This is a genomic window from Mariniflexile sp. AS56 (assembly GCF_030552475.1).
Lineage (GTDB): Bacteria > Bacteroidota > Bacteroidia > Flavobacteriales > Flavobacteriaceae > Mariniflexile.
Genome location: NZ_JAUPED010000004.1, coordinates 1 through 337,072, shown reverse-complemented (window position 1 = coordinate 337,072; position 337,072 = coordinate 1). Strand labels below are relative to the sequence as shown.

Here is a 337,072-nt window from a genome sequence, read left to right as displayed (position 1 = left end):
CTATCTTATTGTATAAAGTTTAACTAGCTTTTATTAAAAAAACCTGTATTTTATAATGAAGGGCTTTGTTGTGGGGGGGAATGCAGACAAAGTATAACCAAATCAATTATATACTCCTGTAAGCTAAATAAGCGTTACGTGTTTGATGCTAGTTGTAAGCTGCAAGAGCGATAGAAGCGGCATCCTTTTTATGCTTAACGCTGGTTGATCTTTTGTTAGAATTTCTTAGCATAAAAAGATATAGCGGATAGCGCGGTTTTTATGTTTCTTAAAAACTTGCACGAATCATCTTCATATAAGTTAAAATAATTTTAATTAATGTGCCTTATAGTTTTTTGGTTCGTTCCAAAGCTCATTATAGTCGACACTTTTGTTGCGATGGGTATGCATTAGGAATAACTTGACACTAGCTCTTATTAAATGCTTATGAAGAATTACGCTGTAACCAGTTGGGCCATTTAGAGAGTCGATATGTGGTACATAGGGTAGACCGGAACCTGAAATGGCCATAGTTTCTATTAAATGGCCATTTTTAAATTTACAAATCAATAATGTTTTATGATGTAAATAGGGAAACACCTTATCATTCAACGCTTTAGAATGGGTTGGGTCTTTCATTAAAATATCTACGCTACTGTAATCTGGATAAATTATACCATTTTTATATTGGTATATTAGCAATTCTTCATCGGCCTTATATGCTTTATGTTCGTGAATAGTTATTGATTCTAAAAGAACTTTAAATAGGGATGAGAGGAGTAGGTGCAGACTTCTGCAGTGAATAAATCGACTATTATCTTGTTGTTTTCAATAAGGACTTGACAACTTTTTCAAACCAAGCGCCTCCTTCAGTAGATTCATCTTTTAATAAAATTGGGACAAAACCCAAGTTGTAATTGGCTATTACAGCACAATGGCTTGCATAATATAGTGTTCTATTATAACTAGTTTGGTGCAATTGAAAATCATTTTCGTTTAATAGTTTCTGTTAGATTATAATGTGGAGTATCTTGAGTTTGTGGTCGTTTATTGTTGCTATAGACTCCCCCATTGGGTAAGAAAGTAACGAAAAGGTTTAAAGAAAGGAATAAGACCTAAAGCATACATACACTTGCTTTAAGACTAATAAAAATTATTTACCGAATAAGGTTATTGATAAAAGTGTATAAATAGGAGATTGAGAATTTCCTAAAAACAAAAATCCCGTAAACAATTAAGTTTCGGGATTTTTTTGTGGTACCTCCAGGAATCGAACCAGGGACACAAGGATTTTCAGTCCTTTGCTCTACCAACTGAGCTAAGGTACCTCGCCTTAGCGGTTGCAAATATATATTGATTTTTAATATTCAGCAAGAGAAATTTGGAAAAAATTCATCTTATTTTTTTTTTTTTTAAATTGAATTACGCATGTGTTTTAAAATCAATATAATAAGAAAAAAAATAATACTTATTATTTTCATTTTGTAGATTTGAACTTTAATTAAAAATATGAATTTAATAATAGACGTAGGAAATTCTTTTGTAAAACTAGCCGTTTTTGATGGGGGTGCTCTTAAACATAAAGAAGCAGTAGCTCTAAATTTGATTTTAGAGCATATTGAGGCTATTAAAAACGAATACCCAAGCATTAGTCAGGCTATTGTTTCTTCTGTAGGTAAACTGAGTAAAACGGATGTTGATGTTATATCTAACTATTTTGATTTACTTTCTTTAAATTCTGATACGAAATTACCTTTTACAAATCTTTATGAAACGCCAAAAACATTGGGTGTGGATCGATTGGCCTTGGTATGTGCTTCCGTAAAGCTTTATGAAAATAGAAATGTTCTTGTTATTGATGCTGGTACGTGCATAACTTACGATTTTATAAATACCAAAAAAGAATACTTAGGCGGTGCCATTTCTCCTGGCTTGCGCATGCGTTATAAATCGTTGAATAATTTAACGGCCAATTTACCGTTATTAGATATGGGCTTGCCAAATAGTATTATTGGAAATTCAACCGAAACAGCTATACATTCCGGTGTTGTTTATGGTGTTTTAAAAGAAATGGATGGTGTTATAGACGAGTACAAAGTTAATTATCCCGATTTAACAGTTATTTTAACAGGAGGTGATAGTAATTTCTTGTCTAAACAATTAAAAAGTAGCATATTTGCGACTTCTAATTTTCTTTTAGAAGGACTGAACTTTATTTTACAATTTAATTCAAACGAATGATTAAAAAACTTGTATTAGTTTTTATTGCAGTTTTTGCAATTAATAGTTACGGACAAGAGGGCACAGCCTCACCTTATTCTTTTTACGGTATTGGAAGCTTAAAATTTAAAGGAACAGTCGAGAACCGAAGCATGGGAGGTTTAAGTATTTATACAGATAGTATACATATTAACTTAAGAAACCCTGCAGGATATGCTGGTAAGAATTTGGAGATGTTAGCTGGCGAAAGTAGACCTGTTAAATTTACGGTTGGTGGAACCTATTCTGATGTAAAACTAAAAGGTAGTTCTGAAAGTGCTAAGGCAAGTACAACAACCTTCGATTATTTAGCATTGTCGGTGCCTGTAGGTAAATTTGGTTTTGGTTTCGGTTTAATGCCATTTACGTCTGTAGGCTATAAACTCCAATCTTTAGATTCTAATTATGATGATGGTAGGTTCTCAAATAAATTTCAAGGTGAAGGTGGATTAAATAAAGCGTTTTTAGGCTTAGGATATTTAATTACAGACGGTTTGAGTGTTGGTATTGATGCGCATTATAACTTTGGAAATATTCAAAACAGTAATATTGCCTTTACTTATGATGATGATGGGAATGCGACGCAATATCAAACCAGAGAAAACAATAGGTCTGATTTAAGTGGACTGAATATTAATTTAGGATTATCATACAAAACCATGATTAGCCCTAAATTGGAATTAGTTTCAGGTGTTACATATACACCAGAAAGTAATTTAGGTTCAAAGAATGAACGTTCTATATCTACAGTGATAGTGTCTTCAACAGGATCTGAAACGGTATATAGCACTATTGATACCGATTTAGAATCTTTAGGTCTTTTGAAAACTGATTTGGTGTTACCATCAAAATTTTCAATAGGTGCGGGTATTGGTGAACCAAGAAAATGGTTTGTAGGTATCGAATCTGAATATCAGAAAACCAGCGATTTTTCTAACGATTTATACTCAAGTACAGAGGTTAAATACGAGAATTCTTCAAGCCTTTCTATTGGAGGTTTTTATATTCCTCAATATAATTCATTTACAAGTTACTTTAAACGTGCTGTATATAGAGCGGGAATACACTTTGAAAATACAGGTTTAAATATAGAAAATGAATCAATTAAAGAGTTTGGCATGTCTTTTGGAGTAGGATTACCAGTTGGTAGTTTTTTCTCTAATGCCAACTTAGGATTGGAGCTTGGAAAAAGAGGAACAACAAATAGTAATTTAATTCAAGAGAATTTTATTAATTTCCAAATAAGTTTATCTTTGAACGATAGATGGTTCCAAAAAAGAAAATTTGACTAACAGGTTAACATTATTATCATGAAAACAAAAATTACATTTTTATTAGTAGCATTATTCATTGGTTTAAATATTAGTTTTGCACAACAAGATGAAGAGTGCATGACGAAGCTTTCTATATTCCACGAATATGTAAAAGCTAAAAACTTTGATGCAGCTTTTCAACCTTGGATGGAAGTACGAGCAAAATGTCCACAGTTTAACAACGCTATATATGTTGATGGTGAGAAAATCTTAACAGATAGAATTGAAAAAGCTACGGGTGCAGATAAGGTAAATTACCTTAACGACTTAATTAAACTTTGGAAAGAAAGAGGCGAGCACTTTGCAAGTAAAACTCCAAAAGGAGAGTATGGCGCGCAAACAGGCCAATTAATGTACGATAATAAAGGTATATTAAACAAATCGAACGAAGAGTTATACGGTGTTTTTGATGCAGCTTACCAAGAGGATAAAGGAACATTTACAAACCCTCAAAGTTTGTATACGTATTTTTCTTTAATGGTTGATTTATATGATGCTGGTAAAAAACCTGCAGAAGACTTATTTAATAAGTATGATGATATTGTTGAAAAAGTAGAAGACGAAGTTAAAAACTACTCTGAAAGCCTTAACGTGCTTATTGAAAAAGAAACTGCTGGTACAGAGTTAACAAGCAAAGAAGGACAATATAAAGCGTATTACGAAAGCTACTTAGCCGCTTACGATCAAATTGCAGCTGGTATTGATGAGAAAATGGGAACAAGAGCAAATTGTGAGATCTTAATTCCTTTATACCAAAAGAACTTTGAAGAGAATAAAAACAATTCAGTTTGGTTACAAAGAGCAGCTGGTAAAATGTCTGAAAAAGAATGTACAGATGACCCATTATTCTTTAAGTTAGTAAATGCATTTCATGAGTTAAGCCCATCGGCTAATTCAGCTTATTACTTAGGGATCTTGAAAGATAAAGAAGGTAAATCTAACGAAGCTATTTCTTTTTACAAACAAGCGATCGATTTAGAAACTGATAACTTTAAAAAATCAAACCTTAATAATAGAATTGCCTTAAAACTTAAATCTAGAGGTAGTTATTCTCAAGCAAGAAACTTCTTTAGAGAAGCGTTAAAGTTAAACCCATCAAACGGGCGTCCTTACTTATCTATTGCAGCTATGTATGCAGCAAGTGCTAACGATTGTGGTGACACTAACTTTAATAAAAGAGCGGTGTATTGGTTAGCAGCAGATGAAGCTCAAAAAGCAGCACGTGTAGATTCTAAGTTGTCTGGAGCATCTGCAAATTCTGCAGCGAACTATTTATCTAAAGCACCATCTAAATCTGAGATATTTAGTGCTGGTAATACAGGTCAAACTATTAAAATAGGTTGTTGGATTGGATCTTCTGTTACAGTGCCGAAAATTTAATGAAAAAAACAATTATATATAAAATACTAAACATAGTCATCCTTTTTGTGATGGCTATGTTTTTTTCATGTAATGACAGTTTTAATCAAGTCCAGAAAATGGGGGTTTCAGAAAATGAACCTATTGGAATTGCTGAAAACATCAACTTAAAACATACCGATTCTGGTAGGGTTACTGCCAATATGCTAAGTCCGAAAATGTTAGATTTTAAAAACAGGGACTTTCCATATAGTGAATTTCCAGAAGGGATTATCTTAAATTTATTTGACGAGCAGAATAAAAAAAGCGTAGTAGTGGCAGATTATGCCATTGTTTATGATGAAACCGGTTTGTTGGACCTGCAAGGAAACGTAGTGATTACTACGGCCGATAATGGAGTTTTAAAAACTCAACAATTATATTACGACCGGAAAAAAGAATGGTTGTTTACTAATAAACCCGTTTCTTATAAAACCGAAACCGATATTATTAATGGTAATGGTTTCGATTCTGATTCAAAATTTACGACTGCCGAAGTACTTGAAGTTACAGGTATTATTACGGTAGAAGATTAATTTTATTCAAATTAATTTAAAATTGACATTCTTCAATTTTAATTATCTTTACAAATTATAAAATAAACACATGAAATATTCAAAGATTTTTCAATACGCTTATATCGTTTTTGCTGTACTATTTATTTATGATGGTGTTACAAAATGGAATGTAGGTGAAAGCAATAGTGCGTATGTCTCATTCGGACTCGCAGCATTGGCTGTTTTTATGTATTTCTTCAGAAGAAAATTTGCTAAGAAATACGATAATACTAATAATTCAAAATAAATGAGTGTTGATGTCATCATCATTATTGTATCATTAATACTTTCAGCCTTCTTTTCGGGTATGGAGATTGCGTATGTATCTTCAAATAAAATTCATATAGAAATTGAGAAAAAACAAGAAGGCATTTTACCAAAAGTTTTAACCAAACTTACCGCAAAACCATCCAAATTTATTGCCACCATGTTAATTGGTAATAATATTGCATTGGTAATTTACGGGTTTTTTATGGGAGATTTGCTGGTCGACTGGTTTCAATCGTTGGTACCAACACCCTATCTTTTTTTAGATTTGATGTTTACAGATTTTAGTCTGTTAACTCAAACCGTAATTTCTACACTTGTTATATTAATAACGGCGGAGTTTTTCCCAAAAGTGTTTTTCCAAATATATGCGAATTCTTTAATAAAAGCCCTTGCTATTCCTGCTTATGGGTTTTATATGTTATTTACTTTTATATCAGATTTTGTTATTTGGATTTCAGATTTTGTATTAAAATATGTATTCAAAACGGAAGGAGACCAAATACAATTGGCATTCACGAAGGTGGAATTAGGGAATTATATAAGTGAACAAATGGAATCGGTAGAAGCACATGATGATGTGGATTCTGAAATTCAAATTTTCCAAAACGCCTTAGAATTTTCTGAAGTTAAAGCCCGTGAAGTTATGGTACCGCGTACCGAAATTACTGCTATAGAGATTAACGACTCTATTAAGTCTCTCAACGCGCTTTTTACAGTCACCGGTTTTACAAAAATTTTAGTTTATAAAGATACCATCGACGATGTTTTAGGGTATGTACACTCTTTCGAGCTGTTTAGAAAGCCTAAAAACATTAAGGCTATGATGCTTCCTGTGGAATATGTTCCGGAAACCGTTCTTGTTAAAGATGTACTTAGTGTACTTATTAAGAAACGTAAAAGTATTGCTGTTGTTTTAGATGAATATGGAGGTACTTCTGGAGTTATGACGGTGGAAGATATTGTTGAAGAACTATTTGGTGAAATTGAAGATGAACATGATACGGTCGATTTAATTGAAGAGCGATTAGAAGATGGAACCTACACGTTTTCAGCACGATTGGAAGTTGATTACCTTAATGAAACTTATAAATTAAACCTTCCTGATAGTGAGAATTATGAAACCTTAGGTGGTTTAATTGTTAATCATACCGAGGAAATTCCAACAAAAAATGATGTAGTTAGAATCGATGCATTTAGTTTCACTATTTTGGAAGTTTCTAATACCAAAATAGACCTTGTAGAATTGAAGCTTTTAGATGTAGATTAGACGCTTAGTTTAGTCAAAATTCAAGTAATTTTCCATTCATAAAAAACAAAGTACATTCCTGCAAACAAATGCCTGATAACACTTTTATTATTAAATAGAAAATAGTATTTTCGCCCACAATATTTTGCCAAGTAACAATTGGCAACCAACTTAACAATAGATTTTTTTTAAAAAATAATTTCAAATGGCAGTTTTAAATAAGATAAGACAACGTTCACTATTTTTAATCATCGTAATAGCCTTAGCGTTATTTTCTTTTGTATTAGCAGATTTGTTTAAAAGCGGTAGTTCGTTTTCGGCAAGCTCTCAAAATGTGGTAGCAACCGTAAATGGTAAAGATATTACCCGCGAAGACTTTATGCAAAAAGTGGAAGCTGCACAACGTCAAGCAGGACCAAATGCTACAGGATCTCAAGTTATCAATCAAGTTTTTGAACAGGAAGTTAGACAAGCTATTATGGAAAACCAGTTTGAAAAACTTGGTATTTCAGTAGAAAAAGATCAAATGAGAGATTTGTTAAAAACAACATTGGCTACAAGTCCTGAGTTTTTAAACGAAGCTGGTATGTTTGATGAGAATAAATTAAACGAATATATTGCCAACTTAAAAGAAACATCTGCCGAAGGTTACCAAGGTTGGATTAACTACGAAAAATCTATCGCTGCAAATGCATTGCAACAAAACTACTTTAACATGGTTAGAGCTGGTTTAACAGCTACTTTGAAAGAAGGTGAGTTAGAGCATAAATTAGACGGAAATAAAGTAGATGTTCAGTTTGTTCAAATTGCTTACTCTTCAATTGAGGATGATAAAGTGAAAATTTCAACGTCTGATGTTTCAGATTATATCAAGAAACATAAAAAACAGTTTGAAGTAAAAGAATCAAGAGATATTAAATTTGTACAATTTAATGAAGTTGCTTCAACGGAAGATGAAAAAGCAATCAAAGCGAGTTTAACGGGGCTTTTAAAAGATAAAGTTGAGTATAACGAAGCTTCTAAAGCAAGTGAATCAGTTATTGGTTTTTTAAACACAACGAATAACGAAAGCTTTGTAAACAATAATTCAGATATTAAATTTGATAAGCGTTATGTATTTAAATCTGGCTTATCTGCTGTTGTTGCAGATAGTATTTTTAAATTGAATGAAGGTCAAGTGTATGGTCCGTATCAAGATAACGGTTACTACAAGATATCTAAAGTAATTGCGGTTAAACAAATACCAGATTCAGCAAAAGTAAGACACATATTAGTTCCATATATTGGTTCTCAAAGTGCAACTGCAGATGTTGTTCAAACGGAAACAGAAGCGAAAGCAACGGCTGATAGTTTGTTAGCAGTTATTAAAGGTGACCGTAGCAAATTCCCAGAATTGGTTACAGCGTTTTCTTCAGATCAAGGAAGTGTTCAAAACGAAGGACGTTACGATTGGCATCCTTATAACTCTATGGTTCCTGAATTCAATGATTTTGAATTTGAAGGTAAAGTAGGTGATGTAGGTGTTGTTAAAACTGTTTTCGGTTTCCATATTATAGAAATTGAAGGTCAAAAAGATAAGAAAAGAGCGATTCAAGTAGGAACGCTTGCTAGAGAAATAGAGGCTTCTGAAGCGTCTATAGATAAAATATTTAGAGATGCGTCTAACTTTGAAATCGCTTTAGAAAAGAAAGATTTTGAAGCGGCTGCTAAAGAAAAAGACTTTGTAGTACGTCCTGTAAATGGATTGAAAGTGCTAGACGAAAATATACCAGGTGTTGGAAGCCAAAGACCAATAGTACGTTGGGCTTTTGAAGATGGTTCTAATGTAGGTGATACAAAACGTTTCAACATCACAAACGGATACGTTATTGCTCAAATAGTAGCTAAGCATGAAGAAGGACTTATGTCTGTTGAAGATGCAAAAGCGACTGTTATGCCTATTGTACGTAAAGAAAAGAAAGCGGAGTTAATTAAAAACAGAGTATCTGCTACAGGTTTAGATGCTTTGGCTAAGGCTGAAAGTACCACAGTTAGAACTGCTTCAGATGTTAATATGAAAAACCCAATGCTTACAGGTGTAGGTAGAGAGCCTTTAGTAGTTGGTGCTGCTTTTGGATTGAAAGAAGGACAAACATCTAGATTAATTGAAGGTTCTAACGGTGTTTACATGATTAAAGTAACTAAAGTGAAGCCAGCTGTTAAGTTAGATAGCTATCAAGCTGCTGCTAACAGAGTAGAGCAACAAAAATTAAATGTTGTGTCTTCAAGACTTTATACGGCTTTAAAAGAAGCTTCAGAGATTGAAGATAACAGAGCTAAGAATCAAATTCAATAATTCTTTTTGAATAGAAGAATTTCTAGAATATAAAAAAAGGAGCACATTTATTTGCTCCTTTTTTTATGCGCTATTTTTAAATTAAAGTACCATATCCGTATATGGAATGATGGTGTCAAAACCTTTTTCTTTAAAATAAGACGAAGGGTCTGCTGTTGAAGTTACCAAAACAAAATCACCACCCCAAGCACCAAGACTTTTTATACTTCCTTTAAAATCATTAAAGAAAATAGATTTCACAGTTGCCTGTTTTGTGATGTTGGAGATAATCTGTTCATGTTGATCTAGCAATGTTTCAAAATCGTTTAAATTCTGACACTCGATAATATGTGTGGTTAGTATATTGATGTCGTTAATAATAGGCTCTAAATGCTGTTTATTGGCCTGGTAGGTCGCGATACCATCACGACTGTTTTGTTTCTTGTTTAAATAGACAAAGTAAATGGAATCTTTAAACTTTGGGTTGAAAATAATGGGATTTACAGCAATCTTATCTTTCTGTAATTGATAGGTAATGGGTGTGTTATTTTGTGCACATGCAATATCATAGCCACTTCCGCCAAAAGTTTGTTCTAATAATTCAAACGGATTAACATGTGCCCATTGAGACATATTATTAATTAATGTAGATGAAGTACCTAGACCCCAGTTTCTTGGAAAGGTTAAATGAGTCGAAATTCTAAAACCATTTTTTGTGTTTAAAAAATCAGGATTCAACGTTTTCGCAGCCTTTAATATTTGAATGATACGTTTTGAAATCTCGTCGTCATGCTGAACTTGTTTCAACATCTTACTAATTTCTAAAGGGAATGTGTTGTTAAACCAACAATTGCCATTAGTATCAAAACTTTCCCAAACAAGATTTTGTTCGTTTAGAGTTTCAATTTTTAAAGATTGTCCAAATTTAGTTGGGACTGCAAGTGATAATGCACCATCAAGTACCACATATTCACCAGTAAGTAAAAGTTTCCCGTTGCTATAATACGTTTCCATGATTAGTTTTTCAATCTTAATTGCTGAATGGCTTCAACAACGGCACTATGTGTGACGGTATTTACTTTAAAATGTGCGGTTAAGGTGTCCTTCTCTATATTCGTAGCGTCAAACTGATTTAGAATATTCATTAAGTGCATTTTCATATGTCCTTGTTGAATTCCGGTTGTTGTTAGTGATCGTAACGCTGCGAAATTTTGTGCAAGTCCAGCAACTGCTACAATTTGCATCAACTCTTTCGCTGTAGGGTGGTGCAACAATTCTAAGGATAATTTCACTAAAGGGTGTAATCCGGTAAGTCCGCCAACAGTTCCCAATGCTAAGGGCATTTCTATCCAAAAAGTGAAAATACCATTTTCAACTTTGGCATGAGATAAGCTGCTGTAACGGCCCTTTCTAGAGGCGTACGCATGTGCGCAGGCTTCGATAGCTCTAAAATCGTTACCAGTAGCTAAAACAACAGCGTCAACACCATTCATGATGCCTTTATTGTGTGTAACCGCTCTGTAAGGTTCTATTTCGGCAATCTTAACTGCTTGTATAAATTTAGCAGCAAATTCTTCAGATGAAATTGATTGGTCTTCACTTAAATCTTCCACCTTACAACTTACTTCGGCACGTACTAAACATTCTGGTACATAGTTAGAAAGTATACTCATTACTATTTGAATATCTTTTTCATCCGAAGTAAAAGCATCAAAAGTTAAAGCTTCTGCTTTAAATGTTTTTGCAAATTGTTCTAAACATGAGTTTATAAAATTGGCTCCCATGGCATCTAAAGTTTCAAAGGATGCATGTAGTTGGAAATAACCGGGAATGTCGCTCGTTTTATCTCGTAATTCAATATCCATAATGCCTCCACCACGTTTTTCCATGTTTTTGGTAATCGGGTGAGCGTCTTGGATTAATTTAGGTTTAATATGATTGAAGTAGTTTTTCAGGGAGTCAATTGCCCCGTGAAACATAAAATGTACTTGTCCTATTTTAGTAGTAGAAATAACTTTTGTTTTAAAGCCTCCTCTATCTAGCCAAAATTTAGCAGCTTTACTAGCAGCGGCAACCACAGAACTTTCTTCAATGGCCATAGGAATGGTATAAAACTTACCATTTATTAAAAAGTTAGGAGCAACACCTAAGGGTAAATAATAATTGGTGATGGTGTTTTCAATAAATTCATCATGTAGTTGTTGAAGTTTATCGTTGGTATTCCAGTACTGTTTTAAAACATTTTTGGTTTCTTCGGCATTAGAAAAGTAGGTTTCAACCATCCAATCGATTTTTTTGGATTTCGACAGTTTAGAAAAGCCAGAAATAGAAGCGCACATTCGTTTAGGTTTAATTAGAAATACAAAGATACTACATCCTTTTTTTATAAGAACTTAGTGGTATTTATTTGTTAATATTTAGGGTTTTTTGAAGAATTTTTAGTAAACTTGAAAACTTTTAGCAAAACCGCAACGATTAATGGAAATTAGCAAGATTATTTTAATGTTTCCAAAATATTAATCAGTCTATTTTAATAAAACAATTTTACAATAAATTCATGGCAGTTAATACATTAAAACCACATCAAAAAGAACTTTGGGGACAACCAATAGGTTTATACATTTTATTTTTAACAGAAATGTGGGAACGCTTCTCCTATTATGGAATGCGAGCCCTCTTAGTGTTGTACATGACAACGTCTTCCTTGGGGGATGATGCGAGAGGTTCAGGTTTAGGCTGGACCAGTCAAGAAGCATTGGCGCTTTATGGCTGGTATACCATGTTGGTTTACGTGATGTCTATTCCGGGAGGCATGATTGCCGATAAATTAATAGGTCAGAAAAAGGCCGTGTTATACGGAGCCATCATTTTATGTATCGGGCATGGTGTTTTAATTCTTACTGATATTTGGGCATTTTATACTGGATTGGGACTTGTAATTTTGGGAGTGGGCTTATTAAAACCAAACATTTCGACCATGGTTGGAGGTTTATATAAAGAAGGCGACATTCGAAGAGATAAAGGTTTTAGTATTTTTTATATAGGAATTAATACAGGTTCTTTATTAGCAACCTTGGTAATTGGTGGTGTTGTTGCCCAATGGGGCTGGCATGCCGGATTTGGACTTGCAGGAATTGTTATGGTATTGGGACTTATAAATTATATTTTCGGACAAAAATATTTAGCGAACGTGGGAGATTTTGTGCCTAGTTCTAAAGATGAAAACGAAGTGTCTTATGGTAAATTATATTCCAAACTATTATCATCTCCTAAACAATTACTTATTGTTGGAATTCTGTTACTAGCTTCTATTTATGGTTGGTATACTTTAGAATGGGGGTTTGGCTTATTGTTCATGTTCTTAACAGCGATTTCGGCCTTATTAATTATGATTTATAAAGAATTAGATTCACAAGTATTTAAAGATAGATTCTTAGTATTATTGCTGTCCTTTATTATGGTTATAATATTTTGGGGCGCTTTTGAACAAGCCGGTGGTTTAATGAATTTGTATACAGAATCTAAAACGGACAGAGTTCTTTTTGGATGGACCATACCAACAGTGATGTTCCAAAGTTTAAATGCTGGGTTTATCATCATTTTTGCAACAGTGGTAGCTGGTTTTTGGGCTAAACGAAAACTGAAAGGTAAAGAAGCTTCGTCCTTACTTAAAATGGCATTGGGTATCATCATTATGGGGTTTGGCTTTCTTTTTATGGTATTTGCAGCCATGGAGTTTGAGAAATCTGGCACATCAAGTATGATTTGGTTGGTTTTGGCATATCTATTTCATACCATAGGAGAACTTTGTATATCTCCTGTAGCGCTTTCATTTATAACTAAATTAGCACCCGTAAAATATGCATCCTTAATGATGGGGGTTTATTTTGCTGCAACAGGTTTAGGTAATAAAGTAGCAGGACTTATTGGAGAGTCGGCTTCTCATTATGGAGAACACGCTGTTTTTTCAGGAATTTTAATATTCACAGTTATTATTGGATCTTTATTTATTTTACTATTGAAACCATTAAAACGCTTAACACATGCTGCTGAAGATAACGAGCGTGTTATGGAATAAAAAATGCTAAAATTTTTAAATTTGCAGACGAGCAATTAGCTATTTTTAAATTTATATATCAAACGATGAGTGAGAATACAACCGACCAGTTTTTTAAAAGTACCGTTTTAGGGCATCCTTCGGGATTATTTGTTTTGTTTTTCACCGAAATGTGGGAACGATTTTCATATTACGGTATGCGTGCATTATTAGTGCTGTTTTTAACCGCATCTATATTAGATGAAGGTTGGGGTTGGCCTCGAGAACATGCCATGGCTCTATTTGGCTCGTATGTTGGCTTGGTGTACTTATCTACAATGATGGGTGGGTATTTTGCAGATAAAGTTATTGGGTTTCGTTGGGCAGTGGTTGTCGGAGCTTTACTCATGACTCTGGGGCACGCCTCCATGGCTATAGAAACACAATGGTCTATTTACTTAGGGTTAGGGTTATTGGTTATAGGTAACGGTTTTTTTAAACCTAACATGACGTCCATTGTTTCAGAAATGTATAAGGACAGACCCGAGAAAAAGGATGGGGCATATACCATTTTTTATATGGGAGTAAACGCTGGTGCTTTCTTAGGAATTTTACTTTGCGGATATTTAGGTGAGCGTGTAGGTTGGAGTTTAGGTTTCGGTTTAGCTGGTATATTCATGCTTTTCGGGTTGATTCAGTTTTGGTTGGCACAAAATATTTTTGGAAATATTGGTTTGAAACCTAAAAAGGAAGATAAAAATTCCATAGAAGCTTTAGATACAGACAAGAGGGTTCCTTTTTCCACTTGGCAATTAGTGATGATTGTACTTATGGTGGGTTTAGGCTTGATGTGGGTTTTAAATGCTCCCGCAACAACCATCTCCAATGGTGAAATTAACGTGTTTTCGTTTTTAGGGCCTAATGGTAATAATATCGCCATTTTAACAGCCTTAGGTTTATTTTTAATACTGCTTATTTATCGATTTACCCAATATTCGAAAATTACAAGAGAGAAGTTGATTGCGGTTACATTTTTCGCGATTTTATCTGTTTTTTTCTGGGCTATATTTGAACAATCACCAGGAACGCTAACCATTTTTGCAAATGACTATACAGATAGAACCTTAGATGGTACTTCTGCTACCATATTTAGAATAGTTAATGCGTGTATGACTATTATTCCACTTGCAATTATAACTTGGGTGCTGTTCTTGCTTTTTAAACAAACTTTCGGAACATATAAGTGGGCAAACTTAATTCTAAGTCTTAGTTTTTTAATTGTTTGGGGTATTGCTATCTGGATGTTGTTAGATCAGTTGAAGGATGAAGAACTTGAAATTCCAGCGTCTTGGTTTAGTGTATTAAACTCTTTGTTTATAATAACCTTAGCGCCATTATTTTCAAAATGGTGGGAAAGTAAGTATAATCCATCGGCTAACGCGAAATATGGTATTGGTATGTTTTTACTCGCTTTAGGTATGGCTTGTGTGGCTTTTGGAGCTATGGGGATTGAGCCTGGGGCTAAAACGGCATCGGTAAGTGTTATTTGGCTTATTTTGGTGTATTTATTTCATACTATGGGTGAATTATGTATATCGCCTGTTGGCCTGTCGTATGTAAGTAAATTGGTGCCGGCAAGAATGATTGCCTTCATGTTTGGAGTTTGGTATTTAGCCATCGCAATAGGAATGAAAGGTGCTGGTGTATTTGGTGAAAATGTAGATAAAATTGCTAATGAGAATGGAATAAGTTATTTTTTCTGGATACTTACCATTATATCTGCTATTGCGGGTGTTGTTTCAATTTTATTTCAACCCATCATCAAAAAACTCATGCACGGAGTACGTTAATCGATTTAAAAGTTAAAAAATATTCAAAATGCGCCGTTTTTGGCGCATTTTTTGTATGTTCGATATTAGTTTTTACAAAAAAGTGAATTATGAAAAGAATTGTATACGTATTAGTATTTGCTGTTTTAACTTCGGTTAGCGGCGTAGCACAAGAAATTAATTGGGTAAGCCTGGAAAAGGCTATGGAACTTCAAAAGAAGAGCCCTAAAAAAATAATGATGGATGTTTACACCAATTGGTGCGGCCCATGTAAGATGTTAGATAAAAACACCTTTCAAAATCCCGATGTTGTTAAATATGTAAACGCGAATTATTATGCAGTTAAGTTTAATGCAGAAGGGAATGACAATATTGCCTATAAAGGGAAAACTTATGCGAACCCTGGGTACAAACCAGAATTGGCTAGCAGACGTAATTCGGCACATGAATTATCTCGTTTTTTACAAATTCAAGCCTATCCTACCATCGTTTTTATGGATGAAAAGGCAGATGTTATCGCTCCGATTAGAGGTTACCAAACACCTCCACAATTGGAACTGTATTTAAAAATGTTTAAAGCAGACGAGCATAAAGGTTTAGATACCCAAGAAAAATTCAATACTTACCACACGGCTTTTAAACCCGTATTTAAAGGTTAATCGAGTTTTGAATTGTTGGTTGCGCACTGTCGAAACTAATTCGGTTTTATATCAATAGTGAATAATAAAAGCTCCTTTTTTACTGGTTTGGTGAAAAGGGAGTTTTCGTTTTTTACAAATAGCTTCCCAGTATTCTAAATCCGATTTGTAATTACTCCCATCGGCAATGATGTATTTGGGTTTTAAAGAATCAATTAACCTGTTCAAATTTATTTTAGGTGATTTTCGTAGCAAAACATAATCTGGCTGAAACGATTTTAGGTTGTAAATGCCAAGGCTATCAATTACAAGGAGTGATTTGTTATTCAGTAAGTAAACGTTTTTGAGTGAATCTATCTGAATCGTTTTAATGTGATTTCCAATACGATACTCTGTGGTTATTTTACTTTTAGCTGCAGTAATACTATCAAAATCTGATGCGCTATAAAACCTGTTGTTAAAGGAGTTTCCTAAAAGTGACTGTCTACTTTTATGGAATATTATGAATTCATTTTTAGGTTGTTTATATGTAGTGTAAATAAGAGCGCTTTGTCCAATTAAAACGGTAAGTATTAAAAATTTTAAAGTTGAATAATTTCGTTTTATGTAAAATTGAACCAATCCTATGATGAACAAATAAGCAACAAAAACATATAAAATGCCAAACGGAATATCTTTAAATAAAAAGGCTTCTTGTTTTGAAATCCATCCAACAAACCGAGTCATGAAATCAATAATATAGCCGTAAATAGTAGCTGCGAAAGTTGGTAATATATTTAAAACGGCTAACACTATAACAACGATTCCATAGCCGAGAATAACACCTAAAAGTGGAATGATGACTAAATTTGATAGAAAGAACAAACTAGGGAATTGGTGAAAATAAAATAGGCTTAACGGAATAATACCACATTGAGCTGCAATGGTAACCGTTAACGTGTGCCAAAGTTTATCTGGAATGTAATAGTTGGTTTTCCATAATTTATACAGCAAAGGGTCGATGGCTACTATAGAAAAAACAGCCAAATAACTTAATTGAAATCCAACATCAAATAAAAATAAGGGCTTAAAAAGTAATATAACAAGCATTGAGATTGCCAGTGTGTTGTAAATGTTCGTCGGGCGTTTTAAATTTTGCGCTATGGCAATCACACTAAACATAGTCACTGCTCTGGTAACGGAAGCAGAAAGACCTGCGATAATGGCAAAACTCCATAATAGGCTTACTAATAAAATGGTATTAATAAATCGGCCGTGTCTTAACCGTTCTATGGGTTTTAAAATGGATTTTAAAAACAATAAAATAAGACCAATATGTAGACCCGAAATGGCTAAAATGTGTATCGCGCCGGCATTGGTATAGCTGGTGTAAACTTCTTCGCTAATATCCTGTCTCTGCCCCAATAGTAAGGCGTTTATAATAGCTAATTCATCGGGTTTGAAATGATGAAGTTTTAGTTTTTCATTGATATGGCGTCGAATGGAATTAGCGATGCCAGAGCATGTTGTTTTGTTCGACTCTAACTTAAAAAGATGGGATCCAGAAGTGAAAATTTGATGATAAATATAGTGTTTCTCTAAATGATTTTTATAGTTGAATTGATGTGGGTTTAACGGGTTAATTACATCTTTAAATGTTGTTTTACTTATATAAATAGCATCAACAAGCAAAGGCTTTGATAGTGCGTCTTTTTGAATGTTTAGTAGCGTTTTACCAGTAACCTTGGTTTCGCCAACTTCTAATAGATCAACAATATATTTATCATAATAAGCACCCGGTTTAAGAACTTCTCTAATTCGAAAAGTAATATACTTTATCGAATCTTTTTCTTTTGAAAGTTGATGTGTATAATGTATTGAATTGCTTTTTTCGTTGTGAAGATTAGTTACTAGAATACCAACTAAAATCATCGCCAAGAAACTGAAGCTACCAAACCAAACTGTTTTGATAAATTGATTTTTAGAAACGTAGAAAAGTATTAATAGGAGTACTACAATTACGCCTGTTACAAGTAAATTTAAAGAGAGGGGAATGTTATAGAAATAGCCGATTGCAATGCCTATAATAAAGCAAAACGTTAGTTTTATTATGGTGAAATTGAGTAGCCGCATAGCAACTCGAATATATGAAATATCTTATAATATTCTACGTGCTTCAACAAAAGCATTATTCCAATAATTTTCAGACAATTTAGAGACAATAACGCCTCCTCTTGTAGTGGAATGAATGAACTCAATAGCACCATCTTCGTTTGTAACTACGAGTCCAACATGGCTAATATCATTTCGTCTATTCATGGTTTTAAAAAAAAGTAAATCTCCTTCTTGGGTGTCTTTTAAGGTGACTTTATCACCATGTTTGGCCATATCTCTAGAAATTCTTGGTAAAATGATGTCGAAGGCTCTGTACGATTCAAACACCAAACCAGAACAATCCATTCCGTCTCGGGTGGCGCCACCAAACTTGTATTTTACACCACTAAATTGTTTTGCGTAGTCTATTATGTTAAACGCTTTGGAGTTTGTGTCTAGGTTTTCGTCAATGCTAGTATCTAACGCCTTGGTGATTGTTACAACAGGTTCGTTAAGGTTTGGCGTTCGTTTTGAGGCCACGGTTTTTGTCGATGTTCGTTTTTTAACAACAATACTTTTGGATGTGTTGCAACTGGTAAAGCAAACACTAATTATAAGTAGGAAGGTTGTTATGTTTTTTAAAAACATGCTTAGGCTTTAATAGATTTGTAAATTAATTTGGCAGTTTTTTCGCTGGCACCTTTTCCGCCAAGGGCTTTTTCTAATTCGTAATAATTAATAAAGATTTTAGAACGCTCTTTTTCGTCTAAAATTATTTCAAGTTCTTTTTTTAATCGTTTTTTATTGAAATCATTTTGAATAAGCTCTGTAACAACCTCTTTATCCATAATCAAATTAACCAACGAAATAAATTTTAAGGTTACAATACGTTTGGCTATTTGGTATGAAATGGCACTTCCTTTATAGCAAACTACTTGCGGGATTTTAAATAAAGCGGTTTCTAAAGTAGCGGTTCCAGATGTAACTAAGGCAGCATAAGAAACACTTAGTAAATCGTAGGTCTTGTTCGAAATAAACTTAACATTATTGGTTTTTATAAAAGGTTCGTAGAAACTGTAATCTTGACTGGGAGCTCCTGCAATAACAAATTGGTATTTGGGGAAATCATCAACCAGACTAAGCATTACGGAAAGCATGTTTTTAATCTCTTGTTTTCTGCTTCCTGGTAATAATGCTATAATGGGTTTGTCGCTTAATACGTTGTTTTCTCTAAATTTATAAACACTTACTTGGGTTCTGTTGGCAATGGCGTCAATAAGCGGATGACCAACAAAAGTTACTTTGTAACCGTGTTTGTTGTAAAAAGGTTCAACAAATGGTAAAATCACATACATGGCATCAATATCACGTTTTATAGCTTGAATTCTGCTAGCACGTGATGCCCAAACTTGTGGTGAAATATAATAATTGGTTTTAAAACCGGCTTGTTTTGCCCATTTGGCAATGCGTAAATTAAAACCTGAATTATCTATGAAAATAATAACATCGGGTTGAAAGCCTTGAATGTCCTTTTTGCATAAAGCTATATCCTTGAAAATGGCAGATAGGTTCATGATCACTTCAATAAACCCCATAAAAGCGCGCTCTTTGTAGTGCTTAACTAAAGTGCCGCCAACGGCTTGCATAAGGTCGCCACCCCAAAACCTAAAATCAGCATGTACATCTTCATTCAGTAATGCCTTCATAAGGTTCGAGGCGTGTAAATCGCCCGATGCTTCTCCTGCTATAATGTAATATTTCATTGTATGCTGGTATTAGTTACTTGTATTTTATTTTTAGTCACTTGGTTCTAAATCATCTTAAATACAAAAGTAAAAATAGCAATAAAAACGGTAATTAATAACACGCCTCTTGCACGATAATCTTGACGTTTTCTAATAAAAATAAAAAATGCTCCTAAATTTAGAATGGCTCCTAAACTAACAAGTTTTCCTAAAAAACCTTCTGAAATGGCTGCTTTTATTACCGTGGTAAAGTCATCGCCTTGTCCTAAAATGGAGGCCGTTGCAAATAGGCCAATAACATTTGCAATTAAACCAATAAGCATGCCGATGATAATGTTTTTTTTAATCATTCTAAATTCCAAGTATTTAAAGATTGTATGTAATGATGTGCTGTTAAATCGAATTGAATAGGAACAACGGATACATAGCCGTTTTCTAAAGCCCATTCATCTGTATCTTCGCCTCCATCTAAATTGACGAATTTTCCTGTAAGCCAATAATAATCGCGTCCTTGCGGTGTTTTACGTTTGTCAAATTCTTCTACCCAATTCGCTTTGGCTTGTCGGCAAATTTTAATGCCTTTTATGTTTTCTTTTGAAAGGTTTGGGATGTTCACATTCAGTACAATACCATTCGGTAAACCTTCTTTAAGTACATTGTCTGTAATGGTTTTTACAAAGCTTTTAGTCGCTTCAAAATTGGCGCTCCAAGTGTAATCTAGTAGCGAAAAACCAACAGCAGGAATACCTTCAATACCCGCTTCGATAGCAGCACTCATAGTCCCAGAATAAATTACGTTTATAGAAGAATTTGAGCCATGGTTAATACCTGATACACAGATGTCTGGTTTTCTAGTTAGTTTTTCTCTTATGGCTAGTTTTACACAATCGGCAGGCGTGCCCGAGCAACTGTATTCCGTTTGCGGACCATCATCAATAAAAACTTGTTCAACATATAATGTAGAATCTAGCGTTATGGCGTGTCCCATACCACTTTGCGGACTGTCGGGAGCCACCACAACCACATCGCCAATGGTATTCATTATAGAAATTAGGGTTCTAATTCCAGGGGCATTGATGCCGTCGTCGTTAGTAACTAATATGAGTGGTTTTTTTGTCATTTCGTGCTTAAAAAAAGTATCGCTAAAATACATAAAATCCTTAGGAAATGGGTTATTTCTTTAGTTTAACAAAAAATTAGTAGCGAATGCCCGAATTGGCATGGTTTTTTCTTTATTTTAGTAAAAAAATGATGGGCATAGTAAGTGCCATTGAATATTAACCGAATGAAAAAAATTATGAGAAGGAATTATAAAGTGCTGTTATTGTCATTATTGCTAGCCTTCGCATCGTGTAGTTTTACTACTAAAAAATTTAGTAATCCCGATAAAGATAAATTACTAATTCAAGTAATAACGTTTGTTTTAGAACAAGGGCATTTCGACCCCATTCTAATAGATGATTCGTTTTCTGAACAATTATTTAAAGATTATCTAGAAATAATAGATCCAGTGAAACGTTATTTTTACCAATCTGATTTTGAGGATTTTGAAAAATATAAATTAACGATCGACGACCAAATTAAGGCGACTGATATCACCTTTTTTAATGTGGTGCACGAACGTATGTTGAAACGTATTGAAGAAGCTAAAGATATTTATAAGGAAGTGTTGTCGGAGCCTTTTGATTATTCAACCGATGAAAGTTTTAATACCGATTACGAAAATAGTGGCTTTGTAAAAAACAGAAAAGAGTTAAAAGAGCGTTGGAGACAACAACTTAAATTTTCAACACTTTCAAATTACGACGATTTATTAGCACAAGAAGAGGTTTCTAAAAAGAATAACGCTCTTTATGTGATGAAAAAGGACTCAGAAATTGAAAAGGATGCACGTGAATCTACTTTGAAATCCATTAATGTTTATTTCAATGATAATATTGATGATTTAGAACGTGAAGATTGGTTTGCTATTTATGTGAATACTATTGTGGAAGAATTCGATCCGCATACGTATTATTTAGCACCAAGAAGTAAAGAAGATTTTGACCAACGTATGTCTGGTAAATTAGAAGGTATTGGTGCTAGATTACAAAAACGAATGGACTATATAAAAATAGTAGAATTAATTTCTGGCGGTCCTGCTTGGAGAAGTAAAGAACTAGAGGTTGAAGATATTATTTTAAAAGTAAAGCAAGAAGAAGAAGCGTTTCCTGTAAATATTGTAGGGATGCGTATCAACGATGCGATTAAGTACATAAAAGGTCCTAAAGGTACTAAAGTAACTTTAACCATTAAAAAAGTTGATGGAACTATTAGAGACGTGGTTATTACAAGAGATGTGGTAGAGTTGGAAGAAACCTATGCCAAATCATCGGTAATAAGAAAGGATAATATGACTTTTGGTGTGATTGATTTGCCTTCATTCTATGTTGATTTTCAAGATTATAAAAATATAAATGCTGCCAAAGATGTGAAGGCAGAAATAGAACGTTTGAAAGCCGATGGTATTCAAGGTTTGGTTTTAGATTTACGTAATAACGGTGGTGGATCTTTACCAACCGTGGTAGAAATGGCTGGTTTGTTTATTAAAGACGGTCCTATTGTGCAAGTGCGTTCTACAGGTGAAGCGAAAGAAGTCTTGAAGGATAGAGATCCATCTATTTCTTGGGATGGACCGTTGGTTATTCTTGTAAACGAGATATCTGCGTCTGCTTCCGAGATTATGGCAGCAGCCATGCAAGATTATAAACGTGCAATTATTATAGGAGGTAAGCAGACTTACGGAAAAGGTACTGTTCAAAATGTAATAAACCTGAATAACATGCTTAGAAATAATACGAATGGAGACTTAGGAGCGTTGGCTTTAACCACCCAGAAGTATTATAGAATAAACGGAGGGTCTGTGCAATTAGAAGGCGTTAAAAGTGATGTGAATGTGCCTGGGCGTTTTAGCTTTATTGAAGTAGGTGAAAAGGATAAAGAAAATCCATTGCCTTGGGATGAAATTGATGCAGCGGATTATACACCATGGGAAAACTATTTTGATTATAATGTCACCATTGGAAAAAGTAAAGAGCGCATGAGCCAAAACCAACAGTTAAAGCTTATTGAGGAAAATGCGAAATGGGTGAAAAGTAAAATTGATGAAACCATCGTGTCTTTAAATTATAAAAAATACAAAGCAGGTTTGGAGTTGAATGAAGAGGAAGCAAAACGATTTGACGCTTTAACCAATTATAAAACCAACTTAACATTCGATTCTACAAAATATGAAAAGTCGCTTTTTAATGCAGATACGAGCGATCTAAAAGAAAAGCGTGATAGATGGCATGAAAGTTTAAGTCATGATATATATATTGAAGAAGCTGTAAATGTTTTAGAGGATTTGAAAATTTCATATCCAATTAAAAAAGTAGCTACTACAACAAAAAGTTAAGTGATGTATGAGTCATAAATCTAACTCACTAAAACAGTTAGCGCTCCAAAAATTTAAAAAGAATTTTTGGGGCGTTTTTAGTTTTTATTTTATAGTTCTTGTAGGGCTTGTTTCTGTGTTTGCGTATGCCTTTGCGCCCGATAGTTCACAATATGCGAACCAAATGCATTTGGCTATTCATTCCAAAAGGCCAGGGTTTAAAGTGGCGATGCTTACAATACCATCGCAGTTGGAAAACAATCAAAGTGCTTTTGATAAATTGTTTTTTGGGAAGAAAAATGCCGATACTGAAATTCCTGTTTCCCAATATACTATTCAAGACGATTTGTTGTCTTATAAAGAATACGCGTCTGATGGTTTAGAAGGTGTTGAAAAAACCATGCCTATCAGTGAGTTTCCAAACCATTCAGCAGCATCTTATATTAAAGAAAAAACCTTTTTGTTTGGTACAGATAAATATGGGCGCGATTTATTAAGTCGTGTTTTGGTTGGTGCTAGAATCTCCTTTTTTATAGGTTTTGTTGCCGTGTTTATATCCTTAATTATTGGCATATTTATGGGGAGCGTTGCAGGGTATTTTGGAGGTAAAGTAGATGCTGTAATTATGTGGCTTATTAACGTTACCTGGTCCATACCAACCTTATTATTAGTTATAGCGATTACTTTGGCTTTAGGAAAGGGGTTTTGGCAAGTGTTTATTGCGGTTGGCTTAACAATGTGGGTAGAAGTAGCTAGAGTGGTGCGTGGTCAAATAATAAGCGCTAAAGAAATGCAATATGTTACAGCGGCACGTGCCTTGGGTTATAACAATTTTAGAATTATTACCAAGCATATCTTACCGAATATTATGGCGCCAGTAATTGTCATTTCAGCAGCCAATTTTGCTGCAGCTATTTTAATAGAAAGCGGTTTAAGTTTTCTAGGTATTGGTGCGCAACCGCCCATGGCTAGTTGGGGTGCTATGATAAAAGACCATTATAATTATATCATTCTCGGAAAACCTTATTTAGCGATTATACCAGGACTCTGTATTATGAGTTTGGTTATGGCGTTTATGCTGATTGGTAATGCGCTGCGTGATGCTTTGGATGTGAAGGGGTAGTGCTTTTTACCACGAGACTTTGTTGTGGTGTTACATTAGTGGTCTAACTATGTTTAGTCTTTCTATCCAATTTTCAGAATCCTTTTCATTAGAGTACTTTTCAATTTTTTCGTTTAGAAAGGTATTTAATGATTGCTTCTGTTTCGTTTTTGATAATAGAATTAGAACTCTTTGTATATCGAATGCGAAATTATTAAAATTATACCTGTTGCTGCTTTCTCCAAATTTTATTGCTTCGGAATAGGATTCTATGGCTTTATCAATTTTATTGTTTTTTTCAAGTTTCTCAGCCGCTTTTCTTAAAGATAATATTTTATTAAACTCTGTTTTCCAAGTTTTATGTTCATCCCGTAATTCTTCTGTTTTTTGTTTGAGATCTTTCGTGTTTTTAGGGAAAGCCTATTTTGACGTGGATTTACTTTATTAGAATCTTATTTACTTATAAGTACATGTTGCAAAATCATTATAATGTTTTTACATCTAATGTTAAACGAAGTTAGTTGGTTTTTTCTACAAAACCAATAGGGAAGATAAATTTAGTTGTAAGAGGAATTTAGATGGTATCTAACTTCATGTTGTTGTTTAGGTCGTCAATATATCCTAATACATCATCTTTTCCAGCTTCGTTGCTAGAAGATGTAACGAAGTAATTAGGCATGGCTTCCCAAGATTCTAAAACTACTTTCTTATAGTCTTCAACATGTCTTAAAATGGCATTAGGTTTTAGTTTGTCTGCTTTCGTGAAAATAATAGAAAACGGGATGCCGTTTTCACCTAGCCACTGCATAAATTCTAAGTCTATGGGTTGTGGGGTGTGGCGTACATCTACCAAAACAAAGGCGGTTACCAGTTGTTCGCGTACGTTAAAGTATTGGGTGATAAATTTTTGAAATGTCTTTTTTGCGTTTTTAGAAACACGTGCATAACCATAACCGGGTAAATCTACCAGGTGCCAATCTTTATTAATTAAAAAATGGTTTATAAGTTGCGTTTTTCCTGGTCTACCAGATGTTTTTGCTAAGCTTTTACGGCTGGTTAGCATGTTTATAAGCGACGATTTACCTACGTTACTTCTACCAATAAATGCGTATTCGGGTAGTAAGCCTTTGGGACATTTTTCCACATCGGAATTACTCATTACAAATTCGGCCGATTTTATATGCATTATTAGTTTTTTTGTTATTCCCGTGAAGACGGAAATTTTATTAATTGAACTTTAAATTTCCAATATTGGAAATTGGTCTTTTTAATACTAGAAGTTTTATTAAATACCTCGTTTTTGTAACCAAGCGTCGAGAATTTGGTTAAATTCTACAGGGTGCTCCATCATGGCTGCGTGTCCACATTTATCAATCCAAAATAACTCAGAGTCAGGTAAAAGACTGTCGAATTCTTCTGCTACTTCTGGAGGTGTTACCGTGTCATTTTTCCCCCAAATAATACAAGTGGGAAGGTTCATTTTTGGTAAATCCTTAGCCATGTTGTGGCGAATGGCACTCTTAGCAATAGCCAATGTTTTTATAAGTTTGTTACGGTCGTTTACGGTATCATAAACCTCGTCTACAATTTCTTTAGTTGCCACAGCAGGATCGTAAAAAACATCTTGAGCTTTCTTTTTAATAAGCTCATAATCGCTGCGTTTTGGATAACTTCCACCCATGGCGCTTTCGTAAAGGCCTGAGCTTCCGGTTATTATTAAAGCTTTCACTTTTGCCGGGTATTGTTTCGTGTGGTATAAGCCAATGTGCCCGCCTAATGAGTTTCCAAGTAAAATAACTTCGTCATACCCCTTAAACTCTATAAAATCGTGTAAGTATTTTGCGAAACTTTTTACGTTGGTTTTCAGCAAAGACATGGTGTAAATAGGAAGCTCGGGAATAATAACTTTGTAGCCTTTTTGGCTAAAATAATTTATTACCGCATCGAAATTACTCAAACCACCCATAAGTCCGTGTAGAACTATAATTGGTGTACCCTCACCAGCCTCAATATAGCTGTAATTCTTCTCTTTTTTTAAACAGTGCGTCATTAATCGGTTGTCATTGCTTTAAAAACAAATATAGTTATTTCATTCATATTACAATCATTTTATTGATTTTCAAAAATAATATTTAATAATAGAGATGTTAACAAATGGGTTAGGGCTGTGTGCTTTTGTTTAACATGTTGATTCTTAGTGGTAGTGGGAGTTGTTGCCTGTTAAAAATTATAATAAAGAACGTTTGGTCGAAAAATTATCAACAAAGTGGTACAAAGTGGTAAAAAGTGGTAAAAAAATCAATATATTTGAATTTCAAACTCTAAAAAGTTTTTAAAACACAGTGGACTTATTAACAGGAACATACGATTGCAAAGTGGATGCAAAAGGCAGGCTTATGATGCCTGCTCCGCTTAAAAAGCAGCTGGCTTCAGTTTTGGAAGGCGGGTTTGTGTTGCGTCGTTCTGTATTTCAAAAGTGTTTGGAGTTGTACCCCATGAGTGAGTGGCAGGTGCTAATGCAAAAAATGAACAAGCTAAATAGATTCAATAAAAAGAACAATGATTTTATCCGTCGTTTTACGGCAGGAGTTAAAATGGTTGAGGTTGATGTGAATGGACGCTTGTTAATACCTAAAGATTTGACTGTGTTTGCAGATATCACAAAAGATATTGTGGTAGCCTCTGCAATAAATATTATTGAGATTTGGGATAAAGATTTATACGAACAAGCCATAGATGATGCTGCTGTAGATTTTGCAGATTTAGCTGAAGAAGTTATGGGACAAGATGATGAAGATTATGGAATATCATAACCCCGTATTGTTAAAAGAAACTGTTGATGGATTAAATATTAATCCAGACGGTGTGTATGTCGATGTCACCTTTGGTGGTGGTGGGCACAGTAAAGAAATACTGAAACGACTTAGTGATAAAGGAAAGTTGTTTGCTTTTGATCAGGATTTAGATGCGCTTGAGAATGCCATTGACGATTCGAGATTTACATTGATAAATGAAAACTTTCGCTATATAAAACGCTTTTTAAGATTTTATGGTGTGAAGAAAGTGGATGGTGTTTTGGCTGATTTTGGTGTGTCTTCGCATCAGTTTGATGTGGCTGAACGCGGATTTTCAACACGGTTTGAAGCGAATTTAGATATGCGCATGAATCAAGAAAGTGTGTTGTCTGCTTTTCAAGTGGTTAATAAATATGAGGAAGAGCAATTAAAACAAGTGTTTTTTCAATATGGTGAATTAAGAGCAGCGCCTGCTATGGCAAAATTAATTGTGGAGCATAGAGAGTTGCAGCCTATTGTTACTAGTGAAGAGTTGAAGGCGGTGTTAAAAAAGTTTTTACCACCACGTCATGAAAATAAAGTGTTGGCTCAAATTTATCAAGCCATACGTATTGAGGTGAATCAGGAAATTGAAGCTTTGAAAGAGTTTTTAGAACAAACACCTGAGATTTTAAAAGAATCTGGACGATTAAGTTTGATTTCTTACCACTCATTGGAAGATAGATTAGTGAAACGTTTTATAAGAAACGGTTTGTTTGAAGGGGAACCAGAGCGTGATATGTATGGGAATTTTGAAGTGCCCCTTAAAAAAGTAAATGGATTGATAGTGCCTTCAAAAGAAGAAGTAAAAATAAATAGTAGAGCAAGAAGTGCAAAACTTCGTATTGCAGAAAAAATATAATTAGAGGTGACTAATCGTAGTTGAAGCCGAAATTAATCATATGAAAACGAATATCTATAAAATATTAAAAGGCACTTTTTTAGTAAGTGATGACTCTTTTAAGAATTGGAGATTTATCATATTTATTTCGGCTTTAGCTATAGTAATGATTGCGAGCTCACATAGTGCCGATAAAAAGGTGTATGAAATAGCGCGGTTAAAAAATGAAGTAAGCGAAATGCGTTCTGCCTTTATAGATGGTCGTTCAAAGCTTATGAAGTTAAAAATGGAATCGAATGTCATGGAGGTGATGCTGGTAAAAGGCATAGAGCCTTCTGTTATTCCGCCAAAAAAGATAAAAGTAAAATCTCAAAAGTAACGCAGAAACTTAGTGATAAACGAGAAAAGCATATTAAACCGATTGTATTTTGTAGCAGGATGTATGTTCGTCTTTGGGCTTGCCGTGGCGTTCAAATTGGTTAGTATTCAGTTTTTTCAAGGCGATAAGTATAAAGCGATGGCTAGTGAGCGTGTTATTCGAAATGTAGTAATTCCTGCAAATAGAGGTAATGTGTATTCTGTGAAAGGGAATTTATTGGCGACATCCATTCCTAAATACGATCTTAGGTTTGATGCTTTGACGCCTACAGTAAAAACTTTCGAGAAATACGTAAAACCATTAAGTGATTCACTTTCAAAATATTCAGGAAAACCTTCTGGCTATCATCAAAACGAACTTAGAAAAGCACGTGCTAATAGAAATAGATACTACTTAATTGCGCGGAATGTTGGGTATTCAGATTATATCCGTTTACGCAGTTTTCCATTATTAGAACTGGGGGCATTTAAAGGTGGGTTGATTGTAGAGCAAACCACAAAGCGCGAACATCCAATGGGTGGTATTGCGCAGCGTTCCATTGGTTATGAGCGTTTTGATGAAAAAGGAAATGTAACTCGAGCAGGTATTGATGGTGCTTTTGGGGTTAAATATTTGCGCGGAACCGATGGCCAGAGAAAAAAACAGCAAATAGGTAAAGGGCAGTGGAAACCCTTGAACGATGCCAATGAAATTGACCCTAAAAACGGTTATGATGTGTATACAACCATCGATGTTAATATTCAAGATATTGCGCACCATGCGCTTTTAGAGCAATTAGAAAAATACAAAGCCGATCATGGTTGTGTGGTGGTAATGGAAACCAAAACAGGCGAAATTCGTGCTATTTCAAACTTAGGAAGAAACAGTGATGGTTATTATTACGAGCGTTTGAATTATGCTGTTGGTGAATCGCATGAGTCGGGATCTACTTTTAAATTAATGGCTTTAACAGCCGGCATTGAAGATAAAGTGATTGATACGAGTGATGTGGTTGATACTGAAAATGGTGTTATAAAATTCTACGGGAAATCGGTTCGAGATTCGCATCATGGTGGTTATGGTAAAATTAGCATATCTAAAGCATTCGAGGTGTCTTCAAACACCGGTATTGTAAAAGCGATTGATAAAGCGTATGGTAAAAATCCAAGCAAGTTTGTCGATAGATTGTATGCTATGAATCTGAATAATGATTTAGACCTTCCTATTATAGGGGAGCCTATGCCTGTTATTCCAGATCCGCGAATTAAAAACGGACGTTGGAGTGGTATTGCATTGCAGTGGATGGCTTATGGTTATGGTGTGTCTTTTACACCGCTTCAAACCTTAACGTTTTATAATGCGATTGCCAACGATGGCGAAATGGTGAAACCTCAGTTTTTAAGAGAGGTGAGAGAGTTTGATGATGTGGTAGTGCCTTTTAAAAAGGAAGTGATAAACAAAGAGATTTGTTCAAAAGAAACGGTTTCAAAAGTAAAACAACTGCTTAAGAATGTGGTTGAGAAAAAACATGGAACAGGACACAGGTTGTATTCTGAGAATTTCTCCATGGCTGGAAAAACAGGGACGTGTCAAAAAGATTATGCAAATAAGGACAAGTTAAGTTATATCTCATCATTCGCTGGGTATTTTCCTGCTGAAAACCCTAAATATTCGTGTATTGTGGTTATTCATGAGCCTGATAAAAGTGTGGGGTATTATGGTGCAGATGTATCAGGGCCTGTGTTTAAAAAAATTGCTCAAAAAATATTTACAGATACACCTATTATAGATGAGGTGAGTTCTCTAAATGTTCGAGTAGCTTCCGTAGAAACGGAATATGAGAATTTTTATAAAACCGCGCAAACCTATAAAACAATTATGCCAAATGTGGTTGGATTGCCAGCTATGGATGCTTTAGCTCTTTTGGAAAATATGCAGGTGAAAGTAAAAGTGAAATTATTAGGGAATGGTGTTGTTACAAAACAATCCATCGAACAGAATATAAAATTAAAGACTAATCAAGTAGTTATTTTAAAAGCTTCATGATCGCATTAAAAGACATATTATATAAGGTAACGCTAAATGCTGTAGTAGGTTCTACGGGTGTTAGTGTGTCGGCTTTAGATTTCGATTCTAGAAACATTAAGACTGGCGATGTGTTTGTAGCTATAAAAGGCAGTGTTTCAGATGGTCATAAGTTTATCGATGTGGCTATAAATCAAGGCGCAGTAGCTGTTGTGTGTAAAGTGATGCCTGAGAAGTTAGTGGAAGGTGTTACGTATTTGGAGGTTGATAATACAAGTAAAGCCTTAGCGATTATGGCTTCAAATTATTATGAAAACCCGTCTGGGAATTTAAAGTTAGTAGGTGTTACCGGTACAAACGGAAAAACGACGGTTGCTAGTTTGTTGTATCAATTATTCAAAAAAGCAGGTTATAAAGTTGGTTTGCTATCTACCGTGAAAATCATGGTTAACACTAAAGAATATAAAGCAACACATACCACGCCCGATTCTTTAACTATTAACAAGTATTTGCAATTAATGAATGCGGAAGGTGTTGAGTTTTGCTTTATGGAAGTGAGTTCGCACGGTATTCATCAGTCGAGAACAGAAGGCTTGCATTTTGAAGGAGGCATTTTCACCAATTTAACACATGATCATTTAGATTATCACAACACATTTGCAGAATACCGAGATGTGAAGAAAAAGTTTTTTGATGCACTTCCTGAAAAGGCATTTGCGCTTGTGAATTTAGATGATAAGAATGGTATGGTGATGCTGCAAAATTCTAAAGCACGTAAATATACCTATGCCTTAAAAAGCTATGCAGATTATAAGGCTCAAATTTTAGAAAATCAATTTAGCGGATTATTGCTAAAGATTAATGATGCAGAGGTTTGGACGCGACTTATTGGAAATTTTAATGCTTACAATATTTTGGCTATTTACGCTACAGCGGAATTATTAGGTCTTGAAAAGGTAGAGGTTCTACGTTTGATAAGTGAATTGGAAAGTGTAAGTGGACGTTTTCAATATGTTATTTCAACTGAAAAAGTAACGGCTATTGTAGATTATGCACATACGCCTGATGCTTTGAAAAATGTATTAGAAACTATTAATAGTATCCGTACAAAAAACGAAGAATTAATTACCGTTGTTGGTTGTGGTGGTGATAGAGATAAAACCAAGCGCCCAAAAATGGGACACATTGCAACGGCTTTAAGTACTAAGGTGATTTTTACAAGTGATAATCCACGAAGTGAAGAACCAGAAACGATTTTAAAAGAGATTGAAAAAGGGGTAGAGCCTCAAAATTATAAAAAGACACTCACTATTACAGATAGGCTTCAGGCTATTAGAACGGCATGCCAAATGGCGCAGCCCAATGATATTATCCTAATCGCAGGAAAAGGACATGAAACGTACCAAGAGATTAAAGGAGAGCGATTTGATTTTGATGACTTTAAAATAGTGCAAGACTTTTTAAATCAATTAAATAAATAATAATAAATAAACGATAACCAAATGCTGTATTACCTATTTGATTATTTAGAAAAGCAATTCCAGATTCCTGGAGCGTCTCTTTTTGGTTTTATAACCTTTAGGGCTGCTGCTGCTATGATTTTGTCGTTGTTAATTTCTACTATTTATGGAAAACGCATCATTCGTTTTTTACAGAAGCAACAAGTAGGTGAAACTATTAGAGATTTAGGTTTAGAAGGGCAACAAGAAAAAGCAGGTACGCCAACAATGGGTGGTGTTATTATCATATTGGCAACCTTGATTCCTGTATTTCTACTTTCAAAATTAGATAATGTTTATATCATTTTATTGATCATCACTACACTTTGGATGGGTGTTATCGGTTTTATAGATGACTATATTAAAAAATTCAAGAAAGATAAAGAAGGTTTAAAAGGGCGTTTTAAAGTGCTTGGGCAGGTTGGTTTAGGTATCATTGTTGGAGCAACTTTGTATTTCAACCCGAATGTAACTATAAAGGAAAAATTGCCAGTAGAAGTGCGTCAACAAATGCTGTCTGAAGATCCTAATGTGTCTCCCACTAAGTTTTTTGAAGAAGAAATGAAATCAACTAAAACGACCATTCCTTTTGTAAAAGGTAATGAGTTTGATTATGCTGATATCTTAACTTGGGTAAGTCCGAGTTTGAAAGATTATGGCTGGGTAATTTTTATAATTGTTTCCATATTTATTATCACCGCAGTTTCAAATGGTGCCAATCTTACCGATGGTATCGATGGTTTGGCGGCGGGAACCTCCGCGATTATCGTGCTTACTTTAGGGATTTTTGCATGGGTGTCTGGTAATATTATTTTTTCAGATTATCTCAATATCATGTATATCCCGAGGGTGGAGGAAATCACCATTTATATCGCTGCTTTTGTGGGAGCGCTTATTGGTTTTTTATGGTACAATACCTATCCGGCTTCTGTTTTTATGGGAGATACGGGGAGTTTAACAATTGGTGGAATTATAGCTGTTATAGCAATCGCCGTGCGTAAAGAATGGTTGATACCGGTGCTGTGTGGAATATTTTTGGCCGAAAACTTATCGGTAGTGATGCAGGTAAGTTGGTTTAAGTATACCAAGAAGAAGTTTGGTGAAGGTCGGCGTATTTTTAAAATGTCGCCGTTGCATCATCATTATCAAAAATCAGGATATCACGAAAGTAAAATTGTAACTCGATTTTGGATTGTTGGTATTTTACTAGCTATTCTATCCATCGTTACATTGAAAATTAGATAGATGAAGCGATTAGTCATTCTTGGTGGAGGTGAAAGTGGTGTAGGAACAGCACTTTTAGGAAAGGCGAAAGGATTCGATGTTTTTGTTTCCGATAAGGGGAAAATAAAAGAAAAGTACAAACAAGTTCTTATACATAATGAGATTGAATGGGAAGCTGAAACGCATACGGAAGTAAAAATTCTAAATGCCGACATCGTAATGAAAAGCCCTGGAATTCCTGATAAAGCGCCTTTGGTAAAACAAATTCGTGAGCAAGGGATTTTAGTGGTGTCAGAAATTGAATTTGCTTCTAAATATACCAACGCAACAATTGTAGGAATTACAGGAAGTAATGGTAAAACAACAACAGCAACCTTAACGCATCATCTTTTAAAAGGTGAGTTGGAAGTAGGGTTGGCGGGTAATATTGGCGACAGTTTTGCAAAACAAATTCTGGAAAAAGAGTATCCAAATTACGTGTTGGAGATTAGCAGTTTTCAGTTAGATGATATTGTTGATTTTAAACCGAAAATAGCGGTAATCACTAATATTTCACCCGATCACTTAGATCGATATGATTACAAGTTTGAAAACTATATAGCTTCCAAATTCAGAGTAGCAGAAAATCAAACAAAAGATGATTATTTGATTTATGATGCTGATGATGCAGTGTTAACAGATTGGTTAGAGAAACACCCGGTTCAATCCACATTATTGCCATTTTCATTGGTTAAAACCATAGAAAACGGTGCGTATTTAGATAAAGAGAATATAATAATAACAATAGATAACAATAAAATAATTATGCCAACAACTAGCCTTACTTTAGAAGGAAAACACAATGTTAAAAATGCCATGGCAGCTTCTACTGTAGCGCATTTATTAAAAATTAGAAAACAAACTATTCGCGAAAGCCTTGAGAATTTTCAAGGGGTGGAGCACCGTTTAGAGCAAGTGCTTAAAATTAACAAGGTTCAGTACATAAACGATTCCAAAGCAACTAACGTTAATGCGACGTATTATGCTTTAGAAAGCATGGATGCGCCAACTGTTTGGATTGTTGGAGGTGTAGACAAAGGGAATAATTACGCTGAATTATTTTCATTTGTAAATGAAAAAGTAAAAGCGATTATTTGTTTAGGCGTAGATAACGAAAAATTGATGACTGCCTTTGGGGGTATGGTTGATACGGTTGTAGAAACTCAATCAATGTCTGAAGCCATAAAAATAGCTTACAAATTAGCAGAAGCAGGAGATAATGTATTGTTGTCACCAGCTTGTGCAAGTTTCGATTTATTCGAAAGCTATGAAGATAGAGGACGTCAATTTAAAGAAGCAGTAAGAAATCTGTAACAAATCCCTGAGAAGGAATAAGAAATGCAAACACTATTTAATAACATAAAAGGCGATAGGTTAATTTGGGCAATAGTTGCATTGTTGGCAATTGTGTCGTTTTTGCCCGTGTATAGTGCTGCCAGTAATTTAGCGTATAGAAGCGTTGGTGGCAATACCTTTACCTTTTTTATTAAACATTTAGTGCATTTGGCTTTAGGGTTTGCTATTATGTATGGTGTTCATAAAATACCGTATAGATATTTTAAAGGTTTATCGTTAGTGATGATTCCTATCGTGTTAGTGTTATTGGGTATTACGATGTTGCAGGGAACCACTATTGAAGGGGCGAGTGCGAGTCGATGGATACAAATACCAATAGTAGGTGTGTCGTTTCAAACGTCCACTTTAGCATCTGTGGTGCTTATGATTTATGTGGCACGATACATGTCTAAAATTAAAGACAAGGAGATTACGTTTAAAAGTTCCATTTTACCTTTGTGGGCACCTGTGTTCATGATTTTGGCTTTAATACTTCCGTCGAATTTTTCAACCACTGCTATTATGTTTTTAATGGTGATGATTTTGGTTTTTTTAGGCGGATATCCCATGCGTTATATGGGTGTTATTTTAGGGATTGGTTTAGTTGGGTTGGTACTTTTTATAATGGTTGCCAAATTAACAACCGGTCCATTAAGTGTTAAAGTAGAAACTTGGGAAAATAGAATTAAGAATTATTCTAATGATGAAGATACAGAGGCCGATTATCAAATTGAAAAAGCTAAAATAGCGATTGCTTCGGGCGATATTTTTGGTGTTGGTCCAGGTAAAAGTATTCAAAAGAATTTTTTACCACAATCGTCATCCGATTTCATTTTTGCAATCATTATTGAAGAATATGGCATTGTAGGCGGTTTTTTTATCATGGTATTGTACATGTGGTTATTGTTTAGAATTGTTATTGTGGCACAAAAATCGGATACCGTTTTTGGTAAACTAATAGTGGTGGGTGTTGGACTGCCTATAGTTTTTCAGGCCCTTATAAATATGGCTGTGGCCGTGGAGTTGTTTCCTGTTACAGGGCAAACCTTGCCTTTAGTAAGTAGTGGAGGAACCTCTATTTGGATGACTTGCTTAGCCTTAGGAATTATACTAAGTGTAAGTGCGAAGCGAGAGGAAATGAAAGAACAAGAAAGTGTTGAAGATAATCCGTTAGAAATATTAAGCGAAGCTTTATAAATGAGTAACTATAAAATCATATTGTCTGGAGGCGGAACGGGTGGTCATATCTACCCAGCCATTGCTATTGCAAACGAATTAAAGGCGCGGTTTCCTGATGCTGAATTTTTATTTGTTGGGGCAAAGGATAGAATGGAGATGGAAAAAGTGCCGCAAGCGGGATACGAAATCAAAGGACTTTGGATTTCAGGAATTCAGCGGAAACTAACTTTAAAAAATTTAATGTTTCCGTTTAAGTTAATTAGTAGTCTTTGGAATGCTCGAAAAATAGTGAAGTCGTTTAAACCCGATGTGGCTATTGGTACAGGAGGTTTTGCAAGCGGACCGCTGTTACAGGTGGCTGCTTCCTATAAGGTGCCTTGTTTAATACAAGAACAGAATTCCTTTCCAGGTATTACAAATAAGATGCTTTCGAAAAAAGCTCAAAAAATTTGTGTGGCTTATGATGGTTTGGAACGTTTTTTTCCGAAGGATAAAATAATAAAAACAGGAAACCCGGTTCGTAAAGGTTTGTTGGATATTGAGTCGAAAACGGTAGAAGCTAAAAACTTTTTCGATTTGAAACATGGAAAACACACGCTTTTGGTTTTAGGCGGTAGTTTGGGGTCTAGACGAATTAACCAATTAATTGAGAAAAAATTAGACTTTTTAGATACACAAAACGTTCAAGTTATATGGCAATGCGGCAAATTGTATTACAGCCAGTATAAAATTTATAATAACACGAATAACGTGCAGGTTTATGAGTTTTTGAATAATATGGACTTTGCTTATGCAGCTGCTGATATTGTGATTTCAAGAGCAGGTGCTAGTTCGGTATCCGAGCTTTGTATTGTTGGTAAGCCTGTTATTTTTGTGCCTTCGCCAAATGTAGCGGAAGATCATCAAACAAAAAATGCCATGGCTGTTGTAGATAAAGGAGCTGCGATGGTTATTAAAGAGGAAGATTTAGATGCCGATTTTGAGAATAAATTTTCTCAGCTTGTAGCTTCTACAGAAAAGCAAAAGCAATTAGGAGATAATATAAAAAAGTTAGCATTAGTAGATGCTACGAATCAAATAGCCGATGAAGTTGAGAAACTTCTTAAAACAAAAAAATGAATTTAAATAAGATACATAACCTATATTTTATTGGCATTGGCGGTATTGGCATGAGTGCTTTGGCGCGCTATTTTGTTGCTAACGGAAAGGTGGTGGCTGGTTACGATAAAACGCCAACTGAAATCACAGATAGCTTAGTGGCTTTAGGTGTTGAAATTCATTTTGAAGATGCGGTTAAAAATATTCCTCAAAACTGTTTAGATGTAGAAAACACCTTGGTGGTTTATACGCCTGCAATTCCTAAAAATCATTTAGAGTTTGAATATTTCAAAACAAATGATTTTCAAATATTAAAAAGGTCTCAAATTTTAGGATTGATCACTGAAAACACATTTTGTTTAGCAGTAGCAGGTACACATGGAAAAACAACAACTTCAAGTATTTTGGGGCATTTGTTGCATGAGTGCGATGTGCCATTAACAGCCTTTTTAGGTGGTATTTGTGAAAATTATAATTCCAATTTAATTCTGAAAGGCACCGATGTTTCAGTAGTTGAAGCAGATGAGTTTGATCGTTCATTTTTAACCTTGTCACCAAATTTAGCGTGCATAACGTCTATGGATGCCGATCATTTAGATATTTATGGTGATGCTTCAGAATTAATAAAATCATTCGAAGATTTTTCAAAAAGAGTGAAGCCTAACGGAAAGCTGTTTGTTAGAAACGGTTTACCAATTCAAGGTATTACTTATGGTATAGAAGATGATTCCGATTATTCGGTTCAAAATATAAAAATAGAAAATGGGTGCTATATTTTTGATGTGAAGACCCCCAATGCGGTTCTAGGGAATTTGCAATTTAACCTACCTGGTAGACATAATTTGTCTAATGCACTAATAGCCTTGGCGATGGCTGTAGAATATGGTTGCTCTCACCAGCAGCTCGCCAAAGCTTTAGAGTCTTTTAAAGGGGTGAAGCGTCGATTTACATATCATATTAAAACAGATGATTTCGTTTATATAGATGATTATGCCCATCACCCAGAAGAAATTAATGCGGTGCATCAGGCAGTTCGAGAAATGTATCCAGGCAAAAAGGTGTTAGCTATCTTTCAGCCACATTTATTTAGTAGAACCCGCGATTTTATTGACGATTTCGCGAAAAGTTTGTCTCAGTTTGATGAGGTGTTGTTGTTGGATATTTATCCAGCTAGAGAGTTGCCTATGGAAGGGGTCGATTCTGCATGGTTATTAAGTAAAATGACCAATGAAAATAAGCAACTAATTAGTAAGGTTGATTTATTGCAAAAAATAGAAGCTAGTGATGCTCAAATAGTACTAACCATTGGTGCTGGCGATATTGGTGAAGAGGTAAAACATATTAAAAATAAATTTAGCCTTGAAAATTAACTGGAACTACATAAAGATGTTTGTGTTGCTAGGCTTAGTGGTCTTCTTGTTTGCTTTTGCTTCGGCAAGAAATTCAGTGAGAACCGTGTCTAAACCCAACGTTAAATTTGTTGGAGAGAACAACTTGTTTATAACAAACGAGAATGTTAGTAAATTGTTAATACAAAATTTTAAAGGTCTCATAAATATACCTAAAGAAACTTTAGTTTTGAATGAGTTAGAAAATGCCCTAAAATCTAACCCTATGATTAAAAAGGCAGAAGTGTATGTTGCTGTAGATGGCACACTTAATGCTGAAATTGAACAAAAATCACCTATTGCGAGAGTAAGTACAAATGAGTCTTATTATATAGACGATGACGGTTTTTACATGCCATTGTCTCATAATTTTTCTGCAAGAGTACCTTTAGTTACTGGTTTTGTTGAAAAAAATGATTTAAAAAACATTTATATAGTTGCAAATAAAGTTAATAATGATGAGTTTTTAAAAAAGCATGTTGTAGAAATTCGTCAAGGTATTGATAAGGATGTTTATCTAAAACTTAGACAATGTCAATTTTTAGTGCAATTAGGAGATGTTGCTTTTTTAGATAAGAAAATTAACAACCTAAAAGCATTTTATCAGAAAAACCTAAAAGAAAAAACACTTGATAGTTATAGTAAAGTGAATTTGCAGTTTGATAACCAAGTAGTATGTACCAAAATATAAGCCATGGAGCATAATTTAGCAGTAGGATTAGACATAGGAACCACAAAAATTGTGGCTATGATTGGTCGTAAAAACGAGTACGGAAAAGTAGAAATTTTAGGCATTGGTAAATCTAAAAGCTTGGGTGTACACCGTGGTGTGGTAAATAATATCACACAAACCATTCAATCTATACAGCAAGCAGTTCAAGAAGCAGAAGCGGCTTCTGATATTAAAATTGAAGGTGTAACAGTGGGTATTGCAGGACAGCACATTCGTAGTTTGCAACACAGTGATTATATAACCAGAGCAAATTCTGAAACGGTTATAGATGATGAAGATATTGATAGATTAATAAACCAAGTACATAAATTGGTGATGCTTCCTGGTGAAGAAATTATCCATGTTTTGCCGCAAGAATACAAAGTAGACGGGCAAGGGGAAATTAAAGAACCCATCGGGATGTATGGAGGTCGTTTAGAAGCGAACTTTCATGTCGTAGTTGGGCAAGTGTCTTCTATTAGAAATGTGGGGCGTTGTATTCAAAGTTCCGGTTTAAATTTAGAAGGCATCACTTTAGAACCTTTAGCATCTGCCAATGCGGTTTTAAGTCAAGAAGAAAAAGAAGCGGGTGTAGCGCTTATAGATATAGGAGGTGGTACCACCGATTTAGCCATTTTTAGAGATGGCATTATTCGTCATACAGCAGTCATTCCTTTTGGAGGAAATGTGATTACTGAAGACATTAAAGAAGGTTGTTCTATTATAGAAAAACAAGCTGAATTATTAAAGATAAAATTTGGTTCTGCATGGCCAGGAGAAAACAAGGATAATGAGATCGTTTCCATTCCTGGTTTACGAGGCCGAGAACCAAAAGAGATAACCCTTAAAAATCTCTCTAAAATAATTCATGCGCGTATTGTTGAAATTATTGAGCAAGTGTATGTGGAAATTAAAAACTACGGACACGAAGAGCAAAAGAAAAAATTGATTGCCGGAATTGTTTTAACAGGTGGTGGTAGTCAATTAAAACATTTAAAACAGTTGGTAGAATATATCACTGGTATGGATACTCGAATTGGTTATCCTAACGAACATTTAGCTGGCGATAGTGATGATGATATTACAAGCCCATTATACGCAACAGCTGTAGGTTTAGTTTTAGATGGTTTAAAACGCAACGAACGCAAAAGAATTGAACAACAAGAAATAAAACAAGAGGTTCAAGAAGAAGAAAAACCTGTTGAAGAGATTAAAGAGAAACCGGTAAAAGAACGCCGTTCGTTTCTAGACAAGTTAACAGAGCGTGTTAAAGATTTTTTAGACAACGCAGAGTAGTACAAAACATCCATAGAACAAAAAGTAATTATTAAAGTATAATACCAGTAAAACAGAATTTATGAGCAGCAAAAACGAATTCGCAAGTATCGCATTTGATTTACCTAAAAACCAATCAAATGTTATCAAAGTTATTGGTGTTGGAGGTGGTGGTAGTAATGCCATTAACCACATGTTCCAACAAGGCATTAAAGGAGTTGATTTTTACGTCTGTAATACAGATGCACAAGCACTTCAAAATAGTGGCGTACCAAACAAAATTCAGCTAGGACTTAACTTAACAGAAGGTTTAGGAGCAGGCGCCAACCCTCAAGTAGGTGAGCAATCGGCAGTAGAAAGTTTCGAAGATATTTCTACTATGCTAGATACAAATACCAAAATGGTTTTCATTACCGCCGGTATGGGTGGTGGAACGGGTACGGGTGCAGCACCTATTATTGCTAAAATGGCTAAAGATTTAGACATTTTAACAGTAGGTATTGTAACTATGCCATTTCAATTTGAAGGTAAAATGCGTATTCAACAAGCGCAAGATGGTATCGAGAATTTAAGAAACGTAGTCGATTCATTAATTGTAATAAATAATAATAAACTTCGTGAAGTATATGGTAACCTTGGTTTTAAAGCAGGGTTTTCTAAAGCAGATGAAGTGCTATCTACAGCTGCTCGCGGTATAGCAGAAGTTATTACACATCACTACACTCAAAATATTGATTTACGTGATGCTAAAACCGTATTAAGTAATAGTGGTACAGCAATTATGGGGTCGGCAATGGCATCAGGTAATAGTCGTGCGCAAGACGCCATTCGTAAAGCCTTAGATTCGCCATTATTAAACGACAATAAAATTACTGGAGCTAAAAATGTATTGCTGCTAATAGTTTCAGGAACAAACGAAATCACCATTGATGAAATAGGTGAAATAAATGATCATATTCAAAGTGAAGCAGGTCACGGTGCCAATATTATTATGGGTGTTGGTGAAGATGAAACTTTGGAAGAATCTATCGCAGTAACTATAATAGCTACGGGTTTTAATATAGAACAACAGGATGAAATTTCTAATACTGAAACTAAAAAGGTAGTACATTCTTTAGTTAGTGAGGATTTAGACGTGAAATCTAAAGAAAAAGAGCCTGTAATTATCGCACCTGTTATCGAGTTAAAAGAAAAACAGGAGCCGCCTATTGTAAAGCATACTCTAGAATTAGATGTTGAAGAGGAAGAGACTTTTAAATTTGAAAAGCCGGTTGTAAAAGAAGAACGCGTAAGTAAACCTTCTGCTAACAACAACATCGATTTAATACCAACTTCAGAGCTTTTAAAAAACATGAAAGTTGTTTATGAAGAAGTGAGTTCAAGTTTTGAAGATGAAGAAGATTTCATAATCAAACCGGTTACTAGAATGTCTAAAGCGGACAAAGATGTTGCCGATATTGAAGTAATTTCAGATTATAGTGAAGAAGAAAAGCAAATAACATTAACGTTTGATTTGCCTTTATCTACCAATGAAAAAGTAGAAAGAATTCAAGAGGTAGAAGAAGATATGCCGTCAATGAAAGTTGATGAGGATATTAAGAAAATCCCTGTAAATGATTATGTAGAATTAATCCCGGTTAATGAAACTAATGAAAAAGGAGATGTACGTTATGCGCTTGAGGATTATTTTGAAGTAGAATCTTCAATCAATAAAAAACAGGTAGAAACAAAAGAAATTGTAGAAGAACTTGATCAAGAAATAGTTTTCGAAAAGAAAGTGGTTAAAGCACCAGCTCCTAAAGAGAATTTAGATGAAGATTTTGACCCGATGAACAGTCCAATTTCTGATATTCTTAAAGAACGTGCTGAAGAACGCAGACGTAAAATGAAAGACTTTAATTATAAATTCAACAGTGCAAAAATTGAAGATATAGAAAGAGTACCAGCTTACAGACGTCAAGGTGTTAATTTAGACGAAGCAAAACACTCTTCAGAAACAGATTTATCACGCTCTAGTGTTGGGTTTGATGATAATGATGATATTCAAATAAGAAGTAATAATTCATTTTTACATGATAATGTAGATTAAATATATACTAACCTAACTTAGTTATGAACCCGAAAAGTTTCCCTCAGCTTTTCGGGTTTTTTAGTTTTAAAAAAAGAAGGATTCTTATTTCTTTTTCCAGACAAAAACCTATTCAAAAAATCTCTATTAAATAAGATTCTATTTTTTATCTTCGCATTCTAATAAAATAAGACCATGAGTTTACAACAGGATATTATGACGGCTTTAAAGGAAGCCATGAAAGCGAAAGATCAAGGAGCGTTAACGGCTTTACGCGCTGTTAAATCGGCTATTTTATTAGCGCAAACAGAAAGCGGAGCGAAAGAAGAGTTAACGGAAGAGCAGGAACTTAAAATACTTCAAAAACAAGTAAAGCAGCGTAAAGATAGTGCCGCTATTTATTTGGAACAAGGTCGTGAGGATTTGGCAGCACCAGAATTGGCAGAAGCTGAGGTTATCAACCAGTTTTTACCAGAAGCCATGAGTGAAGAAGCTGTTGCTAAAATTGTGGAAGACACTATTAAAAAACTAGGTGCAGAAGGCATGAAAGATATGGGGAAAGTTATGGGTGTTGTAAGTCAAGAACTTGCAGGGAAAGCCGATGGTAAAACCATTTCAAATATAGTTAAGGCTAAATTGTCTTAAAACATAATGGTTCCTGCTTTCGCAGGAATTAATGGCTGCGTAGTTCAACTGGATAGAATATCAGATTTCGGCTCTGATGGTTGGGGGTTCGAATCCCTTCGCGGTCACAAAGTGGTGAAAATATGAGAAGTATAGAGGCCACATGGGTGTCACTTGTTTTAGGGGGTTACTCATTGCTAGATGAATTTTTTAATACGTAGTTATGAATAAAAGTTTTGTTGTTTGGCTGTTACTTTTTTGTGGTTTTCTTGGTAATTCACAAAGCTTTACTTATAATAAAGTGTCTGCTAGTGGACAGAATATAAAATTGAAAGGTGTTATTACTGTTTGCGACACTCTTATTTCTATTCATACGAACGGAAATCCTGCCAATTTTAAGGTGAAAAAAACTTTGGAAGCAGGAGATACTAAACAATTTAAAGCTTTAGAAACGGGTGATAACGCTCAAATTAGAATAACATTAAACAACCCCGCAAATCCTACTAAATTAGCACCTAAAAGTTTGTTGCTGGAAACAAAGGATGAATTTTCAGGGACTTACACGGTATTAATGTATTACCTAGAAGATGTCCTTGAAAATTAATAATTTAAGTGCACGTTTCGTATTTTTAAAGTTTAGATGTAATTAAACTTTAAAACAGACGTTTCTACTTCATGTTAAACCTACTAATTACTGAAGCTCCTTCTTTAGGAAGTCAAATTTTTATTGGATTGATACTTGCCATATTGGTCTATGTTGTCTTGCGTTTAGCGTTTAAAATGATCGAAATGGGTTATGTCTTAAAGCGTAAGCGCCCCATGTATAATCATTTTTATTTCAGGTTAAGACGCCTCAATCAAAATCAAAAAAACATTTTACAAAATCAGTTTTCATTTTATAAAAAACTTAGTAGTACAGAGAAGAAACACTTCAACCATCGTGTCGCTTCCTTTATGGCTGATAAAGATTTTATAGCTAGAGATGGTTTTGTTATTAATGATGAAGTAAGAGTTTTGGTTTCTGCCACGGCCATTATGCTAACTTTTGGTTTTCGTGACTTTTATATAGGAGTAATTTCTAAAATTGTTATATACCCAAAAGCATTTTATTCGAATACCAATAAGGCTTACCACAAAGGGGAGTTTAACCCAAGATTAGAAACGTTGGTTCTGTCTTGGGAAGATTTTGTAGAGGGCTTTCGAGATGGGAAGGATAATATTAATTTAGGAATACACGAATTTACACATGCCATTCATATAAATAGTTTGAATGCGAGCGATGTGAGCGCAACCATTTTTAGTGATTCGTTTAAAGAGTTATCTGAAATGCTGGTTGAAAGCGAACCTTTCCGAAATAAATTAATGGACTCCGATTATTTTAGAAAGTATGCTTTTACCAACCAGTATGAATTCTTAGCCGTTATTATTGAAAACTTCATGGAAACACCTCAAGTTTTTAAGTCACAATTCCCGATTTTATATATTAAAATAAAGCAAATGCTGAATTTTAATATCGCGGGTTATTAATTATTTAAGAGTTTGCAATGGCTCTTAATTCTTTAATGGTCTCTATTTGATTCTCGCTTTTAAAAACGAAACTACCCGCAACTAAAACATCGGCACCAGCATCTGCAAGAGCTTTTGCGTTGGCACTGGTAACACCACCATCAATTTCAATAATGGTAGAAGCACCTTTACGTGTAATTAATTCTTTAAGCTGTTTTACTTTGTCGTAAGTATTCTCAATAAAACTTTGACCACCAAAACCAGGATTTACACTCATGATAAGCACTAAGTCAATATCCTTAATGGTGTCTTCTAAAAGGCTCACATTGGTATGTGGGTTTAGTGACACACCTGCTTTCATGCCTTCGGCTTTAATAGCTTGTAAGGTTCTGTGTAAATGTGGACAAGCTTCATAATGTACCGTTAAAATATTGCTTCCTAAATCGGCAAATGTTTTAATGTATCTGTCTGGATCAACAATCATTAAATGTACATCAACCGTTTTTTTTGTGTGCTTTGTCATAGCCTGAAGTACTGGCATACCAAAAGAAATGTTTGGTACAAAAACACCATCCATAATATCTATATGAAACCAATCTGCTTCACTTTGGTTTACCATTTCAATGTCACGTTGCAAGTTTGCAAAATCGGCAGCTAATAAAGAAGGGGCTATTAATTTAGTAGTCATTTATTGAAAAATTTAATTTCTTGCAAAAATAAATGATTTAATAGCCAATGTAACTAATATTGAAAATTATTTAAAAAAGTTTTGAATGGTTGTTAAAAATAAAGCGGCATTATTTAAGTTGTTTATGGAAGGAGAACTTAAATAAGTTTGGAGTCCTAATAGCGATTCGATGCTCTTTATGGTATTATAGCCGGTGCCAAAATCTTTAAAAGAGTTCGATGTTATTGGAGTATTTAGTATTTCATTAATTTCATGATGTCTCGTATCTTTTTTGATGGCAGTATATAAATCATCTAAAATAGCTTCGGGACCTTCTAAAATTTGAAAGAATTTGTTGTTTTTTGCAACCAGCACTCCCTTAATTTTATGGCTATTGTTATTTAGTCTCGTTTCATGAAATAGCATTTCTAGTTTAAACGCATGAATGTTTTGCGTATATATGCTGGTGTAACAAATTGTTTTAATCATTGATTGTTGAAATAAATAATGTTGCTAATTTATGGGGGAGAATTATTGTTTGAATATACAAATTAAAAAATAAACCCCCGGTAATCAGCCGAGGGTTCTTTCATCAATCAAAAAACGAACAGTTATGTGTAACTGTTTGTTACTGGTATTTGGTCGTAAAAAAAATACTAACCTAAATATGTTTTTAATATTTTACTTCTAGAAGTATGTTTCAGTCTTCTAATCGCTTTTTCTTTAATTTGGCGTACACGCTCACGTGTTAAATCGAAAGTTTCTCCAATTTCTTCAAGAGTCATTGGGTGTTGGTTTCCTAAACCAAAATATAAACGAATCACGTCAGCCTCACGAGGTGTAAGTGTTTCTAAAGCACGCTCTATTTCAGTACGTAAAGATTCGTGTAATAATTCTCTATCTGGGTTAGGCGATTCACCACTGTTTAATACATCATATAAGTTAGAATCTTCACCTTCAACTAAGGGCGCATCCATACTTACGTGACGCCCCGAGTTTTTCATAGACTCCTTAACATCGTTAATAGTCATGTCTAACTCTTTTGCAATTTCTTCAGCACTTGGTGGACGCTCATGACTTTGTTCTAAAAACGCAAATGTTTTATTAATTTTATTAATAGAACCAATTTTGTTTAAAGGCAAACGTACAATACGAGATTGTTCAGCCAATGCTTGAAGGATGGATTGACGAATCCACCAAACGGCATACGATATAAATTTAAAACCACGAGTTTCATCAAAACGTTGTGCGGCCTTAATTAAACCTAAATTACCTTCATTAATTAAATCGGGTAATGTTAAACCTTGATTTTGGTATTGCTTAGCTACCGATACAACGAAACGTAAATTCGCTTTTGTCAACTTTTCTAAAGCTAGTTGGTCACCGGCTTTAATACGTTGTGCTAATTCTACTTCTTCGTCTGCAGTAATTAAGTCAACTTTTCCAATTTCTTGAAGATATTTGTCTAGCGAGGCGGTTTCTCTGTTGGTAACCTGCTTCGTGATTTTAAGTTGTCTCATCTAAAGTTCTCCTGTAAGTTTTAAAATGAATATTGTTATTCAATAGTTATACGTTGTGGTATTAATAAATGTTACAAAAATTTTAAATTATTTTTGTATTTCTTTTTTTATGACCCTTATAAATTGAAAAAGTCACACATTTTAAGTGGATTTTTTAAGAATTATGCGCATGCTTCTTTAAAGGCTTTATATTTTTTATGAGTCAAATATAAAACGGCTCTTCTTCTATTTTAAGTAAGTTGGTTCTAAATTTTAATTAATGATTTGCTAGTAAGGTTGGTAGCTTCTAACATTTCTTGAGTAAAGGCATAATGTCCACGCGTAGTTATGAGTTTAAATTTGGACGATTTTAAACGGCTTAGTGCGTTTAGAAATAACCATTTCGATTTTAATAAATTTGGTTTTTCAGATTTTAAACTGATGTCGAAATAATGTTTTCTACCTTCTTTATCGGCGACAATATCTGGGGTAATACTAATAGTACTTCCTGATTTTTTATATGATTTCGGTGTTTCATACCCTTCCGTATCGGCTTTTATGTTTTCGAAGCCGCGGTTTTCTAAATAGGTAATAGAGTTCTCTAAAATGTCTGAATATTTTGCTTTGTCTTCCTGTATCATAACTTATAATATACTGAAAATAAGCTTAAAAGCAAGTTTTTAACAAGGTTTAACGTTTTGTGGTCACGCTAAGTTTTATGTTTTCCTTCAATATAATTCATAAAAAAGCCTGTTTCAAATTTTGAAACAGGCTTTAGTAAAATATAGATTCTAAAAAACTTAATCGTCTTTTCTATCTTCTCTAGGTTTTCTATCGTCACGACGGTTATCGCGTCCACGATTATCTCTACCTCTGTTATCACGTCCACCACGATCGTTATTATCTCTTGGTGGTCTTGCAACATAACCTTCTGGTTTTTCTAATAAAGCTTTACGAGATACTTTTTCTTTACGTGTTTTTGGATCGGTTCCAAAATACTTCACGTTAAAAACATCACCCATATTAACTACGTCACTTACATTTTCAGTACGTTCCCAAGCTAATTCGCTTACGTGTAATAAAACTTCATTTCCTGGCGCATCCATATATTCTACAACTGCTCCAAAATCTAACATTTTAATTACTTTCACTTCGTAAGTTCCACCAACAGATGGTTTAAACATTAACGAATCAATTTTAGTTAAAACAGCATCGATACCCTCTTGGTTAGTACCTAGAATCTCAACAATACCTTCTTCCGTAATTGGGTCTTCATTAATAACAATAGTGGTCTTAGTAGCTTTTTGTAATTCTTGAATTACTTTTCCACCAGGTCCAATTAATGCACCAATAAATTCGTTTGGTATAACACGAGTTACCATTTTAGGAGCGTGAGGTTTCACGTCTGCATTTGGTTCTGTTATTGTTTCGGCAATTTTACCTAAAATATGTAAACGACCTGCACGTGCTTGTTTTAATGCATTCACTAAAATTTCATAAGGCAAGCCTTTAATTTTAATGTCCATTTGGCATGCTGTAATACCTTCCGTTGTTCCTGTAACTTTAAAGTCCATATCTCCTAAGTGATCTTCATCACCTAAAATATCAGACAATACTGCGTAACGATCACCATCAGAAATTAATCCCATAGCAATACCAGAAACTGGTCTTATCATTTGAACTCCAGCATCCATTAAAGCCATAGTACCAGCACAAACAGTTGCCATAGAAGAAGAACCGTTAGATTCTAATACTTCAGATACAACTCTTACTGTATAAGGACAATCTGTAGGGATCATTCCTTTTAAACCACGTTGAGCTAAATTTCCATGACCAACTTCTCTACGAGACGTTCCTCTTAATGGTCTAGCTTCACCTGTACAAAAAGGAGGGAAGTTATAATGTAAATAGAATGTCTCTTCACCTTCGTAAGATGGCATGTCTATTTTGTTAGCTTCTCTTGAAGTTCCTAAAGTAACGGTTGCTAATGCTTGCGTTTCACCTCTAGTAAAAATAGCAGAACCGTGTACAGATGGTAAGTAATCTACCTCAGACCAAATTGGTCTAATCTCATCTGTTTTACGTCCGTCTAAACGTAAACCTTCAGCCAACGTTAATTCACGAACCGCTTCTTTTTCTGCTTTACTGTAGTAGCCTCCAACAAGGTGACCAAATTCAGCCATTTCTTCTTCTGTAAAGGAAGCTTTAACTTCTTCTTTTACTTCGGCGAATGCAGCGCTACGTTCTGCTTTAGAAGTTCCTTGCTTAGCAATAGCGTAACATTTATCATAAGTTAAATCATGAATTCTTTTTGCTAATTCTGCGTTTTCTTCTGCAGTAGCGTATTCACGAGTTTCTTTTTTACCAAAAGCTTCTGCTAAACGCAATTGAGCGGCAATTTGAAGTTTGATCGCTTCGTGAGCGAATTTAATAGCATCAGCCATTTCTTCTTCAGAAATCTCGTCCATTTCACCTTCAACCATCATCACAGAATCAGCTGAAGCACCAATCATCATGTCAATGTCAGACTCTTCTAATTGAGCACGTGTTGGGTTAATAATGAATTCACCATTAATACGACCAACTCTAGCTTCAGAGATAGCGCATTCAAATGGGAAATCTGATAATTGAATAGCAGCAGAAGCAGCTAAACCAGCCATAGCCTCAGGCATAACATCATCATCATGAGACATTAACTGAATCATCACCTGCGTTTCTGCATGGTAATCTTTAGGGAATAATGGGCGTAAAACACGGTCAACAAGACGCATTGTTAATACTTCACCATCACTAGGTCTTGCTTCTCTTTTGAAGAAACCACCTGGGTAACGTCCAGAAGCTGCAAACTTTTCTCTGTAATCTACCGTTAACGGTAAAAAGTCAACATCACTTTGTTTGTAGTTGGAAACAACTGTACACAAAAGCATACATTTTCCAGATTGTACAACAACAGACCCATGAGCCTGTTTTGCTAATTTTCCTGTTTCGATGGAAATTGTGCGGCCATCACCAAGGTCTATAACCTCTTTAAAAACTTTTGGAATCATAAATTTTTTTAATTCTAATTAAACAATGGTCGTTGCGTTGTTGTGTGTAGTTGTTGTGTGACCAATGAAAAACAATAATAAGCTTCTTCAATTCGAATTTTTATACTCGTTTCGCTAGAGTTATTTTATATGGGCGTTTCCCTTTCGGGTCGGGCTTTTCGTTACAAGTCCTCGCTCGTACCTCGCTGTGGGCTTTTCACTGCAATCCCTAACGCAAAAACAAAAAAGAGGCTGAAAAGCCTCTTTTTATTTATTTTCTTAATCCTAATTCTTTTACTATAGCACGATATCTTAAGACATCTTTCTTAGTTAAGTAATCTAGTAAGCTTCTTCTTTTACCAACTAATTTTACTAATGAACGCTCTGTGTTAAAGTCTTTACGATTCTTTTTTAAGTGTCCAGTTAAGTGGTTAATTCTGTAAGTGAATAATGCAATTTGTCCTTCTGCAGAACCTGTGTCTTTAGCACCTTTACCATGTTTGGTGAAGATAGCTTCAATTTCTTTTTGATCTAAATACATTCTAATATTATTGTAAATAATTGTTATGTAAACGAAAGTGTCTCTTTCGAGCTGCAAATATAATGAATAAATTTCTGTTAATATTAATAACAGGGAATTCTTTTTAGACGCAATAATTGTCATCTAAATACTCGTGTGTTTTGAAGAAAAATAGTATATTTATTGATGTGTAATTCATATCCTCTATATATGCCGGAAAGTTTGAGTCTTATTAAAGACAAGTTGTTTGAGAATATTTTTAATTTTGCCCATGGTGGAATCGCTATTTTGAGCACGAAAGGGAAATGGATAAAAGTGAATCAAAGTGTTGTTAAGTGTCTGGGGTATTCAGAGGAAGAACTTTACCAACTTTCATTTCAAGACATCACTCATAAAGATGATTTGGATAGTGACTTAGGGCACATGCGTTCGCTTATATCAGGGAAAACCGATAATTATCAGATAGAAAAACGTTATTTCCGTAAAAATGGCAGTATCGTTTGGACATTGCTATCGGTATCCTTGGTGAGAGATGTTGATGGGCGTCCTTTATATTTTATATCGCAAATTCATGACATTTCAAAACAGAATGAAGATAAGAGTCGATTAGGAGCTTTACTTAGAGTAGCCAAAGAACAAAATAATAGGTTGTCTAGTTTTGCCGACATTATTACACACAATTTACGTACACATGCTTCCAATTTATTAACTCTTTTTGATTTTATAGAGGAGGAATATCAATTGTTAGTTAAAGGGGAAAACTTCGGTTTGCTTAAAGAGTCTATAAATAATCTAGATGAAACAGTGTCTCATTTGGCTGAAGTTGCTAAAATAAAATCGATTGAGGAGTGTAAAATTGAATCCCTTAACTTAAGTGTCTTTGTAAGGCATGCTCTGTATAATGTAAGTGCCCTAGCTAAAAATATAAATTGTACCATAGAAAATCATATTTGTGAACATCATAAAGTGAAAGCAGTACCTGCGTTTTTGGACAGTATTATTTTAAATTTTTTAACAAACGCCATAAAATATCGTTCAGACTGTAGAGGTTGTATTATTAAATTAAGTAGTGAAATTATAAATGAGTTTGTTGTATTTCATATTGAAGATAATGGCTTAGGGATAGATTTAGAGAAATATGGAGATAACCTATTTCAAATGTATAAAACCTTCCATAGAAATAAAGATGCTTTAGGTGTTGGGTTGTTTATAACCAAAAACCATATTGAATCTTTAGGAGGTTGTGTGGATGTGAAAAGTGAAGTGGATAAAGGGACTACCTTTTCAGTTTATTTAAAATCAGCTTAGCCCTGTTTTAATTAAGCAAAAATGATATAAAATAAAAAAGCCTTACTAATTTAATTTAGTAAGGCTTTTTTTATTTTGAAATTATGCTCTTAATGGTTGATTCGTAATTAAATCAACATATTGATTCACTCTGTCTTTTAAATCCTTTCTTAATGTGATAAAATCTAAGAAACCGTGTTCTAGTAAAAACTCTGATGTTTGGAAACCGTCTGGTAAATCTTTACCTGTAGTATCTTTTACAACACGTGGACCTGCAAAACCAATTAAAGCACCAGGTTCAGCAATGTTAATATCGCCTAACATCGCAAATGATGCAGTAGTACCTCCCGTTGTTGGGTCTGTACATAATGAGATGTAAGGAATACCAGCATCTGCTAATTGTGCTAGTTTTACAGATGTTTTTGCTAACTGCATAAGCGATAACGCTGCTTCCATCATTCTGGCGCCACCAGATTTAGAAATAATCATTAATGGTATGTTGTTTTCTAATGAATGATTAGCTGCACGTGCAATTTTTTCACCCACAACACTTCCCATAGAACCTCCAATAAATGCAAAATCCATACAAGCTACTACCAAATCTTTACCCTTAGATTTGCCAACGCCAACGCGTATTGCGTCTTTTAGATTTGTTTTTTCTTGTGCAGATTTTAAACGGTCTGGATATTTTTTAGTGTCAACGAATTTTAATGGATCTTTAGATTCTAAATTAGCATCTAATTCTTTAAATTTATTATCATCAAAAAGAATTTCGAAGTATTCTTTACTTCCTATACGTACGTGGTAACCATCTTCAGGACTTACATAAAAGTTCTTTTCAAGTTCATCTGTATCGACAATTTTTCCAGTAGGAGATTTGTACCAAAGTCCTCTAGGGGTGTCTTTCTTTTCCTCTGTTGTAGTTGTTATTCCTTTTGTTTTTCTTTTAAACCAAGACATAGTGATTTACAATTTATAGTTTACGATTTTCAGATTTAAAAAATCTTATACATCGGTATTAGCGTTAAGCTGGTTACCATGTTCTTTTATATAACACTTTAGGTGAAAATAAAAAGCCAAAGCAAAAAGCCTGACTACAAAATTAAGGCTTTATTTTAATTTTGTGTAACCCGAATACCTTTTTTATTTCCGAAATACTTTTTCTGCTTTTTACTAGGCATATATAAATGAAAAAATCCTGCATAAAGCAGGATTTTTATATATTATAAATAATCAACGATTATTATAGTGTATTTACGTTGTTTAGATCTTCAAAAGCTTGTTTTAAACGATCGATAAAAGTCACCTCACCAGCACGTAACCAAACACGTGGGTCATAGTGTTTTTTATTTGGAGAATCATCACCATCAGGGCTACCAATTTGAGCTTTTAAGTATTCAGATTTAGATCCCATATAATCACGGATACCTTCCATGAATGCATATTGTAAATCTGTGTCAATGTTCATTTTAATAACACCGTAGCTAATACCTTCACGAATTTCTTCAACTGTAGATCCAGAACCACCGTGGAATACAAAATCGATATGGTTATGACCTACACCGTATTTTTCAGAGATAAAATCTTGAGAATTTTTTAAGATTTTCGGAGTTAATTTTACGTTTCCTGGTTTGTAAACACCATGAACGTTTCCAAAAGCAGCAGCAATAGTGAATTGGTCACTTACTTTACTTAATTCTTCATAAGCATAAGCGACTTCTTCTGGTTGTGTGTATAATTTAGAATCATCTACATCGCTATTATCAACACCATCTTCTTCACCACCTGTAATACCAAGTTCAATTTCTAAAGTCATTCCCATTTTGCTCATACGCTCTAAATAGGTTTTGCAAATAGCTATGTTTTCTTCAATTGGCTCTTCAGAAAGGTCAATCATATGTGAGCTGAAAAGAGATTTTCCAGTTTCAGCGAAATGTTTTTCACTAGCGTCTAATAAACCATCAATCCAAGGTAAAAGTTTTTTAGCACAGTGGTCTGTATGTAAAATAACTGGAACACCGTATGCTTCAGCTAAAGTATGTACATGTTTTGCTCCAGCAACAGCTCCAGCAATCGCTGCTTTTTGACCGTCGTTATTTAAGCCTTTTCCAGCATTAAATTGTGCGCCACCGTTTGAAAATTGAATAATTACAGGTGCATTTAATGATGCAGCAGTTTCTAATACACCATTAATGGTATCTGAACCTATTACGTTTACAGCAGGTAAAGCAAATCCTTTTTCTTTAGCAAGTTTAAAAATGGCTTGCACTTCTTGTCCTGTAGCAACGCCTGGTTTTATGTTATGTCCCATAATTATTAGTTATTTTAATTTTAGATTGTAAGTTTCAAAAGTAATCAATTTTTAAATCATTTTTAGTGTTTTTTCGGGTTGAAACCACTAAAAAAGTACTAAAACGTTATAGTATGTCTGGAATGATTTAAAGCTTAAAACGGATAGTTAATACCGATGTTATAAACAGCATTAGAAAAATTATAGTCGTTAAACCAACGGTTTTGGTCTTGGTAAGAAGGGTCGTAGGTTTTAAAACCAACATCAAAACGGAAGATGAAAAAACTGAAATCATAGCGCAAACCAAAACCAGAACCTACAGCAATGTCTTTTAAAGAACTCAGGCTTGTAAAGGTGGAGTTTTCATCTGTAACATCATCTAAGGCGTTCCAAATGTTTCCAGCATCCACAAAGAAAGCACCGTTTAAGCTGCCCAATAAATTAAACCGTTGCTCTACACTAAAGGCAAGTTTTAAGTTGGCCTCGTTAAATTCGTTGGTTGAAGCAGAGCTTCCTGGTCCTAAGCGGTAGGCGGTCCAAGCACGATTATCATTCGCGCCTCCAGCAAAGAAACTTTTAGAGAAAGGAATGTTACTTGAGTTGCCATAGGGTATCGCAAAGCCAAAATAACTTCTCGTGGCAAGCACGTTTTTTTTACCTAAACTCCAGTGTTTAACATAATCTAGCTCGGTTTTTACAAACTGAGAATAGGCTACATTGAAAAGCTCGTAGCGGTTGTCAGAATTTTTTTTCTGTCCAACAAGGTCAGATATACTAGAAAGTAAATTTCCTGCTAACTCTAATTTAAAACGGAAAATAGAAAAATCTTCGTCAAACAAATTGGTGCGCTCATCATTCGTTAAGCTGAAACTGGTGGATATAATTAAGTTGTTTTCTGTTAATCTATTTTTACGTTCGTTGATGCTGTTTACGGTGGATAGTTGCGTAGATGAAACTTCAGTCGGCGTTGGTGTATCCAAAACATAGGCTATAAAGGCGTCTGTATCGGTTGGTATGGCCAAATCGATTTCAGTATAATCTAGATCGTAGGCGATGTCATTTAATGAATTGAATGAGTTTTCATAAACTCGAAAATAATTTTCAATATTTAAATTTCTAACATATTGAATATTAAATACATCTAGCCTGTTGGTTACTTTGGTTGAAGGTTGCCAATTGTAATTAAAAATGCCTGTAAACGTTTGTTTATCTAAGCCAATGTTGGTTTGGCTGGTTGTAGCTAAACTAATTCGCGTACTGGGCGACATGTATTTAGGTATGATTTTTTCGGTATTAAAAGGAAAAAAGAATCGGGGTATAGTTAGTTTTAAATCGGCACCAATTTCATTAATATCAAAAAATGGGTCGTCAATATTATTTTTGTCTTTTGATGCGCCAATTGCTCCAATTGCAGACAGCTCTAAAGTTTCGGCACCTCTAAAAACGTTCCGAATCATTAAACTAGGGTTTAATGAGAAGCCAACGGTTTGTATATTACTTTGCGACACATCGGCACTAAAACTTAAACTAAATTTCTTTAAAGGTGTTAGTCTAATCGTGTCTGTTAATGTGTTGTCGGCGTTTTCGGTGTAATCAATATTGGGGTACTTAAAAGTGCGTAACTCGTTAAGGTGTCTATAGGTTAAAGTCCTATCTCTATCTCTAAAAATAGTGTTCGGTGCAATAAAAATAGCATCGGTTAAAGCTTTGGGACGGTACTTAATTTTATTATAGCTAAAAATTTTATAGCCTTTGTATGTAATAGAATCTTGAAACGGTTTGTCTTTGTCTTCAAACGAATAATCGGTTATAATATTAACGTCTTTTATTTTGTAAATTTTAAAAGGAACTCTGCTAACCGAATCTTGAGTTCTAATTGCTCTATTTTGAATTTGAATTTCAACATTTACTTTTTTGTTGGTGCCAATTGTGTCCGTCTCAAAAGTGACATAATCTTGGTTAAAATGGTAAACGCCCGAGTTACGTAACTCGCTGGAAATACGTTCCCGTTCTTGGGCGAAATTTGAAGATCTGTATTGGTCGTACTGTTTAAGTACGCTATTTTTTTTGATTTTTTGATAAAGTGAATCAACAACAGTCGGTTTAATTTTAGCCGAAATGGTGTCGAGAATAAATGCATTGCCGGTCTCTATTTGATACTCCACATCGGCACGTTTGTTCTCGTTTTTGTTAATGTTGTAATTGGCGTCGACATCAAACCAACCGTTATTTATGTAGAAAGCCTTCAATCGTTTTACCGATTTTATAGCCTTGTCTTCACTTACAATTACAGGTGCTTCTCCTGTTTTGCGTAACCAATTATTAAAGCCTATGGAAGATTCTTTTAATTTGTCTAATTGTTTTTTAGATAAGCGTTTTGTTAAACGCTCTCTACGATTTGGTTTTTTATCTAACCAGGCTTCGAATAAAGAATCTCTGTTTTTACGAGCTAAATTATAAACGTGTAAGCGCAAAGGTGTACCAATTACGGGTATTTGGCTGTTAGGCTCTTGGTATAATAAGTTGTTTATTAGTTCGGTTTGGTCTTTTTTACCATTTACATAAACTGTGTTATTAGTAAGTAAATGGTCGTTTTCTCCAACTCGTTTTACGGCATCACAAGATATTAAAAGTGCTGTAAATACTGCTAAAAGTGTTATTTTTGAGACTTGTTGTTTCAAACGAAAAAAAATTAATTCAGGTTATAGGTGTTCTTTGTCTATTTGGTTAAAAAAAATAATGACCTTTGCGGACTCAAAAATACATTATTTTCATTGAAATAAATATTTAAATAATTTGAGATTAATACATTGGTATTTTCATTTCTTTATAAAAAATCATATTAATTAATAAAACGTCATGCTCTCTAAAAGTCAGATAAAACTAATAACGAGTTTAAAGCAAAAAAAATACCGACAACAACATGGTCTTTTTGTTGTTGAAGGCGTTAAAACGATAAAAGAGTTATTACAATCTCATTTGGTTTTACATGCATTATATACGACTGAATCCTTCAATAGTGATGCCAGAAATGAAATTTTAATCAATGAAACCGATTTAAAACGAATTAGTTTTTTAACAACACCCAACACGGCTTTGGCTATTTTTAAAATACCTGCAGAAGAACCGATTGAAGTAAACGGACTTACAGTGGCGCTTGATGCTGTTAGAGATCCTGGGAACTTGGGAACCATCATCAGGCTTTGTGATTGGTTTGGGGTGAAAAATTTGGTGTGTAGTCATGAAACTGTAGACTGTTTTAACCCTAAAGTGGTGCAGGCGACTATGGGGTCTATAACCAGAGTGACTATTAATTATGTTGATTTGGTTGAGTTTTTAAAAGCAACAGAGGTTCCTGTTTATGGTGCCTTTATGGAAGGTGAAAACGTTTATAAGGAACAATTGCCTGAACATGGTATTTTGGTTATGGGTAACGAAGCCAACGGCGTTTCAAAAAAAGTGGAAGCTATTATTACTGATAAAATATCCATTCCAAGATTTGGCGATTTACAAGCAACTGAAAGTTTAAATGTGGCGACTGCGACTGCTATTTTATTGAGCGAATTTAAGAGAAGAGGGTGTTGATTTTCAATGAATAATTGAAAATTAACAATTAAAAATGGGTTGATTGGTTAAAGCTAAGTGCTTTTTGTCTTAAGTCTATTGAAACGTAAAATTAATAAAAACACCTCTGGTTTTCATGCTGTTTACGTTGCTTGTCCAAGGACTGTCTGGGTTTTCGTCACGCACAAGTTCGTCGTTAATTCCAAAAAGACCGCGTATAGAGGGTGTGAATTTAAAATTGTATAAATAGAAGTCTATACCAAAACCTAATTCGTAATATAGGTTGTTTTTGGTAGTTCTAAATTGCCCGTTAGAATTGTCGTTAGGGTTTTCTTCATTACTAGATAAGTTTAAAGCTGTTGAAAAACCGCCCACAATAAAGGGTTTGAAATTATTAACACGCTTGGTTGAAACTTTAAGTAATAAAGGTAGATGTATGTAGGTCGATTTGACCTCACGTATTAAATCGGCTTCAGTAACTGCAGCGCCTTGAAAATAGCTTTGGCTATAATACAATTCGCGGGTTGTAATTAATAAACCAGGTTCTAAACGTAAATCTAAAAACTCGTTAATGCGTAGGTTTCCTATTAAACCTACACTAAAACCAGGGCTTCGTTTTACGTAAATATCACGTAAGTCTTCGTTGTAATCGAAGTTGAAATCATAATTATTAATTCCTAAAAAGTATCCCCAGCGTAATAAGTTATTATCGGTAGTGCCTCTCCCTTGGTTTGCATCATAAGTTACTTTCTCTTTTCTGAATAATTGAGCATCAGAAGATTGTGTGATAAGTAAACATGTTAATAATGCAAAAAAGTATTTCATGTAAGTGTGTTTATTTTTTAACGGACACATGTTGTTCGCAATTAATCATTTCCTTGGGAGATGAAATTTTTAACATGCTCGTTTCATAGTTTTATTTTGACGCTTTGTAAATAGTCGCAACTCCAAAAGTTTGCGGAAAATCTTCAACATTAATAAACCCAATTTTACGTAAAATATTGTTCAAAGCTTCACCATAAGGAAAAACAGATGCCGATTCGCATAAATATTTATAAGCACTTCTATCTTTAGAAAACAGTTTACCTATAAGAGGCAATATGTTTGATGTGTAGAATTTGTAACCTTGTTTGTAAGGGGTTTTTGTTGGGATCGAAGTTTCTAAAATAACAAATGTACCGTTAGGTTTTAGTACTCGATAAATTTCTTTAAGGCCATTTTCAAGTGTTTCGAAGTTACGCACCCCAAAGGCAACGGTAATAGCGTCAAAACTATTATCTTCAAAAGGCATATTTTCACTGTCACCTAAAATCATGTCTATTTTAGATTCTAAAGCTTTCTTCTTGATTTTTACTTTACCAACTTCAAGCATGCCACTACTTATGTCTAAACCAACAATTTTAGTAGCGTTGGTTTCGGCTAGATTTATAGCTAAATCGCCCGTTCCAGTAGCGATATCTAGAATGGTGTCTGGGTTGCTTTCTTTAACAAGCTTAACTACGTTTTTACGCCATTTAATATCTATTCCAAAAGATATCACACGGTTTAACCCGTCGTAATCTCCAGAAATGGTATCAAACATTTTAGTTACCTGTTCTTTTTTTCCTAAATCGCTGTTTTTGTAAGGCTTAATTTTCGACAATGCTCTAATTTTTTGGCAAACCTACATAATTTATTTCTACTTTAAAATATCAATTAAAATCTAAATAGGGTAAAGTGATAAAAATTTCAGCATTTCTAAATCATTTAATTATTACAACTTACACGATTTATTGGTTACATAAAGCTATTTTAATGTGCTAACTCTAAAATATAGTATATTGCAGTCCCTTATTAGGGTGTTTAAAATGAATTTTAATAAATGAAAATAATTATTGCTGGAGCCGGTGAAGTAGGATTTCATTTGGCTAAGTTATTATCTTACGAATCTCAAGAAATTACTTTATTAGATCCCAACAAGGTAAGTTTAGCCTACGCTGATACGCATTTAGATATTAGAGTGATTCGAGGTGATGCCACTTCTATTGCAATTTTAAAAGAAGCGCGTGTAAATACCTGCGATTTATTTATAGCCGTAACATCGAGCGAAACCACGAATATTACTATTTGTGTGTTAGCTAAGCAATTAGGGGCTAAAAAAACCATTGCAAGAATTTCTAATACCGAGTTTATACACCATAAAGAAGAGGTTGGTTTTACAAAATTTGGAATTGATGAGTTGATTTCTCCTGAGGCTTTAGCAGCATCTGAAATTGAATTATCATTAAAACAATCATCCTTTAACGAGAATTACGAGTTTGAAAATGGGGCCTTAACGATGTCAGGTTTAACCCTGTCTAGATCGGCATCCTTTGTTGGTAAAACCGTTAAAGAAGCCGCTGAAATTTTTCCAGAATTACATTTTGTGCCTATTGCGATTCAGCGTTTTGGAACGCAATACACCATCATTCCTCGTGGTGATACCAAGTTTAAACGGGGTGATAATGTTGTTTTTATAACTTCTGAAGGCGGTGGTGATGAACTTTGTAGACTTACCGGAAGAACCAACAAAGCTTTAAAAAATGTGATGATTCTTGGCGGAAGCCAAATAGGTTTTAAAACCGCTAGAGATTTAAGTGAAAAAGGATTTAATGTTAAATTATTGGAAGGCAATAGAGATAGAGCTTTCGAAATTGCTGAAGTTCTCACAAAGGTATTGGTTATTAATAGTGATGGACGAAACGTTGACTTGCTAGAAGAAGAAAATATTCGCGACATGGATGCTTTTATAGCTGTGGGAGGAAATTCTGAAACCAACATTATGTCGTGTTTAGTGGCAAAATCAAAAGGCATAAAAAAAACCATTGCTTTGGTTGAAAATATGGATTATTTCGAGTTATCACATTCTATTGGGATTGATACCTTGGTAAATAAGAAATTATTAGCAGCCAATAATATTTTTAGATATATACGCCGTGGTGAAGTAGTTGCCATGACCAAGCTTAATAATTTAAATGCAGAGTTGCTGGAATTTGAAGTTAAAGGGACATCTGCTGTTTGTAATAAATCTATTAAATCTATCGATTTTCCAAGATCTGCCATTATAGGTGGAGTTATTAGAGATGGTATTGGAATGATTGCTTTGGGCGATTTTAAAATTCAAGAAGGTGATCGCGTAGTCGTGTGTTGCTTGCTTCAATCTATAAAACGAGTCGAAAAATTATTTCTTTAAAAAAAACAAACAGCTACGAAACCCGAAACTCCCGTATATGAAAGGGTGTCGAATTAAAAATAAGATTCGAGATGTCGTTTTAAGTAAAAATATAAATACTATCTAATTGAAACTCAACTATAAAATCATTTTCCACTTTTTAGGATTGCTGTTAGTCTTTAACGGTGGTTTTATGCTGTTAGCGTCTCTTGTAAGTTTTCTTTATAACGATGGTGTGACTTTACAAATATTTTTTGCTGGTCTGTTTACCATCATTATAGGAATTGTAACCATGTTGCTTACTGCCAAGCATAAAAAGGAAATGAATAAGCGTGAAGGTTATATTGTTGTAACCTTTGGTTGGATTATTATGTCCTTGTCGGGTACTTTGCCGTATGTGTTAACAGAAAGTATTCCCACGTTTACGAATGCTTTTTTCGAAACCATGTCTGGGTATACTACCACGGGCGCTTCAATTTTAAACGATATTGAAATATTACCCGAAGGTGTTTTGTTTTGGAGAAGTACCACACACTGGATTGGGGGTATGGGTATTATTGTACTTGCTATCGCTATTTTACCATTATTAGGCATAGGAGGGATGCAGCTTTTTGCAGCCGAGGCACCTGGGCCTAGTGGCGATAAACTACACCCTAGAATTACAGATACAGCCAAACGTTTATGGCTTATTTATTTTGGGTACACTGCAGCGGAAACACTTTTGTTAAAACTAGCAGGAATGTCGTTTTTCGATGCGATCAATCACTCTATGGCAACTTTATCGACAGGAGGGTTTTCAACAAAAAATGCCAGCGTCGCTTATTGGAATAACGAACCTGTTATTCAATACATCATCATATTATTTATGTTTTTGGCGGGGTCAAACTTTGTATTAAGTTATTTTGCTTTTAAAGGACGGGTTCAAAAAATAATTCAAGATGAAGAGTTTAGTCTCTACTTTAAATTTGTAGTTGTTTTTACTGTTATAGCGGCTCTTGTAATTTATTTTCAAGCGGACATCTCAAAATCGACTATAAATCATCCTATGGTTTGGGGAGAAGGTGAAAGTGTTTTTAGGCACGCCTTATTTCAAGTGCTAAGTGTTATTACAACAACCGGTTTTATAAGTGCTGATTATACCTTATGGACACCCTTTTTGGTGGTGTTCTTTTTCGGACTCATGTTTCTTGGTGGTTCTGCAGGGAGTACTTCGGGAGGTGTAAAAGTGGTGCGCCATTTAATACTTATAAAAAATGGTTTTTTAGAATTTAAACGCACGCTGCACCCCAACGCTATTATTCCAGTAAGGTATAATAATAAGGCCATTAATAGGTTTATTGTGTTTAATGTGTTAGCCTTTTTTATTCTGTATATGCTATCGTTTATTATAGGGGCTTTGGTGTTTTCGATGTTTAATATAGATTTTGAATCGGCTATAGGTTTGTCTGCTTCCAGTTTAGGGAATATTGGTCCTGCGCTAGGTAATTTCGGACCTGTAAATAATTATGCGGCTTTGCCACCGTTGGCACAGTGGTGGTCGTCGTTCTTAATGCTTATTGGGCGTTTAGAATTGTTTACGGTACTTATTTTATTCACACCTTTCTTTTGGCGTAATAGATAGTTTCTTGTCATTCCTGCGACGGCAGGAATTACATTGTTTTATGTTGTGTAATACTTGAAGGTTTTCCAAGCGGGGAGTTTTACCTGTTGATGGTTTTGGCTCACTGTGTTTTATAGCAAAAGAGCTAACCGTTTCGAAGTCAAGTTGTTTTTACTTTTATAGGCTAATACAAACGGGGCTGGATTTCTGAATTTAATTTTCCATGAGTAAATGTTTGAAAACAAAAATGTATATTTGAAAACATTTCGTACAGATATGAGCTTAAATCGAAAAATGGGAATCATTTTGTTAATAGTGGGAATAAGTATTGGATTATTAACTGTTGTTGCGGCTGTTATAAGTTATAAAACAGGAGTGTCTGATAAAAATGATAATGAAGATCGTGATCGCAAAATTGATTTGCTTTTAAAAGTTGCCTATATGGATGATTCTGATCCAATGAAAAAACAATTTTTAGCACAAATTAAGTCTTTAAGCGAAGCAGAAGATGATGAAATTGCTAATATTCTTAACGACTCTTATTTAGAAGGAAGGGGATTGCTCGAGAAAGCATTATCATATTATATTGCTGATGACTATTTTAAATCGTTAGGAGTGTTTGAATATATTCGGAGTAACACCAAAGATGATTATGAATTAGCAATTAGTGATTCATTTATAGGTAGAATTTATTTAAATAATATTCTTGAAAAGGGAGTAAAGCCAGAAACTTATTTCATCGAGGCGCTTAGTCTTTTCAACAAGTACAATTTGGATACTGAAATATTTCTTATTCAAAAAGCAGAAATTCATACTGATTTAGGTATTCTTTATAAGCAAAAAGGGGAAATAGAAAAAGCTAGAGAGCAATACGATTATTCTTTGAATTTGTATAAAAGATTAAATTTTTTGTATTCAGGAAAGTATAATATTAATATAGGAAAACAATATCAGAATATCTATAGCTTGTATAGTGGCTATAATAAATTTTATGATTCATTATTATTAGAAGCCTATGATTTTAAAAAAAAGGCATATGAAGCTGAAAACAACTATGTTTCAAGTTACTTAAATACCATAAGTAGTTTAGGTAAGTTGTATGTGAAGCAAGGAGAATTTAATCAAGCTCGAACTTATTTTGATGAGGGAGAAGAATTGATTAATGCAGTTAGTAATAAAGATTATTTAGGAGAAGATTTTTTATTTATTGTAATTGCTTTTTATATCAATTTTAATGACTACTATTCTTTGATATTCTATAATACTAATAATAGTGATGATTTAAAATTAGCTAAATTTTATTTAGAAAAAGCTGAGCAGGAATTTAAAAGTTTTAAAAACATAGAGGGGCCTAAAATATTAAGGGTTTATGCTGCTTGTTTATATGGTTTAGGGCTTGTTAATTATAATTTAAATATTTATGATAAATCTTTGGAATATTATGAGAAGTCTAAAAAAGTTAGAATTAGTTTAATTGATAGTGAAAATAGAAAAGGAGTTTTTGAAATAGAACTTGCGCATGTGTATTATGGTTTGGCTAAATTGTTTGACAATAAGAGTTTTGTGAATTATGATAAATATAAGGCTGAATTTTATGCAAAAAATGCGATCGACATATATGTGAATTTTGTAAATGTTGATGTCAGTCTAGGAGATTATATAGATAGTATGGAACTCATTATAAATAATTAATCTGTATCTAAGTGTTTATTAATTCGAGAGAAGCCAATTTTATATAAAGGAGAAAGATGCTTTTCGTTTTCAAACAAGTTCTATAAGTTCACACCACCATTTTGTAACATTTTTATAAAATTAGCTACTTATATATAAAGCAGCTTTTTTTAGTTTGATTGAGAATACCTGAGATTAATAGTATCTTTTGTTGTTTGATAAATCAATTATGTTTCATTTTAAAACTTAGAAATTATGGGTGGAGAAGGTGCTATGATGGCGGCAATGAATTCGTTAAAAAATAACCGAAGTCTTTTAACAAAACGAAAAGATAACAGTGCTTTAGAAGGGAGTTATTCAAATATCGAATTAAAAGAATTCCCTAAAGCGACTGCAGTTCAATTAGAAAATATAAAAAAGCGTATTCAAATTAAGAATCGACAAAATAGAATTCGGCAACTAGTTGCTGTTAGTGTTTTCTTGTCCGTAGTAATAGCGTTCTTAATCTACATCAAATAAATAAATTCAAGCCACTTTAAATAGGTGGCTTTTTTATTCCAAAATAATCAGTTTCTTAAAATTCTATAATAATCTATAAAAATTGTGTAACCATACATCTTTACTGCTAGCCTACCTTTGTGTCAAAGAGTAAAGCGCTCTTATAACTTATTAAATAACGAAGCCATGAACAAGAGTGTAAAATCAATTTTAATGATAGTAGGAGTCGTGTTATTGGGGTATGGTATTTATACCATGATTATGCCAGAAACACAGATAAGTATAGGGGATTTAGATCTTATTGAAGCGCAAGATAACACCAATGCCTATATAACAATAGGTTTAGGGCTTGTAGCGCTTCTTTTTAGCTTTGTAGGTGCTAAAAAAGCCTAGAACAATGACTTTGCAAATGAAAGAGAGAAATTATTAATATAAAAAATAATAATTATGAACGCTACGGAAATTAAAGTCAACTGGATCGAAATAAAAGATAAGTTAAAACAAAATTATGCTGAGTTAACAGAGGATGATTTGCTTTTAGCTGAAGGAAAACAAGGCGAGTTAGTAGTTAGGCTACAAGAAAAACTCGGAAAAACGAAAGAACAAGTACACAAAATCATTTCTAATTTATAGCAAGTAAATAGTCAATACTGTCTAGAATTGTTGCACGCTCAGGTTGTTTGGTTGGTTAGTAAAAATCGAGATTTGTAACACCTAGACAGTTTTTTTTTTATTTAAACTTAATTATATGAATTCTAAAAACCACATCAATCACAGCGCCCTAAGTTTAGTGTCGCTTATTGCTGTGGTTTTTATTTTGTATGTATTAAAACCTTTTATAGTACCTATAATTTTCGCCATCATACTAAGCGTTATGATATTCCCTATACAACGTTTGGTTGAGAAAAAATGGCATTGTAGTAGGTTGTTTGCAACACTTACATCTTTAATAACCTTATTTGTTTTAACGGCATTACTTTTTTTCTTAATAAGTAGTAGGTTAATGTACTTTATGGATAATAGTGAAGTGTATTCTCAAAAATTAGGTGAATTATTTCATAAATCGGTTAACGGTTTAGAGCAAACCTTCAATATAGGAAACAATCGGCTTTTTTCAAAAGGTGAATTCAAAGCTGAAAATATTATTAAAGATAATTTAGACAAGATTGGGATTGTTTTAACCGAATCAAGTAGTCTTCTAAGCGATTTGGTTTTAATACCGATTTATATTTTTTTCTTTCTCTATTACCGAGCATTTTTTAGAACATTTGTTTATAAAGTATTTAAATCAAAATCAAAATCGTTTATAAATAGTGTTTTGAAAAAAATATACGCTATCCAGCAAAATTATTTATTAGGTTTAATTAAGGTGATACTTATTGTGGGCTGTTTAAATAGTTTGGGCTTATTACTTTTAGGTATTGGTAACCCATTCTTCTTTGGGTTTTTAGCAGCACTTTTATTACTAATCCCTTATATTGGGGTTATAATAGGCTCGTTATTACCTGCTATTCTTGCTTTAGCAACCAAAGATTCTGCATGGTATGCCTTTGGTGTGATTGCCATTTTTGGATTTATACAGTTTTTAGAAGGGAATTTTATAACCCCTAAAATTACAGGATCCAAAGTAAGCGTAAATGCTTTTGTAGCCATATCATCATTGGTTTTGTTTTCAATGTTATGGGGTATAACAGGAATGGTTTTAGCCTTACCAATTACAGCAACTTTAAAAATACTATTTGATAACACACCAGGTTGTGAAGCTTATGGATTTCTAATAGGAGAACCTGTAGATAAACATTTACAAAGTAAAGCTCGGGTGCGCTTAAAAATATGGAAAGCCATTAGAAAGTCTAAATAAATAACTTTTAAACTATAAGTATAGCATAATAAATTAAGGTTAAAAAAAAATCTTTCTTAACTTTACAGTAATTTTAAAAGCTATATGAAATTATTTATAAAGTTTGATTTTAATGCTATCTGTAAAAAAGTTTTGGAAACAAGACTTAGTGAACTCAATATAAAATACAAAATTCTCGCTTTTGGAGAAGTTGAGTTACTAGAAAAAGTACCCACAGAAACGTATCAATTATTAACCAGTTCGTTAGACGAATATGGTATCGAAATAGTTGAAAATCAAAAAAGTATATTGATTCAAAAAATTAAAGATGCCATTATTGATATGGTTTTTAATGAAGATTCTACTATCAACGTTAAAAGTTCGGTATATTTATCAGAAAAATTAGGTCATAGCTACGGATATCTTTCCAACTTATTTTCTGAAGTAACTTATACGTCTATTGAAAATTTCATTATTATTCAAAAAATAGAATATACCAAACAATTATTGTTATCTACAGATTTAAGCTTAACCGAAATAGCTTTCAAACTTAACTATTCTAGTGTGGCTCATTTAAGCACACAATTTAAAAATAGCACAGGCATAACGCCTTCTGCTTTTCAACGTATTATTACGAAGCGAAGAAATATGGCGCAACAATAAACTAACCAGTATTTATAAAAGAATATATGCCAAACGATTATATACATATTATTTTAGCTGATGATGATGAAGATGATAGACTGTTTTTTACAGATGCTTTTGATGAGTTAAATATGAGTACTAAAGTAAATACCTTTAATGATGGGGTAGAACTTATGGACTATTTATTATGTGAAGAAGCAATCTTGCCACAAGTACTTTTTTTAGATTTAAATATGCCTAAAAAAAATGGTATAGAATGTTTAAATGAAATAAAGTCGAATAGTAAAATGGCAGATATTGCCATTGCAATTTATTCCACATCGGCATCAGAGGAAGATATAGAGGAAACCTTTGTGTTAGGAGCCAATATTTACATTAAAAAACCAAGTAGTTTCAAGCAATTAAAGAAAGTGCTATCGGAAGTGGTGTCTATGAACTGGCAGTATCATACCAATGGTTTAAATAAAGATAATTTTTTAATGAGGTTATAATGACGAAGCAAGTATTCTCAAAATCGGCCTTATTTTTAAGAATAGTTTTCTTGGTTAGTGTTTTTCTAATTCTTGTTATAGGAGGCTTTACCTATAAGCATATTTCTAATTTATCAAACTCTACTAAGTTGGTGGTTAGTACCTATAAAGTTAATGTAGAGTTAGAGCAGGTTATATCTTATTTAAAAGATGCGGAAAATGGTCATAGAAATTATATTTTAACAAGAGATACAACCCATTTAGAGCCTTATTTAAGTGCTAGAGAAAAAGTAAATGAATCTTTTGCAGAGTTAAAAGAAATAGCAAGCCATAGTGAAGATCAGAACGAAAATTTAAAAACATTAAGCAAATACATTGATAATCTTTTTAAAAACTTTACTCAAACTAATGCATTCGTTGAAAACAAAGAAACTTTAACAGAAGAATTTAAATCCAATTTTTTTGAAGAAAAAATAATAATGGATTCTATTAGGCAAAAAATCGATGAGATGATTTCGCTTGAAAATCAACAACTTGAAAAGCATCACAAACAGTATGAAAGTAATTTACAGTTTACACCATTATTCTTGTATTTGCTGTTGTTGTTTACATTGGTGCTTATTATAATATCATACAATAGAATAAGTAATGATTTTAAAAACATCAAGTTATTTAATAATCAATTGTCCATTTTTCATGAAGCAACTATTCAGTTAGAAAATATAGGTAAACATGGTAATTGGGTGTGGCATGTCGATACAAATTCATTTACGTTTTCAGATAATTTATATCGGGTTTTAGGTGAAAAACCAGGAGCCTTTCAAGCGACTCTAGAAACGTTTATGAGTTTTGTACATCCAGATGATAAAGATAAACTTGCAGCCGATGTCGAAAAAATGATGGAGGAGAAGCATTTACCTTTTACTTATTACAGGATTATCCAAAAAGATGGCACTATAAGGCATATTAAAGGCTATGGTAAGCTTTTAGTAAGTGATGAGGGAGAAAGACGGGTTATTGGGAATATTACGGATATCTCAGATGAAATTGAAAATTATTTGGAGCTTGAAGAACGTAATTTAGAACTTGAAAGAAATAACGAGGAACTTTCAGAATTTAATTATGTGGCCAGTCACGACTTACAAGAGCCTCTTCGTAAAATTCAAACGTTTATATCGAGATTAGAAGAAAAAGAGTCTGATAAATTTTCGAGTTCTGGAATTCAATATTTGGATCGTATAAATGCGGCGGCTACTAGAATGCGCTTGTTAATAGACGATTTACTTCAGTTTTCAAGAACAAACAAACCGGATAAAGAATTCGTTTTAACTGATTTGAATGAGTTGCTAGAAAACGCTAAACAAGATGTGGCAGAAACGATAACAGATAAAGAAGCTACCATTTTTAGTGACGTCTTGCCTTCCGTGTTCGTAATACCTTTTCAGATGCGTCAACTCTTTTTAAATTTGTTGAGTAATTCGTTGAAGTATAGTAAAAAAGATGTGCGTCCTATAATTAAAATAACGTATTCGATAATTAATTCAATAGAAGACGACGTTTTGGTAAAAGGTCAGCAATTAAATTATCATAAAATTACCATTTCAGATAACGGTATTGGTTTCGATCAGCAATATGCTTCGCAAATATTTGAATTATTTAATAGACTTCATAATAAACAAGACTACTCAGGAACTGGAGTTGGACTTTCAATTTGTAAAAAAATTGTAGAGAATCATCAAGGCTTTATTGTTGCCGAAGGCGAGCTACAAGTTGGTGCTACTGTTGTAATTTACCTTCCAGTATAAATAAAATACAAATCCTATTCAATTTTTAAAAACCTTAAAACTGTATGTTTTAAGGTTTTTTTTATGCATTAATTCAGCCAGAATTCAGTGAGTGTTGAAATTCTATAACAATCATTAAAAATGCTGTAACACAAAACCTGTAAAGGGGTTGCATCTTTGTATTATAGAAAATGATAGACAAGGTGATAATTAATAGAAGTATAAAAATATGCATAGCGAGCTTACTAATTATAGCTGTAAGCATAGGTGTTATTTCTTGTGATTTGGAAAGAGCTGATAATAACTCATATTTGAATGAGAAGAATATAAAATCTCAAGAAAGTATTAAAACTAATATTGAAGAAGCAGCCGTATTATCAGATATTGACATATTGAATGATAGTGTATTGCAGTTGAATGCGTTGTATGTAGAAACAACCAAGTTTGATAGTATGTATGTCATTGCTAACAGACTTGAAAAAGACGTATTGATAATAAGGGGCTATTTACACAGTTTAGCTGAGAAAAAATTAATACTTCTGCCAGGGCCTAGTCGTTTTGAAGAGCGTAATTCTGAAAAGGTAACAGTGGCAAACAAACAGGATTCTTCTAATATGTATTTAGCTAGAATGGAGAAATTATTAGAAAATGAAATAATGCATTTAAAATATTTGTCATCCATAACAAATGATATTGATTTTAAGGTGGTTACGGTAAAAATATTAAACAAGTTAAATTATAATTTAGATCAAATACAACAAGAATTAAAAGGAATTATTAACAATTAAAAATCAAAATCATGAGAAGTTTATTATATCTAATTGCGGTAGTGCTTGTAATAGGTTGGGCTTTAGGGTTCTTTGTTTACAGTGCAGGAGGTTTAATCCATATTTTATTGGTAATAGCTGTAATAGCCATATTACTTAGGCTAATAGGTGGTAGAGGCGTATAGTTTTTACACAACCTAAAAATAACAAAACACCACCATTTGGTAGGTGGCAAATTAAAAAATTAAAAAAAAATCAAAATTATGAAATCAAATATATTAGGCGTATTAGCAGGTGTTGCTACAGGAGCCATTTTAGGAGTGCTTTTTGCACCAGATAAAGGATCAAAAACAAGAAAAAAAATTAAAGATAAATCGGTTGAAGCTAAAGAAAGCTTAAAAGAAGAATTCGATAATTTTTTAGATACCGTATCAAAAAAATACGATTCGGCTATTAAGAATGGGGAAGAAATTCTAGAAAAAGGAAAAAAAGAAGTTAAAGAAACAGTGAACTCAAAACTTTAAAAAATGAACAGCGGCACAAACATGACAAAAAGTGTAGACTTGCTTTATGAAAAGGCTAAAAAATACACCGAAACAAGTGCAGAGTTATTGGCTCTCAATACGGTTGATAAAACAGCTGATGTATTGTCGTCTTTAACAACAATTGTGCTACTTGTTCTTGTCGTTGTGATGTTTACACTGTTTATTAACGTGGGGTTAAGTCTTTTAATTGGCAGCCTGTTAAACGCGTATTATTTAGGGTTTTTTATAGTGTCTGGGTTTTATATAGTATTGGCTTTAGTGCTATATGTGTTAAAAGATAAACTCATTAAAATGCCCGTATCTAATTTAATAATATCCAAATTATTGAAATCGAAAAATTCAGATTTTAATATAGCAGACATATTTAAAAAAGCACATCATGAAGAAGCCTAAAAATCAAATAGAATTATTAAATGATGCCATGGTACTTCTTGAAAAAAGAAGAAGAATGGAGTATGAAGATTTAAGACTTCAGTTTCATGAAACTACCGAAGCTTTTAGGCCGATAAATATATTTAACCAAACTGTAAAAGATTTTAGACAGTCACCAGACGTGAAAACCAATCTACTAGAAACCATATTAAGTATTTCTGGAGGTTATTTTTCAAAAAAGATAATTGTTGGTAAATCAAGTTCTTTAGTGAAACGGGTTTTGGGCTATGCGTTGCAGTATGCCGTAACCAATTTTATTTCAAAGAAGGTAGGTACAGAAAAAGATAGTGAAGCGTAAATATTAATTTAAAAAACAAAAAAATGAAAACTTTAAAAATAACATTAGTACTAGTTGCGGCATCAACCATGTTTGTTGCTTGTAATGATAGCCAAAAAGGTATGGCAGAAAAGAGTGTTGATAATTATGAATTTTATGTAGATTCTGTAAGTAGAGAGGCTAGAAATGAAGCAGCTGCAAACTGGGAAGCTATTGATAGAAATTATCACAAAATGAAACTGGAAACAGATAATGCGGTAGTAGCAGTTAAAGATCATTCTGAGTTGCAGAAGGATATAGATGAGGCTACAGTAAAGTATGAGAAATTTAAAGCGGAAGTGATTGCAGAGCATGAAAGAATGGAAGTAGAGTCTTCTAAAAAGATGATGCATCAATCATTATTAGGTAGCCATTATACTGGTGGAGACATGACCTTCACATGGATTAATAAAGATAATATTTTAGGTGTTTATCAGAATTTTGTAGATACAGTTCAAAACAATAAAGACACGTATTCTCGTGAAGATTGGGATGAGATTAAATTACTTTACGAAGCAATTGATACTAGAAAAAACACCGTGGAGAAAGAAGGGTTGTCAAGTTCTGATAATAGAAAGATTGCAGGTTTAAAATTGAAATTTGCACCTATGTATACTGTTAACAGAATGGGAGCCAAATCGGATGAAAACGCCGATGCTAAAAAATAATTATTAGTCTATAAAAAATAATAGTCAATAAGTAACTTATAAAATAAAAAAATGAAAACATATTTAATTACAGGAATCGTATTGTTAATGGCAAGTGTGTCATTAAATGCCCAAGAAATAGCAAAAAATGCTTTAGGATTAAGATTAGGTGATAGTAACGGTTTTGGGACTGAAATATCATACCAAGCACGTTTAGGAAATGACCATAGGTTAGAGTTAGATTTAGGTTGGAGAGATGGTAAAAACTATGATGGTTTTAAACTAGCAGCATTACACCAATGGATTTGGAATATTGATGGTGGTTTTAACTGGTACGCCGGTCTTGGTGGTGGAGTTGGATCATATAACTTCAATAATGGAGACGATTATAATGACACCTTTATTTTTGGAGCCGGTGATATTGGTATAGAATATAATTTTGATATTCCACTACTTATTTCATTAGACTTTAGACCAGAGTTGGCCTTTGGTGATGAACGTTACAATAATAATGATCTAGATTTTGATATTGCCTTGGGACTTCGATACCAGTTTTAAATGATATAAACTTAAAAATTTAATATTATGGAAATTTCAAAAGCAAATAAGGAAACAGTAGATGTTTTACAGGAATTACTTCAGAAAAATTATGATGCTGAAGCAGGTTATAAGCAAATTATGCAAAAATCTGATAATGTTCTTTTAAAGAATTGGTTGCAATCAAAAGCGCAACAAAGAAGTCAATTCGCAAATGAGTTAGATGCCTTAATACGCGGCCTAAATGCAACTCCAGTTAGTGATGGTACCATTCTAGGTACGGCACATAGAGCTTGGATTGATGTGAAAACAACCTTGAGTTCTAATACAGATGAAGCAATTTTAGAAGAATGTATTCGAGGCGAGCAAGCAAGTGTAGATGAATATGAAAAACAACTGGCAAAGGTTAGCAACTATTCAGATATTAACAATCTAGTATATAGTCAATTAGTTAGTGTTAAAACAGCTTTAAACACAGTAAAGAGACTTGAGGATATTGATTAAGTAACCTCAGATATATATATATATATATATATATAAAGTATTAATTAACCATTAAAAATTAGTAAGATGAAAAAATTAGTATATGCATTTTTATTATTAGCAACAGTTGGAATAATTTCGACTAGTTGTAGAGAAAAAAAATCACCAGGAGAGAAAGTAGAAGATGGTATTGAAGAGGTAGGTGATGGTATTGAGGACGCTGTAGATTAATTTAAATCTACTTATTATAACAAAAAAAGACTGCTTATAAAAGCAGTCTTTTTTATTTTATGTATATTAAATACGTGTATTTTAGCTAACAACAGCCTTAATACGTTTAATAGCTTCTCTAATTTGCTCTTGTGAAGCAGCGTAAGAAATACGAATACAATCAGGGTTTCCGAAAGATTCACCATCAACGGTTGCTACTAAAGCTTCTTCTAATAAATACAAAGAAAAATCAGAAGCATTGTTTATTGTTTTTCCGCGTAGCGTTTTTCCAAAGAAATGAGAAATGTTTGGGAATACATAAAAAGCACCTTCTGGTACGTTTGTTACGAAACCTTCAACATCGCTTAATAAGTCTAAAATTAAATCACGACGTACTTTAAATTCGTCAATCATGTATTGTACACGACTTGGCGATTCATTAAGAGCGGTAATAGTTGCACGTTGTGCAATACAGTTAGCACCACTAGTAACTTGGCCTTGCATTTTGTTACAAGCACGAGCAATTTTTTCAGGAGCACCTATGTACCCAATACGCCATCCCGTCATTGCGAATGCTTTTGATACACCGTTTACAGTGATTGTACGGTCGTACATATCTTCAAACTGTGCCATACTTGCATGCCCACCAACATAGTTAATGTGTTCGTAAATTTCATCTGAAACGACATAAACATCTGGGTATTTTACTAATACATCAGCTAAAGCTCTTAATTCTTCTTTACTGTAAATAGATCCGCTTGGGTTACAAGGTGAGCTAAACCAAATCATTTTTGTTTTTGGAGTAATAGCAGCTTCTAACTGTGCAGGAGTCATTTTAAAATCGGTAGCAATTGTTGTTTTAACTTCAACAGGAATACCATCGTTTAATTTTACTAAATCGGCATAACTAACCCAGTAAGGACATGGCATAATAACCTCGTCACCTTTGTTAGTCATAACGGCTGCAATGTTTGCTAACGATTGTTTAGCTCCCGTTGAAACCACAATTTGGCTTGGTGCATATGTTAAATCATTATCACGTTTAAATTTAGTGATAATGGCTTGTTTTAAATCTACATATCCATCTACTGGAGAATACGAATTGTAGTTTTCATTAATAGCTTGAATAGCGGCATCTTTAATAAAATCGGGCGTGTTAAAATCTGGTTCACCCAAACTTAGCCCAATAATGTCTTTGCCTTCAGTTCTCAATTCTCTTGCTTTTGCAGCCATAGCTAATGTCGCAGACGTAGCCATGTTTAAAATTCTATCGGATAGTAATTGCATTTAAATAAATAATAAGTGTTAGACGTGTAAAGCTGGTTTTATTCCCATTTCTTTTAAATGTTTGAAATGTGCAATAATGGCTTTACGTGTAGTTTTATATTCGTTATATGGTAAGTTAAATTCTTTAGCGGTTTCCTTCACTATTTTTGAAATTTTAGTGTAATGAACGTGACTAATATGAGGGAAAATATGGTGTTCTACTTGATGGTTTAAACCACCAGTAAACCAATTTACAATTCTGTTTTTAGTGCTGAAATTAATGGTTGTTCTAAGTTGGTGAACAGCCCAAGTGTTTTTCATAGTCCCATCTGCTTCTGGTAAAGGCATCTCTGCATCTTCCATAACGTGTGCTAATTGAAATACAACGCTTAAAATTAAACCAGCAGTATAGTGCATTAGAAAAAAGCCTATTAGAATTTTCCACCAAGAAATTTCTAAAATAAGCATAGGTAGCACAATCCAAACAGCCACATAAATAACTTTAGAAACGACCAATTTACTCCAGTTTAAAACAGGGTTTGGAAATTTACCGTAAGATAATTTACGTTTCATGTAGCGTCTCATTTGCTGAAAATCGGTAGTAATCGCCCAATTAATAGTTAATAATCCGTAAAGTAAAACAGAATAAAAATGTTGAAATTTATGGTACCATTTCCACTCAGAATGTTCTGTAAAACGTAAAATACGTCCTGCTTCTAAATCTTCATCATGGCCATGAATGTTTGTGTATGTATGGTGTAAAACGTTATGTTGTACTTTCCAGTTATACACGTTTCCTGCGAGGATGTAAATACTACTTCCCATTAAACGGTTAATCCATTCTTTATTAGAAAATGAGCCGTGGTTTCCATCATGCATGACATTCATACCAACACCAGCCATACCAATACCCATAACTATGGTTAGAAGTAATTGAGCCCATCCTGGAAAATCTAATGTTAATAGAAGAAAATAAGGGGTTAAAAACATAGAAAACATAACAATGGTTTTTACCCACAGTCTCCAGTTTCCTGTTCGCTTGATGTTGTTGTCTTTAAAGTAATCGTTAACACGTTTATTAAGTGTTCTAAAAAACTTTGCCGAATCTGTTCTCGAGAATGAAAGGGTCTGTTTTGTCATGTTATTATTTTTAAATATGTTACACAATTGAATACGTATACCATATGCGGCGCAAAGATAGGCATAAAGCAACTTAAGTTATAACGTTTTTTTGTAAAAATATGTACTTAAATAGTATATTTTTGTTGAAAATTTAACAAGAATGAACCTGATATTAAAATACTTTACGAATCTTACAGACGATCAAATCCTTAAATTCACTCAATTAGAGGCGCTTTACCAAGATTGGAATTTGAAAATAAACGTGGTATCTCGTAAGGATATTGACGAACTTTATTTAAGGCATGTTTTACATTCCTTGGCTATCGCCAAAGTGATTGAATTTAAAGATGGTAGCAAAATTTTAGATGTTGGTACAGGTGGTGGTTTCCCTGGGATTCCCTTGGCTATTTTGTTTCCTAACTGTTCTTTCCATTTAGTAGATAGTATTGCTAAAAAGCTAAAAGTGGTCGATGAGGTTGTTGCAGGCTTAGGCTTAACCAATGTTAAAACAACACACAGCCGCGTAGAGGAAATTAATGATACTTATGATTTTATTGTAAGTCGCGCCGTAGCCATTATGCCTACGTTTGTGCATTGGGTAAAAGGTAAAATAGCTAAAAACCAAAACCATGACCTTAAAAATGGGATACTTTATTTAAAAGGTGGTGACTTATCTGAAGAACTTCAAGAATATAAAACAGCAACAACTTATAATATAAGCGATTTTTATTCAGAAGATTTTTATGAAACCAAAAAGGTGGTACACTTGCCTTTAAAATACAAAGGCTAGTTGATTACTGTAAGTTAACAAGCTTTTTAAAGTTTTCACTAAAATAAAAATATTGGTTTTGATACCAGTAAGTGTTTTTAAATTGATCGATGCTATCTATCGTTGCTTCTGGCGCTATAATAGCTTTAGCCTTTTGGAAATGAAGTTTAGCGCTATTTAAATTATTCATGTTGTAATAGGTGAGTGCTAAGCCTGTAAGCGCATCAAAATCTAAAGGGTCAAAACCAAGTGCAGTATTAAAATCTAGAAGGGCATCTTCATATTTTCCTAATAAAAGAAACGAGGTGCCTCTGTAGAAATGGGCAAAACTATTATTTCTGTTGCGTTTTATGGCGATTGAAAAATCGGTATTGGCATCTTGATAATAATTAATGCTTAAATAGAAAACACCTCTATTATAAAACGAGTCTGAACTTTGGTCAGATAAAATAGCTAAGCTGTAATCGTTTAAGGCTAATTTGTGATTTTCTAAAGCGGCGTAAGCCGAAGCTCTTAAATAATAGGTTTTAGTCACCGAAGGGTCTACATTAATAACACCACTCAAGTTGCTTATGGCACCTTCAAAATCACCTAAATCATATTTTACACAGGCTAAACTGTAAAGGGCATCAATAAAGTTAGGGTCGAGTTTATAGGCGTTTTCATAATCATCTTTAGCGCCAACATAATTTTTTATACTGTATCTGGAGTTTCCTCTGTTGTAATACGTGTCGGCATCTGGTTGTATAACAATGATTTTAGAATAATCAACAATGGCACCCGAATAATCACCCAAATCATTTTTAGCAAGGCCTCTATAGAAATAAGCATCTAAATTTTTTGGTTCTAGTTCTATAACTTGAGTGTAAAGTTCTATTTTTTCATTTAAATCGTTAGTCTTCGTCGCTTGTCTTAAAAACTTTCTGGCTTGGGCATAAGTTGTGAATTGGCAAATAGTAACTATTAAAATAATTATAATTCTTTTCATTTTAGACAGATGTAATAGATTTGAGTTCTAAGGAATAAATTTAGTGATATTTTTAATTGATTCTAAGTAAGAATCTTAACTTTTTTATAGTTTATTCAAAACTCAGGATAAGTTTATTCTCTCAAAAAAAATGAATTATTAATAATATACTGACAAAAACCATTTAATTTTAACCGTTCATCTATAAAAACTTGCTTCTTGTCGAAATATTTCTAAATTTGCTCAGCTACTATATATAGAAGCTAGTAGTTTAAATTGCTATTTTAATTTACTCAAGTAAATATGAACAAACTTTCTCTCTCTCATTTGCTAACGGTTTCGTTAGTGCTTTTATCTTGCCTCATTTCTAACCAATTATTGGCACAAGATATTAAAGTTGAAATTTTAGGAGGCTCAACAGTTTCAGGAGGATCGACGGTTTCCATTTCTGCAGGTAACAGTATTGCTTTTAGAATTACAAATACAAGAACAGATTGTGATAAGGTTAAAATTGAAGATATAGCGATCACAAATACCGCGGATTTTTCACTTTCTACTGATAAAGTACCTACAAACGTAGATACAGATGCTTGTAATGGAAAGACAAAGAATGTCGATTTTACAATAACGAATATTAGTGGTAATTGTGGCGGGTCTACAGATATCGTAATTTTAGTTAAACAAGATCCTAACTTTACTTTTACTTTTTCTATAAGTGGTTCTCCGGAAATTAATGTGGTTGGAGGAAGTCCATCTTCCGATATATTAAACGGTGCTACCACAACAACTTCTAGTAACGGAACCTATTTTGGAGTGATTGATGAAGGGGCTTCAGCGACACGTTATTATACCATTGCAAATACAGGTAGTTGTCCGTTAGTAATTTCTGCAGTGGCAAGTTCACTTAGTGATTTTGCAGTTCCGGCATATGTGTTGTTACCAAATTATTCACCTTCTAGCTTTCCTACAAGTGTTGATCCTGGCGATTATGTTATTTTACCTGTCACATTTACGGGCCCAACAGGTGGTTCTGGAACCTTAACGTCTACTATTAGTGTTACAAATACGGCCAATACAACCTTTACTTATAACGTAAGTGCAGAAATGTTTAATTATAGTATTCCTGGTCCTGGAGGGGTAACGGCAGACTTTAGACTTTGGCTTAAATCGACTCGTGGTATTACGGCAACGGCTTCAAAAGTGTCTAAGTGGGCAGATATTGGTACTAATGGAAAGGATGCCATATCTGATACTGGTAAAGAACCAACTTATATAGATAATGCAACGTCTAACATAAATTTTAACCCCGTTTTAAAGTTTGAGAATGATGGGGCTAGTGTAGAACAATATTTATACAATAATAACAGTACGATAAGCGGTTTTTATAGCCACGATATTTTTATTGTAATGATTCCTGATGCTACGATGACTAGTAGTTCTTCAAGAAATACCATTTTTGGAGGTCTAGAGTCTGGAAGTGCAGGCGATATAACAGGTTTGGGTTTTGGTGATTACTCAACAGAATTTACTAATGAAGCCTTGTCGTACAATCAAAATATAGTTGGTGGTAGTAGTTTTAATGGTGAAGCTGAAATTGGTTCTTCTTATGCTAATGTGGGGATTATTAATGTTCGAAACAACTCCGATACATCGCCAACAAAACAAGATATTTTATATAATTCTTCAGTTTTAACGACTTCAAATAAATCGGATGTGTCTTTCGCTAATGTAACAGGGAGTAAGTACTGGATAGGTAGAAACTTTGATTTACAAGGAAGTTTAAACGGGCGTGTTGCAGAAATATTCACATTTGCATCGCGTGTTAATGATGCTGGGAGACAAAAAATAGAATCGTATTTAGCTATTAAATATGGTATTACTTTAGGAGCTTCAAACGAAGCGCAAAAAAATTACATTAATTCTTTTGATATTGCTGTTTGGGATGTTACTGCGAATACGGGGTACAATTACCATGTTGCAGGTATTGGGAAAGATGAGAGTTCCGATTTAAATCAAAAACAATCAAAAACAGTAAATACCGTAAACGAAGTTACTATAGGTTTAGATGGTGTTTTTACAACCAATAATTCGAATTTAAATGAATTTAATGATGACGGCGATTTTTTAGTTTGGGGTACAAACGATGCTGCTTACACAGCAAGCGGCAGTAATACGGTAACTATAGCAACTGGAATTACAACATCTTTAACAAGAATATCGAGACAATGGAAAATAGTAGAGTCTATCGCACCAAGTTCTGGTGGTGATGTGGAAACGGTGTATGTCTCCATTCCATCTGCTGCTTTTAGTAGTTTTTCTTTGGGTACAGATGAGGAATATGTTTTAATTGTAGCCGATAATGATGCTTTTGGAGATGCAGATATTATAGATGTTATTCCTTTAAAAGCGGATGGTGCAGGAAATCTTGAAACCTGGTATGATTTTGATGGAACTAAGTTTTTTACCTTCGGAAAGGCGTCTAAGTTTTCAGAAAACCACTCGGTAAGTATTGCTTCAGGCGATTATTTAGTAGGCGAATCTTTGCTCAATTTAAATGTAAACGATTTTACTATTTCAGCTTGGGTAAAAAATAATACAGCTAGTGCAAGTCCTCGAACCATCATGTCTAAAGGGAGTAAGTTACAACTTAGGTTGAATACAAGCGACCAAGTTGAGGTTATGGTAGATGATGTTGTGACACCTAGATTCACATCATCTATGCAATTGAATGATGGTAAATGGCATCAAGTAACCTTTGTGTACATAAGTGGTACCATGTTTTTGTATGTGGATGGTGTTTTAGATAAATCTCAACAAAACGTAGCGGCGCCTTCGCCTAATTTCAATCGTTTTGCAGTAGGGGCATTGTATATTGATAAAAACACGATTTCAAATCCCTTTTTAGGAGATATTGATGAAGTGTATGTGTGGGATCAAGGTTTAACGGATAACCAAATCCATTACCTAATGAATCAAGAAATTGAAACAGTAGGAGGTATAGTGAGTGGTAAAGTTATTCCAACAGCTAGTGCTAGTAATGAGGTTTCTAATATTGTTTGGAGTCAACTAAAAGCGTATTATGATTTCAATTCCTTTTATGGTTCTACAGTGGAAGGTTTAACAGAAGATAGAAATTTCTTAAGATTAAAATATTTAGATAAAGATAAAGAACTTATAGAATCGCAAACAACACCACTGCCATATATATCGGTAGCAGATGGCGCTTGGGATTCTGAAGGGGTTTGGAGTCATAGTGCCAGTCAAGTGATCCCGAATACATTAAGTTTAGATGGTGTTACCATGATAGATTGGAACATTGTTCAACTATCTCACGACATCACTTCTGGCGATAGAGACATCTCACTTTTAGGTTTAATTCAAACCGCTGGTATTCTAACGATGGCAGATCCTGTGGTAACGTCTCCCGAAGAAAATAACACCGGTCAAGAATTAACGATCACTCATTATTTAGAGCTAGATGGTGTTATAGATTTAGTTGGTGAATCGCAACTTGTTCAAACAGAAGGCAGTATTGTAGATGCGGATAGTGGCGGGTATATAGAACGCGATCAACAAGGTACAGCCAATGGGTATAATTATAATTATTGGTCATCTTCAGTAGGTCCTAGTTCAGGAGATGCGTCTACACGTGGTGTAGGAGCATCAAGCACCAATGAAAACTATAATTTAGTAAGTGTTTTGAAAGATGGTACCATGTCATCTTTATACCAAGACATGCAATTTAGCTCGTCTGTTAACGGAAGTGGTTCTGCGCCACCTCCAGGATTTCCTAGAACTATTAGTAATTATTGGTTATATAAATTTTATGGAAAGGCAGGTAGTTATGATGGTTGGTCGCGAATAAACGAAACATCGCCTATGCTAGCGGGTGAAGGATTTACCATGAAAGGTACTTCTGGTAATGTTCCAATTGATGAATTGCAAAATTATGTTTTTAAAGGTTTGCCTAATAACGGCGATATCACTTTGGAGTTAGATAAAACTTCGGGCGATGTTAACCGCTTAATAGGGAATCCATATCCATCTTCTATTGATGCTATCGAGTTTATTTTAGATAATATTAGTGCAGCAGAAGGTGGTAATAATGCGAATACTGTTATTAACGGTGCTTTGTATTTCTGGGACCATTTTGGTGAACAAAACACACACGATTTAAAATCGTATGTTGGTGGGTATGCTACTTATAATTTAACAGGTGGTGCTGCAGCCATTTCAAATGACGCCAGAATTAATGATGCTTCCGAAAAAGGTGTTGCTGCTACAGGAACAAAGGTGCCGGGGCAATACATTGCTATAAATCAAGGGTTTTTCGTGTCTACGAAGTTAGATGGAAACCCTAACGATAATTTGGGAACTATTGCAAGTGTTGATGGGGGAACGGTTATATTTAAAAATAGCCAACGTGTTTTTGCTACAGAGAATGCATCGACCTCCTTGTTTTTTAAATCGTCAAATAGCAAAACGGCTGCTAAAACAACTAATGAAGCCATAATTAACAAAACTCCAACCATCCGATTGGTTTATGATTCGCCATTAGGGTATCACAGACAATTAGTTATTGGTGCTAATAAAAAGGCTTCGAATGGTTTCGATTTGGGCTATGATGCTTTTATGGTTGATGTGAATGAGGAAGATATGTATTGGGATTTCAGTAATAATAAATTTGTAATTCAAGGTGTTGAAGTTTTTGATGAGTTTCAAGAATTTTCATTAGGACTGGTTGTAAAGAACGCAGGTGTTGCGAAAATAAGAGTGGATGGTTTAGAGAATTTAGCATCGGGTTTACCTCTTTTTATTAAAGATGAATTAACGGGTGAAACGAAACAAATTAATACGGAGTCCTTCGAAATTAAATTGGAGCCGGGTGTGTATGCCGACAGGTTTAAACTGGTATTTAAGCAAGAAGAAATGAAGGTGGCTATGGTTGAAAGCGTAAAAAGTGTAGAAGCAGTGAGCTCTGTGTTTATTGGTTACGATTCAAAATCGGGTGAATTAAATTTAGTTAATTCAGAAAACATTCATATCAAGGATGTGGCTATTTATGACGCTCTTGGTAACCGAATTAAAAAAACGAAATTAAACACGCGTTCCCATGCATCGGTTCAGGTATCTGCTATTACAGGTTTTTATATTGTGAAGTTAAATACAGGAAAAGGGATTGTAACTAAAAAAATCATTATAAATTAAAACCCCATAAGTTTAGGGGTTTTATAAATATGAGTAAATAAAAATGCCACCAAATTTTGGTGGCATTTTTTATATTAATAAGTAACAAGCATTATTATTCACCTAAAAAAGGGTAACGATAATCTGTTGGTGTTACAAAGGTTTCTTTAATTAATCTTGGAGATACCCAACGAAGTAAGTTTTGTGGGCTTCCTGCTTTATCATTTGTCCCAGAGGCACGTGCACCACCAAAAGGTTGCTGTCCTACAACGGCACCTGTACATTTATCATTAATGTAGAAGTTTCCAGCACAATTTTGCAAAGCAGTAGTTGCTTGTGTTACAGCGTATCTGTCTTTTGACAAAATAGCACCTGTTAAGGCATATTCACTCGTGCTATCTACTAACTCTAAAGTTTCAGCATACGCTTCATCTTCGTAAACGTAAATAGTGATTACAGGTCCAAATAATTCGGTATGCATGGTCGTGTAATTCGGGTTTGTTGTTACAATAACCGTAGGTTCTATAAAGTAACCTTTACTTTTATCGTAGTTACCACCGGCAATAATTTCAACATCGCTATCTGCTTTTGCAGCATCAATATATTTTGCCAATTTATCGAAAGAGCCTTCGTGAATTACAGCAGTAATAAAATTACCCATATCTTCTGGAGAACCCATTTTAAAAGATTTTACATCTTCTATAATAAACTTTTTAACCTCACTCCAAATACCTTTTGGTACATAAGCTCTAGAAGCAGCACTACATTTCTGACCTTGAAATTCAAAAGCACCTCTTACAATAGCGGTAGCTACTTGTTTCGAATCGGCACTTTTATGCGCCATTATAAAGTCTTTTCCTCCAGTTTCCCCAACAATTCTTGGGTAGGTTTTGTAGTTGTGAATGTTGTTTCCTATTTGTTTCCAAAGTTCTTTGAAAATAAAGGTAGACCCCGTAAAGTGTAAGCCAGAGAAATCTGGACTTGATAATACCGTTTCAGAAATCATAACAGGATCTCCAAAAACAACATTAATAACACCAGGAGGTACACCTGCTTCTTCAAAAATATCCATGATTACTTTTGCAGAATATACTTGGCTATCACTTGGTTTCCAAATCACCACATTCCCCATTAAGGCCATACACGCGGGTAAATTTCCAGCAATAGCCGTAAAGTTAAATGGTGTTACTGCATAGGTGAATCCTTCTAAAGGTCTATATTCAACTCGGTTCCAGGCATCACTGGTGCTTTTTGGTTGCTCACTGTAAATTTCCGTCATGTACTGTACATTGAAACGTAAAAAATCTACTAATTCACAAGCGGCATCAATTTCTGCTTGAAATATATTTTTTGATTGCGCTATCATGGTAGCGGCATTAATTTTATAGCGGTATGGACCAGCAACTAATTCTGCAGCTTTTAAAAAGATAGCAGCACGTTGTTCCCATGGCATTAACGACCAGGCTTTTCTCGCTTCTAAAGCCGTGGCAATGGCCTCGTCTATATGCTTTTTTTCGGCTAAATGATAGGTTCCTACCACATGTTTATGGTCGTGTGGAGGCGACATGGTTCTGGTATTTCCTGTGGTTACATCTTGTCCGTTTATGTATAAAGGCACATCCACAGTCGTTGCGTACATCTCTTTATAAGTCTTTAAAACAGCGTCGCGTTCAGGCGTTCCCGGAGCGTAACTTTTAACAGGTTCGTTAATAGCAGGTGGTACATTAAAAAAACCTTTTCCCATGATTTGTTTGTTTTTGTTATTGAATTATCAGTAAATAGGTAACAAACTTATGAATTTTAAAACGATTATTTGGCTTGATACCTTCTTAAATGCGCGTTAAAGTTTATTTATTTTTTGTAAGTTGCCAACCAGTTTTTAGACTACAGTTTTTATGTGTACAGTAACTATTATTCCAAAAGGCGATACCGATTTTGTGTTGACATCAAGCAGAGACGAGGCTCCTAATAGGAAATCGCTTCCGCCAGATTTTTATATAAATAAGGAAACCAGACTTTTATACCCTATGGATATTGAGTCTAGTGGCACATGGATTGGTTTAAGTGAAAAAAACAGAGTGGTTTGCGTATTAAATGGTGCATTTACCCGTCATGAACGTCAAGCGGAATACAAAAAAAGCAGAGGTATCGTGGCGCTCGATTTTTTAACGACTGATGATCTTTTGGCAACCGTTGAAGCTTATGATTTTAATCACATAGAACCTTTTACGATGGTACTTGTAGATTGGGATACCACGCTGAGGTTTTTTGAATTGGTTTGGGATGGCACCGAAAAATATTTAAATAGCTTGCCTTTAGAGCCTAAAATGTGGTCGTCCTCAACGTTATATACTGCGGAAATGCAAGCGGAGCGCCAACAATGGTTTGAAAGTTTTAAAGCTGAAAATGATTTGAATGCACAAACATTGCTGAAGTTTCACAAAATAACAAAAGCGGATAACAAAGAGTTTGGTATTGTTATGAACCGTGATTTTGTAAAAACAACCAGTATCACACAAATAGAAAGATTTAGTGAGTCGCTTGAAATGTATCATCAAAACCTTCAAAATAAAACCATTTCAAGTAAATCTTTTCAACTTTCAGAGACGGTAAATGACTAACACAGGTATCATTTTAACATTAGCCTACCCTGATACTATTGTGATGGTTTCTAAAGAATGGTTTTCGCCATTTTTAAGGTTTGTGGGTGTTGGTAAAAAGAATTATTTACGAGCAGGTCATGCGGCTTTGGTGCTTATAAATAAGGAAACAGGTATTTTAGAATACCATGACTTTGGACGCTACATTACCCCAGAACCTACAGGGCGCGTGCGTGGTAATGATACCGATAACGAATTGCGTTTCCCTTTAGTGGCGACCATGGAAGGTGATAAAATAACCAATTTAAACGCAATTTTAGAGTTTCTAGCAACACACCCGAAATTAACACATGGTGAAGGTAAAATGGTGGCTTCGGTTTGTAATGCGGTCAACTATAAAAAAGCCAGAACGCATATTACAAGCATGCAAGAAAAACATTTTATCCGTTATGCTGCTTTTATAAAAGAAGCCTGTAATTGTGCACGCTTTGTGACGGACGCATTGATTGCTTCCGTAACCGATACCCGTATTAAAAAGAATCTTGAAAACTCCAAATGGTTTACACCGAGTACGGTTGGTAATGTGCTGCTAGCAAATACAGAATCGAATACTTTTGTTGTAAGCGAAACCGGTGTGATTTCAAAATTTGAAGGTTCTCAAAAAAGTGAAAATGTACGTTGTTTTTTAGATAAACTTAAAAACCACGAACCACAATTTATGGGTAGTTTAAAGCCACAACCGGTTGATGGTTTACACGAAAAAGCACAATGGTTACCAGGAATTGCAGCAGGTGCGTGGTTTGAATTACAACCAACCGAAAACGCGATCGAATACCTTTTTAGAAGAATTTCACCTGCGGGCCATGTCGATGTGGAAGCTGTTTTTATAGTTGAAAATGATAGTTTCAATTACCAAGACAAATTTCAATTTGTACATTATTCTAACTGCAAATTTTTTCACGTCAAACAGCAGGAGACTGTATTTAGGTTTGAACTTAAATCTTAATTTCTACAGTTAAATCAATAAAAAAACGCCTGTATGGATTTCCAAAACAGGCGTTCCTATTATATTAATATATTTAATACTAATTATGGGTTTGTAGACCATAAAGAAGCGCTATTAAGCATAGCTCTTCTTGGTAATTTTAAACCTGCAACAATTAATTCTGCAAAATCTTCTGGTTGTAGCACGCTATCTGTAGAGTCTTTACTTGCAATACCTAATTCAATAGACATGTCTGATGCAATAGTGCTTGGTGTTAATGTGCACACACGAATGTTATTTTTACGTACTTCCTTCATTAAAGATTGTGACATACCGATTACCGCAAATTTAGAAGCAGAATACGCCGATGTATTTGCGTTTCCATTCAACCCAGCGGTAGATGCTACGTTTATAATATCTCCTTCATTCTTAGCGATTAAGTAGGGCAGCACTTCTTTGGTTACATAATACATGCCCATAACATTTGTTTGCATAATTTGGCTCCATTGGTTAACGTTCATGTCGTTAAAAGATCCAAAAGCGGCAATACCAGCGTTGTTTACTAAAATGTCTACGGGTCCAAGGGTGTCAATTATTTCCTTGATGCCTCTTTTTACATCCTCATAATTGCCTACATCAAATACCGAGTAGGTGGCTTTTACACCAAATGCTTCTAATTCATAAACCGTTTCTTTCAAGACGGCTTCATTTCTACCTGTAATAGCGATGTCAATACCTTCTTTTGCAAATGCGATGGCGGTTGCTTTTCCTAAGCCTCTACCACCTCCAGTAATGAGTGCTTTTTTATTTTTTAAATTTTCCATTTATTTTATTTTCTAGAATGTATGTTGCATTTAATTTTACTGGGAGTACCAGTGTAATTAAGATTCAAACTTACTGAAAATACAGTGAACCCGTAAAAAATTAGCAGGATTTTAAGAGTGTAAGAAGGGGAATCAGTAGTTAGAAAAAGTGCAAGACCAAGCGGTTTAATTATAATAAGCCAAATTTTTCACCTCAGTTCTTTGTTGTGTTTAGTTTTTTATACTGTCAGTTTTAAATTCATATTTCTCAATTAAATCTTTCATTTCATTTTTGAATTTTCCTCCTTTTAGTACAAAGATTGTGTCAGTAACTTTGTCCTTTTTGTTGGTTCCTATTTTTCGTTCATATTCCGATTCGAAAATCATTCGGCTATGCTCAGGGTTTTTGTCAGAGAACTCAACTTTGTAGAAATTTCCATTTCGGATATTTTTAGAACTATATGCTGTTGAAGTTCCAGTATATTTTTTTCCGTTATTATAGAATTCGTATTTGTAATTCCGTTTGCTGTATTTTTTATATATCGATGTTGAGCCATAAACCATTCCGTAAGTCAGAGTTTTATTTTGTTTAATATCTTCTTTGCTTTCCATAACGCCAATTATTGCAAAAATGAAAAAAGGAATTCCAGCAATCCAATAATATTCAGATATAAATTCTTTTACTTTCAGGTATTTATCGGTTAAATTCAATTCTGAAATTCTGATTTTATCGATTAGGTTTAAATTAAACACAACAATGGGATATGCCCAACGGTCCTTGTTCCTACGAATATAATAAACATTAACTTACGAAAAAAGGCCTCTAAGTTTTTGATTTCTTCAGTTATAAATACTTCGTTTAGTATTTTGGAAAATGTTTTTAGCGTAGAAGGTTTTTTGTGAACCATGTTTTATGCTGGTTATGTCCATTTTTGCATCCAAATAGTTCCAATGAAGGCTATAATTATTCCTAAAATTCCAGAAACAACCAGAAGTTTGCCTGTTAAGACTAATATCTGATTAATTTCATTTGTTTTGTCGTCATGATAAACATGGGAAGATTCACTTTTCCGAATAGATTTGATACCATACTTAAAGGCCTTGAAAGATTCATTAAAAAAGTTGCCGTAGGTCACTTCTATTTCAGACTGGTAGTCCTCTTTTATAAAAGTGAATGAGTTTTTAAAGTATGCAATGAGTTGCCTATGCCTAATGAGTAATGTGCCTACTAGAATTGTTGTTATTCCTCCTAATACGGCCAAAAAAAGATTAATTATTGCGATTATTATCATTTATTTTTGATATTTTAATACATAGTTGTTTGTTCCGTCACTGCCATCTAAGGCTATTCCGCTAGGGCAATATAGGTATTCGGGTTCGTTGTTGGCATCCATTAATAGCTGAGGTCTTTCAAATTTAACACCATTGCCATAACGCGCATTTGCATTTTCAGGTATAGCGCCGTTAAGGTAATAATTTTGAAAATTGTGAAAGCCAGATAAGGGCTCCGAATTAAACTCGAGTCCGTCTTCAGACACCCAAAGTAAGCCACCTCCTTTTTCGAGAATCCCATGATTATCTGTAGTTAATAAGCAAATTTTATTTTTCCACATGAAAGCATAACCATCTTCAATTCGAACGTTGTTGGTGGTAATTGGATTGGGTTGAATGGTGTATGGACCTTCTAGTTTTTCTGAGATAGCAAGACCCATACTTACTTTTCCGCCTTTACCTTTTGGACCAGCCATGGCTTTGAAATACAAATAATAGTTGCCGTTGGGGTGTTTAATAATACTTGGGTTATTTACACCAAGTCCACTATCATAACACCAAATAGCACTATCAGTTGGCGGACTTAGTACGGGCTCATTTTTATTTGGTATTTCTTCCCATGGCCCATTGAGATTATCACTTGTAAGAATGCCTATTCTTTGACTAGCTCCATGATTTTTATCGCCATCATTGGCAATAAATACTAAAACATAGGTATTATCAATTTTCTTAATACTTGGGTTATGGAAACCAGCAGAATTCCAATTTTTATTACCTTTTCCTTTCGCTACAACCTCTAAAAACTTAAAAGGGCCTTCAGGACTTTTTGCTATATAATGAGCGATTTCACTATCGAAACGCCAAGCTTTTTTAAATGCTGTGCTAGACGGCCATCGGGCAGCAAAAAGATGTACATTTCCTTGGTTATCTCTTATTGGTGAACTTCCCCAAACATCATAACCAGGCTCGTTTATGGACTCTCCAATTAGTTTCCAATGATCTGACATTGCTGTAGGAACTTCTATTTGTTTTTGAGAAACCTCATTTTTCTTAGTTTCTGGGTTCTTGCTTTTTTTGTTTTGACAAGAAGCAACAAATATTGAAAGTGTTAAAGTGGTTAATATTATTTTTTTCATTAGTGATTTAATTAAAAAAGTTTAGAGTATTTAGTTCAGAGTAAAATAGTGCTGTTCTATTCTTTTATCTTAAATGAAACATGAGTAAATGAACCTGTTGTTATATCTATAAGAAATTGATTTTCTTCTACAGGTTCTATAACAAAAGATGCTCCAAGAGGTTGATCATCATCATCCCATTGTGTTACACTTATAGTACCATCAATTTTAAAACCATCTAGAATCCCTACAGGGTATTCTTCGTAAAAAGGTGGTATAAAAGTTTTACATGGACTCACAGTGTTAATAAAAAACACATTTACTTCATTACCTCTTATATAGGCTCTACTATGAAGTTTCTCCCTACTAAGTACTTCTTCACCATCATGATCTAACATTCTTATAGGTTGTGAACCAATCAAAGCTTCAGTATATGCTCTGGTAATATAATGTCTTGGTGCATTCCCACCAGATAAAGGGTAATCCCACCAACTTACTAAGTCTAATCCAAGGTCAGTCCAATCAAACATACATCCAATAGCAAGTTCAGAAGTCCAAATTTCTCTATCATTTTCGTAAACATTACTACACCTAAGGGCATCCCAATGTGCTTCTGTAGCCCAAGCTTCACGATATTTATCACTTTGAGCTAGTTCATATTCGTATTTTAAATCTGGATGAATAGTTGCATTATGATGATTCATATAATAATGATTACCAAATACGTCAAATCTATCTTCTCCATTAATTTTGTATAAATCGTTAAAAGACCCAGATTCACCTAATGGTTTATAGAATTCTGGAGCCACAATTTTTGGCACCACATAACCAAGTCTTGCAGTTCTTGCTCTTAAAGTATCTACAGCTATCGTAAAACCTGTAACATCCATTCTAGCAGCTTCTTTATCAAAAGCGACATAGTTTACTACGTGTCCATGTTCATGCATAAACGCAACATAGTCAACAATCAATTGTGCATATTTTACAGGATTAGGCACCGTTGGTGCTTCTGTTGTTACCCAATCAGGAAAATACTCAGCTTTATTTGATGTTAAAACTTTTAAACCTAAAAAAATCATAAAAGGTTCAGTACCGTAATAAGATGCTTTCGCATTCTCTATAGATTTTAAAAGAGTTGCGTAAACACTTTCTACTACCTCACCTTCTGCAGGATGTCCTCCAAAGGCATCACCACAAAATAATGGGACTCTAAGACCATTCATTTTGGCTTGACCACTATCTTCTCCAAAAGCTTTCTCTGCATTACCGATGTTATTTAAAGCTCCAGCATTATGATTCAAGTCATACATATGATATTTTGTAACCCTTCCAAATTTTTCAAGTGGGGCTATGGTTGCTTTATTTGCATACGTTGGCTTCTCAAAATCAACAATTTCTACCGTGTACTCTTCGAAATCTCCATCAGAATGAAGTCTAAATTTCTCAGTAACTTCCCATTTACCAATTCTTGTTTCTGGATTTGGCGTTATTATGGAAACCCCTTCGGAATATTTATAAGTAACAGACTTAATTTCTAAAGGATCTTTGACACCATGTAGGGATATAATTTTGTTGTCTTCACCAATAACACCAATCGATTTTTCTCCAGATGATAATGTGACATCAAATTGAATGAATGTCATTTCTAGGTTGTTGACTTCTTCAGTGTCGCCGTCTTTATTACAGCTCACAAATAGAAAAATGGATAGAATTACTAAGTAAATTTTGTTCATAAATATTTAGTTAATATTTAAACTCGATATGTGTGCTTTCTGGAAGAAGAACACCTTCCATATGTAATATGTTTAGTGATTAAAGAAGTTGGTATTGAATCTTGTTTAAATAGTTCGTAATTGTTTAGTTCATTGCTAATTTATTTAATACCTAAAGAATAGGTTGGGGGTTATTGTAGCAACAAGGGGGTGATAATGTTACAATTGATGCTTTTATAAGTTTGTAAGGTATGAAGTAGGGTTGTTGACGGAAAAAAGGTGTAGGTCAGAGAGTGAATGCTAATTTAATAACACCTTGTAAATAGTTGTACTGTATTTATTTGTTGATAGATAATACTTTACTATTGTGATAATAAAGTGGTTTATTAAAGTACCTTTGTAGCGGAATTATTTATCTGTAGATATAAATTATCTTTTCGCGCAACTTTTGCGAATGGCTAAGGCTTTTCTTTCAAGCTTTTATTGTGATTCATGAAACTCTAGTGGCCAATTTGTAGCCTGATTACTAGTAATTTTTTTTCCTTTTATACGAAAACAAAATAAAGATGATTACCAATATTCATGTAAACAAACCGGAACCTATGGTCTCTGGAAAACAATTAGAATTGTTTAATAGCACCTCAGATATTAGGTCTACGATTAAGGCATTAGTAGCTGGTAAACCTGTGTTGATAACGGCGTTTTACAGTAATGGCTTGTTGCTTTTAAAGGAGTTGCAAATGTACCTTAAGAATAAGTTACCTAATAAAACGTTTCAGGAGCAACGGGTATTTCGGGCAGAATATCATAAATTATCAAACCTTGTTTTAATTGAAATTGCTGCTCATAAATTAACAGTTAAAAAATCGCCTAGTATTGGTTGGTTGGAAAAACTGTATCCAGAGACTAGCGATTTTTTATTAACCTTTCCTCAGGTACAAGGGCTTAATAGTGCATGGCAGTGGTACCAAAACGGAATTTCTATTCCTGTATTACGTAATAAACTGCATCCGTATTATGGAACGTATTTTCCAACCCGTTTTGATCATTTAATACTTTTTGATAATTGGTTGAAACGCTATGAAGGACCTAAAAAGTCGGCGATAGATGTTGGTATTGGTAGTGGAGTGCTTTCATTTCAAATGATAAAGTCTGGTTTTCAGAAGGTTTTTGGAACAGATGTAAACCCGAACGCTATCGTGGGGTTAACAGAGTTTATGGGCGATACTAAGTTGTCTCGTAAAATCGAATTGGATTTCGGTCATCTTTTTGGGAAGTTTGAAAAACAAACCGAATTGATTGTTTTTAACCCGCCTTGGTTGCCTGAATCTAAGGATATTGATAATCTGGACGGTGCTATTTATTACAATCAGAACCTGTTTCCAGATTTTTTTGAAGCCGCAAAAAAAAGATTGTTGCCTGAAGGGAAGCTTGTAATTGTATTCTCAAATTTGGCTCAAATTACCAATGTCACAAATAGGCATCCTATAGAAAAGGAGTTGGCTAAAGGCGGAAGGTTTCAGTTGGAAGCGTGTTTGAAAAGAACCGTAAAAAAAGCCTCTGAAAAAACTAAACGCGATCAAAACTGGCGTGCTTCAGAAGAAGTAGAACTTTGGGTGCTTATTAATAAATAAACAGGAGTCTTGCTATAGAAACAATGCTTCTCTAACAATTTTAAAAATAATGTTTTTTTAAGTGGGTTAATTTATCGCAAAGGGTGCGCTTAATTTAAAGGTAGGGATAGTAACTTTAAAATTTTTGGTAGTGGTAAAATTTACCATACTGTAATGTCCTTGCATGGCGCCAAACGGAGAAGTAAGTAAACAACCCGATGTGTAGGTATGTGAATCGCCAGGTTTTAACACCGGTTTTTTACCTATTACACCTTCGCCAGAAACAATTTCAACATTGTTTAATGCATCTAAAATTTCCCAATGGCGTGCATTAAGTTGCACAGAGTCTTTACTTTGGTTTTCAATAGTTACGGTATAGCCAAAGGCGTATTGTATTTTATAGTTTTTATAAAATGAGCCTTCGTAGGTAGTCTCTACGGAAATTTTTATGCCTCTTGTGACTTGTTGAACCATTTTAAATTTGGGGTGTTCAATTTGTTTAGATTGCTAAAATACTAAATTTTAAGCGGTAATTACTGAATTGGGGCTTGTTTGGTTTAAATATTAGTTAAACGGTGTGTTTAGTTCGTGATATTCACAGAACTGCCTTCGCCTATGCCTATAATCTTGTCGTAACGAGCACCTAAATCGCGGTAATACACAACCACTTTGTAGTTGTTTTCTGTTTGATAAAAGTTGCCACTTATAGCACCTTCATCTAGAATTCCGTTTTTATTTACCACAACAAATTTATAGTTGTAAAACCCTTGTTTTAAGAGAATGGCGTTTCTGAAAATAGTATGACGTTCATCAAAAAGTAATCTGGTGCTTTCGTCTATAACGTAATTGTTAAAGTTTCCATACACATGTATGTTTTTGTTTTTAAGTGCTTCCGTTGGTACTAGTGAGAAATGCATCCAAACATAATCGGCTTCGATACTTGGGTTTTCAGCATCTAAAACGGTTATTACGTAATTACCATTAATATCGGGGTTGTAAGTGTAGGGTTTGCTGGCACGTTCCACATTCGTGAATAAATAGTTGTGATACAGTTCTTGTAAATCGATGGTTCGAATGCCAGTATTGGCTGCTCGAACATCTTTATTTTCAAAAAACAAATATTCATTACCCCCTAAAAAACTAGTCTCGGTATCGTATTTGTAAATAAGTTGGTTGCCAAGGGTGTATTGTGGTTTTAAATTGTAAATGGCTGTGTTTAAATTATTGTTTTGAACAATAACCGTTTTTACTGTTTGCGTTGGGTTGTTTAATTGAGCACTGTTGGAGGTAATAATAATTTCAACACGTTGCTTTTCTTCAATAAACTGTACATCGCGTGCTCGTTTTATGCTTACACCAACAGCTGTTTTGTCTTCATAAATCATGAATTTTCTTGAAAACACCAATTCATCATTACTATTAAAAACACTTAACAAATAATTGCCAGATACTTTTAAACGTTTGGTTTGCTCGTTAGGAATGCTTAATTGGTAATGCGAATAAATTTGATAGGTGTTGAACGAGTTTTCATAATTACGGATACGCTGGTTATCGAAACCATCCATAAATTCCGATTTCATTAAAACTGAAGGCGTCCAATCATAATTATAATGGTCTATTTTATAATAATAATCGTCTTCATTGCCGTTTAGTGCATCAAATTCTAAGACCACATATTCACCCAATTTTATTATGGGCAATTGAGTTTCTGGTGTATTACCTTTAAAATTGATGGTTTTTATAAAGTTTGGTGGGTTTATTTCTTTAACTTGACAAAAACTTCCAAATGGAAGAATTAATAAAAGTAAAAAATAAGAAGACTTTAATGCAGGCATTTTTGAAGCTGTTTTTTTGTAAATATAAACAAATTTTATGCCTAAGTTCTATATTCTGATTGTTCCGCAAAATTTCTAAGTATTTATTATGAAAACTGCATTATTAATTTGTATTTTTGCATCGATTTTTAGACAAATAATTTCAATATAAAAAAATATGTCAAACGACATTCGCATTAAAAAAGGTCTAGACATTAAACTTAAAGGTGAAGCTGAAAAAACCTTGGAAAAGGCGATTTTAAGCAACTTTTATACTTTAAGGCCTGAAGATTTCCATGGCGTTATCCCTAAATTAATTTCTAAAGTTGGAGCTGTCGTGAAAGCAGGTGAGCCTGTTTTTTTCGATAAATCTAACGAAAACATTAAGTTTGTTTCTCCAGTTTCTGGTGAAATTTTAGAGATTGTACGTGGTGAAAAACGCAAAATTCTATCCATTAAATTGCAAGCAGACAAAACGCAAACATACCAAGATTACGGTGTGTTTAATGTAGATGCAGCTAAGCCAAACGAGGTGAAAGCACATTTATTAGCTTCTGGATGTTGGCCTTTTGTAAAGCAAAGACCGTATGATGTGATTGCAAACCCAGAGAAATCGCCTAAGGCTATTTTTATTTCTGGTTATGCAAGTGCACCTTTGGCGGCCGATTTGGACTTTACTCTAAAAGGAAAAGAAGCAGCATTGCAAGCAGCGGTTACGGCATTGGGCAAACTTACAGAAGGTAAGGTGCATGTGTCGGTTGGTGCAAGTTCTTCTTCACCATTGGCTGGTTTAACGGGTATAACGTTACATAAAGTATCGGGACCACATCCTTCAGGGAATGTTGGTACTTTAATTAATAAAGTAGACCCTGTAAATAAAGGCGAAGTTGTCTGGACGGTTGCTGCACAAGATTTAGTTATTATTGGCGAATTGCTTTTAACAGGTAAATTTAATGCAGAACGTATCGTAGCATTAGCGGGTTCTTCTATCGAAAAACCACGTTATTTTACTACTAAAATAGGTAGTGAAGTGGCAACGATGATTTATGATAAAGGCATTGCCCGGAAAGCACGTGTTCGTGTTATTTCTGGAAATGTGTTGAGTGGTAAACGTATTAAGCCAGATGGTAATTTAGATTATTATAGTAATGTGATTTCTGTAATTCCAGAAGGTGACGATTATGAGCTTTTTGGTTGGAATAAACCTGTTTTTAATAAGGTATCTACAACAAGAGCGTTTACATTTTCTTGGTTAACCCCTAATAAAAAGTACGATTTGAACACCAATACGAATGGTGAGCACCGTGCTTTTGTTGTTACTGGAGTTTACGAAGAAGTATTTCCTTTAGATATTTTTCCAATGCAAATTTTAAAAGCTTGCATGTATAAAGATTTAGACGAAATGGAAGCTTTAGGTATGTACGAAGTAGCGCCTGAAGATTTCGCGTTAACCGAATTTGTTTGTGTGTCTAAACAACCACATCAAGAGATTATTAGAAAAGGATTAGATGTAATGCTTAAAGAAATAGGGTAATGAATTTAAAAACAAGATTACATATTTTAAAAAGAAAGTATAGAGGGTCTAAAATGGCTCCAGCGTTTAATGCGCTGCATACTTTTTTATACTTACCAGATGAGATCACACATAATGGAACTCATATAAAAGCAGCCGACGATTTAAAGCGTACCATGAATACCGTGATTATGGCGATGGTACCATGTTTAATTTTCGGAATGTTTAACGCTGGTTACCAACATAATTTAGCAGTAGGAGAGATTCAATCTGTTGCTGGAAGTTTCTTTAGTTCAGAATTTTGGACTTTAGATAATTTCTTTATTGGCTTCTGGAAAATCATTCCGTTAGTACTTATTTCTTATGGTGTAGGTTTAGGAATTGAATTCTTATTCGCTATCATTAAGAAACATGAAGTAGAAGAAGGATACCTTGTAACTGGTATGTTAGTGCCACTTATTGTACCTGTAGATATTCCACTTTGGATGTTGGCTGTAGCCGTAGCTTTTGGTGTGGTTATAGGTAAAGAAGTTTTTGGTGGAACAGGAATGAATATCTTAAATCCAGCACTTACTATTAGAGCCTTTTTATTCTTTGCATATCCAACGTGGATGTCTGGAGATAAAGTATGGGTTGAAGGAGCTGTTGAAAGAACGAATGAAATTGCTGCAGGTGCAAACCTAGATGCTATTTCTGGTGAAACTATTTTAGGTAGTTTGGCACAAGGTAAAGAGGCTGCTTTTTCTGCTTGGGATATGTTTATGGGGTTCATACCGGGTTCTGTAGGAGAAACATCTACACTTTTAATCATTTTAGGAGGTTTGTTTTTAGTATTCGCTAAAATAGGAAGTTGGAGAATCATGTTATCTTCTGCTCTTGGAGCGGTTGTTATGGGGCTTATCTTCAATCAAATTGTAGATGCAGGAGTTATAACTGAGTCTAGTAAATTTTTCGGATTAATGAGCACACCTTTTTGGGAGCATTTATTGATTGGTGGATTTGCTTTTGGTACCGTATTTATGGCGACCGACCCTGTTACAGCATCTCAAACAAATAAAGGAAAATGGATTTACGGGTTTTTAATAGGTTTCATATCTATTTTAATTCGTGTGTTTAATCCAGCATATCCAGAAGGTGTGATGTTAGCCATCTTATTAATGAATGTTTTTGCACCAACAATCGATCATTATGTGGTTCAAGGGAATGTGAAGAAAAGAATGAAACGTTTAAAAGTAAAAACGGCTTAATAATGGAAAATAGAACAGATAAAAATTCATATACAATTCTATTTGCAATAGCAATGGTATTAATTGTAGGTGCCGTATTAGCATTTACAGCTTCTTCATTGAAACCGAAAATTACAGAAAATCAACGTATAGAAAAACAACAAAATATTCTATATGCGATGGGTGTAAATAATAATGATGAAAGCAGTGCGTCTTTTGTGTCTACACAAGAAGCTGCTGATTTGTTTTCAAAATACATCACAAAGCAAATTGTTGTAAAAAACGGAACTGCTGTAGAAGATGAAAAAGCATATTTAATAGATCTTAAAAAAGATAAAGCCGCAGCTGGTGGAGATGCTTCTAAAAGAAACTTGCCAGTTTTTGTTGGTGAGAAAGATGGTAAAACATTTTATGTGATTCCTATTTACGGTAAAGGTTTATGGGATGCTATTTGGGCTTATGTTTCTTTAGATGAAAACATGGTTATTCAAGGAGCATATTTCGATCACAAAGGTGAAACACCTGGTTTAGGAGCCAATATTAAAGAGCGTTTCTTTATGGACGATTTTATAGGTGAACATTTGTTGGATGACAATGGGAACTTTAAAGGAGTTACCGTTTCTAAAAGTAATGGAGATCCAAAAAATGAAGATAAAACAGATAATGAGGTGGATGCTATTGCAGGAGCAACTATTACAGGTGATGGTGTAACAGCTATGATTAGAAGTGATTTAAAGCTTTACAAACCTTATTTTGATAATTTAAAAAACAATTAATCTTATGGGACTTTTATCAAAAAAAGACACCAAGTTAATAACAGATCCGTTAGCAGATAACAATCCAATTACTATTCAAGTTTTAGGTATTTGTTCTGCCTTGGCAATTACAGCGCAATTAAAAGCGTCTATCGTAATGGCTGTATCGGTAATGGCGGTGTTAGGAATAGGAAACGTGGTTATTTCTTTAATGAGAAATATCATTCCTTCTAAAATTAGAATTATTGTTCAATTGGTTGTAGTTGCTGCTTTAGTAATTATAGTAGATCAAGTGCTTAAAGCATACTCTTACGAGTTAAGTAAAACATTATCTGTATTCGTAGGTTTGATTATTACAAACTGTATCATCATGGGGCGTTTCGAGGCTTTTGCATTGGCAAACGGACCTTGGCGTTCATTCTTGGATGGTATTGGTAATGCTGCTGGTTATGGGTTAATTCTTATTATCGTTGGTTTCTTTAGAGAATTATTAGGGTCTGGTACTTTATTAGGTTTTAAAGTTTTAGGAGATCCTATCGAGAAAACAGGTTTATACGCTATCGGGTATGAAAACAACGGTTTTATGTTATTGTCACCAATGGCATTAATAGTTGTTGGAATTATTATCTGGGTACAACGTAGTAGAAACAGCGCATTAATAGAAGACTAAAATTAGTTTGCAGTCACCGTAAACAGTCACAGAAACTGAATGCTGAAAACTGCAACTGAAAACTAAAAATATGGAACATTTAGAATTATTTTTAAAATCAATCTTTATAGATAACATGGTGTTTGCAACCTTCCTTGGGATGTGTTCTTACCTTGCGGTATCTAAAAAAGTAAATACAGCAGTTGGTCTTGGTGCTGCCGTTATTTTTGTATTGGCAATAACAGTGCCTTTAAACTGGTTATTGGATCAGTATTTATTACAACCTGGGGCATTAGCGTGGTTAGGTGCAGAGTATGCCGATTACGATTTAAGTTTCCTTTCATTCATCATGTTTATTGCTACCATTGCAACGATGGTACAATTAGTAGAGATTGTAGTAGAGAAATTTTCACCATCATTATATAACTCACTTGGTATCTTTTTACCGCTTATTGCTGTAAACTGTGCTATTTTAGGTGGGTCTTTATTTATGCAATCTCGTGAAATTCCTAGTTTAGGTTTAGCGACAACATACGGTGTTGGTTCTGGAATTGGATGGTTTTTAGCCATTCTTGCCATTGCTGCTATTCGTGAGAAAATTAGATATTCTAACGTGCCACCAGCATTAAGAGGTTTAGGTATTACATTCATCATTACAGGTTTAATGGCGATTGGTTTTATGAGCTTCGGAGGTATGTTAACAGGAGGTGATGAAGAAGCGCCTCAAGAAGAAAAAGCTGTAAAGGTAGATTCTAAAGACGAAAAAGAAGTGTTAGCTAACAACATAAAAGTAAATGAGTAATATGATATTAGCCGCAAGTACATTAGGAACAATAACAGTAACAGTAGTAGCTTTTTTAATTATTACTTTATTATTAGTAGCATTATTGTTATTTGTTAAACAAAAATTATCTCCATCGGGTCCAGTAAAGATCACGATTAATGGAGAAAAAGAAATTGAAGTTGCTTCAGGTGGTAGTTTACTATCTACTTTAGGAAGTAATAAAATATTCTTACCATCTGCATGTGGTGGAGGTGGAACATGTATTCAATGTGAGTGTCACGTATTAGAAGGTGGAGGTGAAGCTTTACCAACTGAAACACCTCACTTTACAAGAAAAGAATTAAAGCACGGTGCCCGTTTAGCATGTCAAGTTAAAGTAAAACAAGACATGAATATTACCATTCCTGAAGAGGTTTTTGGTATTAAGAAATGGGAAGCTACCGTAGTGCGTAATTATAACGTAGCATCTTTTATTAAGGAGTTTGTTGTTGAAATCCCAGAAGATATGGGTTACAAAGCGGGTGGATATATTCAAATTGAAATTCCTCCATGTGAAGTAAAGTATTCAGATATGGATATTACAGCGCACCCTGAAGAACATGATACTCCCGACAAATTTCAAGCTGAATGGGATAAGTTCCAATTATGGCCATTGGTAATGAAAAATACCGAAACCATAGAAAGAGCTTACTCAATGGCTTCGTATCCTGCGGAAGGACGTGAGGTTATGTTAAACGTTCGTGTGGCTTGTCCACCTTGGGATCGTTCTAAAAACGGATGGATGGATGTAAACCCAGGTATTGCATCATCATACATATTTAATCAAAAACCAGGAGATAAAGTTACTATTTCAGGACCTTACGGTGAATTCTTTATCAACGAATCAGAAGCTGAAATGCTTTACGTTGGTGGTGGAGCAGGTATGGCGCCAATGCGTTCACACTTATATCACCTATTCAGAACCTTGAAAACAGGTAGAAAAGTAACCTATTGGTACGGAGGTCGTTCTAAACGTGAATTATTCTATTTAGATCATTTCCTTAAATTAGAGAAAGATTTCCCTAACTTTAAGTTCTACTTAGCATTATCTGAGCCTATGCCAGAGGATAACTGGAAGGTTAAAGGGGATATTGATTCTCCAGGTGACGGTTTTGTTGGATTTATCCACAACTGTGTTATCGATAATTATTTAAGTAAACACGAGTCTCCAGAAGATATTGAATTGTATTTCTGTGGACCACCATTAATGAACAAAGCAGTTCAAAAAATGGGTGAAGATTATGGAATTCCAGATGAACACATTCGATTTGACGACTTTGGTGGATAGAATTTTTGCGAAGGCAGGAATCTCTTAACCGGAGGAACTAAACATAAGAAAAAAACCAGTACAAACATGTACTGGTTTTTTTATTCGCATATTTAGGCAATTTGTGAATAGTTCTTTTTCTTTTCAAATTCAAAAAGTTTCGTGTAATCCAGGATGTTGGGAATATTATCAAGGGTGCATAAATAGGTGATGACTGCAGAAAGACCTTTAAATAAAACATCTTTATCCGTTGGGTTCTTGGGTTTCTTGTTTTTGTGATGTAGTGGTAATTCGTAACCACAAGCTTCTAGGAAAGTAGCTTCTATATGTAACAATTCAGAAGGTGTGTAGCCATTAAACTTACGCCCGAATGCTTGGTGTACATTTCCTAAATAATTCAATTGTAAAGCACCATGATGGTCAGTGAGGTGTTTCCAACTATCCGTATTGTCTAAAATGTTTCCAACAGCACATTGTTTGCAACATTCTGGGTGTAATTCATTAGTATGAAAGGCCTTGTAAAGTTTTCTTATAGCGGCATCTAATCTTACGGAAGTCTTCATAACTGAGATATTTTATTCCTAAGTTAATAAAAACACAGCACTTTTCCTATGAAAATTAGAAAACCAATCCGATAACAAATTGAAACATAAGGATTAATAAGCCTGCCGAAATTAGATTGATAAAAATACCAACTCGAGCCATTTGTCCCACTTTAATATAACCACTTGCAAATACAATGGCATTTGGCGGTGTTGCCATAGGAAGCATAAAAGCACAACTACTAGCGATGGTAACGGGTATTAAAAGATGAAGTATCGGAATATCTAACCCTATGGCTATTCCTGCAACTACAGGTGCTAAAACAGCGGTTAAAGCCACATTACTCATCAGTTCGGTCATGAAAAGCATCAAAGTGATTAAAAGGGCTGCAGTTAATAGTACGCTAATGTTACTACTTGAAATTTCAGCAGCAATAATGTCTACAATACCACTTGTATTCATACCATTTGCCAACGCTAAACCACCACCAAACAGAATTAAAATGCCCCAAGCTAATTTTTGAGTATCACTCCATTGTAAAATGAAATCTCCTTCTTTTAAATTAAAAGGAATTACAAATAAGGCCAAAGCTCCAAAAATACTAATCATGGTATCTGATAAGTCTAAATTTGGAATTAAGGAGTTGATCAAGCTTCGAAAAATCCAAAGAAATACTACCACACTAAAAACGCTTAAAACTTGTTTTTCTTTAGGTGAAATACGACCTAATTTGGTAAGTTCTAAATCAATCACTTCTTTTGAAGCATTAAATTTTAATCCTTTATTAGGAAAAAAGCCTTTCACCAAAATAAAGTAAATAATGGTTATTAATACTATTGAAAACGGCAAACCTATAAGCATCCATTTGAAAAACGAAATTTCGATGTTGTATTCATTCTCTAGTAAGCCAATTAATATAGAGTTTGGTGGCGTGCCAATTACCGTTGCAATACCCCCAGCATTCGCAGAAAATGCAATACCTAACATCACACTAATAGCGAAATTTTGGTCGCTTTTTGTATAACCATCGGCATCATCAATAAGTAAATTTATAACAGACATCGCTATAGGAAGCATGAAAACAGTGCAAGCAGTATTACTAATCCACATGCTCATAAAGCCGGTGGCAATCATGAACCCGAGAACCACTTTGTTGGGTGTAGTACCTGTTTTTTTTATAATGTTTAGAGCGATTCGTTTATGAAGGTTCACTTTTTCGAGTGCTAAAGCCAAGACAAAGCCACCAAAGAATAGAAATACTATAGGACTGCCATAATTGGCGCCAACAGCTTCAATAGGCATTATTTTGAAAAGCGGAAATAGCAATAAAGGTAATAAGGCAGTAACCGAAATGGAAACCGTTTCCGTAATCCACCAACAAACCATCCATAAGGCTGTTGCAATAACGGTGTCTGCATTGGGTGATATAATATCGAAAGGTAAAAATTGAACAATGGTGAATAGAATAGGACCTAAGAACAGACCTATTTTTTTTGAATATGAATGATTTTTCATGAAAGTGCTCGGTTAATACTATGAATCACCGTGTAGTTGCTAGGGTTAGTTAGTGAATTTAAAGTTAAACATTTTTTAATTTTGGCATAGGTAAAATTTTAATATATTTTTGTACTATGAGTAAAGCACTTTCAGAGCAAGAATTACATAATTTAGCCATGAATCACGTTGGAAAAGACTTGGAGGAACGTGGTTTTGAATTTATAGCAATTAATAGCAAGCTAAAAAAGCATCCGCAATTTGTTTGTATGGATAAAAACAAGCAATATTATTTCGTAATTGTACGCGCTGTTATTTTGCCCGACAACCCGAATAATTATGATGTGGTTTGGATGGAAGCCTTTAAAAAACATGCCAGAGATAAAGATGCCAAGGTGCTGTATGCGGGGGTTGGTATAGGTAATATTGCAGGCGAAAAAGAGCCTATTTATTTAAATCAAGATTACTTGCTAGAGTATAATGGGATACAAGTTTTAGAAACTAATTTGAATTAGCGGCCTTCACATGAAAATAATATACAATGTAGTTCTGTTTTTACTAATGTTTTCGTGTAAACAGGATCCTATAAATACCAGACTTTCAGGGCCTGTTTTTGGGACTAGCTATTCCATCATTTATAATTCTGAAACTAATTATCAAGCTGAAATAGATAGTTTGTTTTATGTGATAAATAAATCGATGTCTACCTATCAGATGAATTCTGATATTTCTAAACTGAATCGAAGCGAAGAAGGTATAGTGGATGCCCATTTTATAAAAGTTTTTGAAGCTTCAAAAGCAGTATATGAACAAACAAACGGTATTTTCGACCCCACTATTGGTGCTGTTGTAAATGCATGGGATTTTGGTCCGGAAGGTAAAATTGTCAACCTAGATAGTTTGAAAATTGATAGTTTAATGGTGTCGGTTGGTTTAAATAAAATCAAGTTACAAGGTGATAAAATCACCAAACCAGAGCAAACTTTTATCGATTTTAATGCCATTGCCAAAGGCTATGGTGTTGATGTTATTGCTATGTTCTTAGATAGTAAAAACATAAAGAACTATTTAGTAGAAATAGGAGGGGAGATACGTGCTAAAGGACAGAATAGTGAAAAGCAGTCCTCTTGGAAAATTGGAATTGAAATGCCTCATTTTGATGGCGAACAATCTATTTTAAAAGCGATTGAAGTTAAAGATGAAGCCATGGCTACTTCAGGTACGTATAGAAAGTTTAAAGTAGATGCCAATGGTAACCGTTACGCACATATTATAGATACAAAAACGGGTTACCCAAGCAAAACTAATTTGTTAAGCATATCGGTTATTGCCAAAGATTGCATGATTGCCGATGCCTATGCGACCGCCTTTAAAGCCATGGGTATGGAGAAGGTGAAATATTTTTTAATAACGCACCCGGAACTTAAGGCGTTTCTTATTTTTGAAAATGATAAAAAGGAATTGGAAACCGTGTCTTTAAACGGGTTTCCAGAGTTGTAGATTATTTATAGACCATGGGAATAAGTTCCCCTTTGGCTAAACAGTATTTTGTGATATCGGCGTCTGAAAGATTTGTGGTATAATCAACTTCTTCCACTTTAAAACCAATGCTTCTTAGTTTGTCAAAATAATCACGACCATAAACACGTACATGATCGTACTGTCCAAATATTTTTGCGCGTTCTTTTTTGTCGGTTATCGAATTGTCTTCAAAGGTTTTCGCTCTAGTTAAATCTTGTGGAATTTGAAAAACACCCATGCCTCCAACGCTCATCACTCGGTATAATTCTTGCATCGCTTTAGTATCGTCTGGAATGTGTTCTAATACATGATTGCAAAGTATCACATCATAGCTATTATCTTTAAACGGCAGGTTGCAAATATCTGCTTTAACATCTGCAATAGGCGATAGTAAATCGGTGGTTGTGTAATCTAAGTTTTTTAGTGTTCTAAAACGTTTTAAAAAACATTGTTCTGGTGCAAAATGAAGCACTTTTTTTTCAGCTGAAAAAAAGTTTGTTTCATTTTTTAAGTAAAGCCAAAGCAAGCGGTGACGTTCTAAACTTAAAGTGGAAGGTGATAATACGTTGTTGCGTTGTTTGCCATAGCCGTAAGGTAAAAAACTTTTAAAACTTCGCCCATCAATAGGGTCTGTGAATTTGTTTCCTTTTAGAATGAAAGCTAAAACAGGGCGAATAACATAGCTAAACCTTATAAGTAAGGGTCTAGGAATGATGTTCAATATTATTTTAAAAAGTTTTTTCAAAAGTGATTAGGCTTCAGTTTCTATTGGTGTACTAATTAAGTTCGCAATACCATCCCAAAGCGCAATACGATGCAATAAAGATTCTTTCGCGACTTGTAATGTTTCTTCCCATTTTGTAGCGTCATCACCACATAACTCTTCCATCATTTTTAATGAAAGTGGGCCATGTTCATCGCCATCCAATTCAATATGCCTTTTTAAATAATAGGTTAGTTTGCTGTATGACTGGTCTTGTGTTTTTGACTGATTTATAATTTGAAAAAACATGTCAGGAATAACATCTTCGCGTCCAAAAGTAAATGCCGATGCAATAAGATGTGGTTTATTCGTTGCTATTACATTAAAGGTAAACTGAATAAATCGAGATGTTTCAGAATTTAAATGAACTTTTAAAGCAGCATCACGTATAGAGGTTCCTTTTTTGATTAAACTGATAAATGCTTCTATTTGATTCGTGTTCGCGTGTATTTGTTGCATAGCATCTAAATACATGTCGAAATGGCTATTGGGTTCACCCAATTCATTCACATCACTTTCTTCACCCAACACAATTTCATTAATAAAACGTGCTGTTGAAGGATTTGCAACCGGTACCCATGGTAGGGTGGTGGTGGTTAAATGATTTTGTAGTGCTTTTAAGAGCGACATAAAATCCCAAACAGCAAAAACATGCTGCTCCATAAAGATTTTAATATCGTTTATAGAATTTAAGGCACTGTATAATTTATGATTATTAAGTTGAGTTCTTAAAGTCTCAAGCTCCTTTTCAATAAAAGTGATTTGTTTCATGAGGCTATAAAACGAATGCTTTTTGTCTGAATTCGTCTTCTTCGTTTGAGGTTATTCCAAGTGCTTCGTAAATATAGGCGAAGGTTGAAAGTAGCTCTGGTTTTCCATCAACAATTGCAACATCATGCTCAAAATGGGCAGATGGTTTATTATCTAAAGTTGTAATAGTCCAGCCATCATTATGTTGTATAATGCGGTGTGTTCCCATATTGATCATGGGTTCAATGGCAACGACCATACCTTCTACAAATTTTTTCCCGCGTCCGCGTTTACCGTAATTTGGCATTTCAGGATCTTCGTGCATTTTTGCGCCTAATCCATGACCTACCAATTCTCTAACAACACCATAGCCCTGATCTTCACAGTGTTTTTGGATGGCATAACCAACATCACCCACACGATTATTCGCTTTAAACTCGCGAATACCAACGTATAACGATTCTTTGGTAATTTGAAGTAATTTTTCTGTTTCAGGAGCAATGGCTCCAACAGCAAAGGTATAGGCGTGATCACCATAAAAACCGTTTTTTAAAGCGCCACAATCTATTGAAATAATATCACCTTCTACCAAAGGCGTGTTATTTGGAATACCGTGCACCACTTGGGTGTTCGGACTCATACACAGGGTGTTTGGAAAATCATACAATCCTAAAAAACCAGGAATGGCTCCGTGGTCTCTAATACAGGTTTCTGCAATTTTATCGAGCTCTAAAGTGGTAACGCCAGGTTTAATGGCTTTAGCAACTTCTCCTAAAGTTTTGGATACGATTAAAGCACTTTCGCGCATTAATTCTATTTCTTCTCTTGTTTTTACTACAATCATACTTATAAAATAATGGCAAAGATACTTAAAATGTAAGTATTAGCTTTTTTTGTGTGAACTGGTTTTTTGAATTTATTTAAAGAAATCAAAAAAGCCTTTCTTTTTTTCTATTTGTGGTGGTTTGGTATTGGTAAGCATTTGATAAATTTCACCCCAACCTAAAAAGCCACCAATATTACGGTCGTCTATAAAAAAGTCGGCATGAATTTTTCGGCTCATGTCGTCGCTATAAACTTCTTCAGCAAAACTTTTATTTACTGCGTAAAAATGCACGCCGTTTGCTTCGCAAAAACGAACGGCTTCGTCTAATTTTACGCCACTTCTGTAAGTCCATAAAATAAGACGATGCCCTTCTTCTTGAAGTTTTTTCAATGTTTCAAAGGCAAATATCATTGGTTTTCCTATCTGAGGATAGGCGTCTTCAACAATAGTACCATCAAAATCGACTGCAATAATTAAGTTTTCTGTAAATTTCATTTAAAAATTTAAGACTTGGGTTTATGTGAAATATACATTTATTTATATGTTGAACATCTTAAACTAATGGATGTCTCGTCATGGCTTTAGGTTGTTCTACTCCAATTAGTTTTAAAATGGTAGGAGCCACGTCGCCTAAAACACCATCGTTAATAGATTTTAAGTCGTTATCAATTAAAATAACAGGCACAGGGTTGGTGGTATGTGCTGTGTTTGGTGAGCCGTCTGGGTTAATCATGGTTTCACAATTACCGTGGTCTGCAATAAGTATCGTAGTGTAGTTGTTTTCAAGTGCAGACGTAATTACGTTCTTAACACATTCATCTACAACTTCACAAGCTTTAATGGCTGCTTCCATCACACCAGTATGCCCAACCATATCACCATTAGCAAAGTTTAAACATACAAAGTCTACTTCGCCTTTTTGTAATTCCGGAATCAGGGCATCACGTAATTCGTAAGCACTCATTTCTGGTTGTAGATCGTAAGTTGCTACTTTTGGTGAGTTGCGTAGAATACGAGATTCACCATTAAAAGGCTCTTCACGACCACCAGAGAAAAAGAAAGTAACGTGTGGGTATTTTTCAGTTTCTGCTATTCTGATTTGTTTTTTGTTGTATTTTTCTAAAACTTCACCTAAGGTTTCAGTTAAATTATCTTTATTAAAAATAACGTTTACGTTTTTGTACGTATCGTCATAGTTTGTAAGCGTTACATAGTGCAAGTTTAATTTATGCATGTTTTGCTCATGAAAATCGGTTTGCGATAAAGCTTCGGTTAATTCACGACCACGGTCTGTTCTAAAGTTAAAAAAGACAATAACATCGCCATCTTTAATTTTAGCAACTGGATTTCCAGCGTTGTCAGCCATGATTATAGGCTTGATAAACTCATCGGTAATGTCGTTTTCGTAATTGTTCTGAACCGTTTTAGTAACGTTAGTCGATTTCTCTCCCACACTATTTACTAAACCATCATAAGCCAATTTAACGCGTTCCCAACGTTTATCTCTATCCATAGCATAGTAACGACCGGTTACTGTTGCTAATTTGGTGTTTGTGTTCTCTATATGATTTTCTAAAGCGGTTAAAAAACCGAAACCAGATTTTGGGTCTACATCACGACCATCCGTAAAGGCATGTACGTAAGTGTTTTTAAGTCCGAAATCGTTGGCAGCATCAATTAAACCGAATAAATGATTGATGTGTGAGTGTACGCCACCATCACTTAATAAACCTAAAAAGTGAACATCTTTATTGTTGGTTTTAGCATAACTGAAGGCATCAACTAAAACCTTCTCAGTATTTAAAGTTTTGTTTTCAACAGCTAAATTTACTTTCACTAAATCTTGATATACAATTCTACCAGCTCCCAAATTCATGTGGCCAACTTCACTGTTTCCCATTTGTCCTTCTGGTAAACCTACATGTAACCCATCGGTTCTTAAAGTGGCAAAAGGGTATTTTTTATATAAAGAATCTATAAAAGGAGTATTTGCATGATCGATAGCGGAAACCTTCGGGTCTGGAGAATTTCCCCACCCATCAAGTATCATTAAGATGACTTTTTTATTCATTTTTTTTAACATTTTTAACAGATTTCAAAGATACTGAAGTTTGACAAAATAAGGTTGGAAACTAGCCGAAAAACCGCTGTAAGTATCGATTTTTAAAAGAAATCTAATAAATAGTGAATCCGTTAAATATATATGAATTAAATGTTAAAAATCTGTTATTAACCATTTTATGTGTAACAAATTTGAGGTTTTGTCGTCTCTTTAGTATATCAAAAAACGAATCATTAATCAAAATCAAAATCTTTCATCATGAAAAAAACAATCATTTTTTCTGCAATCGCATTATGTGCCTCTTTAGGAACAATTCATGCAAAAACAGCTCGTTTTAACGTTGAAAATTCTAACGTAGTAAAAGTATTCAAAGTCAATTCATTTTGTGTTTCAATTGCCAAGGGCGATATTGAAACCGTAAAAAAACTATTATCATTAGGTGAAGATGTCAATCAAAGATCTAACGGTATGACGCCAGTAATGTACGCTGCAAAGTATAACAGAACTGAAATTTTAGAACTTTTAATAGCTAAAGGAGCTAATTTGAAAACGAAATCGGATAAAAAAATGACGGCAGCCGACTATGCAAAATTGCACGGGGCTATCGATGCTCATGCTATTATTGAGCAAGCATTATCGAAAAAATAATTTGTTCTGTATAATTATTTTGAGTTAGTCACTCTTAAAAACCCTGATATTCAGGGTTTTTTTTATGTCTATAAATGAAGCTTATGTAAATTTTTATGCATCATAAAATGAATGCCAACGTCTTTTATCATAAACGGTTTACCTGTAGTTTGATACCCTATTTTTTTGTAAAAATGCGTAGCGTGTTCGCGAGCATTACACCATATAGTTTTAATATGTTTTTCTTTAAGAAAGGTTTCTCCGTGGTTTAAAAGCAGTTTGCCTAAACCAAGGCCTTGGTAGTCGTTTAGAATTGCCATACCTCTAAGTTGGTATTGAGCCAATTCACTTATTAACTGGTTGTTGTTTTTAAAAAAAGAACAAATTCCGACTAGTTTGGTTTCGTGATAAATTCCTAAATGATAAGTAGTAGTTAGATCATCTCCATCGAAAACACAAGATTCTATTGGTTTTCCAGTACGTAAAACGGGGTGTCTTACTATATATGTATCGGTAGCAGCTATATGTTTTATGGTGTAATTCAAAATTATTTTTATTGAAGGATCTATTCAAACTTAAACAAAATTATTTTTCGGTGTATTGAACATTTCTAATTTATTTATCTTCACGGAAAAAAAAGTAATGTCTTTTAAATTCAAAATTATTGAAAAGGATGCGTTGTTGACTGTTGTCCCTTTGGTTGAAAAATTAAATGATTATAAAGTGCCTGCAGATGTTTTAGAAGCACGTTTTAAGGAAATGGCAACTCAAAATTATGAATGTGCGGTTATTTATGACGATAAAACCTTAATTGGCGTGTGTGGTTTGTGGTTTTGTACGCGACATTATTCAGGAAAAAGTGTAGAAGTAGACCATGTTTATATAGATGATGCTTATAGAGGAAAAGGTTTGGGAAAAGAATTTTTTAGATGGATTTATAATTATGTAAAGCTAAAAGATTGTGAATCAGTCGAATTGAATACCTATGTGAGCAACTTCGCATCGCATAAATTTTACTACAATGAAGACTTTAAAATTTTAGGCTATCATTTTTTAAAAAAGCTGTGATTTTTGTTGCAAACTTAGAATCTGTTTTTATATATTTGCGCCAGAAATGCGAGAGTAGCTCAGTTGGTAGAGCGTCAGCCTTCCAAGCTGAATGTCGCCGGTTCGAACCCGGTCTCTCGCTCTAAAAAGCTTCATAGAAATATGAAGCTTTTTTTTATTTTAAATGGTTTAGTTCGGTGTTCGTTTTTACTTCGTAAGGCGCTTTCTTATATTCAAAAATACGAGCATCCAAAGTTCCTTTAAGAATAATAGAATCGCCTTTTACTTGTAACCAGCTGCCTTCACGCAAACCAATAACCGGTGGCGTATTGTAGTAATGAAACTCTTTAATTCTAGTTTCCCTGGTTTCTCCCATATGTGTACTACCAGTATCAGGATCTAAATAATGTGGATTGATATTGAAAGGAACAAGCGCGAGAGCATTGAAACTTGATGGATATACGATGGGCATATCGTTCGTAGTTTTAATGGTGAGGCCGCAAATATTACTTCCAGCACTAGTGCCTAAATAAGGCGTGCCGTTTTTTATAGTAGTTTGTAGTGTTTCAATAAGGTTATTTCTATATAATTGATTGGTGAGCACAAAGGTGTTACCGCCGCCAACAAAAATAGCTTCCGCATTCTTAATGGCTTCTTTAGGGTTTTCGAATTCGTGAATACCTTTTACGGTTTTGTTAATTTTCGCAAAAGCATCAACGGCCTTTTTGGTGTAGTCTTCATGGGAAATTCCGCCGGGGCGAGCATAAGGAATAAACAAAATGCTAGAGGCATTTTTAAAAAAAACAGTTAATTCATCTAAAATATACTCTAAATAGCCACTTCCATGAATGGTTGATGTGCTGGCAATAATTAAATTTTTCATTCCTTTAGTTTATGGTGTGAAATTAATCAATTGGATGTTTTAACAAAAGTTTAAATCCGTTTTTCATTTTATTTAAGAGTTTGTAGACGTTCTTTATGGCGCCAAACCAAAAATATGTCAATTTTTAAAGGGAGTATAAGTGTCTTCTTAATTTTCTTTTGCCAATCGATGTTTTCACAAAGCATAGAGATTTCGGGAAAAGTAAATAGCAAAGTAGATGCGGAAAACATTCATGTTATTAACAAAACAGCACAGGTTTTTACGATTACCAATACTAAAGGTGAATTTAAAATTTGGGTAAGTTTAAATGATACGCTAAGTTTTTCGTCCATACAGCACCAACCAAAACTGGTGGTTGTAGATAAAAATATGATGCTGTTTAAAGCCATCCGGGTTACTTTGGATGAGCAAATTAATGAATTAGATGAAGTGTTAATAGGTAGGGTTCTTACCGGTAATTTGCTTTCAGATATCAGGAATATTAAAGGGGATGCGCCTATTAATTTTTACGATGTTGGCATTCCTGGGTTTACAGGAAAACCGGCAACACAAAGTGAACGTCGCTTGAGTGAAGCCTCAAGTTTTAGCCCAAAAGCTGGCGGTTCGTTGGGGGGTGTAGGTGGTTCAGTGTCGGCAACGGCTATTATAAATGCCATTTCGGGACGTACAAAAATGCTAAGAGCCCGCGTTGAACTGGAAGAATCTGAAACCTTAATGCAAAGTATAAAAGGCCGGTTAGCTAAAGATTTTTTTACTTCAAACCCAATGGACGATGATTTGCAAATGGATTTCTTCTATTTCTGTGCAGATGATGAAAATTTTATAAAGTATTGTAAAAATGAAACCGATTTTAAAATCCTAATTTTCTTAAGGCATAAATACAAACAGTACCTGGAAAATTTGAAACCCATTGAGCCTTAAATTTTTTTGGAATACTTTTTGAAACAACCATTCTAAAATAATTACTTTAGCAAACAAATACTTAAATACCTTATATGAAACGGCTACTAATACTCTGCGTATTACCTCTTTTGGCATTTACTGCCATCCATAAGTATTATATAAGTGTGACTCAAATAGATTATTTGCAAGAGAAACAATCGGTTCAAATAACCTCCAGAATTTTTATTGACGATTTTGAAAAATTATTACGCGAACGTTACGATGATAATATCACCTTAGCGGGCAAAAAGGAACTAAGCAGCGTCGATATGTATGTGGAGCGCTACTTAAAGGAAAAAATAAAAATAAAAATAAATAATAAAGAGGTTAACCTGAACTTTATAGGTAAGGAATATGATGTCGATCTTGTTAAATGCTATCTAGAAATTGAAGGTGTAAAAAAAATTGAATCATTCGAAATTAGCAACCAAGTACTTTTCGATTTGTTTGGTGAACAACAGAACATTATTAAAACAAAAATTAATTCTCAACAAAAAAGTGTAATCCTCATACCTGAAAATAATAGTACAGTGTTAAAGTTCTTTTAAAAAAACGTTAATTATTTTATTATTCTTTATGTTTTTATGTTTTTTGTAACAATAAAATAATTATAATTGCAAAAAGCTGTTATTTTTTTAACGCATAAATATTTATAATGATAAAATTCAAGTATTATTTTTTGTCAATATGTTTTATATCGACATCGCTGTTTTCTCAAGACCAAGAAAAACAAGATCGTAAACCAGGCCATACCAATACCAATAAATTTAGGCAGTTGTACAACGAGTTTTCAACACCTAATATGTATCGTGCTGCTTCTGGAGCTCCAGGTTCTGCTTATTACCAGCAGCAAGCAGATTATAAAATGGATATTGTTTTAGATGATAAAAACACTAAACTTTCTGGTTTTGAAACTATTACTTATTCTAATAATTCCCCAGACGATTTAAAATATTTATGGGTGCAATTAGATCAAAATAGACGCGCTAAAGATTCTCAAAGTCCTTTAATAGAAGAAAGTAGCATCCCGCAAGTACAGCGTCCAGATGCGTTTGTTAAAGAGTATTTAAGCGATCCGTTTGATGGAGGTTTCAATATTCAAGAAGTAAAGGATGCAAGTGGGAATGCACTTAAGCATACCATACATAGAACGATGATGCGTGTTGAATTACCAAAAATATTGAAAGCGGGCGAAAAAGTGTCCTTTTCAATTAAATGGTGGTACAATGTTAACGACCATATTAAAGATAGAGCACGTTCTGGTTACGAATTTTTCGAAAAAGATAATAACAGAGCCTATGTCATAGCGCAGTTTTTTCCTAGAATGGCTGTTTATAATGATGTGGAAGGCTGGCAAAATTCACAATTTTGGGGTCGTGACGAGTTTGCGCTTCCATTTGGTAATTATGAAGTAAGTATTACAGTACCTGCAGACCATATTTTAGATGGAACAGGGGAGTTGACCAATAGAAAAGATGTGTTTTCTAAAACGATGATGGATCGTTACGAACAAGCAAAAAAATCATATACAAACCCTGTTGTTATTGTAACACAGGCGGAAGCCGAAGCAGCAGAAAAAAGTTTTTCTGATAAAACAAAAACGTGGAAGCTAAAAGCTGAAAACGTGCGTGATTTTGCTTTTGCAACTTCAAGAAAATTTATTTGGGACATGATGGCTGTTAAAGTAGGTGGTAGAGATATCATGGCAGTTTCTATGTATCCAAAAGAAGGAAACCCGCTTTGGGAAGAATGGTCTACTAGAGCTGTTGCCAGTACTTTAGAGTCGTATTCTAAAATGACTTTCGATTATCCTTACCACAAAGCGATCTCGGTACACGCTAAAAATCAAGGTATGGAATACCCTATGATTTGTTGGAACTATGGGCGTCCTGCCGAAGATGGTACCTATAGCGACCGTGTTAAGTATGGTATGATGGGTGTTATTATTCATGAAGTAGGGCATAACTTTTTCCCTATGATTGTAAATAGTGACGAGCGTCAATGGACTTGGATGGACGAAGGTTTAAACACCTTTTTACAATATGTAGCAGAACAAGAATTTGGAGAAAAATATCCTTCAGCTTTATCACCAGATGATAAAACATTCCCTTCAGATCGTGGTCCTGCGCGTATGATTGTACCATATATGGGAGGCAATCAAGATTTTATTGCGCCTATTATGAGTAAAGGTCTTAATGTATATCAGTTTGGAAATAATGCTTACGGTAAACCAGCAACGGCACTAAATATTCTTAGAGAGACCGTTATGGGGCGTGAGTTGTTCGATTATGCCTTTAAAGAATATTCACACCGTTGGATGTTTAAGCACCCAACACCAGAAGACTTTTTTAGAACCATGGAAGATGCCTCGGCATTCGATCTAGATTGGTTTTGGAGAGGTTGGTTCTATACTACCGACTGGGTAGATATGGGTGTGAAAGAAGTTAAAAAATACTATGTATCTTCAGAACCGAACCAGTACATAAAAGATTATTTAGAGAAGAATAATAGAAAAGAGAGAGATTTAATGCCATTGGTTTATATGGTTGCAGAAGACAGCGGAGATTTTAAAGAAAAAATGAAAACGGGCTCGCTTTTAGATAACTCTAAATCACTTAAGGAGTATTTAATGGATAATTTCACAGAAGCTGAACGTCAAAACATTAAATCACCTAAGTATTTCTATAACATTACATTTAATAAGCCAGGAGGCCTTGTAATGCCCCTAATTGTTAAATACAGCTATGCAGATGGAACTTCTAAAATGGAAACCTATCCTGCCGAAATATGGCGCTTAAATGATAACGAAGTTTCTAAAGCCATTGCTTCAGAAAAAGAGATTGTAAGCATTGAAATTGACCCGAACTTAGAAACTGCCGATATAGACACTTCTAATAATTCTTGGCCACAAAAAGAGGTTAAATCAGAATTTGATAGCTTTAAGGAACAAGCTAAAGGATAAGTAATTTTAAAAAAGCCAACTAATTAAGTTGGCTTTTTTATTTTTTTTAACGTCGCAATTTTTAAAAGTAATCAAACAACTTACTATATTTGCATCGTGATACTACAACCTACATTTTTATTTATTAGTGGTGCAGAAATAGCCTTCGTGTTATTTATTGTCATCATGGTTTTTGGTGCAGATAAAGTACCGGAAATTGCGCGTAATTTAGGCAAAGGCATGCGTACCCTTAAAGATGCTACCAACGATATTAAGCACGAAATAACCAAAAGTGCCGATAAAAATGGCATCGACACCAGTATTGTGTCCGATGTTAAAAAGCAGTTGGATAGTGTAAAAGACGATTTAGGCGACTTCACAGGCTCCGTTAAGAGAAAGCTATAGGAAATCTATTTTTGTTAGGGCGTTACCACAAGGGTCGGGCTTTACGTTACAAGTCCTCGCTCGTGCCTCGCTGTGGGCTTTCCACTGCAATCCCTAACGCAGCGCATTAGCTAAGTATAAGCAATACCATAAAGCAAGTGTCTTTAGGCTACAATTTTCTACTAATAGTCAACCCATCTCTAATAGGTAATAAAACGGTCTCAATTCTGGGGTCTTCTTTTAAAAGGGTATTATAATCTAAAACCGCTTTTGTTGAAGCATCTTTGGGATCTAGAGGTTCTACCACTTTTCCATGCCAAAGTACATTGTCTGATAAGATAATGCCGCCTGGGTTTAATTTCTCTATAATTAAATGAAAGTAATTAACGTAGTTAGGCTTATCAGCATCAATAAAAATCAAATCGAAGGTTTTATCGAGCTTCGGGATCATATCAATGGCATTCCCTAAATGTTGATGAATTTGGTGTCCGTATTCCGATTTATCGAAATATTTACGTTGAAAGTCAAACAGTTCTTCATTTACATCAATGGTGTGTAATTCGCCATCTTTTTGCAAACCTTCTGCTAAACATAAAGAAGCATAACCCGTAAAAGTACCTAGTTCTAAAACCATTTTAGGGTTTTTAAGTTTAGAAATCATGCTTAAAACGCGCCCTTGGTATGGGCCACTAAGCATTATGGGTTGTAAAATTTTTTGGTACGTTTCACGTGTCAATTGCTGCAGCAAATCGGGTTCCATTTCAGAATGTGCAACGACATACTCATCAAGTAATTCGGGTAAAAAATGCATTAAGATAAAATTCTATTAATTAACTTTTGTTTGGCCAGTTCATCATCACCACAAAGCCATTGTATCACGTTGTCTTGCCAAATGGCATCGCGCTGCGCTTCTGTTACAATGTTTTGTTCCATGGCCAAATCTAGTATTTTTCCGGGATATGACGATTGTTTCTCGCTTTCCATTTCACCTAACGGGTAAGGGTCGTCTAAGCCCATTAAAACCTGTTTAAACCCTTGATTTTTAATTAGTAATTGTAAACCTCCAGTATCGTGAACCAGCGTGTCAAAGAAAATGTTTTTGTGCCCTACCGCTTTTCTAGGGTGGTGTTTGCCTTCAAATAAATCGGGTCTACCATCAAAACCTTGAATACGTCTTCCTAAATTTATTTGAGCCAATTGGCCGCCATGTGCGAAACAGGTACGCATATTCGGGTATTTTTCTTGGTACCCATTCAATGTTAAAAAATGATAGGCATCGGCGCATTGGGCAAGCATCCAAATAAGATGGAATCGCCACGATGTATTTTCAAGTTTTATAAACTTCTCACCATCGTAAGGGTGAATTTCAACCGCTAAATTATATTTGTTTGCCAATTCAAAAATAGGCTCGTTTTCTTCATCAAAAATACAACGCCACGTGCCAATGGTATCCATATAATGCGTTGGTAAGCAAAGTAGTTGCATACCGTGGCTTTCTACACAACGCTCTATTTCCCAACAGGCACCGCGAACAAAACCTGGATGCACTACAAAACCACAGGTAAATTTACTTGGGTTCTCCTTTTGGATGCGTGCATTAAAATCATTTTGAAAATGCAACGCTTGTTTCATTTCTTCCACTCGCAGTCCGTTACCATAAAGTTGCGAGAGGTTTAAAACCACGGCATGGTCTATCTTGTAGCGCTCCATCCATTCCAGTTTTTCATCTAGAAAGAAACTTGAATCGGTTACAGGGCGACTCCAATCTTTTTGAAGCATGAATTTACGATCTTTATCTACCCAAAAAATACCTTTTTCACGCATGAAATCTGGAATTTCTTCTGGATATGGGAGTAAATGCGAGTGACCATTAATACGAAGTTTGCGTGTCATAAATTGGGTTTAAGCTTTTTTTGGTGGCTCCATTACGAAGGTGCATTTGGTGCAAGTACGCTTTTCTTCATTACTATAAAACTTGTCAAATATTTTAGGCATATCAGTTTCAATATTGTCTAATTTGAATTTCTTTCTGTAAAGTAAATTGTTGCATTTTTCGCAGTACCATTCTAAAGCATCCTTCATTTTTTTAGAACGAGGGTATTCAATAACTAACCCAACGGTATTGGCAACGCGTTGTGGTGAGTGTGGTACTTTTGCTGGCAATAAGTAAATATCACCTTCTTTGATGTGGATATCTTTTGGAATGCCCTTGTCTATTATTTTTAACACCATGTCTCCTTCAACTTGATAGAAAAATTCGGGTGTTTCATTATAATGATAATCTTTTCTATTGTTAGGTCCACCAACAACCATCACAATAAATTCACCATCTTGCCAAACCACTTTGTTACCAACAGGGGGTTTTAATAAATGGCGGTTTTCCTCTATCCAAGCTTTAAAATTTAAAGGTGAAACTAGTTTACTCATAATGTATGCCCCTATTAATCTCCGGTGAAGGAGAAACTCAAAATGGGGTGTTTGAGTTTTTTTGATTATATAATTTGATATGTATAAATATAATACAATTCAGTTGATTTCTTTGTGTTTGTAACGTTAAGGATTGGGTTACAGACTTTTTGTACGCCCACCATCAACAGGAAGGTTAATGCCGTTAATATAACTAGCGCAATCGCTAGCCAAAAATGTAATAACGTTGGCTGTTTCTTCAGGTTGTGCAAATCGTTTTGCTGGACAGTAGTTTTTCATTATTTCTGTCATGGCTTCAATTGTAGTGCCTTCATGAGTTGCTTTAATTTTAACAATTTCAGCTAATCGTTCGGTGTCTGTAAAGCCCGGTAATACGTTATTCACGGTGATACCAAAAGCACCCACTTCAATGGATAAAGTTTTACTCCAGTTTCCAACGGCACCTCTAATGGTGTTGCTTACTCCAAGACCAGGAATAGGCTCTTTAACCGATGTTGAAATTACGTTAATAATGCGTCCAAAACCTTCTTTTTTCATAAACGGAATGGTAGCCTGGGCCAAAACGTGGTTGCACTTTAAATGCATGGTAAACGCATTATCGAATTCGTCTAAACTAGCCGATAGAATGTCGCCACTTCTAGGACCTCCCGTATTATTTACTAAAATATGAAACCCTTTATTTTTGTCAATGTGTTTAATAATTTGTTCTTGTAATTCTCTGGGGTTAGAAAAATCGGCAACAATGTAACTGTGGTTTTCGCTATTTGGTAGTTCAGCTAAAACTTGTTTTAATTTATCTCTATTTCTGGCAACGAGCGTAACGTTTACCCCTTCATGCGCCAAAGCGATTGCGGTTGCTTTTCCAATACCTTGTGTGCTTCCACAAACTAATGCGTTTTTGTTGTTTAGGTTTAAATTCATTTTTTTTATTTTTTATTAGTCTTTTAGCCAGTCTCGATTAAAGGTGTTTACTCTTATTCTTTCTTCCTTTAAAATATTAGAGTATACGATTACAGGAATTAGGAAAAAGCTAGCTATTGCTAAGGTTGAATATAGTCCACCATGTCTAAGGAGAAACATTGGTATGTAATATATTAAAATCGGAGTTCCTATAATTAGTATTAGGCTAGCGATAATTAAAGCCGTTTTAGATTCTTTTGCGTATAATTCATTTACTTTAAAATTACTGTTAAGGTTGCAGTTTTTACAGTTTAAAGTTTTTATTTCACCGTCATACATTGCTAATTCAACTCTTGTATTATAATTAGAACTGAAATTTATTTCATGTTTGCAATTAGAATAAGTAGCAAATAACTTCATAGGTGTCTTAATATAAATTGGGGTTTTGTTACTTAGGTATGTTTTTATTCTTTTTTTAATATTTTATACAAACGTTCTTAGCCTCGGTGAAAAAACGTAAGGCTTCAAAACCGCCTTCTCTACCTACACCAGATGCTTTAATGCCTCCAAAAGGTGTGCGCAAATCGCGGAGCATCCACGTGTTTACCCAAATAATACCAGCTTGTAGTTGGTTAGTTAAGCGCATGGTGCGTTTTAAGTTAGAAGTCCAAAGAGTAGCCGATAAACCATATCTAACAGCATTCGCCATGTGTAAAACCTCGTTTTCTGTGTTAAAAGGCATGATGGTTACCACGGGACCAAAGACTTCTTCTTGGTTTATTTTGCAATCGTTCGTACTTATTTCTATAACTGTTGGTTCTAAATAATAACCACCTTCGTAATCTTTAATAATTACTTGGTTGCCGCCACACAAAATGTTACCGTTTTCTTTTTTAGCGATATCAATATAGTTTAAAACTTTTTCTAAATGTTGTTTTGATACCAAAGCTCCTAGTTGTGTTGCTTCACTTGACGGGTGTCCTACTTTGAGTTGGTTTACTTTAGCTATAAAATCTGTTTTAAATTTTTTGTAAATAGATGCTTCTACAAAAATGCGACTTCCGCACAAACAAATTTGTCCTTGGTTTGAAAACGATGCGCGAACCGTTGTTTCTAACATGCCCTTATAATCGCAATCGGCAAAAATGATATTTGGGTTTTTTCCGCCAAGTTCTAAAGATAACTTTTTAAACATGGGAGCCGCAATTTTGGCAATATGCGCGCCCGTTTTTGTGCCTCCAGTAAAGGAAATAGCTTTGATGTAAGGGTGTTCTACAATGGCTTGACCTGTTATTTTTCCCAAACCATGCACTATGTTTAAAACTCCTTTAGGTAAGCCTGCTTCATTACATATGTTTCCTAAAAGAAAGGCGGTTATGGGGGTGATTTCGCTGGGTTTGGCAACAACGCAGTTACCTGCGGCAATAGCTGGCGCAATTTTCCAGGTGAATAAATAAAGTGGTAAATTCCATGGTGAAATACAGCCTACGATGCCTATAGGTTGGCGTAGTGTGTAATTAATGGCGTCTTGACCAACACTTTCATGGCTTTCGCTGGCAAATTGTGTGATGGCGTTACCAAAAAAGCGGAAGTTACTCGCCGCTCTAGGTATATCAATCGCTTTGGCTAAACTAACGGGTTTACCATTGTCTTTACTTTCGGCTTCTGCGAATTGTTGTATGTTGGCTTCTAGTAATTCGGATATTTTAATTAGAATTCTGCTACGTTCATCTAAAGTCGTTTTAGACCAACTAGGAAATGCCAATTCTGCTGCCTGATACGCCCTTTCTACATCGTCTTTTGATGAGTTGGGTATTTGCCCGTAAATCTCACCATTGGCAGGACAATAGTTGTCTAACCATTCGTTATTGGAAGGGTTTTCAAATTGACCGTTTATGTAGTTTTGGATGGTATGCATTATATTTTTTTATAAGCCATAACCTTAATTTCAACAACCAAATCGGGATGCGGCAATTGGTGAACCGCTACGGTGGTTCGCGTTGGGCCTGTTTCTTTATTGAAAAAATCGGCATAGACTTTATTATAGCCTGCAAAATCGTTCATGTTTACTAAAAAGGTGGTTACATCTACCACATCGTTTAGAGTGGCTCCTTCATTCGCTAGTTTTTTTTGAATGTTTAGCAACACTTCGCGGGTTTGGGTTTCTATGTTAAGGTGTTTGGTTCCCATGTCGTCAATAACATCTACGCCTGCAATGGTGTTGTCTGGTCGGCGTGAGCTGGTGCCAGAAACAAAAATAAAATCGCCTGCTCGTTTTGTGTGTGGGTATGCACCTCGTGGTGTTACATTTTTACTCATAGTGTTCCTTTTTTAGCCTGTTCTTCGTTTTTTCGGGGTAATGCCCAAATTATATTAGGATAAACCAGCAATTCTATCGTCTTCTAGAATGGCTTCGGTGGCTTTTTTTATTTTTTCTAAACAGATTTCTAAATCGCCATTTACGTCCAATTCATGATCGGTTAGCATATTTAAAATGGCTTTGTCTTGAGCACGACCACGTAACATGGCTTGTCGATATCCTATGTTTTCGTTGAAAGTTACTAATGAATATTTGGATGCGTACTCATTTGGAAACTGCTTTTCTAAAGCCATTTCCAAGTTACGCTTTTCTCTAAAAACGGCATGATTTACATGGCCTTTCATTTCGTGAAAGTTATCGATGGCTAAATCTGCAATGGCATCGGTGTCTTTTTTTCGTGCGGCTCCGTAGGTTTTGAAAATGGCTTCCCAGTCGTTATTATGGGTATCTAAAACCTTGTCGAATTCTACAACATCTTCAAAAGAAGCATTCATGCCTTGACCGTAAAACGGAACAATAGCATGCGCTGCATCTCCCATTAATAAGGTGTTGCCTTTATAATGCCAAGGGGAACATTTCACAGTACCAAGGGGTGATGTTGGGTTTTTTAGGAAGTCATCAACTAAATTTGGCATCAATTCTAAAGCGTCTTTAAAATAAGTACTGAAGAATTCTAAGATACGTTCTTTCGAGGTGAGGTTGCTGAAGTTGTATGCGCCATCGTTAAAACTTAAAAAGAGTGTTACCGTAAAACTGCCGTCTAAATTTGGGAGTGCAATAAGCATGAAAGCTTCACGACCCCATATGTGTAAGGCGTTTTTATAGGTTTTATAATCGCCGTTATCGTCAGGCAGAATACATAATTCTTTATAACCATGGGTTAAATAATCTTGTGAAAAACTAAACAAGAATTTTTTGCCTAAATAGTAACTTTTTCGCATCACCGAACCAGCACCATCGGTGGCGATAATAACATCGGCATCTTCTATAAACTCATTTTCACTTTCGTAGTCTTGAAATAAGGCAGTTGTTTTTTCGAAATCGACGGATTTGCATTTTTTATTGAAATAGATGTTGACGTTTTGGTGATTTTCAGCTTCATCTAATAATAGAGCGTTTAGTTGATCGCGCGAAATGGAGTTGATGTATTCCTCTTCGCGACCGCTATAAGGGGCGAAAATAGTATGGCCTTCTGTATCGTGAAGCATTCTGCCATTCATGGGAATACATAAAGCTTTTACTTTATCTTCAATACCAACTAATTTCATGGCCTTATTTCCTCGGTTTGAAAATGCCAGATTAATAGAGCGCCCAGAGTCTAAATTCACTTGGCGTAGGTCAGGACGTTTTTCGTAAACGGATACATTATAGCCGCGTTGTCCCAAGCGCAAGGCTAGGAGTGAACCACAAAGTCCGGCACCAATAATGAGTATGTTTTGTTGGTTATTCATTTAAAATAGTTTTCAATCGTTCTACTAAATAATAAATATCTTGAAAGGAATTATATAATGGAACAGGTGCACAACGAATCACATTGGGTTCGCGCCAATCGGAAATAATACCCGCTTCGGTTAGCTTATTGTGCAATGATTTGTTTGCGTTTTTCACGGCTATGGATAGTTGGCAACCACGTTCATTAGGGTTATTAGGTGTGATAATTCGAATAGAATCGTTTTCCAATTGTTTTAATAGAAACTCAAAATAGCCAGTAAGTTTTTTAGATTTATCAGTTAGTTTTTCAAAGCCAACTTCATTAAAAATAGCTAAGGATGCTTTAATGGCAGCCATAGCTAAAATAGGAGGGTTGCTAAGTTGCCAACCTTCGGCACCGGGTAATTGATCGAAGTCATCACGCATTTTAAAGCGCGTTTCTTTGTTATGGCTCCACCAGCCTGTAAACCGGTTGAGGTTTTTATTGTTGGCATGTCGTTCGTGCACAAAACAGCCAGCGATACTTCCTGGTCCGGAATTTAAATATTTATAAGTACACCACGCGGCAAAATCGGCTCCTGAATCGTGTAGATTTAATGCAACATTGCCAGTAGCATGTGCACAATCAAAACCGACCATGCACCCGTGTTTATGCCCGAGTTGTGTGATGTATTTTAAATCGAAATACTGGCCTGTGTAATAGTTAACGGCGCCAATTAGTACTAGAGCGATATCATTCCCTTGAGTTTCTAAAATGGCCTCTAAATCATCGTAATGAGCTAGTTCTTCGCCTTTACGGGCTTTCCAAAGAATTAATCCTTCTTTATCATCAAAGCCATGGTGGCGTAATTGTGATTCTACGGCATATTTATCCGATGGAAACGCATCCGCTTCAATTAAAATTTTATAGCGTTTTTTGGAAGGTTTGTAGAAAGACACCATCATAAAATGAAGGTTGGCAGTTAAGGTATTCATAACAACCACCTCCGAAGGTTGTGCTCCTACAACTTTTGCCATATCTTTGCCTAAAGGTTCATGGTAGTATAACCATGGGTTTTTTGCTTTAAAATGACCTTCAACACCCAAATTTGCCCAGTCTTCTAATTCTTGGTTTACATAGGCTTTTGTTTGTTTTGGTTGTAGCCCAAGTGAATTACCCGTCATGTAAATACAATCACTACCGTCGCTGTGCTTTGGTATATGAAATTGATTTCTGTATGTAGACAATACGTCTTTTTGATCTTGTTCTAAAGCGAAATCGAGACCTAGTTTATAGTTCGGCAAAGTGAGTTGATTTTCGGTTTACAACAAAAATAAGCTATTTATCTTATATGAATATTATGTAAAGAATAATGTACGAATCGCTTTTTTTGTAGTAAAATTTTGTAGTTTTAATGTAGGGTTAAAATATAACTAAAAAAGTATTTAATGTTAACGAGTTTTTGGAAACGTTACCAAGATTGGTATATGGATTACATTGGTTTTTCTAAACGAAATAAGCAAGAAGGTTTGACTTATTTTCGAGATAAACTCTTTGTGTCTATATTATTGCTAACGAGTGTTATAGGTGTGGTGTCCTATATTCCTAGTGCGGTATTGGCTATTTATACAGGTGAGTTGTTTGTTCTGTATATAGATACTTTTGCGGTTTTAATATTGTTGTTTCTTAGTTTTTATAAAGGGATGAGTTTGGGTATGAGGAAAGTAATATTTTCCACCAATCTATTTTTATTGTCTTTTTCTTTGTTTGTTTATCTGGGGTTTGGTGGTAATGGAGTCACTTTACTGTTTATGTTAAACATAATGATCACCTTATATAGCGGGAGAGATAAAGGGTTAAATGCGGTTTTTATAAATGCCCTATTTTATGCGCTTTTAGTTATTTGTGTTTATTTTGATTTTGTTGCCTTAACCTTGCCTTGTTTTAATGCGTATGCCATTGAAGTTCTCATTGTTATTTTAATGAATAACATTCTTTTTAATTTGCTTATTGTTTTTGCCGTATCTTTTTTAATTGAACTTTTGCATAGTGCTTTATTAAAGCAAAACAAACTACAATTAGAGCTTTTTGAAGAACATCGAAATATTTTAAAGGAAAAAGAAAAGGTAGAATCATCAGATAGATTGAAGACTGCTTTTTTGGCAAATATGAGCCACGAAATACGAACGCCTATGTATGGTATTTTAGGTTGTGCAGAATTTTTAAAAGCCTATAATAAAGACGATAAAGATTATTTAGAATATGTAAATGTTATAGAGTCTAATGGGGAAGTATTATTAGATGTGGTTTCAGATATTCTGGAAATATCAAAAATTGAAGCCGGATTAGTGACTTTGAATGCAACCACTTTTAATATATGTGAAACTGTAAACGAGGTTTATAAAGACTTGTTGCCTTTAGCTATTGAAAAAGGGTTGACTTTTAGAAATGATGATTTTATTAATCCGAATAGTTGTATTGTAAATTCAGATCAAGCTAAGTTAAGTTCGCTGTTAAAACATTTAATAAAGAATGCTATTAAGTATACAGATGAAGGTGGGCGTGTTTCACTTAAATCGATAAGTCCTACCCCGAACACTTTGGAGTTTTATGTAGAAGATACAGGAATTGGTATTTCTGAAGCATATTTCAAAACTATTTTTGATCCCTTTTATCAAGTTGATCTTGAAAACAAAAAAGCATTGCATGGTTCAGGAATAGGTTTAGCCATTGCAAAGGCGTATACTGAGATTTTAGGAGGTGAATTAAGATTGGAAAGTAAAGAAGGTGTTGGTTCTACATTCTGGTTTGTTATTGATACTAATATTAACCAGCATTAGAATTTGTCTAGATTTTAAAAGTTTAGAGATGCTATTAAATATTTCGTATATTTAATAAAACGGTTATTATGAGTAAAATAAAAGAATATTCAAACGTAGAAACTACTATTGTTTGGGAAGCTGAAAAATGCATTCATTCTGCTATTTGTGCTAAAGGATTGCCCGAAGTATTTCAGCCAAAAGAGCGTCCTTGGATAAAAATGGATGCAGCTAAAACCGAAGCTTTAGTAAAACAAGTGAGGGCATGCCCATCTGGTGCTTTAAGTTTTTATATGAATAATGAAAAGGATAAAAGCGCTGAGGTTTTAGAAACCAAGGTTGAAGTATTGGAAAACGGCCCTTTGTTGGTTTATGGAACCTTGCAGGTAACCCATAAAGATGGCAGCAAAGAAATTAAGAATAAAACAACGGCATTTTGCAGGTGCGGTACTTCAAATAATAAGCCTTTTTGCGACGGGTCGCATACCAAAGAACAATTTGTTGGATAAAAAAAAAGAGCTTCAACTTAATAAGTGAAGCTCTTTCGAATATATAGAGACGCATAACGCGGAATATTCAGTCTTTATTATATATACGTCTCAAACCGTCTTTTGGATCTTTTAGTCTGTAAAATTTAATTCATTTCAACTTGAACGTGGGTAAAGTTTAGATTCCAGTTCTCTTCAGGTTTTTTATGTTCTAAAGCTATTTTTAGGCCTTTAAAATCTTGATAATTTTCCCAAGAAGTCATCATCGATGGTTTTGCAGCGTTTCCTTTTCTAAAAACCCATTCTTTAACTATATAGTCATCTCCAAAATAAAAATCGTAAGCATCTCCAGGGGTGTAACCTCCTTCATTGGAATATGTTAGTGTTATTTTGTTTAATTGTGTCTTGCTTATCGGGGCTTCCGCAATAACAGGTTCAGAAATACTAGTACCAGAATCCCAAACTAATTGATAGGGTGCAAGTAGCCAGAATTTATCATTAATGAACCCTCTATCTGCTTTTTCAGATAAGCTATCAACAGATTTTCTATTATAAGAAACCGTGTCTTTACCTGTAATTAATGTAACATCGCCTGTTTTAGGTTTCCAAGACCAAGAACGCTCAAAATGAGTCGTGTCTTTATCTACATTAAAAGTGAAATTTAGTTTTGTTACGTTTTTCCACTTGTCAAAGCCATTGGCATTAGCGATTTTTTGGGCTATAGAAAGCTCTATGTCTGCGGCTTTAGTTTCTTTTTTTTGTTTACAAGAATAGCTGATGGCCAAAAGAATAAGTAAAATAAGTAATTTCTTCATGATTGATATTTTAAGTAAAGATAGAAAACAAGAGAGTTAAACGATATAGCCTTAATGTTTATCTTTAAGTAATTCAGGGAATTTAGCCTTGAAACGATTAAATCTTGGAATAGATACATTTTGAATATAGCTATTATTTGGGTGAAGCCGTTCGTAATTTTGATGGTAATCTTCAGCAATCCAAAATTTTTGAAATGGATATACTTCAGCAGCTACAGTGGCATTTAATTTTTTAGCGAGGGCTTCTTTCTTTTTAAGTATGATTTGTTTTTGTTCTTCATTTTGATAAAAAATAATAGAACGGTATTGCGACCCTCTGTCATTTCCTTGTCCGTTTACCTGTGTTGGGTTTTGCGAACCAAAATAAATATCTACTAAAGTTGAAAAACTCACCACTTTTGGGTCGTAAATAATCTCAACAGCTTCAGCATGTCCGGTACGTCCGGTGTTGCTCGCCTCATAAGTTGGGTTTTTTGAGTGGCCACCTGAATAACCACTAATAGATTCGTCGACACCTTTTACATGCTCGTAAATAGCTTCTACGCACCAAAAACAACCGCTTGCGAAATAAGCTTTAGCTTTTCCGTTTTTCACAGGTACTTCAACAGGGCTTGCATTAATTACGGTTTCTTGATTTTTATTGGTCTGTGCGTTGTTTTGGCAACTAAATAGCATGGCAATGCATACGGTAATTATTATATTTTTCATGTTTTAAAGGGTGTTTTTATGTTAGACGGATAAATAACGGAAACCTTAATCTGCTTTTTAAACTTAATATAATAAAAAAAGCCCTCACATAAGTGAAGGCTTTAAATTATAGTGTTGGTAATTACTTAACTTAATTTATTAAATAATTTCGCCATTTTTTCTTTTTGTTCTTCAGCTAATTGTGCATCAACTAAAATACGGCCACTATGCTCATCGGTAATAACCTTTTTACGAGCAGCAATTTCTACTTGAATTTGTGGTGGAATAGTAAAGAAAGATCCTCCAGCAGCACCTCTTTCAATTGGCACAACTGCTAAACCGTTTTTCACGTTTTTGCGAATTCTATTGTAAGCAGCAACCAAACGCTCTTCAATTTGCTCTTGGTATTCTTGAGATTTTCCAATTAAAGCTTGTTCTTCTTTCTCAGTTTCAGCTAAAATAGCGTCTAATTCACTTTTCTTATGCTTTAAGTGATTTTCACGTTCTTTTAAACGGTCTTTGTTTTCAGAAATAACAACTTTTTTCTGCTCTATTTGAACTTTAAATTCTTTAATGTGCTTATCAGCTAATTCCATTTCTAACTCTTGGAATTCAACTTCCTTCGTTAAAGAATTAAATTCTCTGTTATTTCTAACATTTTTTTGTTGCTCGCTGTATTTTTTAATTAAAGATTTAGACTCTTCAATTTGATTTTTTTTAGAAACGATGTCATTATCAATTACTTCTAAACTTGCAACTAATTTTTCTAATCTGATGTTCAGTCCAGCAACTTCATCTTCTAAATCGCGCACTTCTAATGGAAGTTCTCCACGAACATTTCTTATTTCGTCTATACGAGAATCGATAAGTTGTAAATCGTATAACGCTCTTAAACGTTCTTCAACAGTTAATTCTTTAGTTTTAGCCATATTTTAAAAATACTTAACAGGATTTGTATTTGTCTCCGATAAAATGATTGCAAAATTAGTAATTTTTTTTGTAAGATATGCTACTAAAAGATTTTTTGTGAACTGCTCACTTTCATAATGCCCAACATCTGCCAAAAGAATCTTGTTTTCTGCCGTAAAAAAGTCGTGATATTTCAAATCTGCAGTTATAAATACGTCAGCACCAGCGTGTTTAGTGGCTTCTATGGCAAAACTGCCAGAGCCTCCTAATACCGCTATTTTTTTTACTTTTTTATTTAAAAGTGATGAATGTCTGATGCTTTCAGTGTTCATTTTGTCTTTTAAAAATTTTAAGAAGTCTAATTCGCTCATCGAATCGTCTAGTTCGCCAACCATTCCTATGCCAATATGCTGATTTTTATTCTCTAAAGTCATTATTTCATAAGCTACTTCTTCATAAGAATGGGCCTTAAATAAGGTTTGTATAATTTTAGATTCTAAATGCTTTGGGAAGGTGATGGCAATTTTAGTCTCGGCTTCTGTATGCATCGCGCCTTTAGAGCCTTTTGTGGGGTTGCTGGTTTCGTTCCCGTTAAAAGTACCGTAGCCTTCTACATTAAAGCTACAATTAGAATAGTTGCCAATGGTGCCTGCTCCAACAGCAAAGAGTTCCGACCTTAGTTGTTGGGCCTCATCTTTAGGAACATAGGTAGTTAGTTTTTTTATGGTAGCGTTTTGCGGAATTAAAATCTGTTTGTTTTTTAATTCTAAAGTATTGCAAATCATATCGTTTACCCCTTGTAGAGCGTTGTCTAAAGCGGTATGCATGCTGTAAATAGCAATATCGTTTTTTATGGCTTTCATAACCACACGTTCCACATAGTTTTTTCCGGTTAATTTTTTTAAACCTTTAAAAATAATAGGGTGGAAGCTTACTATTAGGTTGCATTTTTTGTTGATGGCTTCGTCTACAATAGCTTCTAGGGTGTCTAAAGTGACGAGAACACCTGTTAATATTGCGTTTTTATCGCCCACTAAAAGGCCTACATTATCAAAATCTTCGGCGTAGGCTAGGGGTGCCAATTCTTCTAAATGGTTAATGACGTCTTGAACAATCATGAATAAATTTGTTTGTATCAAAGATAAAATATTATTTTCGCTAAGATGAAACATCTATTACTAAAAATTTAATCGGCCTAAAGAGCGGTTATTTAGATGTTATACAGAACCTTTGAAAGGGAATAAACAGTAACACATGAAATTAATTAGAAATATAGCGATTCCTTTTGTACCTGTGTATTACGCCATAACCAGTTTAAGAAATAGGTTGTTTGATTTGGGTATTAAAAAATCGACTTCCTTTGATTTTCCGGTGATATGTGTTGGTAATTTAAGTGTTGGAGGAACAGGGAAAACCCCCATGATTGAATATTTAATAGATTTGTTGAAGGCAGATTATAAAGTGGCTACGTTAAGTCGTGGCTACAAACGTAAAACTATAGGTTTTCAATTGGCTAACGAATCTTCTACGGCAGAATCCATTGGAGATGAACCGTTTCAGTTTTATAATAAATTCAAAAAAGAGGTTCTTGTGGCTGTTGATGCAGATAGAACGCATGGTATTCAACAATTAAGACAGCTTAATGAAGCGCCAAACGTTGTGCTGTTAGATGATGCGTTTCAACACAGAAGAGTAAAGGCAGGTTTGAATATCATGCTAACCACCTATGATAATCCGTATTTTTCAGATTATGTTTTGCCAACAGGCAATTTACGAGAACCTAGAAGTGGTGCTAAACGAGCCAATATTATTGTGGTAACCAAATGTCCTAATAATATAAGTGATGATCAAAAAAGTGTGTATTTAAAACGTATTTCACCTGAAGACTATCAGCATATATTTTTTAGTTCTATAAGTTATTCAAATACGATTATTTCAGCCGAAACTAAAATAAATTTAGGTACTGTTACCAATTTTAGTTTGGTAACGGGTATAGCAAATGCAAATCCATTGGTTGATTTTTTAAATGGAAAAGGACTTCAGTTTGAGCACCTAAACTTTAAAGATCATCATGAGTTTACAGAACAAGATATTCTTGCATTAGAGAAAAAAGAGTTTATAATAACCACTGAAAAAGACTTTATGCGTCTGAAACAGTATCCCTCTTTAAAAACAAAATTGTTTTATTTACCCATTACCGTGGTAATTAGTAATAATGCTGTTTTAGATAAATTAGTTAAAAGTTTTGTCGCACTTTAAGTTGTAGGCAGGGTGTTCTTTTTTGATGCTAATGCATTGTAAAGTTTTTTCTCAAACTCCTCTTGTTTAAATGGCTTCGGAATAATATCTGTAAAACCAGCCTCTTCAAATTCGTGCATTTTATCTTCAATAGTAACCGCAGTTAAGGCGAAAATGGTTAATTCTTTATCAAAAGCGCGTACTAATTTGGTGGCTTCCATACCGCTTATACCAGGCATGTGGATGTCCATTAATATAATATCGTACTTACTTGCTTTAATCATATCGACAGCGTCTTCACCGTTATCAATAATGTCGCATTTAAGTTCCATTTTAGTTAAAATCTTCTTGGTAATCATTTGGTTGATTTTGTTGTCTTCAACAACCAATATTTTAACATTCGTTAAGTCTAATTCATTGGCATTACCACTAAAGTATGTTGTTTTAACTTCTGCAGCTTCTTCAATTACTGTGTGCTCTAAAGGAATTTCAAAATAGAAAGTGGTTCCTTTTTCAAGTTCACTTTTAACGTATATGCTTCCGTTTAAGATATCGATCAAACCTTTTACAATAGAAAGTCCAAGACCGGTACCTCCATATTTTCTGTTAATTTGAATAGAGCCTTGTGAAAAACTTTCAAACATATTGTCTTGTTTTTCTTGGCTAATACCTATACCATTATCTTCAACTTCAAAACGTAAGGTGTACATTTTACCTTGTTCTTCAATTTTGTAAATACGAATCCAGATATCACCATCTTTAGTGAATTTGATGGAGTTACCAATTAAATTGATAAGTATTTGAGAAATTTTTAATTGATCGGCAATGAAGTTTTCTGGTAAATTCTTGTCGAATTCAAAATGCATTTTAACATTATTATCTTGAGCCGAATTAGTTAAGGCTAAAATAATATTGTTTATTTTTTTCTTTAAGTTGAATGGTTCTGGTTCAATATCAACTTTATTAGCTTCAATTTTATTAATTTGAAGGATGTCGTTGATAAAGGTTAGCAAATAATCGCCCGAAAATTTTAACGATTTCAAATGTTGTACTTGTTCTGGTTTGGGGTTTTCTTCTAATAACATATTACTTAAACCTGTTACGGCATATAAAGGTGTTCTTAACTCGTGTGTTACTGTAGATAGGAAGTTTGCTTTGGTTTTTGATGCTAACTCTGCTTTTTCTTTGGCAATGATAAGTTCTCCATTTTTTTTATGGAGCATGTTATTAGTTTTTAGCCTAATGTTATTGTTTTTATAAAGTGATAAGGTTAGTAGAGATAAGATGGTAATTAAGGCGACACTTAAAATGGAAATCAGGGTGCTTAAACTATTGTCGTCTTCAGCTTTCTCTAACTTTTGAAACATTTCATTGTTCTTCTCTAAAGCGTCATTCAACAAATATTGAGTTTCTTGATCTTTGGAATAATTAGCACGTTTTAAATTGGCTATAGAATCTGAAAGATTTACGTAGTTATTTAAAAATTCTCGAGACGATTTAAAATTTTGGTTATTATAATATATGTCGCTTAAAGCTAAATAACCTTCGTTAAGAATGCTTATAAATTTATTTTTTTTGGCAATTCTCACACCCTCTAGGGCGTAGTTTAAAGCTTTGTCGTTATTGTTTAGTTTGCTGTAAACCAATGCGTGAGAAACTAATGCATCACTTTGTGTTTTTAAAAAATCATCTTTCTTAGCTAATGCTAAAGATTGTTCTATAATATCTCGTGCTTTGTTATAGTTTTTTAACTTAATATAAGTTTTTCCTTCGCTTAAAAGCACTTCAGCTAATTCAGCATTTAATGCTTCTTCTTCAAATTTAGATTTTGCAGACCTATAATAGTCTAAAGCTTGGTTGTAATCTTTTTTGGCAAAATAAACATCTCCGAATATCTTGTAGGAAGTCCCAAGGTTTATGTTATCATTTATAAGGCGTTGTACTTCTATTGCTTTGGTGAGCGATTTGATGGCCTTGTCATTTTCATCATTAATAAGTTGAAGGCGACCTTTTATGGCATATATAATACCAATACTTTTACTGTTATTAGATTGTTCAGCTAAAGTTAAAGCTTCATCGAGATTTTTTTGCGCCTTGTAGTAGTTGAAATTTTCCAACTCGGTTTGCGATTGTAAAATGTGGTAGTTTACACTGTTTTGAAGCAATTCAGGGTCGTCCCCAATTGTTTTTTGAGCAGAAACCACCATGCTAAAAAGCATTAATCCAATAAGTATGTGATTTTTAATTTGAGACATTTTAGCAAATATTACACGCAAATATAATTATTTTATCGATAAAACACGCTTTTTTACCGACAAATTACATATTAAATCAATAATTCTTTTAGAATAGCCTGTTTCGTTATCGTACCAACCTATGATTTTCACCATATTTCCAATAACAGATGTCATATCAGAATCGAAAATACAAGAATGGGTGTTTCCAACAATATCAATGGAAACAATAGGGTCGTTTGTGTATTCTATGACACCTTTGTATTGATTTTCTGCAGCATTCTTAAAGGCGTTATTTATCGTTTCTATCGATACCGTTTTTTTTACATTAAATGTAATATCGGTTAGTGAACCATTAATAACAGGGACTCTAATTCCGCAACCTCCTATAACATTAGATAGTTCTGGGAATATTTTTGTTAAGGCTTTTGCTGCTCCAGTGGTTGTAGGAACGATGGATTGACTTGCGGCGCGCGACCTACGTAAATCTCTATGTGGTTGATCGTGTAAACTTTGGTCGGTGGTGTAGGAGTGCACCGTTGTAATGTATGCTTGGTTAATACCGCAAAGTTTATTGATAACATCAATCATGGGTGCCGCATTATTGGTTGTACACGAGGCGTTGGAAATGATGGTTTCTGTACCGTCAATGCTCGCGTCATTCACACCCATTACAATTGTTTTTATATCATCTTCAATTGGTGGAACACTTAAAATAACAGTGTGTGCGCCATTATCTATATGATGTTGTAATTCTGATTTGGCTTTAAACTTTCCGGTGGCCTCAATAACCATATCCACCTGAAAAGGTTTCCAGTTAATATCTTTCGGGTGCTTATTATTTAGTAGCGTAACCCTTTTATCATTAATAATAATGTGATGCTCGTCATGAGTAACAGTGCCATCAAAGCGTCCATGTACACTATCATATTTTAGCAAATGGCTAAGCGTTTTAGCATCGGCTAGATCATTTATAGCCACCACTTGAATGTCTTTATAGTCTTGAAGTAGCCTAAAAACACGTCGGCCTATTCTACCAAATCCATTGATAGCGATTGTAATCATAGTTAATTAATGTGTTTTTGAGCCTTGTAAGAAGAGCGTACTAGCGCACTACTTTCTACATGGCGAAAACCTAATTCTAAACCAATGGTTTCGTATTCTTTGAATTGATCTGGTGTGATAAAATGCTTAACAGGTAAATGTTTTTTACTTGGTTGCAGGTATTGCCCAATGGTTACCACATCTACATCGTTGTCTTTTAAATCGTGAAGCGTTTGAATAACTTCTTCGCGTGTTTCACCCAAACCAAGCATAATACCCGATTTTGTACGTCGTTGTCCTTGTTGTTTTAAGTATTTTAAAACCCCCATACTTCTATCGTACTGTGCTTGAATACGCACTTCTCGTGTTAATCGTCTAACCGTTTCAATGTTGTGAGATACCACTTCTGGGGCCACATCTACAATTCTATCTATATGTTGTTCTATACCTTGAAAATCAGGAATTAGAGTTTCTAAAGTGGTCTCTGGGTTCATTCTACGTACAGCTTTTACCGTTTCACCCCACATAATGCTTCCCATATCTTTTAAATCGTCTCTATCAACACTCGTTAAAACGGCGTGTTTAATATTCATGATTTTTATAGAGCGCGCCACTTTTTCTGGTTCATCCCAGTCTACAGTTTCTGGTCTGCCGGTTTTTACGCCGCAAAAGCCACAAGAACGGGTACAAACATTTCCAAGAATCATAAAGGTAGCAGTACCTTCTCCCCAACACTCACCCATATTTGGGCAACTACCAGAGGCGCAAATGGTGTTTAGTTTGTATTTATCAACTAAGCCTCTTAATTCGGTATATTTTTTTCCTGTCGGAAGTTTTACACGCAGCCATTTGGGTTTAGCTTGACGTTCTTCTGGTAAAATATTTGAAACGATTTCTGAATCCATGTCTTTAAAATAAAGAACAAAGATACAAAGTATTCTTTTAAAAGTGTCTTATAAAGAGATGAGATACCACACACTAAATCCTATTAAAAAGACAATGCCAAATAAACTTAAAAGATGTAGTTTTTTTGACGGATGCCATTCTTTTGGCGTGTGTTTGCTTGAAATCAAGATGTAATTTATAATGGCATAAAAAGGAGCTGTAATGAACGATAAAATGGTGGCAACCTTTATAAGTAAGCCCATTTCTGAAGCTAAGAACAGAAATATAAATACCGTTCCAATAGATAATAGTGCAATCCAGAAGGTGTAATTAAATTTCGAGGATTTTTTAAATAACAAACTAGTTGTTTTTGCCATGGCTCTTGGCGATGCGTCTAAAGTGGTTAGTGTCGTGCTAAACATGGTTGTAAAAGCGGCCACTCCAATTATAATATAAGCCCAATTACCAAGATTTTTGGTATACATGTTTACGAGTTGTCCAGAAAATACACTGGCCGAATTACTAAATGTTTCTCCGCTATGGAACATAACTAAAGTTCCCAAAAGTAGAAACCCAATACCTATAAGTATGGCGCTTATATACCCTATGTTAAAATCGAATAAGGCCGATTTAGGTGAGTATGTTTTGGTTTCTTTGTTTTTTTCGATAGCCCAAAGCGATTGCCATACCGCAACATCTAAAGGCGCAGGCATCCAACCCATAAAGGCTATTAAAAATCCGATTTCTAAGCTGTTACTTGGTAATATTTGTTTAAAAATTATAGGTTCGTTGTTGTTTGAAAAAGCAATGCACACAGCTAAAAAGGTGCTAATGGTTAGGGTGATAATGATGATTTTCATTAACCTATCCAGTATTTTATACTTCCCTAAAGTTAAAATGCTTAAACAGGTTATTAATATGATGATGGTCCAAGTTTCTGTGCTTGTTACTGTTTTGGTCCCAATGTTAAAAGTTGCAATATCACCAAACAAGCTCGCTGCCAAACCAGCGGTAACAATAGTTACTGCCGTTTGAATGGTAAACATAATGGCTAAATTCAAAATGTAATACGTGGCTAAAACGCCTTTTCCTAATTTGTTGTAGCCTTCTAATAAACTTTCGCCTGTTGCGGTTGCGTAGCGCGGACCAAACTGAAAAAACGGGTATTTACAGATGTTTACTAAAAGTAGTGCCCATAATAAACCCAAACCAAAATCGGCGCCAGCGCGTGTAGATTGTACTAAATGTGAAACGCCAATGGCAGCACCAGCAAATAATAAACCAGGACCTAAGTTTTTAAGTTTAGCAATCATTTATTTTTCCTGAATAATTTCAGATAGTAATTTCTTAGCGCGCAGCAATTTCACTTTTACATTATTGATGGGTTCGCCAAGTTCAGCTGAAATTTCTTTATAACTAAGTTCTTGAAAGTAACGTAAGTTTATTATTTCTTGATAATGAGGCTTCAATTTTTTTATATCACGAAGTAATTTTGCAAGATGTTGTTTGGTTATAAGTTCATCTTCAGGGGAAGGCGATTCATCTAAAATTTGATAAACCGATTTGTCATCGTTTGAAATTATTTGAGAAATAGAGTTTTTCTTCTTTCGTAATAAATCAATATGAATGTTTTTTGAAATAGTAATGAGCCAGGTTTTAAACTTGAAATTACTATCAAAAGTTTCAATACGGTCAAAAGCTCTTGAAAATGTTTGAATGGTGATATCTTCAGCATCATTTTCATTTTGAACACGCTTTAATTGAAAACCATATACATCGTCCCAAAAGGTGTCTAACAAGAAATTAAACGCTTTCTGGTCGTTTTCCTTGGCTCGTGTAATGGCTTCATTTACTTCCAATGATTGGGTTTTGAGATAAGATTATTTATAAAGATAGTTAATTGCGTCATAACTAAAAAGACTTCTAAAAAAGGAAGCATAATTATAAGATCTTGTTCTCCTAGTTTTTTTGATGACAACCCGAAAATGGTATATTGTAGTGTGAGTCTTATTAAAATTAAGCCTATTACTATTTGCCAATTAAACGTGGTGATAAGAAGCACAGGTGCTAAAATCCAAAACAGTAATTGTGTACAATAGAGTAGTGCTAGTAAGGTTTTGTGGGTTGCTTTATAGTGTTTTGCTGTTGAAATATGGCGCCTTTTTTGGGTGATCCAATCTTTAAAGTTTGTTTTTGGTAAGGATAGCGTAAAACTGTTTTCTGAAAAACAGATGGCTGTATTGCTTTTAGTTGCAACTTGGTTTATAAATAGATCGTCATCGCCCGAGCGTACTTTTATATGGTTTATAAACCCATTGGCATTAAAAAATTCCTTTTTTGCATAAGCTAAATTTCGGCCAACACCCATATAAGGAATCCCTACTTGAGCAAACGAAAAATATTGGGTAGCCGTCACTAAGGTTTCAAAACGAATAAGCTTGTTTATAAACGATTTTTTAATTTTCGAATAGGCACCGTAGCCTAAAACAATGGTTTGTTCTTCATTAAAATGGGCGCACATGTTGTGTATCCAGTCTTTTGAAACGGGTTCGCAATCGGCATCTGTAAATAAAAGGTAATCATTTGTAGACGCTTTAATACCTAGAGTTAAGGCGTATTTTTTATTACCCCAAAAGGCTTCAATATTTTTAACATTTACAATTTTAATATTGCTATGTTCTGCTGCAAAAGCTTCCATAACTTCAAGGGTATCATCCGTTGAGGCATCGTTAATTAAAACAATCTCAAAAGGGGGATATCTTTGAGATATAATGGAAGGTAAAAAGTTTTGAAGGTTTTTTTCTTCATTCTTAGCACAAATAATAACAGATACGGGAAGTGTTTTTGTGCGTTCTTTTTCTGGTTTTATAAAGGCAAACTTAGAGAAGAAAAAAACATAATAAACAACTTGAATAAAAACTACAGTAATAAAACTGTAGTAAACAAAATCAAGAAAACTCATATAATACTATGAATGTTGAGTGTCGTTGCAATCAGAAAATTGTTCTGGCGTTTTGCCACAAAAACCACAGTTTTCACCGGTTTTGTTCAGCATGGGGTTTTGGCTAGCGCAAGTGCCAGCAAATTTGCCGTCTTTTTTAGCCCAAAGTTTTATGGCAATTCCTGCAATTCCTAATCCTAATAAAACGATTGTTATTAAAAGAAGTTTCATTTTTTATATTATAATTTGATGCAAAGATAGCGTATTAAACTATAAATTTCTAAAAGTTTGTGAATAGATGGGGAATTAATTGTAGAGATGAAAAAAGCCTCATTTGATTTATCAAATGAGGCTCTTGTTGAGGGATTTTATTATTAAACTGGTTATTGTAAATCAATTTCGGCTACCATATTATCTAGAGACGCTGTTGTATTGCCGCCTTTAGGCTCTATCGTAATGTTTAATGCTAACGCATTTTCGGTATAAGGGATAACCCTTAATTGTCTGTCGGCTTCAGTTAAGATACCTAAGCTTACCATTTTACCTTGTAATTCTGCCCAAATTTGGTAGCATTGTTCTTTAGGTAATTGTGGTAGGGATACCACATCAATCATCGATGTTTTATCTTTAGGATTGATGTAGGCTACCGTTTTTAAGTTTTTTGCACGACTATTGCCTTGCATAATGTACTTATAAGTATCCGGGTCATTAAGCTCCATAAACTGGTTCATAATGTTGTCTAACTTTTTATTGTTAGCATCAATATCTCCACGTAAATCAAAAATTTCATCAACTACAACTTGGTTTTCTTCACTAAGTCTTTGGTTTTGCTGATAAAATAAATAAGAAGTTCCTGCAAACATTAAGGCTGCAATACTGGCTGCAACACTAATTTTATACCAAGATTTGTAATTTTTACGGGTGTTTAATGGCACCACTGGTGCATCATCAAGTTCATCTAAAATAGAATTTAAGATAAACTTAGGGGCTTCAACAGCATTACTTTTTGCAACTATTTCTAAGTTGTATTGTAATGTATTGTAGGCATTCTGTACTTCTGGATATTTTGAAATATAAGATTCAACCGTTTCCGTTTCAACAGAAGTAGTATCACCTAATAGATATTTTTCTAGTAGGCCAGAATTTAAAAAAGTAGTTATTTTCGCATTCATGACTGTTTTTTTAAGGATTATAAATTTTTTTCAATTCACGTAATCCAATCTTTAATCTCGATTTTATAGTTCCCAGCGGTATGTCGAGTTCATCGCTGGCTTCTTGTTGGGTCATGCCCTCAAAAAAGAGTGCATTTATTACTATTTGATATTTTTCATCCAAACTACTCAGGTGCTTTTGCATGTCCATGACATCCTGATTTAATTCGTCTGCTGATATTTTATATACGGGCGATTTGTCCATTTGGACTTCTTTACCGTCTTTATTTTTTTGAGACCTAACTTTGTCTATAGCAGTGTTATAAGCAATTCGATAAAGCCAAGTGAATAATTTAGCTTTGCTAGAATCGTATTTTTTCGAGTAGCGCCATATTTTTATAAAGCTTTCTTGAAGAACATCTTGCGCCGTATCATCGTCCTGTATAATTTTTTTTATAACACCGTATAAGGCATCTGAATAGTTTTCATACAGTATGGTTATGGCTTTTTTATCACCACGTTCCAATAAGCTAACTATTTCTTTTTCTATAGATGATATCAAGATGGATCGATTTAAAAATTAAAAACCTATGGTTATAGTATCAAAGTTAGAAATTTCTTTGGGATTATAAGATATTTACTTCGGCTTCTATGTAAATATTAAACAGTCTTTTAATAGTGTCTTGTATTAAAATTGAAAGGTTTAAAATGTCAGAACCCTTGGCATCCCCATAATTTACAAGTACTAAGGCTTGATTTTTATGTACACCATAATCGCCAAAACGCTTGCCTTTAAATCCTGCTTTTTCTATAAGCCAACCTGCAGGAATTTTAACTTCAGTGTCTGAAACAGGGTAACTAGGCATGTCTTCGAAATTTTGAAGCAAGTTCGTGTAAAGTGTTTTTGGTACAACGGGGTTCTTAAAAAAGCTACCGCTGTTACCTATAACTTTAGGGTTTGGCAATTTGCTTTCGCGAATGGCAATAACGGCTTTTGAAATGTCTTGAATACTTGGAGCCGTAATTTTCATGGCCTCTAATTGAGAAGCGATGGTGCCATAATTAATATGAAGTTGATGGTTTTGTTTCGTTAATTTGAAGGTGACGCTGGTAACAATGTATTTGCCTTTTGCTTCGTTTTTAAAAATAGAATTTCTATAATCGAATTGGCAATCTTCCTTTTTGAAGGTTTCTATATGTATATTTTCTAATGAAATAGCATTACAAGACTCAAAAGTATCTTTAATTTCTACACCATAAGCACCTATATTTTGAATGGGTGTGGTGCCTACGTTTCCTGGGATTAATGATAAATTTTCAATGCCGCCAAAATCATTGTTAATACACCAAAGCACAAATTCGTGCCAATTTTCACCAGCATATGCCTTTACAAAAACACAATCAGTATGTTCTGAAACTATTTCAATACCTTTTAGGTTAACGTGAATAACAAGCCCTTCAAAATTTTTAGTAAGCAGCATATTGCTACCACCACCTAAAATAAGTTTGTTTGGGTATTCTTTTAGAGATAGAATTTGTTTTAATTCTTCAATAGTCGAAACCGATACAAAATGGTTGGCCGAAACATCAATACCAAAGGTATTAAATGGTTTTAGAGATATGTTTTGTTGAATTTGCACTAGTCTTTATAAACTTTAAGGGCTTCTTTTAAAATATGTACCGCTTTAATTAAGCTTTCTTTATTAAGTACGTATGCAATACGCACTTGGTTTAAACCCAAACCTGGTGTGGAGTAAAATCCGCCTGCTGGTGCTACCATTACAGTTTCACCGTTTACGTCAAAATGTTCCAAAAGCCATTGTGCAAAATGGTCTGAATTTTTTATAGGTAACTCGACAATGCAGTAAAAAGCACCTTTTGGTTTGGCTACTTTTACACCGTCAATTTTTTGTAATTCATGTATTAAAGTGTTGCGTCTTTCGGCATATTCTGCAATCACATCGTCAAAATAACTTTGTGGCGTATCTAAAGCAGCTTCACTGGCAATTTGTGCGTAGGTAGGTGGACTTAAACGTGCTTGAGCAAATTTTAATACCGTTTTCATAACGGTTTTGTTTTTTGATACCAAACACCCAACTCTTGCACCACACATGCTGTATCGTTTGGATACAGAGTCTATTATTACGGCATGTTCATCGATACCTTCAACTTGCATAATTGAATAATGCACATCTCCGTCGTAAACAAATTCACGGTACACTTCATCTGCAACTAAAAACAAATCATGTTTTATAGCTATGGCTGCTAGTTTTTCTATTTCAGCTTTAGAATATAGATAACCAGTTGGGTTTCCAGGGTTGCAAATTAATATAGCCTTGGTTCTTGGGGTGATCAATTGCTCAAAAGTTTCAACAGATGGTAGACCAAAATTGTTTTCTATTGTACATACTGCAGGTACTACAGTAACTCCGTTGGCGGTTGAAAAAGCGATGTAATTTGCGTAAAATGGCTCAGAAATAATCACTTCATCACAGGGGTCCATTATACTGCTAAATAGAAAAAGCAAAGCTTCACTGGCACCTGTTGTTACAACGATGTCTTTATACGAAACCTTAATGTCGTGCTTATTATAATAAGTCGCTAATTTTTCTCTATAGGTATCAGAGCCTTCCGATCTAGAATAAGAAAGTATGTCTATAGTATTGTTTTTTACTGCATTTAAGGCTACTTCTGGGGTTTTTATATCCGGTTGCCCAATGTTTAAATAGTATATAGTTTTCCCATTCTCAACAGCTTGTTCAGCATAGGGAACTAATTTTCGTATAGGAGATTCAGGCATTGAAAGCCCTTTTCTAGATATAGTTGGCATTTTTCATCAATTATAGGGCACAAAGTTGAGGAAATTATCTTAAAGTTTTTTTAAAAAAGCAGCTAAAATAAACGGGACGTCTTAAAGATTTGTAAATTGAATGTATCTAAGCTCCTGTTATTTACTATGAAAAGGTTTGTTGTTTTAGTATGGACTGTTTTTTTGTTGAGTCATAACGTGTACTCTCAAAGGAGTTTTACAGTTCAAAACAAACAGAAATCAGATAGAATTAAGTTTAAACTTATCAATAATTTAATTATAATACCCGTAGAAATTAATGGTGTTACCCTGTCGTTTTTATTGGATACCGGCGTAAGTAAACCCATTATTTTTAATTTTTTAAATATTTCAGATACTTTAAAAATTAAAAACACAGAGACTATTTTTTTAAGAGGTTTGGGTGAAGGCGAACTGGTTGAGGCCTTGAAGTCTACAAATAATATGGTTAGAATAGGCGATGCTATAAATTTAGAGCAAGATTTATACGCGGTGTTTGAGGCTAATTTAGATTTGGCTCCTAAATTGGGTTTTCCTGTTCATGGTATTATTGGTAATGATATTTTTAGTGATTTGGTTGTTGAAATTAATTATAACACCAAGTATTTAAAATTAACAGAGCCCGATGCATACCGCTATAAAAAGTGTAACAGGTGCGAAACATTTAATTTAGAATTTTACAATGGCAAACCTTATATAAATGCTGAAGTTACTATTGATGAGGGACCTGTTCCTGTTAAATTGTTGATAGATTCTGGTGGAAGTGATGTGCTCTGGTTGTTTGAAAATGATTCTTTAGGTATTTCGTCGAATAAAGCTTTCTTTAATGATTTTTTAGGACATGGTTTAAGCGGAAGTGTTTATGGTAAGCGTTCTAAAGTGGATGCCATAGCTTTAAAAAGTTTTGTTTTAGAAAATGCGAATGTGGCATACCCTGATAGTGCTTCTATTTCTTATGCGCGAAAATTTAAAGACCGAAATGGTAGTTTGGCTGGTAATATTTTAAAACGATTCAATGTTATTTTCGATTATCAAAAAGCTATAATCACGCTTAAAAAGAATGCTCTTTTTAAGGAAAAGTTCAGTTATAATAAAAGCGGAATAGAATTGGCTCATGATGGGGTGAGACTCGTTAAAGAGCTTGATGATGGCAAGTCGGGAGCAAGAGGTTTTGATAAAGATAATGGAGCCTCAAACAACACCAAAATTGTTATAGATACCCAATATAAAATATCCTTAAAGCCAGCATATACTATTGTTGAACTTCGTGAGGGGTCACCCGCAGAAAAAGCAGGTTTGCTTATTGGTGATGTTGTTTTAAGAATAAACACGAAAGGAGCCCACCAGTTATCTTTACAACAATTGATGCATTATTTCTATGAAGATGCAGGTAAGCACATCCGCTTGAAAGTAGATCGAGAAGGGAGCATCTTGAATTTTAGCTTTTCTTTAGAAAATCCGTATTGAACAAAAAAAAAATCCTTAAGCATTGGCCTAAGGATTTTTTTTAAATGATATGTTCTTGTTTTTATTGCTGAACAATACTTTTTTTAGTTTTATCAAGTACGTTAGCGTTTTTAGTATCGATAACTTCACCTTTAATTTTTAAAGCAACCGTTGGTGTTTCAGCATTCGAGATAACCGTAATTGTTTTTCTAATTGGGTTTACTCTGTTAGTATCATACTTCACCTCAATTTCTCCGGTTTTTCCAGGTAAAATGGGGCCTTCAGGTTTTTTAGGGATAGTACACCCACAGCTTGAAGTTACATTTGTTATTATTAATGGAGCATTACCTGTATTTGTAAATTCAAAAACACGTACGCCATTAGATCCTTTTTCTACGGTTCCGTAATCTACTGTGTCCGATTTAAATTCGATTTTAGCCACCTTGTCTTGTGCATTAATGGCTAAACTTGCTAATCCGATAAATAAAATTGTAAATAATTTTTTCATTGTTGTTGTATTTTTTTTGTTGTTTTGGTTCTTTATGTGTTAATCGCTCAGTTAATTAAGCTTTTAAAATAGTTGTTTTTGCGGTAAAATTCACTCCAAACTTACTTATTATTTCTATAAACTGCAAAAATAATAGATTAAATGCTTATTTTTTTTAAAACTGATTAGTTAAAAGTACATATAAGTTTTCTATTATAATTCTTAAAAATTGTTAAAATAACACCTTCTTAATTTTATCAATGTGTATTATATCTTTTATAGAAAAAGAAATATAAGTACTTTTGCAGATTATTATTCAAAAACTATTCCAAAGTATGCAAATGCCTTCAAAATACGATGCAAGTCAGGTAGAAACTAAGTGGTATGACTACTGGATGAAACATAATTATTTTCATTCAGAACCAGACGAAAGAGAACCATATACCATTGTAATTCCACCACCAAACGTTACTGGTGTGTTGCACATGGGGCATATGCTTAACAACACCATCCAAGATGTGCTTATTCGTCGTGCGCGTTTGCAAGGTAAAAATGCGTGTTGGGTACCTGGTACCGACCATGCATCTATTGCGACCGAAGCGAAAGTTGTTGCAAAACTGAAGGAACAAGGTGTTGATAAAAATAATTTATCTCGCGAGGAGTTTTTAGAACATGCTTGGGAATGGACGCACGAATACGGTGGTGTTATTCTAGAACAACTTAAAAAACTAGGTTGTTCTTGCGATTGGGATAGAACTAAATTCACCATGGATGATGACATGAGTGAAGCCGTGATAAAGGTGTTTGTAGATTTACATAATAAAGGCTTGGTTTATAGAGGTTACCGTATGGTTAACTGGGATCCTGAAGCGAAAACCACACTTTCTGATGAAGAAGTTATTCATGAAGAACGCCAAGGGAATTTATACTATTTAAATTATAAAATTGAAGGTAGTGATGATACGCTAACTATAGCAACAACACGTCCAGAAACTATTTTTGGAGATACCGCTATTTGTATCAATCCTAACGACGAGCGTTTTACACATTTAAAAGGTAAAAAGGCGATTGTGCCTATTTGCAACCGTGTGATTCCTATTATTGAAGACGAGTATGTAGATGTTGAATTTGGTACAGGTTGTTTAAAAGTGACGCCTGCACACGATGAGAACGATAAGAATTTAGGTGATAAACACAACTTAGAAGTTATCGATATTTTTAATGACGATGCGAGCTTAAACAGTTTTGGTTTGCAGTATCAAGGTAAAGATCGATTTGTTGTAAGAAAGGAAATTGTTCAAGAACTAGAAGCCAGCGGTGTATTGGTTAAAACCGAAACACATATTAATAAAGTAGGAACATCAGAAAGAACCAAAGCTGTTATCGAACCACGATTAAGCGATCAATGGTTTTTAAAAATGCAAGATTTAGTAAAACCAGCTATTGAAGCGGTTTTAGGTGAAGATTCTGAAATTAAATTGTTTCCAAAGAAATTTGAAAACACCTATCGCCATTGGATGGAAAATATTCGCGATTGGAATATTTCTCGTCAGTTATTATGGGGTCAACAAATTCCAGCCTATTATTATGGCGATGATAAAGAAGATTTTGTAGTTGCAGAAACGAAAGAGGAAGCTCTAGAATTAGCAAAACAAAAAGCGAATAACCAAGAATTAACAGCTAGTGATTTGCGTCAAGATACCGATGCGTTAGATACCTGGTTTAGTTCATGGTTATGGCCAATGAGTGTGTTTGATGGTATTCGTAACCCAGAAAACGCCGATATAAAATACTATTACCCAACCAACGATTTAGTTACAGGTCCAGATATTTTATTTTTCTGGGTAGCCCGTATGATTATTGCTGGTTATGAGTATAAAGACGAAAAACCATTCAATAACGTGTATTTAACAGGTTTGGTTCGCGATAAGCAACGTCGAAAAATGAGTAAGTCTTTAGGGAATTCGCCTGATGCTTTAAAGTTAATTGAAGAGTACAGTGCAGATGGGGTTCGTGTTGGTTTGCTTTTAAGTAGTGCGGCAGGAAACGATTTAATGTTTGAAGAAACACTTTGCCAACAAGGAAAAGGTTTTGGAAATAAAATTTGGAACGCCTACCGTTTGGTTGATGGTTGGGAGGTTAGTGATACCATCGAGCAGCCAGACTCTAGTAAAATTGCTATCGAGTGGTACGAATCAAAGTTTCAAAAGGCATTAATAGAAATTGAAGATCATTTTAGTAAATACCGTTTAAGTGATGCTTTAATGGCTATTTATAAATTAATTTATGATGATTTTTGTGGTTGGTTACTAGAAATGGTAAAACCAGCATACCAACAGCCTATTGATGCGGTTTCTTATAAAGCGATTATCGCGATTTTTGAAGAAAACTTAAAAATTGTACACCCATTTATGCCTTTCTTAACGGAAGATATTTGGCATTATATAGCTGAGCGTACACCGGAAGAAGCGTTAATTGTTTCTAAATGGCCTGTTGCAAAAAATTTAAACGAAACCTTGATTACCGAGTTTGAATTCGCTTCAGAAGTTATTTCAGGTATTAGAAATATTAGAAAAGAAAAAAACATAGCGTTTAAAGATGCTATTGGTTTTTCTGTGATAAATAATGACAAAACAAGCACTTCTTTTGATGCTATTATTAGCAAATTGGGTAACCTTGAAAGTATCAATTATGTAAATGAAGCGGTTGAAGGTGCTTTAAGTTTTAGAGTAAAATCGAATGAGTATTTTATTCCTATGGCCGGAAGTATTGATGTAGAAGCTGAAATTAAGAAACTTACAGAAGAGTTAAGTTATACGGAAGGTTTTTTGAAATCGGTACAAAAGAAACTTTCTAACGAGCGTTTTGTTGCCGGTGCACCGGAACAGGTTATAACCAACGAGCGTAATAAAGAAGCCGATGCTTTGGCTAAAATTGAAACCATAAAAGCGAGCTTAACTAGTTTAAAATAAGTTTTTTGAAAATTACTAAGTAAAAGTAAAAAGGGTTTTTACTATAAATTTAAATAGGCCTCGATTTTTAATTCATTTTAAAAATCGAGGCTTATTTTGTTTTTAGAAGTGTATTATATTTTAATCACCTTATGTGTTTCCTTTTTAGTGCCTACCATAATTTCAATAATATAAACACCGCTACTTAAATGCGATAAATCAAGGCTTAGTTTTCCGAAAACAAGATAGTCTGTTCGATCGATTAAAAACACCCCAGAACTATTAAAAACGCGATAGTTTACCGTCGTAACATCATCTATGCAAGAGAAATTAAGAGTGTCTCTAAATGGATTGGGGTAGAGTAGCCATTGTTTGTCAAGTGTAGTAGGCGGTTCTGTTTTCAAGCCTCCTAGACATGAAGCCGATACTGCAAATTGTTCTTTTATTAGATTCTGAACTTTTAGGTCTGTAAAACTTTCGTTAGTGGAATGGTTGAAAAAAGTATCATCAATTATAGCGTTAGGTGCTCCTAAAAAATCTTGAAGCAAGGTGGTAAATGTTTGACGGTAATCGTATTGTACCGTTTTTATTTGATAATTATTAGTACTGGTAGCTTCGGTTAAATCTGGGTTTGTGCCCGTAACACCGCCTGCAACAGGCTCCCCAAAAACAAACATGGGTGCTATTTCACCATGATCGGTACCAAAACTACCATTTTCACCTGCTTTTCTGCCAAATTCAGAGAAGGTTAACCCAACAACATCTTCACCTATATTTTGACTTTTTAAATCGTTCATAAAGGCTTCTATGGCCTGTGAAAGCTGTGTGAGCAAGTCGTAATGCTTACCTAAAACCTGTCCAGAGTCTTGTACTTGCAAATTATGGGTGTCAAAACCACCTATGCGCACCATGTAGACTTTGGTTTTTAAATCGCCACTTATTAATCGCGCCACCGTTTTTAGTTGGTTGGCAATATCTGTGTCTGGGTAACTCGTGTCGTTTTGCCCTGTATCAAAGGCTCCAGAAATAGACTGTGCGTATTGGTTGGAAAGAATATCTGTGTTCTTAATGAATTCTAATTCTTTTCCATAATCTGAGTATGGAATATGAGTTGGTGGTACACCGCCTAATCCATTTAAAACGGAATAAAACCCCGAAGGGTCTTGCCCCGTAATATTTAAAGCCAAACCATGCGCTTCTTCCCCGTGAAATCCAAGTGAGGTTTTACTCGAACCAATTTCTACTGCCAGGGGGTAGGTTTCCACAATTAAATCGGAATAATATAATTCCATAAACCGACCCATCCATCCAGAATCGACACCGTTTGAAAGACTGTTACCATCGTTTCCTGTTAAATATAAATCGGTCGATTTAAAATGACTTTTATTTTGTGATGGATATCCAACCGATTGCATGATGCGCAACCAACTCTTATCATAAATAGATTTAAAACTAGTAAGTGCAGGGTTTAAGCCTATTTGTTGATTTGCGGGTAAAGTGGCATCTAAGGTTATGTATTTATTTAACCCAGAATCTGGGACTTTTATAGTGGGACGTAAGTTACTATAGGTGTCATATTGGTTTATTGGGATAATGGTGTTTAAGCCATCATTCGCGCCAGCTAAGTTTATCAAAACGAGTTTTCGGTTTGATATGTTTGGGCAATCAGCTATAGGTATATATGATTTTAAAGCTGCTTGCAATTGAAAAGGCATTAAGCCAATGGCTGAAGCTGCTGCAGAGAGTTTTATAAATTTTCTTCTTTCCATAGTCTGTAACTTTACATTAATTGAAATTCTGCAGCGTTTATCATCGCAGTTATTAAAGCGTCTAATCTTATTTTTATACTGGAACCGTCGTTTGTGTTTTTGTATTCCGACCAGGCATTAGTCCAATAATAATCAGGGAAACCAGCGTCAACTAAAAAAACTTTAAAGTAATTAGTTCTATCCGTATCTATGCTTTCTGGGTATAATAAATTCGCGATTTCTGTTACTAAATCGTTAGGGTTTGAAGGGGTTGAAATGTTGTTTTCAACAAAAAGTAAGGTGTCTAATTTTGTGTAAATATTACCTGAAGTGATTGTGTTTTTTCCAACAATTAAACTTTCTATTAATTTATATCTTGAAATAAGGGTGTTTGAAGAAAACCACAAGCGGTCAAAATCGGGTTCCTGGTAGTGTGCAGGATAACCAGCCACTGAATCGGGATCGAAGAAGCTCATTCCAGCGCCTTTTAAATACGTGTTGTGAATAAAATAATGAAAGAAATTGGCGTAATAGCGTTGGGGATCTGTTTTTGGATCTGGTATGTTAAGATTGAAAAGGCTGCAAATTTCGCTTAATACTTGTAACGGACTTTTGATGATGGATCCAATAATGTTATTTGTCGCATCCTCATCATCAGCGTCATAAAAATGTTCGCTTGCTAATAAGGTTTTTACAACGGGCAATGTGTTGAAATTATTGGCAATGAGCATTTGTGATAATGGTGTAATAATATCGGCCTCTACAGTTTCATTCCATTCGCTTTTTACGTAAAACCTGTAAAGTTTACGGCAGTAAGATTTAGCGGTTTCGGGTTGCGCAAAAACCATGTCTACAAAATCATTTAGCTCTTCAAACATGCCTGCCGCTGTGTTTTTTCCAACAATAACTTGGTTGTTAAAGGCAGTACTGAAGGTTTTATTGTCGCCACTATGTCTATTGCTGTTCCCGTAACCTCTTGGTAAATTGGTGTCTGCATCAATAACAGAGCGGTTTAGTTGCTGTCTAAACCCTGTAAAAACTTTAGCGGCTTGCTGTACATCTATTTCTGTGTAATTGGTGTAATTGCCATTTCCTATCTGGGGGCCTTTTAATATGGTGAATAATTCTAAAAATTCACGTGCATAATTTTCATTTGGATTGGTGGCAATATTGTTGGTGTTATCTAAATAATCGAGCATTGAATTATCTAGTGTTATTTTTTTAGCCAGTGTTTTTAAACTGCCATAGGTGTAAAAATCAAGTAATTGGAGGTGGTCGAAAAAATTAGTTGATTGTCCTGCACCAGAATCTTTTCCCACCGTAAAACTAGTATGCAGAAAGAAGGTGAGTTTATGTTTTAATGTAGTTTGACTTATAGCATTGTACCACCACCACCCAGTGATAAGTGATCGTTTTCTGCCTTGTCCAGAAAATGTATTGGGATGCTCTGAACTTGAAGTCCAAAAGCCATCTGGATTTGCAGCTGGAAGTGGGTCGTAGGGTTCCGAAAGGCTGTTTTCTGGTGCGGTTGCTAAGCTGTTAACGGCCTCTAAAGCCGTCATGTTCGATATGCTGTCTAGTTGTACTTTGGAATAGTTAAATGTTGCTCTTCTAAGCAAATGTTTAGCGCTTCGTAAGCCTAAAGGTGTGCTTAACGGGTTAAGAGATGCCATATTTAGTTGGTTGTATTAGCATAGGTTGGTATGACTAAAATAAATAAATTTAACATATCTGTTTTTAAAAACACATATAAATTGTTAAAAAACTGTGTTTTAATGTTTTTTGTCGATTGTTTTAAATAAAATGTAGGGTGGGTGAAAGATCATTACAATGCTTTTTTTAGTAATGATCATGTTGGTTTTTCTGTGAAAAGGAAATGTTTACCTGTTAAATGGTTATTAATTGATAAGGTTGATTTAGCGTCAATGAGCAATTTGTTTTTATCAATCCTAACCTTTATTTTCTGCGAAATACATTCGCAATTGTTTTTCCAATTTCGTCCAATTTTTCTAAAGGTTCTAGTAGGGATGGGTTGTTAAAATCGATGGTGTCATTAATGGTGTTAGTTTTCATAATGGGGCACACTAAAATGAAATTATTCGATTTTAAATAACGGTTTAAGTAAATGGAAATATTTTTGATATTCTTGTGGTAAGCGGGTTCGTCTTTTCTGGTTAAAATGAAAATTAAATTATCATCGAGTTTAATATTGTTCGATAGTGTTTTGGCGCTATTCCAGCTATTAAAAACCACGAAATCGGCATCAATAGGGTGTTCTGAATGGATGTTTTGAATTACTTTAATAGTTTGTTCGGTGCCGTAAAAAACAAGTTTTGCACCTGTGTTGTATGAGATATTCCAAATTTTAAGCAACCAAAAAGGGAAGCCAATCTCATTTTCAACGTGGTTTGGCATAATTACAATATGCCTTTTTATGGTGGCGATGGGTTGCGATGGGTTGTAAATAAAACTGGTGGCATGGCATTTCGATAAAACACCTTCGGTTAAGTTGCCTAAGAATGATTCTGAAATATTTGTTTTAATGTGTAAGCCCAAAACCAAATCGGTGGCTTTTTTTTCTTTAGCAACGTTTAAAATACCATTCATGATATTTAAATCGTAACGCAATAATTTATTGATTTTAATATCAGAAGACGCCCCTGTTTTTAAGGCTTTGTCCAATATTTTTATAGCGCTTGGTTCCGCATGCACCTCGGTGGTGTCGTTGTTTATAACATGCAAAGCAAACAACGCATTTTTATTTTCTTTTGATTTTATAATGGTGCTTAAACTAATTAATTCTTCAACCGTATCGGCATTGTTAATGGCAATAAGTATTTTTTCTTCATTAGCTACATTCTTTTTATCTTTTGCAGTCGATTGAAATAAAGATAGATTTCTGGCTCCTTTTTGTACTACGAAGGTCGAGATGGTACAGGTAACTAAAATCATGATTATAGTACCGTTTAAAATGCTTTCTCCTAATAATCTTATCGGTTCTCCTGTTTCGGTTTCTCCAATAATAATGTTGTATCCTACTGAAACGGTTGCTAAAGTAACCGCCGCATGGGCAATGCTTAAACCAAAGATAAGTCGGCGTTCATCTATGGTAAATTTAAATGATTTCTGTGTTGCCCACGCCGCAATAAACTTGGCTAGGGTGACGGCAATCGTCATGACTACAGCGACTAGAATGGTTTCAAAATCAGTAAAAAAGGCACGGTAATCTATTAGCATACCAACACCAATTAAGAAAAAGGGAATAAAAATGGCATTTCCAACAAACTCAATACGATTCATTAGGGGAGAAGTAGATGGTATTAATCTATTCAATGCAAACCCAGAAAGCAGTGCGCCAATAATGGCTTCTACACCTGCAACTTCAGCTAAAAAAGCGCCTAGAAAAAGAATGACTAAAACAAAAATGTATTGAGAAATAGGGTCTTGGTAACGTTTTAAAAACCATCTGCCTATAATGGGGAAAATGTGTAAAACAATAAACCCGAATATAATAACCGATATAAAAAGCCGAATCCAAAATTCACTGGTCACAGAGCCTTTGGTAAGGCCTACAATAATGGCAAGTACTAAAAGTGCTAGGGTATCAGTTATCATGGTACCGCCAACCACAATGTTTACGGCTCGGTTTTTAGTAATACCGAATTTCCCTAAAATGGGGTAGGCTATCAAGGTATGGGAAGCAAACATGCTGGCAAGTAAAACCGATGTGAGTACAGAAAATTTTAATATAAAAATGCCCACTAAAACTCCAAAAGTCATGGGTATAGAAAAGGTAAATAGCCCAAATAGTAGACTCTTAAACTTATTCTTTTTAAATTCATTCATATCTATTTCTAAACCAGCTAGAAACATAATGTACAGTAAGCCAGCGGTGCCTGATAGAATGATGCTGCTATCGCGAAGCAATAAATTAAACCCGTTAGGGCCAATTACAGCGCCCGCAACAATAAGTCCTAAAATATGTGGAATTTTTAATTTATTAAGTAAGATGGGGGCCAGTAAAATAATGACCAAAATGATAAGAAATTTTAATACCGGATTGGTAAACGGAAGTGAGGTGTCTAAAATGTTTATTAGTAACATAACCCTTATAATTTTCAACCAAATATATGAAATGGTTTGTTCTGTTTTTCAAAATAAAACGAAGTGCATTTTATTTTTAATAGGGTTTAAAAATGAAGTCTAAAACTAATGTTTGGAGTAATGCCTAAGGAGTGATTTTCTACTTTGGCCACCTTCTTTTCATCATCTAAATTGTAATACCTGTTTAGAATGTTTTTTTTATTGGTAATATTCCAAACAGAAGCGCCAACAGTGGCCTTGTACGTATTGGAAATATTAAAGTGGTAGGTGGCAGAGCAATCACCGCGTAAATAATCTTTCAAGTTGGAACTGTTTGGGTCTTGGTACGTTATTTCGTCGTCGTTAGGGGTGTCGTTCGTACTTGGTGCTGTGTTTGGTTTTCCAGAATGCCAATTTAAACCCAAAGCAAATTTAAAGTGGTTGTAAGTATAAGTGCCTCCAAAAGTAACGGCGTGTCTTATATCGGCATTATTAGGGAATGCTTTGCCATTATTTAAGGTGTTGAATTTATAGTTGTTGGTATTGTATGAATAGGAAACCCAGGTGCTTACAATGTCGTCAAATTGTTTGTTTAATAAAACATCAATCCCTTTAATTTCATAACTACCTACGGCTTTTTTAAATTGATGCTGGTTTTGGAAGCCTTGACTTCTGGAGGTAATGCCATTTACTTTTTTTATGTAGGTTTCGGCACTTATAAGTAGTTTGTTTTTGTTATAATGAATACCTACTGAAGCTTGTTTACTTTTTAAAACTGGAATGTTTTTATTGTTTGAAAGCACCCAACGACGTTTTTCAATGCCTAAAAAATCGTTTTGTAAATCGATGATTTGTGAGGAGGTTTGGCTTTTATATTCGCCCAATAATTCAACTCTAAAATTATTAAAGAAACGCTGACTAAAACTTAAACGCGGTTCTGCAAATAGCATGTCGAATTTCTGAATGTAGTTTAAGCGCGCACCGAATTTTAAATTGGTTTTCGCGTTGTTTGATAGCAAACCTGTTTCAGCATATGCGGCATGACTACGAATCACTTCTTTTATATAACTCCTGAAAACGGGGTTGTTAACGTCTTCTAAATTACTAATGCCTACTTCGGTAAATTGATAGCCTCCGTTTATTTTAAGTTGGTGATTGGGGTTGTATTTAAGATCCACTTTGGCAGAACCATCATACACTTCATTTTCTTGAATTAAACGTAAGTTGTTTGTAATGTCGTAGTTAGTGGCGTCTAAATCGTAATTTGAAACAGCAATTTGTGAACTTGTAGAAAGTGATTTAGTCCAGTTTCGGGTGTAGGTAATTCCTGTGGCTAGGTTTTGTTGGGTGAGTTTGCTATTTAGTACTTCGTTTCTATCGTTAATGGTCGACTGTTCATCATAGTTTAAGCGGTTGTTTACATTCAAAAAATGAAGTCTAATTTTATCTTTTTCAGTTATATCATATAGAAATTTCAGGGTGACGTCATAAAAATAAAACTGTTCGTTTTGCGAAATGGAGTTTCTGTTGGCATTGGTTAAATCAGAATCTTGAAAAATACGTTTAAAATATTGGTCGTAGGTGGGTGTTAAAACCAAATCGGTTACCGAGCGACGCGATGCTAATTGTAACTCCGTTTTTTTTGAAAGCGGTATTTTGGCAAAGGCATCGGCATTAATTAAATTGAAACCCAAACCAGCTTTAAACTCGTTGTCAATGTTATCAGGTAATTGCATATCGATAATGCTTGAAATACCATCGCCATATTTCGCGCTCGTCCCATTTTTATACACATGTACGCGTTTGGTTGTGTAGGGGTTAAAAGCGGAAATTAATCCGAAAAAGTGTCCCGATTGGTACATTTTAATACCATCCCAAAGCAGGAGGTTTTGGTCGTGCGTGCCGCCACGTACGTTAATATTCGATACGGTTTCGTCGGTACTTAAAACACCCGGAAGTGCTTGTATAGTTTGTAAAACATCGGGCTCTATTAAACCTGGGAGAATGCCAAACGTTTCAGGTTTTATGGTGATAGAACCATCATTAAGTTTGGTAATACCTGTAGTTAAGTAATTGTTAATGGTGATTTCTTCTAGATGTTGCATTCTGAAATGACTCGGTTTTGCTTGGGGTTTCTTTTTAATTACAACAAAGCGATTGTCTAGAAGTTCAAATTCTAATAAGGTTTCGGTTTTAAGAAACTCTAGAACGGCTTCTAGTCCTAGATTAGAGTCGGGTAAGAGCGTTTTTTTATCTGAAATGGTGTCATCAATATATGAAAAACGAATGTGGTATTGTGCTTCAAGAACTTTTAAAATGGATATAAGCGGTTGCTTTTCTTCTTGAATGGTTTGAGCGCTTAGGGAGGCAACATTCAAAAAAAATAGTGATAAAAAAATAGAAAGGAGTCCTTTTCTACTCACGTTTTAGTGTAATAGTTCTGTTTGTTTTACTATAGGTTACGTGTAATGGTAAAGTGATTGCTTTTAAAGCGACTTCTAAATTGTTGTGTGCAAAACTACCCGTGAATAATTGGTTCGAATTGATGTCTAAAAGCGTAATGTCAACCTCGTATTGTCTTTCAAATTCTGCGATCACCTCTTTATAAGGTACGCTTTTAAAGGCGCTTTCGTTATTTAGCCACGAAGGTGTCGAGCGGTTTTCTTTTTCTTTAGCAATTTGTTTCCCATCGATAATTAAAAAACTGTCTCCAGGTTTTAATTTTGTTTCTTGAGAATTGTAACGAACCCCTACTAAACCTTCGTAGCAAATAACCTCAAAATATTGTTCGCGTTGCTTTACATTAAATTGAGTACCATAAACCGTAACGGTTCCTGATTTTGTTATAACATTAAATGTAGACCCTTTGGCAACTTTAAAAAAAGCTTCACCTTCAAGAGTCACATCACGTTCCTGTTTCCATGAATTTTTATTGAACGCTAAAAGTGATTTTGCATTTAAATTTACGCTTGAGTTATCTGGTAATTCAATGATTGTTTTTTGAGCAAACTCGGTAGTCATTGTAGTGTCTAGCGTTGTTGTGTAATAGAATACACTGAAACAAATAGCAAGTACAGCAGCAACACGCATTAATGGTTTTAGCCAATAGGTTGGTTGTTTTTTTGTGGTTTTAATGGTTTTTAAAACATGTTCTAATTCTGTAGATGTGTTGTATTCTGTAGCTTTAAAAGCTAGTATGCCATCGTTTAACTTAACTAAGTCGTCATAATCTTCAAGCATTTTAAACGCTTCAAGTTCTTGATCGTTTAGATCGTTATTTAACCATTTTGATATTAACTCTTCTCTGTTCATCATGTCGCTATTCAATTATATAACAGTTAACTATTATTTTTTCCTACCCTACTTTTTAAAAAAAGTTTCAAAGGTTTAAGGTTTCAAAGATTCAAAGTAAAAAAAGTTTATTTTTCTAATTCTCGAACCTCACAACTCCTTAATATCCTTCCGTAACTTTTCCAAAGCACCATAAATTCGTTTTTCAACTGCTTTTGTAGAAATTTCTAAAATCTCAGCGATTTCTTTAAAACGTTTGCCTTCCACTCGGTTCATCATAAAGGCTTCACGTTGGGCTTCAGTTAATTTAGCTAAGGCTTTTTGCAGTTTGGCCATGTATTCGGTTTCCTGCATTAAAAACTCCGGGTTTTCGTTGGTGTAGGTTTTTGGTTTGGTTTGTTGGTGTTTTAGTACCACCTTTTGGTGTGCGGTTTCATTCAGCATTAAATTATTGGCAGTTGTAAAAACAAAACTCTTTGCTTTTTCGGGCGGTATCTTGGCGCAATTTTCCCAAAGTTTAATAAAAGCTTCTTGTACTTTATCTTTTGGGTTTAGTAAATCGCCATACTTATAGTATAAAAAGTTATGTAAGTCTTTAGCGTATTTATTAAAAATGGTAGAAAACAGGTGCTCTTCGCAAATATTTTCATGTAGTGGTTTAGTCATTATAGTTGGTGATTGTGCCACTAAAATAGGGTTTTTTGCAGTTTGGCTCTGAAGTCTCGTGATTAATTTATTAAACTTTTTTTAAAAGTAGGGTAGGAGTTTTTAAAGTTAAACTGTTTTATAAACAAAAAGCTATGTTTAACCCAAAAATCAAGAATCATGAAAACTAAACTGAGAACCTTATTACTAATTCCTTTTTTTGCCCTTTTAATGTTTACATCTTGTCAAGACGAAGTGATAGACATTACACAGCCTACAGAAGCAGAGGCGCTAGTTGCAACCTCTGAGTTAACAAGTATGATAAGCGCCACCTCTAAAATGGATGGGTCTGCTGATAATATTATTGATAAAGCCAGCTGCTTATCCGTCCAATTACCTGTAACCGTTAAAGTACATGGTAAAGAAATTATTATAGGCACTAAAGATGACTATAAAACCATCGAAGCCATTTATGATAGATTTGAAGATGATGAGGACGATCTAGAAATTGTATTCCCCATCACCGTTATACTGGCAAACCACGAAGAAGTTGTGGTGCAAAACCACGATGCTTTAGAAGATTTAATCGAAGATTGTCAAGGTGAAGATGAAGAAGATGACGATATTGAATGCATCGACTTTCATTACCCAATTTCATTTTCTGTTTACAATGCCCAGTTTCAAGTAGTGAATGTGGTGACTGTTGGAAGTGATAGAGAACTATACAGGTTTATTAAACGTGTTATCAATGCAGAGGTTTTTGCAAGTCTTAATTTTCCGGTTACTTTAGATTTGGCCGATGGAACTTCCGTTTCAGTAACAAACAATGCGCAATTAGCCGCTACTATAAAAGAGGCTAAAAATGCCTGTAATGAAGATGATAATAACGATTACCATGACGACGATTTTTCTAAAGAGCGTTTAGATGCTTTGCTAAAAACATGCCCGTGGGTAGTGCACGAATTTCAACGTAATGCGTCTAGTTTAAGTGATTCTTACCGCGAATATCTTATTGTTTTTAAAGAAGACAACGTCGTGAAAGTACGTAATAGAAATGGCGATATGCTAACCGGTACTTGGGCAACACGTGTAACAGATCGTGGCGCTTTAATAAAGTTAGAGTTCGATACCCTTGTAGATTTTACTTTGGAATGGTTTGTATACGATTTAGAAGCTGGTAGAATTAAATTATACCAAGCTGGAGGTAATAGAGTCATTTTAGTTAAAAACTGCGATGTAGTGGTAGATCATACCAAAGAAGGCATTGAAAACTATTTACAAGAATGTTTTTGGAGAATAGCACGCTTAAGTGTAAATGGTTCAGATAATGAAAAAGCGTATATAGGCACACCATTAAAATTCTTAGCAAACAACGAAGTTAAATTAAGAATTAATGGCGAGTTTGTTACAGGAACTTATGAAGTTGGTGTAAGAAATATAGGCTTTATTTTACAAATCACACTTGATGGTAGACCCGATTTAAAGCTAGAATGGTTAATTACATTCTTAGAGCCTGGCGTTATTAAACTTGAAAATGCCAATAATAAAATGCTGTTAGAAAGACACTGCTTGGGAACAGATGATGATTTAAATTACATCGAAACTGTGCTTGCAACCGGTGTTTGGGAAGTCGCTAAATACGATGATGGTTTAGACCACGTGGTAGATCCAATAACTAACTTTCATGGGTATTCTATAAACTTTCTTGAAAGTGGACGCATAAAAGTAACAGATCCAAACAATGGTTTCTCTGTAGGTTCTTGGTTGGCATATAGAGATGATGGCTTGTATTTAGGCTTGCTTTTTGCAAACAACCCGCCGTTTAATGACCTAACTTTTAGATGGAGAATTAAAGAGATTTCACCAAATAGAATAGAGTTGAAAGATCTAAACCATAATGGTGAAGTAGAACGAATATTAGTACTTGAAAAGAAAAACTAAGTGTAATCTTTGTAAAAAGGAACTTAACGTGTTTGATTGGTTAGGTTAATTAATAATTCGAGTTCCTTTTTAAGGGCTGTCAAATAAAATAAATTTTGACAGCCTTTTTTATGTTTTATGGGCGCTACCCAAGGGTCGGACTATCCGCTACAAGTCCTCGCTACCCCGAAGTGTCGGGTCAGCTGTGGGCTTTTCGCTTCTATCCCTAGCGCAGAAAGTAGGTTTCTTATAAAGTGTAATAACTTTAAAACCAACTGTCTTTTTTCTAAAAATCAAGGTTAATAATACGCTTCAAATCATTAACTTTGCAATTCTTAAAATTTCAATAAAAATTATGTTTAATAATTTAAGCGATAAATTAGATAAAGCCTTTCACGTACTTAAAGGGCACGGAAGTATAACTGAAGTAAACGTAGCCGAAACTTTAAAAGAAGTACGTCGCGCCTTACTAGATGCCGATGTTAACTTTAAAATAGCGAAAGACTTTACCGTAAGAGTTAAAGAAAAAGCACTTGGTCAAAACGTTTTAACAACGTTACAACCAGGCCAGTTAATGGTTAAAATCGTAAAAGATGAGTTAACTGAACTTATGGGTGGCGAGGCCGAAGGTATTAACCTTTCTGGTAACCCGAGTGTTATTTTAATGTCTGGTTTACAAGGTTCTGGTAAAACAACCTTTTCTGGTAAATTGGCCAATTATTTAAAAACTAAAAAATCAAAAAATCCATTATTAGTTGCCTGTGATGTTTACAGACCAGCGGCGATAGACCAACTACATGTGGTTGGAGATCAAATTGGGGTTGAGGTTTTTAGCGATAGAGGAAATACCGATCCTGTAGCGATATCAAAAGCAGGTATTGCTCACGCAAAAGCGAATGGGTTTAATGTGGTTATTATAGATACCGCTGGACGTTTAGCGGTAGATGAAGCGATGATGTCCGAGATTTCGAACATTCATAAAGCCATTCAACCACAAGAAACACTTTTTGTTGTAGATTCTATGACGGGGCAAGATGCTGTAAACACAGCAAAAGCCTTTAATGATGTCTTGAATTTTGATGGGGTTATCCTTACTAAATTAGATGGTGACACGCGAGGTGGAGCTGCAATTACTATTAAATCGGTCGTAAATAAACCTATTAAGTTTATTGGTACTGGCGAGAAAATGGAAGCCATCGATGTGTTCTATCCAACACGTATGGCAGACCGTATCCTAGGAATGGGAGATGTGGTATCTTTAGTAGAACGTGCACAAGAACAGTTTGATGAAGAGGAAGCGCGTAAACTTCAAAAGAAAATTGCCAAAAATCAATTTGGTTTCGACGATTTCTTAACGCAAATTCAGCAAATTAAGAAAATGGGAAACATGAAAGACCTTATGGGTATGATTCCTGGTGCTGGAAAAATGTTAAAAGATGTGGATATTGATGACGATGCTTTTAAAGGTATTGAAGCCATCATCCATTCTATGACACCAAGTGAACGAAGCAACCCATCGCTTATAAACGCAAGTAGAAAGCAACGTATAGGTAAAGGTTCTGGAACATCGGTACAACAAGTGAATCAACTTTTAAAGCAATTCAACCAAATGAGCAAAATGATGAAGATGATGCAAGGTGGTGGCGGTAAAAAGATGATGCAAATGATGAAAGGGATGCGCTAGTTTAGTTCGTAACCTCAGTTTTCAAAAACAGCTAATAGAAAAACTTTGCGCCTTAGAGAGAATAATTTCAAGAATTCGTGGCGAGCAAATAAAGTAACAAATGACAATTTTAGACGGAAAAAAAGTAAGTAACGATATTAAAGAAGAAATTGCAGAACATGTATCGGCAATGGTTTCTAAAGGAGAAAAAGTGCCACATTTGGCAGCTATTTTAGTAGGAACTGATGGTGCTAGTATGACTTATGTAAACGCCAAAGTGAAAGCCTGTGAAAAAATAGGGTTTCTTTCTACTTTAATCGATTTGCCCGAATATACTTCAGAAGAAGAATTATTAGCTAAAATAAATGAACTAAATATCAACGATGGTATTGATGGTTTTATAGTGCAATTGCCATTGCCTAAGCATATTGACGAGCAAAAGGTTTTAATGGCAGTGCATCCAGATAAAGATGTAGATGGGTTTCATCCAACGAACGTTGGTAAGATGGCTTTAGATTTACCAACTTTTTTACCAGCAACTCCATACGGAATTCTTGAATTATTAGAACGCTACCAAGTAGAAACCTCTGGGAAAAATGTAGTGGTTATGGGAAGAAGCCACATTGTGGGTCGTCCAATGAGTATCTTAATGAGTCAGAAACGTAAAGCTGGTGATGCTACCGTAACGGTAGTGCACAGTCGATCTAAAAATTTAGCTGACATAACGAGGGCAGCAGATATTATTGTGGCTGCTATTGGTATTTCAGAGTTTTTAACGGGCGATATGGTTAAGGAAGATGTTGTTATTGTAGATGTAGGTATTACACGTGTTCCAGATGCAACCAAAGCCAGCGGTTATAGACTTGCCGGCGATGTGCATTTTGAAAGTGTAAGTAAAAAGGCGAGTTACATTACACCAGTTCCTGGTGGTGTTGGTCCAATGACTATTGCTATGCTACTTAAAAATACGTTATTGGCACGCGAGAGACGTAACTCAGAAAAGAGTTAGGGAAATCAACTTTTTCATTAATAAAAAAAGCACTTAAACCTTTTATTCATTGGTTACAGGTTCGTCTTTTCTGTATTTCAGCATGGAAACTCCTGAGATAAAGAAAATACCACCTAGAATAGCTAATGCCCAAGGGCTAAGTGCTACTAAGTTGTTTCCAAAAACTCCTAGAACGCCTAATATTAGGGCAATCATACCTCCAATAGTTAATGTTATTGCTAAGATTCGTATCATAATATCAAAATTTATTTTGATGCTAAGGTACAACCAACGAGAAGTAGTAGTGTTACAAAATTAGGTGAGAGCCTTTTAGAATTCCCATATTAAGGAGTCTATTTATTTAAGGCCATTTGTTTTTAAATAGAGGTCTGAAAATGAAGAGGATACGGTTTTATTTCGCAAATAATTGATTCATATCTTTAAAGGCTTTGAACTCCAAGGCATTTCCAGAAGGATCATGAAAAAACATAGTGGCCTGTTCTCCAACCAATCCTTTAAAACGAATATAAGGTTCAATAATGAATTGTATGTTTTTTGCTTTTAAATCTTCCGCGAAGGTTTGAAAAACATCCCAATTTAGAACCACTCCAAAATGAGGAACAGGAACAGCTTTCCCATCTACAGCATTGGAGTGTATCTTGTTATTTTCTTCGTTTGGCTTATAATGAATAACTAATTGATGCCCAAAAAAGTTAAAATCTACCCAGTGGTCACTACTACGTCCTTCCTCACAACCTAAAATGTCTCTGTAAAAAGTTTGACATTCTTTTAAATTGTAAACAGGTATTGCTAGGTGAAAGGGAGAAAGGGTGCTCATAACCTACCGTCTATTATTTCTTCGAGGGCGTTCAATTTTAACTTTAGGGTTAAAAGCTTTGGTGGACTCGCTAAGTAATTTATTTAAATCACTAAACTCCTCTTTGGTTAATTCTCGATATTCACCCACAGGCATGTCCAGTTTCACGTTCATGATGCGTGTGCGTTTAAGTGTTAATACGTCATAATTTAGGTATTCACACATGCGTCTAATTTGTCGGTTTAAACCTTGAGTTAAGATAATCTTAAACTCATAAGTCCCTACTTTCTCAACCACACATTTTTTTGTAGTTTTATTCAGTTCCTCCAACGGAATACCGCCAGACATTCGTTCAATAAAAGTTTGAGAAATAGGCTTGTCAACAGTAACTACGTATTCTTTTTCATGGTTGTTACTAGCACGAAGAATTTTATTTACAATATCGCCATCATCCGTTAAAAGAATTAAACCTTCACTGGGTTTGTCTAGACGCCCAATAGGGAAAATACGTTTCGGGTAATTTATAAAATCGATGATATTGTCTTTCTCAACACTGGTATCTGTTGTGCACACAATGCCCACAGGTTTATTAAACGCTAAATAAACAAAGGCTTCGTTTGATGCATTTATTAGTTCGCCATCTACATGAACCACATCACTAGGGGTGAGTTTGGTGCCCATTTCTGGGACTGCTCCGTTAATAGTTACACGTCCGGCCTCAATAAGTTTATCGGCTTCTCTGCGTGAGCAATAGCCAACTTCACTTAAAAATTTATTAATACGTTTTAATTCTATTTCCATTTGAATAAAAAATCAAAAACCATTTATAATCAATCTAGAAACAGAGTGCTAGGAATGGTTTTGTTACTAAATACCCATTATGGGTTTCATGCACCAAAAGTACAACAAATCTAGTCGTTTAAAAACTCTAAAATATGGTTGTAAACGAGTTCGTTTTTTAAACCATGGCCCAGACCCATGGTTTTTATAAGTTTAGAATCTTTGTAGTGTTTTGAAATATCTAAAGCATCTCTGTACGATATAATACGGTCCTTTCTATCATGAATAATAAGCCCTTTTGCTTGAATATCTTTTAGGAAATTTTTAGCAGAAAAATAATCAGGTTCATGTTCAAAATGCTTTAAATAGTATTTATTCATAGCATCTGTGACTCTTTTGTTATAGCCCATCATAAGCACGTAATTAGTGATGATGCCAGCGAAATTTGAAGGAGCCCCTAGAGATACTAGTTTTTTAATAGGTGAATGGTACTTGTGTAGTGAAATAGCAGAAGCTGTCGCGCCAACCGAATGCCCTATAATACTATCAATTTTAAAGTGGGAGGTAACGGCGTTTATACATTCAGAATATAAAAACACGTTAAATATTTTGTTACCAGAATTTCCATGACCAGGCGCATCTATGGCAATAATGTTGTAATCTTGAGCTTGTAAAATTTCGATGAGGTCTTTCCATCTAAAAGCGTTGCTTTCCCAACCGTGTACTAATAAAACGGTTTCTTTCGAACCCTTCCAATGGTAGGTGGAAATTGGGATGTTTTTATAAAAAACGTTTTCTTGAGTGGCTGTTTTTAGAAAAGGCGCTTCCTCTTCAGTGATTTTTCCTTTATTAGGTTTTGAAAATAAGTAGATGGCTAACTGCGCTGCGGCATTGGGCGAAAAGTAGCTAACGAAGTTTATAGAACCTCCAATAGCTTTAATAAAATGTTTGTTCATTTAATCTTCTCTGTTTACTAAATCCATAGAAAAGGCGGGCATGCAAATAGCAAGGTATTCACAAACTTCGGTAAACGGATTGGAATATTGAACACGCGTATTCTTTAAAATTTTAATAGATTGCCCCGCTTCTAGAACGATCGTTTCATTTTCTATTATGAATTGTTTTTTACCTTGAATAATGAAGGTGTACTCATCAAATTCTGGTGTTTGAAAAGGTTCACTCCAACCTCCAGGCGCTTTCATATGGGCAATGCTTATTCCAGAATTACCATCTGTAGCAGCTCCAAAATGTTCCTTAATAATTTTTCCGTCGGTTGTTGGGACAACAAAAGGACTGCCTTGTATAATGTATTTTTTTTCTATCACAAATTTCAATTTTTCTTCTAAACTTCTAAACTTCTAAAGCTTATTTCATTGGTTTTTTCTTAATCATCCCGCCTTTTAAATCTTTAACAATACCCATTATTATAAAAGCATTTCTATCGATTTTATCAATTTCGGTTTGTAATTTGGCAAGTTCTAATCGGGTTACAACGGTGTAAAGAATGTCTTTATCATAACTATCGCCACTTTTTCCAAAACCACCTTTACCTGCATAAATGGTACAAGCTCTGCGTAATTTTTCGGTAATCATGACGCGTAAATCTTCATGTTTATTTGAAATGATGGTGACACCTACATATTCTTCAACACCATCTACTACGAAATCGACGGTTTTTGCAGCTGCCAAATAGGTTAAAATCGCATACAGTGCTGTTTCAATAGATAGGATATATGCACCCACCGAAAATATGAGAATGTTAATTAATAAAAGAACATCGCCAATGGTAAGCGAAAGTTTTCTACTTAAAAATATGGCCAATACTTCAGTGCCATCAATAACGCTACCACCTCGCATAGACATACCAATACCTAAGCCCAAGAAGAAACCACCAAATACGGAGATTAATAACTTGTCTTCTGTAACGGTTGGGTATTCAACAAAATGAACCACAAATGCTAAAAGTGCAATGGCGGCCATACTTCTTAAAGCGAATTTAACACTAAAGGTTTTGGACGCTAAAATTAAGAACGGAAGGTTTACTAGAATTAAAAAGTAACTTAAGTCTAAAGAGGTCACGTTTTGAAGTAATAAGGAAATACCTGTTGCGCCACCATCAATAAAATGGTTGGGTAACAAGAAGCCTTTTAAACCAAAACCCGCTGAAAAGACACCAATTATTATGAAAATATATTCTTTTATGGCATGTGAAACTTCTACTTGAAATTTCCTAACCAAAGGAACAATTTGTTTTTTACTTACAGGTTTGTGTTGCTGTTTAGATTGCAGTTGTTTTCGTGCAACATCCATTAACAGTTTTGAAAAGAATGGGTTCATGAGCTAATCCAATTTTTAAAAGGGTTTTTGTTAACCTATTTCTTCAATACTTTAGTTAAAATACCAAAAACACTACGAATAAAAGTGGCGCTGGTTAGTACTTTTATTATCGGGTTCATCGCCGTGCTTTTTCTTCTAGATGAGGTTGTAGTGCGTTGTTTCGATTCTGCTTTTTTAAGAGCAGCTTGTTCTTCTCGTGCTTTTTCTTTGGCTTCATCAGCTTCCGCTTGCTCTATTTTTTTGTTAAGCAATTCATATGCACTTTCTCTATCAATGGTCTCATTGTATTTTTTTACAAGCTTCGATTTTGAATTTAAGGCTTTCAATTCATCATCCGTTAAAATATCCATTCTACTCATAGGCGCGCGCATCATAGTGGCAGCTAGTGGAGTAGGGCGTCCTTTTTCATCAAGTGCAGATACTAAAGCTTCACCTGTACCAAGCGATGTTAATATGTCGGTGGTATTATAATATTCAGAATCTGGATAATTTTGTGCCGTTAATTTAATAGCCTTTCTGTCTTTTGCTGTAAAAGCACGTAAGGCATGTTGAATTTTTAAACCTAACTGACCTAATACCGCTTCTGGCACATCGGTTGGGTTTTGAGTTACAAAATACAAACCAACGCCTTTACTTCGTATTAATTTAACGATGCTTTCAATTTGATTTAATAAAGCTTTGGAGGCTTCATTAAAAATTAAATGTGCTTCGTCAATAAAAATAACTAGTTCTGGGCGGTCGCTATCACCCTGTTCAGGGAAGGTGGAATATATTTCAGCAAGTAAACTCAACATAAAGGTCGAGAATAACTTGGGTCTATCTTGAATATCGGTAAGTCGAAGGATATTAATGTAGCCTCTACCGCTGTTATCAACACGCAGTAAATCGTCTACATCAAAGGAGGTTTCACCAAAAAAGGTATCGGCACCCTGTTGTTCTAATTCAACGACTTTACGTAAAATGGCACCTGTTGATGCGGTTGAAATACGCCCATAAGCTTCATCAAATTCAGCTTTACCTTCTTGGGTGGCGTATTGTAATATTTTTTTAAAATCTTTTAAATCGAGTATAGGTAGTTTGTTGTTATCACAATATTGAAAAATAACGGCCACAACACCAGATTGTGTTTCCGATAAATCTAAAATTCTAGATAATAAAACAGGTCCGAATTCACTAACTGTGGCGCGAAGGCGCACCCCATCTTGTTCCGAAAGGGTTAAAATTTCTACAGGAAAGCTCTTAGCTTCAAACGGAATACCAATTTGAGCATGGCGCTCATCAATTTTTGGATGACCCGGGCTAGCTTGTGCAATACCACTTAAATCCCCTTTAATATCCATTAATAAAACGGGAATACCTTTGTCGCTTAAATTTTCAGCTAAAACCTGTAACGATTTGGTTTTTCCTGTACCCGTAGCGCCGGCAATTAAACCATGACGATTTAAAGTTTTTAAAGGGATTTTAACTAAAGCATTGGTTACAGTTTCTCCGTTTAACATGGCTGCACCAACCGATATAAAGTCGCCTTTACAAACATTTCCTTCCGTGATATAATTAAAAAAAGTTTCCTTCGTATCCATTTACTTTAATTTTGCATAAAAATAGGTATTTATATATAGAATTAAATAAACAAGAGTTATAAAACTTCCAACAATTAGCATGCAAACCGCTATCTTTGCAAACGATTATGAATAAAGACATACAAAAATTAGTAGATAAAGGGGTTATGCTGCCTTTAATGGAAGAGTTTTATACCATTCAGGGTGAAGGCTTTCATAAAGGAACAGCGGCCTATTTTGTTAGAATTGGTGGTTGCGATGTGGGTTGCCATTGGTGCGACGTGAAAGAAAGCTGGAATGCCAATTTACACCCGCCAACCGATATTTCAAAAATTGTTGAAAACGCCAAAACGCATAGTAATACCATTGTAATTACTGGTGGCGAACCATTAACTTGGGATATGACGCCTTTAACCACCAAGTTAAAAGCGGAAGGTTTACAAATACATATTGAAACCTCTGGTGCTTATAAATTAACTGGTATTTGGGATTGGATTTGTTTATCGCCTAAAAAAATGAAACTGCCTACAGAAGAGGTTTATGCAAAAGCCCACGAACTTAAAATGATTATTTATAATAATGATGATTTTCGCTTCGCGGAAGAACAAGCAGCTAAAGTAAATAAAGATTGTATTTTATATTTACAACCCGAGTGGAGTAAGCGCGATAAAGTGATTCCGGAAATTGTAGACTATGTAATGAAAAACCCGCAATGGAAAGTGTCTCTACAAACACATAAATACTTAAATATTCCGTAGTTATTTGATTTATAGGTTTTTAAGATGTTGTTTTTGTTTTAATTATAAGAATTCGTTTTTTTAAATTAAAAACAATTTATATTTAACATCTATAACTTACCTATGAAATATGTTTTTTTAGTCCTATTTGTATCACTTGGATTACAAATGCCTGCTCAAGATTCAGGTTTAGAAAGGAAAATGGCGTTTGTTAATTCTAAAATTAAACAAACGCGAAAAGGAGAGCGCCTTAAGTGGATGGATAGTTTAACTACCATTACACATTATAGCACCGAATTAAAATACGATTCCATTACACGTCAAACCATTGACTTTGCAATCTCGCTAGATTCTTTAAATTTCGCCGCTCAAAAAGTGCTTGATTTAATGAATTTTCAGAATATTTTTCTGGGAAAACCCAAAGAAGGGTTAAAGCTTTTTAACACGTATATTAAAACTTTAAAAAAGGGAACAAATTTAACTTCTCTGGGTTTCTTATATCTTAATGCTGGAGATAGCTATGGTTATATAGGTAACATGGATAAATCTTTTGAATATTATACCATTGCTAAGGGCTATGCTAAGAAAGTAAACAACGAACGACTCTATGGATTTGCAGTTATGTATTCAGGTTATAATGAAGCGGAAATAGGTGAATTTGCCAAAGCATCTCAAAGTTTTAAGGAAGCTGTACCAATATTCGCAAAACTAAAGGATACAACCCATATTCTTGGTTTAAAAAGCCAATTATCAATACTTTATAGTAAAAATGCTTTTTATAAAGAAGCAGAAAAAGAGCGGAATGAAGCTATGGTTCTAGCAGAACACAAAAAGGATTATATTAATTTAAGAAGCCTATACCATAATGCGGCAATGGATTATGATAGAAATGGGGATTTTGCTAATCAATTGGTTCATTCAAAAAAAGCACTAGAGAGTAATAGTAAATTAGAAAACAATTTTTTATTTCGCCCTTTTTTAATTACTGCCCTGTTAAGAGCTTATGTATTAAATGATAGTTTAGAACGTGCTGAAGGATATTTCAAGGAAGTTAAAGCAAATTATGATAAAGATAAAACGAAGGATAATGAAGGGTTTTATTACGATGCTAAAAGGTGGTTGGCTTACGGGAATAAAGATTATAATGGAGCCATTACCTATGGTTTAAAAACTTTAGAATTAAGAAAGGCTAAAAATGACTATTTGGCCATTATGCTTACCGAAAAGTTTTTAGCAGATATGTATACGTATAAAAAGGATTCGGTTAATTCCAATAAGCATTTCGTGAATTATTACTCCACAAAAGATTCTATTTCAAGTGTTCAAAACGTGAAATCCTTGGCTTATTATCAAACCTTGTACGAAACAGAAAAACGTGATATAGAAATTAAAAACCAAAAAACAAATATTAGCTTATTAAACGCTCAAAATAGAAACAAAACCCAATTGTTGATTTTTGGGTCCTTAAGTCTTGTTATTTTATTTGGTGGTATTCTGTTTTACCGTTCTTTTTTACATGCAAAGAAACAAGAGCGCTCGCAACATGAGTTTTCTCAACAGCTTCTTAAAACCCAAGAACAAGAACGAATACGTGTTGCCAAGGAACTTCATGATAGTGTTGGCCAACAATTAACATTCTTGAAAATGAAGACTCAAAATAATGATCAAACAGAATTATCAGGGTTATTAGGTGATACTTTAGACGAAGTACGGAGTATTTCTAGGGCCTTATACCCTGTAACATTAACAAAGCTAGGGCTTACCGATAGTATTGAACAATTGTTATTGGATTTGGATGAAGAAACAGATTTATTTGTGTCCGTTGAAATTGATGATATTAATGACAGTTTTGATGAAAGCAAATCTCTTAATATTTACAGGTTTATACAAGAATCTGTAAACAACGTGGTAAAACATGCGAACGCTAAAACATTAATTGTAAATGTATTGAAACAAAACGATGGCATTAAAATTTTAATAAAAGATAATGGTCAAGGTTTTGAAGTGAGCCAAATGATTGATAAAAACAGTTTAGGTTTAAAAACCATGGCCGAGCGTGTACGTATCCTTCAAGGGAGTTTGTCCATAAAAAGTAAAAAAGCAGAAGGCACTTCCTTATTAGTGCAAATCCCCGTGTAAAAATGAACAAGAATATCTCATTATTTATAGCAGACGATCATCCATTATTATTAAATGGATTGGCAGATAAATTACAGGAATATAATTATAATCTTCTTGGTACTGCTGAAAATGGTGCTATAGCCCTTGATAAAATCATGGACTTAAAACCAAGCATAGCCATTCTAGACGAAGAAATGCCAAGACTTACGGGCTTTGAGGTGATACAAAAATGTATAGAACAAGATATAGAAACCAAATTCATTATCCTGACCTCTCATAGAGAAAAGGCCTTTATTTATAAAGCAAAGAAATTAAACATATCGGGTTACATTATAAAAGATGAGCCTTTTATAGAATTACATAATTGTATACAAAGTGTGAATAAAGGGGTGCCCTATTTTAGTGCCACCTTTAATAGTGTTTTTGAAGATGAGGTTGAACCACAATTAAAAAAAATGAAGCTATTATCGCCTTCTGAACGTACCATTGTTAGGTTAATAGCTCAAGAACAATCTACAAAAGAAATTGGTGATTTTTTGTCCTTATCTTATAGAACCATTGAAAAGCACCGTTCGAATATAATTAACAAATTAGACCTGCCTAAAGAAAAAGATGTACTTGCCGTTTGGGCAAAACAAAATATAGAATTCGTTTTATAACGATTAAAAGTTTTAAGTGTCTTCTTTTTTACACAAACTACGTGGCAACACGTAGTTTTTGCGTTTTATAAGTAGTGTTATGGCTTATTGGTAAGCCTATCTTCGTTGTTAATAGCTGCATAAGTAGCTTAATTTAATATTATTATTTACAACTAAACATAACTACCCATGAAAACAAAACAACTACTTCTATCTTTATTAATGCTATGTGTAGCAACTATTAATTATGCACAATCTAGTGCAGAACAATCAGGTATTGCTGTCCAAGGTATAGCTAGAGATGCCAACAATACAGCCATCGCCAGTTCAAGTATCAGTATGACCTTTGATTTGTATTATTTTAATGACTCCAATAGTCCGACTACTATATTTTCTGAAACATTAAATGTGCAAACAGATGCTTTTGGTGTGTTTTCGCATGTTATTGCTAATGCCGTTGTTAATGATGTGAAATTTGCTAACTATAAGGCCTTTTTAAGAATTAAAAAGGGAACTGAAATTATATCTGATGAAAAACTACAACATGTACCTTATGCCATCGCTGCAAACAATGGCGTGCCAACGGGGTCTATTATGCCTTTTGTTGGCTCAGTTATTCCTAAAGGTTGGTTGTTGTGTAACGGGGCCGCTACAGTACCTGTAAACTCACCTTTATATGTGTTGCTAGGTAATAGTACTGAAACCCCTAATTTGAATGGAATGTTCCTTAGAGGTACGGGAACGAGTGCGGTTAATAATCAAAATGGACCTAGCTTAAGGGGAACGCAAGGTGATACCTTTAAACAGCATAAGCATTCAGGAAGGACTAATACAGATGGAAAGCACGGACATGGAGGGAATAATGTTATTTATAGTGCAAGTTCTAATGTAGGAAATGAGGTTATAATGAACACTAAGGGTACTAAATCAAAGTTATGGGATAGCAATGAAAGTAATCATGATCATGTCTTTACAACTGATAATGCAGGGGCTGGTGAAACCCGTCCAGTAAATTACGGTGTCAACTATATTATTAAATTATAAACCTTATAATTATGAGAAAAATAATTATAACGTTAGGTTTATGGTTTCTGGTTACAGGGCTATGGGCACAAGATAACAAAGGTGCTAAAATAGGCCCTGTTTCACAGGCCATTCAAAAAAGTACTGTAGATGGTAACAAGTATACTATTCAAGTAGGCCTTCCTTATTTAGGTCAAAATAACACAGCGCGAGCAACAAACCCTTTAGATATTCGCTTTCCTTGGGATGTATTGTATCTCTATAAAACATTTGCAGATGAGTCTTTTGAAGTTTCAAAAGGTTATTTTGGTGATAAAATATTAATCAATTGGACGCTTAGAGCTAATATTGATGCTGTAACAAATATTAAAATACTACGCCGTCCATATACCGATGATAATTCAGGTCAATTTGTACAAAAAGGGAATGTCTCTAAATTTGAAACAGAATTTGAAGATAGGTATGTAGAAGGAGGTGTTTTATACGAGTACAAGGTTGTTGCAGAAGGAGTAAGTGTTATTGAAAGTGAATATGACACGTATATTACAGGTATTGGGTATAGAAACCCAACGGCCATAGTAACAGGTAATGTAAGTTATAAAGGAGGAAACCCTGTAAAAGATGTCACCATAAGAGCCAGCTCAGAAGGAAGTTCTGTTAATGCGGGGAGTGCTTTAAATATCCCAAATACAGGTGCTTTAGTAATTAATGGTTTAAATAAACCTATAACAAAAGTCACAACCTTGCAGGCTTGGTTAAAACCAGTAGCGCCCTATACTAATAACACAGGACAAGCCATTCGCTTGTTTGGTGGCAATAATCTGGATGTTCATGTAAAACTATTGGCTGCCTCTAAAATTTTATCGGTAAAAATAGGTAATAGTGAGTATCAGTTAAAAAACGTATTTCCTTCAGGAAATCTCGATTCTAGAGGTGATGATATTCTGGTGCCTGTTTCCGATTTCAATTCTAATTTTGTGCATTTTTCTGTGGTGATAAACCATGGGAACGTGCCTCTACTTTATATTAATGGTCGGGAAATAAATGAGGACTATTCAAAATGGGTTAACGATAAATTAAATGCGAATAATGAAGCCTATTCAGGGCCTTATTTAGAATTTGTAATTCCTACACAAACAATTAATATAAATGCAGACTGGAATACTGTTTATGTGGGTGGTAATAGAAATGCTTATGTAGACGAAATACGAGTTTGGAACGCTGTAAAAGAACCGCTTAAAATTAGAACAGACTATAGAAGGTATATTGGAGGAAATGATGCCACTTTAATTTCCTATTTACGAGCAAATGAAGGGGCTGGGGCGTATGCCTACGATTTATCTAGAACAGGGTTCGATTATAATAAGAATCACGGAAAATTATGGGATTCCAGTACAGCAGTTGGGGCTAGAGTCTCTTGGGAACAAGGGGCAGGTAACATTCCAAGTTCAGACCAATTGGGTATTCTTGGGGTTACCGATGTGAATGGGAATTACGAAATTACTGCCATCCCATATTCAGGTACTGGAGAGTCTTTCAATATTACCCCTTTATACGGTGTGCACCAGTTTGAACCGGGGCAACAATTAGTGTTTCTGGGGCAAGGGTCTGAAGTGGTTAATAAAATAAATTTTACTGATGTTTCTTCATTCAGCTTTAAAGGCAAAGTTTTATATGATACAAGAGGCGTGTTTAAATCTTTTAAAGAAACCGCATCCGCACCAATAAATGGGGATGATTATTATGAAGCCAATCAAATAATTGGCGAAGGTTATAATTATTATGAGACCTTGAGTGCTGGTAAATTATCGAAAGGGGAATATTGGTATAACGATAATGAGACGCCCGCTGATGAATCGGATGATTTTATAGAACGCTATGCCCGCATCGCATCTGAAGGTGTTAATGTTTACATAGATGGCAATATTGTTTTAGATGAAAATAACATTCCAGTAGTGTCAGATGCTGAAGGTATTTTTGACATCAGTGTACCTATAGGGAAACATTATATCACACTAAAAAAAAACGGGCATGTATTTGCTCATAACAGTAGATTTCCAGCTGAGTCTGGTACTTTTAAAGAGTTTTTTGAAGATTCTAATGAGGCTGTTGTATTTGTAGATAGTACACGAGTTACTCTAGTTGGTAGAGTGGTTGGTGGAACGGTTGAGGCTGAAAAGGTTATTGGTTTTGGAGAAAACGGCTTGTTTGAGAAATCAATAACAGATGCTGATGAGGTTAGCAAAACCATTACCATTAGTTCTAAAAATAATATAGGTGTTGCAGATATTACTTTAGGTTATAAACCTGGAGGCGCTCCTGTTACCGAAAACTCCACATTCAATTTTAAAACGAATAGTGCATCCGGTGAATATCGGGTGAGTTTGTTGCCTTTAAATTATGAGTTACAAGCGAGTAATATAAACATTACAAGTGCCAAGGATTATCCTATTACAATAATAGAAGCAGGCGTAACTGAAGAAGTTAAAGTGTCAAATGCGGTAGGTTTTACTACGCCCTTATTTGAGTATGAAGATGGAAACTCTGAAACAGGTATGCCTTATCATTTCGAAAAAAGTTTCACCTATAGATCTACTCCAATATTAAAAGTAGTTGAGCAAACGTCTGATTTAGAAATCGATTTAGACGGTATAAAAATTAGTACAGAAGGTTTTGAATATCTAGTATATTCTCAATTCAAAGAATATAAAGTTATTTTAAATAGATTTGAGCGTTATATTAATTACGATGATGGTGAACTTGAAGATTTAGTACCTGTAGTAGAAGGACAATTGCTTATAAATAATAATTTAGCCTTGAAAAATGTCGCCGATAAATCAGAAACCAGTATGGTTGACGACATGGATGGGAGTATTTTAACTTATACTTTTTTTGCAGGATTGCCTGCTATTTCGGCTCCCTTTACATTATCCAGCAGTTTGCAATACAGAATAAATGGTATCGATTATGATGTTGAGAATTATAAGGATATTGGTATTGTTTTAGGGGGGAATTCAGATGGGAGTCAAACATTTGTAACAGAGGCGCCAGATGTACCCAGTATTATTTTAAGAGACCCTCCTGGGTCTAATAGTTTTGCTTCTATACAAGAAGGTGAAAGTATTACATTCACAACAGAAAGTTCAGAGGTTGATATGGAGGGGTTCGAATCGGAATTTAAACTGATGATAGGGCTTTTTTTTGAGATAGGTGGCGGATTGGCGGGGCCAGTATTTGAATTTAAAAAAACAAACAGTTTATTTGCAGGAATAGGTCTTACTAATACTTCAAAAGACGGCGAAAGTTTAACGCAAACGTATGAATTCAGTCAAACCATTTCTACAAGTGCAGATCCCAGTTATGTAGGGTCAGATGGTGATTTATATATAGGTAACTCGAAGAATCAATTATATGGTTCATTTAATGATATACAGCTTTCAGGTGAAGAAAAGAACTCCTTTGATGATTCTGCGTCATTTGAATTAAAAAATTATTTAGGGGAGAGTGTGTTTGTAAGTAAGCAAAAAGCAATTTATTTTGTAGAAGAGCCTTCGGAAACATTTTACGTTTTTTCCCAAAAGCATATTTTAGAAACCTTAATTCCTGAATATGAATTTTTTATCACTAATATCGAAAATGGGATTCCTGCTGATACTAATGATGGTAAATATCCCAAAGATCTCGACCAATATAAAGAGCAAGTTCGGCTGTGGAAAAAAGTGATTTTGGATAATGAAAAAAGCAAGTTTTTAGCAATGAATGAACGTCCAAAATATCAGGCGTCATTAATCAATGTTGTTTCAAATTTTAATGATAAGCTTATAACCGCCATAAATAATAGCGAGGATAGCAGTGCTGAACTTTCATTGATTGATAAATTGGCGGAATCTAATAAAGTAAAGGGTTTATTAAATACTTATTTTGAGGATAATATCTCCTTTGATGCTGGAGTAGGTGAGTTTACAAGAAGTGTAGAGACGACTGTTATAAACAAAACTTCGACAGATTACAATTTTACTCTTAAAGAAGAGTTTGGTTTGGAACTTGGTGCCACTGTATCAAAAATAGGTTTTGCAACCAAGACGAAAGGTGTTTTTCAACAGGATGTAAATACATCATTATCTAATGAAGATAAAAACACATTAAATATAAGTTACACACTTAAAGACAATGACCCAGCTAATTTATTAAGTATAGATGTCGTAAATTCTTTTGATGGTAATGGTCCAGTGTTTATAACGCAAGGTGGTAGAACTTCCTGCCCATATGAGGGGGCTGAGGAGTCCAAGTTTTTTACCAATGACAAGTTTATAGCGTATTTTAAAGAATATTTTAGAATTCAAAATGAAATAGATGTAAATGAAAAAGCAATTAACAAAAATGAAGAAGAATTTGTAATCTTGGAAAGGGCTTATCGTTCTTACATAAGCGTAGAAAATAAAAATGCATATGACGAAAACCGAAGCGAAAGAGGATTATTAGAAGTAAAGAGAAAATCCTTAAATGAGGAGGCGAGTGATCATGAAGATGAATTTTCCAAAGATGTCGATTGTTGTCCAGAGGATCCAAATGACCCCGATATAAACAAGAAAGCTCCATTAAGTTTCGCTACTCAAAAAGTAGAAGTTCCTCTATTGAGTGTTGAGGTTGCAGATATCAGTAATGTATCAGAATATAACAATGCAGAGTTTAAATTATTACTAGAAAACAATAGTGTTACGGAAACAGACGCTACTTTCTTATTGAAAATAGACAATACAACGAATCCAAATAACGCATTAATTAATATTGAACAAAATGGAATACTTGTAAGTGTTCCTTATGGTAAAAAAACATATTATACCTTAACATTAGGGAAATCAATTTCTGATGTGTATGATTATGAAAATATTCGCGTCGTATTACAATCTACCTGTGATGGGGAAGCTGTAAGTGATGATGTGTTTGTGTCTGCTCACTTTATTCCCTCTTGTTCTGAAGTTGTTGTGAATGCACCCTTAGAAAATTGGACCTATAACATAAGTGAGGCTTATAATACAGATGGTTCCACAAAACCATTAACCGTAAGCATGATAGGCTTTAATACGAATTTTTCTAGTTTCAAAAAAATTGAATTAGAGTATCGATCGGCAACAGCACCAAATTGGACGCGTTTGCATAGCTATTATGGTGAAGAACATTATGAGACAGCTGTGGCAGATAAGGAATCTGAAATTTCATTAATTAGTACGCCATCATTATCCTATTCATTTAATATTTCGGAATTGAATTTACGAGATGGAGATTATGAAATTAGAGCTAGAAGTATTTGTACAAACAATACCGAATATATTTCAGAAGTCATAACAGGTCGTGTCGATTTAACAAGTCCGCAACGCTTTGGTACACCATTACCTATAGATGGTATTTTAGGAGTTGGTGAAGATTTAAGGGTGAGTTTCAACGAAAACATTTTTTACAATCAGGCCATAAGTACTATAGAAATAAAGGGGCAAACAAACCAGTTGCCTATTAACCATAGTGTGTCTTTACATTTTGAAGGCGCGACGCGTACGGCTGTTATTAACGACCCAAAAATTACTTCAGGCGATTTTGCCTTAGAGTTTTGGATGAACAATGCTACAGTGGCTAACACTGCAGATATCATGAAGCAAGAAGGTGGTTTAAATATTGGGCTTAGTAATGGTGGTATTTTCTTTACGCTGGGAGGTGTCGTAGCACAAGGTAGTATCGCTAATGATGGTGTATTTCATCATTATACATGTACCTATGAAAGTAGTACAGGCGACCTAAGAATTTTTCAAGATGATGCTGAAATTGGTGGGAATACAGGTGTTTCTAATATGAATTTCACCAATAATAATCCATTAGTAATAGGCGGGAATACCTTTATTGGTAATATTCATAATCTACGATTGTGGAATAAAACAATAAGTTTAGATGTTGCTTATGCTAAAATGTATGACAAGCTTATTGGAAATGAGGCGAATTTAATTGGCTACTGGCCCATGGATGAAGGTAGAGGTGAAATTACCAAAGATTTGGCACGCTTTAAACATGCCATTGTAAATTCAGATTGGGATATCAAGCCTAAAGGAACTTCTTATGAATTTGTAAATGGTCAATATTTAGAATTGAACGATGTCGATTTTGTTCAGCTTACCAATGAAATGGATGCAACAATCTCCTTTTGGATGAAAACAGATACCGCACAAGAAGCTACTTTGTTTTCTAATGGAAAAGGCGATGGGTCGGATATAGTGCAGTCCAACGGACAGGCAAATAAATGGGCGATCAACTTGACTAGTTCGGGTATGTTAACACTTGCTAGCGAGGGGAAATCTTATACGCTAACAAATCAGTCGGTTGTAGATGGAAATTGGCATCATGTTACCTTATTGTTTAATCGCATAGGGTCTTTAAGAACTTATATAGATGCTGCTCCCGTGTCTTCAAATTTGATAGCAGCTATTGGCGGCTTTTCAGGAAACAAAATTTGGATAGGAGCCAGAGGGTCTAAAGATTTAGCTGGCGACGAAACGGTAGACAATACCTTCTCCGGAAAAATAGACGAAATTAGGTTGTGGAATACCTTACGTAATGTCGAGCAGATAAGTCGAGATCGCTTTAATGAAATGGATGTTGAAAGTATTGGCTTGGTGTTCTATGCTAGAATGAATGCAGATGCAGGAAACACACCTAGATATTTTCATGCAGCTGCCAATGAAAAGGTGTCGGCAAGTTTGGCGTCCATTAGTAATGGTACGGTAAATTATTCAAATGATGTACCTGCTATTAAACCGGCAAGAGAGTTAATTAAATTTGGGGTCAATCATGTTATCAATGAAGATGAAATGATTTTAGAACCCGTTGTTACAGACTGGGCTTCCTTAGAAGGGCAAGTTCTTGATATTACAGTGCATAGAATGTTTGATAGTGCTAATAACAGGCAGCAATCACCCATTACTTGGACAGCTTATGTGAAGCGTAACGAGGTTAGTTGGTTTGCAGAAGGGTATAATGAGATTGTTGATATTGTGAAAAATACAGGAGCCGTTACATCTTTCGAAATTACTTTATTGAATAAAGGCGGGAATGGGCAACCATACCAGATTACTAACATACCAAGTTGGTTAAAGTTAAGCGCAACGTCTGGAATCTTGCAACCAGATAGTAAAGTAGTACTAACGGCTACTATCGATAAGGACTTAACGGCAGGTAACTATTTAGAGAATTTGTATTTACAAACCGATTTTGGTTACGACGAAAAAATGCAGGTTAAAGTGCGGGTACTGGCACCAGAACCAGAGTGGACAATTAATCCAACAGGTTTTGATTTTAGTATGAATATGGTTGGACGTGTAAAAATTAATGGCACATTCTCTGAGGATTCTTATGATAAGATTGCTGCTTTTAGCAATGGGGAACTTCGTGGTTCTGCCGCTTTATACTATAACGAAGCATTTAAAGAGTACTATGCATATCTCACGGTTTATAGTAATAGTGTGTATGGTGAAACGATGTCGTTTAGAATTTGGGACGCCTCTCAAGGAAAAATTATAGAAGCTGTTATTGATGGCAATGCCACCACTATTTTTAAAGATAATGAAGTCTCAGGAAGTTTGAGTAACCCTGTTATTTTTGAAAATTCAGATGTCTTAGTACAAGATATAACCTTGAATAAAGGTTGGACTTGGGTGTCTTTAAATGTGAATGATTCTGAGTTTTCAAACTTAAACGCTTTAACAGAAGGGATGCACTTAAATACGAACGATCGCATTTTAAGTCATTCACCTGCACAATTAGATACCTATTATAAAGATGCATCTCATGTTGGAAACAGTACCTGGTCTGGTACAGTGACTTCCAATGGAGGGATTTCAACATCTAAAATGTATAAGGTGAATTTTAATTTAGCACAGTCACTAAATATTAAAGGGGTTCCTGTCGATATGTCAACATGGAGTTTCCCAATCAAGACCAACTGGAATTGGGTACCGTATCCTTTACTTCAAAATCAAGCTATTAATGAAGCATTGGCCTATTTTGATGCTGAAGATGGAGATGTTATTAAATCTCAAAATTTATTTGCCATTTACGACCGCATTAATGGATGGAATGGTACTTTAAATTATTTAGTATCTGGGACAGGTTATATGATTAAATCGAGTAAAGATCAGCCGTTTACCTATCCAAGTTATTTGGCAAATCAAATTAGCAAACAATCAACTAAGGTTACTAGTAAGCAATCTGCAGGCAAAATGGCTGATGAATTCAAGCAATATGCAGGAAATATGAATGCTATTGTGCAGTTGCCAGAAGGCTACAATGAGTTGTTTGTTTATGATGAAGCTGGTGTTTTAAAAGGTAAACAAGCAAACCAACTAGTTAATGATAAAGCATTAAGTTTTATAACTATTTATGGTGATGCGCCAGAGAACTTGGTGTTTCATATTGGTGATGGTACAACTAAAAAAGTAACATCTAAGCAGGTTACCTTTAAAGGAAACAGTGTTTTAGGAACCGTCGCGGAACCTTTAGTTTTGGAAGATGATTCGCTGCAAGGTCTTAAAATGTATCCAAATCCATTTAATAGCAATTTGGTTTTAGAACTCTATTCGGATGCGGAACAAGTAATGGATGTTAAACTCTATAACGTGGTGGGGCAAATAGTGTATACCACTAATAAAATGCTAGTAAAAGGTAATAATAAGCTTGAATTAACGCCAAAAGTTCAAAATGGTGTTTATTTCTTGAATGTGTACCTAAACGATGTTGTTTCAGTTTATAGAGTAGTTAAAAATTAATCATGATGAAAAGAAGAACAATAGAGTTACTTATATGCTTTTTAGTAGGAATGATTTCTTACGGACAAGCTCCCAATTGGTCGGTAAACGAAAATAATTTTGAATATACCATGTCCTTTGTGGCCTTCGTTACCATTGATGGAACTAATTTATCAAGTACTAACGATCAGGTTGCGGCCTTTTCAAATGGAGAAATAAGAGGTGTTACCAATTTAATTTACGTGGAAAGTAAAAATAGGTATTATGCTTATTTAACCGTTTTTTCAAATGCTAATAATGAAGCTATAAACTTTAAAGTGTATAATTCAGCAACTGATACGGTAGTAGATATTGAAAAAACTATAAATTTTGAAATAGGTGCCCATTATGGCGATTTACTTCAGGCTTTTAGTGTAGCAAAACCTGTTTTGAATAATGAAACAGCGTTGATTAGGTTTGATTTTGATAAGGTTGATGTTGTTAATAAGGCTACAAGTGGCAACACTATAACATTGATTGTTGAAGAGAGGCAAAGCGTAACGGCGCTCAATGCTGTTTTCGTATTGAGTGCCGGAGCTCAGTTATTAAAGCAGGGTGTTAAAGTGGAATCGGGTAATAATGCACTAGATTTCTCAAGTCCTATAACCTTTAACCTTCTGTCTGAAGACGAATCAAAACGAGTTGAATGGACAATAAGCGTAAGTTCTAATGCCGCTATAGGGAATTTGGTTTTCTATAAAAAGGATGCTGTTTGTTATAAAGGAGGAGCCATCAAAGTACAGTCATCAGAAAGTGGGAGCACAGTCTCCTTAATTAAAGGGCAAACTAGCTATGCCACACAAAGTCTTGTAAATGGCGAGGCTATTTTTAATAACCTAAGTACAGGGAGTTATACGGTGAAGGTTAATGGGTTTTCCAAAAACATCATTATAAATTTAAAAGAATAGTTATGAAAATGAAACCATATTTTATTGTAATTCTTATAACATTCTTTACTTGTTCAAAGAATGATGATACCGCTATTGTAGTAGATGTTGAAAGCTTCAACCCCACATCCATTAGTTTTGTGTATGCAGATGGAACAGCAATCGCTCCAGGCGATTGTATTAATCCTGATGCATCGTATGCCATTCAAGTTGAAACGTCTAGTAATAGTAACGGAAATACAAAAGTGTCCCGTGTTGAATATACCATCAACGGGGCCTTATATAGCATGTCTTTTTCGCAGGCGGGATCCAAGAGAAACCCTATTGTGTTACAGGATGGAAGAAATGTCGCCGAACTAGTTTCTACAGCTTTTAGTGCAGAAATTAGTTATATCTCTCAAGGGGACTTTGTAGTAGTCGATTAAACAGTTATGTAAATGCTATTCTCAATCAAATTATTGTTTGATGAAAAAAAACGCCTTGAAATTTCAAGGCGTTTTTAATTTTATAAAATAGGGTTGTTTTTATTTCGTAAAAGGAACAGCAACACGTACGGTGTCCCAACCTAAATACATCGTGCCATCATCAGAAAAAGCAATAGAGAATGCTTCAAGCGAATCTCCAGAACTTACAGGAGCCGAAACGCGAATAACATCTTGCGCTTCTTTGTATGAGTAAGCACCCCAAACATTAATGTCTTTATTTAAAATAATAGTCCATTCTTTATCACCAGGAATCGTAAATAAAGAATATTCACCAGCTTTAACCGCTTTTCCAGCAACTTTCATGTCTTTGTATAGCGTGATGTTAGCCGCTTCGTTAGCGCCTGTTCTCCATACTTTTCCGTTTGGAGCTAGTTTACCTAAATCTCTTTCTTTAAGCTGAGGTCGGCTATAAACGACTTTTACTAGTTTGTTAGGTTCTTTGTTGCTGCTTGGGTATACAGTCACATCCAACGGACTTTTGTCTAAAGAACTAAATTTTTGTGCTTCTATGTTAGAAGATAATAACATGATAAAAAGGCATGCAAGGCTTGTAATAATGTTTGATTTTTTCAAATTCAAGGTTTTAAAGTGTTAATAAAAGTAAATATAAGGTTTTTGTTCGTTTATTTTCTTACAAATTTATGAGATTCCCTACCTGTATTATTATGAAAATTAATCAAGTAAGTACCCGAAGCTAAATCTTCCACCGAAAATTTATAACTTTTAATCGATGTGGCCAAAATGCGATCTCTGGTTAATTGTCGAATAAATTTCCCGTTCATTTCATAAAGTTCAATTAAAATGTGGTCGCTAGAATCAAAATCGATATCAAATTCAAGATACGAGTCAACGGGGTTATTCTTTATATGCAGTTTTAAGGGCGTTCTACTATGCGCATTGGTAGCTTCAATACCCAAAGATGCCTCTGTAAATTTATAAATAGTGGCACCACTTGCGTAGGCCAAGGTTGAACTCATAATAAATATTCTGTTCAAGTTTTTCCCCACGTTTAGGTTCGTCCAAGATTGCCCGCCATTTAAGGTTTCGTAAAAACCAGTGGTGTGGCCACCCATCCAGCCTTTGTTTTCGTCAATAAAACCAACTGCTTGAATGTTGGCTTCGGGTGCATTGTAGGTTATCCATGTGGCGCCGCCGTCTAAAGACTTGGCTAGTTTTCCTAAATAATGAGATGTCGCAGCTTCAACAGCTCCAAAAATAACATTGGGGTTGCTTTCTAGTACTTGCATTTTCCAAAAGTACTCACCTTGTAAGGTCGAGTTGTATAGCTCCGTCCAAGTAGCGCCACCATCTATGGTTTTTAGTAGCGTTGCTCCATTGGCATTTTTTCCACCAACAAAACCAATTTGCTCTGTTAAAAAGTGAATTTCTACGAGCGCAGTGGCGTAGGCAGACATGTCTATATATTGCCAAGTGTCACCGCTGTCTGTCGATTTTATAATATGTGCTGGTTCAAAATAGGCGCCACAACCATAAATGGTCGATGTGCCCACACTATCTAAACCGCAAATTCCTTTTGGAATGGTTGGTAGGTTTGTCACTTCAGTCCAATTCGTACCACCGTTACTGGTTTTAAAAAATTTACTGTCTAATGTGCCTAAAAAGCCGATATTTTCATCTAAAAAATGGATGCTTCTAAAATAGTAATCGCCACCAAGCATAGCTTCACTTAGTTGCAAAGTCCAGTTTTTACCACCATCTGTGGTTTTGTAAACCGCAGCGTAACCACCGTTGGCAGCCCAACCTGTTGTTTCGTTTATAAAATGAATATCATCAAAACGTTGGTTATCGCCATTAGTAACAATGTTGGTAGCTGGTTGCCAAGTAGCCTGGGCAAAGGCGTTGATGCAAAAAAAGGAACACAGATATATAAGTATTCTCATGCTTAATTTTTTAATATTTAAAGAAGGTTTAAAGGTAAGTTTAATAATCTTAAGGACATTAAAAAAGTCATTGTTGAATGTTAAAGTTAGGGGTTTTGAAATGAAAGTGTAAAAGGTGTTTGGGCGTTACCCTTAAACTGTGTATTAGTGTTTTGTGATCGCGTGGTTTTTGAATAAAAATGAAGCGTTGAAAGCTGCCCGAAGTTATTTTATAGCATATACTGTATAGGCAACACCACCTTCAATACGTCTTCCTATGCCAACCGCAATGGTGTGATTTAGCCAAAAGTATTTTTCTGAACTCGTTTCAAAAATGGGAATCACTCTAAAATAGAGACTTCCATCTGCTTCACGATAAATAAACCCTGTGTATTTCACATAAATAATAGCGTCATCATCCGTTTTAAGAACCATATCAACATCTAATTTCTTTATTCCAGAATCGAAAGAAAGCGCCCAATCGGCTCCAATAGGTAAAACCTTGCCTTTAATTTTTGGTCCTTCAAAAAAGCCTCCGGTAACGGGGTGAATTAATTTATTGCCTAAAGATGTTTTCCTAGAACCATGGTCGAATCTAAAGTAGCTTCAATTTCATATAAAAATTCATATTTGAGTTCACTCTTTTGGGCTGCTGAGGTTTGAATAAAAAAGTAAACCCAAGTAAAATTACTTGGGTTTTAATATATTGAAATTATGAAGTTTTAGAAAAAGAAATACCCAACGGATAATTGTAACACACCATTTTTATTTTTATCTGTGAAACCATCTATATTATTAATATCAGATAGTCCCAGGTTATATCTGGCGCCAAAATTAAGGCCGTTGTCAAGTTTATAAGCTAATCCAAAATTAACACCAAAATCAAGGGTGTTAAATGAATCTTTTAAATCTGTATTATCTTTTTCGGCAGAAAGTAAAAAGCCTATTTGTGGTCCCGCTTCAACACTCAAGCCTTTTGTTACATAATATTTTCCCATTAAAGGCATGTTTAAATAATTGAGTGCCACTAAGGCGTCACTATCAAAACTATATCCTTGACCAGAATACATTAATTCGGGTTGAAAAGAAAATTTTTCGTTAATGGGTATCTCAGCAACCAGACCAAAATTAAAAGCTGTTACAGGTTCTGTAGCTTCTGTATTGTCTCCGCTAATAGTAGCGAAATTTAAACCCCCTTTTGCACCGAATTTAATTTCTTGTGCATTAACATTTGCTAATCCCAAAACAGCGATAGCAACTACCAATAATACTTTTTTCATAATTTTAAATTAAAGTTATTTGAAAACAAATCAACGTATAATTTAATAATATTGAATTAGTGTTTAATACAGTTTAACTTTAATTAACCAACTTTAACACAGGGGTCTATAATAGATTTATTAAGGTTTATTTAGGTTGTTTCAATTCCGATAACTTTAAATAGCTTTTTAATCTCTAAAATATCAGATTCATTTTTAACATCTATTAGGTCTCTTAATTTTCCGTTTTTTAATTTCAGACTGAACCTTTTTCGTCCAAAAACTTGTTTTTCGCTTAGCGATCTGATTTCTGATAATTTTAGTTTTTCAGATGCTGTTTTTTTAAGTGTTTGATACGTAAACAGCAGAATCGAGAAAATTCCAATAATAATCCAAATAAACCCCATCCATTCCATTTGTTTTTTAGTTAATACAAATATTGGGAATAAAACAGAATTAACGAGAGTAAAAACTAGTGATATATTCATTAATAAATACTGTTTCTTCAGTCCATCTTTTATTTCAATCGTCTTTTCGGTTTCGTTAAATTTAATTTTCATCATCTTGTTTTCTTAAAGTTTTTTTTTCATTCAACTCCTTTTTTAAATTCTGGATGTCATTATAATCTGTAATCTCTAACAAATCAATTAAATGTAAAAAGTGAATTTTACCTTCTAAGTAATATTTTTTTAAATACTCACTGCTTTTTTGAAATTCATTTTTATAAGCTTGAAGAAAATTTACAGATAAAATGTCGCCAGAAATTAATTCAATTTTCATAGCGTTTTTCACTCCTTGTTGCAATTTGGGTTTCAAAGTTTTTTGGTGCCATATGTGCATGCCTTTATAATCCTGAATAAAGACTTCTAGTTTTTTAATAGTCGAAATTGCTAAGGTTTTCTCGCCTAAATTAATACTGTCATCATTAAGAATAATTTCTCCATCAAATGCGCCACTTAACGATTGATACAGAAAATGGCTGATGATTTGAATTACTATTACGAGTATTAAATTAAAAATTAAAAACCCGACGGAAATTTTTGAGATGGTTTCTGGCACTATTTCTTCATAATAATCGACTAAAAAAACAAACAAGAGAGATAGGGTGATCGTTATTGTGAAAATCCAATCAATGTTAATAGAACTGTTTTTTATCGGTATGAAAATTTTGAAGGTATTCATTTTACTCATGCTTGGTAATGTTGTTGTTTATGGTTTGTTGCGTGTGTTAAGTGCCTAATTTAGCAAATAAAAAATGAATTAAAAATTGACTACTTGAATTTCTAAGCCCAACATAATAGTGTCTAATATTTTTGAAGAAATGACTTGTTTTTTACCTCAGTTCTTTGTTGTATGCAGTCTTTTCTATTTATTAATATTTTTTAAACTAGGATTTTCCTTTGTATAATATTCTCCAACAACGAGTTCACTGTGATTAAGTTCTTCTGTAATATATGAAGTTGTATAAATCATTTGATATTTATTCCCATCAAAATCATTAACTCTCTTAATTAATAAGTCTTGGAGATTTTGAGCTCTTTTCATTTCAATACCTTTATCCTCCATATTATCAGCAAAAATAAATCTAGGATACCTCATTTCATCTATATGCAATGACGCTAAAAAGATTGAAAACCTAGCAGCAACTTTTAAATAGAAATTTGAACTTGCTGAATATTTTGAAAACTTATTTGATAAAAAGGCAATGTTGTTTGAATAATCAATAAAGAAATCATTAGCGTTTTTAAATTCATCTTGCCTGTCTAAATCATTGTTTAGTAAGTAAATACCTTCTTCTTTGATTTTTTCGTTTATTGCTTGTTTTAATAATGTTTGTGCTTTTTCTGTTTTGAAAATATACGCTTTCAAATAGCTAACCTCTTTTCCTAATTCATTTTTCTTTTGGAGCAATCTGTCATATAATTCTGCATTTTCTAACATTGTCCTAAACTGAAGAATTTCCCCTTCTATAAAACCTTTTTTATTGTTTAAGTTGTCAATTGCTTCTTCACTATACGACTTAACATCTTCTAGTGCTGAATTAACTTGTTTTTGAATATCGTGAAGTTTACCAATCTCGCTTGAATATTTAGATTCTAATTCTAATAAGTTTCTCTTATTGATTTCAAGTAATTTTTTTGATTCATTAATTTGGAAACCAATTTCAAGTTCCATTCTTCTTGCTTGAACTACTCCAAAAGATTCATCTATAGGCTCTTTACATAGTTTACAATTTGAGCTATCTGTATTTGTTTTTATTCTCGATAAGCACTCAGGACAATATTCTAGAGGAAGATTTCCTAGGAATTCTCTTGTATGAATAGAATTCTTTAACGCTATTATTTTTTTATCAAGTGTTTCTATAAAAAAGGTAGAATCTTCAATTTCATTGTACAGATAAGTAATTTGATTTTCTATATCAGCAACAATTTTACGTTGTACAATTGAATCCTGATTTAGTTTTTGAAAGGAAAGTTCGGAATCTTCTTCATAATTAACTTTTTTATCCTTATTTCTTATAGAGACAATTTCTTCTTGAATTTGAGATATTTCAATTTCTCTATTTTGTATTGCTTCGTTAATATGTGTTGGGTTAAGTGCTAAAGGGTCAGAAAAAAATTGTGAGGTTGCTTTTATTTCACTTTTAATATTCTCAAATTCCTTTTCCGCAGATATAAGCCGTTTTTTATTCTCATATAGTTCCTCATTATATACACCTAACAATAAATCAGATACAGTCTCTCTTGTTAATTGACTGTCAAAATGCTCATATAAAAATAATGAGCTAGTAGGTGACTCTTGGTCAATATATAAAAGCCTTAATATTTGGTGAAATGTAATATTGCTATCTCCTTTTACAATTGGTAAGTCTAGATTGTCAAACATTACATTTGAAAAACTCTTTCTATTTTCAGTTGTCTTGTAACCAAATTTTTGCCAACTTTTATCTACTGGTGGATTAAAACTTTCATCCATATTTCCCCAAAAAAAGTATAGAGGTGATTGGGTGCTTATATTGCTTTTTTCATCTTTTACAATATCTCTTTTAATTGTAAACGTTGCTCCATTCATCTCAACTTCTGCAATGGCTTGTGAGCATAACCTTGCTTCTGGCACAAAATCATTAAAAGCTCCTCCCAATACGTAAAAAATAAAATGAGTAATAGTTGATTTCCCACTACTATTATCACCACGTATTATATTTACGCCTTTATGAAATTTTTCATCATAAGCGATTTCTCCATTTTCAGTATAAATACGGAGTCTGTTTAAAAATAAATTGTTACGCATCATACTTACTTTCTAATAGATTAGTTCTGCTCTTTAACCCATCAGTTCCGAATAATGATATTTGGTTAAAAAGTGAAGTCATTAAAGCAATTACGTTTTTTTCTTTTGCTGGTAAATCTTCAAAATTATTAACAAATTCAGTCAATATTTCTTTGTTGATTATTGAAATTCTTTGTTGATTTAAAAAAGATTTATCTATAATTCCATATGAAGCTATACAGTTAAAGGCAGCTAGTTGGTATGGTTTTATTTTTTCAAATATTTTACGGTTTTCAGAAATTTTCTCATAAGGATTTTTTGAATCTTTTATGAATTGCTTTCTTAATTTACGTATATCTGATTCACCTTGTTTTAGCCTTATTTCGTGAATTTTACTTGGAAATAATAAGTAAAAATCCCAAATTCTTATCCTTTCAATTTCAATTACACTTTTATTTTCAAACTTATTTAGAAAGTGAAGTAATCTAAAAATAGTATGATATAAATCTAAAGCTTGGTTATATACTATCATAATTTTTCCAATTTATGTGACATTGACCTGTTAAGTAATAAACCATTCCAAAGATATCTTCTGCATTGTAATTTAAAACTTCATCATCTTCGCCTTCTAAATTTATTAAATCAAGTACGGGTTGTACTACTTTTACGATAACTTCTTTTAATATTTCACTTTTAGAAGCTCCATTGTCAATTAGCGGTGTAATAAATCCTTCAAAGTCCATTTTTATTTTTGCGAATAATTGACTATCTATCCATTGTGCTGATTCAAAAAACCTATTTAGTTGCAGACGTTTGGCGTACTTTTCTTTTCTCCTAATTGCGTTAATAACTTCATTTTCAGTAAAACCACCATCAGATAATTTAGTTTCAGCACTAATTCCATCAAGCTTGGTTAGATAAAATTTAAAAGCCTCCATTGTTCCTTCATACCTTTCATCATTTTTGACTTCTTGGTTTAATTTTTCAAATCTTCGTGCAAATCTTGTTTTCTTTGCGAAATATATGTTCCCTTCAACATTAGCAGCATTTAACTGTGATTGGACTTCTCCATTATTATTTACATCTTGTCCCATCAAAATTTAATATCTCCTGTATTGGTTTGAATATTTATCTGTTTTTCTACTTTACCTTGATTATTTATATTTTGTTGGTTAAGATTTGTTTTGGCTTCTGTAATTGTTTGTAAAAGTTCATTTTTAAAAGAGTCGTTGTTTTGGACTTTTAAAAGTAATTCTTCTTTTATTTTTTCTAATTGAGTCTCATTTGGAGATTCAGGAAATAATTCTTTTTTCTTATCTTTTTTAAAAGGTTTCTTTAGCATATTCCAAACATCTTCTCCTATTTTTTCTGCTACCTTTTCCCCTGTTTTTGCTAAATATGGAGAAGCTAAAGCTAGAGCAGTTGTTATTATTGTAATTGGTTCCATTTTTTATTGTTTGTTCGGTTGTTTTTTAGATTGCATACAACGTTTATGTATAAGAATAGTGCGGTTTTGTGTGAGAGGATTTTCCGCAGGAAAATCAGACGTAACAAAAGTGCACGGACTCTTGATTAAGCACTAAACTAAGCATTATTTTTATACGGTGTTACCTGCTGGTTTTAATTCCGTTTGTTTTTTAAAAATCAGATACATAGCATAAATTAATGATAATCCAAATCCGATAAATATTGTTATTTTTTGATAAGAACTAAAATCAGCAATATTTTTATCTAAAAATGGAGAAACAAAAAGTGATATCAGATTATTGGTCAGATGAGCAAAAATACTTATCCAAATATTCTTTGTTTTGAGATATATGTACCCTAATACTAATCCGCCAAAAAAAGTTCCTAGAATACCTGAATCTGTAACTATATGAGCAAATCCGAAAATTAATGCTGAAATCCAGAGAGCTTTTGAAAACCCTTTTGAATTAAATATTTTTTGAGCAATAATTCTACGGAAATATAACTCTTCCAAAACACCCAAAATAGTTATTAATCCTAGATATCTTATCAATTCATATTTTGTAAGATGAATTTTACTTGGCCATTCCCAATCCATTAATTTATAGGTTAATAGAGGGATAAAATAGTTAATTAAAAAAAGACCAATAATTCCGATAACAATTGGGAATAGATATTGAATTCGGAAAGTTGAGTTATTTTTTTTCGGAAGTAAGCTTGGATTAAATTTAATTAGGAAAAATCCAGCTAAAACAATAGATAATATATTAACTATTCTTATTGTCCAATATCCTGTTAGTCCAGAAGCAAAATTGTAGCCAAAAAGTAAAATGAGTAAACTCAAAAATAAATTCAGATAAAGTCTTTTGCTCATATTTTATTCAGTAATCAATCTATTGTCGGTTCGGTTTTTTTAACTTGCAGGTAACTGTTTATATGTGATTCCTTACTATCCATATCCAATCAAAATAGTATGATATGGATAATGTAATGCTTCTATTAACCCCGTAAATATAACTAATAATTCCTACAGTTAAAGCAAAAAAATCCCGATAGAAAACTATCGGGATTTTTTAATATATTTTTAAAAGTAAATACCTTATTCTGGTTTGTTTACGGAGGCGTCACGCGCTAAAGGAGCGTCGTCTGGAGCTTGCCCCAAATAGGTGTCTAGGTTGAATAAAGATTCATCGCTTGCTTTGGGTCCGCCAGCAATTTTTAGTTTATCCAATAAATCCATAACCAATTTTTCTTCCTCAATTTGCTCTTTAACAAACCACTGGGCAAAGTTATACGTAGCCCAATCCTTTTCATCATGTGCCAAATTTACAATGTCATAAATGGCGGTTGTATTATCTACTTCATGTTGAAACGTTTTTTCAAAACATTCTTGCAAGTTTTTAGGGCTTTTTGGTGGTGCTTTTATAGCGGTTATTTTAACCTCGCCACCTCGTTCCATAATATATTGCATCACTTTCATCATGTGATCGCGCTCTTCACCAGAATGTCTAAAGAAATAATTGGCAATACCTCCATAGCCTTTGCTATCTGCCCAACAGCCATAAGATAAATATACTTGAGCAGCATCTGCTTCTTTAGTGACTTGAGAATTTAAAATATCCTCTATTTTTTTTGATAATCTGTTCGTATCCATAATCCATATTTTTCTTAAAAATATTAGTTTTTAAGAAGGTCTATGGATTTTAAAAAATTAAAAATTAACTCAAATGCATAATTAATACATATTCATTTCTTTAACTATTAACTAGTAATGCGGGTAAGTTATGTGAAATGAAAGGGTTGATTGAAATAAATGAAGTTGATTAATTGGGCAATATAAATAGTTCTACTTGAATTGTAAATTAAAAATCATGAGGCTGTACGGGCATTAGAATGGTATAATGAACACCTTTTCCGTTTACCGATTTGGCAGCAATACTTCCTTGGTGTTTTTCAACAATTTGCTTGGAATAGGCTAAACCTATGTTGATTTTGTTAAATTCTACAGATTTATGAATTATCTCATAGAATTTTTTTGCAAAACCTAAGCCATTATCTGTATATGTGATTCTTAAAAATTTATCATATTGGTATCTATTAGATACCTCAGTAAAACTGTTTTTTATGGTTTCAATGGAGGAAATATCTATGATTAAGGTTTTGTTATCGGGATTCTTATCATTTATGGAATTCTTAAATAACTCCATGAAAAGGCGTGTAAGTATCCGTTTGTCACCATAAAGTTCTTGATTTTTATAGGTACAGGATACTTCTATTTCTTTGTTGTTTTGAATATTTAATTCTTTCAATGCGTCTTCTATCACCTCAGATAATATAACCTTGCTATAAACTAAGTCTATCTCATCCAGTTCTTTGAAATGTAATAAGGTGAGTAGCATATCACTCATTTGCGTGCTGAAAGTTACTAATTTGGATAAACCTTTTTCAATACTCTCCGGAAGTGAGTTCACTTTAGTTCCTATATAATCGCTATATAATATGGTTTTGCGCAATGGTTCTTGAAGGTCATGCGAAATCAATTTGAAGACTTGTTGTTGCTGTTCCTTTAGTAATTTTAGTTTTCTGAGTTGCGATTCTAAGGTACGTTGATTTAAGAGTAATGCATTTTCTGTTTTTTTGAGTTCTATGTTTTCAACTAAGGCCTGTTCCGCAACTTTTTTAGCTTCAATAAGTTCTTTTTCATAGCGGTTTCTGCCAGATATTTCCATGCCTCCACAAACCATTTCTAATCCCAATTCCGAATTATTGATTTCGATATTTAAAAGAACTGGTATTGGACCATTTGGACTTTTAAATTCCATGAAAATTTCGCGTGCTGATTTTTGCATTTTTAAAAGTGGGTAAAAATGCGTTTGATAGAAAATTTGACTTCCCGAAGTCAATATATCTGCTAATTGACTTCCTATGAAGGTTTCTATATCTAAACCCAATTTTATTCGCATTTCGGCATTCATTTTGTTTATGGTGCCATTTTCTGAAAATGAAAATAAAAAACAAGGAATAGTGTCATAGACATTTTTCCAAGAGCTTTGGTCTGTAGAAGTCTTTTTAATGATATTGGTGTTTTAAAAATTCTTTTGTGAACTTAATTGTTTCTTCAGGATGGCTCATATGTGGACAGTGACCAGTCGCTTTCATTTTTTTATAAGTACTGTTTTTTATATGTTTATGGATGTATTGTCCAACTTCATCAGGAGCAATGACATCTTCCGAACATTGTAAAATTAAACATGGAACGTCAATCTTAGGTAGGTCATCACGATTATCAGAGAAGAAAGTTACTTCTGCGAATTTTCGGGTTATAGTGCGGTCTGAGGAGCAAAAACTTTCTTTAAGTTCTTCTGTTAATTCAGGTTTGTCATCATTCTTCATTACAGTAGGAGCTAAAAAATTAGCCCATCCAAGGTAATTATTATCCATCACATTCAGTAACCCTTCAAGGTCTTCTTGTGAAAATCCTCCCTTATAATTCTCGTCATTGATATAACGGGCGGAAGGCCCTATTAGTACCAAACTATTAAACAAGTTTGGCTGTTCTAAAGCGGCCAATAAACCAATCATGGAACTTACACTATGACCAATAAATATAACATTGGAGAGTTGGAGTTCCATACAAATATCTAATACGTCTTGTGCATATCCCCTTAAATTTGAGTACTTCTCAAAATTGTAAGCCGATGTGTCGGAATTTCCGCAACCTATGTAGTCGAAAAGAACTATTTTATGATCCTTTTCAAAAGCAGGGGTAATAAATCGCCACATATTTTGATCACAGCCAAATCCGTGAGCAAAAAGGATGATTTTTTCGCCTTCGCCCTTAATAGTGACGTTGTTTCTTTTTACAATACCCTGTGTCATGATTTTTTAAGTTAGGTAAAAAAAATACATAATTTAAAAGTTGAACTAGAAAATATGTGTCGATACTTTATGAGTAAAACATAAGTTTAATCGACCTCTGATATTGATTATTGTTTAGGGCATAACAATATATAAAAAAATCATCTATTAATTTATGCCCTTAAACCATAATATTGCTCTATAAAAACGTGTTGAGTATGGATTTACTTCCTCATCACACGTACATTCATTTCCTCAATTTTCTTATCAGAAAGTAGGGAAGGAGCGCCAAATAATAAATCTTCACTGGTTCCTGTTTTCGGGAATGCCATCACTTCACGTATCGATGCTTTTTTCTCTAAAATCATCATTAAACGGTCTACACCCCAAGCAATACCACCGTGTGGCGGTGCGCCGTAATGGAAGGCTTTATACATCGTGCCCACGCTTCTTAGCATTTCTTCTTTGTTGTAACCCATATTTTTATAGGTTGCTTCTAAAATTTCGGGTTTGTGTGCACGCACAGAGCCTCCTCCAATTTCGTAACCGTTCAAAATTAAATCGTATTGTTGGGCGATGATGCTTCCTATTTCTTCTTCTTTACCATGCATGTGCTTGTCTAAATCGACAACTGCAGGCATCGAGAATGGGTTGTGTGTAAACGTCCAGCGGCCTTCATCTGTTTTTTCAAACATCGGGAAATCGACTACCCAAGCAGGGCGTAATTCTTTAGGGTTGATTAATTTTAACATCGCACCTAATTCTTGACGTACTGCATCTAAAGCTTTATTTGCTGTGGCATAATCGGCTGCTGAGAAAAATACGATATCACCCACTTGCGCATGGGTTGCTTCAATAATACCAGCCGCGATATCTTCACCTAAAAACTTAATAATAGGCGATTGTAAATCGTTTTCATTTACAATAATATAAGCCAAGCCACCCAAACCGTGTTGTTGTGCAATCGCTGTTAATTTTTCAATTTGCCCTTTAGACATACGTTTGCTGCCTTGTTCTTCCGCCGATACTTTAATACATTTTACAATTCCGCCTTCTTCAATTGGTTTACTAAATACTTGGAAGGTGGTGTCTTTTACAATGTTGGTAATGTCTTGTAGTTTCAAGCCGAAACGTAAATCGGGTCTATCACAACCATAAAACTCCATGGCATCTTGATAGGTAATGACTTCAAACGGACGCAATATCCATTTGTTACCATATATTTTGTTTACCACTTCATTAAACATGTTGGTGTTTAAATCGATGATTTGTTGCATACTCGCATACGCCACTTCAATATCTAATTGGGTGAATTCTGGTTGACGGTCGCCACGAGAATCTTCATCTCTAAAACAACGTGCAATCTGGAAATACTTTTCGTAACCACTTACCATCAACATTTGTTTAAACTGCTGTGGTGCTTGTGGTAGCGTGTAAAACGCACCAGCTTGTTTACGTGTTGGTACAATGAATTCGCGTGCGCCTTCATCAGTCCCCGCACTTAAAATAGGGGTTTCAATTTCTAAAAACTCTTCATTATCTAAAATGTCACGTAGTAATTTAATCACCTTGTGGCGGTTTACTATCACGCGACGTACATCGTCGTTTCTGTGGTCTAAATACTTGTATTGAAAACGGGTGTTTTCGTTGGTTTTTGTCGCACGTTTTATTTCGAAAGGCAGCGTTCTCGATAGGTTTAGAATATCTAAATGGGTCGCCTCTAATTCAATTTTACCAGATCGTAAAGACGAATTATAATCATCTTCTTTACGTTGTAGCACGGTTCCGGTAACGGTAATAACCGACTCTGGTTTTAGTTTTACCAGTTCGTCTAAATTAGGAAAGGATTCTCTACTTAAACGTACTTGGAAAATTTCGGTACTCGAATCGCGCAAATCGATAAATATCAATTCACCATGATCGCGCACACTAGAAACCCAACCTGCAAACGTCACTGTTTCTGAAATATTAGCTTCAGAAATAGCCGTAATCACGTGGGTTCTGTACTCTTCTTTTATAACGATAGGAATTTGTGGTAATACTTCTTCCTGTTCTTTTTTGGCAGCTTGCTGTTTGGTGTTTGGTGTTTGTGCGTCTAGAGTTTTAGAATCTGAAGCTTCGGTTTTTGAAGCACCTTGCAACTGACTTAAAATCCCTTCGCGAATCACTTTTCCGGAAGCACCTTTACCAATAATGGCTATAATTTTTCCGACTAAAATACCTGCTTTTCCTTGGTTTCCAGCTTTAATCTCGTTGGCTGTTGCTTCATTCTCTGAAATGACTTTAGCAATAGCATCGTAGATTTTTTCTTCGGAAATAGTGTTGGCTTCAAAATAGGTTTTATAATCAAATGAAGCATCGGCTAACAATGATTTAATCGCATTTTGAACCAATACAACGGTTACTTTTTCTTCTTTGAAACCTTTGAAAATTTCAATAAAGTCTTGAATATTTTGAATGTGAGCGTATTCCTCAGGTTTTATATTGTTTGATAATGTTTTCGCTACGAACGACGCATCGTTCAGTTCATTATTAATGGCAACAAACGTTTCCGAGCGTAATGAATCGGCTGTAAAGAATTTAGCATCTTGTGGTAATACACCACCGTTTATCAAAATAGATTCTACCGCAAACGGAAGCGTTCTGGTGTCTACAGTAATAGCAGCAACGGCGTCTTTTATGTTTACAAACGGTAAATCGGGTTCTGAAATGAAACGGTAATCCGCCTCAAATTCCTTTTTACGCATGGTTTTGGTTTGCTTTAAATCTGCATCCCATAAAACCGTAGTTTGGTCGGGTCTAAACTCTTTATGCTCTATAAAATAGTTGAGTTGTTTTTCAATTTCTTCCTTCAACGCATCGACCATAAACTTAAACGAGTTCAAGTTTTTAATCTCGGTACGCGGGTTTAATTCGTAACTATGTTTTTTACGAAGCGATACCGAAACATCCGATTTGAATTCTCCTTTTTCAAGATTTGCTTCAGATATTTTTAAATTTTGAACAATACGTTGAATGTATTGTGCATAAATAGAAGCGTCTTCAATATGGCGAATACAAGGTTCGGTTACAATTTCAATTAAAGGCACACCGGCTTTGTTAAAATCGACTAACGAAACTGTTTTTTCGTGCATCAATTTAGCGGCGTCTTCTTCAATATGAACTTGGGTTAAATTAACAGTAAACTGGCTTCCATCATTACGGAAACAAGACACTTGTCCGTCTGGAATTACCGGGTTGTGAAACTGTGTAATTTGTATGTTTTTCGGGTTATCTGGGTATTCGTAATGCTTTCTGTCCCAAGAAATCACTTCATTTTCAAATGATGATTTTACAGCTTTACCAAAATAAATAGCCTTGGTGATGGCTTCTTTATTAATAGCAGGTAAAACACCCATTTGCCCTGTACAAACCGAACAAATGTTTTGGTTTGGCGTTTCAATTTCTTGGTTTGGGCAAGAACAAAATAATTTGGTTTTTGTATTTAATCGAACGTGTGTTTCCAGTCCAATTACTAACTCTAAATCGTGTGCTTTTAACGCAGCATCTAATTGCTCTAGTTCCATTATATCGTGTCTTTTAAGAAGTTAGCAAACTTCAAAACAAGTTCGTCGTTATTTCTAGCGGCTGTAATTTGTACGCCTGTTTCTGTGCCTTGTGGAGCGGTAAGTGTTGGCAATTGCCCCAAGCTAAACCCAACCGTATAAGCATCGCTTAAATACATGGCGTGCGGGTCTTTTAAGCTGTCTCCAATTTTGGGAGGCGTGCCTGGTGTTACTGGCGATAAAATGATATCCACTTCTTTAAAATCGTTTTCGAAATTTTCTGAAATCGAATCTCTTAAGGCCAACCCTTTTAAATAAATTTCATCTGAAAATCCTTGAGATAATACTTGGTTGCCACCAACAATACGGCGTTTGGTTTCTTCTGAAAAATTCTCAGAACGTGTTACCGCGTAGGATTCTTTTAGGTTTTTATCATCAATTCTGTTTCCGTAATTACTACCATCTAAACGTGATAAGTTGGAAGCAGTTTCGGCCATAGCCAGTGTATAGTAAGTAGAAACCAAGATATCCGATTTAAAGAAATCCAGTTCTTTTACTTCGATACCTTTGGCTTTTATTTTTTCAATAGTTGCTAAAAAATCCGCTTTTATTTTTGGGTCGATCGCCTCACTTTCAATAAAGTTTTTGAAGTATCCAACCGTTTTAATATCTTTTGAATTTGAAAGACTTTCTTCGCTAATTTCTGTAGAAGCGTAAGTGGTTTGGTCTTTGCCATCTTTACCACTCATCACATTCAGTACGATACGAATATCTTCAACCGATTTTGCAATAGGTCCCACACAGTCTGTAGACGATGCATAGGCCATCAAACCAAAACGAGAAATACGTCCATAAGTTGGTTTTAAACCATATACGTTATTGTAACCAGCAGGTTGGCGTACCGAACCTCCTGTATCACCTCCAATAGAAAATACGGTATAATCTTTTGCCACATTCACAGCAGAACCACCACTAGAACCACCACCTACTAAATTGGGGTTGTTCGCGTTTTTAACAGCGCCAAAAATGGTGTTTTCACTCGATGAGCCATGACCAAAACTATCACAGTTTTCTTTTACCAAAGGAATCGCACCTGCATCCAATAATTTCTGAATAGCCGTTGCTGTATATGCCGATTTGTATTTTTTTAATAAATCGGAGCTTGCCGTTGTGTAGGTACCTTGTACCATGTACACATCTTTAATACCAAACGGAATACCTTCCAATAAACCAATAGTGTCTCCGTTGGCTATTTTAGCATCTACTTTCGCAGCTAAATCAAGCGCTAACGTATCCAATAAGGAGTTTACGGTGTTGTTGGTATTTGCTTTTAAGGCGTTTAATCTTTCTTGAATTAAGGCTGTACAAGAAATGTCTTTGTTCACCAGTTGTTGGTGAAGTTGTTTTATTTGAGATTTCATAATTACTCTTCTATAACTTTAGAAACTACCAAATAACCATTTTTTGCTTTCGGGAAATTTTCGATAATGATTTGCTTCTCTATAGCAGAGCTTTCAATCACCACATCGTCTCTTAAATCGTTTAACGACACACCATTATTATGATTATTATTAAAAGAGTTATTATTTGTAGGTTGTGCATTTTTAATCACATCAAATAATTTGTTCACCGCCTCACTGGGTTGTGCTCCTTTAATACTCGACAAAACGTCGACTGTCATAATTTTACTCATGTCTTTTTGTTTATTTACTAGTTAAACTTTTAAGCTGGCAAAATTACGAAAGTTTTTATGGAGTTGGCTGCTTAAAACACTGAAACTTTAAAGGCTTGCAGTCTTTTAAAGAACCCCTAATTTTAATTGCATTATTAACACTTTTATACTTAGATGATTGAAAATGTCATCAAAATATTTTTCTGAAATAGCTTTTAAACTTCTTTTTTGATAGCTGAAATCAAGAAACTGGTTTTAATAGAGCTGTGTTTTTATAAAATTAGACGTTTTTTTAGTGAAATACCCAAAAATGAAGGCTGTTGAAAACATCAAAATATGACTTTATAGCGGTTTTTGAAATTTCGCCTTATTCAGAAAGATTAAAAAGCACGAAAAGGCTGTTTAAGGTGTTTTTTAAGCGATTTAAGACGTTTTTAAGTAATTAACAAATGTTGATAATTATATGAATGAGTCGATGAAATGCTTTTTAAAAGGATGTTAATTTTGTATATTTGTTTGTATTCAAAAGGATGCTTAAAGGCGTCTTTTTTTATGTGTAAATAATAGCAATAAACAATATTAATAAATAATATGAGCGAACCTAAAGAAGAATTTAATAAGCATAATTATTCCGCAGATAGTATTCAGGCCTTAGAAGGTATGGAGCATGTACGTATGCGTCCATCCATGTATATTGGAGATGTTGGTACAAGAGGATTACACCATTTAGTATATGAGGTTGTAGATAACTCTATTGACGAAGCGCTTGCAGGACACTGTAATAATATTACCGTAATTATTAATGAAGATAACTCGATTACTACTGAAGATGATGGACGTGGTATTCCTGTAGATTTACATAAAAAAGAAGGTATCTCTGCACTTGAGGTTGTAATGACTAAAATTGGAGCAGGTGGTAAGTTTGATAAAGATTCTTATAAAGTATCGGGTGGTTTACACGGTGTTGGTGTAAGTTGTGTGAATGCTTTGTCACAACATTTACGAGCTACGGTTTACAGAGATGGTAAAGTTTGGGAGCAAGAGTACGAACGCGGAAAATCTTTATATCCTGTTAAGCATATTGGTGAAACAGATAAAAGAGGTACGACTGTAACTTTTAGACCAGACGCGACTATTTTTACTCAAACTTTAGAGTATAATTATGATACGTTGGCGAGTAGAATGCGTGAATTGGCTTATTTAAATAAAGGTATCACCATTCATTTAATTGATAGAAGATCTACGAAAGAAGATGGTTCTTTTGAAGGTGAAACATTTCATTCTGAAGAAGGACTTAAAGAATTTATCAAGTTTTTAGATGGAAACAGAGAACCTTTAATGAAAGACGTTATTGCGTTTGAAGGTGAAAAAAATGGCGTGCCTGTTGAAGTAGCGATGGTTTATAATACCTCGTATGCTGAAAACTTACACTCCTATGTAAATAATATTAACACACATGAAGGTGGAACGCATTTATCTGGTTTCCGTCGTGGGTTAACACATACGCTTAAAAAGTATGCCGATGAATCTGGCTTACTTAAAAATTTAAAATTTGAAATTGCTGGTGATGATTTCCGTGAAGGCTTAACAGCTATTATTTCGGTAAAAGTTCAAGAACCACAATTTGAGGGACAAACTAAAACTAAATTAGGAAACCGTGAAGTATCGGCTTCAGTAAGTCAGGCAGTATCTGAAATGCTAACCGATTACCTAGAGGAACATCCAGACGATGCTAAAATAATCGTGCAAAAAGTTATTTTGGCAGCACAAGCGCGCCATGCAGCTCAAAAAGCACGTGAAATGGTACAGCGTAAAACGGTGATGAGTATTGGTGGTTTACCTGGTAAATTAAGTGACTGTTCAGAACAAGATCCTACAAAATGTGAAGTATTCCTAGTTGAGGGAGATTCGGCAGGTGGAACGGCGAAACAAGGTCGTGACAGAGCATTCCAAGCTATTTTACCTTTAAGAGGTAAAATTTTGAACGTGGAGAAAGCAATGGTTCACAAGGTTTTTGAAAATGAAGAGATTAAAAATATTTTTACAGCTTTAGGAGTTACCATTGGAACGGAAGAAGATAGTAAAGCTTTAAACCTTTCAAAATTACGTTACCATAAAGTAGTGATTATGTGTGATGCGGATATTGATGGTAGCCACATTGCTACGTTAATTTTAACATTCTTCTTTAGATATATGAAGGAGCTTATTGAAAACGGACATATTTACATTGCAACACCGCCTTTATACCTTGTTAAAAAAGGACAGAAGAAAGAATATGCATGGAGTGATGCTGAACGTGATAAAATCGCTGAAGATTTTGGAGGTAGTGTAAGTATCCAACGTTATAAAGGTCTTGGAGAGATGAACGCTGAACAACTTTGGGATACCACTATGAATCCTGAATTTAGAACCATGCGTTTAGTTCAAATAGACAATGGAACAGAAGCGGATAGAATCTTCTCAATGCTTATGGGTGATGAAGTACCGCCTCGTAGAGAGTTTATTGAAAAGAATGCTGTTTATGCTAAGATTGATGCTTAAATAACATTTAGAGTGTATATAAAAAATGCCGCTTCTTTCGAAGCGGCATTTTTTTGTGCTATTTTTTTAGATTAGAAATCGAACCCAAGCGAGAATTGCCAAACGCGATTTTGTGGGTTGTTTTCTTCATAAATACTACCTAATCCTAAATGGTATCTAACACCTAAAGAAACTCCCGATGCTGTTTTAAAACCAGCGCCAAAGTTTACACCCCAGTCAAAACTTTGTGGTTCAAATTCTTGAGAGGTGTCAAATAAGCCAAAATTACTGTCAAACTCTTCCTTGTGAGAGACTGCTAAACCAACTTGTGGGCCTGCTTCTAAAAAGAAGGCTTCATCTGGATATATTTTTAGCAATAAAGGAAGGTTGACGTAATCTAGCTTTTGGGTAAATGTGCCTCCGTTATCTTTTAACTCATAACCTTGTTGGGAATAAAGTACTTCTACTTGCAATGCAACACTTTCAGATAAAAAAGATTCACCATAAAACCCAACATGAAATGCATGTCTTTGTCCCGTTTCGGTATCACCGTCAAAACTAACAGCAGCTAAATTGTAGCCACCTTTTAAACCGGCATTAGATTTTGTTGTTTGAGCATTAGCTGTTAATGCTATTGTAAAAAGGAATACGATTTTAAAAATTGATTTCATTTTAATTATTTGATTTTGGTTATACATTAATTATTTTCCGCCGTTTGCTTGTAAATCGGCAATACATTGTGCGTCTAGTTCTGGAGCTGAATTGGCGCCCACTAAATTGTCTAAACCAGAACCACTTTCGGCAGACCAGTACATTAAACAAGTTTCAACGTTACAGTGTTTGGCGTGATCGGTGTCTTCGTGATTTTGTACCATGGTGGCACCTAAATTAGTAAGTCCTAGAATATGACCAAACTCATGAGAGATTACGGTGGTTTCTAAAACAGTTCGGTTAGGTTCAAATGGGCTATTGCTTAAATCATGAATGGTTTCTTCATAAATAACAAAAGATGTGTTTCTGTAAGCAGTTCCTAAAACCACACCTGAATTGGTGTTGCTTGCAGAAGAACCATCAGCAAAAAAAGCCCAAACAGCTATTTGGTTGCTGCTGTTGTATTTGGTACGGTTCGCATCTTCAATAGCAACAATTTCTTGATTGGTATATGGTGCGTTTCCTGGTGAAGGTATCGCTCTAGATTCTACCGTAATACCACTAGGTTTAAAGGTGCGTGCTTGTAAAAAACTAACAAAATTATTAATACTGCTTTGTGTTGGTTTAAAACCTTCAACATAAACTAATTCAATAACCATACTTTTAAAAGTAGCGTCGGACAGTAAGTCGTTTGAAGAACTTCCTGTGTTTTTTTGATTTGCTATTTTACTATCTGTAGGTGTTTCGTTATCAGTTATTGTTTCTGTAGCTTCTTCTGTTGTACATGAAGCTATAAGAACAAAAAGTAATAGTAAGGTTGTTATCTTTTTCATCGTGTTATTATTTAATGTTTTAGAGATTTATGAATCTCTTTCAATGTGTTTTGGTTGCAGTAAATTTAATAAGTTATTTGTTAATCTTTTTAAAATAAGCAGCTGTTAGTTGCCTAACAGCTGCTTCACCATTTAACCAAAATGGCAATCAACCAAAAATCAAGTAGGTACTAAATTTGAGACAAAACAAGTGTTACTGCGGCATTTGTTGTGCTTTTTAATGAGATTGAACTGCTGCTAAAGCTGGTTACTTCCCAGTTGTTGTTTAATAAGTTGAAAGTGGCGTTTCCTGAAAAAGTTAGATTTAAAAATACGTCAGTTTCAGAGGCTACTTTGTAAGTTCCTTGAACATTTTGAGCAGTAGCGTTTGCTGTGTTTACTGCAACACAAGATAAATCGTTAGCAAAATTAATTGAATACTCTGCATAAGCGTTCGCTGTGTTTACACCATCATTTACGAAAGATTGTACTTTGAATAAGCCATCAACTAAAATAGTTTCTAAATTGGCAGCTTCATTTTCAGCTTGATCTTCAGCATCTTCAATACCTAAACAATCGTTAATGCTAGCTTGTAAATCTAAATCGCTTGTAAGTGTTACCGTTGTGCTATCAGATAGTGTTGCGTTAATAGGGTAGTTTACTGCAAATAATTCGGTGTTGTCCATATTATTCATATACGCATATAGTTGTTGTTCGGTTTCAATAACCACGCTTCCTGTTTGTTCTAAGCTTAAACTATAAGTTAAAATGGTAATAGGGAAATCGATATCTAAACATGAAATAGCGCCTTTTCCTTCAGATTCTAGAGTGTTGCATGCATCAATGATAGCATCGTATTCGCCTTGGTTGGCAACAACTACTTCTGTATAGTTACTTAATCGAACACTTAATGGGAATTGAAGTGTTACGGTGTCGTTATCATTAGTAAACTTTCCTAGTATATCTAAAGCAACTTGGTAATCAGATTGGCTAAAAATAGTTATTTTCGATCCGTTTACTGTAGCAACAACTGGTAATAATATTGAAGAACAAGAAGTACCATCTAAAAAGTCGTCAAAACTTCCGTCGTACATAGACGTACGTTCTAGGTTACTTGCTGTTGGAGAAGTCGCATTGTTTGTGTTTGGGTTTTGTCCGTTTTCAGTATCAATTTCATCTTGACAAGATGTGAATGATAATAGGGCTGTTAAAGCTAGACTTGTAATTAATTTTAAATTTTTCATAATTGTAATTTTTAGGGGTTTAATATTTTTCTTTTCATAGCGATTCTTTTTCGCCGTTCTATATGTAAGACAACCATGTTTATTTTTACCCTACCTTTATTTTAAAATAATTTCAATTAATTTTATTTTTACTGAAATTTGATAGTTAATAATTAAAAGATCGAGTGAAAACCTGTATGTTGCTTCCATATACTATTAAGACAACTTAAAATAAATTTACCCTACTTTTGCAAATGTATATAATTCACCGAGCCCTAAAAATAGATTTTTAAATGAATAATAGCGACCATAAACTATGCGAAGAAGTCTACTTCAATAGTTTTTATACAGAGCATGTACAATCTGCCAGCAATTTTGCTTATTATAAATGTGGTGATAAAGATGGTGCTTTAGATTTTGTGCAAGATGCCTTTTCTAAAATTTGGGAAAATTGTTCTAAAATAGATTTTACCAAAGCAAAAACGTATTTGTTTACGACTATTAATAATTTGTTCCTAAATACAATTAAACATAATAAGGTAGTTATTGAATACGCGAAAGCATCTCCTTATATAGATAGAACAAATGAAAGTCCGGAATATATATTAGAGGAAGAAGAATTTAAAAAGAAACTGCAAAATGCTATTTCCTTATTAACCGATGCGCAACGAGAAGTGTTTTTATTAAATAGAATAGAAGGTAAGAAATATAGAGAAATAGCTGAATTGTTAGACGTTTCTCAAAAAGCTATAGAAAAAAGAATGTCGGGTGCTTTAAAAATTTTAAGAGAACATATTGAAAATATTTAACACCTAGGTAGGGTAAATAGATTTTAAGTTGTCTTGTAATTGGAGGATATAAAAGATGAAAAACGAAAAAAACATATTAAATTGGTTTGATAACGAGCTTACAGAGCAAGAAGTAAAAGATTTAAAACAATCTGAAACGACTGATACTCTTGAGAAAATAGCTTTTTATAGCAAACAAATGCAAGCGCCTCAAATAGATGCGCAAAAAGCACTGGAATCCTTTAAGGAAAGAACGCTTACTAAAAAGGAGCCTAAAGTAATTCCGCTTAATTTTAGAGGGTTTATGAAAATTGCTGCCATCTTCTTGGTAATGCTAACATCGTCTTATTTTTTGTTTTTTAATAATGATATGGCTTTTGAAACGCAAGTAGCGCAAAACGAAACCTTAACATTACCTGATAATTCTGAAGTTATTTTAAATGCATCTTCAAAATTAAATTATAATAAAAAAACGTGGAAAGATAAACGAAATCTTCAATTAGAGGGTGAAGCCTTCTTTAAAGTAAGTAAAGGCGAGAAGTTTACCGTAAGCACAACCGCAGGAACGGTTCAAGTTTTAGGAACACAATTTAATGTAAAAGAACGCGATAATTATTTTGAAGTACAGTGTTATGAAGGCTTAGTGAGCGTTACTTTTAATAATGAAACGGTTAAATTACCAAAAGGAAAAACATTTAGAGTTGTAAATGGAGCCGTAGAAGCGGTGGCCGATTTTAATGCAGAAACCCCATCTTGGTTACAGGATGAAACAGGTTTTGATAAAATTCCTTTAAGTCAAGTTATAGCTGAATTTGAAAGACAATACGATTTGAAAGTGACGTTTAAAGCAGTCGATGCCTCACAACTGTTTACCGGAACCTTTACACATAAAGATAAAAATATAGCATTACAGTCAATCACTATTCCTTTAAAACTAAGTTATAGAATAGAAGGTAATCAAGTTACGTTATATAAATATGAGAAATAATAAATGCATTATTTACATCATTTTATTCGTTGCTAATGTCTGTTTTTCTCAAAACAACGCATCTAAAAAACCGCTTACTGAAATAATTGAAGCTGTAGAGCAGCAATTTGACGTTAAGTTTTCATATGCGTTTGATGATGTTGCTAATGTGTTTATGGAGCAGCCAAACCCAGCATTAAGTATGGAGGCAACCATTAACTATCTAAATTCTAAAAGTATTTTAAACTTTAAAACTTTAGATAATAGGTATATTACGGTATCTGTAATTGAGAAAACCATTTCAATTTGTGGCGTTGTATATGCTTCAGAAAATAAAGACCCTTTGTTTGGAGCTTCAGTAGTTGTTAAAAACAGTAGAAGAGGTGTGATTGTGAATGATGGTGGTAGGTTTCAGTTGGATAATGTGCCTATAAATGCAACAATTACTATTTCGTATTTAGGGTTTAAAAGTGAGCAAGTACCCGCCCAGCAATTCTTTTCCGAAACCAGTAATTGCAAAGAAATTCTTTTAGTTGAAAATAAAGAAGTCTTAAACCAAGTGCTTATTACAAAATTTTTAACCACAGGTTTTCAAAAGTTATTAGATGGAAGTACGGTGTTAAATTCTAAAGCATTCGGCATTTTACCGGGTTTAACAGATCCTGATATTTTACAATCTATTCAAGTACTTCCGGGAGTAGAAAGTACGAATGAGAGTATTGCGAATATTAATGTGAGAGGTGGTACGAACGACCAAAACCTGATGCTTTGGGATGGGATAAAAATGTATCACTCGGGGCATTTTTTCGGATTAATTTCAGCTTATAATCCCTACTTAACAGATAAAGTAGTCGTGACTAAAAATGGTACAAGTAGCGAGTTTAGCGATGGTGTGTCTAGTACTATTAATATGTCTACTAAAAATGAATTAACCGGAAGGTTTTCAGGTGGGGCAGGAGCGAACTTAATAAGTGGTGATGTGTTTTTGGAAATTCCTATTAGTAAAAAATTGGAGTTTCATGTGTCGGGTAGAAGGTCTATTACAGACGTGTTTGATACACCAACCTATGATAATTACTTTAATAAAAGTTTTCAGGATAGTGATATTAAAACCAATACGAGTGCTACAATTGAAAACCAAACGACGGCATCGAATTTTGTTTTTTACGATTACACAGCGAAGGTGTTATTCGATTTAAATGAAAATCACAAGTTTAGAGCAAACCTTATTGGTATCGATAATAATTTAGATTATTATGAAAGCCTAACTAATAACAATGAAACAAGCTCTAAATCTAGCAATTTGGCTCAAAAAAACAAAGGTTTTGGCGGAAATTGGATGGCGAATTGGAGCTCTAAATTTAGTACGCACTTAACAGGATATTATTCAAAATACAATGTAGATGCCGATGATTATAGAATAGAATCCGATCAATTACTTACCCAAAAGAATGAAGTATTAGAAACCGGTTTTAAGTTAAATACCTTTTATAAGTGGAATGCGTATTTAACCCTTTTAAATGGTTATCAATTTAATGAAACAGGTATTTTAAATGAAACAACGGTTACAAAACCGGTGTACGATAAAACGAAGAAGGATGTTTTATTAAACCATGCAGTTTATACACAAGCCGAATATAAAAAAGGAGGTACTTTTTTAAGGATTGGAGCACGTGCTAATTATTTTCAAAAATTTGAAAAGCTGTTAATTGAGCCACGTTTAAATATCAGACAGAAGCTGTCAAATCAGTTTGCTTTAAAGGTAGAAGGTGAATTTAAAAACCAATCGGCAACACAAATAGTCGATTTTCAAGAAGATTTTTTAGGTGTAGAAAACAGACGGTGGATTTTGGCAAATGAAGAATCTATACCAATTTCAGAAAGCAAACAAGGATCTTTCGGGTTGGAATTTAGTAAGAATAATTTAAACATAGATGTGACGGGGTTTTATAAAACCATAGAAGGGATTACAGCAAGTAATCAAGGCTTTTATAATAATTTTCAATACGTAAATGCTATTGGTGATTATACGGTTAAAGGCTTAGAGTTTTTGGCTAATAAAACAGGGAATACTTACAGTACTTGGGTGGGTTATACTTATGCTATTAACGATTATAAGTTTGACACCTTTACACCTTCTGTGTTTCCAAATAATGTAGATATAAGGCACTCGGTGTCTATAGGTTTTAATTATGACATTTTAGAAAATTTAAAAATAGCGGTAGGCGGTATGTGGCGTTCTGGACAACCGTACACATCACCGGTTGAAGGTAATGAAACCGTGGAGTCTGGAAATACAACCTATGTGAATTATGGGGAGCCAAATAGTAAAAACCTTGATGAATTTAAACGTTTAGATGCCTCTTTAAGTTATAAGTTTAATGTCTATCAATCTGTAAACGCGGCCTTAAAAGTAGGGGTTATCAATATAACCAATGCTAAAAATAGTATTAACCGTTATTACGAAGTAAGCCCAAATGATTCTGAAACAACCATTGAAATAAATAACAAGTCTTTAAGCTTAACACCCAATGTAAGCTTTAGACTGGATTTCTAGGTGTCTTTTTTATAAAACACCGTTAAAAGGCGAATTTTTACGATTAAATGTTTATTTATCTGAAATTTTGTATATATTTGTATAATCCTAATTTAATTAGGCGTGTTTAAAAGTTAATAGCGTAAAAGCACGCAATCATTAAAAAAAAAACAAGAGTAACCTATGAAAAAATTAAGCCTACTTATGTTGTTTTGTTTAGCAACAATTTCCTCAAAAGCACAAGATATCGATGCGCTTTTAGCCGCAGGAGTAGATAATGCCGAACGCTTTGCAAACGATTATTTAACGCCAGGAACCAATGGGTTAATGCATAGTATGAATGCCAACTGGTTTAATACAGCTGTCGCAAAACCTTTAGGTGGTTTTGAAATTTCAATTTTAGCAAATGCCGCAACGATTAAAGATGAGCATAAATCATTCTTAATGAATATTGCAGATTATAACAGTGACCCAGATCAAGATTTTACTGTAGAGTTTGAAGATCTTGCAAGTTCCAAGTTAGTGTCAACAGCCTTAGGTGAAAACGAAACAGATGTAGATCTTATTATTAGATATGAAGATCCTCTTTTAGGAGAACAAGAAGAGCGTATTACGTTGCCAAATGGTATTGGTTCGGGCAGTGCAAATTTATTACCTACAGCCTTTATTCAAGGAGCTTTAGGTCTTGGAAGTGGTGTAGAATTAAAAGCACGTTTTGTACCAAAAGTAGATACAGAAGATGTCGATTTAAGTTTATATGGTGCCGGTTTACAAATTGAGTTTACCAAGTGGTTACCTGCCGATAAAATATTACCAGTTGCTGTTTCTGGGTTGGTAGCTTATACCCACTTAGATGCCGCATACGATTTAACAGGTAATTCAGGGTTTAATGGTGAAAACCAACGTCTTGAAAATGATACCAACACCTGGTTGTTCCAATTGATTGCATCAACAAAATTACCCGTTATTAATTTTTATGGCGGTATAGGTTATATCAAAGGGACATCAAAGTCTGATTTATTAGGAACCTATGTTGTTTCTAGTGGGCCTTTTTTATCTCAAACCATTGAAGATCCATTTTCTTTGTCAAGTGAAGTGGGAGCAGTAAGAGGAACCATTGGAACCAAGTTGAAATTAGGGTTTTTCAGATTAAATGCTGAATACCACGTAGGTGAATTTGATGCCTTCGCAGTTGGTGTGAATTTTGGTTTTAGATAATCCTTAATTTTTAAAGAAAATTTTAAAGAATTCAAAATATATAATTGTTTAGTTTTAGTTAGTTTAGTTAATTAAAAAGTGCGAGATTTAATCTTGCACTTTTTTTATTTAGTGTATTTTAATTCGTAATTTAGCATGCTTATAAGCATATAAGTGAACCTTTTGTAATGTGTTAATGAGTCATTTTCATATTTAGAAGGGAGAATATCATTATATCACAGAACTAAAACATTAATAAAAACTAAAAAATGAAAGTAACAGTAGTAGGTGCAGGAGCAGTAGGCGCAAGTTGTGCAGAGTATATTGCCATTAAAGATTTCGCTTCAGAAGTTGTTTTATTAGACATTAAAGAAGGCTATGCTGAAGGTAAAGCTATGGATTTAATGCAAACCGCTTCATTAAATGGTTTTGATACTAAAATTACAGGTATCACAAACGATTATAGCAAAACAGCTAATAGTGATGTGTGTGTAATTACATCTGGAATTCCTCGTAAACCAGGAATGACGCGTGAAGAATTAATTGGTATCAATGCAGGAATTGTTAAATCTGTGTCTTCAAGCTTAATTGAATTTTCTCCAAAAACAATCATTATTGTAGTAAGTAATCCAATGGATACGATGACTTATTTAGTTCATAAATCTACTAAATTACCTAAAAACAGAATTATTGGTATGGGTGGAGCTTTAGATTCTGCACGTTTCAAATACAGATTAGCAGAAGCTTTAGGTGGACCAATTAGCGATGTAGATGGTATGGTAATTGGAGGTCATAGCGATACAGGTATGATTCCTTTAACGCGTTTAGCAACTAGAAATGGTGTGCCAGTTTCAGAATTTTTAAGTGAAGAAAGATTAAACCAAGTATTGGAAGATACTAAGGTTGGTGGTGCTACACTTACTAAATTATTAGGTACGTCTGCATGGTACGCACCAGGAGCAGCAGTGTCTGGAATGGTTCAAGCGATTGCTTGCGATACTAAAAAAGTATTCCCAGTTTCAGCTTTATTAGAAGGTGAATATGGTTTTAGCGATATTTGTCTTGGAGTACCAGTTATCTTAGGAAAAAACGGTATCGAAGAAATTGTTAATATCACTTTAAATGATGCTGAAAAAGCAACTATGGAAGAAAGTGCTAAAGGTGTTAAAGCCGTTAACGATTTATTGTAATATATAAAGTACTTTAGAGTACAACAATTAAAAAAGCCTAAAGTAGCGTTTAATCCCGCTTCTTTAGGCTTTTTTAGTTCATATACCTTTCAACGTCAGAAATTAAAAATGTAAAAACTGTTAAATAATAACCTAAAAAGCTATATTTGGCGCATGAAGGCAAAATGGTGCATTAGTACTTTAATAGTTATATTTACGTTGATGGGGGTTGCCAGCCACCAACAAGTTCCTGTACCTAATCAGGAAATTGTATTGCAATTTGCCCAAACAGAAGCCTTATCCAATCAAGCCAAAAACACCATTGCTAGTGTTAAAGAACAGTTACAAACCATTGGTGTTTATAATGTTCAAGTCGAAGAATTGGGCGATGGAAGTTATAAAATCGCATATTACAGTACCACGAATATAAGCCACGTTAAAAGATTACTTTCAGAAAACGAATTGGCATTAAGTGATAGTCCTTTTAATAAAAGCGAAAAACCAGCCAATTCACGTACTAAAAAACAAACATCAGCCTACAATTTAGATGTATTTGAAATACAGGAACAAGGTGCGAATAGTGGTTTTGGAGGCACGTGTGCACTTGAAATAAAATCAGATTACAACCGGTTCGTTATTCCTATCGTATCGGTACCAACACAGGAAATAGTCGTTAAAAATATAGAACGTCTTGAAAAAGAAGCCTATAAGTTTAGAAAAAACAGCGCTATTACCATAGATAATACGTCTTATAAAATACCCGAAGTTAGGGCAGGACCCCGCTGCTAAAAATATATACTTCTCAATAAGAAATCACTTATTGAACTATGGCTTTCAAAACTTATTTTAAGCTGTAATCATTCAAATTATAATCATAAAAAAACAATTGTCAAGTTACCGGTAAATTCTATATTTGCTCGGTTTAAAAAAATTGACTAAAATAAAATCATAATGCAAAACAAAGGACTCGTAAAGTTATTTGCTGTATTGTTTGGTTTGGTAAGTATCTACCAATTATCATTCACATTCAAAGCAAATCAAATTGAAGCTACTGCTCAAGAAGTGGCGATTAACAAAATTCCGGAATCAGATCCAGATTACCGCGCTAAGCGTAGTGCAGAAGAGGCTAACTACCTGCAAGCTGTAGCTACAGATACTGTATTCAATATTGGTATTGCTAAATTCACTTATAACGATGTGAAAGCAAAAGCCATGAATTTAGGTTTAGATTTAAAAGGTGGTATTAACGTAATTCTTCAGGTTTCTGTAAAAGACATCTTAAAAGGATTGGCTAATAATACTAAAAACCCAGTGTTCAATAAAGCATTGAATGATGCTGAGGTGCTTCAAAAGAACAGTCAAAACACGTATTTAGATGATTTTTTCATCGCTTTTGATAAAATTAAAGGAGATACAAAATTAGCATCTCCAGATATATTTTACACTAAAGCTTTAGATGGTGAGATTGAAGGAAGCATGTCTGATGACGATGTGAAAACGATCATCAGAACAAAAATTGACGAATCAATCGTTTCAGCTTTCGAAGTATTACGTAAGCGTATCGATGAGTTTGGTGTAACGTCTCCAAACATTCAACGTTTAGGGTCTTCTGGTCGTATTTTAGTTGAATTACCAGGTGTTAAAGATGTAGAGCGTGCTACAAGTTTATTACAAAGTACAGCTCAATTAGAGTTTTGGGATGCTTATAAAGGTGAGCAATTCTTTAACTTTTTAGGACAAGCTAATGAAGTTTTAAAAGCAACTGCAACAGCAAGTACAGAAACGGCGGCTACAGAGCCACAGGATGAAGAAAATGCAAAAGATGCTACGATTGATGATCTTTTAGGTGAAGCTGCTACAGATTCTACAGCAGTACAAACTGTAAACCCAATTTTCGATTTAATTCGCGGACAAGGTTACCCAGGTGGTCCAGTAATCGCGCAATTTGAAATTAAAGACAAAACAAAAGTTCTTGATTACTTAAATTCTCCAAAAGTAAGAGCTTTACTTCCTGCTGAAATGCGTTATGCAAAATTTGCTTTTGGTAAGCCAGAAAAGGATAGTGAAATTGTAGATTTATATGCCTTAGTTGGTAATAGAGATAACATTCCTCAATTAAGTGGTGCTGTTGTAACAGATGCTCGTAATGATTTCGGTCAAACAAACAAGCCAACAGTTTCTATGCAAATGAATGGAAAAGGTGCTAAGATTTGGGAAGAAATGACTGGAAAAGCATATACGCAAGGAAGTCAAATCGCGATTGTTTTAGATAACGTTGTGTATTCTGCTCCAGGTGTAACTACAGGTGCTATTTCTGGTGGAAATTCTGAAATTTCAGGAAACTTTACATTAAACGAAGCAGTCGATTTAGCAAACGTATTACGTGCTGGTAAATTACCTGCATCTGCAGATATTATTCAAAGTGAGGTTGTTGGGCCATCATTAGGACAAGAAGCGATTGATAGTGGTACAACCTCTTTCATGATTGCATTAGTATTGGTATTAGTTTGGATGGTACTTTATTACGGAAAATCGGGTGCTTTTGCAGACGTTGCAATGTCTTTAAATATCTTATTAATATTCGGTATTTTATCTGGCTTAGGTGCGGTGTTAACTTTACCTGGTATTGCTGGTATCGTATTAACAATCGGTATGTCGGTGGATGCGAATGTGATTATTTTTGAACGTATTCGTGAGGAAATTGCCAAAGGTAAATCTCAAAAAGAAGCGATTCAAGATGGTTTCAGTAACGCCTTATCATCTATTTTAGATGCCAACATTACTACAGGTTTAACGGCATTAATATTATTTATTTTCGGTACAGGTCCTATTAAAGGGTTTGCAACTACCTTATTAATTGGTATTGGTACGTCTTTATTTACAGCTATTTTTATTACTAGATTATTAATTGACTGGTATGTAAACAGAGGTGGTAAATTAGACTTCTCTACAGCGATTACTAAAAACTTATTCAGAAACTTAAGCATCGAATTCTTAAAGAAACGTAAAGTAGCTTATATCATTTCTGGTGCTTTTATATTAGTAAGTTTAGGATCTTTATTCACAAATAGTTTAGATCAAGGTGTGGATTTTGTTGGAGGTAGAACTTACCAAGTACGTTTCCCACAAGATGTGAGTGCTTCAGAAATCACAGCAACTTTAGTTGGTGCTTTTGGTAGTGCTGATGCTAAAACGTTTGGAGATGCGAATCAGTTAAAAATTACAACAAAATATAAAGTAGACGAAACAGGTTCTGAAGTTGATGAATCTATCAGAAAAACACTTTATACTACATTACAACCTTATTTAGGTGGTCTTTCTTACGATTCGTTTATTCATGAATCAGAAGGAAAATCAGTAGGTTTAATGAAATACTACAAAGTAAGTCCAACCATTGCAGATGATATTAAACAAGCATCGTTCTGGGCTATTTTAGGATCTTTAATTGTAGTTTTCCTTTATATCTTATTCCGTTTCAAAAAATGGCAATTCTCATTAGGTGCTGTTGCGGCAGTATTCCATGATGTATTAATTGTATTAGGTGTGTTCTCTTTAACATACAAATTCATGCCATTTAGTATGGAAATAGATCAAGCATTTATTGCAGCCATATTAACGGTAATTGGTTACTCATTGAATGATACGGTAATTGTATTTGATAGAATTAGAGAATATGTTGGTGAGCATACCAACTGGGAATTTGATAAAGTGGTAGATGTATCATTAAGTAGTACTTTAGGTAGAACCTTAAATACATCGACTACAACATTAGTAGTGTTATTATCTATCTTTATTTTTGGAGGTGAATCTATTAGAGGTTTCATGTTCGCATTAATAGTAGGTATTATAGTAGGTACATACTCATCGTTATTTATTGCAACACCTTTAATGTATGACAGCATTAAAAGAGGAGATGATAAAAAGAAACTAGAAGAGTAAGCGTTCTTTTAAATAAGTTTAAAAAATCCCAATAGGTTTCTATTGGGATTTTTTTTGTTTTTAATTTTAGTGTTAATATTTAGCATGTCAATTACTTTATCTTATTGCAGTATTAACAAATACTTGCTATCTAAGTTTCTATTATTAGTTTGTAGTTGTAACTTTGAGTTTATAATAAATGAGAGAATGAAACTTCCATAACGAGGGCTCAATACAAAAGGAGCGTAACCATATAGGAAGTAACAAGTGACCAATTAAAAGCAAATAATAAAACGGATGAAATTAGTATTGTCACCAGCAAAGTCGTTAGATTTTGAAACGAAGTTACCAACAACACAACATACAGAACCACAGTTTTTAGACCAATCTGAACGTTTAAATAAATTGCTTAAAAAGAAATCGGCCAAAAGTTTATCGAAGCTTATGAGTATTTCCGATGCCTTGGGGCAATTAAATTACGGGCGTAATCAAGAATGGGAATTACCTTTTACACCAGACAATGCCAGACCAGCTATGTATGCCTTTAGTGGCGAAGTATATAGAGGCTTAGATGCTTTTAGTTTAGCTGAAAACCATATAGAAGCAGCACAAAATACAATACGTATTATCTCTGGCCTTTATGGCTTGCTAAAACCTTTAGATTTAATACAGCCTTACCGTTTGGAAATGGGGACTAAATTTCCGGTTGGCAAAAACAAAAACCTATATGCGTTTTGGCAAAAAACGATTGCTAAAGCTTTAAATGAAGAGTTAGAAGCTGGCGAGATTTTATTAAACCTTGCGAGTAATGAATACTTTAAAGCCGTCGATCTTAAAGCCCTAAAAGCGCCTGTAATTACGGCTAATTTTAAAGATTTTAAAAATGGCGAATACAAAATGATTATGACTTTTGCCAAACAAGCCCGTGGGTTAATGGCGCGCTATGTAATAGAGACTAACGCAAAAACCATAGATGATATTAAAGGTTTTAATTACGAAGGCTATAATTTTAGCGAGCCTATGTCTACCGATACGGAATTAATTTTTATTAGATAGCATGCGGTGAACTTACATAGCAAGGGCTTTTTTGTCTATGCTAATTTTGTTTTCAATAGATGGTTTCTTTTTTATTCTAGGACGTCTAGCACCAAAAGTACCTCTGTTTATTTTACCTCGTTTTGTTTTTTTATCTCCTTTTCCCATAGTTTTTAATATTTTTTTTAATACTGATAAAATACAAAATTCATTCTAAAAACCAAAGTAAAAGTTGTTTAAACATACCCATCCATACCAACCTTTTATTCAACCAGATACTAGTAAATTAATTGTGGGTACACTGCCACCACCGCGGTTTTCAACAGGTGAACTTTTGGAGAAAGATGTTAATTTTTGTTACGGAAGTTATTACAATTCGCTGTGGTTGTATATAGATAAGATTCATAATCTTAATTTGAAATATGATAATTCTCAAGAAGCGATTGATGAACGTAAAGCCTTTTTAATCACTCATAAAATAGGGGTTTGTGATATTGTTGAAAGTTGCGAACGTGATAAAATGGATGCGTCCGATTTGGGAATGAAAAACATAAAGCTTAGAAACCTATTGGGGTATTTAAAAGCACACCCAAGTATAAAAACGCTTTTGTTTACTGGCGGAAATAGTAAAAATGGTCCTGAATATTTCTTTAGAAGACATTTGAAGGACTTCGGGTTGAAATTAGAAGTTGTTTCATCAGAAGTACCCAGAGTGCATCAATTCACGCTAAATGATGGTTTGAATGGTGTTGAAACTACTACGCGAATTATTAAAACCGTTTCCTTAACATCCGGTTCTGGTGCAGCGAATATTTCGATAAGTAAGCTGCCTTTATACAAACATTTAAAAGCTAAAAACCCTCAATTCAATACCACAGAATTTAGAGTGATGCAGTACCGAGAGTTTTTTTAATACGGGTGCTACTTATATTAAAATTCAATTTGTTATTCACTAAACTGAACACCATCTCCCACAGCAAGCAACCATGCATCTGCTAGACCAGCGTTAACTTCCAAAACGTATTTGGCAGGGAGGTTTGATGGTAGCGCCGTTTCATCGAAGGGTTTGGCGTTTTTTTGAAAACTGACGATCTGTTTAGCTTCATCAATATAAATAATATCTAAGGGTATTTTAGTGTTCTTCATATAAAAATACCGTTCGGTCACATCATCAAAAACAAACAGCATACCTTGGTTTTCTTTCATAGAATCTCTGTACATTAATCCCGTTTGAATATCAAAATCAGTATCTGCGATTTCAATATCTAAACTAATTTCAGTGGAATCGGCTCGTTTTAAAATAGTCAGGTTACCTTCCTTTTTAAATAAAATAGCTGTTTGCGTTATAACTTTTTTGTCTTCCTTGCAAGCAAAAAGACATAAAGCTAAAATAGAAAATAATGTAAGTTGTTTAAAAAACATCCTATTTGACAGTAACCTTAGGTTTGTAAACAAACATGAAGTACAAACCAATAAGTATAAAAGGTATGCTTAACCATTGCCCAGTATTTAAACCAGACCAGTTAATATACTCTTCACCTTGTGGCTCTTTTACAAATTCTACGAAGAAACGAATACTCCATAATAGTATTAAAAACAAGCCGAAAAGGAATCCTGGTTGGTCTCTTTTTGTTGTTTTAGAATAGAAAAACCATAGAATTATAAATACAAAAATATAGCAGAACGATTCGTATAATTGGGCAGGGTGGCGGTAAGGTACAGCATTAAGCAACTCTACAAATTGAGGGTTGTTTGTTACGGCATCATAAGCCTGTTGCACATCTTTAATACCCGTTAATTGTGTGATTTGGCTTTTGTAGTATTCATCTTGAATGAATCGAACTCCAAATTCTGAAGTCGTAATTTTTCCAATAATTTCAGAATTAATAAAGTTACCAATTCTAATAAAAATAGCACCAGAAGCTACCGAAATAACCACACGATCCAAAATCCATAGTAACGATTTGTAATTGTATTTTTTACGATACAAGTACATACCTATAATAATACCAATAGCAGCACCATGGCTTGCAAGGCCTTGAAACCCTGTAAATTCGAAACCACCTTTAAATTTAACGGGAAGGAAAATACTAAGAAAGTCTTCGGTGATTAATTCCGACTGGTAAAATAAAACATGCCCCAAACGTGCCCCAAGCATGGTAGCCAGAACCGTGTAAATAAATAAAGGGTCTAAATAATCTAAGGATACTTTTTCTTTTGTGAAAATACGCTTCATGATGTACCAGCCTAAAACAAAGGCAACAACCCACATAAGGCTATAGAAGTGTAATTTAAAAATTCCAAAAAGGTCGATGCCTGTTATAGGATTCCAATCAAATTTTAATAGGTACATAGATTTTTAATTTTCAGCGTTTTATTAGTATGCTTTTATTTTTCTTTGAATTTACTTTTGAAGTGTTATAACTTCGACTTCAAAAATTAAATTGGTTTTTGGTGGGATGGCTCTGTTTCCAGTTTCTCCATAAGCCAAGTGGTACGGAAGGAATAAGGTTGCCTTATCGCCTTCACGTAATTGTTGTAGCCCTTCTTTAAACCCGGCAATCATTTGTGCATTTGGGCTTAAACTGGCTTCGATAGGTTGGTATTGGTCGGCTGCTTTTCTACCTTCATTAACAATACCATATAGTTCTGCTACTTCTAGTTTGTTGGTGTCTAAAATTCTACCGTCTTCAAAATATAAACTGTAGTTGGTTAAAACTTTACTGGTTTCTTTTAAATTTTCACCTGTACCATTTTCAGTAATGGTGAATTTTAAACCCGAAGCCAATGTTGCAGCCTGTTCTTTTTGTTTTATGAATTTGTTTTTGGTATCATTTAAAAGGGCTTCCGCTTTAGCTGCTTTTTCTTTTTCTAGTTTTTCAGCTTTAGCAAAATGGTTGATGAATATTTTGGGTGCATCAAAGTTTTTAGCGCCTTTCCCTTTTTTAATAATGTTTAATTTTTTTAAAACAACATCTTCAATAGGTTTATTACCAGGACCTACTTTTACATTTGAAATACTGTCTAGCACATCAAACCCTAAAACAAGTTCACCAAAAACAGCATGTTTGTTATCTAAATGAGGTTTAGGAATTTCTGTAATAAAAAACTGGCTACCATTGGTGTTGGGACCCGAGTTTGCCATTGATAAAACACCCAATTTATCGTGTATTAAATCGGGGTGAAACTCGTCCATAAATCGATAACCAGAACTGCCTGTACCCGTTGCTGTAGGGTCTCCACTTTGAATCATGAAATTATTCATCACTCTGTGAAAAGTAAGACCGTTATAGAATTTTTTTCCTTTAAACGCGCTGTCTACTAAGGTGTTTGTGCCTTCTGCGAGCGATACAAAATTTGCAACGGTAATAGGCGTTTTTTCATAAGCCAATTTGGCGACCATAGTGCCGTGATTAGTAACAAACTCAGCATACATACCATCTTCTAGGTCGGGGTATTGTGCTTGACACGATGTAATGCCTATTAACAAACTCATTAATAGAATCCTGAAACAATTTTTAATTGGGGCCATTACTATTTAGTTTGATTTTGGGTAATAGAGTTGATAGTCACTTCACATATTAATGGTGTGTTGCTTCCTATTTTATCTTCATCGCCATAATAACCATAGGCTTTTTGTGAAGGAAACATAAAAGTGGCAGTTTCACCTGTCTTTAAAAGCTTTAAACCTTCACGAAGTCCGGTAAATAATTCTTCACGATCCATCGCATAATTTTGAGTTTTAAGAGCGTCTTTCGAATATATTAAAGCGCCATTAAGTGCTTTTACATTATAATTGAAGTTAACAAGGTCTCCAAATTCTGGAGTTATTAACGAATCAATTTCAACTTTCGTGTTGTAGTAATACCAAAACCCACTTTCTGAAGCGATATAATTATTGTCTTTATGCTGCTTCATTAGTTTCTCTATCTGAGATTTCTCACGAGCATATAATTTTTTATTTCGTTCTATGGAGGCATCAATGAAAGAACCAGAAGTTACCGAAACGGGGCGCCTGGCTTCAGGTTGTTTACAGCTCATGGCTGCTAATAAAATAAAAGTAAGTAGGATAAATTTATTCATTATTTAGGGCTTTATTATAACTAGGCAATATACTAATAAATTTTTCAACTGTATCGGTTAATGATAAGCTGCTTTTGCCACCAGCAGCATTTGTGTGGCCGCCACCTTCAAAATGCGCTCTAGACATCTCGTTAACAGAAAAGTTACCCGAAGAACGCAGAGAAATTTTTATAATGCCTTCCTGCCTATCTTCTATGAAAATAGCTGCTAAAACTACGTTTTCTAAAGAAAGACCATAGTTTACAATACCTTCCGTATCCCCTTTTTTGTAATCGTATCGATTTAATTCTTCTTGAGAAAGCGTTATATAGGCTGCTTTCGATTCTGGAATAACTCTTAAATTAGTAAGGGCACAACCTAATAATTGCAAGCTATTGAAGCTGTTAACATCGTAAATATTATTATGAATTTCAGTTTTGTTGGCGCCTTTATCTATTAAGTCGGCTATAATTCTGTGAGTTTTACTGGTTGTTGATGGGAACCTGAACGATCCTGTATCGGTCATAATACCAACATACAAACAGGTTGCAATGGGTGTGTCTATGGTATCTAAATCACCTAACATATCAATAAAATGATACACCATTTCACAGGTGGAACTCATGCTAACATCGCTAAAAACGTATTTGGCATAATCATCTGGTGCTTGGTGGTGGTCAATCATTATTTTAATAGCACTACTTGCGGCTAGAACGGTTTCCATGTTTCCAGAGCGGTGTAACGCATTAAAATCTAATGTAAAAATAAGGTCGGCATCATCAATTAATCGTTCACAAGCTTTCGTTTGCGAATCGTGTTTTAAGATGTTTTGTTCACCTGGAATCCATTTTAAAAAGCTAGGATAATCGTTTGGTGTTATAACTTGTACGTGGTGATTGCTTTTTATAAGGTAATGATACAGGCCTAAAGTAGAACCAATTGCATCGCCATCGGGATTTTTATGAGGGACAATTACTATCTTTTTTGGGGTTGATAATAGGTGCTTTATATTCGTAATATCTTGTGTATTCATAGTTCACGAAGATACAATTTTTTTAAAATTCGATTGGCTTGTTTTTAATGATAAATACCTTATTTTTGCAGCAAAATTAGAAACGGTTTGTTAGTTTGTTTTCTGAAAAATTATTTATGATAATTTGATGAAGGCTAATTTATCAAATTATTAAAACAGAATAAATTTAAAATTAGAAAATGGCAACAAATAGAACATTTACCATGCTAAAACCAGATGCTGTAGAAAAAGGGCATATTGGTGCAATATTAGAAAAAATTTCAGCTTCAGGATTTAGAATTGTTGCTATGAAATTAACGCAAATGACCACTAAAGATGCGCAAGCTTTTTACGCTGTACATAGTGAGCGTCCGTTTTTTGCAGATTTAGTGGAATACATGACACGTGGTCCAATAGTAGCTGCCGTTTTAGAAAAAGAAAACGCCGTTGAAGATTTTAGAACTTTAATTGGTGCTACCAATCCTGCTGATGCTGCAGAAGGTACTATTAGAAAAATGTTTGCAGATTCTATAAGTGAAAATGCAGTACATGGAAGTGATAGTGATGAAAATGCTGCTATTGAAGGTGCTTTTCATTTTTCTGGTAGAGAGATGTTTTAAGACTTTAGAAAAGTATATACATAAAAAATCCCGCAACATTGTTGCGGGATTTTTTTGTGTCTTAAAAAAATTAAATAGTATCTATTAAATTACTTTTACATTTACTGCGTTTAATCCTTTTTTACCTTCTTTTAAATCAAATTCAACAGCGTCGCCTTCACGAACTTCGTCAATTAAACCTGAAATGTGAACAAAGTGTTCTTTGTTTGAACCGTCTTCAACGATGAAACCAAATCCTTTGCCATCGTTGAAAAATTTTACTGTTCCTTTACTCATACTTTTAAATATTAAATTAGTTTTATAAATGTAATGCAAAAAAATATGAAAAAAAAAATGTTTTTTTACGAAAGTTTATTAAAGCAAAAAAGTCTATCAATATGATTGATAGACTTTTAATGTAATTGTTAAAGTATATGTATTAGATTACTTTTACGTTTACGGCGTTTAATCCTTTTCTACCTTCTTGTAGATCGAATTCAACTGCATCACCTTCACGAATTTCATCGATAAGTCCTGAAATGTGTACGAAATGTTCTTTGTTGTTGTCATCTTCAGTGATGAATCCAAAACCTTTAGAATCATTGAAGAATTTTACGGTACCTTTACTCATTGTGTTTATTTATAAAAAATTAAAGGACAAAGGTAGTATAATTATTCATACAATGTTGTTTTTTGTGATTTTTTTTATTTTTAAGATATTTTTCTAATTATCTTAAGATCAATTTCTTAATAATTTCTTTCCCTAATTCCTCATTAAGCATCTTAATTATTTTTTCTTTTCCGTAACTTAATTCTTCTCGTAATACGCTAGAATTTAGTTGAATGTAAAGGGTGTCGCGCTCTAAACTTACAGAGGTGGTGTAATTGTTAACGCCATTCCCCATAAGGTTTGCCCAAGCATCGGCGACATTTACTTTGTTCAAGCCTTTTTCTAATCTATTGGTTTCAACAAATTCCTTAAGTGCATCGGAGATACTAATCTGTTCGTTGTTACGTTTTGCCATGGTTATTAGTGGTGTTATGTTATTGTAGTGCGTGTACTGTCTAAATTTACAACTTAAAAATTTCATAAGATTGATGCACTTGTTTTACCGCATTTTCTGTACGTTCTGCATGTGTATCACTTATAAATAGTTGTCCGAAATCTTCATTATCAACCAGTTTTATTATTTGACCAACGCGATTTTCATCTAATTTATCAAAAATATCATCAAGTAATAGAATCGGGTTTACGTTACTTCGCGCCTTAATAAAATCGAATTGTGCCAATTTTAAGGCGATTAAAAACGATTTTTGCTGCCCTTGACTTCCGAATTTTTTAATAGGATGGTTTTCAATATTAAAATGCAAATCGTCTTTATGTATACCTACACTTGTGTATTGTAAGGTTTTGTCTTTATTAATGTTTTTTTGCAACAGGGTTGTTAAGTTGTCTTCAAACAAATCGCTGTGGTAATTTAATTCGACTTCTTCATTACCATTGCTTATCGCCTGGTAACGTGATTTAAAAATAGGAATGAATGTTTGCAGAAAAGCATCACGTTTTTCAAAAATAACCGATCCGAAATCATTTAATTGGGTGTTATAAACGTCTAACGTGTCTTTATTAAAGGTGTGGTTTAACGCGAAATACTTTAATAAGGCATTACGCTGTGCTAATATTTTATTGTAACTAATAAGGGTCGTTAAGTAGCTTTTGTCACTTTGTGATATAACACTGTCTATAAATTTTCTGCGGGTATCGCTACCTTCTATAATCAAATCCCTATCAGCAGGCGAAATAATAACTAAGGGCAAAAAACCAATATGCTCGCTAAACTTATCATAAGCTTTGGCGTTTCGTTTAATGACTTTGGTTTGGCCGCGTTTTAAACTAATGACTACTTTTTCCGTTTTATTTTCCTTTTCATAATCACCATTAATCACAAAAAAGTCTTCATCGTGCTTTATATTTTGAGATGCTACCGGGTTAAAATAACTTTTTCCGAAGGATAAATGGTAAATAGCATCCAACACATTCGTTTTTCCAATACCGTTATTACCAACAATACAGTTTATCTTATCGTTAAAAACGAAAGATTTACTATCGAAATTCTTGTAATTAAGTAATGAAAGTGATTTTAAAATCATAAAAAAGATAGCTTAAACGGTATAAAGAATGGTGACTCTTTAAAAGGATGTGCAAATTATTGAAAAATATCAAATAAATACCCTTTTAGTTATGAAGAAAAATTATATTTTTGCGGCGCATTAAAATTTAGACACTATACATGGCGACTTATAATAAAAGAGGTTACAAACCAAAAACAAAAGAAGAAAAGGTAGAAGAAGTAGAACAACATTCTACTACTGCTGAAGTTTTTAATACACTTGATGAATCTGCATCAAAAACAGAAGAGTTTGTTGAAAAGAACCAAAAATATATCTTTGTTATAATAGGTATTGTAGCTGTAGTTGTTTTAGGATATTTAGGTTACAACGAGTTTGTGTCTAAGCCAAAACAAGTTACTGCGATGAACGATATGTTCCAAGCGCAAAAATACTTTAACGATGCTGTAAACGGTACTGCTAAAGATTCACTTTATACTTTAGCCTTAAAAGGTGGTGAAGGTAAATTTGGAATGTTAGACGTTATTGAAGAACACGGTGGTACACCATCTGCTAACTTAGCGAACTACTATGCGGGTACTGCGTATTTACATTTAAAAGATTACAAAAATGCTATTAAGTATTTAAGTGATTTTAAAAGTGATGATGAAATATTAGCTCCGTTATCTAAAGGTAATATTGGTGATGCATTTGCACAATTAAATCAATCTGAAGATGCTTTAGATTATTATGAGCAAGCTGCTGAATTACGTAATAACGAATATACAACACCTATGTATTTATACAAAGCAGGGGTGATTGCTTTAGAATTAGGTAAAGCAGATAAAGCGCTTACTTATTTTAATAAGATAAAAGAAGAATTTCCAAACGCATCTGAAGCTGGAACCATAGACGTTTTTATTGGTAAAGCTCAGGTATTGGCAGGTAAATAATATGGCGACCGTAAACAAAAATTTATCTGATTACGATAAAACAACAATCCCAAATGCGAACAAGTTTCGATTTGGGATTGTTGTTTCAGAATGGAACGATACAATCACTGAAGGTTTGTACCAAGGGGCATATGATGCGCTTATAGAAAATGGTGCATTGCCAAGTAACATCATCCGTTGGGATGTTCCAGGTAGTTTTGAACTTATCTACGGAAGTAAAAAAATGCAGCAACAAATGGTAAATGCCGTTATTGCTATTGGTTGCGTTATTCAAGGCGAGACCAAACATTTCGATTTTGTGTGTGAAGGCGTTACTCAAGGTATTAAAGACCTGAATGTGATGAATGAAACTCCTGTGATTTTCTGTGTACTTACAGATAATACCATGCAGCAATCTATCGATCGTTCTGGCGGGAAACACGGTAATAAAGGAACAGAAGCGGCTATCGCTGCTATTAAAATGGCTGAACTGCGTAAAAACAGTTAATAAAACAAACAATTTTATAATTCCAAATTCCAATAGGGTATAGTTATACGTTTATGGAATTTGGAATTTATTTTTTGGAATTTTTTAGCATTTCAATCTTCGGTTTCTGCCTATTTTTAAGTATTTTTGAGGGATAAGAACGTATTCACTTTGTTGAAGCAAAACAAACATAAAACCTTTAATTTTCGACCTTCCCTTTCAAAAGAAAAGGTTTTAGATACTCACTTAGAAGACTCTAAGGATAAAGACTTTGCTGCTAAGTGGAAACGCAATAGCGAAAGAACCCGAAAAGTTAAGGGCGCTATGCCAATACGAACACTCATTATAGTTTTGGTATTATTATTGATTTGCATGTATTTACTCGATAAGAAATACATGTAACCAAAAACTTAGAAATTATGGGCATTTTAAAACCAAGAAAAAACAAGAAGTTTAGCTATACACCGCGTTATTTTGACGATAAAGGTGCCGGTAATCCGTTCGAAATTAAACATAAATTTGACGAATATAGAAAAACGGTTGGAGGCAATACAGGGCTTAAAACTAAGATTGTAAACGCTTTCGACGACCTTAAAAATAACCCAGACAAAAAAGCCGATAAACGTATTTTAATTATTGTTGCGGTGCTGGTTTTAATATTTTTAGCAATTATCGAATTCGATTTATCTATATTCTTTTCTAAATAATACATGGCAGACATTATACAGCTATTACCAGATCATGTAGCAAATCAAATAGCTGCTGGAGAAGTTGTACAACGTCCTGCTTCGGTAGTTAAAGAGCTATTGGAGAATGCTATAGATGCCGATGCATCCATTATCAAACTTATTATAAAAGACGCTGGTAAAACCCTCGTTCAAGTGATCGATAACGGTAAAGGCATGAGTACAACCGATGCGCGTTTGAGTTTCGAACGTCATGCCACTTCTAAAATTCGAACTGCAGACGATCTTTTTCATTTAAATACCAAAGGGTTTCGAGGGGAAGCCTTGGCGAGTATTGCTGCTATTGCGCATGTAGAGTTGAAAACCAAGCAAGAGCAAGATGAAGTTGGGAATAGTATTGTGATAGAAGGCAGTACCATTGTATCTCAAGAGGTTGTGGTAACACCAAAAGGAACTTCTATTTCTGTTAAAAACCTGTTTTATAATATTCCGGCGCGTCGTAATTTTTTAAAATCCAATACGGTAGAATTACGCCATGTTTTCGATGAGTTTCATCGTGTAGCTTTGGCGCATCCTTCTATTAGTTTCGCTTTATACAACAACGGAAGCGAATCGTTTAACCTGCCTATTAGCAATTATAGACAGCGTATTGTTAATATCTTCGGAAATAAAACAAACGAAAAACTGGTGCCTGTTGAAGAAGAAACCGAAGTTTTAAATATTTCGGGCTTTGTAGGTAAACCAGAATACGCCAAAAAAACAAGAGGCGAGCAATACTTTTTTGTGAACGATCGTTTTATTAAAAGTCCGTATTTAAATCACGCCATTTGTTCGGCATTCGAAGGTTTACTTAAAAGTGGTAACCATCCCAGTTATTTTTTAAATTTAACGGTCGATCCACAAACAATTGATATCAACATTCATCCCACAAAAACAGAAATAAAGTTTGATGATGAGCATACGCTTTACGCCTTGTTACGATCGGCAGTAAAACATAGTTTAGGGCAATTTAATATAGCTCCCGTTCTTGATTTTGAGCGTGATGCTAATTTAGATACGCCATACAATTTTGGTAATAAAGAATCAAATACACCTGTTATTGAGGTGGATAGAAGTTATAATCCGTTTAAGGAGAATAACTATACAGCAGTAAAACAAACACCCACTTTTAAAAAGCAATCGACATCCAACTGGGATAGTTTGTATGTGGGGTTAGAGTCGAAAGGAACAAAAACAGACCACGATTTTAGCGAAGTTCATTTTGAAAGTGAAGAAACAACCATTTCTGCTTTTGGAGATGATAATAAAATAGAACAAACAAAAACGACTTACCAACTACATAATAAGTACATTGTAAGCACGATTAAATCGGGTATGTTGGTTATCGATCAGCATCGGGCGCATCAACGTATTTTGTATGAAGACTTTCTAAAGAATTTAACAATTAAGGAAGGTGTGAGTCAGCAATTGTTGTTTCCGTTAGAATTGCATTTTTCTTCACAGGAAATTCAAATTATAAACCAATTAAAAGAAGATTTAGAACATACTGGTTTTGTGTTTTCAAACGTTACTAATGAAACTATTGAAATTACAGGCGTTCCCGTAACTGTTCCAGAGAGTGAAGTGTCTATTATTTTAGAACAATTAATTAGTGATGTTGAAAATGAAGTGCCCGATACGCATTTTAGCGCTACCGATTTATTAGCAAAATCGATGTCGAAAAGTTTAGCTATTAAAGCCGGACAATCATTACAAAAAGATGAGCAAGAGCATTTAGTAAATAAACTATTTGCATGTAAGGAACCCAATGTATCACCAACTAATCGAACCACATTTATAACGATGAGTGTGGATGAATTAGATAAAAAATTTATATAAACTATGATGCGAATTTCTGAAACCGTTAAGCATTTAATAATAATTAACGTCCTGATGTTTGTTGGAACGTTGTTTGTTGCAAACGGGGCTTTTTACGAATGGTTCGCCATGTACTTTCCAAAGAACGATTTGTTTCAACCTTGGCAAATTATAACGCATATGTTTATGCATGGTGGGGCTTATTTGGATGATTTTAGCATCATGCACTTGTTGTTTAACATGTTTGCTTTGTGGATGTTTGGATCGCCGGTAGAGCAGGCTTTAGGCTCTAAACGGTTTTTATTCATTTATTTTTCGGCAGGTTTAGGGGCTGTTGCTTTGCAAGTTGGATATTATTATTTCCAATACTTGCCAAGTTATAATTCTTTAATTGCTTCGGGGTTAAATCCTGGTCAAATAACAGAAATGCTTACTAGTAACAAGGTTTTTGGAGGTGTGTCTCAAGCACAACTCGCGGAATTACAAAATATATTCCCTGTGTTTAATGCATCAATGGTAGGTGCTTCAGGCTGTATTATGGGTGTTATGGTTGCTTTTGCGATGATGAACCCAAATGCTGAATTGATGCTTATATTTTTGCCTATCCCTATAAAAGCGAAGTATTTTATACCTGGTATTATTATTTTAGATTTAATTTCAGGGGTTACAGGACAGTCCTTTTTTAGTCCTAGTAACACGGCTTATATGGCGCACGTTGGTGGGGCACTTACTGGCTTTATTATTATGTGGTATTGGAAGAAGTATCAGTTTAACGGAAACCGTTGGGATTAATGACTATAACACAAGACATAAAATATAAATTAGCTAACCTTAATGTGTTAGAAAGAATTATAGCTGTGAATGCAGTTGTGTATATTCTTAGATTTCTTATAAGTTTAAATTGGTTTGAGTTGCCAAGTAATTTAGGCGATTTTGTTCTGAAGCCTTGGGCAATAGTTAGCTATGCTTTTGTGCATTATGATTTTTTTCATATCCTGTTCAATATGCTTTGGTTGTATTTTATAGGGCGTATGTTTTTAAATTTATTTAGTCCTAAAATGGCTTTGAATATATACTTTCTTGGAGCCATGTCTGGCGGACTATTGTTTATGGTTTGCTACACTTTATTTCCAAGTGTATTTGGTGCCAATTCTAGTTTAGTTGGTGCATCAGCTGCAGTGCGAGCCTTATTAATTTTTCTTTGTGCTTATATGCCCAATCAAGATGTGCGGTTTTTTATGTTCAACATAAAACTGTGGTATGTTGGCTTAGCCATTGTGCTTTTAGATCTTTTTGGTGTTGTTAGCGGAATTAGTAATCCTGCAGGCGGAAATGCCGGAGGAAATTTGGCTCATTTGGGTGGTGCTTTATTAGGCTATTTTTACGCAAAACAATTATTAAAAGGTGATGATATTGGTAAAGGTTTTGAGCGTTTGGTTGATATTATTATCAATACCTTCAAGGCTTCAAAAAAAGGACCATTAAAAACAGTTCATAAAAATAAAAGTAAAGTTGGCGGTTATACTAAAGGTGATTTTAGTGAGTTTAATAATCAAAAGCAAATTGACGTTATTTTAGATAAAATAAGTAAAAGCGGTTATGATAGTTTAACGGCTGCAGAAAAAGAATTTTTATTTAGGGCAGGGAAGTAGCATGAAAAATTTAAGCATCATTAATAAGATCATCTACGTCATCAATGTATTGGTTGCGGTTGTTCTATTGCTTGCTTATGCCTTACCTTTTTTACCTCCTAGAACCTTTTCGGTACTATCTGTACTTAGTTTAAGTGTGCCTTTTTTAATTCTCTTAAATGTATTGTTTTTTCTATACTGGTTACTTCGGGTTAGAAAACAACTTATGGTGTCACTGGTGATACTTTTAATTGGCCAGATGGTATTTGGGTCGTTGTATCGATTTGCTTCTTCAAAAAAGATTGAAAACGCCAATAACATAAAGGTGATGAATTACAACGTGCGTTTGTTTAATTTGTATGATTGGATTCCAGATAAACATATAGATACTAAGATAGTCGATTTTGTGAAAACAGAAGCCCCAGATATTTTGTGTATTCAAGATTATCGACCTAATGATCAAGTCGATTTGTCTTTCTTTAACCATAAATTTCAAAAAATTTCTGGTAAAAAAATACAGAATGGGCAAGCTATATTATCCAAATTTCCAATTATAAATTCGGGTTCTTTAGAATTTCCAAACACATTTAATAACGGTATTTTTGTTGATGTTGTTAAAGGGAAGGATACCATTCGCGTGTACAATATTCACCTTCAATCTTTGAAAATTGATACGGATGTTGAAAAACTAAAGCAAGAAAGTACGACTCGTATTTTTAAGCAAGTTGAAAACACTTTTAAGAGACAGCAGTTTCAATCGGAGATATTTTTAGAGCATAAAAAACAATGCCATTATAAGACGATTATTTGTGGTGACTTTAATAATACGGCCTATTCTTATGTATACCGAAAAATTAAAGGAGATTTAAATGATACGTTTAAGGAAGCAGGAAATGGGTTTGGGCGTACTTATGAATTCAAATTCTTTCCAGTACGTATTGATTATATCTTTTCAGATGAAGCCTTTGCTGTAAATGGGTTTAAAGCCTATAATCAGCTGTATTCCGATCATTATCCTATTATGGCGACTTTGAGTCTGGGAGAGTAGTTTACAGACGTAGTATTCAATAAAATTTCCTTTAGCTTAGAACATGCGCAGCTGCAAAAACTACATGAGTGAGCAATCTACTGTATCAGCAATAATGTGTATCACCAAACCTAAACCAATCAATCTGGTTTTCTTCGGAATTAAAAGTAAAACATAAAGACCCATAGCGTAATAGGTGTGTAGCGGGTGGAAGTTAATGCTGCATCTGTTAGGATCGAAAATGGGGTTAGACAAAAGGTGATCTAAATCTATTAGCATTCCTAAAACCATGATAAGGTAGGCGAATTTCCAATTCGATTTATAAAAAAGCAATGCCACCGCTAACGGAATTAAAAAATGGCAACCGTAATGTGCAACAGTTTGTAACATTATAAAGGCGCTAAAGTTTGAGCTTCTAAATAACTTAAGGCGTTTGGGCCTTCATTAAATAATAAATCTAAGATACTTAAGTTTGGTATAAAACCATGTTTATAGCTAAATACTTGAGTATAGGTGTCAAATGTTTGTGCTTCCTCTTTTTTGGCGTTTACCAAAGGTCTGTAATCAGAAGTGTTTTCAATTGTTTTCTGGTATACTTCAGACTTTGAAGTCTCTAAATCAAGCTGTAAACAGTCACAAATAACTTCAAAACATTTTAAATTATAATCTAAAATATAATCTTCTTTTTGGTTGAATAAAGGCTGTAATTCATCTTCATAAAACTCAAAGAAAGGTGAGGTTCTGTAAGCAGAAAGTAATGATTTCCAATGTAAATCTTGCCATTTGGTTTCATTAAAAATTTTAACATCGCGGTACTTTTGCCTGTTTTTTTGTGTGTGTATTACAGGAATGTTTAGCGCCAGTATGCCGTTTGCTCCATAAATATAAGCACGGTTTCTGTAGGTTTGTTTTAGAAAATTATCGTCCACTTCAAACATAACATGTTCTGCTTTTGCAATAGCTACAAAATGCGCGATGTTTGGAAGGTATGTGGGGTGTATTATAATGTTCATTTATTGTCTTCTTTCATTCTTGCTTTTCTTTTCAATATGTATTATAGCAAGAATCCTTCAAGAATAATTCAGATGAAATGAAAGAGATTCCCGCTTTCGCGGGAATTACGTCTTAACTGTTTTGTTTTCTGGCTCTCCATTTGTTAAACCCGAACCATGCTAATGCTAAAATAAGAAAAGGAATTAGGAAAGAGGTTGCCTTACCTGTACCGCTTACAGTTGTGAAGAAACGATCCCAACGTGGTTTTTTACCATCCCAACTCATCCAGATAAATACAGGTTTACCAACAACGTGATCGAATGGTACAAAGCCCCAAGCTCTAGCATCTATGGAATTATGGCGGTTATCACCCATCATCCAATAATAATTTTGTTTGAAGGTGTAGGTAGTTGCTACCGCACCATTTATTAAAATCTGATTCCCTTTTACTTGCAGCGTATTGTGCTCATATTCTGTAATTACACGTTTGTAAAGAGGTAATACGTTTAGGTTGATGTCTATTGTTTTTCCAGCTTCAGGAATGTATAATGGACCAAAAAAGTCAACATTCCAATTGTAATTAGGGTCGTGTGGAAAAATATTGGAGTCTCTAACACCTTTCTCTTGGATGTTAGGTGTGATGCTTACCACATTGGGGTTGTCTTTAAATTTATCTAAAGCTTCATCTGAAATGGCAGAGAAATAATAGGTGTTGTTAGAGTTAGGAATAATGCCAAAACCATCAGTAATGTCATAACGTTCCTTTAGGAAAAGTGGGTTGAATTGCGATGTTTTAGGTTGTACGTAGTAGCTAAATTGTAAGTGCGCTCTATCTGGTAATTCGTTTTTCTTCCCGTTGATGTAAACAAACCCGTCTCGAACTTCTAAAGAGTCACCTGCAACACCCACACAACGTTTTACAAGGTTGGTTTTTTTGTCGATTGGTTTGTAATAGTTTCTGTCTGGACGAAAATTGTTCATGTCCAACAAGGTATCCGCAGGTTGATTGAAAACTACGATATCGTTTCTTTCAATATCCTCGAACCCAGGAATTCTAAGATAGGGTAATTGTAATTTGTTTTTCCACGAGTTACTTCCTTTGTGGTCATCAAATACGTATGATTTCTTTTGTAAAAATGGAATAGTATCATGTACCATAGGTGCTCCAACAGTGGTCATTGGCACACGTGCACCATAATGAAACTTACTAACAAATAGAAAATCGCCTACTAATAATGATTTTTCTAATGAAGATGATGGAATGGTAAACGGTTGAATAAAATAAGTATGTACAATAGTAGCGGCTACAATGGCAAATAGAATAGAACTTACCCAATCGCCAGCGCCAGATTTAGGTTGTAAGCTTCTGTTCTCAATATATGTAACATCGGTAGCGTAATTCAAATAAAAGTTATAAAACCCTAAAGAAATAACGGCTAAAAAAGTGTCTAAGTTGCTGTTTTTGCCAAAACTACGAGCGGTTTCAACCCAAACTACGGCAAGCATTATCATGTTAACTACAGGTAAAAATAATAAGATAACCCACCACCACGGACGATTAATAATTCTCATTAATACAACCGCGTTATAGACTGGTACAAAAGCTTCCCATGCCTGTCTTCCTGCTTTAATGTATAATTTCCAAGTACCTAAACCGTGGATTACTTGAATAATTAGGATGAAGATAAACCATTGCATCAATGTCATAATCGTAGTTTTTTATTGTTTTAGTAGCTAAACTTAGTCAGGTTGTTACGCGTTTTGTGGCTGTTAACCAATATTTAACACATCGTTCATTGTGAAAACGCCTGTTTTACCCGCAATCCATTCTGCAGCAATAACGGCACCTAAAGCAAAACCTTGCCTGGTATGTGCCACGTGTTCTATGGAAATAGTATCGACTTCACTTTCGTAATTCACGGTGTGCGTTCCTGGAACATCTGCAATACGTTTTGCAGCGATAGGAATGGTTTTATCTGCAGTCTCTTCTAATTTCCAAGCTTCAAAATTTGCATTGTTAGCGATGATGTCGTTTGCTAAAGAAATGGCAGTTCCGCTAGGAGCATCTAATTTTTGTGTATGGTGAATTTCTTCCATAGTCACATTGTACTGTTTTAAAGTACTCATCATCTTTGCAAGCGTTTTATTAAGCTCGAAAAAGATGTTTACACCTAAACTATAGTTTGAAGCATAAATAAAAGCACCTTTCTTTTCTTCACATAAAGCAACGGCTTGGTCATAATTGTCTAACCAACCTGTTGTTCCTGAAATTACAGGAACCTTGTTATTTATACAATTTGAAATATTATTAAAAGCTACGGATGGAATACTGAAATCTATAGCAACATCGGCTTTTGTAATATCATACCCTTCATCATCTTTATCAACGGTTAAAACAATGGTATGCCCACGTTTAATAGCAATTTGCTCAATGGTTTGTCCCATTTTTCCGTATCCAAGTAAAGCAATGTTCATAATTAAAATTTAAAGTTTAAAGTTAGTCCGAGATTACTTGTTGCATCAATCTCATTGATTCTAAAATGTGGTGCCAAAGATAGGTTTTCATCTACATTATATTGCATTAAATGTGCATCTACATTGGCATCAATAATGTTTAAGGCATAAATACCGATAGTTACCAAAAGTGAAATTTCTTTGTTTTTGCGGTAAAAATCTTGACCTCGTTCTAAACCATCTGTGGTTACACGTGGTGTTGATAGTTGGTTTCCTTCGGTATCAAAATAAAACTCATCGGTAGTTAAACCTGCAAGTCTACTTTTATAGGCATCTCTATAGCGGTTGTATTCTTTGTTGTTTGTGGAGTAAAAATAGATTCCCGTTGCCAACCCACCATAAACGATGGGGATTTTCCAGTAGCTTTTGTTGTAGGCTTGCCCTAAACCAGGCAATACAGCCGAGTAAAAAGCAGCTTTTGCAGGCGAAAGCGGATTATAGGGTTTTTTAACCGTTATAATGGAATCGATAATAAGGCCTTCGGGTAGCTCTTTTTTTTTGTTTTTGTCTTGCGCTGTTACAAAGCAGCAAAATAATAGTGAAAATAGAGTGGCTGTAAAAAGTTTATTTGGCACCTTCAACTAATTTTTTAATACGATTAAAATCTTCTTCAGAATGAAACGGAATCGTAATTTTTCCTTTTCCATTCTTAGAGACTTTAACGTCTATTTTATGTCCAAAGTATTCCGAAAAGGTTTTAATCCCTTCTTTTATATGGCTTGGAGATGCTTCAGGTTCTTGATTTTTAGGTGCTACTTTTACTTCTTGGGTGGTATTGTAGTTACGAACCAGACTTTCAGTATCTCGAACAGATAATTCATTTGAAAGTACTTTTTCGTAAATGTCTAACTGAATACTAGTGTCTTCAATAGTAATTAAAGCACGACCATGTCCCATAGAAATAAACCCATCACGCATACCTGTTTGGATAATGGGGTCTAAGCGTAACAAACGCAAATAATTGGTGATGGTAGAACGTTTTTTACCAACACGTTCACTCATTTGCTCTTGCGTTAAATTAATTTCATCAATTAAGCGTTGGTAGGATAAGGCAATTTCAATAGGGTCTAAATCTTGACGTTGAATATTTTCAACCAAGGCCATTTCTAACGATTCTTGATCGTTGGCAATACGTATGTATGCCGGAATGGTTTCTAAACCTAATAATTTAGAAGCTCTAAAACGACGCTCCCCAGATACTAATTGGTATTGGTTAAAGCCTAATTTCCTAACGGTTATTGGCTGAATAATACCTAATTCCTTAATAGATGTCGCTAATTCTCGTAGTGATTCTTCACTAAAATTAGTACGCGGTTGAAACGGATTTACTTCAATAAAAGCAATATCCAATTCAATTATATTTCCAACAACTTTATCGGCATTTTTATCTTGTGCCGATTGAATATCGTTACTTGGATCTTTTAATAATGCTGATAAACCTCTTCCTAAAGCTTGTTTTTTAATTGCCTTAGCCATATTTATGCGTTTTTAATGATAATTTCTTTTGCTAAACTTAAGTAGTTGCTCGCTCCTTTACTGGAAGCATCGTAATTGATAATGCTTTCACCAAAACTTGGTGCTTCACTTAGTTTTACATTTCGTTGTATAATTGTTTGAAAAACCATGTCGTTAAAGTGTTTTTGAACCTCTTCAACTACTTGGTTAGACAATCTTAAACGCGAATCGTACATAGTTAGTAATAAACCTTCTATGTCTAATTCGGGGTTGTGTATTTTTTGAACACTTTTTATCGTGTTTAAAAGCTTACCTAAACCTTCAAGTGCAAAATATTCACACTGAATTGGGATGATAACGGCATTGGCAGCAGTTAAAGCGTTAAGTGTTAACAGACCTAAGGATGGTGCACAATCAATTAAAATATAATCGTAATCGTCTTTAATTTCTTCCAGTGCTTTCTTTAGCATATATTCTCTATTCTCTTTGTCAACTAGCTCTATTTCAATAGCTACTAAGTCGATATGTGCAGGAATAATATCTAAATTAGGCGTTTCTGTTTTTAAAATAGCATCTCTTGCAGAGCTAGAATGTTCTAAAAGTTGGTAGGTACCTATTTCTACAGTTTCTACATCAATTCCTATTCCAGAAGTTGCATTTGCTTGAGGGTCAGCGTCAATAAGTAATACCTTCTTTTCTAGAACGCCAAGTGAAGCGGCTAAATTTATGGATGTTGTTGTTTTTCCAACGCCTCCCTTTTGATTTGCAATTGCAATGATTTTACCCATTAAATGATTTGGTTTTATGAACGGTAAAAATACAATTATTTATTAGGAATAAAAACCAAAAATGTTAACAGTTAACTAAAAGAAAATTTGAACAATTTAAGACTATAGATGTGATATAGTTAACATTTGATATTAAAATGTAATGTATTTAACACTTTGTTTAAATAGAATTACTATTTTTAGCAAAACAATAATTTAAATATGAGAAAAATCAATCAAAAAATGAAATCATTTACGCTATTTATTGTGTTAGCCTCTATGTCTGTAGTGGCACAGGCTCAAATAAAGAAAATAGCGAGTGTTGAAGGTATCAGTGAGTATATGCTTGATAACGGTATGAAAGTGCTGTTGTTTCCAGATAATTCCTCTCAGACTATCACGGTGAATATCACCTATTTAGTAGGGTCGAGGCATGAAGGGTATGGCGAGAAAGGAATGGCGCATTTATTAGAGCATATGGTGTTTAAAGGCACCCCAAATCATCCAGATATACCAAAGGAATTAACGGCTAGAGGGGCAAGACCTAATGGAACTACTTATTACGACAGAACCAATTATTATGAAGCCTTTAATGCGAATGATGAAAATTTAGATTGGGCTTTAGATTTAGAAGCAGACCGAATGATTAATTCATATATAGCGAAAAAGGATTTGGAGTCTGAATTTTCGGTAGTTAGAAATGAATTTGAGAGCGGTGAAAATTCGCCATCAAGAGTGTTAATGCAAAAGGTGATTAGTGCTGCATATATGTGGCATAATTACGGTAATTCAACCATTGGTAACCGTTCTGATATTGAGCGTGTTCCAATTGATAATTTAAAAGCTTTTTATAAAAAATATTACCGTCCAGATAACGCTGTATTAATGGTTACTGGAAAGTTTGAAACCGATAAAACTTTGGCCCTAATTGAGAAGAAGTTTTCTGGTATTAAAAACCCTAATATTCCATTAAGAGATATTCCTACTATAGAGCCTGCTCAAGATGGTCAAAAACGTGTTAGCGTGAGTAGAGTGGGTGATTTACAAATTGTATCAACGCTTTATCATATCTCGGCAGGATCTCATGAAGATTATGCGGCTATGGCTGTTGCAGAACAAATTTTAACAGACCAACCTTCAGGGAGACTTTATAAAGCTTTGGTTGATGGTAAAAAAGCATCGACTGTTTGGTCTTATGCACCAGTAACAAAAGAGCCATCATTTTTATATATTAATGTAGATGTGCCTTCTGATAAATCTTTGGCTGAAGCTGAATCGACTTTGTTGTCTGTTTTAGATGGACTTAAAGATAAACCTGTAACCGAAGAAGAGGTTAACAGAGCTAAAGCTAATTTACTAAAGGGTTATGATCAAATAAGTAGAAATTCGGCATATTTAGGAACTTATATGAGTGAATTTATTGGTGCAGGCGATTGGAGATTGTCATTTATTCAACGTGATCGCGTTGAAACGATGACTGTAGAAAAAGTGAATGCAGCTATTCAACGTTATTTAATAAATACAAATAGAACTGTAGGTGAATTTGTTCCTAGTAAGCAGCCTATTCGTGTAGAAATTGAACACACCGAAGGTGTAGAAGCCTTAGTTGCTAGTTATAAAGGAAAAGAAGGTTATGGAGCAGGCGAGGCGTTCGATGTGTCTTATGATAATATTCAGAAAAGATTAGATTCAGGAACTTTATCAAAAACACCTATTGAGTATGGTTTTATAAATAAAGACAATCGTGGTAAAACGGTAACGCTATCTTTTACCTTTAGAACAGGTAATGTAAATGACTTTATGAACAAAGGTCGTGTAGCAAGTTATACAGCTAGAATGCTAAATAAAGGGTCTAAAAATAACTCTAGACAGGATATTGAAGATAAGTTGAGTGCTATAAAATCTTCTATTGGTTTTGGTGGCTCTAACGGTCGTGTTACAGCAAATATTAGCACTACGGAAGCGTATCTTATGGAGACCTTGGCATTAATGACAGATATGTTGAAAAATCCAAAATTTGATGCTGATGAACTTGAAAAACTTAAAACTCAGGAATTAGCAGGTATTGAACAAAATAAAACAGAACCTCAGTTTTTAGCAAGTAAAAAATTGTCCTTATTAAATGATTCTTATAAAAAAGGACATCCATTGCATGTAACCACTATCGAGGAAGATATTGAAGAGATAAAAGCAGTTTCAGTTAAAGCGATGCAAGATTATTATAACACGTTTTATGGTATTTCAAATAGTGCGACTTTAATTGCTATCGGAAATATTAATGAGGAAACTATTAAAAATTATTTCGAAAAGGAGTATGCTGATTTTAAATCGAAAAAAACATACACACCTATAGCAGATAAGTTTTCTTCCAATAAAGCTGTAAATGAAAATATTAAAACACCCGATAAGAAGAATGCTTTTAGTTTAGGTATTTTATCTTTTGAAGGAAGTCAAGTTGATGAAGATTATGCTGCTTTACAAATAGCAAGTCAAGTTTTTGGAGGTGGTGTTTTGAGTTCTAGAATAACAACACGTTTGCGTCAACAAGACGGTGTTAGTTATGGTGCAGGTGGACAAATGCGTGTTGATGCCGATAAGAATGATAAGAAATCGTCTTTACTGGTTTATGCTATTTATGCGCCAGAGAATGCTGCAAAAGTACAAACGGGTTTTAAAGAAGAAATAGAACGTTTTATTAAAGACGGTATTACAGAAGAAGAATTAGAGGTTGCTGTTACTAGTTGGGTACAAGGTGAAAACGTGTCGAGAGCTAAAGATAACGAGTTGTCGTCCATGATAAACAATAACTTGTATTATGGCAGAGACATGGGCTTTCATGAAGCTATTGAAACTAAAATCACCTCATTAACAGTTGCAGATATTAATAAAGTAATTAAAAAATATTACAAAACTTTTGATAAGTGGACGGTTGTAAATGCAGGCGATTTTGTTGAACAACCTATTACAAATGAAGAAAAGAAAGTAGATTAATTTTACTTTTATTTTTAAAAAGCCAACCCATACAAGTTATAGGGTTGGCTTTTTTATGTAGATTTATTAGGGATAGCAGATTTATAATTCGTCGTTTATCGAAGCAAACTATCTATCTTAAAAAAAAACCGCTGTTTGAGTATTTACTCAAACAGCGGTTTTTTATGTATAAAGTTTAGGACTTGTTTATTTTTCCAATCTTTTTAATAATAATTCAGCAACAAGTTCTGATGATGCTGGGTTTTGTCCTGTAATTAATAAGCCGTCTTCAACAGCATATGGTCCCCAATCGTCACCTTTTGAGAATTTTCCGCCGTTTTCCTTTAGCATATCTTCAACTAAAAAAGGAACTATTTTGGTTAATTGCACAGCTTCTTCTTCAGTATTTGAAAATCCTGTTACTTTTTTCCCGTTTACTAAAGGGCTACCGTCTGCATTCTTAGTGTGTCTAAAAATACCTGGTGCATGGCAAACAGCACTTACAGGTTTGTTATTTTTATAGAAAGCTTCAATAAGTGCTATTGAGTGCTTATCTTCAGCTAAATCCCATAAAGGGCCGTGGCCACCTGGGTAAAATACAGCGTCGTAATCTGCTTGATTAATAGACTCCAATTTTAATGTTTTCGATAAAATGGCCTGAGTTTCTTTATCTGCATTAAACCTAACGGTTGCTGGTGTTTGGAAATCTGGTAATTCACTTTTCGGGTCTATAGGTGGTTGTCCTCCTTTTGGTGAAGCTAAAGTGATTTCTACGCCTTTATCTTTTAAAAGGTAATAAGGAGCTGCAAATTCTTCAACCCAAAATCCTGTTTTTTCACCCGTGTTGCCAAGTTCGTCGTGACTTGTTAATACAAATAATATTTTTTTCATTTTTTCTGTTTTTGTTGTAGATAAATTTTCTGTTTGTTCTTTCTTTTTAGGAAGGTTATTACATGAGGTAAGCCCAATAATAACAGCCATTGATGCCAGTAAAAGTTTCATAGTTTTAATGTTTTAGTAAATCCGTTTTTAAATGATGTTACAAAACTATGTATCTAAAGTCGTAAAAAAATTGATGTATGATAAGAAACTAGTCTTTGGTCAATTCTTTTCTAATTCTACTTAAAGTTTCTGTGGTAACCCCTAGATATGAGGCGATGTGGTAGTTTTTTACGCTTTGTTCTATGTTTGGGTAGGTGTTTATAAATGAGGCGTATCTTTCTTTAGCAGATTGAGATAAGCCTCCAAGTATTCTTTTTTGAAAATTTGCGAAGGCGCCTTCCATTTTTTTTCTGAAGAAGGTTTCTAATTGCGGGATTTCAACGCACAAAGCGTCCATGTCTTCTCTAGAAATTTTATATATCACAGCGTCTTGAATACATTCAATACTCATAACGGCTTTGGTTGTTGAGAAAAAAGCGGTGTAATCACTTATCCACCAGTTTTTAATTGCAAATTGTATGGTGTGTTCTTTTCCTGAGTTGTCGGTATAGCAGGTCCTTAAACACCCGTCTGAAACAAAGTATTGATGGTTAACACTCTTGCCAGCGTTTAAAAGGATATCTCCTTTTTTTATGGTGAGTTTTTCAAGTTTACTTTCTATATGAATGCTTTCATCTTCAGAAAAGGGAATGTCTTTAAAAATCTCAAGTATAATGGTGTTTTTAGTGTGCATGTTCGTTATTGTATTCAATCCAAGATTTTAATCTACCAGTAAACATTTTTAAATAATTTTCAGATAGAAATATATTCGACCAATCGAACCTTTTCGCTTGGATACCAAGATAATAAATGAAAACAGCTAATCCCGCTTCTGGAATTAATTTTAATTCATGGTTTGGTATCGTTCTAACACTCGAATAGCCCTTTATGAAATGTAGCTTCTTCCGTTCGTATATTTCTTTATCCGTTTCTATATAAAAAAGTTGTTTGCAAAAATAGCCAACATCTAAAACCTGACTTCCATTTCCGCAAAAGTCAAAGTCGAAAAAGGTGATTTCTTTTTCATTTAAAACAGCCATGTTATCGTACCAAATATCTAAATGAACAAGGCCTTTTTGAGTACTTTCAAAATCGGCCAGTTTCAGCGTGTCATTAACTTCTTTGAGATACACCATTTCTGGTAACGTTTCAGAGAAGTATTGTTTTAAATGTTGAAATGGTAATTCAAGCATCGATTTTGTGTCATATACCTCTCGATCCATTGATTTGTTGTTAGTGAGATTATGAAATTGCGCCATCAAAGATCCTATAGTGAAACAGGTTTCATCATCCATGAATCTCACTTTACCTCCTTCTGCAAATGAAAAAAGTACGGCATATCTTTGACCTTCAGGGGCATTTATATCGTGAATAAACGTGCCGTTTGTATCTGGAATAGGGAAGGAGACCGATAGGTTGTTTTCTTTTAGAAAATTTAAAAGTTTAATCTCCTCGGTAATTTCAGATTTTGCTCTCCAATTGTAACTGTAAACTCGTAAAACATATTTAGTTTTAGTGTCTGAAATAAAATAGGTGTGATTTATGCCTGTTCTGAATAATTCACAATTGAAATTTTTATCTAAGTTGTAACGTTCTTTAATAAACTCACCCAGGTCTTTGGCGGAAATTGTTGAAGCGGTAACGGGGAAAACGGACATTTGTTTTTGTAATTGTGACTTATAGCCGATTGAATACACAGTGTGACGTTTATTTTGAATGTGATTTTTAACCAATCAATATTTTTAAAATGTCAATGGCTGCTTCGCTAATTTTAGTACCTGGACCAAAAACGGCAGTAGCACCCGCGTCTATTAAAAATGGGTAATCTTGTTTTGGTATCACGCCACCAACAATAACCATAATATCCTCGCGACCGTATTTTCTAAGTTCGGCGATAACTTGAGGTACTAAGGTTTTATGACCCGCAGCTTGTGATGAAATTCCTAAAATATGAACATCGTTTTCTATTGCCTGTTTAGCAACTTCTTTGGGGGTTTGAAATAGCGGACCAATATCCACATCAAAGCCAACATCGGCATAACCCGTAGCTACTATTTTGGCACCGCGATCATGACCATCTTGTCCCATTTTGGCGACCATAATACGGGGTCTTCGGCCTTCTTGTTTGGCGAATATATCGGCTAATTCTTGTGCCTTTTTAAACGAGACGTCATTTTTTATTTCTTTACTATACACACCAGAAAACGATTTTATTTCAGCTTTATAACGGCCAAAAACAACTTCAAGTGCATCACTTATTTCTCCTAGAGTGGCGCGTTCTCGAGCAGCTTCAACAGCTAAAGCTAATAAATTATAATCCTCACGATTGTGGGGAACTTTTGAATTTTCAGAATTTTTTTCATTCGAATTTAATGAAAATTTCGCTGCTTCTGTTAGTTTTAATAAGGCTGCCTTTACTTTTTCAGGATTCCGTTCCGCTTTAGTGGTGTTTATGCGTTCAATTTGTTGTTTTCGAACGGTTTCATTATCGACTTCTAAGGTCACTATAGCGTCTTCTTTTGTAAGCTTAAATTTATTAACGCCCACAATAATATCTTGATTCGAATCGATACGCGCTTGCTTTTTTGTGGCAGCTTGTTCAATACGCATTTTGGGGATGCCAGCTTCAATAGCTTTAGTCATGCCTCCAAGTGCTTCAACTTCTTCAATTAAAGCCCATGCTTTTTGTGCAATGTCATCGGTTAACTTTTCAACGTAATAACTACCAGCCCAAGGATCCACTGTTTTTGTTATTTTAGTTTCCTCTTGTAAAAAAAGTTGCGTATTTCGTGCAATACGCGCGGAAAAATCGGTTGGTAATGCAATTGCTTCATCAAGCGCGTTGGTATGTAAACTTTGTGTACCACCAAAAGCGGCTGCTGCGGCCTCAATAGTGGTTCTGGCAATATTATTAAACGGGTCTTGTTCTGTTAAACTCCAACCAGAGGTTTGGCAATGTGTTCTTAGAATAAGTGATTTTTCATTTTTCGGGTGGAATTGCTTTACCAATTTAGCCCAAAGCATACGTGCTGCACGCATTTTGGCGATTTCCATAAAATGATTCATACCAATCGCCCAGAAAAACGACAGTCGCGGGGCAAACGAGTCTATATCCATGCCGGCATCAAGTCCTTTTCTTATGTATTCTAAACCATCTGCTAAGGTGTATGCCAATTCAATATCGCAGGTGGCTCCTGCTTCTTGCATGTGGTAACCAGAAATACTGATGCTGTTGAATTTTGGCATGTTTTTACTAGAATACTCAAAAATATCTGATATGATTTTCATCGATGGCCTAGGCGGGTAGATGTACGTGTTACGCACCATAAACTCCTTTAAAATATCATTTTGAATGGTTCCGGATAGCTGTTCAGTTTTAACACCTTGTTCTTGCGCTGATACTATGTAAAAAGCCATAATGGGTAACACGGCACCATTCATAGTCATGGATACACTCATTTTATCGAGTGGAATTTGGTCGAAAAGTAGTTTCATGTCTTCCACCGAATCGATTGCGACACCTGCTTTTCCAACATCACCCATCACACGTTCATGGTCGCTATCATAGCCTCTGTGTGTTGCCAAATCAAAGGCTACCGAAAGTCCTTTTTGCCCTGCAGCTAAGTTGCGTCTGTAAAAAGCGTTGCTATCCTCAGCAGTCGAAAAACCTGCATATTGCCTAATAGTCCATGGTTTTCGAACATACATAGTGCTGTAAGGTCCACGTAGGTTTGGTGTTATACCTGCCGCAAAATGAAGGTGTTCTAAATGCTCAATATCTTTTTTTGAATACGTGGGTTTTATATCAATGCCTTCAGCGGTTGCAAATGTTTTTTGTTCAGTATGAGGTATTCCTGTTGCCTGTGGCTTTTGGTTTCCATCAACTGTTTTTAAACGAATATGCTGAAGGTTCTTTCTAGACATTATAGTATTGTTTTTTGTAAAAACGGGTCGAAATTCACATCAAAACCGGTTAATAATTGAATGTAAATGGTTTTATTATTTGCCGATACGATGTATGATGAATTAAAACTAGTGGATTGCTTTTTGGTGTTTTCAATTTTATGAATTGCCTTGAATACTTGAGTGGTACTATTGCTATTGAATTTTGCCGTTATTTTAGTAAAATTTAAATCGGTTGTTCTCGATGTTTTCTCATTATTCATCGAAATTACCCCTAAAAGATACTGTGCATCGCCTTTTTGCATTGGCATAAAGGGAATCGTGTTTATGGTGTAGGTCGAGCGGGTGCCTTCATCAAAAAATATATGAAAGTTGCCTTCCATAGCGCGTAACAACTCCAAACGTTGTAGTTCTAGTTTATAATCTTTTTTGCTAGCTAAGGAGTCTAAAAGTTTTTCGTACCCAGCTCTTGAGTATTTTTTAAAACTAAGGGGGAGATAAATTTTTATTTGGTCTTCGGTTAAAAAATGATACTTGCCTTGCACATCCTCCATATCGCTAACTTCTATCCAACTTTTAACATCTTTAGCGATGCTTAAACATGAGGTGTTGCTCAGCATGAAAAGGCTAAAAAGGAGATGTAATATAAAGCTGCTTTTATTCATTTTTCAAACGTTCTTGTTCTAGCTTTTCAGCGAGTCGTTTCTCGATTATAGGTTCTATTAAAGTTTTTCTTTGATGTATTTTCACAAATGGGTAAAGCTCTAGTTCTTCCTTCATGGCATCATGAAGGTTTGGGTGTTTGTTGGTTCCTAATAAAATAAGGTCACCAGCGTTAAACTGTTGCTGTTCCTTGGCTGCACTTTCTTTTATTTTTCGTTGAATGGTGCCTTCTTTTAATTGTTTTAAAAAACCACCGTTGGCTTCTATATCCTTAAAAAGCACTAATGCTTTTTCTGCAAGTTGTTGGGTTAAAGATTCGATATAGTAAGCACCGTCCGACGGATTGTTAACCTTATCAAAGTAGCTTTCATTTTTCAAAATTAAAAGCTGATTGCGAGCCATTCGTTCACTAAACGCATGGGCTTTTTTGTACATGGCATCGTAGGGTAAATTACAAATGGTATTGGCGCCACCAAGTACGGCACTCATACATTCGGTAGTGCTTCTTAATAAGTTAGTGTTGTAATCGTATATGGTTTTATTGCGTTTTGTTGGAGTTACGGTTATGTGACATTCGGTGTTTACTTGGTATTCTGAAGCTAATGTGCTCCAAAGGATACGTAAAGCACGTAATTTCGCAATTTCAAAAAAGTAGTTAGTTCCTACCGATGTTTCAAAGTTTATTTGAATAGTTTGTTTGGTTTCAGTATCAAAATCACCATCAATTGCATTTAGGTATTCGTTGGCATGTGCAAGGCTATAGGCTAATTGTTGAACCATGTTCGCGCCTGCATTTTGGTATAAAGTAGCATCAATAGTAAAACCCTTGGTTTGCTTAATTATGGTTTTGAATTTGGTGAAATCGTCATTTATAGAATGGAACCAATTACCAGATCTAGCTAAATTTCCAATAATGTCTGTTTGAACCGCTATTTGCGCTTTGGCGGAACTGGAATTTATTTTTTCAATGAATGTTTCAGAAAGAAATTGAAGCTCTAAAAAGACAGGGGTGTTATCAATATTTTCTAATAATTCATCAATTGAAACGTCTTCATTTGGAATGATGAATTTGATGCTTTCTGCACCGCGTTGAATCGCTTTAAGGGCTTTTTGGTTTGATTTTTCAATATTGGCAACAAAAATGGTTAGACAAATTTTCCATGCAGTCGCGGTGGTGTTTGAAACTTCTGGAAGGGTTTTAAAGTCTTCGGCATTATAAAATGGTTTAACCGAAATGTCTTCATTGCTTTCCCAAATAAGCGTGTCGTTATAATCGTCGCCTTTTAAATCGAACTGAATTTTTTGTTTCCACTGTTTCGCTGAAACTGAATTGAATTCATCAAACAAACCGTTAATCATCTATTTTAATTTTTAAACTGTCTTCGTATTCAATAATATAAATTTCCTCGTTATCCCGTTTCATATAATATTCCTCACGAGCAAATTTCTCTAAACCATCTTTGGTATTGAGTGTTTTTATAGCTTTATTATCTTTCTCTATTTCTTTTTTATAGTATTCTTTTTCACTTTCTAAGGCATCAATATCTGTATTTAATTCATGATGAATTAACCAAGAGTTGGCATCAAAAAAAAGCATCCAGACTAAAAATACAGCCAATATGAGTATGAATATATTTTTAAACGGTTTAAGTATTTTGTGCTTAAAAAAAGTCATGCTTACAGCTTGTTATTAATAATGGTACGAACAATATCTACCGCTACGGTATTGTGTTTGTTGTTTGGTATAATAATGTCTGCGTACTCTTTCATAGGTTCTATAAACTGGTTGTGCATGGGTTTTAATGTGTTTTGGTAACGTGTTAGTACTTCGTCTAAATCTCTACCACGTTCAGAAATATCACGTTTTAAACGGCGTATTAAGCGCTCGTCCGTATCTGCATGCACAAATATTTTAATATCAAACATGTCCCGTAATTCGGGGTTCGTTAAAATTAAAATCCCCTCTACAATCATTACTTTTCTGGGGTGTGTTAAAATGGTGTCGCCCGTTCTATTGTGTTTAACGAAGGAATAAACGGGTTGGTGTATAGGGTTTCCTTTTTTTAATTCTTTAAGATGATTTTCTAAAAGATCAAAATCAATAGATCTTGGGTGATCGAAATTTATTTTAATACGTTCATCGTAGCTTAAATGCGTGGTGTCTTTATAATAAGAATCTTGTGAAATGACGCCAACTTCACCTTCAGGAAGTTCGTTAAGTATTTGATTTACAACTGTTGTTTTTCCGCAACCTGTGCCGCCAGCAATTCCTATAATAAGCATGTATAATGTCGTTTAATTAACCTTCTACAAAGTTAGTTAAATGTATATCAATTAAGGTGTCTTATTTTATTTTTTGATTTTTGAAACCTCGGCTTCGGTTACTAGTTTGTTGTTTTTATTACCCCAACTATTGGAGATGTAGTTCATAACATCTGCCACTTCATCATCACTTAAACCCAAAGGAGCCATAACACTGTTGTACTTTTTTCCGTTAACGGTAATCTCACCTTGCATACCATATTTAAGGCCTTTAATGCTGGCTTCTCTGTTTTTAATAAGGTAATCGGAATTGGCAAGTGGTGGATAAACTTTTTCAACGCCTTTTCCATTTGGTAAATGGCAGGACATGCAAAAATCGGTATAGATTTCGTGACCTCTTTCCATACTTTCTTTGAGTGCGTCTGTTTGTGAGAAACTAGAAAACACAACGGAAAGTGTAACGAATAAACTTAATAGGGCAGACTTCATAACTGTTTTTTTATTTTTGAGGAACTATTTTAACGATACCTTTACCTTCTATGGCTACATAAATAAAGCCGTCTGGTGCTTGAATAACATCTCTAACACGACCCATTTTTTCAAACAGTTTTTCGCGTTTTACCACTTTTCCATTTTCAAGTGTTAAACGTTCTAAATATTCAAATTTAAGGGAGCCTACTAATAAGTTGCCTTGCCATTCGGGGTATTTGTTTGATGTAACAAAAGCCATTCCGCTAGGTGCAATAGAAGGAACCCAATAAAATTCAGGTTGCTCCATGCCTTCTTTCTCGGTAATATCTGTAAATGAGGTGCCGCTGTAATTAATACCATAGGAGATTACTGGCCAGCCAAAGTTCTTTCCTTTCTTTATGATATTAATTTCGTCTCCACCTTGAGGTCCATGTTCGTGTTCCCAAATATCTCCCGTTTCCGGGTTTTTTATTAAGCCTTGTGGGTTTCTGTGGCCATAACTATAAATAGCTGTTTTGGCATTTGGTGTGTTCACAAAAGGGTTATCCGTTGGTACAGTGCCATCATCATGTAAACGGTATATTTTACCACAATCGCGGGTAATGTCTTGCGGGTTTTCATCGCGTTCACCACGCTCACCTATGGAGAAATATAAATAACCATCGTTATCAAATTCAATTCTAGAACCAAAATGCTGTCCTTTCTTGGTGTTAGGACTAGCTTTGTAAAGTACTTGCTTTTCAACTAAAGTATTGTTGTTTAATTTGGCACGCATAATGGCTGTATTGCCACCGTCTCCTTCACCTTCCGCGGAAGCGTAAGAGAAGTAAATCCATCCGTTTGTTTCGTAATTTGGATGCAATTTGATAGCCATAAAGCCACCTTGACCTCGCACATATATTTCAGGAACGCCAGAAATAGACGTTTTTGTGCCATTTTTAAAATGAATGAGTTCTCCCGATTTTTCGGTAATTAGCATGCTGTTATCAGGTAAAAAAGCGATGCCCCAAGGAATGTTAATATCTGAAACGACAAGCTCTGCGGTGTAATTTTCGTTTACCGGGCTGGTTGCTTTTATTTCAGATTCAATTTGTTGCGCACAAGCGCTTAATGAGATTAATATAAGGGCGAATATAATATGGAGTTGTTTCATCTTTTTTTTTATAAATTTAGTTAAAACATATAACTTAAGTTTATTCCCGTGTAATAATTTATGGGATTGCCTGGGTAATAGTACCTTGGAGCAGCACCCCCAAAGCCTGTGGCGTTGATTAGTATTTGCGATGCGTAGTGTTTGTTGAATACGTTATCCAAGCCAAAATAGACATTAAGCTTCAGGTTTTGATTGATGTTTTGTCTGTATCCCAATTTTATATTGGTTAAGTTATAACGGTCTGAAAACAAAATATTGCTGTCTGTCATAGGGATACGTCCAACATACTGATAGTTTATGCTTGAATAGAGGCCTAATTTAGTATCCAAATCGATACCTGAATTGAACACATTCGATGGAACTCCCGTTAATATATTACCAGAAAAATTGGTGTCATCATCTATGAATTCTTTGAATTTAAAATTATTGAGGGTGTATGAAGTATAGTGATTTATTGATATTTTTTCTGATTGTAGCCAGTCATATTTTAGAACAACTTCCAAACCATCATGCCGTGTTTTTCCAGCATTAACGCCAATAAATTGGTCGTCACCTGTTCTTCTCGCGACCAAAAGGTTACGCACATCAAGTCGATATAATGCAATATTAAGTTGCAACCGGTTGTCGAAAAAAGTACTACGCGAACCAATTTCGAAATTCCATCCAGTTTCAGGTTTTATGTTCGTATTAATTAATCCATCTGGAAGTAAGGTTTCTTCAGTTGAAGGTGGAGAGAAACCATGACTTAGGTTGGAATAGATGCTTACGTTTTCTGTAAATACATGCGATATGCCAAATTTAGGAGAGAGCATACCTTTGAATTTATAATTACCCGATTGGTCTGGGTTTTCATCTGTAATAAATCGGTCTATAATTTTATAAGATGTCTGGTTTAAATTTAAGCCAATTGAAAGCGTTGTTTTTAATGACATATTATAATTGGTCTCGAAAAAGAGATTGTAATAGGTGCGATGCTCTTTAAAATCGGAAAACTTAGCACCTTCAACACTGCCTGTGCCTGCGGGATACTCTTTATATAAGTTTTCGAAATTTCTTGATTTATAAGTGTCTTTAAAAATTTCACCACCAAGTGTCCAATTAATTTTTTTAAATCGTCCTATAACCCGACTTCTTATACCATACGCCGCCGTGTTTTCAGTAAGAATATTGAAGGGTCTGGGTTCATAAGCTTCTTTAAATGATGTAAAAACACTTGTTACCTGTTTTGTGTTATTATTGAATTGATGCTTCCATGAAGCACCAATAATAGCGCGTTGCGAATCTTCGTAGCCTTTAGATTGTGCCCAAGTAAAAGCGGCCGATTTTGGATTGTTTATATAGGTGTTTTCGTTTATTGAACTTGGTATAAATGCATTCAAATTCACGTAACTAGCTAAAATAGCAATGTCGTCTTTCTTACTTAAAAAGTGATTGCTATTTACGGTAAACGTCTTTCGGTTATATTCATTATTATCTCTATAGCCGTCACTATGGGTGCTGCTATAAACGGCCCGAAAACTATGTTTGGTACTGCCATGATTTACATTTAAAATACTTTTTAGGAGTCCGAATGATCCAAGTGAAATGTTACTATTAATAGAAGTCTCATTTAAATAAGCACTTTGCGGAATGAGATGAATTGTGCCTCCCAATCCGGCACCATAAATACTTGAACCAGCACCTTTAATGATTTCAAGGCGGGAGATGGAACCCAATTCAAAATCTTCAATAGTGGTTGACCCGTTGCCAGAAGTAAGCGGAATGTCTTGAAAATAGGCTCTAATTTTTGAGGTTCCATATAAGTTTCTAGAACCAATACCTCTTATAGATATTTTGTTAGTGTTTAAAGCGCCAGATTGCATAAATACACTGGGAATGCGATTTAAAACATCGTTAAGATTGGTGGTGTTGCCTCTATTTATGTCTTTTAATGTGATAAGATCGATTGTTGTATGTGCTGTTTTTAATTTTTGAGGTAGGTGATGCGCGCTAACAATGACTTCGTTTAGGTACGACGGATTTAGATCTAATTGAACAATGGTAAAGTTTGATTTTAAATAGTAACTTTTTTGTTGATATCCTGTTTTTACAAATTGGTAGATTCCTTTTTTAGGTAGTTCAAATTGCCCGGAAACATTAGAAATTGTAACAATTCTATTTTCAAGGTCCTTAATAACTACATTTTCAATGGGAGTTCCGTTTTCAATGTCAATAATTCGGCCTTTTATAAACTGTTGTGAATAGGAGTGAAACGTTGCGAAAAGTAAAACAACTAAAAAAGATATTGTTTTTAATATGAGTTGTTTATGTTTTTTCATTTGAAAAAAAAGTGAATTATTGAGCTTGCTTAATAAATATTGAAATAGGTTGGTGCTACTTTTAAAAGCTTAAAAGTAGATTTTTTAAAATTAAATAAAATATTTGACGAGTATATTATTTAAAAAAGTATATTTGCATCCCGTTACAAGAAAATATTTCTGGATATAGCTTTTAATTAAGCCTATAAAAACGAAATAAACTTCACGGGGTGTAGCGTAGCCCGGTTATCGCGCCTGCTTTGGGAGCAGGAGGTCGCAGGTTCGAATCCTGCCACCCCGACTAACCTAGAAATAGGAAAAACTAAAACACTGTTAATTGTATGATTATCAGTGTTTTTTGTTTTATATGATGTTGTTTGATATCATATAATATCAAATAAAAGGTGTGCAATTAGGTGTACACTTTCTTCACGGAATTGTCGTAATTTTAAAGAGCTTTTAAAAGCAATTTGACTTTTGTCTTTACAATATCATTGTTTAACTAAAGACATTAAAAATGCAGACAAACAAAACCTTTTCAATTATTTTATTTACCAGAAAATCTAGAAGTAAGGTAAATGAACTATCCATTTATGCTCGGATTACAGTTAATAGCAAACGTTCTGAAATCAGCCTAAAAAGAACCGTTTTAGTAAAAGTATGGGATGCCTCAAAAAACCGTGGTCGTGGTAGTTCCTACTCAACACGGGTCTTGAACAACTACTTGGATCAAGAGTATAGTAGGCTATTGGATTGTCATAAGCAATTATTGGAAGAAGATAAAGTGATCTCATCTAAGACTATAAAATCACGTTATCTGGGAGATGATAATATCCGAAAAACACTTAATGACTTGTTGCACTATCACAATACAAATATGGTTTCTGTACTTAAACAGGGCACAATGAAAAATTATTACACTACGGAAAAGTATTTGCAAAAATTTCTAAATCAAAAATTAAAAACAAATGATATCTATTTAAAACAATTAAACTATCGTTTTATCTGTGATTTTGAACACTACTTACGCAATTATAAAAACACCAAAAAGAAATTCATGTTAAGCAACAATGGAGTGATGAAACATTTGGAACGTTTTAAGAAAATGATAAATTTAGCTGTAAAGCTAGAATGGATGCTAAAGAACCCATTTAAGCAATTTCAATTGCAGTATGATAAGTATGATAGAGCCTACCTAACGGAAAGGGAACTTGAACTATTGGAATGCACACATTATAAAAATGAGCGATTAGAAAGAGTAAAAGACTGTTTTATCTTTTCCTGCTATACAGGCTTGTCCTATATCGATGTAAAGGAACTTACAATTAATCAAATAGTTAGAGGTATAGATAATAACCATTGGATATTCACCAAGCGGGAGAAAACAAACGAAACAGTCAAGATACCTGTTCTTCCCCAAGCAATGACTATCATTAATAAGTACAAAGATGCCATTGAAAATAAAATAAGCAAAACCATGTTACCTTTATGCTCAAACCAAAAGGCAAACAGTTACTTAAAGGAAATTGCTAAGGACTGTGGCATCCATAAGAATATTACTTTCCATGTTGCAAGACATACTTTTGCAACCACAGTCATGTTATCAAATGGTGTTCCCATTGAAACAGTATCAAAGCTATTAGGGCATGCCAAATTAACAACAACCCAAATCTATGCTAGGGTATTGGAAACAAAAATAAGTGAGGACATACAAAATTTGCTTATAAGGTTTGAAACGAAAAAGCAAAAAAGAATGGAGCTTGCAGAGTGATGAAAAACGTTTTTAAAAGGATGGGTTTAGAGGCGGGCTATTTAAAAACGATTTTTCATGACCGTTCTATACTGGGCGTGGAGAATCCATCGTTTTAAAAATGAAGCAAGCTCGCCCAAGCGAGCGCGGTAGAAAAACTACTTAAGCAGTACTGTCTTTTAATACTGAGTATTCATGTTCAGATAATTTCAACACATAAAAATTAGAACTAAAAGTATTTTTGATTAGCTTGAATTCCCCAATAGTATCTTTTAATTTATGCTTCAGTCCATTTAATTCAGCTTGTTGTTTAAAGTAGGCATTTCGATAATAGGTTAATGCTTCATTCTCCGCTGTAAGAATGGGTTTATTAATAGTTGATTTTTCTAAAATTAAAGGTTTAGTGTCTTCCACTTCTTCAAATAGAGATTCCAACATTTTCTTGGTGGGCTTCAATTGGGTCTCTTCAACTTGTCTCAGGATTGTGATAACTGCATCGATACGTTTGTTCAAAACATTTTGAAGAGACGTTCTGTTCATTCCTAAAGTATCATAAGGAGACAGGTTGTTGTCCTCAAAAAATGCTATCATAAAATCTATGGTTTCAGAATAGCTTGGACTTGTTTTTTTTGAATATTTTTTAAATTTAACAATTGTTTTCTTCTTTAATCGAATGGTGTTAAAATCATCCATAATTTATGAAATTGTTACAATGAATTACTGGTTTTACTGGTATGAATTTGAAATTTACTCAAAAAATAGAAATTTACAATGGTTGTAGTGTTGTTAATTTATTGAAAATCAATAAATTGTGAATTAGTAACATCGCGCAGCGTGTTACCCTCTTGCTTTACCTTCTAAGTTTGCAAAAGCAAACATTAAAATGTAAACATGTCTACGTTTAAGGAAGTATTATAAATCGTTTAAAAATTCATCAAACAATTTATACTATAATGTTCCGTGTTATGCAACTTGACCTTTGGTAAAAGCGAAGTTTAAACTACTACTTTTTATTTATTTTTTTCTTCTAAAAATTTTCTTTACGATGTTAATAACATCTAGTTTGCGAGATTCAAGAACTCCTCTAAAACAATATTAACCTTGTGATTAAACACTCTTTTTTCGAAGCGACGATAGGGAGAGTAGTGGAATGTTTGTGGAATGAAGAAAGAGTATATAAATCAACTTTAAAATTTAGGCCCAAAATGGAAATAAAACACCCTGATTAAGGGTCATATGTTTTTGAAACTATAATAATATTTAGGTTATTTCTTTTTTTTTTTCTAAATTTAACATCTCCCCCCCCCTATGATATATTAGAATAGCATTAAATAATTAATATTAATTATTAGTTTTTTATTCATGCAAAATTTATGAATAATTATTTTCAAAACAATCTCTTATGTCAGAACTTTTTAAAAACGTCAAAGTCTTCACATTTAATAATACTAATATCAAATTAGCAGAAAATCTTAATGGTAATGTAACAACTTTTGAAGAACCAACTATAGCCCACTTTTTAGGAGATATTAATGACGTTAGGTTATCAACCTACATAGACCAAAATTTAAAACTAATTGGGTATCGTTTTGAAGAAAAAATAGCCACCACCATATATATGAAATTAGTGCAAGTCAAGTCTACTGGACTTAAGTTTGGTGCTGTTTCATAGTCATAATTTAATATCAATTTAACTAATTTATAACTATAAAATGATAGAATTTGGAGCAGTAAGTATCAAGCTAAATAATAATATACTAGCTAATAGACTAAAAGGAGAAATAGATAGTTTTGAAAACCCATGTTCAGCTACACTAACCGGAATTTATGATTTTAATGTTTTCCGTCCTCTGCTTGATGAAAACATTGAGTTGAGTGGTTATCAGGATAATAAACCCAATTTCAGGAGAACTGTATTTATGAAAATTATTAGAGTTACTCCTCGTGAAATAACCTTTGGCTCAGCAGTTATAAAAAATTGACTAATAAAAACATTCTAAACCTAACCAATAAATACATATAATATCATGTCAAATTCAAATGCAATCAAGATTAATAATACTTCGAGTACTTTCAATATTAATGATCAAAGTATCCAAGATGGAATCGACACCTATTCACTCACATCGATACCTGATGAAAGCTCAGCCTGGGTTCAAGAAGCTAGAGATGGAATTTTAGGGCATATCGATCTTAAGGATTTAGTTAGTGATATGGAATTGTCTGCAGACTTAATTTACCTCGCCGTTTCTGCAACTGCATATATAAGCGACATAGGAATAGATTTAAGTGATTTACAAGTAGAAGTTACCGAACTTTATGGTGAATGTTATGATACGATGAAAGAATTTAAAATGCAATCTACTAATTCCTCAACTGCCATACGGGACGCTTTTGTAGCATTATTTAATGGAGAAGAAGATAAAGCCATTACTAAGTTAACTCAAGTCGCACTAGTCGCTCGTGCCATGGAAACCGAATCTAATGAAATTGTTGAAAAATTTGAAAAATTTAAAGATGTTGTTAAAAATGAAGGAAATAGAATCCAACTTAAAGTAGTAGATACGGGTAGTGAGCTCCGTGAACTTGAAAAATCAAATAACAAGTTGCAAGCTAATTTGAATAAGCAACGAATTCTTGAAAAACAACTTGAAATCAATATTGCAGAGTTAATTGAAGACTTAGAAGAAGCCAAAGCTACTGCCAAAGATCAAGAAATAAAATCTTTTGTATTGCAGATAGTTGGTGGACTTTTTAATGCAGTTGGAGCAGGATTAAGTGCCTATAGTATGTCAAAAAATCCTGTAGCGATGGTTGGTCAGGTAGTGAAAAATATGGATGATGGAAAAAAAAATGCCGCCCAAAGCATAAAAAATGCTAAGGACAATTTAGATACTCCTGAAAAGAAACAAGAGCTTGAAGATAAAATAGAAGAGCAAAAAGCAGCAACAGAAGAAAAGGATCAAGCAGAAGCAGATGTCAAAGACAAAAAGAAGCTTATTGATATGGTAGTGAAAGATATAAAAATACTAAAAGAAGATAAGGTTATCGCAGAAAGTGAACTAAAGACTGCAGATGAAAGAATAGAAGAAATAAATAGCGACGACGACTTGACAGATTTAAAAAAAGAAAGAAAAATTGATATTGCAGAACAGTCTAAACAAAAGGCAGAAGATAAAGTAGACGATAATGAAAGACTTATAAAACGGAAAAATGGTGAAAAAATTAAGCTTGATGCTAAATTAAAAAAATCAGAAGAAAAATTAAAAACAGCCGAAGATAAATGGCAAAAAGCAAAGGCAGTCGTGGACGCATTTTCCGCAGGAATAACCCAATTAGGTGCAACTGTTGATCAAATGAGTGTAAGAGCAGATAATAGAGCTGCAACGGCACGTGATACAATGACTGCGATATTAAAAATGAAAAGAGAAGCCCAAGCACAAAAACGGGATGCCACTGCAGAAATTGAAATGTTTTTAGGTGAAATCAAGGGAAATACCGATGAACAAGCAATGAAAAAAAATATCATTCATTGTTTAGGAATCTCTGTTTGGTCCTTAAAAAATTTATGGGTCACTTTTGAAAGAGCCAGTTACTTCTGGTCAAATATTGCCAAAGCAGCCAAAAAGTTAAGTCAGCCGCACATCATAAACGCAATTAAAGAAATTATGAAAGAGGATACAGATTTATCAACCAGAATAGAAACCTATAAAAGTGAAGATTTTGTAAAAATGTCTATTCCTACTGTAATTGGTTGGAGTGCATTAACAAGCATCTGTTCAGAATACGTAGATGGAATTCATGATCTTAAATTAAAAACTGAGAAAAACATTGGTAATTTTTTAACAAAAGAGGAAGTAGGCCCAAAACTAGATATTATGAAAAGTAATTTAAAAAATAAATTAAGCGACTACAAAAAAGAATCTGAAATTAGGGATGCGGACTGGGATAAAGACATTATAGAATTAAAAAATGTTGCAGTATAATTTGTAAAACAACATTATGGCTACTGTATTTGATGTAATTAAATGGAATTATAATGATGTTTCCCTTGTAAAAGAGTCTAGCATATTAAAAACAAGTCAGCAAGACAGCTATTTTTATAGCTGTATAGATGCACTTTATATTGAAATTGAACTAACAACGGACGTTCTTTATTTAAGTTATAACACTTTAAGAAAGTCTCCTTTTTGTATAAAAGTATCTGACTGGCAAATGGCTTTTTATGAATTATCAAATAAGCTTTCTAGCAATGTGAATAGCCTATTAGAATGCTTTAGTCATATACTTTCCATTACTGGACATTCATACAATAAGTTTGAGAATATAGGGCAACCACTCACATACCTCAAGGATACTTTAAATGTTATACGATTAGATGAATTGCTTACGGCTATAGCGCTTGAATATAAAGAATTAGAAACGGAAGACAAGGAAGTCCGTCAGGTTTTTGAACTTCTTTTAAACACTTTTAAAAGTGTATCGCTATATCTAGATAATTTTAATAATGCAGTTGACCAGCTTCTTATAGATTACAATGAAGTTAATCATGCTTCAACAAATTTAAAGAATAATGCTTCACAAAATACTGAAGGTTTTGCATTTAAATTTCAGGTACACACACTGTTTATAGTAGCTGTATTAAAGAAATATGTGGATATTTCTTCTATATCTATGAAAAGAAATGGAGAACTAATAGGTGAAAACCATTTAACTATTAATGAAGCAAACCAACAGTTAAACCAATTGACTGCTGATTTGAAAACCAAATGGAAAAATCGATTTCAGGAGTAAGTTTAACTAAATATTTTGATCATGGATTATTTTAATTTAAGTAAAGAAGGGGTCTTGTTACTAACCACCCTCATAAAAAACGAGGAAAATGGAATCGCTACCAGTTCAGAAAAAGTGGAACGATTAATTAGCGTCTTTGATATTATATCTGAAGCGACAGACAAATTATTGCTACAAAGTGAACGACAAAGTAAGATTTTTCAAGATTTAAAAAATCAGACTCATAGAATCTTACTTAAATTTCAAAAAGAAAAGGAAAACCTCGAATTTCTCATTCATAATTATAACATTTCAATCGTAGCAAATGATGAGGCTAGAAAAAAATTTCAACGTGAACTCCAAGACATTAAAATAAGAATAGCAGAAGCACAGGCAGAAATTGAAAAACTTAAACCTAAAATTGAATTTAAATGGTATTGGGTTTTTTGCTGGTGGTGCGGTCTAATCGCTGCTGGAGTAAATAATGAAATTAATTCTAGATTGTCCGAAATTGAACAAATACAATTGAATGCAGATCAACTTCAATCAAGTATTGTTAATAACGATATAAACAAATTTAAACAAGCAATTATAGATCTGAAAAATAAACTGGCCACAGAACAAAAAGAATTAGATAAAATTGCCCTTCGTCAGAAAGAAATCGATGATAAAATGCAACTTTTTTCTAGTAAATTAAAATCAAGTGTACATATTAAGGGAGAAGTGAAGTTTATAGGAAAAAGTTTAGAAAATTTTTATAAAGAAAAAGAAATCATAGGTTTTTTAAAAAACCGCTTAGAAAGCACAGCAAATTTTTGTGATGGACACTCTCATAAAAAGATGCCCATGGAAAAAATTCTTTCTGATTGGGGAAACTCATTGAATGAAGAATTACTCCCATCAGGTGCTTCTGTACAAGCAGTAAGGTTGGCAATAGATGGAAAAGAGTTTGGGCATTTTAGAAAAATATCTGACTCAAATTGGGAATTAGTTGGTACTTCAAAATTTGATGCCTACAAAAATGATCCCATTGCTCAAATTTTATCAAAAGGGCCTTTTATAGAAACTCAGAGAGACAGGTGGTCTATTTATCTTCATAATGATAGTCATAATCTCGCTGTAGATATATGGAAGAGTTTAGTAAGTGCTACTCATAAAAATACCAAAGAAATTCTAACAACTGAGATTATAGACGGTTCTCTAGCAGAAAAAGTACACTTCCACCCACAAGATCATATAACACCAGCTGCTGTGGCTGCACTATGTAAACAAAATAATTGGAGACTCGCCTCAGAATTCGAGGTATCTATTGCTTGGATTCATAATGGTTTAAATGTACCTGCCTTTGGACAAATTAAAAATGATCTTGTGGTGGTTCCAATTCAGTCAGATACAAATACTTGGCTTAAAAGAGGTCTAAATACATTAAAATTCGGTTCTACTAATTCGGGAAATCAAGGATTTTTCTATATTAACAATCAAATTTTAACCTTTAGGAAACTTAAACCTGCTATTTAGTAGTTCGCTTTAAAGAATATGGTTGAAAAAATTTTAAATCATATCTATAAATATTATGTAAAATATAATTTAAAAAAAGTTAAATTGGAATTCTGCATAGAACAAGTGTATGTTCTTTTAGGATTAAAAATTAGCATTATTTAAAATGAACAACGGGTTGTATTAATTCCATTTTGTGTAAACCTCGAAATATTATGTATATTTGAGTAGAAAATAATTATAAATCAGAGTACACGATTCAGTACACGATTTTATTAAAATAAAGCATAAAATTCGGGTGTTTTTTCAAACTCATAACCCGAAGACCACTGGTTCTAGTAATATTCAAACTGCTACCAAAGACAATCTAGAAAAACGATCTCTAGAAACAACTTTCTTTTACTAATCAATTGTATTTATTTTTATATCAAACGCAAGTTATTAGTAGTTGTTTAATAGAAATTGTATCTTTATGATAATAAAGACAAACAAAATTTGTTTTCAACGAAGTTTTTTTTAACTTTAGTGTGCAATTCGGTGTACAATAATTGATAAACGATAATAACAACAGTGAATATAGGTGGTTAAGAGATTCTAATTAATCCTGCCACCCCGACAAAAACCTTCTGAGAAATCAGAAGGTTTTTTTGTTTTATATATGTTTTTAATTAGTGTATATGAGCACAAAAAGGGTGAGTTTACAGTTTTCTTATCATATGTGTTCTGTTTCTTTCTTCAATCACAATACATCCTATTTTCAACTTTACCACCAACAGATTACATATTTCACTGTTTATTATTTAAAACTTCTTAAATTGTCATAATCTTAATAAATTATAAAAATTCAGTGTGTTTTTTATGAAAACAACTATCCATAAAATCTTATTTTATATTCTTTTGTTGTTGGTGTCTACGAATTTAATAGCTCAAGAGTTGCCTCCAATTCAGAAATTTTCTCCAACTGATTATGATGGGGAAAATCAAAATTGGATGATTTCTCAATCGCCTAATAAGTTTATGTATGTGGGTAATAATGAAGGGCTACTAGAGTATAATGGAGCTAAGTGGACTATGTATCGATCCCCAAATAACACCATTATTAGGGCTGTTAATGCTGTGGATAATCGAGTTTACACAGGGTGTTATATGGAATTTGGCTTTTGGGAGCGTGATATGTTTGGCAAGTTGCAGTATCAATCTTTACTGGCTAAGTTCAAGGAGTCTATGATTGAAGATGAGCACATCTGGAATATTATCACGTATGATGAGTGGATTTTGTTCCAATCCTTCAACAGGATTTATTTTTATAATCCCATAAATGGGACTAGTAAAATTATTAATTCTAAGCATGGTATTTCAAGAGTTTTTAATGTTAATAATGTTATTTATTACCATGTTAATAATGAAGGAGTTTATCAAATAGAGGCGGGCAAACCTAGATTACTAGTTGATAATGTTGTTTTTAAGAATGATAAAGTTGTAAACATGTTTCATATTCCTGAGGGTCTACTTTTTCAAACACGCGGGTTGGGGTTCTATAAGTTGATAAACAATAAATTATCGGAATGGGACGTTTCCGCAAACGAGGTTTTAAAAAGAATGAATGTTTTTAATAGTATCCAACTGGAGGATAAAAGCTTTGTTATTGGTACTATAAAAAATGGTATTGTCTATATTAATGCAAAAGGAAGTGTTGAATATCAAATTAATAGAACAAATGGGCTTGATAATAATACGGCTTTATGTGTTTTCGAAGACATGGATAATAATGTGTGGGTAGGATTAGATAATGGTATTAATTGTATAAATATTAAATCGCCCATTCGTGTTTTTAATGATGATGAAGGTAAAATAGGAACTATATATGCTTCCGTTCTTTTTAATGATTATTTGTATTTAGGTACCAATCAAGGTTTGTTTTATAAAAAAGCCTGGACTCAAGATACTTTTAAGTTTATAGATGGTACTTCTGGTCAAGTTTGGAGTTTGTTTATATATAATAATGAATTGTTTTGCGGGCACCACTCCGGAACATTTGTTGTTAATAGCGGTGAGGCAACCTTGGTGGCAAGTATCCCCGGAACTTGGGGTTTTAAGCCCATTCCTAATAAGGAAAACATGATTCTAGAAGGGAATTATAATGGACTAAATGTGTTAGTGAAAGATCAAGGCGTTTGGAAACTTAAAAACAAACTTAAAGGTTTTGATAATTCTGCCCGTTATTTTGAAATTACAAACACGAATGATGTGTGGGTAAGTCATGGTTACAAAGGTGTTTTTAAGCTTAAAATAGATGATGATTTTACAGAGGTGCAAGATGTTCTTATAGATGCTTCTATCCCTTCTGACAAAAATGCTAGTTTAACTAAATACAAGAATCGAATTTTATATGCATATAAGGGAGGGGTGCTTGGTTATGATGCTGAAAGCAATATATTCGTGAAAGACACAGTGCTTAGTCCTGTAGTTACACAGTCTGGATATGCTTCAGGGAAACTGGTTGTAGATGATGTTCAAAAATTATGGGGATTTTCTAATGATAATATATCGTATGTCGACGTCAATGATTTAACCAATGAGTTGAAAATAAATAGGGTCGCTATTCCATACGATTTAAGAAAAGGACAAGTTGGTTATGAAAATATTTCACATCTTAAAGATAATAATTACCTGATTGGAATGACAGATGGGTATCTCACATTAGATATATCAGAATTAAATAGACGAAAAAAATACAATTTGGTTTTAAATTCTATTGAACTTAATACAGTTGGAGCAGATAATATGGCTGTTGATGTTAAAAAACAGGGCGAATTTGAATACGTCAATAACTCAGTAGTTTTTAACTATAGTGTTCCTGTTTATAACAAATACACTCCAGTACAATACCAATATAAACTTAAAGGGCGTTATAACGAATGGAGTGAGTGGAATAGTAAATCTGAACTTGTATTTGAGAATTTACCCTTTGGGAAGTACAATTTAAGTATTCGTGCAAAAATTGGTAATCAACTAGCAGATAAAAGTATTAGCTATGATTTCAAAATAAACAGACCATGGTTTTTATCGAACACAGCTATATTATTGTATGTTGTTTTAATTGCTGCGTTCTCATTTATGATGCATAAAATCTATAAAAAGTATTATAAAAAACTACATGCTCACAAACAATTAGAAAGTGAACAGTTAATTACGAGTATTAAAAATGAAAAGCTAAATCAAGATATTGACAGCAAAAACAGGGAGTTGGCAATTTCTACAATGAGTATTATAAAAAAGAACGAGGTTCTAAATAGTATAAAAAAAGAACTAAAAAAAGCCAAACAAGCAGATAACAATGCGGCATTAAAACTTATAGACAACAATTTAAACGATACCAAAGATTGGTCGTTTTTCGAGCAGGCTTTTAATAATGCAGACAAAGATTTCTTAGACAAAATAAAACAATCGCATCCAGATTTAACACCCAATGATTTGCGTTTCTGTGCCTACTTAAGGTTGAATTTATCTTCAAAAGAAATGGCGCCTTTACTTAATATTTCTATAAAGAGTGTAGAAACTAAGCGTTACCGATTAAGAAAGAAATTAGGGCTAGAGCATGATAGTGGCCTTGTTGACTATATCTTAAACTTCTAGTAACACTACAAGTTCTTTTTTTACCACGACATTACCACGACAGGTGCATAATTACTGTGTTTTTTCGTGTTTTAATCTGAAATAGTTTTGATGCTAAGTATACAGTGTTTATAGGGCTTGTCGCTAAATATTTAACGGGTATTATGGCTTAAAATTACGATGTTCGTTTTTTATCGAGGTGAAAATTATGGAATTATCATTTTTAGAGGCTAAGTTTACAAATGCTTAATTTTAAAATAAAACCTAAAGTCAAGCCTAACTATACTTTTGAAACTAAACTTAAAATAATTCAAATGAAACTAAAACGACGCAATCAAAAAATTAAAATCCTATTTCCTTTAATGTTTTTGTTGGCCTCAGTTGTAATGATAGGTCAATCACAAAAAACAATAACAGGGAAGGTGTTATCTGCAGATGATAATATGCCTTTGCCTGGGGCCTCAGTTATAGTAACAGGGACCAATAATGGAGCATCAACAGATTTTGATGGAAAATTTAAATTATCTATAAATAGTAATCAAACGACATTAACAGTTTCCTATTTAGGCTACAAAACTAAAGATGTTGCAATAACGTCTAATGCAATAACTGTTTTGTTAACGGCAGATGCAAGTGCGCTTGATGAGATTGTGGTTGTAGGTTATGGTACACAGCGTAAAAGTGATTTAATAAATGCTGTAGGAACAGCGGATTTAGAAAAAGCCACTTTAACGCCTACATCAGACGTTACGGAAATGCTTAGAGGTAGAATTGCAGGTTTACAAGTAGAAGTAGGTGGTGGTACATTAAGACCGGGCGGAACTTCTCAAATTATATTTAGAGGACGAAGTTCAATAGAAGGTAATGTAGGCGCCATTTATGTAGTAGATGGTATTATTAGAGATGGTGGTATTGAGGATATTAATGCTGATGATATTAAATCTATAGAGGTTCTTAAAGATGCCTCTGCGCAGGCTATTTACGGTTCTAGAGGAGCTAACGGTGTTATATTAGTTACAACTAAACGTGGTCGTTCTGGTAAAGTTAATGTTTCTTATCATGGATATGTATCAACAAAATCTATTGAGCGTAACTTTGATGTATATAGCGGACAAGAATTTGCACAATATAGAAGAGAAGCTTTACGATCGGACAATGCTAATGACGAATATCCAGATGACTCAGTTGCGTTCACTTCCGTAGAGTTAAATAATATTGCAAACAATAGATTTGTAGATTGGGAAGAAGAATTGTTAAAAACAGGTACAGTAAATAGCCAATCTATTAATGTTTCTGGTGGTACCGATTTAACAAAGGTATATGGTAGTATCAACTATTTTAAGGAAGATGGTATCATTCCAACCTCAGGCTATACCCGAAAAAATTTAAGATTAAATGTCGATCAAGAAATTAACGATAAATTTTCTGTAAATTTTGATTTAAATTTATTGAATGATTTAAACGATAGAGCAGCGAACATTAACGTCATTACATTTTCTCCTATAGGTAGTGCTTACAATGATGATGGTAGTATTACTAGATATCCAGATGGTGAGCTAAATACAGCTACAAATCCACTTTGGAACTTACGTGAACAAAACCACGAAGAAAAAGGAAATGATTTTGTTATAAATGTAACCCCAACTTGGCAAATTACTGATGAATTACAGTATCAGTTGAAAACAAATATGACTCGTAAGAACTCTGAAAGAGGACAATATCAGTCGTCTTTAAGCTCTGCAGGGGAAGATGAGAGAGGTATTGCAAGAATATATAATCAATTAAGTGAATCTTATTTAATTGAAAATATTTTGACGTATGATAAAGGATTAAATGCAAACAATAAGTTTGATTTAACTTTAGTACAATCAATACAAGAAGATAAATATACCAGAACTTTTACTCAGGGCACAGGTTTTCCAAATGAAAGTTTAGGATATAATGGTATTACAAATGCGATTGGTTTGGTATCAGTTGAACGTGATCAATCTGCTAAAAGAAATGCATCATTTATGGGTAGAGCACGTTATACCTTTATGGATAAGTATTTATTTTCAGCTACTTACAGAGCCGATGGCGCTTCAGTAAATGCAGAAGGAAATAAATGGTCATACAATCCAGCAGCAGCTTTCGCATGGAAAATTCATAACGAAAGTTTCTTAAAAAATGTAGATGCTATTAAAGAGTTAAAGTTAAGAGTTAATTATGGTGCTTTAGTTAATGGTATTAGTAGCCCATTTACATCACTTTTTACTGCTGAAGGTCAAAATTATATTTTTGATGGTGAAACAGCCTCAGGATATTCGCCTTCTGTGGTGCTACCAAATACCAATTTGAAATATGAAAAAGTAACAACACTCAATTTAGGTCTTGATTTTTCAATACTTGATAGATTATTAACAGGTAGTATAGAATATTATGATAAAAGAACTACCGATTTATTATTAAGAAGACCAGTACCTTCTATCACAGGTTACAGATACACATTCTTCAATGCTGGCGAATTACAAAATAAAGGTTTAGAAATAGCGCTTACAGCAAACATCATTAATACAGATGATTTTCAATGGTCTTTGTCAACCAATTGGTCTAATAATAAAAATAAACTTATTGAACTTTACAATAATGGTAATGGAGATCCCATTCTTGAAGACGATGATTATGGGTATTATGTAGGGCAACCTGCCGGTAGTAATGCTGGCGTTATAAGACAATTTCAATTTGATGGTATTTTTCAAGTAGGTGATGATTTTGCGAATGCACCACAAGCAAATCCAGATTCTGCAACCCCACAGCCAAATCTTAGGCCAGGTGATATTCGAGTTAAAGACGTTAATGGCGATGGTAAAATAACACAAGAAGATCGTGTATTTACAGATCCAAATCCAGATTGGTTCGGTTCACTATCTACGACGCTTTCTTACAAAGGATTTGATTTATTAGTTGATTTTTATGCTGTAGAAGGAGCAACAAGAAATAACAGATTTTTAACTACTTTTAACAATGGTGGTACTTTTCAAAGTAGAAATAATGGTGTTAAATTACCGTATTACACTCCAGAAAACCCATCAACATTATTCCCAAGACCTAGTTTTACTGCAGCTCCACAGTATTTAAATTCATTAGGGATTCAAGACGCTTCTTATATTAGACTTAGAACACTAAGTTTGGGTTATACATTACCAGAAGCCGTATTTTCTAAACTTGACATTGAACAAATTAAGTTTTATGTAACTGCAACAAATGTGTTTACCAAAACCGATTTTATTGGGTACAGTCCAGAGGTAAATATAAGAGACACCTTTTCTAATGCAGATACAGGGTATCCTGATGCACGTAGTTTAACATTTGGAGTAAAAGTTAATTTATAATTTTTTAAAAGAAAAATATATTATGAAAACAAAACATTTTTATAGAAAAGCAAAAAAAAGCTTGCTATTGATTTTAGCAATGTTCCTTGCAGTATCTTGTCAAGACTTTTTAGAAGAACAACCAAGCACATCCATTGATGCTGGATATATTTATAATACAGAAGCAGGTTTGCAATCTGGTGTAGTTAGTTTATACGCTTTTAACAGAGAACGTTATGAAATAGATGAACAAGATTACATGGGTGGGCCAATATTATCAGCTTTGGGCGATTTAACCTTGAACAGATCAGGTTATGCAGGCAGCATAGGAAGATATACAAGAAATATTGCTCCAAGTGGCGATTTAGGAGCTCAATTCATGTCAAGATTATTTTGGAAACAGTTTTATAAAATAGCCAACAAAGCAACAGATATTATTAATGCCGCAGAAGTTGTTGATGGAATAAGTGAAAAATCAAGAAATCAAATTATAGCAGAAGCTAAATTTTTTAGAGCCGATGCGTATTTCTATTTATACAGAATGTATAATAACATTTATGTAACAACGGAATCTGTAACAGTTGAAAATGCCTTTAATGTGATTCAAGATAAATCTTCAAAGGAAGGTATCTATGCTTTAATAAATAGTGATTTAGCTTTTGCCATTGAGCATTTAGAGTGGAACGTAATCTTTGGTCGTGTATCAAAGGGAACCGCTAAGCATGTAAAAGCACAAGTAGCTATGACACAAGGTGATTGGCCTGAAGCAAAGAAACAGGCATTAGATGTTATAGAAGATCCAAATAGCCCGCATAAATTAGTAGCTACCACTGCCGATGTTTTTAAAGGTGATAGAAATCATTCTGAACAATTATTTGTTATACAGGCTCAAGATGATGTTTTAGGAGGTGGTAGTGTTAATATGCTTAACGCATATTATATAGCACAATATTTCCAATTAGATGGTAGTAAGGAAGTTGGGCCTGATCTATCACAAGGAGGAATAGGCTTCTCACGTATTTTACCTAATCGCTATTTATTAGGGCTTTTAGCCGAAGACCCAAACGATACTAGAGATGATGATACCTATTTCAGATTAAAATTTTTCTATAATAAAGGACCAAGGTCGGGGCAGCAAATTACCGAATTTAGACGTAAGGAAACAGAGACAAGCGCAATCCCTAATGGTGAATTAATAAACTATTATCGTTACATAGCACCTTCGTGTATAAAGTTTGCACAAGATGATGATATTGTTGATAGCTACCGTCAAAGAAGTCATATTATGGTATATCGTTTAGCTGAAACTTATTTAATAGCTGCCGAAGCTATTTTAAGATCGGGTAGTGGAGATCCTTTACCATATTTCAACGAAATTAGAAAAAGAGCAAATGCAACCGAAAAATCCAGTATTACTTTACAAGATATATTAGATGAAAATGCACGTGAGTTATCATTTGAAGGGCAGCGTTGGTTTACTTTAAAAAGGTTTGGACAAGCTACTATGGACTTTCAAATGACAACATATTCCGGTGACGGTCCTTATGCCCCTAGTTTTTTTGCTACTACACAAAACTCGAGGTTAAATTGGAGAAGCTATTATATAAATATGCCAATATTTCAAGAAGATATCGATTTGTTTGGGCCAAACTACCCACAAAATGATGGTTACACTAATTAAAAATTTTAATATTGTTTACTAAATAAATTAGAGTCTCTCACACTGATTAATAGCAAATTTAAAATATAAGGGCGATTCGTTGCCCTTGTATTTTGATAAGAATCAAAAAAAAAATAGAATAATTTAAGGTCGCTTTAAATAGCAACCATTACTTTTAAAACATGCGGTATTTATATATATGTTTGGTTATGGGCTTTGTTTCCTGTACTATGGTGTCTCAAAAGACTATGGAGGCTTTTGCAGATAATCCTGTAATAGCACATCGTGGTGCCTGGAAAAGTAATCAGCTTCCTGAGAATTCCATTGCTTCCTTAAAAAAAGCCATCGAATTAAATTGTACGGGCTCAGAGTTTGATGTAAGAATGACGCAAGACCATGTTCTTATCGTAACCCACGATGCTACTTATAACGATTTAATTGTTGAAGAAACAACCTATGCAGAATTGTCAAAACACAAACTGCCTAACGGTGAAACCTTACCAACATTGAAGCAGTATGTAATTGCAGGTATGGAAAATAATAGCAGTACAGGTTTGGTGTGTGAAATAAAACCATCTAAGGTAGAAGGCAGAAATATAGAGATAGCGAAACGTGTAGTAAAGCAAGTTAAAGAGTTAAAAGCGGAGTCTTATATCCTTTCTTATATAAGTTTTAGTTATGAAATTTTAAAGAAAGTAAAAGAGCTAGATGTTCATGCTAAAACACAATATTTAGACGGATCAAAAACACCAGAACAGTTAAAAAAAGATGGTATTTCGGGCTTAGATTATATCCTTTATAAATTGAAAAAACGACCGGAATGGATACAAGAAGCGAAAGCATCGGGACTTTCATTAAATGCGTGGGTTGCAAATAAAACAGAGGATATAGATTGGCTTATCGCAAATGCATTTAATTATATAACAACAGATGAACCTGAACTTGTTTTTGAAAGATTAATAAAAAGCCCTTTACAAAATGGCTACGAATTAGTTTGGAGCGACGAGTTTAATTATAAAGGAAAGCCAGAAAGCGCCAAATGGGGCTATGATTATGGTTTTATTAACAATGAGGAAAAACAATATTTTACAGATAGTTTAAAAAACGTTCGAGTAGAAAATGGGCATTTAATTATTGAAGCTCACAAAGAAAAAATAGCCAATAAAGATTATAAAAGTGAAGCCTTTAAAAATAAAAGTTGGTTGCACTATGTCCCGAAAATTGATTCAGCACAATATACGTCTGCGCGATTAAAAACCGATGGGTTGGCATCATGGAAATACGGGCGAATAGAAGTAAGAGCCAAATTGCCAAAAGGCGTTGGTTTATGGCCTGCTATTTGGATGTTGGGTGAAAATAGAAAACAAGTTGGGTGGCCAGAAAGTGGTGAAATTGATATTATGGAACATGTTGGTTTTAACGCAGATTCTATATTTGGAACTATTCACACCAAAGCCTTTAACCACATGATAGGTACGGAACGGGGTAAAACCATTTTTATTGAAAAACCTTATGATAGTTTTCATGTGTTTGCTTTAGAATGGACACCTGATAAAATGGATTTTATTTTAGACGATGTTGTTTATAATCATATTGAAAACGAACACAAAACCACAGCAGAGTGGCCATTCGATCAAAAATTTCATTTGATATTGAATGTGTCAGTTGGCGGGATGTTAGGCGGTCAGAAGGGGATTGATAACAGTGTTTTTCCGCAACAAATGCTAGTTGATTATGTTAGAGTGTATCAAAAAAACTAAATAAGAAATGAAAAACCACAGCATACTATTTTTAATTGTTTTGATGAGTTTCACGAGCTGTAAAAGTCAAAGTTTTAAAGCGATGACTTATAATATTCGGTTAGATGTTGCTTCCGATGGCGAAAATGCGTGGGAACATAGAAAAGGTTTTTTAACTTCTCAAGTATTGTTTTTTGCGCCTGATATTTTAGGGGTGCAGGAAGCGAAGCCAAACCAAATGGCCGATTTAAAAGAAGCATTAAAAACATATAATGCTATTGGTATAGGTAGAGACGGTGGAAATGAAGGAGAATATTCAGCTGTGTTTTATAACAATAAAAAATTTAAAGTAGAGAAAGAAAATACCTTTTGGCTTTCTGAAACACCCGAAATAGTTTCAAAAGGTTGGGATGCAGCATACCCAAGAATTTGTACTTATGGGTTGTTTACAGATTTAAAAACTTCTAAAAAAATCTGGATTTTTAATACGCATCTAGATCATAAAGGAGAGCAAGCACAATTAAAGGGCATCGAAAAAATTCAGAAAAAAATAGCTGAGGTAAATACCAAAAATTATCCTGTGATTTTAATGGGCGATTTTAATGTGGAACCAAACAGTTTGTTGATTAAAAATTTATCTGAAAGTATGTTGAACAGCGAAACAGTTTCTAAACTAACTTTTGGACCTAACGGTACATTTAACGGTTTTAAATTTCATGAACCTGTAACAAGAAAGATAGATTATATTTTTATTTCAAATTCTAAGACTATCACTGTAAATAAGCAGGCTGTTTTTAGTGATTCTAGTAATATGAAGTATCCATCAGACCACTTTCCTGTATATGTTGAATGTATACTGGATTAGCAATAAATTTCAAATCGTATCTCTTACGGAATAAAATAAATAGGGGTGTTTAGACTCCATATTATCGGGTAATCCATTGTGTTGGGGATCGCTCATTTAGATTATTTTAAATTAATAAAATTGGTGAATGCTATGCATTTGCACAGGAAGGCTCAACCCTTGTGGTAACGCTCAAATTATAAATTAATAATATGAAACTCATAAATAGATTTTTCTTTGTTGTCTTTCTTTTAGGTTTGTTTTCTTGTAAAAACAATGTGCAATCTGTTAAAAAAGAGAAAAGCCCAAACATTCTTTTAATTGTTGTGGACGATCAAGGGTATGCCGATTTTCAACCATTTAAAAATCATGATGTGTCGGCTGAAACGCCTCATATGGGAAAGTTGGCGAAATCTGGTATTGTTTTTACGGAAGCGTATACAACGGCACCTGTTTGCAGTCCTTCGCGTGTAGGTATGTTAACCGGTAAAAATCAAATTCGATGGGATAAATATGCGAGTTGGGGTCCAGGTTTACCAGACTCAGTTAAAACTATGGCCGAATATTTAAAAGAAGCCGGTTATGCAACAGCGAGGATTGGAAAAAACGACTTAGGAAGAAACTTTCATAAATATGATGTTAGAGAATATCCTTTGAAGCACGGTTATGATGAATTTTTAGGTTTTAGTGCCCACGCTCATGATTATTGGTTGCTTTCGCAGGAAATAAAAGATAAAACACCAGATCCTGATGGAACCAGTTCTGTTTTAGGGCCTTTAATGCACAATGACGGGGTGAAAAGTTATGAGGAAGGTTATTTAACCGATATTCTATCAGATGAAGCCATTCAGTACATTAAAAAGTCTAAAGACAAACCTTTCTTTCTAACACTGGCTTATAACTCTGTGCATCATTTAATACATGAAGTGCCTCAGAAATATTTAGACAAGTATCATGTGAAGCCTATTAATAATTATAATCCTGATAGTTTAATGGCTTTCGGTAAACACAAACCCGGAAGTTATGCCGCCTATTATGATAAATATTCGCGCTTAGGAGCCATTCAAGATGCCGATTTAAGAAACTATTACCTAGCTAATTTGAATTGTTTAGATGATAATATTGGTAGGGTTCTGGAATCTATAAAAAGTGAAGGTTTGGAGGATGAAACCCTTATCATCTTCTTGTCTGATAATGGAGGTACACCCTTAAATGGAGCCAATAATAGTCCGCTTACTGCCGGGAAATATTCCCTTTGGGAAGGTGGTATACGGGTGCCCATGGCGATAAGTTGGCCTAGTAAAATAGCTGCGGGTCAGATACAAAACAACTATGTATCTGCTACCGATATTTTACCTACGGTTGCCTCTGCTGCTGGTATAAAATTAACAGATAAAACTATTGATGGTATTGACTTATTACACCCTGTTAAAGATAGAGTTCTGGTTTGGAAATGGCAAAAAACATGGGCTGTTAGAATAGGTGATTGGAAATTAACCAATACAAACGAGGAGCACTGGAAAGGCAGACCAAGTAACTTGTATATAAAGCCTATTAGAGATGATTTATCATTAAAGTTATTCAATCTAGAAAACGATCCAGGGGAGCGCATTGATTTATCAATACAGCAACCAGAAAAAGTAAAAGAATTAGAGGTGGCCTACCAAAATTGGTGTGCTACTAATATTGGTAACTATTAAATGAGATTGCGTGGTGTGCCATGTAACAAATGAACAAATAATAAGTATTAAGAGATGAAAAAACAAACCTTATTAATCATTCCAATAGTCCTTCTGGCTATATTTTTACATAGCTTTAAGAAGCGCGTTGTTGATACGCAAAATGTGTATTCCTTCACTAAGTTAGATGCAAAAATTGAACAAAAAGTAGATTCTGTTTTAGCGCTTATGCATTTAAATGAAAAAATTGGGCAACTGGTTCAATACAGTGGAAAATGGAATGCCACAGGACCTTCGTCTTCTAATGGTGATCAACATAAGCTCAATAAATTGAAAAATGGAGAGGTAGGTTCGATGTTGAATATTGCTTCGGTGGCATCCATTCGAGAAACTCAGAAAATAGTTATGGAACATTCCCGACTTAAAATTCCACTAATTTTTGCTTACGATGTGATTCATGGGTATAAAACAATCTTTCCAATTCCGCTAGGTGAAAGTGCGAGTTGGGATTTAGATATTATTAAAAAAACGGCCTCTATTGCGGCAAAAGAAACAGCTGCATCGGGCATACAATGGACGTTTGCACCGATGATTGATGTGTCTAGAGACGCACGCTGGGGACGAATCATGGAAGGTGCAGGTGAAGATGTTTACTTGAATTCGGTTATTGGCGTAGCACGTATTCAAGGGTTTCAAGGTGATGATTTATCGCTGCCAAACACCATTGCAGCATGTGCGAAACATTTTGCAGGTTATGGTTTGGCGGAAGCCGGTAGAGATTATAATACAGTAAGCATTGGTGAATACGAATTGCATAATACGGTTTTACCACCTTTTAAAGCAGCGGCTGATGCTGGTGTGGCAACATTTATGAATTCCTTTAACGAGATTGATGGTATTCCTTCAACAGGAAATAAAGTGTTACAAAGGGATATTTTAAAAAGAAATTGGGGTTGGAGTGGCTTTATCGTATCCGATTGGGGTTCTATAGGTGAAATGATTGCACATGGTTACGCCAAAGATAAAAAACATGCAGCTGAAATAGCACTGAATGCAGGGAGTGATATGGACATGGAATCGTATGCTTATGAAGCGCACTTGGAAACGTTATTGAAAGAAAATAAGGTGCCCTTAGCGCATCTAGATGATGCCGTAAAGCGTGTTTTACGATTGAAATTTCAATTAGGTTTGTTCGATGATCCTTATAAATATTGTAATGAAGAAAGAGAAAAAACAGATGTTTATACAAAGGAACATTTAGCGATAGCACGTGATGGGGCTAAAAAATCAATCGTTTTACTGAAAAATCAAACCAAATTACTACCGCTTTCTAAAAACATAAAAAGTATTGCTGTTATTGGACCTCTTGCAGATGATAAAGATGCCCCGCTCGGAAATTGGAGAGCTAAAGGGGTTTATAATTCAGCGGTGTCTCTTTTAGAAGGTGTTAAAAGTGCAGTGAGTAGTACAACTAAAATATACTATGAAAAAGGGGCTGATTTAACAATTCCATCAGTAAAACCGGGTGATAATCAGTTTTTACATCCTTTAAAGTTTAATACCAGTGATGTTTCTGGAATTCCAGCAGCTGTAGAAGCAGCAAAAAAAGCAGAAGTCGTTTTGTTAGCGATTGGTGAAGATGCTTTTCAAACAGGGGAAGGAAGGAGTCAAACCAATATCGGGCTTTTCGGGGTGCAACAACAATTATTGGAGGCGGTTTATAAAGTAAATAAAAATGTGGTGATTGTTTTAATGAACGGTAGGCCAATGGATATTTCGTGGGCAGCTAAAAACATTCCTTCTATTTTAGAATGTTGGTTTTTAGGCTCGGAATCAGGGAATGCGATAGCCGATGTATTATTTGGTGACTATAACCCATCGGGGAAGTTACCAGTTTCTTTTCCACATAATGTAGCACAAGAACCGTTGTATTACAATCAAAAAAATACAGGAAGACCGTATAGTCCAACTCATGTTACCTATTCAGGTTATACAGACGCTCCTAAAAAAGCTTTATATCCATTTGGTTATGGGTTGAGTTATACCACTTTTGAATATAAAAATTTGATATTGGATAAAAATAACATCCCGAAAAATGGTGAAATAAAAGCGTCTGTTACTGTTTCAAATACCGGAACTAGAGATGGGGAAGAAGTGGTACAGCTATACATCAGAGATTTATTTGGTAGTTTGACGCGCCCAGTGAAAGAACTAAAAGGGTTTCAGAAATTAATGATTAAGGCTGGAGAAACTAAAACGGTTCACTTTACCATAAATGCAGAGATGCTTCAGTTCTATACCGTGAATAAAAAATGGGAAGTAGAACCTGGTGATTTTAATATTTGGGTAGGCGGTGATTCCAAAGCGTCTTTAAAAGCATTATTTACCGTAACCGAATAAAATATACGGTAGCTTTCGTTGTGTAGTAATGCAAGTTTATGTTTCATTAAATCAAATCATATATTTATAGAAATTTCGAATCCAAATGTTTTGGTTTCTGATATATAGAAAAATTGTATTAGAAAGGATTATTTCTAAATAAATAAAACCCCTGTAAATCTTTGAAATTACAGGGGTTTTATTTTAATATATGGTTGCTAATTATAAAAGATCTTTAATCATTTTAGCAGCAATTTCTGGTGTGATATCGCGTTGTGGCGATCCAAACATTTCGTAGCCTACCATAAATTTCTTTACGGAAGCGCTTCTTAATAAGGGTGGGTAAAAACTCATGTGCCAATGCCAATGGTTGTAATCTTCTCCGTTGGTTGGTGCTTGGTGAATACCACTGGAATATGGAAACGATGTGTTGAATAATTTATCGTATGCTTTGGTTATTACAGAAATAGCTTCAGCAAAAAGAAAGGATTCATTGTTTTTTAAATCTGAAATACTACGCTGTTGTTTTTTAGGAACAATCATCGCTTCGAATGGCCATACAGCCCAAAACGGAATCAATACAACAAAAGCATCATTTTCAAAAATAATACGTTCTTGTTTGGTTAATTCCTGCTTCAAGTAATCGCCTAATAAGCTCGATTTGTTCTTGTTATAATAGGCTAATTGTTGTTGGTCTTTTTTGTCAACTTCATTTGGAAGCGTGGTTTGACTCCAAATTTGGCCGTGTGGATGCGGATTACTACAACCCATTACAGCGCCTTTGTTTTCAAATATTTGAACGTAGTTTATAAGTTCGTTTTCAGCAAGTTCTTTATATTCTTTTTGCCATGCGAATACCACTTTTTCAATGTCTTTAGCACTCATGTCTGCCAAACTTTTTGAGTGGTCTGGGCTAAAGCAAATCACTTTACAAATACCTTGTTCACTTTGTGCAATTAGTAAGCCATCATCAACCTTAAAGCTTTTAGAACCTGTTTGTAATGCAGCAAAATCATTAGTAAAAATGAATACATCTTCGTATTTTGGGTTGTCTTCACCGTTAATTCGGGTGTTTCCTGCGCATAAATAACAACTCGGGTCGTGAGCTGGTCTTGCTTCGTTAGAAACGGCTTCATTTTGACCTTGCCATGGGCGCTTTGCACGATGTGGTGAAACTAAAACCCATTCGCCTGTTAATATATTATAACGTTTATGTGAGTAATCTTGTAAATCGGTAGTCATTTTAATAAGTATTTGTTTATTTAATTACGTGGGTTCCGTTAGAAAGTTTAACAGAATAGATAGAACAGTCTTTATTGAATTTCTCTTTATACGCTTTAGAAACAGTTAGTTTAAAAGCGTCCACAGCATCTTTTGAAATTAAATTAATGGTACAGCCTCCAAAGCCACCGCCCATCATTCTAGCACCTAAAATGTGCTTGTTTAATTTGGCTTGTTCTACAAGAAAATCCAATTCATCACAACTAACTTTATATTGTTTAGATAAACCTTCATGCGACCCATAAATTAAGGCGCCTAAAGTCTCTAAATCCCCATCTGTCATGGCTTTAGATGCTTTTAAAGCACGATTATTTTCTTGAATAACATATAGTGCTTTCTGGTAGTTTTCTGGAGTTACTTGGTCTTTAATGGTAAGTAAATCGGCTTCTGTTGCGTCTCTTAAGGCTTTAATGCCTAATAAAGAAGCGATGTTTTCGCAAGCAGAACGTCTGTCATTATAAGCGCTATCAGATAAACTGTGTTTTACATTTGTATTAATAAGCATTAATTCATGCTCCTTAAAGTTTATTTCGAAAGGTTTCGCTTCTACAGTTCTACAATCTAGTAATAAGGCATTATTTTCAATTCCAAACATACTTGCGTATTGGTCCATAATACCGCAATTAACACCCACATAATTATGTTCGGCTTTTTGAGATATTAGAATCATTTCTGTTTTAGATAAACCTAAATTAAAAAGTTCATTTAAACCATATACCACGCTGTTTTCTAAAGCTGCAGATGATGACATGCCAGAACCAGAAGGAATATCACCACTAAAAGCAATATTGAAATTCCCTACTACTCTATTTCTGTTTTGAATCTCGGCAACAACGCCTAAAACATAATTTTCCCAGCTGCCTTCAGAGGATGGTTTTAGTTTGTCTAATTCAAACGATACACTTTCATTCATATCGATAGCAAAAGCTGTAGAAATGTTGGTGTCACTTTTTTGAATCGCAGCAATAATACCTTTATCTACGGCGGCGGGAAATACAAAACCATCATTATAATCGGTGTGTTCACCAATAATATTAATTCTTCCAGGGGAGAAAATCATTAAGGGTTTGGTGCTAAATGTGGTTATAAAGCTTTCTTGTACTTTTTTAGTTAATGTTGTATTCATTTTAGTTGTTTAAGTCGTTTATAATGAATTTCTTAAAATGAGGTTGTTTGCATTTTCTATTTGCAATTGTTCTTTGTTAAGGATCATTTGGGCTAAGCGTTCTCCCATAATGTTGAAATCTGTAGAAATGGTAGTGATGCCGCCTTCTACTATTTCTTTAAGCAGTGTGTCGTTGTAGGATATTATACCGATATCTTTTGAAAGGGTTAAACCTTCTAACTTAATATTCTTGATGATGCGTAATAAGTTTTTATCATCTGGTATTACATAAACTTCGCCTTTTTTGAAGCTTCTGTTTTGTAAGGAATCAATAACAGCACAATCAATATTATGGGTTTTGCAAAATTTGTTAAACCCTGTAAGCATCCCTTTGGGTTGGTGATCTTCAGAAAAAAGTAAAATTAATTTGTCGTAATTTTTAATTAATGAGGCTGCTTTGTTGAGGTTGCTATAAATGTCTTTTTCAAAATTTTGATAAATACCTGCGTATTCCGATAATTCGGGGTGTGTTTGGTCTAGAATATACACCTTGTCTTTTGGTAGTTTTTCTATAGCCAAATTGGTGTTTTTTAAATTCGCCGGCATGATAACGTAGTAGTTATAAGCGCCTACGTTTTCATAAATTAGTTTGGCAAACATGTCATCATTAAAGTGATGAAAATAGGTGTCTACGCGTATGTGTTCTCCTAGATTATTTATAAAAGCACTGTATAAATCTTCTTTAAAAGAATTTAGCTCGTCAAACAATAAAAAGACTTTCTGTGTCACATCAATCGTGTCATTTAATACATAGTAGCCTTTGCCAACTATCGATTGAATGATGCCTCGTGTTTTTAGTTCATTAAAAGCCGTTAAAACAGTATCTCGAGATAGTTTATGCGTATCTCGAACACTATTTATAGATGGTATTTGGTCTCCTTTTTTAAGTGTTCCAGAAACAATAGCTTCTTCAATAGATGCTATAATCTGCTTATACTTAGGGGTTCCTGCTTTTTTTGTGACATTAATAACACTCATGTCGCAAAGGTATATAAAATATTTTAAACAAACTAGTAGGTACTAGTATGTATTTTTTAAAATATTTTATATATTTGACAAATTATTGTTTACAATATTTGGATAAAAAACAAACCAACTAAATAATTAAACTATGACAAATGGATTTGAATTTTGGGATTATGCTGTTTTTATAGCCTATGCTATATTAATTTTAGGCGTGGGATTATGGATGTCTCGTGATAAAGCAGGGCATGAAAAAAATGCGGAAGATTATTTTTTAGCAAGTAAGTCGTTACCATGGTGGGCGATTGGAACGTCTTTAATAGCAGCAAATATTTCGGCAGAACAATTTATAGGTATGTCGGGTTCTGGGTTTGCATTAGGTTTAGCTATTGCATCTTACGAATGGATGGCAGCCATAACCTTAATAATAGTCGGAAAATATTTTCTACCCATTTTTATTGAAAAGGGACTTTATACCATTCCTGAATTTGTAGAAAAACGATTCTCTACCAACCTTAAAACCATTCTTGCAGTATTCTGGATTGCACTTTATGTGTTTGTAAACTTAGCATCTGTATTGTATTTAGGAGGTTTGGCTATTGAAACCATTATGGGTATAGATATGATTTATGCTATAATTGGTTTGGCACTCTTTGCTGCAGCCTATTCGCTTTATGGTGGACTATCTGCTGTGGCTTGGACAGATGTTATTCAAGTGGTGTTTTTAGTTTTAGGAGGTTTAGCAACAACTTATTTGGCATTAAATACGGTGTCTGGTGGTGAAGGTGTGATCGCCGGTTTTTCTAAAGTGTTAGATGCGGCTCCAGATAAATTTCATATGATATTAGACGAATTTAATAGCGATGGAACTACCAATGCGAACTATTTAAACTTACCTGGTATTTGGGTACTTGTAGGAGGTTTGTGGGTTGCCAATATTTACTATTGGGGTTTCAATCAATATATTATTCAAAGAACATTGGCTGCAAAATCTTTAAAAGAGTCTCAAAAAGGAATCTTATTAGCTGCTTGTTTAAAAATAGTTATTCCACTTATTGTAGTAATACCTGGTATTGCAGCGTACGTAATGGTAAACGACCCTTCTATTATGGCAGGTTTAGGTGAAGCGGGGCAATTAAGCATCCCTTCTACAGGACAGGCAGATAAAGCATACCCGTGGTTATTACAGTTTTTACCAACCGGACTTAAAGGTGTGGCTTTTGCAGCATTGGCAGCAGCTATTGTATCGTCTTTAGCTTCTATGTTGAATTCAACATCTACCATTTTTACCATGGATATTTACAAACAATACATTGATAAAAACGCAAATGATAAAAAGACCGTAAATGTAGGTCGTATTTCTGCAGCCGTGGCTTTACTTATCGCTGTTATTATGGCACCGCTTTTAGGAGGGATTGACCAAGCGTTTCAATTCATTCAAGAATGGACAGGTGTGGTGAGTCCTGGTATTTTAGCCGTATTTATTTTAGGTTTATTCTGGAAGAAAACAACCAACAATGCTGCAATTTGGGGAGCACTTTTATCGATACCAATTGCCTTATTATTAAAATATATTCCTATTGATGCTTTAGAGCCTTGGATGCATCAAATGGGCTTAGCAGCAGTACTTACTATGTTGGTAATTGTTGTGTTGAGTCTTATTCAAAATAAAGGAAAAGATGATGAAAAAGGAATCACCTTATCTAATGAGTTATTTAAAACATCGCCTTTATTCAATATCGGGTCTTTTGTAGTGTGTATTATTACGGCAGCTTTATATTGCTTGTTTTGGTAATCAGCCTATAATAAAAGATATTAAATTATAAAAAATAATATGAAACATAAAATTGTAGTTACCGGCGGATTGGGCTTTATAGGCTCGCATGTCGTGGTAGAACTTCAAAATGAAGGTTTTGAAGTGGTAATTATTGATGATCTTTCAAATTCATCTGAAGCCGTATTAAAAGGAATTACAGCAATAACAGGCATTCAACCGGTATTTGAAAAACTAGATTTACGGGATAAAAACTTAGTAATCGATTTTTTTAAGCGTCACCATGATGTGATGGGGGTTATTCATTTCGCAGCATCAAAAGCGGTGGGAGAAAGTGTGAACCTTCCATTATTGTATTATGAGAACAACTTAAATACGCTTATATATATATTACAAGAGCTTCATAAAAAGGAAGCTGCTCACTTAATTTTTAGCTCGTCTTGTACTGTTTATGGTCAAGCCGATGTATTGCCTATAACAGAATCGGCACCCATAAAGGCCGCTGAATCTCCATATGGCAATACCAAACAAATAGGTGAAGAAATTATTAGCGATACCTGTAAAGTGTCTGATAATTTAAAGGCGATTGCGCTTCGATACTTTAACCCTATAGGGGCACATGAGTCGGCTAAAATTGGCGAATTACCTATTGGTACACCGCAAAACTTAGTGCCATTTATTACGCAAACAGGTAAAGGGTTAAGAGCTGAATTATCTGTTTTTGGGAATGATTATCCAACAGAAGATGGTACCTGTGTTCGAGATTATATTCACGTTGTCGATTTAGCAAAAGCCCATGTTGCGGCTTTAAAACGCCTTATTGGCGGTGCTAATGCTGATAATTATGAGGTGTTTAATATTGGTACAGGAAAAGGATCATCGGTATTAGAAGTTATCACTGCTTTTGAAGAAGTATCGAATCAAAAACTAAATTACAAACTAGTCGATAGACGTGCTGGTGATGTTGTTGCAGCTTATGCCGATACTACTAAGGCGAATAACGTATTAGGGTGGAAAGCTAAACTGAATTTAAAAGATGCTTTGGCTTCTGCATGGAAATGGGAACAAAGTCTTAAATAATAGGGAAAATCAGTCCCTGTTTTTTCGGGAATTAGGGACTGTATAACCATCTTTTTAAAATATATTTGCACCCAAATTATATTAAAAGTTTTATCATATATGAAGTTTAATAAATTACTAGCAATTGCTTTTTTGTTTATAGTACAAATAGCAACTGGTCAAATTAGCGGTAAAATTCAAGATACTGCAGATAATTACCCTTTAGAGTATGCTACGGCAGCACTTTACAACCAATTAGATAAAACCCTAGTAACAGGTGTTATTACTAATATTGATGGTGTTTTTACTATTGAAAATGTTAAAAACGGACTTTATTATTTAGAAGCTTCTTTTGTAGGGTATACTACTAAAACGGTTCAAAACATAGAGGTTTCTAGGGGAAGTAGACAAGTAAATGTAGGAACTATTAATTTAGTTTTGGGTAATCAATTGAATGAAGTAGAAATTAGAGCAGAACGTTCTACTGTTATTAATAAAATTGATAGACAAGTATTTGATTCTAAAAATTTCCAAAGTAGCCAAGGTGGTAGTGCTACCGATGTTATTAAAAACCTACCAGCAGTAACTGTTGATGGTTTGGGAGATATTAGTGTTAGAGGTAGTAAAGGTTTTACCATTTTAATTAATGGGAAACCAACACAAGGAGATGCCAGTGCTATTTTAGCACAATTGCCTGCGAATGCTTTAGAAAAGGTCGAAATTATTACAGCACCGTCTGCAAAATACGATCCGGAAGGTAAAGGTGGTATTCTTAATATTATCACTAAAAAGGGTGCAACCAACGGTACGTTTGTGCAAGTAAATGTACGTGGTGGGTTTCCATCTATAGAGCCTTATGATACGCAAGTAGCAGCACAACGTTATGGAGCCGATGCGACTATTAACTCTAAAACAGATAAATGGAATTTATCCTTTGGAACCAGTTACCAACGAAATGATAAAACGGGTCGAAGAGAGGGTGAGCTATTTATTATAAATGAAGCTGAAAACAAACAAACCTTTTTGCCTTCTGACGGTGAACGTAGTTTTGATGATGTGAATTACAACGGTCGTTTTACAGTAGATTTTACGCCTAACAAAAACGATGAATTTTCATTAGGTTTTTTCGCAGGAAAACATACAGTGGATAGGTTAGCAGATATTACCTATTATGATAACCATGCTATTTCACCTATGGGAAGCAATAACAGGTTGTATACGTTTTCATACTACAACCACAATTTAAGAACCCGTAAAGGTGATTTTGTGTTAGGTAGTTTTGATTACGGACATACATTTAATGATAAGTCTAAATTATCAACGTCATTTTTATATGAGTATACTTTTTTAGGAGGACCCACTTTTAATGATAACGTAGATACTCCAGCATACAATACTATTTATCAACAAGAATATAATACTAACGACAATCCGTTATATGGGTTGCGTTATAATTTAGATTATAAATGGAAACCGTTCTCTTTTGGAACTATTGAAACTGGGTATCAATTTAGAGATTTAGACCACGAAGGTGTGTTTGTATATGAACGTGATGGGGTAGTAGTTCCTGAATTTTCAAGTAATATTGAATTGAAAAGAACCATTCACTCGGGGTATACCCAATTAACTGGAGCAAAAAACAAATGGGATTATGCTGCTGGTGTGCGTTTAGAATCTATGGATAGAACCTATACAGAATCTTTAGTGAGTGAACCAACTGCAAATGAGTATAATTACGATTTTTTAAAACTATTCCCTTCGGCATCGTTACAATACTCAGTAAATGATGCTACTAAAATTAAAGCGGCTTATAGTAAAAGAATAGAGCGTACTACAACCTTTAAAATGAATAGTTTCGCAGAGCGTGAGCACTCCGAAGTTTTTGAACAAGGTGATAATCGTTTGTTACCAGAATTTATCGATTTGGTAGAACTGGGTATTACAAAAGAATTCAACGCTAAAAATTCAGCTTATGCGACTGCTTATTACAGACATGTAGATAATGCGATTAACCGCGTTAATACCTTAGCTTATGAAAGTGATGGTGCTGTTATTGATAGTATTTTAAACCGTGTGTATTCCAATGTAGGGAAAAGTAAAGCCATCGGTTTAGAGGTAGGCACGCAATTTAAGGTGACTAATAATTGGAGTAATTTTATAGGTGCCAATATTTATAATTACGCTATTAACGGGGAATTTGTTTTTAGACACCGAGATGACGAAACTAGAATCTATGATATAGAAAGTAAAAACACTGTTTATTCGTTTAATGTGAATTCAACCTATTCTTTTTGGAAAAATGCGACGGCACAATTTACATTCAATTATTTATCTGAAAAAAATACCGCTCAAGGTCAAGATTCAAGGTTTTATTCACCTAACTTAACATTGAAGAAGTCGTTTTTGGATAGCCGTTTAACAGCAACGCTACAATGGCAAAACATCGATATAGGTTTATTGAACAGTAACGAGCAAAGTATTGTGACTTCAAGACCAGGAGAATTTTACACCTATACCAATTATGTGTATGAAGTAGATGTGGTAAGCTTAAACTTAACATACACCTTTAATAAGGTTAAAAATAAATCTAAATTTATTGAGAGTGAATTTGGTAAACGCGAGTTTTAAAACGCGTTAAATTTCTTTTTATAATGAATAAAATAACCTGTTGGAACTACCGTTTTATCAGGTTATTTTATTTTAACACGCTTGTTGTTTTTTGAAAATTAACAGGAAAGTGTCGTTTTTTATTTAAACCTCCTGTTTATATAATTATATTGCAGTATAAAGTAAAAATTAGTAGTGTAATGAAACTCCATTTATTAGATAGAAGCACTATAAACAGCAGTTCTTTTTCTGCGAAAATGCATCAAGAATCTTATTTTTTAAAAACTTGGCATTATCACCCAGAGTTAGAATTGATTTTTATTGTGAAAAGTTCAGGAACCTTATTTATAGGGGATGGCATTGAAAAATTTGAAGAAGGTGACTTGGTCTTAATTGGTAAAGATTTACCGCATATGTGGTTAAATGATGAAGTTTATTTCGAAAAAAATGCGTCGCTTAAAGCCAAGGCAATTACCGTTCATTTTAAAAAAGATTTTTTAGGAACTCCGTTTTTGGAAACCCCAGAAATGTTTCATCTACTTCAGCTTTTTAAAAGGTCCTGTCATGGTATCAAATTTGAGAATGTGACTCCGAAATTGACAAAGAAAATTAAAAAAATGCTGCTTTTAGATGGCTTTGAAAAAACCATGGCCTTGCTTAAAATTTTACATTTACTAGCAAAACATAAGCACTATAAACTACTTTCTAGTCCCGGTTTTTTAGACTCTTTTCAACAAACTGATAATAAAAAACTAGATAAAATTTACGAATATTTATTTAAGAATTTTGCGCATCCTATTTCCTTAGATGCCGTGGCAGATATAGCCAATATGAATGCGTCTGCGTTTAGTCGGTTTTTTAAAAAAATGCATAACAAAACATTTTCAAAGTATTTAAATGAATTAAGAATTGGCTATGCCTGTAAATTGTTAATCACAAATAAGTACAATGTGTCCCGTGTTTGTTATGAGTCTGGTTTTAATAATATTTCAAATTTTAACCGACAGTTTAAAAACATTATGGCTTTAACGCCTTCACAATACTTAGAAAAGCACAAGAGTTTTTGAATTTAATAGACCATTTCAATCAAATAAAAAAAATAGCTTGAGTTACAACTCAAACTATTTTTTTATTCTCAGGGTTTATCTTAAAAAAGAATGGTATTAGTCTATAACTTCATCAGTTTCATGACATTTACTTCACCAGTGTCATTTTGTACTTTCATTAAATACATGCCCTGAGATAAGTTCGAGATATCAAAAGTGCTTCCTTTTAAAAATGAGCCTTCAAATTGTTTTACCTGTTTTCCGGCAAGGTTATAAACCACTACTTGATTACTGTCTTTATTAAGTGAAAAACGAGTATTTGTTGGGTTTGGATACATTTTAAGAGTTTCTGATGTTGCTGCCTTTTTTGTGCTCAAGTTTTGAGTTTGAGAGTATAATCGATATTCCCCAGGTTGTAAACTTATTAAGGCTGTTGGGTTGGTTACGTTTAAAGTGTTCCCTGAAAAGGTGTCGTGCCAATTCCCTGTTGCTGGGAAATTTGGGTTAACCGATTGGGCGGTTACATCAAAATTAGCTACAATAACAACGTCAAGAGCGCCTACATTATCATTCAAGTTAATGCGTTTTACTAGGCCGTTTAAACTAAAGCTATAATCTGTGGTATTAAACGTAGAAGGAAATTGCTTTTTTAATGTAGCCATTTTTGCGGTGACATTGTATAAAGCTTGACGGTCTGTTTGGGTGTCGTAACCCAAGGTCCACGCTACAGGTTTTCGGTCTAGTCTACAACTACCATTGCTAATATCGCTTGCACAATTAATACTTTTATCGTAACCTAATTCTCCAAACTGCCAAATCATTTTAGGACCAGGAATACCATAAAATATAACTGTAGCCGCTTCTTGTCTGTCTAAAGCAGTGCTTAAAGTTTTTGTACTATAACCACCATTTGAATTTCCGTAGGCTAAATTTTTAACCATAAGGCGCTCTTCATCATGACTTTCCATATAGCCAACAATGTGTGGGTTGTTCCAACCTCTGTTTTTATAGGATAACCAAGAAACATCGGCATCCGATGCATAGCCCATGGTATTTTGATTGAAACTGTGATTCAGGTTTCCCCAAAGCATAATACCGTAATTAGCTAATTCTGTTTCTTCAGAATTATCAGATAAATGCTCAAAAATAACATAAGCTTCATTTCCGGGAGCTTCACTCCAAACATGGTCTGCATAGGCTTTTAAATTTGAAATTCTATCAGCGTCATACGTACTTGCCCAATTGTCTGATCCATAATACAGGGTGTTTGAAAAACCTTTGGTGAAATCAAAACGAAAGCCATCAATGTTGTATTCTTCCATCCAAAAACTTAAAACATCATTAAAAAAGTTAACGGTATAAGTGGATTCATGGTTAAAATCATAACCCCAATGTGCATTAGTATTATCAACTAAATTATGACTTTGGTTGTAATATGGATTATTTGCAGCCGGACGGTTATTCGCAGCATCCCAATACATTTGTAATAGAGGTGATTGGCTGTATGAATGGTTAAAAACAACATCAGTGATAACGGCCATACCTCGGTTATGGCATGCATCTACAAATTGTTTTAAATCATTATTTGTTCCGTAAGCTTTATCGAGTGCCATATAAAATGATGGGTTGTAACCCCAACTTTCGTTGCCTTCAAATTCATTAATAGGCATCAGTTCGATGGCTGTAACGCCTAAATTTTGTAAATAATCCAGATGGGTTATGGCTTCTTGGTACGTATCACTTTCAGTGAAATCTCTTAATAACATTTCATAGATTACGATGTTTTCCTTATTCGGTCTCGTAAACGTGGTGTTTTGCCAAGTGTACGTCGCTTCATTAATTTTAAAGGTAGAGACGATCCCCGTTGTTTTACCTGTTGGGTACGCCATTAAATTAGGGTAGGTGGTAGTCGCAATGTATTGATCGTTATTAGGATCCAATACTTTTTTAGAATAAGGATCGGCTACTTTTAAATTGTAATCAATAGCGTATTGATAGGCATATTCTGTATTTGGGTCTAGCCCTGTTACTGTTAACCAAAAATTGTCACCATCTTTTTTCATTTGGGAAGTTGGGCTAAGTGCCCAGTTATTAAAACCTCCCACTAGGAAAACATCCGTTTTAAAAGGGGCTTCTAACACAAAAGTAACTGTGCCATCTCCATTATTGTTATAGCCTTTTTTTAAGCCAGTAGGCATGGTTTGGTTTTGAGTAGTTGTTTTTACATAAGCAGAAACAGTCTCTTGTTTGGTTTCACCATTTTGAACAGCAATGGCTTCAAAAGTGTAATTCCCTGTTGAAGTAAATGTATAGGCTTTTGAAATAGTCGTTGCGTTTGTGGCTGTTTGTACAGAGGTGTTATTAACCTTCAATTCTAAATTAGCACTGATGCTAGATTCTGCACTAATAGTAATGTTGTCGTTTAGGTTATAAACCGATTGGTTTACAGGGTTTGTAATCGCTACGTTTAAACCTTCCGCATAAATAGGAATGAAAATATCTGGTCTTGATTGGGCATTTCCTGCACTGTTTCTAAATACAATAGCAATATCTGTAATCACTTCGCTGGCTGTTGCGCTATAGAACGTAGGTATATTTGGCGATATAATAAGTTGATAGGTGTTTGTGCCTGTTCTATTTAGTTTAGGTTGTGAGGTGTTATTTCCCCAACTTCCTATAACGTGTTTCCAATCAGAATTACTTGTTGAAGCTGTTGTAAGAACACCTGTGTGTGCATAAACATCGCCTGTATATCCTGCTAATTCTGTGCCGTCGGCATTAAAATTAATAGTTACGGGACCTGTGCTTGTAGGTATGGCGGGTACGGTTGTTGTTACCTGGGCATACGCTAATGAAGCGCAGGTTAAAAAAAGTATGTAAAAAAGTTTTTTCATAATCTAAATTTTTGAAAAAAAAAGGCTGATACACATCAGCCTTTTTACAGTAATTATTAAACTTAATTTACAGTATAAGTTCCTTTGTTGTAATCTACAGTTATTTTGTATGTTCCAGTTCCAGGAGCTTTTACATTGTTTTCATCATCTCTTACAATCATGCCGCTGTACTTTTTGCTTGCACCCCAGTCATTATCCCAAGAACCTTGAACAGGTAGAAATTTAAATTCATCACCAGTTGCTAAAGCTTGGTTTAGTTCAAATACACCTTCAGATACCTTAGTAAATGCAATGGCCGTCGCATTGTTCCAGCTATTAGGAGAGCCTACTAAAAATAAGTTTTGAGGCGCTTCTACTACCGTGTATGCTAAGGTGTTAAAATCGACAGTTACCATATAAGTTCCTGCGGTTGCTACTTTAATATTTTGTTCATCGTCTTGTTCAACAATATTAGGAGTGGTTTTGCTTTCGCCCCAGTCGCCGTCCCAAAATCCTGTAGTTGGTATCATTTTAAATTCATCGCCAGCACTAAAAGTCTGTAATCTTGTGAATACACCATTTCCAGAAGTATTAAACTTTTGGGTAGCATCAGCATTGTTCCAGCTGTTATGCGCACCAACCATGTATAGGTTGTCAATTTTTGCTAGTTTAAAGCTCAAGGTGTTGAAGTTAACAATCACCACATATCTACCAGCCGTAGCTACTTTTATGTTGCTTTCATCTTCTTGAACAATTTTTCCAGCATTTACAGGATCTTCACCATAATCACCAGTCCAAGAACCTGAAGTTGGTAATAGTTTAAATTCATCATTAGCAGAAAATGTTTGCACTTTTACAAATACACCATTTCCATCGTTATAAAATTGTTGAGAAGCATCAGCATTATTCCAGCTATTGTGTGCACCTACCATAAATAAATTATCGGGTATCGCTCCTTTATATGCTGTAAGTGCAATGGTAATCATGCTAGACGTTCTGCTTAAATCGCCAGAAGTTGTTTTTACAATGGCTTTTATTCTGAAATCGAAATTGGTAGCAACATCTGCTTTTCCGCCACTAGAAAGAACTAGGTCGTTTAAAGCTTCATGGCCTATTTCAAAGGTTGTACTGTTCGTTGTTCCAATAGTTGTAGAGGCAGCAAAGTCTGTTTCGGCTAAAGCCATTTGCACTTCATAATCTAAAGTAATATTACTATTCTCTCCAATTTCTGCATCATCCCAAGTAACGGTTAACGCTGTTGCAGTTGGATCGGCATCCGATAAAATAGCACTAAATGTATTATCTGGACTCGTAATGCTTGGTGCAGTTACTGGAAATTTAGAAACTTGAAATAGAATAACATTTGAAGTTACACTGCCAGTGTTAATTCTCATATACACCCCGGTGCTTGCATATGATTTTATGCTAGTACTGCTTAAGGCTTCATTAAATTGGTTTACCGACATTGAAAAACTATTATTCTCTGTAGTACCCAATAAAATTGGCCCTGTAAAATCGGCATCCATAGACATTTCTACATTATAAGAAGCACTTCCTGTAACCATATCATTCCAAGAAATGGTAAAAGCAGGGTTTTCTGGTAATGCGAAGTTTAAAAACACATTACTAATGCCTGGTTGTTGTAAAACAAATGCAGGATCTGGAGATGTTATTTGAATACTTTCCTCGGTTTCACAAGCTGTAAAAACAAACACTAGTGAAAGTAAAAGGAAACTTATGTTTTTTATATATAAATTCATGTTTAATTTTTTTAAGGATTATAAATTCAACGGAATTAGTATGTAGCGACCATCTAAGTCGTTAAACCAAACCTCGTAATCGTCTTCAACAACCACAGGAATGTTTCCACCGTTTAGAGTAGCCTGTCCAGAGAATTCTGTTGAACCTGCCCAAACAGCATCTGTATTGGTTTTGAATTGTAAATTTCCAGGAACTAAATGCGTGCTTGATAAGTACCAGATATGACTATCAAAAGTAGATTGTGTCATAGCTGTAGTTGTACTTGCAGAGCCTTGAATAGACATGCCTGTATAGCTTGCAGCTCCAGAAGCATCAAAACTTTCAAACGTGTATGTTTTAGAACTAAAATCTATAGTGAAAGCATAAAAACCTGCTGTTGCAATCGATGAATTGTTATTCGGGAAGGTTCCAGGATCTGTGCCTCCACCAGGATTTACTTCAATCGTTGCTTTATCATTTGTTCCCCATTGTGGTTGCCAAAGCCCTTTAGTTTCTAAAACTTTAAACTGTGCCGCTTTAAAATACCCTGTGTAGTAATATTTTTTAGCGTTTGAACCATCTCTAAATAAAGGGTTGTTGTTATTGTTGTTGTTCCAGTCTGGTGCTGTTGCATCACCTACTAAATAATAGTCGCTAAACTTATAATTAAAGTAAGGGTATACATTGAAGTTGATACTGTTAGATGCTACAGGTAACCCATTTTGTGTTCCTAATGATGAGGTTACTCGTGCATAAAGCGTATTCCAAGCGAAAGGAGGTAAGCCAACAAGACCTGCAGCCGAGTTTAACTCGCTTATTGAAAGTGTCGCCACATTGTTACCATTTATAGTGGCTACGGTTGTTGCGTTACTAAAAGCCTCGTCTGATGCTATTTGGATGTTGTAATTAATCGATGCTTGTTGTCCGTAATCTGCTAAAGTCCAGTTTAAGGTAATCGCAGGGTTGTTGATGTTTACAGGATCTAGTTCTATGTCCGTTATTGTTAAATCGGACAATACAACTGGTGCCGTATCTGAAACAGCAAATGTATCAGTCGTGTCGGTGCATGAACTTAACAGCACTGTTGTAAAAGCTGTTAGTATAAAAATTGATATTTTTTTCAAATTCTTCATTTTTGATTCATTTAGTATTAATACCCTGTGTTTTGAGTAAGATTAGGATTTGCAGCCATACTTGCTGTTGGTATTGGATATACATTGAAGTAGGATGGAAGTGAAATTCCATTACTACCATTACCTTTCCAAACCCAATTGTAATTACCTCCAGTAAATTTTTGGTAACGAATTAAATCTTGTCTTCTGTGTGCTTCCCAATGAAGTTCTCTTCCTCTTTCATCTAAAATGAAATCTAAAGTTAATTCTCCAGCTGAAATTGTATTTGTGTTATTAGCACGCGTTCTTAAGGCGTTTACATAACCTAAGGCTGTCGCTAAGTTTCCGCCACCGCCTCTTAAATGAGCTTCAGCATACATTAAATACACATCGCCTAATCTAAATAAAGGGAAATCAGTATCAACAAATGTTTGGTCGATTCCGTAGCTACCAGTAGAAGTTGCGTTAGAGTATTTTTGTAATATGTAACCAGAATCTTTATTAGAAATATCTGTAATTTCAATAGATCTGTCTGCAGAAATAATAGTATTTCTAGTATCGTTTGCAAATGAACTATTAAACAGGTTTGCTAATTGTTTTCTAACTCTAAGAGCGCCGCCCCAGCCGCCAGCACTAACGCCAACTTCGGTACCGTTTTCTTCAAGACTTCCTACAGAACCATTAATCATAACAGTTGTTGGGCCATAGTTTTGAGTTGTTAAACCATCTGAAACTATAGGGAAAATAATTTCGTTTGTAGCAGAGTTTGTATTGTTGTCTGCCATGAAATTATGTAGGTAGTTGGTTGCTAAAGAGTAACCACCGCTTATTATTTTTTCAGTGTAAGTAATACAATCTGAATAACGGTTTGTGTTAATATAAACTTCAGCATTTAAATACATTTTAGCTAAAATCATGTAGGCTACAGATTTGTCTGCTCTTCCGTATTGGTTTTGTCTAGAGTCTATTAAATCAGCATCAATTGCTAATAATTCACTTTCAACAAAAGCAAATAGTTGTGCTCTATCGTATGCTGGTGGCTGCGAGTTTAAGGCATCATCTTCGGTTACAAAATTTGCTTTTCCGAAAACATCCATCATATAATAGTAAGCCATGGCACGCATTAAACGTGCTTCAGCTCTATATGCAGGCATCTCAGCTCTAACAGTTGTAGATACATTTCTAGAGTCTAATTTAGCATCAGTAGTTTCTCTTAAAAAGTTATTTGCTAGTGCAACAGATAAATGCGCTCTACTAAACATACCTAATAATAACGGGTTTTGAGCGGTCCATAAGTTTCTTTGGATTTCTCTAGTTCCCGGATCGTTTTCATAAGACCAAATCATCTCATCGGCAGAAAGCGTTTGTACATATAAAAGGACACGTCCAAATTGGCTTGTTCCTGCATCAATGTTTTTAAGGTTTGAGCTTCCAGGACCATCGGTACCTGTTAATGCTAAATTGCCATAAATACCTGCCAACACTTGTTTGTAAGCACTTTCATTGGTGAAAAGTTCTCCACTCAACGTCGTTTGGTCGTCGTTTGGTGTAATATCTAAATCGGCAGTACATGATGTTACAGTAACTAGTAACAGACAAATAAGACCTATTGTTTTGTGTATTTTAAATCTTGTTTTCATAGTTGTTTTTATTAAAATTTAAAATTAGCTCCAGCCAATACCGTTCTTGGTCTTGGGTAAATTAGGTTGTCTATACCTCCAAATACTTCAGGATCTAAACCACTGTAATTTGTGATCGTGAATACGTTTTGAACACCACCCCATAAACGAATACTTTTCAGTTTATTCGAAATGTTATTAAAAGTGTATCCTAAAGTAATATTGTCCATTTTTAAGAATGAAGCATCTTCTAAATAAATGTCTGAAATAATAACATCAGACGTTCTTTGGAAATTGGTGTTTAAAACCGAAGTTGGAAGGTTACCAAGTACCGAGTTATCAAGTATACGCTCATATTGTGATCTCGAAGAGTTCACGTTGTTGTATGCATAGTTTCCAATATTCGCTCTTACGTTAAAAGCTAAATCGAAATTCTTGTAGTTTATATTTGATTGAAATCCTAAAATAACATCAGCATTTGGGTTTTCTTTTAAATAACGGTCGTTATCATTAATAATGTTGTCTCCGTTTAAATCTACGTAAGCACCTTCAATTGGGTTTCCTGCGGTATCATATAATTGTTTGAAAACACTAAACGAGTTAGGCGCTTCGCCTTCTCTTAATATTTGAATGTTATTTCCTGTACCACCAGCAATTCCACCAGTTCTTACATCTTGTCCTAATGCTAATTCTTTAATTTCTCTATTTAAAAACGTTGCATTGAAGTTGAAATTAATATTTAAATCTTCAGACTTCACTACATCTGTATTTACAGAAAACTCGATACCTTGAATTTGTAATTCTCCAATGTTTTGAATCACACTGTTAGAGAAATTTGTACCATCTGCAACAGATGCTGTAAATAATAAATCGGTTGAATTCTTTTGGAAAAAATTTAAAGATCCTGAAACTTTATTGCTGAATAGACCGTAATCTACACCAAACTCTAAAGTTGTTGTTTCTTCCCATTTGATATCTGGGTTTACTTCTGAAGCAATTAATGATTGAATTACCGCATTATCAAATTGGTATTGCGAATTCTGGTCACCACCTCTATAACGGTTTAAGAATATATCATTACTACCAATTTCTTGCTGTCCTGTAATACCGTAACCTACTCTTAATTTTAAGTTAGAAACGGTGTTCGAATTTATAAGAAAATCTTCATCACTAATATTCCAAGCTATGGCAGCAGCAGGGAAATTACCCCATCTGTTCTTTTCACTAAAACGTGAAGTACCATCTCTTCTATAAGTGAAAGTAAGTAAGTATTTGTCTAATAATGTCACATTAGCTCTACCAAAGAAACCAATTAAAACCACATCTGGGTCTGCAAACGTGCTAGGGAAACTAGCTGCATCTCTTTGGTTTCCTGTATTACCACCATTATTAGTGAATTTTTGGTATGAATATCCAGACATAACATCTGTACGAATATTTCCAAATTCATTACTATAGTTTAAGTAACCATCAAACGATTTGTTTGTTCTTTTTTGAAAACCTAACGATGAGCTTCCTTTTACAGGATCGTTTGTAGCTATTAAAGTAGATGTGTAATCAATTGTTTTAGATTCCGTTTCATCATAACCTAAATTCACTACCGCTTTTAATTCTGGTAAAAAATGAAATTTATAATCGAAGTTTAAGTTACCGTAGCTTCTGTTAGCATCACCATAATTGTTTCTTTGTAATAAAGAAGCAACAGGGTTGGTGGTTCCGTTTAAAATTCCAGACCCATTTCTGTGTTGATAAAACCCACCATAAGGAGACGTTACATCGTAAACAGGGTGTGTTGGGTCGTAACCTAAAGCAGCACCAATTTGTCCGGTATCCCCAAAACGGTTATCCTCAAACGCTAAATTCGCATTCAAGTTTATTTTTAAATGATTATCTAAAAATGAAGGGTTTAAGGCTAAGCCTAAAGTTCTACGTTCAAATTCTGAGGTTAATAAAGCACCTTCTTGATTCGTTGTTCCAAAAGAAAAACGAGTAGGAATGGCTTTAAATAAAGATCCCTGCATAGAAATGTTGTGTTGTGAAGACACGGTGTTTCTAAAAATTTCATTTTGCCAATCGGTACTTGCAGTTCCTAATAAGCTTTCGTTTAGGGTAGAACCGTTTATAGGTTGTGAAGCTACTAGTTGTCTAAATTCATCTCCAGAAAATACGCCAATTCTATCGGTTAATTCTCCAAAGCTGTATTGTGTATCATAAGTAGCGCTAAAGTTTTCTTTACCTTTTTTAGTTACAATAATAATAACACCATTGGAAGCTCTAGAACCATAAATGGCAGTTGCCGAAGCATCTTTTAATACAGAGAACGAATCGATGTCATTTGGGTTTATAGTTGCTAAAATACCGTTAGAACCATTTACACCATTATTATCAATAGGTAAACCATCAATAATAATAAGTGGGTTGTTGGAAGCATTAATAGAAGAACCACCTCTAATTCTAATTTCAGATCCAGAACCAGGAGATCCACTCGTGTTAATACTAACACCGGCAACACGACCACTTAATAGGTTTTCTGGAGTTACTATATTTCCTCTTGTAAAATCTTCAGAGGTAATAGACTCTACAGAGCCCGTGGCGTCTTTCTTAGTAGTAGAACCATATCCAATTACTACAATTTCATCTAACTGTGCAGCATCTTCTTTTAATTGAACATTTATTGCTTTTTGGCCAGTGTATGTTACTTCAACAGGTAGGTAGCCTACATATGAGAATAAAATAACATCGCCTTTTTTTCCTTGAATTTGATAGTTTCCATCAAAATCTGAAGCCGTTCCGTTTGTTGTGTTTTTAATAACAACATTAACTCCAGGGAGCGGAATTGAAGTCGATTGTTCTGTTACTGTTCCTGTTATGGTGTTTTGTCCAAACATAAATGCAGGGGCAAAAAACAGGAGAAACAGCAAACTATTAATAGTTGTTTTCATATAATTTTGTTAAATTAATGTGTTAATTAGTTTAGTTATATTTTCACTTCTCGATGTTAAAACTATATAAATTTTATGTAAAGAAATAATTTGATGTTGCGAAATTCTCAGCGAAAACGTTTTCGTGTTGACAACTTTACATAAAAACGCCGTTTTTTCTCTAAATGCTTAAAAATAACAGATTTACGAAAACGTTTGAGATTTTCGATGGTACGAAATTTAGGCTTTGAATTTTCGTGTTATTTTAGGAAGATTTGAATTTTAACCTTTTTGTAAATAAAGATTTTTATATTTATACCAGTCCCACCTAGGATTAATTTTAAAAATGAAAAGAAAAATAACATTAAAACAAATAGCTAAAGAGTTAGATGTCTCTATATCAACAGTTTCTAAAGCCTTAAGCGGTAGCAAAGAAATTAGTGAAGATACCACGCAAAAAATTCAGGCATTTGCAAAACTGTATAATTACCGGCCTAATAATATTGCATTAAGCTTAAAAAACAGAAAAACAAAAACCATAGGTATTATTATTCCAGAGATTGTGCACCATTTTTTTTCCACTGTTATTCGTGGAATAGAATTAGTAGCCAATAAGCGCGGATATAATGTAATTGTTGGGCTTTCCAATGAATCGTTTACCAAAGAAATTATCAATATGGAAATGCTGGCGGGTGGTAGTATTGATGGGTTTATTTTATCCATTTCAAAGGAAACATTGCTGAAACAGGATTATCATCATTTCAATGCGACCATCAACCAAGGAATGCCCATTGTTTTGTTTGATAGAGTTGTGAATGAAGTAGATTGTGATAAGGTTATTGTAGATGATTTTAGAGGAGCCTTAAAAGCTGTAAAGAAATTATTATCAACAGGTTGTAAAAATATTGCGCTTATTACAACCATGGATTATGTGAGTGTTGGAAGGCTGAGAACCCAGGGATATATAGAGGCTTTGGAAGATGCTAAAATTAATGCAGACGCGAACTTAATTTTAAAAATAGAGGATAGTTTAGACGCTGAAGGTGATTTAGATGTTCTAGAAAATGAAATTGAAAAATTCTTTAAAAACAATAAAAAAATAGACGGTATTTTTGCTGTAAATGAGCTGTACGCAGTTACCGCTATGAAGGTGGCTCGTAAACTCGGATTTAAAATTCCTGAAGACATTCAAGTTATCGGTTTTACAGACGGTGTTTTATCAAAACACGCCACTCCAAGCTTAACAACTGTGAGCCAACATGGTCAAAAAATGGGTGAACAAGCAGCCGATTTATTAATTGATAGGTTAGAACTTGAAGAGGAGGAAAGCCTTGATTATATTGAGGAAACCGCACGTAATGAGTACTTTAAAACAGTAGTTATTGAAACAGAACTTATAGAAAGAGACTCTACTAAATAAAATTTTTATTAGGAATATCTAAATTCTTTTATATCTTTGACCCGAAATCAAAACTTATATTTTCACTCCTCACCTAAGTTTTGATAAGTAATTAGTCGCTTATCAAATAGTATCAATTTAATATACTATTTCATGGAAAAGCGTAAGTTAAGTTTCTGGGAAATTTGGAACATGAGTTTCGGTTTCTTAGGGATTCAAATGGGTTTCGCCCTACAAAATGCCAACGCAAGTAGAATTCTTCAAATTTTTGGAGCCGATGTTCACGAACTATCATGGTTTTGGGTCATAGCACCTCTTATGGGACTTATTGTTCAACCTATTATTGGTTATTACAGTGATAAAACCTGGGGTCGATTTGGCCGAAGAAAACCCTACTTTTTAGTTGGTGCTATTTTAGCATCTATTGGCTTGGTTTTAATGCCACAAGCCGATATGTTTATTGCCTTTTTACCCGCACTATGGGTAGGCGCAGGTATGCTCATGATTATGGATGCCTCCTTCAATATTGCCATGGAACCTTTCCGTGCTTTAGTAGGCGATAATCTTAGAACAGACCAACGTACTTTAGGATTTAGTGTTCAAACCGCCTTAATAGGTTTTGGAGCCGTTATTGGTTCGTGGCTCCCTTATGTTTTGCATAATTGGTTTGGCGTATCAAATGAAACTTCGGCGGGTATGGTCCCTACTAATTTAATTCTCTCATTTATTATTGGCGCGGTTATTTTAATCGTTTCAATTATAGTTACCATGTTTGGTACCAAAGAGTATTCACCAGCCGAATTAGCAAGTTTTGAAGAAGAACATATACTTGCTGAAACACCTACCACCGATGAAGTCGAAAAATCGAGTTTATTAGATATTTTCGAAGACTTTAAAAAAATGCCAACCACCATGCGCCAATTAAGTTGGGTGCAATTCTTTTCTTGGTTTGGACTTTTTGGTATGTGGGTATTTGCTACGCCTGCCATTGCGCAACATATTTACGGTTTGCCATATACAGATAGTAGCAGCGTCATGTACCAAGATGCTGGCGACTGGATAGGTATCTTATTTGGTGTTTACAATTTAGTATCTGCATTATATGCATTCGCATTACCCTACATCGCTAAGAAAATAGGAAGAAAACGCACGCATGCCACATCTCTAGTGATTGGTGGTATAGGCTTGCTTTCTATTTACATCATGCCAGATAAAAATTGGCTTATAGTGTCTATGGTGGGTGTTGGTATTGCATGGGCAAGTATTCTAGCTATGCCGTATGCCATTTTAGCGGGTTCTATCTCTGCTAAAAAAATGGGGGTTTACATGGGGATTTTTAACTTCTTTATTGTGGTCCCACAAATAATAAATGCGTTTATAGGCGGTCCGCTTGTAAAATACGCCTATGGCAATCAAGCCATTTTCGCACTGCTAACTAGTGGTGTTAGTTTTCTAATCGCTGCCATGTTGGTATCTAAAGTAAAAGATATTGACGACGTAGTAAAATCATAATTAATGAGTACAATAGGAGTAATATTCGATTTAGACGGAGTGATTGTAGATACCGCAAAATACCATTATTTGGCTTGGAAAAACCTTGCAGATAATTTGGGTTTTGAGTTTACCGAAGCACATAATGAGTTGTTGAAAGGCGTGAGTCGTGTAACCTCGTTAGAGATTTTGTTAGATATTGGAAAGGTGCAATTAACAGAAGAAAAAAAGCAAGAGATATTAATAAGTAAAAATGAAGAATATCTAAGCTATATAAAGAAAATGAATGCCGATGAAATTCTTCCTGGTGCAGAACAACTTTTAGACACTCTAGATGCTTTAGGTATAAAATACGTATTAGGTTCTGCTAGTAAAAATGCTGAATTAATTTTAAATCAAGTGGGCTTATACCACCGATTTCATGGCATTGTAGATGGTAATTCGGTTTCAAAAGCAAAACCAGATCCAGAAGTGTTCTTAATTGGTGCCGTAAAACTAAATCTACCTCCAAAAAATTGTATTGTTTTTGAAGATGCTATCGCTGGCGTAGAAGCGGCGAATGTGGCACATATGACTTCGGTTGGAATTGGTGATAAAAACACCTTGCAAGAGGCGGACTTCAACTTCAATAGCTTAACAGAAATACCTGAAGGTTTCTTCAGCAAATTTATCATCTAAAAAAAGATTTTAAAAATGAATCAAGATTATATCATACCAAATAATTGGTCAATCATAGAAGAAGGTTTCGATGCGTCACGTGTTGAATCTTCAGAGAGTCTTTTCAGTATCGGTAATGGTGCCATGGGGCAACGTGCTAATTTTGAAGAGCAGTATTCAGGTCATACTTTTCAAGGAAGTTACATCGCAGGTGTTTATTATCCAGACAAAACACGAGTAGGCTGGTGGAAAAACGGCTACCCAGAATATTTTGCAAAAGTGCTTAATGCGCCAAGTTGGATTGGGATAGATGTTAGCATTAATGGAGAAGAACTGGATTTGTTTACCTGTAAAAACGTAGAAAGTTTCAAACGTGAACTAAACATGAAAGAAGGTTGGCTGTCAAGAAGTTTTCAAGCAACACTTCAAAATAATACCACGGTTCAAGTGGACGTAAAACGTTTTTTGAGTTTAGATTTAGATGAACTTGGCGCTATTCAATACCAAGTGAAACCTATAAATACCGATGCCGAAATTACATTTCAGCCTTATTTAAACAGTGGTATTACCAATAAAGATACGAACTGGGATGATAAGTTTTGGGATACCTTGCAGGTAAACCAAGAAGGTAAGCAAGCATTTATTCAGGCTAAAACCATGAAAACAGATTTCCATACCTGTACTTTTATGGAGTCGCAATTGTTTTTGAATGAAATGGAAGTTGCTCAACAACCAGCAGTTAAAACGACTGAAGCATCTATTTCTTTTACTTATACGCAGCAAGTAAAGGTGAATGAAACCTGTGCAATTCATAAGTTTGGTGGTTATACTGTTGATAGAAATTACGATAAAACCGAGTTGATTTCAGCAGCCAAAAAGGTGTTAGATACAGCTGTTAATTCGGGGTTTAACACCTTGTTAGAAAACCAAAAACAGGCATGGGCCACTATTTGGGAAATGGCAGATATTACCATTGATGGTGATGTGAAAGCACAACAAGGTATTCGTTTTAATATTTTTCAATTAAATCAAACGTATTTAGGGAAAGATTCACGCTTAAATATAGGGCCTAAAGGTTTTACAGGTGAAAAATACGGCGGAAGTACGTATTGGGATACCGAAGCCTATTGCATTCCGTTTTACATGGCTACCAAAAACCAAGAAGTCGCTAAAACTTTATTGGAATACCGTTACAACCATTTAGAAAAAGCCATTGAAAATGCTGAAAAACTAGGTTTTAAAAACGGTGCAGCGCTATATCCTATGGTGACCATGAATGGTGAAGAATGCCATAACGAATGGGAAATTACTTTTGAGGAAATTCATAGAAATGGCGCTATTGCTTTTGCAATCTATAACTACCACCGTTATACAGGAGATTACAGCTATATCCCAGAAAAAGGTTTGGAAGTTTTAATAGGAATTGCTCGTTTTTGGCAACAACGCGCTACGTTTTCAACAGACAAAAATAAGTATGTCATTCTAGGTGTTACAGGACCCAATGAATACGAAAACAACGTTAATAATAATTTCTACACCAATTATTTAGCACAATGGTGTATTAATTATGCTTTAGAAAATATTAGTAAAATTGAAGCAGAATATGGCTCTGATTATACCCGTATAATGAATAAAGTGCGTCTTTCTGAAAGCGAATTAAAAGAATGGAAAGCGGTTTCAGAGCATATGTATTTCCCATATTCAGAGAAACACCAAGTTTATTTACAACAAGATGGTTTTTTAGATAAAGAATTAATTACGGTGGCCGATTTAGATAAATCACAACGTCCTATCAATCAAAAATGGAGTTGGGATCGTATTTTACGTTCTCCGTACATAAAGCAAGCCGATACATTACAGGGTTTCTACTTTTTTGAAGATCATTTTTCGACCGAAGAACTAGAACGTCATTTCGATTTTTATGAACCATTTACAGTCCATGAAAGTTCATTATCGCCTTGTGTACACAGTATTCAAGCTGCGAAATTAGATAGAATGGATCAAGCCTATACTTTCTATTTAAGAACTTCACGATTAGATTTAGACGATTATAATAAAGAGGTTCATGAAGGTTTACATACCACATCGATGGCAGGAACCTGGATGAGTATTGTAGAAGGTTTTGGTGGTATGCGTGTAAAGGATAATACCTTAGCATTCACCCCGAAAATACCAAAGCAATGGGAAGCCTATTCATTTAAAATAAACTTTAGAAACCAAATTTTAAAGATAAGTGTTGCTCAAAATCAAACCAATTTTGAATTGATAAGCGGTGATACTTTAGATATTTTAGTGAACAATAAAACGGTAGTTCTTCAAAATAAGGAATTACAAACTTTAAATTAATAATGCGTTTTTAAACGTATCATTTTAAATATAAATAGATGAAATCATTCCTATTAGCCATAGCCGTTTTATGTTCGGTATGCAATCACGTTAATGCTCAAGAACTAAAGTCGCCAAATGGTAGCTTAAGCATGCAATTTTCATTGGAAAACGATGGCACGCCAGCCTACAAACTGTCTTATAAAAACAAGGCAGTTATAAAACAAAGTCATTTAGGTTTGGAATTAAAAGATGATGAAAAATCATTGTTGAATGATTTTAAAATTTCAAATTCAAAAACGGCAAGTTTTGATGAAACTTGGCAACCAGTTTGGGGTGAGGTGAAGACCATTCGTAACCATTACAACGAGTTGGCGGTGACTTTAACTCAAAATGAAACAGACCGCATTCTTGTAATTCGTTTTAGAATGTTTAATGAAGGTTTAGGGTTTCGATACGAGTTTCCTGCTCAAAAAAACTTAGTGTATTTTGTTATAAAAGAAGAAAGAACACAGTTTGCTATGACAGGCGATCATACTGCCTTTTGGATTCCAGGTGATTATGATTCTCAAGAATACGATTATACAAAATCGAAATTGTCTGAAATAAGTGAGAAATTTGATAGTGCCGTAACCGATAATGCGTCGCAAGAACAGTTTTCTAAAACAGGGGTTCAAACCGCTTTAATGATGAAAACAAATGATGGTTTGTATATCAATTTACACGAAGCAGCGCTTATTAATTACTCATGTATGCATCTTAATTTAGATGCTGAAAAGATGGTTTTTGAATCGTGGTTAACACCCGATGCCGTGGGCGATAAAGGTTATATTCAAGCGCCTTCTAACTCACCTTGGAGAACCATTATGGTAAGTGATGATGCGACTGATATTCTAGCTTCAAAAATGACATTAAACTTAAATGACCCTTGTGCTATTGAAGATACATCGTGGATTAAACCCGTAAAATACATAGGTGTTTGGTGGGAAATGATCACAGGAAAAAGTTCTTGGGCTTATACTGATGAGATTCCAGCAGTGCAATTGGGTGTTACCGATTATACTAAAGTGGCTTCTAACGGAAAGCATGCAGCCAACACAACGCATGTAAAAGAATATATCGATTTTGCTTCCAAACATGGCTTTGATGCTGTTTTGGTTGAAGGTTGGAATGAAGGTTGGGAAGATTGGTTTGGAAAATCTAAAGACTATGTGTTCGATTTTGTAACGCCATATCCAGATTTTGACGTAGAAGGCATTCATGCTTATGCAAAATCGAAAGGCGTGAAAATGATTATGCACCACGAAACATCGGGGTCAGTTCGTAATTATGAGCGTCATATGGACAAAGCGTACCAATTCATGAACGATCATGGCTATGATGCCGTAAAGAGTGGTTATGTTGGTAATATTATGCCAAGAGGTGAACATCATTATAGCCAGTGGATTGTAAATCATTACCAATATGCTGTTGAAAAGGCAGCTGATTATAAAGTGATGGTAAATGCGCATGAAGCTGTTAGGCCTACAGGAATTAGCAGAACGTACCCTAATTTAATAGGAAATGAATCGGCTAGAGGTACAGAGTTTCAAGCGTTTGGCGGTTCTAAACCTAACCATGTTACCATTTTACCTTTTACACGTTTAATAGGAGGACCTATGGATTATACACCTGGGATTTTCGAAATGGACATTAGTAAATTAAATCCGAATAATAATTCACATGTAAATAGCACCATTGCAAACCAATTGGCATTGTATGTTACCATGTACAGTCCGTTGCAAATGGCAGCCGATTTACCTGAGCATTACGAACAATTTATGGATGCCTTTCAGTTTATAAAAGACGTCGCGATCGATTGGGATGAGAGTGTTTATTTAGAAGCAGAACCAGGTGATTATATAACCGTGGCTCGAAAAGAAAAAGGTAGCAATAATTGGTTTGTTGGGAATGTGAATGGTACCGAAAAAAGAACATCAAACCTAACATTCGATTTTTTAGAAAAAGGTAAAAAGTATATGGCTACTATTTATGCCGATGCTATAGATGCACATTACAAAACCAACCCACAAGCGTATACGGTTAAAACCAAAAAGCTTACAAATAAGTCTAAGTTATCAGAAATATCAGCTCCTGGTGGCGGATTTGCTATTAGTATAATCGAAATAAAGTAAGATGTGTTTTTTTTAGTAGGCCATTTAAAGGTTTTATTAAAAGTTACAGAGATTTGTAAAGTTTCATTTAAAAGGAATAAAAAATGATAAAGGTAATTGGTATATTTATTATGTGTGTAACGGTTTTAAATATGCCAATGGGCTATATGAAAACAGTAAACACCGTCTCAAATCTAAAAAATAGCAGCGTAGTGGAATATAGTGATATTGAAAGAATAGAACCCTCCAATTGGTGGGTAGGATTTAAAAACTCGGAATTGCAGTTGTTAGTGAAACACCCTAATATCACTACAGCTGTGCCTGAAATAGATTATGCTGGCGTGTCTATTAAAGAAGTACATAAAGCAGATAGCGATAACTATTTGTTTATCGATTTAGATATTGATAAAAGCACAAAAGCCGGAAAATTTAATATTGTTTTTAAGTTTGAAAATGGGACTGAAAAGATACAGACTTATGAGCTGAAACCGAGAAAGATAGCCGCGGAAGATTATGTAGGTTTTGATAGTTCAGATGTTATTTATTTGATAACTCCTGATCGATTTTCTAACGGAAATCCATCAAATGATATTCATGAAGAATTACTAGAAAAAACGATTGATAGAACCAACGATTATGCGCGCCATGGCGGGGATATTCAAGGGATGATCAATCATTTAGATTATATAGAAAGTATGGGTTTTACCGCTATTTGGTCATGTCCATTACTTACTAATAACATGCCAAGTGGTTCGTATCATGGCTATGCTATGACCGATTTTTATGAAATTGATCCGCGTTTTGGAACTTTGGAAGAATATCTGGAATTAGCACACAAAGCCAAAGAAAAAGGTTTGAAACTTATTATGGACCAAGTAGCAAACCATTGCGGTTTAGAACATTGGTGGATGAAGGATTTACCTTTTAATAACTGGGTGAATTATCAAGAAAATTACGAAGAAAATAAAGATTCTTGGGACAAGAAAGCGACCATTACATCCAATCACAGACGTACCAGTAATCAAGATATTTATTCTTCTAAAAAAGACCGTGAAGAAATGAGCGATGGTTGGTTTGTATCTGGGATGCCAGATTTAAATCAACGTAATCCGTTTATGGCAAAATACCTTATTCAAAATAGTATTTGGTGGATTGAAACTGGCGGTTTAGGTGGTATTCGTCAAGATACCTATCCGTATTCCGATAAGGAATTTATGAGTCAGTGGGCAGGTGCAATCATGGAGCAGTATCCAAATTTCAGTATAGTAGGCGAAGAATGGAGTTATAACCCATTAATTATTGGCTATTGGCAACAAGGTGCTAATAATAGGGATGGCTATAAATCTAATTTAAAATCGCCTATGGATTTCGCCATGCAACGTCAAATTGTAAATGGATTGAATGAACATGAAAGTTGGGACACCGGTTTGGTTAAAATGTATGAAGGCTTGGCGAACGATTTTCATTATGCATCACCTAAAGACATTATGATTTTTCCAGATAACCACGATATGAGTCGCATTTTTACGCAATTAAGGGAAGATGTGGTGAATACTAAAATGGCCTTGGGTTATCTATTAGCTTTACCTCGAATTCCACAACTATATTACGGAACCGAAATTTTAATGAACGATTCGGCAAACCCAGGTGATCACGGATTAATTCGTACCGATTTTCCAGGAGGTTGGAAAGGAGATACCGTAAATGTATTTACAGGTGAAGGTTTAACCGATACGCAACTCGAAATGCAAGGTTTTGTGAAGCAACTATTAACCTATCGTAAAACCAGTAAAGCCATTCACGAAGGTAAAACCATTCATTTTGCCCCATTTATGGGTACGTATTTCCTGTTCAGAATTATTGAAGGAGAAACGGTTGTGGTTGTAATTAATAAAAACCAAGAACCTATTACCATCAATTTAAAACATTATGATGAGATTGGTTTAAAAGGAAAAACTCTGAAAAATATTGTAACGGGTGAAGGTTTTGTTTGGGATGAAAAAATGACCTTAAATTCTAAAGGAATTACCATATACTCTACAAAAGAAAACTAGAATGAAAGCCCTGTTACGTGTATGTGTGTTTTTATTAAGTCAGTGTGTGCTGTGTCAAGTAACTATTGTTATTGATAGTTTGCCAGAGCATCACGATTATGATAAAGCTATCTACATATCAGGGGATTTTGAAAATTGGTCAGGAGGTGATTCCCGTTTTAAATTATCCAAAACAAATAACCAGTATCAAATAAGCATACCAAAGCAAAGTGAAGCCTTAAGTTTTAAATTTACTTTGGGTTCATGGGATTTTGTGGAATGTCAGGTAAACGGGAGTCCTATAGAAAATAGAGTCTTTCATTTTAAGAATACCCAAGATACCTTGCGTGTTAAAATAGCGAGCTGGCAAGATGGAAATTTAAAAGAAAGACCATCAACAGCATCAAAGAACGTGCATGTTTTTGCTGAACAGTTTGAAATACCTCAGTTAGGTCGAAACCGTAAAATCAGTGTTTATTTACCCGCTAATTATAAAACATCTGGTAAAAAATATCCTGTGTTATATATGCATGATGGACAAAATGTTTTTGATTTAGCGCGTTCGTATTCTGGTGAATGGGAAGTTGATGAAACCTTAGATAAGCTAAGTAAGGAACACGGGTTTAATATTATCGTAGTAGCTATCGATCATGGAAATGATAAACGACTGAGTGAATATTCACCGTGGTCAAACCCTAAATATGCAGAGAGCGAAGGCGCTGCTTATATAGAATTTATAGTGAATACTTTAAAACCAGAAATTGATAAAGTATATAGAACTAAAATAGCTGCTAAAAACACTGCCATTATGGGGAGTTCTATGGGTGGGTTAATTTCGCATTATGCCGCCATAAAATATCCTCATGTATTTGGAAAAGCGGCTGTGTTTTCACCGTCGTTTTGGTATGCTAAAGAGAGTTTTTCATTTACGGAAACGCATGCAACTTCAAAAAAAGTTAAAATGTATTATGTGGTAGGTGGTCAAGAAGGTGAAAATATGGTTCATGATATGGAAAAGATGATAGGCATCATGAAAGCGAAAAAGTTTCCAGAAGCCAATTTATACTCGAAAATAGTTCCAAACGGGACGCATAGCGAGTCTTTTTGGAAAACAGAATTTGAAGCCGCCATCAATTGGTTGTTTGCGCTTCATTAAAAAATAAAAATATGAAAAGACAGTTTACTTATGCATTAGTTATAGCGCTGCTTATTCAATATGGTTGTAAAAATGACAATAAACCAGATAAAAAACAAAAAGCAGTAGTTTCAAATATGCAACGGAAATTAGTAGTATATCAGGTGTTTACCCGCTTATTTGGAAACACTCATGTAACCAATAAACCTTGGGGTACTATGGAAGAAAATGGTGTTGGTAAGTTTAACGACTTTACCAATAAAGCTTTAAAAGAAATCAAAGATTTGGGTGTCACACATGTATGGTACACAGGTGTACCGCATCACGATGTCATTGCAGATTATACTAAGTTTGGCATTTCTAACGACGATCCGGATGTTGTAAAAGGACGTGCAGGTTCTCCGTATGCTGTTAAAGACTATTACAATGTAAATCCAGATTTGGCGGTTCATGTTGAAAACAGGTTGCAAGAGTTTAAAGCTTTAGTAGATCGAACACATGCTGCAGATTTACAGGTTATTATTGATATTGTTCCAAATCACGTAGCAAGAAATTACCAGAGTTTAACCAACCCTATTGGGGTGGAAGATTTTGGAGCTTCCGATGATGCATCGAAAGTGTATGACGTTAATAACAACTTCTATTACAATCCTAAAGAAGCGTTTAAAGTCCCCGTTTGGGAACCAGATTATTCGCCTTTAGGTAATGAAATTCATCCTTTAGAAGATTATAAGTTTGATGAAAAACCCGCTAAATGGACAGGTAATGGCTCTCGATTATCACAGCCACACGCTAACGATTGGTATGAAACAGTGAAAATTAATTATGGTGTTTCTCCCGATGGTAGAAAAGATTTTGATACATTACCTGTTGGTTTTGAAAATGAAGATTATAAAAAACATGCTGAATTTTGGGCAGATAAAACAGTTCCAAATTCATGGATAAAGTTTAGAGACATCGCCCTGTATTGGATCGACTTTGGTGTTGATGGCTTTCGTTATGACATGGCAGAAATGGTTCCGGTTGAATTTTGGAGCTATATGAATTCTAGTGTTAAAATGAAAAATCCAAATGCTTTTTTAATGGCAGAAGTGTACAACCCAAGTTTGTATAGAGACTATATTAAAAAAGGGAAAATGGATTATTTGTATGATAAAGTACAATTATATGATACCATAAAACACATTATACAAGGACATGGAAAAACCGATAACATTCCGCCTATACAAGAAGATTTAAAAGATATTGAGCACAACATGTTACACTTTTTAGAAAACCACGACGAGCAACGTATTGCAAGTCCAGAGTTTGCTGGAAGTGCAGAAAAAGGTAAGCCAGCTATGGTCGTTTCGGCAACCATAAGCACGTCACCAACCATGATCTATTTTGGTCAAGAACTTGGTGAGCCAGGAGCCGAAGATGCCGGTTTTGGAAAACCGTCCAGAACCTCTATTTACGATTATATTGGAGTGCCTTATTTTCAGCGTTGGGTTAATAATAAACAGTTTGATGGAGGGCAATCTTCAGAAAAAGAAAAGGCACTGCGTGATTTTTATAAGCGTTTGTTGAATGTGACTATTAATAGTTCTGCATTAGCAGGAAACTATCAAGATATTCATCTGTTCAATAGAACGAATAGTGAGAAATATAATGATAAAGTTTTATCTTTCGTGCGTTGGAGTGCTGATGAAAAGTTAGTGGTGGTGTCTAATTTTGATGCCCATGCGAATCAAGAATTTCAACTGAAAATCCCTCAAGATATTATTGAAACTTGGCAATTAAACTCAGGGAGTTATATAGTAAAGGATCTGTTATATGGCATGTTTTTGTCACAATTAATTGTTGAAAATGGTGAAGGTACACTCGCTATTAAATTAAAACCTTTAGAATCTGTCATCTTAAAAATTCAGTAAAAATGAAGCATATTCTGTTATATTTTATCCCATTGGTTCTCTTCTTAAATTGTAAAGAAAAGGAAGTGGTGATTTCAACCGAAAAAGAAAACGCTCCTTTTGTTTGGGAAGCAGCCAATCTGTATTTTTTACTAACTGATAGGTTTAATAATGGAGATACAGCCAATGATATTAATTTTGATAGAACCTTAGAAGCAGGAAAACTGCGTGGTTTTGAAGGTGGTGATTTAAAAGGAGTGACCCAAAAAATTGAAGCGGGCTATTTTACAGATTTGGGAATAAATGCTATTTGGATGACGCCTGTTGTGGAGCAAATACATGGTGCTACGAATGAAGGTACGGGGCTTACATACGGCTATCATGGGTATTGGGCAAGCGATTGGACGTCTATAGACCCCAATTTCGGAACGAAAGAAGATTTAAAACAACTGGTTGAAGCAGCTCACAAAAAAGGCATCAGGATTTTATTGGATGCAGTAATAAACCACACCGGTCCGGTTACAGAATCAGATACCGTTTGGCCAGAAGCTTGGGTGCGTACAGGACCGCCATGCGACTATCAATCGTATAAAGGCACCACCGCCTGTACATTGGTTGAGAATTTACCAGATATAAAAACGGAGCGTAATGAAGCGGTAGAATTGCCACCACATTTAGTGAATAAATGGAAGCAAGAAGGACGTTTCGAGCAAGAACAGGCAGAGTTAAATGCTTTTTTTCAACGCACAGGTTACCCTAAAGCACCTCGATTTTATATCATGAAATGGTTAACAGATTATATTACCGAGTTTGGAATAGATGGGTACCGTGTGGATACCGTAAAACATACCGAGCCTTATGTGTGGCAAGAATTTAAAAAGGAATGTGATAACGCTTTCGCGGAATACAAAAAAAGCCATCCAGATAAAGTCTTAGATACTAATAATTTTTATTTGGTTGGGGAAGTGTATAATTATGGCATTTCAGCAAAAACAACCTTTGATTTTGGTGATAATCAAGTCAATTATTTTGATAATGCTTTTAACAGTTTGATAAATTTCGACTTTAAATGGAATGCAGCTCAACAAGATTATGAAACGGTGTTTAAGCGCTATAGTTCTATTTTAAATTCAGACTTAAAAGGTTATAGTATTTTAAATTATGTAAGCTCACATGATGATGGAAACCCATTTGATGCCAAACGCGAAAAAACAATGGAAGCTGGTACTAAGTTATTGCTAGCACCAGGGACATCTCAAGTGTATTATGGTGATGAATTGGCACGTTCCTTAACAGTTGGTGGTACCGAAGGAGATGCTGCCTTACGGTCAGTGATGAATTGGGATGCTTTACAGACTGATGCAAAAGCAAAAGCAATATTAAAACATTGGCAAAAACTAGGTAGGTTTCGTGCAAACCACCCAGCAGTGGGAGCTGGTGCGCATCAACAACTTACTAAAAAACCATATTCATTTTCTAGAATTTATTCCAACAAAAACTATACAGACGCCGTTGTGGTTGGGTTGGATTTACCTAAAGGTGAAAAAATATTGGACGTTTCAAAGGTGTTTAAAGACCACGATAAGGTGCATGATGCGTATTCAAATCAAACAGTATTAGTTAAAAAAGGACAAGTAGTTATCAATTCCAACGAAACCATTGTGTTGTTAGAAAAGGAATAGGTTGAAAATATTCAAGATAGTTTTTATGTGTTAATGGGCTTTGTCCCGTTTTGTTAAAGAGGTCTTCATCCCAATGAAGGCCTTTTTTTGTAGAATCAATCCTTTTGAAAGCTAGAAATAAAAGTATGATTTAGTAGTAAGTCATCATTATTTGTATATTTAGACTTGTTTTATATATAATAATTTTAAAACAGGTTAGTTTTAACTGTGTGATTGTCAATAGGATTCTGTTTTTTATTTCCGTATTAACGGTGCTGGGTTTTACAACTAGAGATTCCAGTCTTAAAAAAGCATCGGTTGTTATTACTCCCGAAAGTTCTTTGGTGGTTCAAGGTAAAACCAATGTGAGCACTTTTTCTTGTGCGTTTAATACTAATAAATTTAAAAACCCCATGCAGGTATTTTACGAGCTGGATGGAGGAAACATGGTTTTTAGTAAAACAGCCTTAATTTTAGAAAATAATTGTTTTGACTGTGGAGGAAATGCCATTAATAAAGATTTTCAAAAAATATTAAAATCGAATAAGCACCCACAAATTATTTTACTTTTAAAAGAAATCATTCCGGCTGAAAATAAAATGAATGTACAAGCGTCTATTACTATAGAAATTGGCGGTGTGACTAAAGGATATAAAATACCTATAAAGATTAAAAATGTGGATGGTTTGCTTATTTCAGGCGATTTGGATATCCGCTTATCAGATTATAATTTGGAAACGCCTAAAAAACTATTTGGACTGATTGCTATAGACGATACTATTGAAATAAATTTTCAGTTAATGGTTAGAGAAAAATAAAGAGATGACTAATTATTTTTCTTTCTTCTGAATTTTTGAAGTACCACTAAGTTTCGTTACCACAATTTCTGGTTCGCCATAGAGATAAATACTGCTACTACCCGAGGCGTCTACAGTAAGGCTATCTGTAACATCTAAATAGACTTCACTAGCCACTTCGTTTAGAGTGGTACAAGTTTTTGTCGCGAAATTTCTACCATTAAAATCGGAATAATTATCGGTTCTTATACGGAATGTCTCCGCAGAACCTTCTACAATCGCACTCGCACGTTGGTATAAATCGATTTGTGTAATAGGTGCATTTATTAGAGCTTCTAATCTATTGGTATCGGTAAGCGAAATTTTTGCTTTGTCGCAGGTTAAATTGAGTTTTAATTTGGCTTTCCCTATACCTTGTAACTCAAAATTGGATGTTTTTATGGTTAAACCTACTTTAGCAGAACCTTCGGCGATTAGTACGGCACTTGCCAAATTCATGGTGGTTAAGGATAGTATTTCACCAGAATCAGTAACTTTAATATGGTTCAAGCTATCATTATAATTAACAGTGATATTCAAACGTTTTTTTGAGGTTATTCTGGTTGCGGTATCAAAACTTAAAACGCCATTAACAACCGCGAAATTTATAAACTCATGTAAATTTTCATCGGTTTCAATGGTTACAGAAGGAGTGGTGTTGTAAATTATTTCAACATTAAAATCTTCATCAATTTCTAAAGAGTGAAAGGGTTTTAATTCCGTTTGTACAATAGTCACGTTTTTATTTCCTTTTACTTTTTCAGGAGTTTGTGCAACACTAACAAAGCAAAACAATAGAATAATAAGGTTGGAGGTTAAAAATTTGTTCATTGATTTTTAGGTGCTTGTTCATAACAAATATAAGTAAAAACCATCTAAAACTTTTAAATAAGCTTCAGATGGTTTCAAAATAGGCTGGTTATAAAAGTTATTGTTTTTCAATACTTCCAGAAGCGCTTTCATTTTTATTCACAATTTCTGGATCTCCTAAATAGGTAATGCCACCACCGCTACTAGCTTTAGCGGTTAATTCTTTTGAGGTGTTTACCGTAATGCCTGCACCGCTACTGGCTTTTACTTGGCTAGATTCTGCGACTAAATTGGCCGCTTTAATAGAGCTACCACTAGAAGCTTCTGCATCCAGATTTATAGTTTTGCCAGAGACTCTTAAAGTACTACCGCTGGAAGAATCGCATTCTAATGACACCGTGTTCACATTTAAAATCATAGAGCTGCCACTAGATGTTTCTAAAATAAGCTGTTTGCCAACAAAGGTGTTTGTAGATTTTACATCACTACCGCTAGTGGCTTTAATGCTAGAAACATCTCTAAAGTTTACAATTACCTTTTTAGAGCTGCATGTGCCAATATTTTTTTTAGTGTGAATTCTTAAAACATTATTTACAACTTCGGTGATAATAAGGTCTTGCAAATTTTCGTCGGCTTCAACGCTAACACTTTCATTGTCACTTTGTGTTAAAAATACATTTAAACCTTCGGATGCTCTTATAGCTGTAAAAGGTTTGTTTAGCGAGCGATTTTCTGTGGTAACATGGCCGTTACCTTTAACGCCAGAGTTTATGTTTATATCAAAATTACAAGAGAATAAACTTAAACTAATAAGTGTTGCTACTATGATTTTGGCTAAAGTTGTCATAACTGTTCGTTTTTTGATTGATGGTTTTTTGTTATTCAAATATCCTATTTGTTGTTATTGATTAGTAACTTAAATATCTGAACTGTTGATTTTTAATGCTGAATTGTTTATTTATCGGATTTTATATTTACACCGTCGCTGTCAATTTTTACTTTCACATCCTCCGATTCGGCGTTTATGCCTTTATCGTTAATTTTTAAACTGCTTTTATCGCTTGTAATTTCGATACCATGTTCGTCTATTTTTATATTGGGGGTGTGTATGCTTATTTCAAAGTCTTCATGGTCCTGATCGTCGCAATCCTCACATGTCAGGTCCTCTTCCTCTACGGTTAAATAATGATTCACATAATTTGACGGGATTCTATAATTTAAATAATGTTGGGTGTTGTTATTAAACTTAACAGCAGAACCTTCTGGTAAATAAAGAATAACGACTACTTCTTGGTCACTAAATTTGTTTTTAGAAAGCGTTACTAAATAAGAGTCCAGCTGTAATTCGTGTCCTTTTAATGTGTAATTATAGTCTATGTTTTTAGCGCGTTCAATGGCTTTATCATAATTTCTACCGTCCGCACTTTTTTCAACACTTATAGACGCTAAAGAATCGGTGGTCGATTTAACCAGAATACTAATGTCTGAACTGTAAATAGTTTTCTCGCCATGTTCATTATTCAATAATTTAAACCCATTGTTGTAATGGTTTCTTAGCAAATTATTGTCTGCCATTCTAACTTCTAAGGTATCGTTAGTAGTAATAAAAAGTTCTTGTTTTTCTACCACACGTTCGTTAAAGGCGTGTTCGCTCGCTTCTCTTAAGCCAATAACAATTAAGGCTATAATAGAAAATAACCATAAGCCTAAAAGGGTGAATTTTGCGATGTTACCAATCGATTTTAAGTTGTTTATAAGAATCTTTAACCCTAAGTAGAAAAGGAAAAAGAACGGAATTCCAACAGCAAAAAACACGAGTAGAGACGCTAACCAAATAGGTGCATTATCTGAAATGGCAACGTGCACAAAATCCATACCTGGTATGTGTACAATATCTGCAATGCCTACAGAAAACCAGCTGATTAACAACCCAATTAAAGCAGAAGCCCCAACAAAAATTAATATGATACCAATAAATTTAGCAAACACTTTAAAGAAGAACATTATAATATCTGCTAGGGTATCAAAAAACGATTTAGAGTTCGATTTTATTTTATTGCCTTGCTTCTGGAAATCTGCTTTCTTCGCTGCATCTTGTACATTTTTGGCGGCTCCAGAAACAGAATCACTCACATTTTTTGCAACGCCCGATACCGTTTCACTCACCGTATCAAACCCGTCTTTTATTTTTTTTTCAATGTTGCTAATGTTCACCGGTTCGCCCGTCATCATTATCTTTTCGGCAGTGGTTTTAGCTTCTGGTACTAAAATCCAGAATAGAATATAGATAAATATAAAAGTACCACCAGATCCAACAGTAAGTAATACCCAAAGTAAACGTACCCAAACGGCATCAATACCTAAGTAATGGCCCAATCCAGATGCTACACCGCCAATATAAGAGTTGTCGGTATCTCTAAATAATTTTTTAGAAGCCGAAGATTTTCTGTGATAAGTTGGCTGTGGTTCATCTTCAAATATCTCGTCGTCTACCAAATAATCTTCTGGCTGCCCCATAACGGAAATAACTTCATCTACTTCCTTAATACGAATAACTTGTTTGTCGTTTTGCACACGCTCACTAAAAAGTTCGGCAATACGAGCCTCAATATCTGCGATAATCTCAGTACGACCTTGAGAGTCGGTAAATGAACGTTTTATAGCCTCAAGGTAACGTTGCAGTTTTAAATAGGCGTCCTCATCAATATGGAAGAAGGTCCCTGCTAAATTTATGTTGACTGTTTTATTCATTTTAATGTTGTTTTTTGGTGTTGGTTACTAAGTTTACAGCGTTTTGTAATTCACTCCACGTTGTGTTTAATTCGGTTAAAAATAACTTGCCGGTTTCGGTTAAACCATAATATTTTCTGGGCGGTCCCGAGGTTGATTCTTCCCATCGGTAATTAAGGAGTCCAGCATTTTTTAATCTGGTAAGTAGTGGGTAAATAGTGCCTTCAACCACTAGCAGTTTTGCGTCTTTTAAAGTCTGTAAAATTTCTGCAACATACGCATCGTCGTCTTTTAAGACCGATAGTATGCAGAATTCTAGAACCCCTTTACGCATTTGTGCTTTTGTGTTTTCTATCTTCATGTTCTAAAGCGTTTTAATAATGTGAAACTGTTCATTTTTTGATTGATTTGATGATTGTTATTTGATGAAATTTTATTTTTTCTCTTTGGGCGTTCCCACAAGGGTCGGGCTTTACGTTTCAAGTCCTCGCTCGTGCCTCGCTGTGGGCTTTTCACTGCAATCCCTAACGCGGTGCCATGTGCTTTTTACTTTTTTATTTCATAGGTCAATTACTTTAAGAAATTGATTGTAAACGGGTATTTATAATAAACACCATCCTTTGCTTTTAAGCTAGCCGTTACAATTAAAACGAGTTTAATAATAAAACCAGCAACAGCTAAAATACCCAAACCACCACCTATATATAAAAGGGGAGACGGTTTGCCTATATTAATATGAAAATCTTGGAAGCCATTAAAGTCTATAAAGTCAAAACCACTAAAAATTTTAAAAAGAAAAAACGGTACCGTTATAGCGCCTATAATAATGGCGTAAAGTAAAATGCTAACTTGAAAATTAATAGCTTGCTTGCCATGGGCGTCTATAAACTCCGATTTATCTTTATTGGCAGCCCATAATATAATTGGTCCAATAAAATTCCCAAACGGAATAATAAACCTACTAAAGGTTGATAAATGAATAAATGTGGCGATGTTTTTTTGGTGATTATCTATCATGATTTTAAAACGTATAATAGTTGCTTATACAAATATATGTCTTTAAAAAGGTATTATGTTACGCATAGTACCTAATTTTAACATAAAATTAACATTTCTAATCTGGCATTAATTTTCATAACTTAGTGAAAAAATAAATATATTATCATGAACGTAACTCCCAGTAAACTAAACTCTTTTACCATGCTTAAACTACCATCGGCCTTTCTTTGTGGTGTTCGCACAAGACATATAGATGCCAGTAAATGTGTAGTAACCGTAACTCATAGGTGGATTAATCAAAATCCATTTAAGTCTATGTTTTGGGCGGTACAAGGTATGGCGGCAGAGTTTTCGACAGGAGCTTTAATGATGACAAAAATTAAGGAATCGGGGAAGCGAGTGTCCATGTTAGTTACTTCCAATTCGGCCACATTTACAAAAAAAGCCACAGGAAAAATAACCTTTACCTGTAATGACGGCACCTTAATAGATGCAGCACTTCAAAAAGCAATTGATACGGGAGAAGGGCAAACCGTAAGTATGAAATCTGTTGGTGTGAATGAAGAAGGTGTAGATGTTTCTACTTTTCTATTTGAATGGAGTATAAAAGTGAAGAGTTAGGTTTTAGTCACAGTCACAGTCACAGTCACAGTCACAGTCACAGTCACAGTCACAGTCACAGTCACAGTCATGGATTGAATGAAGTGTTTAGGTTTTTTTGGCTTTTTTTTTCTTAGAACCTTTGATACTTTAAGTCTTAGTGACTTTACAATTAACAAAATGCACCAATTTTCAAAGTATTTGTAACAAAACGGGGAACAAGTCAACTAATAACCGAATCAACAAAAAACAAATAAAATGACAGCACACGAAATTGACTATAGAATCTACGGAGAAGAAATGCAATATGTAGAAATAGAACTCGACCCGCAAGAAGGTGTTATTGCCGAGGCAGGTAGTTTTATGATGATGGATGATGGCATTAAAATGGAAACCATTTTTGGTGATGGTTCTACTAAAAACCAAGGCTTTCTTGGTTCTATATTGGGTGCCGGGAAACGTATTCTAACAGGCGAAAGTTTGTTTATGACGGCCTTTTACAATACTGTAGTAGGAAAGAAAAATGTATCCTTCGCATCGCCGTATCCTGGTAAAATTATCCCGATTGATCTCACAGAATTCCGTGGCAAGTTTATTTGTCAAAAAGACGCGTTTTTATGTGCAGCCAAAGGCGTGAGCGTGGGTATCGAGTTTTCCAAAAAATTAGGTCGCGGTCTATTTGGGGGTGAAGGCTTTATTATGCAAAAATTAGAGGGTGATGGTATGGCATTTGTTCATGCAGGTGGTACCATGGCCAAAAAAGTATTGCAGCGCGGTGAAACTTTACGTGTAGATACCGGTTGTATTGTCGGTTTTACTCAAGATATTGATTATGATATCGAGTTTGTGGGCGGTATTAAGAATACTGTTTTTGGTGGTGAAGGCTTATTTTTTGCCAAACTTCAAGGTCCGGGTGTTGTTTATATCCAATCATTACCATTTAGTAGGTTGGCGGGGCGTGTATTAGCATCTGCACCACAAGGTGGCGGAAAAGATAGAGGTGAGGGTAGTATTCTAGGTGGTTTAGGTAATATTTTAGATGGCGATAATCGTTTTTAAAAATCAGGAACATTAAGATTTATTTCATAGTAATGTCTGAAAATACATCGTTTTTAAATTTGATTTTTCTACTTTTGTAGATGTTATTATTTATCCATTGAAATCTTGTATTTTTTGAAATTGAGACTCTCACATCCATATCTATTATTACTGGTTTTTTTATTATGTTTTACTGTTCTTTCGCAAAACAGTCATGAAGGGCGCTATTTAAAGTATATTGATTCTGCTTATAATATATTAAACGAATCTCCAAAAGTTGCCGCTGTATATTTGGATTCAATTCCCGAACCATTAAAAAAAAATATAATAGGGCATCTTGCCTGTTATTATGATTTAAGGGCCTTGATTAGTGATAGAAATCATGAAAGATTGAAGCTTTATCAAAATTACGTCCTTGCATTAAAATATGCAGAACTTGAAGAAAACTATGATGTTGCAGGTAAAGCTTCTTTAGAGCTTTTTTATAATACATATTTGATAAAAAAAGACACAAGTGCTTTTAAGTATTTGGAGGCGGCCAAAAGATATTACACTCTTAGTGGTAATAAAAATGGTTTACTAGAAGTCATGCAAATGCCTGCCTATGTAGAATTTTATAATGGGAATTATCAGTCTAGTAATAAATTGATTTTAGAACAATTAGAAGTTTATAAAAGCATTAAAGAAGATGCTTATTACTATATGTATGCGTTATTTATGTTAACCTCAAATTATCTCGATCTGGGAGATATAAGTAATTCTCATAAATATTTTAAAATTTTTAAATCTTTAGAAGAAAACTCCACGCTTTCTTTGGCATTATATAAATCGCATTTAGCAACCATTTATGGAAGTATGTCAAATTTGCATTTTAAAAAAAAGAATATCGACTCCACGCAATATTATATATCTCAATCTAAGGAATTACGAAATGCGATGAATGAGGTTGATAGGCGAAATTTCTATAGCCTTCATGTTGACTACTATGATTATATTAAAGATTTTGAATATAAAAATAATTACATAGATTCATTAAAGTATTTTGAAAATGAGGTGTTGAGTAAAACAATGGATGCTAGTTTGAATCTGGGAGATTCCTTATTGATTTCTGAATCTGAATTAAAAATTGAAAAAGCTAAACTTAAGAACAATTTTAAATGGGTAGTAGTCTTGATTTTTGTGTTGATAGCGTTAATTGTACTTTTTATTTTTAAAAGCAAGAAATCAAAAAAAACAATAAAACATTTTGAGAAAAGTAATAATGAATACACTTATTTAAAATCAAACCACGAAAAATTAAAAGTTAAGGTCCGAGGATTAGAAGATTATATAAGTGATGTTAAGAAAGAAATAAAACACATATCATCTTTGGATGCAGGTGTTAATCAACGTATAAAAATAAAGGATTTATTTAAAAATCTTCAATTAGATTCGTCAATGTTGTTAGATAAAATGGAAAATCAACTGGAGTTGGTTAATGAACTTAATATTGAATTTTTCACACAGTTACGAAATGGTTACCCTCAATTAAATGACTCCGAGTTAATTATTTGTTACTACCTCTTCGTAGGATTTAAAAGCAAAGAAATTGCCCTATTTGTAAATTCTTCCACAAGGGCGATAGAAGGTAAGCGATATCGTATTTCAAAAAAAATGAATCTTCAAGAAAGTGATCTTACTTTAGCAGATTTTCTGAACCAGAAATTTAAAGACACCAAGACCGAGTTTCCTCAGAAAAGTAGGGTTTAAAGCTATAATTATATCTATTATTTGTTTGTGTGTAGTTGTTGTGTAGTTGTTTTTGCCGTGTTGTGCTAAAAGGTTGACGATATTTGTATGAAAATTAATTAATTTATAATCAAAATGAGAAAACTCTACACACTTGTATTAACTGTATTTTTTTCCATATTATCGTTTGGACAGAATGATAAAAGTTGGGCTAAAATGGGTACTAGTAAAAATGAAACGTTTTATGATGTTCAGGCAAAATTTAATAAATTTTGGAAGGCTAAAACTCCCGGAAAAGGTCAGGGATATAAAATTTTTAAACGTTGGGAAAATCAAATAGCTGATAAGATTTATCCATCAGGTAATATGTCATTACCGTCATTCACTTACCCGAATTTTATTGAGTGGCAAAAAAATTACAATAACGAATTGGCTAAAAATGCAAATAGTAAAATGAAAGCATCTTTGGCGACTTCCAATTGGGTGTCTTTAAATCAGAATTCAATAGCATCTGGATATGATTCTGGCTCTGGAAGATTGAATTTTGTGACTTTTGATCCAATTAATCCAGCAACCACAATGTATGTAGGTGCTCCAGATGGTGGACTTTGGAAAACGACTAATGGTGGTAGCTCTTGGTCTACTCATTCAGATTATTTACCTATTATAGGTTGTTCAGGTTTAGTTATTCATCCTACAAATCCTAATTTAATGTATTTAGCTACGGGAGATAAGGAAAGTGATAGAAGAAGTATAGGTGTTTTGAAATCTACTGATGGTGGTTTAAATTGGAATACAACAGGCTTAGTGTGGACGGCATTAGATAATTATAAAATCACAAAAATTATTATGGATCCAAATAACCCATTGGTTATGATGGTGACTACTGATGGTGGTATATTTAGAACAACCGACGGGTGGGCTACGGCTCAATCTCCAAATGGTTCAGCTAGCCAACCTATTACTTTTTTATCTGATATCGAATATAAACCACAAAGCTCATCAATTGTGTATGCTGCAGGTAAAGAAATTTACAAATCAATAGATGGTGGAATTAATTGGACTCCAAATTCAGATTTATCAGGAGTATTACCAAACTATTCGGCTGTTGAGCGCATTGAACTAGCTGTAACAGAAGCTAATTCAAATTATGTATATGCTATTATAGGAAGAAGTAGTGATCAAGGATTTGAAGGATTTTATCGTTCAACAGATAGTGGGGATAACTTTTCTAAACAATCAACAGCTTCTACACCAAATATTTTGCATTCAGATGCGGCTCCAACGTCCTCTTCTGTAGGTGGTCAAGCATTCCACGATCTTGCCATAGCAGTTTCACCAATTAATGTCAATAAAATTACTATTGGCGGTATTAACCAATGGCAATCTACGGATGGTGGTGTGAATTGGACACGTATTACTTATTGGTTAGGAGTTAATCCGCTTCATCCAGGAAGGAATAAGCAACCAGAACCTTATATTCATGCGGATATTCAGTACATTGCGTATATGCCAGGTAATAATACTACCTTTTTTACTACTACAGATGGGGGTATTTCCAAAACTACTGATGATGGTGTTACATGGACGGATGTCACAGGGAATATTGCTGTTGGTCAACAAACTAATATTGAGTTATCTGAAATTACTGAAAATTTATTCTTTGCAGGATTACAAGATATAGGCTCTTTAAAATATAATAATGGATCTTGGTCTGTATTAAGTGGAGGTGATGGTGAAGATGGTTTTATTGATAGAACTAATGATGATTTCATGGTGTCTTCTACAACTAACGGAGCTTTCTTTTATACAACTAATGGTGGAGCTAGTTATTCAGATATTCCTTGGTATCCAGATATGCCAAGTGGCGAATGGTTTAGTCCTATTCAACAAGATCCAATTAATGTGGATATCGTTTATATAGGTGGACGCCCAGATTTGTATGTTTCAACAGATTTGTTTTCTGGAAATGAGGATATTACATATACTAAAACAGGGGTGACGCCTCCAAATCCTGCTGCAAGCAATATTTTGAGATTTGAAGTTGCACCTAGCAATAATTCTGTTATCTATGTAATTAAGGAGAATGTTATTTCAAAATCTATAAATGCGGGGTCGACTTGGAGTGATATTACGGCTGGTTTACCGGTTGGTGTTGTTAGGTTAAAAAACTTAACGGTTTCAAATACAGATGCATCAAAGGTTTGGGTTGTTTTTTCTGGATATGCAGATGATGAAAAAGTATACAAAACTGTTGATGGTGGTGCTAATTGGATAAATGTATCTAATGGACTTCCTAATATACCAATGAACACCATTGTATATAGAAAGAATAGTGTGAATGATGAAGTATATGTAGGTGCAGATTTGGGGGTGTATGCTATAGATAATTTAGTTGCTTCAGCAGTTCCTTTTTTGACTGATTTGCCAAAATGTGCCGTGCAAGATTTAGAGATATTTTACTCATCTCCAACAACAGGAAAACTTAGAGCAGCAACTTATGGTAGAGGAAGTTGGGAGACAGATTTAAGTACGCAAACACTTGCAACTCATGAGATTTCTGTGGCTGATTCTAAAGCACCTGTATTATTTCCTAATCCAGTAACTAATGGAGTTGTAAATGTGAAATTATTTAATAATGATGATAATACTTATCAATACTATTTGTACAATATTTTAGGAGAACAAGTACTAAAAGGAGACTTAAATGTTTCAAATTCAGAAATTCCATTAAAGGATAAATCTGCTGGAACATATATATTAAGATTGATTAGTAAAGATAGAATGTATACTCAGAAAGTGATTATAAAGTAAATTAGTTAAAGAGAGTCTCATACGGGGCTCTCTTTAATTCATTACGTTTCCTAGTATTATACTTAATATTAAGCGCATTAAATTGATGCATACGATTGATTGGTAGTGTTTTTGGCCTCTGCACCGCAAGGTGTTAGCAAAGATAGAAGGGAAGGTAGTGTTTTAGGTGGTTTAGGTAATATTTTAGATGGCGATAATCGTTTTTAAAAGTCAGTTTTTGTTTGTATTTTGAAGACTTAAGTTGATTGATATCAGTGGGCTATAGCAAGTATTTGTAAGTTTTAACTTGTTATTGATGTTGTTTTTGCGTTATAATTTAATATGAATTTTAGGATAATAAATTGTTAATTTTGACTAAAATTGAGAGTTTCTTGATAAAATTCAGTAAATTTATATTCTCAATAAACAACATAGCTTATACAAAAAATCTACTTTTAAATTAAACCTAAAATCCAATAACACTATGGCAAGAGCAATGCTTGATTATACTAAAACTGTGCTCAATAAAGTCAGTTTTGATGCATCATTGTTTTGCAAAGAAGTACAAAAAGCAGCCCAACGGTTGCTACCACATGAGTTAGAAGAATTACATCAATTCATTCTTTCTATTGTACAGCAAAACCCAGAATTAAACCAATGTTTAATTTATTTAAAAACATAAAAAAAAGCGACCCTAGGGTCGCTTTTTTATTTGGAAGCTAACGGACTTATAATTTTTACATTTTGAAATGCAATGGCACCACGCACTACACCAGATATTACATCCTGTAAGGCTTCGATAATTTGCATTTTAAGCTCGCTTTTATGATAAATAAGACTTACTTCTCTAGCTGGTGAAGGCTCGTTAAAGTAATGTAGGTTTTCTTTTTCTTTGTCATTAACATCTAAAGTATGTAAATAGGGAAGAAGCGTCATCCCTAAGCCTTCGTTGGATAGTTTTATTAAAGTTTCAATACTGCCGCTTTCTAATTGAAATACGTCGTCTGAATTGTTTTTAAAGGCTTTACATAAATTAAGTACGCCATCTCTAAAACAATGTCCATCTTCTAGCAATAGCATATCACTAATATCTAAATCGCTAACATCTATTTTTTTGTTTGAATGCAGTCTATGGCTCTTAGGAATATAACTTACAAAAGGTTCAAAGTAAAGAACACGCTCTTTAATACTAGCATCTTCAAGTGGTGTTGCGGCAATAGCGGCATCTAAATGACCATCTTTTAGACGTTCTATAATTTCTTCAGTTGTTAATTCTTCTATTTTAAGTTTTATTTTCGGGTGTTTTTTAATGAAATTCTTCAAAAACATGGGAAGTAACGTCGGCATGATGGTTGGTATAATACCGAGTTTAAACTCACCACCTATAAAACCTTTTTGTTGGTCTACAATATCTTTGATGCGGTACGATTCGTTTACAATGTTTCTGGCTTGGTTTACTATTTTTTTACCAACTTCGGTTAATTCAATGGGTTTTTTGCTTCGGTCGAAAATTTGAATATCAAGTTCTTCTTCCAATTTTTGTATTTGCATACTTAGTGTAGGCTGGGTAACAAAACATTTCTCTGCTGCCTTCGTGAAATTTTGATTTTCGGCAACAGCCAAAACGTAATATAACTGTGTAATTGTCATGTATATCAATTTAGCTTATAAAAATATAAAAACTATCAATAAAACTTATAGAGTAGGCTGTTAATAATAATTTAAATTTGCTGTAACAAAAAAATATAATTGAATAATGACATTGAATAGTATAGGATTAGACATTCAAAAAACAAAAGAATTAGCGAGCGATTTAAATAATTTATTAGCCAATTTTCAAATCTATTATCAAAACCTACGTGGTTTACATTGGAATATAAAAGGAAAGCGATTTTTCGATTTACATGTGAAATTTGAAGAATTGTACACCGATGCCAATATGAAGGTAGACTTAATTGCTGAACGTGTTTTAACACTAGGCGAAACACCACTGCATACTTTTACAGATTATATAAAACATGCTCAAGTACCTGTGGGTAAGAATATTTCCCAAGATGAAAAAGCAGTGACCTTAATTGTTGATTCCTTATCAGAATTATTGAAAATTGAGCGTGCTATTTTAAATAAATCTGGTGATGCTAATGATGAAGGTACTAATTCCATGATGAGTGATTTTATTACAGAACAAGAAAAAACTGTTTGGATGATGAAGGCTTGGTTAAGCGAAACCGTTTAACTTAAGAATTTATTAATAGCTGGAAAGACCTTCAATTTATTGAGGGTCTTTCTTATTATAACAAACCTCTAGCTTTTATTTCTAGATATTTATTGATGGTGTTAATCGTTAAATGTTCGGGTGCCGTTAAAATAGTTTGAATCCCATGTTTCTGAAGTTCGTTAACAATTAACTTTTTCTCGTAAATAAACTTTTCGGCAATGGTTTTTTCAAATATATCAAAGGTGGTGTCTGCATTTTTTAGGGTAAGTTTCTGCAGTTCGGTATTTTCAAAAAAGATAACAACTAATAAGTGGTTTTTAGCAATGGCTTTTAAATAGGGCAGTTGCCTGTACAAAGCATCTAAAGTTTCAAAATTGGTGTACAATAACAGTAAACTACGCTGGTTTAAATTCCGCTTTACATCTATATATAATCTCGAAAAATCAGATTCTACGAAATCCGTATTTAAATTATACAGCGTTTCAAGAATGGTATTCATTTGTGAAGGTCTGCGTTCTGCGACCACGCGGTTTTCAACCTTTCTTGAAAAGGAGAAGATACCAGCTTTATCCTGTTTTTTTAAAGCCACATTACTTATTACTAGTGCAGCATTAATGGCATAATCTAGTAAACTCAAACCTTCAAAAGGCATTTTCATAACTCGGCCTTTATCAATAACACTGTAAACGGGCTGCGAACGCTCATCTTGAAACTGGTTCACCATTAGCTTGTTACTTTTGGCGGTAGCTTTCCAGTTAATGTTTCGCAAGTCGTCACCTTGTACGTAATCTTTAATTTGCTCAAATTCCATAGTATGACCAATGCGACGAATTTTTTTCAAACCATATTCAAAAATTTTGTTTGAAAAAGCCAAAAGCATATACTTCTTTAATTGTAAAAACGATGGATAATTAGGCACCATAGCATCTTTACCAAATTGAAAGCGTCTAGAAACTAAATTTATAGGACTGGAAGCATACAGGTTTAGGTTCCCGAAATAATATTCGCCACGTTCTAATGGACGTAACGTGTAATTTATTTTTTTTTGTTCTTGTTTGGTTAATACCGTGTCAATTTCAAAATCACGTTTTTGGTATTGAAACGGTAATTCATCAATCAGTTTTAAAGTACTTGTGAAATTGTAGTTATTTTGCAGTGTAATTTCAATAGGGTTATCATCGCCATTACTTAGTTTTTCGGGTAGAAGTCGTGTTGCCGTCATGCCTTTTTGTTTGAAAAGCACTATGAAATCGACCATCAATAAACCAATAAATACAAAGAATAGCATCTGCGCCATCATCAATAATCCTGGGAAAACATAGGCCAGAATAAAGAGTACAACAAGAACACTTAGGGTTATAAAAAAGCGCGCATTCAAATAGATATTTTTAAAAAATTGCTTCAACTACCTTGGTATTTCAATAGTTTCTAAAATTTGTTCAATTACTTTTTCAACTGTAAAACCTTCCATTTCACGTTCGGGTGTTAATACCAAACGGTGTTTTAAAACGGCTTTGGTGCAACGTTTAATATCATCTGGCGTTACAAAATCCCTTCCGTAAATAGCTGCGTTAGATTTCGCAGCATTTAATATCGCAATAGAAGCCCTTGGTGAAGCACCTAAATACAAATTGGCATTGGTGCGGGTGTTGTTAATTATGGAAGCGATGTAGGTAATCAGGTGGTTCTCAACTACGATTTGTTTTATCAAACCTTGATAATGTGCAATTTGTTCAGCATTTAACACGGGTGCTACAGCATCAAAATCCAAGACATCGTGCCTTTGATGGTTTTCCATTAATATTTGAATCTCATTTTCAAGAGAAGGGTAATCCACATCTATTTTAAACAGAAAACGGTCTAGCTGCGCTTCTGGTAAGCGGTAGGTGCCTTCTTGTTCAATCGGGTTTTGAGTAGCAAATACTAGAAAAGGTGGCTCCATAACATATTTGGTACCATCCATTGTGATTTGGCGTTCGGCCATCACTTCAAAAAGGGCTGCTTGTGTTTTTGCTGGCGCACGGTTTATCTCATCAATTAAAATAACGTTCGAAAAAATAGGACCTTTCTTATATTCAAACTCGTTGGTTTTTACATTAAAAATGGAAGTTCCTAAAATGTCACTCGGCATTAAATCGGGTGTGAATTGTATTCTGCTAAAATTAACATCTAATGTTTTAGCCAATAGTTTAGCGGTTATGGTTTTTGCAACTCCAGGGACACCTTCAATAAGGGTGTGGCCATTTGAAAGCAAGGAAATAATAAGCAATTCAATCATTTCATTTTGCCCAACTATTATTTTGCCTATTTCTTTTTTTATAGCTTCTACATGGTCTTGTAGCGGTTTTAAATCGAGTCTGCTTTCAAAATTTACATCTTGATTTTCAGGAGTTTGTTCTTCCATTATATCTTACTTTTTGTGAATGATTCTATGAGTTTGTTCAGTTGAACTAAATCGGCTTCGGTATGATTCGATTTCGATTTTAAATACACCAAATAGTCTATTAAGGCCTTGGTGTCTTCTTTTTTGTTAGATGATTTTATCGCTAATTTTGCAATGAATTTTTCATTCAATTCATTGGTGTTTAAGTAATATTTAGAGCGTATTTGCTCTAAGAAATACTGTGTTTTATTGTTGATGATGTTACTGAAATCGCCATGTTGGTAATATAAATAGCCAATGGTTCTGGTAAAATCTAAGGTAGCATTCTTTAAAGGCTCTATCACAGGAATAATGCGTTGCGTTCGTTTTCCCTTAAAAATCACAAATAAAATTAAGGAAAGCATCGCTATATAAAACGCCCATTTTAAAGCTTGGTTTTGGAGTACAAAACGCAACGGACTCCTAATAACCTTGCGGCCACTTTTATAATAGTTGTCCCAAATAATTTGATGCTTCGGTAAAAATGAAAACACGGTGGCCGCATATACATCGTTACCATTTAGCATATGGTAATTACTAAACGCAAAAGGGTTGGTGTGTACATAAAAGGCCCCGTTGTTGTTTCCAAAAGGGACTTTTATAAAATTGGTGTTGGTTTCGGGAATGGTATCGTTTATTATCTTTTCCGTTTTTTCAACCTTGCTAGTACCTAATGCAACAGCATTTAAAGTGTCTACGCTGGTGAAAAAACTAGTTTCAATAACGTCTTTAAAAAGGCGTTCGTTAGGTTTTAAACTTGGGCTTGTAAAACTGTTTAATGCGGGTTGCTTGAAAAGGCCATTACCTTGTGTACCTAATCTAATATTTAAAGTGTCGCTTAAAACGCCATATATGTGGTTGGTACTTATAAATACAGAGTTCCCCTTTTCAACATATTTAATCAGGGATTCTGAGTCTTGTTTATCAAAGCCAATACCATTGTTTATAAAAATGCTAAGTGTTTTTTTGCTGGATTCAGCATCTTTTAAAGTTTCAAAAACCGATTTGGTAGCTATTTTAATCGGGGTGTCCGAAAGGGCTTTTAATTCGTTAAAAAGCACATAACAACCCAACGGAATTTTATCGGCAGCGGTATAAGAGTCACGCCAATTCAAAGCTTTGGGCTTCGTTATTTCTGCAATCATCATCAAAACAATCACCGCTCCAATGGCATACAATGCTATTTTAGATCGTTTATCCATTTTGAAGACTGTTTAGTTTATCGAAATCCGATTGGTTTTTGGCATAAATAGCATCATCTATAGGGAATTCACCATACCAAACATAATCGTATAGATAAGAAATACGTTTAAAAACCGATTTGGTTTGTTCGTCTTTAATTTCGTTTATATAATCGCTGTTTGTTTTATCATAATGCCATTCAATAATCGCCTTATTGGTGAGCAATTTTAACGATTTTAAATATAAATAACGGGTTGCCAAACGGTAATTATTCTCCTTTAAAGCCGCTTCAATTAAATAATCGAAATTAACATCTTTAATGTTTTCTTCTACATATTTGAATTCGTTAATGTCTTGAACTTCGGTCTTAAAAACCGAGTTTATAGGCGACTGCATTAAAAATTTGATGATTAAATACAACGCGGCAATTCCTAAGAAACCATACACAATGTATTCTAAGGTTTGGTAATTAATAAAATCGACATCGAAACCAAAAACATCACTTAGCCAACCAAAAAATTTCTGTAAAATACGCTGTATTAAATTGATGCCGCCCGTATCGTTTATAGAATAGTTGAAATGATCACCTTTATAACGTTCCTTAATCGCATCCTTAAAGTACGTGACCTTGATGTGAGAAGAATCTTTATGGATGCTATCTTGTGAATAACTAAAGCCATAGCTAAGAAAGAAGCTTAGAGAAACTAAGGCATGATGGTATTTTAGTTTATTCATTAATACCAATTTGCTCAATTTTATTTTTCAAGAATATATTGTTTTTTTCTTCAAATATGTTGTAATACAACACGCTATAGGCTATTTGCGATAAGGCTTGCGTATAAATAAATGCCAATAAAAACATGGCAAACCCCAAGGTGAATACCATACTTGCAAAAACGTTAGTTGCTAAATCTACATTACTTTCTAATGAGAAATAGACGTAAATACCAATAATGAAACCAGGTATGGAAATGATAAGCATGGTAATCATTAAATTTAAAATACCAATAACCAACCCGAAGAGAATGACTTTTCCGAAGCTAGAAAATGTAAACGACCAACCTTCAGATAAGGCATTACTCAATCCCTTATTCTCAGAAAAAATAGACATGAATGACAAGCCGAAAAAGGCCGTCAATAGAAAACTGAGTCCGTATTGAATTAACATCCCAATTAATGGAATGAAAGCAAAAATTACAGAGACAATGATATAGCCAATATAAAGCCCAATCCCCAAAAAGATGAATAATATGATGGTGCCTAAGTTTGTTTTAATGTTTTGCCATACATTTTTAGATTCTACTTCACCCGAATTTTTCACGTATTCCGCCATAAACGAACTCGAAAAGCTGTAATTTATAAGGGCTGTAATAAATAAGATGAGCACTAAAACAACGGCGCCAGCAATTAAATAAATGGAGTGATCGCCATCGTTCGTCATTCCGAATCGAAAATCTCTACTTGCTAAACCCATAAAGCCTGTTACTAATAAATAAGAGGCTATGATTAAAAGAATGATGCTTATGGCATTATAACGCAGGTATAAACTGGTGTACTTTTTAAAGTTGTATTTAAGAAACAGAAAGTAGGTATTGATGGTGTCACCAAAATCGTGTCTGTTGCGTAATTCTATATATGGTTTGTTCACTATGTAATGTTTTTGATTTCAGATAGGTAAGCCTTGTTTAGCTTGATGGGGTATATGATATAGTAAAATATAATTAAGAACAGTGAACTCGCTATAATTCCGTAAGATAGTATCCACGGCATTTGTTCGCCATAACGGGTTATAAAACCTTCAATAAAACCTGCAATAATAAAAAACGGAATGGTGCTTACCACAATTTTTAATCCGTCTTTAGCGCCTTTAGTAAATGCTACGCGTCTGGAATAGGTTTTAGGAAACAAAAAGCTATTTCCCATCACTAAGCCAGCACAACCAGCAATTACAATGACTGAGATTTCAATAGTACCGTGCAACCAAATGGTCGATGTTTTTTCTAAAATGCCATAGTTGTAAAAAAAGCTAATAAAAGCCCCTAGCATAATACCGTTGCTAAACAGAATGTAAATAGTGCCCACACTAAAAAACACGCCAAAAGCAAAAGCAATAATAGCCACCCTTATATTATTAATGGTAATACCTAAAAACGACCCAATGCTGCTGCCACTTTTATAAACGGCCATAGGTTCGCCTTTTTCAATGTTTTCAATGGTCATGTTTACATAACCATCGCCTAAAATTAAACGCACAAACGAGTCGTCATTTAAGGTTGAAATAGCACCAATACAAACCGCAACCATAAAAAAGGAAAAGGTATATAGTAATGTTTTTTGGTAGCTTTTGAAAAATAAAGGGAATTCATATTTCCAAAAAGAGATAATCTTGTTTTTTGATTCTCTTTTGGTGATGTAAATTTTTTGATGCGCCTCTGATGTTAACGAGTTTAAGTACAGCAAAGTCTTACTTTCTGGGTAATACGTTTGCGCATAGGCAAGGTCGTTAGTAAGGTGAATGTAGTATGAAGCTAAGTCGTCTGGATTTATTTTTGCATTATTGTGTAACGCACTTTCAAAAACCAGCCATTTTTCTTTATTTTGCTTCACGAAAGATGCTTCGCGCATAAAACTATTTTAATTAGAAACGAATATACATTTCAATGAGCAATTTAGCAATTAACACAGCACAAAATGTTAATTTAGATTACAAATTAATTGGTTTAGGTGAGCGTTTTGTGGCATTCTTAATTGATGGTCTTATTTTGCTAACCTACATGACGCTCATGGAGAATTTGGTGTCACTTTCGGATATGTTTAATACAGACGATTGGACCAAACGTGGTATTTTAGGCTTGATTACCTTACCAGCGCTTTTTTACTCGGTGTTGTGTCATATCCTTTTTAGCGGACAAACCATAGGGAAAATGATTATGAAAATTAAGGTGGTGCGTTTAGATGGTGCGCCAACCCAATGGTATAATTTATTGGTTCGATGGATGTTGCGCATTGTTGATGTTTGGTTGTTTTTTGCGTCTATTGGTGTATTAAGTATTTTGTTATCAGATAAAAAACAACGCGTTGGCGATTCTGCTGCTGGAACCGTGGTTATAAGTGTGAAGAAAAAGCATAAAATTACCAGTACCATTTTAGAAGATCTGGAAGTAGATTACCAACCTGTTTTTAATAATGTAACGCAGTTAACAGATAAAGATGTTCGTATTATTAAGGAAGCCTTTATCATTTCAAAAAAGAATAACGATTTTAAAACACTTACCTTATTAAGGAACAAAGTGGCCGGTGTGCTTAACATAGAGTCTGCTTTATATGATGTCGATTTTATAAACACCATTTTAAAAGATTATAACTACTATACTCAAAACATGTAAACTGCTAGCACTAAGTGTGGTTGGGCTGTCTTTTGAATTTTGTTTGATTCACAAAATAATAAACTTAAACAAATGTCTCCTCGAGCGTAGTCGAGAAGTCCATAATTATCGTAAATGAATAAAAAGTTCCGACTACGTTCGGGCAAATACTAAGGTTTTAGGCTCGCATTAAATAATAGATACACGCAGCTATCAAACTTATATTAAGTAAATAATAAAAATTATGTTTTTTCAAGTTATAGAAATATTCGGAACCTTTGCCTTTGCCATTTCTGGGGTGTTGGTTGCATTAGAAAAAAGAATGGATGCCTTTGGAGTACTTATTATTGCTTTTGTGACGTCGGTTGGTGGCGGAACTTTGCGCGATGTGCTTATTGGTTTAACACCTGTAACTTGGATGCTGAACATGACTTATGTGTATGTTATTTTAGGAGCTACCATTTTTGCTATAATATTTAGAAAACGTCTTGATTTTTTAAGAATTTCCCTCTTGTTATTTGATACCATTGGCATTGGTTTATATACTGTAGTTGGGGTAGAAAAAGGATTGGCTATTGGGTTACATCCTATTATTTGTATTGCATTGGGTACTATGACGGCCTGTTTTGGGGGAGTTATGAGAGATATTCTGTGTAATGAAATCCCCGTTATTTTTAGAAAAGAGGTGTATGCTACGGCTTGTATTTTTGGAGGCCTTACCTATTTTATACTGGATAAATTCCCGCTGGATGGTAATTTGGTGTTTATCATTTCGGGTTCGGTAGTTATTACCATTCGTTTAATAGCTGTAAAATTTAAAATAAGTTTACCTAGTTTGTATAAGAATGAGGTTGAAAAATTAGACTAGTGAGGTAGAAAGTTAGATGGGTGAGATTGTTTAGAAATGATAGAGTGAATTTTTAGTTTTGTCTTCAGTCTTCAGTCTTCAGTCTTCAGTCTTCAGTCTTCAGTCTTCAGTCTAGATTAATTAATAATTTCCACCTTTCTAATGTAAATATTACGTTGGGGCCAATCGCCATCATCACTTTCAACTGCTGCAATTTTATCAACAACATCCATACCTCGGGTTACTTTTCCAAAAATAGTATAATCACCATCTAAAAAGTGAGAGCCACCGTGTTGTTGTACAATAAAAAACTCATAAGGTGATGCGAGTTTGTGGGGGTTATCAATTTCACTACTAGGCATAGAAACCACACCGCGGTCGTGTTTATACCCACGTTTTGTATCGGGAGGCAACAAATACTTGCCTATATAATTACGTTTGTTGGCGGTTTTTTTATCATCGCTATTTCCAGCTTGTACCATAAAATTATTAATCACTCTGTAAAATTGGGTGCCGTTAAAGTATTTTTGTTTGGTTAAAAAGATGAAGTTTGAACGGTGAAACTTAGTATCTTCAAACAGCAGAATATCGATAATGCCAAAGTCGGTTGTTAAACGTACTTTGTTCTCTTTGTGTACTTTGTCGTACTGTAAAAAAAACTCCATGGCATTTTTAGAGCTCAGCTTCGGGAAGGGCCTATCTGCAACATCACTGGTGTCTTCATCGCCCGTGAGTCCTTCTTCCTTCACAACGGTTGGTAGGTCTTTTTCAAGATTTATTTTCTTTTTACTTTTCTTATCTTCACAATTTAGAAAAAGAACGAAAACAAATAATAGTAATACAAGTCTCATAGAATGAATTTTGATGATTTTTCATTAGCAATCTCAAAAATAAAAAATATACCGCTACCAGCCCAAGCATCGCAGTTTAAAATGGTACCACCTTTTAGGCAAGAACTGTTAAAGCAGCAGGAACATGCCATAAAAAAGGCGAAAAGGGCAGGGGTTTTGGCTTTATTTTACCCCAACGCCGAACAAGAAACCTACTTGGTTTTAATTTTGAGGAAAACCTATAAAGGCGTACACTCTGCACAAGTGGGGTTTCCTGGCGGAAAATTAGAACCGGATGATGCTTCACTAGAAGCAGCAGCCCTAAGAGAAACCTTTGAAGAAGTGGGAGTGCCCATAAAACAGATGCAAGTAGTCAAGGCTTTAACGGAAGTGTATATTCCGCCAAGTAACTTTTATGTGCATCCATTTGTAGGTATTTCGAATGAAACACCCCGGTTTTTGAAGCAAGATGATGAAGTTGAAGCTGTTATTGAGGTCGCTTTGAGTCATTTTTTAGACGATGCGAGTATAATTAGTGAAACCGTAAAAACATCGTATAGTGTTGAAGTTGAGGTTCCTGCATTTCGACTTAATAATTATGTGGTTTGGGGAGCCACAGCAATGATGTTAAGTGAGATTAAAGACTTACTAAAACAACTCATGTAGTTTATAGATTTATTACATTTGTAGTCACTAACCAATTTGACGTGTGATTTATGGGATTATTTAAAAGAAATCCATTTGGGCATATACTATTTTTAAAAAAGTGGCTCATCAGAATTTTTGGAGCATTAACTCACAGACGCTTTCGCGGCTTTAATGAGTTGCAAATAGAAGGCTCTGAAGTTCTTAAAAACCTTCCTGATACCAACGTATTATTCATATCAAACCACCAAACTTATTTTGCCGATGTGGTAGCGATGTTCCATGTGTTTAACGCCAGTTTAAGTGGTAGAACAGATTCTATTAAAAATGTAGGATATATATGGAACCCGAAATTAAATATCTACTATGTAGCAGCCAAAGAAACCATGAAAGCAGGTTTGTTACCTAAAATATTGGCTTATATGGGGTCTATAAGCATCGAACGTACTTGGAGAGCCGAAGGGCAAGATGTAAATCGCCAAGTAAAAATGAGTGATATTTCTAGCATTGGTAAGGCTTTAGATGATGGTTGGGTGATTACCTTTCCGCAAGGAACCACCACCCCTTTTAAACCTATCAGAAAAGGAACAGCTTATATTATTAAACGTTACCAACCAGTGGTTGTGCCTATTGTTATAGATGGGTTTAGACGCTCGTTTGATAAAAAAGGCTTACGTATTAAAAAGAAAAACATTCTTCAAACCATGGAAATAAAAGAACCCTTGGTGATTGATTATGAGAATGAATCTACAAACGATATTGTAAAACGCATAGAATATGCTATCGAGCAACATCCATCCTTTTTAAAAGTGATTTCTCGAAAAGATTTGGAAGCGCAAGAAGCCTTGAATAAACTGCGTGAGTGGTAATACAAATGCCTTTCTGCTTTTTTGTTTAGCACCTTAATACGCTTTCTTAGAGTGTGGGTTCGCTAATGAATCGGCTATTTTTTTACGAGAAGTTAAAAGAATCCGAATAAAAACAGCAATTAGGCAATACTTTTTATGGGGTTAACAATTTCAAGAAAAAAGCCTTAATTTTATTTTAAAGCCTGTTAGAAACCAACGGTTTGATGTCAATAGTTCTATTGATTTTTGAAACCGATTCTTGGCTTTTCATTCTTATTTTACACAAAACTTATACCTTAAATATATGATTCAAAAAGGTCCAGAAGCAGAACGATTAAAAGTACCCAACAATTATAAAAATTGGAAAAAATGGGGGCCTTATTTAGCAGAGAGACAATGGGGAACAGTGCGAGAAGATTATAGCGACCATGGTGAAGCCTGGGAATTTATCGATCATGAAAAAGCACGTAGTAATGCCTACCGTTGGGGAGAAGAGGGTATTGGTGGTTTTTGCGATTCCAGAGAAATCTTGTGTTTAGCACCCGCATTTTGGAACGGGAACGATCCTATTTTAAAAGAACGTTTGTTCGGGCTTACCAACAACCAAGGAAACCACGGGGAAGATGTGAAAGAACTTTATTTTCATCAAGTATCTTCACCAACACACTCATATTCAAAATATCTTTATAAATACCCACATTGCGAATTTCCTTATGGCGATTTAGTAACTGGCAATCAAAGAAGCCGTCATGAACCAGAATACGAAATATTAGATACTGGTGCTTTTAAAGACAGTGCGTATTTCGATTGTTATATTGAATATGCCAAAGCAGGTGTCGATGATGTTCTTATGAAGGTTACCGTGGTGAATAGAGGCAGCAAAGCGGCTGATATTCACGTGTTACCACACCTGTGGTTCCGTAATTTCTGGAAACACAACAACCGTTACGAACGCCCTAGCGTGAAAACGATGTCCGATAACAGCGTACAATCTAAAAGTATTAGAAACGGGAAGTATCATTTCTATCATGAAGATGGCGAACAGTTATTTTGTGATAATGAAACCAATAACAAACGTATTTATAATTTTGAAAACGATGTTCCCTATGTAAAAGATGGTATTAACGACCATGTTGTAAATGGAGAAGCGACCGTTAACCCAGAAAAAGTAGGTTCTAAATTTGCCGTTTGGCATCAGCTAAATTTAAAAGCAGGCGAAGAGAAAACCATCAAAGTACGTTTAAGTAAAAAGAAAGTAAAAGACCCTTGGGGCGATTTCGATGCTATTTTCCACAATCGTATTACCGAATGTGAAGAATTTTACACCGAAACTATAAAGTCAGATATTCCAGAAACCCATCAAGCCATCGCAAGAAGTGCTTTTTCTGGTTTATTATGGACTAAGCAATTCTATTATAACGATGTATTTAAATGGCTGTTTGGTGGCCCGGGCGAGGGAAAACCCGAAAGAGCAAACATGCGAAACAACAGTTGGCAACACCTTACCAACAGGCATGTTATTTCCATGCCCGATAAATGGGAATACCCCTGGTATGCAGCCTGGGATTTGGCTTTCCATATGGCGTCTTTCGTAGAAATAGATCCTTTTTTCGCTAAAGAACAGTTGCTTTTAGTGCTTAAAGAAAATTACATGCATCCCAACGGGCAAATTCCGGCGTACGAATGGAATTTTAGTGATGTAAATCCGCCAGTACATTCTTATGCGGTTTGGAATGTGTATGAAAAAGATAAAAATTACACAGGTAGAGGAGATACAGAATTTTTAGAAAAAGCCTTCCAAAAACTACTCATCAATTTCACATGGTGGGTAAACCAAAAAGATAAAAGTGGTACCGATTTATTTGAAGGTGGCTTTTTAGGTTTAGATAATATTGGGGTGTTCGATCGTAACCACATGCCGCCTGGAATTACCAGAATGCAGCAAGCCGATGCGACCAGTTGGATGGCCATGTTTACGCTTAATATGCTACGCATGTCTCTAGAACTTTCAAAAACTAATAAAATATACGAAGAATCGGCAGCGAAGTTTTTCAGGCATTTCTTGAATATCGCTTGGGCGATGCATCACATTGGTAAAAAAGATATTTCCCTGTGGGATGAAGAAGATAATTTCTATTACGATGTGGTAGAAATGGCGAATGGTAGCACCAGTCGTTTAAAAGTACGTTCGCTAGTAGGGGTTATACCTATGTTTGCGGTCGAGATTATGCATAAAGATTTGTTCGAAGAGCTTAAAGATTTCAGGTTTAGAGCCAACGAAATTATGCGAACCCGTCCAGATTTAGCATCCTTAATCACCAATCTAGACGAAACCAATTCCGAAGGGAATTACCTATTCGCCATCATGCGCGGGTTTAGGTTAGAGCATTTACTAAAGCGTTTGTTAGATGAAAACGAGTTCCTATCAGAATTCGGTATTCGTTCACTTTCTAAGTATCATGAAGCACACCCATTTGTGTTCGAACATCACGGGCATCACCAAATTCAGTACGAACCAGGCGAGAGTCGTTCCAACATGTTTGGAGGTAACTCGAACTGGCGCGGACCTATTTGGATGCCATTAAATTACATGATCATCCAGTCGTTACGTAAGTATTACACCTTTTACGGGCCAACGTATCAATACGAATTCCCAACAGGATCTGGTAATAAATTAAACCTGAAAGAAATAGCCAACGCGCTTACAAAACGTTTAGTAAAACTGTTTGAACCTAATAGCGAAGGTAGGTTCCAATACCATTCAGATAGTGATGGTAAGGAGTTTGAAAAAGACGAACATTTTAAAGATTTACATCTGTTTTACGAGTTTTTCGATGGCGACAACGGAAAAGGTTTAGGAGCATCTCACCAAACAGGGTGGACCGCTTTAATAGCCAACTTAATCATGGAAATGGACGCCGATTAATTCCTGCGAAAGCAAGAATAGTACACATATTAATAGTTGGTCTTTGGGCGTTACCCAAGGGTCGGGCTATCCACTACAAGTCCTCGTGCCCCCGATACCTCGGGGGCACTGTGGGCTTTTCGTTTCTATCCCTAACGCGGTCTACTCAAAAAGTTCCCGTCATAGCTAGAATAGCGAGGTTATCTCATGCTGTGTACCGTCATGGGGAGGTTGCACCGTCATGGCGAGGTACGAAGCCATCTCATGAAGTCTAGCTCCAAGTAAAATCATAACTCAAAATGAAGAGATTGCTTCAGTCGTGCCTCCTTCGCCATGACGTAACGGTTCATGTGTCACGTCATGGCGAGGTACGAAGCCATCCCATGAAGTTTAGCTCCAAGTATAATTGTAACTCAAAATGAAGAGATTGCTTCAGTCGTGCCTCCTTCGCAATGACGTAATGCATCATGTGTAACGTCATGGCGAGGTACGAAGCCATCTCATGAAGTTTAGTTCCAAGTATAATTGTAACTCAAAATGAAGAGATTGCTTCAGTCGTGCCTCCTTCGCAATGACGTAAGGTTTCATGTTTACCGTCATGGCGAGGTACGAAGCCATCTCATGAAATCTAGCTCCAAGTAAAATTGTAATTTAAAATGAAGAGATTGCTTCAGTCGTGCCTCCTTCACAATGACGTAATGCTTCATGTGTACCGTCATGGCGAGGTACGAAGCCATCTCATGAATCACTCAATCGCTTTCAAGTAAAATGCCTCAGTGCGTGCACGTAACCCTGTTAGCACATCAGCAAACTCTGGGTTAGCAGCCAAATTATGTTGTTCGTTTGGGTCTGTGTCCAAATCGTATAACTCCTCAAGTTTCGGGTTATGTTCATAGTAAACAAAATACTTCCAACGGTCTGTGCGCACGCCTCGGCAGCGGTACGATTTATTTTCTGCTACTTCCTTTTCATTTAATGCTTCTACATTTTTAGCATTTCGCACTTGGTACATCGAAACAAGGAAGAGATTCTCCATATAAACAGCATCTTGCCAAGAGGAAAGCGCTTGTGTTTTATTTAAAATACCACTAAAATCATGCCCTTGCATACTCGGTGCAGGCTCTAAACCTGCTAGTGATAATATGGTAGGAGCGATATCAACCGATGATATTAATGCCTTTTCCCGACGTTTACGTTCAGAAGCTGCGGCTCTACCATCAAAAACAATAAGCGGTTGTTTTACAGATTCTTCATAAAGTAGTGCCTTGTCAAAAAGTCCTTGCGATCCTTGAAAACGCCCGTTATCACTAGTATATATAATAATCGTGTTATCCAGTAACCCGGTTTCTTTCAGTTTTTTCATAAGGTGTCCAACCTGTTGGTCTACAGTATAGCCTTGCGCCGCAAAACGACGAACAAGCCTTTGGTACATAGCAGGGGTAGACGATCGTTTTAAGTGCAACGGTACACCACGCCAATTTTCTTTAACTACTTTCGGTAATTTATGGTTCGCACCATTTACCCAATTGGCTGGCACCGGAAATTTATAATCCTTAAATAGTTCTAAATGCGGTGGGTACACATCGGAATCTCTATCGTGTTTCACCGCTAAAAAGCTCACAGATAAACAAAATGGTTGGTCTTTCGGTTGGGTGTCTATAAAGCGCAGCATCGCATCGCCAGTTTTTAAAGTACGCTCGTTTGCAGGTCTATCGGCGTGGTATATGTTTTTTAAAGCAGCATCATCAGCGGGCCATATTTTTAAGCCGCCACCTATATGGGTGCCATCGCCAACAAAAAAGTCGAAAGCATCTGCATAATGTTGCTGCATATCGTAATTATCTGGAGAACTTGGGGGCAGTGCATCTTCCGTTACAGCGAAACCAATTTTGCCTACAAAACCAGTACGGTAACCAGCTTCCTTAAGTTTTGAGGGGTAACTGTTGGTGAAATCGGCTTTTGAAAGTGTGTGGTTATTTGGGGGTGCAAACCCAACACGGTGGCTAGAAATATAACGCCCAGTCATGATAGATACCCGACTTGGCATACAAATAGAAACAGCGTAGAACGCATTATCAAATATGACGCCTTCCTCAGCTAACTGGTCGATATTATGAGTTTTAAATTCAGGTTTTCCATAACAGCCCATATTGTCCCAACGTTGGTCGTCCGTCATTAGGTAAATAATATTCGGGAGCTTGTTTGATTGGGCATACATCCCAAAGGAACTTAGCAATACTGTAAATAGGCATATACATAAGGAACTAAGTTTCAAGGGTGTTTGGCTTTGTTTCATAGGAAGCGTCATCTTTAAAATTCGTTTTTACACACAGGTGGTGCGTTGCTTTTTAAAATAGCATTCGAATATATGTGATTTATCTTAAAAATGAAAGGTTTAAGGGGACGTGATGGCTAAAGCCTGCTGTGCACCGTCATGGCGAGGTGCGAAGCCATCTCATGAAATCTAGCTCCAAGTGTAATTGTAACTCAAAATAATGAGGTTGCTTCAGTCGTGCCTCCTTCGCAATGACGTAATGCTTCATGTTTAACGTCATGGCGAGGCACGAAGCCATCTCATGAAGTTTAGCTCCAAGTATAATTGTAACTTAAAATGAAGAGATTGCTTCAGTCGTGCCTCCTTCGCAATGACGTAAAGCTTCATGTGTAACGTCATGGCGAGGTACAAAGCCATCTCATGAAGTCTAGTTCCAAGTGTAATTGTAATTTAAAATGAAGAGATTGCTTCAGTAGTGCCTCCTTCGCAATGACGTAACGGTTCATGTACATCGTCATGGCGAGGTACGAAGCCATCCCATGAAGTTTAGTTCCAAGTAAAATTGTAACTCAAAATGAAGAGATTGCTTCAGTCGTGCCTCCTTAGCAATGACGAAAAGTTTCATGTGTAACGTCATGGCGAGGCACGAAGCCATCTCATGAAGTCTAGCTCCAAGTAAAATCATAACTCAAAATAAGCAGATTGCTTCAGTCGTGCCTCCTTCGCAATGACGTAATGCTTCATGTACAACGTCATGGCGAGGTACGAAGCCATCT

289 protein-coding genes, 4 tRNA genes and 2 pseudogenes are annotated in these 337,072 nt (G+C 34.4%); 144 read left to right on the top strand and 151 right to left on the bottom strand.

All coding sequences use genetic code 11. The features are described from left to right. Positions 1–315: 315 nt before the first annotated feature. Together Q5N74_RS07295 and Q5N74_RS07290 are read right to left on the bottom strand one after the other, a co-directional pair. A complete protein-coding gene (locus Q5N74_RS07295; protein ID WP_304388082.1) occupies positions 316–681 on the bottom strand; it encodes a hypothetical protein in 366 nt (121 codons plus the stop codon). 553 nt (positions 682–1,234) lie between these two features. Next, positions 1,235–1,307: transfer RNA gene (locus Q5N74_RS07290), tRNA-Phe, on the bottom strand. Positions 1,308–1,488: 181 nt separating this feature from the next. Here Q5N74_RS07290 and Q5N74_RS07285 point away from each other — a divergent pair. The 7 genes from Q5N74_RS07285 (at position 1,489) to Q5N74_RS07255 (ending at position 9,357) form a co-directional block, all read left to right on the top strand. Beyond that, entirely contained in the window at positions 1,489–2,220 is a 732-nt protein-coding gene (locus Q5N74_RS07285; protein WP_304388081.1) for a type III pantothenate kinase, read from the top strand. Further along, positions 2,217–3,530 carry a hypothetical protein gene (locus Q5N74_RS07280; RefSeq protein ID WP_304388080.1) on the top strand — a complete coding sequence of 438 codons (1,314 nt, stop codon included), beginning with the start codon at positions 2,217–2,219 and terminating at the stop codon, positions 3,528–3,530. Before Q5N74_RS07285 ends, Q5N74_RS07280 begins: the two co-directional genes overlap by 4 nt. Positions 3,531–3,548: 18 nt before the next feature. Next, positions 3,549–4,931, top strand: coding sequence for a M48 family metallopeptidase (locus Q5N74_RS07275; RefSeq protein WP_304388079.1), 1,383 nt, complete (start codon positions 3,549–3,551; stop codon positions 4,929–4,931). Continuing rightward, positions 4,931–5,485, top strand: coding sequence for an LPS export ABC transporter periplasmic protein LptC (gene lptC, locus Q5N74_RS07270; RefSeq protein ID WP_304388078.1), 555 nt, complete (start codon positions 4,931–4,933; stop codon positions 5,483–5,485). Before Q5N74_RS07275 ends, lptC begins: the two co-directional genes overlap by 1 nt. A 70-nt stretch (positions 5,486–5,555) precedes the next feature. Then, a complete protein-coding gene (locus Q5N74_RS07265; RefSeq protein WP_304388077.1) occupies positions 5,556–5,753 on the top strand; it encodes an LPXTG cell wall anchor domain-containing protein in 198 nt (65 codons plus the stop codon). Continuing rightward, positions 5,754–7,043 (top strand): hemolysin family protein, encoded by a 1,290-nt coding sequence (locus tag Q5N74_RS07260; protein WP_304388076.1) that lies wholly within the window; start codon positions 5,754–5,756, stop codon positions 7,041–7,043. A gap of 184 nt (positions 7,044–7,227) precedes the next feature. Beyond that, positions 7,228–9,357, top strand: a complete 2,130-nt coding sequence (locus Q5N74_RS07255) for a SurA N-terminal domain-containing protein (protein ID WP_304388075.1) — start codon at positions 7,228–7,230, stop codon at positions 9,355–9,357. A gap of 81 nt (positions 9,358–9,438) precedes the next feature. Here the strand turns inward: Q5N74_RS07255 and Q5N74_RS07250 are convergent, their stop codons facing one another. Together Q5N74_RS07250 and Q5N74_RS07245 are read right to left on the bottom strand one after the other, a co-directional pair. Further along, on the bottom strand, positions 9,439–10,350 hold the full coding sequence (locus Q5N74_RS07250) for a GYDIA family GHMP kinase (protein WP_304388074.1): 912 nt from the start codon (positions 10,348–10,350) through the stop codon (positions 9,439–9,441). Between the two features lie 2 nt (positions 10,351–10,352). Continuing rightward, positions 10,353–11,675, bottom strand: a complete 1,323-nt coding sequence (locus Q5N74_RS07245; protein ID WP_304388073.1) for a hydroxymethylglutaryl-CoA reductase, degradative — start codon at positions 11,673–11,675, stop codon at positions 10,353–10,355. A 218-nt stretch (positions 11,676–11,893) separates the two neighbouring features. On the opposite strand from Q5N74_RS07245, the gene Q5N74_RS07240 reads away from it, so the two are divergent. The 3 genes from Q5N74_RS07240 to Q5N74_RS07230 all read left to right on the top strand — a co-directional run bounded on the left by Q5N74_RS07240 (position 11,894) and on the right by Q5N74_RS07230 (position 15,860). Beyond that, positions 11,894–13,414, top strand: coding sequence for a peptide MFS transporter (locus tag Q5N74_RS07240; protein ID WP_304388072.1), 1,521 nt, complete (start codon positions 11,894–11,896; stop codon positions 13,412–13,414). 65 nt (positions 13,415–13,479) lie between these two features. Continuing rightward, the gene (locus tag Q5N74_RS07235; RefSeq protein ID WP_304388071.1) at positions 13,480–15,222 is read left to right on the top strand and encodes a peptide MFS transporter; all 1,743 of its coding nucleotides are present in this window, start codon (positions 13,480–13,482) and stop codon (positions 15,220–15,222) included. 89 nt (positions 15,223–15,311) lie between these two features. Next, positions 15,312–15,860 carry a thioredoxin fold domain-containing protein gene (locus tag Q5N74_RS07230; protein WP_304388070.1) on the top strand — a complete coding sequence of 183 codons (549 nt, stop codon included), beginning with the start codon at positions 15,312–15,314 and terminating at the stop codon, positions 15,858–15,860. A 51-nt stretch (positions 15,861–15,911) separates the two neighbouring features. Here Q5N74_RS07230 and Q5N74_RS07225 read toward each other — a convergent pair whose 3' ends face one another. The 5 genes from Q5N74_RS07225 to surE are packed head-to-tail and all read right to left on the bottom strand — an operon-like array spanning position 15,912 to position 20,777. Then, positions 15,912–17,951 carry a ComEC/Rec2 family competence protein gene (locus tag Q5N74_RS07225; protein WP_304388069.1) on the bottom strand — a complete coding sequence of 680 codons (2,040 nt, stop codon included), beginning with the start codon at positions 17,949–17,951 and terminating at the stop codon, positions 15,912–15,914. A gap of 24 nt (positions 17,952–17,975) precedes the next feature. Continuing rightward, positions 17,976–18,560 carry a C40 family peptidase gene (locus tag Q5N74_RS07220; RefSeq protein WP_304388068.1) on the bottom strand — a complete coding sequence of 195 codons (585 nt, stop codon included), beginning with the start codon at positions 18,558–18,560 and terminating at the stop codon, positions 17,976–17,978. 2 nt (positions 18,561–18,562) lie between these two features. Continuing rightward, a complete protein-coding gene (lpxB, locus tag Q5N74_RS07215; protein ID WP_304388067.1) occupies positions 18,563–19,675 on the bottom strand; it encodes a lipid-A-disaccharide synthase in 1,113 nt (370 codons plus the stop codon). A gap of 47 nt (positions 19,676–19,722) precedes the next feature. Then, positions 19,723–20,007 (bottom strand): hypothetical protein, encoded by a 285-nt coding sequence (locus Q5N74_RS07210; protein ID WP_304388066.1) that lies wholly within the window; start codon positions 20,005–20,007, stop codon positions 19,723–19,725. Continuing rightward, the gene (surE, locus tag Q5N74_RS07205) at positions 20,004–20,777 is read right to left on the bottom strand and encodes a 5'/3'-nucleotidase SurE (RefSeq protein ID WP_304388065.1); all 774 of its coding nucleotides are present in this window, start codon (positions 20,775–20,777) and stop codon (positions 20,004–20,006) included. Before surE ends, Q5N74_RS07210 begins: the two co-directional genes overlap by 4 nt. Positions 20,778–20,954: 177 nt before the next feature. Here surE and Q5N74_RS07200 point away from each other — a divergent pair, with 177 nt between their 5' ends. Then, a complete protein-coding gene (locus tag Q5N74_RS07200; RefSeq protein ID WP_304388088.1) occupies positions 20,955–23,093 on the top strand; it encodes a carboxy terminal-processing peptidase in 2,139 nt (712 codons plus the stop codon). Between the two features lie 7 nt (positions 23,094–23,100). Beyond that, the gene (locus tag Q5N74_RS07195; protein ID WP_304388064.1) at positions 23,101–24,195 is read left to right on the top strand and encodes an ABC transporter permease; all 1,095 of its coding nucleotides are present in this window, start codon (positions 23,101–23,103) and stop codon (positions 24,193–24,195) included. Positions 24,196–24,748: 553 nt separating this feature from the next. On the opposite strand, the gene yihA is transcribed toward Q5N74_RS07195, so the two are convergent. Continuing rightward, positions 24,749–25,360 (bottom strand): ribosome biogenesis GTP-binding protein YihA/YsxC, encoded by a 612-nt coding sequence (gene yihA, locus Q5N74_RS07190; RefSeq protein WP_304388063.1) that lies wholly within the window; start codon positions 25,358–25,360, stop codon positions 24,749–24,751. Positions 25,361–25,459: 99 nt separating this feature from the next. Next, positions 25,460–26,224 carry an alpha/beta fold hydrolase gene (locus tag Q5N74_RS07185; protein ID WP_304388062.1) on the bottom strand — a complete coding sequence of 255 codons (765 nt, stop codon included), beginning with the start codon at positions 26,222–26,224 and terminating at the stop codon, positions 25,460–25,462. 292 nt (positions 26,225–26,516) lie between these two features. Between Q5N74_RS07185 and mraZ the strand changes: the two genes are divergently transcribed. From mraZ to Q5N74_RS07100, 17 genes are all read left to right on the top strand, one after another. Further along, on the top strand, positions 26,517–26,987 hold the full coding sequence (mraZ, locus tag Q5N74_RS07180; RefSeq protein ID WP_304388061.1) for a division/cell wall cluster transcriptional repressor MraZ: 471 nt from the start codon (positions 26,517–26,519) through the stop codon (positions 26,985–26,987). Next, positions 26,974–27,870: a 16S rRNA (cytosine(1402)-N(4))-methyltransferase RsmH gene (rsmH, locus tag Q5N74_RS07175; protein ID WP_304388060.1), complete on the top strand. Its 897-nt coding sequence runs from the start codon at positions 26,974–26,976 to the stop codon at positions 27,868–27,870. The genes mraZ and rsmH overlap by 14 nt, the downstream gene beginning before the upstream one ends. A 40-nt stretch (positions 27,871–27,910) precedes the next feature. Beyond that, positions 27,911–28,228, top strand: a complete 318-nt coding sequence (locus tag Q5N74_RS07170; RefSeq protein ID WP_304388059.1) for an FtsL-like putative cell division protein — start codon at positions 27,911–27,913, stop codon at positions 28,226–28,228. A gap of 63 nt (positions 28,229–28,291) precedes the next feature. Then, positions 28,292–30,253 (top strand): penicillin-binding protein, encoded by a 1,962-nt coding sequence (locus Q5N74_RS07165; RefSeq protein WP_304388087.1) that lies wholly within the window; start codon positions 28,292–28,294, stop codon positions 30,251–30,253. Continuing rightward, complete coding sequence (locus tag Q5N74_RS07160) at positions 30,250–31,713, top strand: UDP-N-acetylmuramoyl-L-alanyl-D-glutamate--2,6-diaminopimelate ligase (RefSeq protein WP_304388058.1); 1,464 nt, start codon at positions 30,250–30,252, stop codon at positions 31,711–31,713. The genes Q5N74_RS07165 and Q5N74_RS07160 overlap by 4 nt, the downstream gene beginning before the upstream one ends. 21 nt (positions 31,714–31,734) lie before the next feature. Then, positions 31,735–32,976, top strand: coding sequence for a phospho-N-acetylmuramoyl-pentapeptide-transferase (gene mraY / locus Q5N74_RS07155; protein WP_304388057.1), 1,242 nt, complete (start codon positions 31,735–31,737; stop codon positions 32,974–32,976). Next, positions 32,977–34,308: a UDP-N-acetylmuramoyl-L-alanine--D-glutamate ligase gene (gene murD / locus Q5N74_RS07150; protein ID WP_304388056.1), complete on the top strand. Its 1,332-nt coding sequence runs from the start codon at positions 32,977–32,979 to the stop codon at positions 34,306–34,308. Between the two features lie 24 nt (positions 34,309–34,332). Beyond that, positions 34,333–35,526: an FtsW/RodA/SpoVE family cell cycle protein gene (locus Q5N74_RS07145; protein WP_304388055.1), complete on the top strand. Its 1,194-nt coding sequence runs from the start codon at positions 34,333–34,335 to the stop codon at positions 35,524–35,526. After that, positions 35,527–36,627 (top strand): undecaprenyldiphospho-muramoylpentapeptide beta-N-acetylglucosaminyltransferase, encoded by a 1,101-nt coding sequence (murG, locus tag Q5N74_RS07140; protein WP_304388054.1) that lies wholly within the window; start codon positions 35,527–35,529, stop codon positions 36,625–36,627. Further along, complete coding sequence (gene murC, locus Q5N74_RS07135) at positions 36,624–37,976, top strand: UDP-N-acetylmuramate--L-alanine ligase (RefSeq protein WP_304388053.1); 1,353 nt, start codon at positions 36,624–36,626, stop codon at positions 37,974–37,976. The genes murG and murC overlap by 4 nt, the downstream gene beginning before the upstream one ends. After that, on the top strand, positions 37,966–38,685 hold the full coding sequence (locus Q5N74_RS07130) for a cell division protein FtsQ/DivIB (RefSeq protein ID WP_304388052.1): 720 nt from the start codon (positions 37,966–37,968) through the stop codon (positions 38,683–38,685). The genes murC and Q5N74_RS07130 overlap by 11 nt, the downstream gene beginning before the upstream one ends. Positions 38,686–38,688: 3 nt before the next feature. Beyond that, positions 38,689–40,002, top strand: a complete 1,314-nt coding sequence (ftsA, locus tag Q5N74_RS07125) for a cell division protein FtsA (RefSeq protein ID WP_304388051.1) — start codon at positions 38,689–38,691, stop codon at positions 40,000–40,002. A 61-nt stretch (positions 40,003–40,063) separates the two neighbouring features. Further along, positions 40,064–42,070, top strand: coding sequence for a cell division protein FtsZ (gene ftsZ, locus Q5N74_RS07120; protein WP_304388050.1), 2,007 nt, complete (start codon positions 40,064–40,066; stop codon positions 42,068–42,070). A 174-nt stretch (positions 42,071–42,244) separates the two neighbouring features. Next, positions 42,245–42,694, top strand: a complete 450-nt coding sequence (locus Q5N74_RS07115) for a GatB/YqeY domain-containing protein (RefSeq protein WP_304388048.1) — start codon at positions 42,245–42,247, stop codon at positions 42,692–42,694. A gap of 33 nt (positions 42,695–42,727) precedes the next feature. Next, a tRNA-Arg gene (locus Q5N74_RS07110) sits at positions 42,728–42,801 on the top strand. Positions 42,802–42,896: 95 nt separating this feature from the next. After that, positions 42,897–43,277 (top strand): hypothetical protein, encoded by a 381-nt coding sequence (locus Q5N74_RS07105; RefSeq protein ID WP_304388047.1) that lies wholly within the window; start codon positions 42,897–42,899, stop codon positions 43,275–43,277. A 71-nt stretch (positions 43,278–43,348) separates the two neighbouring features. Continuing rightward, complete coding sequence (locus Q5N74_RS07100) at positions 43,349–44,200, top strand: zinc-dependent peptidase (protein ID WP_304388046.1); 852 nt, start codon at positions 43,349–43,351, stop codon at positions 44,198–44,200. 4 nt (positions 44,201–44,204) lie between these two features. On the opposite strand, the gene rpe is transcribed toward Q5N74_RS07100, so the two are convergent. The 6 genes from rpe to rpsO form a co-directional block, all read right to left on the bottom strand. Then, entirely contained in the window at positions 44,205–44,867 is a 663-nt protein-coding gene (rpe, locus tag Q5N74_RS07095) for a ribulose-phosphate 3-epimerase (RefSeq protein WP_304388045.1), read from the bottom strand. A gap of 66 nt (positions 44,868–44,933) precedes the next feature. Next, the gene (locus Q5N74_RS07090) at positions 44,934–45,335 is read right to left on the bottom strand and encodes a BLUF domain-containing protein (protein ID WP_304388044.1); all 402 of its coding nucleotides are present in this window, start codon (positions 45,333–45,335) and stop codon (positions 44,934–44,936) included. A 167-nt stretch (positions 45,336–45,502) separates the two neighbouring features. Beyond that, positions 45,503–46,366, bottom strand: coding sequence for an RNA polymerase sigma factor RpoD/SigA (locus Q5N74_RS07085; protein ID WP_072402889.1), 864 nt, complete (start codon positions 46,364–46,366; stop codon positions 45,503–45,505). Between the two features lie 245 nt (positions 46,367–46,611). Further along, on the bottom strand, positions 46,612–46,986 hold the full coding sequence (locus Q5N74_RS07080; protein ID WP_304388043.1) for a hypothetical protein: 375 nt from the start codon (positions 46,984–46,986) through the stop codon (positions 46,612–46,614). Positions 46,987–47,145: 159 nt separating this feature from the next. Then, the gene (locus Q5N74_RS07075) at positions 47,146–49,392 is read right to left on the bottom strand and encodes a polyribonucleotide nucleotidyltransferase (protein WP_304388042.1); all 2,247 of its coding nucleotides are present in this window, start codon (positions 49,390–49,392) and stop codon (positions 47,146–47,148) included. 250 nt (positions 49,393–49,642) lie between these two features. After that, on the bottom strand, positions 49,643–49,912 hold the full coding sequence (gene rpsO / locus Q5N74_RS07070; protein ID WP_304388041.1) for a 30S ribosomal protein S15: 270 nt from the start codon (positions 49,910–49,912) through the stop codon (positions 49,643–49,645). A 189-nt stretch (positions 49,913–50,101) separates the two neighbouring features. Between rpsO and Q5N74_RS07065 the strand changes: the two genes are divergently transcribed. Further along, positions 50,102–51,199, top strand: coding sequence for a PAS domain S-box protein (locus Q5N74_RS07065; protein WP_304388040.1), 1,098 nt, complete (start codon positions 50,102–50,104; stop codon positions 51,197–51,199). An 81-nt stretch (positions 51,200–51,280) separates the two neighbouring features. Here the strand turns inward: Q5N74_RS07065 and accD are convergent, their stop codons facing one another. From accD to Q5N74_RS07050, 3 genes are all read right to left on the bottom strand, one after another. Then, positions 51,281–52,138 carry an acetyl-CoA carboxylase, carboxyltransferase subunit beta gene (gene accD, locus Q5N74_RS07060; RefSeq protein WP_304388039.1) on the bottom strand — a complete coding sequence of 286 codons (858 nt, stop codon included), beginning with the start codon at positions 52,136–52,138 and terminating at the stop codon, positions 51,281–51,283. 283 nt (positions 52,139–52,421) lie between these two features. Continuing rightward, on the bottom strand, positions 52,422–53,489 hold the full coding sequence (gene fbaA / locus Q5N74_RS07055; protein ID WP_304388038.1) for a class II fructose-bisphosphate aldolase: 1,068 nt from the start codon (positions 53,487–53,489) through the stop codon (positions 52,422–52,424). A gap of 134 nt (positions 53,490–53,623) precedes the next feature. After that, complete coding sequence (locus Q5N74_RS07050) at positions 53,624–56,149, bottom strand: BamA/TamA family outer membrane protein (protein WP_304388037.1); 2,526 nt, start codon at positions 56,147–56,149, stop codon at positions 53,624–53,626. Positions 56,150–56,327: 178 nt separating this feature from the next. On the opposite strand from Q5N74_RS07050, the gene Q5N74_RS07045 reads away from it, so the two are divergent. Continuing rightward, positions 56,328–57,053 (top strand): RNA methyltransferase, encoded by a 726-nt coding sequence (locus Q5N74_RS07045; RefSeq protein ID WP_304388036.1) that lies wholly within the window; start codon positions 56,328–56,330, stop codon positions 57,051–57,053. Positions 57,054–57,128: 75 nt separating this feature from the next. On the opposite strand, the gene Q5N74_RS07040 is transcribed toward Q5N74_RS07045, so the two are convergent. Next, positions 57,129–57,857 carry a porin family protein gene (locus Q5N74_RS07040; protein WP_304388035.1) on the bottom strand — a complete coding sequence of 243 codons (729 nt, stop codon included), beginning with the start codon at positions 57,855–57,857 and terminating at the stop codon, positions 57,129–57,131. Positions 57,858–57,948: 91 nt separating this feature from the next. Then, entirely contained in the window at positions 57,949–58,674 is a 726-nt protein-coding gene (gene ubiE, locus Q5N74_RS07035; protein WP_304388034.1) for a bifunctional demethylmenaquinone methyltransferase/2-methoxy-6-polyprenyl-1,4-benzoquinol methylase UbiE, read from the bottom strand. Positions 58,675–58,893: 219 nt separating this feature from the next. Between ubiE and trkA the strand changes: the two genes are divergently transcribed. The 19 genes from trkA to Q5N74_RS06940 all read left to right on the top strand — a co-directional run bounded on the left by trkA (position 58,894) and on the right by Q5N74_RS06940 (position 72,688). Then, positions 58,894–60,243: a Trk system potassium transporter TrkA gene (gene trkA / locus Q5N74_RS07030; RefSeq protein WP_304388033.1), complete on the top strand. Its 1,350-nt coding sequence runs from the start codon at positions 58,894–58,896 to the stop codon at positions 60,241–60,243. 106 nt (positions 60,244–60,349) lie between these two features. Then, complete coding sequence (locus Q5N74_RS07025; RefSeq protein ID WP_304388032.1) at positions 60,350–61,843, top strand: TrkH family potassium uptake protein; 1,494 nt, start codon at positions 60,350–60,352, stop codon at positions 61,841–61,843. A 210-nt stretch (positions 61,844–62,053) separates the two neighbouring features. Further along, on the top strand, positions 62,054–63,514 hold the full coding sequence (locus tag Q5N74_RS07020; protein ID WP_304388031.1) for a hypothetical protein: 1,461 nt from the start codon (positions 62,054–62,056) through the stop codon (positions 63,512–63,514). Positions 63,515–63,748: 234 nt separating this feature from the next. Next, positions 63,749–64,012, top strand: coding sequence for a hypothetical protein (locus Q5N74_RS07015; RefSeq protein WP_304388030.1), 264 nt, complete (start codon positions 63,749–63,751; stop codon positions 64,010–64,012). A 192-nt stretch (positions 64,013–64,204) separates the two neighbouring features. Beyond that, positions 64,205–64,384, top strand: coding sequence for a hypothetical protein (locus Q5N74_RS07010; protein ID WP_304388029.1), 180 nt, complete (start codon positions 64,205–64,207; stop codon positions 64,382–64,384). Between the two features lie 54 nt (positions 64,385–64,438). Beyond that, complete coding sequence (locus Q5N74_RS07005) at positions 64,439–64,624, top strand: general stress protein CsbD (RefSeq protein WP_304388028.1); 186 nt, start codon at positions 64,439–64,441, stop codon at positions 64,622–64,624. 115 nt (positions 64,625–64,739) lie between these two features. Further along, positions 64,740–65,852 carry an AI-2E family transporter gene (locus Q5N74_RS07000; protein ID WP_304388027.1) on the top strand — a complete coding sequence of 371 codons (1,113 nt, stop codon included), beginning with the start codon at positions 64,740–64,742 and terminating at the stop codon, positions 65,850–65,852. Between the two features lie 84 nt (positions 65,853–65,936). Then, positions 65,937–66,494 carry an AraC family transcriptional regulator gene (locus Q5N74_RS06995; protein ID WP_304388026.1) on the top strand — a complete coding sequence of 186 codons (558 nt, stop codon included), beginning with the start codon at positions 65,937–65,939 and terminating at the stop codon, positions 66,492–66,494. Positions 66,495–66,520: 26 nt separating this feature from the next. Further along, positions 66,521–66,967: a response regulator gene (locus Q5N74_RS06990; RefSeq protein WP_304388024.1), complete on the top strand. Its 447-nt coding sequence runs from the start codon at positions 66,521–66,523 to the stop codon at positions 66,965–66,967. After that, a complete protein-coding gene (locus Q5N74_RS06985; protein ID WP_304388023.1) occupies positions 66,967–68,751 on the top strand; it encodes a CHASE3 domain-containing protein in 1,785 nt (594 codons plus the stop codon). The genes Q5N74_RS06990 and Q5N74_RS06985 overlap by 1 nt, the downstream gene beginning before the upstream one ends. A 170-nt stretch (positions 68,752–68,921) precedes the next feature. Then, entirely contained in the window at positions 68,922–69,518 is a 597-nt protein-coding gene (locus tag Q5N74_RS06980) for a hypothetical protein (protein ID WP_304388022.1), read from the top strand. An 11-nt stretch (positions 69,519–69,529) separates the two neighbouring features. Continuing rightward, positions 69,530–69,682: a lmo0937 family membrane protein gene (locus tag Q5N74_RS06975; RefSeq protein WP_304388021.1), complete on the top strand. Its 153-nt coding sequence runs from the start codon at positions 69,530–69,532 to the stop codon at positions 69,680–69,682. A 78-nt stretch (positions 69,683–69,760) separates the two neighbouring features. Continuing rightward, the gene (locus Q5N74_RS06970) at positions 69,761–70,021 is read left to right on the top strand and encodes a YtxH domain-containing protein (RefSeq protein WP_304388020.1); all 261 of its coding nucleotides are present in this window, start codon (positions 69,761–69,763) and stop codon (positions 70,019–70,021) included. 3 nt (positions 70,022–70,024) lie between these two features. Beyond that, entirely contained in the window at positions 70,025–70,435 is a 411-nt protein-coding gene (locus Q5N74_RS06965; RefSeq protein ID WP_304388019.1) for a hypothetical protein, read from the top strand. Continuing rightward, positions 70,422–70,772: a hypothetical protein gene (locus tag Q5N74_RS06960; RefSeq protein WP_304388018.1), complete on the top strand. Its 351-nt coding sequence runs from the start codon at positions 70,422–70,424 to the stop codon at positions 70,770–70,772. The genes Q5N74_RS06965 and Q5N74_RS06960 overlap by 14 nt, the downstream gene beginning before the upstream one ends. A gap of 23 nt (positions 70,773–70,795) precedes the next feature. Next, on the top strand, positions 70,796–71,458 hold the full coding sequence (locus Q5N74_RS06955) for a hypothetical protein (protein ID WP_304388017.1): 663 nt from the start codon (positions 70,796–70,798) through the stop codon (positions 71,456–71,458). Positions 71,459–71,509: 51 nt separating this feature from the next. Beyond that, entirely contained in the window at positions 71,510–71,995 is a 486-nt protein-coding gene (locus Q5N74_RS06950) for a hypothetical protein (protein ID WP_304388016.1), read from the top strand. Positions 71,996–72,022: 27 nt separating this feature from the next. Beyond that, positions 72,023–72,478, top strand: coding sequence for a PA2169 family four-helix-bundle protein (locus tag Q5N74_RS06945; RefSeq protein ID WP_304388015.1), 456 nt, complete (start codon positions 72,023–72,025; stop codon positions 72,476–72,478). Between the two features lie 66 nt (positions 72,479–72,544). Continuing rightward, positions 72,545–72,688, top strand: a complete 144-nt coding sequence (locus Q5N74_RS06940) for a hypothetical protein (protein ID WP_304388014.1) — start codon at positions 72,545–72,547, stop codon at positions 72,686–72,688. Between the two features lie 81 nt (positions 72,689–72,769). On the opposite strand, the gene Q5N74_RS06935 is transcribed toward Q5N74_RS06940, so the two are convergent. Next, on the bottom strand, positions 72,770–73,954 hold the full coding sequence (locus Q5N74_RS06935) for a pyridoxal phosphate-dependent aminotransferase (RefSeq protein ID WP_304388013.1): 1,185 nt from the start codon (positions 73,952–73,954) through the stop codon (positions 72,770–72,772). Between the two features lie 18 nt (positions 73,955–73,972). Then, positions 73,973–75,073: an acyl-CoA desaturase gene (locus Q5N74_RS06930; protein ID WP_304388012.1), complete on the bottom strand. Its 1,101-nt coding sequence runs from the start codon at positions 75,071–75,073 to the stop codon at positions 73,973–73,975. 142 nt (positions 75,074–75,215) lie between these two features. On the opposite strand from Q5N74_RS06930, the gene rsmG reads away from it, so the two are divergent. Next, on the top strand, positions 75,216–75,845 hold the full coding sequence (gene rsmG / locus Q5N74_RS06925) for a 16S rRNA (guanine(527)-N(7))-methyltransferase RsmG (RefSeq protein ID WP_304388011.1): 630 nt from the start codon (positions 75,216–75,218) through the stop codon (positions 75,843–75,845). Between the two features lie 4 nt (positions 75,846–75,849). Here rsmG and Q5N74_RS06920 read toward each other — a convergent pair whose 3' ends face one another. Then, entirely contained in the window at positions 75,850–76,812 is a 963-nt protein-coding gene (locus Q5N74_RS06920) for a tetratricopeptide repeat protein (RefSeq protein ID WP_304388010.1), read from the bottom strand. 282 nt (positions 76,813–77,094) lie between these two features. Between Q5N74_RS06920 and Q5N74_RS06915 the strand changes: the two genes are divergently transcribed. Then, complete coding sequence (locus Q5N74_RS06915; protein ID WP_304388009.1) at positions 77,095–81,999, top strand: LamG-like jellyroll fold domain-containing protein; 4,905 nt, start codon at positions 77,095–77,097, stop codon at positions 81,997–81,999. Positions 82,000–82,093: 94 nt separating this feature from the next. On the opposite strand, the gene pruA is transcribed toward Q5N74_RS06915, so the two are convergent. Then, positions 82,094–83,722, bottom strand: coding sequence for an L-glutamate gamma-semialdehyde dehydrogenase (pruA, locus tag Q5N74_RS06910; protein WP_304388008.1), 1,629 nt, complete (start codon positions 83,720–83,722; stop codon positions 82,094–82,096). A 151-nt stretch (positions 83,723–83,873) separates the two neighbouring features. On the opposite strand from pruA, the gene Q5N74_RS06905 reads away from it, so the two are divergent. Then, positions 83,874–84,599: an NRDE family protein gene (locus Q5N74_RS06905; RefSeq protein WP_304388007.1), complete on the top strand. Its 726-nt coding sequence runs from the start codon at positions 83,874–83,876 to the stop codon at positions 84,597–84,599. Next, complete coding sequence (locus tag Q5N74_RS06900) at positions 84,592–85,584, top strand: DUF6695 family protein (RefSeq protein WP_304388006.1); 993 nt, start codon at positions 84,592–84,594, stop codon at positions 85,582–85,584. The genes Q5N74_RS06905 and Q5N74_RS06900 overlap by 8 nt, the downstream gene beginning before the upstream one ends. Positions 85,585–85,667: 83 nt before the next feature. On the opposite strand, the gene Q5N74_RS06895 is transcribed toward Q5N74_RS06900, so the two are convergent. The 5 genes from Q5N74_RS06895 to Q5N74_RS06875 all read right to left on the bottom strand — a co-directional run bounded on the left by Q5N74_RS06895 (position 85,668) and on the right by Q5N74_RS06875 (position 90,486). Then, positions 85,668–86,387: a 3-ketoacyl-ACP reductase gene (locus tag Q5N74_RS06895; protein ID WP_304388005.1), complete on the bottom strand. Its 720-nt coding sequence runs from the start codon at positions 86,385–86,387 to the stop codon at positions 85,668–85,670. A gap of 210 nt (positions 86,388–86,597) precedes the next feature. Further along, on the bottom strand, positions 86,598–87,119 hold the full coding sequence (locus Q5N74_RS06890) for a hypothetical protein (RefSeq protein WP_304388004.1): 522 nt from the start codon (positions 87,117–87,119) through the stop codon (positions 86,598–86,600). Positions 87,120–87,286: 167 nt separating this feature from the next. After that, the gene (locus Q5N74_RS06885; protein ID WP_304388003.1) at positions 87,287–87,658 is read right to left on the bottom strand and encodes a hypothetical protein; all 372 of its coding nucleotides are present in this window, start codon (positions 87,656–87,658) and stop codon (positions 87,287–87,289) included. Further along, positions 87,659–88,774 (bottom strand): glycoside hydrolase family protein, encoded by a 1,116-nt coding sequence (locus Q5N74_RS06880; RefSeq protein WP_304388002.1) that lies wholly within the window; start codon positions 88,772–88,774, stop codon positions 87,659–87,661. Between the two features lie 56 nt (positions 88,775–88,830). Further along, positions 88,831–90,486, bottom strand: a complete 1,656-nt coding sequence (locus Q5N74_RS06875; RefSeq protein ID WP_304388001.1) for a hypothetical protein — start codon at positions 90,484–90,486, stop codon at positions 88,831–88,833. A gap of 545 nt (positions 90,487–91,031) precedes the next feature. Here Q5N74_RS06875 and Q5N74_RS06870 point away from each other — a divergent pair. After that, positions 91,032–92,099, top strand: a complete 1,068-nt coding sequence (locus Q5N74_RS06870; RefSeq protein ID WP_304388000.1) for a Rossmann-like fold-containing protein — start codon at positions 91,032–91,034, stop codon at positions 92,097–92,099. A gap of 66 nt (positions 92,100–92,165) precedes the next feature. Here the strand turns inward: Q5N74_RS06870 and apaG are convergent, their stop codons facing one another. Beyond that, on the bottom strand, positions 92,166–92,552 hold the full coding sequence (gene apaG, locus Q5N74_RS06865; protein ID WP_304387999.1) for a Co2+/Mg2+ efflux protein ApaG: 387 nt from the start codon (positions 92,550–92,552) through the stop codon (positions 92,166–92,168). A gap of 107 nt (positions 92,553–92,659) precedes the next feature. Beyond that, the gene (locus Q5N74_RS06860; protein WP_304387998.1) at positions 92,660–93,913 is read right to left on the bottom strand and encodes a DUF5103 domain-containing protein; all 1,254 of its coding nucleotides are present in this window, start codon (positions 93,911–93,913) and stop codon (positions 92,660–92,662) included. Between the two features lie 157 nt (positions 93,914–94,070). On the opposite strand from Q5N74_RS06860, the gene Q5N74_RS06855 reads away from it, so the two are divergent. From Q5N74_RS06855 to nqrF, 6 genes are all read left to right on the top strand, one after another. Then, on the top strand, positions 94,071–95,426 hold the full coding sequence (locus tag Q5N74_RS06855; protein WP_304387997.1) for a Na(+)-translocating NADH-quinone reductase subunit A: 1,356 nt from the start codon (positions 94,071–94,073) through the stop codon (positions 95,424–95,426). Then, positions 95,426–96,652 (top strand): NADH:ubiquinone reductase (Na(+)-transporting) subunit B, encoded by a 1,227-nt coding sequence (locus Q5N74_RS06850; RefSeq protein WP_304387996.1) that lies wholly within the window; start codon positions 95,426–95,428, stop codon positions 96,650–96,652. The genes Q5N74_RS06855 and Q5N74_RS06850 overlap by 1 nt, the downstream gene beginning before the upstream one ends. Positions 96,653–96,654: 2 nt before the next feature. Beyond that, entirely contained in the window at positions 96,655–97,407 is a 753-nt protein-coding gene (locus tag Q5N74_RS06845) for a Na(+)-translocating NADH-quinone reductase subunit C (RefSeq protein WP_304387995.1), read from the top strand. A 4-nt stretch (positions 97,408–97,411) separates the two neighbouring features. Beyond that, complete coding sequence (locus Q5N74_RS06840; protein WP_304387994.1) at positions 97,412–98,056, top strand: NADH:ubiquinone reductase (Na(+)-transporting) subunit D; 645 nt, start codon at positions 97,412–97,414, stop codon at positions 98,054–98,056. Between the two features lie 70 nt (positions 98,057–98,126). Beyond that, on the top strand, positions 98,127–98,837 hold the full coding sequence (gene nqrE, locus Q5N74_RS06835; RefSeq protein ID WP_304387993.1) for an NADH:ubiquinone reductase (Na(+)-transporting) subunit E: 711 nt from the start codon (positions 98,127–98,129) through the stop codon (positions 98,835–98,837). 1 nt (position 98,838) lies between these two features. Then, positions 98,839–100,146, top strand: coding sequence for an NADH:ubiquinone reductase (Na(+)-transporting) subunit F (nqrF, locus tag Q5N74_RS06830; RefSeq protein WP_304388086.1), 1,308 nt, complete (start codon positions 98,839–98,841; stop codon positions 100,144–100,146). A gap of 92 nt (positions 100,147–100,238) precedes the next feature. On the opposite strand, the gene Q5N74_RS06825 is transcribed toward nqrF, so the two are convergent. Next, on the bottom strand, positions 100,239–100,688 hold the full coding sequence (locus Q5N74_RS06825; protein ID WP_304387992.1) for a Na(+)-translocating NADH-quinone reductase subunit F: 450 nt from the start codon (positions 100,686–100,688) through the stop codon (positions 100,239–100,241). A gap of 55 nt (positions 100,689–100,743) precedes the next feature. Then, complete coding sequence (locus Q5N74_RS06820; RefSeq protein ID WP_304387991.1) at positions 100,744–102,183, bottom strand: DASS family sodium-coupled anion symporter; 1,440 nt, start codon at positions 102,181–102,183, stop codon at positions 100,744–100,746. Positions 102,184–102,299: 116 nt separating this feature from the next. Here Q5N74_RS06820 and Q5N74_RS06815 point away from each other — a divergent pair, with 116 nt between their 5' ends. Together Q5N74_RS06815 and Q5N74_RS06810 are read left to right on the top strand one after the other, a co-directional pair. Beyond that, positions 102,300–102,677: a Na(+)-translocating NADH-quinone reductase subunit F gene (locus tag Q5N74_RS06815; protein ID WP_304387990.1), complete on the top strand. Its 378-nt coding sequence runs from the start codon at positions 102,300–102,302 to the stop codon at positions 102,675–102,677. A 10-nt stretch (positions 102,678–102,687) separates the two neighbouring features. Beyond that, entirely contained in the window at positions 102,688–103,662 is a 975-nt protein-coding gene (locus Q5N74_RS06810; RefSeq protein ID WP_304387989.1) for an FAD:protein FMN transferase, read from the top strand. Between the two features lies 1 nt (position 103,663). Here Q5N74_RS06810 and Q5N74_RS06805 read toward each other — a convergent pair whose 3' ends face one another. The 5 genes from Q5N74_RS06805 to gpmI form a co-directional block, all read right to left on the bottom strand. Continuing rightward, entirely contained in the window at positions 103,664–104,428 is a 765-nt protein-coding gene (locus Q5N74_RS06805) for a class I SAM-dependent methyltransferase (protein ID WP_304387988.1), read from the bottom strand. Positions 104,429–104,434: 6 nt separating this feature from the next. Next, positions 104,435–105,217 (bottom strand): DUF3050 domain-containing protein, encoded by a 783-nt coding sequence (locus Q5N74_RS06800; RefSeq protein ID WP_304387987.1) that lies wholly within the window; start codon positions 105,215–105,217, stop codon positions 104,435–104,437. Positions 105,218–105,221: 4 nt separating this feature from the next. Then, on the bottom strand, positions 105,222–106,040 hold the full coding sequence (gene map, locus Q5N74_RS06795; protein WP_304387986.1) for a type I methionyl aminopeptidase: 819 nt from the start codon (positions 106,038–106,040) through the stop codon (positions 105,222–105,224). A gap of 72 nt (positions 106,041–106,112) precedes the next feature. Next, a complete protein-coding gene (locus Q5N74_RS06790; protein ID WP_304387985.1) occupies positions 106,113–106,517 on the bottom strand; it encodes a BT0820 family HAD-type phosphatase in 405 nt (134 codons plus the stop codon). Positions 106,518–106,575: 58 nt separating this feature from the next. Further along, positions 106,576–108,093, bottom strand: coding sequence for a 2,3-bisphosphoglycerate-independent phosphoglycerate mutase (gpmI, locus tag Q5N74_RS06785; RefSeq protein ID WP_304387984.1), 1,518 nt, complete (start codon positions 108,091–108,093; stop codon positions 106,576–106,578). Positions 108,094–108,342: 249 nt separating this feature from the next. On the opposite strand from gpmI, the gene Q5N74_RS06780 reads away from it, so the two are divergent. Beyond that, complete coding sequence (locus Q5N74_RS06780; protein WP_304387983.1) at positions 108,343–108,732, top strand: ankyrin repeat domain-containing protein; 390 nt, start codon at positions 108,343–108,345, stop codon at positions 108,730–108,732. A 68-nt stretch (positions 108,733–108,800) separates the two neighbouring features. Here Q5N74_RS06780 and Q5N74_RS06775 read toward each other — a convergent pair whose 3' ends face one another. After that, complete coding sequence (locus tag Q5N74_RS06775; protein ID WP_304387982.1) at positions 108,801–109,256, bottom strand: GNAT family N-acetyltransferase; 456 nt, start codon at positions 109,254–109,256, stop codon at positions 108,801–108,803. A 97-nt stretch (positions 109,257–109,353) separates the two neighbouring features. On the opposite strand from Q5N74_RS06775, the gene Q5N74_RS06770 reads away from it, so the two are divergent. Together Q5N74_RS06770 and Q5N74_RS06765 are read left to right on the top strand one after the other, a co-directional pair. Then, positions 109,354–109,779 carry a GNAT family N-acetyltransferase gene (locus Q5N74_RS06770; RefSeq protein WP_304387981.1) on the top strand — a complete coding sequence of 142 codons (426 nt, stop codon included), beginning with the start codon at positions 109,354–109,356 and terminating at the stop codon, positions 109,777–109,779. 48 nt (positions 109,780–109,827) lie between these two features. After that, a tRNA-Gly gene (locus Q5N74_RS06765) sits at positions 109,828–109,900 on the top strand. Between the two features lie 33 nt (positions 109,901–109,933). Here the strand turns inward: Q5N74_RS06765 and pepE are convergent. Continuing rightward, on the bottom strand, positions 109,934–110,641 hold the full coding sequence (pepE, locus tag Q5N74_RS06760; protein WP_304387980.1) for a dipeptidase PepE: 708 nt from the start codon (positions 110,639–110,641) through the stop codon (positions 109,934–109,936). 114 nt (positions 110,642–110,755) lie between these two features. On the opposite strand from pepE, the gene Q5N74_RS06755 reads away from it, so the two are divergent. The 4 genes from Q5N74_RS06755 to Q5N74_RS06740 all read left to right on the top strand — a co-directional run bounded on the left by Q5N74_RS06755 (position 110,756) and on the right by Q5N74_RS06740 (position 114,929). Further along, a complete protein-coding gene (locus tag Q5N74_RS06755) occupies positions 110,756–111,562 on the top strand; it encodes a hypothetical protein (RefSeq protein ID WP_304387979.1) in 807 nt (268 codons plus the stop codon). A gap of 74 nt (positions 111,563–111,636) precedes the next feature. Continuing rightward, positions 111,637–112,131 (top strand): DUF6702 family protein, encoded by a 495-nt coding sequence (locus Q5N74_RS06750; protein WP_304387978.1) that lies wholly within the window; start codon positions 111,637–111,639, stop codon positions 112,129–112,131. Between the two features lie 107 nt (positions 112,132–112,238). Then, positions 112,239–114,545, top strand: a complete 2,307-nt coding sequence (locus Q5N74_RS06745) for a M1 family metallopeptidase (RefSeq protein ID WP_304387977.1) — start codon at positions 112,239–112,241, stop codon at positions 114,543–114,545. A gap of 96 nt (positions 114,546–114,641) precedes the next feature. Next, positions 114,642–114,929 carry a twin-arginine translocase TatA/TatE family subunit gene (locus Q5N74_RS06740; protein WP_304387976.1) on the top strand — a complete coding sequence of 96 codons (288 nt, stop codon included), beginning with the start codon at positions 114,642–114,644 and terminating at the stop codon, positions 114,927–114,929. 148 nt (positions 114,930–115,077) lie between these two features. Here Q5N74_RS06740 and Q5N74_RS06735 read toward each other — a convergent pair whose 3' ends face one another. The 9 genes from Q5N74_RS06735 to kynU all read right to left on the bottom strand — a co-directional run bounded on the left by Q5N74_RS06735 (position 115,078) and on the right by kynU (position 123,270). Next, positions 115,078–115,719, bottom strand: coding sequence for an O-methyltransferase (locus Q5N74_RS06735; protein ID WP_304387975.1), 642 nt, complete (start codon positions 115,717–115,719; stop codon positions 115,078–115,080). Further along, positions 115,719–116,801, bottom strand: coding sequence for an amidohydrolase family protein (locus tag Q5N74_RS06730; protein WP_304387974.1), 1,083 nt, complete (start codon positions 116,799–116,801; stop codon positions 115,719–115,721). The genes Q5N74_RS06735 and Q5N74_RS06730 overlap by 1 nt, the downstream gene beginning before the upstream one ends. A gap of 9 nt (positions 116,802–116,810) precedes the next feature. Beyond that, on the bottom strand, positions 116,811–117,335 hold the full coding sequence (locus Q5N74_RS06725; RefSeq protein WP_304387973.1) for a 3-hydroxyanthranilate 3,4-dioxygenase: 525 nt from the start codon (positions 117,333–117,335) through the stop codon (positions 116,811–116,813). Between the two features lie 138 nt (positions 117,336–117,473). After that, positions 117,474–118,256 carry an SDR family oxidoreductase gene (locus Q5N74_RS06720; protein WP_304387972.1) on the bottom strand — a complete coding sequence of 261 codons (783 nt, stop codon included), beginning with the start codon at positions 118,254–118,256 and terminating at the stop codon, positions 117,474–117,476. Positions 118,257–118,271: 15 nt separating this feature from the next. Further along, positions 118,272–118,655, bottom strand: coding sequence for a hypothetical protein (locus tag Q5N74_RS06715; protein ID WP_304387971.1), 384 nt, complete (start codon positions 118,653–118,655; stop codon positions 118,272–118,274). A gap of 55 nt (positions 118,656–118,710) precedes the next feature. Then, on the bottom strand, positions 118,711–120,153 hold the full coding sequence (locus tag Q5N74_RS06710) for an aldehyde dehydrogenase (protein WP_304387970.1): 1,443 nt from the start codon (positions 120,151–120,153) through the stop codon (positions 118,711–118,713). Next, entirely contained in the window at positions 120,153–120,554 is a 402-nt protein-coding gene (locus tag Q5N74_RS06705; protein WP_304387968.1) for a RidA family protein, read from the bottom strand. The genes Q5N74_RS06710 and Q5N74_RS06705 overlap by 1 nt, the downstream gene beginning before the upstream one ends. Positions 120,555–120,608: 54 nt before the next feature. Beyond that, positions 120,609–122,006 (bottom strand): NAD(P)/FAD-dependent oxidoreductase, encoded by a 1,398-nt coding sequence (locus Q5N74_RS06700; RefSeq protein WP_304387967.1) that lies wholly within the window; start codon positions 122,004–122,006, stop codon positions 120,609–120,611. Then, positions 121,999–123,270 (bottom strand): kynureninase, encoded by a 1,272-nt coding sequence (kynU, locus tag Q5N74_RS06695; RefSeq protein ID WP_304387966.1) that lies wholly within the window; start codon positions 123,268–123,270, stop codon positions 121,999–122,001. The genes Q5N74_RS06700 and kynU overlap by 8 nt, the downstream gene beginning before the upstream one ends. A gap of 144 nt (positions 123,271–123,414) precedes the next feature. Between kynU and Q5N74_RS06690 the strand changes: the two genes are divergently transcribed. Beyond that, positions 123,415–124,806 (top strand): HAMP domain-containing sensor histidine kinase, encoded by a 1,392-nt coding sequence (locus Q5N74_RS06690; protein ID WP_304387965.1) that lies wholly within the window; start codon positions 123,415–123,417, stop codon positions 124,804–124,806. Positions 124,807–124,874: 68 nt separating this feature from the next. Continuing rightward, complete coding sequence (locus tag Q5N74_RS06685; RefSeq protein WP_304387964.1) at positions 124,875–125,294, top strand: (4Fe-4S)-binding protein; 420 nt, start codon at positions 124,875–124,877, stop codon at positions 125,292–125,294. 125 nt (positions 125,295–125,419) lie between these two features. Here Q5N74_RS06685 and Q5N74_RS06680 read toward each other — a convergent pair whose 3' ends face one another. From Q5N74_RS06680 to Q5N74_RS06665, 4 genes are all read right to left on the bottom strand, one after another. Beyond that, on the bottom strand, positions 125,420–126,088 hold the full coding sequence (locus Q5N74_RS06680; RefSeq protein ID WP_304387963.1) for a hypothetical protein: 669 nt from the start codon (positions 126,086–126,088) through the stop codon (positions 125,420–125,422). A 51-nt stretch (positions 126,089–126,139) separates the two neighbouring features. Beyond that, positions 126,140–126,796 (bottom strand): peptide-methionine (S)-S-oxide reductase MsrA, encoded by a 657-nt coding sequence (gene msrA, locus Q5N74_RS06675; protein WP_304387962.1) that lies wholly within the window; start codon positions 126,794–126,796, stop codon positions 126,140–126,142. Between the two features lie 125 nt (positions 126,797–126,921). Further along, a complete protein-coding gene (locus Q5N74_RS06670) occupies positions 126,922–127,704 on the bottom strand; it encodes a zinc ribbon domain-containing protein (protein WP_304387961.1) in 783 nt (260 codons plus the stop codon). 3 nt (positions 127,705–127,707) lie between these two features. Further along, positions 127,708–128,802, bottom strand: a complete 1,095-nt coding sequence (locus tag Q5N74_RS06665) for a Nif3-like dinuclear metal center hexameric protein (protein ID WP_304387960.1) — start codon at positions 128,800–128,802, stop codon at positions 127,708–127,710. Between the two features lie 136 nt (positions 128,803–128,938). Between Q5N74_RS06665 and lpxK the strand changes: the two genes are divergently transcribed. Further along, positions 128,939–129,943: a tetraacyldisaccharide 4'-kinase gene (lpxK, locus tag Q5N74_RS06660; RefSeq protein ID WP_304387959.1), complete on the top strand. Its 1,005-nt coding sequence runs from the start codon at positions 128,939–128,941 to the stop codon at positions 129,941–129,943. Here the strand turns inward: lpxK and Q5N74_RS06655 are convergent. From Q5N74_RS06655 to Q5N74_RS06605, 11 genes are all read right to left on the bottom strand, one after another. Next, positions 129,940–132,177, bottom strand: a complete 2,238-nt coding sequence (locus Q5N74_RS06655) for an ATP-binding protein (RefSeq protein WP_304387958.1) — start codon at positions 132,175–132,177, stop codon at positions 129,940–129,942. The two genes, lpxK and Q5N74_RS06655, sit on opposite strands and share 4 nt — an antisense overlap. Before the next feature lie 27 nt (positions 132,178–132,204). Beyond that, positions 132,205–133,221, bottom strand: a complete 1,017-nt coding sequence (gap, locus tag Q5N74_RS06650) for a type I glyceraldehyde-3-phosphate dehydrogenase (protein WP_304387957.1) — start codon at positions 133,219–133,221, stop codon at positions 132,205–132,207. A 2-nt stretch (positions 133,222–133,223) separates the two neighbouring features. Further along, on the bottom strand, positions 133,224–134,105 hold the full coding sequence (gene lipA, locus Q5N74_RS06645) for a lipoyl synthase (protein WP_304387956.1): 882 nt from the start codon (positions 134,103–134,105) through the stop codon (positions 133,224–133,226). Positions 134,106–134,153: 48 nt separating this feature from the next. Continuing rightward, complete coding sequence (locus tag Q5N74_RS06640) at positions 134,154–135,398, bottom strand: NRAMP family divalent metal transporter (protein WP_304387955.1); 1,245 nt, start codon at positions 135,396–135,398, stop codon at positions 134,154–134,156. Further along, positions 135,399–135,944 carry an RNA polymerase sigma factor gene (locus Q5N74_RS06635; protein ID WP_304387954.1) on the bottom strand — a complete coding sequence of 182 codons (546 nt, stop codon included), beginning with the start codon at positions 135,942–135,944 and terminating at the stop codon, positions 135,399–135,401. Then, positions 135,935–137,047: a glycosyltransferase gene (locus Q5N74_RS06630; RefSeq protein WP_304387953.1), complete on the bottom strand. Its 1,113-nt coding sequence runs from the start codon at positions 137,045–137,047 to the stop codon at positions 135,935–135,937. Before Q5N74_RS06630 ends, Q5N74_RS06635 begins: the two co-directional genes overlap by 10 nt. 6 nt (positions 137,048–137,053) lie before the next feature. Further along, positions 137,054–137,257: a membrane or secreted protein gene (locus tag Q5N74_RS06625; protein ID WP_304387952.1), complete on the bottom strand. Its 204-nt coding sequence runs from the start codon at positions 137,255–137,257 to the stop codon at positions 137,054–137,056. A gap of 152 nt (positions 137,258–137,409) precedes the next feature. After that, positions 137,410–138,198 (bottom strand): anti-sigma factor, encoded by a 789-nt coding sequence (locus tag Q5N74_RS06620; protein WP_304387951.1) that lies wholly within the window; start codon positions 138,196–138,198, stop codon positions 137,410–137,412. 10 nt (positions 138,199–138,208) lie between these two features. Continuing rightward, positions 138,209–138,739, bottom strand: a complete 531-nt coding sequence (locus Q5N74_RS06615) for an RNA polymerase sigma factor (protein WP_304387950.1) — start codon at positions 138,737–138,739, stop codon at positions 138,209–138,211. Between the two features lie 64 nt (positions 138,740–138,803). After that, positions 138,804–139,817 (bottom strand): UDP-N-acetylmuramate dehydrogenase, encoded by a 1,014-nt coding sequence (murB, locus tag Q5N74_RS06610; protein ID WP_304387949.1) that lies wholly within the window; start codon positions 139,815–139,817, stop codon positions 138,804–138,806. Further along, entirely contained in the window at positions 139,817–141,007 is a 1,191-nt protein-coding gene (locus Q5N74_RS06605; protein ID WP_304387948.1) for a pyridoxal phosphate-dependent aminotransferase, read from the bottom strand. Before Q5N74_RS06605 ends, murB begins: the two co-directional genes overlap by 1 nt. A 126-nt stretch (positions 141,008–141,133) precedes the next feature. Here Q5N74_RS06605 and Q5N74_RS06600 point away from each other — a divergent pair, with 126 nt between their 5' ends. Continuing rightward, on the top strand, positions 141,134–142,471 hold the full coding sequence (locus Q5N74_RS06600) for a PDZ domain-containing protein (RefSeq protein ID WP_304387947.1): 1,338 nt from the start codon (positions 141,134–141,136) through the stop codon (positions 142,469–142,471). A gap of 61 nt (positions 142,472–142,532) precedes the next feature. Here the strand turns inward: Q5N74_RS06600 and Q5N74_RS06595 are convergent, their stop codons facing one another. Further along, complete coding sequence (locus Q5N74_RS06595) at positions 142,533–142,958, bottom strand: DUF1573 domain-containing protein (protein ID WP_304387946.1); 426 nt, start codon at positions 142,956–142,958, stop codon at positions 142,533–142,535. 314 nt (positions 142,959–143,272) lie between these two features. On the opposite strand from Q5N74_RS06595, the gene Q5N74_RS06590 reads away from it, so the two are divergent. Then, complete coding sequence (locus Q5N74_RS06590; protein ID WP_304388085.1) at positions 143,273–145,909, top strand: valine--tRNA ligase; 2,637 nt, start codon at positions 143,273–143,275, stop codon at positions 145,907–145,909. Positions 145,910–146,022: 113 nt separating this feature from the next. Here Q5N74_RS06590 and Q5N74_RS06585 read toward each other — a convergent pair whose 3' ends face one another. The 6 genes from Q5N74_RS06585 to Q5N74_RS06560 form a co-directional block, all read right to left on the bottom strand. After that, complete coding sequence (locus tag Q5N74_RS06585) at positions 146,023–147,657, bottom strand: DUF1501 domain-containing protein (protein ID WP_304387945.1); 1,635 nt, start codon at positions 147,655–147,657, stop codon at positions 146,023–146,025. Positions 147,658–147,668: 11 nt separating this feature from the next. Further along, positions 147,669–149,309, bottom strand: a complete 1,641-nt coding sequence (locus Q5N74_RS06580; RefSeq protein ID WP_304387944.1) for a DUF1800 family protein — start codon at positions 149,307–149,309, stop codon at positions 147,669–147,671. Between the two features lie 283 nt (positions 149,310–149,592). Beyond that, complete coding sequence (locus tag Q5N74_RS06575) at positions 149,593–151,740, bottom strand: cation:proton antiporter (protein WP_304387943.1); 2,148 nt, start codon at positions 151,738–151,740, stop codon at positions 149,593–149,595. 86 nt (positions 151,741–151,826) lie between these two features. Then, positions 151,827–154,142: a TonB-dependent siderophore receptor gene (locus Q5N74_RS06570; RefSeq protein ID WP_304387942.1), complete on the bottom strand. Its 2,316-nt coding sequence runs from the start codon at positions 154,140–154,142 to the stop codon at positions 151,827–151,829. Continuing rightward, entirely contained in the window at positions 154,135–155,034 is a 900-nt protein-coding gene (locus tag Q5N74_RS06565) for a FecR family protein (RefSeq protein WP_304387940.1), read from the bottom strand. Before Q5N74_RS06565 ends, Q5N74_RS06570 begins: the two co-directional genes overlap by 8 nt. A gap of 126 nt (positions 155,035–155,160) precedes the next feature. Continuing rightward, positions 155,161–155,676 (bottom strand): RNA polymerase sigma factor, encoded by a 516-nt coding sequence (locus Q5N74_RS06560; RefSeq protein ID WP_304387939.1) that lies wholly within the window; start codon positions 155,674–155,676, stop codon positions 155,161–155,163. Between the two features lie 159 nt (positions 155,677–155,835). On the opposite strand from Q5N74_RS06560, the gene Q5N74_RS06555 reads away from it, so the two are divergent. The 3 genes from Q5N74_RS06555 to Q5N74_RS06545 all read left to right on the top strand — a co-directional run bounded on the left by Q5N74_RS06555 (position 155,836) and on the right by Q5N74_RS06545 (position 160,247). Beyond that, positions 155,836–157,596 (top strand): hypothetical protein, encoded by a 1,761-nt coding sequence (locus Q5N74_RS06555; protein ID WP_304387938.1) that lies wholly within the window; start codon positions 155,836–155,838, stop codon positions 157,594–157,596. Positions 157,597–157,930: 334 nt separating this feature from the next. Beyond that, positions 157,931–159,259, top strand: coding sequence for a signal recognition particle protein (gene ffh / locus Q5N74_RS06550; protein ID WP_304387937.1), 1,329 nt, complete (start codon positions 157,931–157,933; stop codon positions 159,257–159,259). 100 nt (positions 159,260–159,359) lie between these two features. Next, positions 159,360–160,247, top strand: a complete 888-nt coding sequence (locus tag Q5N74_RS06545; protein ID WP_304387936.1) for a bifunctional 5,10-methylenetetrahydrofolate dehydrogenase/5,10-methenyltetrahydrofolate cyclohydrolase — start codon at positions 159,360–159,362, stop codon at positions 160,245–160,247. Between the two features lie 42 nt (positions 160,248–160,289). Here the strand turns inward: Q5N74_RS06545 and Q5N74_RS06540 are convergent, their stop codons facing one another. The 7 genes from Q5N74_RS06540 to Q5N74_RS06510 form a co-directional block, all read right to left on the bottom strand. Next, positions 160,290–160,481: a hypothetical protein gene (locus Q5N74_RS06540; protein WP_304387935.1), complete on the bottom strand. Its 192-nt coding sequence runs from the start codon at positions 160,479–160,481 to the stop codon at positions 160,290–160,292. Positions 160,482–160,638: 157 nt separating this feature from the next. After that, a complete protein-coding gene (locus Q5N74_RS06535) occupies positions 160,639–161,064 on the bottom strand; it encodes a VOC family protein (RefSeq protein ID WP_304387934.1) in 426 nt (141 codons plus the stop codon). A 3-nt stretch (positions 161,065–161,067) separates the two neighbouring features. Then, positions 161,068–161,844 carry a 23S rRNA pseudouridine(2604) synthase RluF gene (gene rluF, locus Q5N74_RS06530; protein WP_304387933.1) on the bottom strand — a complete coding sequence of 259 codons (777 nt, stop codon included), beginning with the start codon at positions 161,842–161,844 and terminating at the stop codon, positions 161,068–161,070. Between the two features lie 110 nt (positions 161,845–161,954). After that, complete coding sequence (locus Q5N74_RS06525; protein WP_304387932.1) at positions 161,955–162,779, bottom strand: alpha/beta hydrolase; 825 nt, start codon at positions 162,777–162,779, stop codon at positions 161,955–161,957. Then, entirely contained in the window at positions 162,780–163,148 is a 369-nt protein-coding gene (locus Q5N74_RS06520) for a cupin domain-containing protein (RefSeq protein ID WP_304387931.1), read from the bottom strand. Between the two features lie 40 nt (positions 163,149–163,188). Then, on the bottom strand, positions 163,189–164,160 hold the full coding sequence (locus Q5N74_RS06515; RefSeq protein WP_304387930.1) for a YitT family protein: 972 nt from the start codon (positions 164,158–164,160) through the stop codon (positions 163,189–163,191). A gap of 35 nt (positions 164,161–164,195) precedes the next feature. Continuing rightward, positions 164,196–165,740 (bottom strand): helicase HerA-like domain-containing protein, encoded by a 1,545-nt coding sequence (locus Q5N74_RS06510; RefSeq protein ID WP_304387929.1) that lies wholly within the window; start codon positions 165,738–165,740, stop codon positions 164,196–164,198. A gap of 107 nt (positions 165,741–165,847) precedes the next feature. On the opposite strand from Q5N74_RS06510, the gene Q5N74_RS06505 reads away from it, so the two are divergent. The 7 genes from Q5N74_RS06505 to Q5N74_RS06475 all read left to right on the top strand — a co-directional run bounded on the left by Q5N74_RS06505 (position 165,848) and on the right by Q5N74_RS06475 (position 180,375). Next, the gene (locus Q5N74_RS06505) at positions 165,848–166,477 is read left to right on the top strand and encodes a 7-carboxy-7-deazaguanine synthase QueE (RefSeq protein ID WP_304387928.1); all 630 of its coding nucleotides are present in this window, start codon (positions 165,848–165,850) and stop codon (positions 166,475–166,477) included. Between the two features lie 102 nt (positions 166,478–166,579). Beyond that, positions 166,580–168,595, top strand: coding sequence for a sensor histidine kinase (locus tag Q5N74_RS06500; RefSeq protein WP_304387927.1), 2,016 nt, complete (start codon positions 166,580–166,582; stop codon positions 168,593–168,595). 2 nt (positions 168,596–168,597) lie between these two features. Further along, on the top strand, positions 168,598–169,236 hold the full coding sequence (locus Q5N74_RS06495; protein WP_304387926.1) for a response regulator transcription factor: 639 nt from the start codon (positions 168,598–168,600) through the stop codon (positions 169,234–169,236). Positions 169,237–169,404: 168 nt separating this feature from the next. Next, complete coding sequence (locus Q5N74_RS06490; RefSeq protein WP_304387925.1) at positions 169,405–170,259, top strand: tail fiber protein; 855 nt, start codon at positions 169,405–169,407, stop codon at positions 170,257–170,259. Positions 170,260–170,270: 11 nt separating this feature from the next. Further along, entirely contained in the window at positions 170,271–179,045 is an 8,775-nt protein-coding gene (locus tag Q5N74_RS06485; protein WP_304387924.1) for a LamG-like jellyroll fold domain-containing protein, read from the top strand. A 2-nt stretch (positions 179,046–179,047) separates the two neighbouring features. Continuing rightward, positions 179,048–179,971 carry a hypothetical protein gene (locus tag Q5N74_RS06480; RefSeq protein ID WP_304387923.1) on the top strand — a complete coding sequence of 308 codons (924 nt, stop codon included), beginning with the start codon at positions 179,048–179,050 and terminating at the stop codon, positions 179,969–179,971. A 2-nt stretch (positions 179,972–179,973) separates the two neighbouring features. Further along, entirely contained in the window at positions 179,974–180,375 is a 402-nt protein-coding gene (locus Q5N74_RS06475; protein ID WP_304387922.1) for a hypothetical protein, read from the top strand. 99 nt (positions 180,376–180,474) lie between these two features. On the opposite strand, the gene Q5N74_RS06470 is transcribed toward Q5N74_RS06475, so the two are convergent. The 17 genes and pseudogenes from Q5N74_RS06470 to Q5N74_RS06390 all read right to left on the bottom strand — a co-directional run bounded on the left by Q5N74_RS06470 (position 180,475) and on the right by Q5N74_RS06390 (position 197,407). After that, positions 180,475–181,008 (bottom strand): DUF2911 domain-containing protein, encoded by a 534-nt coding sequence (locus Q5N74_RS06470; protein ID WP_304387921.1) that lies wholly within the window; start codon positions 181,006–181,008, stop codon positions 180,475–180,477. Positions 181,009–181,058: 50 nt separating this feature from the next. Beyond that, a complete protein-coding gene (locus Q5N74_RS06465) occupies positions 181,059–182,336 on the bottom strand; it encodes a YCF48-related protein (protein WP_304387920.1) in 1,278 nt (425 codons plus the stop codon). Positions 182,337–182,540: 204 nt separating this feature from the next. Further along, positions 182,541–182,879 (bottom strand): annotated as a pseudogene (locus tag Q5N74_RS06460) (DUF3237 domain-containing protein); the annotation flags it as partial. Between the two features lie 158 nt (positions 182,880–183,037). Beyond that, on the bottom strand, positions 183,038–183,595 hold the full coding sequence (locus Q5N74_RS06455) for a porin family protein (protein ID WP_304387919.1): 558 nt from the start codon (positions 183,593–183,595) through the stop codon (positions 183,038–183,040). A 131-nt stretch (positions 183,596–183,726) separates the two neighbouring features. Next, positions 183,727–184,137, bottom strand: a complete 411-nt coding sequence (locus Q5N74_RS06450) for a hypothetical protein (RefSeq protein WP_304387918.1) — start codon at positions 184,135–184,137, stop codon at positions 183,727–183,729. After that, positions 184,124–184,756 carry a hypothetical protein gene (locus Q5N74_RS06445; protein WP_304387917.1) on the bottom strand — a complete coding sequence of 211 codons (633 nt, stop codon included), beginning with the start codon at positions 184,754–184,756 and terminating at the stop codon, positions 184,124–184,126. The genes Q5N74_RS06450 and Q5N74_RS06445 overlap by 14 nt, the downstream gene beginning before the upstream one ends. Before the next feature lie 183 nt (positions 184,757–184,939). After that, the gene (locus Q5N74_RS06440) at positions 184,940–186,868 is read right to left on the bottom strand and encodes an AAA family ATPase (protein WP_304387916.1); all 1,929 of its coding nucleotides are present in this window, start codon (positions 186,866–186,868) and stop codon (positions 184,940–184,942) included. Beyond that, positions 186,858–187,376, bottom strand: a complete 519-nt coding sequence (locus Q5N74_RS06435) for an ABC-three component system middle component 5 (RefSeq protein WP_304387915.1) — start codon at positions 187,374–187,376, stop codon at positions 186,858–186,860. The genes Q5N74_RS06440 and Q5N74_RS06435 overlap by 11 nt, the downstream gene beginning before the upstream one ends. Then, on the bottom strand, positions 187,363–187,938 hold the full coding sequence (locus Q5N74_RS06430) for an ABC-three component system protein (protein WP_191101315.1): 576 nt from the start codon (positions 187,936–187,938) through the stop codon (positions 187,363–187,365). The genes Q5N74_RS06435 and Q5N74_RS06430 overlap by 14 nt, the downstream gene beginning before the upstream one ends. Further along, the gene (locus tag Q5N74_RS06425) at positions 187,938–188,291 is read right to left on the bottom strand and encodes a hypothetical protein (RefSeq protein WP_191099996.1); all 354 of its coding nucleotides are present in this window, start codon (positions 188,289–188,291) and stop codon (positions 187,938–187,940) included. The genes Q5N74_RS06430 and Q5N74_RS06425 overlap by 1 nt, the downstream gene beginning before the upstream one ends. A gap of 150 nt (positions 188,292–188,441) precedes the next feature. Beyond that, on the bottom strand, positions 188,442–189,185 hold the full coding sequence (locus tag Q5N74_RS06420) for a CPBP family intramembrane glutamic endopeptidase (protein ID WP_304387914.1): 744 nt from the start codon (positions 189,183–189,185) through the stop codon (positions 188,442–188,444). A gap of 225 nt (positions 189,186–189,410) precedes the next feature. Next, complete coding sequence (locus Q5N74_RS06415; RefSeq protein WP_304387913.1) at positions 189,411–189,965, bottom strand: ferritin; 555 nt, start codon at positions 189,963–189,965, stop codon at positions 189,411–189,413. A gap of 208 nt (positions 189,966–190,173) precedes the next feature. Further along, complete coding sequence (locus tag Q5N74_RS06410; protein ID WP_304387912.1) at positions 190,174–191,274, bottom strand: ATP-binding protein; 1,101 nt, start codon at positions 191,272–191,274, stop codon at positions 190,174–190,176. 106 nt (positions 191,275–191,380) lie between these two features. Continuing rightward, a complete protein-coding gene (locus Q5N74_RS06405) occupies positions 191,381–192,190 on the bottom strand; it encodes an alpha/beta fold hydrolase (protein ID WP_304387911.1) in 810 nt (269 codons plus the stop codon). A gap of 203 nt (positions 192,191–192,393) precedes the next feature. Further along, positions 192,394–195,735 carry a bifunctional amidotransferase subunit GatB/aspartate--tRNA ligase AspS gene (gene gatB/aspS / locus Q5N74_RS06400; RefSeq protein WP_304387910.1) on the bottom strand — a complete coding sequence of 1,114 codons (3,342 nt, stop codon included), beginning with the start codon at positions 195,733–195,735 and terminating at the stop codon, positions 192,394–192,396. Continuing rightward, positions 195,735–197,135, bottom strand: coding sequence for an amidase family protein (locus Q5N74_RS06395; RefSeq protein ID WP_304387909.1), 1,401 nt, complete (start codon positions 197,133–197,135; stop codon positions 195,735–195,737). Before Q5N74_RS06395 ends, gatB/aspS begins: the two co-directional genes overlap by 1 nt. Before the next feature lie 2 nt (positions 197,136–197,137). Continuing rightward, positions 197,138–197,407 carry a hypothetical protein gene (locus Q5N74_RS06390; RefSeq protein WP_304387908.1) on the bottom strand — a complete coding sequence of 90 codons (270 nt, stop codon included), beginning with the start codon at positions 197,405–197,407 and terminating at the stop codon, positions 197,138–197,140. Positions 197,408–197,977: 570 nt separating this feature from the next. Here Q5N74_RS06390 and gyrB point away from each other — a divergent pair. Beyond that, entirely contained in the window at positions 197,978–199,927 is a 1,950-nt protein-coding gene (gene gyrB / locus Q5N74_RS06385) for a DNA topoisomerase (ATP-hydrolyzing) subunit B (protein WP_304387907.1), read from the top strand. A 71-nt stretch (positions 199,928–199,998) separates the two neighbouring features. On the opposite strand, the gene Q5N74_RS06380 is transcribed toward gyrB, so the two are convergent. The 3 genes from Q5N74_RS06380 to Q5N74_RS06370 all read right to left on the bottom strand — a co-directional run bounded on the left by Q5N74_RS06380 (position 199,999) and on the right by Q5N74_RS06370 (position 202,613). After that, positions 199,999–200,577 carry a porin family protein gene (locus Q5N74_RS06380; RefSeq protein WP_304387906.1) on the bottom strand — a complete coding sequence of 193 codons (579 nt, stop codon included), beginning with the start codon at positions 200,575–200,577 and terminating at the stop codon, positions 199,999–200,001. Between the two features lie 30 nt (positions 200,578–200,607). Then, positions 200,608–201,390, bottom strand: a complete 783-nt coding sequence (locus Q5N74_RS06375) for a membrane metalloprotease (RefSeq protein ID WP_304387905.1) — start codon at positions 201,388–201,390, stop codon at positions 200,608–200,610. A gap of 170 nt (positions 201,391–201,560) precedes the next feature. Then, positions 201,561–202,613 carry a hypothetical protein gene (locus Q5N74_RS06370; protein WP_304387904.1) on the bottom strand — a complete coding sequence of 351 codons (1,053 nt, stop codon included), beginning with the start codon at positions 202,611–202,613 and terminating at the stop codon, positions 201,561–201,563. A 272-nt stretch (positions 202,614–202,885) separates the two neighbouring features. Here Q5N74_RS06370 and Q5N74_RS06365 point away from each other — a divergent pair, with 272 nt between their 5' ends. The 8 genes from Q5N74_RS06365 to yaaA all read left to right on the top strand — a co-directional run bounded on the left by Q5N74_RS06365 (position 202,886) and on the right by yaaA (position 214,223). Further along, positions 202,886–203,401 (top strand): RNA polymerase sigma factor, encoded by a 516-nt coding sequence (locus tag Q5N74_RS06365; RefSeq protein ID WP_304387903.1) that lies wholly within the window; start codon positions 202,886–202,888, stop codon positions 203,399–203,401. A 55-nt stretch (positions 203,402–203,456) separates the two neighbouring features. After that, complete coding sequence (locus tag Q5N74_RS06360) at positions 203,457–204,368, top strand: FecR family protein (RefSeq protein WP_304387902.1); 912 nt, start codon at positions 203,457–203,459, stop codon at positions 204,366–204,368. Beyond that, positions 204,358–206,904 carry a carboxypeptidase-like regulatory domain-containing protein gene (locus tag Q5N74_RS06355; RefSeq protein ID WP_304387901.1) on the top strand — a complete coding sequence of 849 codons (2,547 nt, stop codon included), beginning with the start codon at positions 204,358–204,360 and terminating at the stop codon, positions 206,902–206,904. Before Q5N74_RS06360 ends, Q5N74_RS06355 begins: the two co-directional genes overlap by 11 nt. 162 nt (positions 206,905–207,066) lie before the next feature. Then, positions 207,067–208,101, top strand: coding sequence for a DUF6588 family protein (locus tag Q5N74_RS06350; RefSeq protein WP_304387900.1), 1,035 nt, complete (start codon positions 207,067–207,069; stop codon positions 208,099–208,101). Between the two features lie 248 nt (positions 208,102–208,349). Further along, positions 208,350–209,270, top strand: a complete 921-nt coding sequence (mdh, locus tag Q5N74_RS06345; RefSeq protein WP_304387899.1) for a malate dehydrogenase — start codon at positions 208,350–208,352, stop codon at positions 209,268–209,270. 153 nt (positions 209,271–209,423) lie between these two features. Then, positions 209,424–210,038 (top strand): hypothetical protein, encoded by a 615-nt coding sequence (locus Q5N74_RS06340; RefSeq protein ID WP_304387897.1) that lies wholly within the window; start codon positions 209,424–209,426, stop codon positions 210,036–210,038. Positions 210,039–210,200: 162 nt separating this feature from the next. Beyond that, complete coding sequence (gene secDF / locus Q5N74_RS06335; RefSeq protein ID WP_304387896.1) at positions 210,201–213,188, top strand: protein translocase subunit SecDF; 2,988 nt, start codon at positions 210,201–210,203, stop codon at positions 213,186–213,188. Between the two features lie 276 nt (positions 213,189–213,464). Continuing rightward, positions 213,465–214,223, top strand: coding sequence for a peroxide stress protein YaaA (yaaA, locus tag Q5N74_RS06330; RefSeq protein WP_304387895.1), 759 nt, complete (start codon positions 213,465–213,467; stop codon positions 214,221–214,223). Between the two features lie 12 nt (positions 214,224–214,235). On the opposite strand, the gene Q5N74_RS06325 is transcribed toward yaaA, so the two are convergent. Next, positions 214,236–214,370, bottom strand: coding sequence for a 30S ribosomal protein THX (locus Q5N74_RS06325; RefSeq protein WP_304387894.1), 135 nt, complete (start codon positions 214,368–214,370; stop codon positions 214,236–214,238). Positions 214,371–214,434: 64 nt separating this feature from the next. Between Q5N74_RS06325 and Q5N74_RS06320 the strand changes: the two genes are divergently transcribed. Then, the gene (locus Q5N74_RS06320; protein ID WP_304387893.1) at positions 214,435–215,115 is read left to right on the top strand and encodes a uracil-DNA glycosylase family protein; all 681 of its coding nucleotides are present in this window, start codon (positions 214,435–214,437) and stop codon (positions 215,113–215,115) included. A 32-nt stretch (positions 215,116–215,147) separates the two neighbouring features. Here the strand turns inward: Q5N74_RS06320 and Q5N74_RS06315 are convergent, their stop codons facing one another. From Q5N74_RS06315 to Q5N74_RS06295, 5 genes are read right to left on the bottom strand one after another with little or no spacing between them, the layout of a single operon-like run. Beyond that, a complete protein-coding gene (locus Q5N74_RS06315) occupies positions 215,148–215,624 on the bottom strand; it encodes a DUF192 domain-containing protein (RefSeq protein WP_304387892.1) in 477 nt (158 codons plus the stop codon). Position 215,625: 1 nt separating this feature from the next. Further along, positions 215,626–216,555 (bottom strand): prolipoprotein diacylglyceryl transferase, encoded by a 930-nt coding sequence (gene lgt, locus Q5N74_RS06310; protein WP_304387891.1) that lies wholly within the window; start codon positions 216,553–216,555, stop codon positions 215,626–215,628. A 51-nt stretch (positions 216,556–216,606) separates the two neighbouring features. Further along, positions 216,607–217,698, bottom strand: a complete 1,092-nt coding sequence (locus Q5N74_RS06305) for a peptidylprolyl isomerase (RefSeq protein ID WP_304387890.1) — start codon at positions 217,696–217,698, stop codon at positions 216,607–216,609. A 38-nt stretch (positions 217,699–217,736) separates the two neighbouring features. After that, positions 217,737–218,285, bottom strand: a complete 549-nt coding sequence (gene gldI, locus Q5N74_RS06300; RefSeq protein WP_304387889.1) for a gliding motility-associated peptidyl-prolyl isomerase GldI — start codon at positions 218,283–218,285, stop codon at positions 217,737–217,739. Continuing rightward, the gene (locus Q5N74_RS06295) at positions 218,278–219,297 is read right to left on the bottom strand and encodes a bifunctional oligoribonuclease/PAP phosphatase NrnA (protein WP_304387888.1); all 1,020 of its coding nucleotides are present in this window, start codon (positions 219,295–219,297) and stop codon (positions 218,278–218,280) included. The genes gldI and Q5N74_RS06295 overlap by 8 nt, the downstream gene beginning before the upstream one ends. Before the next feature lie 179 nt (positions 219,298–219,476). On the opposite strand from Q5N74_RS06295, the gene Q5N74_RS06290 reads away from it, so the two are divergent. Continuing rightward, entirely contained in the window at positions 219,477–219,896 is a 420-nt protein-coding gene (locus tag Q5N74_RS06290; RefSeq protein ID WP_304387887.1) for a nucleoside-diphosphate kinase, read from the top strand. An 84-nt stretch (positions 219,897–219,980) separates the two neighbouring features. Here the strand turns inward: Q5N74_RS06290 and Q5N74_RS06285 are convergent, their stop codons facing one another. From Q5N74_RS06285 to Q5N74_RS06270, 4 genes are all read right to left on the bottom strand, one after another. Then, positions 219,981–220,172, bottom strand: a complete 192-nt coding sequence (locus Q5N74_RS06285) for a cold-shock protein (RefSeq protein ID WP_304387886.1) — start codon at positions 220,170–220,172, stop codon at positions 219,981–219,983. A 142-nt stretch (positions 220,173–220,314) separates the two neighbouring features. Further along, complete coding sequence (locus tag Q5N74_RS06280; RefSeq protein ID WP_034044451.1) at positions 220,315–220,506, bottom strand: cold-shock protein; 192 nt, start codon at positions 220,504–220,506, stop codon at positions 220,315–220,317. Positions 220,507–220,603: 97 nt separating this feature from the next. Beyond that, entirely contained in the window at positions 220,604–220,900 is a 297-nt protein-coding gene (locus tag Q5N74_RS06275) for a DUF721 domain-containing protein (protein WP_304387885.1), read from the bottom strand. A gap of 46 nt (positions 220,901–220,946) precedes the next feature. Then, entirely contained in the window at positions 220,947–222,026 is a 1,080-nt protein-coding gene (locus Q5N74_RS06270; RefSeq protein ID WP_304387884.1) for a DNA replication/repair protein RecF, read from the bottom strand. Between the two features lie 140 nt (positions 222,027–222,166). On the opposite strand from Q5N74_RS06270, the gene Q5N74_RS06265 reads away from it, so the two are divergent. The 7 genes from Q5N74_RS06265 to Q5N74_RS06235 all read left to right on the top strand — a co-directional run bounded on the left by Q5N74_RS06265 (position 222,167) and on the right by Q5N74_RS06235 (position 228,625). Then, positions 222,167–222,937 carry a tol-pal system YbgF family protein gene (locus tag Q5N74_RS06265; RefSeq protein WP_304387883.1) on the top strand — a complete coding sequence of 257 codons (771 nt, stop codon included), beginning with the start codon at positions 222,167–222,169 and terminating at the stop codon, positions 222,935–222,937. Between the two features lies 1 nt (position 222,938). Next, positions 222,939–223,424 carry a 6,7-dimethyl-8-ribityllumazine synthase gene (ribH, locus tag Q5N74_RS06260; RefSeq protein ID WP_304387882.1) on the top strand — a complete coding sequence of 162 codons (486 nt, stop codon included), beginning with the start codon at positions 222,939–222,941 and terminating at the stop codon, positions 223,422–223,424. 398 nt (positions 223,425–223,822) lie between these two features. Further along, a complete protein-coding gene (locus Q5N74_RS06255; protein ID WP_304387881.1) occupies positions 223,823–224,110 on the top strand; it encodes a riboflavin synthase subunit beta in 288 nt (95 codons plus the stop codon). Positions 224,111–224,113: 3 nt separating this feature from the next. Next, the gene (gene mutL / locus Q5N74_RS06250) at positions 224,114–225,967 is read left to right on the top strand and encodes a DNA mismatch repair endonuclease MutL (RefSeq protein ID WP_304387880.1); all 1,854 of its coding nucleotides are present in this window, start codon (positions 224,114–224,116) and stop codon (positions 225,965–225,967) included. A gap of 3 nt (positions 225,968–225,970) precedes the next feature. Further along, positions 225,971–226,738: a rhomboid family intramembrane serine protease gene (locus Q5N74_RS06245; RefSeq protein WP_304387879.1), complete on the top strand. Its 768-nt coding sequence runs from the start codon at positions 225,971–225,973 to the stop codon at positions 226,736–226,738. Next, positions 226,738–227,598, top strand: a complete 861-nt coding sequence (locus Q5N74_RS06240) for a rhomboid family intramembrane serine protease (protein ID WP_304387878.1) — start codon at positions 226,738–226,740, stop codon at positions 227,596–227,598. The genes Q5N74_RS06245 and Q5N74_RS06240 overlap by 1 nt, the downstream gene beginning before the upstream one ends. Position 227,599: 1 nt before the next feature. Further along, positions 227,600–228,625: an endonuclease/exonuclease/phosphatase family protein gene (locus Q5N74_RS06235; protein WP_304387877.1), complete on the top strand. Its 1,026-nt coding sequence runs from the start codon at positions 227,600–227,602 to the stop codon at positions 228,623–228,625. A gap of 60 nt (positions 228,626–228,685) precedes the next feature. On the opposite strand, the gene Q5N74_RS06230 is transcribed toward Q5N74_RS06235, so the two are convergent. From Q5N74_RS06230 to Q5N74_RS06200, 7 genes are all read right to left on the bottom strand, one after another. Next, positions 228,686–228,994 carry a DUF6122 family protein gene (locus tag Q5N74_RS06230; protein WP_304387876.1) on the bottom strand — a complete coding sequence of 103 codons (309 nt, stop codon included), beginning with the start codon at positions 228,992–228,994 and terminating at the stop codon, positions 228,686–228,688. After that, positions 228,994–229,617 (bottom strand): WbqC family protein, encoded by a 624-nt coding sequence (locus Q5N74_RS06225; protein WP_304387875.1) that lies wholly within the window; start codon positions 229,615–229,617, stop codon positions 228,994–228,996. The genes Q5N74_RS06230 and Q5N74_RS06225 overlap by 1 nt, the downstream gene beginning before the upstream one ends. Positions 229,618–229,729: 112 nt before the next feature. Then, positions 229,730–231,304, bottom strand: coding sequence for a signal peptidase I (lepB, locus tag Q5N74_RS06220; protein WP_304387874.1), 1,575 nt, complete (start codon positions 231,302–231,304; stop codon positions 229,730–229,732). A 63-nt stretch (positions 231,305–231,367) separates the two neighbouring features. Further along, a complete protein-coding gene (gene dapB / locus Q5N74_RS06215; protein WP_304387873.1) occupies positions 231,368–232,072 on the bottom strand; it encodes a 4-hydroxy-tetrahydrodipicolinate reductase in 705 nt (234 codons plus the stop codon). Between the two features lie 2 nt (positions 232,073–232,074). Then, complete coding sequence (locus Q5N74_RS06210) at positions 232,075–232,686, bottom strand: DUF5683 domain-containing protein (protein WP_304387872.1); 612 nt, start codon at positions 232,684–232,686, stop codon at positions 232,075–232,077. After that, positions 232,676–233,587 (bottom strand): ParB/RepB/Spo0J family partition protein, encoded by a 912-nt coding sequence (locus Q5N74_RS06205; protein WP_304387871.1) that lies wholly within the window; start codon positions 233,585–233,587, stop codon positions 232,676–232,678. Before Q5N74_RS06205 ends, Q5N74_RS06210 begins: the two co-directional genes overlap by 11 nt. 2 nt (positions 233,588–233,589) lie before the next feature. Next, on the bottom strand, positions 233,590–234,354 hold the full coding sequence (locus Q5N74_RS06200) for a ParA family protein (protein ID WP_304387870.1): 765 nt from the start codon (positions 234,352–234,354) through the stop codon (positions 233,590–233,592). Between the two features lie 201 nt (positions 234,355–234,555). Between Q5N74_RS06200 and Q5N74_RS06195 the strand changes: the two genes are divergently transcribed. After that, positions 234,556–237,324: a pitrilysin family protein gene (locus Q5N74_RS06195; protein ID WP_304387869.1), complete on the top strand. Its 2,769-nt coding sequence runs from the start codon at positions 234,556–234,558 to the stop codon at positions 237,322–237,324. A 186-nt stretch (positions 237,325–237,510) separates the two neighbouring features. Here Q5N74_RS06195 and Q5N74_RS06190 read toward each other — a convergent pair whose 3' ends face one another. The 11 genes from Q5N74_RS06190 to Q5N74_RS06140 all read right to left on the bottom strand — a co-directional run bounded on the left by Q5N74_RS06190 (position 237,511) and on the right by Q5N74_RS06140 (position 249,054). Then, complete coding sequence (locus Q5N74_RS06190; RefSeq protein WP_304387868.1) at positions 237,511–238,305, bottom strand: type 1 glutamine amidotransferase domain-containing protein; 795 nt, start codon at positions 238,303–238,305, stop codon at positions 237,511–237,513. An 88-nt stretch (positions 238,306–238,393) separates the two neighbouring features. After that, entirely contained in the window at positions 238,394–238,996 is a 603-nt protein-coding gene (locus Q5N74_RS06185) for a Crp/Fnr family transcriptional regulator (RefSeq protein WP_304387867.1), read from the bottom strand. After that, the gene (locus Q5N74_RS06180; protein WP_369686019.1) at positions 238,968–239,981 is read right to left on the bottom strand and encodes a phosphotransferase; all 1,014 of its coding nucleotides are present in this window, start codon (positions 239,979–239,981) and stop codon (positions 238,968–238,970) included. Before Q5N74_RS06180 ends, Q5N74_RS06185 begins: the two co-directional genes overlap by 29 nt. A 28-nt stretch (positions 239,982–240,009) precedes the next feature. Further along, a complete protein-coding gene (gene scpA, locus Q5N74_RS06175; protein WP_304387866.1) occupies positions 240,010–242,208 on the bottom strand; it encodes a methylmalonyl-CoA mutase in 2,199 nt (732 codons plus the stop codon). Beyond that, the gene (locus Q5N74_RS06170; RefSeq protein WP_304387865.1) at positions 242,208–242,852 is read right to left on the bottom strand and encodes a hypothetical protein; all 645 of its coding nucleotides are present in this window, start codon (positions 242,850–242,852) and stop codon (positions 242,208–242,210) included. Before Q5N74_RS06170 ends, scpA begins: the two co-directional genes overlap by 1 nt. Then, a complete protein-coding gene (locus tag Q5N74_RS06165; RefSeq protein WP_304387864.1) occupies positions 242,845–244,209 on the bottom strand; it encodes a methylmalonyl-CoA mutase subunit beta in 1,365 nt (454 codons plus the stop codon). Before Q5N74_RS06165 ends, Q5N74_RS06170 begins: the two co-directional genes overlap by 8 nt. Next, positions 244,202–244,525, bottom strand: a complete 324-nt coding sequence (locus Q5N74_RS06160; protein WP_304387863.1) for a septum formation initiator family protein — start codon at positions 244,523–244,525, stop codon at positions 244,202–244,204. Before Q5N74_RS06160 ends, Q5N74_RS06165 begins: the two co-directional genes overlap by 8 nt. Positions 244,526–244,527: 2 nt before the next feature. Then, positions 244,528–245,133, bottom strand: coding sequence for a uridine kinase (gene udk / locus Q5N74_RS06155; protein ID WP_304387861.1), 606 nt, complete (start codon positions 245,131–245,133; stop codon positions 244,528–244,530). Between the two features lie 66 nt (positions 245,134–245,199). Beyond that, positions 245,200–245,601: a cytochrome c gene (locus Q5N74_RS06150; RefSeq protein WP_304387860.1), complete on the bottom strand. Its 402-nt coding sequence runs from the start codon at positions 245,599–245,601 to the stop codon at positions 245,200–245,202. Positions 245,602–245,611: 10 nt separating this feature from the next. Continuing rightward, a complete protein-coding gene (locus Q5N74_RS06145) occupies positions 245,612–246,736 on the bottom strand; it encodes a PQQ-dependent sugar dehydrogenase (protein ID WP_304387859.1) in 1,125 nt (374 codons plus the stop codon). A 20-nt stretch (positions 246,737–246,756) separates the two neighbouring features. Beyond that, positions 246,757–249,054: a TonB-dependent receptor gene (locus tag Q5N74_RS06140; RefSeq protein ID WP_304387858.1), complete on the bottom strand. Its 2,298-nt coding sequence runs from the start codon at positions 249,052–249,054 to the stop codon at positions 246,757–246,759. Between the two features lie 205 nt (positions 249,055–249,259). Here Q5N74_RS06140 and Q5N74_RS06135 point away from each other — a divergent pair. Next, positions 249,260–249,334: transfer RNA gene (locus Q5N74_RS06135), tRNA-Pro, on the top strand. 216 nt (positions 249,335–249,550) lie between these two features. Beyond that, positions 249,551–250,804, top strand: coding sequence for a site-specific integrase (locus Q5N74_RS06130; RefSeq protein ID WP_304387857.1), 1,254 nt, complete (start codon positions 249,551–249,553; stop codon positions 250,802–250,804). Between the two features lie 141 nt (positions 250,805–250,945). Here Q5N74_RS06130 and Q5N74_RS06125 read toward each other — a convergent pair whose 3' ends face one another. Next, on the bottom strand, positions 250,946–251,476 hold the full coding sequence (locus Q5N74_RS06125) for a BfmA/BtgA family mobilization protein (RefSeq protein ID WP_304387856.1): 531 nt from the start codon (positions 251,474–251,476) through the stop codon (positions 250,946–250,948). A gap of 709 nt (positions 251,477–252,185) precedes the next feature. On the opposite strand from Q5N74_RS06125, the gene Q5N74_RS06120 reads away from it, so the two are divergent. From Q5N74_RS06120 to bglX, 12 genes are all read left to right on the top strand, one after another. Then, positions 252,186–252,455: a hypothetical protein gene (locus tag Q5N74_RS06120; RefSeq protein WP_304387855.1), complete on the top strand. Its 270-nt coding sequence runs from the start codon at positions 252,186–252,188 to the stop codon at positions 252,453–252,455. A 40-nt stretch (positions 252,456–252,495) separates the two neighbouring features. Further along, on the top strand, positions 252,496–252,765 hold the full coding sequence (locus Q5N74_RS06115; RefSeq protein ID WP_304387854.1) for a hypothetical protein: 270 nt from the start codon (positions 252,496–252,498) through the stop codon (positions 252,763–252,765). A 45-nt stretch (positions 252,766–252,810) separates the two neighbouring features. Then, on the top strand, positions 252,811–254,769 hold the full coding sequence (locus Q5N74_RS06110; RefSeq protein ID WP_304387853.1) for a hypothetical protein: 1,959 nt from the start codon (positions 252,811–252,813) through the stop codon (positions 254,767–254,769). Between the two features lie 16 nt (positions 254,770–254,785). Then, complete coding sequence (locus Q5N74_RS06105) at positions 254,786–255,577, top strand: hypothetical protein (protein ID WP_304387852.1); 792 nt, start codon at positions 254,786–254,788, stop codon at positions 255,575–255,577. 21 nt (positions 255,578–255,598) lie between these two features. Then, on the top strand, positions 255,599–257,074 hold the full coding sequence (locus Q5N74_RS06100; RefSeq protein ID WP_304387851.1) for a hypothetical protein: 1,476 nt from the start codon (positions 255,599–255,601) through the stop codon (positions 257,072–257,074). A gap of 837 nt (positions 257,075–257,911) precedes the next feature. Next, positions 257,912–260,689 (top strand): triple tyrosine motif-containing protein, encoded by a 2,778-nt coding sequence (locus tag Q5N74_RS06095; RefSeq protein ID WP_304387850.1) that lies wholly within the window; start codon positions 257,912–257,914, stop codon positions 260,687–260,689. Positions 260,690–260,982: 293 nt separating this feature from the next. Beyond that, a complete protein-coding gene (locus Q5N74_RS06090; RefSeq protein WP_304387849.1) occupies positions 260,983–264,039 on the top strand; it encodes a TonB-dependent receptor in 3,057 nt (1,018 codons plus the stop codon). A 22-nt stretch (positions 264,040–264,061) separates the two neighbouring features. Beyond that, entirely contained in the window at positions 264,062–265,699 is a 1,638-nt protein-coding gene (locus Q5N74_RS06085; RefSeq protein ID WP_304387848.1) for a RagB/SusD family nutrient uptake outer membrane protein, read from the top strand. A gap of 161 nt (positions 265,700–265,860) precedes the next feature. Then, positions 265,861–267,438, top strand: a complete 1,578-nt coding sequence (locus tag Q5N74_RS06080) for a family 16 glycosylhydrolase (protein ID WP_304387847.1) — start codon at positions 265,861–265,863, stop codon at positions 267,436–267,438. A 7-nt stretch (positions 267,439–267,445) separates the two neighbouring features. Further along, positions 267,446–268,282: an endonuclease/exonuclease/phosphatase family protein gene (locus Q5N74_RS06075; RefSeq protein ID WP_304387846.1), complete on the top strand. Its 837-nt coding sequence runs from the start codon at positions 267,446–267,448 to the stop codon at positions 268,280–268,282. A gap of 191 nt (positions 268,283–268,473) precedes the next feature. Beyond that, positions 268,474–269,961: a sulfatase-like hydrolase/transferase gene (locus Q5N74_RS06070; protein ID WP_304387845.1), complete on the top strand. Its 1,488-nt coding sequence runs from the start codon at positions 268,474–268,476 to the stop codon at positions 269,959–269,961. 54 nt (positions 269,962–270,015) lie between these two features. After that, complete coding sequence (gene bglX / locus Q5N74_RS06065) at positions 270,016–272,340, top strand: beta-glucosidase BglX (RefSeq protein WP_304387843.1); 2,325 nt, start codon at positions 270,016–270,018, stop codon at positions 272,338–272,340. 201 nt (positions 272,341–272,541) lie between these two features. Here the strand turns inward: bglX and Q5N74_RS06060 are convergent, their stop codons facing one another. From Q5N74_RS06060 to Q5N74_RS06050, 3 genes are read right to left on the bottom strand one after another with little or no spacing between them, the layout of a single operon-like run. After that, the gene (locus tag Q5N74_RS06060; RefSeq protein WP_304387842.1) at positions 272,542–273,561 is read right to left on the bottom strand and encodes a UDP-glucose--hexose-1-phosphate uridylyltransferase; all 1,020 of its coding nucleotides are present in this window, start codon (positions 273,559–273,561) and stop codon (positions 272,542–272,544) included. Between the two features lie 16 nt (positions 273,562–273,577). Continuing rightward, complete coding sequence (galK, locus tag Q5N74_RS06055; protein ID WP_304387841.1) at positions 273,578–274,726, bottom strand: galactokinase; 1,149 nt, start codon at positions 274,724–274,726, stop codon at positions 273,578–273,580. Positions 274,727–274,744: 18 nt separating this feature from the next. Beyond that, positions 274,745–275,743, bottom strand: coding sequence for a GntR family transcriptional regulator (locus Q5N74_RS06050; protein ID WP_304387840.1), 999 nt, complete (start codon positions 275,741–275,743; stop codon positions 274,745–274,747). Positions 275,744–275,876: 133 nt separating this feature from the next. Between Q5N74_RS06050 and Q5N74_RS06045 the strand changes: the two genes are divergently transcribed. From Q5N74_RS06045 to Q5N74_RS06030, 4 genes are all read left to right on the top strand, one after another. After that, positions 275,877–277,523: a sodium/sugar symporter gene (locus tag Q5N74_RS06045; RefSeq protein WP_304387839.1), complete on the top strand. Its 1,647-nt coding sequence runs from the start codon at positions 275,877–275,879 to the stop codon at positions 277,521–277,523. A 39-nt stretch (positions 277,524–277,562) separates the two neighbouring features. Beyond that, entirely contained in the window at positions 277,563–278,582 is a 1,020-nt protein-coding gene (galE, locus tag Q5N74_RS06040) for a UDP-glucose 4-epimerase GalE (protein ID WP_304387838.1), read from the top strand. Between the two features lie 99 nt (positions 278,583–278,681). Then, positions 278,682–281,189, top strand: a complete 2,508-nt coding sequence (locus Q5N74_RS06035; protein WP_304387837.1) for an outer membrane beta-barrel protein — start codon at positions 278,682–278,684, stop codon at positions 281,187–281,189. 179 nt (positions 281,190–281,368) lie between these two features. Continuing rightward, the gene (locus tag Q5N74_RS06030) at positions 281,369–282,235 is read left to right on the top strand and encodes an AraC family transcriptional regulator (RefSeq protein ID WP_304387836.1); all 867 of its coding nucleotides are present in this window, start codon (positions 281,369–281,371) and stop codon (positions 282,233–282,235) included. Positions 282,236–282,336: 101 nt separating this feature from the next. On the opposite strand, the gene Q5N74_RS06025 is transcribed toward Q5N74_RS06030, so the two are convergent. From Q5N74_RS06025 to Q5N74_RS06005, 5 genes are all read right to left on the bottom strand, one after another. Then, on the bottom strand, positions 282,337–285,108 hold the full coding sequence (locus tag Q5N74_RS06025; RefSeq protein WP_304387835.1) for an alpha-amylase family glycosyl hydrolase: 2,772 nt from the start codon (positions 285,106–285,108) through the stop codon (positions 282,337–282,339). 62 nt (positions 285,109–285,170) lie between these two features. Further along, positions 285,171–286,847, bottom strand: a complete 1,677-nt coding sequence (locus tag Q5N74_RS06020; protein ID WP_304387834.1) for a SusE domain-containing protein — start codon at positions 286,845–286,847, stop codon at positions 285,171–285,173. Positions 286,848–286,865: 18 nt separating this feature from the next. Then, a complete protein-coding gene (locus Q5N74_RS06015; RefSeq protein ID WP_304387833.1) occupies positions 286,866–287,951 on the bottom strand; it encodes a SusE domain-containing protein in 1,086 nt (361 codons plus the stop codon). A gap of 26 nt (positions 287,952–287,977) precedes the next feature. Further along, positions 287,978–289,579 (bottom strand): RagB/SusD family nutrient uptake outer membrane protein, encoded by a 1,602-nt coding sequence (locus Q5N74_RS06010; protein WP_304387832.1) that lies wholly within the window; start codon positions 289,577–289,579, stop codon positions 287,978–287,980. Between the two features lie 11 nt (positions 289,580–289,590). Beyond that, entirely contained in the window at positions 289,591–292,500 is a 2,910-nt protein-coding gene (locus Q5N74_RS06005) for a SusC/RagA family TonB-linked outer membrane protein (RefSeq protein WP_304387831.1), read from the bottom strand. Between the two features lie 325 nt (positions 292,501–292,825). On the opposite strand from Q5N74_RS06005, the gene Q5N74_RS06000 reads away from it, so the two are divergent. From Q5N74_RS06000 to Q5N74_RS05955, 10 genes are all read left to right on the top strand, one after another. After that, the gene (locus tag Q5N74_RS06000; protein ID WP_304387830.1) at positions 292,826–293,899 is read left to right on the top strand and encodes a LacI family DNA-binding transcriptional regulator; all 1,074 of its coding nucleotides are present in this window, start codon (positions 292,826–292,828) and stop codon (positions 293,897–293,899) included. Positions 293,900–294,031: 132 nt separating this feature from the next. Continuing rightward, positions 294,032–295,390, top strand: a complete 1,359-nt coding sequence (locus tag Q5N74_RS05995) for an MFS transporter (RefSeq protein WP_304387829.1) — start codon at positions 294,032–294,034, stop codon at positions 295,388–295,390. 3 nt (positions 295,391–295,393) lie between these two features. Next, positions 295,394–296,047 carry a beta-phosphoglucomutase gene (gene pgmB, locus Q5N74_RS05990; protein ID WP_304387828.1) on the top strand — a complete coding sequence of 218 codons (654 nt, stop codon included), beginning with the start codon at positions 295,394–295,396 and terminating at the stop codon, positions 296,045–296,047. A 15-nt stretch (positions 296,048–296,062) separates the two neighbouring features. Then, positions 296,063–298,372 carry a glycoside hydrolase family 65 protein gene (locus Q5N74_RS05985; protein ID WP_304387827.1) on the top strand — a complete coding sequence of 770 codons (2,310 nt, stop codon included), beginning with the start codon at positions 296,063–296,065 and terminating at the stop codon, positions 298,370–298,372. A 38-nt stretch (positions 298,373–298,410) separates the two neighbouring features. Next, on the top strand, positions 298,411–300,525 hold the full coding sequence (locus Q5N74_RS05980; RefSeq protein ID WP_304387825.1) for a glycoside hydrolase family 97 protein: 2,115 nt from the start codon (positions 298,411–298,413) through the stop codon (positions 300,523–300,525). 146 nt (positions 300,526–300,671) lie between these two features. Continuing rightward, on the top strand, positions 300,672–302,558 hold the full coding sequence (locus Q5N74_RS05975) for a glycoside hydrolase family 13 protein (RefSeq protein WP_304388083.1): 1,887 nt from the start codon (positions 300,672–300,674) through the stop codon (positions 302,556–302,558). 1 nt (position 302,559) lies between these two features. Then, the gene (locus tag Q5N74_RS05970; RefSeq protein WP_304387824.1) at positions 302,560–303,693 is read left to right on the top strand and encodes an alpha/beta hydrolase; all 1,134 of its coding nucleotides are present in this window, start codon (positions 302,560–302,562) and stop codon (positions 303,691–303,693) included. Between the two features lie 11 nt (positions 303,694–303,704). Continuing rightward, on the top strand, positions 303,705–305,585 hold the full coding sequence (locus tag Q5N74_RS05965; protein ID WP_304387823.1) for an alpha-amylase family glycosyl hydrolase: 1,881 nt from the start codon (positions 303,705–303,707) through the stop codon (positions 305,583–305,585). A gap of 2 nt (positions 305,586–305,587) precedes the next feature. After that, entirely contained in the window at positions 305,588–307,246 is a 1,659-nt protein-coding gene (locus Q5N74_RS05960; RefSeq protein ID WP_304387822.1) for an alpha-amylase family glycosyl hydrolase, read from the top strand. A gap of 209 nt (positions 307,247–307,455) precedes the next feature. Then, positions 307,456–308,043: a YceI family protein gene (locus tag Q5N74_RS05955; protein WP_304387821.1), complete on the top strand. Its 588-nt coding sequence runs from the start codon at positions 307,456–307,458 to the stop codon at positions 308,041–308,043. A 12-nt stretch (positions 308,044–308,055) separates the two neighbouring features. Here the strand turns inward: Q5N74_RS05955 and Q5N74_RS05950 are convergent, their stop codons facing one another. The 5 genes from Q5N74_RS05950 to Q5N74_RS05930 all read right to left on the bottom strand — a co-directional run bounded on the left by Q5N74_RS05950 (position 308,056) and on the right by Q5N74_RS05930 (position 312,618). Then, entirely contained in the window at positions 308,056–308,892 is an 837-nt protein-coding gene (locus Q5N74_RS05950; protein WP_304387820.1) for a DUF2807 domain-containing protein, read from the bottom strand. A 97-nt stretch (positions 308,893–308,989) separates the two neighbouring features. Next, positions 308,990–309,718, bottom strand: a complete 729-nt coding sequence (locus tag Q5N74_RS05945; RefSeq protein WP_304387819.1) for a head GIN domain-containing protein — start codon at positions 309,716–309,718, stop codon at positions 308,990–308,992. 107 nt (positions 309,719–309,825) lie between these two features. Further along, on the bottom strand, positions 309,826–311,622 hold the full coding sequence (locus Q5N74_RS05940) for a PspC domain-containing protein (RefSeq protein ID WP_304387818.1): 1,797 nt from the start codon (positions 311,620–311,622) through the stop codon (positions 309,826–309,828). Position 311,623: 1 nt separating this feature from the next. Next, positions 311,624–311,962, bottom strand: a complete 339-nt coding sequence (locus tag Q5N74_RS05935; protein WP_304387817.1) for a PadR family transcriptional regulator — start codon at positions 311,960–311,962, stop codon at positions 311,624–311,626. 209 nt (positions 311,963–312,171) lie between these two features. Beyond that, positions 312,172–312,618, bottom strand: a complete 447-nt coding sequence (locus Q5N74_RS05930) for a DUF4870 domain-containing protein (protein ID WP_304387816.1) — start codon at positions 312,616–312,618, stop codon at positions 312,172–312,174. Between the two features lie 147 nt (positions 312,619–312,765). Between Q5N74_RS05930 and Q5N74_RS05925 the strand changes: the two genes are divergently transcribed. From Q5N74_RS05925 to Q5N74_RS05900, 6 genes and pseudogenes are all read left to right on the top strand, one after another. Continuing rightward, a complete protein-coding gene (locus Q5N74_RS05925) occupies positions 312,766–313,221 on the top strand; it encodes a DUF4442 domain-containing protein (RefSeq protein WP_304387815.1) in 456 nt (151 codons plus the stop codon). A gap of 237 nt (positions 313,222–313,458) precedes the next feature. Next, positions 313,459–314,259 carry a TIGR00266 family protein gene (locus tag Q5N74_RS05920; protein ID WP_304387814.1) on the top strand — a complete coding sequence of 267 codons (801 nt, stop codon included), beginning with the start codon at positions 313,459–313,461 and terminating at the stop codon, positions 314,257–314,259. Positions 314,260–314,364: 105 nt separating this feature from the next. After that, positions 314,365–315,987, top strand: a complete 1,623-nt coding sequence (locus Q5N74_RS05915; protein ID WP_304387813.1) for a hypothetical protein — start codon at positions 314,365–314,367, stop codon at positions 315,985–315,987. Between the two features lie 114 nt (positions 315,988–316,101). Further along, positions 316,102–318,780: a T9SS type A sorting domain-containing protein gene (locus Q5N74_RS05910; protein ID WP_304387812.1), complete on the top strand. Its 2,679-nt coding sequence runs from the start codon at positions 316,102–316,104 to the stop codon at positions 318,778–318,780. A gap of 111 nt (positions 318,781–318,891) precedes the next feature. Next, positions 318,892–318,987 (top strand): annotated as a pseudogene (locus tag Q5N74_RS05905) (TIGR00266 family protein); the annotation flags it as partial. A 256-nt stretch (positions 318,988–319,243) separates the two neighbouring features. Continuing rightward, positions 319,244–319,441: a hypothetical protein gene (locus tag Q5N74_RS05900; protein WP_304387811.1), complete on the top strand. Its 198-nt coding sequence runs from the start codon at positions 319,244–319,246 to the stop codon at positions 319,439–319,441. A 26-nt stretch (positions 319,442–319,467) separates the two neighbouring features. Here the strand turns inward: Q5N74_RS05900 and Q5N74_RS05895 are convergent, their stop codons facing one another. Next, positions 319,468–320,409 (bottom strand): LysR substrate-binding domain-containing protein, encoded by a 942-nt coding sequence (locus tag Q5N74_RS05895; RefSeq protein ID WP_304387810.1) that lies wholly within the window; start codon positions 320,407–320,409, stop codon positions 319,468–319,470. A gap of 106 nt (positions 320,410–320,515) precedes the next feature. On the opposite strand from Q5N74_RS05895, the gene Q5N74_RS05890 reads away from it, so the two are divergent. Continuing rightward, positions 320,516–320,995, top strand: a complete 480-nt coding sequence (locus Q5N74_RS05890; RefSeq protein ID WP_304387809.1) for a Dps family protein — start codon at positions 320,516–320,518, stop codon at positions 320,993–320,995. 55 nt (positions 320,996–321,050) lie between these two features. Here Q5N74_RS05890 and Q5N74_RS05885 read toward each other — a convergent pair whose 3' ends face one another. The 6 genes from Q5N74_RS05885 to Q5N74_RS05860 are packed head-to-tail and all read right to left on the bottom strand — an operon-like array spanning position 321,051 to position 327,206. Next, positions 321,051–322,382 carry a DUF58 domain-containing protein gene (locus tag Q5N74_RS05885; protein WP_304387808.1) on the bottom strand — a complete coding sequence of 444 codons (1,332 nt, stop codon included), beginning with the start codon at positions 322,380–322,382 and terminating at the stop codon, positions 321,051–321,053. Beyond that, entirely contained in the window at positions 322,383–323,381 is a 999-nt protein-coding gene (locus Q5N74_RS05880) for a MoxR family ATPase (protein ID WP_304387807.1), read from the bottom strand. After that, positions 323,381–324,601 carry a DUF4350 domain-containing protein gene (locus Q5N74_RS05875; protein WP_304387806.1) on the bottom strand — a complete coding sequence of 407 codons (1,221 nt, stop codon included), beginning with the start codon at positions 324,599–324,601 and terminating at the stop codon, positions 323,381–323,383. The genes Q5N74_RS05880 and Q5N74_RS05875 overlap by 1 nt, the downstream gene beginning before the upstream one ends. Continuing rightward, complete coding sequence (locus tag Q5N74_RS05870) at positions 324,594–325,316, bottom strand: hypothetical protein (protein ID WP_304387805.1); 723 nt, start codon at positions 325,314–325,316, stop codon at positions 324,594–324,596. Before Q5N74_RS05870 ends, Q5N74_RS05875 begins: the two co-directional genes overlap by 8 nt. After that, complete coding sequence (locus Q5N74_RS05865) at positions 325,309–326,229, bottom strand: hypothetical protein (protein ID WP_304387804.1); 921 nt, start codon at positions 326,227–326,229, stop codon at positions 325,309–325,311. Before Q5N74_RS05865 ends, Q5N74_RS05870 begins: the two co-directional genes overlap by 8 nt. Continuing rightward, complete coding sequence (locus Q5N74_RS05860) at positions 326,229–327,206, bottom strand: stage II sporulation protein M (RefSeq protein WP_304387803.1); 978 nt, start codon at positions 327,204–327,206, stop codon at positions 326,229–326,231. Before Q5N74_RS05860 ends, Q5N74_RS05865 begins: the two co-directional genes overlap by 1 nt. A gap of 35 nt (positions 327,207–327,241) precedes the next feature. Between Q5N74_RS05860 and Q5N74_RS05855 the strand changes: the two genes are divergently transcribed. Further along, positions 327,242–327,967 (top strand): RDD family protein, encoded by a 726-nt coding sequence (locus Q5N74_RS05855; RefSeq protein WP_304387802.1) that lies wholly within the window; start codon positions 327,242–327,244, stop codon positions 327,965–327,967. Between the two features lie 223 nt (positions 327,968–328,190). Then, positions 328,191–328,814, top strand: coding sequence for a trimeric intracellular cation channel family protein (locus tag Q5N74_RS05850; RefSeq protein ID WP_304387801.1), 624 nt, complete (start codon positions 328,191–328,193; stop codon positions 328,812–328,814). 116 nt (positions 328,815–328,930) lie between these two features. Here the strand turns inward: Q5N74_RS05850 and Q5N74_RS05845 are convergent, their stop codons facing one another. Next, positions 328,931–329,644, bottom strand: coding sequence for a peptidylprolyl isomerase (locus Q5N74_RS05845; protein ID WP_304387800.1), 714 nt, complete (start codon positions 329,642–329,644; stop codon positions 328,931–328,933). 3 nt (positions 329,645–329,647) lie between these two features. On the opposite strand from Q5N74_RS05845, the gene Q5N74_RS05840 reads away from it, so the two are divergent. The 3 genes from Q5N74_RS05840 to Q5N74_RS05830 all read left to right on the top strand — a co-directional run bounded on the left by Q5N74_RS05840 (position 329,648) and on the right by Q5N74_RS05830 (position 334,042). After that, complete coding sequence (locus Q5N74_RS05840; protein ID WP_304387799.1) at positions 329,648–330,289, top strand: CoA pyrophosphatase; 642 nt, start codon at positions 329,648–329,650, stop codon at positions 330,287–330,289. Between the two features lie 50 nt (positions 330,290–330,339). Next, positions 330,340–331,137 carry a 1-acyl-sn-glycerol-3-phosphate acyltransferase gene (locus tag Q5N74_RS05835; protein WP_304387798.1) on the top strand — a complete coding sequence of 266 codons (798 nt, stop codon included), beginning with the start codon at positions 330,340–330,342 and terminating at the stop codon, positions 331,135–331,137. Between the two features lie 283 nt (positions 331,138–331,420). Next, entirely contained in the window at positions 331,421–334,042 is a 2,622-nt protein-coding gene (locus tag Q5N74_RS05830) for a glucosidase (protein ID WP_304387797.1), read from the top strand. Between the two features lie 724 nt (positions 334,043–334,766). Here the strand turns inward: Q5N74_RS05830 and Q5N74_RS05825 are convergent. Further along, on the bottom strand, positions 334,767–336,317 hold the full coding sequence (locus Q5N74_RS05825; RefSeq protein ID WP_304387796.1) for a sulfatase-like hydrolase/transferase: 1,551 nt from the start codon (positions 336,315–336,317) through the stop codon (positions 334,767–334,769). Between the last annotated feature and the right edge of the window lie 755 nt (positions 336,318–337,072).

Excerpts from the sequence above, each read along its gene's own strand:
- accD (WP_304388039.1), bottom strand. The coding sequence starts at position 52,138 with ATGTCTTGGTTTAAAAGAAAAACAAAAGGAATAACAACTACAACAGAG.
- Q5N74_RS06800 (WP_304387987.1), bottom strand. The coding sequence starts at position 105,217 with ATGAAACAAATCACTTTTATTGAAAAGGAGCTTGAGACTTTAAGAACT.
- Q5N74_RS06315 (WP_304387892.1), bottom strand. The coding sequence starts at position 215,624 with ATGTTTTTTAAACAACTTACATTATTTTCTATTTTAGCTTTATGTCTT.
- Q5N74_RS05825 (WP_304387796.1), bottom strand. The coding sequence starts at position 336,317 with ATGAAACAAAGCCAAACACCCTTGAAACTTAGTTCCTTATGTATATGC.
- gpmI (WP_304387984.1), bottom strand. The coding sequence starts at position 108,093 with ATGAATAAAAAAGTCATCTTAATGATACTTGATGGGTGGGGAAATTCT.
- Q5N74_RS06255 (WP_304387881.1), top strand. The coding sequence starts at position 223,823 with ATGGGCATTTTAAAACCAAGAAAAAACAAGAAGTTTAGCTATACACCG.
- Q5N74_RS07170 (WP_304388059.1), top strand. The coding sequence starts at position 27,911 with ATGAAAACGAATATCTATAAAATATTAAAAGGCACTTTTTTAGTAAGT.
- Q5N74_RS05860 (WP_304387803.1), bottom strand. The coding sequence starts at position 327,206 with ATGCGCGAAGCATCTTTCGTGAAGCAAAATAAAGAAAAATGGCTGGTT.
- Q5N74_RS06305 (WP_304387890.1), bottom strand. The coding sequence starts at position 217,698 with ATGAGTTTGTTAATAGGCATTACATCGTGTCAAGCACAATACCCCGAC.
- Q5N74_RS07275 (WP_304388079.1), top strand. The coding sequence starts at position 3,549 with ATGAAAACAAAAATTACATTTTTATTAGTAGCATTATTCATTGGTTTA.
- Q5N74_RS07145 (WP_304388055.1), top strand. The coding sequence starts at position 34,333 with ATGCAAACACTATTTAATAACATAAAAGGCGATAGGTTAATTTGGGCA.
- Q5N74_RS06725 (WP_304387973.1), bottom strand. The coding sequence starts at position 117,335 with ATGAGTAAACTAGTTTCACCTTTAAATTTTAAAGCTTGGATAGAGGAA.
- Q5N74_RS07045 (WP_304388036.1), top strand. The coding sequence starts at position 56,328 with ATGCTCTCTAAAAGTCAGATAAAACTAATAACGAGTTTAAAGCAAAAA.
- Q5N74_RS07075 (WP_304388042.1), bottom strand. The coding sequence starts at position 49,392 with ATGATTCCAAAAGTTTTTAAAGAGGTTATAGACCTTGGTGATGGCCGC.
- Q5N74_RS06935 (WP_304388013.1), bottom strand. The coding sequence starts at position 73,954 with ATGCAATTACTATCCGATAGAATTTTAAACATGGCTACGTCTGCGACA.
- Q5N74_RS06130 (WP_304387857.1), top strand. The coding sequence starts at position 249,551 with ATGCAGACAAACAAAACCTTTTCAATTATTTTATTTACCAGAAAATCT.
- Q5N74_RS06425 (WP_191099996.1), bottom strand. The coding sequence starts at position 188,291 with ATGGAACCAATTACAATAATAACAACTGCTCTAGCTTTAGCTTCTCCA.
- Q5N74_RS06435 (WP_304387915.1), bottom strand. The coding sequence starts at position 187,376 with ATGATAGTATATAACCAAGCTTTAGATTTATATCATACTATTTTTAGA.
- Q5N74_RS06235 (WP_304387877.1), top strand. The coding sequence starts at position 227,600 with ATGAAAAATTTAAGCATCATTAATAAGATCATCTACGTCATCAATGTA.
- Q5N74_RS06240 (WP_304387878.1), top strand. The coding sequence starts at position 226,738 with ATGACTATAACACAAGACATAAAATATAAATTAGCTAACCTTAATGTG.
- pgmB (WP_304387828.1), top strand. The coding sequence starts at position 295,394 with ATGAGTACAATAGGAGTAATATTCGATTTAGACGGAGTGATTGTAGAT.
- Q5N74_RS06860 (WP_304387998.1), bottom strand. The coding sequence starts at position 93,913 with ATGCCTGCATTAAAGTCTTCTTATTTTTTACTTTTATTAATTCTTCCA.
- Q5N74_RS07195 (WP_304388064.1), top strand. The coding sequence starts at position 23,101 with ATGAGTCATAAATCTAACTCACTAAAACAGTTAGCGCTCCAAAAATTT.
- yaaA (WP_304387895.1), top strand. The coding sequence starts at position 213,465 with ATGAAATTAGTATTGTCACCAGCAAAGTCGTTAGATTTTGAAACGAAG.
- Q5N74_RS05870 (WP_304387805.1), bottom strand. The coding sequence starts at position 325,316 with ATGAATAAACTAAAATACCATCATGCCTTAGTTTCTCTAAGCTTCTTT.
- Q5N74_RS06970 (WP_304388020.1), top strand. The coding sequence starts at position 69,761 with ATGAAATCAAATATATTAGGCGTATTAGCAGGTGTTGCTACAGGAGCC.
- Q5N74_RS06045 (WP_304387839.1), top strand. The coding sequence starts at position 275,877 with ATGACAAATGGATTTGAATTTTGGGATTATGCTGTTTTTATAGCCTAT.
- Q5N74_RS05880 (WP_304387807.1), bottom strand. The coding sequence starts at position 323,381 with ATGGAAGAACAAACTCCTGAAAATCAAGATGTAAATTTTGAAAGCAGA.
- Q5N74_RS06050 (WP_304387840.1), bottom strand. The coding sequence starts at position 275,743 with ATGAGTGTTATTAATGTCACAAAAAAAGCAGGAACCCCTAAGTATAAG.
- gap (WP_304387957.1), bottom strand. The coding sequence starts at position 133,221 with ATGATTACAATCGCTATCAATGGATTTGGTAGAATAGGCCGACGTGTT.
- Q5N74_RS05985 (WP_304387827.1), top strand. The coding sequence starts at position 296,063 with ATGAATCAAGATTATATCATACCAAATAATTGGTCAATCATAGAAGAA.
- Q5N74_RS06950 (WP_304388016.1), top strand. The coding sequence starts at position 71,510 with ATGAAAACATATTTAATTACAGGAATCGTATTGTTAATGGCAAGTGTG.
- Q5N74_RS06525 (WP_304387932.1), bottom strand. The coding sequence starts at position 162,779 with ATGAACAAACATTTTATTAAAGCTATTGGAGGTTCTATAAACTTCGTT.
- Q5N74_RS07040 (WP_304388035.1), bottom strand. The coding sequence starts at position 57,857 with ATGAAATACTTTTTTGCATTATTAACATGTTTACTTATCACACAATCT.
- Q5N74_RS06165 (WP_304387864.1), bottom strand. The coding sequence starts at position 244,209 with ATGATTAACGGTTTGTTTGATGAATTCAATTCAGTTTCAGCGAAACAG.
- lepB (WP_304387874.1), bottom strand. The coding sequence starts at position 231,304 with ATGACATTGATGCAATGGTTTATCTTCATCCTAATTATTCAAGTAATC.
- Q5N74_RS07080 (WP_304388043.1), bottom strand. The coding sequence starts at position 46,986 with ATGATACAGGAAGACAAAGCAAAATATTCAGACATTTTAGAGAACTCT.
- Q5N74_RS06275 (WP_304387885.1), bottom strand. The coding sequence starts at position 220,900 with ATGGCAAAACGTAACAACGAACAGATTAGTATCTCCGATGCACTTAAG.
- dapB (WP_304387873.1), bottom strand. The coding sequence starts at position 232,072 with ATGAACATTGCTTTACTTGGATACGGAAAAATGGGACAAACCATTGAG.
- Q5N74_RS05995 (WP_304387829.1), top strand. The coding sequence starts at position 294,032 with ATGGAAAAGCGTAAGTTAAGTTTCTGGGAAATTTGGAACATGAGTTTC.
- Q5N74_RS06420 (WP_304387914.1), bottom strand. The coding sequence starts at position 189,185 with ATGAGCAAAAGACTTTATCTGAATTTATTTTTGAGTTTACTCATTTTA.
- Q5N74_RS05935 (WP_304387817.1), bottom strand. The coding sequence starts at position 311,962 with ATGAAGATAGAAAACACAAAAGCACAAATGCGTAAAGGGGTTCTAGAA.
- Q5N74_RS06755 (WP_304387979.1), top strand. The coding sequence starts at position 110,756 with ATGTCAATTTTTAAAGGGAGTATAAGTGTCTTCTTAATTTTCTTTTGC.
- Q5N74_RS06280 (WP_034044451.1), bottom strand. The coding sequence starts at position 220,506 with ATGAGTAAAGGTACCGTAAAATTCTTCAATGATTCTAAAGGTTTTGGA.
- nqrF (WP_304388086.1), top strand. The coding sequence starts at position 98,839 with ATGATATTAGCCGCAAGTACATTAGGAACAATAACAGTAACAGTAGTA.
- Q5N74_RS07000 (WP_304388027.1), top strand. The coding sequence starts at position 64,740 with ATGAATTCTAAAAACCACATCAATCACAGCGCCCTAAGTTTAGTGTCG.
- Q5N74_RS06840 (WP_304387994.1), top strand. The coding sequence starts at position 97,412 with ATGGGACTTTTATCAAAAAAAGACACCAAGTTAATAACAGATCCGTTA.
- Q5N74_RS05975 (WP_304388083.1), top strand. The coding sequence starts at position 300,672 with ATGAAAACAGTAAACACCGTCTCAAATCTAAAAAATAGCAGCGTAGTG.
- Q5N74_RS06575 (WP_304387943.1), bottom strand. The coding sequence starts at position 151,740 with ATGTTACTAATAAACATTTTAGACACCTCACTTCCGTTTACCAATCCG.
- Q5N74_RS06995 (WP_304388026.1), top strand. The coding sequence starts at position 65,937 with ATGAAATTATTTATAAAGTTTGATTTTAATGCTATCTGTAAAAAAGTT.
- pruA (WP_304388008.1), bottom strand. The coding sequence starts at position 83,722 with ATGGGAAAAGGTTTTTTTAATGTACCACCTGCTATTAACGAACCTGTT.
- Q5N74_RS05900 (WP_304387811.1), top strand. The coding sequence starts at position 319,244 with ATGGCAAGAGCAATGCTTGATTATACTAAAACTGTGCTCAATAAAGTC.
- Q5N74_RS06140 (WP_304387858.1), bottom strand. The coding sequence starts at position 249,054 with ATGAAAAAACATAAACAACTCATATTAAAAACAATATCTTTTTTAGTT.
- Q5N74_RS05930 (WP_304387816.1), bottom strand. The coding sequence starts at position 312,618 with ATGATAGATAATCACCAAAAAAACATCGCCACATTTATTCATTTATCA.
- Q5N74_RS06225 (WP_304387875.1), bottom strand. The coding sequence starts at position 229,617 with ATGAACATTATAATACACCCCACATACCTTCCAAACATCGCGCATTTT.
- Q5N74_RS06455 (WP_304387919.1), bottom strand. The coding sequence starts at position 183,595 with ATGAAAAAAGTATTATTGGTAGTTGCTATCGCTGTTTTGGGATTAGCA.
- udk (WP_304387861.1), bottom strand. The coding sequence starts at position 245,133 with ATGCTTATTATAGGAATTGCTGGCGGCACAGGTTGCGGAAAAACAACA.
- Q5N74_RS06975 (WP_304388021.1), top strand. The coding sequence starts at position 69,530 with ATGAGAAGTTTATTATATCTAATTGCGGTAGTGCTTGTAATAGGTTGG.
- galE (WP_304387838.1), top strand. The coding sequence starts at position 277,563 with ATGAAACATAAAATTGTAGTTACCGGCGGATTGGGCTTTATAGGCTCG.
- Q5N74_RS06880 (WP_304388002.1), bottom strand. The coding sequence starts at position 88,774 with ATGAAAAAAATAATATTAACCACTTTAACACTTTCAATATTTGTTGCT.
- Q5N74_RS07240 (WP_304388072.1), top strand. The coding sequence starts at position 11,894 with ATGGCAGTTAATACATTAAAACCACATCAAAAAGAACTTTGGGGACAA.
- Q5N74_RS05875 (WP_304387806.1), bottom strand. The coding sequence starts at position 324,601 with ATGGATAAACGATCTAAAATAGCATTGTATGCCATTGGAGCGGTGATT.
- lptC (WP_304388078.1), top strand. The coding sequence starts at position 4,931 with ATGAAAAAAACAATTATATATAAAATACTAAACATAGTCATCCTTTTT.
- Q5N74_RS06965 (WP_304388019.1), top strand. The coding sequence starts at position 70,025 with ATGAACAGCGGCACAAACATGACAAAAAGTGTAGACTTGCTTTATGAA.
- Q5N74_RS06720 (WP_304387972.1), bottom strand. The coding sequence starts at position 118,256 with ATGAATTTAAACCTAAACAACAAAAACGCATTAGTTTGTGGAAGCACA.
- Q5N74_RS06710 (WP_304387970.1), bottom strand. The coding sequence starts at position 120,153 with ATGCATACCATCCAAAACTACATAAACGGTCAATTTGAAAACCCTTCC.
- Q5N74_RS07285 (WP_304388081.1), top strand. The coding sequence starts at position 1,489 with ATGAATTTAATAATAGACGTAGGAAATTCTTTTGTAAAACTAGCCGTT.
- Q5N74_RS05920 (WP_304387814.1), top strand. The coding sequence starts at position 313,459 with ATGACAGCACACGAAATTGACTATAGAATCTACGGAGAAGAAATGCAA.
- Q5N74_RS05830 (WP_304387797.1), top strand. The coding sequence starts at position 331,421 with ATGATTCAAAAAGGTCCAGAAGCAGAACGATTAAAAGTACCCAACAAT.
- Q5N74_RS05840 (WP_304387799.1), top strand. The coding sequence starts at position 329,648 with ATGAATTTTGATGATTTTTCATTAGCAATCTCAAAAATAAAAAATATA.
- Q5N74_RS06095 (WP_304387850.1), top strand. The coding sequence starts at position 257,912 with ATGAAAACAACTATCCATAAAATCTTATTTTATATTCTTTTGTTGTTG.
- Q5N74_RS06205 (WP_304387871.1), bottom strand. The coding sequence starts at position 233,587 with ATGGCTAAGGCAATTAAAAAACAAGCTTTAGGAAGAGGTTTATCAGCA.
- Q5N74_RS06390 (WP_304387908.1), bottom strand. The coding sequence starts at position 197,407 with ATGAGTAAAATTATGACAGTCGACGTTTTGTCGAGTATTAAAGGAGCA.
- Q5N74_RS06595 (WP_304387946.1), bottom strand. The coding sequence starts at position 142,958 with ATGAAAAAATTATTTACAATTTTATTTATCGGATTAGCAAGTTTAGCC.
- Q5N74_RS06380 (WP_304387906.1), bottom strand. The coding sequence starts at position 200,577 with ATGAAATCAATTTTTAAAATCGTATTCCTTTTTACAATAGCATTAACA.
- Q5N74_RS07200 (WP_304388088.1), top strand. The coding sequence starts at position 20,955 with ATGAGAAGGAATTATAAAGTGCTGTTATTGTCATTATTGCTAGCCTTC.
- Q5N74_RS06000 (WP_304387830.1), top strand. The coding sequence starts at position 292,826 with ATGAAAAGAAAAATAACATTAAAACAAATAGCTAAAGAGTTAGATGTC.
- Q5N74_RS06535 (WP_304387934.1), bottom strand. The coding sequence starts at position 161,064 with ATGAGCACCCTTTCTCCCTTTCACCTAGCAATACCTGTTTACAATTTA.
- Q5N74_RS07010 (WP_304388029.1), top strand. The coding sequence starts at position 64,205 with ATGATAGTAGGAGTCGTGTTATTGGGGTATGGTATTTATACCATGATT.
- Q5N74_RS06265 (WP_304387883.1), top strand. The coding sequence starts at position 222,167 with ATGGCGACTTATAATAAAAGAGGTTACAAACCAAAAACAAAAGAAGAA.
- mraY (WP_304388057.1), top strand. The coding sequence starts at position 31,735 with ATGCTGTATTACCTATTTGATTATTTAGAAAAGCAATTCCAGATTCCT.
- Q5N74_RS06625 (WP_304387952.1), bottom strand. The coding sequence starts at position 137,257 with ATGAAACTTCTTTTAATAACAATCGTTTTATTAGGATTAGGAATTGCA.
- rsmG (WP_304388011.1), top strand. The coding sequence starts at position 75,216 with ATGAACCTGATATTAAAATACTTTACGAATCTTACAGACGATCAAATC.
- Q5N74_RS06900 (WP_304388006.1), top strand. The coding sequence starts at position 84,592 with ATGACTAACACAGGTATCATTTTAACATTAGCCTACCCTGATACTATT.
- Q5N74_RS06430 (WP_191101315.1), bottom strand. The coding sequence starts at position 187,938 with ATGGGACAAGATGTAAATAATAATGGAGAAGTCCAATCACAGTTAAAT.
- Q5N74_RS06285 (WP_304387886.1), bottom strand. The coding sequence starts at position 220,172 with ATGAGTAAAGGAACAGTAAAATTTTTCAACGATGGCAAAGGATTTGGT.
- Q5N74_RS06150 (WP_304387860.1), bottom strand. The coding sequence starts at position 245,601 with ATGAAGTCTGCCCTATTAAGTTTATTCGTTACACTTTCCGTTGTGTTT.
- murD (WP_304388056.1), top strand. The coding sequence starts at position 32,977 with ATGAAGCGATTAGTCATTCTTGGTGGAGGTGAAAGTGGTGTAGGAACA.
- pepE (WP_304387980.1), bottom strand. The coding sequence starts at position 110,641 with ATGAAAAATTTAATTATTGCCAGCACATCAACCATTCATGGAAGTGGC.
- ffh (WP_304387937.1), top strand. The coding sequence starts at position 157,931 with ATGTTTAATAATTTAAGCGATAAATTAGATAAAGCCTTTCACGTACTT.
- Q5N74_RS06325 (WP_304387894.1), bottom strand. The coding sequence starts at position 214,370 with ATGGGAAAAGGAGATAAAAAAACAAAACGAGGTAAAATAAACAGAGGT.
- Q5N74_RS06450 (WP_304387918.1), bottom strand. The coding sequence starts at position 184,137 with ATGATGAAAATTAAATTTAACGAAACCGAAAAGACGATTGAAATAAAA.
- Q5N74_RS06600 (WP_304387947.1), top strand. The coding sequence starts at position 141,134 with ATGAAAAGGTTTGTTGTTTTAGTATGGACTGTTTTTTTGTTGAGTCAT.
- Q5N74_RS07160 (WP_304388058.1), top strand. The coding sequence starts at position 30,250 with ATGATCGCATTAAAAGACATATTATATAAGGTAACGCTAAATGCTGTA.
- Q5N74_RS06745 (WP_304387977.1), top strand. The coding sequence starts at position 112,239 with ATGATAAAATTCAAGTATTATTTTTTGTCAATATGTTTTATATCGACA.
- Q5N74_RS06505 (WP_304387928.1), top strand. The coding sequence starts at position 165,848 with ATGAATAAAGACATACAAAAATTAGTAGATAAAGGGGTTATGCTGCCT.
- Q5N74_RS07185 (WP_304388062.1), bottom strand. The coding sequence starts at position 26,224 with ATGACGCACTGTTTAAAAAAAGAGAAGAATTACAGCTATATTGAGGCT.
- Q5N74_RS06375 (WP_304387905.1), bottom strand. The coding sequence starts at position 201,390 with ATGAAAAAGATAACAACCTTACTATTACTTTTTGTTCTTATAGCTTCA.
- Q5N74_RS06445 (WP_304387917.1), bottom strand. The coding sequence starts at position 184,756 with ATGAATACCTTCAAAATTTTCATACCGATAAAAAACAGTTCTATTAAC.
- Q5N74_RS06885 (WP_304388003.1), bottom strand. The coding sequence starts at position 87,658 with ATGATAATAATCGCAATAATTAATCTTTTTTTGGCCGTATTAGGAGGA.
- msrA (WP_304387962.1), bottom strand. The coding sequence starts at position 126,796 with ATGAAAAATATAATAATTACCGTATGCATTGCCATGCTATTTAGTTGC.
- scpA (WP_304387866.1), bottom strand. The coding sequence starts at position 242,208 with ATGTCTAGAAAGAACCTTCAGCATATTCGTTTAAAAACAGTTGATGGA.
- Q5N74_RS07230 (WP_304388070.1), top strand. The coding sequence starts at position 15,312 with ATGAAAAGAATTGTATACGTATTAGTATTTGCTGTTTTAACTTCGGTT.
- Q5N74_RS06985 (WP_304388023.1), top strand. The coding sequence starts at position 66,967 with ATGACGAAGCAAGTATTCTCAAAATCGGCCTTATTTTTAAGAATAGTT.
- Q5N74_RS06350 (WP_304387900.1), top strand. The coding sequence starts at position 207,067 with ATGAAAAAATTAAGCCTACTTATGTTGTTTTGTTTAGCAACAATTTCC.
- ftsA (WP_304388051.1), top strand. The coding sequence starts at position 38,689 with ATGGAGCATAATTTAGCAGTAGGATTAGACATAGGAACCACAAAAATT.
- Q5N74_RS06020 (WP_304387834.1), bottom strand. The coding sequence starts at position 286,847 with ATGAATTTATATATAAAAAACATAAGTTTCCTTTTACTTTCACTAGTG.
- Q5N74_RS06125 (WP_304387856.1), bottom strand. The coding sequence starts at position 251,476 with ATGGATGATTTTAACACCATTCGATTAAAGAAGAAAACAATTGTTAAA.
- Q5N74_RS06160 (WP_304387863.1), bottom strand. The coding sequence starts at position 244,525 with ATGACTTTTTTTAAGCACAAAATACTTAAACCGTTTAAAAATATATTC.
- Q5N74_RS06340 (WP_304387897.1), top strand. The coding sequence starts at position 209,424 with ATGAAGGCAAAATGGTGCATTAGTACTTTAATAGTTATATTTACGTTG.
- rpe (WP_304388045.1), bottom strand. The coding sequence starts at position 44,867 with ATGACTACTAAATTAATAGCCCCTTCTTTATTAGCTGCCGATTTTGCA.
- Q5N74_RS06170 (WP_304387865.1), bottom strand. The coding sequence starts at position 242,852 with ATGAATAAAAGCAGCTTTATATTACATCTCCTTTTTAGCCTTTTCATG.
- Q5N74_RS06640 (WP_304387955.1), bottom strand. The coding sequence starts at position 135,398 with ATGATTGCTAAACTTAAAAACTTAGGTCCTGGTTTATTATTTGCTGGT.
- Q5N74_RS06370 (WP_304387904.1), bottom strand. The coding sequence starts at position 202,613 with ATGAAAAATTTAAAATTAATTACAAGTCTAGCTTTAACAGCCCTATTA.
- Q5N74_RS06555 (WP_304387938.1), top strand. The coding sequence starts at position 155,836 with ATGAAAACTAAACTGAGAACCTTATTACTAATTCCTTTTTTTGCCCTT.
- Q5N74_RS06905 (WP_304388007.1), top strand. The coding sequence starts at position 83,874 with ATGTGTACAGTAACTATTATTCCAAAAGGCGATACCGATTTTGTGTTG.
- Q5N74_RS07255 (WP_304388075.1), top strand. The coding sequence starts at position 7,228 with ATGGCAGTTTTAAATAAGATAAGACAACGTTCACTATTTTTAATCATC.
- Q5N74_RS06810 (WP_304387989.1), top strand. The coding sequence starts at position 102,688 with ATGAAAATAATATACAATGTAGTTCTGTTTTTACTAATGTTTTCGTGT.
- Q5N74_RS06195 (WP_304387869.1), top strand. The coding sequence starts at position 234,556 with ATGAGAAAAATCAATCAAAAAATGAAATCATTTACGCTATTTATTGTG.
- Q5N74_RS06545 (WP_304387936.1), top strand. The coding sequence starts at position 159,360 with ATGACAATTTTAGACGGAAAAAAAGTAAGTAACGATATTAAAGAAGAA.
- Q5N74_RS06560 (WP_304387939.1), bottom strand. The coding sequence starts at position 155,676 with ATGACTAAACCACTACATGAAAATATTTGCGAAGAGCACCTGTTTTCT.
- Q5N74_RS05980 (WP_304387825.1), top strand. The coding sequence starts at position 298,411 with ATGAAATCATTCCTATTAGCCATAGCCGTTTTATGTTCGGTATGCAAT.
- Q5N74_RS07085 (WP_072402889.1), bottom strand. The coding sequence starts at position 46,366 with ATGAGACAACTTAAAATCACGAAGCAGGTTACCAACAGAGAAACCGCC.
- gyrB (WP_304387907.1), top strand. The coding sequence starts at position 197,978 with ATGAGCGAACCTAAAGAAGAATTTAATAAGCATAATTATTCCGCAGAT.
- Q5N74_RS06700 (WP_304387967.1), bottom strand. The coding sequence starts at position 122,006 with ATGAATAACCAACAAAACATACTCATTATTGGTGCCGGACTTTGTGGT.
- Q5N74_RS05845 (WP_304387800.1), bottom strand. The coding sequence starts at position 329,644 with ATGAGACTTGTATTACTATTATTTGTTTTCGTTCTTTTTCTAAATTGT.
- Q5N74_RS05890 (WP_304387809.1), top strand. The coding sequence starts at position 320,516 with ATGACATTGAATAGTATAGGATTAGACATTCAAAAAACAAAAGAATTA.
- Q5N74_RS06270 (WP_304387884.1), bottom strand. The coding sequence starts at position 222,026 with ATGATTTTAAAATCACTTTCATTACTTAATTACAAGAATTTCGATAGT.
- Q5N74_RS06540 (WP_304387935.1), bottom strand. The coding sequence starts at position 160,481 with ATGATACGAATCTTAGCAATAACATTAACTATTGGAGGTATGATTGCC.
- Q5N74_RS06630 (WP_304387953.1), bottom strand. The coding sequence starts at position 137,047 with ATGAGTTTTCTTGATTTTGTTTACTACAGTTTTATTACTGTAGTTTTT.
- Q5N74_RS06940 (WP_304388014.1), top strand. The coding sequence starts at position 72,545 with ATGAAAAAATTAGTATATGCATTTTTATTATTAGCAACAGTTGGAATA.
- Q5N74_RS06930 (WP_304388012.1), bottom strand. The coding sequence starts at position 75,073 with ATGACAAAACAGACCCTTTCATTCTCGAGAACAGATTCGGCAAAGTTT.
- Q5N74_RS06730 (WP_304387974.1), bottom strand. The coding sequence starts at position 116,801 with ATGACACGCAAACTTCGTATTAATGGTCACTCGCATTTACTCCCATAT.
- Q5N74_RS06490 (WP_304387925.1), top strand. The coding sequence starts at position 169,405 with ATGAAAACAAAACAACTACTTCTATCTTTATTAATGCTATGTGTAGCA.
- Q5N74_RS05940 (WP_304387818.1), bottom strand. The coding sequence starts at position 311,622 with ATGAATAAAACAGTCAACATAAATTTAGCAGGGACCTTCTTCCATATT.
- Q5N74_RS06780 (WP_304387983.1), top strand. The coding sequence starts at position 108,343 with ATGAAAAAAACAATCATTTTTTCTGCAATCGCATTATGTGCCTCTTTA.
- Q5N74_RS06070 (WP_304387845.1), top strand. The coding sequence starts at position 268,474 with ATGAAACTCATAAATAGATTTTTCTTTGTTGTCTTTCTTTTAGGTTTG.
- Q5N74_RS06820 (WP_304387991.1), bottom strand. The coding sequence starts at position 102,183 with ATGAAAAATCATTCATATTCAAAAAAAATAGGTCTGTTCTTAGGTCCT.
- Q5N74_RS07210 (WP_304388066.1), bottom strand. The coding sequence starts at position 20,007 with ATGATTAAAAAAAACATTATCATCGGCATGCTTATTGGTTTAATTGCA.
- Q5N74_RS06815 (WP_304387990.1), top strand. The coding sequence starts at position 102,300 with ATGAGTAAAGCACTTTCAGAGCAAGAATTACATAATTTAGCCATGAAT.
- Q5N74_RS05960 (WP_304387822.1), top strand. The coding sequence starts at position 305,588 with ATGAAGCATATTCTGTTATATTTTATCCCATTGGTTCTCTTCTTAAAT.
- Q5N74_RS07065 (WP_304388040.1), top strand. The coding sequence starts at position 50,102 with ATGCCGGAAAGTTTGAGTCTTATTAAAGACAAGTTGTTTGAGAATATT.
- Q5N74_RS06480 (WP_304387923.1), top strand. The coding sequence starts at position 179,048 with ATGATGAAAAGAAGAACAATAGAGTTACTTATATGCTTTTTAGTAGGA.
- secDF (WP_304387896.1), top strand. The coding sequence starts at position 210,201 with ATGCAAAACAAAGGACTCGTAAAGTTATTTGCTGTATTGTTTGGTTTG.
- Q5N74_RS06145 (WP_304387859.1), bottom strand. The coding sequence starts at position 246,736 with ATGAAACAACTCCATATTATATTCGCCCTTATATTAATCTCATTAAGC.
- Q5N74_RS07165 (WP_304388087.1), top strand. The coding sequence starts at position 28,292 with ATGTTCGTCTTTGGGCTTGCCGTGGCGTTCAAATTGGTTAGTATTCAG.
- Q5N74_RS05965 (WP_304387823.1), top strand. The coding sequence starts at position 303,705 with ATGAAAAGACAGTTTACTTATGCATTAGTTATAGCGCTGCTTATTCAA.
- nqrE (WP_304387993.1), top strand. The coding sequence starts at position 98,127 with ATGGAACATTTAGAATTATTTTTAAAATCAATCTTTATAGATAACATG.
- Q5N74_RS06510 (WP_304387929.1), bottom strand. The coding sequence starts at position 165,740 with ATGGATACGAAGGAAACTTTTTTTAATTATATCACGGAAGGAAATGTT.
- Q5N74_RS06850 (WP_304387996.1), top strand. The coding sequence starts at position 95,426 with ATGAATTTAAAAACAAGATTACATATTTTAAAAAGAAAGTATAGAGGG.
- Q5N74_RS06915 (WP_304388009.1), top strand. The coding sequence starts at position 77,095 with ATGAACAAACTTTCTCTCTCTCATTTGCTAACGGTTTCGTTAGTGCTT.
- Q5N74_RS06010 (WP_304387832.1), bottom strand. The coding sequence starts at position 289,579 with ATGAAAACAAGATTTAAAATACACAAAACAATAGGTCTTATTTGTCTG.
- Q5N74_RS06415 (WP_304387913.1), bottom strand. The coding sequence starts at position 189,965 with ATGGATACGAACAGATTATCAAAAAAAATAGAGGATATTTTAAATTCT.
- surE (WP_304388065.1), bottom strand. The coding sequence starts at position 20,777 with ATGACAAAAAAACCACTCATATTAGTTACTAACGACGACGGCATCAAT.
- Q5N74_RS06060 (WP_304387842.1), bottom strand. The coding sequence starts at position 273,561 with ATGACTACCGATTTACAAGATTACTCACATAAACGTTATAATATATTA.
- Q5N74_RS06395 (WP_304387909.1), bottom strand. The coding sequence starts at position 197,135 with ATGAAATCTCAAATAAAACAACTTCACCAACAACTGGTGAACAAAGAC.
- Q5N74_RS06440 (WP_304387916.1), bottom strand. The coding sequence starts at position 186,868 with ATGATGCGTAACAATTTATTTTTAAACAGACTCCGTATTTATACTGAA.
- Q5N74_RS07220 (WP_304388068.1), bottom strand. The coding sequence starts at position 18,560 with ATGTTTTTAAAAAACATAACAACCTTCCTACTTATAATTAGTGTTTGC.
- Q5N74_RS06475 (WP_304387922.1), top strand. The coding sequence starts at position 179,974 with ATGAAAATGAAACCATATTTTATTGTAATTCTTATAACATTCTTTACT.
- Q5N74_RS06100 (WP_304387851.1), top strand. The coding sequence starts at position 255,599 with ATGGATTATTTTAATTTAAGTAAAGAAGGGGTCTTGTTACTAACCACC.
- Q5N74_RS06960 (WP_304388018.1), top strand. The coding sequence starts at position 70,422 with ATGAAGAAGCCTAAAAATCAAATAGAATTATTAAATGATGCCATGGTA.
- trkA (WP_304388033.1), top strand. The coding sequence starts at position 58,894 with ATGAAAATAATTATTGCTGGAGCCGGTGAAGTAGGATTTCATTTGGCT.
- Q5N74_RS05850 (WP_304387801.1), top strand. The coding sequence starts at position 328,191 with ATGTTTTTTCAAGTTATAGAAATATTCGGAACCTTTGCCTTTGCCATT.
- ribH (WP_304387882.1), top strand. The coding sequence starts at position 222,939 with ATGGCGACCGTAAACAAAAATTTATCTGATTACGATAAAACAACAATC.
- Q5N74_RS05925 (WP_304387815.1), top strand. The coding sequence starts at position 312,766 with ATGAACGTAACTCCCAGTAAACTAAACTCTTTTACCATGCTTAAACTA.
- Q5N74_RS06735 (WP_304387975.1), bottom strand. The coding sequence starts at position 115,719 with ATGCATTTTTTACCCGAATTACTTGATGAGTATGTCGTTGCACATTCT.
- Q5N74_RS05910 (WP_304387812.1), top strand. The coding sequence starts at position 316,102 with ATGAGAAAACTCTACACACTTGTATTAACTGTATTTTTTTCCATATTA.
- rluF (WP_304387933.1), bottom strand. The coding sequence starts at position 161,844 with ATGGAAATAGAATTAAAACGTATTAATAAATTTTTAAGTGAAGTTGGC.
- bglX (WP_304387843.1), top strand. The coding sequence starts at position 270,016 with ATGAAAAAACAAACCTTATTAATCATTCCAATAGTCCTTCTGGCTATA.
- Q5N74_RS06485 (WP_304387924.1), top strand. The coding sequence starts at position 170,271 with ATGAGAAAAATAATTATAACGTTAGGTTTATGGTTTCTGGTTACAGGG.
- Q5N74_RS06945 (WP_304388015.1), top strand. The coding sequence starts at position 72,023 with ATGGAAATTTCAAAAGCAAATAAGGAAACAGTAGATGTTTTACAGGAA.
- lpxK (WP_304387959.1), top strand. The coding sequence starts at position 128,939 with ATGAAATTAATTAGAAATATAGCGATTCCTTTTGTACCTGTGTATTAC.
- Q5N74_RS06680 (WP_304387963.1), bottom strand. The coding sequence starts at position 126,088 with ATGAAGAAATTACTTATTTTACTTATTCTTTTGGCCATCAGCTATTCT.
- Q5N74_RS06620 (WP_304387951.1), bottom strand. The coding sequence starts at position 138,198 with ATGAATGCGAAAATAACTACTTTTTTAAATTCTGGCCTACTAGAAAAA.
- Q5N74_RS06590 (WP_304388085.1), top strand. The coding sequence starts at position 143,273 with ATGCAAATGCCTTCAAAATACGATGCAAGTCAGGTAGAAACTAAGTGG.
- Q5N74_RS06495 (WP_304387926.1), top strand. The coding sequence starts at position 168,598 with ATGAACAAGAATATCTCATTATTTATAGCAGACGATCATCCATTATTA.
- Q5N74_RS05970 (WP_304387824.1), top strand. The coding sequence starts at position 302,560 with ATGAAAGCCCTGTTACGTGTATGTGTGTTTTTATTAAGTCAGTGTGTG.
- Q5N74_RS06955 (WP_304388017.1), top strand. The coding sequence starts at position 70,796 with ATGAAAACTTTAAAAATAACATTAGTACTAGTTGCGGCATCAACCATG.
- Q5N74_RS06465 (WP_304387920.1), bottom strand. The coding sequence starts at position 182,336 with ATGAGAATACTTATATATCTGTGTTCCTTTTTTTGCATCAACGCCTTT.
- lgt (WP_304387891.1), bottom strand. The coding sequence starts at position 216,555 with ATGTACCTATTAAAATTTGATTGGAATCCTATAACAGGCATCGACCTT.
- Q5N74_RS06500 (WP_304387927.1), top strand. The coding sequence starts at position 166,580 with ATGAAATATGTTTTTTTAGTCCTATTTGTATCACTTGGATTACAAATG.
- Q5N74_RS07250 (WP_304388074.1), bottom strand. The coding sequence starts at position 10,350 with ATGGAAACGTATTATAGCAACGGGAAACTTTTACTTACTGGTGAATAT.
- ftsZ (WP_304388050.1), top strand. The coding sequence starts at position 40,064 with ATGAGCAGCAAAAACGAATTCGCAAGTATCGCATTTGATTTACCTAAA.
- Q5N74_RS06980 (WP_304388022.1), top strand. The coding sequence starts at position 68,922 with ATGATAGACAAGGTGATAATTAATAGAAGTATAAAAATATGCATAGCG.
- gldI (WP_304387889.1), bottom strand. The coding sequence starts at position 218,285 with ATGAATAAATTTATCCTACTTACTTTTATTTTATTAGCAGCCATGAGC.
- Q5N74_RS07235 (WP_304388071.1), top strand. The coding sequence starts at position 13,480 with ATGAGTGAGAATACAACCGACCAGTTTTTTAAAAGTACCGTTTTAGGG.
- gatB/aspS (WP_304387910.1), bottom strand. The coding sequence starts at position 195,735 with ATGGAACTAGAGCAATTAGATGCTGCGTTAAAAGCACACGATTTAGAG.
- mutL (WP_304387880.1), top strand. The coding sequence starts at position 224,114 with ATGGCAGACATTATACAGCTATTACCAGATCATGTAGCAAATCAAATA.
- Q5N74_RS06085 (WP_304387848.1), top strand. The coding sequence starts at position 264,062 with ATGAAAACAAAACATTTTTATAGAAAAGCAAAAAAAAGCTTGCTATTG.
- Q5N74_RS06080 (WP_304387847.1), top strand. The coding sequence starts at position 265,861 with ATGCGGTATTTATATATATGTTTGGTTATGGGCTTTGTTTCCTGTACT.
- Q5N74_RS07015 (WP_304388030.1), top strand. The coding sequence starts at position 63,749 with ATGGGTGGAGAAGGTGCTATGATGGCGGCAATGAATTCGTTAAAAAAT.
- murC (WP_304388053.1), top strand. The coding sequence starts at position 36,624 with ATGAATTTAAATAAGATACATAACCTATATTTTATTGGCATTGGCGGT.
- Q5N74_RS06090 (WP_304387849.1), top strand. The coding sequence starts at position 260,983 with ATGAAACTAAAACGACGCAATCAAAAAATTAAAATCCTATTTCCTTTA.
- Q5N74_RS05835 (WP_304387798.1), top strand. The coding sequence starts at position 330,340 with ATGGGATTATTTAAAAGAAATCCATTTGGGCATATACTATTTTTAAAA.
- lpxB (WP_304388067.1), bottom strand. The coding sequence starts at position 19,675 with ATGAAATATTACATTATAGCAGGAGAAGCATCGGGCGATTTACACGCC.
- Q5N74_RS06120 (WP_304387855.1), top strand. The coding sequence starts at position 252,186 with ATGTCAGAACTTTTTAAAAACGTCAAAGTCTTCACATTTAATAATACT.
- Q5N74_RS06030 (WP_304387836.1), top strand. The coding sequence starts at position 281,369 with ATGAAACTCCATTTATTAGATAGAAGCACTATAAACAGCAGTTCTTTT.
- Q5N74_RS07115 (WP_304388048.1), top strand. The coding sequence starts at position 42,245 with ATGAGTTTACAACAGGATATTATGACGGCTTTAAAGGAAGCCATGAAA.
- Q5N74_RS06005 (WP_304387831.1), bottom strand. The coding sequence starts at position 292,500 with ATGAAAACAACTATTAATAGTTTGCTGTTTCTCCTGTTTTTTGCCCCT.
- Q5N74_RS06245 (WP_304387879.1), top strand. The coding sequence starts at position 225,971 with ATGATGCGAATTTCTGAAACCGTTAAGCATTTAATAATAATTAACGTC.
- Q5N74_RS06585 (WP_304387945.1), bottom strand. The coding sequence starts at position 147,657 with ATGGAAAGAAGAAAATTTATAAAACTCTCTGCAGCAGCTTCAGCCATT.
- Q5N74_RS06605 (WP_304387948.1), bottom strand. The coding sequence starts at position 141,007 with ATGCCAACTATATCTAGAAAAGGGCTTTCAATGCCTGAATCTCCTATA.
- Q5N74_RS06035 (WP_304387837.1), top strand. The coding sequence starts at position 278,682 with ATGAAGTTTAATAAATTACTAGCAATTGCTTTTTTGTTTATAGTACAA.
- apaG (WP_304387999.1), bottom strand. The coding sequence starts at position 92,552 with ATGGTTCAACAAGTCACAAGAGGCATAAAAATTTCCGTAGAGACTACC.
- Q5N74_RS06690 (WP_304387965.1), top strand. The coding sequence starts at position 123,415 with ATGTTAACGAGTTTTTGGAAACGTTACCAAGATTGGTATATGGATTAC.
- Q5N74_RS06920 (WP_304388010.1), bottom strand. The coding sequence starts at position 76,812 with ATGAAAAGAATTATAATTATTTTAATAGTTACTATTTGCCAATTCACA.
- Q5N74_RS07245 (WP_304388073.1), bottom strand. The coding sequence starts at position 11,675 with ATGTGCGCTTCTATTTCTGGCTTTTCTAAACTGTCGAAATCCAAAAAA.
- Q5N74_RS05855 (WP_304387802.1), top strand. The coding sequence starts at position 327,242 with ATGAGCAATTTAGCAATTAACACAGCACAAAATGTTAATTTAGATTAC.
- Q5N74_RS06855 (WP_304387997.1), top strand. The coding sequence starts at position 94,071 with ATGTCAAACGACATTCGCATTAAAAAAGGTCTAGACATTAAACTTAAA.
- Q5N74_RS07090 (WP_304388044.1), bottom strand. The coding sequence starts at position 45,335 with ATGATTAAAACAATTTGTTACACCAGCATATATACGCAAAACATTCAT.
- Q5N74_RS06770 (WP_304387981.1), top strand. The coding sequence starts at position 109,354 with ATGTCTTTTAAATTCAAAATTATTGAAAAGGATGCGTTGTTGACTGTT.
- Q5N74_RS06295 (WP_304387888.1), bottom strand. The coding sequence starts at position 219,297 with ATGAATACACAAGATATTACGAATATAAAGCACCTATTATCAACCCCA.
- galK (WP_304387841.1), bottom strand. The coding sequence starts at position 274,726 with ATGAATACAACATTAACTAAAAAAGTACAAGAAAGCTTTATAACCACA.
- Q5N74_RS05950 (WP_304387820.1), bottom strand. The coding sequence starts at position 308,892 with ATGAACAAATTTTTAACCTCCAACCTTATTATTCTATTGTTTTGCTTT.
- murG (WP_304388054.1), top strand. The coding sequence starts at position 35,527 with ATGAGTAACTATAAAATCATATTGTCTGGAGGCGGAACGGGTGGTCAT.
- Q5N74_RS07005 (WP_304388028.1), top strand. The coding sequence starts at position 64,439 with ATGAACGCTACGGAAATTAAAGTCAACTGGATCGAAATAAAAGATAAG.
- rpsO (WP_304388041.1), bottom strand. The coding sequence starts at position 49,912 with ATGTATTTAGATCAAAAAGAAATTGAAGCTATCTTCACCAAACATGGT.
- Q5N74_RS06750 (WP_304387978.1), top strand. The coding sequence starts at position 111,637 with ATGAAACGGCTACTAATACTCTGCGTATTACCTCTTTTGGCATTTACT.
- Q5N74_RS06110 (WP_304387853.1), top strand. The coding sequence starts at position 252,811 with ATGTCAAATTCAAATGCAATCAAGATTAATAATACTTCGAGTACTTTC.
- Q5N74_RS06290 (WP_304387887.1), top strand. The coding sequence starts at position 219,477 with ATGGCAACAAATAGAACATTTACCATGCTAAAACCAGATGCTGTAGAA.
- Q5N74_RS06115 (WP_304387854.1), top strand. The coding sequence starts at position 252,496 with ATGATAGAATTTGGAGCAGTAAGTATCAAGCTAAATAATAATATACTA.
- Q5N74_RS06655 (WP_304387958.1), bottom strand. The coding sequence starts at position 132,177 with ATGTCTCAAATTAAAAATCACATACTTATTGGATTAATGCTTTTTAGC.
- Q5N74_RS07105 (WP_304388047.1), top strand. The coding sequence starts at position 42,897 with ATGAATAAAAGTTTTGTTGTTTGGCTGTTACTTTTTTGTGGTTTTCTT.
- Q5N74_RS06580 (WP_304387944.1), bottom strand. The coding sequence starts at position 149,309 with ATGGCATCTCTTAACCCGTTAAGCACACCTTTAGGCTTACGAAGCGCT.
- Q5N74_RS06405 (WP_304387911.1), bottom strand. The coding sequence starts at position 192,190 with ATGACACAGGGTATTGTAAAAAGAAACAACGTCACTATTAAGGGCGAA.
- Q5N74_RS06355 (WP_304387901.1), top strand. The coding sequence starts at position 204,358 with ATGAGAAATAATAAATGCATTATTTACATCATTTTATTCGTTGCTAAT.
- Q5N74_RS06845 (WP_304387995.1), top strand. The coding sequence starts at position 96,655 with ATGGAAAATAGAACAGATAAAAATTCATATACAATTCTATTTGCAATA.
- Q5N74_RS06105 (WP_304387852.1), top strand. The coding sequence starts at position 254,786 with ATGGCTACTGTATTTGATGTAATTAAATGGAATTATAATGATGTTTCC.
- Q5N74_RS06565 (WP_304387940.1), bottom strand. The coding sequence starts at position 155,034 with ATGATGAACAGAGAAGAGTTAATATCAAAATGGTTAAATAACGATCTA.
- Q5N74_RS06665 (WP_304387960.1), bottom strand. The coding sequence starts at position 128,802 with ATGATTGTTCAAGACGTCATTAACCATTTAGAAGAATTGGCACCCCTA.
- Q5N74_RS06190 (WP_304387868.1), bottom strand. The coding sequence starts at position 238,305 with ATGAAACTTTTACTGGCATCAATGGCTGTTATTATTGGGCTTACCTCA.
- Q5N74_RS07225 (WP_304388069.1), bottom strand. The coding sequence starts at position 17,951 with ATGCGGCTACTCAATTTCACCATAATAAAACTAACGTTTTGCTTTATT.
- Q5N74_RS06365 (WP_304387903.1), top strand. The coding sequence starts at position 202,886 with ATGAATAATAGCGACCATAAACTATGCGAAGAAGTCTACTTCAATAGT.
- Q5N74_RS06075 (WP_304387846.1), top strand. The coding sequence starts at position 267,446 with ATGAAAAACCACAGCATACTATTTTTAATTGTTTTGATGAGTTTCACG.
- Q5N74_RS06685 (WP_304387964.1), top strand. The coding sequence starts at position 124,875 with ATGAGTAAAATAAAAGAATATTCAAACGTAGAAACTACTATTGTTTGG.
- Q5N74_RS05895 (WP_304387810.1), bottom strand. The coding sequence starts at position 320,409 with ATGACAATTACACAGTTATATTACGTTTTGGCTGTTGCCGAAAATCAA.
- Q5N74_RS06825 (WP_304387992.1), bottom strand. The coding sequence starts at position 100,688 with ATGAAGACTTCCGTAAGATTAGATGCCGCTATAAGAAAACTTTACAAG.
- Q5N74_RS07260 (WP_304388076.1), top strand. The coding sequence starts at position 5,754 with ATGAGTGTTGATGTCATCATCATTATTGTATCATTAATACTTTCAGCC.
- Q5N74_RS06705 (WP_304387968.1), bottom strand. The coding sequence starts at position 120,554 with ATGAGTAAAAATGTAACACCACGAGGTGCATACCCACACACAAAACGA.
- Q5N74_RS07100 (WP_304388046.1), top strand. The coding sequence starts at position 43,349 with ATGTTAAACCTACTAATTACTGAAGCTCCTTCTTTAGGAAGTCAAATT.
- lipA (WP_304387956.1), bottom strand. The coding sequence starts at position 134,105 with ATGGATTCAGAAATCGTTTCAAATATTTTACCAGAAGAACGTCAAGCT.
- Q5N74_RS06515 (WP_304387930.1), bottom strand. The coding sequence starts at position 164,160 with ATGAACCCATTCTTTTCAAAACTGTTAATGGATGTTGCACGAAAACAA.
- Q5N74_RS06870 (WP_304388000.1), top strand. The coding sequence starts at position 91,032 with ATGATTACCAATATTCATGTAAACAAACCGGAACCTATGGTCTCTGGA.
- Q5N74_RS06790 (WP_304387985.1), bottom strand. The coding sequence starts at position 106,517 with ATGAAATTTACAGAAAACTTAATTATTGCAGTCGATTTTGATGGTACT.
- yihA (WP_304388063.1), bottom strand. The coding sequence starts at position 25,360 with ATGCATATAAAATCGGCCGAATTTGTAATGAGTAATTCCGATGTGGAA.
- Q5N74_RS05945 (WP_304387819.1), bottom strand. The coding sequence starts at position 309,718 with ATGACAACTTTAGCCAAAATCATAGTAGCAACACTTATTAGTTTAAGT.
- Q5N74_RS06895 (WP_304388005.1), bottom strand. The coding sequence starts at position 86,387 with ATGGAAAATTTAAAAAATAAAAAAGCACTCATTACTGGAGGTGGTAGA.
- Q5N74_RS06990 (WP_304388024.1), top strand. The coding sequence starts at position 66,521 with ATGCCAAACGATTATATACATATTATTTTAGCTGATGATGATGAAGAT.
- Q5N74_RS06715 (WP_304387971.1), bottom strand. The coding sequence starts at position 118,655 with ATGAAGTTATTTGCTACTTATTCTAATTGCAAACATGAAATAAATTTC.
- Q5N74_RS06200 (WP_304387870.1), bottom strand. The coding sequence starts at position 234,354 with ATGGGTAAAATCATTGCAATTGCAAATCAAAAGGGAGGCGTTGGAAAA.
- rsmH (WP_304388060.1), top strand. The coding sequence starts at position 26,974 with ATGGAATATCATAACCCCGTATTGTTAAAAGAAACTGTTGATGGATTA.
- map (WP_304387986.1), bottom strand. The coding sequence starts at position 106,040 with ATGATTGTAGTAAAAACAAGAGAAGAAATAGAATTAATGCGCGAAAGT.
- Q5N74_RS06025 (WP_304387835.1), bottom strand. The coding sequence starts at position 285,108 with ATGAAAAAACTTTTTTACATACTTTTTTTAACCTGCGCTTCATTAGCG.
- Q5N74_RS06230 (WP_304387876.1), bottom strand. The coding sequence starts at position 228,994 with ATGTTACAAACTGTTGCACATTACGGTTGCCATTTTTTAATTCCGTTA.
- Q5N74_RS07265 (WP_304388077.1), top strand. The coding sequence starts at position 5,556 with ATGAAATATTCAAAGATTTTTCAATACGCTTATATCGTTTTTGCTGTA.
- Q5N74_RS06410 (WP_304387912.1), bottom strand. The coding sequence starts at position 191,274 with ATGCGAATAAAATTGGGTTTAGATATAGAAACCTTCATAGGAAGTCAA.
- Q5N74_RS07020 (WP_304388031.1), top strand. The coding sequence starts at position 62,054 with ATGTTTGAAAACAAAAATGTATATTTGAAAACATTTCGTACAGATATG.
- Q5N74_RS06875 (WP_304388001.1), bottom strand. The coding sequence starts at position 90,486 with ATGAACAAAATTTACTTAGTAATTCTATCCATTTTTCTATTTGTGAGC.
- fbaA (WP_304388038.1), bottom strand. The coding sequence starts at position 53,489 with ATGGGACATAACATAAAACCAGGCGTTGCTACAGGACAAGAAGTGCAA.
- Q5N74_RS06670 (WP_304387961.1), bottom strand. The coding sequence starts at position 127,704 with ATGGCTAAAACTAAAGAATTAACTGTTGAAGAACGTTTAAGAGCGTTA.
- mdh (WP_304387899.1), top strand. The coding sequence starts at position 208,350 with ATGAAAGTAACAGTAGTAGGTGCAGGAGCAGTAGGCGCAAGTTGTGCA.
- Q5N74_RS07280 (WP_304388080.1), top strand. The coding sequence starts at position 2,217 with ATGATTAAAAAACTTGTATTAGTTTTTATTGCAGTTTTTGCAATTAAT.
- Q5N74_RS06360 (WP_304387902.1), top strand. The coding sequence starts at position 203,457 with ATGAAAAACGAAAAAAACATATTAAATTGGTTTGATAACGAGCTTACA.